We start from the raw sequence: 461,373 nt of genomic DNA, 5'->3' as shown, positions 1-461,373 counted from the left end.
AAAATCAGCTCGCTGTCCGTGATATCTTGCCGCCGTTCCTGCTCAACTCCCAGCCGTTCAAACAGCTCGGAACGATTGTCAATAATCGCATCCGCCGTGATTGCCAAATCTCTTAGCTCATCATAAAAGGGAAGACGCTCATGAACAGATTCCGGGGTCACATACTGGGCATGACAACCCAAAAAAATAGAGCCTTCACACCAAGCGCATACGCGGTCAGCGGGATATTTCCGCAGGGCCTGCATCATTTTCCCGCCTTCTTCGGTGCATACAGACTCATGCCCAAAGCTATAGATTCCGGCAATCGCACTCACGTTCTTCCCCCTTTTTCTTTTCCTATACTTGATAATGCTACAGACGCCAAGTACCTGAGTTTACGGGCCAAGAGGCTGCGAGATCGGAGACCTTGATGTGGGCGTTGATAGCTTTGAAGCTGAGCGATAAGACGGTTCCGCTCCTCATAGCTATGTGCCAACCTGTTTTCCAGTGATTGGATCCGTCGATCGTTCACGCTCTGGTCCACATGCATCCATGTCGGATCTTGGGGTGGAGTATGATGGATTGCATTTGTCATGAGTTCTCTGTTATCTGTATCCTGTTCTTCCAGCATCCGATAAGCTGCCTTCCATTCAAAGCCGCTTTGCTGGAGGAATTGTTGTGTACGTCGACTCAGCAGCTCCATATCTGGCTCATCTTCAAAGCGAACTCCAGTCATCTGTTCAGCCTGCTCCAGCGCTTCCGCGTAACCAAGTTGCTTAAACATGCGGGACCCAATGCTTCTGCAATACAGCTTAATTTCCCTTTTACTCAACACATGTTGCCAGCTATGTACCGAATCCTGATGCGCCTGTTCATGCTCTCCTACGAATGGATCGCCCGCTCCCATACTATAAAAAAGACTGGATTTGGGCGTATCCGCGAAATCTCCGTACTTTTCCATCCCCGCTTCATAATGGATTCCCAAAAAACTGCACAGTTTCTCGATCTCCATCGTTGGATTGGATACGAGCTGTTCATATCTAAGCGGGTATGCAAGTGGATGAGGTGTAGCAAAATAATGAGTATAACGGAACAAACCAACCGTAATATCCGTCATTTTCATATTAAAATGCGGACTCCCCAGTTCCTCCAGTAGTTGAAAACGTCCGTTCCGTAGCTGATTGACCTTTTTGAATGAGGCCACAATGGCCAAAGGGTTTCGGATAAGCCACAACCTGCGGGCAGCAGGGAATAAACGGTCTATAAATTCCAGCACCGTATAGTAACGCGGGGATTTGTCGATAAGCATATCTGCTGTTGTACCTTGAAGCAAACCATTATATATTTCAAGTGCATACGAACGGGAGGCCTGCTCCAATACGTCGGAGGGGACCATACCTTTAAAAAATTGCCGGAGTATCCCTGTTCCTCCATATGGGCGTGTATGTGACTGCGGAAGATCATATAAACTGAGCAGAAACCACATTTCCTGCGTGGCAAACAGGCGGGAATGGTTTTGCAAAATGGCGGTAAGCAACGAGCTTCCACTCCGAGGGACACTTAACAGGAATACCAGCCCTCCGCCTTGCTTTTCAATCAAGCAAACTCCTCCTCTACCTCTGCTCAAGACACTTTAATAGATACATATCGTATTTTTATTATAAATTTATGATACATAATGTATCTTGTCAATCCTTTTGATGGATAAATTCAGCACTTCACGTTCATGTTAAACCCTATGTAGATCTAAAAGCTTAACAATCAGCCTGTAAATAAAGATTTTGCTGCATATTAGCCAAAGGAGGATAGCACAATGGGACAAGCTGTTAAAGGTACTATTACCATTGAAGGTCAGGAAATTCCTATCACCAACCCGGATAAACCGCTGTGGCCTGAAGCAGGCGTGACTAAGGCGCTGTATCTTCGCAAGCTCGCGGTACTGGCTCCCTTCCTGCTCAAATATTGTCATCATCGTCTGCTGACCGTCATCCGCTGGCCACATGGGATTCACGGTGATTTTTTTTATCAGAAAAATGCCCCACGTCCTCGGCCGGACTATATTGAAACCGCCCTGCATGATGGCATTGAATATATCGTGCTCGGCAAATTGCCACAACTCCTCTGGCTTGGTAATCAAGCTGCGTTGGAATTCCACCCCTCTCTGCACGAAGCGGGAAACAAGCTGCCCTGTGAATGGATGATTGACCTTGATCCATCCAGAGAGGTGGAGCCACGTATTATGGAGGCAGCCTCTATTGTCGGTGAAGTACTGGCTTCGCTTGGTTTGGACTCCGTCCCCAAAACATCCGGGGCCACAGGTGTACAAATTATCGTTCCGATCCGTACAGGCATAACCTTCGACGAACTTCGCAGCATCGGGCTATTAGTCGGACAGTTTGTGACAGAAAAGCACCCGCATCTGTTCACACTCGAAAGGTTAAAGAAGGATCGTGGAACAGCCATCTATTTTGATTATTTGCAGCATTATCAGGGGAAAACTCTGGCCGCTCCTTATACCCCGCGGGCACGCCCCGGCGCTACGGTCTCCACCCCGCTAACATGGGAAGAGGTACGGCAAGATGTATCACCACTTGACTACCATTTGCTGAATATTGAGGAACGACTAAATCAGGTAGGCGACTTGATCGACAAGGTTCCTCCCCAACCTGTAGAAGATGTCCTCAAGCATATGCGCACCAAGGCACACCGAACCTGATCCATGCTTGGAAGAATAAAAAAGGGGACGAACCCCACAGCCATTAGGCTGAGAAATTGTCCCCTTGCGCTAGTGTATTCCTTTTTTCTTAAAGCGTCCGCCCTTCACATCGTGAATGTTACCGATCGCAACGAAAGCGTGCGGGTCCCAATCTTCAACGATGCTCTTCAGCTTCGCTTCCTCCAGTCGGGTGATGACGACGAAAATCACTTTCTTGCTTTCGCCTGTAAAGCCACCTTCACCTTCCAGATAAGTTACGCCCCGTCCAAGACGATCCGTCAGGGCATCCCCGATATCACGGTATTTGTCACTAATAATCCAGACCGATTTGGACTGATCCAGACCTTCAATCGTAATATCAATCATTTTCATGGCGATATAATAAGCAATCATGGAATACAGGGCATTTGGCCAACCGAACACAAAACCTGCACTTCCCAGAATGAATATGTTAACGAACAGTACGATCTCACCGACCGAAAAAGGAGTCTTTTCACTGACGAGAATAGCTACGATCTCTGTTCCATCCAGCGAACCGCCGGACCGAATCACAAGACCCACCCCAACACCGAGAATGACGCCCCCAAAAATAGCGCCGAGCAGCGGTTCACCAGGAGTCAACGCACTTACATTGTGAAGTAACGCGGTTCCAATGGACATAACGACGATACCGAATAATGTGGATAAAGCGAAGGTTTTACCAATTTGTTTGTAGCCGATAAGTAAAAATGGAAGGTTCAACAGGGTCAGGAAAATACCGAGCGGATAGCCAGTAATCTTGGAGGCCATAATGGAAATACCTGTAACGCCTCCGTCAATAACGCCGTTAGGAACCAGAAATATTTCCAATCCCACTGCCATCAGAGCTGCACCAACTACAATCATGGCTGCACGCTGAAACAGGCGTTTTACTTTGTTCTTCGGATTAGCTGGAATTTTGCTGATCTTGGTCAACTCTCCGGTCACATCTGTAATCTCAGATAAACTTTGGACTTCCTTGCTCACTACACTCATATATAAATCCCCCCGTTACAGTATGATATATTGGACAAAAAAGGGGCTGCTATCCGCAGTCCCCTATTCTTTACCGCGCTATTTATATAAATAGTATATCACAAAACTGTGATTTCGCGCAAAAAAGTTAGCAAAGAGCACATAAATCACAATAAAGCGGGATTATAGCGATAAAAACGGCGAAAATCGCCTTTATAGGAGTGGAGAGAGCATGCGAGTTAGAATTTCAGCTGTTTTCTGAGATCTAGGCCGTCTGCGGAACACGTTTAAATCTATGCGTGAGGAGTTGGAAATGTCCTCTACAAAATCTGCCGAAAGCCGTTCCAGCGCTGAATTAGCAAAAACGACAGCGGTCAACTCAAAATTATAGAAAAAGCTGCGCATGTCCATATTGGCAGTCCCGACCGAGCCGAGTAAATCATCGACAATCACCACTTTGGCATGAATAAATCCTTTTCGATATTGGTAGAACTCCACCCCTGCCTCCAGCAGTTCCTGTACATAGGACAGAGACGCCAAATGAACTAACTTCGAATCGGACTGATAGGGAATAATAATTTTCACATCTACGCCACTGACTGCCGCCAGCTTGAGCGCCTCATAAATGCCCGGATCGGGAATAAAATACGGCGTCGTAATCCAAATCCGCTTTTTGGCAACTGTGAGCGCCCCAAAGCACATTTCCTGAATCGTATCCCATACCTGATCGGGACCGCTGCTCAAAATCTGTACTTCCTCATCCCCGGTACAGGTATGTGGAGGAAATAAATTCACATCCATCAGTCTCTCCCCTGAGGCCAGCTTCCAGTCACTAAGAAACGCATTTTGTAGAAAATAGACGCTATCTCCTTCAATCTGCAAATGCGTATCCCTCCAAAATCCTACTTTGGGGTATTTTCCGAGATAATCGTCGCCTACATTAATCCCTCCTACAAATCCAACCATGCCATCTACCACCACGATTTTCCTGTGATTGCGATAGTTAATCCGGCGGTCCAGTGTGGCGAAAAACGGAGGTAGAAAATAATGAAATTCCACTCCCGCCTCACTACAGGTGCGAATAAAGGAATAGGGTAAATTGTAGCTCCCCACACCGTCTACAACGAATCGTACTTTTACTCCCTCACGTGCCTTGCGGATCATGACCTCTTGAAACTTTCTTCCGATTTCGTCGGCCCGAAATATGTAAAACTCCACATGGATATGATGTTGCGCATGTTCCATCGCTGCCAGCATGGCCTCGAAGGCTTCTTCACCGTTCGTCAGCACACGTGTGCGGTTACATCCAGTCAACGGGTTTTCCGACATACGAATTAACTGGTTAAACAGGCGCTCCTGATGTTTGAAATGAGGATTATGCATTTGCTCCACATGTTCAATGACCTTGGATTGCGCCCATAGACGCTCGCGGAATTCACGAAACAGCTGCGATCCCCCTTTTCGAACCACTTTACGCTTCTGATAATCCTGTGCAACAAAGTAGTACACGACAAAGCCAATGAGCGGGAAGCAAAACAAAATAAAAAGCCAGGCTACCGCTTTGGACGGCTTGCGAAATTCAAAGAGCAGAATCGTCCCGGTCTGAAAAATAAAAACAATTAAAACCAACAGCAACCACAGCATGTCTAAGCCTCCTTATATATCTCAGGATTTTGCAAAATCCTCATCTACGTTTTATACTAAGCTCCAATTTTTTTGACATGTTTGCCTCTTAAGCTGAATAGATAGTAACCAAGCACTATAGGAGCGATGTCCGGAAAGGAGCGATTATGAAAAAAGGAAGCCTAAATCGCCGGATGACCCTGCTTGTTATTCGGGATGCACAGCAACCGCCCAAGCAGCTACAATGCTCTACAGCCGCTGTCATTCTCGTCCCGACTCTTGTGATCGCGTCTATCTCTACGCTCGTGATCGGGCTGCAAATCCGTTCTTCCCATATTATTTCCCAAATGGAAACGAATCTTGCTGTCCAGAGTTTGCAGATGGAGGTCACGGTAGCGGACAAGGATGCAGCCATTGGGCGACTACGGCAGGAAGTCATGGAGCTGACAAATCAAGCCACCCATATTCGTGAACGCCTTCAGCGCGTAACAGAGCTGGAACAGCAAATTCAACAATTCATTCGTAAACACGGAAACTCATCTGCCACAAGTAACCATAAAAAGACCATGACTCCGCTCTCCTGGGATGCTTCCGGCCATATTGGGGGTGAGCTGATCGCAGTACATGAAAATACTGCCTTCCTAACTCGCCAGGCAATGGATGATTTTCAGGAGATCGAATCTCTGTTGGACACGGTGGAACGTACGGTTCCTCGCTCTATTCAGCAAGCAAATGCCGTCCAGCAAAATCTGGAGCGCAAACAAGCCGCACAGTTACTCCAGACTCGTAGGCTGGCTCTTGCCGAGCAAGGGAAGCCCTCCGTTTGGCCTGTAGGTTCACGGCGAATGACCTCCAGCTTTGGCTATCGCAGCGACCCTTTTACCGGCAGATCTGCCTTTCATTCAGGCGTGGACATTGCCGGACAAACCGGTGATCCTGTCTATGCAGCAGGAGCAGGCACCGTCTTGGAAGCTGCTTCTAGCGGCGCCCGCGGCAAGTGCATCATCATCCAGCATCCTGACGGACTCCAGAGCTGGTATATGCACCTGAGCGGCATGCAGGTGACCCCGGGGGATCGTGTCCACAAAGGACAGACCATCGGTCTGCTGGGGAGTACTGGGAGAAGCACAGGACCTCATCTTCATTTTCAGATCGTCAAGCATAACCAACCTGTCGATCCATTACTGTATGTACAATGAGGATTTTTCAAAATCTTTACAATAAAGGATTGGGGGAAAACCATCATGTTCAAGGAATCCAAAAAAAAGCTCTCCACCCCAGCTATGGATACACTGCTCGCTAATGGCACCAGCTTTGAAGGTACAGTTGAGGCAGAGGCCAATATTCGGATTGACGGTCATTTTCAGGGCGATATCCGCAGCACTCGTACTGTCGTCATTGGAGAATCTGCTGTTGTACGTTCGGACATCTTCGCACAAGACGTCATCCTTGCCGGTAAGGTGTTCGGCAGCATTACTACAGAAGGACGACTAACCATTACGCCGACAGGTGAGCTGTACGGAAATACCGCGACCGCTGCATTGGTCATCTCTGAAGGCGGTGTACTGGACGGCACAAGTCAAATGAACCGAACAAAGGATGTAGAGTTGTCAGCTTCTACGGATGAGCCAAACGACGAAACCCAATCTAGTTTCAGCAAAGACAGGGAGGACAGCCAAGCCACTCTGCAATCCGAAGCAGGGTAAAATCAGGATATACTCCTTTAAATCCAGTGCATTCTCCATTCATTCCATAATATCCTCCACTCTGCGTTCCAAAAATAATTGGTATACCTTGCGTATGACGATTTTTCCGCACATATACAATGGAATCACCAAAATGATGCCCAGAATCCCGAGCAGGTCACCACCAACTAACAGTAAAATAACGACAGTCAACGGATGAATATCCAGTTGCTTGCCAAAAACTATAGGTGAAAGCCAATTATCCTGAATTTGCTGTGCAGCAATCACCACGACCAGCGACCAGAGCGCCATCGAAGGTGATTCGAGAAATCCAATAATAACCACGGGTATAGAAGCAGCCACTGCCCCCACATAGGGAATAAAATTAAGAAAAATCGAAATAACGGCGAGCAGCAAGGCATAAGGCAAACCAATAATTAAAAATCCAAGGAACATCATCACACCCAACGCGACATTGATCAGCACCCGACTTACGATAAAGCTGCTGAGTGCACTATCGATATCTTCCATAACCTCCAATGCGTCCTTGTGATATTTTTTAGGAAAGAAGTTTAGCATTTTAGGGCCAAACTTGCTCCCTTCCTTCAGCATGTAATAGAGCAATATGGGAAAGGTAGCCAATACGATAAAAAAGTAGGACACGAACGATACCAGCTTTACCGAATAATCAGATAGCGTCGAAAAAGCTTCGTTCAACGTATCTGACAGTTGTGACAGCGGGTCTTCACCCGGAGGCAGCACTTGTCTCAAGGATTGATTATGCCGCCATTGGCTCAATTGATCAACCAGACTTTTAATGAGCTTCGGCGCATTTTCAAATAAATTGGTTACTTGATCACGCAGTGTAGGCCACACACCCCATGAGAAAACAAACAATAACACTCCAATGACCAAATAAATCAGCAAGATGGAGATCGATCGTTTGATTTTTCTCCGTTCCATTACATCTACAATCGGCCTCAATAAATAATAGAGGAAAAAAGATAGCATTAACGGTACCACCAGCAAGCTGACCAAAGATACGAGAGGACTAAATATAAAGCTTACTTTGGTGCCCAAGTAAATGATGAGTAATAGCATGACGATACCTGTAGTTACACGAAAAAAACGATTATTTTGCAGCATACCATGCGGCCCCCTCTGTTCTGTTTCTCTCTACCTCTTTAAACGCAAAATGGCCCTATTGATTGATTCTTGCTGAAAATAGATTACAATATACCTCTGCACGCAGAATATGTAACAAAAATGACATAGATACTGGATAAACAGTGTTAAAGAGGATTTTGAAAAATCCTGAAATAACAAAAGGACGTCCAAATGCTGAGCATTTGAACGTCCTTTGTGTAACTCTAAGACACTGCGATTTAGGTTGAAACATCCCGTTTTACGAAAACCACCCAGGCAATGGCGATAAAAATTACATAATAAGCGGCCAGCACGGTGAGCGAAAAGGTTAGACTGGAACTTACCGTACCCGGCGGCATATCTAGATATTTTTTCAGATCCATATGCGTAAATAGTACATATTTGGTCCATTCAAAACGATCTGTGCTGAACAAGCCAATAGAGTTATAGATTGTTTTGGTGAACATCATGAACAGCGACAGCCCAATCGCCAAGGCACTGGAACGGAAAACAGCGGACAGCATAAAAGCAAAGGCCATCGTCACGAACAAGGCAATATAGCTATACAAGAAGTTCAACGTTACGTAAGATATCGGATCACTGAACAGCGGAACAGAACCCGCTGGTGCATCCTTGGATAACATCAGCCATGAGGACAGCGTAACCATCAAGATCAAAATGATCGTTCCGAGCAAACTGAACAAAATCACGGATATATACTTGGACAACAATATTTTGCTGCGAGTCCAAGGTCGGATGAGCAGCAGCTTAATCGTTCCCCAAGTAAATTCACCAGCCACCGAATCAGCAGCTACAATGACCGTAAACGTCGTATTGAGGAAAAACGTAAACAACGTCGTCAACGCAATCCCATCCCACACACTGACCTGATCGGAAACCAGGGAGATCAGCATCGGAATCGCAGCAGTGATGACCGCCAGCAATCCCAGCATAATCCATGTGCGCACACGCAGGTAAATTTTCAGATTTTCGTTATGTACCAGTTTGAAGAAATCACCCAATAAACCCGCCTCCCGTCACTTCCAAAAATTGATCTTCCAGCGTACGGGCAACCGGGCGAATCGCATATACTTTAATTCCGTTTGCAGCCAGCAGGCTGTTCATCTCTGCGATCTGTTCCCGCTCCAGGTGAAGCAGCAGTTGATTACCTTCAACGCGTCCTGCTCCAGCAAGCGCATAGGCTTGTTCGGCATCATTTACCTCAAAAGCAATTTCCGCCGTCTGCACTTCCTCCCCTGTATTCTTCAGTTGCTTGATATCAACCAGCCGTCCGCTCTGAATAATGGCTACACGGTCGCACATCAGCTCCATCTCGGACAACAAATGACTTGATACGAATACGGTAATTCCCTCCGTACGGGTCAATTGACGCAAATAATCCCGCAGTTCACGAATACCCTGCGGGTCCAAACCATTGGTCGGCTCGTCCAGCACAAGCAGCTTCGGTCGATGCAAAATCGCCTGAGCTACCCCAAGTCGCTGCCGCATCCCGAGCGAATAGGTTTTTACTTTATCGTGAATCCGGTTTCCGAGTCCCACCAAACGAATCGCTTCATCCACGCGTTCTTGGGTCACCCCAGGAGACATCCGCGCAAAATGCTGCAAATTTTGATAGCCTGTCAAAAACTTGTACATCTCCGGGTTCTCAACAATCGCGCCGACATGGGAAACGGCCTTTTCAAAATCGGTGTTAATGCTGTCTCCACAAATATGAATATCGCCCTTGCTGATCGAAATCAGGCCAACCATCATACGGATGGTTGTCGTTTTTCCCGCACCATTGGGTCCAAGGAAACCAAATACCTGCCCCGCCGGAACCTCCAGCGTCAGATCATCCACGATCGCTTTTGAGGAAATGATTTTACTCACACCCTCCATACGTATGACGGGAACCTGTCCTGTCGCTTGCTGCATGCTATGAAACTCCTTCCATCCGGAGTGAAGCTGTTATCCATTTACTGTACATTTCCGGTTTTGGAAGTATTGTACCATATTTAACCTTTTAGAAACACCTCGCAACCTCTATTCCTTGTCCTTGTATATCCAAAGCACCCGCCATTTCTCATCTTCCTGCGCCACATAACAAGGCTGTACGATATCAAAATTACCGAATCGGGTCTTGTAATGCTGAGTGACCGTAATACGGTAAACTTTCCCTAACTCTTCTCCATTCTGATCCGTACGAATGTCATATTCAGTCTGCGGCTCCCCCAGTTCAAACGTGAACGTATCCGTCCCCATATCCTGCATAAAAACGTGCGCACGCTGCTGTACATACGTAGATTTCTCGAATTTCTTTTTTATTTGCGAATGAAAGAGCTCCCATGAACCTCCGAAATTTCCCGATTGCTCCATCGTGTAGAACTCGTTTAGTGCTTCTACCGCTTGATCGCCCTCGCCTGTAGACATCACCCCACGCAGACCCAGCCACAGCAGCCATAACAATCCACCTATGATGGCAAAATATAATAGCTTACGAACGAACGCCGAAGCCGCTCTTCTTCTAAACAGCACACACTGCCCCTCCCTCTGTTGGACTATACCGAATTCTCTACAGATGTATGTGGGACAAGCCTTTTTTAGAAGACTTTAGAAGAAAATAACGGGTGACCTCCCAACAGGGCACCCGCCTACATAAGGCTTACCTAAGGCGATATGGTAGTGGTAAGCATATGCTTCTCCAGCACTCCATGGATACGCTGGCGTTCCTGTTCATCCACCATGTAATAATACACCCCGTTGATTTTACGCCCATGTCCCTTCAGTTCAACGGTATCCGTCTGCTTGAGGGACGGACCGATCCGGGTCAGGAAGGTGGTCATATCGTCAAAGGTAATGTCTGTGCGAATCTGCTCCCCCGCTGCCTCCAGTATCGGTTTTACCCTCAACAGCCCTTCCTTGCTGATGGACTGGGCAAGAATTTGCTTGAGTAGCTCCCGCTGGCGAGCATTTCTTCCGAGATCCCCACGTGGATCATCGAAACGCATACGGGCGTAGGCCAACGCCTCAGCCCCGCTCAAGTTCAAATTACCCTGTGCAAAATGATGACCCTCATATTGAAAATCAAGTGGATTATGAACCTCGACTCCCCCCACAAGGTCCACCATTTTCGCAAACCCTTCCATGTTCATCTGTACATAGTAATCTATCGGATAGTTCAAAAAATGTTCTACCGTACGGATCGACATATCCACGCCCCCAAAAGCAAAAGCGTGATTGATTTTGTCCTCACGCCCCCTACCCATCAACTCTGTTCGCGTATCGCGCGGAATGTTGAACATCAACATAGAGCCTTCGGCAGGGTTAACAGACAAGACGATCATCGTATCCGATCGTCCTGGATCGTGAGACCGCCGATCTACGCCCAGCACCAGCACGGTGAACGGCTTGAACTGGGAGATGGCTGCCGGATTGGGTGTAATTGATCCAGAGTCTGTATCTACGGATCGCCCTGCTCCGCCCGTTGCAAGGGTAGAAACCGCCCCAGGCTGCACGATGCTGCGCGGATGATACATCGCATTCGCCGCTGTTTTAAAAGAATGATACACATAAGCGGTGTAGGCAGTAGCCCCTATGACCAATAACGCCGCAGCCCCCAATGTTATCTTCAGCCACCGTTTCATATGCAGCCTCCCCTTTACGGATTTACTACAGACTGATGACGATCTACATCCAGATTGTTCATCTGTGGCCTACCGACAGAATAGTATGCAAAGACGGATTGTCTGATTTGCTCCTCGCTATACACATTGCGTCCATCGATCATAATAGGATACTTCATAAGCTCATTCAGCTCACCCAGCCCGATTTCACCAAACTCCTCCCATTCCGTCAATAGACACAGTGCGTCGCATCCCTCTGCTGCTTCCCGTGCGCTATCTGCCCACGTTACTTCCGAGCTGTCCAGCAGTCTGCGGAAGTTAGCGGTAGCGATCGGGTCATATGCACGGATTTGCGCCCCTGCCTCCAGCAGCGACTGCATAATATCCAGCGCCGGGGCATCTCTTACGTCATCTGTATTCGGTTTAAAGGCCAGTCCCCATATACCAATCGTTGCTCCTTCCAGATCACCCAGCGCCTCTTTCAGCTTACGAATCACGTTAAAGCGTTGACCCTGATTCACTTCCACCACAGATTTCAGCAGCTTGAATTCATAGTCCACGTTGCCTGCAATTTGGATTAGAGCTTGTGTATCCTTTGGGAAACAGGAACCCCCATAGCCGATACCTGCAGACAAAAAGGAGGAGCCGATCCGCTGATCCAGCCCCATACCGTGTGCCACACGTGTAACGTCTGCGCCCACCTTTTCGCAAATATTTGCAATCTCATTAATAAACGAAATTTTGGTCGCCAAAAAAGCATTCGACGCATACTTGATCATCTCCGCCGAACGGATATCTGTGGTTACGATATTTGTCGTCAACGGCTCGTGCAGTGTAGTCAACACAGCGGACACATGTGGATCGGAAGCTCCGATGATGATTCGATCTGGCTGTAGGGTGTCTATGACTGCTGAACCTTCGCGCAAAAATTCAGGAACCGAAGCCACACCAAAAGAATAGTTTGTGCGGCTCGCAATCCAATTTTGAATGCGTTCGTTCGTGCCGACCGGTACCGTGCTTTTGGTGACAATGACTTTGTAGCCATTCATGGCGTCTGCCACCTCGCAGGCGGCTTCTTCAATATAGGACAGGTTCGCTTCTCCGCCCGGCAGCGAAGGCGTGCCGACCGCCAAAATAACAATTTCAGCCGCCTCCACCGAAGCTGCCGTATCTGTTGTAAAGCTTAGTCGGCCTTGTTCTACATTATCTTTAATTAGTGCCTTTAATCCCGGTTCATAAATCGGCACCCCACCTGCACGCAACTGAAGAATTTTGTCCTCATTCTGATCTACACAGACGACGGTATTTCCGAGTGCGGCAAAACAGACCCCCGACACCAGCCCCACATACCCTGCACCTATTACACATAGCTTCAAAGCAACTCCCCCTTTTACATGCTGTCTCATTGCATCCTGCTATTACCGACTTCACTTCTCTATATCTCTTCCTGCAAGCCGATTTTGATAAAGCGTAAGCCGTTTGTTTTGCCGATAAGATTTTAGAAAACGGTATACATATATCGGATTGTTGTAGGCATACCTCTTCCATAATCGCTTCGGTTCGCAGATCAGACGATACAGCCACTCCAGCCCCAGCTTTTGTACCGCTAGCGGCGGTCTGCGAACCTTTCCAGTGATATAGTCAAAGGCCGCCCCTACTCCAATCATCACGCCACGGATGCGGTCTTTGTTTCGATGCATCCATATTTCCTGCTTCGGGCAGCCTAAGCTGACGAATATGATATGCGCGCCGGACGCATTGATTTCATCAATGATCCGCTCCTCCTCATCTGGGTGAAGCTCACGAAATGGCGGTGAAAAGCTGCCCGCGATGCAGATTCCAGGGTAATCTTGTTCTACTCTCTCTTTTAAGCTATCCAGCGTATCCGGCGTACTGCCGTAAAAATATATACTCACCTTCGTCTGTGGCGCACGTTCGCACAACTTGAGCATCAGGCTGGGACCATCTACCCGATCCTGACGCTCAAATCCGTATAGCTTAAGCGCCCATACCAACGGCATACCATCCGGAGTACACAAATCGGCTTGAGTGAGCGCTTTGTGGAACTCAGCATGATTCCCGGCTGTGACAATGGAATGCGTGTTGCAAATACATACATAGCCGTCCTTTCGTTCGGCTGCCCATTGTTCCAGCGTGTGTACCGTCTCCTGAAACGTAAGTGCTGCAATATCTGCATCCGCAATCCTTCCAACTCTATATTGGGGCAGCTGCTTCATAATCACGCTCCTCCATCGCCTCGCTATATATCGCCATCAGCTGCTTCGCATTCACTTCTTCGGTATAGCGTGCAGCATAGTTTTTCGACACCTTCCGTCTCATAGCTGCATAGTTTTCATAGGCTACTGCGCGGTGAATCACGGTCTTTATATTTTCCAAATCATCATGTTGAAAATGGAAACCCGTCACCCCGTCCTCCACGACTTCCTCCAGTGCGCCGAGCCGGCTGCATAATACCGGAGTTCCAACAGAAAAAGACTCTACAATGGTCATAGGAAATCCTTCATACCAAATGGAAGGAACCATGACATACATGGCCCGGCTCATGCAATCCAGTACCGTGTCTCCATCCTGCTTACCGAGAAACCGAACATCTTCCTGCGGATAAGCAGCGGCCAATTCAGCCTTTTCCGGACCATCTCCAATGATGACCAGTCTCAATCCCCCCCGATCTTCCAACTGTGACCAAGCTTGCAGCAGATTGCGAACCCCTTTCTCAGCTGAAATCCGCCCCACAAACAACAAATAACGATCATTCGAGTCATACTGGGTTTTCATGGTTTTATGATGGATAAAATTCGGCTTTACCGCGATACGATCAAGTGGAATACCGCTTTCGGCAAATTTGTCCCGTGCAAACTCCGTCAGCGCAATATAGCGACTTACCTTGTGCCGCCATGTACCGATCAGATCGTTGAACTTAATCATCGCTGCTACTGGAATCGTCTGAAGCTGCGAACCTCGATAGCATCCATGACGGATGGAGTGCAGCAACGTGCCGTGCAGGCATTTTTCACAAACCTTATTCCCTCGCATAAAGGTTGCCGCCGGACAAATCAGCCTGTAATTATGCAGTGTCTGGACAACCGGAATCCCCAGTCGTTCACAAGCATGATAGACCGAAGGGGATATAACCGGAAAAAAATTATGCACATGCACGACATCCGGCTTCACCTGTAAAAGCAGCTTCTTGATTCTTTTGAATTCCGGCAGGGACCAGGCCGCCTCTACTGCCAGCTTTGCCATGTTCGCCAGCCCTCTGCTTTGAATGCTGTCGTTATGCACATAGTAATGTTCTATCTCTATTCCTCTGGAACGCAGCATAGCCGATTCTTGCTCAACAACCTTGTCTTCTCCCCCGCTTTGCTGATAAAAGTTATGGATGATCAGCACCTTGCTTACAGGAGGGTTCATCTGTCTGCTGACCTGTTGGCTCACGTGGCTGCCCCTCTTTCCTGCGTTGATTGCATAACGTGGTTAGAATTCTTGGGCTTGACCCCTTGATGGCTTACTATTTCATCTGCGATGCGATCCCACGACATACGCTCGACCGTAAGAAAGGCCTTCTCCGCCATACTTCGTCTCAGCTCACCATTATCCAGCAAAGCGCCTATTCGACCAGACCATTCCTCTTCTGAAAAGCTTCTCAGCATCACTCCGCTCACTCCGTCCTCAATCAAGGTAACCGAGCCCCCGTTTACCGAAGAGATAATCGGCACGCGAAACAGCATACTTTCCAGCAGTACCATACCAAAAATATCGTATTGGGTCGGAAACAGCATCACATCCGCCGCTCCGTAAACCTGCCACAGATGACGTTGCTCCACTCTTGTAAAATGTATAATACTGTCCGTTATTCCCAATTCATGAGCATATGTCCAGTAGCGGTCTGTGTCCGTCTTCCGTCCATTCCCGACCATTAACAAAAGGCAGCTAGGATGCTTTTGGAGCACCCTTTTGAACGTACTCAGCATAAAACGTATATTTCTCCGTTCCTCCAGTACACCAACATACAGTAGTACCGGACGATCACCGATTCGACGCAGCTCATTCGCGACCTCACGGTTTTCCTCACGTTCTCCGCTTATGTCTTCACTGTTGTTGCTGATGTCACTGTTGAATGCTCTCTCTACTTTACTGCGATCTAGTCCGACTCCAATCGTAACCACGTTGTCAAAACCTTTATTCTCCAGATAGCGCTTGGCGAGATCGGATTTGACATAGGTACGGCGTAGAGATTTTGTTACCTTCGGCAGCAGCATAATATCGTACAGTTTGCGGATCAGCGCGTGCGTGTTATCCCGGTATGGGCCGTGATACAACGACAGCTTATCGGGACATTTACGGGAAAGCAGATAGGTCATGATCTGGTTGTATTCTGTAGTAATGACCAGACCATAAGCATCCAGAAAAGAATCTTTGAGAACATCTCTGTAGATGCTGTTGCTTAAGAACTTAAACCCGTGGAGCCAGATAATACGCAAGGTGCATCCTTCGTGACGGTAGACTTGTTCCAGATGGGTTTCCTTACGATCGTTGTAGTAAACAATGTCGCAATCGTAGCCTTTTCGAACGAGTGCTTTGCCCAAGCCGACTTCCTGTAAATTGTATGAGTCCCCGTTCACTTTGCTGGCAAAATTGCGGAGATACAATATTTTTTGAATCATCATCAGGGCTCCTGCCATTTCATATTGAGTGAGTTATGGAGCACGGAGGGTTCAGAGAACGCTGCGCGTTCCATTTGATCTTCCGATCGCTGTTGCAGTGGGATTCCTGGATATATAAAACATTCCGAGGTAGGAATCCCACTGCAAAGGCGAACGCTAGCGCTTCTTCAGATTCAAATGGACCGCTCCGCTGCTGACCACCGTGTCCATAAAGTCACCCCATTTAAAAAAAGGGAATGCTGGGTATGAAGTGCCCTCGCTGCGTGGATACGCGAGCAAATACATGCAGGGCGCTGACCTCGTCGAACAGCTTGTGAGCTTGGTACGGTTATGGCAAGCTCACAAAACAACATGGAACTACTACCGCTAGCTGACCAAGATGCCTTAACTATGGCTAGACTGTCGCCTGTCCAGATTGTTATCCACCGGACCCTGTCACCCTGACAGAGAACTGTACAGAGCATTAATTACGCCGGGATGCATGCCCGGCATAGAAGTTCTAGGCGATAGGGCGAAGCTATCACCAGGCGGCTTTTACCTTCCCCACCCAATAGGCTGGGGGAAATTCTTTTTGGCGGCGGTGGGTAGCGGAGGGTAAGGATTTGAATCTGGAGAAGCGGCAGCGTTCGCCTTTGACGAGGGATTCCGCCCTTTTACAGGGCCTATTCAATCTAGGGAATCCCTCGTCAACAGCGATCGGAAGATCAAATCCGTCCCGCAGCGGACTTCCATCCACAAAAGTCGCTCCAGGATCAAATCCGTCCCGAAGCGGCCTCCCCCCTCCAACTTGAATGTTCCCGTTGCCTCTCCTCCGTCATCTGCATATTAAAATGATCTGCCCCTTTGAGCTGGGCAGCTGCCATATCTGCCACTAGAGTTACACTCGATTCCATCGGCACAAAGCGGTATTTGTAAGCTGTAAGCCGATGATCGGTTTCGTGAAATAAAATATCCTGAGCGTAATTCCCCCATCGGTCCTTGGGCATCAAATCAATGGTCATACCGGCATGCGCAGAGGGCAGCAGCATATTAGAGCCGTGGATGCCGATCACTAATCGGCTGGCTGCATATACCTTGCAGACCCGCAGCTCACTTTCCCGGTCGAAGCGTGTGACACGCTCATCAGAAATCCATGCCGGGAAACTCCCGGTACGCCCAAGTCCAGCGACTGTAAAGCGATGATCCGGGAAGCTTTCTCTCAGCCTGCGGAACAGCCGTATGATTTTACTGCGCTGATGATAAATTAGCGGTTTTAGCCCACGTTTGAGCTGCGGAAATTTCTGTACCGCTCTTGCGATATGATGGCTGCCGCTCCACAAGCGGTCTTCCCTCCATACGAAGGTAATGCGCGGCTCCGGCTCACGATCCTCGTTATAACGGGAGACACCTGTAAACTGCTCAATATCAAACTGATTGGGATGTGAATACGCCGGGCTGACATACACCTCATCAAAACGCATCAGTTCCTCAATCATCCGATGATGTAGTACAGGATAAAAGTTTCGTGCCCTGCTGAACGGCACATCAACCGTCCAAATTTCAGACACATATGCTGGCACCATCCACTCCAGCGACTTTTGCACAATGACGATGATGCCCAGGTCCGGCGATTGCTCGTATTCGCGTTGCACATTGAGCAGCTTGAGCAAAGCATGACCATACAAATAATCCATTGTGTTGACGATGATTACACGTGTAGAAGCTTTCATTTTATGCACGGTCATGCCGACTGCTAAGTCATAGGAAGGATTCATCAACGATTGTCGCAAAGGTTCTCCGAGCCATTTTCTCGACTTCGCATCACCGGTCAGAATATAGTCAGGCATTTCTACACGATAAGGTGAATACGTAGCATGGCCGACCCTCATGTCCTCAAGATATTCGCGTCCGCACCCCTCACACATAGTGCTGACACATACATGGATTCCCTGCCACAGCACCTCTCCACCACGTACCTTACCTCCACAATGCGGGCACTGTTCCTCATGCCGAACAAACGGTTTAATGGGTATCATGATTGTTCTCTCCAACTTTCGGTACTGTAATATGAACACGCCAGAAGGTCAGGATGGACTTCATCATCCAACCCAAATTAGATTTAACTTCCTTAAACAACAAATCTAATAGAAATACAGATATCGTAAAGGACAAAATCGTCGCCACTAACGACCCTCGGACACCAAGCAACGGGATTAGCGCGTAATTGAAAGCGATATTCGTGACCGCCCCCACCACCGAGGTCAGCAGCGTGTATCTGAACAAATTTTCATTGGTAATAAACAAGCTTTTAGCAACACTGAAGTTGGTGAAAAACAGACGAATCGCGAATAGAGACAACAGCGAACCTGCTTCGGTAAATTCTCTCCCATACAGCACAACCACTACCCATTGGGATAGAAAAAATAAAGGTACCGAGGTCACAAGAAAGCATATAAACATCAGCCGATACACCTTGGACAATGTCTGTCTGTATTCGTCGCTTCCTTTCTGCTTGGAACGTGTCACCACCGGAGCATAAGCCGTTGTCAGAACGACCGGAATGAAGCCCAACACTTCGATGAGTCGGAGTGCAACGGAGTATTGCCCAACCGCAGCGTTTCCCAGCAGTTCACCGATAATGACTTGATCAATCCGTGCCTGTACATATACAGCGGAGGATGACAATATGAGCGGCCAGCTGTGATTCATGATTCGCCGAGCTGTGGCTAAACGGAACGTCCATTGGTTCACGCGTCGTCCTTCCTTACGGAAGAAATACAGCAGCAGTAGGCTTCCCAACAGAAACTCTCCATGAGCACACAACGCCACCATCCATATCGGAACACCCGATAACAACAAAATGATTTTGACAGTGGAGCCGAGAACAAAAGCGGTATTCTTGGCAACGACCGTGTATTTGGACAGCATCTGCGCACGAAACCAGTAGTCGATGATATCAAACAATTGAAATACCGAGGCCGTAGCCAAGATCAGATTGATCAACCGCACCGAACTGTCTTCCGGTCTGAGTAGTGAAATGAAGGAATAGGACAGTACAATGGCTATCAGAGTACCTAACAATTTCAACAGAACCGCCGTACCCAATAGCTCATGCTCATCCTTGGGGTCTTTGACAAGATCGCGTACTAATATAGAATCAAAGCCAAGGGTCGTAAAAATCAGAAACATCCCGAAAAAGGATTCCGCATAATTCCACTTTCCCAGTTCCTCTGGTCCCAACACTCTCGCCATGATGATGCTGACTGCCAGGCCGAACACCATGCGAATCATTTTGTCACCGAACAGCCAGGATGTATTCACCAGCAAACTTCTGCGCGGTTTGGCGCGTTTTTCGACTAATGTCATAGGTTTTACTCCATCTTGAAAAAATGACCTTGCGTACAGCGAAGAGACCCCCCGCCCAGGCGGATGGCCTCTCCATCTCTTACACGACGACAGAAGCTTCAACTGCAGCCTGCCTTTTTACCCGCTCCAAGTCTGTATCCACCATCATACGAATGAGCTGCTCGAAGCCTACTTCCAATCGCCAGCCCAGCTTTTCTTTCGCCTTGGCACAATCGCCGAGTAATAGATCTACCTCTGCCGGACGGACAAATTGAGGATCGATCACGACGTAATCCTCATAATTTAAACCTACATGGGAAAAGGCAATTTGCAGCAGTTCACGCACAGAATGCATTTCTCCCGTGGAAATGACGTAATCATCCGGTTGATCCTGCTGAAGCATCAGCCACATCGCCTTTACATAATCCCCTGCAAAACCCCAGTCTCGCAGTGAATCCAAATTTCCCATGCGCAGCTCTTGCTGCAACCCCAGCTTGATACGAGCTACCGCATCCGACACTTTACGGGTTACAAATTCCAATCCTCGACGTGGGGATTCGTGATTGAACAGAATGCCAGAGCAAGCAAACATATCAAAGCTTTCACGATAGTTCACTGTAATCCAATGGCCGTACACTTTGGCAACACCGTAGGGACTACGTGGGTAGAACGGGGTCGTTTCTGTCTGCGGTGTCTCCAGCACCTTACCAAACATCTCGCTGCTTGACGCCTGGTAAAAGCGCGCTTCCGGTTTGGCAATTCGAACCGCCTCCAGCATATTGGTGACAGATAATGCTGTAATCTGCCCTGTAGCCAACGGCTGCGGCCATGAGGCCGCTACGAAGGATTGAGCAGCCAAGTTGTAGACCTCATCCGGGTCGGACTGCCGGACGGCTTCAATCAATGAAGCCAGATCGGTCATATCACCGGAAAGCCAGTGGATGTCATTCTGGATATGCGCTACATTTTCAAAGTTCGGTGTGCTGGTTCGTCTGCGCATCCCGTACACCTCATAATCTTTGGATAGCAGCAATTCAGCCAGATAGGACCCGTCTTGCCCGGTAATTCCTGTGATCAGCGCTTTTTTCATTCCAATTCCCCCACCGTTTTTTTATTGTTCAACCAGATCCAGACCTTGAAATGCCTGATACACAGACTTTAATCCCTCTTCTAGTGAAATACGCGCCGACCAGCCCAGCCCGGAAATTCGGGATACATCTACCAACTTACGCGGCGTTCCATCAGGAGCGGAGGTGTTAAAGGTAATTTCTCCCTCATAGCCGACTACATTCTTCACTTGCTCAGCCAGCTCACGAATGGAGATATCCTCACCTACGCCGATATTTACAATTTCATTTCCCTCATAATTGTTCATTAGGAATAGACAGGCCTCAGCCAAATCATCAGAATGAAGAAATTCTCGCCGCGGCGTACCAGAACCCCATACTTCTACAGTCGGAGATTGATTCAGCTTGGCTTCATGAAACTTGCGGATGAGCGCAGGCAACACATGAGAAGTCTGGAGATCAAAATTGTCGCCCGGACCGTATAAATTCGTCGGCATCACAGAAATAAACCGGGTTCCATACTGACGGTTGTAAGACTGACACATTTTAATCCCGGCAATTTTAGCAATCGCATAGGCCTCATTAGTAGGCTCCAGTTCACCCGTGAGCAGATATTCTTCCCGTAACGGCTGCGGAGCAAATTTAGGATAGATACAGGTAGAACCTAGGAATAATAGCTTACTTACATTTGCCCGGTATGCCGCATCAATCACATTTGTTTGTATAAGCAGATTGTCACGGATAAAATCAGCCGGATATTCGTTATTCGCCAAAATCCCACCAACCTTGGCCGCTGCCAAAAATACATAATCCACAGACTCTGTTTCAAAAAAATGATCTACTGCCTCTTTATTACGTAGATCCAGCTCACGGCTTGTGCGAGTAATAATATGACGGTAACCCGCTTCCTGAAGCGATCGGACAATAGCGGAACCCACCAGTCCGTGATGCCCTGCTACATATATGTTGGAATGAAGATCCATACTTATCCCCTACCTTCTTCGTGAAAATGAAAGACTTTAATACGCATCCTTGGAGCCTAGCAGCACACGAAATGTTTTCAGCATAATAATCATATCTGTGCGGAAACTGCGTCTGGATATGTACTCCAAATCCAGTTCTACCATCTGGTTAAAGCTTAGATGATTACGACCGCTGATCTGCCATAGACCGGTGCAGCCTGGTGTAACCGTCAGACGCAGCTTATCCCTCACTGTGTAATCATGGACCTCTCTTGGCAACGGGGGTCTGGGTCCTACCAGACTCATCTGCCCACGCAGTACATTGAACAGTTGTGGCAACTCGTCGATGCTCGTTCTGCGAAGAAAGCGACCCACACGGGTAATTCGGGGATCGTCCCGCATTTTGAACATCGCACCCTCAATTTCATTTTCCACCAGCAGTGCAGATAATCTGGCTTCGGCATCAGACACCATGGAACGAAATTTGATCATGCGAAACGGCCGCTCATTTTTTCCAATACGTACTTGATAAAATATTGCACTTCCTTTGGGGTCCTCCAGCTTAATCAGCAAAATGACAAGCAGAAATACCGGGCATAGCACGATGATTCCAATGAAAGACAATATAATGTCCATGCTTCGCTTCACGAACGGGTATACGTTCCATCCTTGCCGCCGTTCAAGCCCATGAGCGACCGAATAAACATCCACTGACGCACCCCGCACTTCGACCTCATTCGAGCGGGAAGAAGACACGTCTCATCACCTCGCTCCTTATTAATAAGTATTATTTATACATTGTTAAAAGAATTTTATATACTCTCATTTTCCTCCTTTTTATTCATGTCAGATTGCGTTCCTCCATCCCCCGCTCGACACGGGTATTCGAACGCTTCACATTATTAAGTACTACGCCCAGAATGCGCGCCTTTACTCTTTCCAAATTCGCTTTTGCTTTCTTGACGACATCCTTTTTGACCTTCCCTGCCTGCACCACCAGAATGACTCCGTCACACATGGCGCTTATAATGAAGCCATCCGGAAAGGACAGCAACGGCGGTGTATCCATTAGGATCACGTCATAATGTTCTTTCAGCTCAACCAGCAGAGCATTCATTCTGCGGGAACTGAGCATCTCGGACGGATTGGGCGGGTTCGGTCCGGCTGTAATTGCATGCAGATGGTCAATCCCGGTTTCTTGAACCACATCCTGCCATGCCTGTTGATTGGCAAGCACCCGTGTCAGCCCTGTATGATTACGCAAACCAAACATATGGTGCAAGGAGGAACGGCGCAGATCCATATCCATAATCAGCACCTTTTTCCCCTCTTGCGCATAGGTTACAGCCAAATTGCTAATTGTGACCGTTCTGCCTTCACCCGCCTGAGCGGACGCCACCATCATAACCTCAATCGGCTCGTCTATAGAAGAAAACTGGATGTTAGTGCGAAGCATGCGGTACTCCTCCGAAACGGAAGACTGAGCATGTAGGGATGTAACGAGCTGATTATTGATTAATCGCGGCATATTGCCCTTCACCTACCTGTTTAGGAGTTGTAGTGGAGCTGTCAGAGCGTTTATCTTCTTTTTTCATTTTCGTAATCAGGGCTAGGGTAGGCAGACCGAGTTCTATTTCAATATCCTCTTCATTCTTAAATGTATCATCCAGTACCTCCAGCAGAAACGCCAAGCCTATTCCCAACAATAAAGAGGTGGCAAAAGCAATAAATATCTGTATAGTGGCATTACTGTTCACGGGAACTGCTGGATCATTCAGACTGGCTTCGCTTAGGATGGTGACATTGTCCATTTTCATGATAGAGGGGATTTGCCGTTTGAATACTTTGGCTACCGCATTGACGGTTTTCACAGCCTTCGTATACGATAAATCGCGGATTGTTACATCCATGACCTGTGAATCACCTGCGGTGTTCACTCTTAATTTTTGCGCCAATGCTGACGGAGTGACCTTAAGATCGGGGAAGCTGGCGACCACCTGATCCATAATCGCCGAGGAGATCATAATTTGCTTATAGGAGTTCGTTAAGGCTATATTCGTTTGAACTACACTGTAATCGACGACACCTGCACGATCCGGTCGTGGCGTCTGGTTGATAATGAGCTTTGCGGTAGCTTCATAAATCTGCGGGGTAAAATACATATTTTTTATGCCCACTACAGTACATACTAGCAGTACGATGCTACCAATCAACCACATTCTTTTACGGATCAAACGGATGTACTCTTTCAACTGCACAAGACCAGTCCTCCCTGATTGACTTGTTTTCGATGCAATAACGCTTGTACTGATCCTCTGCATAACGGGGAAAAGAACGGTGCATGACCCTCTAATCTATAGTAAAATGTTGTATAATAGCGCATAGAAGGTCTAGCCAGCGAATAAGCACAAAATGCTCATCATCGGTGGCCTCTTAGGGTATATAAACGAAGACATCAGTGAAAACTATTAAATAAAGATACGTTATGTAACTTACATAACTAATTTATGATACAAAACGTATCTTGTCAAGCGTAAACTTGCTTTTTTACCTTTCTTAACCTTGCCTTCAGGAGGAAAAACGGATGAATTATGGCACCCGCATCGCTGAATTACGAGAACATAAGGGATTAAAACAAGAGGAACTAGCACAATCCCTCGGAATTACGCGGGCAGCTCTTTCTCACTATGAAAAAAATAGGCGCAAGCCAGATTTCGAGATCCTGACCAAGCTCGCTGATATTTTCGGGGTAACGATTGACTACTTGGTGGGACGTACGAGCCATCCGGCGGCAATATTGGATTCAGATGTGAGGGAATTTGTGGACCAGCTTGAACTGTCCGATGAGGATATTCTGCAACGTTTCAACCTGACCATTGATGGACGCACCTTGTCTGAGGAAGAAGCCAAACGTTTTATTGCATTTGTCCGAATGGAACGAATGATGGAATAAAGAAAGCGGCCGACTGCTTCACGTCTCGCTCAAGTAAGACCAGCCGTTGGAATTTACACGCGCTTGTCCTTCCGGTATGTGGTTCCATCCGCGTCGCTTTCTAGCCATTCTGGCATCGTGAACCCACATTGGAGCAAAATGTCCCGGATGTCCAAGTGGATGGCAGCTTTGTCTGCTTTCTGTACGTTGTTTTGAAAAAGAGGGTTGTTCCCCCCTAATTCTGTCTCCTTGTTCATTCAGCACTAACCTCACTTTATTATTCTTGGTCACCGGAAAGAAATTTCCCACAAACCTTGTATGTATAGTCGTGAACAAAACTATTATATATGAATACACACCTGCAATGTTGTCGTCTTATGACGAGAATAAAAAAGGATTTTCTTATTTTTTTCTTCATTATACGTAAAGTATTGGCAAATCAGAACGATTTTCCAACAAAAAAGAACCTGTCAGGTCCTATTTTCTCCTGATAGGTTCTTTTTTGTTTTATTTCGAAATGATGTTAGGTATTCGAACTCTAAGGTCCTATATGCATTCCGATCTGATTAAGCGACCTCGGCTGCTTGGGAAACCTGAGTACCTCCGGTCGCTCGGACTTTGTAGACATAGTGGCTTCCGGCTTTTACCGTGCGGTCTGTATACGTGCTTCCCGCTACTTGCGAGGCAATCACCTGATAGGCCCCGTCGGTTCCGTCAGCACGCAGCACATCATAGGAAGATACGCCTTCTGCCTGAAGCCAATTAATCTCTACCGCCCCATCCTGAACAGAGGCAGCCTTCACCCCTGTTGGAGCTGAAGCTGCGGTCTGATCTGTACTTTTTAATTCCAAAATATATTGTACCGCTTCGCCAGGGCCCAGCTTTTCTTCAAAATCAAGGGCAGGAGAAGCCTTGAGCCCTGATATGGAACGCTGTGCCTGACTGTAAGTGGAACCCGCTCCAAAACGTTCACCCGTGTACAAACCGGCATTCGGCATTGTCACCCGTACACGAACGGTCTGCGTGGTGGATTCGAAATTCACTAGATTTACCAGCAATTTGTTTGAAGTAGCGCCGCTACCTGCCAGCGGTTTAAGCTTGGACGTATCCACCGCACGCACATACACCATTTTATCCTTGGTATCCTCTGGATTCAGCACTGTATAAGTCAGAGGTTTCCCATGCGTGGCATAGGCTAGACTCAAGCGTCTCATGATCTTAACACGAGTGTCCTGTCCCTGCCCGAACGGATAAATTTCTGTGTTGGCCGGGTTATGACTTTGCAGATCGAAGCCTGTTTTAAACAGCGTATAATCTTTATAAAAAGCAGCGTGCTGGATAAACATATCGGCAAACCCAATTTGTGAACGCATAATCCGGTCGAATGCGGCTGCTTGTGGCTGACTAGCCCCATAATCTGGATTATCTCGATGCGTATCATTGGTACCGAACTCCGTGTTCAGCATCTTCTTCGCCAGTCCGTCGCTCGAACCGCCGAAGGTTTTCAAATTTTGAATGAAGCTGCCCCCGCCCTCTTCATTATACGATTCACCGTAGGCGTGTCCGTTGGTCAGGTCAGTGACTTCCTCCAGCTGTTTACGCTGCGCCGGGTCTCGCTCCCATCCATCCGGATCACCGCATTTTTTCGTACCTCCGGTTTGATTTTTGCACGCCTTGGTAGAGTACGTCGGCCAGTAGGCCCAACCCGGCGCTACCGTTTTGAGATGCGGTGCCAATTGCTTCCCTTCCGTATTCAACCACTTAGCTACAGCCAGATTTACCGCCTTGGAGCGATTAAATAATCCAGGTTCGTTATCTACTTCATAATATTGAAGATAAGAACCGTATTTTTTTACATAATCGCGCAACTTTTGCTTGGCCGTTTCTGGCAGAGAACCATCTTTTTGCAGCTTGATATCACCTGTATATAAATACAAAGCAGACGATTGCATATTATACTGCTTTAACGTTTGATAGTAATCATCCACGTCTGTACATGCCTTGCCCACATTGCTGGCACAGGTGACCCTCATGACATTGCCACTATAAGCAATTCCCAGCCATTTGAGAACGTATGGTAAATGCTTAACTGCACCCTGATCATAATAAAATTCTTTATTGTTCACATTTGTTCCGGTCAGTATATATTTACCGTGTACCGGTTCGGTCGCAGGTGAAGCTAACGTCTCCAAGCTCAAGTCATCCCAAGTCCACCACACATTTTTATCTTCTGCAGAGGAGCAGTATAGGCAGCGCGCTGTCTTTAGCTTGAGTACGTTAACACCGCTTTGCAATTGCTCTTTGGGTATATACAGCTCGTAGTTGTTTTTGAAATTATAAGCACTCCCAGTACCGGATACTCCGGCAATCTGAATAATACCGGACAGCTGTTGATTTGAAAATACAGCCATTTGTGGGACTGCTTTGCCCGCATCTAAAATCCGAACACGGAATATCATACCATTGGGAGGAATCTGATTCAGCTTATACTGGAGTGTCAGTTCAGGGTTCGTGGACGCATTCAAACCGGGAGGAATATCTCCACTGCTGAGCAATACCGGAACTGTTGTACTCTCTTCTGCTACCGACAACGCTGACATTGCTCCTTTAGCAGATGATTCGGTAGAGGCAGCTGCTGTAGAAATGTCGATATTATCCCTGCCGACCACACCTTTGAATTCCGCTGAAGAGTCATCCCTCTGCCCCAGCTTCCATACTGGACTGGCAGCTGCTACTTTATCCGTCTGCAATTCTGCGCTTCTTGAAGGCGTGTATATAAACCAAGCGATCATCGCTATAGCTACGATCGCTAGTAGTCCAGATAAAACTCCTGTATACCTATGGGATAACCATTTTTTTATCATATGATCGACCCTCTCTCCTCAAATTTTTGGACCGGGAAAGAGTATTAATCAAGGAAGAAACAAAGCGTTTCCGGGAATCACCGCTTTCGCTTCATGCTGACTTTCCCACATTAGACGTGCCATCGCGTCGCCTTTTTCATCATAGTATTCTACTTTTAAATCTACCATTTTGCCTGCTTCCAAAGTCATACTGCCTTTACGCTCTGTCCAGCTTTGTTTGAACCAGCTGTCAATCACCAACTTGCCGTCTACCCATACACGGATACCATCATCGGATATCGTGGTGAACGTATAGGTCTCGCTATATTGCGGTTTGATTTTACCCGTCCAGCGAACCGAGAACTGATCGGCATTCACCTTAGGGTCAGCTGCATTGGCACGCCAGTTGTAGTCCAGCTTGCTATCTGTACGGATCAAAACAGGACTTCCATTCAAATTCATATTGTTAAAATATTCGCCACGCAACCCGTTCACATATACCACATCAGGAACAGAAGGGGGAGTCGGAGCTGGGGGAACGATCACTACTGGCGGAGCCGGGATAGGCTCACTTTGTCCCTCGTCCGGTAAGGTCGGTATATCTGTCCCAGGTGGTTGAATCGTTTCCAATCCATTCTTCACATCATCCCGCGTCAAACTCCTCGAATCATTCATATAATCCTGAATTTGATTTGTTGTGTTATTCTCAGTCAGCATCTTGCCCCAAGTCATGGAATATACCCATTTAGGTTGAGCCTGCAACACCTCAGAACTAGGCATCTCACCGTGCTCCCCAATGGCAATCGGCTTATTCCGTGCCAGCCCAAGCAGACCTTCGTAATGACTTTGCTTAAAATCATTGTTGTAAATATCTACTGCCAAGATGTCCACTCTGTCATCCCCCGGGTATTTCGGGGTGTACGGGACAGTATACGAATTGGGCGCATTCGGACTCCATACCCACAGCAGATTGTTCAATTGATGTGTGTTGGTAAAACGGTCGTACATGATATTCCATAGCTGATTGAAATTATTTTTGTTTCCCCACCAGAACCAGTCGCCATTCATCTCGTGGTAAGGTCTCCACAAAACCGGAACCCCTGCATCACGAAGCTGCTTTAACGATACAGCGGCCTTATCCAGATCGGCAATGAGGAGGTTATACTGCGTAGTACCTGGGGTCACGTATTTGTTGAACTCTGTCTGACTTACTTTCGCCTGTACATTGGCCCAAGTCAGTGGCCTACCTGGTAGCGCTTCATGAAAAGTCATCGTCACAATACCACCGGATCTGTCCCAACGGATAGCACTATCGACGACATTTTTACGTTGCGCTGCTTCTGTAGCGTCAGATTGACCAGAGATAGCTCCCATCTCATAGCCGTGTACACCTACATATGCCTGACTGATTTTTTGGACCTTGTTACTTAATTCATCCGGACTTTCCAAATAATCATGCTGACCGGTGACTATTTTTTTCCCTGAGATGTTGAGTAAATAATTGTATAGTTCACGGGCCTGAGTAGAAGCGTCCGAATTAACAGGTTGTAATGAAGCGGCATTCGCCACAGACAGAGAATCACCAAAACCGACGGGCAACAATGAAAAAAGCATAACAACGGGGAGTACATGACGTATCAGTCGATACAGAGGAATAAAATTGAATCTCACTTTCGCTCTTCCTTTCGGTAGCCAGGCTGCCATCCTTGTGGAAGGCCCTTTAGCTTTGCGTACCTGCCTTTCGACAGGGCTGCGTTTATCGTTGGAAGGAGTTTGGATTCCTTCTTACCCTAAGTATCGACTTTATTTTACCAAAATTTAATAGGTCATGTTCATGAATTTACAGGTTTTCGCCCAAATTCGACAGTTTGAGCCATGAATTTTCATGAATTTGTCTTTTTTTCGTTTTTACGAAAATAATTATGAGATAAATTGGTGACGGGAAATTTCATTCCAATCCATACAAAAGCGGACAATATCCTCTTCAACCAATTCAGAGCCAGTCTGCACCTCAATAAAATCCACATCTGTCACAGCCAAAATGCTATGCTTCGTCCCTTCAGGAATGCGGACTACATCACCAGCCTTTACTTTGTGTAGCTTCTCATTCAAAATAATTTCCGCTTCACCGCTAATAATGGTCCAGATTTCACTCCGTTTGAAATGAAGCTGGTAGCTGATATTTTTGCCTTTTCGTACGCGGATTCGTTTGGTCAATACCTCGTTACCCTCGTCATATTTGACATAATCCACAACCCGATACTGCCCCCAACGACGTTCTTCATACATTGGACGCTGATCATGAGCCTTGAGCACTTCTTTAATACGAGGACTTTCTGCCTTATTGGTCACAAGAATGCCATCCGGGCTAGCCGCTACAATCAGATCATTCGTTCCAATGATCGCCACAGGAATGTCTAACTCGTTAATAAGACTCGTATTGACGCAATCCTCCGTTACTACACCTCTGCCCACTTGTTGATTAGACATTTCTTCTGTGAGCGTATTCCAAGTACCTAAATCCTTCCAAAAACCATCATACGGAAGAACTACAATGTCCTTTTCCTTCTCGACTACTTCATAGTCAAAACTGATTTTTTCCAGAGATGCGTATTGCTTTTGCATTTCTTCATAATTCAGCGGCAATCCCTTGGATGCCAAGATATCCAGCAAATAACTTAATTTGAACGCAAAAACCCCGCAGTTCCATAGAGCATTGCGTTCAATCAGACGCTCCGCCTGCTCCCGGTCGGGTTTCTCTTGAAAATGGCTCACTTCGCGGTAGCCAGTGCTACCTTGGGTGGCATCGTTTTTCGGAATAATGTAACCATATTTCTCTGAAGGATAGGAAGGGACAACCCCGATTAATGCAAGCTTGCCTTCACTCTCCTGAAGCGTATGTTCCAGTTGGGCTACGGAGGCGAAGAAAGCATCCTCAACATAAGGATCTACAGGCAATATAGCTACAATTTCATCAGGTGAAACACCTGCAATGGAATATAAATAAGTCGCTGTCAGCGCAATCGCAGGAAAGGTGTCTCTGCGTTCTGGCTCAACAATGATACGCGTATTCGGCCCAACCTGACTCTGGATCATTTCGACCTGTGCTCTCCCTGTCGCAATAAACGAGGATTCTGATAATCCGTTGTCTCCCAATTGTCTCCATACCCGCTGTACCATGGATTCCGAAGTCCCCTCCGGGCTCTCCAGTACCTTCAAAAATTGTTTGGAACGGGAATCGTTGGACAAAGGCCATAATCTTTTACCGGAACCACCAGACAAAAGTACGAGCTTCATAACTCTCCACTTCCTCTCTATAATGTATGGGTGATCGGATGGGGCAGGGTTGAGTAGTCCGCTACGGGCTGGATTTGATCTTACGATCGCTGTTGGACCGGGATTCATTCGATTATATAAAATCGTATATAGGTTTGAATCCCGGTCCAAAGGCGAACGCTATCGCTTCTCCAGATTCAAATCCACCCCTGCGCTACTCAAAAATGCATCATGCCGATCATACCGTTTATTGCAAAAGGCGCGACCGGACATTATTAAGTCCGGTCAGCCTGTTAGCGCTCACGCGCTCGGCTCAGCCGCGAGGCGCTTTGATCGGAAGGAGCGGCATCAACCGCGCCGCTCCTTCCGATACGCCCTTCCTACTCCCATCCCATAAGGTGGGAGTTTAAAACTGTGACTCCACGGCGGAAAGCAACGGAGCGGGCAGAATTGTTCTGAAGAAGCGTCAGCGTTTGCCTTTACCCCCGGATTTTAACCTTTGAATGTTTTACACAATCAAGAAAATCCGGGGGTAACAGCAATCGGAAGAACAATCTGCACGCGCAGCGCCTCCCCCACCACCACAGTCACTTTTTAAACTTCCACTTTATCTCTGTTCCACCCACTCATCCGCGGACGCCCCACGGAATAGTATTCCAGCCCGGAGCCTTGAATCTGTTCCTCGGCGAATACGTTACGACCGTCAATTAGAACCGGTTTGCGCAGAAGGGAGGCCAGTTGTACGAGATCGACCTTTTTGAACTCTTCCCAATCGGTCAACAGGCACACAGCGTCGCTACCTTCGGCGGCTTGCTGTGGGGATGAGCACCACACAATATTCGGGTGATCCACGTGCTCCTTGAATTTATCCATCGCAATGGGATCATACAGTTTGACAATTGCGCCTGCCTGAATGAGTGTTTCTACGATTTCCAGTGCTGGAGCTTCGCGGATGTCGTCTGTATTTGGCTTGAAGGCGAGGCCCCAAATGCCAATCGACACACCGTTCAGTTGACCCAGCGATTCACGCAGCTTGGATACAATCATAAAGCGCTGGTCGGTATTCACCTCGACCACCGATTTCAACAACTTAAATTCATAGTCTACATTACCCGCAATTTGGATAAGCGCATTTGTGTCTTTTGGAAAGCAAGAGCCACCATACCCGATCCCTGCTTGTAGGAAAGAGGAGCCGATCCGTTTGTCCATACCCATGCCATCAGCCACACAGGTTACATCGGCGCCAACCTTTTCGCAAATATTAGCGATTTCGTTAATGAACGAAATTTTAGTTGCCAGGAACGCATTTGACGCGTATTTGATCATTTCAGCACTACGGATATCCGTCACATAGATTTTATCCGTGAACACCTGATGCAGAGTGACCATTGTTTCACGCAATCCAGTATTGTCCAAACCAATAATGATGCGATCCGGATGAAGCGTATCATTGATAGCTGAGCCTTCTCTCAGAAACTCAGGCGCAGATACGATATCGAAAGACAAACTCGTGTGACGAGCCAATACGTCCTTAATCTTTTCGTTCGTTCCGACAGGTACAGTACTCTTGGTCATAATAATCTTATACCCGTTCATGGCTTTCCCAACATCAGCAGCCGCCTGTTCAATGTAGGACAAGTTCGCCTCGCCGTTAGCCAGAGAAGGCGTACCTACCGCCAAAATGACGATATCCGAGCGGCGTACCGCATCAGCCAAATCCGAAGTAAACTCCAATCGACCTGCTTCCAGATTCAGCGCGATCAATTCCTCAATACCCGGTTCATAAATCGGAGATTCTGCCCGGTTCAACATGTCGATTTTGTACTGCTCCAGATCGACACAAATCACCTCATTACCTTTTTGCGCAAAACATACACCCGAGACGAGCCCAACGTATCCAGTACCAATTACAGCCAGCTTCATTCCGTTCATCCTCCTTTTAGAAAGTTCACATAGGCTTGTTCTACATACTTTTTCAGTTGATCCTTGAAGTTATCTTCATCAAATTTGCGGGCATGGGTAATGATATCGTCCACATTCCATGCATGCTGCTCGACCTTTGCGACGGCCTCTAGCACATCCTCTACTTGATGCTTGCGGAAAAATACGCCGTTCACATGAGGAACAATCGTATCCAGCGCTCCCCCACCCTGAAAAGCGATAACAGGCCGTCCGGCCGCATTCGCCTCCAAAGGCGTAATACCGAAGTCCTCTTCGCCCGGAAAAACGAGCGCTCGGCATTCTGCCATCAGCTTGTTAACCTCTTCGTCCTCAAGCCTGCCGAGGAACTCAATGTTCGGGGCAGCCATACCTTCGAGTCGTTTACGATCTGGTCCTTCACCCACAATGCGCAGCTTGAGACCGTTACGTTTGAATGCTTCGATCGCGAGATCGATGCGCTTGTAGGACACCAATCGGGATACGATCAGGTAATAGTCACCGATGTTTGTAGCGCGTTTAAAACGGGATGTATTAATAGGTGGGAAAATGACATCCGAATCCCTTTGGTAATAGTGCAAAATTCTTCTTTTAACAACCGAAGAGTTGGCGACAAACTGGTCTACGTTGCGCGAAGTTTTGGCATCCCATGTTTTCAACCGGTTCATGTACAGCTTTAGCATGTTTTTGAGCAGGTTGGATTTGGACTGCCGGGCCATATATGTATCGTAATCCCAGGCAAACCGCATCGGTGTGTGACAATAACAAATGTGAAACGTATGTTTGGGTACCTGGATGCTTTTCATAAATGCACTGCTGGAGCTTAAAACAATATCGAAATCCCTAAAATCAAAATCACGGATAGCGATGGGATATAGCGGCAGCACTCCTTTGAAGTTGGCCTTCACTCCTGGGACTTTTTGTAGCCAAGTGGCTCTAATATCCGCATCTTTCAAGTTACGCGACAGGCGGTCGTCGCTGAACACCGTTGTGAAGATAGGAGCCTCCGGATACATATCGTGGAATACCTCTACTACCCTTTCCGCTCCGCCCATTTGGATTAAGTAATCGTGTGCTATCGCTATTTTCATCTAAATCATCCTTTAACGCGAATGTCGGTCAGACTCCTGCCAACAAACCCTTATAGTAATGAACTATATCCTTAACTGTGTTCTCGATGACAAAATGCTTCTTGACCCGTTCCATCCCTCTCTCACCCATCTGCTGACGTTCCTGTGGATGCTCCAACATCCAGCGGATGGCTTCTTCCAGCTTAGCCGGGTTACCCGGTTCAATAAGTAGCCCGGTTTCATGGGGTACCACCGTTTCCTTGGGTCCACCCTCATTGGAAGCAATCACTGGGAGACCAGCAGCCATGCCTTCAATAATGACCTGACCGAATGGTTCTGGTGTAATAGAGGTATGAATCAGTAAATCACAACGCTGCATCAGGCCTTGAATGTCATCGACGTGCCCCAGCAGATTGACATTAGCCAACCCGTATTCGCGCATCGTGGACTCTAATCGTTGCTTGTATTCCTCTTCTCCGAACAATGCATCTCCAGCCAGCCAGAATTTCACGCGCTGATCTGGTAAAAAGGAACGTGCCGCTTCCAGTAAAATATGTTGTCCCTTCCATTCCGCCAATCTGCCGACCAATACGACGTTAAACGAGTCATCACCACGTGAATGTGCAGCCGTGTCACGTGCTGTAATTGCTTTGGCAAAAGCGGAATAAACGACGAGCGTCTTTTTGTCCGGGGGTAACTCCAATGCACTCAGCGTGGACTTGGAATTGGCAATCACTCCGTTGGGCAAAAAGCGGGACATCAGCCGAATCCCTTTGGCTACAATCGGCTTCAGATACGGCGGACCGATGTGGTCACGGATATGCCAGATCAAGGGCAGCTTCGCCGATTTGGCAGCTACTGTACCATACAGTGCAGACTTGAGCGAGTTCGTGTGAACGCACACGACCTTTTCCTCACGCAGCAAGGGCGCAAGTTTTCTACCGTATGCCAGCAAACGAAAAGCTGCTGCAGGCGCACCTAGATTCACGGCGTTCCGTCCCCGATTGCGAATCGAATCGTCCAATGGAATGATGCGCACATCAATATCACGCTGCCGAAGCCGATCTGCCAAATCACCCTCCTCTGCCAAAATAACGAGCGGGTCGATATGTTCCCCGATATTCGTCAGTATGTTATACAAAGCGACTTCGCCGCCGCTCCATCTTGCCGTATGGTCAATATAAGCTACTCTCATCATTTCGCCGCCGCCTTTCTGTCAAGGACCTGTCGGAACACCTCTTCCACCTGCTCCGCTACATGTCCCCATGTATATCTGCTCAGGACATGGTCCCGGCATTCCCTTGCATTCGGTAGAAGTTCACGATGATCCAGCACACGCAGCAACCCTTCAGCAATGGCTTCACTGTCCGTTCCCTGGAACAATAGCTCGGGACGGAATCCTCTTAAAATTTCCTTGCTACCGCCCACAGGAGTGGCCAGCACTGGCAGTCCCGAAGCCATTGCCTCCACCGTGATCAGACCGAAACCTTCCAGCGCCTGTGTAGGTACGACGAACAAATTCGATGCTTGATGGTACAGTGGAAGCTCCTCATCCGACACATAACCGAGCAACCTTACATGGTTATGAAGATTGTATTCCGCTACCTTGGAAGCCAATTCCTCCATCAAGGGGCCCTTCCCTCCAATCAGCAGCAGATGATCAGGATGACGCTCGGTTACTCGTCGCCATGCTTCGAGTAGCTGTAGCAGTCCCATTCGATTAACAAGACGACGAACGGTTAGCACAATCGTCGCGTTTTGCGGCAAATTCAGGCGCTCTCGTACTGCTCCCCGATCCTCTGCCGGGTGGAACCTTTCTACATTCGCCGCTCCGGGAATAATGTGAATTTTGCTGAGTGGAACCTTATAGTGCTCATGCAAAATATCCCGAAAAGTCTCGCTTAGCACTATAAATTTATCCGACAGACCGTAGGCCTTCATTTCAATGGATTTAGCCAACGTCGTTTTTAGAAAATGCTTGATACCCTGTCCTTCAATCTTCATTTCCTCCGTCCACGGTCCGTGAAAGGTGGTAACTACCGGGATTCCTCTTTTTTTCGCCTCCAGCGCTGGCCCGACACTATAGGGAGCAAAATGGGAATACAATATATCCACCGGTTGCTTGTCGAACAACTCTGCTGCATATTTTTGCATTAGCTCCCGGCGCTTCCAGATGGATTGCTGCTTGCTGCCAATCGTATGAATCCGAATACGGTCGGGCGCTTGCGGCTGCTCGTCACTACAGATTAGAGCATCCAACGTATTGCGCTCTAACGTAAGCTGCTCACAGATCGATTGGAAATATGTGTTAAGGCCTCCTGGCTGCAAAGACGGCCAGCTCAACCCCGTTGCCGCAATACGAAATCCGTTATTGTACGACATAGCTGGTTTCTCCTTTCTGCTCGGTATGTCCGTCATCCACGATTTCTATCTTTTTTCGCCGCTTGGTTAGCTCATAATGCTTGAAGCAGACGAGAAACTCATACATCACCCAGAAAACGGCTACGGCAAAACCCGCCAATCCCTTGCGGTATAAGCCTTGGACAAAATACTTCTGCACAAAGCGGGCAGGGGGCCGCCACAACAGTCTGGTAATCCGAAAGGATCTTCCTTTGTTAAATGCCGTCTCTGCTTCCAGATCTGTATATTTATTAAAACGGGTCATATGATCACTGATGCTGCGGAAGCCGTAGTGCCATAACACACCCTCCAGATTGACAATCTGGGAAGAGGCTACATCCGGCATTTCATGAACAAGACTATTCGTAATGCCATAAATACGACGATTGTACAAACGAACCAGATATTCGCCTTTATTCATCCATTTGCCGAGAAAATCGCCAATCCGAAATACGGAATATGCTTTGGCCGGATCGTGGAGCGTTTCCTTTACTTTCAACAAATCTCCAAGCAACTCTGCATCCACTACTTCGTCCGTATCAATCAGGAATATCCAATCAAATTCCGCTTTTTCAACACCAAACATGCGCTGCTTGGCATAACCGGGCCACGGGTTAGAAAACACCCGACAGCCCAAGGATTCAGCTACCTGAATCGTATTGTCCTTGCTCCCTCCGTCAATGACGACGATATCGTCCGCAAAGGGCTTGCAGGATTTAATGGCGGCTGTGATTCGAGTGCCATCATCCTGAGCGATAATAACTACGGATATCCGGTTGTCCGCGGGAACGCTAGACATGTGGTTCATTAGCGGGTGCCTCCTTCTTTATCTAACCGTTAACTGGCTTTTTCCGGATGTAGTGTGACATCGTTGATCGGAGCCATTGAAAATCTTGTTTGGAAATAAGCAGTCTTGGAATCTTCATTTTTAGAACGAATTTAACATTACATAAAATGAAAATGAACCGTAGAATCCCCGAAGACAGCATTGCTATCCCTGCACCCGTCAATCCATATCTCGGCACGAGTATGGACAGCAATGGAATGACGAGCGCCAATCCGACACCCTGTAGAATGGTAACCAGTTTGGGCTTACCCAACGCCATAAATTGTTGTGCCAGCACCATGGTCCCTCCACTGATAGCAACCTCAAGCACCAGGAACCGGAATACCGTAAGCGCTTGTTTAAACTCTTGACCATATAACAATGTAAATACGAACGGAGCAATCAGCATCAGCATCATCGCAGCCAGAAAGGTTGCTGTTGATGTCACTCGAAATGCCCGAAATGTTATGTCCACCGCCTCTTCCTTATTCAGACCAGAGGCTTTGGGAAACAGCACGACAATGATCGAGGTAGAAAATACATTCACCATCCTGGCCAAGCTGACCGCTACTGCATATAAACCGAGATCAGCGGGTCTGAGCAGACCCGCAATCAAAATCTGATCAATATAAGTGGAAACCTGCCCCATGAGATCATTTCCGTATGAACCCATACCGTAGGTAAAGAGATTTTTAAATTGCGTCCAGCTGTTCTTTACCTTGGGTTTGTACAGCCGAATCATTCGTATCGTGACACCGATATAAATCGGCAAGCCTGGTAGCAAATAAGCCAATGCCGAGGTGTACGGATTCATATTTCCGGTTAAGATCAGAATCGCCAGACCCAGCAGTGTACTCAGCGGTACCAGATACCGGAATAAATTGTACTGCTTATATTCCGAGCGAACTTGAAGCAATGCATTATTGATCTGTGAAATCGCTATGAGCGGACACATCATCATGGAGCACTGCGCGAAAAGGATGACCGATGAAGAAAAAGAGCGCAGCCAATAAGGAATTAGAAAAACTCCGACGAGTGTCGCCAAGCCCCCGAACATGGTAGCCAGCAGCAAGGCCAGACCATACAGCTTGCCCGTTTCCTCCGGTTTCCTTTTCGCATTGTAAATCAATGCAGACGGGACACCGAAGCTCATGCAGAAGGCGAGAAATTGGGACCAGTTCACCATCGCTGTCTGTTCCCCGCGTCCAGTAGGACCCAGGAATCGTGCCGTTAGCACACCAGTCAGCATGTTCACGACGAGAATCAGCATACTGAATATCATCGTTTTTACTGCTGCAGAGCTGTTATCCTTGCTTTTGGCAAACCGAATCACTGTGGACCATAGTGTCCGGACAGGTGCGGATAATGCTTGTAAGTTTTGCACAGCCTTTACCTTCTTTCCGCGATGACATCTTTTGCCCATAGTCCTATTCCGATCATCATCCAGATCAGATAGCCGCGCATACCCGGGAAACCATTATCCGATATGAGACTGGCTACAGCTCCGGCCCACGTAGCCAACGCCAGTCTGATATAAGGCTGACTGGAATCTCGTTCGGCAATACGGACGAGAAGGCGCTTGATGATAACGAACAGACCACCGAAGAAAAAGAATGCTCCGAAAATACCGAAGGTGAGGAAAATGGCAATATACCCATTATCCATAATCCCAAGTTCACCGAGATCGCCGCCGTTATCAAGCTTGGTTCCGATTCCTACACTCCCGATCCCCTGCCCGACTGGATTGCTAGTAATCGCCGGAAGCATCGTATGCAGTAAATCCAAACGCTCGTTGTACGAATGATCCTGTTGAATATCCGTCAGCGTCTGCATACGAGCCACCAAACCCTCTGCCCCTGGAAGTTTTGGAACAATAATGTAGAGAAGAAGACCGACGACAGCTAGTTGAACCAAGGTCTTCCACTTCCCCTTGGAAGATGAACTGAGAATATAAGCCAACAACATGACGAATGCAATTAGCCAGGCTGAACGTACCAGCGTGATTAAGAGACAAACGACCGTCAGCAGAATTCCGATCCATCCCAAAGTGCCACGCCACCGTTTTTCCATTAGCATGGGTACAAGTGCCATCGCCAGGAAAATAGCGCACGGACCGGGCGAGTTCATGGAAGAAAACACTCTGATTTGAAGCGGTTCTGGAACACCAATGGAATTCATTTCTACATGATTCATCCAAAATGCATCCCAAGGAGGAACTGTCAAATACTGAATAATGCCGTAAATCGCCACAAGAACAGCAATGTTGGCATATGAATACAGCAGTCGGTCCAGTTCCTTCGCTTTCATGGGCTTAATCGCAAAATATGGCAATAGGATCAAAGGAACCACATAATTGGCTAAATCATAAGCAAAAACAATACCATTTTTGAATAACCCGACGACACTTCCGTAGGCCAATTCTATGCCGAAAAATACAGCAATTCGGGTTAATGGCTTTTCCGCCAGATGAATACCCCGCAGCACAGGAATAATCAACATACTGCTTACCAGCAGCGGTGCCACGCTCAACAAGGAAACCGAGTGGTACGTTCCCTCCAACCAATCCGCAATACGGCGGATTTCCGGGCCTACTGCCCACACTGCCAGCGTGTAAGGAATCAGTAGCCGGGATTGCAAGATCGCCAGCAGGAAGGCCGGAAAAACGAGCGCCAGCAATATGGCTCCCTGCTGGCTCATGGTGGGATCCATCTTGGCGCTGGCAAATCCGATGGCGAGTGGCAGCATACAAGCCAGCAACCCCATGCCGATCATGCCGATTCCACGCCGATTTCCTAGCCAAACGGAAATCTGCTGATCTGCCAACCGACTCATGTTTCTCACCCCTGACCTCCCTTCATCCGCTTCCGCTTGAACATCTCCTTAAACAGCAGAACGAGAAATTGGGAATCCTCAATCAAATATCTTTTCCACAATCGTTTAGGCTCCTGAGACAATCTCCAGAACCATTCAAATCCCGTCTTCTGCATCAGCTCCGGTGCTCTTTTCACATTTCCCGACAGGAAATCAAAGGTCGCTCCCACCCCAATCGAAATCGGAGCGCGGTAAGTCTCATAATATCTGTAAATCCATTTTTCCTGTTTAGGTGCGCCTACACCAACAAAAACGATGTCCGGGCGAGCCTCTTGCAGCAATTGGACAATGTGTCTGTTCTCCTCTTCGTTTTTCTCAAATCCATAAGAAGGAGAGTAACAGCCCACCACGTTCATGTTCGGATAAGATTCCTGGAGATTGAGCATAGCCTTCTCAGGAATACCGTCAGCTGCACCCAGAAAAAATAAACGATAGCCTCGATCCTCAAAAGCCTCCCCCAACCGAGTGAACAAATCTGACCCGGACACTTTTTGTTTGAGGGGCTTTTTCAGCAACTTGGACGCCCATATGATAGGCATCCCATCGGCCACTACAGCTCCGGCATCTGAATACACCTTGCGGAATTCATCATCCTTGCGAAGCTTGATCACATGATCGACATTACAGGTCAAAATGTAGGAATGACGCTGATGTTCAATAGAAGTATCTATAAATTCGAGTAGATCATTAAAATCGTAATTATCAAAGTTGACATCGAACATGTTCACTCTGCTCATCGTATCACTTCTCTTTGCGAAAATCGGTTTGAGTAGATGTCTGGTATAACGCGTTTAAATACCAGCAAAATGGAATAATCATCTGAACCGTCGACAACGTATTATCTGAAAACGAGTAGATCAGAAAGCCTGCAATTAAGCTTGCAAAATAAGGTTTGATAGACTTGGCAAGCGACCGGTAAATGAGAGCGAACACGATCAGCAATGAAAGCATTAATAGCCCGCAACCGATATATCCCGTGTCAAAATAAAAGCGAATATACTCATTATGCGGTACAACGAAACCATTGAATAACGTCCCGTCGTTCGCAACCGTTACCGCGCCAAGACCTCTACCTGACCAAGGGTAATCATGTACTCTGTTCAAAAAATATTCCCATGCCTCCGAGCGTCCCGACAGGTCAATGCCTGTATCGGTCTCCCGTTCGAAGGAGCGTTTTTTTAAATTGTTCCATTGCAGGGCCACCGCCCCCAGAGCAACCAAAAACGATCCGGCCAGCGGTAGCAAATAATTGACTTTCCCCTTGAGGTACTGACGGGCAATATCAAACAGATACACAGCAAACATTAATAACAATGCCAGAATCGGTCCACGTGTACCGGTGGCGATCAGAATCAAAAAGTTCAGTGCCAACACTGTGTAATAAAAAGCGGCTTGCTTGGGTTTGCGCTTGACCTCAATTAGAGAGACGGCAATTCCGAGAAAGGAGAGCATTGCCAGATGCGGCGGTATATTCGCTCCTTGTACTCTGACTGCGCCCGTAAATTCCACATCCGTAAACGAATGCAGCCCTAGAACCTGCAAACCCAGCCCAATGACCACACTAATAATTGGCAACAGACTGATCAGTCGGATATGCTTTTCTGCCACATCCTTTTTCCACTGGATCAGTAAAAAAAAGAAAGGGAGTGATAAACCGACGAACGCCTTGACGGCAATCGAGGTCGTTAACAAAGGCATCCATGCTGAAAATCCAAATGTGATCCCCAGCATGATCACCAATGCCCAGACCGGATAGCTGAACTTGAGACGTATGCCATACACGAGCATGCACGGCACCAGCAGAGCCAAAATGCCCAATTTGTACAATGACAAAATCTCAATACCGAACACGCCGCCCTGATACAGAGAATCGACTGAGACTGCTGTACTTAGCAAAACAGCATAGCTGATGCGCTCCGGATGATGGATAGAAACAGCCAGCAAGAGCAGTAAACATACCGCCGCAATACTGACCACCGGCTGATAGGTAGCCGCAATTCCTACAGCAAGAGCGCCCAGTAGAAAAATAAAAACATGCTGTATGGTGTTTATTCTAGTAGTCCAAGGATAGTTACTCATGTTCCATCTTTCACCCCGCAGCTGACTCGCTTTTCCGGTTGCGCAGTGTATCCAGCGTCCCACGGATACTTTCAAGCCTGCACCGGTTCAACAGCTTCCTGCCCTCACTACGTGCCAGCAGGGAATCCGCCGTGATGTATAACACTTTGGCTGCCGTCTTCGCCATCAGCATCGCGTTGCCGCGCAGACCTACGGCCTGAGCAGCGTTAGACATGCCCTGACAATAGTAGCGGTTCATGATCCATTCTTTCGTTAACCGTGAAGCCGGCACAAAATGTTCCACAGACATGTGTGGATGATACATAATCGTTCCACCATTTTTACGGATTTGCTCGAATACCCACGATTCTTCACCAGATAGAAGGATATCTCCCTTTCTGCCTAGATGAAGCGGGAACATAACGGCGGCAAAAGCCGTTTTGCGCATCGCCATATTCGCTCCGAATGGATTCAGTCCCGACGGGTACTCACGAACGGCTTTGCCCAAATCAATAATCGTGTAAGGCAGTTCAAGCGGGCCTGTCAGCCAACCCGGTCGTTCCGTCTCAAACATAGGGTCAATTTTCCCACCCATAGCCGTCAGCTCAGGATTGTTCCCGAATGCCGACATAATCGTTTGCAACCATGTAACACACGGAATTGCATCATCATCGAGAAAAGCAATGACTTCCGCTCTTGATAACGTAATACCTGCATTACGAGCTGCAGACAGTCCTTGCTCTCGCTCATAATGATATCGGAGATGGATATTCTGACCATGTGCGACAGTGAACCTTTTGATCGTCGCCGCTGTATGATCGGTGGACCGATTATCGACCACAATGATCTCAGCCAGTGCGAGGTCTTCCAGCTCCAGCAGGGACATTAACGTTTTTTCCAGCAGATCCGCCCGGTTATAGGTGCAAATAACGACGGATACTGCGGGACATCGCTTGAATGCATCCATCAATAAGCATCCTTGGAGAACAGCATTTTAACGCCTGTTTTCATGATGATTTTCAAATCGAGCCACGTATTGCGTACATGAATATACTTCAAATCCATTTGCACCATTTCTTCGAAGCCTACACTGTTACGTGCGCTCACCTGCCAGTAACCCGTACATCCCGGTGTTACAATCAGGCGTTGCTTATCATAATCGGAATATTGCTCGACCTCGCTGGGCAACGGCGGACGCGGACCGACTAAAGTCATGTCGCCGACCAACACGTTCCACAGCTGCGGAATCTCATCAATACTCGTCTTGCGCAGAAAACTACCAATTTTCGTGATCCGAGGATCGTTTTTAATTTTGAACATGGCGCCGCTCACTTCATTCAGCTCCATCAAGTCCTTTTTCAATTCCTCAGCATTGGACACCATTGAACGGAATTTATACATATCGAATAACTTCTCATTCTTGCCCACCCGAGTTTGCTTGAAAAACACGCTTCCCTTTGGGTCTTCGAGCTTAATCAATACGCCTACCACTACAAAAAGCGGAAGCAAGACGATCAAGCCCACGAACGACAGCAGCATATCAAGGAGGCGTTTTGTGACCAGGTAGGACGTTTTATCCTGAATTTGTGTATTTCCGTATGGCATGTAAAACGCTTTACCTGACATGACAGCCTCGCCGTCCTCCGGTAAATTTTCCATGCTCATGCTGACGTACCCCCTCTCAACCTGCCGTGGTTGCTTTCTCGGTCTTTTTCAACCATTCATTCATAGCCTCCATAACCGGATACTTCAAATCATCGCTGGCAAGTGCAAATTCAAGTGTGGTTAAAATATATCCAAGACGCTCACCTACGTCATAGCGTGTGCCTTCAAAATCATAGGCGTACACACGCTCACTCTGATTCAGCTTTTGGATCGCATCCGTCAACTGAATTTCGCCGCCAGCTCCTTTTTCCTGAAGATCAAGATATTTGAAAATTTTCGGTGAGAACACGTAGCGACCCATAATAGCCAAATCGGATGGCGCTGTGCCTGGAGCTGGTTTTTCTATAAAATTATTCACTCGGTACAAGCGTCCGTCCTGCTGATCCGGTTCAATGATGCCGTACCGGTTCGTAAATTCCTGCGGTACCCGCTGCACACCGATAACCGAATTTTGTGTTTCCTCATACTGATCCATCAGCTGGCGCAGGCAAGGCTTCTGACCTGTTACGATATCATCGCCCAGCAGCACACCAAACGGCTCGTCCCCGATAAAGCGTCTTGCGCACCATACCGCATGTCCAAGACCTTTGGGTTCTTTTTGGCGAATGTAGTGAATTTCCACTCCCGAAGAACGCTGTACTTCCTCCAGAAGCTTCAGTTTTCCGTCCTCGAGCAGTTTTGACTCCAGCTCAAATGCGTTGTCAAAGTGATCCTCAATGGCACGTTTGCCTTTACCCGTAACGATAATAATGTCCTCAATACCAGAAGCAATTGCTTCTTCCACGATATATTGAATCGTAGGCTTGTTGATAATTGGAAGCATTTCCTTAGGCATCGCTTTGGTGGCAGGGAGGAAGCGCGTACCTAACCCTGCTGCTGGAATAATGGCCTTTTTCACTCTTTTCGTCATCGCACTCATTCTCCTTGCTTCATCGAATTTTGGTGTTGCTTACTTCACCTGATTCATCACAATTCCAACCAGCGTCGCACTGGCCTGCTCCATGAGTTGCTTTGTTTTGCGCAGATCTTCCCGTTTGGTACGACCATGTTTAGCAACGAGAATCACACCATCTGTCAAACCTGCAATCAGGCGAGCATCCGTATAATTCAGCGCCGGAGCTGAATCGAGTAAGATGATGTCATATTCACGTTTGAGCTCTTCCAGCAGCTCAGCCATACGTTCGCTACCGAGCAGATCCGCTGCGTTGTACAGGGTGTCTCCACCGGGAACAACCGATAGCTCCAGGCCACCATGCCTAACGATAGACTTGGAAGAAGCCCCACCGCGCAAATAAGCCGATAGACCTCCGGTACTCTCCATTCCGAATATCTCGTGCAGCGCTGGTTTATGCAGATTGCAATCCACCAGAGCCACCTTCTTGCCTTCTTGCGCAAAGGAAACTCCGATGTTGGCGAGCAGTGTTGTTTTACCCGCTCCGCTTTCCGGCGAGGTCAACAATAGAACCGTCCCACGGTCCTTTTGTCCAATCACCTGCTGCCGAATGTATGTACGGAGGGATCGAAATGATTCCGAGATATACGATGATGGATTACTTTCTGTAATCAACATGTCATTCAATCGCAGCATATTTACGCTCCCCTACCCGTTCTTTGGAATTTCCAGCTGCTCCATCGATGTCCTTCTTGCGAATGACTGGAATCGATGCAATTACCGGAATACCGATGTCTGCGTCTGCCTCTTTTTCCGAGCGCAGCGTGCCGTTAATGCTTTCCAGGAACACAATCGTGCCCAATGCAATCATCAGCGATACGAGAAAACTAATCGCAATATTCATGAGCGGGTTCCCATTAATCGGGTCAGGATTGGCCTGAGGATCCGCTTCATTTAAAATTTTCACATTATTCAATTCCATCAATCCCGGAACCGTCTGTACGAATTTCTGGGTAACCGCGTTTACAACCGCTGCGGCCTGTGGATAGCTCCCTGCCTCAAACGTCAAACCGATAACCTGACTTTTATCCGAGGATTTAATCTGCAGCTTTTCTGCCAACTTCTGCTGTGTCAAACCGAACTCGGGATGAGTCGCTACAACAGCGTCCATAATTTTAGGTGAAGTGAGAATTTGCTTGTAGCTTTCCACCAAATTAAGACTTGTGTTGACGTCGTTCAGATTGTTGCTCCCCTGCTTGGCGGAAATATGATTAACCAGCAGTTGGCTTGAAGCGGAGTAGACTGGCTTCACGACATTGTCGCTCACAAAGTATGTTGTTACACATGAGAGAATGACAAAAATCGCAATCAGCCACAATCTTCTTTTAATCAGGACTAGATAATCCAAAATGGTTTTCTCCACAAAAATCCTCCCTCCTATACAATTTCTCTTCATATTTAAGTATGACTTTATTGTAACAATTGGCTCTGTGAACGACATGGAACCGAATGGCACTTTCTCCCTCACTACAGGGGGAGGGAAATGTATACTTTCGGATACGGCATGGTATACTTTTGTACCATACATTGTTGATTATGGAAAAAGAAATCGAAAAAAGCCTCAAAATCACAAAAATTGGTGATTTTGAGGCTTTTCATTCCACTCGCATATGAAAGTGCAATGCAACTTATAGAGTCAGCGCATCATACAATGTTTGTTGGCTCGTACTTCGCCAGACCAATGGCATTGGCATACAACGCTGCCTGCGTGCGATCCGCCAGCCGCAGCTTGGCCAGGATCTGACTGACATGCTTTTTGACTGTAAACTCACTGATAAATAATCGGGATGCAATTTCACGATTGCAAGCTCCTTGTCCCAACTCGACCAGCACTTCCTTTTCCTTTGGCGTCAGGTCGTCCGTCAGATTGCCCGCATCTTCACGCAGCTTGTTTTCGAGAATAGCCGGATCATAATATTTGCGTCCTTTGTTGACAAGATGAATCGCGTAAATTAGTTCCTCAGGCAACGCTTCCTTAAGCACATAACCGTCCACGGAAGCTTCCTCTGCTTTCAGAAAATCTTCACGTGTTGCGGAAGAGGTCAGCAAAATAAATTTACTTCTGAAACCACGTCCGCGCGCTATCTTGATAATATCCAGCCCTGATTCATCAGCTAGTTTCAAATCCAGCAGCACCAGATCCGGATCCGTTTCCTCAATCACCACAAGTGCTTCCTGTTGATTCTGGGCCTCTCCCGCAAACTGAACATTGGGCTGCATGGATATAACCGCAGCGAGTCCTTTCCGTACTAAAGGATGATCATCGACAATGACAATTTTCATGATTCGGCCTCCTGTCTACAGTTCAGGATTTGCATAATCCCTATGTATCCGATTGTTACCGCAGATTTTGTATTGCAGAATGTTCACACATTTTATTCGAGAATTTTGCAAAATCCTCATTCATAAGCATTTACCGGAATGGACAATCGGATCTGTGTTCCTTCTCCGATTCGACTTGAAATATCAAATTCGCCTCCCATCGATTGAGCTAAATATTCCATATTCATCATGCCCAGGCCCCCGCCTGCACTGACCGCCTCACCTCCTGCTACCATTCTCGCCGTCTCAAACCCTACTCCGTCGTCATGAATAGACAGTCTAATCACTTGGGGCGTCAATTTTAACTTCACATCAATTCGCTTGGCCAATCCATGACGGATTGCGTTCCCCGCCGCTTCTGAAATAATGCGGAACAAAGCCTTTTGGTACAAATAGGGAAGTGAATAATGATCACCATGAATGTCAAAATCAATTTGTACATGGTTCAGCTTGGATAGTGTATGCAGATGACTTTTAACCGTCCCTAACCAAGTTGAGCCTCCGCTTTTTTTCGAGCTTAGACTATGAATCGCCCCTTTCAGCTCTCTAACCGCTTGGTTGGCAGATTGCTGAATTAGATCAATTTGCTCCTCCACCTGCTCCTTTGGCTGATGACACCAAGTTTGCCGGAGAGAATGCGTTGCGTACACAATACCAAAAAGACTTTGAGAAACATTGTCATGCATTTCATTTGCAATCCGGTTCTGCTCATTCGTCACAATCAATTGATTCTCAATACGCTCCAGCTCATAGCGCTCCAAAAACACAGCACTCAGCTCAGCCAAGAATATCAGTTGTTGCACGAGCCAGCGTCTTCCTGTCAGACTTTGATCCGGTCCCAGCTTGAGGCCAATCGTCGCTACAAAGCGGGTCGTCATCGGTACGGTGATCATGAGAAAGTCGCCCCATTCTGGCAGATGTCTGAAAAATGGTTCGCGTTCTTCCCTGAACTCCTCCCGGTAATTCTCCAGTTCCTCGAATAGCTGCTCTTCCTCCTCCACCGTCCAGCCTGTCTGGCTGCTTGCCGGTGCATCCTCCTCCTGACTATCCAGCCAGAAAAATGCACGGCTCTGCTTGGTAAGCTTGACAGTGTAATCCGAGATGACCTGACCCAGATTTAATGCCTCATTATGGCTGGTCGTCTCCATGATGTGGTAAATCGACTTGATATGATCCATCGTCTCATTGGCTTGTTCTTTAGCCACCTTCAGTTCGTCCTTCATGACGCCGATAACCTGCATTGCCATCGTGGTTACGATCAATACCAGAAACAAATTAATGTTCTGCAATATAAGATCCCACAAAAAATATTGACCTGGTGTAAAAAAGATATAACAAAATGTAAGCACCAAACCGATATAAGAAAGTAGGAGCGTCCAGCTGTACCTCATAGATAGATGAGCACAAGCTACCAGCATGGGAGTAATCACATACCATTTGAACGGGCTATTTATCCCTCCGGTCGGGAATAACAACAAAATGATCCCTGCTGTTTCTAGTGCAATACTACATTTCAATACCATATCATGAAGTCTGTATTTACGGTAAATCCAAGTAAATGCTGTAACGGATAAAAATAGAAAACCAATCAGTAACAGCTTCTGCCACACGATTAATCTAGATGATTCGAACAGAAAAACAAGTGACGTTAAAGATAGTGATACATAACGGTATAGAAAAATCATTTTGTCTTCTGCTGACTTCCTCAACTTCATCCTGTCACCCTATTCTGTGTTTTGAAGGGACGATGGGCATATTAGGTTTGTGTACTCTAAAAAATCATAACCAATCCAAAAATAAATAACAAGACACAAACTCTTACGTAAACGGTTACATTCCAAAAAATTTGGTACTTTTTATAACATATTTACCGTTTCAGGAAAACATTTTGGGGGTAATGTCAGAATTTATGACGTTTGTCAAGGAAATAAATCACATTTTAGCGACCTAAAAAAGACTTGCTGGTACCACTGTGATTATCACAGCGGTATTCAGCGAGTCCTTTTTTAGTGAACCTGGTAGTCTACATTTTAGCCCCCGGCACGTGCTAATTCACGCATATTGGCTTCAAATGCTGCCAATAGAGCTTCATCTCCGCTCAAACCAGTTGCCTCTTCTTTTTGGATCTGTTCAACCATACGCTTGTAATCCTTTGGAATCACTCGTACAAACTGCTGAATCGCAGTCTGCCAATCATCCAAAATACGTTGTCCCGCTTCACTACCCGTGTAAGTGACATGGCGTTGAATCAAGCCACGCAACTCCGCTGCTTCTGTAGGTTCTTCCACACCTTCCAGCAACACCATTTCCAGATTACAACGGCTCAGGAACGTCCCCTCAGGGTCATAGACATATGCAATACCTCCGGACATTCCAGCTCCAAAATTCCGTCCGGTTCCACCCAATACAGCTACACGTCCGCCTGTCATATATTCGCAACCATGATCTCCAACGCCCTCAACAACAATACGTGCGCCGGAGTTCCGAACGGCAAAGCGCTCGCCTGCGATTCCGCTAATGTAAGCTTCACCGCTGGTCGCTCCATACAAGGCTGTATTTCCGATAATAATGTTCTCTTCTGCCTTAAAGGTCGCTTTGTGAGACTTTTTCACAATAACCTTACCGCCAGATAGCCCTTTACCGACATAGTCATTGCTATCGCCTTCCACGCTCAACGTGATGCCTTTCGGAATAAATGCTCCGAAGCTCTGACCTGCCGATCCAATAAAGTTAAAGCGAATCGTATCCTCAGGCAGACCCGCCGCTCCATACTTACGGGTGACCTCGCTGCCCAGAATCGTCCCTACCGCCCGATTCACGTTTGTAATAGGTAAGGTACCCTCAACAGGCGTTCCGTTCTCCAACGCTTTCGCAGCCATCGGTACGAGCTGCTGCATGTCGAGTGTTTCTTCCAGACCGTGGTTTTGGCGTTGTACACGGTAACGTACACTACCTTCTTCCAACTCAGGAACATGCAACAGCAAGCTCAGGTCTACGCCCTTCTTCTTCCAGTGCGAATCGGCGTTCACGGTATCCAGGCAATCCGTACGTCCAATCATTTCCTGAATCGTACGGAAGCCCAATTCCGCCATAATTTCACGGACATCTTCTGCAATAAAACGCATAAAATTCACCACATGGGCAGGATCGCCCATATAATTTTTGCGCAGCTCCGGATTCTGCGTAGCCACACCAACCGGACATGTATCCATTTGGCATACCCGCATCATAATACAGCCCAACGCCACGAGCGGCGCTGTAGAGAAGCCGTATTCTTCCGCGCCCAACAGGGCAGCTACTACCAAATCGCGGCCAGACAGCATCTTGCCGTCTGTCTCCAATACTACGCGGTCGCGCAGGTTGTTTAGCATCAGCGTCTGATGCGTCTCCGCCAGACCCAGCTCCCAAGGCATACCCGCATGACGAATGGAGCCTTGCGGAGAAGCGCCTGTACCACCGTCGTAACCGCTGACTAGAATAATGTCAGCACGGCCTTTAGCTACCCCTGTAGCAATCGTACCTACGCCTACCTCTGACACCAGTTTCACGTTAATGTCAGCACGCGGATTGGCGTTTTTGAGATCATAGATGAGCTCTGCCAAATCCTCGATAGAATAAATATCGTGATGCGGCGGTGGTGAAATCAAACCTACTCCTGGCGTAGAGCCACGGACCTCAGCGACCCAAGGGTACACCTTACGTCCTGGCAGTTGTCCACCTTCGCCCGGCTTCGCGCCTTGCGCCATTTTGATCTGAATTTCGTCGGCATTCACCAAGTAATTCGATGTTACACCGAATCGGCCCGATGCTACCTGCTTAATCGAACTGCGACGAGAATCACCATTGGCATCCGGTATGAAACGTGCAGGGTTCTCCCCACCTTCACCCGTATTGCTCTTGCCACCGATCCGATTCATCGCAATCGCCATATCTTCATGCGCTTCCTGACTGATCGAGCCAAAGGACATGGCTCCTGTCTTGAAGCGACGCATAATGGATGCAGCGGATTCCACTTCATCCAGCGGCACAGGCTCACCAGCAGGCTTCAATTGAAGCATGGAGCGAATCGTCAAATACTGTTCAGATTCACCCTGTACCAGCTTGGCGTATTTCTTGTAAAGCTTGTAGTCTCCCGAGCGAACCGACTGCTGGAGCAAATGCACCGTTTGCGGGTTAAACAAATGCTCTTCCCCATCGTTACGCCATTGATATTCGCCGCCCGAATCCAGCACTTTGTCGTTGCCGTCCTTGTCGGTGAAAGCACGATTATGATGAACCAGCGCTTCGATAGTCACTTCCTCCAGACCAATACCGCCAATGCGGGAAGGTGTCCAGGTGAAATAACGGTCAACAAAATCCTGTTTTAAACCTACGGCCTCAAAAATTTGCGCCCCACGGTACGACTGAATCGTGGAAATACCCATTTTGGACAATATTTTAACGACACCCTTCGTTGCCGCTTTAATATAATTTTTAACTGCCTTTTCGTGCGAGATGCCGCGCAGCAAACCCTGCTGAATCATGACATCCAGCGTTTCAAAAGCCAGATACGGATTAACCGCACTCACACCGTAGCCAAGCAGCACCGCATAATGGTGAACATCCCTTGGCTCGCCGGACTCCAGCAAAATACTTACACGTGTGCGGGTACCCTGTTTAATCAAATGGTGATGCAGGCTGGAAACAGCTAGCAACGCCGGAATGGCTGCATTCTCCGCATCCACTCCACGGTCGGACAAAATCAGGATGTTATGACCTTTGTCAATGACACGGTCAGCCGCCTCAAACAATCCTTCCAGCGCCTTGCGTAAGCCCTCAGCACCTTCCTTCGCTTCAAAGAAGATCGGAATCGTCATCGATTTGAAGCCTGGACGGTGCACGTGGCGAATTTTGGCAAACTCCTCATTCGATAGCACCGGCGAATCCAAACGAATCTGGCGACAGCTTTCCGGTTCTGGATGCAGTAAATTGCGCTCTGGTCCAATCGTAGTTGCGGTTGACGTTACAATCTCTTCACGAATGGCGTCAATCGGCGGGTTTGTGACTTGGGCGAACATTTGTTTAAAGTAATTGTACAAACGTTGCGGACGATCAGACAGCACCGCCAATGGTGCGTCGTATCCCATTGAGCCAATCGGTTCTGCACCTGTAAGTGCCATCGGCTCCAGAATTTTGCGCAGTTCTTCAAACGTATATCCAAAAGCGAGCTGAAGCTGATTTACATTTTCATGTTTAGGCTCCGGCTGTTCTAGTGCTTCCGGCAGCTCATCCAAATCAACCAAGTGCTCATCCAGCCATTGCTGATAAGGTTCCTCGGAAGCAATACGTTCCTTTAACTCTTCGTCAGAAACGATACGGCCTTCTTGGGTATCAACCAACAGCATACGACCCGGACGGAGACGATCCTTATAGAGCACATTTTCAGGAGCAATATCCAATACACCCGCCTCTGAAGACAGTGCGATCAGATCGTCCTTGGTCACATAGTAACGTGCAGGACGCAGACCGTTGCGGTCGAGAATCGCCCCGATTTGGATACCGTCTGTAAACGCCATTGCAGCAGGTCCGTCCCACGGCTCCATCATAGTGCTGTGATATTCATAAAATGCCCGCTTCTTCGGGTCCATGGTTTCATGCTTGTTCCAAGGCTCCGGCACCATCATCATGGCTACATGAGGAAGGGATCGTCCGCTCAGATACAGAAACTCCAGCGTATTATCAAACATGGCTGTATCCGAGCCATCTGGGTTAATGACGGGTTTTACCTTCTTAATGTCTCCGCCAAACGCTTCGCTTTCAAACTGCGCCTGACGCGCATGCATCCAGTTCACATTGCCGCGCATCGTATTAATTTCACCGTTGTGAATCATAAAACGATAAGGATGCGCACGATCCCAGCTCGGGAACGTATTCGTACTAAAACGGGAATGGACCAGCGCGATCGCTGATGTCACCCGCTCATCCTGCAAATCCAGATAAAATTTACCTACCTGCTCGGTTGTCAGCATTCCTTTGTATACAACCTTGCGACAGGACAAACTTGGAATATAGAACGACTCACCGTTCTCATCCTCTTGGTTATAGCGAATAGCAAGCTCTGCACGTTTGCGAATGACATACAGTTTCCGTTCGAAGTCCAACTCTTCCTTCAAATCGCTACTGCGACCGATGAATACCTGACGCACACCCGGTTTAGCTGCTTTTGCCGATTTACCCAGCATTTCGTCATAAGTTGGAACATCGCGAAAACCCAAACAATTTTGACCTTCGTCCACGATGATATCTCTTAGCTTCTGCTCATGCACCTCACGAACTTTTGGATCATTGGATACAAAAAGCATACCCACGCCATAATGTCCGGCCTTTGGCAATTTGAAGCCCAATCGCTCCGCTTCCTCTTGAAAAAACAGATGAGGGACCTGAATCATAATCCCTGCTCCGTCACCGGAGTTAGGTTCACTTCCCTGACCGCCCCGATGCTCCATATTCACGAGCATGGTCAAAGCCTGACTTACAATATCGTGCGATGGTTTTCCCTTGATGTGGGCAACAAAGCCCATGCCGCAGGCGTCTTTTTCGAATTGGGGATCATATAATCCCTGTTTGGGTGGTAAACCTGTCTGTCTCATGGAACGCAACCTTTCTGTTATAAAGTCATGCTGGCCTGAAATACAGGCGGCCGAATAGAAGACAGTGGCAACAAGAGGTAACTCAAAGAACAACTACGAGGAATGGGGGACAAAACATGTGACGTATTCAAGGCGGTACGGTCCACCGAATGCGTATGTTTTTCAATAATTATGCAATGGCTTGACTTGAAAAATACGTCGATTCCACTGATGAATCTAATTAGTTCTATCATTTTATCATTGACCTATCATGTTAGCAATTCAAAGTTTTTATGATTGTGATAATAAATCTTTTACATTACAGCTTCAACGTATCAATGCAAGTTTATCTCATTTTTATGTATAAATATTCACTTTTAAAAAACAACCTTTCCTATTCCTCTAAGGAACAGAAAAGGCTGACAAAGGAGATATGATAAGTTTATAAGCAATCTAGTGTATTCACGCAAATCAGATATCCGTATTAAAATTCGAGACTTTCGCCGGGCTTCAACGCTTTCCCTTCAATGCCTTCTTTGTGCAGACGATCACAGAAGCCATCTCCGTCCTGCTCAATACCCGGGAACGTATTGTAATGCACTGGTATTACGCGACTTGCACGCAGCCATTTTGCTGCCAGCAGTGCATCCTCCGGTCCCATCGTATAACCATCTCCGATCGGCAATACCGCAGCATCGATGGAGTTAGTCTCCCCAATGAGACGCATGTCGCCAAACAGACCAGTATCCCCTGCATGGAAAAAGGTTCGGCCTCCCATGGTCAATAAAATTCCCGCTGGCTCTCCCATGTAAATGGGTTTTCCGTCCACCGTCAAAGATGAGCTGTGGAACGCAAGTGTGAATTTCACATGGAAACCGTCAAAGTGGTGACTCCCACCCAGATTCATACCGTGAGCTTTAGCCCCCAAGGATGAACAATATTCGGCCAGTTCCGCGACCGCGATTACTGGACAATCATTGCGCTTGGCAATTTCAACAGCATCTCCAAAATGATCGGCATGACCGTGTGTCAACAACACGGCATCCACCTGAATATCCTCGGCCTGTACGGTTGCTTTAGGATTTCCCGTCAAAAAAGGATCAATAATAATCCGTTTCCCCTCTGCCTCTACCAGTACAACTGAATGTCCATAATATGTGATTTTCATATCATCTACGCCTCCTTTGTCACTTTCATTATTTGGGTTACTTTCCTTTACCTATTATACCTCTTTTGCATACTGGCTTCACCTGTACCACAAAATCCGTTCACAAAGCTGAACCCTATTGTTTAGAAAGGGCTGTTATTTGTAGAAGGGTGCCTTTATTTATAAAAGGTATGATGACCGATCGTTTTCACCTTGGTACGGGAATGATGAACCGTAAGGTCCTGGGCCAACGTAAGCGACAGGAAAAAACAGGTGTTATCAGGCACGGCTTTATGGCCGTTCAAAGCAGCAGTAACCGCACGAATGCTGTCCTGGTTGGGCTGAACACGACGAAGACGCCCGTTCGCGACCGGACTAAATTGCGCTTTTTGATAAATCACTGCCTGAATCGTATCGGGAAATGGGGCTGACCGCAGCCGGTTTAAGACAACGTTGGCAACTGCCACTTTGCCTTCGTACGGTTCGCCTTCTGCTTCTGCCATCACTATTTTTTGCAGCAGGAGCAGTTCTTTAGCGGAGACAGTATAGCTCCAGGTAGACAACGCCTTGTCATCCTGCGTGAGCATTTTTGTCTTCGTAAAGTAGATGGTTGTAGGAGGGGTTAGGATTGCGGACTTGCTATGCTGGACCTCAGGCTTTTTCTTGCCTGTAGCAACGTTATTCCGAGCTTGTTCCGCCTGCTTCATCTGGGAAGCGGGTAACGGAGTCGGCATGATTTCTTTCCAGCTTGGCTGCCCATGAGCAGCAACAAAGATGGGGCTTGTCCTGTTAGACCCTTTATGGGTCCCCATCCTGTCGCCATATGTAGGAGCTGCAGAGTTCCCTGACCAGCTCAGAGAATGCATGGATGCATTTTTATGATTATTCTGTGTTTGCTGAACCTCAGCGTAGAGGCCTATCCCCAATATACAAACAAGCAGCACACTCAAAAGAGGTGCAAACCAACGATGTTCTTTAATAATTTCCATAATGTTCCTCCCGTTAACTTAAGCACATTCCTCAGATATGTAACCCAAAATGCGCTTTTTGAATAACGCTGAAACACTATATCACTAAATTCGCTGATAGATCAAGGGTTTCGCCTCATTAATGGGAATGTTTGAATTATTTGGTACATTGGTTTTTGACCCAATCGTGTTGCATATAAAACAAATTCTCCCACTTCCCAAGGCCCGCCGCTTCGGTCATTTGGCTGCCACACAGAAGCTGGAACGGGCTGTCCCCCTGTGTACGAACGTGCTACGGTGATATGAGGCCAATAAGGTCTGTCCTCAGGTTTAAAACCAAGGGGTTTGGTAGCACGAAGTATAGACTGATATAGCTGCTCTAGCGACTCTCGCTGTCCAGTCACTCCTTTCCAGAGTACACGTGGAAATTCTTCACGGCCAAAAAAACCTGCTTCTCCAATGCCAAGTGTGAACGGGTGATGCTCAGCTGCCGCTTGAACTAAAACCTGCTCAAGTTTCGGGATAACCGAGGTCTCCACATCACCCAAAAACTGAAGTGTCACGTGGTAATCTCTGAAATCAACCCATTTGCGAAAAGAAAGATCATTCAAATCCTGCTCCACCCAATGATGTAAGTTCTTCTTGTGCTCATTTGGGAGAGCAATAGCTGTAAAAAGTCTTTGCGATTCATCTTTCATCAACCTTTACCTCCTTTGCTATAGATATTTGTGGATATCTCAAAAGCAGCTGTTTGGATTGTCCCTAATCAGGGTAAAGCCATTTGTTGTTATATATAGTGACACCGCGAGCTCGTTTTTATCCTTCTTATGCAATTTTTTCAGCAATCTGTTATTCTTGAAAAGATGGTTCGCCAGAATATATTGGAAACTCCAAGGAATTAAAAATCGAGGAGGCTATGAACTATGGGAAACATTTTAAGCTTACATCAACTGACGGAAGAGCAAAAAAAACAAGTTCGTGCAGCGGCTTCGGGCTACGAGTTGATTATTGGCAAAGCTCAGGAATTAGAATCTAAACAAATCCGGGAAGCCGAGATTATTCTGGGCTGGTCCAAGCATATTGCCGAAGATGCATTACATCCAGACAGCAAGCTGAAGTGGATACAAACCTGGTCGGCTGGGATTGATAAGCTACCGCTTACCGAATTGGAGAAGCGTAACATTTTACTCACGAATACGAGTGGTGTGCATGCCATTCCAATTACAGAGCAGATCTTTGGAATGCTGCTATCGCATACACGTTATTTACAGCAAGCAGCTCTCTTGCAGCGTCAGAAAACATGGCAACCACCGAAAGGCCAACTGACGGAATTACGTGGCAAAACACTGTTGATTACAGGCGTTGGCGAAATTGGCCGTGAAACAGCGCGGATTGCAGAATCCTTTGGCATGCGGGTAATCGGAGTCCGGCGTTCTGGTAAGGAAGCTCCGCATGTAGAGCATATGTATACTAACGAACAACTACACGATGCATTGGGAGCAGCGGATATCGTGGTAAATATATTGCCATTCACCAAGGAGACCCACCACTTCTTTGACGAAAAAGCATTTGCAGCTATGCGTAAGGGAGCCTTCTTCATTAATGTAGGTCGCGGTGGAACCGTTCATACGGATGCGCTTGTACGCTCTTTGGAGCAAAAGCATATTGCCTTTGCCGGACTGGATGTATTCGAGGAAGAACCACTACCTGCGTCACATCCACTATGGAGTCTGGACCATGTTTTGATCACACCGCATATTGCAGGCGATACGGACCGATACGCCGAACGAGCGGTAGATATTTTTCTTACTAATTTGAATGCCTATGCCGCTGATCAGGAACTGCCGTTGAATTTGGTTAACTATAAAACTCAGTATTAACACACTACTTACAGATCCAGATTTCCCGACTCATACCTGTCTTATGTATGCGACATTGCTCCGTAAGGGTCCAACCTGACTCGGATAACAATGTTTCCATCGGCTCCGTGCTCACGACCACCGCCCGCGCGGCCAAGCGTCTCAGACTGCGCAGCATCTTCTTTTGTTCATCAGCCGGGAGCACGGAGCACAGGTTATAGGGCATATCCAATATGGCCGCATCGTATGTGCCTTCGAGCTTATTCATATCCCCGAGTTTCACTAGATCTTCTTCATATCCAAAATGACGCAAATTCACTCGTGCCCCACGCACCGCCAACGGATTGATATCACAACCGCGAATATCCTTTCCCATACTCAATGCCTCAATCATTACATTGCCCATACCACAACACGGGTCTAGCAGTTTCAATGAGCCTGGTTCTCCCTTTGTTGCTATTAGATCAGTTGCTGCCAAATTCACAAGTGCCCTAGCTACCAGAACGGGTAGTCCAGTAGAATAATTTTGCGGCTTCTGACGACGCTCCTGCCACGATCTATCGCTATACTGACACCTGCCCAGTAGCCACCATTGTCCTATCCGAATAACACCAAGGATGATATCCGGTGTCTTCATTTGCGCCTGGCCATGAATGCGTGCACCAATTCGGCGTTCGATCCCGCGCCGCTCGTCATAGCCGGCCTCATGGTCACCTTCTTTAAGGCACAACACCTTGAAAGTCTTTCCTTCCTCAAGCTGTAACATAGAGGCTGCTTCGCATAGCTCTTCCAGTGTTCCCGCATCTGTCACTACATCCAGCCGAAGATGAATAAACGGGCTGGTCCCCGGTTCCAGCCGTCGATGGGACAACAGGATGGAATCCTGCACGGGCGGCTGACCGAACAAACATTTTAATTCCAAAAGACATAACTCACGCTCTGTTTCATGACACGCATAGGTATACACGTAGCTTGGTTTCATTTCATCGATATTCGTTTTCTGTTTATTCATGTCAGATCTCTTTTCATCTTTTCATTAGGAATCAAGGCTAGAATTTACGGCCTCCGCTATTAGACGGTAGGAGTGAAGCCGCTGCTCATAATCGGGAATCGGTGTGACCAACAGAAACTCATCGTTATCATATTTAATCTGCAAGCCACGTAACCGTTCGGCAATAACCGACGGCGTTCCCACCAGCCAGCTGGCCCGAATTGCCGGGTCGCCCAATGTAATCTGAGCAGCCCATTGCTGCGCCAGCTCATCCGTCAAGGCACATACTGCGCCTACAGCAACCATGGTACGTGGCTTGTCTATCCGATTGGATGGCTGAAAGCTGGAGCGGTAAATGCTGAGCATCTCTTCTGTTTGATGTTCACTCATAAACTGACCGAATACATAGCCTGTTGAATACTGGGCGGCATATTCGGCACTTTTTCGGTTTGTGCCCAGCATCCACACTGCTGGCGGCTGTTCAGGCATTGGCCGGGCAAACACAGGCACCTGTTCATATTCGTAAGTACCTTCCAGCAAAGCCAATAGAGCTTCCATCGTCTGTGGCAGCTCCGTCACATGTTGAAGAAAATTGCCGCTCAGTGCCATCGAAGCATGAGGTCCCCCACCAGGTGCTCTCCCCAGACCCAATTCGACTCTGCCAGGATATAGAGCGGCCAGCAGATGAAACCATTCCGCGACCTTGACTGGACTATAATGCGGAAGCAAGATAGCACCCGCACCCAGTTTGATTGTCTTCGTCACCGCCCCGATATGAGACAGCAGCACTTCCGGGCTGGAGGAAGCCAGCCCCTCCATATCATGGTGCTCCGAGGTCCAGTAACGTGTATATCCCCACGCTTCTGCCTGTCTCGCTAGTTCGCCAGCTCGTTGAACCGCCTGCTCCGGACGGTTACCGGGCAGCAACGGCACCATATCGAGCACACCGAGATTCAACCTTTTTATAGATAAAGACCGAGATGGCATAGACACAATCCTCCCTCCTACTATCAGCTACAAACCAGTTTCTTCTACTATATAGGGGGAATTTAAAGGTTAATCCAGATCATAAATGGAACCCACCTTCAGGCCGTATAACTCATTATATATTTTTTCAGCAAAAGCATCGGTCATGCCTGCAATATAGTCTATAACCATATGCTCCCATGTCCAGATCGGCTTCGTCTTGGCTTGGTCGCGCTCATAGCGCTGGAGCCAGTCGCTTGGAATAATAGATTTGGATGTTTCCGGGTCCAGAAAAGCCAACCAAAGTCGTTTGAGCATCCACTCACTCCGTTTTTGCAGTCGCTGTACGCGCAGATCGCGGATCATCGTAACCCAAGCAAAGCTTTTCAATACACTCACAGTACGCAGCATATCCAAATCTTCGTTTCCATCCCGTACAAAGGTCACCTTTTTCCAATTTCCATCATCAATGACACCCAAGCTGCTGACAAACAGACTGACCCAGTATGCCTTCACTTCACGGCGGGTCCGGGAATAATCGTGTTCACACATCGGCATCTTGCCATTCCACACCTTCAAAAATTCACTCAGTACAGCCGCTACCTTCTGCTCAATCTGAGCCAGTTGCCAGCCTTGCCAGAAGCTATCCTCCAACGTGGTGATTTTCTCCGTAATCAGACGAATTAAATACGGATCATACAAGAAGTGCTCGTGTACCTCGATTTTTCCAGCCTTAATCCCATCCTCCAAATCATGCGCAGAATAAGCGATATCGTCGCACAGGTCCATAAGCTGGGCTTCCAGCGTTTTTTTACCATCAGGGATACCCCAATCCTCGCGGATGGAACGTATATATTCCCACTCATGCAGATACAACCCTTTTTTGTTCAGAATCCCTGGGTACGGGTATTTGTTGATCCCCAGTAACACAGCGTCCGACAAATTCAAACCATCCACGTTCTCACGCTTCTCCAAAAACATAATCAGCCGGAAATTGTGCGCGTTCCCTTCAAAATGCTCATAAATTCGTCGCTCACGCGCATAGGCCTCCTGTCCACGCTTGGACTCCGGTGTGAAGCCTCCGGCAGAGGATATCTTTTCTACCTTTGTTTCAATCAGTTGATCCAAAATCCCGTCCAGTACTTCTTCTCCCTTGTGTCCGAACGGGGGATGCCCAAAGTCATGTGCGATGGAAGCACATTCTACCACCTCAGGGTCAATGATCAGTCCTGCGTTATCTGCCTGTTCCAGCTCTACTTCGGGATGGCGGCGCAGCAAGCTTCGGGATGCTTCACGCGCAATTTGCGCTACCTCCAAGGAATGCGTCAGTCGTGTGCGATAATAATCGCCCGTGCCTGCACCAAATACCTGTGATTTACCCTGCAACCGACGGAAAGTCGGTGAATGAATCAAACGGGAGTAATCCCGTTCATATGCGGCCCGTGAAGCGTCGCTTCGTGTCTGTTCCGCAAATTGCCGATGCTCTCTCTTGTCCTGCCATGTCATAAATCCCACTCCCTACGTACTCAATTGGAGTGATTATACATTTTTTTCGCGCTTCATGAAAGCTCACATGACTTTCAGTTATATATGTAAGCATCAAACTATCTCACCTATTCGTAAGAGTAGAAAGGATTGTATACCAATCTGCAAGATTTATGGACTGAGCGCATTATCGCCTATCAAGTCAAGCCAGTGGTCAGACGATGAGAAATAAAAAAACAAGTCCCAACTATGTCCCGAGACTTGTTTTTGCTTATGATAACTTCTATTTTTCCATTAATTTATTGAATATTTCTCTATCTTCGGAAGTAAAATCGGAAATCCGTTTCTTTTGCTTGTATGTGTTGGTACTTGAATCCAGCTTAATGAAGCTATTTTCACCAACCACATATACGATATTGTTTTTTATCTTATATGACACAATATTATCAACAGTATTTTCCGTTGGATCAGCAAGATGATTATAAAGTATTAAAGGGTCGTCCGGCCCCCCTCTAAAAATTTGAAAAGTCCCGTCACCAAAATATTCTACGGTATCTTTGCCTGATGGGTATTTATACTTCGTATCATCCCCAGAATTCACCAGGAAAATTAGAGTAGTAATTATAACTAGTAGAGAGATCAAGATCAAAATAAAGATATATCTACGCTTCATCTACAATTCACACTCACTTCCAAGCTTTTCTTGTATCAGTTACTGTTACATAAGACGTATACTCATTTAATGTTCCCCATGATTCCATTAAATTTGTTAGGTTTGCTGCAGCCCAACCAAGTTTGTTGTTCCCAGTAAACATTTGTTTAAAATTATACTCAAAATTATATTTATCATAATATATTGTAGTAATTTTCCATTGCCCGTCAACGTAGTTTCCATTTATTTTATAATACATCTTGTGAAAAGCATTATATAAATCTTTATCACTTTCTAATCCCTTAGATTCATTATTCGAAAAACTTTTAGCTTTATTAGCATTAGCTTTTTTGACTTCGTCATTAACTATTGCGATGTGTTCTTTAGATTTTTTAATTTGCTGCGCCTCATATGACCATTCGTTAAAGTGTAAATTTCCTGGGTTGTAATCAAGTGAATGTTGAAGTAAATTGGCTGTGATGTCCCCGTACTTCTTTCGAGCTATAGGAACAGCTACTAATGTAAAAGCTTTACGATCAGGATAATGTAGTACAGTATCTGAAGAATTCTTTACCTTCTCTACGCCTCGCACCCAAGTCTTTTCTAGTTCTACCATAGGATTTTCAAACGGAAAAGTATTACTTCCTGCATACACTAACATATTCTTACTATATGCATCTTCTAGTACTTTTTCCGAGACATCAGACTGTTCCTTTTCTCTTGTTTCCTTAAGTTCTAACTGAGGACTATATTGAATTTTTCCCAATTGATCTTCTTTTTGTTTTAAAACAAGTTCAAACTCAAGAATCTCTTTGCTGGTATCAATCTGTTCTTGATACTCATGTACGTAAGCGTGTGTAAACGTAATATCTCGAATTGTGTTTTCATTTCTAACGATTTGGATATTACATTTTCGATAGTAATCCTCAGTATCAGGTTCATATTCTGTGTTTGCCCATGTGTACAGCATGTTGGAATTATCCGCATTGTCTATAACTGAAGGAAGCGAATGAAGCGGAATTTTGCTTAGAATATGTAGCGAATGAACCAAGTTTGTAGACTTAGCTGAAAGGTTTAGGGAACTATTATTTTTATAAGTAAAGCCAGTGATCTCACCTTTTACAAACTCGATTGGTTCACCACCGGATTTACGTTCTATTCTTAATGAAATGCTCATTGAAATAATCTCCTCTGTTAATTCAATCTAGTTTTGTAGGAAATATTTGTGAAAAAATAATTTCCAAATATTAATATATACGAAAGATATTAAATAGTAAACATATTTTTAACTTGTACTTTTTCAGTTCGAATCGAATTTGAAAATCTAATATAAAAAAGGTGTTCCCCAGCCATTGGATTCAGGCCAGAGAACACCTCTTTACTCAACTTTATATCCCTCACCACTTTTGCTCTAACGCTTTGCCCTCGGGTCCAATACATCCCGCAGCCCATCACCCATCAGATTAAAGCCTAATACGGTCAGCATGATAGATATCCCCGGAAAAATAACTGTCCACGGCGCGTTCTGGATATATTGCCGCGAATCGGACAACATTTTACCCCACTCTGGCTCAGGAGGTTGTGCACCCAAGCCTAGAAATCCAAGCGCTGCCGCTTCAATGATAGCCGTTCCGATCCCCAACGTTCCCTGTACGATGATTGGTGTCAGGCTGTTAGGCAAAATATAACGGAGGATAATTCGTGTATTATTGGCTCCAAGCGCTCTAGCAGAAGTGATATACTCCTCCGTTTTGACACTCAGCACCTTAGAACGAACTAACCTTCCATACGTTGGCACATTGACAATGGCAATGGCATACAACGCATTTTCCAATGAAGGCCCTAGAATGGCCACAATAGCAATGGCCAGCAAAATCCCCGGAAATGCCAGTAAAATGTCGAATAGCCGCGAGATGGCCATATCTGCCCATTTCCCGTAAAATCCTGCGATTAAACCTAAGGCTGTTCCTACAATCATTGAACCAATAACAGACAAGAAACCGACCCACAACGAGATTCTGGCTCCATACAGGGTGCGAGTCAGTAAATCTCGACCGAGATCATCCGTACCGAACCAATGCTCCGCAGAAGGAGGCTGCAAACGGCTAGCCAAATTTTGCTCTTTATAGTCAAAAGGAGCAATCCACGGCGCGATCAAAGCAATGATGACAAAGAAGATAATAATGCTCAGGCCGACGAACGCCATTTTATTGTGACGGAATGCCCTCCATGCGTCCCTCCAAGGGCCAGTCACGACAGGCAAATGCGACAATGAACTGCGTGTCGTCGGTATGTTGTTGGGTTCCATTGAAAATTGTGACATCGGACAAGCTCCCCCTTGAACAATTGGCGACTTGATTACTGATAACGGATACGCCGGTCGAGCACCGCGTACAGCAAATCGACAATCAGATTAATGATGACGAACAGGAACGCTATGATCAGAATTCCGCTTTGAATAACCGGATAGTCACGCGAGCTGATCGCTTCAAAAATGTACCGTCCGATGCCGGGCCAGGCAAAAATGGTTTCTGTCAGTACCGCGCCTCCCAGTAGTGAGCCAGTCTGAAGACCGATGACAGTAAGTACGGGGATCGCAGCATTTTTAAGCGCATGTTTGTACACGACTTGAAAAGATGCCAGCCCCTTCGCCCGAGCCGTACGGATATAGTCGGCATCCATAACCTCCAGCATGCTGGAACGGGTAATGCGCGCAATGACCGCCATTGGAATCGTTCCAAGTGCGATACTGGGCAGGATCAAATGCTTGATGACGGTCCACACCTGATCCATACGCCCACCTATGAACGCATCAATCACGGCTAAATGTGTCACAGCTTCCACCGGATCACGGGAATTCATGCGTCCGATGGAAGGAAGCCAATGCAGCTTATTTGCAAAGATCCATTGCTCCATCAAGCCCAGCCAAAAAATCGGCATCGATACTCCGACCAGTGCAATGATCATGCTGACATAGTCAAACCAGGAATTTCGCTTCCAGGCGCTCACGATACCGGCGTTCATTCCGACAACGACGGCAAAAAACATGCTTGCTACTGTCAACTCCAGCGTAGCCGCCAGATAAGGAACCATTTCCCGGGCAATCGGCTGCTTGGTGCGAATGGAATCGCCCAAGTCCCCCTGTGCCAACTCACCTAAATAGGCCCCATATTGCTGTAACCACGGCTTATTCAGCCCCAATTGCTCACGTAGCGCCTGCTTGGACTGTTCCGTAGCCTTATCTCCCAGTATCGTTTCCGCCGGATCTCCCGGAATGGCATGAATAATGGAAAAAACGATGAGCGTCATGCCCAGCAATACTGGAATCAATATGGCCAGTCTTTTTACAATATATGAGTTCATATCCTATTCACCGCCTGCTTGCGTTTGAGCTATTCAAAATAAATATTTCCGTACGCTTCAATACCTGCCGGAGAAGGTACAAAACCCTTGAGATTCGCTTTACCTGCCATCAGCGGTGTGCTGTGAACCAATGGAATCCACGGCGCATCCTGTTTAATAATCACTTGTGCTTGTTTATACATTTCCGCACGCTTGTCCTGGTCGACCTCAACCTGAGCCTTCACCAATATTTTGTGAAGTTCCTCATTCACATAAAAACTGCGGTTATTGCCTGGAATCGTATCCTTGTCCAGCAATGTATAAAGGAAATTATCCGGGTCACCATTGTCCCCGTTCCATCCCAGCATGTACAGATCATCCTTCTCTCCAGCTTTAAGATCATCCAGATATGTAGCCCATTCTGGAGATTGGATGTTGACTTTGACGCCTATTTTTTCAAAATCGGCTTGAATGGCCTCTGCCACCTTTTTGCCGTCAGGCATGTAAGGACGAGATACAGGCATTGCATAGAAGGTTAAAGGCTCGGGAAGCCCGTTAGGAAAGCCTGCTTCCGCCAGCAAAGATTTAGCCTTATCCAGATCATAGGCGTAGTCCTGAATACTATCGTTGTATCCCCATAACGTAGGTGGCATCGGATTGACCGCAGGCTTGGCCTGTCCGGCAAACAATGCATCAATAATGGCTTGCTTGTTCACTGCGTGGTTCAGTGCCTGCCGCACCTTGGGATTGTTGAATGTCTTTTTCTTCAAATTAAATCCAATATACGCCACATTAAAGGAGGGACGTTCAATTTTCACCAACTCGTTGTTACCTTCTAACTGCTTCGCATCATCCGGGTTCAAATCCTCCATCAGGTCAATTTCCCCGTTTTGCAGAGCATTAAATCGCGCAGTATTGTCGGGTATGGAACGAACAATGATCTTTGCCAGCTTCGGCTGCCCCTCTTTCCAATAGTTTGGATTCTTCTCCAAGGTAATGGTATCGTTCCGTTTCCATTCCTTAAATACAAAAGGTCCCGTGCCGACCGGATTACTCTTGAAGTCAGCCTTTTTCTCCTGAATAGCCTTGGGACTAGCAATACTAAAGGATGGCATGGCGATATTTTGTAAAAACGGCGCCTGCGGCTTGTTTAGTGTAAACTGGACGGTATTTGCATCTACCGCTTTAACCTCCTTAATCACCCTACTTCCATCAGGCCCGAACATAGAATCATAATAGTCAAATGAGTCACCTTCAAATTTGTATGGACTTTTCGGATCAACCCAGCGGTCAAAGTTAAACACAACCGCTTCTGCGTTAAAGTCACTTCCGTCATGGAATTTTACACCCTGACGCAGCTTGAACGTATAGACCAGTCCATCCGGTGATACTTCCCAACTCTCTGCAAGCCCCGGTTGGATCTCCGTTGTGTTTTCCTTGTATTCCAGCAGTGTGTCGAAGACTTGCATTCCGATTTTTAGCGACTCGCTTTCAGTCACAATGGCAGGATCTAGCGCTACGGAATCTCCGCCGCGTCCATAAATGAGCGTGTCCTGCACGCCCTCTCCTGCTCCGCTTGGTGTTTTCCCTGCCTCTGGCTTTGCTCCTTCACCTGATCCCCCACAACCGGATAGCGCCAGAACAGCTCCTAGCGCAAGTACCAGCAGTACGGTCCAGATTTTGTGTTTTGCGTACTTTTTGCTCATGCAGCAAACCCCTTTCACACCTTATATATTGTTAATTCGTTGATACCGGGTGAATGCCAATTCCTTTGGTGGACATGACAAGCTTGTCCTCAAGCTGTGGTCCCAAGTTCCGAGTTCATCAAATAGGTGTAGTAGGACAGAAGTGTTCATAATCTAGTGGTGTAAGAGATGCTGTAGGGTAATGAATAGATGTGATGTAATAAATAGAAAGAGGAGTATGTTAGGTCGTGGTGAAAGTGTGATATATACTCACAAACAGTGAATATTATGCTCAAACAAAGTTGATTATTGGATACTTTACTATAAAATATGGAAGCAGACAAGGGGGTTTTTCATACATTCCGATATGTTTTTATTCATCATGTTAATTAATATTACAAACCTACAGACACGATCACATCAAATAAATACTCCTGCTTGTGGTCTTCAACCTTCAAGTAGGAGCATGATCTTACCTCAAAAATGTATTCAGCACCAAACCTACATCCTTTATATCCTAATTCCCAGGTATCTTCTGAAATAAACAAACATACAGGGGCCTTTACAGCTTGATCAGGCTGGTAGACATGCTGCATTTTCACCCAATGATTCACGCTTTTAAAGCGCGCTAGTTCAGCTTATGTAGAAATCATGAAGAACATTACTTTACAATAAGTGCAGGCGGTTGCCTCTGAACCGCCTGTCTATTTACGTTTCAGGAGTATGGCTTGGTTTACATGAAAATAATCCCTTCCGGGCATAAGATTTGCAAAAGATCATTTGGTTGTTTTAAACACACCCAAACGGTTCAGTACGACCAGTAAGCGATAAAAATCGTAACTGCTTGGCAGTTTCGCATCCACAATCGGGCTTGCTGGATTAAATGCAACGGCGGCAGCCATTGCTTCCTTCGCCCAGGTCGGTACAGGCATAGCCTGACGCGCCTCCAGCTCAGCTACCCGCTGATCCACTTTTTTAATATAAGCGCTTTGTTCATTCAATGTTTGTTTGAGCACATCTTTGCTGTTCTCAAGCGCGGCGACCTGCTGCTGCAGGGCCTTAAATGCCGCTTTTTCCTCTGCTGTCATTGGCTCATCCCCCTTTTCTCCTGCAAATGCTTGACGTAGCTCGGCCTCTGTTCCGGCGTATACATTCAGGTCAACCGGCCCTTGAATCCCATCAACCCGTCCACTATCGCTGTATTGCCAAAAGTCCCAGCGCTTCCATGCCGTGGTGTCGCCGGGCACCCGTGTGCTATAACGCGCAATCCACAGCTTATAACTACCCAATGGCGCTTTGAAATGGGCAGCAAAAGCATTCCCTGTATATACCATCGGCTTACGGCCGCTTACCCGTTCAAATTCCGTTACAAATGCCAACGCAATCTCATGAATCGCGGCCGATCTAAGCCCTCCCGGATTATTTTCGTAATCCATCACCGCTGGCAAGTCCAGCGCTTTCGCACCACCCACCTGATCCAGCACCTCGGCGAAATGCCTGGCTTCCGCTTTTGCTGCGTTTACACTGGTCGCATCTACAAAATGATACGCTCCCAGGAGAATCCCGGCTGCCTTGATCCCTTTTGCATTCGTGATAAATGTCGGATCGACGTAACGCTGTCCTTGACTCGCTTTAATAAAGGCAAACGATTTACCATCGGCTCGTACACGCTTCCAATCAATCGTTCCCTGATATCGGGACACGTCAATGCCTTCGGTAGCATTAGGGCTACGACTTTGCATAAGGCGCTCCCTCCCTGTCATTATAATGTTGTAGCACTCTGTCTCTGTTATATATGCTTGGACCATCCATACGGTCTGGGCTTTTCCACTTTTACACCGAAAAAAGGGCAAAAAGGTAGTCAGCCTATTTGGGTGGTGGTCACTGATGGCACTTTATGAAACTTTATTCTCTTTGTCGGAAGGGTCGGTTGACTTTATTTTTTCTCCACTCGACTTGGACTCAAAAATAGCTACCGCATTCCGTAAAATATCCGGCATCGGCACTCCCATTCTGCCCACATTTTCAATAATGGACAACAGCTCGTTCGCTAAATAAAAGAAAACGACGGCATCCCGGAAGTAATGTGCATCCCCGAGAATACCGTCGATTAGGTGAGCTACCGTAATGAGCAAAAACACGGTAACCTTGCGAAAAATACCGTAATACCCCTGGCGGCTTTTTAGCTCCCCATTAATCCAGGCCGCTGCCCATCCGGTGAAAAAGTCGATCACGACCATCCACCACAGCAACGTCAACATTGTGGTCCACCCCCCGAAAAAATAACCGATCAAGGTCCCCGTGGAAAGCCCCAGCCAAATCTGATCGATCTTTTCATGCATATTTGTTCCCCCTTTTGAACCTAGGTGTAAAGTGAATGCCCTTGGACTAATCCAAGGGCATAAAAACAATGATTTTTATTTTGTTCTCTATACTGTTTTTTTACGGAAAATAGAGGTATACCATTTAACCGTTTCTTCCTGTTCATTTAAAGCATCGGTTGATGACGATCCTTCTACGTTGCCCGCTATTAGATCAGAACGCTTGGATAAAATAATCTTCATTACTTGTTCACGCTGTTCTTCATTTAAAGCGTAGCTTCCCATGATCGTTGCTATATCGCCCTCACCCCGCTCATAGCGAGTGATGCAAGCATGAGCACAAATACGCATTTGAGCCTCTGATAAAGCGGCCATAACTATAACTTCACCTCTTTTTATAAATTTTTCTATTACGAATAATTGTCAGTACACCTTATTTTCCTGCGTTACCAAGCATGAGCTGGGTCAGTGTCACTTCGAGATCTGCAATACGTTGCTTCAATTGATCTGTCTCACTCGGCTGTTGCTCTGCTTTTTGTGTCAGTTCCTTAATTGCTTCCTCACTCAATCCTTCACTCCAGAATGTCGTTGGGTCTCTTCGTTCTAGAGCCATGAATGTCTGAGCAAAATACACAGGTTCATCCCCGCGTTCGTTTTCCAGCTTGTTTTGCCATTCATCATGCAGCTTCTGAAATACTGTCTGAGCTTCCTTGTTCAACTGCTCATACGCGTCCTGTGCTTCTATCACCTTTTGACTATATTCCGCTTCATAGGCCAGCCAGCCTTGGATATCAAAACGAGGATGGTATAGACCGGGTGGCACTGGAATTCCTACTGTATAACCAGCAGGGATGCTTTCTGAACTTGTTCCATCTATGGTACTAGAGCTACTGTCAGTATGCTGATGGGTGTCTAGCTGCTGGTTTATGTCAGATAGCGTGGGCGAAGATGGAGTATAAAAAGGGACGACACCGGAAAAGGCATCGTCCACTACTTCATCCTCCAGATAGAGTCCGTCTGTATTTACTTTAGGTACTAATTTCATGGTATGACCTCCTTATTGCTCTGCTATGAATGGCGGGAAAAGAACGCTCACCGTAGTGCTATCTTTTGCCCCTCCACCACCAAAACAAACTCTTCCATCTGGAAAAATATCAAACGGTACAAAAACAGGCCCGCTAGGTCCATAGCCATAAGAAACAGGGCCTTGTATACTGATAGGTCTGTAACCTTGCGGCAGAGTAAACAGTGCTAACCCTCCGTTTGTCAAACCATTCGCGATTAGCCCCCTGATATGGACGAACCCGTTACTGTCCTTCATTATTCCTACGGGTCTACTCGTAGCCCACCCATTAAGCAACGTCGGTGATATCCATGCAGGACTGTCTTTGTCAGCCTTCTTGTTTTCCAGTACCGACACACGCGCTGTGTTTTGCTGCACACTGTCCACCAAGTCTGCAAGCAGCGTCTTTTCATTTGCGGCAAACGATCCCATGAATGGTACGAACGGCGATGGTGCAAGCATTACGTAAGTGATACTGTAAGAAGCAGCGGCATTAAATTTGTTCGGATTTAGCTCGGATGTTATCCCGTTGCTACCGGAGTTTGTGTAGTTGGCCCAACTGCTTGTATCATTTCTGTTATTCGCCAAAATATTGATAATGCGGCTAGGTGTATTAACTGTATTACTACCTGGAACGGCATTCGCATTAATGTAATAGAACCCGTTTGTGTGTAATTTAGGCCCAACTGCTTCACGCAGCACAATCCCCGTACCTACTTCAACCTGATTATCGCCCTCGACAAATGATAGTTGCCCCTCGGATACAATAGGCTCCACCGTAGGCGCTGCAAGTTGGTATACAAGTTGATACGGCGTGTACCCTGTATATGACGTTGTGGGTACCGATTGCGTGAAATTAGCTTCGCCCACGCGTTGCACCCAATACTTAGTACCTGTACCTGTCCATGTAGCCGTAGTCATGGCTTGAGCGTTTGCAGGAGTGATGGTGTTAGCGTCATAGGCTTTGTAACCAAAAAAGTACGCTTTGACATCATCTTGCGACGGCTCATATCCGTCTGCCCACCCGCTGTCTGCAACCGAGATAGTCAGACCCACAACTCCTGACTCTGGACTAAGGTGGGATTGATCCGGCCCAGTTAAAGGGAAAACATGCTGGACCAACTTACCGTCAAACTTTGTTATCCTCTCACTGTCAACAAAACCGTTATTAACAGGAACACGAACACCCTTATATCCCACACCTGACCCAAAGTAAACCCAAGGTAACGACCCGTCCAGCGTCATGCCTTGCCATTTCTTAGACTTGAAGTATTGACCGTCACGTTCGAAAACTATATCCGCTTTGACTCCCGTTACTGGATCGGCGTATAGGTCTGTTTGCAGCGCCAGCATGGAATCCTCGCGTGGCTTGAATGGTTTGGCTGTACTGCCGATGTTAAGCATAGGATTTTCATGGGTGAATGAACCCGCAGCAGCGTATCTAAGCCGCACAGATAAGAATCGCGTTTGTGACGATGTGGTGAATGTTTTAGAACCTACGGCAATTACACCTGGCATAACTTCCCCACTTGGGTCAGAATCGTTTTCATCCCGACGTTCAATGTACTGTATTCCGTCACCCGCACTTGAGATTGTGTATGTTGTATTCGGCAATACAGGAACAACCACTTTTAAGGGCGATAAAGGAAATGGACCAGGATAGCTACTTGTTGAAGCACTCGCTTTGTAAGGAGCTTGCAGATTGACTATCCCTGAATTGATGACCGTCCACTCATAAAAGTTAGGTAACAGGTTTTCCCCGTACCGAATCGCATAAGGATTACGTACAGGCATTACACTATCAACATATGGATACTTAGCTGCGGCCTGTGCTGGCGTGTAGCTAGCTGCCACTGCATAGTCTGCCTCACTAATCTCATAAACGCGCACACTATCCATATTAAACGTATTACTAGCCACACCCGTGCCTGTAACCGTAACAATATGAAAATACTCCTTCGCCGTAAACCGTACAACAGACGGAGCAAAAACAGAGCCAGAAGATACCTCGTTACCCACATCACTGGCAATACCATTTATTGATATAGCCACCTTGCTGGTATTACCACTTTTCACGTCCGCTATTGCGATATATTTTCGACCAGGCGTGGTCAAAAAACTTGCAGACGCCGTTGCTGGTACACTGCCTAGTGTAATTTTAAATGAACTGCTGCCGTTGGTTTTGTTGTTAGAGTCTATTGCAATAGCTACATTCGAGGACCACTCGCTTACTGTCTCGCAGTTCCCCATCCGCCCCAACAAATTTACCAACGTACGCCCGCTCAGCCCCGTCAGCGAAAATGGGGCAGCCTTTTCCGCATGAACAATTTGCACCCCGGGTTCGAGAGTTACCGTCTTACGCTCTGTCGTATCCAAACGCTTCTTGATCGCATTCACACCATCATTCACGTCACCAGCAAATTCATCAACAGCCCGCCAGTTTTGGTCCAAATACTTCTCCAAATCAAAATACGTGGTTTTGGGCGATGTGCGGTCAATTTGATTTAAACCAAGATTCGGTGTTTTTTCGCTTGCCATGTTATGCGCCACCTCCTAAATATCTATCCTGTGTTGTATGTTCATTTTCATAGAGAGTCATAGACTCCACTTCGGCAATGGTCAGGTAGCGTAGTTTGTACTCCACTGCCATGTGGGCGGGCTTGATCTCCTCGATGGCTGCTTTAAGATCATCTACGTTGGGTGGAATCCCGATGGTATCTATAAATTTGACCGTAAATCCCCATTCGGCAGGGTGAAAAATAACATCTACCGTACCTCCGTCATACGCCTCTGCTACATTTTTGACAAGCCGACCGGAAAAAGTTCCTGCCCCTCGCAGCTTCGACTCCACCACCGCACGCCGTTGGTCCAATGGCTTCGCCAGATCGGTTTCAATCCCCAGCTCCATTTCCCAGCGTTCCAACCCCCATGTGGCGGTACGTACAAAAAACTGACCCACCGTTGCATCCATTGCAAGATACAGGGCGTCCAATTCGCTTCCTTTAGCATCCATATCAGAACGCATCACACGTGAAGTTTCATAATAGGCAGGCGAATAGGAAAGCAGCTCACGTCCTCGCTCGCTGCTCATTTGGCCCACTGTATCTTCCGCTATCGTTACTCGATTAACAAAAGTGCCACTACGGTTTGCATGTTTTCCCTGGTCTGGGTTATTCAATAAATCGCCAAAACTGTTCGTTCCATTGTTACTCACTGACGCTCACCGTCCCCAGCACGGCTACCTGGCCTGAGCCAATCTCAATATTCTGATTGCTCTGTCCATTGATTTTCAGTTCAGAGAAATCAATAATAATCGGAATATCCAGCAGCACAGCAGAAATCCGGGTATACCGTACCAACGGGTCTTCCTTGTAAAAAGCAAGCTGCTTCAAATACGTCCGCACACCGCTCTCAATCAGCTTTTTGATTTCATCCAGTGTGGACGGCTTCTCTTTGGTACGCTGTACCTTGACTGAGATGTTAATCTCCACTTCTGCTGCTGGCATGATCGTCACCACAGGGCCCGCTGGCGCCAGTCCTTCTCCTTGTCCATCCTGCGTCGGATCAATGTACTTCTGCACCGCAGCGACGATATCTGGGCTGGCTGCGCGTTTATCCGTATCCAGCACATATAACCCCACTGTTCCCGGTCCTTTCCAGAGCGGAACTACTTCCACGCCACCCACTCCAGCAATCTCATTCGCCCACTGAGTATACTGCGCCTTGTTGCCGCTTGTGCCCTGGTTCCGCACCTTGGCATAAAAACGCTCCAGCAACAGCTGGTCGCTCTCAACGTCTGTACCGCTTTTGGTTTGCTCCGTATTGATCACAGAGGCAACCCCGCTAATCGGAGTGGCCATCACCTGGATGACGCCCGCAGGTACATTACCGCTGCGCCCGGGGTTGACCGCCCGAATAGCCGCTTCCCCGGCACCTTGTTCATCCAGCGTGACCGAAGCCGTGGTCGCATACTCAATAGAAGCTTCCCCGGATACATCATCTGCCGGGGTCGCCACCAAGGTTCCCGCCGGGACAGTCGTTCCCGCTGTGCCCGTGAACGTAACCATACCTGAGGCCGCAACCGCTTCTCGCCGTGTCACCCCATGCTCTGCTGTCCGCAAATCCAGCTCCGGCGAACGAAAATCCGGGTTGTCGCTGGCTGCTGTGCTGGCAAAGCCCCGACGCAGCAGCTCCTGCGCCCAGATCGCCGCTTCCGAGAGCATGAATGCCACCGGCGCCTGCGCATCCCAAATAAAAGAGCCCTCGGACTTATCAATATCCGAAGGCACTTTTTCCAGCATTCGATTTAAAATTTCCTCTTCCGTCTGGTCTACCAAATATTCCGGCAAGTCTGCCATTAGATCACCACACTTTCCACAATTTCCGTTTCATCCCGCACGTTCGTAATCTGGCAGCTAAAATGGCACGCCTCGCCTTCCCAGCGAAACGTGAACTGATCCACACTAGCCGTACGTGCATCTGCTAGTAGCACCTCTGTGACCATGCGTTTAATTTCACTTTCCTGCACACCGTGCCCATAGCTGCTGCCAATGAGCTCCTCCAGCTCACTCCCATAGTCAGGTGAATAGATCACATGCCGGTAGCGAGGAGTGCGAATCGCTTTTTCACACCACTGTACCCACGCTTCTTTCTCCCCTGTAGTCACGATTTTACGACTAGGGCTCATAACAAACTCGCCGGCTTCAAAATCAAACCTCCAGCTTCGCCCAAATACTGCACGGTTATCCTCCAGTATATCCGGGTCGGTCATATCCCTGTCTGTCCAGATCATATCATCTGTTTCGGGAAATAAATTAGCCACGTCCACTCACCACCTTGCACACGACCACCACATCATTGCCGCTATTCACCCGAACCGCCAGTACACGATCTCCAGGCTTGAGTCCTTCGTTCAAACTGAGATTCACATCCTCCAGCTCGTCTTCCCCGATATAAAAGGAAGTTTTCAGCTCTTTACCTTCCCAATTTTCTGATTCCACTGCGGTTGAGGTACCTTTGTACATATGGCGTGGTACAGATAGCAGTCCCGGCAGCTCCGCGACCAGATAATCCTGAAGCTCATGTTTAAAATCGTCCAGCTTGAGTCCCGTGGAGGTGATCGTGCCTAGTACCGCGCCTACTCCACTCAACGCTTGCCGAGTGTGTCCCGCCATAGACGACTGCATTACACTTACAAATGCACCATAGGGATCTTTACTCAAGAAAATACCTCCTTTTAACCATATCGAAGGAAGCGAGCTCTAAAGTCATATTCCCCGGGCTCCCCAAATCCCGACTGACTGAAGTAACAATCAGCTTTAATCCTTGTAACATCACAGCTTCACCGGCACGTATGGTATTAATATCTGGTAAATTAACTGTAAAAGTTTCCTGGATTCCAGTTAGATGACTTTTAGCAAGCTTACTGGCTCCGCCAGCTGCTTTCACTTGATCATCTTCCACCAGTTTTTGCAAAGTACCTAGCGCTTTAGTATCCCCTTCTGCTACAGCCAGCACCTTAGACGGTACCTCTTGTCCGCTTCCTACGTTCTCATTAGCTGTCATTACTTTGACCTTAGTTACGGCTCCCTCAAGTGTCCGCAACTGCGTAAGATCAATAAATCGGTCTAACACATAGGGGGAAGGATTGCTACCGATTTTAAATAGCTCCAATCCAGCACTTGTCATGCGTAACTGGTACAAATCTCCGCCCAATTTTGCTGTCTCTTTCAAATCAGCAAGCATCATGGAATATAGGGTCTGGGCACGATAAATACCTTTTCCTAATCGCACTTTCGTATCAGGTATTGAGGTGATCTGAAACTCCCAATCCTTCGCGTATTTACGCAACCGCTGCGTAGCTGTCTGTCCTTTGGGAAATAAATATTCATCCTCGGATTTATCCAGATAAATCGTCCGATCATATACCACCAGAGAGAAACGTTTTGTACCGCTGTTAGAGCTCTCTACTTCCCATACAACAGCAGGGTGGAGAAGTGGTACCTTTACATTTTTTCCAAATGGAATTCCACTGACACGAATAGACATTCCCGGAGTAATCGTGGGCATAACATTTGAAGCAGCTACACGTATGCTGGCCTGATATGCAATTTGATTAAGAGCATCTTTTAAAGTTATTTTCTCAACTAGGGAGGTAAGATCATATCGATCTTGAAGTATTACTTGGTAACTCATGGCATCACCAGCTTTTGACCCGCTTTAATCCTATTCGGATTGTTGCCTATGATCTTTGAATTCACTTGATATATACTTTTCCATTTGGAACTGTCCCCCAACTCCAACTTTGCAATTTTAGAAAGCGAATCCCCAGTTTTGACAGTGTACGTCTTAGATTTAGTTTTAAGATTCGTGCGTGGAAGGTTACTAGAGTTTACTTTTTGAGGAGAATTCCCTTTTCGCAACACTATTTTAGGTTCCCTCCATGTACGCAAAGTAATTTCAAAATATATATCTCCTGCCTCGCCTCCACGAAAGGTCGTATTATGAGCAATGATAAAAACAGGAACATTAATTAGTGTATTCGTAATAATAAATTGGTACGGCTTCTCTGCTTTTAACATTGCATTTAACCTGTTCATCGCTTCGTTAGGATCTGGGATATTTTTATAACGACAATAGGATGCATCGTACACCTTGGGAAAAAAAGAAGAAAAGGTGATTTCTTTCACCTTTTCTCCTTGTGGAAAATCAAATTCCCCATGTGTAAGCATCGTAACTGTTTCATACCCTTTTTGCCGTGAAATATTCACCTCTTCGGGATTAACTGGGAATTGAAACACGCTTTGACCATTAATCAGAAAAAAGTCTATACCCATAGCCTCCCTCCTTTCTGCTGTGATAGATTTACGTTAGACTAGTACAGCTTTATCCTTTTTAAGGGAACTATTGTCCCCTCCACCTCTATTAATAATTGCCTGTCGTACCTCATTTACAATCCGGTGTCCTACTTGAAGTGCCATCGTGTCGAAATCAATAGAATCTTCTTGAACCGTTACCTGTACTGCTCCAGGAGGCAACGTTACACTGATTTGGTTGTTCGTTTCTGTCTTGAAATCCTTGAGAAAGCCTGAAAGGCTACTCATTTGTTCATCCGTTATTTGCACGAGCTGTGGAGCTGGTTTTCCTCCTTTCGCCGTAGGAATTTGTGAACCACCTGGCCCCATACCCTGAATCACCTTGGAACGGTTTTGGGCATCCTGAATAAAAGATGGTAATGGAAGCCCCGGATCAACCGAAGGGAATCTTGACAGAGCTAATGACGCTCCCGGTGCAGTTGAAGCGGGATTATAAGATTGCGAGGCCTTATTTACAGAAACAACAGGTTGTGATTTTTCAGGTTCATTTGAATAACCAAACAAATTAGAGAAGTCACTTTTCAAACTTTCTGTTTGACTAGAAAACCAATTACTGACATCAGATGCTTTATTACTCATCCAATCTGTAGCTTGGGAAGCTTTTTCACCAACCCAATCCTTTGCAACACTTGCTTTCTCGCCAATCCAATCCTTTGCACCAATAGCTTTTTCTCCAACCCAGTCCATTGCAGAAGTAGCTTTTTCTCCGGCCCAATCACTCATTTCAGAGAACTTTTGAGCTAACCATTCACCTGCTAAACTATCTACTACAGCGCCTACAATTGCACCAATAAGACCACCAATTACAGTACCTATACCTGGAGCAATCGCTGTACCAATAGCTGCCCCAGCAGTAATAAAGCCACTTCCTAAAAGCGCTGATGTAATAGCAGCCGGACGTTCTTCCGGCGACGCTGTAGCAATGTCTACAATATCTAATACTATGCTAATTGGGCCAAGCAGCTTCTTGCCCCCCTTCATTGCTCCCTTACCTATCTTTTTAAGCATATTTCCTGGATTTTCACCAAGTATTTTTTTACCGAAATCAAATATCTTTCCAAACTTCCCCTTACCTCCATGCGGAGTTGGCCGTCCTCCTGGGACTCCCGGCTTAGAGCTAGGTTTTGGGTTAAATAAACGTTTTGCTTTTTCCCACAGCTTAGGAAGTCCTCGTTTTTTGCCAGGGCTTTTTTTGTTGTTCTTATTTTTCTTTTTGTTTTTACCATCAGGTCCATCTTGTTCAGCAATGCTTCTTTTACTTTTTCCTTTTTTCCCACAGCAACAACAATTACAGATCACCTTAATTTTTGGAGAAACTCGAATAGGACCTGTTTTTACGTTGATCTTAGGCGCATATTTTGGAGCTGCGACTCTAATATTCAATCTAGGTGGTTTTACCTTGATATCATAATTAAAGTTAAAGTCAAATTTAGGATCCTTTATTTCTAAATTTGCAGTAACACTGATAGACTTGTTCACAATATTTGAAACATTTAAATTATTTCCCCGGTTGCCACCCTTAGCTTTCTTCTTATTTGTATCGTCTTGATCAATGCCCGTTTTTGCACGTGCAACAATATAGGCATCCTTAAGACTTTTTAGCTTTCTGATAAGCGCTTCGAGGACTGGAGTCGCCTTATCAATCAGAAAGACTTTTGGCCTAATGCGTAGCCGGCTAAGACGAACAGCTAGGCTGTAAATATTCCCAAGATGCCTATGCATATACTTAAGTTCCGTATTCAGCTTAATCAAGCTCTGATAACGGGCACGTCCTAGGCGATCAGAAAGCCGTTGTATCTGCTCAATATAGCGACTTGTTGCTTTAAGTTCCCGGTTTGTAATTATCAAATCCTCTACATCTGTAACAATATTAACTCTATAGTTACTTGATCCTGCCATTTACTCACCTCCTTACGTATCTATCATTGCTGTATTTGCTTGGATAATGCGTCTAGTTCCTCTTCAGCAAATGCAATTAACATGGATTTTTCACCTCTGTTTAAGGCCCAAAACTCTCCGGGACGGAGATGATGCCGTATCCACAGATGATACAGCACCGATGTCATTCCGCCGGAGCGAATCAGTTTTTTAGATCATCAATTTCCACACCGAAGCCGGACAGTTCCAGCACCTTATCCCCTACTGCATCCAGTTCACCTGCCAGAAGCATTCGACGCACAGCCTGTTCACCACCAGACAATTTAAGTCGGCTAGTAATTCGTGGATCACCCCATCCGTTAATTTGCAGACCTTTTACTTCTAGACCAGCCGTAGCTTCCGAGATAAGCAGTGCATTGAATGTTTCTGTATCTACTTTTTCATCCACACGGCCTTTAACCGTTTTACGAATTGTGCACCGTTCACGGATGCTATCTACTTTGTTGGATGTCAAACCACGAAGTGTGAGAAGCATATCCAGGCGCTGAATCCGAACAGTTTCCTCTGGTAATTTATCTGCAGCTTCAAAAAGACTATCCAAAATTTGTTCCTCTGACATATTTTCAGGCAAACTCATATTAAATCCCCCTAATAAATTTTTGAAAATTGGGCCCGGATTACTCCAGGCCCACCATAACCAATAAATTATTCAGCAACGATAGGATCAAGCAGTTCATAGCCTTCAAAGGTGAAAGTAGTTTCTTCTGGCACTTCTTCTCCCGCAGTCCAGTTAGCCAACTGAATCTTATCTGGCATGCAGCGAATCAAACGAACGCGTTCATGTCCAAAAGATTCAGGATCGTCTAGCTTGGAAATAATATCGAATTTTTCAAAACCGCGACGAATCATATCGGAAGTTACTTTGTAACCACTCATCGTTCCAGTGCCTTTTTTAGCTCCATTTTTATGCACCTTCCAAGTATTACCAACCAAATTCAGTTCTCTTTTATCAATTTCCACGCTAGCTTCCAGCTTGTTAATATGTGTCTGCCATACCCCATCAATATATGCCTGACCAAACGTACCTAAAATAACTCTTGAAGCATCCAACATTTCTTTTTCCTCCTCAAAATAATCCATAATATAGTTCGGGATTTCATAAAATTCTCGTTGTTAACAAGCTACTTCATTTCAGCCGATTGCCTGCGAAATGCTTATACACGTAAAATGCTTATTTATTGCACGTAAAATGTGCCGAACAACTGCTCCATCACGTCGGTGAGCTTCACGTTCCATTGCAGGAACACTTGGTCTGGTTCCGGTTTGATGACTGGCGCATCGCCGTAGTAAGCCGGGTCGAGAATGACATCGTAGCCATCTGCTTCGATGACATTGCTCAGCGACAGCTGTGCCAGGTATTCTTTGATTGCACCGATAAGTGCCAGACGGCCTTCCACCGTATTGTTGATTTTGCCAATGTAAGTCTCTTCAGCTGCACGCTGCAAGTCAGCGTTAATAGCGTCCATAACGCGGATGGAACGGATTTTCTTCCATGCGTTGTTTTGTCCGGCAGACGGGTTCACCAAGCTGTTGATCCCACGCAGCGCTTTGACCTGACGGCCGTCGAAGAACAGCAGGAAGACACCATTACGAACAGCCTGCTCCTGCTCAGAGCGTGTCCAGCGGCGGGTCACGTCCTCAAAAGGCGTAACCGCATATGTTGCCGATTGATTCAGACGTTGGCCTGCAATCAGTCCAGCTACATAAGCAGCCGTTTGAGCGGAACTGTAGTCCGTACCTGCCAGACGTACGCCTGTACCGACGTTCACGATGCCTTCATGGTTCAGCGCCAGGGAACGTGCAGAGGCCAAGCTAACAGCCGTTTTGGACACATCATCTGCCGCAGAACCGCCGAATACAGCGATTACGCCTTTACCTTCGCCCCGGACACGCTTGATCCAGGCAGCGAAGCTTTGCAGCAATGCCAGATCAGCTGCATAATCCAGAGCCAAGACATTAAATTCCTGCCCTTCAAGTGCCTCCTGCATCGCGATGTAATCGGCATTAACCAGCTTGCTATTGCCGCTGTTGCCGCCAGTGAGGTGTACGCCGCTGACATCCACCGGAATGCCGCCGTCGCCGACAACTTCGGCCTTCACCCATACATTTTCGCTGTTCTCGTTCATCGCCTTGGCGATAGAGGCAGCCGTACCGTCACTGCCTTTGTACGTGCCGAGCAGCTTGGTTCCTTCATAGAGGCGCACCTCACGAGCTTGCTCATCACCCAAAGTTGGCTGTACAGTTACAGCAAAACCATTACCGCGGCTACCTGTGTACAAAGCCTTCAGACGCAGCACATCCGCCGGGGTCGCACCGCCGCTTTTCAGCGTCACAGATGCTTCAGCAGCTGTATCATCTGCCAAACGGTAGGCTAAGAGCTTTTTCGGACCGCCCAGCAAAGCCAGATACAGCGTCGAATACGCGGTCGCACCGTCCAGACTGTCACCCGAAAAGATTTGGCTGATTGCCGTTTCACTGCCGATCTCTACAAACTCACGTACAGGGCCCCAATTCGCCTTAACGGGCACAACGACCGTACCACGCGACCCACCTTGAATCGCTGAAGCTGCTGCTGCCTGAAAATTCATATACAAACCCGGCAATACCGGTTTATTCGTGTTTTCCCATGTTCCGCCTGCCATAATTAGTCCACCTTCGCTTTCATAAATTGTTCGATTTTAGTGTGTGCTTCTGCTACCGTAAACAGCTTGTCCTGTGTGCCAAAAAAGGCGCCTGCCAGCACTTCTTCTTTCACGGAAAACAATGGTTCTGCGTGCTCTTTTAGCTCCTCCAGCGTATAGCGAGGGCCACTTGCTTCTTGCCCGGCATATACCGGGGCCTTCTCATGGTTTTCCAAGGTCACTCGGACCACCTCATTTCAAAATAGGATGAATTTCCACTCTGCGAATCAACGCCGCTTCCTCAGCCGGACGCATACGCCGCTGTACTAACATCAGCCGAAGCTGACCATCTAAAATGGCATCTGCCTGCAAATCGGCTGAAGCTTCAGCTGTAGACATATAACGGCCCTTGTCCTGATCCAGAGGAAGCTGGATTTGAGCGGCAAAGCCCTCGATCAGTGCGAAAGCTGCGCGGTTTTCCTCGGTGGTGTCCGGGGCGGTAATATGCCCGATGAACCGTTTGCGCAGCTCATACATGGAGGCTCCCGCCATCCTAGTTTCGCAGCCGCTCATCCGCCATAGTACCGCTTGCCGCCCCGGCTGTGCGGGCCATGCGTCGGCGTATACCGACCACGTTTCACCCAGTTGCTTCTGCGTCCAGCGGACCAGCGCGGCCAGCCACTCTTCCGGCTGTGTAGCACCGCTTGCTGGAACGGCCAAACCACCTTCCGTCTCAGGCACATACACGCCAAAACGAAGCGTTCTATAGGCCTTGCCCGTAACGGTGTCCAGCTTTTCTGCATCCCGCACGCCCAAATAGTGCGCGGTAAAAGTCGATGTATCCTCACCTGCACCTGTCACGGGTTCCCGGTGCAGCCCGGCAATCAGGGCATTCGCCCATACGTCAGCCTGCGCCAGTCCGGCTTGTCCTGCGTACAGCATGATGCGGACAACCTGCCGATAGCCGGCCCAGGAAGACTTCCAGATTTCCTCGCCCAGCGCCATAACAGCATACGGCTCCTCTGCCGTCTGCGACGGTGGCTGAACATCGTATACACGCCCTTGCAGCGCTGGAATAATTTCAATGAGCTTTTGCTTAAAGGCTTGTCTCATTCTGCGGCATGCCACCTTTGCGTACCCTGCGTTCGCATGTTGTGGCTATTCAGCCAGGCTTTTTTCCACTTCCGTGTTCTCATCCGGCGCAGCTCCATACTCATGCATTGCAGCATTCCTTGCTTAGGCAACACGACTCCTCCTTTCTATTCAACGAATTCCCGGGAACCGACAGAGACGATCACCGCATGAAAAAACCGGCCCTAATGGCCGGCTAACGTTTGACTGTGTGTGTCTTCGGTATGTCCTCTTGTCTTGATTCCCGATGATATAATCTTACACCCTAATAACGAATGCGTTGCCGGGGAAATGGACGATAAAAGCAGAGGATAGGGATGATGTTGGGAGGTTTTTTGAGAACACATGTTCGTATCGTAAAAAAAGACCTTGACCCCTGTTATTACAGGAAATCAAAGCCTTTTAGGAAACCATTTTAAAATAGAAATGAGAACAAGTGGATAATTATTACATCAACCCAATTTTCGATCCGCGCCCTTCTGCAAGCCTGCCAAATTTAAAACGCCTTGGTCCGCCAGTGCAAGCGCCATTTTGTAAAAAGCACGCGTGCGAAGCTTCGTATACGTATCCTTGCTGACTGGCGGGTCTAACACATAATTGTAAACCTTGTAATCGAACACATCGTCATCCTTTAAATAACGTTCACGGATAAGCAGCTGTTCGCGTTCATTCAAGCGGCTCACTACGGCATCCACCATTTCGCAGTAGGCCAAGCGGGCGGCAGGAGCATCTACATTATATACGGCTGTCCGGGCCGTTGGATCGCTTGTCACATTTGTTGGGCCGCTCGGGCGATCCGTATAGCCAGCCGTAATAAAGCTCTCCCGATCCATAAAGGTAATCGTTTTATAAATTCGGTATTTCTCAAACACACCCTCCAATGCATTCTGCGTTTTGCGACGGTCCAATTCGGGTAAGTTATTTCTCATGTAAAGCAACACTCCTTATATGCCTTTTGACAATGATGTATTTTTAAATGAAGATTTTGCAAATCCTCAAATAGAAAACGCTCATGTTTACATTGTGTTCCCCTTTTGTTCGTATCTTGAGTATAACATAACATTATTTAGGATAGGTATCCATCCTCAAAAAAAGCAGTATAGCTCCAAAAACAGGATATTCGCTTTATTTTCCTATGCCTTTTGGCATATTACGTGCTTTTACTATTTACCTAATGGTATAATAAAAGCAATATCTATGATTCTCTTGCAGAAAGGAGCCCCCATTGTGGAACAGCCAGCATTCGGAACTTACTTAAAACAGCAGCGCGAGCACAAACACTTGAGCATCAACCAATTGGCAGACGCCGCAGGTATTAGCAATTCACAAATTTCCCGCATTGAAAATGGACTGCGCGGAATTCCCAAACCCTCCACTCTCCGCAAAATAGCGGACGCGCTCAGCGTATCCTATACCGAAATGATGAAGGCCGCCGGATATTGGGGAGACGATGATTCAATAGAGCAAAGTCCACATGAACTTGATCCTTCTACTGTACCGGAATGGGCAACCTCCAAAGACCGCCGGGATTTTAAAAAAATGCTGGAGGAAGACGACGAATTAATGTTCGATGGCATTCCGCTGGATGAAAAAGATCGTCAACGGATCAAGGACGTGCTGACAGGTCTGTTCTGGGAAGCCAAACAGATGAACAAACATAAAAAGCCCAAAGAGCCCCAAGCGGGCAAAGATCAGGGATAGCAGGTGAGCGTATGAACGAACTCATTCACAAACTTGTCCGAAAATACCGTACCAACTGCCCCTTCGATATTGCGAAAGCTCTGGGTATCCATATCCGATACTGCGATCTAGGCCCCACAACCAAAGGGCTGTATTACCACAAGCTACGTAGAAGATTTATCGTTATCCACAATGGTCTCACACCCGAATGGGAACGGTTCGTCTGTGCGCATGAATTGGGACATGACCGACTGCATAAAGGCATCAGCCGCTTTTTTATGGAGGAGCATTCCTACTTTTCCCCAGGAAAATTTGAACAGCAGGCCAATCGGTTTGCCGTGCTTTTGCTGAGTGAAGGAAAACCGCCACTAGCTGACGAAACGTTGGATCACTATTTACCCCGGATCGGGCTGCCCAAAGAGACTGCCCTTTTTTTTCACCATAAATCAGAACATTAGTTCCTATTCTATGAGCTGCTGTTGATTACTTCCTCTATAATATAGGTAACTAGACGATGGATTTAACAACCGATATATCAAAAAATTTTAATGCTTTGATATAAAATAGAAGTTATTTTTACAATCATCTGATAAAATGTGGTCGTAAGCGGTTTCTCTAATTCATTCATTTTATGGGAGGTTGAAGGAACAACATGAACTCATGGAAAAAACTCTCGTCGATCCTGACGACTGTCGCGCTTTTACTTGGGTGTCTCGGTACAGCAGCAGCAGACCCAGCAACCCATGTGGGAACAACGGGAACGGCAACGACTCCAGTCAGCGGTAAACACATCACCATCCTACATACGAACGATACCCATGCCCACGTGGTGGCGAATGACAAGGAAATGGGATTCGCCAAGCTGGCGGGCATCATTGATCAGTACCGGGCTTCTAATCCCAATACACTGCTGCTAGATGACGGGGATACCGTTCACGGAACGACTTTCGCTACTTTGGTTAACGGTGAGAGTATCGTGAAAGTGATTAACAAGCTGCGCTATGATGCTATGGTTCCGGGTAACCACGAGTTTAATTATGGTTGGAAGCATCTTGTCGAGCTAAGTAAGGAAATTCAGTTCCCTGTGCTCAGCGCCAATATTAAACAAACAGACGGAACACGTTTGTTCAAACCCTATGTTATTAAAGAAGTGGATGGCGTTAAAATCGGTATTATCGGTCTGACTACGCCAGAAACAGCATATAAGACGAATCCCAAAAATGTTGAGGGTATTCAATTCACCGATCCTGCGGCTGAGGCCAAAGCGGCTGTTGATGAAATCCGCAGCAAAGTAGATGTCGTTGTTGTTCTTGGTCACCTGGGGCAGGATGCGTCTAGTAAGGACACCAGCCTCAAAGTTGTTAAGGAAGTGCCTGGCATTGATATTTTCATCGATGGACACAGCCATACTGTACTGGAAAAAGGCTTGGTTAGTGACAATGATACATTGATCGCTAGCGCAGGTGAATACACCAAGTATTTGGGTGTTGTGGACTTATGGGTCGACGGCGGTAAGGTTACGCAAAAGCAAGCCAAGCTGATTGATTCGACTCAAGCAGTGGACGTTCAGCCCAACGCTGAAATTGCTGCATTGATCGCCTCCATTCAGAAGGACCAGGAACCTATTCTTAAAGAGGTTGTAACGCAAACGAGTGTGGATCTGGAAGGAGCACGCGAAAAGGTACGTGCAAGTGAAACCAATCTCGGTGACCTGCTCACCGATGCTATGCGTGACATTTCGGGGGCAGACGTAGCTTTAACGAATGGTGGCGGCATCCGGGCTTCCATCAAGACAGGGACAGTAACCAAGGGAGACATCATCACTGTGCTGCCCTTCGGCAACCAGATCGTTACCCTGAAAGTGAAGGGCTCTGACATTCAGGCCGCACTGGAAAATGGTACAGCCTCCTATCCAGAGCCAAGCGGAGGTTTCCCACAGGTATCAGGTATCACGTTCAAAATAGACACATCAGCAGCCAAAGGCAGCCGTGTTCATTCCATTCTGATCGGCGGAAAGCCACTTGATCCTGAGGCAACATACACACTGGCCACCAATGATTTTACTGCCGTAGGTGGTGACCAATATACGATGTTCGCTAAATATCCACAAGCAGGTATGTTCGGCTCGCTTGATGAGGCGTTAATCCGCTATATGCAAAAGGTGGGCTCAGCTAGCCTGCAAGTGCAAGCGGACGGTCGCATTCAAGAAGCCAAAGCTGATGGTAAAATGTCTGTCCCTGCCACACAAGCTGCGCCATCTGCTTCAACCGCAACACCTGCACCTGTGCAGGAAAAGCCGCAACCCGTCTCTACACCGGCTGCGAAACCAGCACCCGCAAAACCGGCACCGGTAAAGTCTCAAACAGCCAAGCCACAGCAGACATCGAATTCTGCACAAGTTACAAATAGCCATGTATATGTTGTGAAATCCGGGGATACGCTGTATGACATTTCCCGCAAACATGGTACCACCTGGCAACATCTTCAGCAGTTGAATAAGTTGAAGAATCCTCACCGCATTTATCCAGGGCAAAAGTTAGACCTCCCGGCCTAATTCAATAGCTAGCAAAAGCAGCGTCCGGAATCCTAGTGGTTTCGGATGCTGCCGTAGGTCAGGCGTTTATAGATATGCGATAGTCCAAGCTCATTTGGACATCGCATATTTTTTTTAAAAGCAAACCTTTTAACCGCTGACAAGTTGTGAACCGAGAGGTATGATGGAGAAGAGTCACTCGGGCAAGAACATTCGTCCCGATATCCATCGGGATCAGTTATATGTGTGGAAGGAGTCCAGAAATGCAATACATTATTTACGATCTTGAATTTACCGTTAGTCGTAACGCCAGATATTCCTCCGAAATCATTGATATCGGTGCCGTCAAAGTTGTTCAGGGAGACGATGGCCTATACGTTGCGGATACGTTTCACAGTTTTGTAAGACCCTCGAATCGACCTGTACTCTCTACTGATACCGTTCAGTTCACGGGTATTACTCAACGAGACATTGATGCCGCTCCCCTATTTCCTGAAGCTGTGAAGGAGTTCATAGCCTGGCTCGGTACGGATTCCCCTTATTATTTATGCGCATGGGGCCCGGATGACCGTCAGAAGCTGGTATCCCATTGTCGTACCCATCATGTAGATCTCGGATGGATTCATAATACAAATGATATACAGAAGCAGATTTCCCGTCTGCTTGGTTCCAATGGAAAGTACCGTCAGTTGAGCCTGTCTCAGGCGCTGGAATTGTGCAACATTGACTTTGACGGTCAACAACACCGGGCACTGGATGATGCCGTGAACACCGCTCAGGTTTTCATGTACCATTTTGATCGTATTACATTAGTTCATAATGCTGCTGACGATGAGGAAAGCCGTGGATCGAAGCTCGTCTACTCCTCACCTGAAGAAGAGCAGGAACAGTACAGTCCTTTTGGCAATCTCGCCAACCTGTTTAAGGACCGTTAAGCGGATAGCTCCCCGGCCCGTTCCGGGGGATCTCCCCCTGTTATTCTTAATTTCCTGCCTTTTTATCGAAATAGAATGCCCCCCAGGTCCGCAGCATTTCTTGCATTCGTTTGCGGTACCGTAAAGGCTCCAGGATCTCGGCCTCAGCTCCATAGGAAGTGAGCCAATCCAAAAATTCACGGTCATGATTGACCGTCACCTCAAACAACAAACTTCCATCCGGCAAATCCTTAAGAAAAGGCTTGATGAACAGTTCCTCTTCTTTGACCCGATATACAGACTCGGCAGAAAAACGTACCACAAACCGGATATTCTGATTTCCTTTGGTCACCGACCAGGTCCCTTTAAAAAACATTTCCATTTCAGTTGTATTTTTTTGAAACGTATACGGCAAAATTCTCATGTTCCGAAATCGGCTGATCCGAAAGGTTCTCATCGCGGATTGCTTGTGACAAAAACCAAGCATATAGAATCGCCGATCCTGCGGAACCAAACAATAAGGATCCACCTGAACGAGTGAAACATCTTCATTTTGAGGCGAACTGTATTCCGCTTCAATGGTCTGCTGCGTAAGACTCGCTAAAACAATCAGCCTGAGCAGATAGGGCTGGTTTTCCCGATCAAGTGTCGAGCCGAGCCGGACAATATTTTTCATTTCCTGCGCGAAGCTCGTCTGTTCCATCTTTTTTTTCTGACTAGAGGCCATCACTTTCTCATAAGCACTTTCAAAAGCTGGCGGTAAAAGAGGCTTTACCGTTTCCATAATCTCTCCCAGCTTAGTAAAAGCCTCTGCCTCTTCTTCCGTCCAATTCAGAGGATACAAAGCGAAATTGCTAATAAAAATGTACCCCTTGCCATGCCCCATATTCGCAATCGGTATATGCATAGCGCTTAGCGCCTCCATATCTCGGTATATGGTACGTTCTGATGTTTCACAACGTTCGGCAAGCTCTCTTGCCAATATCCCTGGATTTGCCTGAACAATAGTAATAATCCGCATTAAACGTATCAACCGATCAGTCAAGGAAGTCTCTCCTTTACAAAAAGATAGTAAATTAGACTCACTATATTACACAAATAAACTAGCATAATTGCCTATCTCAAAGTATCATTTTCAGTAAAATGAACATCTTCTAGCGATATTGCCTTATTGAAAAAGACTTTAGAACTATACGCTGTAAATGATACAAAAGTACCACTCCATTTATTACGTATAGCCAGAAGCAACTCGGCTTCCTGCAGGTAGTCCATATCATCGCTTCTTGCTGCACGTATAAGTAATTCATCTGCTTGTCTGGTAAGGATGAACGCCCCTTGCTCATATTCCCCTTTCTCGTACATACGCAATGCCTTTTTTACAATAGGGGACGTCTCATTCAGCTTTATGTATTTTTCCACCTTCGGGTTGGATGGAATGCTCAGCAGACCAAGATGATGCGTAAAATGGATGTAGAGCTGGTCTGTCCGGATCATCGTTCGCTTTTCCTGCGATGGCTTGCGCCAGCTCCACTCCATCATTCCAATCGTATGTCTTCCGGACGAGTGAGCCGGTATAGAAAACGTCAAAATAGCCTGTCTATATTTTCCCCGCCGTACATCACCACAGTGAACAAACATGCTATCTCCGTTTTCCGAGCGTTTAAAACCGAGCCTTACCCCTTCAGCTTTTAATAGACTTACCCCGTTTTCTGGAATGAACTGGAGTTGAAGGTCACATCCCGCTGCTTTCGGTATTAGATTTCCTTTTCTTTTACGTTTAGCTCCATAGCCCCATTCTATCAGTAGATTTACTTGTTTGGACCCATTCGCAGATATAGACTCTTTGTCCCATGTGTACGTTACATTGAGCATTGACTTCACCACTGGTAAATTCCCCCTAAAAGAACATGTAACTCTAAATTAACAGTGTTATCTGACACTATATTGTCAGGGAACGTATGTTTGATTGTGAAAATTATACATGGGAATCTTTATGAAGGGGGACCTAGTTTGGTAAATAACATTTTAAACCATTTGAATTACATGAACGCGCAAAAATAGCCCGGCGTATGCCGGGCTATTTTATAGTCTACTTCTATACTTAAACTTATGAGATTGTAGTTTCTGTTAAAGAAACATTCATTTTTGTGCAAATATCAGATATAGGGGCAAAAGTAGTACTATCTACGACGAGATCCTTTGATAACGGCTTTCCATTTACAGTGATTTTTAAAGTTTTATAGTTTTGTTCTTTCTCATTCATCTTGCAAAATCTCCTTCTATATTAATTTTTAATATATTTCAGTTTATATATTCATATTTAAGACCTGATCAGGTGCGGATCGTTCTTTACTCGTATGCTAGAAAAAATGCCGGAATGTTGCCGCTTCCTTGATATACCCGTTTTTTGGTACACTTAAACTCATATATCGACTTTTTTGAGAACATTTTCTCCGTATTTGTCGTCCGTTTCTTCTAAAATCTGCATCCGTATCGTTATATTATACGTAACCATGTCATATGGGTAATGATCTATATCATCTAACATCTTGGTTTATCAAAAGGGGGAACATCTCTTGGCACGACCAACTTGTCGCTTTGCTTTGTATCGCCGCATTGTCTGCGCTGCTATAGCACTTTTGTTTATTTTTGGGATAACTCGTGTACCCGAAGTACATGCTGCTTATTGGGATGATGTATATCAGGGCTTCGAGCAATTTTCGCGGTTACCTGGTGATGTATATCAGCTCAAGGAAAGCTATCGACAAACACAGGAGGATCTGGAAAAGGCCCGTAACAGCTTAGAAGCCTATCAAGAGCAAAACGCCCAATTGCTGGAGCAAAACCGCAAGCTGACTGACACAGTCACAGAATTAAAAAATCTTCAAACCCAGCGCGATCAGGCTTCACATCGAAATAAAATGCTCATCATCACAGCTATAATTCTGCTGGCCGGTTATTTTATCGGTATCCGACTGTTGCGTTACGGGATGCGTCGACGTTCGGGAAGATACTAACTGTCTGAAAGGATGAAAGGTCTGAATGGACATACAAGCAGGACAACACCATGATGAAAGCGTCGGTTCGGTCGTAACGCTCGATCTGGCGGAAGGAGAAAAGCTGCACGTTCTGCATCCGCAGCAAATCATCGCATACCGCGGACCCAGCTCAGGCCGCAGTGATAAACTGATGAATATTAAGGGCATGTATCGCAAACACAAACTGATTCAGGCCGATTTCACAGGAGCTTGTCGCCTAATTGCCGCACTTCCACCTGGCTTTAGTCTAAAAATGATTAAGCTTGAAGGAAGTGATGATCTGTTATACGATTTTCGCAACCTGTTCTGGTACAGCTCCGGTATTCAAATGCGTACTAAGCTGCTAAGCATGAAAAACATGTTGTTTAGCCGTGATGTTATAAAAATGAAATTTGATGGTGTGGGTCAAATCGGTCTTTTGACGCAGGGATTGGTGTGTCAGGAACAGCTTCATCCGACAGAACCGATATATGTGGATGCGAGCAGCGTCATTGCCTATCCCGAAAACGCCCATCTGGAGTTGACCGTGTACGGCAACCATCTGGCCAGCCAGCATATGAACTATCATTTTAAAATGACCGGACAGGGTACCGTACTATTCCATGCCGGGGAGCATCATCGGCGGCTCCAACAGGATATGAACGACGATGGCGTGATCAAGCGATTTTTAAGGGAAGTCATTCCATTTGGTGGAGTGTTTATCAAATAGCCCTGCCATGCTATAATGACAATGCTAAAGCCGTCTGTCCTCGTGGCAGATACTAATGAAGAAAATCCATGCGTCATGCATGGGAGAGGTTCGCGAACTCCCTCTATAAAAAACTAACGATGCTTTGTCCTCCGCAAGAAAAATGATTTCTCGGGGCAAGGCCTGTTTTTTGTTGAAGTCGGTTCAAGAACTCTCCTTCTTCCAAGTGACAAGACTTGTGTCTTGCACCATTCCAAGAAGATCGAGAGGTTTTTTTATGTTTGCAAACGAAAAAGCAGTCGTCGTATTCAGCGGCGGCCAAGACAGCACAACCTGTTTATTTTGGGCAAAAAAACATTTTGCTGAAGTAGAAACTGTGACGTTCGATTACGGTCAACGCCACAAGCAGGAAATCGAAGTAGCCGCTGGAATCGCCCGCGAACTGGGTGTTCCGCAAACGGTACTGGATATGAGCCTGCTTAATCAACTAGCCCCTAATGCCCTCACACGCACAGACATTGACATTACTCAACAGGAAGGCGAACTGCCTAGCACCTTTGTAGACGGTCGCAACCTACTGTTTCTGAGCTTCGCGGGAGTTCTCGCCAAGCAAAAAGGAGCGCGCCACATCATTACAGGCGTATGTGAGACGGATTTCAGCGGCTATCCCGATTGCCGGGATTCCTTTATCAAATCGCTGAACGTCACACTAAACCTTTCGATGGACTATCCCTTTGTGATTCATACCCCGCTTATGTGGTTGAACAAGGCCGAAACTTGGCACATGGCCGATGAGCTGAAAGCTTTTGAATTTGTAAGAACACGTACACTAACGTGCTATAACGGCATCATTGGCGACGGCTGTGGCGAATGCCCTGCTTGCAAACTTCGCCGTGCCGGACTGGAGCAATATCTCGCGGTGCGCGGAGCTTCATCCCAAGGAGTTGAAGGTCATGCGTGAGCCAGGTACCTTTCGCATTGTCGACAAGCTCCAGCAGTTTGGGACAGACATTGAGCACTCTCAGCTGCGTTATCACCGCAAACGTGTACTCGTCAGCAAACAATTTACGTTCGATGCAGCACATCATTTGCACTGCTACGAAGGCAAATGCAAAAATCTGCACGGACATACCTATATCGTCGTATTTGGCATAAGTGGCATACCGGGCGAAACGGGTCTAACGCTAGATTTTGGTGACATCAAAACGATCTGGAAAGAGCGGATTGAGCCTTTTCTGGACCACCGTTACTTGAATGAGACGCTTCCTCCAATGAATACAACGGCGGAAAATATGGTCGTCTGGATCTTTGAACAAATGGAGTCAGCCTTGACCTCGGATGCATACTGCAACCGTGTCGAAAGTGGACGTACCGAGTTTGTACGGTTGTTCGAGACACCTACCAGCTACGCCGAGTTCCGACGGGAGTGGATGCTCGATGAGTAATACCGTGACTACTCACCAACCCATGACAGCCTCCCACGGCACCCAAATAGCCCCTATTCCCGTACTGGAGGTGTTTGGTCCCACTGTTCAGGGCGAAGGTATGGTCATTGGTCGTAAAACGATGTTTGTTCGTACCGCAGGCTGCGATTACCATTGCTCGTGGTGCGACTCCGCCTTTACCTGGGACGGCAGCGCCAAGGATCAGATCCGTCGTCTGAGTGCCACGGACATTTGGCAGGAGCTGAAGGCCATCGGCGGCGAACGCTTTTCGCATGTGACCCTTTCTGGAGGCAATCCTGCCCTGCTACCGCAGCTTGGGGAGCTAATCACCCTGCTACGCAGTCAAGGCATTGCCACCGCTGTCGAAACACAAGGCTCCCGTTGGCAGGAATGGCTGTACGATATCGATGAGGTAACCCTGTCCCCGAAACCGCCCAGCTCGGGTATGACGACCAACTGGGACGTGCTGGATGATATTATCGACCGTCTGTCGAACCGGAAAATGGCTTATGAGTCCCGAGCGACGTCCCACGTCGCAATCGCAACAGACTTGAAGGAACCCGCTAATGAATCTGCGCGGCTCTATACCGGAGCTTGCAGCTTGAAGGTCGTCATCTTCGATGACACCGATCTTGCCTATGCCCGCACTGTTCACGAGCGCTATCCACACGTACCGCTGTTCCTTCAGACGGGTAATCCAGATGTAAACACGGAGAATACCGGACAGATAGCGGAGTCTCTACTCCATCGTTATGAATGGCTTATCGACCGTGTCATGGACGATTCCCTACTAAACCATGTAAGAGTACTCCCGCAGCTCCACACCCTCGTATGGGGCAACAAACGCGGCGTATAACACTTATATGTAATATATTCCGTATGCACTGTATGTGATACACAAAGGAGAGCATTACTCACTTCTATCCCAACCTACACGTAAACGAGTAGGACTTTATGGTGATGACGGCGGTCGGCAGCGAAGCGGAGACTCAAATCATTCGCGGAGCGACCTCCCACCACCATAACTCCCTCTCTCTTTTACCAAACCAACTTACTTTAAGGAGCCTTATCCATATGACCGGAAGAACACCCGAAGAAATGACCGATGTTACCCTGCTTGGCAATCAAGGCACACAATACACTTTTGCCTATGATCCCGCCATTCTCGAAAGCTTTGATAATAAACATCCCTATCGGGATTATTTTGTAAAGTTCAATTGCCCGGAGTTCACCAGCCTGTGTCCGATTACAGGACAACCTGATTTTGCAACCATCTACATCAGCTACATTCCCGATATTAAAATGGTAGAAAGCAAATCCCTTAAGCTGTACCTGTTCAGCTTCCGTAACCACGGCGACTTCCATGAAGACTGCGTCAATATCATCATGAATGACTTGATTAAGCTGATGGACCCTCGCTACATTGAAGTATGGGGCAAATTCACGCCACGCGGCGGCATCTCTATCGACCCGTATACCAACTACGGCAAGCCAGGAACGAAGTATGAACAGATAGCGGAGCACCGTATGATGAACCATGATATGTACCCGGAAAAGATTGATAACCGTTAAGCTAATAACTCTTCTGACATAGCGTAAATATCAAGGGGTTGTCCTAAAGTCATCAAATGACTCAGAGACAACCCCTTCGTTTTACTGAAAGGAGACTGTGCACGCTTGTGGCATTACACATCCAGATCAAATCTTGATTTTTTATATTCATACGGTGTTTTACCCATAACTTCTCTAAAAGCTTTTCTGAAAGATTTCTCGTTTGGAAACCCGACCTCGTAAGAAATTTCTGTAAGTGACTTATTAGTTGAATCCAGTAAATCGATCGCCTTCTCCAAACAAAGAATTTGCTTGTATTCGGTAAACGTCTGGCCTGTATATTTATGAAACATTCGCGACAAATAAGCCTCCGAATAACCGCAGATACGGGCCGTTTTGGCCAAGCTAATATTTTCAGTATAATGCTCTTTAATAAAGTCCATGATTGTCTTTATCTTTTGTTGCTTTTCACTGAATACTTCCGGTGGAATGTCTGTCGTCTGACTAAAATGATTGACAAGCAAATATTTCAGTTCAATAATTCGGCTTTGCTCTAAAATGTAGTCGTATTTGCTTTTGGAAATATGTAGATCATATATATCCATAAACAATCCTCTTAATTTAGAGATTATAGGTTCTTCAACTTGTTTCTCTTGCGTGTTTAAATGGATGATTACTTGTTCATTGGCAAAGAAAGTGTCTGGAAATTGCAGCACTATAACCTGGTTCTCCGTAATGCTCTGCGTGGAATGCGGAACATTGCTGTTAATGAATAGCGCATCCTTTTCCATCAAAATAGTTATTTTTCCTTCATGCCACACCTTTAGACTTCCACTTGTACAGTAGATCAACTCCATATTGCTGTGAAAATGCATAGGAATGACTCTTTCTGTATCTCTGGATTGGAACATAAAAAGGTTAATCATTTTTTTTCTGTCTATTTCGATATGTTCATATATTTTTTTCATCACCACACCTCATCAGCCAGCCATGAGTAATTCATCTGTATTCTATATTAAGGCATAAACTTTTATACTAATACTCATACTATACCGATAGTAAAATGCCCGGACAAGCAGAATCTATTCAACGGACCAAAAATAAAAAAGAAGGCAGTTCTTCCCGCAAACGGGATAATGAACAGCCTTCCTTAACCTGCTTGCAACCCGGCAAGCAAAAAAATGTTACCCTACACATTCCTGCAACTGATACATTCTAACTTCTCCTACATTGTCTCCTGCCTCAAGTAATACATTGCTTTGGTCTGCATCTTCTATGAAATAACGCAGGGAAAACACTTCTTCACCCTCATTCACAAAGATCTCCAGGCTTGAGCTTTCAATGAATATTTGCATTTCTGCAAGCTTATTATTTAATGTTGCTCTTCTGTACTCTCTCTCGCCAGTCAACCAGTTTGTTCTCCAAACGGTCAGACTGTTTTGTTCCTGATCATAGTCAATTTGCACAGCATCCCTTATGATCATTTTAAAATTTTCTGTCAGTAAGGAAAAATCAACAATTAGCTCCGCTTGTGTAGAAGGCAGCACCCACTCACTACTACTTTGAATTTCCCCTTTGTAATGCATGCCATCCAGCCTTAACAATTGTAATTCCGGCAATGGTTTCTGGTACAACACACCGTTCATCAGCACAACTTCTCTAGGAAGTGTTAATGCATGAATCCAGCCCTCCTGAATGGTCGGGACAGCCCTCTCCGCTTCCTCATTCATGGCGCTCATCCATCCGAACATAATGGTTCTGTCATTAACTTTGAATGATTGTGGAGCGTAAAAATCAAATCCTCGATCAAGCTCTTTAAAATCGGAAAGGTCCCCGTTGAATTTGCCTGTATTCGATAATTTGCCAACCATATATCCCGATTGATTAGGATTTTTATAATATTCGCCTCTCTCCGGTAAACCCTGAGGAGAGAAAACAAAAACATCATTTTCGGCAAAATGAAGTACGTCCGGACATTCCCACATATATCCAAATCGGTGGTCATGATCAACAAATGATCCTTGGCATTCCCAATCGGACAAATTTTTAGATTTGTAGATAAGTGTATCTCCAGTCAAATCTTCTCTCTGAGCACCAACAATCAACCACCAGTTCCCGTGTTGGTCTCTCCATACTTTCGGATCTCGAACATGCCTGGTATAACCTTGTGGATGCTCAAACAAAGGACCGATTTTTTGAAAATACTCTCCATCCTCCGAAATCGCGGCGCATTGATAGCTTTCTTTGACTCCATCATCTCGGATTACATTTCCTGTGTAAAACAGATACAGCTTTTCATTATGAACAATGCCCCCGCCCGAATAAATGCCATCCTTGTCATACCATTCCGAAGGCTCCAGCGCGACACTTTTCCTTTGCCAGTGCACCAGATCGCTGGAAACAACATGGCCCCAACATTTATTTTTATGCTCAGTTCCTTTTGGATTCCACTGATAAAACACATGATATTGATGATTGAAATAAGCAAGTCCATTAGGATCATTGAGCAAACCGTAAGGAGGGGTAATATGATATTTCAGGTTATACGCGTCGCTTTTATTCATGCTCATCCTCCGGTAAAAAAACAAAACTAAAACTCAGCAAAATTTCCTGCGAGCTTGACCCGATATAAACATCAAATTCACCGGGTTCACTTTTGTATTGCATTTCACGATCATAAAATTTAAGCATCTCTTCATGAATTGAAAATTCAACATTTTGGGTCTCGCCACTTTGCAAAAAAACTTTTTTAAAGTCTTTTAATTCTTTCACTGGCCTTGCAATACTTGCAAATTTATCGCGAATGTATAATTGGATCGTTTCCTTTCCATCATAAATTCCAGTGTTGGTGACAGAAATACAGATATCAACTGACTCATTTTTCTTCATTTCTTTTTGGCTAATTGTTAATAGGCTGTATTCAAATGAGGTATAGGATTTGCCATAGCCAAATGGATACAAGGGTTCATTCACTTCATCTATATATCGGGATGCAAACCGATAAGAGCCATTTTCCTTTAAATTCGGTCTGCCTGTATTCAACTCATTGTAGGACATCGGAATTTGTCCCACGCTCCGTGGAAAGGTCATGGCTAATTTCCCCGATGGATTGACTTCCCCATACAGTATATTGGCCAGTGCTTCTCCGCCCATCGTTCCTGGATACCAGGCTTGAACAATAGCGTCCACTTTTCCGGCTACTTCGGTAAGAATCAAAGGTCTTCCGCTATAAACGATCAGAACCGTCTTTTTGCCCAGTAAACTTAATTCATGGAGTAGTTTCATTTGCGGCTTAGGAAGCGTCGGGTTCGTTCGTGATCCCCCTTCTCCGCTCTGATAAATACTTTCTCCCAAGGCGAGGACAATGACATCCGCTTCGTTAGCATTTCGGATTGCTTCGCGCAGCAGGGCCTCCTCATCGACTGTTTCAGCAGCCAGCTTGTCCGCATATTTGCCAAGGGCTTCTCTTGCATTAGCAGGAAGCATGTGCGCCCCTTTGCAAACCGAGAGATTGTCGGGATCAACATGCTTTAATAATCCCATTTTCAAATTGACGGTATCCGCCTCATCCCCCTTAATGGCCCACATACCCAGGGTGGAGTTTTCATCTGCGTAAGGACCGATTAAAGCTACTTTGGTATGTTTAGACAATGGCAGCAGTTGATTCTCATTTTTCAGCAAGACGACGGATTCTTCAGCCAAGGACAGCGCGGCTTTTTTATGTTCATCTGACAGAATGCTGTTTCTCGACCGCTGAACGGTTTCCTGTAATCCGCGGAACGGGTCCTCAAACAGCCCCAAATCATTTTTCAGCTTTAAAATACGGTATACCGCTTCATTCAACAGCCCCAGCATATGCTCGTTATCAGATACTACTTTCTCCAATTGATTGGCGTATACTGCTGTCTTCATATCCACATCAACACCAGCCAACAATGCCAGCCTTGCGGCGGAAGCCTCATCTTCGGCATAACCGTGCATGATCAGTTCTTCTATAGCGGCGTAATCCGAGATCAACACACCATTAAAATTCATCTCTCGTCTTAGCACGTCGCGGTTAAGCCACTCGTTTCCTGTTGCAGGAACGCCATTCAGGGTATTAAAGGCCGTCATAACAAGCTTTGCCCCCGCCTCGATTGCAGCTTGATATCCTGGCAAATAATATTCTCGCAGCGTGTGCTCCGACATATCCACGGCGTTATACTCACGTCCAGCGACAGGTGCCCCATAAGCGGCAAAATGTTTGACGCAAGCGGCAATTTTATTCGTTGGTATGATTCCTTCCAAGTTTCTCCCCTGGATCCCCTGAACCATGCTTTCAGCATATTTTTTCGCTAGCAAAGTATCCTCTCCAGGCGATTCCATCACCCGCCCCCAACGAGGATCTCTAACGATATCTACCATGGGGGAAAAGGTCACGTGCACACCTTCGTCATAACATTCCTGGGCAGCAATCGAACCTGCATGTTCTATACTCTCATAATTCCAACTACATGCTTGTGCAATCGGAATCGGGAAGATGGTTCGATACCCATAGATAATATCTGCCATGAACAGCAGCGGAATTTTATGAATCGATTTTTCCAAATAATCCGTTTGCAGTTGGATAATTTTTTCTGGATTAGTGATGTTCAATATGGAGCCCGTGTTATATATATTGTAGCCGGCGTTTAACCCTAATTTTTTTAAAGGACCCGTCACAACAGTGTCTATATCCCCTTCAAAAAAATCACCGGTCAGTTGGATGAGCTGGCCTATTTTCTCTTCTATTGAAAGGCTGTCCAATTTTTTAAGCAGTGTGTTGTTGTCCATGATTCTCCCCACATCATTTTATTTGTGATCTATTTTTTCTTTAAACCCAAAGATCCACGTTAGTGCAAATGCCACAGCAAAGCCGATTACACAAACTAAGATATATATGAATATCTGATTGTTCAGGTACAATAACATTCCCGGTAGGGCTGTGATTGACATGCCCGTTGCTTGAACATTAAATATACGTGCGAAGAAACCGCCAACCGCTCCGCCAATCAAGCCCATCAAGAACGGTTTGCCATATCGAATGTTCACCCCAAAGATAGCGGGTTCTGTAATACCCAATAACGCAGACAAGGTAGAAGGATACGCAATGGATTTGGTTTTTACATTTTTAGATTTTAGACCAACAGCCAATGCAGCACCCGCTTGTGCGCAAATCGACGCTGAACTGATCGGGTTCACCATATTCCAACCATTGCCTACTAACATCTGTATTTCAATCAGGTTTAAGGCATGGTGCAGTCCGGTAACTACAATAATCTGATTGATGCCACCGTAAATAAATCCGCCGATGCCGTATGGTAATTTTAAAATGGCGGTAACACCCATTAATATTAAAGTTTCCACCTCGTGAAAAATGGGACCAATCACGAACAATCCTAATACCAGTGTTATTAATAATGTCAGAAACGGTGTCAGAATTAAGTCCAATGCATCCGGGACTGATTTTCTGATTTTCTTCTCCAGCATCGCCCCCACGACACCTATTATGAAAGCAGGCAAAACCGAGCCCTGATAGCCTGCAATTTTAATGAATCCGAAAAACACTAGTGGTTCCTGAACTTTTTGAGCGACATCCCAAGATGTAGGCAACGAAGGACTTACTAACATTAATCCAATCAATATCCCCAATAGTGGTGATCCACCAAACACCCGGAAGGCCGACCAACATACCAACACGGGTAAAAATGCAAAAGCCGTATCGGTCAATATTTGCGTAAACAATATGAAATTCGCAGAAATATGATCAGGTGTAAGTCCAAATAACTGGAGCAGTGCAGGCTGAGTTACTAAGCCTCTAACTCCCATGAATAATCCTGTAGCTACCAATGCAGGCATAATCGGAACAAATACATCCCCGAAAACACGGATCATTCTTTTGAAGCGATTATCACCTTGAGTGGAGGCCATCTCTTTCAAATCAGCCTTTGATGTAGCAGATATGCTTTGGCCAACCATGGCATCGTATACTTTATTTACAGTACCGGTTCCAAAAATAATTTGATATTGCCCAGAGGTAAAGAAAACGCCCTTGGCCTTATCAATATTCTCAATAAATTCATCATCAATAATTTCTCTATCTTTTACAATCAGCCTCAGCCGTGTGGCACAATGTGCCATGGAAATAATATTGTCTTCTCCGCCAAGCCCTTTAATGACATCTTGGGCTATTTTAACGTATTCTTTTTCAAGACTCATCAGTCTCTTCCTTTCCTCTGTTCCTCTTAGTTAGTCTGAATCATTAAAACGTTGATCAAATAGGCTTCTTAAGAATATCATGACTGCGCTTTCAAACAGCGGGATTATTTTACTACATTAAGGTCAAATTTTGACCTTTTTATATCCTTGATTATAAATGCATACTAGCAACTGGTGCCTGATGAAACAATAAAGTGCACCCCTAGAATACACAATGGAATAACCTTCTGGTTTATCCCCGTGTATTTTAAAGGTGCACTTCAATTGTTGTATAGAGAGTTACTTACGTTTTACTTAGTGAATTTCAACTGAGCACTGTCAGCTGTATAGATAACCTTCACTTTATAATTGCTTGGTAAACCTACCGTTTCAATGGAAGAAAATGCTCCATTTCGTTTAGCATAAGTTAAGATCGTAGCACCATTAGCCGGCACATATTTGTTAGAAAAGTTCAGGCGTAATTTTCCGTTGAGTATGGCTGCTCCCTTTATTTTGAGCACATCATTTTTAGTGCGTAGGTTAAGCTCAAGTGTTCCCTTGGCAGATTGTCTGTAATTTCCGCCAATAATCAGCTTCCCAGAAGCATTTTTAAGAAGAGTTCCCCCGTAATTCGTAATTCCGCCACTTCCGAAAGCCGTGTCCGAAGTTCCCTCCAAAGTACCTTGGTCGATCTGTGTACCACCGGAATACGTATTGTTGCCCATTAGCTTCAACGTACCTGTTCCCTTTTTAGTCAGCTTTCCAACGCCAGAAATATTGTTGCGCCAGCGATCCAATGCATTGAAACCACCTTTGGAAGCGTCCATATTTACCGTCACATTATTGGCGAAAGCACCGTAGCCATCCGCAGCGGAAAACAAGTTCAATCGTCCCCATCCCTCAGCATCATCAAGTACAGGATAGCCGGAAGGAATCCCCGTGGTAGCCAAAACCCAACGACGTTGTGTGCTATCCAGGTAAGGCAAGCGTGTCTCCAATAGTACCTCAGCTCCCTTAGGCACTATCATAGGCGTCGCGGTTGGATTAACCTGACTGAATCCGTATGTTAATCGTTGATTATAATTTTTTTTGTTTGTGGCATAATTGCTGAACCGATCTGGAGCTGTACCTTTTTGAGACAGCAGTTGTTTACGAGCATCCTGATAAGCCGCTTTCTTCAAACTGCTATTGGCTGGATCAGACAGGATAGCAGCAGCCATCGCTGTTGCCATGACACGCCCTCCCATAACATCAAGCGGGGAATGCATACCGGCAACAACACGGTTATTGCCCAGCTCCGAAGCTCGCGTCAGCAGTTCTTGATAACGCTCCGGCACGGCGTAGGCCATAGCAATAGAACTGAGATACGCAGCATTGGTATGACCGCTAGGAAAGCCGCCATCGCTAGTAGCATCAGCTTTGAGAGCGGGAATAAGGCTCGGAACAACTACAGAGTTATCGCTCCAGCGAAACGGGCGAGGATAGCTAAAATAAGACTTAGCCGGGTTCGTCGTAGAGTATTCTCCACGCAAGGTATTTACCAGATTTACGATGTTGCCGAGATTGGAGCTTGTACTCCCAGCATTCGTTCCCTCATCTTCGTATTTCTTAGTCAGGGCATCTGCCGGAATGTCGTTGATTGTTGTCGTGGCACCTGCATTCTTACGATATACATCAGTGAGCGAACCCAGCCCGTCGATCACACTGTAGCTCTGGTTTCTGCGATCATCCAAATAAGCCGCATCGGCCTCACTGGAAGTGCGACGGGCAGCGATATCAATCACTTTTTGAATATTGGCGTCCAGCACGCTGCTGTTTAGCTTGGTACCTGTATCCCAGGTAGCGCCGGGAGTCCAAAGCTTATTAAATTCGGAGAGCAACCCGAGAGTCGGATTAGAGCTTTCCGTCTTATTTGCAGAACTATTATTTTTATAATGATCTACGAAATATCCCCACGACGGTTCTGTTGGAGTTACCGCTGTTGGTAGGGTTGCTGCACTCGCATAACTTCCACCCAGGGAACCTAGAAGTAAGGGTAAAGATAGTAATGCAACTGATAATGGTTTCCTTAGCGATTTCATTCTTAAATCAGATCCTCTCTTCTCTTGTGCTCTTCATACTTTCTCTACGGAGCTATTATCTATATAACAAGATGTATGACATAAAGAATCATATCTTAAGTTTGTTAAATTAAGAGCTTAGTTTTGTTAAATGAAAAAAAGGCATCCCAAGATTCGTATATACGAATCTGGAGATACCTCTTTCAAACCGTTATAGAAAATCAGCTACCCTACAGCCATACTTCTATGACTTTGCCATTTACGAAAGCTACTGCCTTGAAATAAAGACTACGATTGCCGTATACCCAGGCTTCGATTTGAGTTCCGTTTGAAGCAGCCCCCTTTTCTCTGACTGTTGGGCTTCCCCATGCGAACTGCACCTGCGTCGTATTCATGCCCAAGCTTACCTCGTTATTTTTAATCTTGTTCCAGATGGCTTGCGACCATTGGTATTTGTTGTACGGATCGTAAGTTAGAAATTGATCGGAATCAGACAGCATTTGTGGAATGCGTGAAGCTCCGATAATGGAAAACGTGTCATAAGTTTCGCCATTAGCCCCCTGGAAAATAACTTCGTAAGATTTAACACCGTTCGGGTCTGTGCTGACTTCGATGTCTCTAACTGTTACCTTGCCAAATCGCTCTCCAGCGTTATAGAAGTTATTGACCCAATAGGTTTTGCCAATTAATTTGGACAGACTACCCAGATCAATGGCTTTGATAATTTTAGCCGTTTCCGGCGTCTCAATGACCAGCTTGGTAGCGCCCACAGATAATTCGCCTTGCTGACGGTCACGATTCCATTTGAATCCGCCCAACTTCAGATCGGTCAGTAATGTTCCCGGGAATACAACCTGTCCGTTAACCGTTTGAACCTTGCCCTTCAGTGCAACAGGTTTACCATTCACTATCGCGGTGGAACTCCCTTTTTGGAGTACGATATTGTTTTTACCCAGCTTGATCGTAAATGCCTGGTTTGCCACGGTAACAGATCCACCCAGCGTCTTGAACACAGACTGCACAGGCAAATACACACTGCCGTTTAGTATAGCCGCCCCGGTCAAGGTTTGGTCAGACGATACCTTTAGTGTAAAAGAAGAGGGTATACCTTCGTTCCGCAGAGATACGGCTGTGCTGCCAATGCCCCTTACTTTGAGTGTACCGGAACCATTCTGCTGTAGCTCGGCAACCTGTGGTTTCTCCACTTCAATCTCACTAGCTTCGGGATGACGTGTTAGTCGATAACCGTTCGAATACGTCTCTTGTACATTTAATTGAATCGTATCGCCGATGGCAGCCTCTTTGGAGGTCGTCAACAAGGACATACCCGTTAATGTAGGCAAACTTAGCGCAGTCGTGGTTCCGTCCTTATAGCCGACCCAAGAGCCATCCTTTAATTGTGCAAAAAGTTCGTCAGGCGAATCAACCAACCTTGCAACATTAGATAATCCGCTAAGTTGCACCGCAGGATATTTTTTCAGCCGATCATAGCTCCATACCGTCCCGTCGCGATGTACAGTAATCAAGACATGTGTACCTTTTTTCCACAATATCGAAGTAATATCACTTCCCACTTCACGTGGCGGTTCATTGGTCAGCATATCCAGCATCGTGACATGACCATCTTCCTTAAGTATTGCAGCATACGCCGTACTCATTTTGATATCAAGCGCACCATCTACATGACCTATCTTGCGGGGCTTAGATTCTGCGTACCCTGTGGAATACCATACATCACCGGATCGAGTAAGAACCGTAAAGTAGGTACTTACCTTATCACCGTCTATAGCATCCGATATTCCCTCGACCTGTTCTCTTCCCCAGGAGATCGTCCCATCGGTTTTAATAGCCAGACCCTCTCCGGTAATCTCCTTTACTCCTGAAGATTGGGTCGTCACTTTTGGGTCGGAGTTATCATCCCAGATGGCTACCTTCCCGTCCTCAGTCCAGCCATAATAACCTTGACTCTTGTCTTTGCTGCCTGTAATGCCCTTCAAATTCAATTTCTCAATAGCCGGGCCATCTATACTCTTTCTCCATAAAGAACCATCATCCAGTATGTAGTTATTCCGGTCGATCACGTCTATAATTTTAGCATTTTTCCAAGTGTTGTTCGTCGTTACATTTGCCGCTACTGCTGTTTCTCCAGTGTTTAACGTAGTTCCCACCACCGCTCCACATACCACGGATACTGCCAGCAAAATCATCCCTGCTTTTCTCATCGTGATTCCCCTTTTCTATCTCTATTTCCATATCAGTAACTTGCATAATTCCATTCCCAACGCTCAAAAATACAATATATAAACGAACTAGATCGCTTCGATCTCTATATTACTGATTTGAAAGCCTTTTTGGGATTGATACAAAATACTCACATATATATCGGTTTTGAGGATGGTAAATGTTTGAATTTCGATATGCCATTTTAGAAATTCTAACTAAATGGAGCAATGAAGAGTATCCAGCAGGATGGGCAAGCAGTAATGAGTAAAGGTGGCCTTCATCCCACTTTCAGCCATTTGCTGCAAACGGATCGCTTCCTATATCTTAAAATATACATACATATTCGGAGGTTGCCATGACTAGTAAATCCGCTACAAAAAATGAAACGGGCCAATCGCTCCCCCTCCCAGGGCCGCAAGTGAAAGGCACCGTTTTTGCGATTCTGATTGCGATCAGTTTCGTCCATCTGTTCAATGACTCGATTCAATCGGTCATTCCAGCGATCTTTCCGATCTTAAAGGAATCTATGAGCCTGAACTACACGCAGATCGGCTGGATTTCATTCGCGATCAATTTTACAGCTTCAATCATGCAGCCTGTGATTGGCTTGTTTTCGGACAAACGGCCTACGCCCGCTATCCTTCCCATCGGCATGGGCTTTACGCTGACTGGCATGCTGTTGCTCGCCTATGCTGCCGATTATAAAGCGGTGCTGATCGCAGTCATCTTCGTGGGTCTGGGCTCGGCTGCCTTTCACCCTGAAGGCTCGCGCGTATCCCATATGGCGGCCGGGCCGCGGCGGGGATTGGCACAATCCATTTTTCAAGTTGGCGGCAATGCGGGCCAATCGCTGGCGCCGATGCTCACGAGTTGGATTTTTATCCCGTTAGGACAATTCGGTGCGATCTGGTTCACAGGTATTGCGGCAGCGGGAATTGTGGTGCAATCGTTCATCGCACGCTGGTACGGTAACGTCCTACGTACAGAAGGCATTGCACGCAAAAAAGCGGTGGCACGCCGCATGAAGCCCGAAGTGCGTAACCGCGTTATGTTTGCCATGATTGTCCTCATTCTACTGGTATTCGTCCGTTCGTGGTACTCGACCTCGGTCGGAAGCTACTATTCGTTTTACCTGATGGAAGTATTTAAAATGCCATTGGCTGATGCACAGCTTTACATTTTCCTGTTCCTCGGAGCTGGAGCGCTGGGCACCTTCTTTGGCGGTCCGCTGGCGGACCGTTTTGGTAAACGCAATATGATTTTCCTGTCCATGGTATTAGCTGCACCACTCGCGCTGGCACTACCTTATGCTAACCAATTCTGGACGGCGATCCTGCTGGCAATTATCGGATTTATTATGCTGTCTAGCTTTTCGGTCACAGTCGTATATGCACAAATGCTTGTGCCTGGTAAAATCGGGACCGTGTCTGGTCTCATTACGGGCCTGGCTTTTGGCCTTGGTGGTGTGGGCGCACTCGTACTCGGCAACTGGATCGACAAAGTAGGCATCACCCACATCATGTTCCTATGCGGCTTTTTGCCACTGCTCGGCATCTTAACCTTCCTGCTTCCTACAGATAAAACCCTGAACCGCTGGGCGGAAGAAAATGGAGCCGAAGTGTAACAGGCTAACGTGTGGCGGCCATCCTGGCCGCTGCACACCTTTATAGCCAACTAACGTGATTCCTCACTCTCTACTTCTGCCAAACGCATCACAATCCGACGCTTCCGATACAGCATTTTCCCTGCTTCAGCTACATCACTAATAGCACTTCGATTCGCGATAGACCCGAACAAAATGCCCGCAATCGGGACCATTTGAAGCAGCTTTTTCCATCCAAACTGATCACGATAGGTGTTAATGACCTCTCTCCATCCCTGCATCTGGGAAAAAACCTGTGCCTGACGTGAAGGATCATCGAACAAAGCCAGCTCCTCTAATACGGCCTTCTTCCCCACAATATCGGATGAAGCAAATTGCATACATTTAATAATAAAAATGCGTTCCTGCTTATCATGGGGATTAAAGCCATAGCACAAGGCTATTTCCTGAAGCACTTTGAGCGACAAGCCGAGCAAAAGAGGAATATCCGCCGCAATCGTAAACACACCACCAATCCCCGTTGTTGCTCCCTGAGCGGTGGCAAAGGTAATGCGAGCCGATGTCATATCGTCGGCAGTCCGATCCATGATGGTTAGCGGGAGCTCAGCCGCCTGCTTCAACTCCCACATAGGTTCGACACTATGTTCTGAATCAACGTTTTCCCCGGCACGAGGCAGGTCCTGCGTATCCGAAGCGGAATCTGCACCATTTTGCTGAATGACATGTTCATGGGCCGTCTTTTTCAGCCTGTTCAGAACCGTTTCTTCCTTCACCAAATATTTGCCGCCGTTCTGAATGAAGCTACCCAACTCGTTAAGGAGTTGCTCCAGCTTGTCTTTAATGATTTTGGGCGTCAGCCGATCCAGCAACATAAAAGGCCATCTGCCGATTTTTTCCCAGAAAAAAATGTCCTTCTGTTCCTTCTCCCATTTTTCAATATTCTTCAACTCATGACGCAATACGTCCTGGCTTTCCCGATATTCTGTAAGCTGCTTCATAAGCGTAGACGTCTCCTTTTGACTATGCTAGTTTATGTATGGGTAATACGTAAGCAAGGCGAGTTCAGGTTTCTTTTTTTAGCAAACTAGATGATAAAGAAAGTTAAAAATCCATACAGATCGGAGTGTAATGATGAATAATGTAGAGCTTGTCCCTTACCATTGTGGGCATGATTCCATTTTACATACCTTCTACTTACCTGAGGAGCAGAAGCAGTTTACTGGAATGCCGGATGAAATGCTCATACTGGCCAAGGAAGATCCGCACCGCCATCCTGTCGTGATTACGGCTACTAGAAGACCCGTTGGATTTTTCATTTTATACAATGGGGATGAATTAGCGGACTATACGAATACTTCTGAGGCACTGCTGCTACGCGCGTTCTCTATTCATTACGCAGATCAGGGACAAGGATTCGCCAAAAAAGGGCTGCTTCTACTACCACAGTTCATCGCCAGACACTTCCCACATATTCGCGAGATTGTACTGGGCGTCAATGCCCGTAATCTGTCTGCCCAAAGTCTGTATCGCAAATGCGGCTTTATAGATGAAGGTGACACTAAAATGGGTCAACACGGCTTGCAGCATATTTTTAAAATGAGCCTATAAGAGGTTGTTCAAAAAGTCGTCTTTCCATAACGAAGCTATTCAAGAAGCGGATTCGACGTCGAATCTTGAATTCAGCCGGGCCTTCCGTTGCTCACGTAGATCTGTCTACGCTCCGCTACTCTGTCCCTAGCTTCATCCAACCTTCTCGGTCCTGAAAAGCCGTTTTTTTGAACACACACTATAAGTTGACCTCGATAGCCCTCGCCCAAATAGAAAAGCTTTCGGCACCAACGCCGAAAGCTTTTATCGTTAAATCTCACCAATTGAAAAACTCAATTTGTAATTACCAAACTTCGTAAGCTCATCCAGCATGGTATTTAACTCTGTCTGTGAGGACATGCGCACCCGCATCCAATAACAGCCCTCCCCACTCACCCGGTGGATTTCAACAATATAGGGATGCTCCCGTGCAAAAGCCTGGAAAGCACTGTGAGTCGTTCCTGAATTCAAAAAAACCGTAATAAAGGCATGAATCGTCTGTCCAATTTTTTCAGGGTTCCAGCGCAGCGTATAGCCTTCGATAATGCCCGCATCCTGCATTCTTCGAACACGCGCCCCTACGGCTTGGCCTGTCAAATGAACAAGCTGGCCGATCTCCTTGTGCGATAAAGAGCTGTCTTCAATTAAATGATGAAGAATGCGCAGATCGGTGTCATCAGGTGCGAATAGTTCCATAGTTATTTTTCCTTTCATGATGAAACGATAATGCTGATTTTCCTTTCAGCAAACCGTAGCCTGTAGCTCCTTGCGTCAGATATGATTGTAACAGAAACAATGAACTACCGAAAATACACTTGGTCAAAAATAACATTCATCACAAAGGAGCTTTCATATATGAAAATCACACTAATCCGTAACGCAACCTTATGGCTGGAATACGCTGGAATAAAATTTCTGATCGATCCGATGTTGAGCGATGCTGGCGCAAATCCGCCGGTCCCCAATACGGAAAATGCCCGCCGTAATCCGCTGGTTCCCTTGCCGCCACAATGGCAGGCACTCGGACAGCCTGACGTTGTCATCGTCACACATTTACATCCCGATCATTGGGACCCGGCAGCAGTACGCTGGTTGGACAAACAAATTCCTGTCTTCTGCCAGCCCGGAAATGAAGAACAAATCACTGCTGATGGTTTTACACAGGTTACCCCGATTCCGTTGGCTGGTTCTGTGGGAGAAATTGAGATTATCCGTACAACCGGGCATCACGGCACCGGAGAAATCGGGGAGCAGATGGGACCCGTATCCGGCTTTGTTTTTCAGGCACCAGGTGAACCTGTCGTCTATTTGGCCGGGGATACGATCTGGTGCAGTGAAGTCGCGGAAACTCTGGATAAATACCGTCCTGACTGGACAATTGTGAACGCTGGAGGAGCACGGTTTACGGTAGGTGATCCCATTATTATGACTGCCCAAGATGTAACGGCGGTAGCACAACATGCCCCTTATACACAAATCGTGGCTGTCCACATGGAAGCAATCAATCATTGTCTACTAACTCGCTCAGAGCTTACGGAACATATCAACCGTGAAGGTTTAAAGGGGCGCGTCCATATTCCGGCAGATGGAGCGACGGTTTCGGAGTAAGGCAATCGTCCTGAGTCACCGTTTGCGCCTATTTTGAATATATTGGATTTCAAAACGTATAAAGAAGGGATTATCGATGAATTGGCAATATCCTAATTACGGTACAGAAACCCAATGTAAAGAAGTTCCGATTACTTTTCCTCCCCAGCATCAATATAGACAGCCGGGGTTGGAATACCTAATGGTTCCACGCCCTATTTATGATAATCCAAAGTATATCGGCACTGGAAAGCTTCAGGATCGGGTGGCTATTATTAGCGGTGGGGACAGTGGTATTGGTCGCGCGGTTGCAGTGGCATTTGCCAAGGAAGGGGCCGATGTGGTCATTGCCTATCTCGATGAGCATCGAGATGCTATGGAAACCCGTGATGTCATTCACAGGCTTGGCCGACGTTGTTTGTTAATTCCGGGGGATCTAAGGCTAAAAAGCAACTGCTGTCTGGTTGTTCAACAAACGATGGAAACCTTTGGTCGTATTGACATCCTGATTAACAACCTAGGTATTCAGTTTGTGCGCGAATCGTATCTGGATATCAGTGAGCAGCAGCTTCGTGATACGTTTGATACGAATATTATTTCCTTCTTCCATATGACTACAGAAGCATTGCCGTATATGCGGGCTGGGGCCAGCATCGTCAATACGGCATCGGTGACAGCCTATGTGGGTCAAAAGAATATGATCGATTATTCAGCTACCAAAGGAGCTATCGTCAGCTTCACCCGCGCTTTGGCTAATAATCTGGTCGATCAGGGTATTCGCGTGAATGCGATTGCTCCCGGTCCGATCTGGACTCCGCTGAATCCGGCCACACAGTCGCCTGAAGTCATTCGCACCTTCGGCAGCAATACACCAATGAAGCGTGCCGGGCAGCCTTATGAATTGGCTCCTGCCTATGTGCTGCTGGCTTCGGATGACGGTTCCTACATTACAGGCCAAACGCTGCATATAAACGGCGGCCAAATGGTCACCACTTAGTTTCGTTGGCTGATAGCCACAAGACCAAACAAGCAAGAAAACCTCCAGCATCCACATTTCTAGTGGAACTGGAGGTTTTCTTGTTTTACGATACCGAATCTGAGCTTAAGCAGATCTTTTGTTTTTGTTGTAAATATCGAAGGCAACCGCCAGCAGCAGCACCAAGCCCTTGATGCCTTGCTGCCAGTCAATACCCAGACCGATCAGAGACATACCGTTATTCAGTACGCCCATAACCAAACCACCGATAATGGCTCCAAAAACGGTTCCGATCCCGCCGGATGCCGAAGCACCGCCGATAAAGCAAGCCGCGATGGCATCCAGCTCGAAGTTCGTACCCGCTCTCGGCGTAGCCGCGTTCAGACGTGCAGCAAAGATCAGACCGGAAATGGCGGCCAGCACGCCCATGTTGACGAATACCCAGAACGTTACCTTTTTCGTTTTGACACCGGACAGACCCGCTGCCTTTTCATTTCCACCCAACGCATACACATGACGACCCATAATCGTGCGGTTCATGACGAAGGAGTACACAACGATCAGTATGAACAGCAGCACGAGGATGTTAGGTATCCCTGCGTAGCTCGCGAGCATAAAGGTGAACAGATTGATGACCGCAGCTACCACAATCAGCTTGAGTACAAATAATGTCTGTGACGGAACCTCAAATCCATATTTAAGCTGAGAACGACGTTCGCGAATTTCGTTCACGATAAACCATACCGTGAGCGCAATGCCGACAATGATCGATACCAGGTTATAACCGGTAGATGATACATCCGGCAGGAAGCCTGAGCTGATTTTCTGGAAGCCCCCCGGAAATGGAGAGATCGATTGGCCTTCCAGTACGATCATTGTCAATCCGCGGAAGAGCAACATCCCCGCCAATGTAACGATAAATGCCGGAATCCGTACATAAGCAACCCAGAACCCTTGCCATGCGCCGATTAACGCCCCGACCAGCAAGGATGCAATGACAGCGATCCAAGCTGGAAGCTGCCAATCGACCATCATTATGGCGGCAACCGCACCGACAAAAGCAGCTATGGAGCCGACGGACAAATCAATATGTCCAGTGATGATGACCAGCACCATCCCGATGGCCAGCACGAGAATATAGCTGTTTTGCAGAATCAGATTGGTAATATTAATCGGCTTCAACAGCAGGCCGCCCGTCAGCACCTCGAACAAAATCATAATGACGACCAGCGCAATCATCATGCCATATTGGCGGATGTTATTTTTAAATAGTTTAGTTATGGTTTCCATGCTTCACGCCTCCTGACTTGGTCATATATCTCATCAACGTTTCCTGCGACGCGTCCTCACGGCTAACCTCTCCAGTGATCCGCCCAGCATTCATGACATAAATCCGGTCACACAAACCTAGTACCTCTGGTAGCTCGGACGAAATGACCAGCACTCCCTTGCCTTCAGCGGCAAGTCGATGAATAATCGTATAAATTTCATATTTGGCACCCACATCAATGCCGCGTGTCGGCTCATCCAGAATCAGAATATCCGGCCCGGCGAAAATCCATTTGCTCAGCACCACCTTCTGCTGATTGCCGCCACTCAGGTTACCCGTTTTCTGTAAAATGCTCGGTGCTTTGATGTTCATGCTTTTTTTCATTTCCTCTGCAACAACGACTTCCTCCTGCTCATTGACGACAGCACCCTTCGTCAGCTTGTTCAGGCCAGTCAGCGAAATATTACGCTTGATATCATCCATCAAAATGAGGCCATACTCCTTGCGATCCTCTGTCACATAGGCAAAGCCGTTGTTGATCGCGTCTGTAACCGTGTTGTTCTGGATCGGCTTGCCGTCTTTAATCAGCTGACCGGAAATGTTGCGTCCGTATGACTTGCCAAACACGCTCATCGCCAGCTCGGTCCGTCCCGCTCCCATCAGCCCGGCAATACCGACAATTTCACCGCGACGGATGTTCAAATTCACCTGATCCAGCACCTTGCGGTCTGCATGATGCTCGTGATACACCGTCCAATCCTTCACTTCCAGAACGACTTTGCCAATCTCGGCATGACGCTCTGGATAACGGCTGGTCAGATCACGTCCAACCATCCCGCTAATGATCCGATCCTCCGTGACCTCATCCTTTTTCATATCCAGTGTCTCAATCGTCTTCCCGTCCCGCAAAATCGTAATCGAATCCGACACCTTTGCGACTTCATTCAGCTTGTGGGAGATGAGAATGCAGGAAATGCCCTGTCTTTTAAATTCCAGCATCAAATTAAGCAGATTTTCACTATCATCCTCATTCAACGCCGCTGTCGGTTCATCGAGAATAAGCAACTTTACCTTTTTAGAGAGCGCTTTCGCAATTTCGACCAGTTGTTGCTTCCCGACCCCGATGTTCGTAACTAATGTATTGGGATTCTCACTCAAACCGACCTTGGACAGCAGATCGCGTGTACCCACAAAAGTCTCTTTCCAATCAATCACGCCGCCGCTGGCGCGTTCGTTGCCCAGATAAATATTTTCCGCAATTGAGAGATACGGGATCAGCGCCAGCTCCTGATGGATAATGACAATGCCTAGTTCCTCGCTCTGCTTGATATCCTTGAACTCACACGTTTTGCCCTGGAAAACAATATCCCCTTCATAGGTTCCATGCGGATATACACCGCTTAGTACCTTCATCAGCGTCGACTTGCCCGCACCATTCTCACCGCACAAGGAATGGATTTCGCCTTCCTTGACCTTGAGATTTACATTTTCCAATGCCTTCACACCGGGAAAGGTTTTGGTAATTCCCTTCATTTCCAAAATGATTCCAGTCATGGGATACGCTCCTTTCGGTTGGATTCCTACTCTTATTTCAGTCCAATTTGCTCTTTGGTGTAATAGTGACTGCCGACAATATCCTTCTCCACATTCGTCCGATCTACCGAGATCGGATCAAGCAAGTAGGCAGGAATGACCTTTTTACCGTTGTTATAGGATTTGACGTCATTCACTTCCGCTTGTTTGCCCTGTAAAATGCTGTTGGCCATTACGACCGTTTGCTCAGCCAGCTTGCGGGTATCCTTAAATACAGTTTGCGTCTGCTCCCCAGCCACAATGGACTTGATGGAAGCCAGCTCCGCATCCTGCCCTGTAATGATCGGCAGCGGCTTGTTCGCTGATCCATATCCGACCCCTTTCAGGGATGAAATGATACCGATGCTAATGCCGTCATACGGGGATAGTACCGCGTCCAGATTGGCCCCTGAATAGTAGGCACTCAGCAGATTATCCATCCGCGACTGCGCTAAAGCTCCGTCCCATCGCAGTGTAGCGATCTGCGCCATCGTCATCTGCTTGCTGCGTACGACCAGCTTACCGGAATCAATGTACGGTTTAAGTACAGACATCGCACCATTAAAGAAGAAATAAGCGTTATTATCGTCCGGTGAACCACCGAACAGTTCGATATTGAAAGGGCCTTTGCCTTCCTTGAGTCCCAACTTTTTCTCAATATATGCCGCCTGTAGTACGCCCACCTTAAAGTTATCGAAAGTCGCATAATACGTCAGATACGGTGTGTTGCGAATCAGACGGTCGTAAGAAATGACCTGAATGCCTCGGTCATGTGCCTTCTGAATCACATCCGTCAGCGTGTTTCCGTCGACCGAAGCGATCACCATAACATTGACGCCCTTGGTGATCATATTTTCGATTTGGGAGATTTGGTTTTCTACTACGTCCTCGGCGTACTGTAAATCCGTTTTATAGCCTTGCTCCTGAAACAACCGAACCATATTTTCTCCGTCCCCTACCCAACGCTCGGACGATTTGGTCGGCATGGAAATGCCCACATAGCCTTTTTCCTTGCTGCCCGTTCCACTCTCCGCCAAATTACAGGCCGAAAGCATCAGGGCCAAAACCAGAAGCCAAACGACAACAGCTCCTTTTTTCATATGAAGTTCCCCTTTCCTCATGTGATGCGGGTCAATTTGAAGGTAAGGATTTTGCAAATCCTCAGGTTAGTGCTAATTAGAGTTGAGATGAGATAGCGCTTACATAAGTGAGGCAATGAGTGCCTCTCCTTTTTTTATGTGCAAACACATGGTATCATTCCAGGCCGGGAAAGGTCTTTGCTGGTTTTGAACTTTTTTTATAAAATTTTAACCTTTGTGATGGGGGGAGTTAGAAGTTGGAGAAGATAAAATGAAACTCGTTGACTAAATAATCATATGGCTTGTAAATAAATTAAAATAACTTCCACTTTGTAAATTTTTCGCTATACTAGGTGCTTAAAAAGAGACAAAAAAGGTAGCTCCAATTATCAAGCTCCCCTTTTGAATGTGCTATCCTTGAAATATTTAGTTAACTTTTATCTTCATCTACATCAATTAAAAACACCCGCTCCTGAAAGCCACCCCGTGCCTCGGCTTTGTCTGCCCGCAGCTTGTCCAGCTCTGCCGCATTCGTCCCATGTACTTCTGCCAGCGCCCGGATGACTTCCAGCATATCCGCCAGTTCTTCCAGCGCTTCCTGATCTTTGTCCGCTTCAAAATATTCCCCGGCTTCTTCACGAAGCTTCGTTCGCAGTTCCTGCTTATATTCCTCAGGGTCCAAAATGCGTGTCCGACATTCCTTGCCCTGAGACATAATGAGGTGCGGAATCCGATCCCGCACCAGTTTGTTGTATGTAGGCATATGAAATAACACCCTTTCTGATATGGAGGTGTTAGCCATCATCCAACATCTTCCTTTTCGTCATTATATCATTAGCTCAGAAAGAACCGGGTATTATTGATAAAAGATCTACCGATTCATTGAACGGACTTTCTTTATAAATCGATGGATACCGCTTAGACGGATCAGCTACGATCCGCTGTGACAGAGACTCTAGAATAGAGTCCGTTTTATAAAGCAACTTGTCTACTTCCTCCTGTCTCATCGTTTCCTCGGATGCTTCATCCTCTCCCGAAACCAGATAATGTACCGTACCGATAAACAGCACCATATCTAAATTGGGCTCAGCATCTGTGTGAATTAAAGGGAATAGGTCAGTCATGGATCGAATGTACGATGGAATGATCTGGTTTCGATGAACATACATGGCCTTAGCCATAGAAAACATTGCTCGATCACAAAGAATGAGACAGTTTTGAAACTGATTATGGTCGCGCATCATCTGTGCAAGCTTGATCTGGTATTCGGCAAGCTTTTGAAAATCCATCATGCAATTGAATATGTAGGTGTCGCTGTACTTAGGCAATTTGAAATCAGAATCATTATGTAGTTGGGGACTTAAGGAGTAATGTTTCATGGGGAATCAACTCCTGAATTAAAATTTCATAAATAAGGGTCTTGCAAAATCCTGAAACAAATGTGAGCAACGTAGCACAAATATGTAACCATCAAGATGTATAATTTTCTAGCTACCGGACAAGCTTCCTAATAAATATTACTATATAGTAGTTTTTAATTCAATTTACTTACTAACACTTATTAATTAGATGTAACTCTTTCTCTACACTTCTAACTAGAGGATTTTGCAAAATCCAACAAGCGACTTCCAATAATAATATATAGGTCGTGATGATCTAGTTCGTCTATATATTGCACTTTGGAGCGATTGGAATCGATTTTGTAGAACCCTTACTATAGAGAGGTGTATTCATGTCAGAACTTTTGGAATTAGTCGGTACACGTATTCGAGATATTCGAAAGTCTAAAGGGCTTTCCCAAGAAGCTTTAGCCGAAAAAGCAGGATTCAATTCGAGTTATATTGGATTTATTGAGCGAGCGGAGAGAAATATATCTTTGAAAAATCTGGAGAAAATAGCGAAGGCATTGAACGTGGGCGTCTATCAGTTGCTTACATATGTGAAGGACAATGATGAGCTTACCGAAGAACATTCAAGTATAAAAACCATTTTAACTCTCCTAAGAACTCGTGAATCCAAAGATACTGAACTAGCATTAAAGATTCTTACGGACATCTTTATAAGAATCGATGAACGATGAAACAAAAAAGGAACTGCACTTTGCAGTTCCCCACCAATCTCTTACGACAATGCCAACATCGCTTTCATATCTTCCTCTGCGGTCGTAATTAGCTTCAAGCCAAACATCTCCACCAGCACATCCAGTACACCAGAAGAAATAAACTCAGGCGGCTTCGGCCCAATGCGAATATCCTGGATGCCAAGGCTGAACAAGCCCAGCAGAATGGCAACCGCTTTTTGCTCAAACCAGGACAGAACAATGCTGACAGGCAGCTCGTTCACCGTACAGCCGAATGCATCCGCCAATGCCAGAGCAATTTTCACAGTAGAACCCGAATTGTTGCATTGCCCCAAATCAATATAACGCGGAATGCCGGTATCTCCAACGGTGCCATAATCCACGTCATTGAAGCGGAATTTACCACAAGATGTGGTCAGAATGACCGTATCGTTCGGCAAGGATGTAGCCAGCTCGCGATAATAGTTGCCGCCTTTGCCTGGTGCGTCGCAGCCTGCGATGACGAAGAAACGGCGGATATGTCCGTCTTTAACGGCCTGAATAATCTCAGGAGCCAGCCCGATAACTGTCTCATGATGATATCCCGTTGTAAGCACCTGCTCTGAATCTACATCTGCGGCTGGCAGAGCCAACGCGCGCTCGATCAATGGTGAAAAGTCGTCGTCCATGATCTTGGCTACTCCCTCCAGCCCGGCTACTTCATAAGAGAAGAAGCGGTCTGCATACGTGCCTTTAATCGGCATAACACAGTTCGTCGTAGCCAGAATTGCGCCCGGGAACTCTTCGAACAGTCTACGCTGATCGTACCAGGCTTTACCGATATTCCCTTTGAGATGTGCATATTTCTTCAATGCCGGATAACCGTGAGCAGGCAGCATTTCCGAGTGAGTATAGATATTAATGCCCTTGCCCTCTGTCTGCCGCAGCAATTCCTCCAGCGCATACAGATTATGTCCGGTCACGACGATGCATTGGCCTTCGATTTTATTTTGGCTGACCGTAATCGGCTGCGGAATGCCAAAACGATCCGTATGCGCACGATCCAGCACATCCATGATCCGTACAGCCGCATTTCCGACCTTCATCGCCATTTCCAAATGCTCTTGTACATTAAAGTTAGAATTGGTTAAGGTCATATATAACGCTTCATGCGTGATGCGATCTACCTCAGGATCGGTATAGCCCAACTGGCGAGCATGTGTCGCATAGGCAGCAATCCCTTTTAATGCAAAAATCATCGTATCCTGCAAGCTCGCTATCGTCTCATCTTTCCCGCACACCCCAACTACTTTACACCCGCCACTCGGCGTCTGTTCACACTGATAACAAAACATATCGTTTTCCTCCAAATATTTATAGATATTTGTTCGTTATCCCCAGCGTAACAAACCCCTGAATGCGTAGGTGTGATTACACACACATTTTTTTAGCATTTATCATCATAGAACAGTGTAGGACAATTCCACATGCCAATCATTCCTACTCCAGCGAATTTTCCTGAATTCCCCCGCCTTTACGGTACTGCACAGGGGACACACCCATGGTCTTTTTAAAAGCGGTGCTAAAATAGTGCTGACTGTCGTAACCCGTACGTTCTGCTATATCATAGATAGACAACGTCGTGGAATCCAGTAGCTGCACTGCTTTACGGATACGGGCACGCGTGACGAGGGTCACGAAACTGTCGTTGAGCTCCTTTTTGAGCACACGGCTGAGATATACGGCGGATACCTGTAGCCGCGAGGCAAGGGCTTCCAGCGTCAACTCCCGATCGGCGTAGCCTTCCTGAATAAGCTGCCGAGCACGGCGTACGATGGGAGACAGCTGCGATTCGCCATACACCCGATCCCGACACATCCGGTACGCATCCATTGCGCCTTCCAGCCCACCCGCGTTGGATTCCACATGCGTATGAACCGCTATATTCAGGTAGCGTCCAATCGCCTGCTCTATGGAAGCGCCAATCGTCTCGGGTGCCTCCTGCCACAGGCATATGCCGATCAGCCCGTTCGCATCGCGGAACAACACATGTGGCAGGTCCTCCAGCAGTTCGCCAATAATATTTTCAGCGGCAAAAAGAAACAACTGTCGGTCATTCTCGCGCATAATCGTCTGCCGGGCCTCTGCCGCTGGCCACCGTACGACACCGATCTGAGCAGGCGGCCGCGATGGAAGCCGTAAAAACGCCAACTGCTCCATGACATCTATGCCCGTATGTTGCCCTTCCAGCCATTCCAGGCAAAACCGCTGGCGCAACAACGGAATATTCCGCTCAATCTGCCCGGCAGCTTGTTCTACATAGGCGGCACGCTTACGCTCTTCCTCGAGCCGCTGACCGAGCCGTGACAGCGCAGCGTGAAGCTGCTCAGCATCTACCGGCTTCAAGATATAATCCTCTACGCCAAGTCGGACTGCCTCCTGCGCATAAGCAAATTCATCATGCCCGGAAATGATTAGACAGCGGCACTCCGGACGTACTTCCCGCAGCCGACGAATCAGTTCAATCCCGTCCATGAACGGCATATTCATATCGACCAGCATGATATCTATGCGAAGCTGACCCACCAGCTCCAGCGCTTCTTCACCATCCTCCGCCTCAGCTGCAACCTCCATGCCGAGTGCCGCCCAGTCTATGCAATCCCGTATCCCCTCTCGGATGATCGGCTCATCATCTGCGATCAATACTTGGTAACGCTGTGCTGTCCCTGTTATCACTTCCGTTATGGCCTGGTCAATCAGACTCACCGTCGTTGAGTTGTCTCTGCCCTTTGATTTCGTCATCCTGACCCTCTCCTTTTTCATGCGGCTTCTTCAGTTGCGCCATATCCAGCAGCAGCGGATGAATGATCGTCACGCAGGTGCCTGCTCCTTCTTTACTATCCAGTACAATTCCATATTCCTCACCAAAAGATAGCCGGATACGCGCTTGTACATTCAGCATGCCGTAGCTTCTACCATTTGTACTAGCCCCACTTTGCTTCTGCTGTCCTTCCATCGCCTCCAGCGGTATTTCCAGCAATTCACGCAGCTCACGCAGCCTTTCTGCCGCCATCCCTGCGCCATCATCACGCACCGTCAGCAGCAGCTTGTCGCCTTCAGCTTTAGCTTCTATCCAAATCGTGCCTGGGCCACGTCTGGCCTTGATGCCGTGATAAATCGCATTTTCCACTACAGGCTGAAGCATCAACTTCAACACGAACAGATCCTTTAGCTCGTCGGGTACATTCAACTCCCAGCGAAGTCGGTCACGATAGCGGGTTTGCTGGATTTGCATATAGCTAGATATATGCTCAATCTCGGAGCGCAGCGGAATAAAGTCATCCCCCTTGCTCAGCCCGAGACGAAACAATCTCGATAGCGCTCCTACCATGTCAGATACGTCGTCTACTCCATTTCTTCGGGCCATCCAATGAATCGTATCTAGCGTATTGTATAGAAAATGGGGCTTAATATGCTCCTGAAGGCTGCGTAGCTCGGCATCCCGTTTTTGCCGTTCTCTCAGTTCGCTAAGTGACATGAGACGGCGAATTTGCTCCAGCATCCGGTTAAAGCTCCGCCCCAGCATTCCGACTTCATCCCCACGGTCACTCCATTGGCGAACTGTAAGATCCCCTGTCTCTGCCGTCCGCATATAGGACATCAGCCGGAAAATTGGCTGCGCAATGGAACTCGACAATCGCAAGGATGCCGTTAAGCCAAATAGACATACAATGAAAACAAAACAGACGACATAGAACTGAATTTGTCGCACTTCCAGTGTAGATTCGCGTGCCGGGAATACCCCCACTGTTCTCCAGCCCGTGAATTCGGAAGCCCTGAACATGAACAGCAATTCCCTGCCCCCAGCTTCACGGGTAAACATCCCGCTGTCACCTGCCCCGAACCATTGCAGTGGAATGCGCTCAATCAAAGGCATATCCGGCCTGTACACGCTGCGTCCCTCAGCATCTGTCACCATTAAATACCCACTTTTGCCCAAGGTTACATCTCTGGCGGCCTGCGACACAGCCCGTAGCTTGAGGTCAATCATTATCGCGCCTAGCACGCGTCCGGTTTCCGAATCCGTAACCGAACGAACGACGGAGACAATTTCACTGTCCTTGTACCGGACATGAGTGGTCACATTACGGTGGCTCGGCTGTCCTAGCACAGTGAATATGCCTGCATGCTGCGCCGCCTGTTGGTACCAATCTTCTTCCGTCAGGCTACGCGTGCTTCGAGCATACATTTCGTTGCTGATATAGTCGCCTTTTTCGTTCACGATCAGAATCCCTGCAATTTCAGGATATAACGTAGTATAGCCCTGCAAAAATTGCTTCATTTTATACAGCGTATCCTGCTCCTGTACAGAACTTAATGCCTGCTTGGAGCTGAGAGCCTGATTTTGCGCCGAGTTCTGAGTCTGCTCCCCCTGGTTTTCCGGTGTTATTACACTCGCATGACCTGCGTGGCCGTCAGCCAGCGTCTTCCCTTTCCAGAACTCCCCGATATCGGGGTTAAAAGCAATCAGATACGTCATGTTCTGCAAATTTTCCATTTTGGTGTCCAGTGCTTCATTTACCTTGCCAATCAACTGCATCGTATGGTCTTCCACCTGCCGCTCAATAATCCGTTCCACCGTCCAATTGACCAGCAGACCTAATCCCAGCGAAGGTACAATGCCAAACAACAGGAACAGAAGCATCAGCTGATAACGTAAGGGCATATTGCGCAAGCGTAACCGCGGCATCATGTGGTGCACTCCTAGCTGGATACGCTTCCAAAATTTATTTCGCATAATAATCATCTACATTCGCCTGGGTGACAACAGAGATTCCAGTGTCTACCCGCACGGGCAGCGGAGTGTTGTCTCCAGTGGAAGAAGGCGCAGGAGTCGTCAAATGATGATGCAGATGGAACAGATATTGAAGCGACCAATAGCCCATATTCCATGTTCCCTGGGCAATTGTTGCCGAGATTGTGCCACCACGAATCATATCCAATGTCGCTTTATTCGTATCAAAAGAAATGATTTTCAGCGGGTGGCTGTTTTTTTGACTCAGTACCGCTTCACCTACACCTATTCCTCCCGTTGCTTCGGTCACAAAAATGCCCGCCAGTTTCGGATAAGCTTTCATCAGCCTTTGCGACTCATCCCGGGAGACCATCGCGTCTGCGCGGCCATCCGCTACTTCCACCACCTTCATGGCAGGATACTGCCGCTGTATGGTATCGCGAAAGCCACGCAAGCGTTCCTCATGATTTTGCTGACCGGGTAGCGTCAAAACAGCGACTTGACCTTCTCGTCCCAACAGCTCTGCCATTTTATCCGCAGCGGTCACGCCCGCCTTATAATTATCCGTGCCCAAAAAAGAATACGCCCGACTCCCCGGCGCTTCGGCATCAAACAGTACCACAGGAATGCCCGCATCCAGCGCCTTATTAATTACCGGAATCAGAGAGTGAGGATCAATCGCTGATATGGCAATCCCTGCGGGCTTACGAGCAATCGCCTGCTCAATAACGGTCGTCTGCTCCTGCGCATCATAACGGGTAGCTCCCCGATACTCCACAGTCACTCCCAAAGCATCTCCTGCATCCTCGAAACCCTTGAGCCCGCTTTTCCAATACTCCAAGCCAGACTGGAAGGTAATCATCATATAGGTTTCTCCGATGCTGCCTCGTAGCCCCTTATCTTCCCAAGTACCATTCAACGGGCCAGTTTGTTCATACCTGAACACATAGAGAGCAAAGGCCGCAATCAACAGCATATATACCAGCAGCGTTTTTTTCATCCTTCCTCTCCTTTTCCTGTGTGTATCCTTAAGTTATAAATTCACTTTAATTTATTCTGTTTCACTTAGATTGTAAACGCAATCATATTAAATTGGAACTACTTCACTCTTCTTACTTTCAGGTGGCGTTAATCCTGCACTAATGTTTCTACGTTACAATACCTACAATTGTGCTAGGAAAAACATATGCGTATCTTGAGGAAAAGGAGTGATATGGATGAGCAAGCCGCGTATCGCGGAGTGGACAGAACTACGGGGTCTTGCCTACCTCGCTGTCGTGCTTCAGCATTGCATTGGCGAATATATTTATCGCAGCGACATCCAACAGCCAGATTCCGTTATGCTCGCGATGCTGTATCATTTGACACGTTTTGGCACACCGACGTTCGTTTTCCTGTCTGCGGCGCTGCTTTTTTATAATGGTAACAAACCGATTGGCTACCCTCGCTATATTGGCAGGCGGTTTCGAGATATTTATGTTCCTTTCCTCTGCTGGACGGTTATTTATTGGGTATGTACTCAAAACTGGTCAACGGCGCAGTGGGGAAATATTTATTTTTACAAAGGTATGTTCGAGGAAATGATCATCCCCGTCAGCGGATATCATCTATGGTTTGTAGTGATGATCTTTCAGTTTTATATTTTGTTTCCTTTATTTTCAAAAGCAGCCGGGCAGGTTCAAGCGTTTCTACGCCGTTACAGCACGAAAAGACGCAAACAGCTTGTTTTGGCTGTTATGCTGATTGCCGCTGCGGCTTACGCTTTGTTGTTACAATGGTCCTACTATGACATGTCTGCATGGAGCACTGGGTTGCCGTCCTTTTGGCAGACTCTGTTAGATTACCGCACTTATAACTTTGTTATGTATTTTTTCTATTTTATGCTGGGCGCAGTGTGCGCCTATATGACGGACACCTGGCGGGGATTGGCCCAACAGACGTTACCGTGGAATGTATTTGTCTTTATTGGTCTATTCATGCTTATGGGTCACACAATGCTGATCCAGTCGGGTGATACGATCAATCTCAATATTTCTACTTATTTGAAACCAAGCACCTTCGTGCTGATTGTCTCGCAGTTGCTTTTGTTGTATGGACTGCTGCTTCATTTGCAAAAAGATACGCGATCCGAGCCGTTTCGCCGTATGCTGAACTGGATCGGACGCTATTCCTTCGGAGGATATCTGGCCCATGCGCTCGTGCTGTCCTTCATATCCTACTACACCCGCCCGCTTGCACTGGGTGATCATCATTTTACAGCTACGCTCATTACGTTTGTCGTCGTGGCAAGTGTTTCTCTGGGCATCAGCTGGCTCTTTGCCCATCTGCCCGGCGGCAACTGGATTGTTGGCTCCAAAGGCAGACAGCGGTTGAACTGGCATTCGTTTCGTTTCCAGTTCCTTTCCTCTAAGCGCGCTTCCAAAAGCACGCAGGAGCTTGGCTAAACTTGTGCGTCTGTGTTTCAGCATGGGGTTATAAATCCAATGGACTTTGGCAGGGCTCTCTTATGGAGCTCTGCTTTTTTGTTGCCTTAGTATGCTGCCCCCAAAAAAGTGATTAACATTTTATGACATGAATATGTATTTTATTTTAAAATAAGTCATTATATAGAATAATAATAAACATTACGTGGGAGAAGTCACAGTTTTGCATAAAGAGAAAGGGGAGGATGGACTGAACATAACATCGTCGTTGTTAATGATCTGATCCAAAACATGGTGAGGCTGCTTTCTGGTCTGATACATACGGTTGTACTGATTAATCAGTTCATCCAAAAGCATAGACTGTTCAAGTACACAAGCATGTCCGAAGCCATACTCTGCGTAAAGATCATGCAAGTGTTGTCTGGCGTGTTCCATTTGTTGAATTAACGTTTCCGTTTTATCCCTGTTCATCCTGCATACCTCCTATTGAATCTTATTTTAAGGAGGGATGTCCAACTACTTAAGAACCTTTTTTGAATCAAAAAATTACAAAATAATACAAAAAAAGACCAGCAATAAGCTGGTCCAGGGTAATAAATTAGTGCTTGGTCAAGATCCACCAACGTGTCCTTGTGTTTGGATTGTGTCATGGCTTAGATTTCCAGCCTGGGCTGGTACTGTGAATACCAGTAAAAAGCTAGTTACCGTCAAGCAGAAAGCCATCCTTTTGATCATTTCTCTCCCACACCTCCTCATAAATAGATTGGAACTGAGCATGTGTTTCAGGAGCCGCATGTGTTTTGAAATGAGAAAATAGTCCAAAACAATTGGCAATAAGTAGTACGTGGTTAATTGTAACAGCTTTTTCAAAAGCGTTTATTAAACAATTGAAACCATATGGATATCTGCCTTTATTTAGGCTGTACTTAGCCATCTTGTACCAAAATCGCACGTATTCTTCAGGTAAAACTTGTTGTGTATACATGTCAGAAGATAACGGCTCCTGATACGCTGCAATTTGGGATTCAAAACGCTTAAGGATATGGTCTACATCTACATTGTACCGATTAGCCACTTCAATGACGTTTATTAATTCGGAAAAAATCTCTTTTTCGGCAGCCATATGTTCTACGTAATCCGGCAGAACACTGATGTCCCCGGACATAAGTCTATTGACGTACGTATTAATTTTCGCCCATTGCAGATACTGCTTCTTCCAATAGAGAGACTCGGAATCTTGTTCCTTCACCCAACTTAGATCGGCATAACCTCGAATATGTTCTAATGCCTGTTCATGATCGCCTTTTGCATCACAAGCATTAGCACACAGCAACTCGGAGTAAACTATGTATACAAACAGCGGCCTGCTTAGCCTTTTTCGCGGCTCTGTTCCTTTACGCTTGGAGTTATGAACCAAATTATATTGGATCTGTCCTAATTGACCCATCTGATGGGCAAATTCATACACCTTGTCCCACATACTTAATGATCTGTACACGTTCGCCAAATCTTTTAAAGCATCTAATTGCTCTATCTCGTCTAAACGATCCACAAAAGGGGCAAATTCAATGGCAGCTTGAAGATTTACAGCTCTATCTTGTCCAATATTGATTTGGAACAAACGATACTGGCAGACCGCCAATCGCTCTGAATGCTGCTGCTTCTCACTTTCAGCCACCTTTTTGTAAAGGTATGCCGCTGCTTCGTTGTAACCGTCTTTGTATACATTTTCGGCAACTTCAAAGAGCGATGGCGGATAATTAGGGTTATCCAATAGCAAAATTACAACTCGCTGCAAGCAGTCGAGTCGTCCTAGTTCAATGCATCGGTATAAGAAAGGGCTTATTTTTTTCCAGTTTAGCGGAGATTCTTCAATGCATTCTTCAATATAACGTTCGTAAAAATAATCCGGTGGTAAATTCATTCCCGCAGTAATACTATCCAGTTGATGAACAGAAATAGATCGGTTACCAGTCACAATGCTACTAACTGTACCTACATTCAAATCAATCGTGTGACCAAACTTGGTCATCGTTAAGCCTTTTCGTTTCAGATAAGTTTGAATTTCTGCCTGTATCGTAGGTGTGATTTCCATGGATAAACCACCCTTTCAGCATTTTCATAGAATTTCAATTTCAATTTCAATAAACAATGTAGTTTGGAAACTAATGGTATAATTATTGATTTTCTTTCACGATAATACCATCTTTTGGAACAAACATAAATGCTTTTACTTTATTGATTTTTATATTTTTTTTAGGAGATCATTGGATGTTGGACAATGGAAGGAGAAGATCACTTGAAAAATACAGGTATGACACGTCCCTTGGATACGTTAGGCCGGATTGTTATTCCTAAGGAGATGCGAACCTCTATGGGGATTCAAGCTGGTGAGTCTTTAGAATTTTATTTGGATGTTGAAACAGGATTATTGAGCATGCGGAAGTATATAGGAGTCTGCTGTCATTTATGCTATTCGGTTCGGGATTTAAGCTATTTCAGGGGTTCATTTTTATGTAAAAAATGCATAAACGATCTGAAGGGAAACATAGGTGTGAGTCAAATACCTGTACCTGTTATTAAGGAACCTGCGTGCAAAGAAAAAAGTGTACATCGGTTGTCTTCACAACATTTGGTTGAGAAGCTAAGAAGACTCATGCACGAGCATCCAAACGCCAAGCAAGGCGAATACGCTGAACGGCTCGGCGTATCCCAAGGCCGTATTTCCCAGCTTAAAAAGCTATTATAGGTATCGCTCAACTCATATTCTAGCAAAGCTAAATAACCAGTCGCTGGTTGATTTCGTGCGACTGGTTATTTAAACTTCTAAGCCTATATTTGCTGTAAATTATGGAATTAAACCTATCAAAGTGGTATATTGACTCAAAGCTAAAAACTAATGTTGAAGTAGGTGTATAAATGAAATCACACGTTTTAATTTATGATGGTTATGTGAGTTTTGAGATTATGCTAGCAACCTATTTTATGAAAACCAAAGGGGACATTGTTACGATTGGAGTAACCAAAGACCCTGTAATTTCCTATGAGGATTTTAAAGTTACGCCTTCGGTAGCCCTTGATGAAGTGTCTGCTGAGGATATTCAACTCCTAATTATACCTGGTGGAGATAACACTCTATTAAAGACGAACAAGCAACTTCTAGCTCTAATCAGTACACTAAATAATGATCATAAAGTGATAGCGACCATTTGTTCTGCCACTGAACTACTGGAGATAGCAGGTGTCTCCTATAAAAATCCTGTGAATCATCCAACGGGTCTGGAGATACACAAGAATATCATTACGGCTAAACCAAATCAGTATGTGGACTTTGCAATTGAAATAGGCAAGGTGATGAACATTTATACGGATGATGAAGATTTAAAAGAAACCATTGATTTTTTTAAGCTCTTTAAAGATAATTGACTCTTCTGCTCTCCCACAACAATCACTTTATGTATGGTGATATTTAGGATACTATAGTGAGGGAATTAGCATACATAAGAGGGGTAATTAAAATGAATGACAAATTAAAGGGGCTATTAGTGGGCTTAACCATTGGTATGATGATTACTGGTGCAACCGCAATGGCTGCATCTGGAACAAGCGTAAATGCTGTTGTGAAAAAGTTTGATGTATTTTTAGAGGGGACAAAAAAGAACACTGCCGATGGCTTGATTTACAACGGAAACACGTATATCTCTGTTAAAGATATTGGGATTGCAGAAAGCAGACAAATCAGCCTCATTGATAATAAACTGTATTTAGGTAAACAGCAAAAGATGATTACAGAAAATCAAGCACTCCATATTCTTTCTGATAAAATAAAAAAGGATGCTGTTAAATATAATTTAAACTTAATGGTTGAAGGTTTGGAAGGAACTAAATATTGTATAAGAGTTTACGAAGATTTCCCTGATCACATTGCAACTTATGGATTCTATTATGTAGATAAATACACCAGTAAAGTAACTAAATATGACATAGCACAAGATAAGGAAGTAGAAATTTAAGGATAGGTTTCCCCATCCTTTTTTTATTGTCAAACGATCTACTCCTCGACTTATTCAAGAGCAGATATACCACGGTATCCCCGGCTAACGCTTCAATTGAGCTTCATTCGAAGCGCCGGACTTACGATCGAATGTAATCGGGCCTTTACGGTTCACAAGCCGTTTCAAGTCCACGGTCATTTCATTCTTCAACTTATCAATGAGCTGGTCCTCTTTGATGCCTTTGCTTTTAGCAACCTCGGCCAACGACTTCCCTTGTCCCAGCTCTTTCTCTAACTGGACAGGAGTGATGCCCAGCAGCTTGGCTACTTTCTCGTTGAGATGGTGATTCAAGCCGCCAGGCCTTTTGCCGTGCCTATGTCTGTGAACATGCCCGTGTTCGTCCTGTGGTTCAGCATTCCATTGGCGGGCTGCCCCTTGGATAGAGGCGTTGGGGGTGATTGCTTGCAACGAATTACCCGGTTCCGTCCCGGAAGCTCCAGCTGCACCCGCAGTGCCATACATCATCACTCCTCCATACAGGATAGCAGCGGTCAGTTTCCATTGTTTTTTCATGTTGCAGACCCTTCTTTCATCCTTTTTAAAATAATATTTTCTTTTCCCGCTATTTTTATTCATATTTTCGCCTGTTAAGTAACCATAAGACGTGAAAAAGAAATTATGAACATTGCTATCACAATTACACCCAACCTTCGATCTACACGCGCTCCTTGGGAACCCTATCCTGTAGAGTGAGCAAGAATGAATAACTATACTTTCTACAATATAACTTGAAAAATTTCAAGTTATATATTAAAGAAAATATGATAAAATCGAATTGTAAACGTTTACAATTCGATTTTTGGAAAGACATGTTGCATCAAGCTACTACAGAATGCACTGCATCATAGTGAGGCTACAGGAGAAAAGTCCAATGAAACAAAAAAATAAGGTTATTTTTGTGGACATCCAAACGCACGAGCAAAACCATATCGGTCAGCGAGCACTTCAAAAAGTGGGAATACATGGACAAGATGTATGAAGATTCACTTACTGTAGAGGGATACCAAAGCAGTCGGAGTGCCAATGTAACTAGTAATACAATTACGATTGGCGGCAATAATGGCACCAGAAACCAAGAGATCGAGCTCGTTGTAATAGCCGATGACGGAACATGGAATGCTTATGTTGATTATTTGGAGATCAACTAAAATTTCAAATCTAGTAAAGAGTTGAATCGGTTCGGAGTATCGGAACATCCATACTATATTAAAATAGCTAGGAGGTAGACCCATGTTTATAGCTAAAGCAGGAAAATGGACGGCGATTATGTCAATCACCTTGTCTTTATTCACAGGCTCGCTGGTGATCTCGAGCAACCAGGCGCTTGCGGCTGATTGCTCGAGCGGTTATGTAGCGTTAACCTTCGACGATGGTCCCAATCCCTCTAACACCAAAGCGCTTCTTAGTGCTCTGAAGCAAAACGGTTTACGCGCGACGCTCTTTAATCTTGGACAAAACGCGCAGAATAATCCTTCGCTTGTACGTGACCAGCAAGCAGCAGGCATGTGGATCGGTAATCATTCATGGTCACATCCGCATATGACACAACTGAGCACATCGCAGATGTCATCGGAAATTACACGCACGCAGCAAACGATACAGTCCATTACTGGCACGGCACCAAAGTTGTTCCGTCCTCCGTATGGCGAGACCAACGCAACCCTCAAATCCATTGAGACCCAAAACGGTCTTACCGAAGTATTGTGGAACGTTGACTCCCAAGACTGGAACGGCGCCTCCACCGCACAGATCGTAGCTGCTGCGGGCAAACTTAAAAACGGCGATGTGATCCTGATGCATGATCAGTACCAGACTACACTCCAAGCTATTCCACAAATTGCACAGAACCTCAAAAATCGTAACCTTTGCTCTGGTATGATCTCACCAAGCAATGGCCGGGCGGTAGCGCCTGATGGCGGAAACGGCGAAACGCCGCCAAACAAAGGCACAAAAGTGGAAGCAGAGAATATGACCAAAGGCGGTCAGTATACTTCAAATATCAGCTCGCCGTTCAACGGAGTGGCTTTATACTCCAACAATGATTCAGTGAAATTCACACAGAATTTTACCAGCGGCACCCATAGTTTTTCACTCCGTGGTGCTTCAAATAATTCCAACATGGCCAAAGTTGACTTGAAAATTGGTGGACAAACGAAGGGTACCTTCTACTACGGCGGGAGCAGTCCTGCGGTCTATACTTTAAACAATGTCAGCCATGGAACCGGAAATCAAGAGATTGAGCTTGTTGTAACAGCCGATAATGGGACATGGGATGCTTATATTGACTATTTAGAGATCATCTAATTTAAAAAAAACAAAATCCCGGCGGGATCTTCCCAACCGGGATTTTTGTCGATATCCTTTTTACAACATTCTCAATGTAAAAATAACAAAATCTTGAAAATTGCAATCTGTTGTATAATGGCGGGTAACAACTAGAAGTCGCTATAAAAATATTCATAAGAGATGCAGGTGATGGCGATGGAATGGTATTTTGCATACAAAGACGAATTGGAAAAAGTATTTCGTCAAGCGGAGGAACGGACGTCCACGTTTCCAGCTCCCTTTCAGCAAGAGGGTTTGGACTATCTGGCGCGTTTTAATCCGTTGCGGGAAGACAGCACGCGTAATTACATATGCTATTTGCTTCCATTTTGGCTGCAAGAACTCACAGGACTGCCCCCCGAAACATGCCGCAGGCTGTCACTTGGCAACGTGTTCGTCATGGCTCACTATTTAATTCAAGACGATGTGATGGACACAGCAGCAGACAACCGTAAAACGCAACTCGCTTTAAGTCAACTATTCTATACCGAGTGTCTAAGCGTATATCGGGACCTTTTTCCGGCAACCTCTCCTTTTTGGTCATATGCCCGAACGTATGTTGATGAATGGGCCGTTAGTGTGATATCCGAAGGAACAGAGGACTATTTTCAAGGAGAAAAAAATAAGGTCGCGCTGAAAGCAAGTCCATTAAAAATGGCCGGAACGGGTGCTTTGCTGCTCGCAGGCCGTGCTGATCTGATTCAAAACATTACAAATATGACGGACTTGGCGCTACTCGTGCTTCAAATGTCGGATGATTGGGCGGATTGGTCAGAAGATTTGGTCGAACATAGCTATAACTGTCTTTTGTCCCATATCAGTGCCGAGCAAAAGACGGCTTACTGTGAAGGATTGGGACCCAAACAGATTCAGGAAGCGATTTATGTACGCGGTGCGCTTGCCAGCTATGTGAACATTGCCGATCAAGCAGTCCAACAGTTAGAGACCCTGGAGCCTTCTATCCACGGCCTACATAGCTTTGCACATTCTATCGCAGCTGAGCTGGGCGAAGTGGCGGCAGAAATTGAAGGCGGACGCTCGCATTTGAGAAGAGGCGGACTTGACTACTGGCTCTCCAAAAATATGAAATAATGCTAGATTTTTCTGAGCCCTTCGTGGTATACTGACTAGGTAAATATAACCAATTGAATGAGAGGGTGATTTTTGATGGCTACTGAAGTTCTTCAAACACAAGTCATTCAAAAAGCTTGGGAGGATGCCAGTTTCAGAGAGAAACTGATGACTGATCCCAAATCTGCAATTCGTGATGTGTTAGGAGTCGTGATCCCCGATCATATCCAAATCAAAACATTAGAAGAAACGCCTGATCAGTTTTTTCTGGTAATTCCTCCAGACCCCTCCGGCGTGCTCGCTGCATCCCAGAAACCTCGCTCAATGTGGTAGAATGATTGTTAATGCTTATTTAATCTAGATTCCTTAACCTCATAGGGGTGGGCTCAGCAAGCTTCCCTCCGTTTTCTCCGAACGCAAAAAAGCCGGATATTATCCGGCTACGGGGAAGCGGATGGTCGCTTCTGTTCCCACCCCTTTTGCACTTGTAAAAGTTATTTTTCCATTCATCGTTTCAATAATCCGAAAAGTCACCATCATTCCTAAACCCGTGCCTTTTGTCTTATTCGAAAAATAAGGCTCACCTAGTCTGGATAAAGTCTGAGCATCCATCCCTTCACCATTATCCCGAATATGAATGACAGCTTCTCCGTTATCCACATAAGCCCATATATGAATAAGCCCCTGGTCTCGCAGCGCTTCAATACTGTTTTTGATGATATTGATGAACGCCTGCTTGAACTTGGAGGAATTCCCGCGTACTTTGATTTCCTGGGGAATATCCAGCGAAATTTTTCCACCTTGCAAATTAGCCATTGGACTGATGATTCCTTCAATATGCTTGAATTCGTCCAATATGGTCAACGTTTTGGTTTGGTCAAATTCTGGCTTGGCAAAGGTCAGAAAATCAGTAATAATCGCGGAAGCTCGATCCAGCTCCTCCAGAGCGATATGTAGATAGTCTTTGTTCTTACCATCCTCCTGCTTGCTCATCAACTGAAGAAATCCACGTGTAACTTGAAGGGGATTACGTACCTCATGAGCTACAGATGCAGCCAGATCGCTAATAATCTCCATTTTCTCCGAACGTTGAAGCTCATTATTGAACATTTCCAGTTCTCTGGAATACCGAACCACCTGCTTGTGCTTTTCTGCCAGTCTTCTGCCCAAAATCGCGATCAACGCCAGTACAAAACCGAACACGCCCCATTTCCACAAAAACATATTGTAGTGTCCGTCCAGAATGAAAAACCAGCTCAGTTCCCCGATAGAGATGACTGCAAAAAATGCAAAGCCTGTCGATAAGATGATCGCTTCGTGATCACCCTTAAGTGCCATGCGAACCGAAGCAAATACCAGCAGTATCATTAAGGCGACGAGTAATATACCCAGAATGACTACACTAAAAAAATAATATATGTTGTTCAACCGCTCCTGTGCTCCTAAATTCACAATCATCATGGTAAAGCAGAACAAAGAGTAGGCGGTTAACAACTTTCTGAATTTGCGAATCAGTATAATCGAATTGATGTTTTGCTCAAAAAAGAAGGCTAATGAGGGCAGCAGAATAAATAGTGCCACATCAAAAAGTTGTAAGTACAGCTTGCCATAGCCGCGATAGAATGTATACAAGAATGGTGAATACGTTACGATCATCAGACCAATAGACAATACAATCGCACTTAGAGACAGCCACATGGCCATACTCGGACGGAACAGAAAAAACGAGCAGATCAGCAGCACCAGGGCGATAAAGATAAACGTACTGCCCAGTACAATATCTAAAACATCCATTCTGACCAAGGTCCCCAACAAATCACGATAATCACCGGTCATCACATTACCGATGATGCCCAGTCTTTTCTTACTGCTTTCCGTCCATATGTATAATGTTTTACCGCTGTCTTCCGGCTTCAGCGGAATCAGAATACGATTATTCTCATAATTGTACCCACGGTAGGATTCGTAAAAATTGGTCCCATCCTTATACAGCGTAATATGCCTGCCATAAATATTTTCAAAAAGGATCGCTGGCGTTTCATCATTTAGCGAAGGTAACTTAATACGAATCCAGGCGGAGCCTATATTGCCGGGCTGCCTAAGCAGTTGTGTATCATCTTCAATATGCATCCAGATCTTGCTGGGATTCTTTACCTCATCTAAAGAGCCATCCTCGTCTACCTCTCCCCATCTCATATCCCAGGAGGGTATTTTATAATCCCCTTCCGGGGTCATTTTGGCCGCATAGGCGGAGTGACCCAGCGACAACAGCATCACAATGACCGCTAGCAGGGCGGCGACAGCTTTGGGCACATGCCTCATATTAAGCACCTCAAAGTTACATAGTAGGATTTACAAGTTTGTATACGTTTTAACATTTTTTACGTCCTGAAATTATATTATTCTATACGATGATGTGCATACCTTCTTCACAAGAAGGATATCATGTTCTTTTTACTCATTTTTTGTAAAATCTTCATATTGATTAATGATCATTTCCTGTTCGCGCCGCTCTTTCTGCTCTCTAAGCTCCAACCATGGTTCACAATCTTCATCTTCATAGATCGTCCAAATATCGGAAAATAAATAATCGCGTATTTCTACTATTTTTCCGGCCTGTCCGCCATCTGTCCAGTATAAGCCTTCCGGGCGCCTAATGAGGGTGCGGGAAAATCCCGGGGTAGATGCCTTTTGTCCTACGCGGATACGACTAATCATCGGACCAAACATGTACCATTCCAATTCATATCCCTCCCTATCTTCTTTATCATATCACAGCAGTTACCAAAAAAACGCTAATTGAGAATGGGCATCTCCCTATTCGCATGATTTTAACTTCCTACAGACACACTAACTGAAGGTTTAGCCGTTCCGCTGTTTGGGTAAGGTCGGAATAAGCAACAAAAAGTAAAGGAGCTGAGCAACATGGCAAATCGTGACGATCGAACTACTGAGCTACATGACAATGATTTTGAGCCTTCTCTGCAAAATGCAGAAACCAACTGGGAGAATCTGACCGAAGGGCCGGATACTCCTCTGGAGGACGTACCAGATGCCGATGAACTGACACCGAACAGTCCCGTTGATCCTTCTGCTCCTGCCGAATTCCTGCATGGTACCGATTTGCTGAATGGTACCGATGGGGATGAAGAAGATCAACTGGAAAGCGACGATATGCTGGATTAACCACTTCATTTTATCGAGTGAAAGAAAACGGTTACCCATTCTGCTATGCGGGTAATGTAGTGTATAACAGAAAGGAGTTGACTGATCTCCTATGTATAAAGATCCGATGTCTCAGGCCGATATGGAATACAAACGGTATAAAGCCTTGAATCCTGTGGAAGCAGACGACCGTAGGACTGCGGACAAGACGAATACGGACGATACCTCGACCGAAGATAACCCACGAGGAGTCGCATCTGCGAATCCCGAACCCAGGGATCAAGGAAAATAAAAGGGCAGCAATTCAAGGGCAAAAACTTGAACCTGATAATCAGGGCTTGCCTTCTGTACCTACTTTGTTTAAAATAAGGTCAAATCTTTTGAATACCATGAACAAAGACATCGACGGAGACAAGTAAACGTCTAACGGATTCCCACAGAAAGGTACGAATTGCTGAGAGCGTACCGCAATCCCGCGTTGAAATTCACTCCCGAGTCGAGCCTTGAACCGACAGAAGGATTCATTCCTTTGTCCGAGTAGAGGTTTCCGGAAGCCCCCGTTACGGGCATCAAGCTCAGAAGTTACTGCTGTCGACTGAACGACGTTGACGATTCGTATGTATACTTCTGTAATTAGGGTGGTACCACGGCATTCGTCCCTTGCGGCGAGTGCCTTTTTGTGTTATTTTCTGCAAAAAAGTCCATGGACTGACAGAAAAAACAAATTAAATTCGGGAAGGGTGTAGTACTGTATGTCTACAAATGAAAATTCTTTGGAGCTGCTGCGTGAACAACTCGATGCTACAAATTTGCAATTGCTGGAGCTGCTGTCCCAACGCGCTGAACTGGCCGGACAACTTGGAAAATTGAAGGAAGCTCAAGGGGTACCTGACTTTGATCCGGTACGTGAGCAACAAATGCTGGACAAGCTGATCGCGGCTAACCGTGGGCCTTTTGACGATGCTACGATTCGCCAACTGTTCAAAAATATTTTCAAGGCTTCTTTGAACTATCAAAAAGAAGAACACAAAAAACATCTGATCGTCAGCCGCAAAAATCAACCAGATAGCACAATTATTAAGGTTAAAGATACGCTGGTAGGCGGCAAAGCCTCCATCATGGTCGCAGGTCCATGCTCGGTGGAAAGCTACCAGCAAACTCGTGAAGTAGGTGCGGCTCTCAAGGAAGCCGGTGTGCCGATTCTTCGTGGTGGCGCGTTTAAACCACGTACGTCTCCGTACGATTTCCAAGGACTGGGCGTGGAAGGACTGCAAATTCTCAAACGTGTAGGTGATGAGTTCGGACTGGCTACAATCAGTGAAATCGTCGATCCAAGACATTTGGAGGAAGCGATCCAATACATCGACATTATTCAAATTGGTGCGCGTAACATGCACAACTTTGAATTGCTCAAAGCTGCGGGTGAAACAAGAACTCCGGTTCTGCTCAAACGCGGACTGGCTGCAACAATGGAAGAGTTCCTTCATGCTGCTGAATACATCGTTTCCCGTGGTAACACGCAAGTCATGCTGATTGAACGCGGTATCCGTACGTACGAAAAATGGACGCGTAACACGCTGGATATTTCCGCTGTTCCGATTTTGAAAAAGGAAAGTCATCTGCCTGTATTGGTGGACGTGACTCACTCGACAGGCCGTAAGGACATCCTGGCCCCTTGCGCCAAAGCTGCCCTGGCTGCTGGAGCCGACGGTATCATGGTGGAGGTCCATCCGAACCCGGCAGTCGCTTTGTCCGATGCTCAGCAACAGCTGAACATTCCTGAGTTCCACAACTTCCTATCTGAAGTCAAAGAATCCGGTTTATTCAAAGCGTAAAACTAATTTTATGCTGGGACTTGTAAACCGCTTTCATTTTCTCGGACATTGATGTAAAATCGGATCAGGATTGTGACTGATCATGCAGGCAAAACCTAAATGTATATATGCTCAACTATTGTTGAGACATATATATGTTTAGGTTTTTTTTATGCCTAAATCTTGAATAAAAAGAATACTTACATGGTCATAATCCTAAAAAACATCATAGGAGCGTTCAGAGTGGGGAACAAAAATGAGAGAAAGTAAACACGATTGACTTGCAAGGTAGTGATACGAATGCAGTTAGTTTCACAGTTCCCGCAGATGCTAAGTCAGGGAATACGCTTCATATCATTGCAGAAGTACAGGACAATGGAAAACATCCTTTAAAGCATTATCAACGTGTGATTGTAACCGTAAAATAATAGAACACAACATCCAATAAAATTAGGCTCATGGAATAACACTCCATGGGCCTGTTTATTTTTGCACATCGGACCTCAGACAATCTCTATACACGTTTCATGCTTTTTTCAGTCAAAGGAATATAATATCCTTTGCCATTCGGACCCATAGCAAATTTATTGCGGAGATGGATTAGATTAGGGCCGAATTTCTCTTCTAATTGTTCACGGAACTCATATAGGATTTCCATGATATAAATATCATGAATAATCACTTCCGTAATCGGCATCACCAGACCCGGATGCAACGTCCATGCAGCGCGGCTGTCATCTCCTAGTGAAAGTATGCCAGCTACGACCTCCCGGTCGTCTATGCTAAGTACAATCCACCGCCCCCCAATTTCGGACGTAATCTCTTCACTCATATCATGGCGGTAAACAGTAGCGAAATCAAAGTTAAGCTCCCCATACGCTACAATGATCACTTCAATTCCTTGTTGGGCTACTTGCTCTAAGGCATCTCGGAACACCTCGGCATCCTCTTTCCAAATTTCCAATAAAATTCGGTGTTTAGCTCCTTTTACCCCTTCATTTATACGATTGATAATGGCTTCATACCCCGAAATATTCCAAATATTCTCTCTATTTTGAAATGATGCCGTGTACTGCTCCAAACTCTCTTGCGCCACATTGAAAATCTGCTCTGCTTTGCGTTTTCTCTGGGCAATCAATTCATGTGGCGGAAGCGGCACATACAGAGGCGTATTTTCTTGACTGACCATGATGTCCCCACGGTTGACCATTCCAGACAAAACCTCGTAAATTTTGGATCTCGGTACCCCGGAATTCAATGAAACGGCGTATCCCGAAAGCGGAGAGCTTTCCAATAAGGTCACATAAGCCTTGGCTTCATATTCACTAAAATTCAAATCCCGTAGAATTTCTAATATATTTGGTTTTGGTTTCATGACGTCTTCTCCTCAATTCGTGTTCATCCTTACTATATCACTTCCCCTTGACAAAAACTGATATACACACTATCTTTTTAGTAACGTTTTTATAGTAGTCACTATAGTAGCAACTATTGTATTTCACAGGGGATTACCTCAGGGAGGATTTAACTTGAACAAAGTCATAGCTCATCACAGCGAAAGCAACAGGATTTACTACGGTTCTACGATCCTGGCCCTATTGATCTGGAGTACATCGTTTATTGCCACCAAAGCAGCCTACACGACGTTCCCCCCGCTTACCTTGGGTCTATCCAGATTTATTATAGCTTCCGTAGTGCTAGGTATCGTTTTGCTGATTAAAAAAGAACATGTCAAAGTAAAGCCAAAGGATTTGGCTACGATTTCGTTTAGTGGTGTTTTGGGAATCACTTTATATTTTTCAATGGAGAATATAGGGGTTAGCCTGACTACCGCTTCCAACGCAGCATTGATTGTTGCATCATATCCCGCAATTACGTCGCTGCTTGAGCTTATTTTGTATAAAGTGAAAATATCCAAATATAAAATTTGCGGCATAGCACTGGCCATGATCGGGGTATATTTCTTGACTTCAGTTGGCGAAAGTTCGGATAGTAAGAATCAACTCATCGGAAATTTAATATTAATCGGGACGGGTTTTGCGTGGGCGTTTTACACTTTCATGACGCGTAAGGTTGTGGACAAATATCCACCCGTGACGTTATCTTTTTACCAAACCGTTGCAGGGAGTATCTTTTTTATACCGTTGGCTCTATTAGAAAAGGATCGTTGGCAGGTTCCAACAACAGGATCGTTTATGTTGTTAGTATATCTGGGTGTATTCTGCTCCGTTATCGCGTTTTTGCTTTATAATTACGGATTAATCAAGCTGTCACCGAGCAGTTCCGTTTCTCTGATGAATTTGGTTCCGATATTTGGAGTCTTATTTTCTGTGTTGCTTTTGCAAGAAACGATTACATGGCGCCAAATCATCGGCGGTTTGGTCGTTATTATCGGTGTTTTACTAAGTGCCCATCAAACAAACCGTACCTAAAATGATAGATTGCACACTAGTTAGAAAAGTTAAGACAAGCATCGTTGTTATAATTATCAGCGCTACAATACAAGGGCGAGTGACCTCACCAAAAGTTTCTCGCCCATCGGTTACATTTATGCCGTCGGTTTTTTTTCTTTTATATAAAAAAGGTGGTTATATTGATTGATGAGGTTATCCATAATTACAGACTGTCTGAGCACACTGGCATGATTAAAACCATGTTTTGCTTGCAAAATATACAGCTTTTGACGAGCATTCTCAAGCTGTTGACGCAAAATGTCGTCTCTTATCATAATATATCCCTCCTTGTCATATTATCAGTGTAGAGGGTTATGAATAAGTATACTAAAAGTAAAGGTTTGGGATAATTATCTAATCGCGCAAAAAAAGACCTGCTCTAGGAGCCTTAAGCTTATGCCATTAGACAATCTGCTGTCATTCTCCTATCCGGCAGAATGAATATCCTGATCCGTGACGTTCTTCTTGGCTGAAACCGGAAAAACGTTTTTTCCCTTGGCCCATAGCAACAACGCTGCAAGCAGCAATATGCCACCGTTTAACACAAAGATCCAGCGGATTGGCATCCAGCTGCCAAGCATGCCGCCAATCAACGGCCCCGCCATGGTCGCGAGTTGGGTGGCTGATTGATTCAAGCTAAAGGCTCGTCCGCGAAACTCCGGCTTGGTGACCTCCACAGTCATTGCGTTGATAGCAGGCATGACGGACGCATAAAACAATCCATATCCAAACCGAAGCGCACCAAAACCAACGAAGTTGGATACATAAAATTGTAGAATATTCCCGATTCCCGAACCGATCAGCCCAATCAGCAGCACGTGTGCAAATCCGGTCCGTCCTCCAATCCGTCCCCACCGGGGGGCCATCAGCACGGCCGCAATACCTACGGCTGAGAATACAATTCCGGAACTTAGAGACGCTTGGCTGCGGTCAACTCCCATCTCAAGCACATATACCGTAATTAATGGTTCCAGTATCATAACAGAAAAGGTGCTTAATCCCGCCAAAATAAGCAAAAAATACAATGGCCGGTTAGCAATAGCCTCCTTGATATCATCACGAACATGCGAGCGGGTACGGGTTCCCTTGAAGCTGTCCTCTCTAGCGCCAAAGGTCGCAATTAATGCAGATACCAGTACAAGAGCTGCAGAGAAAAAAAAGGCATTCCGATTGCCATAATAATGGCTCACCACACCACCAATCAACGGACCTATAATGCTGCCTGTCGCCCCAGCGGTCGCCATTATACCGAGCGCATAGCCCGTTTTTTCTTCTGGCGAACCCGTTCCGACCAGCGCAATCGCAGCAGGAATAAACCCGGAGAGAAGACCCTGAAACAACCGTACTCCTACGAACACATACGGATCTGTTACAAAAGCACATATCAGGTACAACACCGCCAGGCTAAAGCCTGAACGAATCAGCATCGGCTTACGTCCATATTTATCTGCAAGCGAACCCCAAAATGGGGCAATCAGCGCACTGGCTAAAAAAGTGACTCCAAAGGCAGTCCCCGACCACAGTTCCAAATGATCATTTACGCCCATTTCCGTATTCAGAAAAATAGGTAAAAACGGAATAGACACGGAATAGGCCATGCTGCAAAACAACACTCCAATCCACAAAATGACCAGGTTTCGCTTCCAATATAGATGCATGATGCCACACGTCCCTTCTGCTCATTCCATTATTACCCTCTAAATTAGAAAAGTCTACCGCCCTCTCGTCCTTCAATCGTGGAACAACCGTGAAGAAGCTGATATAATCGAATGGAATGGAGTTGATGACATGGCTAAGAAGAGAAATTCGTCTTCCCCTGCTCCTGCGGCTCAGGACAAACCTGCTACGTTAAAGGATCTGTTGAGTCAGGACGTGCTGAATAAACTTAAGGCTCAAGCCAATGAAGCCCAAGCAGAACAGGACAAACGTAAAGAAGACGAACGGCAGCGTGCCGTCGAAGCAAAAAGAGCTGAACAGAAGAAGCTGGATAACAACTTTGAGCATCTGCTGAATAACAGCAACTTGGACTGGCACAAATACAAATAAGCCAAAACCACAACGGTTTTGGCCTATCTTTACGCTTTATGTTATAGCCAGTCACGAATATGTTGTACTGAGTACAGCACCCCTACCCAAACCGGCAGACTGAACGCCATACCCCATATGAGACCTTTTGCCAGCTTTTTGTCTACCTCCATCATGATCCTGCCCCTTTCCTTGGGAATAGCAGCAGTATGGGTCAAGAATACGGCTTTCAAACCCGTATTTCCTTATCCCCAGCAAAAAAGGTATGATAGAAAATGGAAAAGTGTTCTGCGCTGCCCCCAAACTTTAAATTAGGATGTTACACCATCCAACCTTTCAGGAGGAATATCAATGAACCGAAAAACGATACGCCCATGGTACACGCTGTGCCTACTGGCCATCATGCTCGTGCTGGTTGCTGGATGCGGTACAAAAGCGGCCGATGTGGAAGCCGCCAGCCGGACAAACACTACAACTCCTGCTGCGACTAAAGACAAAAACAAGGCTGTTTCCCATCCGATTGTCACGATTGTCATGAATGATGGCAAGAAAATTAAGCTTGAGCTGTATCCGGAAGTAGCACCGAACACGGTTAACAATTTCATTTCTTTGGTGCAAAAGGGAGCCTATAACGGTACCATTTTCCACCGTGTCATCCCAGGCTTTATGATTCAGGGTGGTGATCCGCAAGGTAACGGTACAGGTGGCCCCGGCTACAGTATCAAAGGCGAATTCAAGAGCAATGGTGTTAACAATACACTCAAACATACACGTGGCGTATTATCCATGGCCCGCTCAGCGGATCTGGATTCGGCCGGATCGCAATTTTTCATCATGGTTGCCGATGCAGACTACCTCGACGGTCAATATGCCGCTTTCGGTAAAGTAACGACCGGGTTGGATGTGGTCGATGCTATCGTCAATTCCAAACGGGATAGCAATGACAAACCGATCCAACCGGCTACGATGAAAAAAGTCACTGTGGATACGCTGGGTAAAAAATATCCAGCTCCAGTCAAAGTAAAGTAAGACATTCAAATCAGTCTTTCAAAACGGGATACCAGCAACGACCTTGTGCATACGCATGAGGTCGTTTTTGCTTATCCCTTGATGCTTCCTAAGCTGCTGCCTCTGTGATGTAGTAAGAGTATATACACAAAAGGAAGCGTTTTCAATCATTATTTTTAAAGTTTTTTTCCATTATAAAAGCCGCCAGCGTTCGACAAAAAGGCTACTGTATGAGCAGTAATTTCGTCTAATTGGACTTAGTCTCGACTGAACGAATACCTTCCATCTCTTGAAGCAGTGACAGCAGTTCCTCCACTCCCTCTGACCGGGACAGCTTTAAAAGCATATGAATAACCAACTGCTCACTGTTATTGATGCGCTCCACGTGAAAGCTGTGAATCGTCAGCTTCTTGTGCTTCAGCAGTTCTTTGATCCGATTCAGTACGCCCGGCTCATTGTCGACCTGAACAACCACTTGTTGCGTGGACGGGGTAGCCATCTGATAAAAACGACTATGGAGCAAGGACTGAGCCGCTAAAATAAACAACGTTACACCTGCACCAAGCCCATACATCCCGGCACCTACGGCAATACCGATTCCGGCGGTAGTCCAGATGCCTGCGGCAGTGGTCAATCCTTTGATTCTATTTTTTTGTGTGAAAATCATCCCTGCGCCGATAAAGCCGACTCCACTTATAACCTGCGCTGCTATTCTGGAAGGGTCCAGCGACAGGTTAGACCAGACGGCTTGATCCTGAAACCCATATTTGGATACCACCATCATGAGCGCTGCGCCAATACCGACAATGAAATGCGTGCGAATGCCTGCCTCCTTCATCCGACTCTTCCGTTCATAGCCGATTAACGCACCGCACAAGCCAGCGAACATGACCCGAATCAGATAATCCCAATCCCACATACTTTTTTCACTCCACTATTTATTTATGTTTTGAAAAGATGTTGCCTTAATATATACAACTCAATAATGCTACGGCAAATGAGCCGTTTATACAGCTGTTATTTTGTTATTACCCAAATTTTAAGGTATCTTCACTTCATGCTCTGGCAGATTGCGATGTACCTTTCTCCCCTTAAGCAGCCACAACTCCGGTGTATCCTGTACACCATCAAGGCGCAAGCTGAACGCCCCCGCTGGTAAATTGCGTATACGCAGCAATAGACGGTTTCCGTCTGCTACGGCATCCACAAGCTCTAACAACGTTAGTGAATCCTTCCTTAGGTGGCGGCTCAGGTCACGTGTTGTACCTGCTCTGTCCTCCCGGCTCCATATACGCAGCTCATCTACAGACGGTGTAGCAATCCGCTTGCTGAAAGAAATAACCACCTCATCTTCAGCTGATCGTTCCGCCTTAAGCGGTTTGGGCGGCTCATCGTACATGTAACCACCCAAATGGTATTCATAGGCGGTCCAGGCGTCGTACCCGCCCTCCAAGGCGGCAGCGCCAAACCGCCGCGTCCACTCATGGTCCCGAACCATACGCGCGAGAGAACCGATATCCGCCTGCACCCCGAGGGGCAGGCCCGGATAAGCGGCTCGTATCGACTGCGCGATGCGGGCGTAGCCGCGAGTATACTGCGGCGGCAGACGGCGACGCATCCAGTCCGGCCAATGGGTCTGGAGCACGTGCATATCCGGGGCTACGCACCCGATCATGGCTACCGCGTCAAGACCCTGCCATTCCCGTAGCTGGCCGGGGACATCGCCGCGTCCGCTCACAGCAAGCGACCATGTCGCCACACAGATGTCCGGTCGGACATCTCGCACACCACCCGCACCGTTTACCAGCTCGCTGATCAGGCCATTCACGGCGTCCACACGCAGATCAACCCACTGCGCGTACAGCTTCGGAACCTTCCGGTAATAATTCCGCGCATGCTTGTCGCGAAAATCCGGAATGTCCTCACCGCTACGCTCGCGAAAGGCGCGCTGTGCATGTGGCCCAATATCCCCGTACACTCCACTGCGCAGCCCGTTCCATTCGGGGAAATAAGGCTCCGCCACCTCGAACCCGTCGAACGGAATGTCGGTGACGAGCCGGGCAGCAGCTTTCTTTTTCCATTCCACATACTCCTGGGCAAAATGCGAAAGCCGCTGAAACCCGTCGTTCGGTTCGCGCAGCAGCTCCATGCGCCATCCTTTCCACTCCGGCGGCAGCTGGGACACGCCAAAAGAACCGTTGCCTAGCACCATCGCCCACACCGCTATGCCTCTGCGTTGAAAAGCAGCAACAAGCGCTCCATCCACTTCATTTTCACGCACGACAAAATAATGAACGGTCTGGTAGCCCGCAAGGGCGATCTCATCTGCTATACTGTCCCGCGAACGGTTCGCGTAATAGGGAAACAACGGATCGATTTGAATACTGGGGCCGCTCAGTGCCCACGGTTTCACTTTTCCGGTCAGTGCTATAGCGTCTGTCGATTCGGGTTGGTCATTTGCGTTATAGCTCAATTCGATCCACCTCCGTCACCCGGTCTTCCCCGATACGTGTTCCTGCTATAAGTTCCTGCTGGTTCCCTATGTTACCATATTTCGCAAATGGGGTGAAATCCAGCGGTGACTGTTTCACCATCAACGTACAGAGGTATGGAATAACGAGTCAGGTTTAGTTTATGAACGGAATGGGAGGAATAGTCAATGGCAGAGCAGAGATTGCAAGGAAAGATAGCAGTGGTCAGTGGTGGAGGTTCAGGAATCGGCAAGGCGACCGCGATCCGTTTTGCAGAACAAGGCGCCAAGGTGGTCATGCTGGATCGGACACCCAAGCATGCAGAGGAGACCCAAGCAATTATTGAGCAGGCTGGCGGTGAAGCACTTGTGCTGGAATGTGATATTTCCAAGCCAGATATGATTCAGCAGGGGTTCGCTAAAGTCGTGGAAACGTACGGAAAGTTGGATATCGTGTTCGCCAACGCAGGCATTAACGGCACCATGGCCCCTATCGAGACACTGGAGCTAGAGGAATGGGACCGCACGATGAACATTAATCTTCGCGGCACCTTTGCTACTGTTAAATATGCCGTTCCTTACCTGAAAGAACGCGGCGGCAGCATTATCATTACCAGCTCCATCAACGGTAATCGAACCTTTTCGGGTATTGGATTCTCAGCCTACGCCTCCACCAAGGCAGCTCAGGTTGCGTTTATGAAAATGGCAGCGCTGGAGCTGGCACGTTACAAAATTCGGGTCAACGCGATATGCCCGGGAGCCATCGACACGCAAATTGACAATAACACATACCCTTCGGAAGACTTGAAGAAGGTACAAATTCCAGTCGAATTTCCGAAGGGCGGAGAGCATCCGCTAGAGGATGCCCCTGGTGAACCAGAGCAGGTTGCCAATCTGGTCCTGTTTCTCGCCTCAGACGAGTCATCTCATGTATCGGGTACGGAAATTTATGTAGACGGAGCAGAATCACTACTGCGTTAAGTATTAGAATGGGAACGTTATCCCCAGACGTACTACTGTTTAGGCATTCTTAGCAGCCTTATCCCCAGTCATATACTTGTGGAAAAGGCTGCTTTTATATGGCTTTACAACGGCTTTACGACAGCTTTATGACGACCTGTCAACGCTATGTACAGCTCCTTTGCGAAAGCGGACATATAGCCTGCCTCCCGGGAGCACCTCGAACAACAGCATCAGAAGCGAAAAGAACAGCAGTGCAATGGCTTCTTCTGCCAAAATGTACAAAGGATATGGCCCCAAAACATCCAATATCGACGGTGTCGACGGCTTTCCGGCTAGAAACATGTAGTTAGCACCGAGAGCATCGTCTACGATCCACACTATCAGCGCCAAGCCATTCAGAAAAAGCATAGCTCCCCCCACACTCTTCCATGTCGGTTTGAGTCCTTCTATCCAGGTCATATACAAGGCTGCCAAAATAATAGCACTATGAGCTACGAAAAAATGGATAAAACGATAATGCGGAAAGGCATATGCCAAATTAGGCGTGAGTACTGCTTGGAGCGCCCCTCCAATTCCGACAAAAAGGATGATCGGATATAACCAGCGGCTTCGAAAAATGAGCATCAGGATAGACAACAGCAGTGTCACACTGCACAGTTCTAATGGCAATGAAGTCTGGACATCCCAAATATGCTGCATCACATACCAAATATTCAGGGTCACCTCTGACAGGATGAGGACTGTAATTAACAACCAGCGAATTCCCTCACTTACAGGCTTGTTCGACCGAATCCATCCCCTAGTCTGCCACAGCAGCAAAGCGCATACAATGAGTCCCAATACAGCCAACCCATGTGACGGAGTAAAAGCCTCGAACCCTTCTGGCGCGTTGGCATCAAACCAAGGCCCTGACCACGACCTATCCATAGCTAGCCCCCTTTAATCTCTTTCTCGATCTCTTTCTCGCTTCTTGCATTCTATTTTATACCCAATAGCCGATTATGTTCTAGCCGCGTTTCTTGCTTGTTCAATACCTTACCTTTATGATAAAAGATATTATATTCAAAGGAGAACCCTCATGGCCATTAATCGCCGATTAATTACAGATCAGGATTTCAATGAGGCACTGGAACGTCATCTTCGTGTCCGAGTATTTCAGGATGACCAATTGATTGGCTCTGGCGGAATCATAATCCGTTTTGACGATCAAACCATCGTCGTGCAATCCAGCGTCAGTGATCTGGCTTACCACCCTAGAAAACAATGTGAGTTTTTTGAAATTAAAAAATAGCCGCTACACACCGGGAAACCATTTTGCTGCGTTTTCCGGTGTATAGCGGCTACATTTTGTTCGTATATATCATGCCTCACATGACGATTTCTGATTATAGTTGCATTCCACGTGTTTTCATCATGAGTTTATTCGTAAGCACTTTCAAATCCTCGGAAGAAGACGAAATTTCCTGCATAATTGCTGTCTCCTCATGAGCAGCTGTATAAATTTTGTGAGCCCCTTCAGAGAAGGCCCCAGACATTTGCTGAATACGATGGATCTGCTCAAAGGTTTGATCTACCCGATTCGTCTGCTCCGTCACGGCCTCTTCCATTAAACGGATGCTCTCGACAAATTCACGTACAATAGCGTTCAAATGGTTCAGCGTCTGATCCACAGAGCTTGTCCGTTCCGCCTCGGCACTGACCAATGACGTTTGCTGATGCATCAACTGCACTGTCTCTACGATTTGTGACTGCACACGGCTAACGATGGCATTTATTTGCTGCACAGACTCCGTACTTTGGGCGGCAAGTGCGCGAATTTGGTGAGCCACTACCGCAAACCCGTTCCCTTCTTCTCCCGCACGCGCCGCTTCTATGGAAGCATTCAACGCCAGCAAATGGGTTTGTTCAGCAATATCCTTCACGGTGCTTGTAATCGCTTCAATTTGGGAAGCTTCTTTTTCCAGTCGTGCAATTACCTGCTGCGAACGACCATGTGATGCTGTCAGCTCTCCCATTCCATCCATCAGGGATGAAAATACGGTCTGCGTCGAATCTACTGAATGCTCCATATGGCCTGACAGTTCCAGCATATGTCCCGATTTGCTACGCATCATTTTAAAATCGCCCAGCATTCGGTCTGCTGTTTTAATCGATTGGGCAGATGCTTGCTTTTGCTGCTCCACGCCATTCAAAATATCTTCTACCACCGAAGACATGGACTCAATTTGTGTGGTAGCCTGTACAATAGCCAAGCTCAGATTTTCCGCACTTTGCGAAGTGGTTCTGGTGCTGTACGAGATCTCATTGAACATATCTTTAATGTTCAGCATCATGTGCCGAAATGCATCATACAGAACTTTGATTTCATCCTCCGAGCGACGTTCAGGAATCACAACAGACAGGTTCCCCGCCGAAGCTTCCTCTGCCGCCTTCGCCAACCTAACAATGGGCCGCGTGAGTAATTTTGAGATCAACCAGCCCAAAATGCCACTCCACAGGACACCCAATAACAGAATGATCGAAGTGTACACCCATTCTTGTGTACCTTGAGCAAGCCAGTCCTTGAGTACAAAAATAAAAAAAGCGCTTGTTCCATAGGTTATTGCAGAAATTGAGACAAATGCAGTAACCATTTTCGTACCTAGTGACATCTTCATGTACTGTAGCCCACCCCAAAAAACTCAAATTTGATTCCATTTTACCATAAAATTGCTACATTTCTAGTAGAATTTTTCACAGACAGATATATTTATGAGCATAAAGATACAGAGTCTTAAGTCCCCTATCCTAATTACAAAAAACAATATGTTACCAGGTAGCAGCTTGCATCTTAAGATGGACAAATTGCGTTGCCACAAGCTTTACAGGCTATTCGTCACATCTTAAGCAAGCTGTTACTCGACAAAGCCATTTTCCATTATTAAAAATCATTGTCATTTTTCTGTTCAACGACTGCTTTCTTCATCGCTTCAATTGTGTCTATTTGGTGACTGTTTTTTTCCAGTACAGTAAACTCCCATAAACCGATGGTCAGCTTGTCTCCTTGCTGGATATCAAAACGCTCTGAAAGCATCCATCCACCAATCGTATATACGTCCCCGGCCTCAATATCCGTCTCCAAGCGCCGATTGACCTCATGAATGAGCGCCTGTGATTTGAGTATGTAACGATGATCATCTGTTTTTGTAATGAGTGGAGTTAACGCTGCGGGGGTTTCGGTGTCGGTATAGGAAGGAATGTCTCCAACAATCTCCTCCATAATATCCTCCAGTGTGACAAGTCCAGATGTTCCACCATATTCGTCCACCAGCACCGCTACTGGAATGCGCCGTTTTTGCATCTGAATCAGCAGATCCCGAGCCTGAACCGTCTCGATAACCTGAAGCACCGGATGAATATAAGAAGCCATCGTCGTATTCCCTGTGCTGTGCCCACGTGCCAAATCATGCAGGGCTTCCTTAACGCGAATCATCCCGATAACACGATCCCGGTCGCCATGTTCAGCTACAGGTAGAAAATTATAAACTTTGTCCTCGATCAGCTCCATAAACTCGGCCACTGTTGCCTGGTGGGAGATGGAGCGGATGTGGATGCGCGGTACCATAATTTCCTGCGCTGCACGGTCGTCAAAATCAAATACATTGTTCAGATATCGATATTCTGTCGGTGTAATTTCACCACTACGAAAACCTTCAGATAATGCCAAACGAAGCTCAGCTTCACTAAGTGCTGCATCTTCTTCAGATACTTTTTTGAGCCCAAAGAGACCTGTAATGACACGCGATGAACGACTAAGAACCCAATTCAGAGGATAGGTCATTTTATAAAATATCGTGATCGGACGGGCAAAAAACAATGCCATCGGTTCCGCAATCTGTATGGCGAATGTTTTAGGTACCAGCTCCCCAATGACCACCTCAAAATAGGTCAAGATCAGAAAAGCCAGCAAAAAGGAGAGCACTCCCGTCAGGCCTGCCGGAATATGAGCCAGCACAAACAGGGGGTGTAGCAGATGTTCAACAGTAGATTCCCCTAGCCAGCCTAGCGCCATTGAGGTTAATGTCGTTCCGAGCTGACAAGCAGATAAATACTCGTCCAGCCGAGACAAAATGTTTTTAACAGCTTTCGCATTTTTGTTACCTTCTGAGGCCAATTGATTGATGCGAGATACCCGCACACGAATAATGGAATACTCCGAGGCCACAAAAAAAGCAGTTAATGCGATAAGTAATATAACCAGAATGATATTTATCGTTTCCATAGCCCTCTCTTGCTCCGTTCATGATGAAGCAAGAAGCACCCCCTTTGACATTCATTTTTGGATGGAACCATAACATAAGTAATGATGTCCATAATCGTGTATTACCCAAAAATGACAAGGAGTAGACTATGTATGACCCTGTTAGCGAATCGCCAGCGGACTCTTTTGCACGATATCTATCCATTGATCAGCTATCAACTGATGCCCAACCGCTGTCGGATGAACCCCGTCATGCAGCCAATAGGAGGCGTCCGCCTGGGTAGCGGCTTCGTTCAACATGCTCTGGAGCGGCACAAATACAGCACCAAATTCGTCCGCTAGCTGACGTACAATACGCTGATACCCCGTTATTTTTTCTTGCCAAATGTTCCATCGCGCTTCGGTAGCTCCTGTTTTCAAAATAAACGGCTCGCACAGCACGAGTCCCAGATCAGGCATCACTTCACGCGTTTCCTCCAGAAGGTGGCGATACGCTCGTTCAAATCGGTCCGTCACCCCGGACGGTTCCTGCTCGACGATACGCCAGGCGTCGTTCACTCCGATTAGAATACTGAGCAGATCCGGCTTCAGGCTAAACATGTCCTCATTCCAGCGTGCATACAAATCTGAAACTCGATCCCCCGAAATTCCCCGGTTCACAAATTCTGGCTGTGTGGTCGTCAAACGGCTCCCCAATGCACCTGCGATCAGATACACATAACTCTGACCCAGCCAATGGTTCGCATCCTCATTTCGTCCCCTTCCTCCGTCTGTTATAGAATCTCCCTGAAATAGAATACGTGCGTGTTCTGTACTCGTCATCTTCCTAACTTCCTCCTTCACATTTTCCAATAATACCCTTATCATACCTCGCGTCATCTAAATTATAAAGCGGTTTCAAAATATAGAAGAATTATAGATTTGCCATATGGCCGGATTCACTAGCTTTAATTAGGGTAGGAATCCGGTGGCAAAGGCGATCAAGTCATTTCACACCGCTCGGTACTTACACACCTCACGAAAATTACAGCCTCCGCACGCTCTGCGTGAAGGCATCGGAGTGAAGAAAGACTCGGACTTGGGGCGGTTATAGTAATCGTCATCGAGACAGGACTTCATTTCATCGATGTATCGTCCTACATTACCAACCACTTTGTCGATATCTTCTTGCGCGGGACGATATACCTCATGCTCTCCTGTCATCAAATACTCCACACGTACCTCAATCTTCTCCAAAGGAAGCTGATAGTGCTCCTGCACATAGGAAGCATACAAAAAAAGCTGGTCGGAAAAATCGCCTTCCTTGCCTGTTTTCCAATCCACGATGACCATGTCTCCATTGTCTCTACGGTAGAGCAAATCCATTTTGACATACACCTTCGTCTCATGAAGGAGCATCGTATCCCACTTCTCCACTTCTACAATTCGGGCCTTTCCCTGTTGCAGTTCACGCCAAACCGCAGTACGGTACAAATTGTGTATCACCGCGTGCTGCCGCTCCTTAATAAGGGCGATCCGTTCTGGAAGCACCTCGTCGTCGTAATAAACCTCCGCCAGCATGACGCGATTTTTCGGATCTTGTAGCCATAGCTCACGGTGTAGCGATTCCTTGTAGCTGTTATTCAACATGTTCTTCATAGCTGTCTCAAGGTATGCTGTGCGCGGGATAGCCCCTTTTTCCATCCATCCACGTATGACGGATTCACACATTTGATGCGTAATATTCCCGAATAAAATATATAAGTTGCTCAGTTGCTTGAGCCGATACAATGTAACTTGCTCTTCAGTGCCCTGTGCCGAATTCCAGCCATTATGCGAGCCGTAATAATGATAATAGTATTTGCGTAAGCATTCATCGAACGTTTGAGCCCTCGATTGCGAATAGGACCAGGACGGGTATATAGCCATGACAGGCCCTCCTTCATTAAAACTATCATCTCTTTATTATAACGCAAACCCAAGCTGTATCGGCGATAAAAAGGACGAAGACCTTAACCCATGGGTTAAAGTCTTCTACTGACTGACTAGTTTGTAGACTCGCAATGAGTCCGTTCAACATTGATCAAATTACTAACATTAACGGCACCGTCCTCACGGACGTTGACAACAAGTACCGGAGTTCCCAGCATGCCGCTGATCCACTCCTTATAATCATCCACATGATCATTCGGAAGAATCGTCAAGATGACACCAGCAAAGCCACCACCATGTACTCTGCATGCGCTGTTATCTATTGACTTTAAATACATTTCGGTTAAAGCCAGTGCAACCGATACGTCTTGTTCCCGCGCAATCCCACTTCTATATACGTTTTGGAGCCATTTCCATGAGGAATTACCAGATTCAGTAACGAGCCTCAGGAAATCAGTAAAGCGCCCTTCCTCCAGTGATTTCACCTGTTCATCCACACGTCTATTTTCTTCAAAAAAATGCAACGCCCGCAGCACTGCACGGTCTCCTGCTTTTTCCCTGACCATCTTGAGGTTGGCATATAGATCCTCCGGCAATAAGTCACGGCAAACCGTTGCGCCTAAAGATTGTGCCACTGCACGCATTTCGTTGGGCACTGCCGCGTAATCGTCCGTTAAATCGGCATGATTTCCACCTGTATTTACAATAACGAGGGAATATCCGTTTTGTTCAAAATTCCAATGAACAGGATTTATGATCGGTTCCTTGGGATTTTCAAAGTCAATGGAAATCAAGCCGCCATACGCACAAGCCATCTGATCGAGCAGCCCCGACGGCTTGTTCCAATAGCCATTTTCTGCATACTGACCAATTTTGGATTTAGCAACAGCATCTAACGCTCCCTCGTTATAAAAATGATTTAATATCGTACATATCAACATTTCAAAAGAAGCGGAAGAGCTTAAACCTGAAGCAGAGAATACATTACTTGATATATAAGCTTGGAATCCCCCGATACGGTATCCGAATTCAAGTAGACCAGCGGCAATACCACGGACCAGCAGCATCGTACTGTCATCCTCCGGTTTTGGCGACAAGTCAGTTAAATCGATGACGTACTTCGTCTTGTAGCCTTCAGAAAAGAATGTAATTACAGACTCCTCCACTTTAGAAGCTACAGCGATGGTATCAAGTGTAATACTGCCTGCCAGCACCTTCCCGTGATTGTGGTCTGTATGATTTCCACCAATTTCGCAGCGCCCCGGAGCACTAAACAGTTCAATATCCCCTACACCAAAATGCTCCCGATACGCCTGTATAAGTGATTCATATCGAGTCGTTTGCTCAGAGATTTGCTGTTGACCGTACATTCGGGCAAGCACTATTTGTCCCTCTCTGGAATTCAATAGTTCCATATCTTTCATCGTATATCCCCCTAATTGTATGTGTTTTCCTATGCTGGAATGATACTATCATTATCTCAATTTTCCCTGTATGAAAGTATGGCACTTTTAAAATTTGTAAGCGCTTATTTTAATCGCTTTACTGAGCATTTTACCAATATAACTAAAAAAGAACCAGCCCCTAACTGGGCTGGTTCCTTGAATTTCTTTTTAGTCGCGTTTCAGTACATATTCTCCATCACTGTTACGAGTTACTGTGGCGCCAAGCGCTTCGGCAACTGATTTGAAAGGAACATACAATGTGCCATATTCATCCGTATATGGAGCTTGTGGCAACGTCAATGTGCTTCCTTCCAATACAGCTTGTTTAGAGCCACTTTTCAGCTTAATCGTCTTACCTGTAATATCATCAATTACAGTAGTCTGTTTGGCAGCTGCATCCCATTTTAACTCGGAGTTCAGTTCGCTCGTCAGTTCACGCAATGGAATAAAGGCAGTACCACCACGATTTTCCAAGACGTAGTAATCGTCTTTAGGATCGAAAGTTGTTTCTACTTTTGTAATTTCCAAATCATTTTTTAAAATGTTGTAGATCGGAGAATTCGCTTCAAAATTGCGCAGCGTCGCTCCCGGAGTTAATTCAGCTTGTTTATTCAAATCAATAACACCGTTAGAAATATCCACTTTATCAGCCGTCACACTACCATTGACGTTCCATGATTGAGTTTCGGTCAGAATTGTGAAGGACTTCACCGGAAGACCATCCACATCTGGCAAAGCAACCGTCAGGTCTGTTGCCGCTTTGCGAACATTTCCTTTTTCATCAAAATACATGTCGCTTTTCAGAACCGTGTTAGCACTCAGGACCGTTTTGATTTCAGGGGACTGTGCATACATGCTGCTAACGCCTACATCATATTGATCAACAGCTATATCCAAATATTTTTTAACTTCGGTATAAGCCTCATTGACCATTTTTTCTTTGTTAGCACTCAGTTCCGCTGTTACTTTATCACTATCTTCAATATTCATGCCGGAAGCAATCGTCTTCGTCATATCAATGGCTTGCCCGATCAGCTCTTTCAAGCCTGCTTCGTCCTTGGCCAGATTCGCCAGGAACGGTTTTACCAATGTTACCAGCTCATCACCACGAAGTTCAGCATGCAGATGGGTCAGTTTCACTTTGTCTTTTTCACCGTATACTTCCTCGGTTACAGACGTTGCAGAAATGGTCGAAGGGTTAGGCGCATGCTTGAGCATAAGTGCAGCGGCTGTTTTCGTCAGTTCTCTCACGTCTTTGGAATATACATATGGATCAAATCCAGCAGGCAGACCGCTCAAACTCTCTTGCGAGTTCATAGATATGTAATAAGGTTTTTTGGCACCTTCCAGTTGAATAGCCAAACCTTGGCGGTCTAAAGCAAGTTCAAACGGTAAATTATACTTATCGATGTGCAATGTACCTTTGGCAGAAGCAAGTTCCTCCGATTGTACTTTGGCTTCATCCACAGTAACGGAAATCGAATTAATCAAATCTACGATTTCTTTATCTCCTTGCGTGATTCCTTCTTTGGGAGTCAACTTAAGAGAGATTTTCTCCGTTGTCTGCTGGGATTTCACATCAAGTGTTCCCAATAAATTTTTACTTACATCAAATCCGCCTACTGCCTGGCAACCTGTCAAAGCTACCATTAACAGAATAAGAGGGACGGCAATCCATTTTTTTATATTCATATTAATCCCCTTTCAAGATATTTCCGTAATCTCTTCTATTATCTCAGTGTTAACACGCATTGTAAATGAGTAGAATGGAAAATAGAACTAGTTATTTAGGATCAATTTTCAGCCTGGAGCATCCGGTAAGCCAGTAGTGCCATCTCCAGGCAACGACGTTTGTCAGGGTCTGCCAGATTTCCCTCTATGATTTCATTAATTTTATCCAGCCGATTATAAAGGGTCTGTCTGTGAATGTACAAAATTCCGGCGGTATCACGCTTGGAACCATGGGATTGAAAGTAGGCATCCAGTGTATCCAAAAGCTGCATATGGTGCTCACGATCATGCGCAATCAGTCCACCCAAATGATCCTCTACGAACTCTTGTAGAAAAGGAATGCGGGGCACCGCTTTCAATAACTGATAGATTCCGATGCTGTCGTAAAATAACCGATCCTTCATGACTGGGACGCTTCGTGCCACTTCAATGACCTCATATGCCTCTTCAAAACTGCGATCCGTCCCTGTCATGCGATGCCTTACCTTACCAAAGCCTGCATGAATGCGCACCTTATCAAGCTGTCCTGCGGCATAGTTCTGAATATATTGAACTGTATGGGCAAGCACTTTTTTCATTTGCGCTGCGGAACGCAGTGTTAATTCCTCCTTGGCACAAAGGATGTAGCATTGACTCCCCTTCATCATCAGCAGATTGTGCAACGTTTCTTTTTTCAACAATGAACGAAGTAGCACTAGCACATCCTGATTGATGGACTCCTTGCGTACCTGACTGGCATCTTTGTCCTGATGTTCCACCTCAATGACCCCTGCCCAAAATAAATACTGTCCCTTCGATAACAATCGCAGGCCCATTCGGGTCTGGGCCTGTTCTTCACTGGGAAGCTGCCCGCTCAGCACATCCTGAATCAATTCATTTTGATTACGCAGCAATCGGTCTTCAAGAAACTGTGTTCTCAGCACCAATGTAGCGGCTGCCTTGGCCGTGTAATCGAGCAGCAGCGACATTTCTTCTGTCGGCATTTCACCATGCAGCACCAAACCTACTGCGGAAAACACCTGACCGAAGCATACAACGGGCTGGAACAACACGGCAGTGGATTCATTCAGGTGAAACAGCAGATGCCCCTCCCGATCGGCGGTCATACTAGATTCCACTTCATGGGCATAAAAATCTGCAATACGGTCCGCTAGATCCGGCTGGACGGAAGGTACGAATCGATTGGTATCAATGGAAGACATGTAGATGACCTGCCGGGCTGCATAGTCATGGAGCACACGCAAGAGGGCGCTCATATCAGTACTGCGCAGGGTTTCCTGCTGAAGTTGACGTGAAAATCGTTCCAGATCTTTTAGGAGTTCATGATGTCGGTTAATAAGTAGGGAATGAATATCTTGTGTAATTTCAACAAAACGTACTGGCTGCTCAAATACGATGACCGGGAAGTGATGTCGTTCCGCCAACTCCAGAATTTCAGAAGGGATTTCATGAATGCTCGTGCCCAGCTCCACACACAATCCCGCAGCTTCCGAGCGGATCAGTTGCTCCATATACTCGGCGCGCTCTTCCCCCTTCCGGGTAAGCCACAGGCCGGTCGTCAAAATCAAGTCATGACGGCTCACAAACGGAGAGACATTTGTGATTTCTAGCACATGGACCCAACCCACACGGCGATGTACGCCCTGTTCCCCCGCCGCCAGCTTCGCCCGCCGGAAAACGGGACGTTCCAGCACATCCGCAATGGTAAATGTTTTTTTACCGTTCATCGGCATTCTCCTTATGTATATGTCTTTATGTCATTTTACATGACATATATTCATCAAAAAGTCGAGCCTTTAAGTCAGATAATCCGACAAAATGTATGATGTCAAGGAGCTTCACCCCTTGTAAACTGTACCTAATCTAACATGAATTGCATTTATCGGCTTGAGTCCATGTAACTAATCAGCAGGCTGCATAAAAATGATAGTGAAATTTTCTTAACCATTATTTTTAGGAGAGGTGAATGAAATGAAAATTGGGGTTCCGAAAGAGATTAAAAACAATGAGAATCGTGTCGCTCTAACGCCCGCAGGTGCAGCTCAAATGATCCAACACGGACATCATGTGTTTGTGGAAAGCCACGCAGGTGTTGAAAGCGGCTTTACGGATGGAGATTATGCCACTGCGGGTGCGACTCTTGTGCAGCAAGCTGCGGACGTGTGGTCCCAGGCGGATCTGATCATCAAGGTAAAAGAGCCGCTCTCCTCTGAATACGGATATTTCCGACCAGGATTGACTTTATTCACCTATCTGCATTTGGCCGCCGAGCCAGCACTGGCCCGCGCTTTAACAGACAACGGTGTAGCCGCTATTTCCTATGAGACACTAGATGTTGAGGGCAGCCTCCCGCTGCTTACTCCGATGAGTGAGGTTGCCGGTCGAATGGCTGTACAAATTGGAGCACAACTGCTGGAAAAACCAAAGGGTGGCAAAGGCATCCTGCTGGCAGGTGTGCCGGGGGTCAAACGCGGTAAAGTGACCATTATTGGCGGAGGGGTGGTCGGTACCAATGCTGCCAAGGTCGCCATCGGTCTCGGGGCAGATGTGACACTAATCGACCTAAGCCTGCCAAGACTGCGCCAACTGGATGATATTTTTGGCAATCAGCTCCATACGCTAGTGTCCACCCCGTCCAACATTGCTGAAGCCGTGGCGCAAAGTGATTTGCTGATCGGCGCTGTCCTAATCACTGGTGCCAAAGCTCCGCGGCTCGTAACGGAAGCCATGGTACAGACGATGCAGCCCGGTTCTGTGATTGTGGATGTCGCCATCGACCAAGGCGGCATTGTCGAGACGATTGACCACATTACGACACACGACCAGCCTACCTATGTGAAGCATGGCGTCATTCACTATGCGGTAGCAAACATGCCGGGCGCGGTACCGCAAACCTCGACGCTGGCCCTGACGAACGCGACACTCCCCTTTGCTCTCCAGCTCGCAGATTTGGGTGTGCAGGAGGCGCTTCGCAGAAGCAAACCACTGCTTAGTGGCACCAATGTCCTGAATGGACATATTACCTACGAAGCGGTCGCACGTGATCTGGGATATCCCTATGTTCCCGTGGAACAGGCATGGCAGGCGAAAGCCTTACAATAGAAACAGCTCAAAGAACCACACGCTCTTCCCAGCAGGGACCGAAGCGTGTGGTTCTTTTTGTACTAGCTATATTCACCGTACTTACTGCATTTCAGATATTTCTGACGAAAGGAACGTTTGAAGACGGCGATAAATATCTGTGATTTCTTCCAGCGACATGCGCACCAGTCCGCTAGACGAAGGTGCCACAAATTCATGCATCTCAGGAATTAGCGGTTCAGGCTGAAATCCCCAATCTACTTTGGATCTTTTACTGTATTCGGTGTACACGCCTTTGCCGACAAAGCAAGCAACCTTCGGGCGGTATTCCTTTAGCTTCTCGTATAGCTTCAGACGTCCTTCGGCGTATTCCTCGCGTGCAATGTCCTCCATTCCCCTCGTGGGACGGGAAACAATGTTCGTAAAACCAAAGCCCAGCTTCAGCAGCTCCCGATCTTCCGATGGATTGTACAAGCGAGGTGTCAAGCCTGCTCCCTCAAGTATGCGCCAAAAGCGGTTGCGCGGATTCGCATAATGATGTCCTACCTCGCCTGATTTCAGGCTGGGATTAAAGCCGATGAATACAACGGATAATCCATAATCCAGATGATCATCTACCTCATGCAGTTCTGTCTCTCGCTCTGTCATGGGCTCCTCCTTCCTCAAACCATATCCAGCGGCTGCTTCCGCATCGGCGGAGGAAAAGCTTCGTCTATTTGTTGAAGTTGTTCAGGGGTGAGCCGAATACTTGCTGCCGCTGCATTTTCTCGTACATGCGATTCCTGTACCGCCTTCGGAATGGCCCAGACATCACCGTCTCGTATGACCCACGCAAGCGCAATTTGCGATGGAGTTACCCCGTGGCTGGCAGCAATGTCTACCATAACAGGATGCTCCAGCAGGCCCCGTCGCAGGCGACCACCTTGGGCAATCGGGCAATAGGCCATCACAGGCACTCCATTCGCACGGCTCCAAGGTAGCAGATCATATTCGATGCCCCGCGAAGCCGCGTGATACAGCACTTGATTGACAGCGCAGGCTTCGCCTCCACTCAGGTTCCATAGCTCCTCCATGTCGGACTTGTCCAGGTTGGACACTCCCCAGCTGCGGATTTTGCCCTGCTCACGCAGTTGTTCCATACCTTCTATTGTCTCTTCCAGTGGAATATTCCCTCGCCAATGCAACAAATACATATCCATGTAATCCGTTCCCATGCGGGTTAAGCTAGCTTCGCACGCCTGAGCCAGTCCTTGGCGGTCCGCATGATGAGGGTAAGCCTTGCTGACAAGATAGACATCGTCCCGGCGCCCCTGAATGGCCTCTCCGACGATCTCTTCTGCGCCGCCCTCCGCATACATTTCAGCCGTGTCCACCAGCAACATGCCCAGCTCGAAGCCAAGTTGAAGCGCACGCACCTCCTCCTGCCGAAGTGAGGCTTTTTCGCCCATATTCCACGTGCCCTGCCCGATGAGCGGTACTTCACGACCGTCCGTCCATGTGATCACACTTTTCTTATGTTGGCTCATATGCATTCCCTCCTTAGGAGCCTGGTGTCACAGGCTTATCAAATACATGGCTCTGCGTCCAATGCTGTCCACCATCCGAGGTAGTGTACATAACTGGGGCCTGCTCTGAGTCCGAAAAAATAGCCCAGCCTTCTTTGGCATTTGCCATCCCGATTTGCTGACCGCCATAACCGTCAAAGCCTTGCTTTCCATTGTTCCACGTCTTGCCGCCGTCAGTCGTCCAGCCAATCGTATTGGGCTTGTCGCACGGTGCGCAATAACCGCCCATCCATGCGGTACTGCTATTAACCGCATAGAGCATACCTGGTGCCGCCCCTTCATTTTTAGGAACCTGATTGTCTTGCTGGCTAATACCTGGTGCCGGGCCACCGCCAGCGGTGGCATTCGCCAGTACAGGACGCCAGCTTTGTCCACTATCGGCAGTATGCCAAAGCGAATACGACGTCTGATTCATCCCCGTATCTCCAACCAGCTCGATCCAGGCGTTGCCACGTTCTACCGAACGAATAATGGCTCCATTTAGAGGCGCCTCCGTTGTCCGTGACATGACAGTAGTCCACTTTTGGCCCCCGTTAACGGTATGTAAAATCTGGAATGAACGGTCTGTGTCCTGCGTAACCGCCCAGCCGTTTTGCCGATCATGGTAATATGGCTGTCCTACCATGTGGCCAGGCACGGGGAGCGAAGACCAGCTTTGCCCGCCATCCTTCGTATATTGGTTGCCACTGAACCCTTCCTTGGATGATACAAAGTGTAAAAAGCCCGTTTGCCCTTGCTCAGGTACAGTCCCAACAACCTCCCAGCGTTTGCCGCCATCGCGAGTGGCCAGCAGCGATCCGCTGTCTGCCATAACAGTCCAGCCTTGCTGCCCGTTCAAGGCAAAAATCTGCTGAACCGTACCTTGGCCCTGATATTGCACATTCCACGTCGATCCGACTGAACCGGATGCAGACGCGTCCGTTCGGGCAATCCAGCCATTTCCGCCGATCCAGCCGGATTGGCCGTCGATCAAACGCAACGCGGTAATATTGTCCATGCGGACTTTCGCTATAGTAGTGTCTGTGGTTGCTTGTCCTCCTGTTTTCGGTGTATCTACAGTCGCTCCCGAACCATTCGCTTGTGCCGAGACGGCACCCTTTTGCTCATTTTGAGCCGTTTGTCCTGTTTGCGAACTTGTTTGTGAGCCTGTTTCACACCCCGCTGTCACTATGGCTACGGCGAGTAAAAGCACCCAGACCGATGTTTTTTTCTTCATTTTCGTTCATCCCCTTATGTTGGTGATATACATGGCTGTGCGGGTATTGTATTCACAGCCATGTATATTCTATGTATTACCCTGCTGTCTTCGTTTCACTCTTAAGGTGAATATATGGAATGGACTGAATGCAAACCAGCGTTACAGGATTACGAGTTTACAGGAACAAAGCCGCCTTTTTCGATGGCCCGAGTTCCTTCTTCACTTTGCAGCCATTCGAGTAATCGTTGCATCGAAGGGCTTGGTTCCTCGCCTTCCCGTGTGACTACAAACAGTTGAGCTGTGAATGGATATTGCTTCGAGCGGATGTGCTCTTTGTTCGGCTCCACTCCATCAATAGACAAAAATTTGACCTCTTGACGATTATGCATCACATTTGCAAAATAATAAAATGAATAACCGAGCGCGTTGTGATCCTTGTTAAAATCTGCGACTGCATTAATCATACCACCCATAATGCCAATTTGTAGTTCACGTGGCGGGTCAGCCATTTCATGGCCTGCCATCACTTTCTTTTGCATATATGTCTGACTGCCTGAATTTTCTTCTCGCTGATAAGCAATGATCGGCTGATCCTTGCCCCCTACCTCATTCCAATTGCGGATAGCCCCTTCATATATACGGCGAACCTGCTCCGAAGAAAGTTCTCTAACCGGATTGTCTTGATGTACGAGGAAAATAAACGCATCCCACCCAATGGGTGTGAGCTTCATTTGTATTCCCCGACTTTTCGCCAGCCGCAGTTCCTCATCGGAAGGACCAGCCACCAGAATCAGATCCGCCTTCTTTTTGATCAAATTGACATATGCCTGATGGGTCGTGTTGAATCTCAGTTCGTGCGCTGCTCGCGCCTTGCTCATTCCGGTCAGTTCATGCAGCATATCCTGCGCAAACGGAATGGCCGCTGTAGCCCCGTCAACTACCGGAAAATCTCTCTCTGCAATGTATGGGCGTTGAGGAAGCATCAGTGTAATCGTCAGCACAATGACGAGCGCAGCAGATATCGCGGCAACAATCCATTGCCATCTATGATCCACCTTACCATTCTTGTCGGTTAGCGCTGGATAACGATTTACCCCAACTCCTACTACCATGCCAACTATCGGCAGCAGTGCAGCCAGTAGAAACCAGATTTCACCATGCTGTGTATATGGACCCAATACCTCTAACACAGGCTCCGCCCAAGCATGATAGAGTGAAAAGAGCCCCCACGCCCCTCCCGACACTTCAGCAGGTTGACCACCAGACCCTTGTATTCCTACAATCCACAACCACAGCCCACATAATAATGATAATAGCCCGGTCAGCATCAGCGAAAGCTTGCCCATGCTGGACATACGCGCACTCAAGGCACCATAAGCTGCAAAGATGAGACCGATAATCCATGCATATAGAAGCAGTATTACAATCACAGTTGTATCCGTTACACCTTCATGCCTCAGCAGAAGCTGCACTTGGGGTGCCACAACCATACTCCAAACTACATTAAACATGACTGAAAACAATCCAAACATAAACGTACCGCCCAACCATGGCCAAAACCATGCTGTCCGAACAGACTCATCCTTTTCCGGCTTGGTTATAACTCCCTTTGGATCAGACATGTACATCCCCCTATAACTAATTGAATGAAATGAGACTGTAAGCCATTGCTTCTTCATTGTACAATTATGGTAAAGATTAGTATACGAGAGGAGGATAAAAATGTCCTTATCCGATCTTCCGAATAACACATCAGATGTAACTTTGCTCCGAAAAGCACATGATGATCTATGGCATTCCTTACAGCACATTCCCAGCGACGAAGCACTCAAGCTACTTCACAGCTTTGCAACACAGGTAGCGTTCTATCATGAGAAAAAGGACAAGGAGGCGGACTGTAAAAGCTATTTCAGAACTCCCTTGCCCTATATAGCGATAGCCGTTGGGATTTCACTGCCCACCGCCATGTGGCTTCTGATATTGTTCTTGCCCTAATGCGTATGACAAAAAGGCCTCCCCCACGGGAAAGGCCTTTTTGTCATCGAATCTTCTTTATATTGCTCTGGCATGGATCAAAAAACGGTGCTGCTTCACGTCCCAATAGCCATCACGTTTAATATCTAAATACAGACCATATAGCTGTTCTATATATTTCTCCGGCTGAAAGTCTGTAATCTGCCATTCGATTGCTTTTAAGTAATAGACAATCGCTCCAATATCGTAAAAGCGCTGTATCGGAAACTGTTCCTGCTGCTCTAAAATTTCGAAGCCATTGCTTTTCAAACCTGCAAGTGCTTGAGAAAGGGTCCAGTCCGCATACTCGTATTCAGGTGCTCCCAAACGGTCGTTGATGCCCGCACAATCCAGGCCCCCTACCTGTTGAGTCAAGAACGTCCCACCTGGTCGCAAAATACGCCGTACCTCCGTTGGCGAAAATGACTCATGCTTATTCAGCACGAGGTCGAACCCGGCATCGCCAAACGGAAGGGAATCGTCATCCTGTATAGTCATAACGCGCACACCCAGTGGCTCCAATCTTTCCTTGGCGATAGGAACATTCGGTGCATACGCTTCTGTCGCACATACGATCTCTGGAAAAGGGCGTAGCCGAGATAATAGCTCTCCCCCGCCTGTTCCCATATCCAGCATCGCCTTGGATGAATGAATAAACTTCATAGCCTTGCTGACATAAGACCATTCCAAGGGCTCGCTCGCCACACGTCCCGTATCCGAGATGAATGAAAAATCCCATCCGGAAAATGACTGCTTATAATTCTCCAAGAACTGTAGAAATTCACGATCTTCTGTATATTTCATATTATTTTTGCTCCTCCACCATTGAGCTGTACGTTATTGAACTCTTCTCTCTGTATGTTCTACGTTCTATCTCTCTGTGCATCTATTTTATGTCATCTCTAATGTGGAGGAGCTCTTGCCCGTCGGTGAGGTTGTTATATGTCGTGTCCCAACCATCCCATGTTCATCTACCTCCGTCCATATGCCATCCAAACCAGATGCTGTCCCACTTAAGGAGCTGTCGGTAATGCCTTCGCAAGCTCCGGTGTGATGTCTTTTGAGGTTAATAAGTAATAAATCGTATGAAAGCCGGAACCGCTGATGGACTTGATTTTAACTTGGAACAGATAAGTGCCTTTCTCTACTTGTGGATCATAGCTGTAGTCATTTCGGTTATCCAGCACAGTATTCCAAAGTTTTGGATCTTCAATTGTGGTGACTTTATACTTCTGCTGCAATATTCTGAACAAATTCGCTGGTTCAATATACTTACCGGGCTGATACGACTTCTTCTCTTGAGAAACCATTGGAATAGCTCGAATCGATATAATGTCTTTCGACGTGACAATCACCTTGTCGGCGTATCCTTTGCGTTCCAGCCAAGCATTCAGCTTGTGGAAGGATATACGCCAATTAAAGGAGACAGTGCGAGTCCACTCTGGTTCTTCTGACAAAACAGATGAAGGTTTGTTCACAATATTAATATTCCCCAACGCGTAAGAACCTGCCTGCATTTCACTATAGCTCATGCCCAAAACTTCTTCTTTCAATACAGCTTCAAATTCACGAATATCTTCCGGATCAGTCAGAACAACTCGCCGTTCATTATCATCTGCCGATTGAATGCTGATCGTCTCCGCTTTACCATACAGCTTATCAAGTGAGTAGCTTACTGTTTTGTAAGGCTCAGACAGCATCACATTCGCCAGCGCTGCCCGGAAAGGCTGCTCTGGAAATGTATAGCTACGAGTCATAATGGTACCATCGTCCAAACGATAGGCAATGGATATCATTTGTTGCGGTTCTTTATTGGACCCAGCCGACTCTCCAACTGAGTGTGCACTTACAAGCTCACGCTGTAAATTCAGCACAGCAGCAATAAAAACTTTATCTTGCGAAAAATAGAGATTTTTCTGTGTCGCTCCCCCGTCCAGATACAAATTTTGCCCAGCATAGACTTGCTCGACTGAATGAGCGGTTGGAATCCGTTCCTCGTAGCCTATCCAACTAGACGTGGGGATGTACATTGCCAGACCCAAAACTGCCCCATATGCAACCAGCTCCAGCAAAGCGCGAATACGTACAATTTGCCATGTCTTGCGGATGACCATCTCCACAGCAATATAACCTAAAATAGCTCCAAGCACATACCCGAAAATTGACCAATCTCTCCCCTGGCCTCCTGTGCTATAAAAATATTCTCCTATCAGCAACATGGCACATAACATGACCCCTGCTTTAAAAAAGGGTTGAAAGAAAGTAAAGGCCATAGCCTGTGTTGCCTTTTCTACCAGCCGCTTGCGATATAACACATAGCCTAAAATCACAAACAGCAAGGAAACACCCATATAAATAAGCAGCTCCACATATGAAAATACGCTACTCGACAAATCCATAATGCGGACGAACGGCGATAAACTATACCAAATATTATTGCTGCTACGCAACCCCACGCCATTACCGTTCTGAACAATGGTTCCCAAAATCTGAGAGTAACCATATAGATTGTGCCCCAGAAAACGACTTATCATGGAGTACAAGAAAAAGGGCAACAACAGCAAAACATACACTACAACAGCTTGCAACAGCGATTGTCCTACACAGATACCTACAAACACGGTAAAGGTAAACAGGAAAATCGTAAGGACGGATACGACCAAAGCCCACGATCCAATATCATTGATATAAAAAATATAAGATAGTTCAACCGACGTATTTAGCAGGGCAGTTACTCCCGCGGTCAGCCAAATAGGTACGAGTAAAAGGATAAGGCCGCTAATTAAATGTGCCGATAACAGATGCTCTCTGCGTAAAGGAAGACTATGGTATAAATCTGATGAACCCTTCCGCTGAATAAAACGAAGCAACATCACGCCCGCCAGCACAGGCACAGTCAAGAAAATAATATTTTGCAATTCATTTCCTGGGATTGTACTATCGAACAAGCTTCTCAAAACCGTGGGCACTCGCTCGTTTCCAGTACTCATAAATAGTGGCAGTGGCACCGTAAACAATAACCCCGCCAAGTACAATAGACCGATCCAGCCATGCTGTCTCAGACATTGGCGAATTACGCCGCCGCTACAGAAGAATCGGTTGGATGTCATAACCTGCGTCCTCCATTTCATAAATGAAAATTTCTTCAAGCGTCAACGGCAGCAAATCAAACACATGCGGCTCATACGCCTCAATCGTCTCTGCAATCCGCTCTCGTTCCCCCCGGATAATGAGCAGCAGAACACTGCCCCTCCGCTCCTTATGTACAACCGAAAGTTGTCCACATACGGTTTCCTCATGCGTGCTTTCACGAAAGGCAACCTGCACCTTATGCGTATCAGACTTGAGGTCGTCGACCTCTTTTTCCAACAGCATCCGCCCCTGGTGCATAATGCCGACGTGATCACACATGTCTTCTATTTCACGCAAATTATGAGATGAGATCACGACGGTCATCTTGCGTGCAGCGGTTTCCTGGAACAGTAAATTTTTGATCATTCTACGCATCACCGGGTCCAGCCCATCAATCGGTTCATCCAAAATGAGCAGCTCAGGCATACAGCTCAAGGCAAGCAAAAATGCAGCCTGACGCTTCATCCCCTTGGAAAAACGGTGAAGCTTTCGTTTAGGATCTAGCTTAAAAATCTCCGTAAGCTGTATGTAGCGTTCCTCACTCCAGCTTGGATAAATGGAGCGGTAAAACCGGGCCATCTGACGAATTGTCGCTTGCGGAAAAAAATAGGGGGTGTCTGGCATAAACAGAATGTGCTGCTTGACTTCTGGCTGCTCATATACGGACTGTCCGCCAATCAGTACCTTTCCTGCATCCGGTCGGTAAATCCCGGCGATGATTTTGAGCAGTGTTGTTTTCCCCGCCCCGTTTGAGCCCAGCAGTCCAAAAATGGAGCCCTTCTTCACTCTAAGGGCGAGCTGGTCGACAGCCTTTTCTTCTGTAAATGTCTTTGTGACTTCCCTTAATTCAATCAAGGGACATCCCCCTTTCCTTTGTTTGTATAGCTTCCACGTACATGTCGTCCACTTCCTGCTGTGTAAAACCGAAATGGACGGCTACAATCATCTGTTTTAACAACGCCGCCCGAACCTCATCTCGCTTGATTTGTTGTGGCTGATGTTGGGCAGGTGTGACAAAGCTGCCTTTGCCCTGAACGGAATAAATGTATCCTTCTCGTTCCAACTCGCGATACGCCTTCTGAATCGTATTTGGATTCACCGTTAGCTGAGCGGACAATGTCCGCACAGAAGGCAATTGCTCATCCGGCTGAAGTGATCCATACACGATCATTTCCTTTACCCTGTCCATAAGCTGTTCGTAGATCGGCTTACGGCTGCGGATATCCAGCTCGAACATGGACTTCCTCCTTTCAAGACTTAATCTGATTCATTTGTATAAGCTCAGCTGTTCTAACTGTACTATAATTAATAGTACAGTTAGAACAGTTTGTCAATCTTTTCTTTGGGGATTTCTTACAAAAAAATAGCCGTGATGCATCATGCATCACGGCTATCTTTTTTTAGCCTTCCTTTGACTCATAAGGTCCATCACGGCTTATATTCGCGAGCGTTGAACCATCCGGCAGCTTAAGATCCAACTGGAACCGGAACGTCGCTCCTCTGGCCTCATCGCTATCCACACCAATGGAACCCCCCATCAGCTTGACCAAGTTTTTACAGATGGACAATCCCAGTCCTGTCCCTCCATATTTTCGGTTCAGTGCCGGATGAAGCTGGGAAAAAGGCTGAAACAATAGATGTTGGCGGTCTGCTGGAATACCGATTCCAGTATCAGTAACACTGAACTCAATTAGGCATCTATTTTTACGACGGCTGTAAGCCTTTCTCTCCACAAAGATATTTACACGCCCTCGCTCCGTAAATTTGATCGCATTGCTCACCAAATTCACCAGCACCTGCCGGATACGCACATGATCACCGACCAGCATCCCCGGCATTTCCTGATCCACATGCCATTCCAGCTCAATGCCTTTTTCCATAGCCTGCGTCATGAATAGGTCAGCCACACTGCCGACCACGTCATCTAGCACAAAGGATTCGTGCAGCAAAGACATTTTACCAGCTTCGATTTTGCTCAAATCCAGTATCTCGTTCAATATCTGCATTAAAGCACCACTGCTACTGGTAATAATATCTATATAGCTACGCTGCTCCTCATCCAATTCAGTATCTGCGAGTAACCCCGCCATACCTATAATGCCGTTCATCGGTGTACGGAGCTCATGACTCATCACAGAGAGAAACTCTGACTTGGCCCGATCGGCGCGTTCGGCAGACTCCTTGGCCCGAATGATCTCCTTTTCATTCGTCCTGTCTACAAAAACCATCACAGCCCCTTTTCGCTCGCCATTATCCATCAAAGGGCTGATTCGATAGGAGGCCAGAAAGCTGGACCCGCCTTTTTTCCAAAATACTGCTTCCTCTGCCTGATAAGAGGCTCCGCTTCGAATCGCTTGAAGAATAGAGGACTGTTCGTCCGGAAAATGACTGCCAATTTCGTCAGCATGGCGGATCATGTCTATGCATGCGCCATTCAGCGGTTTGGCCGATCCTACGCCGAACATCTCGACAGCTGCCGGGTTCATAAAGCGGACATGTCCTTCGGTACTTAAACCCACAATTCCTTCGGATACAGCATTCAAAATAAGCGAATGCTCATTACTGAGCTTCTCAATTTGAGCAATGTAGCTTTTGAGAGGGGTAACATTTTCTATAATCCCGTAGCAGCCTACAATTTCCTCTTGCACGAAAATCGGGATATTCGTCATCTTGATAAATAGACGCTCCCCCTCCTTATGTATAAATTCCGATTCATAGGTTTGCGTCTCACCCTGCTTGGCCAGCTCCATGTGACGCTTGATTTTATCCTGTTCCTCAGAGGAAGCCATGATAAGTATGTCAGCCCCAAGCAACTCATCCTTCGTATAACCCGTAAGCTCCTCCAAGCTCGGATTCACACTTAAGATATGACCTTCCATATTCACGGCGCATATCCCGAGTGGATTATGCTGAAATAGTGACTTATAGCGGTTTTCACTTTCACGCAGGCGCTGCTCCATTTCCCGGTGCTCTGTAACATCCTGGATCATACCCACCACTTGAACGGGCTTGCCTGCATGCTCGTCCATTTCAGCTTCCCAGATTGAACGCAGTACCTTTTGTTCCCCATTCGGCAATACAATTCGGTAAAAGGTCTCTTCGTGTATTCCCTTCAATATAACGTTGGTGATAATCTGTTTCATGCGCTCTGTATCTTCTGGATGAACAGCCGCCATGAACGCGTCAATACTTGTTTCAACCGGCTTGACACAATAGCCAAATATGCTGCGAAATTCCTTGGAGAAATGCATAACATTGTTGACCAGATCCCAGTCCCATGAGCCGAACATCGCCAACTGTTGAGCTTTTGCCAGGTTCTCCTCGCTCTTCTGGCGCTCTGTGATATTTCGTCCGATGGATAGAACTCGCTTGATTCTGCCCCGTTCATCCCGAATAATGCGGTACGATACTTCCAGCCACAAATAGTGCCCGTCCTTATGACGAACACGCCGCTTCATGATGCCTGTTTCCTTGAACATTCCATGTACACGCATGTAATCGGCATCTTCGACATGGTAAAATTGCAATCGTTTTTTCCCAAGCATCTCCTGTTTCGTATAGCCTAGGAGTTTTTCCACCGAAGGAGAGATATATTGGAGTATGCCGTCCGCCGTGCTATATGAGATAACATCCGGCGTATTTTCCGTAATCAGCATATACAAATCCTCATTATCCGAGAGCACCTGCTCCATGTCCTTTTTCTCCGTGATATCCATTGCATACGCAATCAAATAAGATTGTTCGGTAGCCTCATCATCAAATATGGTTAATTCCAGCGATAGCCAGACGGATGTTCCCCGTTTATGTTTCAAACGCAACTCAGTCTTGTAGACTTGATCCGTAGCCTGTAGCCAACCTGCGTAAGCCTCCCTCAACCCTCGCTGATCCTGAGCCTCTTTATACAAGAGATGGTAATATCGGATATCCAGTAATTCCTCCTGCTCATATCCGACCATTTTGCAAAAGGCGGGATTGACGTACAGGCACTTCCCTTCCCTCGACAAAATCACGATTCCTGTCGGGGCATGATTATACATATGTTCCAGCAAAGGTAGTCGTCGAGCAGCAGAAAACACAATCAATCTCCTCCTTTGTAGTCTGGCAGTTTTATCCAATTGCACATATTATACCATGACGTGGGATTTTTATAGCGGTGAGTCCACCTCTAGATGAAAGCCCTTAAACATGTATGCACAAAAGATTGCCGATGCAGATTCATCGGCAATCTTTGAATTATTTTTTTATACCACCCGGCTAATTTATACCACCCGGCTAAGAAAATGACGCAAAAATCGCTCCGCATCGACTTTAAGTGCCACATCAACCGTAGTCAGTGCTTGAGCTTCGTTCTCATTTTGCATCTCACGGGTGCGACCAACCTCGGTGGAATCGCCCACCTCGACGGCAATGTGCATTGGACGCGTCTCCACAAAACTGGAGTCAATAGCCAACCCTACGGCTAAAGGGTCATGCAAAGCACAGCCTGCAATGCCAGGTCTGAAATTGCGATAGGCTTCCATATAAAAGTCTGTCATATCTGCCATAAACGCGCCCAGCTCGGTCCCTTGCTCACGCCATTTGTCCACATCCTGCTGGGGAAGCAGTGTCTGCATCGTGACGTCCAGCCCGACGAGCGTAAGCGGAAAGCCCGCTCCCAGCACATAGGCTGCGGCTTCTGGATCGGCATAAATATTCGCTTCAGCCGTTGGAGTTACATTCCCTTTCACTGTGACCGCGCCGCCCATGATGATCAGACGCTCAAGCAATTGGGGCAATTCGGGACAGCGATCCAATGCAAATGCAAGATTGGTCAGCGGTCCCACAGCTACCAGGGTAAGTTTGCCCTCATAGCGACGAGCCTGTCCGATTATAAAATCAGCGGCATCCCCAGACGCAGCCTGACGGGAGGGCGCTCCTTTCAACTGATTGCCAATACCGTCTTCACCGTGAATATGCCGAGAATAAGGTTTGAACAGCTCCCGAGCATACGGCTTGTGAGCCCCAGACACGACCGGAGCCTCTACCCCTAGTTTTTCCAGCAGAATCAGTGAGTTACGTGTTGCCTCCTCCACCGAGATATTGCCAAAGGTGGTTGTAATACCGAGTAGCTCCAATTCCGGCGAATGGACCGCGTACGCAATAGCAAGCGCGTCGTCAATGCCCGTATCTACATCTAAGATTAACTTTTTGCTCATGATGACCCTCCACAGTAGAAACAGCATTCTTTTTTTCATTATACACAATTTCAATGCTTATTCCCTTGGTCATCAAATTCTTTATTCGAAGACGTAAAAGAAGGCTACGACAGTTATGCCGTAGCCTTCTTTTACTACTTTTCAATCACTCAAGGGGCACATGTTCTAGCCGAATCCTAAGGCTCGATTCCCCACACCAGCTTATCATTGTGGAACAACGTTACTTTGTTCCATTCTGCATAAGAGGTTTTAGTTGGATCAAAGGAATAATCATTGGATTCGTTCAGGTTAGACCAGTCGCTATTGTTCATGCGGATCTGAATATCACCTGTTTGCGCTCCAGCAGCAAGCGTGCCGGCAGCAGCACTGAAACCAATTTCAATATAGTTGTCTGTAATGGTACGCAGCACGTTATCATTGCCTACTTGCGCATAGTCTACTACGGATTGCAGCTCTTGGCTGCCATCCTTCGTAAAATAGTAACGGATTTTCAGCTCACTCAACTTCACAGGTGTTGTGCCTTTATTTTTCAGGTTAAGGAAAGGCTTAACTGCGTTATTCGCTGGGTCGGTGTCCCCGGCCCGGTACATTACAACCAGATCACCCGCTGGTTCTGTTGGATCAGTCGGTGTACCTTTAGGTTCAGCACTTACCGTTGCAGAATCTTTACTTGTTCCTTTCGCATTCGTAGCACTTACAACATAGAAGTAAGTTGTTCCGTTCGTCAGTCCCTTATCTGTGTACTCTCTTTCCGTTACAAGAGGGGCAACGGCTGTAAAAGGACCTGCTTCGCTAGTGGCACGTTTTACCGTGTAGCTATCGGCACCAGTAGACGCACTCCAAGTCAGCGTCACTTGAGCATTACCAGCTACGGCCTTTAAGCCAGACGGTACAGCTGGAGCTGTAGGCGCTGGGTCCACACCACCAGTGGAAGGCACGATTGCAGGGTACGCATTTTGTACCAGCATCACAAACTGATCATGGAACCATGCTCCTGAAATAGGTGCATTCGGCAAAGCATCCGTTAATGTGCCATCCTTGGTTGTATAGGTAGGATCACACATACGGTCAAAGCCTTTCCCCTCATCGTTCGGAATGAGTGAACTGGAACCATCGGAATCCCCTGGAGGTTTCGCCCAGACATAGGCATCGATATGGCCAGCTGGAGCCGTTTGTGGCGGTGTTCCCATCCCTGCTCCGCTGCTATTACACCAGTTACCACGGTGCGAACGTTTGTCCACACGACCTGAGTTTACATAGGAGTTAATATCATTGCCGACTGCGGAAGTCGGACGGTTAGGTCCTCCCCATCCATTACGGCCGGTATCAATTAACATGCCGAGCGAGCTTGGCCAGCCTGCATTGACAAAATCTCTATGCAAGGACTCAGCGAAATCCGATTCATCGAAATTAGGATTCCATTCGTAGAATTTGGATGATTTGATCGGCTGCCCGCCAATATTCAGGTTGGGATCAGGCAGATTCGGTTCTGTCAACGGTGAAGTATTGGCTGTATTCGTGATAAAGCCATCCACACTGGACAAACCTTTGCTAGTATCTTTGAAGATAGTTGTAAACAGAGATACCGTTGCTGTACGGTTGTTATCCCAACCTAACCAACCAGAGTGACCGATATCCACGTATTTGTACACATTCGGAATCTCGTTCAGCTTATTCATTGTGTATTTAACGCCAGCCTCATAAATTCCTGTAGATTTGGCTTGTCCACATTGGGGAGTATCCAGATTGGTTACCAGATTTGGCAAACTGTCCGGTTCAATGATCGCTACGATGCGAATATCCTTATATTTGGGATTCGCAAAAATAGAAGCGATTTTGTCAATATAATCCTTTTTGTACGTTTCCAGACCTGCCTGAGTCAACGGCAATTCACCATTGGAAGCCAAGGCATGACAATCTCGTCCGGGCAGATCATACACAATGAATTCCGCCGTAATCGGCATGTTGCCTTTCTTTTGCGCCAATACTTGGTCCAAATGCGCTTCCAGGCCAAGCTTGCCTCCACCGCCGTTAATAGCAGCGATACGATCAAGCCATACGGCTGTCGGGAACGTTTTGACCGTTTGCATTTTTGCCTTCAGGTTCGCATCTGTAATCTTGGCAATCGATGTGTCGACACTAGCCGCATAATCAGGGTTAACATATTTTGTCGCTCCTTGGTAAGGATTATCGACATGGGATTCTGCATGTATTTTATCCGTAAATCCTGCACCTGGTAGAAAGCTGCTTGCGACGAGTGATAGCGCAAAAGCATACTTCATTCCTTTACGAAGCACTTGCTTTGTTTTCAATTGCTTCACCTATCTTTCCGTGGATTTTGTTGAATCTTCCTATGTCGGCACCTGATTGTTACATGATTAATTGTGAGTTACGCCTACTCTACTCTCTCCAAAAAAAGTGGCGTTCATAGTTGCGAAAGGTAAGCGCTTTCTATTTGTGCATGCGCTCACATTTTCCCCTTTTTGTCACCTCCTATGTTAGATTATAGTGAGCTGGAAATCTGCTGTAAATTGAATAAATTAAGGACTACATTATTAATTAGGCATATGAATTGCCACCCTAGTGGTTCATCACGGCCCCTCTTTTTCTGAAGTCGGTTTCTTCATTTGTTGAACATCCCTGCTATAACAAGCTTTCGGGAGATTTAGGATCGACGGCAAAAGAGCAAATTCATAAAAAGCAAGACCGTATTCTTTAATTTCCGTCAGCCTAAATCGACAATGATAAACTCCAGAACGCCAACTATGCCAAATCGTTATATCTATCGACAGCAAAAGGGTGTTTTCAGGCCCTCATGACCGTGAAAACACCCTTTTATTGTTGTGAAGTCAATCTCTGCCCTTGTTGTTCTACACTTTTTCGCGATCCTTGCCCTTGTCGGATTGTCCTGCATTTTTATTGGCGGCATCCCGATCCAGTTGCATTTCTTCAACCGTCTTCACCTTAAGTCGTGCTGCTCCCTCATAAGGCCGGGTTGGAATCAGATCGCCTGCAGCCAAACGTTGGCGCGCCTCGGCAATCGCTGCTCCGTATTGCGGCAGCCATGCTTCCTGTGCCACTAGCATCTCATCGACCATCTGCCAAATTTCTTTGGGATTACACACCGCGCCCACTAACGGGTCCATCATAAACGCTTGCCGAAGTAGCATGTCGTCACCATGTACAGCTGCTTCGACAGCCAAACGCTGGACGGAAATACTTACATTGCAGACGGCAGCAGGACCGAGCGGAAGGTCTCCTACATGTGGCATGGAGATACCATTCCGATCCACATATCCAGGCGCTTCAATAATCGCATCGTCCGGCAAATTGGAAATCACACCGTTATTAACGACATTAAAATGCCCCCGGTATACACGTCCGGTTTCCAGACCTTCGATAATGTATGAACCATGCTCTTCACCGCGATTTTCCGCCTTGTACTCCAATGGCTCTTCTTTCATCCAGTTAGGGAAATCTGTTTCAAACCAATTACGTCCTTCTGTACATACACGCAGATAGCCGCCTGTTTCTCCGTTGATCCAGCTGCCTAGATCAATCCAGTCCATAATTTCATTCGGACGCTTCCGGTACCAAGGTACATATTCACTTAGATGACCATTCGACTCTGTGCTGTAATAGCCAAAACGGCGAAGCATGTCGATGCGCACCTTTTCGGTACGGCTATATTCGGGATGTTTTTCAAAAGCCTCCAGCAGTCCGGCTGTCAGATCCTTGCCTTCATGTGACGCCTGAATGTACCACGTCTGGTGATTGATTCCGGCGCACACAATGTCCACATCCTGCTTCTCCAGACCATACACCTCGGCAATTTGGTGATGCCCATGCTGTACGCCGTGACATAAACCGATTGTACGCACACCGCTGTATTTATTACAGGCCCACGTCATCATTGCCATGGGGTTCGAGTAGTTCAGCAGCAATACATCCGGTGCACTTAGCTCGCGGATATCCTTGCAGATGGCCAGCATTTCAGCGATACCACGCTGACCGTACATAATCCCTCCTGCACACAGTGTATCGCCCACGCATTGATCCACGCCATATTTCAGTGGAATATCCACATCGGTTGCAAAGCCCTCCAGCCCGCCAACCCGGATCGTACAAATGACGTATTTGGCATCCTTTAAAGCTATCTTACGGTCCGTAGAGGACTGTATTTGTATGGACAAACCATTCTCGCGAATATCCCGCTGGCACAGCTCAGTAACCATATCCAGATTGTGCTGACTGATATCCGTAAAAGCCACTTCAATATCATTAAATTCCGGCACCGATAACAGATCTCGCAAAATTCCACGGGTAAAACCGATGCTTCCTGCTCCAATAAAAGCTACTTTAAATGACACGGCATTCAACCTCCGGTAATTAGAATGGGTATATACCGTCATTGTAGCAATAGGCCTGTGGAAAGCGTTATCAAAATCATGACCAGTTTCGTATTTAGGTGTCAAAAATCCTAACTTTCGCGTGATCAGAGGGTTTCCCATTTCCATTTTGATCCATCCCGTTTCTCTCTTTCTATCTAGTGTTTTTTCAGTTCAATATGTACTTTAAGTGCGGTAAATGTAGTAACATAAAAGAAAACATTGGAGAGCAAGGAGCAGCCTAAGATGAACAAAAAGATTATCTTTTTAGATATAGATGGAACGCTAGTGAATGATGATGGTATGATTCCCGAATCTGCAAAAACAGCATGTATCGAAGCGAGAAAGAACGGACATCTGATTTATTTATGCACTGGCCGATCCAAAGCGGAGATTTATGATTTTATCATGGAGGTCGGTTTTGACGGGATCATCGGAGCTGGCGGGGGCTTTGTAGAAATCGAAGGTGAGATGTTATATCACCACAAAGTATCGGATGAAGATGTTAGACATATGGTCGATTACTTTGATGAACATGATTTGGACTTTTATTTGGAATCGAACGGGGGACTGTTTGCGAGTAAAAACTTTTTGCCCCATGTGGAACGGCTTATCTACGGAGATGTAGACAATGATCCCGTGGCCAGAGAAAAAAAAGAACAACGCCCGCATCCTTTTATCACCGGCCTAACTATAGGAGAGGACAACCTGTACCGTAGTGACGTGAACAAAGCATGTTTTTTGGAAAATAAAAATGTTCCTTTTGAACAAATCAAAAAGGAATTCGCAGGGAAATTTGAGGTTATTCAATGTACTGTATCTGCTTTCGGGCAAGACAGTGGTGAGCTAATGGTTCCCGGTATTCACAAAGCCGTAGCTATTGAAAAGCTTATTGAGCATTTGGGAAGATCCCAAGAAGACACCATTGCTATCGGAGACGGGATGAACGATGCTGAAATGATTGAATATTGTGCCCTAGGAATTGCCATGGGAAATGCCAAACCGGGCCTCAAAGCCATTGCAGATGACATTACGGATGCTGTGGATGAAGATGGACTGTTTCACAGCTTTAAAAAGCATGGTCTGATTTAGTGAGGTTATTTTTATATACTTAAGCCCCTGCAGCAGTTTCTGGACTTAAAAATGTCCTAATCCTACTGGTAGGGGCCTATCTCCAATGCTATCTTTCCACGGAATTCATTTAGTGCCTGCTCGACTTCCATCTCCTCAATAATCGCGCTTATGATGGCGATAGCTGCCTACGCTTCTTTGGCTACTGTATAATGAGTTAAGTCTCTAAATATTTACAAAGGAGCAAGACATGTCAAACCGTAAATGGACATTTATCCTTATCCCGGTCTTCCTGCTATTTGCCTGGCTGCTCTTTCAGTTCACTCTGTCTTCCTTTCAAATCCACCAATTTGCAGAACAATTGAAGACGGTTTCACCAAACGACGGGGGTTCCGATACAAAAGTGGTATTGATATCGCAAGAGCTAGATAATTATTACTGGCGGTCCATTGAACAAGGAGCCCGAAAAGAAGCGGAACAGTACGGTATGCGGCTCGATTATATCGGTCCAGACCGCATTAATCCGTCCGAGCAGATCAAACTGCTGGATAAAGCGATCGCTGCCAAGGCGGATGCAATTCTGGTTCAAGGGATAAATGATCCGGAGTATCGACGATTAATCGACAAAGCAGCCGGACTTGGCATACCTGTCATCGCGATCGATACGGACGAACCGGACTCCCGAAGGCTGGCTTACGTCGGAACGGATAACGAAGGAGCAGGAAAACAGATGGGCGCGCTATTAGCGAAAGCCTCTGGAGAGCGTGGCGACATTGGAGTTATGATCAGTAGCGAGCACGTCGAGAATCAGCGACTCAGGCTTGCCGGATTTCGCTCCGTGATCAGCCGCTATCCCAATCTCCACATTGTGGAGATTCGCTCCTCAAATATTTCACGGCTTCAGGCAGCCCAGCAAGCTCAAAACATGCTCGCCCGATATCCGCAGATCCGCTACATGGTCGGATTCAGTGCGCTGGACGGCCTTGGCATTCTGGAAGCCTCGGAACGGCGCGGAGCGCAGAACTTGCAGATTTTCGCTTTTGACGATATGGCTGAGACGTTGGAAGCGATCAAAGATCGCAAAATCGAACTGACCCTTGTTCAACAGCCAGAAGAAATGGGGGCTAAGGCCATAAAATTGCTGAATGATTATCTAAAGGGGAATGATCCCCAGCAATTAACATACACCAGGGTATATGAAGTGCATGCGGACACTCCCGACAACATGTCCGGAGATGACAGACGATGACGATCAGAACGAAGCTGCTTCTGTTCATCCCTCTTCTAGTTGTGTTCGCCAATATCATCGCTTATTTTGTATTCCAAAGCGGAAAGGTCGTACAACAGAGCTACGATGAAATGCTTGGCCGCATTCTCCTCATCGAGCAAACCTCCGAATCGGCGGAGAGCAACTTAAAGCTCCTATATGCCTATCTGCTTAATCCAAGGGACGATAAGGCTATGCAGGGTCCGACAGAATACCAATTAATGCAGTTGAAAGGCAAAATCCAAGAAGTCTCCGACTCGACCGACCCTTCCTTCGCCGAGGAGGACTACGTGAATTTGTTGACCACATTTCTTGAACAGAAACAAGCCGCAGTTCTGGATGCAAATACACAAGATCCTCAATCGGCTTTTGAACATTATATTGAAGCGGAGAAAACCGTCAGCTATATTCATGAGGAGGGACAGCGACTGATCGATGCTGAACTGGCCTATTACCGGCCGATCATCGAGAACATTCGGAACAAAAATGAGCGAATGAACGTTTTAGGAGTGGCATTGTTCGGCATGAACGCGCTGATGGGGGTTTTGCTTGCAATCTGGATCTCGCGCAGCATTACTGGCCCTGTCAGCAGACTTGTCGGACTGGCGAAGCGAATCGCTACAGGTGATCTGAATATCAAGCCCCCACCGCGACGGGATGACGAGCTAGGCGTACTGTCGGACGCCATTTCGCAAATGTCCGCCGATTTGAGTATCCTCATTGAGAAGGATAAACAGAGTCTGGAAATGCGACGGCTTGTGAAGGAACTGGAGCTTCTGGCTCTGCAAAATCAAATTAATCCGCACTTTTTATTCAATACCTTAAATGTGCTCTCCAAGCTGGCGATCCTGGAAGGGGCGGAGAAAACCAGCGACCTGATCGTTTCGCTGTCCAATCTACTACGGTACAGTCTGCAGAAGCTGGACAAACCCGTAACTCTTCAGGAGGAACTGGATCATATTCGCGAATACGTGACCATTCAGCAGGCGCGCTTCCGGGACAGAATTCTCTTTAATCTGCACTTTGACGCTTCCGTTCTTCAGCAGCAAATTCCGGCCTTGACGATCCAGCCATTTATTGAAAACGCTTTTCTTCATGGTGTGGCAGATATGGAGGACGGAGCCATTATCACGTTGACGTTGTCGCGAGCGAACGAGGATGTACAAATTGAAATCTCAGACAACGGAAAGGGTATGACGGAGGAAACCCGACTGTCCGTGCTCCGTCTTGAAGGCAAAGTCGAAAGTGACAGTTCAACAGGACTTGGAATGCAAAATGTGTTTAGGCGGCTGCAGTTGTTCTACGGAAAAGAAGGAATGGTTGAAATCAGTAGCAGTACCGGACGAGGTACTACCATAACCATACGAATTCCAGTCAAGAAGGAGAGTGAGTAGACTGATGTATCGGTTGTTAATCGCGGATGACGAGGCTTTAGAGAGAGAAGGACTGGAATTGACAGTGGAACGGGCGATGCCGGGGATATTCCGGTTTATTCATGCCGGCAACGGTCGCATGGCGATTGAATGTGCGGAAGAGCACCGCCCCCATATTGCGATTCTGGATATCAATATGCCCGGAATCGACGGGCTTGCAGCGCTTCGTGAATTAAAGGAGCGGCTTCCCGATACCCGATTCGTGCTCGTCACTGCCTACGATTATTTTGCCTATGCCCAGAAGGCGCTCTCTTTGGGCGTAAAAGAATATATTTTGAAGCCGGCGAAGCGAGAACTGATCATCGGCACACTGAAACGACTGATTGAAGAAATTGAGTGCGAGAAGCGAGCACGTACGGAAGAATTGGAGCTTAGGCACAAAATCTCACAGCTGATGCCGCTCGCAGAAAATGAGCTGGCTTTAATGCTTATGGTCGACCAGACAGTGGATTCGAGCGCTTCCCAGCTATCAGAATGGCTGGACTTTCCTCTTGATCAGGGAAGCGCCATCATTGCCGCCTTTGACGGATATCCGGACGAGCAGGATAAAAAGAAAATTTACGATCATTTCCGAAGCTATGTAAAAACACATGGCCCGAATGCCATTGTAAGCTCCCTGATCGACCATCATGTAGCCACTTTTTTATGCAAGCCGCCTGCCACCAGCGAAAACGACTGGCGCCAGTTGGTTAAACACCTCGTTCAGCAGCTCTCCGAGCTTGCCCAGCAGCAACTTGGCATTAAGACGGCCATTGGAATCGGATCGCTGCATAGCGGCGAGGAAGGACTTCGCAAGTCCTATTTCGAAGCCGTTTTTGCCTCCACCCTACGCAAGCGGGATGGAGGTTACTGCCACTTTGACGAACTGAAGTCGTCAGAGGCTGGAAACGCTTCTGTGCTTGCCGTCAAAGCGGAGAATGGAATGCTTCAGCAGACGTACGTCATGTCAGCACTGCAACGGATACGCGAACAGCGGGAGGTTCAAACACTGACTATGCTGGGCAGAGCGAAAATGTATATCGAGGAACGATTCAACGATGAGCTTTCGCTGGAAGAAGTGGCTGATTTTGTCCATTTGAATCCCCACTACTTCAGTAAAATTTTCAAACAGGAATACGGAGAGACGTTCATCGACTTCGTAACCCGGCTACGGATTGATAAAGCTATTTCTCTGATCAAGGAGGGTAACCTTGCTCTGAAGGAAATCAGCTTTGAAGTGGGTTATAAGGACCCAAACTATTTTAGCCGTGTCTTTAAGAAGATAACGGGCGTTCCTCCCACTGAGTTCAAAGGCCAAAAATAGTAGAAATTCATCCATGCCGACCATCGGCATGGATTTTTTTAAGCTCGAATGACAAGGTAATGCTAGATTTAGCCCCTCCGTCTCCAATTCGGGAACCGAAGCCAAAATCGTGCGTGAAAAGGTCCGTTTATTGAAGACGATAACCGGCCTTTCTTTTATAAGCGCATGTTATACTTCTCCTCGAAGAACGGAATGAGGTTTTAGGAATCTGGAGGGGAGATGATTATATGGGAGTAATCATTCATAATGAAAGCGCTCAACAGAAAGCGCTTCAATCGGAAAAACCCAATATGCTTTTTGTGACGCTAGTATCCATCGTAGCTGCGCTTGGAGGGATACTGTTCGGTTTTGATATCGCGGTTGTTTCGGGAGCAGTTGAATTCCTACAGCAGCGTTTTTCGCTGAGCGAATTTCAGGTTGGTTGGGCGGTGTCGAGTCTGATTGTAGGGAGTATCACGGGAGCGGCTCTCTCTGGCTACATGAGTGAAAGGATCGGTAGAAAAAAGGTATTACTGGCCGCCGGATTTTTATTCGTCGTCGGCTCGATCTGCTCTGCGCTTCAAGACTCGTTCACCGGGTATGTTATCTTTCGCATGATCGGCGGCATTGGCATAGGCATCACTTCCACCGTTTGTCCGGTGTACAACGCGGAGATCGCTCCTGCCAAATACCGCGGCCGTTTGGTTGCTTTAAATCAGCTGGCGATCGTAACGGGCATTTTTCTGGTTTATTTTCAGAATTCGTGGATCGTCAGCCTGGGGGATGAAGCCTGGGGTGTCTCAACAGCCTGGCGCTGGATGTTCGGAGTGGGAGCCGTTCCAGGACTGATCTTTATGCTCTTGATGCTCTTCATACCCGAAAGCCCGAGATGGCTTATTAAACAGAATCGGCCTTATGAAGCATTGCCGATATTGCTGAAAATTCACGGTGAAGAAGCCGCTAAGCAGGAAGTGCTTGATATCAAGGAATCATTCAAAAATGAGAACAACTCATTGAAACAATTGTTCGCTCCCGGTATTCGGGTCGCTCTCTTTATCGGTGTCATGCTCGCCATTATGCAGCATATTACCGGCATCAATGCCATTTTGTACTACGCGCCGGTTATCTTTAAAGGAATGGGACTCGGTACGGACGCTTCTTTGACCCAGACCATCTGGATCGGGTTGATCAATGTGTTGTTTACCATCGTATCTGTATGGCTGATCGACAAAGCGGGACGAAAAATCCTGCTGATAATCGGCACCTCGTTGATGACCTGCTGTTTGGTCATTATTGGAGCCGCATTCAAAATGGGTTTGACCACCGGACCGCTCGTACTCATCATGATATTGATCTACGTGGCCTCCTACGCTATATCGCTTGGGCCAATCGTATGGGTCATGATCTCTGAGATCTTTCCGAACCGCATTCGCGGCAAAGCTGTAGCCATCGCTTCGATGGCACTATGGGCCGGCGATTATCTGGTATCGCAGGCATTCCCTCCTCTGCTGAGCTCAGCTGGCCCGTCTAATACCTTCTGGTTATTCGGAGCCATCTCGTTGTTCGTCGTAGTCTTTTTATGGCGCAAGGTTCCCGAAACCAAGGGGAGATCACTTGAACAGATGGAAAATATGTGGCTTGGAAAATGACCCAACTTTAGCTCTCAAGAAGCCCGATACGTTTTATAATGCTTGAAATCATACAACCTCTGAATTCATACCGATCTAAATCGGCAATGGTTCAGAGGCTTTTTATTGCTCATTTATAATTTACCCTCCCGCTTCTCCTTAAATCGCTTGAAATTATGAATGGGCTGTTTTTGATTAATGGATAGCGGCGGCGTATCGTTGACTAACACCGTTCTTTTTATAAGCAGCTCCCCGGCGGTTAAAGGCTGTGGCTTCCCGCGCCAGATTCCTTCTGCCCAGCACAGCCTCTTGATGGCACTCCTGCCAGCATGGATAAGCCTGCAGCCGCGCACTTCAAGGCACAGGTTGGCCCTTTCTTGGCGACGTCACAGCGAATGGAGGTAAGCTTGCTGTTCACCATTCGGACAGGCGTTTCCAACACGGGGACTGTGCCGATGATACTCAGCGCCTGCTGCGCTAGATTCAGCATCCCGCCCAGCAGGTTTGCCTTTGACGATGCAAGTGTGACAGGGGAAGCACCTGCCCTCTTCGCTGACCACCACCTGAGCATCCCCCGTTAGGTGAGCCCGCTCCAGATCTGCTAGCGCGCTTTTGGGCGCATGGGTGGCCTGTAAGCCTGAATTGACATCAGCGACGGCTTCGGTACAGAATCTAACTCTGTTGTTGTTCGTTCATCTTTTCTGCTACTACCTGTTCACGTTTTGCCATTTCATTCAACTCCTTCATTGATTTCTCTATACTAAAAGGGCTCACTCCTAACTCATAATTCAAATTGGAATAAGCCTTTGAAAGTTTATCAAGTGTGCTTGTCAAGTTTTAAAGCGTTTGGTTTGTTGGTTGTATATTGTACGATCTTGTTAATGGGATTGTAAACTCCGTTTACACAAACTATTTTTCAGACTCTTAACTACTCATCCATCTCCCAACGAAAGTATTTAGAAAGATTATGGTTTGCCTTATTAATATCATCATCTGAACACTTATTAATAATATGACTTAATGTTTCTTCAAGTTTTTTTTCATTAAAGTCACTTGTTATAATATGACCACGTCCTATGATGATACTACCTTGACCTACCATCCTGTCTAACCTTTTGGGACTAACTAGTTCAAATGAAAATAAGTCTGATGCTCCACTTATCTCTTTAGGGCCGATATCTACATGATAAGTAATATAAAAATCGTCTATATCTTCACCCCAATCCTCAAATATTTTTGTTAGAGCTTTTATAGCAAGCATTTAATGTGCCCTCCTAATCCAAAATATCAATATGAACATTTTTAATCTGTTTCGGTGCCCAAGTCTTATTATAGTCGTTATAGTTACGTTCTGTCCTAATCATGATATTTTCCTGAAAATTTGCTCTTACCATATTTTCTCCCTTCTTAAATTGAATTCTAAAAGCCCTCATTCCATCTACACTTGAAAAACCAACAATTTCACCTGTCGTTTTATTAAGAATATCTTTCCCCCCCTTACCTACCCATGCTTTACCGGCACTCATCGCCTCTGCACGAGTAGAACTACCAAGAGTTGATAATCCTTTTGATGATTGTTTAACTCCAAGAAGAATTTGAGAATTAGTCAAGTTATCTACATATCCAGAATGCCACCATTTAGGCTTGCCCGTCTCCTTAGTCCCAAGTTTAACTTCTTGCTGGAGTATATTTTTCGATTGCTGTTTCAATGGGACACTATCGGGAATTATTTCCTCGTTTATTTGTTTCTTGCTCGATTGTGAGAAAAACTGTTTAAATTCTTCTGCACTTGGGCCACGTCTTCCGCCTCGTCCATCAAATAAAAAAGGACCTTCCGTCATGTTAGATAATGACATCCACTTTTGCTCTTCTTGAGATATACTGCCTTACATTAAAAGTATCATGCGAAGCATTCTTATGATTGTAAAATTATAACTATTATAAGTGAAATAAGATACAAGACCTATTTTCATGCACAAAAATGGAAATTTTACTATCATTCAAATTCCTTTTATACAAGGTTAAATTTCCACATTTGCGAAAATGCGTCTTCATTTACATCGATATAAAGTTAATTTACATATCAGCCTCTTAAATTTAATTTCATCATATGAATTTCAACTCCCAAAAAATGATTCTTTTGAACCTGAATCCAATTGCCTATTTTCAAAATCAAAAAAAGCCTACCTTTTTATCAGGTAAGCTCCACGCGAATATGAATAAATCATAAAACTTCCTATATATTCAGTCCCCTTCCTCCTCCGCATAGTTCCTCACATTGCGCTCTACAGCAGAGCGGTATTCTACAGGGGTTTGGCCTGTGTGCTTTTTGAACAACATATGAAAATACTGCCTGCTGGCTACGCCTACATAATCGGCAATTTCTTGAATGGGAATGTCCGTTTGCTGAAGAAGCATACGGGCCTTGTCCATTCGCAGCTTCGTTAAATACGCGGTGAGCGTTAGCCCCGTATGTTTTTTGAAAATACGGTGCAAATAACCTGGGTGCAGATTCACGGCCGCCGCCATGTCCTTGACCACAATCTCTCGATCATAGTTCAGATGGAGGAATTCAATGCATCGTTTGATGTACATATCCGTTTGCTGCGTGTTGCTGCGCTCTGCCTCTTCCCGTAGACGTGCAATTCGTACTAGCAATTGCATAAAAAGCATCTCTGCCATTGCACCCGGCTGTTCTTTTCGTTGGTCCAGCTCCAGCACGAGACTTTTCAGCGCATAATATACCTCTTCCGGGTCTGATAGTACCAGATACGGGAACGGACGTGACATGAGAGTCGTGACCTCCTGCTCCTCCGTTGCGATTTGTCGGATAGACGGCCCTACTCTCACCCCTTCCGTAAAACCAAACTCTACATTTAGCATCCGGCACGGTTGTTCTCCTTCCACCACCAGTCGATGCGGTACACCTGCGTCCAGCATAATAAACTCGCCTTTACGCAGCGTGATGCTTTCTTCCGTGTTCTCTCCCGTTTGTACATCTACCCTGCAAAAGCCGGAAATCATGTACATAATTTCAGTGGAATGATGATCGTGGTAAGACATGGTATAGTCATGCCATTGCTTGTAATAGTAAGCAAAAAAACGGGGAATATAATCCCCGTCACGTAGCCGTGGCTCAAACAGACTTCCGTTCATCCCCGCACCTCCACTAAATAGATAAGGCTAACACGACAACGTATCTGAAATCGCTCTATTTTCACAGTTTAACAGACTGAGCCGTGTACTTCTATTTCATACCATTGGACGATCTATAATCCTTTGGAATGTAGCAGGCGACTTCTACCTAAAAGGTAGGGGATTCATCACTTTCTGGACTTAAATACTGAATCAACATCCCCACAAATCGGTTAGCAATTTCTATATCCTCAAGTTCGTTATTCCGTTCGTCCTTGGACGTCAGACTCATTTTCTGGAGTATACCCATCATAGACGTGAAGATAAAATGAGCGGTCTTCAAGGGCTCCGTGTCGGACTTTAATGATCCATCTTGGAATCCAGCTTCCAGAGCATCCATCAGGAAATGTTGTTCCTTTTCCCGGCTAACAAAATTGTTGTACTGTTCTTTGAGTTCTTGATTTGAATCATAAGCTTCGTAATGCAGATCGAATAAAAGAATAAACTTGATGTATTCCGGATGTTGCCAAGCGTAATTAATCCATGCATCAAGCATCGAAGTAAGCATCTCCTTACCGCTCATTTCGGCTGAAGGTGCTCTTCTAACAAATTCGGTCATGCTCTCAAGGATTTCCATCTGGACCTCAAAGATCAGTTCGTTCATGGACTGAAAGTGCTTATAGAATGTGACCCGGCTTACACCAGCCACGTTGCATACATCCTTAATATTAACTTTGAGAAAGCTTTGCTTCATAAAAAGTTCCTTCGCAGCCGCAATGAGTTCTTCCCGATTTTTGTTTTTCAAGTTCTGATGCCAGTTCTCAGTCATTCACAACCATCCGTTTCTCATTTTTCGATTTTTGTAAGGTTAAGAAAAGGGCAGATACAAGGATAAGTGCACCAAAAATATAAGGAATATGAATGTGTTTATCAAACAACAAGCCCGCTAAAATGGGCCCCAATATATTGCCTAGGCTGGTATACGTCGTATTCAATCCAGCGGCATATCCTTGGCGATCACCAGCTGAGTTCGCGATCATTGTACTTACCGTTGGCCTTAGGAAGGCATTAAAAGCAAAAAACAGAGCAGATACCGCCAGCAAATAACCTAGATTAATCTTAATGATCATTAACAGTAAAGCGATGGCTGTCATGATCAAAGAAAGACGTATAAGCTTCATCTCACCAAGTCTCTTGATGAGATAATCAAGTAGCCATATCTGCACAACGATGCCTATAATTGCACCAACCGTAATGATCATTGAGATTTTAGTGGCATCAAAACCATATTTTCGTTCCACAAAAAGAGCATACACTGTTTCGTAATTCATCAAACCTAATGTCATGATCAGAATGAGGAGAAGATAACGAAAATAGGATGTCCGAAATGAATTTAGGATTTGGTTGCGAATGGGTTCCCGGCGGATCCAATGGCTAGCGAGTTTTCGTTTTTCCTTGGGTAGTGTCTCTGGCATATACAAGCTAAGCAGCGTAGCAACAAGTCCAAGTCCACCAGCAAAAAAATAGGGCACCCTTATGCCAAACTCAGCGATCATACCGCCTAACCCCGGACCAAGCACCATCCCCAAATTCATGGAAGCACCCAAGTACCCCATCCCTTTAGCGCGAGTTTCAGGAGTGGTAATATCAGCAACATAGGCCATATTGGAAGGAACCATTAATCCAATACCCATCCCCCCAATAAATCGGGCAATATATAAAAGGGGCAATGTCGTAGATACAGCAAACATGAGATCAGAAATGACCGTTAAAAACAGACCGGTGATGATCATGGATTTTCGACCCCATCTATCCGAAAGCTGCCCACCTAGGGGCGAAAAAATAAACTGTGCTGCTCCAAATGCGGCAATAAGATACCCCGCAGCAGCTCCTGCCGCATTAAATTGTTTCAGATATTCAGGCAGAATGGGAATCACCATGCCTTGACCCAATAAAGCAATAAACAAATTCAGCATCAGAATGAAAAGCGGAAATGTAGCAGACTTAGGTAAGCTGCTCATGTTTGTAACCCCCTCCAACCCTTTACACTATGTAACCCTTTACTATGTGTAAACTATATTAGTTGAAATAGGGGGCATTGTAAATAAAAATACAAACCTATTGAGCCTAGCTAATACCGAAAAGAGATCTTGTTATTCTTGATTTACACATGAGGCTCCCTTTTTGCAAACTCTTGTAACATACCTCTTATTTGTTCTACCAATATAGCAGGTGCTTTCTTGGGTGAACCCGTGTCAAACGGAGGCTGAGGATCGTATTCCAAAATCAGCTGGACTCCTTTACTCATGTCTTCTCCCAATTCCCATGCTATTAGCTGGAGTGCCATATCAATACCAGAGGAGACACCGGCTGCTGTAATGATTTTGCCCTGACGAACCACTCTCTCATCTGTTGGAATGGCTCCAAGAGATTGAAGCAGGTCTAAGGAGCCCCAATGACTGGTGGCTACGGTTCCATTTAACAAGCCTGCGGCGCTCAAAATCAGAGAGCCATTACAAACCGACGTGGTCCATTTCGTAGTTTCATGTATTTGGCGAATCCAGTTTAACGTTTCTTCGTCATTCATTGGAGTTTTATAATTTGGCGGACTGCAGCCTGGAACAACAAGAATATCAGCTGAAGGTACTTCAGAAAAACTGTAATCGGCATGCAAATAACCCATATTTGAGTCCAGTTTGACTAACCCCTTTTTCTTAGCGACAAACTTCACTTCACATTTCAGTGTAGCAGCAAATACATCATATGGACCTATGGCATCTAATGCTGTGATTCCATCGAAAAGCATGATTGCGATTTTCATGATGACTCTCCTTTGAAGTGGGATTTTATTCTTGCACACCCATACTAACATACATATACGGGGTATGGGTATATTTAATTTTGTGAAAACACTGCTCGGCTTTCTTCATAGACGATATTGCCCACAACCAGAACAGTGACCTTTTGAAGTAATAATACGCTTACCAGCGTAAAAGCCTCTGCCCTCAAGGGGGTATGTTAATTTCAAACATCTCTTGTCACCAAAAGGCATACTTAAAAAGGGCTACCCCCAGGGTAGTCCTTTTTAGCATCATAAAGCTTCTACATCTTGCCTACAAATCTGTGAATCGAGAGCCGGCTTAAGAGCTTTGCTTACTCAATTGACCATAATATAAATCACTGTAAAAGCCTTTGTGAGCCAGCAGCTCATCATGAGAACCCTGCTCCTCCAGACGGCCATCCTTCAAGACCAGAATCCGGTCAGCCAGACGAATGGTATTCAGCCGATGTGCGATGACGAAACTTGTTCGACCCTGCATAAGCCGCTCCAGTCCTTCTTGTATCTTCATCTCAGTAATGGTGTCGATGCTGCTGGTTGCCTCGTCGAGTACAAGAATGGAAGGGTTGGCCAAAATAGCACGGGCAATAGCCAGCAGTTGTTTTTGCCCTTGACTGATGCCGCTGCCGTTCGCTTCCAGCACCTTGTCGTATCCGTCCTTCATCCGCATGATAAAGGAATGGGCGTTGGCCAGTTTCGATGCTTGTTCAACCTCCTCATCGGTGGCGTCCAGTCTGCCGAAGCGGATATTTTCACGAATCGTCCCCTGAAACAGGAAGGAGTCCTGTAGCACAAATGCCATGCGGGAGCGCAAGCTTTCACGCTGTATGGTGGTAATATCGCGTCCGTCCAGCGTAATCGTGCCCTTGTCGGGGCTATAGAATCTAGAAAGGAGCTGGATCAGTGTCGTTTTTCCTGCCCCGGTCGGACCGACCAGCGCGATCATTTCACCGGGTTTGGCTTCAAAAGAGATACCTTCCAGCGTAGCGCTTCCCTCATCATAACCGAAGGAAACATCCGTAAACCGCACCGCCCCCTCTACATGCCCTACTTCCACTGCACCGCGTTCATCCTTGGACTCTTCATCTTCATCCAATATTTCAAATACACGCTCAGCTCCGGCAATGGCGGACAGCAGGGTGTTCCACTGGTTAGCCAAATCGTTCAGCGGTCTGGTGAACTGGCGGGCATATTCTACGAATACAATAATTGTACCTATAGTAATGGAGCCGCGAAGGGCCAAAATCCCACCGATCCCCGCTACAATAGCAAAGCTGAGATTATTCAGTCCATTCATCAGCTTCGGTATAAAGCCTGAAATCGTTTGTGCCCAGAAGCCCGACAGCCGAATACGGTCATTGCGCTCGCCAAAACCATGGATGACTCTCTTTTCCTGCGAAAATGCTTTAATAATCTGCTGCCCGGACAGCGTTTCTTCGATGTATCCGTTCAGTTCGCCCACATTCTTCTGTCGTTCCTTATATAAGGGCCCGGTACGACGTGTAATCCAGCGCATCCCGGCAGCCATTAACGGCACCACGATAAAGGTCAGCAGGGTCATCAGTGGGCTTAACCACAGCATCACCGTGAGTGTACCGATTAGCGTCAATATGCTCGAAAAAATCTGAATGGCGGAGCTGTTGAGCGTAGAACTGACATTTTCGATATCATTGGTCAGACGGCTCATGATCTCTCCCTGCTGACGTTTGCCATAGAAAGGAATCGGTAGTCGATGCAAATGTGAAAACAGATCGAAACGCATACGGTACACCGTCTCTTGGGCAATCTCAATCATCCAGATATTTTGCAGCCAGGAGGTCAGCGAGTTCAGTAGATATACAGCCCCTAATCCGATGAGAAAATAAATCCACGTGCGTCCACCCGGACCTTCGAGAAAATCATCCACCGCTACACCAACGAGATATGGACCCAGCAGAGCCAGCCCGGAGCTGAGCAGCACCATGAACAGTACCAGCATCAGTTTGGCCTTACGACGAGCCAGATAAGCCCATATCCGTCCTAAGGTGCCAGACCAGTTTTTCGCTTTGGCCTTGCGGCGTCCTTCAGCTCCCGCCGGATTTCGCAGCACACCGGACGGCGGTGTAGGCTGACAGAACGGTTCAATGAGTTCCTTGAACATGCGACTCCTCCTTTCCATATTGTGATCCATAGATACGTCGATACAGATCCGAGCTATCCATGAGATGCTTATGACTTCCGCTTGCCATCAGACGACCCTCATCCAGCAGTAAAATCTGATCTGCCGATGCGGTCGAGCTGATTTTCTGCGTAATGAGAAATGTCGTACAGGACAGGCCATCGAGTGCATTCAGTAGTGCTGCCTCCGTCCCTACATCCAGCGCACTTGTGCTGTCGTCCAAAATCAGCACTGCCGGCTGGCGTACCAGCGCGCGGGCAATCGAAAGTCGCTGTTTCTGTCCGCCAGACAGATTGACGCCACGCTGCCCGAGCATCGTATCATAGCCTTGCGGCAAGCGTTCAATCATATTATGGATTTGCGCCATGCGTGCGGCTTCCTTAATTTCCTCCAGGCTGGCATTCTCCAGCCCCCAAGCAATATTATCCCGAATCGAGCCAGTGAATAGCAGTACCTCCTGAGGGACATAGCCAATGGCCTCTCGCAATATGGACGCATCCACTTCACGAGCGTCCTTTCCGTCAAAGCGCACATGACCTTCATCCTCTTCATAGAGACGCGTAATCAACTGCACAAGTGAGGATTTTCCCGAGCCAGTGGCCCCCATAATAGCTACCCGCTCGCCCGATTGCGCTTTAAAAGATATATCTTTTAGGACAGCCAGATCACTGCCCGGATAATGAAAGCTCACCCGGTCCATTTCCACCTGTCCCTCAATCCGTGTATGATGTGTTGAAACAGGCTCCAGCCCTTGCCTATCTTCATTAGATGTTTCCAATATCTCTCGGATCCGTCCCGTAGATGCAGTTGCCCGGGAAAACACAACAACGATACCTGATAAGGCAGACAAGGCTCCAATCGTCCGCAGTGAATAATTGACGACTGCGACCACCTGTCCTACACTGGCATCCCCAGTGGAAATTTGGCCGCGTCCGAACCAAAGTACTGCAATAATCCCAGCATTCATCGTAAACAAAATGAACGGCATCGTCGTTTCCGTCCAGCGTAGAGCGGACACCGTCCCTTTCATCAATTCGCCTCCGTAATGGGCGAAACGTTCGATTTCATGCCGCATCCGTACAAAAACCCGGATGAGCCGGATACCTGTCAGATTCTCCTGGATTACTCCGTTAACGTCATCCAGGCGACGCTGGACACCCTTAAATAAAGTGACCGTTCGCCGCATCATCACCAACACAAACACAAACAGCACCGGGGCCATAACCGCCAATAATAGTCCAAGCCTGAAGTGTACAACCAGTGCCATCACAATACTGCCGATGACTACAAGCGGAACCCGTGTCATAAACCGCAGGCTCATAAACACCGTATCCTGTACTTGCGTGACATCCCCGGTCAGGCGCGTAATCAGCGACGAAGTGGCAAAACGTTTAAACACAGGATACGAAAAGGATTGCACTTTACGGTACAGCTTTTCCCGCAAATCATAGCCGAAGCCCTGACTTGCATGTGAAGCAAAAAAAGAGCTGGATATCCCCGCCATAAAAGCGATAACAGCACTGCCCACCAGTACACTGCCCCATAACCAGACGACAGACAAATCCTGTTGCCGAATGCCCTCATCTATGATTTTGGAGATCAAATACGGCTGCGATAACTCTACCGTCAATTCCAGCAACATCATCACGAGCGCTGCGATGGCTGGAACCCGATATTTTTTTAGAAAAGAGAACATCATCCCCACAAGCATTCCTCCAATTGCCCATAGCCGTCCTTCCAGATCAGCGTGTAATGGTTACAAGATTCGAACCCGCCAGCTGTAAAACCATATATACGCACTTTATACAGCACTATATTTTATTATACCCTTCTGAACGGCTTCGTTTAACCAGCAAATTGGAGACCCCGGTTGCAGGAATTAACAAATATACAAAAAAAGCATTCCAGTCACGGTCACACTTACCGGACGGGAACGCCTTTTCGGTTATTTCGGCAGCTCAGCCGGATAATACTGCAGCCAGCGCCTTAAATCCGCGCTATGAATGACACGCTTGGGATCTTCACCGACTAGGCGAAGCCGCTCCAGCAGGAACTTGATTTCACCGGAGCCTGCCGCGATTCCTTCCTGCTCCAGCATATATTGAACTGCACTTCTGCCCGAATGCTTGCCGAGTACGAACGAATGGTCAGTGCCCAGCTCGGTCGGATCAAGGGCCTGGTAGGCGGCGCGCTCCTTTAGCAGACCGTTGATATGTATGCCGGATTCATGGGCGAATACCATGTCTCCCACAATTGGCTTGCCTTCGGGAATGATTCGGTTGGAGGCTTGGGACACCAGTGCAGCCAGCGGGTTCAGCAGTTCGGGACGGACGCTGCAGGTTCCTTGATATAGGTCCCTCCACGACATCACCACCTCTTCCAGCGCCGTATTACCTGCCCTTTCCCCAAGTCCCGACACCGTGGTACTGGCCCAGACAGCTCCCGCCTGCAAAGCTGCCAAAGTATTGGCAAGCGCCAGGCCATAATCATTATGACAGTGAATCTCAAGCTCCACATCCTGCGGCACGCGCGATACAAACCTGTCTATACGGGCAGCTATGGCAGCAGGATGGTGAACCGACAGCGTGTCGGCATATCTGAAGCGCCGGATACCATCTCTGTAGAGCTGATTCGCCAACTGCTCGAGGAACAGGTCATCTGCCCTTGAAGCATCCTCAAAGCCTACGGAAATAGTCAATCCTTTACACTGACCGTAATCGACAGACTTGCGGATCAGTTCTGTCACCTGCTCAGGATTCATACCCAGCTTGGCCTTCATCTGCACCGTCGACACGGGAACCGAAATATGGGCCCAGCCGACACCTGTCGATTCAGCTGCATCAATATCTGTGAACACCGCGCGATTCCAGGTCATTAGCTTCATCTGAAGTCCAAGAGCAGCAATTCTGGCAATAGATCTGCACTCCGCCTTTCCCATTGCCGGAATTCCGATCTCAGCCTGCTCCACCCCCGCCGAGTCCAGCATGATGGCAATTTCAGTCTTCTCCTCGGCCGAAAAGGCAACGCCCGGAGCCTGTTCTCCGTCACGCAGTGTTGTATCACAAATATGCAACTGACTCATCTGTATCCCCTCCCGTTCCGCAACACAGACAGCGTGAGTTGCGCTTGACCGCTATGGTACAGCTGCTCATATCCAGCACATTCATACGGTACATGCGGTCAGTGAACAGATTACCCGCATCTGTAATCCATTTGACCGCTTCCAGTGCAGCCATGCAGCCAATCAAGCCGGAGGTGGCTCCCAGGACCGGGAATCCCAGAGGTTCCCAAGGCTGTCCGCCTTCCGGGTAAAGACATTCCAGGCATGCCGTCTTACCGGGCTCAATGGTCATCAATGATACTTCATAGGCGTACATGGCCGCTTCTATCATCGGTCTGCCATGTCGAACACATAGTCTGTTCAGCGCATATCTTTCCGGAAAGTCATAACGTGCATCAATCACAATATCGGCCGCTTCTACCCATGATCCAGAGGATTCTTCCGTGATTCTGTGGGCGTGGCCCTCAAGCTCCGTCTCCGGATTGATACGATGCAAATGCTGTAATGCCGTCTCCATCCGTTCCTCCCCGATTCGTCCGCTGTCCATCAGCACCTGCCGGTTCATATCGGGCAGATGGATTACGCCCTCATGGGCCAATATCAGCTTTCCTACTCCGGCAGCGGCCAGATACATGGCCGCTGTCCCTCCCAATCCTCCGATGCCTGCAACCATAACAGTAGCCTGCTTTAGCCTGTTCTGACCTTCTACTCCCAACAGCTTCAACTGGCGTCCGTATCTACTGTCTTCCAGCAGCTGTACCATTCGTCCACCCCCTCCATGTGCGGCTCCCGCCTTTAAGATATTCGGTCCGCAGGATCTTGATAACTTATAGGGTTGCTCTTCCTTACAGGAGAGCTCATGATTCGGCTTTGCCGCTGCCCTCCTCAGCATGCAGGATTTTGGCAAGCCACATGGGCGGATTGCGAGCCAGCATATTCTGGAGACGCTGGACCTGCTCCTCAATGGTGCTGCCGAAGGCCACTTTCACAGGCATAATGGTCCGCTTGGTAACCTGTGCGGCGGCCGAAGCGCCAATCTGTACCAGAAAGATCAAGGCACAATCCTCAATCAGGCCAATTCGGCTGGCGATCTTGCCCGCCTCGTTCTCATCGCTCCCCAGGGCTATCCGCCGATGCTCCAGGAACTGGACGCCTGAGTGCCGGATTTCAAATACAGTGAACATAGGACTCTGCCCAAAATGAGCATTCACAAGCACGCCGTCTTCCGTCGCAAATGCAACCTTCATCCTCCCCTCCCCCTCTCGGCAAGCAATACATTGCCCACCTTATTCACCCACTCCATGGTTCCACGGTATCCGACGCTTACGGATGTGTGGGCGCCTAGCTCGTCATACACCGGCAAGCCTGCCGGTACGAATGAGGCCCCAGCCCGTGCCGCTCCCTTTCTTCCATGTGAATTGCTGATCCACAAATCAACACCCTGCGCGCTCTCCTCTGCATCATCCAGGTCACCGATCCAGACTTCCCGTTCTGTCTTTTGCAGTGCGGGCGTGCTGCAAGGTGTAATTAGCCGCTTCAGTTCCACTCCCATCTCCTCCAGCCAGGCTGCGGTCGACAGCATATGATCCGGTTCTAGCGCCACTACAGCCGAAGCGCCGGAATAATAGAAATGGGCATCCAGCATGCTGTCCAACAGATTTTCACGCTGCCAGCGAAAGCGAACGGGGGCTGGCTCGCGGCTGATCTTCTGCAGAAAATGTATGAACGCATCGCTCGCGGCCAAGCCAGACAGACCAGCGAACAAGTGGTAGGGAATGCCTGCGGCATGAGTCAGCCTGCGCGCCGGCCGCTCCATGCTCGCGCCAATGGCAATGGTACAGGAAGACTCCAGCATCTGGCAGGCTGAATCCAGCGGAGTCCCCCCTCTTGTCAAAGGGGAGAAGCCTGTCAGCAGGTGACCGGACAAGGAAGTGGAGATATCGGGGAGCGTAATAACCTCCAGGCCAAAGGAAGCGATAATATCCTTGATTTCCATGACATCTCCGGCAGTCAGATAAGAAGCCGGCAGCAGATTGACCTGCATCCGGCGCTGTTTTCTGGGGGACTTGCCTCCGGCCAACCCGAGTACAGCATCCATTAGGGACTCTACTGTACTACTGTAGCCCGTCTCCAGAGAGCCGTGAAAATCAGGCAGCGATACAGAAAACAGCAGACTGTCTTTCAAGGCCCGTTCTCGCTTGAACGCCTTTACCCTGGACTGAAAATCAACGCCTGCCACCTCGGTGAGGGCCGTGCTGATAACGCCGATGACATCTGGATGGTGTTTGGACCAGATATGATCCAGTGCCTCCTCCAGATTCCGGTCTGCATCAAATATAACGTCCATCTCTTGCAGCGCAGAGGTCTGAACGGCTATCGGCTCTCGAAAATGGCGAGTCAGCAGCGCCTTGGAGAAGGCCGAGCAGCCCTGAGCGCCGTGCAGCAGAGGCATTGAGCGATACATCCCCTGCAGAGCCAGCACGCCCCCCAAAGGCTGTCCTACCTTGAGCGGGTTGATACTGACAGGCTTCGTGGCGGATTTAATCAGCAAATTCCGTCTCCTCCTCCCATGGAGCTGGTTTGGCGGTCAGCTCCCACACCGGATGCTGCAGCGTATGCACAAGCTGTTTCGCCAGAGACAACAGCCCGTCATAGCCCGCATAGGCTTTGTGCCGCTCCTGATTGATGTCCACAAAAGGAATCTGTTCCTTAAGCGCCATATACATATTCCGACCCCCGGCAATGACCATGTCTGCCTTGCGGCTCCGTACGGTTTTGAGAATCTGCCGGGCACCGCCTTCCGGGATGTATTCCGCATCATCCCCGATACGGTCAGCAATCCGGGATACATCCTCGGCAGTGCTCTTGTTCGTGCCTACACCAACCACCTTAATGCCCAGCTCCTGCAAAGCCGTAATGACAGACCAGCTCTTTACACCCCCGGTATAGAGCACTGCCCGCTTTCCTTTCAACTGCTTGCGGTAGGGCTCCAGCTCCAGCGAGAGCCTCATTTCCTCCCGTGCGGCCAGCTTATCCACCCGTCGCTCTACATCACGATCTCCGGTCAGGTAAGCCATCTGGCGCAAGGAATAACTCGTCTCCTTTGCTCCATAAAATGAACCTTCAAAATAAGGAATGCCGTATTTACGCTCCATTTGGACTGCTAGGCCCAGCAAAGCTCGGCTGCATACGACCATGTTGGCCTTGGCACGATGCGCCCATCCCACCTCGCGGAACCGACCGTCCCCGGTAATTCGGGACAGAATAGTCATTCCCGTCTGCCGCATCAGCCGCTCGATATGCCACATCTCGCCCGCAATATTGTATTCTCCGATGAGATTGATATCATGGGAGGTTGTCTGTTCCGGCTCGGTGCTGCCGATAATATGCTGGAACAGCACATCTCCGGCCAGCCGGGTCCCGAGATTCTTGCTACCCACAAATCCCGGACTGTTCACCGGAATGATCGGCGTCCCCATCCGCTCCGATTCAGCCTTGCAGACCCCCTCGATATCTTCACCGGTGAGGGCTGTGACACATGTTGTATAGACAAACACAGCGGGAGGAGCAAAACGGCTGACAATGTAGCGAATCGATTCATGCAGCTTCTGTTCACTACCAAAAATGATGTCCTGTTCTCCAAGATCCGTAGTGAAACCATACGCCGACAGCCCCGGGCCGCTGGACAGGCTGCCTCTGCTCTCCCAGCTATTGCCGAGACACGCAATCGGCCCATGCACCAGATGAGCCGCATCTGCAATGGGGATCAGTGTAATCTGGGCCCCGTCAAAGGAGCAGCCACCCGAAGCCTCCCCCGGCACAGGCCGGGGACAGGGCGTGCTTTTGGGAATTTTGTTGCCGCAGAATACCTCCAGCCTTCCGTTAGACACAGCCGGCTCCATCCGCACACCCCCTTATTTCAGATAGAATCCATTGAATCACAAGCCAAGCTGCCAACTTCCATCTACGCGATACAGCAATTAGCGCACCAAATCAAAGCTATGATCCGGAGCCTGCTCTTCCATGACATCCAGTACGGTATTCACGAATTGGGTAAGCAGATTCAGCGTACCCTGGTAGCCGATAATCGGATAACGATGTAGATGATGCCTGTCGAAGATCGGAAAGCCCACACGGAGCAAAGGAATTTTCGCCTCTTTCGCCGCAAACTTCAGATGGGAGCTTCCAATAGCCAGGTCCACCGGGTCCTGGAACAGTAGCGAACGCATATGCCACAAATCCTGACCGGAATGAACCGTGGCTTCTGCACCGTAAGGGCTGGGCTTCAGCAGAAGCTCTGCTTCCTTCTCAAATTTTCGGTCCCCATTGGAGCAAACAATATGCACCGGCTCCATGCCCAGCTCCAGACAAAAGCCAATCAGGCCAATGAGCATATCCGGGTCTCCCGCCATAGCCACCCGTTTGCCGTGCAGATAAGCATGTGAATCCATCATGGCATCCACAATTCGAGCGCGCTCCTGCTTTAATGCCTCAGGAATCTCTCTTCCTGATAGACGACTGATCTCTTCAAGTAAGCGATCTGTAGCACGGATACCCAGCGGCGTGGAGATGGGGGACACCTGCTGCCCCCAGGTTTGCTTCATATAGCCTAATGTTTTACGAAGAGAGTACTGCTGGATCGCCAACGTGCCAGCAGCATCTGCAGCCTTGGGCACATCCTCAAGCGGCGTTCCCCCGTAATAGTAGCTGTACTCTCCAGTAGCCCCTGAATCAAAATTACTGCTGTGGTCACCCAGAATAGTATACGGTACACCGAACATTTCCAGTATGCGCCGCATTTCCGCAAAATTGCCTGTATACCCGTCAAACCCGAGCAGTACATTCAGCTTCAATTCATGGCCAGGCTGCGGCGTCCGGCCTGACTTGTTATACAGCGTCTCCAACACAGAGCGTAGCATGGCGTCATAACCTGTAATATGTGAACCGGAGAAGCTGGGGGTATTGGCAAAAGGAACCGGCAAATCCTCGGGAAGGGCTCCCTCCTGACGTGCATTAGCCAGAAAGGCGGACAGATCATCCCCGATCACCTCTGCCATACAGGTCGTGCAAACCGCAATCATCTCCGGCTGATACAAGGCTATGCAGTTCTCTATACCGTCAATGAGGTTGCGCATGCCGCCGAATACGGCGGCATCCTCGGTCATCGAGGTGGAGACGGCAGGAACAGGCTCTTTGAAGTGGCGGGCAAGATGACTGCGAAAATAAGCCGTACAGCCCTGTGAACCATGAATGAACGGGAGCGTTTTTTCGAAGCCCAGTGCAGCCATAACCGCTCCCAGCGGCTGACAAGCCTTGGCCGGATTCACGACTACGGCTGTACGGGCAAAATTCTTGTCTTTGTATTCCTTGGTCTTGGTGTACTCCAGGGTGTCGGTAACCTCCTCCGGCGAACACGGGGCCTCGAAGGCTCGTTTTTCTTCACGCTGGCGTACATATTTATCCTGCCGAAACAGCTGATTGTGATCGACAATATTCTGACGCTCGCTCATACCGATACCTCCGCAGTCTGCCGGGACGGCAGCAGGCTCCATACTGGACTGTTTATGGTCATATCCATATCACGTGCAAAAATCTGGAAGCCGTCAAAACCATGATAAGGCCCGCTGTAATCCCAGGAGTGCATTTGACGAAAGGGAATGCCCATTTTGTGATACACATATTTCTCCTTGACTCCGGCGCCCATTAAGTCAATATTCAGCCGCTGGGCCAATTCCTCCAGCTCATAAGCCGCTGGATCATCGTACAGAATAGTGCCTTCCTTTACATCGGGAAATGTCTTCTCGTAATCATCCTTATGGGCAAATTCGTAGCCTGTAGCCACAATTTCCATCCCCAGATCCTCATAGGCACCGATGGTATGCCTTGCCCGCAGTCCGCCAATCAGAAGCATCACCTTTTTACCTTCCAAACGTGGGCGGTATTTACGGATGACCGCCTCCATCTGCGGCATATATTGGGCGATGACCTGCTCACATTTTTCCTGAATCGTCTCGTCAAAGCGGGCAGCAATCGCTCTTAGGCTCTCCATCGTCTTGGTCGGGCCGAAGAAGTTATATTCCATCCAGGGAATTCCGTATTCCTGCTCCATCGTTGTGCACATATAATTCATGGAACGATGACAATGGATCAGGTTGAGCTTGGATTTGTGCGCAATCCCCAGCTCATTGATCGTACCGTCCCCCGACCACTGCGCTATGACCCGCAGTCCCATTTCCTCCAGCAAAATGCGCGAAGCCCAGGCATCACCGCCGATATTGTAGTCCCCGATAATGGAGACATCATAAGGTCCACACTCCTTTAGCTCCCGGCGCCCCATTAGAAAATCGCGGATAGCATCATTGGCAATGTGATGGCCCAGAGACTGACTCACCCCGCGAAAGCCCTCACAGCGTACGGGAATGACCGGAATGCCCAGCTCCTCTGTCATCTTCTTGGCCACAGCCCCGATATCATCACCAATCAGTCCGACCGGACATTCAGATTGCACGGAGATGCCCTTAGCCAGCGGGAACATCTCCTTAATTTCCCTACAGATCACCTCTAGCTTCTTATCTCCGCCGAACACGATATCCTTTTCCTGAAAATTGCTTGTAATCTGCATGGCGGTAAAATTATCGATTCCCAATATCCCATTCGCATAATTACGTCGAGTACCCCAACTGTATTGCCCGCAGCCAATGGGACCATGGCTAATGTGCACCATGTCTTTAATTGGGCCCCATACCACACCCTTGGACCCTGCATAAGCACAGCCCCTTGCTGTCATGACGCCGGGTCGTGATTTCATGTTGGACTTGATGGAACAGGTCCCGCAGTTCACAAGCTCCTCATCCGCGATCTCAAAATGCTTGGTCCGGTCCTTCTTGGCCTTCTTGGGATATACCTCCAGTATCTCCTCTACGATCTGCTTACCCTTATCCACAATACTGCTCATTTGACCTATTCCTCCCTCCTGCGAGCTGCGCGTTCAGCTCCTCCCATCATCACACGATGATTCCGTCATTAAGCCTTCTGGCTACAGCCTACTGCCCGGACGCCTCAGCTTTGTTAATTGCGGTTTCTTCATCCTCAATAATGCCGAATTCCATCAATAGATCCTCCAGCTCTTCCATGGAAATAGGGGTGGGAACCGTTAGCATGTCATTATTCAAAATTTTACCTGCCAGCTCTTCATACTCCGCAGCCTGCTTATGGTCCGGGTTGTATTGAGTTACAGTCATACGGCGCAGCTCAGCGTGCTGGACAACATTATCACGCGGCAAAAAGTGGATCATCTGCGTGTTCAGTCTTCTTGCAAGCTCTGTAATCAATTCCGCTTCCAGGTCCGTATTCCGGCTGTTGCAGATTAAGCCGCCCAAACGCACCCCGCCGCTGTTGGCATACTTCAAGATCCCGCGTGCAATATTGTTGGCAGCGTACATAGCCATCATCTCGCCTGAGCATACGATGTAGATTTCCTGCGCCTTCTTCTCCCGGATCGGCATGGCGAAGCCCCCGCACACGACGTCCCCCAGTACATCGTAGGATACGAAATCCAGCCCTTCGTAGGCCCCCTCTTCCTCCAGAAAATTAATGGCCGTGATAATGCCGCGCCCTGCACAGCCGACACCAGGCTCCGGCCCACCGCATTCCACGTTCAGAATGTCACCGAAGCCCTTCTGGACAACGTCCTCCAATTCCAGGTCCTCCACCGTACCCCTTTCAGCCGCCAGATGCAGCACAGTCTGTTGGGCCTTCGTATTCAAAATAAGACGGGTGGAGTCTGCCTTGGGATCACAGCCTACGATCATAATTTTTTGTTTGAATTTGGTCGCGAGTTGAGCCAGTGTATTCTGCGAGGTTGTCGATTTGCCGATACCGCCTTTACCGTAAAACGCAATTTGTCTCATATTTTTTCAGCCTCCAAAATGTTCAATGGGTAGATCCGAATGACTGCCCTTAACTCCCTTATTACGCTTACTTCCCTTATTGCTCTGCACAGGATACATATAACGTAGAAATTTTACATATTCCAGAACGGATTCCTCAATATCCCCGCCGCATACAATAGGCAGCACGCCAGCTTCCTGCAATGCCTCTTTGGGGGCCTCGCCTATGCCGGCCGACAGCAGCAATGCACAGTCATGCACCATGGAAAGGATCTCCTTCATCGTCTCAGCCTTATCTCCATTGCAATCGGCTTTCCCATGGCAGTAGGATTGCACCTTACGAATGCCTATGAAATTTACGATAATCCCGTCGCTTTCATAGATCATAAATTCCTTGGCACGGCCGAAATGCTGATTCACCTTCCCTCCGCCACGACTGGCCACAGCGATTAGGACTGGCTTTGAGGTAAAGCTCACTTCAGGCTTATCCCCAGATAACGGGCAGCTACATCCAGCCCCGGTTGACGGTTGTTTGGGGTGCGATTGTCCCTCCTTGCGTTCCATTCTCACTCTCACCTTCTCATCCAGTTCTTTCTGAAATTGTGCCCTTGCCTCTTCCTCCATGGGAGGAGCAGCCGCAATGTTCTCCCATGTAAAATCCTGATTGCGATCCTCGCCCAGCAGTCCAATCGCATCCGCCCTGCACTGACGGCAATGGCGCATAATGACAGCTCCCGCTTCAGCACATTTCTCCTGCAGCTGCCGGACCAGGCGGGGACGGGGGGCACGCATCCCTTCCTGCTCATATCGGCTACCAGGTGCGATGATGAGCGGCATAATGTTGTGCAGCACTGCGCCGTGCTCCTTGACCACCCTGGCTACCTCCGGCAGATGGGCATCATTGACTTCGGGAATCAGCACCGAGTTCACCTTGCACAATACGCCTCTCGAAGCCAGCATCTTCAAGCCTGCCAGCTGGCGGTCAATCAACAGCCGTGCGGCCTCCTCTCCTGCATAGCGTTTTCCTTCATCGTAGACCCATCCATAAATACGGCTCCCCACCACTGGATCTACAGCATTGATCGTGATCGTGACATGCGAAATGCCCAGATCTACAATCCTGTCGACATGCCTGATCAAAGTAAGGCCATTCGTGCTGAGACAGAATATGACATCCTTAACTGTCTCACGGACCCGGCGGAAGGTATCGAAGGTCGCCTCCGCATTGGCCAGCGGATCTCCAGGTCCCGCAATGCCGACAACGGACAGCTGCATCAGCTGTGCCGCTACGCCATAGGTCTTGTTAGCCGCCTGCTCCGGCGTAAGCAGTTCACTAACAACGCCGGGACGGCTTTCATTGACGCAATCGAATTTGCGGTTGCAATAATGGCACTGAATATTGCATGCCGGGGCTACTGGAAGATGAATGCGCGCAAAATAGCGATGTGCCTCTTCGTTATAACAGGGATGTCGTCTGAGGGTTTCTAATGCTAAGGGGGTTTCCGAGAGATCAGCTAAAGAGTCCATTCATTCCCTCCTCTCTACGTTATATTCCCTTACATAATTCTCTATTTTGTCTGGAATATAATTACATCTTAGAGACAGGGACAAATACAGTCAATTCACTTCTCCATGAAATCTCTGTTATTTATCCTCATTTCACATATGTGTCAAATTTCACGTTAGGTAATATATCACAACATTTACATGTGCGCGGTTACATTTTATATTCTCAATAACATCAAGACGTAAAAAAAGAGAGTCCGTAAATACGGCTCTCCTTTTGAGATAAGAAACTTTAATTTTTTATTATATATTTTGGGAAATAGTCTCCGCTTATCATTCCTTCACATCTATTTTCGTCCCATCGACTATCGTTCCATCGACTTCTTTTTCATCTACCTCTGCTGCCTCTACTTCATCCGCTTCGTCACTGCTCTCTTCCTCTATTAAGGCTTTTGGCGTGTAGAGCTTGGGAATCGGCACATTCGCCCAATCCATATCGGATGCAAAATAAAAGCTCGTGTAGGACGGCTGGTTATACCCGGTATTTTGACGCGCCACATCCGTGCGATACTGCGGATCATGCATCAACGTGTACAATTTATGCGTTGTAGGCTCGGTGCTCAAATAGATACGAATCACTGAGCTATCCGCTGTACGGACAAGCATTTCCTCGCGCCAATCTCCGAAAATGTCGGCTACCAGCGATGGCGTTCCTTTCGTATAGTTGTTCGTTTTGGTTCCAGTGGCGGTCAACAGTGTACCTCGTTTCCAATCTTCAATGGTTGGGGTTACATCAATTGCGCCGTTTACGATTTGTGTGGTCATATCGGCTGCCCATTTGATACTCATATTGGTACCCGGTATCTTCGTATCCAGCTGTTTACCCGCTGCGGTCCATAGGCCTATGGCCCAAGTCTCCAGACCTCGCTGATCCGGGTCTATGTCACCGACCATTCCCCGACCAGTATCCTTGCCGGAGTATGCGCCGTAAATGATTTCACCCGTTTTGGCATCCCGCAAAGAATAGCCATATGGAGCGTAGGTGCCACCTTCATGTACCATAAAGATTTCTTTGCCGGGACGATCCGGGTCAATATCGGTTACATGCAGCGCATCACCATGTCCCAATCTGGCGGTTTGACCCGGAGTTGCGCTTTCAGGAGGCATGACATCAAATGAGCTGTACAACAGGCTGCCATCATGGTCAATCGTGGCGGAACCGTATACGATTTCGTCCTTGCCGTCACCCTCCACATCCACCACGCTCAAAGAATGCGCTCCCTGTGTGGTCAAGGTGCCAAATTTCGGGTCCGTTCCATCACGCCCGTGCGGACTATCGTTAAATGGATTGGTCATCGGTGCCCAGCCACTGTCCACCATCCAATGTTTTTGGAGATGGCGGCCATCCCATGTGTAGGTGGCCAAGGTGGAACGCGTATAATAGCCGCGTGCAAATACGGCGTACGGCTTGCGTCCGTCCAGGTAAGCCACACCTGCCAGGAAGCGGTCTACACGGTTGGCGGGTTCAATTCGGGCCATAGCGTAGTCGCCCCACATGAGGCCATCGTCATGACGCTCCGGCTCATAGCGGATGGTATCCAGCTCAGCACCCGTTTTCCCCTTGAAAATCGTCAAATACTCCGGTCCATCGACAATAAAGCCCTCGAACTCTCTCAGCTTGTTTTTGTCGCTCCGTGATGGGGCATATACATCCATAAAGTAGTCTGTCAGGCTTTCCGCATCCTTTCGGGATAACGGATAACTGTACTTCGGAGCGATGCCAAAGCATTCCTCCAGCGTAGCAGGCCATTGTCCCTTGACCACTTCTTCATGCTTCGTCCAGTTCATGAACATGTTCACCACATGCTCATAATAATCCGAACGACTCAAACGGTAATCGTCCTCATGTGTAATCCCTGCTTTGCGATCCTCACGTGGCAGAGTAATATACTTTTCTTTTTTCGCCTTGCCCTTCTTATCAAAAGAAATCGTTTTGGTCCCTGGAGCCGTTTTGAACATCAGCTCGGCTTTACCATCGCCATCAAAATCGTACACCATCATCTGTGTATAATGCGCACCTGATCGAATATTCACGCCTAAGTCGATCCGATACAACAGCTTGCCTTCGGCCGTATACGCATCGACATACGTATTTCCGGTGTACCCCTTCTGAGATACATCTTTGGAGTTCGACGGATCCCATTTTACAAAAAATTCATATTGCCCGTCTCCATCCACATCCCCCACACTCATATCGTTGGCCGAATAAGTATAAGATTCACCTGCGGGTGTTACGCCATCGCCAGGCTTTTGGAGAGGAAGTTCATAGTAACCCTGTTGCCATGGCTTCACTTTGGCGCTACGATCCTTTTCCCGTCCATTAACGACTGAAGCTACTCTATATACCGATTTCCCATTTCCTTCCTTATCTACATAGTTGGTGCTGTCGGTCACTGTCGCGATCTTCTTACCGTCACGGTATACGTTAAAGTCCGCTCCTGTCAGCCCTGTTGAACCGTAGCCATTCACTTCTTGAGCCAATAACCGCCAGCTTAAAAATACCCCCTCCTGTGTCACCGCAGCTACCAGTCCGCGATCCAGCTTTTCCAGCTGAATGCTGCCGCTACGGTTCTGTTCAACTGCAATGGCTGATTCCGCCTGTAGTGTCGGTTCGGACAAATCTTCCGCAGCCACTCCTCCAGTCGTGCCCGTCATCGCCAGCATGGTTGCCAGCGCAGCGGTCAAGGTTCCCTTTCGCCATGCGCCTTTCCTTTGAGCCATTCAAGTCGTCCTCCTCAATTGTATTGTGATGACAAGCAAGTACGCCAAAATGATTGCGCTTACATAAATTAATTCCCTATTATTATAGTTTTGCCGTTCCCCCAAACGCGTTTAAATATCCGAGGATTTCTCTACACAAAACCGTGTTGTTTACTCATTCCAAATAAAATAGCCCCCACCAAACCTATATGAAAACGGCATGCTAAGGGCTGAACACCGCCAAACTCCCCATGAAGACAGAGGAAGTAGGCAAAATCATATTCGCATAAACTCAAAAGGAAATATAAAAAAACGGACAGTGGATTGTTCCCATTGTCCGTTTTTTTATATTTCCTGCTAGTTATGGATTAGGATTTGTCTTGATTACTACAAGCTAGTGAGGGACAAATGAACTGAAATCGTCCCTACTCGACTGATCCGCATGATAAAATACTACATCCCCGTCCTGTAAATGAAAGGTATGCCCGTACGGGTCCTTTATCTCTCGGCGGTAACCCTCCAGTTGCCACTGGTTCAATAGCGGGCCATTTATATACTGTAAATGCGGATGCTCGGTGTCACCCTGACGCAGTGACTCCAAATTAAAGCGAACGACGATAAAGCCTGTTTTCTTGAATATATCCGTATGCTCGTTAAGCTCCTGACGGCGACTGACCTCGCGCAAATCTGTGCCTTTGGTGACTGCGTACACATCAGCAGGCAGGCTATATTCACCATACCAGCGCTGAATCGACGCATTAGCGCGATCCACATTGACCCCATCCGGCAGGTCTGTCTTCGGACCCATCAAGGTACGCACAGCCGCAGGCAGCACCAGCCAGTCGTAACGTCCAATCCAGGTCTTGCTGCGTGCAATACGGTGGGCATACAGAGAAACATAGCGTTCCAGCGTCGACTGGCTTTGCTCTGCTTCACTCAGCTCATGCTTGTATTGGTAGGCTGACGTGTCCTGCATTTCCTCCATCGGCACATTGCGCAGCCGTTCATTCAAAATAACATATCGCTTCTCCCGGTCCTCCGCCGATCCCAAACGGATAAATTTTCGGCTGCTGGAATGTGTATACAGATCCACCTCTTCCCGCTGTCGCCCATCCTTGCTCACCCAATAGAACGATGGCGTGATGCGAATACCGTCCTTGGCGCTAAACATATTGCCTTTGGTTTTGAGGTCAAACTTGAAATGGTAGCCTGTCTTGACTGCCACATTTGCATAACCTTCATGTGGGTGACTGCCGGGACGAATGGGCAAGGTGAATGGCTCCTGGTTCCCTCTCGGTAACCCGTCAATATTGCCAAGCCCCGTCCAATAGGACAGGCCGCTATGCGTCGGGCTCCCTTTTCGTTGCCGAAACACCCGCTCCCAATGGTAATCGGCAATATCCGTGATATGAAAATCATACATCCGTCCGATGACCTCTATATTTACCACATCATTGGCGACATGATGGGCGATATCCGTGTTGGCATGGCGCTGTTCGGTGAACCCGTCCGGAGCATTTTCGGCAATGGTACGGAACTCAACTGTGTAGTTGCCTTCATCCACCCACACGGGAAGATAAAAGTCTGTGTTGAGCTGCAGCACTGGAATGTCGATCCAGGTATCCCGCGGATAAAAATGCGTCTTTCCTTTGTCGTACACATCGAACGGAAAGCGAACCTGCTTGGTTCGTACATATTTGGCATACTCCCGATCACCATAGCCAGGAATATTCAAATGTGGACCTGCTGTTGAAATCGTCACCCGGAAAGGTCGCTCCAAAATAAGTGCGGATCGACCTTTCGTAGGTTGGGTTTTCTGATTATGAGCAGCATCGTCCGACACTTTAGACAGATTCACTACGGGAGTGTGGACAGTCACCGTATTAATTCCCTGTATCGGGAACGTTTTATCCGCACCTCCATTGATATTTCCTTTGAGAATAGCGTAAGTGATGTCACCGCTGCTGGGCGTATTGGGTTTATTGATCTTATGCTTTTCAATCATATGGCCCGGGCTGTACAGGATATCCGACCCGATTTTTACGGGTTCAGGGATTTTGCCAGGAGTCGGTCCCTTTTCCTTGACACGCTGGTGGTCCATGATCGTTTGACCGTTGAATTTCACAGTATCGTTTTCAACTTCCACGTCTGGTGTAGCCTTCTGGGCCACAGGCTCCAGTGATCTTTGTTCATTGGGCACCTTCGGCATACTCTTGCCGCCATAAATATAAAGTGAACCCCCATCGACGATGCCCGGAGAAGGAGCCGGATAGTATTTTCCGTTGGTCGCTGATTCTACAGACGGCGGCGTGTAATTCCTTGGTGGAATCGTAATACTACCTCCCGGCAGTGCATAGTTGCGTAGCTGCGCGTTCTTGATACCGTACACCTCAAGGTTGTCTATCACCCAGTAGGAGTACGGTTTCACAATTTCGTATTTGTAATACTCCACGACCTTCATGTGCCGGGTATCGTTGATATCTTCCCATTCCAGATCATACGTGCGCTTCAGCTTGACGTTGTAGGTGCACTCGCCTTTGAGCTGTTGGTAGGTGTTTTGAAACAGGTAATTCCGGGCCAGCACGTTTCCGTACAGGCTTTCAGAAGTTGGAATACCCTTGGCTACATCAAAACGTGACGCGCCTCGCTGATCGGCTTTAATAACGGCAGATACTGTCGGGTCCAATTCGGCAGTTTCCAAGCGCAGACCTGGAACAGGGCGGGAGCAGACAACACCTTTTGTTGGCTGTTCATGATCTTGGCAATCTGAGGGTGCTCCCTCTTGGCTTTCTCCAGGCTTCGGACAGCCCTGAGTTTCTTTGTAATACAAATAAGCGGTAAACTGTTCAAAAGAACCGTCATAGGTAAATCCGGGTACAATTCCCGGCAAAATATCTCCGCTTGGCGGTTTACCTGTCGTGCTTTTCTTATAACCCAAATACTCATATTTCGGGTTGGTTGGCGGGGGAAAATCATACGGTTGATCAGCTTTTAGTTCATCCTCTATTGGTTCAAATACGTTGTTAAGTGATTTTCCATCAGTGGTAAAATGCTTGACGATCAGACCACTCTCCAGTTCGATCTTGAACAGGATGGGCTGGTAGATGCGCCAGGCTTCTACTTCCTTTGCGCAGGTGGGGCAACTCTCCTCTTTTATATTCTCTGCTTGAACTTCTGGATTTAACCTTATGTTTACTGTAATCGGAATAATCGTGGTATCCGTACCAATTCCCTGTTTCTGGAATGGACGAACATCCTTATCATAATCTGTGCCTTTACTCATCGAGTAGGCATATTGTTCGTAGTTATCAGAACGGGATTCTCTAAAGTATTCTGGGTGATTCTCATTGTCATTTTTCGTATACAGGCTTGCTGTAACTGCCTTGATTTTACGACCCGGAAAACTAAATTTATAGGTAAATGTGGCTTCACCCTGCATGTTCTTATAAGGTTCCTTGCCGCCGTCTGTAACCCATTTACCCGCGGTATTCTTCCACATGTCGAAGTACATCATGCCGACAAAGTAACGGTCATTCTTGTCTGCAAAGTAGGACAACGGTGTAATTTCCGTATCGGCTACTGCCTTATTTGTGAGAAAAGAAAAAGGTGGGAACTGCAACAGTAGCAGTACCCCCACCAGCAATACGGCCAGAATGCGTTGTGCCTTCTTCATGCGTTTAATTACCTTTCCATGGGTTCACCATCATCGGAATATACTCCCTTGACGCTAATCCGAATGCAATATAGTCAATGTCTTGGAGTTTAAAAGATTTATAATTTTTTATGCCTTGAAAGAGTTCGTCTCCAGACGAATAAATTGGGTAATAGATCATCTTTGTACCATCCCCATTGTCTTTTGTCATTGCTCTAAAAGGAGTGCGAAGACGGGTATCATTGTATTTGGTAATGAAAAAAATGCTGCCTGCTGTAGACTTCGTTTTTACCCTTATTTGGAGATATGGTACGCCGCTATGCGCCGTGAAAGGTTCAACAGAATAAATATCGTTCAGTAGCTTAATAGGCAAATCAGATTGCTTGAAGGTCACTATTTTGTCGTATGGCTTGCCTGCAACATCATTAATGAGGTTGGGAATTGTGCCAATCGCCTTCTTATACGGCTCGATACTTACCGCCTTATGCCCCGTATCCTCCAGAGCAGCAATTTCCTTCTTTCCAATCCAGACCCAGCGACTAACTTTATCCCACTCCACCGTTTGTCCCAGACCCTCACTTACCAACCGCAGCGGCACAAAAGTACGGTTTTGCTTCAAAATAATCTTTGTCTCATACGTTTTGGTCTGCCCATCCACGGTAGCGGTGTTTTGACCCACTGTCATGTTAACAGCATGGGCATCATTTTTAATCGACACAGCCAATTGACCGCCTGTTTTCTCCCAGCCTACCTTAGCCCCTAGCGCTTCGGATACAAAACGAATCGGAACCATCACATAATCGTTACTATCCTGAAAAGGTTTAGCATCTGGAAACTGTATTTTTTTCGCGTTTAACAAGACTTCAATGGGCTTGGTGCTGCTTGCCGCCTCCGTCGTTGGAATCGTAATTGTCGCGCCCCATAGCAATGTGACTGCGGTCAAACTCAACATCCATTTTTTCATACTCATCTCTCTATCCCCTTTGTCGGCTTAAACTTTAAACTATGTATATCATCTCTAATTTCATAAACTTATCGCATCCCCACTTTCGGAAAATACTGGATACAACTTATATATTATAGGGTTTCCCTCTTACAAAATCTATAAGAAAAACTTCTAATACAAAGTATTCCAAACAAATAGACTCTATAAAGCAATCCCTCCCCCTCAATCATAGAACTGACTCATTAAAAAGTTTTATATTTCCGCAAAATATCAACAAAAAAGGGCTGCCTCTCCCCTATGAAGGAAGAAACAGCCCGTGTGCTTCACGCGCAAAAAACTATGAATATATCAACTCATACCACCATATGGATTATTCCAGCATCATCCAATATTTCTTATATCATAAATCATACCGGACGAAAAATCAAACGTTACTTTTTTCTCACGAAACATTTCAAAGATCATTCATGTATACCTGAACTTCCAGCTTAATAGAGTTGCTCATACAATGTTGACCATCCTCCCCAAACAATCTGCGGATACGCTGAATGACCCCGACTGCAGGACGCCACTGCTGGAGCAAATCCAGTAGTAGATACTCCCTGTACCCTGTACAATGGCTCCAATGAACGATGGCGATGAACGGCTTCCTCCTCGCTAGTCACCGGCTTGAGCCAATAATCGACCGCTTGAAGCGAGACTGCCTGACGAATATACGTCATAGATTCGTACCCTGTCAGGAATAATAACGGGGTCTGCTGATCCTTTTCTCGAATGGTTTTTGCTACGTTCAGTCCACTCATATCCGGTAAATTAATATCCAGTAAAATCATGTCCGGTCGCTCCTCCGTATACAAACGTAATGCCGTTGCGCCGTCCTCCCCTTTCTTATTCGGTTCAAATGGGTGCCAGTAAGGTAACTGAGGTGTACTGACCCGGCTCGCGCTTGTCACGGACAGTCCATATTGCGGAACATAATGCCGATGGCGTTCATGCACATTGCGCACCACAAAGCCAATAGCACTCCCCCGTTCCGCATCCAGCGACTTCCGGATATCGTTCAGACGCTCGGCTCCAATATCGCCCCCATCATCACTGACCGTCAAACGCAACATATCTCCTTCCCTTGTACCGGATAACATGATATAGCCACGGTCGGTGCGCCCTTCTAAGCCGTGGTAAATAGCATTTTCCGGCGAGCAGCTGGATGATTAGTTGGGTACATAAATCCGCAAATATCCTCCTCTACCTCGCAAATCCACTCGAGCGAATTCCTAAACCTGAACTGCTGCACCTTCACATAGGCGCTTACATGCTCGACTTCCTGTCCCATACTGATTTGCTCTCAGCCATAACTTAGCGAGATGCGAAAACATTTACCGAAGGCACCGATTACCTCTGCCATATCCTGTTGCCCATTTGCCAAAGCCATTCCCATCGACCGCCATTAATCGGCTCAATTGAAGCAGGGAGCGACGAATCGTGTCACTTAGCCGATAAGACACCATCCAGCCCAGCATCAATGCAATCAAAAAAGTCCAGATGGTCCAGGCACCAATTTTCCGCGCATCCTCAAACAGCACGGACTGATCGACTTTTTGTAGAAGCGTCCATTGTCCCTCGTTTAACGGGCCATAGGAAATCATCGTCTGGCGGCCGTTCCATGTTCTCGATTCCTTCGTAAGCACATACAGCCGATTTGGCAATCTGCCGCAATTCCGGCTTGGTCTCCAGCGTAGACTGCACGTCAGGATTGCTGAGAATAGCATTGGTCAGGTCATTCAAGTCGGAGAGCGTCGCATTGACGTAATTTTCACTCATTTGCCGGGACTGCATAGCCAGTGCTTCCTGCTTGCACCCAGAAATGTAATCTTGCTCTTGCTCATACTTTTTCCCCCATTCACATTTTGTTCGCAGCTTTGCATTCCAAATGCAAGGATACCCACCGCCACTCTCCCCTTTATAGGAGGAAAGTGACGATGGGAAAGGTTACTCATGACTATGTGTTGTTGACTCCCATTCAGGATACCCCCGCTAATTTAGCGGAGCTGATAGGCCGAGGCGGTAAGGCAGATGTTACCGAGGGTGTCGTAATTGGCGGAGTTACTGAAGTTTCCGGACTAACCGGCGTTACCGCTGGAGCTGGAGCCGCAGCCCCTGCCTCAATCACGGTTACCTTCGCAATTGCCTTTAACTCTGTCCCTTCTACATTGCCCTTCAACTCAAACGAACCTGGAGCAGCGTACTGTGCAGGGTCTATATCTTCCCATTCCACAGCCACCCATTTGGTGGAGCCTTCACCATACGTAGCTTCCACTACGCTTGGCAGTTCGGGTTTTTCACCCGCACGAGTCGTCACGTTTACTTCTTTTAAAGCCGTAATTTTCTCGACTCCCGTTAGGCTTTGTGCTGTACCGGAGACCAAACCTGCTACCTCAGAAGCATTCAAAGCACGGCTGTAGATCCGGAATTCATCCACCAGACCATTGAAATAAGGATCAGGGTACTGAGATTTGCCGATAAAATTATTTTTGGTCTGTCCCAGACTGGTAGGATTCAGGGTCAAGTTGGTATTGCGTCCCACTTCTTTTCCATCCACGTATAAAATACCTGTGGAACCTGAAAGCGTGACCGCAACATGCTTCCATACGCCTGTCGGCAGTACAGGGCCTTCAATCGTCTGCTCCTGTCCCTGCCCGTTGCCTTGATTGGTAATGGCAAACAGCATGGTATTTCCTGCTTTAGGCGTCAGGAACATATATTCATTCGTCCCGGAGCCGAAGTCAAAGATCCGTACATAATCGCTCAGGCTGTTCGCTTTGACCCAGCCGGATACGGTCAATTGCTGTGCACGACTGACAATACCCACCGGAAGCTGCACGTAGCTGTCCTTGCCGTTCAGGCTGACAGCATTGCCTGTTTTACCCGCAGCCCATGCAGCCGTTCCCTTCACGGCAGCATCATTGCCACTGTCCGATGAATCCGCAACTACAGAACCGCTTGTTTCATCAAACTTGTAAACTGCAAGCTGTTCAAGTAACGGAGCGGCCGGTTCAGCTACCACCGTTACTTTAGCCTCCGCTGACAACTGAGAATCGCTGGCTGTCAGCTTGAACACATACGTTCCTGGCTCGGAAACGTCCACCTTCGTGCGCAGCGATGCTTTGCTGCTGAATGTGACCTTCGCGTCCTGCGGTCCTTCAACCAGACTCCATTCGCTTGTCACCTTGCCTTGTGGAAGTCCATCATCCGTAGCTGTGCCTTTCAAAATGATTTGATCCGGCAGCTTCACCTTCGAATCTTTGCTAGCGTCTACAACAGGTGCCTTGTTCGGATCCGGTGTGGTTGGTGTCAGCTCTACCGTGTAGGAGGAAGCTGTTCCAATCTCCAATTTAAGCTTGTTCGAAGGTGCATACGCATTAAATTTCCCTTGTGATTGACCGCCTACTTTAACCAAATACGTTCCTTTCTTCAAACCGTCAAATGTAACGTACGTAGAATGAGCTTGGCCTGGCGTTTGATTTTTCAACTGAAGCCATACATAATCCTTGGAAGTTGCCAGCTTGGCTTCTGTATACTGATCCTTTTCCAGCTCGATATACATCTTTTCCGTAATCAGATTGATTCGCTTGAACAAACCGTCCAGCGGCTTGATCGTATACACGTTGCCACTTTTACTCACCTCTGCACCGTAGCCCGTCAATCCAAAAATCGGATCCATCGCGATATCAGCGCTTAAGGTTTTGAGCGCACCGAACAATCCGAGATCAGCCTCACCACTCATGCCGCGCCAGCCGTTAAAGAGCGGAACATTTTTACCGCCGCCAGTGCCGTTCGTGCCGTTATTGCCTTTTTCCGCTTGATACGTCCATGCGACCGCCCCGATGTTTTCAGGGTCCGAGCTGATTTGCCCGGAGTTAATCGCTCCGACATTGGCAATTTTAGCTGCATAGGACAACCGTTGTTGTTCCTCACGGTGATTGTCCTCATGATGGCGAATCCAGTCATCCATCGCATATCCAGCAAGCGAAGTCGTGTACTGGAAGTTAAACCAGTTCTCCCCGGTAATCGTCACCGGATCGGTGTAGTAGTACCATACGGGCATGTGACCGCGTGCCGCACGGGTTTTGGCATTGATTTTACCCATCATTTCCAGGGCTTTACTTTGCTCGCCCTCTGTATCTATATTCTGCTTGGCTAACGTATATACAGCTTCTTCCCCTGTATTGTCATAGCTATATTCAGAACCATAAGGATACTTTGTATTTTTAAAATTGTTATATTTACGATCCATTTTTTCCTTAAGATCATTCGCTTCATCATCATAGCCTTCATCATGAAGTGCCTGAATAATATCCGGTGTGGTCAGTTCGCCCATCAAACCTGTTTCCCAGTTGTACGCGACTGGCCCTTCATACAATGCTTTGAAAATGTTATACGCCCGCAGCAAATACGTTTCCTTTGGATGCTTGTAAGTAACAAGATCCGGGTATTCCTTGGCAATCTTGTACATGCTGAAATACGTGTTGTATACATGCGGATAAGCATACCCTCGATAGGTCGGTGTATCGTTAGGCTCTGGCATCAAGAAATCATGAATTAAATAATCCTCATGATGTCCGTTCATCAGATTCGTCCAGATCGCCGTTTCCAAATAATCGTCTACGGCCCGCACCTCTTTAACGACCGGAGACAGTGTGTTTTTCTCAGCCAGGAACTGTCCGTGCGTCAGACCCCAATCGTCTCCCCAGCCCCAGTAGCCGTTGAAAATGTTCCGTTTGGATTTGGTATGCATCATCCAATCGTCAAATACCTTGTCGCGCAGATCACCCGGTACATTCCATTGGGTTTTGTCGACCATAAATGTAGCGTGCCGTTGCAGCGCTTGATCAATCGGCTCGATGGCATAAAATTGTAGAACCGTTTTGCTGCCATTGCCGTATTCTACCGTTATGAAATTCGGACCCAATTTAGTAAATTTCAATTCATAAATGTGGTGTCCTCCAGCCTTGCTATCCGTCTCTGGAATAACGGTTCCGTCGGGATAGGTTACTTTGCTGATCGCCTGCTTGGAGCGCAGGTCCACCTTCGCCTTTTGATTCGTAGGCACGATCATGCCAGGTACGACTGTTGTATCCACCAAGTTTTCTTGGTACAACGTATCTTTTACATCATGCTCGTCCTTCACAGCCAGAAACTTGAAGCCATAGTTTTTGCTTTGACCGGGATTCAGGATCAGGCTTGTATTGGGCAAATAGCCCCGGTTGGTGGACTTGATGACATTGGAATGAATATAAAATACATTCAGCCCTTCCAGCCATTTACCTTCATTGGCCGGATTCCAGGCCCATTTGCTGCCCGGATGCTCCTCATCCCGCCAGTGATCCTGATATTCAAAACCCGCACCTGTTGTCGAATCAGGAATCAGCAAAAGGGAAGAGCCAATGCCGCTGGGACGCCCAGCTGTAATATAGGAGCTGTTATTGCCGACAAAGGAATGCGTCACCACTCTAGTTTCGTAGATCGCATCACCATTAGTCCATTGCTCATTGAAAGGCAGAGGCAAACCGAAATCGCCAATCTCCAATTTTTTCCCACTTGTATTCTGTACCTGTATATTCCACAACACCGAACCATTCGACTCTGCCGAATACGTTTCGATGACTTTAAAATTGCGTATGCCTTCTGCATTAGTAGAGTTCTCGTACGTGACAGTGACACGGTTACCACTGGTTGTGATCTTGCGTGCGTCTGCCGACTTGTTCGTCCATGCTTTCGTCCAGCTACCTCCATCCAATCGATACGTGAACATCAGCTCCCCTAGCCACTGATGATCTGCGGTGTTCTGTTCAGGTGTTACCGTTGCGTTCATGACATACTCTGTCGGAAAAGCATCTCCCTTGATACGTATGGATGAAATTTCGCCATGCTCGCCTGTCTGAATCGTCAGCTTGTCATTGGATAGTTCATGGGCCTCTGCCGTATGCACTCCAAACAACACAGACGCTGTGGTTAAAAATAAAAACGCCGCCAATATTCCCTTAAATTTCATCAACACGGCCTCCTTTTGGATTTCGGGGTCCTGATTTGCTTGCCAATCACCTGAAGTCTCTTCATTTCGCCGCAACCTCCTTGGAAATGTAAGCGTTACAACTCTATTGTACAAATCCTTGTCCATTGGTAAAATCAACATTTTCAACCGATTTATATAGGATTTCAACCTTTCGAGACCACCACTTTATCATTGAACTATCGTTTCTCGTTAGTTCAATGTTTTAATTCTACTTTAGTCCCAAAAATTTAATTTCAGTAATTATATGTTTCGCGCTGAGGGTGCTTCTCTATAGACTGGATTACAAAACGCATTTCTACTTTGATGCGAAATCCATTTCTTGGCTAGATCGATACCTTGACGGAGACGATGCTGGAGCAGAGAAGTAAATAAGTTTACTAAGGAAACCGCAGAATGCATGACAGGAATGTCATACCTTGCAGTTTCTTTTATAAGATTCGCTTCTGCTGCCAGAAGTAGAGTATAGTAGGAGTAGTTGAAAAAATATTCCAGGAGGCTACAGCCATGTCACAGGATATCTGGATTAACCTGCCGGTCAAAGATGTTGAGAGGTCAACTGCCTTTTTCAATGAGATTGGATTCCATGCGGTGAGCGTTGGTAACGAGAGATCCAAGCTTGCCATAGGCCAAACAACGATTCTGCTGTTCCCGGATGCGGCGTTTGAGCAATTCACAGGTTCTAAAACCGCAGATACTTCCAATACCGCAGAAGTAATATTTTCCATTGGCGCTGAAAGCAGAGAAGAAGTAGATGCCTTTATTCAAAAAGTAGAGTTTGCCGGAGGAAACATCTTTGGCAAGCCGAGTGAAATTGACGGCTGGATGTACGGCGCAGGATTTGCCGACCTGGATGGTCACCGCTGGAACCTGCTGTACATGGATGAGAGCAAAATGCCGAAACGCTAATATGAAAACGCCGGTCACCTGCTTAAGGTGACCGGCGTTTTTTACACCCTTATAATCTCATATCAGTAATTCAAATCAAAATGGTTGCTTAGAAGGAAAAATTCGTGGGTTAAACTTATACAAATCACCTGGGTTAGCCCGTATTAATTTATTGGTCTTACATAAATAATCAATATTAACGCATATTTGAACTAACCTGCCCGTTAGCTGAATAGACTGCCGAATCATGCCAGCATCTATATTATTTGAACTATCGTCTTCCGTTAACTTAAACTACCTTTGAAAGCTAGCGCCGAGTATCCCATCTACCATAATGATTAAGAAAGCAAAGAGAGAGTTGACTGCCTTCTTTTCGTCTGAATATACCTCGATTACTTTAAAGTGCTTATGTCACTTTAATGTGCGTACTTCCTATGTATGGTTAGTTGATGCAAAATAATGTTGTACAAAGAAAGAATAGTACAGAAGGAGCTGAAACACTATGAATAATGAATCTACAACAACACGCAAAGTCGCCTTGGTCGTAGGTGCGAATGGTGTTATCGGTCGCAACCTCATTGATCACCTCATCTCTCTTCCTGATTGGGACGTGATCGGCGTATCGCGTCGCGGTGGAGAATCTAGCAACCATGTTCGATATGTGGCTGCGGATCTACTCAATATAGACGATCTTCACGAGAAGTTAAGCGATTTAACTGGGGTAACACACATTTTTTATGCTGCTTACCAAGACCGTCAAACTTGGGCTGAACTTGTTCCACCGAACCTCGCCATGTTAGTGAACATCGTAGAAGTGATCGAACCAATCGCGCCAGGCTTGAAACATGTCAGTCTGATGCAGGGATATAAGGTATACGGCGCACATCTCGGCCCGTTCAAAACTCCTGCTCGTGAGACAGACGCTAATCACATGCCTCCTGAGTTCAATATTGATCAGCAAGATTTTTTAGAACAACGGCAAAAAGGTAAGGCTTGGACTTGGTCTGCACTCCGTCCTTCTGTAGTCTGCGGCTTCTCGCTTGGAAATCCGATGAACCTCGCAATGGTCATAGCGATTTACGCTTCAATTTCGAAGGAACTTGGAATACCTTTGCGGTTTCCAGGTAAGTCAGGAGCTTACAACAGCCTCTTGGAGATGACAGACGCTGGGCTTCTCGCAAAGGCAACAGTATGGGCGGCGACCGACGAGCGCTGTGCGAATCAGGCATTCAACATTACGAACGGCGATCTGTTCCGTTGGAATGAGTTATGGCCGAAGATCGCTCAATACTTTGGTATGGAAACAGCCCCTCCGTTGCAAATGTCTCTGGACGTTGTCATGGAGGACAAGGAGCAGCTTTGGAACAAAATGGTTGAGAAGCATGGGCTTGCTCGGAATTCCTATAAAGACGTTTCCTCTTGGCTATTCGGCGATTTCGTGTTTGCATGGGATTACGATTTTTTTGCCGACGGAACTAAGGCTCGTCGTTTAGGCTTTCACGAATTCGTCGATACCGAAGCAATGTTTATGAACATCTTCAACGACTTCCGCAAGCGTAAAGTCATCCCGTAAACTACCGTATAAAATAAGAAAGCCGACCTTGTATTGGGTCGGTTTCTTAACTGTTATTCACGTCTGTAAGCATTGGATTAGCAAGAACAGTAGCCTTTCCCTCGTACTTTCTCTCTATATGCGAATCCCCCCAACGGCACATCAGATGTAGGAGTTCCTTTAGACTCCAGCCGTAGTCTGTCAACTCATACTCAACTCTAGGTGGTACCTGATTATAAGAAATACGTAAGATGACGCCCTCTTCTTCAAGCTCCCGAAGGTGCTGCGTTAACATCTTTTGAGTAATTGCGGGAATCAAGCTCTTAAATTCATTATTACGTTTCTTACCGAATGTCAAATGAAAGAGAATAACAGGTTTCCATTTCCCACCAATTACCTCTAAAGTTGCCTCAACTGCGGTGTTGTAAATTTTTTCAGTCTTTTTCACACAACTTGCCCCTTTTCGAATATTTCGAAACAGGTCATTGGTAACTCCTGATGAATTGGAGATATTAAATGTCCCTATTAAACATTATAACGACAACCAAATTATTAGGCTATCCTGCCCGTTAGTTGAACCCCGAATTAAATTAAGTTTTGCTTACATTCCGTAAAAGTATTTCCCTAATACTAAGGATTTTATATGCAAAAAGTAACTTTGAACAATGGGATTGAGATGCCTATACTCGGTTTTGGTGTTTATCAGATCCAAGATGCAAATGAATGTGAACAAAGCGTTTATGACGCTATTATGGCAGGCTATCGGCTGATTGATACCGCTGCCTCTTATCTAAATGAAGAAGCAGTTGGCAGAGCGATCAAACGTAGTGGCGTGGCAAGAGAGGAGTTATTTATCACTACGAAACTTTGGGTTCAGGATACTGGTTATGAGCGTACAAAAAAGGCATTTGAAAAATCACTGGAAAGATTGCAGTTGGATTATTTGGATTTGTATTTAATTCACCAGCCATATGGAGATGTGTTTGGTTCTTGGCGCGCTATGGAGGAATTGTATCGTGATGGAAAGGTCCGTGCAATCGGCGTTAGTAACTTCCATGAGGATCGCCTGATCGATTTGATTATTCATAATGAAGTAGTTCCTGCCGTAAATCAGGTTGAAACTCACCTATTCAACCAGCAAATTGAACATGCAAAATTTACGAAAGAGAATAATGTTCAGATCGAATCCTGGGCGCCTTTTGCTGAAGGGAAAAACAACTTGTTCCAGCATGAAATATTGGTATCCATAGCTGAAAAATATAATAAATCCGTTGCTCAGGTGGTTTTACGCTGGTTGGCACAAAGAGAAGTTGTTGTGATTCCAAAGTCTGTTCGTAAAGAGAGAATTATCAAAAACTTCGATATCTTTGACTTCGAGTTAAGCCAGGAGGATATGGAGTCGATTACTACGTTAGATACGAAACAGAGCCTGTTCTTTTCACATCGCGATCCTGACATGGTGAAATGGATCAGTACCCGTAAACTCGATATCTAACCCTCTTTCAAAAGATCCCCGTAGGTTTTGATTACGCCAAAAGAACCAACAATTTAGGGTAAACGTAAACCTAATTGAAACCGCCCATCCAATAACCGGATGGGCGGTTTTTACATACTACTTCTCCTTCTCCTGCTCCTTTATCACCTGCTCAATCCCCAACAGAATCAGCTTCAAGCCGAACTCAAACGCCCCGTCGGTTCCCATCAGATTGAACAGCCCGTTCGTGAACATCCTCCGAAACAGTCCCACATCCGTCTCGCTCATGGAGTCCAGAAGGCGAATCATCTCCTCACCCGGATGCGCTTTCTGGTCCTTAAAGATAGCGGAGACATTGCGCTCATGCTGATAATCGTCTAGAACGAAATAGAAGACATAGTTCACAAGCGTAGTAACCACTTGCATTTTCTGCTCTTGCTCAAGCGGCGTCGATTCCACGCAGAGCAGCATACGGTTGGTGAACCGGATGCTGTCCGGTTCGTGGGGCAGCGTCATCATCATGAGCTGCGTGGAGCAGGGATATCGGCTGAGCACGTTCCGTACCGTTACCGCAAGCCCCGTCAGCTGCTCCTTCCATTCCCCCTCGGAGTGGAACTCTTCCAGAATCATTTTCGATACCTGGTTGGCCAGACGCTGGTAGAGATGCTGTTTGCTCTTGAAGTACCAGTACAGAGAGGGAGCCTGAATCCCTAACCTGTCGGCCAATCGTCTCATGCTTAATTTCTCGATGCCCTCCTCTCCAAGAAGCTCCCACGAGGTTTCCAAAATCTTATCCTCCGAAATCTGAGGTTGCTGCTTTTTCATGTCATCCGCCCTTTTATCTAACAGTGTAAGTTTATGCTTTACAGGTTCATTGGTTCATGATACCATCTAACACTGTAAGGCACAACCTAACAGTGTTAGACTGGAAGGCAAAATAAATAGAGAAAGTAGTGATCCGCATGGATGCAGAAAACCTCCATTACTTTGAAAAAGCACCGGTCGCAAAAGCCGTAGCTCACTTCGCTATACCAATGATGCTAGGCACGTCAATGAGTGTCATTTATTCCATCTTGAATGCCTATTTCCTTGGTACACTTCACAATACTGCCATGTTAACCGTACTCGCACTGACCCTGCCGTTATTCGCAATCATTATGGCGCTAGGCAATTTGATTGGCATGGGTAGCGGTACATTCATCTCCCGTTTGCTAGGAGAGAAAAAATATGATGAGGTAAAGCATGTGTCTTCATTTGCCTTTTACAGCAGTTTAGTTCTCGGTCTTATCGTGATGGCCGTGGGTCTCCCGTTGATCAATCCAATCGTTCATGGCCTGGGAGCAACGTCTGACTCCTTCGGATTCACGAAGGACTATGTCACGATTATGCTTATTGGCTCACCATTCGTCGTATTATTCTTCACACTGGAGAATATCGTGCGTTCGGAGGGCGCAGCAATCACGTCGATGATCGGTATGATTCTCAGTGTTGTTATAAATATTATTCTCGACGCGTTAGTCATCTTCGTGCTCCATTGGGATGTGATCGGCGTTGCGTCTGCTACGGTCATTTCTAACTTGGTTGCGAGTGCATTCTACGCCTTCCATATGGGATATAAGAGCCAATTCTTAACCGTCTCCGTAAAATGGTTCAAGGCTACCAAGGACATTCTGAGCAATGTATTCAAAATCGGAGTTCCTGTCTTTATTATGAGTATCTTTTTGGGTGCAATGTCGCTCATCTTTAACCATTTTCTTGTCGAATACGGGGATCAGGCAGTAGCGGCTTACGGAATTTCATCACGTTTATTGCAATTTCCTGAGTTTATTCTGATGGGCTTATGCGAGGGAGTCGTGCCGTTGATTGCCTTCTCATTCACAGCGAATAAATTACGCATGAAGAATACCATTGGATTTACGATCAAAGTGATTGTGGCGTTAGCAGTCGTATTTGGCATCATCGTCTATTTGATTTCCGACCACTTAATTGGTTTATTTACAAATGACTCGCAATTAATTGGAATGGGCAGCTACATTCTACATGTGACATTCCTATCCTTGTTCATTACAGGAATGACCACATTGTTTACCGGGATCTTCCAAGCATCAGCACAAGGAACTGCCGCGTTTATTATGTCAATTATTCAAGGAATTACTCTGATTCCTGTGTTGTTTATCGCCAATCAAATGAACGGCTTCCACGGGGTGGTCTGGTCGCTTGTCATTGCGGATGCGGTCGCATTCCTTGTTGGTGCCATCATGTTGTATGTTTTGCGGACCAAATTGCAGCCAGAATTGGATAAGTTAGTACAGTAGAAAACATATAACACCCAAGAAGGCAGGATAGGACACTCCCCGACCCTGCCTTTTTTAGGTATATGGACGGGGAATAGGGCAATTGTCATTTTAAAAAGGAAAATGCCCCCTACCTACACGATCTTGCTTATTCAGCGCCCCCATCGCCACACTCATCGGAAAGTTCTTACCTCTGAAGATCATCGTTCCCAGCGCAAACTTCGAGACGAGCAAATCCGTGCCTCCTAATCCCTTATATTTCATTTTTCAACGCTACTGTATTAACCTGTACTGCCCGTTACTTCCATGAAAGAGGGAGCATTTGCCACGGCAGTGTGCTCCCTGTTCTAAATTCAAATATCGTTTCCCGTTAGTTGAATCATTTCTGTGATTGATCCACCTTGTAGATTCTTCTGGTAAGCGCCTGGCCATCATCGGTCCATGATATTTGGAGCTGTTTGCGGGTTTTTGAGTGCAGGCAGCAGAATGCCATCGATTAGCGCTGTGAAGAAAGGCTTGTCGAACGGTTTGCGCTGGATGAGTCCGCGAAAAGAAGCCATTGAAGTAATGACCTGGCAAGCCATCTCAATGTCTGCGTGAGCGGGAATTTCACCGCGGACGACGGCTCGGTTCATAAGCTCACGGTTCACAACAACCCATGGCTCGAAAATCCCGGCTGTTCCTGCTTCGGCAAATTCCGGATGCTGCAAAAAGGAGCCTAGGCCCGCTAGGACTCGAAATTTGCGTTCTTCTTCCGCGATCGATTGCGGCTTCAAAAGCACGAGGAGATCTTCGCGCAAGGTTCCTGTATCAGGCAAGCTTTCGAGCTTAAGATGATTCCGATTCATCCAGGCCAAGGCGTCTCGGACTAACTCCGCCTTGGAAGACCAGCGGCGGTAAACCGTCGCCTTCCCAGCCTTTGCTCGAGCCGCGACCATGTCCATTGTCATACCATCGAAACTCGTATCGGCGAGGATGTCGATTGTCGCCTCAAGGATTTTATCATCCCGCGTGTGATCTCGCTTGCGGCCCAATGCTTGCGCAGGCTTTTCTGCCACGACCTCAGATAATTCGCCCCTCTCAGACATTTTCTTTTTTATTTTACTCATAAACTTAGCTCCTTTTAAAATATATATTTAGAAACTTATTAGTTCCGGAACTTTACAGTTTCGATTTTGTGTGATTTAATATCATTATCCCACATCCCACAGGAAATATATAGATGGTATCCCATACCAAAAAGGAGATTACAACCATGCAGGACAAACCCATTGCCTTGATCACTGGCGCCAATAAAGGAATAGGTTTACAAATTGCGAAGGATCTAGCGGAACACGGCTTCACCGTGCTCGTCGGATCACGCAGCCTCGAAAATGGAGAAACTGCTTCCAAAAGCATCGGTTCGGATGCGCACGCTCTCCAGCTCGACGTTACCGATCAGGACTCCATTGTTGCTGCAGCAGAGCGTATTCGGAACGAATTTGGTCATCTCGATGTACTTGTGAACAATGCGGCCATATCACACGCAGGTAAACCGGGCGATCCGTTTCCGAGCAGTGGCGCGACGAGCGGTCTTTTGACCGTTGCTTCGCTCGAAGACATTCGTTCGGTTTATGAAACTAATGTTTTTGGTGTCATTGCTGTCACCCAGGCCATGTTACCACTTTTACGTGAGGCTCCGGCAGCACGCATCGTCAACATGGGCAGCACCGGCGGCTCTCTTAGCTGGAACTCCATTCCAGAAAACTCACATCGTGCGATGTTTGGGGCCTATTCGGCGTCAAAATCGGCTGTTCATGCGGTGACTCTTGCCTTTGCCTTTGCGCTTGAATCGACAAACATCAAGGTCAATGCGGCATGTCCAGGTTTTACATCGACTGCGCTCAATAATTTTGCTGGCACTCGTAGTGTTGAACAAGGGTCGCGTGAAGCAGTCCGGCTTGCGATGATTGGTGCGGACGGTCCAACAGGAACGTTCTCAGATGAGGATGGACCCATCGCGTGGTAATTATAATTTATACAATAATGGTTAGTAACTTAAGGGGGATTTCATGATGCGTGTTTTCGTAACAGGAGCAACAGGTTACATCGGTTCCGCTGTCGTCCGTGAACTCATGGATGCGGGTCATCAGGTCGTCGGTCTTGTGCGCTCAGACAATAGCGCTGCGAAACTAAAAAAGGCCGGGGCCGAAGTACACCGCGGTGACATCGACGATCTCGACAGCCTTCGTAGTGGTGCGGCTGCTGCGGATGGCATTATTCATCTGGCATTCAATCACGACTTCTCGAACTTCGCCAGGGCACTCACAGCAGATCTGCACGCCGTTGAAGCGATGGGGGCGGCGCTGGAAGGGTCTGGTAAGCCATTCGTGATCACCACGCACGCCAATGGAGTGGCAGCAGAAAACGTAGCGTTATTGCTGGCTGAGCGCGGAGTGCGGACATCAATCGTAGAGCTTTGTCCTTCGGTACACGGTGAGGGTGACACAGGATTTGTGCCGAGACTGATCAACATTGCCAAAACGAAGGGCTTCTCAGCCTATGTGGAAGGGGGGACCAACCGCTGGCCAGCTGTGCACCGCCTTGACGCCGCACATCTATACCGCCTTGCGTTAGAAAAGGCACCCGCCGATTCACGACTGAATGGGGTCGCAGATGAAGGTGTGCCATTTCGCGACATCGCAAGTGTTATCGGTAAACACCTGAACGTGCCTGTAGTCAGCATTTCACGTGAAGAAGCAGACACCCACTTCGGCTTCCTCAGCAGACTTGCAGCGCTCGATATCCCGAGATCAAGCGTTGCAACTCAGGAACTTCTGGGATGGCGGCCTGTGCAACCTGCACTGATCCACGACCTCGAACAGTCTCACTACTTCCACAACTGATTGGAGACAAGACCGAGAATCGATCATGGGCCGCTTAATAAAGCACTTGAGAAAAGCGAAGCAAGATATGGACTAACAACAACATGTATGAAATAGAAGTTTGGATATTAAAACAAAATCAACACGAGTGCATACCACACTAAGTGTTGTTACCTTCATTCGCAGCAAACTATTCTGGCTAATCGTATTGTTAGGTCACTTCGCACAAGGAAATTTTTCATCTTCACTTATGGTATGGTTCACCGCGATGGCTGAAAGGGCAAGTTCTCAAAAAAATAGTCTCCTTATCAGAGACTACCCGCGATCTTCCTGTTTGATAATCATACGATAAGCGGTAGCTTTTCATCATTCTTTCAAAAAAGGGCAATCCTTTTACGGGATAGCCCTTTCTTTAATTTCACTTTTTTGCAAAGAGAATAAGGTGCTGGATTCCTCCATTTGCGCTTTTGCTTACTTTAATATTGTCCTTTAATTACAAAAAACGAACCCCGAATTGTTCCAGCTAGTTTAGACTTCTGCCTAGCAAACTTAAACTTCCCTTCTAGCTCCTTTGGTACCTCCATCCCCTCAGAAAGCTTAAAACCAACAGCCCGCTTTTTAGGGTCATCCACCGTATACATGACATTGATTGCAAGACCATCCTCATAAAAAACGTAGGTAAATCGGATATTTTCCACTTGAAAACGCGACGTTTCTAAAGGTTTAGCCGCAAACGCAATATCACGTTCTTCTCTCAAAATTCGGTTCACATAATCAAGGCTCTCCTGGCTTTCGCTAGCTGGTACAACCGTAAATTCATACTTGTACTTGTTCATAAAATAACGGGCTTCATTAGCACGTAAACCAGCAAGCGCTTCTGCTACAGGTGAGGACTCTAAACCAACCGTAGATACATCTTTAAAATCAACGAGATACGACATTTCCATTCCTCCTATTCTCTCTTTACGCCCTAATAGCTTCCGCATTTCACCAAAATCAAATTCATTTCTCAAGTTGTTGTAGAAACATCCTTATAGCCAGACTTCAAATTAATTCTCTTATCTACCACATAGTATACCAAAATTGATTCAAGAGAAGATTTTGAATGGCGAATTTGTTAGTTTGTTAAATAGTGTTCACATAGACTGGTATTCACAAACACCGCTTTAAATATTCGACCAGCGAGATAATACGATACTGCCTATAGTTCCTCGAGGTCGGGAAATTAAGGACTCAGAGTATGTCCTACCAAAAAACTCTCGGCCTGTGTCCTGTACTTCCATTAAGGAGGTTCAGATTCACAAGCCAAAGATATTTTCATTCATGATGGTGGCCGTTAGTCCATGTTTGTTTGGGAAAGACCCTCTGCATGGAAGGGGGCGTACCCGCATACATAAACCAAATGAGTACGATACCTATCTATCATGAATATATAGATGCATGGCTGAAGAATCATATCGTGCCTGTAATTGTGCTAAACTTTGTAACGGTTATACACGAGCGCCAAATGAAAAAAATCGCCGGGGACGACAAGTTGTTGCGGCAGATGATCGCGGCTATGGACGAAGGCTTTCGCATGTTAGAGGCCTTACGGTATCCGCAAACGACCGGCGTTGATGCGCCTTTTTACGAAAATTTATCATAAGATGCCGATCAGCCGACTGGTTGACGGATCCGTAGGGGAAATCGTAGCTTTGAGCCGTGTGTTTCACCTTTGGAAGAAACAGATCCGGGTCCCTCCCCCCCAACTGGGATGAGTTGGAAAAGCGTTTTGAAGCCAAGGTCAACCGTTCATAACTTTTACCCTAGGAGTAATCAACCGAGGATGATCCTAGTTCTACAAAGAAGACTTTGAGCATTATAAAACAAGGGGCGTTTAGTTGCTTGAATCTTTGAAACTTAACACGACAGCATAACACGTTTACCGGTCTATATATTCAAATTAAGCTGCAGTTCCAAACCGCATTGGATCAGATATCCCCTGAATACAAAGGTGTTTATCGGGGATCTTCATTGAAGGTACGAACACCCGTACAGCAACTATTTATCCAGCAGCAATAAATACAGAGTTGTTGACTACCATCACAGATAAGAATACTTTAAAAGGTGCAACTGCATTGTATGAACAACATGGTATTTCACCTGATCGAGTTGCCAATGTTGTTGCGTTCGCGATTGATCAGCCAGAAGATACGAACGTTAATGAGTTTACAATTGGACCAACAAGTCAACCTTGGTAAGTTCATCTTCTAAAGCGCAAAAGTCTGTCGAGTTTCCCAACAGACTTTTGTGCTTTCTGTGTTGAGTTGGTGAAGTAAACTTAAAACTAACTTGTCCGTTAGTTTAATAAAAAGAGCAGACTTGAAGCGCCTGCTCAACATTGTGTGTTATTTAACTATCGTTCCTCGTTAGTTGTACGCCCTATCTTAATAACGCAAAAGAACGGAGGAGATTGCCTTGGGGTTTCTACTGCTTGTGATGTCGATAGAAATAGTTTAAAAGTAAAAAAGGAGAGATGGCATAAAAATAAGCCATCTCTCCTTTTTCATCTATATAAAGCGGGTAATGGGAATCGGACCCACGCTACCAGCTTGGAAGGCTGAGTTTTACCATTGAGCTACATCCCGAAATAGATGCCGGTGAGAGGACTCGAACCTCCACGGTTTCCCTCACGATTTTGAGTCGCGCGCGTCTGCCAATTCCGCCACACCGGCTTATGAAGTTAATGGCGTCCCCTGAGAGATTCGAACTCCCGACCTTTTGATTCGTAGTCAAACGCTCTATCCAGCTGAGCTAAGGGGACTAATAAATGGAGCGGACGACGGGAATCGAACCCGCGACCCTCGCCTTGGCAAGGCGATGCTCTACCGCTGAGCCACGTCCGCAAAAACAAGATGCGCGTGGAGGGACTTGAACCCCCACGTCAAAGACGCTAGATCCTAAGTCTAGTGCGTCTGCCAATTCCGCCACACGCGCATACAATGATAATGGTGAGCCATGAAGGACTCGAACCTTCGACACCCTGATTAAAAGTCAGGTGCTCTACCAACTGAGCTAATGGCTCGTAAAACTGGTGGAGGATGATGGATTCGAACCACCGAACCCGTAAGGGAGCAGATTTACAGTCTGATGCGTTTGGCCGTTTGGCCACTCCGCTAATCCTCCAATATGGTGCCGGCGAGAGGACTTGAACCCCCAACCTACTGATTACAAGTCAGTTGCTCTACCAGTTGAGCTACACCGGCGTATTAAGTTAAATGGCGGAACCGACGGGATTCGAACCCGCGATCTCCTGCGTGACAGGCAGGCATGTTAGGCCTCTACACCACGGTTCCAGAGGGAATTTCCTTAGTTGAAGTAATTGCGGGGGCAGGATTTGAACCTGCGACCTTCGGGTTATGAGCCCGACGAGCTACCGAACTGCTCCACCCCGCGACAGTAATAAATATTTATTTTTCAAATGGTGGAGGCTGAGGGGCTCGAACCCCCGACCCTCTGCTTGTAAGGCAGATGCTCTCCCAGCTGAGCTAAGCCTCCATACTGCTTATGACCCGTAGGGGATTCGAACCCCTGTTACCTCCGTGAAAGGGAGGTGTCTTAACCCCTTGACCAACGGGCCATATATCTATTATTAAGAGCTGGCGGAGAGAGAGGGATTCGAACCCTCGAGACGCTTTTGGCGCCTACACGATTTCCAATCGTGCTCCTTCGGCCAACTCGGACACCTCTCCACATGGCTCCCCGAACAGGACTCGAACCTGTGACAACTCGATTAACAGTCGAGTGCTCTACCAACTGAGCTATCAGGGAATATTGGTGGAGCCAAGGGGGATCGAACCCCTGACCTCCTGCGTGCAAGGCAGGCGCTCTCCCAGCTGAGCTATAGCCCCATCTAAAAAATCAATTTTGTATGTATAATCAATAGCCTGATAGGCGAAAAAAAAATCCCCATTATGGGGTTGCTTGGCGACGTCCTACTCTCCCAGGACCCTGCGGTCCAAGTACCATCGGCGCTGGAGGGCTTAACGGTCGTGTTCGGGATGGGTACGTGTGGAACCCCTCCGCTATCGCCACCAAACATGAAATTGCTATGCAAATTCTACATTCAAGGTTACACCCTGAAAACTGGATCCGAAACTCATTGCGCTTTATCTTAGGATAAGCCCTCGACCGATTAGTATTGGTCAGCTCCATGCATTACTGCACTTCCACCCCCAACCTATCTACCTCGTCGTCTTCAAGGGGTCTTACTAATTGGGAAATCTCATCTTGAGGGGGGCTTCACGCTTAGATGCTTTCAGCGCTTATCCCTTCCGTACATAGCTACCCAGCGGTGCTCCTGGCGGAACAACTGGTACACCAGCGGTACGTCCATCCCGGTCCTCTCGTACTAAGGACAGCTCCTCTCAAATTTCCTACGCCCACGACAGATAGGGACCGAACTGTCTCACGACGTTCTGAACCCAGCTCGCGTACCGCTTTAATGGGCGAACAGCCCAACCCTTGGGACCTACTTCAGCCCCAGGATGCGATGAGCCGACATCGAGGTGCCAAACCTCCCCGTCGATGTGGACTCTTGGGGGAGATAAGCCTGTTATCCCCAGGGTAGCTTTTATCCGTTGAGCGATGGCCCTTCCATGCGGTACCACCGGATCACTAAGCCCGACTTTCGTCCCTGCTCGACTTGTAGGTCTCGCAGTCAAGCTCCCTTCTGCCTTTGCACTCTTCGAATGATTTCCAACCATTCTGAGGGAACCTTGGGGCGCCTCCGTTACTCTTTAGGAGGCGACCGCCCCAGTCAAACTGCCCACCTGACACTGTCCTCGCACCGGTTCACGGTACCAAGTTAGAACCTAGATACGATCAGGGTGGTATCCCAAGGATGCCTCCCTTCAAGCTGGCGCTCAAAGTTCTACGGCTCCCACCTATCCTGTACAGATCGTACCCAAATTCAATATCAAGCTGCAGTAAAGCTCCATGGGGTCTTTCCGTCTTGTCGCGGGTAACCTGCATCTTCACAGGTATTAAAATTTCACCGGATCTCTCGTTGAGACAGCGCCCAAGTCGTTACGCCATTCGTGCGGGTCAGAATTTACCTGACAAGGAATTTCGCTACCTTAGGACCGTTATAGTTACGGCCGCCGTTTACTGGGGCTTCGGTTCATAGCTTCGCCCCGAAGGGCTTACCACTCCCCTTAACCTTCCAGCACCGGGCAGGCGTCAGCCCGTATACTTCGCCTTGCGGCTTCGCACAGACCTGTGTTTTTGCTAAACAGTCGCTTGGGCCTTTTCACTGCGGCCCCCTCGGGCTATTCACCCTACCGAGGCACCCCTTCTCCCGAAGTTACGGGGTCATTTTGCCGAGTTCCTTAACGAGAGTTCTTCCGCGCGCCTTAGAATTCTCTTCTCGCCTACCTGTGTCGGTTTGCGGTACGGGCACCTTCTCCTGGCTAGAGGCTTTTCTTGGCAGTCTGAGATCATGACCTTCGCTACTACAATTTTCGCTCCCCATCACAGCCCAGCCTTAACGATGTGCGGATTTGCCTACACACCAGCCTCACTGCTTAGACGGACATCCATCCGTCCGCGTCACTACCCTACTGCGTCACCCCATCGCTCATAACGGATTACGGTGGTACAGGAATTTCGACCTGTTGTCCTTCGACTACGCCTATCGGCCTCGCCTTAGGTCCCGACTTACCCTGAGCGGACGAACCTTCCTCAGGAACCCTTAGGCTTTCGGCGGATCTGATTCTCACAGATCTTTTCGTTACTCATACCGGCATTCTCACTTGAATGCAGTCCAGCGCTCCTTACGGTACACCTTCAACCCGCATTCAACGCTCCCCTACCCCTGATGCAAGCATCAAGCCATAGCTTCGGTGGTGTGTTTAGCCCCGTTACATTTTCGGCGCAGAGTCACTCGACCAGTGAGCTATTACGCACTCTTTCAATGGTGGCTGCTTCTAAGCCAACATCCTGGTTGTCTGTGCAACTCCACATCCTTTCCCACTTAACACACACTTGGGGACCTTAGCTGATGGTCTGGGCTGTTTCCCTTTCGACAATGGATCTTAGCACTCACTGTCTGACTCCCGGAACTAAATCTATGGCATTCGGAGTTTGACTGAGCTTGGTAACCCTTGCGGGCCCCGCACCCAATCAGTGCTCTACCTCCACGATTCTTCTTTCCGAGGCTAGCCCTAAAGCTATTTCGGGGAGAACCAGCTATCTCCGGGTTCGATTGGAATTTCTCCGCTACCCCCACCTCATCCCCGCATTTTTCAACATGCGTGGGTTCGGGCCTCCAGTGCGTGTTACCGCACCTTCACCCTGGACAGGGGTAGATCACCCGGTTTCGGGTCTACGTCCACGTACTCATTCGCCCTATTCAGACTCGCTTTCGCTGCGGCTTCAGCTCTTCACCTTAACCTTGCACGGGAACGTAACTCGCCGGTTCATTCTACAAAAGGCACGCCATCACCCATAGATCGGGCTCTGACTTCTTGTAAGCACACGGTTTCAGGATCTATTTCACTCCCCTTCCGGGGTGCTTTTCACCTTTCCCTCACGGTACTGCTTCACTATCGGTCGCCAGGGAGTATTTAGCCTTGGCAGATGGTCCTGCCGGATTCATACGGGGTTTCACGTGCCCCGCACTACTCGGGATCCGTCTCGGAGGGAACAAGTTTTGAATTACAGGGCTTTTACCTTCTCTGGCGGGCCTTTCCAAACCTCTTCATCTAACTGGTTCCTTTGTAACTCCATGTGAGACGTCCCACAACCCCAAGGAGCAAGCTCCTTGGTTTGGGCTAATCCGCGTTCGCTCGCCGCTACTGACGGAATCACTATTGTTTTCTCTTCCTCAGGGTACTTAGATGTTTCAGTTCCCCTGGTCTGCCTCTATTCTGCCTATGTATTCAGCAGAAAGTGACTGTCGATGAAGACAGCCGGGTTTCCCCATTCGGACATCCCCGGATCAAAGCTTGCTTACAGCTCCCCGAGGCCTTATCGTTGTTCGCCACGTCCTTCGTCGGCTCCTGGCGCCTAGGCATCCTCCGTGTGCTCTTTGTAGCTTAACCTAGTATTTACATCGTAAATACGATTTGCTTTGAATTTCGGTTCAACACTTACGTGTGAATGAAATTCAAGGCAGCTACCTTTATTTCACTTGTTTACACAAGATCAGCTTAAAGGAATATTCTAAAACGCAATTTCGTTTCGGTATCCAGTTTTCAAGGTGCAATTCGCTTCATCGAAGCGAAACCCGATGAATATTTCGGTTCCACACGAATGTGTGAATGAAGTATTCGTCGAAGCTTGAGAGTTTGAGCTCTCAAAACTGAGCAACGAGTGAGTAACAGGCCTAAACCTGAGTTTTGAAGCTAATGCTTCATAATTGAATGTTTCCGTTGCAGGAAACGATTCTCCATAGAAAGGAGGTGATCCAGCCGCACCTTCCGATACGGCTACCTTGTTACGACTTCACCCCAATCATCTACCCCACCTTCGGCGGCTGGCTCCCTTGCGGGTTACCCCACCGACTTCGGGTGTTGTAAACTCTCGTGGTGTGACGGGCGGTGTGTACAAGACCCGGGAACGTATTCACCGCGGCATGCTGATCCGCGATTACTAGCAATTCCGACTTCATGTAGGCGAGTTGCAGCCTACAATCCGAACTGAGACCGGCTTTTCTAGGATTGGCTCCACCTCGCGATTTCGCTTCCCGTTGTACCGGCCATTGTAGTACGTGTGTAGCCCAGGTCATAAGGGGCATGATGATTTGACGTCATCCCCACCTTCCTCCGGTTTGTCACCGGCAGTCTGCTTAGAGTGCCCAGCTTGACCTGCTGGCAACTAAGCATAAGGGTTGCGCTCGTTGCGGGACTTAACCCAACATCTCACGACACGAGCTGACGACAACCATGCACCACCTGTCTCCTCTGTCCCGAAGGAAAGGCCTATCTCTAGACCGGTCAGAGGGATGTCAAGACCTGGTAAGGTTCTTCGCGTTGCTTCGAATTAAACCACATACTCCACTGCTTGTGCGGGTCCCCGTCAATTCCTTTGAGTTTCAGTCTTGCGACCGTACTCCCCAGGCGGAATGCTTAATGTGTTAACTTCGGCACCAAGGGTATCGAAACCCCTAACACCTAGCATTCATCGTTTACGGCGTGGACTACCAGGGTATCTAATCCTGTTTGCTCCCCACGCTTTCGCGCCTCAGCGTCAGTTACAGCCCAGAGAGTCGCCTTCGCCACTGGTGTTCCTCCACATCTCTACGCATTTCACCGCTACACGTGGAATTCCACTCTCCTCTTCTGCACTCAAGCTCCCCAGTTTCCAGTGCGACCCGAAGTTGAGCCTCGGGATTAAACACCAGACTTAAAGAGCCGCCTGCGCGCGCTTTACGCCCAATAATTCCGGACAACGCTTGCCCCCTACGTATTACCGCGGCTGCTGGCACGTAGTTAGCCGGGGCTTTCTTCTCAGGTACCGTCACTCTTGTAGCAGTTACTCTACAAGACGTTCTTCCCTGGCAACAGAGCTTTACGATCCGAAAACCTTCATCACTCACGCGGCGTTGCTCCGTCAGGCTTTCGCCCATTGCGGAAGATTCCCTACTGCTGCCTCCCGTAGGAGTCTGGGCCGTGTCTCAGTCCCAGTGTGGCCGATCACCCTCTCAGGTCGGCTACGCATCGTCGCCTTGGTAGGCCTTTACCCCACCAACTAGCTAATGCGCCGCAGGCCCATCCACAAGTGACAGATTGCTCCGTCTTTCCTCCTTCGCCCATGCAGGAAAAGGATGTATCGGGTATTAGCTACCGTTTCCGGTAGTTATCCCTGTCTTGTGGGCAGGTTGCCTACGTGTTACTCACCCGTCCGCCGCTAGGTTGTTTAGAAGCAAGCTTCTACACAACCCCGCTCGACTTGCATGTATTAGGCACGCCGCCAGCGTTCGTCCTGAGCCAGGATCAAACTCTCCATTAAAGACCAACCGAAGTTGGTTTATAGAAAGAGCGATAAGCTCATGATGAAACTGACGAGATAAAAAATATCTCTTGTTTGATTTTGCGAACAAAATCGTTTTACTCACTCGTTGTTCAGTTTTCAAAGATCAATCATTTCCGGACATATCAACACCCGGAATAATAATATATCATACTTCAACGATTCACGCTACTGGTAAATAATACCTCATAGGTAATCCTTTGAATTTTTGAAGTCCATCTAACTATTACATCACAGCCTATCTTACGGCCGGATACATAATATATCATTTAAGTTTGCTGATTACTACATGTAAATCATACCAATTAATAACCGAGTTATCAAAATCAGCTCTATTACTGTACTGCTTATACTTTCGAATTTGTTTTTCTTCATTAAAAGTACCGTGAATTTTTGACCATATCTACTGCATCCAAAAAATGCTTTTGATGCATCCCCCTTTCAGTTCAAAAAAAGGGATCATTAATATAAAATGCTCCAATAATTATCAATGCACATTTGGGAATGTGAAATAGACTAATTTAGAACTATTCCTATAAACATACAAAAAAGGATCGTCAGCATTTCTGCAACGATCCCTATTGTCAGCCCGTTAATTGAAAACAGCAGTTAATCACGTTGATCGATGCCTTCTTGGTTTTATTGAGCTATCGTTTCCCGTTAGCTTAAACCATATTCTCCATATATGTTGAATAAGGCTAATGGGTATTCCTTTTGAGAAATCAAATTTTCTGTAATTTGTTTGATTAATTCTTTATCGCGTAGCTCCAGTAAATCTGGAATCAACAGATCCGTAGGTGCTATCCACTTCGAATCAATGATTTCACTTGCATTTAACTGAAGAGAACCACCGATGATTTCACCAGTAAAATGAAATAAAAGAACCTGATGATTTGTACTACTCATGAAATTATAAATACCTGTAGTGGCTGTAATTTTAACGTCGTAGCCAGTTTCTTCTTTTGCTTCTCTACGTGTTGCCTCAAGAATATCTTCACCATATTCGATTCTCTCTGACGGGAAGTTCCATGTATTCTTAACAGATGCTTTGTTTTCTCTGATCATAAGCAGCTTATCTTCATGTAGTATCGAGACACTCACAACCAACACAATCCCGTTTTTGCGTCACGCTAAAAACCCTACACAGTTAGAAAATTAACACAACATCATTAGAACATATTTTCCATTTGTTGTAAATGACTAAAACAGCGCTCGTTAAACTAAACTACCCGTTAGCTTAATGAGCCATCAGTAAGTCTGATACTTTATTTTCAAATATTTTCCATTCTCTACCGTCTGTAAAGGTATACCTTTAAAAACATCTTCTAGTGGATCAAACCGCCAGGAGTGTCCACAAGGCGCGAACGCTATCCTGTCTAAGGTGCGGTTCATGACATCGTTCCTAAAAGTATACTTTATAGGAACGATAATGAAGTATAAATTTTCACATTATTTGGGTATCGCCAGCAAAATGCGGATTTACAACGTTAAGGAGCCTTATATTAAATTTCGTGAATCCGCCTCTAATAATGGATACTAACCCACATCATTTAAGACAGATTTATTGAACAATATACCCAGTAGCGTTTTAGTGCGCATTTTAAAATTATTTAAAGCATTCGAATAAAGGGTTATTCATAGCTTTTTCATCAACCAAACGCTGAATCAATTGGATGCTCGTACATACTCAAAAGGCCTTTTCGCTCTTGAATAATTATTCTAAGGTATCTGCTCCATCATAAACACTTTTTCGTAATACATCCGCGTTGACGACCCGATTGTGTTAGTAAGCCAATAAACCATGATATGTAATGAGTTCATCTTCGCTAAATCTTTGACGGAGGTCACCTCCACAATCACTCCAAGCTGAGTTTTCCAATTGATCCGGCCAGCGGTCTTCTCTTTAAATCATCAAGGACTTCATCTGCTATGTGAATATGAAAACGTTCAGCGGACATTATATTTCTCCTCCTTATTTGTGCACATCTTAATCAATTCAAATTTTGCCCCCACCAGACTTACCTTGGCTTATCACTAAGGGAGGCCTGTTTTGGGTTAATGAATGGACAATTCGGAAATAATCCACTCATACCGTCTAAAGGAGGGAACAAATTCATGAATTCTAATGATAATCTATCAGAGCAGAACGCATATCTAAAAGAGCTGAATGCCTTATTTATCCCATTGGACGGAATGGAGAATCTGGACAGCATGGTTAAGGCCATCGGAGATGCAGATATTGTGCTGCTTGGCGAGGCGAGCCATGGGACGTCTGATTTTTACCAAGTTCGGGCCGAACTTTCGAAGAAGCTAATTACAAGCAAGGGATTTAACATTATCGGCGTGGAAGGAGACTGGCCCTCTGCTTATCGGTTAAACCGGTATGTTAAAGGGATGGAGGGGTCCGATTCTTCGGCAGCCGATGCACTGGGTGATTTTACCCGCTGGCCGACCTGGATGTGGGCGAATACGGATATTCGTGATTTCGCGGAGTGGCTGAAGGAGTACAATGAGATGAATCAAGGGGGCGGAAGTGATTGTCCCAAGGTTGGATTTTATGGCATCGATATGTACTCGTTATGGGAATCGATGGAGGCAATCATCGCTTATTTGGAGGAGACCAAGTCTCCCCACTTGGAACAGGCCCGCAGGACATATGCTTGTTTTGATCCATATAGCAGGGACCATCAAAATTATGGCATTGCGGCAGGATTGCTCTCGGAGAGCTGTGAGAAAGAAGTGGTTGAGCTACTAAAGCAGATTCAGAGCAGGCGCATGGCGTATCCGGGAAGTGAGGAAGAACTGAATGCGGAGGTGAACATGCTCGTCACTTCCAGTTCGGAGGCCTATTATCGTACGATGGTCCGGGGCGGTCCGCAGTCCTGGAATATACGGGACAAACATATGGTTGAATCGCTGAAGCGAATCATGTCCTATTACGGCGCCTCGGCAAAAGCCATTGTCTGGGAGCATAATACGCATATCGGTGATGCGCGGGCAACGGATATGATGGCTGACGGCATGGTCAATGTGGGTCAGCTACTGCGGGAAGATCCGGAACATCGTGTGTTTGCCGTTGGCTTCGGAACCTATCAGGGCGAGGTACTGGCGGGAAGAGCTTGGGGAGCTCCGGTTGAGAAAATGACCGTGCCGCCCGGACAGCCAGGAAGCTGGGAGTATTGCATGCACCGGGCGGGAGACGGCCGGAATGGCATGGTAATGCTCTCCGATGCATCTTCCATACTGCATACGGTCATTGGCCACCGAGCCATCGGTGTGGTATATGAGCCTGCTCATGAACGATTCGGCAATTACGTGCCTTCCAGCATGGCGGATCGTTATGATGCGTTTGTTCATCTCGACCGGACCAACGCCCTTCAGCCACTGCCTATCCTTCAACCGGTTGCAACGGATGCTTTATTTTCAGAATAACAGCTCGTAAGAACCGTCTGTGGAATGCAGGGTAGCTGGTATAGTTTACCGTCAGGGCTCCGGATTATAATTATAAAACTGGCTCCAATATAAAGCAGCGGCAGGCTCGGACTTTGTTTTATCAGTCTGAGCCTGCCGCTGTTTTATTGAGCTAACGTATCCCGTCAGTTCAATTAAACACTTTCTGATTTTTGGTGGAAAGCGTTAGTCTTCTTTTGATGATAGGTACGTCAATTCAACTGCTCCCTAATGTAAGGTCTTGGTATAGACATGCTTGAGAGACATCGTGTTGATGTTATCTGTAAACATCCGCTTTCCACTCATCCGCCGCTTCCAAGCACCAAGATGTTTCTTCCGGGTTGCCCTTTAAGTTTCAAAACTTCTTATCATCCATTATAATACTTTGATTCAAGAGATGCCCAATCTATTCACGTATGGTCCTCACCTGTGACAAAACTGTCGGATGCTATTAGCTAGTTCCTCCGCATGAGTAAGGACAAGCATATGATCGGCTCCTTTGATTTCGGCAAACCTAATTGCAGGTACACGCTTGAAGTGCTCGGCGATATTGTACATATCCGGCCATTCTATGGTTCCTTGTATAAATAACGTACTCGCTGCAACCTTTTCTAAACGTTCAATCGAAGGCGCCTCTGGCCAAAGGACCTCAAAGCTTCTCCACTCGGTAAATACCCTTGTCATGTAGTGATTATGCATTTCAGTCAAAAAACTCCGATGGTGGCTAGCCATCGTAGCCCGATAGATCGGTGCGGCTAAGGACAACTCTACAAGTTTTGAAATATCGGGAGCGACCGCATTCACCGATGTCATATAATTGGTAAATTCTTGCGAATATGCAAATCCCGTTAATGAAGGGGCAATTACCACTAGCCGCTCAACCATAGAAGGATATGATAACGCAAAATCAGTCGCGACTTGCCCACCGATGGAATGGCCAACAAGTGTGACAAGATCCAGTCCGAGATGTTCGAGAAGTTTGCGCAAATCCTCCACAAGTGAAGTCGGCTCTTGCATAGCAGGCGAGCGGCCGGTTCCTCGACCATCGAAGGTAATGATCTTGAATGATTTTGCCAGTCCAGGTACCATATATCTCCATACCCTTGAGTCGACACCTCCCGAGTGAATCATGACTATAGGGACTCCATTCCCTTCGATTTCGTAAAAAAGTTCCACCTTGTTCCCCTCCCCAATGTGGTAATATTTTCCTGGCTACCATTTTAGCCATGACTGAACATACAGTCTATATTAAAAAGATATCCACTATGAAGTCACTTTGAATAACTGCCCGTCGCTTAATTAATGCCTCGTCATCTTGTGTATAGAGGACGAGAGCTGCTGGGATTATGCGAAAAGTGATGAACAAACATGGCGGAGACATATCCTGGACCATCTTCTACTCAACATGCCCAAAATATTTTTTAAGCCTCTAAATCCCTCTCTTTGTCAGCAGAAAATAAAGTATTAGACTGGCTCTATAAATTGAACAGCGACAGCCGAGGACAAAAAATAAAGTCCTAGACGGTCGCTGTCCACCACCCTTCACAACCCGGTAGAAACCGCTTTCGCTATCCAAGTCTCCATACCAGTCCCAACACCATTCTCTTACGTTGCCAGACATATCGTAGTAAATTCCTAACTCGTTGGGTTTCCGGGTATCGATTGATTTTGTTTTATTATTGTTGCTCTCTATAATAGGCCAGTTCCAGTCTCCAGATAAGTATTTGTCTCCGGCGTTTTTCCAATACCATTCGACCTCGTCAGCATTATTGCTTCCGCTGTATGTGTAGCCCTTGCTCGCCTGACCTCCGTCTGCAGCATATTCCCACTCCAATTCTGTAGGCAATCGGCAACCGTTAGCTCCCTCATTAATCGTTACTGTCCATTTTATATTATCGTTATCATCCTTATTTATTCGGGTCTTTTATTATCCTTGTCTATGTTGTAATACGGTTTTAAGCCCTCTCGTATACCTCTTTGATTACAGTACTCCACAACGTCATACCAACTCACCATTTCTACTGGCAAACTGTCGCCTATGAATACCGAGGGATTACTTCCCATGACTTCAACCCACTCTTTTTGAACTACTTCATATTTGTTGATATAAAAGTTCGATAGGGCCACGCTTTTTCCAGAGTTGTTGTACTTGTTGTTCTGAAAAGTCCCACCTTCCACGAATACAAGGTTATCCCTTTTCTCAGGCTTATCTTGCGAACGAGCGCTGATCACAACCATTGGTGCTATTAAAAGGAAAATTAATAGCTTTCTCATTGATATATCCCCTTTAAGCTGATAGGGAAAATGATAGGCCATGACGGCCCGCAATTCGCCTCCAGCAGCGTCGAAGGCCGTTCGTCTAGCAGGTAACGGCCTGCAACGCATCCGCACTGACGGATAGACTGGAGGAGAACGGCCATCGGCCTGTCTACAATGCTTAGAGATCGGTGTTTCCTCCATGGACCAATTCGTGTAAATCCTATCAGACAGCTTTCAAAACCCGTTTATCCCGTGAGACAGCCCCAACCGCGCCTGTTCGTTGAACAGCTTGCAGTTAAGTGGTTACCACACCGTTACGTTAGAGCTCCCGCTACTCTGATACCCCTCTGTCGCCAACACCTGGTAAGACCAGTTACTTCCCAGATTCATTCCTTTGCTCGCCCATGCTTTCACGTGGTTGCTGAAAGTGATCGTGGAGTTGCCCCCGGTCGGTCTCTTCGACTGTCGAACACTCCAGTACTGAATAAACGTCGTTTTTTGGCCTTCAATGGAAGGTGCGTCGTATCGCATTGTTGTGTAGATGTCATATGTGCCCCCATCACTGGTCACCGTACCTTTATACGTTCCGGTAGGTCGATAAGTCCCCCAGCTATCAACGACGTAATATTCGATGAGTGAGTTTCTCGTCCACCCGTAGAGAGCCAAATATCCATTACCGGACGGCGCCCAGACACCGGCATTGTAGTTAATCGTTCTGTTTGGCGATCCAGTAGTCCAGCCTTTGCCGACAACAAAATTCCCGGTATCCTTCCATGTTACGCTGTAATTACCGCCTGATCCATTTACAGCATTGACCGTCCCGCCGCCATCGGTCCAATTTTGCCAATAGTCTGTCGCTGCACTTGAGGTTGTTGCAAACAACCCAAAACTCATGGAAGCTGCAAGAACTACCGTCATCATTTTCTTACTAAACTTAAACATACTCTACCTCCTAAAATTTTGTGTTTGTCCCATACACTTGCTTGTTGGTTGATTCTCTTTGCAGTATATCACCTATCCGTGCCATATTCCGTATTTTTTACTTTAACCTCCTTTCTGAGTGAAATTATAGAATAATAGCGTTTGCATATAAACCTAGCAAATTAAAGCTTTAACTCTATTATGTTTAGAATACTTTGAAATTTTAGAACCCGTCGAGGGTAACAATAGATACCGAGTCCCGTAACGTTGAAAGAAGGGCTTGGCTGCTTTTAATTAATTCGAGCAATATGCGAATCCATTTTTTATGTTTTCCTTTTTAGCTATTCACCTAATCAGTAACGATACCAAGTTCTTGTCCCTTTCGGCAATGGAATCAAGTCTTGTACTCCGACACCTTTGTAGTCTTTTGTTGTTGAGGATTTTCCATTGGTTCAAAATCGGGTCAGTCCCATCACCGCGGGAGCTTTATTTCTGGAATTATTCATTTTACCTTTAACGTTTAGGATTACCTGTCTGACCAAGAATAAATTCAATGCTCACCTTATATGTAGCTTCCACATGTAGTGAACTTTGGCTTGGGTGATGGATTTACGTGAGGATAAAGACTTAGCAAAACAGAATTTATAGAGAGGAAATGGCGTCCCAGTGAACGAATAAAGTCAACCGACCCTGATTCTCAAAAAGTGAATTAAAAATTTAGTGATCTTATGGAGATGCTAAAAAAATAAACTACCAGCAGTCGATTTTGAACAAATTGAAGTCATGCTTGATTTACTAAGCGAATCAACTTCCCTACACTCGGCAGCAGCGTTCAACCACGGCTATCGAACGGGGCATTAACGATGATTGAAGTGTTTAGCGGGAACACGAGTTTATACCAAAACGAGTGTGAAGGAACCAGTAATGGATAGGAAGATTTAACGAATGAGTTCAGAAAAGAGCAGCGAGGTTAGACCACCTGCTCTTTCAAAATAAAAGCGGGCAAACCACTCCGATCTAGTATTTATAGTACCTGAGTTATAATTCGTGAATACTCCGCTAAATTGACGGGAAGCTTGGCGTTTTCGTAATAAAGAGAGTTTCCTTTTAATATAATATCTTTTTTCATCACATCATTATAGAGGACTGTTTGACAAGTCTTGCAGCTCTTATTGCATAATGATGACGTTTTCCACTCAGACATAGATGACTTGCTATACAGGATGCTGGAAAAACATCTTCGGGCAGTTGTAATGTGTACGTAAGGGTATACTAATTCCCTGCTAAAAGGGAGCACATCAGTATCAGCATCATCAATATCATTATTATTTACCAGATCAAGATTGTCTTTGATATCCAGCTTATTACCTTGTATTCTATTATCATATTGAATAGCAGAAATTTTATATTTACGCATGAACCTAATATTGGGGACAAACCCTCCCGCAGTATTCTGTAAGGCACTTTTCGAATCATCATCAAGCTTGGGAAAATAGTTTGCAATAGAAGGACTTTTTTTAGCTTTATTCAGTAGTCTACCTAAAATAAGTTTAAAGCGGCCGGGATAATGATTTTCAATAAAATACAACATTCCGAAATCATTAACCACCAACTCATCAAAAATAGATGCTTCACTTACTTCCTTTAAGATGTTCACAATCGTGTTCATACTTTCATCCGTCATATAAGGAGTAATCAAGGTTAGCTTCATGTCGTGCTGCTCACAAAAGCTGATAACTGATTTTAGCTCCCTTACTGTTAAGAAAGTACGCGGGCAAAACTCCTGTCCATAATACAGACGCTGATACTGGTTCTCCACATTCGTTAATTTACGCAGGTCGTCAACCATCATCGCTTTTTCCATATTATACACTCCCCTGAACATTATGAATGCCATTTACATGGTCCAGAATTTCCGGGTAGTAGCAATGTGTAATCAATTGATCGTTTTTCCAGCTATTCTGACATATTTGCGAAGAAATCATGTGATGGTACTCTTCGAAGTTTGCCACCTCGCCGCATAAATCTATCGCTGATTTTATCATCCTGATATCACTTAAAACCTGACTTCTGTCTGAAGCTCTCCCGACCAATTTCAAGCTATCAACCGATAATTGGTTCAGATAATATAAGCTGCAAACACCACAGTCACCCTTATTGTCTAAAATCCAGTTTAGCTTTTTCTCCAGCAGTGGTACATCATACGGTATGGGCGTAATACTCTCAATAACCTGATATCTCAAAACACATGGAGGATTAAAAATGACCCCATCATTGTTATTCATAAATCGAGTCCCATGCACAAAATTACAAAAGCCATCTATATAAGTACAGCCTTCATTTTTGATAAAAACCTCAAACTCTGTATTTGGTGAGCTTTCAATTATGATTTTCATTTCTGCCATGGACAAGGAACGGGGCAAAATAAGCCGATCCGCATGAAATTCTTTGGTGTACATTTCTGCTGTGTAACAGTTAAAAATCGTGCCGCCTGTACTGATATGCACATCCACATTCGTTTTCTTATCCGCAAAATAACCGGCCAAGCCCAAATCAGCAAAAATAATAGCATCCACTTCACAACGAACAGCTTGCTCCAAATAGTAATCCAGGATACCAAGCTGCTGGTTGTTATAGCAGTGTTCGTTCATCGTAAAAAATACCTGGCACCCATGAGCATGCGCTATATTCACGACCTCCGCAAGTTCAGCAAAACTGGAAAAGTTCGCATCAGGCCAAGGTCTGCGATTCAAGGCAACGATATAGTTATACCGATCCAACCATTGTTCATCAATGACGCCACAATAAAATTCTTCGGCTCCGGCCTGAATAAAAGGCACTAAATCATCAATGGTCACTAATCCTGTACAAATTCGCATATGTCTACTCCTTTACCAGAATTCCAGCCGATTTTTCAGCCAGATGATGACTAATGATCGCTTTCAACAAAACAATTGTAAACTCCCGAAACAGGACACATGCATTGCTCTGAAGCTGATTAATCAATAAATTGCAACGTCCTCCGCACATATATCTTGAAAAACAACTTTTACAAGGTGCCAAATCGTCCACAGAATCGATACATCCTATCTCGTCGCTTGATTTCTCCAAGCCCGCCTTAGCATATCTATTGCAGCGAAAAAGCGCTCCATCACCATTTACTTGAAAAGAATGTACCCCAGCTTCGCAGGGAAACAATTGGGTTTGATTCGAGTCCAACATACTCAGCATTTTTGCAATATACTCATACTCATTTAATTCACCATAAGAAGGATGGGTATGACGCAAGTTTTTAATGTGGTTTTCTCCCTCTTGCAATTCCTCCTCCGAATACAAGGGACTACAGCCCCTGTGCCATTTTTGTAGAAAAAAATCCAGGTAAGCTGTTGGGCTACTAGGTCTGTAGTCTGCAACGAATTCAGGACGTTCCAGCGGTCCTTCAATTACACTGAAATCAGTCAGATGTAACCTGCGCGCAAGCTGGGCAATTTCGGCCTGAGCCTTGTCCGTGTTTTCCAGTTGATAAACACGCTCTATTTTCACAAAATTAGAAAGGTCATTTGCTCTTTTATGATGTTTAAATTCCGAGCTATAACTGTAATCCGTGACTTCTGAGTAGGGGTTCTCCCTATGAAAATGACCATTTTCGATATCATAGCTAAAAACAGCTTTTGGGGAAACGCGAATTAAGATGACCTCGGTATTCATCCACTACAACTCCTTCGAATCCATCATTAAAGTGCTTTTGGAGGGTACCTCTGTGTTGTTGTAGCTTCTACGGAAAATGAAGACATACAAGCAAAATAAAAGGCTAAACAAGGAATAGATAATCAGGAGTACAGCAATACTGTAGCTTTCAATAAGATGCCCACTGATGATAAGCATCATAGATAGGAGAAGATTATGTACACTGTACACAGTAGATACGGTTGTCGCCCTGCTAGTTTCGCTCGTGATGCTGGTATCAATGTGACTTTGTATTTTTGGAATAATGATCCCCCAGTTAAACCGAAACAAACAAATCAATACGATCCCAAGCCAAATGGACTTGGTTAACGCCATCCCTAAAAAAACAACAGCAAGGATCAAAGGATTAAGTATATATATATACTTCCCTTTGATTAAATGTGATAACTGAGCAGAGATGAGTGGAATAATGCCGAAAAGAGCATAAATAACTCCAAAAAAAGTCGGTGAAATTTTTAAATGCTGTAGATAGGGTTGATATTGAAAGAATACTGAGGTTAGAATGATAGCTGTGAATATATAGTAAATAGAAAATAATAGTAGTTGCCTGTTGACTCTGATTTCCTGAAAGGATTCCTTCATTATTTGTAGAGGACGAACTCGTTGAAACGCTTTTTTACCTGTTTTGTCTTCATAAACTCTCTCCTCATGAACCAGACACACAAAAAACACCGCTAAAAAATTAGAGAATGCCGAAATGTAAAAAGTAACCGAATAGCTATATTGAATAACTACTGAGCTTAGAAGAGCAGCAGCAATCGTAGACAAAATACTTGCTGAAAAAATTTTTCCGTAGCTACGGTTCAAGACATCAAGCTTGTCATGCTTTTCATGAAGCTTATAAATCAAGCCTTGTTCCGAACCTGATATGAAGGATGAGCCCAATGCAAAAATGATATGAGCTATAATAAGTAGCATATAAGTTTGTAATGATCCCATAAGAAAGATACCAATACATTGAAAAACCGCTCCGATAAGGATAGCCTTTTTCTTCCCAATCAGGTCTCCGATCATTCCCGTGGGTATGTCAAATAGTATGGATGCCGTATAGTAACTGGCCATTACAATCCCAATTTGGGTATAGTTAAGCTTAATCATATTACTAAAATAGAAAACCAAAATGGAATTATATACATAGAATGTGTTCAGAAACCTCAATAAACCAAATAATCTGACCTGACTTTCAAACTTTTTAACCACCTACGCTTCCCCTTCCTCATCAAACAGGCTTACTTCCATTTCAAGTTCCCATAAATGCTCAATCTCATTACGAATACGCTCATTTTCCTCAAAAGAATCAACTGACCAAGTCACAACTCCAGCCACATCACCGGAACTGCCGCTAAAAGACAAGCAGTCACCCACTTGTGGTAAAATATCAGCCCGCTTCACACCTTGTATCTGAAGAAAGTCAGAGCTTGGGGTGACGTGTTTAACCCTTCCTTTCTTCTTATAGAGCAGCAGATACCCGCCATTCGTCTGTGGATAATATTGATTGAAAAGCGGCTGTTCGCCGACAAAAGCGCGAGCCCCCTCCAGTAGCGGGTTTACTCCACATGTATCCTCTATACCAAAAATAATTCCTCCGCCTGCAATTCGTGCCGCTGTTTCGCAAAATAAGATCTCCTGCTGCTTAGTGACTAATAGTTCAGTATGAGCTACTCCACTTGTGATCGGCATTGCACTCAATACTTTGTTATTTGCCGCGATAAGCTGTTGGACCAAGGGCATCTCATGGTCAGGGTAAAAATACCCGCACAGTGGCTTCCCCTCCCTGCATTCCAAAGTGCTATGCGTATAGCAGGCAACTGAAGTGAATGCAACTTGGTTATTATATACAATGCTATCCATATGGAACATTTTTCCATCAATATATTGTTCAATCTCAAATTTTCCGGCATGGTCGTTAAGCAATTGTTCATATTCGTGGATGTTATCCAAATGAACCCGAAACGTATGAAGGGACCCCGCTCCGTCAATTGGTTTAATAATGGCCTCGGGAGCATGTTTAGATAAAAAGTCGATTGCATCAGCAAAGTGGTGAACGGTTCGATATTCAGGAATAAGAATAACTTTCTCTTGAGCAAGATGATTTTTCATTTTTACCTTATCTCTAAAAAAATCACCATCTCTCCCGATGACTCCACACGTAAGACCCAATCGCTCTCTAAGCAAAGCGGTAAACTGCACCAAATCCTCACTCTCGGAAAAAATACCGTTCACGGGCTTTTCATCATGCAGTGTTAGTATAAACTCAACAACTTGAGGTGATGTTAAATCTTCGACACACAAGAAATGGTGATAATGATCACTACAACGCTCAATCAAACGTTGATTATTAGTAATCAACGTTTTTTCATACCTTAAAGAGCTCAAGCCTTCATTCACAATACGAGAAAAGTTTTCGAATTTCGCGAAAATTACATAATGTTTATCCATCCCTAATCCTTTCGTTTTATTGATAGAGAGACCTGGCATTTACAAGATTCATACAAAAAGAAAGTCCCCATTTTTTCAAATATAAAAGCAAATGTTCTTCTGACAGAAAAAAAGCATAAGTTTGTTTAATTTCCTGTTCAAACTCAGCAGCCTGTATATCTGCTTGCACCTGTGTCATCCCACTTTCCCTGCTAAACTCACTATAAAATCGTAAATGCTGGCGATTGTTAAAAGGTATTTTTTGAATGGAATACATAGCAGGATCGGCAGCAATAGGAGAATTTTCAAATAGAATAAAACGGTTATATCGGATATCTATACAATAGGGAAACAGTTCCCGTAGCCGTGCTTGATTAGCAAGAGCTTCTTCACTGGTTTCACCTGGAAACCCGATCATCGCTGTTAATTTCACCGCAATCCCAGCCTCATAGCAACTCTTAATCAGCACAGGCGCATATTCAAGATCTATTCCTTTGTTCATCAGTCTGGATACCCTTGTTTCAAAGGTCTCTACTCCAAAAGAGATCATGATGCATCCTGCACGGTTTAACAGTTCAAACAATCGGGAATTAAAACCCTTTTCCAGTCTGGCACGACAGGCCCAGGATAATATAAGCTTCCTTTCTACAATTTGAGTTGCTATTTTCTCTAAATCTGTGGGTGAAATACAGCAGTCTCTGAATCGTAATACCGAAAATGTCTGTTGTTTTGAAAAATTCTCCATTAATTGCAGGATACTCTCAATACTCTCTTTCTGATAAGTACCATGCTCTTTAATAGAGCAATAAGTACATCCCTTCCAGTAACAACTCACAGACGCAGCTACATTTAAAACCTCTTCCGGCATTAGAGCACTTGCAGGAAGAGAAGATAAAACGGGTAATGTTATTTTATTGGTGTAATAGTGTTTATTAGTTTCTTCAATATAAGGTTGAAGTTCTTTTTGAGTAAGTAACCAAGATAGTTCTTCCAACTTAGATGAATCCTCAACAGCTCTAACCAGTTCGCTCAATCGATAATGCTCATTTCCCAAGCCAAACGAATCCACATGAGAAAACAACAAATGATACTCCTTATCTGGAAGATTTCGCACTAATATTTTTGTATTAATCTGATCCTCCAGATTGCCGAACAGATGAATGTGTAGATTAGAGTTATATTCTTTTAACAATGAAGTCAACGAAAATAAGGGAATAACCTGATCTGGATGAAAAATTGAAATAGCAACCACCTTGACGCCTTCAGGGACAAGATCCGGTAAAATTTCTTTGAAAAAATCAAAATATGGATTGTGTTCCTTCTGTTCGGCAATCCTTAGTACCTCATCAATATTACGTAGATCCACTCCCGGATCATATAAATTCCATCGCAGCACCGCGGGTGAAATCTGTTCACTAATACGATCATAAATCTCAGCGATTTTTTGGCAGGTTTCTTCTAAATGTTCAAAATTATAAAACAGTTCAGTGTCCGTAAGATGAGTGATGATGTCCGAACGTCCCCGAAAAAAGTAATGAAATGATTCCAAATTTAAATCACGGATTTTGGTACCCACTCCTTGGTGATGTAATAAAGCAGCCGCAGCCGTAATATCGGGTGGCACAGACTGGTAGTACCATAAGGGTGGATTAATCAGCAAAATTTCGAATTGATTTTCATCCTTTTTGCTTTTCATAAGTAGTCTCTCTTTCCATCACAAATTGGATCGTATCTTCAACTTGGTGGCTCACTTTCTCTAATTCATCATAAGTATCAGCTTTAAGAACAAAAAAACCATATCTGTCCATACTGCTAGTCATCTCATCCGGTACTGTATCTCCCTCCTTCTTTTCTATAACAATCTCTATGACACCCGGCAAACGTCTGGCTTCTTCCACCCCTGATATTTGTTTGATTTTTCCACTCTTTTGATGGAAATAACGGATTCTTGAAATATCGTTTCGGGTTTCATGCAGGTACTCATCCGGTCTTTCTCCCAAAGCGCTCAAAATCGAAGCCTTATGCAGATTTACTCCGTAACTCAAGCTATACAAATCAGTTATACGGTCCCCTGCAAGACGAGTAGAATATTCGATAATATAAATATGTCCCCTGGACAGCACAAATTCCAAATGACAGGGTCCTTCTGTAATTCCAAGCTCAGCCATAAGATTTATGAAGCTGTTTAATAATTGGGTGTATTTTGAAGATTCCATAGATGCTGGAAGGGTATGCTGTAGCTCAACAAAATAAGGAAGGGGAGTTTTCATTTTTTCAGTAATATGGGCAAATTTACAAGCACCTTTAAACATAAAAGCCTCGAAGCTATATTCCTGGCCTCTGATATATTCTTCTACTAGAAATGAAAGATTCGATGGATAACCGAAGTTATCCTCATTCTGAATAATCTTTTCGGCCTGCCTAATTAATTGTTCAGATGTTTGCACACATTTGACTAACATACTACTTGTCATATCAACGGGTTTAACAATAGCGGGGAATTGGATCTGGTCCAACTGCTCCTTTAGTTCGGATACGCTGTGATACAAATGGTAATCTGGATTGGATACATACTGAGAACCTTTTAGCCCGTTTCTCATACACTCTTTGCTGCGGGCATTATGGGCTACATCTGGGCGAATGGAATTCCAGCCAAACTTTTGGGAGATAATCGCGGCGACCGGTACTGCATAGTCGTGACCAGGTACAATACCCGAGTTGCGGGATATATCCGGATGCTGACTGAAAAAATACTCCATTTTCAAGTAAGTAGACTCGGCATCTGTAATGTCACTGATGATTTCAAAATGTACCAGATGCGCCTTCTCCACCTTGGGGCCGCCTTCTCTTCGAATAACAATTACAATCAACTCAAGTTCAGCGGCAAATTCAATATATTTTTCTCCAAAAAAACAAGGCTCCAGTAAAAATATAGCCCTTGAACTATTAGCAGACATACCAAAGTCCTCCTTACGATCCCTCATTGACAGGAATACAATTTTGCGACACTATTCGCTTTATTTCTTGCGTTCCAAGAAGTGTATTTTTCGAGTTCCCCCTGATATTGTTTATTAGTGATAAGGCTGGAGGGCCTACTCTAAGTCGCTTGCTTAGTACCTCCTCCACAAGTGTTGCAGTTGAAGAAGATTTTCTTTTCCAATAATCACAAATACGCTCGCCAGCTCTATTTATTAATTCCGTGGCTGCATACTCAGTGATTCTTTTACCGTCGGATGTAAAATAGTAAAGCTCACAGTCAATTCCGTAGCATGAAGCCCTCCTGAAGTTTTCCTTCACAAAAGTAACGGGAAGAAGTCTTTCTCCGCCTTTGCTTAGGCTTAAATCCAAAAGCGCATAGACTCCGAGATGCAACGCAATATCTTCCCGAAGTGTTGGCTGGATCGGTATAAATCGCGTTTCAAGCAAGCATGCTGTGGGCTTACCGCTGCCACCTACCAGTTTTAATCTCGCAATTTTCCAATTCATTTTTTGATTGAGGCTAAATGCATACCGTGGATCGGATTTCATATGTTTTTGTTGATACAAAGTTGCCCAATAATTATGGAAATTTGCATAATATTGATGAGGAAATGAAACGCGAGTAGACAGAGCTGCCAAAAATTCAGAATAGGTCCGCAAATCATAACCAATCTCCCAAATCAGGTTACGAGTTTCGAGCAATCCGGTTAATCGCCTGTCCAAAATCGGAGAATTGGCCCCAATGGCAATAAAGAGAGGTGAGATCTCAATCGTCTTGTTCAAAAGATCAATAGCAGCCTGATTATAGTTAACCTGTACATTCATTTGTGTCGACTGACACCCGCTAATTAGCTCATGAACACGACTTGATAGATCAACTTCTCCCAAATGAAGCTCAAGGTGATGTTTTCTTGAACTTTTAAACTGGTCGAGTATCATTTGATAATTTTCCCGGTCATCTGTAATTTCCAAGTCAGTAAATGAACCAGGATAGGTACCAAGACGCGCCAGTCTATTATTTTGGGCATGTGCTATGGCTGCCGCCTCTTGCTCCATTTCCTGCATTTCATTTATAAGATTTTCAAGTCCCTCTGCAAGTGTGAAAGGACGGGATACCAATTCAATTTGGCTGGCACCTATTTCCCGTTTTATAAATGTTGCATTTTCAATTACACGATTCCGGACCTTTTCATCTACCAAATTAAACTCAAAATCAAAAAGAAGGTATTCGGTTTCAAAACCCATAATTCCGGATAAATTATTTTTAGTAACCAAAATATTTTTTTCAAGCTGTCTAAGTTGTCGTAAAAAAGCCCTGTTCATTAACGCCGTTGGATTCAATGAAACGGTTTTGGACATACCCTTATTCTCCCATTTGCTCTATTGATTGAGTTGCAATAGGTAATAGTAAGAATCGTTTCCCCGTTTAAGTTTCTGTTGTTTAACTTGCACTATTTTTAGTCCAGCAGCCTTTGCCATCTCCTCTATTTCATGTTTCAATAACATCCGACATCGACAGGTACAACGGCTGGTTTCATTTTCATTTTTATAAACTGTGAAATACATCATTAAGATCTGATTAAAAACATCGATTTTGACTTCTCCATATACTTCAAATGCTTCCCCGTCGATAGTCAGTGATTTAATCACTTTAGGTGCCCCGCCATATTCCATGATTTGATGTTCCGTCACTGGCGTAACATTAACCATTCCAACCCCTTCGGCTGATAAACTTGAAGCAATTACTCTAAAAATATCAAATTGGTTTTTATACGCAGGGAACATTTGGATAGAATTATCCCCAATGTGTACGATGTCAAATTTTTGAGGGCAAGACCAATCATTTAAGTCAGAGCATACCGTATTAATCATATTTCCATGATCGTTATGCTTGTTGAGCAACAATTGCAACGATTCCGGCGAACGATCAACTACAGTTACAGATTCAATAGACTTGTTTATAAAACCAAATAAGTGTTCACCACTCCCTGAAGCCAGGTCCAAAACCCTTGCATGTATCTTCTCAGGCCAGACATCACCAATAAACTTTTGCATTTCAATCGTATCCGGACCTAGAAAATCAAAAATCAGTTCGTCTGTCTCCATGAGTCACATGCCTATCCGGTCCGTCTGCTTCCAATCTACAGGAGAGTATTGATGATCTTCCTCGCCCATAAATCTTACTGCATGGGGTGTGACTTGAAACAATACAAACTGATTTCTTTTCTCATTGCTAAAGGTTTCTTTTATCATAGGGTTGTTTTCCAAAAATAGATCTTCTTCCTTCTTTTCACTCACCCGTTTGGCCTTACCTGCCATTCTGAGCTGAGCCCCGTCTCCAAAATAAGTAAGCTCCACATTCTCACACGTCCGGATTTGTTCAACCTTATCTGTATTGCTGAAGGTAGAGAAATATATATATCCGTTGTGAACAGTCCCCGCATCTACAGGTCTTACATGAGGTTGATTATTGAATGAATCATACGTTGCCAGATAGGCAATAGAAACGTTTTTAATCCATTTTGAATATTCTTCTTGATTCATTGTATTCACCTTCACTTTACTCTTAGTTTTTAATTTCATCCGGGGCAGTCATGAGCTTGTATCCCCAGCCATCCCTTATATAATGCATTAGTACAATCGCGCGATTTAGACTTTCTGGTTTTAATATGTAAGCCGAGTCTTGTTGTTCCACCAGATTTTCTTGAATTAAAACGGACAAAAGAATATTAACATCTTTCTCCATTTCCATTACTTTTTCAAAATTAACTCCTAGATACTGCTCTAACGTTCGTTCCTCGATTTTTCCATAGGCATTCAAATGCCCCCATACAATCGTAAACGCATAATTATCGACTGTAATTTCTTCTTCGACTGAATGTGGAAGTTCTATATAATTTTTAATATAAGGAGGTGTGAAGCGTACACGATTATTATCCCAATATCCCGCAGATCCGGGTCCAAAAGCCAACACCGGCTCTGTTTCACTTATAGCATCTTTTTCATAAGGAAATATATAATCTGGTAAAGAAAAAACAGTATTATCTACTCTTATATATCCGTTTTGTTGTAAAAATCCGCACACTTCTTCATAAACTGAGATTTTATCGGACAATGCTAAAATATGTTTTCCTCTTTTCTCGCATCGCTCGACAAATTCCTTTCCCCCTGGATAAGAGGAGTAGAAAAGACTAACCGAAATATGTTCCGGTCGTATATTCACTGTATCCCTTATGCTTTCCATGACCGTGCTCTGCGTCTGCCCCGGGATTCCGATTAGCAGATCAATATTTAACATGTCGTAATCAATTTCTCGGATCAGGCTTGCAGCCTTTATAATTTTTTCTCGTGAATAGGGCCGTCCCAGCAATTTGAGCTCTTCATTATTAAAAGACTGGGCACCGATACTTACACGATTAAATCCTTTTCTCCTGAAAATAGACAAGGTTTCTTTGGATGCGGTATCTGGGGAAACTTCATACGCCATAAATTTCATGTGGGTAAATTGTTCTGGGGTAATCCTATTTCGAATGGAATTTATAATAGTGTCTAGCTGACTTTCATTTAGGAGGGATGGGGTTCCTCCACCAAAAACTATCGAGGTGATTGCTGATTTTGGAAATTCAGTGCATTCAATGTCCACTTTCAAGGCTTTAACATACTCATCCATTACATCGAGGTTAATCATCTCCTCTTCCGAAAATTTGGCTGTAAAGTAGCAGTATGGACAGCGCTTCTTGCAAAACGGAATGTGACAATAAATGTGAAAACGATCAATCATTCAAATCCCAACCTTCCACTTTTAAATTGTGGAGCTAGTAACAGAATTTGTTTAAATCGTGGTAGCATGTTTTACATGTTAAACCCCATTTCTTACACAATCATATGAAATAGATCACATTTACTGGAATAAGAACCATTTCAAAAAAAAAAAAAAAAGCATTCTTCGTTCGCTTAACAGAGCTCAAATAGCCTGCTTCAGCTTACATCAGAATACTTCTTTAAAGTCGCTTTTGGGAGATATAAAACACATATACACAAGTATGCAAAGATGATATGCATCTTGGGCTAAGCTTCCACCCGATTCAAAAACACCTTCGTCCGCTCCAACTGCGGATTGCCAAAAATCTGCTCCGGTGTACCGGATTCTGCAATTTCGCCATTATCCATAAAAATGACGCGATCCGCCACATCTCGCGCAAAATTCATCTCGTGGGTCACGATGACCATCGTCATATTCTCCTCAGCCAGCTTTTTGATGACCCGCAGCACCTCGCCTGTCAGCTCGGGATCAAGGGCCGAGGTCGGCTCGTCGAACAGCAAAATATCTGGATTCATCATCATTGCCCGGGCGATCGCCACGCGCTGCTTCTGCCCTCCCGACAGTCGGGATGGATACGCATCTGCTTTATCTGCCAAACCGACTTTAGCCAGCAACTCAGCGCTTTGGCGGCGCAGTTCAGCCTTACTCACCTTTTTCACCAGCTTCGGAGCCAGCTCCAGATTATCCTGCACCGTCAAGTGAGGGAACAGATTAAAATGCTGAAAGACCATGCCCATACCGGTAGTAATGCCCTTAATGTCACCTGCCGGAGCGTACTGACCATTTTCCACCAGTGCTTTATCATGAATGCGGATCGTCCCGCCTGTCACATCTTCCAGGTGTACCAAACTACGGAGCATGGTACTTTTCCCTGAACCTGAAGGACCGATGACAGCTACAACCTCGCCCGCTTTAACGTTAAAGCTCACTCTTTTCAGAACGTCGAGCTTGCCGAACGATTTTTTCAAATCGATAACTTCTATTGCATTAGTATTCATATCCCGACATTCCTTTTACTCGAATTTAAAACGTTTTTCCAGCGCCCTGAAGAATAGCGTCAGCACCAAAGCTAACAACAAATAAATAACCGCTGCTACAACATAAGGTACAATCGAAAAATCGCGGTTTACAGCCGTATTGGCAAAATGCAGCAGTTCCGGTACCGCTACTGCATACAGTAGTGCCGTATCTTTTACTAATGTTGTCGCCTCATTGGTTACCGCAGGCAAAGCGATCCGTACCATTTGCGGCACAATGACTCTTATCAGCGTCTGCGACTTGCTCAAGCCCAGCACTTGCGAAGCCTCGTATTGCCCTTTATCAATCGACAACATTCCGCCTCTAAAAATTTCTGCAAAATAAGCCGCATAATTCAATACAAATGCCAGCACGGCAGCCGTTGTTCGATCCATTACCAGATACTCCCCAATGACAGGCAACATCGGCAGACCAAAACAAAAGAACAATAATTGCAGCAAAAGCGGCGTGCCGCGTATAACATAAATGTACGTGTGCATCAGCCAAGCGATTGGCTTAATCCGGCTTTTGGCCAGCAACGTAACGACAAAACCCAATGGAATAGACAAGATGAGCGTGATGAAAAATAAAATAACCGTCATCTGTGCCCCTTCAAGCATAGGCTTCATAATTCGTAAAATATATTCCATACTCATGACCTTCGACTCCTAAACCTTAGTTCAATACACTACGTATTAATTTAATACTTTATCTTCACCAAACCACTTTTTCGAAATTTCAGCAGCTTTTCCGTTCTTGTGCAGCTCATCCAAAGCGGATTGCAGCTGCGTCAACAGCTCTTCATTCCCTTTTTTCACACCGATGCCGTATTCCTCAGGGGCCAATGATTCATCAAGCAGCTTATACGTCCCTTGTTCCTTCGACATATAATACTTGGCAACGACTTCATCAATGACAACCGCATCCAGGCGACCGGTTTTCAGATCTGTCAAAGCAAGAACGTTATCCGGGTACTCAGACACTGACTTCAATTTACTTTTGATCGGATTCGCATCCAATGCATCGGCTGCTGAAGACAGCGTCTGGAGTCCCACCGTTTTGCCCGCCAGATCAGCCAGCTTGGAAAGACTGGAAGTAGCTGGTATGACAATGACCTGACTGTTTTTCAGATATGGCTTCGTGAACAGCACTTTTTCCTTACGTTCATCCGTAATGGTGTATCCATTCCAAATGAGATCAATACGTCCGCTGTTCAGCTCGGATTCTTTGGCAGACCAGTCAATCGGCTGAAATTTCACCTGTTTACCCATTTGTTCCCCGGCCGCTTTCGCATAATCAATATCAAAGCCGGTCAGCTCATTATTTTCATCTCTAAAGCCCATCGGGGCGAATTTATCATCAATGCCAATAATCAATTTACTGTCGTCCTTACCGCCGGAACATCCGGCCAACACGATCATCATCAATCCAATTAACATCGTAAACATGGCTGCTTTTCTCATCTTATTCCCCTCCAACAATGGTGACCCCCGTATCCAAGAACAGGTGGCAAACGCTTTAGTTCGTTAACACGTTATCAGAGTATCATCATAACACACCGCAGGATACTCGTCGAGAGGAATGAGCGGAATCTTAGCCTTATATAAATGGAAAACCTGTGACGAAAATTTGACCTGTGTTCTATAATGTAAAACCTTACCTTGACATGTCACCTAAACCGTCTTATTATTTCCTAGTATTCTTATATACTTTTACTTATATTAAATTTTTAGCAGCAATAGTATGTAAATCAGCTTGATAGACAGGAGAAATTAAGCCCCATGTACATTTTAAAGCGTCTTTTTACGATGTTCATTACACTGTGGATTATCGTCACTTTAACGTTTATCATCATGCACATCATTCCGGGTGACCCATTCTCGAACGATTCCAAAACCATTCCGGAAGCGGTATTGCAAAACATGCGTGCCAGGTACAATCTGGACAAGCCGCTCGCTGTGCAGTATGTGCTGTATCTCAAAAATCTGCTAGTGCTGGATATGGGCCCGTCTATTCAATCGAAAACGACGGACGTCAATATGCTCATCGCCCGAGGTTTTCCACCTTCTGCATTGCTCGGTATTCAATCCATCGTGGTCGCGATTATTGCCGGAATTTCGCTTGGAACACTGGCTGCTCTACACCATAATCGACCACTGGATTATATCTCGATGTTTATCGCCATTGTTGGTATTTCCGTACCCAGCTTCATATTGGCACCGCTGCTAATCAAGTATGTTGCCGTTCAATGGCACCTTCTTCCGGTCGCCTCATGGGGAACCTGGCAGCATACGGTGCTCCCATCGCTGGCTCTCGCTGTTTCACCTCTTGCCGTTATCGCCCGCTTTATGCGGACGAGTATGCTGGAAGTCATGCATGAGGAGTACATACGCACTGCCAAAGCGAAAGGGTTGTCTTCTTGGGCAGTAGTTCTGCGTCACGGATTACGCAACGCGTTGGTTCCGGTGCTTTCTTTTATCGGACCGCTATTCGCTTCCGTCATTACAGGTACCTTTGTCGTTGAAAAAATATTCGCCATTCCCGGCATCGGTAAATACTTCGTAGATAGTATCTTTAACCGGGATTATCCAGTGATTATGGGGACGACCATTTTCTACAGTGCCATTCTAGTCGTTACTTTATTTTTAATTGATATTTCCTATCGCCTTGTCGATCCACGAATCAAATTAGTCAGTAAAGGAGATTAACATGAAAGCAGCACCTACTGTCGAAAAGGACAGTCTGTTCAGTCTTGTAGATCGCAGCCAGATCCCCACCGCCACGTTGACCAGACCCAAAGAATCACTCTGGCGGGATCGGCTACGCAGACTTTTCAACAACAAGCTTGCTCTTTTGGGGCTTTCCCTACTAATCATGATTATTGCGCTGGCGATTGTTGGACCTTCCATGGTTTCTTATGCACCTAGTGATCAATCTCTTTTGAAGACGAATCTCTCTCCTTCCAAAGAGCATTGGTTTGGCACGGATGATCTGGGGAGGGACGTATGGGCACGGACATGGGCCGGGGCTAGAATTTCACTCATGATCGGCTTTGCCGCTGCCGCCATTGATTTGGTGCTTGGCATTCTCGTCGGCTGTGTTGCTGGCTATTGTGCTGGGCAGGGTAAAACGGGCGACCGGATCGACAGCATTCTCATGCGTATTATTGAAATTTTGTATAGTATTCCTTATCTGCTAGTCATCATTCTGCTGCTCGTCATTATGAAGCCCGGTCTGCTCACGATGATTATTGCATTATCTATTACTGGCTGGGTCGGTATGGCCCGTGTCGTGCGTGGGCAAATCTTACAGCTGAAGCAGCAAGAATATGTGTTAGCAGCCCGTAGCTTGGGGACATCTCATTCGCGTATTATCTTCAGACATTTGCTACCAAATGCAGCGGCAATCATTATCGTGAATTTGACGTTCACTATTCCGTCGGCTATTTTTGCCGAATCGTTCCTGAGCTTTCTCGGTTTGGGGATTCAGTCTCCTTCGGCCAGCTGGGGGACGATGGCTAACGATTCACTTGGCGTTATTTTAAGCGGTCAATGGTGGCGCCTATTTTTCCCCGGGCTGATGATATCGCTCACCATGCTAGCGTTCAATACGCTTGGAGATGGGCTTCAGGATGCACTTGACCCGCGTTCACAACATTAACAACAGAGAGATCCCAATTGGACAAGGAGGGGTGTCACCATGATCCGCAGCTTCTCGCCTAACCGCAGGAAGAACGGCAGTTCCTTTATCGAAGTGCGCACACGCGGCATACCTGCAGGAAAGGAGGATGAGTAACTCCCGGTAAGGTGTACCTTATTTTTGGCATAACTAATTACAGTAATGGAGGAAAACCACGATGAAAAAAATGCATTGGATGACGATCATCTTACTTTTGGCCGTAACGGCTTTGGCAGGATGCTCTGGTAATACGGACAAAACAGCAAGCAACGACCCGTCCGCTGCTCCTCAAGCAGATGTCCCGCAAGAAATTACTGCCAATCTGGCAGGTGGAGAACCTTATACGCTAGACCCTGCTTTCGCATCAGATACAACGTCCTATTTTGTAATTGATAACTTGTATGAAGGGCTGTATACATACGATAAGGCTGGTAAAATCGTAGAAGGTGCTGCCAGCAAAGTAGACGTATCTCCTGACGGCAAAACCTACACTTTTACTATCCGTGACGGTGCAAAATGGTCGAATGGTGACCCACTGACAGCTAAGGATTTTGAATACTCCTGGAAACGGGTACTAAATCCAAAAACAGCTGCCTACGATCCTTCTGCCCTCTACTACATCAAAGGTGCCGAAGCGTACAACACAGGCAAAGGTAAAATTGAAAACGTGGGTGTTACAGCCAAAGATGATAAAACTCTTGTTGTTGAGCTGAAATCACCGCTAAGCTTCTTCCCCACGATCGCCGTGGGTCATGCTTATCTGCCAGTAAACCAATCGGTTGTTGAGAAAAATGACAAATGGGCAGCAGAAGCAGGCACAATTGTCGGCAACGGTGCGTATGTAGCCAAGGAATGGAAACATAACGAACAAATTACGCTGACGAAAAACGATCAATTCTGGAACAAAGATGCCATTACGATGGCAACGATTAATTTTAAAATGGTGCAAGACTCCACAACGTATTATCAAATGTACAAAACGGGCGATCTGGATCTGATTTTGAGCCTTCCCGTGGATACACTGGATCAGGAAAAGAGCAACAAGGAATTCCTGTCGCATCCGTCTTTTAGTGTGTACACCTATTCTTTTAACGTAAAACAAAAGCCGTTTGACAATAAAAAAATCAGACAGGCCATTGCCTACGCGATTAACCGCGAAGCACTGGCTACCAGCGTAACCAAAGGTGGCGAAACTCCGGCTTACGGTTATGTTCCATACGGAACAACAACACCATCCGGCAAGGACTTCCGTGATGAAGCACCGAAAAAATACTATGAGTTTGACGCTGCAAAAGCGAAACAATTGCTGGCCGAAGGTCTGAAAGAAGAAGGTTTGACCAAGCTGCCACCAGTCACCTTCAAATACAACACTTCGGACAAGCATAAAAAAGTAGCTGAAGCGATTCAGGAAATGCTGAAAACAAACCTGGGTGTTGAAGTGACGCTGGAGAATCAGGAATGGAAAACGTACATTGATACCTTTAAACAGAAGAACTTCCAGATCGCCCGTATGGGCTGGGAAGGAAACTTCCTGGATCCGCTCGGCGTATTGGGGCATTATACTTCCAAAAACTCGAACAACTTTACCAACTGGAGCAACCCGGAGTATGACAAACTGATTGAATCCTCAACCTTTGAGCTTGATCCGGCAAAACGCTTTGAACAGCTCCATCAGGCAGAAGACGTATTGATGGAAGATCTGCCGATTATTCCGATCCAGTTCTCTGCGGACACTGCATTAATCAGCCCTAAGATTCAAGGTATCGTATTTGATGCTCGTTCGAACCCAGACCTGCGCTTTGCGAAACGGGTCGAAAAATAATGATTTTACGTTTTGGGATCATCGCCCTGATTGTCAGTACCTTAGGGTTTCTGTACGCCACCCCCCATCTCTTGAATGGTCGTGAACACATGGCTACTGCAAATCTGTTATTCCTGTTGGGGTTGCTGGGCTTGGTGATCGGTGCAATCTTCCACGTTCTGCAAAGCGGTTTTCTAACCCTCTTCCTGCGGGGATTTGCCGACATCGGACAGTTATTCATTCGTCAATCCAAGGCATTACGAGAGGAAAATGAGCGTTTGCGTTCCGATGAATCTTTGTCAGCCTGGAAAACATCCATGTTCCGCCACCTCAAGGTATATACTTCGGGGTGCGGAGCAGGGCTTATCCTTTGCTCGATGATACTAATGGGGATAAGTTAGGGTGGTATGAGAAGCTTTCTTGCGGTTGGTGAGCGCTGCGCGTGCAGATTGTTCTTCCGATCGCTGTTATCCCCGGATTTCTATTGAATAGAACCTGTAAGGGTAAAATCCGGGGATAAAGGCGAACGCTTCGCTTCTTCAGAACAATTCTGCCCGCTCCGCTGGCAACCTCCGTGGAGATTCTATACGTTTTAGAGGTGTGTAAAGAAAAAGAGAGTTTCGCAAAGCGTTTGCTAGCGGAACTCTCTCTTTTTGCATTTTTTTTATATATTAAGCTTTGAAAAGGGCTCATAGTACTAGTACAACACTTAGTATCCTTAATAAATATGCTTTTCCTTCGCTTCTTGCAGCCATGACGGGAACTCGTTAAGCAATAGTTCGTACAATTCATTATCTTCCATAGATTCGATATCTTGTATTTGAAAAAAATTAGCGTTATCTACCACACGGCCTTGTATGTTGTCGAGCTTCTTTAATACACCAAAATCGGACTCACCCACACCTATAAATTGCCAGAAAATCGGCTCTCCTGACGAATCAATGACCGCGTTGTCGATGTTGTCTCCTTTTCCACGCTTCACACCGCCATCATTAATAAAAATAACAAAGGCCGGATCAGAAGAGGGTTCTTCCTTGGTGTATTTGGCGATGACATCGCGCATCACAGGCGGCTCATCATTACGACCGAACTTGGGCAAATAATCATTGGACAGAATATGTCTTTCAACATAGTTGTCAACATCATTTTCGGTAACGGAAGGCAACCGTGAAAAACGGTGATCATACACCCATACGTCCAGTACACCATCATCATCCAAAGCACTCGCTACTGCAACAATTCGTTCCAACACCTTTTGAACGGTACCATTTTTGTACAAACTTCTCATAGATCCTGAAATATCGAGCACCAATCCAACTCTCGCAGTCACATTCGTTAGATTCTTTTTAGTCAGTACCAGTTGCGCATTCTTTTTAAGTAAAGAAATACTGCTCATGTTCCCCACGCTCCTCTATGATGTTTGCGTTTGTACGTCTAGTACGTCTACTCTACCATCTGCGTCGTTCGTCGCCTCTCAGGGGAAAGTCGCTTAATTCTCCGAGTTGGTCATGTGCAGCCTTATAGATTCGAAGAATAGCTTGTACCTTGTTAAAATCATTGTCTTCCGGACCGAATCCCTCCATATACATCTTTTGAATGATGTTTTGGAAGAAATCCATACGTTCGCGGACGGAATCCTGCTCGATTTGCAGTACCTCTTCAAAGCTGTGTGTCTCGGCAAAATCAGACAGTTCATCAAATTCCTGTTCCTGATATCGATCCCCCCGAGTTTCGGGATTGAGATCAATAGAGGTACGCAGGGTTGATAATAAAATATTTTCGCGTGCCAGCATGACATGAAAATCTTTGTTCTTAAACAGATCCGTAACGATCAGACGGCACATTTCCTTGTTCTGCAGTAGAATCCCGTCAAAAGGATGCAGCGTCCACACACCGTAGTTAAAAAATAAATTAAAATTGAAGCTGCTGCTTCCATACTGATATACAATGTTAATTTTCGATTCGTCGATGATTTCAAATGAAAATTCCAGCATGCATTCTCCTTTTGGATTCCAATATTTAACTCTATCCTATCAGAAAATGCATGATTTTCAATAAAAAATTTTATTTCACAGAATCATTTAACTCCACAATTGAATCTACTTTTTCGCTACTGGCAGCCACAAGTAAATAGACAATGACACAGCCCAAAATAAAGGACATCATACGCTCGCTCTCTCCTTTTGTCATTCGCTTTTTAAGAGTTTATGCACGAGAATGCTATGTATGTTCATCATGTCCTTTATTAGCTGCTGGCAAACCAAAAAAAGACGCCCTTCGGAGTCATCCCGGCGTCTTTTTCATAGATTGGTCTATTATTCTACATTGTCATCAGTTCAAAAACGAGCTTAAACCCTCAGAAGAATTACTATCCTTCAGCGGTTTGGAAGGTTCTTTCCCTTCGATCCCCAAACGTTGGCTAAGGTTGGCATTGATTGCTGTCATTTTACTTGTATAATCATGGCAGCTTTCAATAATCCGACGGTTTGATTTTTCAGACAGATCCAAAGCAGATACCAAATCACCAATCGCCTGATTCACAGCCTCCAGTGACATAGAAGGCTTGCTAAGCAGATCTGTCGTTCTCTCGGTCGTCGTTTTGAGAAGCTTCGCATTTTCCTTGAATTGATTTTCAATGGTACGGTTGGTCGCATCGACGGCTGAAATGATTTTGTCCTGATCCGCCAGCGCCATCGCGATCATAGCCGATACAGTAATCAGATTCGATGTTTTATCAATCGCATTATTTACAGAATCAATCAGTTTATCATTGTTATCATTAATAATATCCGTTGCCGCAATCGCCTGATTGTATAACAAAATCATTTCGGTCATAGACTGCGTACGAGTAACCACCTTGCGCAATCCCCGCTCCAGATGAGGCTTGCGGTTTTCATTTTCCGGCTTGGCAATCTCGGTCTCAAACAGTTCTTTCAGGCGATTACCAAAGGCGATCTTCGTCTGTAAATTGTAGATTTCTTCAATGGAGGCTTTCTTCAACTGTCTCATGCTGACGATGTTTTCTTCCAGATTATCCTTACCATCTCTCAAGGCAGTAATGATTTTCTCGATGTTCGTCTTCACCGACTGATACTTGTAAATGTAGTTTTTTAACGGGCTTTTACGCAGAAGCTTGCCAAAAAAACTCACATTTTTGCTCTGCTGGAGCGTTTCACATTCATCACGCAGCTTTAAGATCATATTGGATACCTCAGCCCGATCACCGGACATGAGGTCGTTTACCGGACGATCCAGCATTTTAAGGGTCTGCCCCGCACGTTCCTGCGTTTTAACCCCCAACTTACCGATATCATCCATTAAGGTATCCAAGCTCATGACATCGCTTTGTGATACCTTCTGAATCAGCTGTGAAGCCTCCTCAGTCACCTTCTGTTCATCTTCTTTTTTCAACTCAGCCCATGGGGTCGCCATACGCTACCTCCTATTCTAAAAAACAACTGTTCCCAAGTATAATCGTTGTTTTTCAGAGCAGCTAATTTGCTACTTTTTTATTTTCTTACAAATCGCCTACAATTCGGAACTGCTATAACGCTGGTGAATAAGCTCCGCTTTGCTCTGTAATTCCATCAGATCCTTATGCTCCACCGTGGATACAATTACTGATATTTTACTATCCACATCCCGTAATCCGTTTAACAACGTCCTCCGGTTGGTACGCTTCGCATCGCCGCTGAGCCGAAGAAACGGATTAATTAGCCCATTCAAATCCTTCAAAATCAATCTCCGAACCGTATGATTCACTTCGCTGTTGTTCAGTTCATGCAAAAGCGGAATGACCCGCTGCAAACGTGCAAATAGAGCCAGCGCCTTCTCGACAATCTCGTTATCAAGCGCATCCTTCTGTCCCTCGGAGATCACCATATCCTCCAGTACCTCCAAATACTCCATCACCTGAGCAAATTCACTGCTCACCTGATCTGGTTGACGTACTTGTCCTGTCATAGACTGCGGTCGAACGGCAGCTTCCTTTTCATGCTGCTGTGTCTCACCGACCTGCTCCTGCACCACCGGAATCACGGAACCGGTCAGATTGGGGCGAGGATGGCGAACAGCCATGATGGCGCTGTATCCTCCCAAACCAAGGATCGGAATCGCCAAACACACAAACAGTGGCAACCAAAAACTTAGTAAAAGCGCAATCAGGTAGCTAACCACAGCAATCGTGGCACCCCACATTTTTGACGTCATAGCTTGTACCTCCTGACGTAAACCCTTACCATATTGTAGAAAACAATATTTGTGTGTGTCAATGTACGGATTTACGTATGGTGATTGGCTGCTCGATATGACTGGCTAAAATGTCGTATTGCGGATGAAGTGAACCGATCTCATGACCCAAAGCCGATTTCACCGCTAGATAAGGAAAGTTGATACCTGACAAACATGATACATGAAGTCCTCCGGACATCCGCGGATTGATCTCTAGCAGCTTGGCATGCTCGCCGTTATATTTTACCTGAATGTTATAATTGTACGGAATATGATACGCCTCAGCGACCTTCTGTGCCACCTCCAACAGCTCGGGATGCTGCTCCAGCAGCCGTAATCGTCCTCCTGCCTTCCTACGCGGAACTGCTGCTAGCAGCTTTCCGTTCCGGTCAGCCAGGCAGTCAATACTGTATTCGTATCCCTCCAGCAACTCCATCACCATCAGATTGGGAAATGATTCTGTGGATGACAATACGCGGTGTGCTTCCTCGAATGAAATATGATTCAGCGCATGGCCGAACAGTTCCTCCAGCGGATTACGTTCATTGTCGATGATACGAAAGCCCATTCCGCCTTCCGCATTACATGGCTTGAAGCATACCTTATGCCCAAGTGCTATTAACGACTCATAAGCCTGTTTAAACTGCTCAGCATTGCTGGCAATGGCATAATCGGGAATCGTGACAATGTCCTTTTGACGGATGGATTCATAAAACAGATCCTTTTCCATCAGTTGCTCCAGCAGTTCGGTATCTTGGCATACCATCACTTTTGTCCCAATATCATCGAACAAATAAAGATGCTTGCTAATATCGAGCATATTCCACCGTGGGATAAAGACATCAATTCCGTGCCGCCTGCAAAAATCAGCGCAAAACCGTGCGTACTCCACACCACTGGTGCGAGGCTCTACTTCAGCTACATCACTGGCCTGTAACGCCATATGCTGCGGATCAGAGTGCGTCGCATAGATCTCGAACGGAATACCGTCCTCATTGTTACGAATAGCATTCATATAATGATACGCCACTGAAAACCAGCGGTTAAAATACACTTTAACCTTCTTCACAGAGCCACGTCCCCTATCTATTCTGAAAATGAAGTTTGAGCTGCGAACACACTCCGGTGTATTTCATGAACATACGCCATGATTTCGTTCGCTGCATAAACCCCCGACACTTCTGTAAAACGATAATTGACCTCCAGCTTATCCCGCAGTTGTTCCCGATACAATTCACCATGACGCGGAGCAATCGCATAATCGGCATAGTCCAGCAGACAACGGTCTAGCAAAGAGTCACCGGACGCAACCACGGTCCCTCCATTCGTGAGGTTACGGATATGCTCCACGGCTGCCTGTTTATTCACGGCTGCAGGTACCAAATACACCTTACGACCTTGAATGGATACCTCCCAGCCCATTTCACGCATGATTCGCGCCTTCTCCAGCACCTGTTCCAGCGGCATACGATCCCGTTCAATCATGAAAGCATAGAATAACTCGTCGCAAAAGCGTTCGTTTACCACCCAATCTTCATGCAGCACCTGCCCGAACACCTGACGTGCTTCTTCCGCGTGAGCACCATCACGGCGCACTTGTTCATGAATACGTCGATTCCACTCTCGATCCACCTCGCCTCCAACGATGATGTTTCCGCCATTACTCGTCACGGCATATGCGGGAACCAACTCCGTCTGAAACACGGTGATTCGTCGATACTGTTCCATCGTCCGAGTCGTCACGGGCATAAACATCACATCTTCAGGCAGTGTCTTTAGCCATTGCAGGGCTTGTTCAGAAATAAAAGCCGATGTCGCCCCGTTTATCTGTTCCGCAGGCAACAGACCAGGGGACTCCAGCGGTACGCCAAGCGAACGTTTGGAGTAAATCAGTGTCTGATCCAGATCACTTGCGTAGATCATTCTTGTCCCCCCTTGAGCGGCTTGATAATTCCGCAGCAGGAATAAGTCAATCCTTCAAATACCTCTACGGGCACTCCACGATCCTTTGCCAGCAGCATAATATGCTGGAGATTCGGATTATCTTCGCGATCAATCAGAATTTTCCACGGCACTCTGCGCAGCAGTACACGAGTCGTCTCCCCCACTCCGGGCTTGACCAGATTGATATCCCGAATGCCAAATGCCTGCTGAATCGCCTCAATATCCCGTAAGCCCTGCCATGTCACCGCAGGCGGATTCAATGTCATTAGTTCAGCATATGCAACGGCCGCTTCAGCCACGTCTTGAAAATACCCGGATACCGTATCCACAAACGTATTGGACTGATCCACTGACCGCCAGGATTCATAAAATTTGGCCCCATGGAAATCGTCAGGGCCTATGAGATCGTCGCGTAATACCGTCCGACTCATTAAACCTGATACAGTCGAATTCAGACAAGCACTTGGAATCAAATAATCTTCTCGTGTACCAAAGGTTTCTGAACATCTGCCCGGATCGGCCAGCACCGCCAGATCATCATTTAGGCGCAACCCGTAATCCGCATTCATCTCACGGCAGGCCTCAATCAATACCTGGCGAATTGCCCCTTTCCCCGTCCAGCCATCGACAAACTGAAGTTCAATCCCCAGCCCATGCTGCTGTAAAATGTATAATATCGCATTCCGGTCAATGCCTTTGCCACGAATAATAGAAATGCTGTAATGCGGCAAGGATACGCTATACTTCCAGTCAATATAACGCTTGATCAGGATACCAATGGGCGTCCCTGCTCTAGCCAGAGAAACAATCGCCGTATTTAAGCCTCTTTTTCTCACAATCATCTCAGCCACAGAAGCTGCCGCTAATGCAACCTTTTGGGCAGATTGGGCAAGCGTTTCGTGAAACAATGCAATATACTCTTCGGTGGGCTCGTATTCCACTGGCAGCATTTCTGAATAATGGACGCCCGACTGAATCGCCTCTTCACGATCCTCCGTCCCTTTTTCCAACGTAACCCTACTCAAATCCTTCAATAAAAATGTGACATCCGAGGCAGGATAACTGCCTAGAGGTTTGGGCGGATGAATGTTCTTCTGTTGTATTTGCTCCATGAGTGCTTGCTTCATATCCGCGCTCCTTTACTCTCCTGTCTAGTTAAACCGTTAAAATAAACGACATGCACTTTATCGCAGCCCAGACGGTTCAAAGCCTCCAGCATGGGGTTCATCCGCTCTAGGTCCGACTCCCTTTCCATCAAAACGAATATTTCGTCATACTGACCAGGGTCTACATTATAAATAAAATTGCGTATCGTACTGTCCTCAGGCGATGGATATGTCACACCACAAGCGACTCCATACCCTTCTTCTCGGTGGGGATATACCGGGCTGCGTGTCGTCGATTGAAAATACACATCCGGGCCTAACTCTGCTGCAATCCGCATTGGAATGTACATGAATTCTCCCGTGCCCATAACCAGCGTGCGTTGCCCAGAACGAAGTTGCTTCAGTCGTTCGGCTGTACGCGTGATTTCTGCATCCAACGCTGAATTGTCAATGGATTGTAGACCAAAACGGCCTGTATATTTTAGATAAGGAGCTGTATTGGTGTAGCCGTCCGTTGACATGGAGCTGTGTACTACCCGCTCAAAACCGGAAGCCTCCTGTTCAAAACGGTGGTCAATTATTCCAGAAGCATCTTTATTAACCTCTGCCATGCTAGTGGCTGCATGTTCTGGGTTCCCAGCCTGTCCAGCATATTCTGCGTGATCCAGTATTGGTACTCCCTGTACCTCAATCTTTCCTTTGAGCAAGCTTAAAGGCGTAATCGTAATGCCTAGCTCTACCTCCAGATCAGCGAAAGCCTGCTCGTCGCTGTCTGTCCGCCAATCCAATAACGAAGCAATCACATACTGTTTACGCGGAAAATGCTCCTGAATATCCCGTATGATATTAAGCGTTGTTTTCCCCGTCGTAATTTCATCATCTACCAGCACAATCGGGCCATCACCCGCAAAAGCACCTTCATCCAGTGCATAGCAACGATGATCAACAGCGTGCGAATGCTCTTCTTCAAACCGAATAATAGGCCGAAGGCCCGGGATATCCTCGCGCGTCGTATGAATATACGAGGCCCCGTCGTCAAACAACCGATACATACTGTGTCCCAGTGCTGTAGCCGTCTCGGCAAAACCAACAAACTTGATCGGCTCCGTAAAAGCAAAAGCTAAACGCTCATCCATCAGCTTTCGATAGGCCTCTTTCGCATAGTCTGGGTTAAGTAGTCCTCTCACGGCCTCTCCAATCAGTTCATCCATCTGTTGTCCCGCTTGTGGGACAAGCTCCTTATATAGCAGGATCGCCAGCGCCGCACCACTGAGCAGAGAGGTGTATGGGTTTACCGGAATATGCTTGCCCAGCACCTTGCTGACAAATAAAAATGAACGCTTTTTATTGACCCGTGCCGCCATCGCAAACAGCTTGTCCACAGGAAGACGGAATGGATTATGAGTCTCCGTAATTTTAACGCTGAACTGCTCCAGGATTGGCAGCAGATGTGTTTTCGTGGTTGGGTAAGAGACTGACAAAATGTTGTTGTTCATGTAACACCCCGTATACTTTTGATCTATTGATAATTCGATGAGCCCAATTCAAATGCGGCTTAATTTCATTCATTTTGTTGGCATAGGTACTTTTGAATACACCCAGACTACCGTCGTTACGCTCAACAATTTCAAGTGCATCCATATACTCTTCATGTGTCACCGCATACATGGCCTGTACCGGCTTAATATGGGAGGGATGAATAATCGTTTTGCCGATAATCCCATTCTCTTTGTCCATCATGACTTCTCGGATCAGTCCGTCTACGGCATCTGAGATGAAGTCCATCCGCAAGTGTCGGCCCGGCTTCCCAAGTGCATCTTCGAAAGGAGATACTCTTAATTGAGGTTTAAAGACACGTTCTCGGTGAGAGAAATATTCCCATACAGGACCGGAAATGACGTAATTTGAGCCCACGCGTCCAAACAAGTTAATAATATCTGCGATGCAATCCCGAATGACGGCAATTTCATAAATCGTAATATCCGGGCTGCGTCTCAAGCCATATAGACTGGAAAAATCGGTTGCTCCAATGCGTACATTCAACACATATTCCTGGTACTCGTCTAAGATTTCTTTAATCGACAACAGCTCTTTCCAGCGGGATTCCCGATAAATGATTTTGGAGCTTTCAAGAATCGGTAGCCCGTACAGCACAGGCATGTTGTTTTCGTTTCCTGCCCCTGTATGCATACTCCGGTTATATTCTGCAATGAGTGCAAAATACGCTCGTCCATTATCAGAAGAGAACTTGGGTAAGACAAAGCCCGTGAGCAGCGACAAAGATTCACCCAAACCGTTCAGTAGTCGTTCCAACTGCTCCACAGAGCGCACACGCACAAATAACAAAGGTAATTGCTGTTCACTCATCATCCCCGTCCGTACATAAGACAATAGTTGAAACAGCTGCTGCGCCAGCGATTGTTCCGCCTGCCCGACCTGCTGATCCCCTATCGCATCCTCCAAATCCAAAATGACCGTTGTTAACCCTTCATGTTTTCCATTTTTGATCTCTTCCGCTACTTCCGAGCGGGTCGCTGGCATGTACAAAGCCGCTCCTATCGCATAAGCCAATATACTTTTGGGAGAACGGTTATGAAACTCCAACGGTGGAGTATAAAAGATCGCTTCTACTTCCTCAGAGGTTAAATCATTAAAATATTTCAGGGCTCTTCCCCTCCTCTTGCTCTTTCTTGCCTGACTGAAGCCCTGTGCTCCGGGTATAAAAGAAATCCCCCCTTAGTTTCAGGAGGGATTTCGCTATACTTTGTACATTAAGCCTCTTTGTCGGCCTTTTTCTTTCTTTTCGCCGAGCTGATAACCATTGTGCCTACAAAGACAGCAATCAAAATGCCGAAGAATAAAATCTGCGACATATGAAAGCCAAAAGCAGCAGCCAGCATTTTACCCCCGATAATGGCGATCATAATAAAGGCTGTCTGTTCCAGTTCCGGAAATTTATCAATGAGCTTGAGGAACACTTGAGCAACGCCACGCATCATCAGAACGCCGAGAATACCACCCAGGAACAGAACCCATACTTTCTCGCTCACACCGAAAGCTGCAATGACGCTGTCAATACTGAAGGCAATATCCATCAGTTCGACCATTAATACCGTTTTCCAAAAAGAAGTAGGTTTGTTTTTCACTTCTCCATCACCTTCGGACTTGAATAAGCCCTTATAAGCGATATAGAGCAGATAAGCTGCACCCAGTACCTTAATCAGGGTGAACTTAATCAGGAATGTACCCAAGCCGATAGCCAGGAACCTGAATATATACGCACCCAAAATCCCGTAAAATAAGGCTCTCTTCTGTTGTTCCTTAGGTAAGTGTTTAACCATAACTGCGAGAACCAAGGCGTTATCCGCCGATAAAAGTCCTTCCAGCAAAATGAGAGTTCCTATAATCCCCCAACTCACTGGATCAGTAAGCGTACCTACAACATCACTCCATGAAAAGAAATGGCCGTAGTTTTCGCTGATATTTTTAAACAAATCATTCAACATGAAAAGAGTGCCTCCGATAATTCAATTTATTTGCTACCCTGCGACCAGCGCATGCCCCAGTTATAGGCCCGATCCAACTCACGATGACCGCCATAGAACTGCACGAGTCTTTCAATGCTAAACGTTTCATCGTTTACATTTTGGATCATGGCAATTGCACACATCCCTTTGCGATTGTCATGTTCATTCATGTGAACGATAATGTCCGGCCCATCCTTCTGGTACAGCGTGACTACCCCGTCCGCTTGTGACCAGTTCGTGACTCCTTCATAGATGAAGGTAAACACCAAAATTCGCTTAATTTCAGAAATTTTAGCACCGTTGATGCGAAGATTTTCCCCTGTTTTCACAGAGCCTGTTCGGTCGTCGCCATCCAGAGCAATGTACGGAAAGCGATTTAGAGAACCGAAAACTTCCCCGAGCGCCTGTACAACGCCTTTATCTCCATTCTTCATCTCATATAAGCAGCCCAGATCCAGATCGACACCCTTGGAGCCGCGATTAAAAAATCCCTTGCTTTGCTGCACCTGATTCCAGTTCAGATTGATCAGGATTTCACCCAATCCGCCTGAGCCCTTTTTCAGATTAATGGTGTCGCCCTTCTTCTTCAGCTCAATTTTCCGCAGATTCAGATTCACCGGTGTTGCAGATGGCTCTGGCTTCGGAGCAGGTGGTACTGGTGGCGGCGTTGGTGCTGGTCGAGGCGCTGGTGCTGGTCGAGGCGCTGGAGACGGAGGTGTAGGCACTGGCGTGGGAGGAGCCGGATTATTTTCCACTTCAATCCCAAAATTAACGCACAACGCATCCAATCCACCGGAAAAACCTGCGCCAATCGCGTTGAATTTCCATTCCCCGTTATGACGATACAGTTCACCAATGACAATCGCCGTTTCCACTGTAAATCCACTGTCCAAATTAAACCGCAAAACCTCTCCGCTAACCGGATGAGCAAAACGAATGAACCCACCTTGAACCTGTCCAAAATTTTGCCGTTTCTGATCCGCATCATAAATCGTCAGCGTAAACGCAATCTTCTCGATGTTTGCAGGAATTCGCGTCAGATCAAGGGCAAATTGCTTTTTGTCACCGGACTGTTGTCCGTCTGAATAGGTGATAAAGGGAGTGGTCGGATTGTTATAAAAAATTAAATCCTCATCACCCGATACTTTTCCTCCAGGACCTAGCAAAAATGCCGAAGTATCCAGCTCCAGAGACGCTGGGGACTCCCAGCCAATCCCTACGTTGACATGGGTCAGGCCCGGATTTGTTTTCGTCAAATCCGCCTTCTGTCCCTTTACTACGATAACAGCCATGATTGTGTCACCTTTCTGTCGGTTTGTCATGTGTCAGCGTACGCTAATGTAGCATTTTGGATCATTCGATTCCCAACGCACATAAGAACAATATATAGACAAACTAAAGCGTTTCGATCTATATATTGCTGATTTGAAAATGCTCTTGGGATTTATGCAAAATGCTCAATGTAATAGCTTAAAAAGAAAGGGTAGCGCCCTATGGACACCACCCCAAGTGGATATTATTGAGCGTCCAAGCCATAGTTTTTAGCAAGCGCACCCAATCCACCAGCAAAGCCACTACCGATAGCCTGGAATTTCCAGTCTGCATTCTGACGGTAAAATTCACAGAATACGACGGCCGTTTCGGTGGAAAAATCTTCTCCCAAATCGTAGCGCAGCACTTCACGATCCGTTGCTGCATCTACCACACGCACAAAAGCATTGGACACTTGACCAAAGTTTTGCGCGCGTGCCTCGTAATCATAAATGGTAACCGTGATCCCGATACGGTGGATGTTCGCAGGAATCTTCGAGAAATCAACGATGATTTGCTCGTCATCCCCATCGCCCTCACCTGTACGGTTATCGCCTGTATGGGTAATCGATCCTGCTCCACCTGTCGGGTTGTTGTAAAATACAAAATCATCCGCAGCTTTGGCTTTGCCGTCTTCATAAAGTAGGAAAGCTGAAGCATCCAGGTCAAAGTCCGCGCCACCACTGTATTTATTCGTATCCCATCCAAGACCTACAACGACACGAGTCAAGCCAGGATTCGTTTTGGTCAGATCAATACGTTGTCCTTTGGAAAGGCTAATGGTCATTCCGCATACCTGCTTTCTTTGTATAGATTTTTTATGCCAAACCGTAATCGCGCGTCAATCCTGCAAGACCATCTTGATAGCCGCTACCAATGGCATTGAACTTCCATTCACCGCTATGACGATACAGTTCGCCTACAACAACGCCTGTTTCGATTGAGAAATCTTCTCCCAGATCAAAGCGGACCAATTCTTCATTGTTTGCTTCGTTTACGATACGAGCGTAAGCACGGGACACTTGTCCAAAGTTTTGGCTGCGTTCTTGTGCTTCATAGATTGTAATCGTAAAAGCGATCTTTTCAACGTTAGCTGGCACGCTACCCAGATCAATTTTAATTTGCTCGTCATCTCCGTCGCCATCACCTGTGCGGTTATCCCCTGTATGAACGACAGAGCCGTTCTCATTTTGTGGGTTATTAAAAAAGACAAAGTTCTTATCGGATTCTACTTTACCTTCCGCATTAGCCAAAAATACGGATACGTCCAGATCAAAATCTTTACCGCCATCGTATTTATTTGTGTCCCAACCGAGACCCACTGTGATTTTGGACAAACCTGGATTTGTTTTCGTCAAATCGATTTTTTGACCTTTGGATAAGTTAATTGCCATGAGTAAGAACCCCTTTTCACATTAAGTTTTGTATGAGCAACCTAAAATTACATATAACGCTGAGCCAGCACATCAATATGTACGGCATGGGTTCCTTCACCGATTGCAGCAAACTTCCATTCGTTGTTATGACGATAGAGTTCTCCACAGACCAGTGCGGTCAGCCCTTCATAATTATCAGATAAATTAAACGTCACCAGTTCCTTGGAATTAGCACCGTCCAGAATGCGGATATACGCTTTCTCGATCATGCCGAAGTCCTGTTTCCGGTTAACGCAATCATATATATTCACAACAACAAGCACTTTGTCGACATTGGCAGGAATACGTGCCAGGTCAATTTCAATTTGTTCATCATCGCCGTCACCTTGTCCGGTCAGGTTATCACCGGAATGCACGACAGAGCCACATGGACTTTTTTTATTGTGGAAACACACTACGTTATCTGACTGAGTCAGTTTTCCGTTGGCATCCAGCAAAATGGCAGAAGCGTCACAATCAATATTGGGTTGCTTCTTGAAGCCAAAAAATCCTTTGGACTGTACAGGGTCCCATCCCAATCCTGCTATAACCTTGGTCAGTCCTGTGTTTCCCTTGGTCAAATCAATTTTCTGGCCCTTGACCAGATTAATTACAGCCACTGATTAACACACCTCCCTTCCGTAAAATTTACAGACTAAATTCAGACGGATTCAAACCAAGCGCGCCGCAAATCTCAGCCACAATTCGCTGCTCATTGGCATCAAAGTCACCATCAGCTGCGCCAATAGCGCTACATACGCCAACGACGAGTCGGCCTACTTCTGGCTTACCTTTCAATTTACCAATCGCCTTCAGTGCTTCCTGTTTACCGATTTCAGGTGAAAACTCAAAGTTCGCTACATAGTGATTGAAACGGTTGATGACCTCACCCATATCAAACACTTTCAATTCTTCACTGATATTTATGTATCCGGCCATTTTTGTTTTCTCTTCCGGACTAATCGTACCGTCAGCAAATGCTACTAATGCACAGCCTGCAACAACAGCTTCCATAAAATCTTTATTCTTAAACTTCTTAACTTGGTCTCCAAGTCCTTTTTTAGTTGTATTCAACCAATTTTTAAATGTACTCATGTTTCCCTCCACAATTACGTATTTGGGTAAAGGTATCCTAGTTAATTTCTTCCTTTACTATAACCTGAATTACGATCTTTTTCTACAATAATATACAAAAATACGGTAAATCCGATCTATTTATTATTAGTATCCTCTCTATCTTTAGCCCTATTTTCTACATAAAAGGCCCTCTTCTATCATCCATCATTTGCTACCCCAATTGCAAGTCTGTGAAATGTCAAAATTGATAGAAAGGCACAGCCTTCCAATTCAACAGAAGCACTGTGCCTTTTACCATAATCCACGGTTCACCACCACTTTTTTTAAATTTGTATAGAACGCTTCAAGATCCGTGTTCTCAGGCAGTCCCGAAACTTGCCCATCTCCCAATTCTATAATAATCCATTGTCCTGCTTGTGTACGAGCAATATCCATTGTGAAAAATGGACTTTGGATTTGACGTGCAATCTGAATAAATTCATCCAGATCTGTAGGAACGGTCTCATATGCAGCCTCATCCCAGTAATTAACTGTAAAAACAGGCTCTCCGAACATGAAGAATAGACGATATTCTTTAGACAAGGGCATGCCACTTTTGGGGTGAAGGGTAAGAAATTCTAAAGGTACGAACTCCCTTAACACAACTCCTCCATTCAATTCTGTCCCCTGAAGTTCAACAAAACGACGAATCACCCGTTCCACATGCACCTGATCTGACGCATCCGGGATATAACAGGCGTCCAGCCAATCATGTTTCCGTGATTTAACGAAGTCCTTGACCATTATTGCTGTCGTTCCAAAAGGTATGACCGCCTCTAGAATATGCTCCGCATCCAATTGGTCCCGCTCCAGCCATACACTCCGAGGCGTAAAATTTTGAATTAACGAGTATGAATCGGGAAAATAGTGACAGTTCCTATAACTCTTAGCACTTGTCAGCATCCTGATTCGATCGGCCTCCAAGGCTGCAGTCCAAGCACCATATACTTTGGGCCTTAACATCCATCCACGGTATAGCGCGTTCACGTACTCGCTTCCCTGTTTAGCAACATACTCTCGCATATTCTTAGAAACAATATATGGGTTAGACTCTGATCCTTCCCGTTCATCCTCGATCAGATTATCAAAATTGACCAACCCTATATCAAAACCAAGACTCTGTGCAACCTCGCACTCTTCACGGTAATCCATATCTACACTTTTAGAATTTAGAGGATCACTACAAAATAGAAGATACATATGAGTTCCTCCTTTTAACAAATGTATTAGCCTTTAATTTTATTTACCATAAATATAATTATTTTCTATTTAATTTGCTCATTTTGTCTATAAATTTATAATCCCATCTCTCTGATCCGATCTGGGTTATCAACAGTTCTTTGAATTGTCGGCGCTCCAGCCTACTAGAAAAAATCCGCTTGGGGACCAATATAAATTTATGATTAGGCAGCAATATATAAAAGGCAGTCAGCGTATTAATGACCCCCTTTACTTCATCCCAGTTGTAACCCGCAGAGTACGTAAAATGAAGACCCTCCTTTGAAAACTCATAATCTTTTTCAATAGGCCATTGTGGGTGATTTAGGTAGTTAGCTTTCACTTCTTTAATAGTAAAGAAAGGAATAATTACAAAAACTAAGAATGGAAAGAAGAACATCGCTATCGTATTAGGATCTACTTCATTATCTACTATAAGCTTGTATGTAGCCATAATGACCAACAGAAACTGGATTGATGCCATCAACTTAAGCCCAGTAGACTTCTGATACTTCAAACAAAAATTAAATAACATGATATCTTTCAATGTTAGCCTGTACGTGTACAGTAATGTCTCTGATTGTTGCATATCGTAACTCCTCTCCCTACCCTCTCAAAACAACACAACTACTAATACTAATGGATGGTTTTTTCATTTACTATTTCACCCTCTAAAACTAGTACTTTAATCTTTTTCGAATATTCAATTAAATTACCTTGGATATGTATTCTATCTATTTAATATATCGGAATTCAGAAAAAAATGGTAAACCAAAAAATCCACAGACCTCTCCAGCTAGTGAGTTTACAGTTTCCACCTGCCGCTCACCTGTTCTAGAAAAAAAGACTGTAGATTTTATGGGTACTCCTAAACACGTTATTATCGTTCACTGCTCAAGATCTAGTTATAATCCTCCCAATAGCGATACTCCATTTCATTCTCACCTTTGGTGACGATGATCATGTTCTCAATATGTCCGGTTTCTTTATTCGTTCGGTAGATCATGGTACGGGTTTCGCCCTCATCGGGTACAGAGAAAAGTACTTTGTCACTGAGCATGCCGCCACCAATGCCGACGACGTGTTCCCCCCAGCCGGAGGCTGCGCCAGTACCGATGCCCGAACTTCCCCCACTAACACCAGCCCCGCGCGACAAAATAAGACCTATTCCATATCCGGTGACGGTCTGGGCCGTTTTACCTAGAGCATGCTCTCCGGCTGATTGGGTATGCTTTTGGACCCAGTAATCGTATTTATCCGTATTTTGCTCATAACTCACAACATTCCCTTTTTTATCTATAGATATATCCGTTTTGCTTCCGTCTTTACCTGTCAGTTCGGTGACGGCGACAAGGGAATCGGATGTGATCTTGGAGGTCTCTCCTGTATTGTAATCTGTACGGGTAACGGAGTCCTCATATTGCAGCTGCAGGACATTCATCTGGTCGTGAATTTTCTGCATAACCTGCTTGTCGCCGATGGCCTCGGCGTTTTTCAGTAGTTCCTCATATTGATGATATTTAACCGCGTCTGCCTGCTCCCATTCGTCTATGTTTTTGGGCTGCTTGGCAATTTCACCACCATGATCTCCAGCCTCTCCACTGCCTGCCAGCGCTGCGCTAGCGCTCATTGCCGCAGCTAGGGCTGTCCAGAAGCCACGTGTGCTTTCACCATCCGCATTTCTAAATTTCGAAGCGATGCTTTTCAGCTCAATTTCAATGGATTGAACCTTATTTAATACAGAAGATAGTGTATATTTAGCCGTTCGATAGTCATTATAAAAACGATTCCTCTCCATACCATCCCACTGGTTGTGAAGGTAGTTCATTGTGCTATCCAGGCCATTTAACTGGTTATACAGTGTGCCGTGGGCATTGGCAAATTGGGAGGCCACGCTGTCCAGCTGCTCCGGTGTGACTTGGATTTTTGTCATGGTGATCACATCCCATCTATGAAATAGGAGATAGAAATTATATTTTACAGTAAGCCTTATTTCATATTGTAAGCTATAGAGGTCGGACATTCATGAGGATTTATACGTATTTGTGTATTCAGAAGCAGTTCCTTTGATATAATGAATCCATATGAGTTCATTTCGACAAATACATTATTGAAAGTCAGGTGTAGGGACATGTCAGACAAAAAAATTATCTTTTTCGATATCGACGGTACATTGCTGGACGATGACAAGAAAATGCCGTTAACGGCAGAAAAGGCCGTCTTTGCTTTGAAAGAGCTGGGACATGAGGTGGCCATTGCAACAGGACGTGCGCCTTTTATGTTCAAAGATATCCGCGAGCAGTTGGAAATTGACTCCTACGTCAGCTTTAATGGGCAATATGTCGTGCTCCGCGGGGAAGTGGTCGCTACCAATCCGTTGAACAGAGAAGCCTTGCAAACGATGACCGATCTGGCCCTCACACATAATCATGCTCTCGTATATATGGATCATATGGACATGAAGGCCAATATTCCTAACGATGAGCTTGTAGAGAAATCGGTCCAAACGCTTAAGGCCAAGATTTCAGTTGGATACGATCCGCTCTATTTCCAAGGAAGAGATATTTATCAGACGCTGTTGATGTGTACAGCAGAAGAAGAGCCTTTCTATGAAACGGTATTCAAGGCGTTTGACTTTGTGCGCTGGCATCCGAGTTCTGTGGACGTTGTTCCTCATGCTGGCTCCAAAGCGAAGGGTATTCGCGAAATTACGTCCAGACTGGGCATTGCCGCTGAAAATCAATACGCCTTTGGCGATGGCTTAAATGATGTGGAGATGCTGACAGCTATACATAACAGCGTCGCGATGGGCAACGGCTGTGATGAAGCCAAAGCCGCAGCTAAAATGGTCACAAAACGCGCAGATGAAGACGGTATTTTGTACGGACTGCAAAAGCTTGGTTTGTTAAGCTAACAGAATTGCTGATAGACTGGACATGTTTCGGGAAAAATAAAGTCTGTTTAAAGACTTACATATGAGAAAATAGGAGGTTGTCCTTAAATATGGAGACGGAAGGCTTACGCAATGTCGAACAGCTAGCCATGAAGAAGTACAAAATTTACAAGCAGAGCCTACTCCGGTATTTGGCACGTTCCATGCTGGCGAGTATGTTCATCGGGTTCGGCGTTATTGTAGCCTTCAAGACGGGCAACTTTTTTTACATGGAGCATTCTCCATTCACTTATCCCATGGCGGCGCTCACATTCGGAGCGGCTATCATTCTGATCGCTTACGGCGGCGGGGATTTGTTTACAGGTAACACCTTCTATTACACTTATGCTGCACTCCGTAAAAAGCTACGCTGGGGGCAGGTGCTTCGATTATGGGCTACCAGCTATGGCGGTAATTTGCTGGGTGCGGGGGTATTTGCACTCCTTATTTACTTGACCGGTCTGTTTGACTCCTCCAGCGTGAACAGCTTTCTACTGAGCGTGGTTGAGCATAAAATGGAAGCGCCTGCAATGCAGCTATTCTTCCGAGCCATTTTGTGTAATTGGCTGGTCTGTCTTGCCTTTTTTGTTCCCATGTTTATGAAGGAAAATGGTGCAAAGATGTTTGCCATGATGCTGTTTGTGTTCTGCTTTTTCATTTCGGGATATGAACATAGTGTGGCTAATATGTGTACTTTCGCCATTGCGCTCGTGCTGGACCATCCGGGTACAGTTTCTGTCGCTGGCGTGATCCATAATCTCGTTCCGGTTACGCTCGGAAATCTGGTTGGCGGCGTGCTACTTATGGGGGTTATGTACTATTCGGTGAATCTCCCGTTTTTGGATGAGAAAGAACACTAAAAAAAGAAGCCGTGGGACTTAGGTTCCACGGCTTCTTTGCGTTATTTTAGTAATAGATCATCCAGTGTTTACAAGTGCCTGCTTGCCTTTTATCCTTCTTGAGCAGGAAAATGGATAAACTCCTCCAACTCCTTGAACAGCTTCTTGGGATTAACATTGTCAGGTACAACCAGAGTTAGCGGCTCATCCAGCTTCAGCACGTACATGCCTAAAATGGATTTGGCATCTGCCATGCCGCTTTTGCCATGAATCCAGATGTCATACGTAAAATTGGATACGATTTGATTGATTTTTTCAATATCCTTAACGTCTTTTACCTTGATGGGTGTCATCATTGCACAGCACTCCCCTGCATTGAATTGGGGCTTACGAAACAAGCCTTAACATCACTTTACCCCATATGAAGCCTGTTGCAAAATCTTAATTTAGAAAATGACATGCGGCGCAGAGCTGATTTTCCAGTAGCTGCCGACCTTTTCAAAATTCACGGTGATTTTCTCATTCGCCTGCTTGGTTTCTGCCGGATAAGGCACGGTCAGCAGGTAGCTGCGCTTCACCGGAGTCATGGTTACCATTTTCGCCGTAGCCCGGTTGAACTCTAACAAATTGCCACCATCTGCGTTCAACTGAGCTAATCTGCCATTAACTTCGACGAAAAATTTACCGACAAATTGCTCACTCGCCTGCTTTGTGTAGGCCTGCGTCAGATAGCTGATCAATTTGGTCTTTGTACCGATGTCCTCGGACAGATAGCGGTAGCTTTTACCGTTCAACTGGAACGACTTACCCACCGGGCTGCCACCACTGATTGCATATTGATAACGAGACTGCGCCTCCAACACAAGCGGAACCGCACTCTCGTGGTTCAGCTTGTCCAGTTGCGTCGGTTTCACGTTGGTAGCCGCTGCTGCTGGCGCTGAAGTGGACGGCTGTTGCGGCTTAGACGGCTTCACAGTCGAAGGTACGATCGGAGCAGCCGCGGGTGCTACCGATGTAGATGGACGCTGTGCTGGTGCAGACGGAGCTACTGGTGTAGCGGCTTTGGCAGAACCTGCGGCTGCAGCCGGGGGCGAGCTTGCTGGAGCCGACGGCGCTTGCGCCGGGGCTGGAGTCGTAGCCGGTGCAGACGCTGCTGGTGCTGGCACCTGACCCGGGGCGGATGCGGCCGGACTGGCAACGCTCGGTTGCGTCGCTTCCGCTGGAGCGGTCACAGCGGGCGCGGCAGCGGCGGCCTGTGCCACGCTCATAAGTGTGGCCGCAATGCATAGTGCGGATAGCTTCGTATTTAATTTCATACTTATATACACCTCCATAATCATATGTCTGCATAAACTGCAGACATTTCTATTATAAGAATTTCGCTTCTCGATTGGGTTGCTAAATTGTTTCTATTTGCCTTTTTTTGTTCATTCTGCACGAAGTTTGTCCGTATTTGCCGGGGACGGTTGCTCTGACTGTTTCACTTGCTTTGCCTCCATCTCTTCCAAAGATAGCGACAGTTGCTTAACAGATCGGTCCAGCTCCTCTAATCTGCGGCTCAAAGTGACGAGGATGTATTTTAACAGAATCAGACTTAATGCAGCAGGGAATCCGACATTAGTTACGAGCTCGATCATACCTTCAGTCGTTAAAGAACTCACAGATTCCGCCTCCTTTTTCATACATATATTCCACCGATAAGAACTAATGTTCCCATTTTTATGGAAAGCATACGTTATCTCTTGGGCTCTCATGACAAAAAGAGCTCCAATTCGCTTGGAGCCCTCTCTGTTTTTGTTCATTCTATTTGTTTTCAAACCACTGTCTAACGACATATCAAGGAGTATATATATTCGGCTGCTGGGGCTTGGACATCCCTTCTCCCAGATAAAACCCGGTGTGCGGCGGCTGATTATAAGCTACGTTTTGCCAGGCAACACTCAAGCGATACACTGGATCATGCATAAGCGTGTAAAATCGATGTTCTGACTCGTATGGTGTTGTGTAGATACGCAGCGCTGAATTATCACTTTTACGCCAAATGACTTCCTCACGCCAGTCACCGAACAGATCGGCCTGCAAGGACGGCGTTCCTTTGGTTCCGTTATTGGAACTCGTTCCTGTTGCCGTAAGCAAGTTGGAAGTAGTCGAGTTCGTGTAGTTCCACTTGTCTATCTTTCCAGCGCTTGATGAGGTATGATCCAGCAGTTCACGGAGGAGATCCCCATCCCACCAGATGCCAAAATTAATGGAAGACGGTAGCGTGTTGGTGATGAGCTGTCCCTTGGCTGAACGCAACCCAATACCCGGTGCCCACTGCTCGTTCCCTTTGGTCCGCGGGTCAATGTCTGCTGACATGCCTCTTCCGGTATCCTTGCCTGTATTTACGCCCCATAAAATATTTCCATTACGCGGATCGTACATGGCAGCTCCGTAGGTGGCATTTTTGTCCTCGTTCACCTTGAACACTTCATAGCCCGAACGGTCGGGGTCTAGATCGCCAACATGAAGTGCATCACCATGTCCCATCCCGGTGTTAACCAGCTTCGCTCCGTTATCGTCTACAACCAGCGAGCCATACACAATCTCATCCTTATCATCTCCATCCACATCCGCTACACTCAAGCTGTGGTTCCCCTGTCCAGCCGTTCCGGCATTGGTGGAGCTGTTGCTGTCAAAGGTCCAGCGTCGGCTCAGGTTACCATTCCGCCAATCATATGCGACCAGAACGGTGCGAGTGTAATACCCACGTGCCATCACTATGCTGGGTCTCACGCCATCCAGATAAGCAACCCCGGCGAGAAAACGATCTACACGGTTACCATAATTATCTCCCCAGCTCGATACCGTTCCGCGTGGTGGCACATAGTCAATCGTACTAAGAGCCTTGCCTGTATCACCTGAGAACACAGTGAGAAACTCGGGACCTTTCAAAATATATCCACTCGTGTTTCGATGATCAGCCGAAGCGTCCCCGATCTTTACACCTGTACCATCTACCGTGCCGTCTGCTGTTTTACATACGATCTCTGCTTTGCCGTCTCCGTCAAAATCATAGACGAGAAATTGCGTATAGTGGGCTCCAGCCCGTATGTTCCGTCCCAGGTCGATCCGCCATTTGCGCGTTCCATCCAGTTCGTAGCCATCCAAAAATACATTTCCCGTATAACCGGATTGCGAATTATCCTTGGCATTGGAAGGGTCCCATTTTAACACAATCTCATACTCGCCATCCCCATCGAGATCCCCTACGCTGGCATCATTGGCATGGTACGTGTAGCTCACATTATCCGGAGTTGTGCCTCCCGCGGGCTGCTGGATCGGAACATCCAGATAGTTGTTGTTCCATACCTTCACCGCAGGAGAAGCGGCCTGCTCTGCTCCATTGACCACGGCACGAACGGTATACGAAGATGAGGTCGAACCTGCCTTGTCCAAAAAGTTGGTTCTCGATGGTATCGGCGCATCATTCACCTTGCTTGTCCCTCTGTACAAATTAAAGCCGACCGAATCCGCTTCTGTGCCCAGCAAGCGCCAGCTCACCAGTACACCCTCAGGCACCTTAACAGCGACGGCTCCCCGGTTCAGCTTTTCCATTTGTCTCGTAGAGGCAGCAGAGACCTGGCTATCCATCGGGGTGACCACTCCACACAACATGACACCGAGACAGAGTAACGCAGTATACCGAAACCTTTTGTTCATCTGAATCATTAGCTCCTTTCATAGTTTGTATTTTCAATAAATTTATTTTATGTGACTGATAAGTTATTGTTGTTTAAATTCTATGATAACGCTTACATCAATGTAAAGGGACGAATACGTCCTTTTTGTTCAAAAATCCGGGCTAATGCTTTAAAAATCAGAGGTCCATGAATAATCGTTCTTCATCCGCGATGCTCTGGATATCCTCCGAGCTGATGCTGATATACTGATAGCCCTCTGCCTGTTGTTTTTTCAATGCCAGTTCCTTCATAAAACGCGGGCTGCCCTCTCCGGCATCCTCATCGTAAACAAGCAATAAACCGTCTGTTTTGCGGAAAAGGAGTTCATCCCGTGCCTTGAGTTGCCATATTCCCTGATAGGGCTGACGGCTGACTACTCCCACATAGTCAACTTCGGCACAAATCTGCTGAAAATATTCCTTTTTGTCCTCCTTCCATTTTTCTTCCATATTTTGATAAGCCATCATAATAGAGCATTTTAGGTGGGGATATTGCTGTTTTAGTGCAGTAACGACCTCACAGGCCCACAAGTCCACCCCGTATTGGCCAGGGGTAATCACCCATTCCAGCCCTTCTTCGATCAGGGGAATAAGCCTGCCTGCAATCGCCTTTTTAATATATGGAATGCCTTCGTGCTTCTGACTGAAAATATTCAGCTCATGGGCACGATAGCCCGAAACGAGCAAGTTTTTCATCTTCTCAACGTCCTTCTCCGATTATCATAAAGGTTATTGTACCACTTCAGAGCAGGCCACTAAACACTTCATTTTTGGGTGGAACGATTGGAATATAACACAAAAAAACGAACCTCTGCCATATTGGCTAAACAAGGTTCGTCTTTTGGAAACTTGGTGTAAATCAGAATTGCTTTTTTGGTGCTTAATGAATTCCTATTACCTCCGCACATCACTCCTCGGACGAGTTCGCGCGCCGATCTTGAATTCTAACATTGCTACTAAATATACCGGCATCACTACTTAGCTTGAACGACGGGTAACTAGGGTCTGCCTCAAGCCGCATTCTGCTATCGAACTGCTGTTCCTGCTGCTGATCTACCCAAAAAGAATAAGGCTCAGACTGTACTGCTTTATCAGTTGCATTGGGCGCGGTGACAACCAAAATGACGAGTACGCCATTGCATCCACAATCCTCGGTGTCATAAAACAGCTTGAACATTCCCGGTCGTCCTGAAAGGGCCATTTCTAGCCTTTCAACGGATAAGGAATCCAATTCCAAATGTATGCTCATGAGATGAATCCTCTCCTTTGTGAGTAAAGTGTGTGGAACCGTCAGCCCCAAAAAGACTAAATTTAAACTATATGTACATTATAGTCATGTTTTTGTATATGTCTATGTGACTGCACTCACTGCTATAAATGATCTCTTTTATCATTACCTCTTTGTTGATACATAAAAAGGTGTAACCCTCCATAGTTGATGGGTTACACCTTTTTAAGAATTCATGACCTGTCTTCAAAAAACAGGCGATCGCAGACAAACATACCGTTTATGGTGTATGAATGCCGACAAATTGAAAGGTCCCTTTCGGGAACGCATTCCACTCATCTGGCTGATTATAGGCAGACGATCCATAGGATATTCCTGACTTGCGGACGAACGTTCCTCCTTGTGGAGTAAACTGTTCATGTGAATTTGGATTTCCTAATACATCCACCACTTGTCCTTGGTATTTTAAAACGTATGCAACAGTGTTAAATTCGTTCGGGTTGTAGAAATCGCCCTCATCATTGAAATACCAAGCATTCGTAATATCCATGAAATCATAAAAGATAGTGTCGATGATTATATATGGCATGGCAGGATAAACCGGATTAATCGGTAGAGTGGTAACTTTCATTTGGTTTGTTTTCTTCATCCATTGATGAAACTCCAGTGAGTAACCGTCTGCCCGATGGGAAGGATCTCCATTCCCGTTATAATGCAATTGCAAAACAATTCTTCCATCCCCGCCATCCACATATTGCGAGAAATATACAGCAGGCGCTTGCTGTGGTTCCTGTTGGACCTGAAATACGACAGCTCTTCCATCCGCTCCTACCACCCATACCAGTAAAGGTTCGGGGGAAAGGGGAATGGAGGTGCCCATGAGTTCTACAGGACCGATGAATGTCGATGATGGCGTTCCTCTATATACCAGGAATTTAGATTGTCCTGGGAAATAACTGGACAGATCCACGGTTCTGTGCGGCAAGCCGTATTTAACCCCTATCGGAGTGATCCCCCCGGAAACCAGTTCGGCATTGCGTGTATTCAACGTGTATTGCACAGAACCTCCCCGACCATCCGTGGCTGTAATGGTAACAGCGGCAAGACCGCTACCTGTTCCAGAAGCCACCGTTAAGATACTGCCATTAATTGATGCACTCACCAATGTCGGATCACTGGAGCTGACCGTAAACTGAAGCACATCTCCATCCTCATCGCTGAACAGCTGTTGCAAATCATAATCTCTTTGCTGTGTAACTCCGGGAGTCAATACCTGCTCGTTTATAGCCGCTACGACTTGAGGAGCTTGATTTAGCTGAGGCATGCTGACGGTAACCGGGAACGTCGCTCCCTCTGCACGTCCGTACTGATCATACACACTGAGTGTTACACTCGTGGTCCCTACACTTACTGGGTTTAACTGTAGTTTCTGACCATTCATATGGGCCGTAGCAATTCCTGGATCATACGTGTCTGCTGTCACTGACAGGGATGCTAGATCCCAGTTCAATAAGAACGGTGAGAGATCCAGTTCTGATGCAGCATCTCCCAATTGAAGCAACTGCTCAGGGATCGCTGTAATAACCGCATTTTCCAATAGATGAACCTGTAGGTCTGCGCTAATCTCTCCGCCTCTATCGTCTTTAGCCGTGATGGTAATCACGGTATTGCCGCTAGTCAACCCATGAATGACAAGCTGATCATTTTGAACTGTAGCATCTGCCACGGCTGGATCAGACGAACTGATTTCATAACGAATCGGGTCATGGTCCGGGTCAGCAAAGATGGTGGACAGATCCACAGTTCCGTCAGCCTTGCCTAAAATCAGATGTACAGCGTCTGGTGCACGGGTTACTACCGGGCTACTGTTAGGTATGGGCAAAACCGTTACAATCAAGGTAACTGTATCTGTTCCACCCTTGCTGTCGTCTGCCGTCAAGGTAATACTTACACTCCCCGCTTGCAGCGACTGCAAAGAGAGCTGAGCTCTCATTAAGGTAGTCTGTACGATGGAAGCATCCGAACTGATCGCTGTGAACACCAGTGGATCGCCATCTGCATCCGTAAATATTGTTGAAAGATCCAGTGTCATATCCGGCTGGCCCAATGTGACGGTTAACGGCTGAGGGGCTTGTCCATGTGGAGCATGGTTAGGAGCGCCCTGAACCGTTAGCTTGAAATCAATCTGCTTTTGGCCTGTGCTACCATCCTCTCCTTGCTGTCCGTCATTGGCAGTGACATGAACGCTCGTACTGCCCGCTCGAAGCGGACTCAGACGCAATTCATCCTCCGCAAGCACCACCGACGCTACAGCAGGATCATCAACCGTAACCTGATACGTTAAGCTTGCATTTTCCGGGTCCTGAACATAATCATTCAAATGCAGTACCGAGTCCGATTGTCCCACAGTAAGGGCCTGATCTGGTATACCCGCAGACACTGGCTGGCCATTCACGGTGATTTTGAAGGTAGACGACACCCTTTTTCCCCGTCCATCATTAGCTGATACACTGATGGATGCTTTTCCGACACTGACTGGCGTAAGCTTTAATGTATTGCCCGATACGGACGCCCGTACGATGCCGGATTGAAGAGAAGCTGCCGAAAAGGTCAAGGTATCCCCATCAGGATCGGTAAAGAATTGGCGTAAATCGTACAACTGTTCACCAGCGCCTTCTGTAATTACACGCTCTACTGAAGCATTTACGACTTCCGGTGAACGGTTAGCGCTGCTGGTTGAACTGGATGAGCTTCCAGAAGATGAGGACGTACCTGTTACACTTGCCGCAGCTAGACCCGTAACAGCGTTGGAAGCTACTCCGGTACCCAGTGTGACCGCAGAAACCTGTACATTTCCACTCACATTTACCTTAGCTGCCGGGTTGCTGACTTGAATATTTTCAATACTGCCTGTCGTTTTCAATTCCAAAGCCCCCGTCCCTGTGACGGTCAGCTGTTGGATTGTACTATTACCTGTCATCTCGACGGACTGGCTGCCATTTACCTGAACGGTCTGAACCGTTCCCTGAAGATTGACTTTGTTCGCCCCTTCATTAACATTCAGCTGCGGCAAGGAAGCATTCGCGCTAACCTCAATGCTTGCGCTGGATTGGACGTTCATGATCGTCGCGCTTGCGGTACCACTAAGTACAACGTGAACTTCTGGCTTTGTGACATCCATTTGCGTCAACGTTGAGCTATCAAATACAACTGTATTGTTATCTCCGCCATTAATATGGGTCTGTCCCTGCACCTGTACATCCAGTGCATAAAAATCCTGCTGTACCCGGGCATCCACCGTTAACTGCTGTTCCACATTCAAGTGCAGTACGGATGTAAAATCACCAGCGATCACCAAATCTCCGTTTAGCGTGGAGCCGTGTCCGTTCAGCACAATGTTGCCACTGAACTCCGCTTCGCCGTCACGAGCCGAAGTCCCGCTGCTGCGAAGCTCCAACCAAGTCACCTTGTCCACCGTCCGGCCTGTGGCATGGAAACGAATGCCCGCGTTGCGCAGCGCGGTCTGATTATCCGCGTGAAAAATGCCGCGCAGCGGCTCTGCCACGTCATACGCCATGCCATTGATCCGTATCTGCTTGCCGTCCATTTCCTCGAGCTGCGAAGCACGCTCCTGTGGAAACAAAGCAGATACGAGTAGGCTGGCCGCATCTACGCGGCTTACCGAGTCTTTGGCGTGTAGATTTCCGCCAAATTCACTCATCAGCCCGTTATTCAGCGCCGCCCGAATCATCGGGGCCGCCCACGGGCTGGCGTCCTTCCACGCCGTCGGCAGCGTCTGTGCCGACGGCGAGTCGGTTGTGCTAGCGGGCGTGCCCGCAGACGTCCCCGTCCCAGCGGACCTGACCAACAGCGCGACCAGTTCCTGGGCGCTGATCAGGTCATTCGGACGGAAGCGTCCGTTGGCGTCGCCCTGCATCAGCCCGGCCTTACGGGCTGCCTCTATAGCCGGGCGCCCCCAACTATCGGCGGGCACGTCCGTGAAGGAGGCAGCGCCGTCCAGGTTGCCCGTCGGAAGCTGCAACGCTTTGACCAGCAGTGCGGCTAGCTCCTGACGTGTGAGCTTCTGCCCAGGTCGGAGCGTTCCGGCGGGGTCGCCTTGGATAATCCCGAGTTCACGGGCTTTTTGCAGTTGTTCCAATTGCTGTGTTGTAAGCTGCTGTACGTCCGTCCAGGTGGCAGTATTGTTCCCTGTCGGCCCATTGGCTACGGAAGCCGCATCTATCACGGTAGCTTGCTCTGCTCCGGCAGGAAGCGAGGGGCTCAGCAGCAGCAATGCAGCTGCCAGCTGAGCGGTTAACTTCTTATTTTTCATGGTGTCATTCTCTCCCTACCGATAAAGTCACCTAAATTAACAGGGGAGTTCGTCCCCTCAACATTCCATTCGCCAGCTTGATATGGATCTGTATTACCAATGACCGTACCACTGTTCCGTCCCAAGGCCTGCCCTTGACCAATAACTGCCATATCAATGAGCACGTTGTTGTAGTACAGCTTAAGCGTAACGGGTTCCGAATTGTTATGTTGTAACTGCAGGAAGGTATAATACCAATCTTCCGATCCGAACGAACTCAAATCATTCGCAATTACAAAGGTTTGCCCAGGCATAATGACATCTCCGTCATTGGCATTTATGATAATCGGGTCTGGTTGGTCGGATCGCTCAATCCAGATTTTATTTTTCTCCAACGGTCTGTTGGTCGGATTGTACAATTCAATCGCCTGGTCCAGATAATCCGGTTCGCCTTGCCACACGACTTCGGAAATGAACAAATCTCTTTTCTCAACAATCACTGGAATCGTAAAAGATGTCGTTTCACCACGATTATCATTTGCTGTCATCGTAAGGAACGTCACACCATTACGCAACGGTTGTATGAAAAGTGTATTCCCTTCTACCTGCCCCCCTGCCACCAATGGATCAGAAGACACCACAGTATAGGTCAACGTGTCGCCATCCTCATCAGAGAACATATCATTCAGCTGCAATATTTGCTGACCATCTCCCGGGTCCAAATATTGAGGTTCAGGCACACGGGTCACTACCGGACGATGATTTACGGGTTGAGGAGCTTCAACTTGGAGCATAAATGAAGTGAAAGAAACGCCCCCACGGCCATCATTCGCCGAAATCTCAATCATCGTAATACCAGCGTTATGCAGTGCTACAAATGAATCTTCTCCATTCTCCACCACACTGCCTACTTGGGGATTGGAGGAAGTGAGGGTATACGTCAAGGTGTCGCCATCCTGGTCCATAAATAACGAACCTGGATACAGCATCAGCTTGTCCTGCAACACATTAGTAACTACGATAGGCAAATGAGGCAAAGCCACAGGTATGTGATTCTCAGACTGCGGATCAGGCAAAGGCGCATTCACCATAGCAGCAAATTGAAGCGAGGCTGTGCCTCCCTTGCCGTCATGGGCTGTTATCGTCATTAGACTAGTGCCAGTTTGAAGCGGCGTAAGTATAAGCTGATCGCCTGTAACTTCTCCTGTGGCCACTTCTGGCGAAGCCGATTCCACCGTGTAGGTCAGTGCATCGCCATCCTCGTCATTAAACAAGTCAGACAGACTAATCTGCTTGCCACCTTCATTTAAGAGCAAAGGAATGTCATTTAGGCTGTTGCTCGCGACAGGACTGTGATTAATGTCCTCCTCATAAGTAGAGCTGGTCACTGTATAGTTGAAAAACACGCTCGCTTTGCCGCCTTTTCCATCCTCTGCCGTAACAAATACCTGTGTGCTTCCTACTGATTTAGGTTTTAAAGTAAGCTGTTTATTTGCCACTTCTGCTTCTGCTACATATACATCCGAAGTGACCGCATGATACGACAACTCATCCTGATCGGCATCGTAAAACACATTTTTCAAATCCACTAGCGTATCTCCGGAACCCGTAATGGCATATTGATCGGAAGGAACTATAGCTGAGACAGGTACATGATTAGGTGTTGGTATTGGTGTTGGCGTTGGATTCGTTGTAGAACTGCCACCGCCACCACCGGATGAACTTTTTTTAGTGCTTGTTGAGGATGTATCCGAAGATGCATCCAACGTGGTATCACGTATAATTTGAGTCTCTGTTCCCCGCTCCGCAAGACGGGTCTGTACAGTCTGTATCCCATTGGCGAGACGTACCTGTGTATCGGCAAAATTCAGTTTAAGCTGCTGCCATACACCACTTCCCTGGATCTGAATAGGCTCATGCGTATCTACGATCATTTCGTTTACGTCTGCATGAATCTCTACATTTTTGGCGCCCTGCATCAAGGTTACCTGAGGTAACGTAGCTCCTTGAATTCGCACAAAATCCGCTGCAATAGCTAACTTGCCTTTAAATTCTGACCCTTTGCTATATAAAGTCACCGGATGTTGGGCCGTACCACTTTGCACAATTTGAAGCGCCGACAGATCAGCTACGTTTCGGTTCGATGCCTGATAGGTCAGGGTAGCCCCTTGAAGCGCCGGCACATTGTCCGCTCCGAACAGTTGCTTCAATTGCTGGCCGATCAAATAGGGCTTTCCATCCATATAAGCGATATCCCCGTCGATACGAGAAAGGATTCCCGTCCGTTCACCCGATTGGAACACATTCACCAGAAAGGCTGCGATATCTTGACGTTTTACCTGTACTTTAGAGTCAAACCGATTATCCGGCGTATCCATTAACCCCAGTTTGAGAGCTGCTTCTACGTTGTTTTTGGCCCATGAACTCACCTGATCCCCATCAGAAATGTCTTGAACATCTCCGCCTTGAACATGGGTTCCTCCAATCGCTCTCACCAGAATTGCTGCCAATTCCTCACGGCTCACCGCAGCATTCGGGCGGAAAGCACCTGATTCATCTCCGGTCATTAGACCTGCCGCACGCACAGCTTCTATATAAGAAGCGGCCCAACTCCCCTGCGTATCCTTAAAAGTTACTGCTTGCTCCGTAGCGTCAAGCTTAAGTGCATTAGCCAGCAAAGCTGCCATTTCCTTGCGCGTTAACGGTTGATCTGGGCGGAAGGAACCATCTGGATAACCCGTGATTAGTCCTTGCTTCACAGCCTCCTGCACCGCCTGTAATGCCTGGGATGACATAGTGGATTGATCTGTAAAAGAGACTGTACTGGTTTTAGTCACAATCGCAGACGTCTCCCCTTTCGTTTCCGCATGAACAAGCTGGGGCCCCCATGCCATACCTGCCAGCAACGTCACCATCAGCACTTTTTGCCATTCTTTATTTGTTTCTTGATTCATCAGACTCTCCCCCGTAAACGGTTCATTCTTGTTATTAGTGAAAAGATCTTATCATCCGCCTCTGAACCAATTCTGAACAATATTAAAATTTTATTTTTTTCGCAGTCTGGATTTTGTAGCAAATGAAAAAAGAGCGCTCAGCCAGATGGGCTAAGCACTCTAAAACTTCTATAAAACGTTGATGTACAGGCCGTGTCAGAAAGCCGTAGGATTCCATTGAAAGGTAGCCGCGGACTTGGATGGAAGGGTAGATTTGAAAACCTTATTTCCCTGCCGAACCTTAAATGTCTTTGTGTTCTCTCCTGTATTGGCGGCAATCAGGACAAGCGTACCGTCCGGATTGCAGTAGGCGACCGTTTCGATACTTCCACTATAATGTGTAGAATCAATACGTACCGCACCTGGACGGACAAATTTGCTGGCGTGCCCAATCGCATAGTACTCCACATTTTTCGTAACTGCACCGCTTAACGGGTCGATGGTCACTACACCTCTACAGTTGGTGCACCCCCCATTGGTCGGCCCCCCGGACGGGTCAAGTGCGATATTCCAAAAGAGGACATTTTGCGACCAGTTTCGGGGTGCACCAATGATCAGCTTGGACATATCCCAGCTCAAATCATCTCCAAAGCCCGGACTCCACGCTCCCCCACTACATTCTGTCATATATACAGGCTTATCTGGAAAAGCATGATGCACATCTTTCATCGCCGTAGGTTCTCCTTTGTAGCAATGAAAGGCTGTTCCATGCGTATAGTTTCGAGCTTGTTCATCTCCTAACACGGTCTTGGCATATTCACTCCCTGTATCCCAGTTATGGTCAAAGGCAATAATCTGAGTAGATAAATGGTTTCGATTTAGGGTTGGGCCCAGATATTGTTTAATAAAATTCGCCTGTTCTGCTGCCCCCATACTCATGCTGGGATACTTGGACGTCGTGAATTCTGGCTCATTTTGAATGGAAATCGCCTGAATCGGAATCCCTTCGTTCGCATAAGCCTGTAGGTAACGAACAAAATAGTCAGCATAAGCCTGGTAGACGCGCGGATCGGTATAGTCCAAATACCAGCCGTTATAAATCTGCTCCCCATATTTCATCCAGGGTGGAGCTGTCCACGGGGTCCCCATAATCTTTAAATCCTGGTTTCTTCTCAAGATTTGCTTCAGCACGTCGATTACATCCCGATCCTTAGCGATGGAGAAATGATTCAGCTCATAGTCCTTGCCTGTTGCCACATCGTCATAGGTATAGCTGCCAGGCTGCCCCTGTTCATCTACGGAATAATCCGATGCTCCAATGGTATGGCGAATATAACTGAGTTGAATGCCACTGGCTGTAAACAAATCATTTAGCAGCTGATCACGCTGATTGGCAGACATGCCATGATTCATCAGGTAAGCGGACGAACCGGACACCGCTGCGCCAAACCCTTCCATCGTCTGGTAACGAATATCTGGCTTAATCTCAATCGTCAGTGTATCCGCATTCGCAGCCTTTTCTTTACTGCTATCCTTATCATTCTTATCCCAACGGATCGGGGCTTGTTGTGTTAGACGATTCGCCGGATCGGGTGTTGTTAGCCACATGTTGACATTATTTTCTGCTTTCGGCCCCGGAACATTCCGTATAGCCATACTGGCCAGGACCGCACAGATCAAAATGGCTACTACAGCTATAAGCAGCCAGATGTCAGTACGTCGTTGCTTTTGGAGTTTCTTCATCTAATATCCTCCTCTCCCCATCACTAGCCTGTCCCCACTCTCTCTACTATTTCAGCTTTCACTTGGGTTTCCCTTTGCATACCTGTTAGACGTTTACATACCGATAGCAAAAAGAGAGCCGGTGCTTGTGCCCGTGCTCTCTTGAATATAACCATTTTAAAACAAATGTAACGGGATTTACTTTTTTGCCTTTGCTGTAGAGGTAGCCGGAATCGTAACACTTCCTGTCAGTCGTAAATCCTGTGAGGAGCTACCCACATACATGGGCACTTCACCCGCCGGCATAACCCATGCTTTGGACTTTTCATCCCAATAAGAGAAAGCTTTCGGGTCGAGCTCAATGCGAACCTTCTTCTCTTGACCCGGCTTTAATTCTACCTTGGACCAGCCTGCCAGTTGACGGGATGGAGTCTCTACGTTTGTCGGAAGCTTACCGCTGTACACCTGTACAACCTCAGCTCCGGCTGTTTTGCCGGTGTTCTTCAATTTGAGCGAAACTTCGACGGAACTCATGCGATCGGATTTTTTTCCACTCGCATGCTGTTTGGTTTTCAGATCGCTATATCCGAATGTTGTATAGGATAAACCGTGTCCAAAGGAGAACGCCGGTTGAATACCCGATTTCTCATACCCACGATAGCCTACAAAAATACCATCTGAATAGTCACCTATACCGTTCACACCCGGAAACTTCTCTGGTGAGGATACAGGTGTAGACTGCTCGTTAACCGGGAAGGTTACCGGCAACTTGCCCGAAGGATTTACATCTCCAAATAAGACGCGCGCTATAGCATTCCCTTGCTCTTGTCCAGCAAACCATGCTTGTACGATGGAAGGGACTTTGTCCTGCCATGTATCCATTTGCACGGCTCTGCCGCTCATTTGTACGACAATGGTTTTCGGATTTACAGCCGCAACCGCACGGATCAGCCGATCCTGATTGTTCGGGAGCTCCATATCGGAACGCTCAACATATCCCTCACTCTCATACGTGCGCGTAACAACAATCGCAACATCCGATTTTTTCGCCAATTTCACAGCGTTGTCAATCAGCTTATCTGACGTATCTGCCGGAGGTTCCCAGCCCAGACGAACCATACCACCGGAATCCCGACCATTGGTCGGATAATCAGCGCGGTATTCAATACGTATCTTGTGCTTTTCACCCGCTTTAAGGGAGATGTTTTTCTTCGTAGTGCCCAGCTTTTCACCTTGATTGTCCACGAAAAGCTTATCGTCGAGATACAGCTTGCTTGATCCCAAACTGGTTAATGACAATGCATAGTCACCATCCTTGGGAGCTGCAATTGCCCCTGTCCAGCGTGCAGATATCAAGCCGTTCAGTGTCGTTGGTGTATTTGGAACTTTAGGAGACTTTGCATTGAAGCCCTGATAATTATAAAATCCAAGGTTCATATTGACTTGGTCATCATTGCGTACAAGAATCGGATTGCCTTCCATCTTGTTATTCTTCCAGTATTCGCCTCGAAGTCCCTGTTCGCCATCTCCATAAGTCGCATATCCAACACTGATATCCTCTTTCTCATCAGATGTAGTCAACAGTGAAGACGGAACAGCAGATGGCCCTGGCATAATGTCTCCTGCGGAGATCGGGTCTGTGCCCGGTGCATATTGGACGGTAACTCCTTTGCCGACACGATTGCGGATGCCCTCTAACGGACTCACGGTATACGTCGGATTCACCAGCGAACTGCCTCCGCCTGCCACAGTGCCGTTATCTGCATCGGGGCCAATCACAGCAATAGACTTGAGTTTATCTTTAGACAATGGCAATGCATTGTTTTTATTTTGAAGCAGTACCATACTTTCCTCAGCCAATTGACGGGCTGTCTTGCCATGGTCATGGGCATCAATTTGGTTATTTTGAGCCGGGTGATCAAATAAACCTTTGCTGAACATTTGCACCAGAATGCGCCCAGCCTTATCATCAATCGTTTTTTCACTTACCTTACCATTCTTGACAGCAGCCAGCAGCTGATCTCCCCATTTTCCATAAGGAGTCCCCGGTGTTTCCAGATCCAAGCCACTATTTGCCGATTCGACTGTACTCAGGTTCGCGCCGTAATCACTCATCACGAAGCCCTTGAATTGCATTTCCTTTTTCAAGAGATCTGTCATGATGGTCTTGTTCTCACATGCCGATTCGCCATTGACCTTGTTAAAGGAGCACATAGCTCCGCCCAAGTCTGCCTTGGCAATAGCCTCCTGAAACGGACGTATGTAAATTTCATGCAGCGCACGGTCACTGACTTTGACATTTGTTGTGAAACGCTCTGTCTCCTGATTATTCATCAGATAATGTTTCGCAGTCGCCAGAACAGGATGACTTTGTATACCTTTGACATAAGCGGTCGCCATTTGAGATTGCAGCAGCGGGTCCTCGCCCATAGATTCAAAGTTTCGCGATCCCCATGGAATACGGGCAATATCCATCCCGGGTCCAAGCACCACATTATGAGTTGTATTAAAAGCCTCGTCTCCGAGCAAATCCCCATACTGTTTGGCAGCTTGGGTATCCCACGTTGCAGCCAGCGCAATTGGAGCAGGCAACGCAGTCGATTGCTTGTCCTGCACATCCGGATTAGCGATACGTACACCTGCAGGTCCATCTGCCATCGTCAGCGCCGGAATGCCCAACCGCTCCATCGAATTATTATAGAATCCATAGTAATTGTTGACCTTACCAGTCACCAAATCTATTTTTTCTTCCAGCGTCATTTCCTGTAGCAGCAGCGCTGTCCGTTTCTCAGCCGACAGGCTCGTGTTCATCCAAGACCGATCTGTCCGGCTTCCTGCCGCTCCTGCAATATTCATAGGTCCGATCACGACAGCCGCGATCACTGTCATCATCACCATACGGAACAACCATGTTGATTTCACTTTCACGTTTGTAATTCCTCCTTGATGTTAGGTCATGAGGTGAATGCCTATTCAACGCTCACAGGCTTGCAAAGGCTCTCGATCCTGCGAGCTCCGACAAGAATCCAGAGCCACGGGATAAGCAAGCAAGTCAGCAAAAGCCGCAATGGCTCAAGTGACACGTTAACCACCCTACCGCACATTTTTGGAAATTTCATTGAAAGTTTTTGGAAATTCAATACTAGGACCTTCATTCTTTTTCATAAAAAGAGAGCGTTCACAATTCAGTTAACTGATGAATAAATTACACTTTTGTAACTTTTTAATGACGGTTTTTTAACTAATTTAAATCACAAAAAATGATTCATATGTCCCACTCTTGACTTACTCATATGGCGTTACCTAGCGTGCGACCAAAGTCGCTATTTGGGAATTGGAAAGACTTATGTATACAAAAATAACGCTCACAAACAAAAAAAATTCCAGAGAACCTGAAAGGTCCCTGGAATGAATATGATTATTCAAACGGATACCGAAGTCCCCACTGTGAACGAATCTGATCCATCAGTTTCATAATTCCTAATGATTCATCTAAAGAAATAGTAGAACTTTCGAGCAAACCTTCGTTCAAGCAACGCCCGACTTCTTCTGCTTCAAAGGCATAGCCTGTAGAGGATCGGTCATCCTGAAAGTGTTGTGCCTCTTCACCGTCCACAACTAAAGTAGCCGATGTGCTGTTTAGGAATGACGGAATGTGAATATAGCCCTTGGTTCCATGGATGTATGCCTCATTCGTCAATCCGAGACGGACTGCCCCGTTAAGCATAGCCGTGCGTCCTTGTCCATAATCCAGCAAGATCGAAAATGTCTCGTCAACGCCTGTCTCCCCGATATGAGCAGTGCTCCATACATGCTCAGGTTCAGGACCGAAGACCATTGAAGCAAAAGAAACCGGATAAATTCCTGCATCTAACAGAGCACCTCCGCCCAGCTCAAGGTTCAAAAGCCGGCCCTCCGGGTTCCAATCTACCCGAAAACCAAATTCTGCCTTAACCAGCTTTACCTCGCCAATGTGTCCCGCATGTATCCACTCCTGCACTTGGCGAATCGGAGGCAAAAAACGTGTCCACATTGCTTCCATCAGGAATAGCTTACGCTCACGTGCAAAGCCGATTAGTTCCTCCAATTCTTTACTATTGACGGTGAAGGGTTTCTCACACAAGACCGCTTTGCCCGCCCGAAGAGCCGTCAGAACATTTTCTTTATGAAAAGGATGAGGAGTCCCTACGTAAATAGCATCTACCTCGGGATCTTGTGCTAATTCCTCATAGCTCCCGTAAGCTCGTGATATTTGATGCTTAGCTGCAAATTCGGTAGCGCTTTCAATAGTACGTGATCCAACGGCATACCCTTCTCCATTCGTAACATGCGCCAAATCCGCCACAAATTGATCTGAGATCCAGCCTGTGCCGACAATTCCCCATTTAATCTTTTTGCTCATACTTGTGTCCCTCCCAGCAATTTGGTTAACGTTGACTTACAACATACCCTTTTATTCTAGCAAACGCCTGTCCTAAACAAAAGAAATTCCTGCTCAGCGATAGTTTATATTGCGGCTTGGCAGCAAGACGACACGGCGGCCACTAAGTCACACATTTTGAACTGGAATTTCCCTCAGCATCGTCTTGGTTCAGGATCATTTTATTGAATGATGTATCTGTAAAACTTTTTATCCACTTTCATGACTGGAAAACCAATCGGCAATTCTCCTGGATCTACACTAACAAATCCATTCTTCTCATAAAATCGATGAGCTGCTACGAATTGTGGTGTTGTTCCAAGATAGATTTCTTCAATAGACCTTTCCTTAGCCCATCCTATGGCATGATGCAATAATTGATTCGAAACATTGAATGTTTTACCTCTATAGTTTTGTTTTACAAACATCTTTCTGAGTGCTGCCTTACGGTCCCCAGCATCTAACAAAGCTACAGTCCCCACTACGGTTCCTTCACGAAGAGCCACCCAGAAGTTGCCGTTGCCACGCTGATAAAAGTTTTCAATATCAAGCAAATCTGGCTGATCTTCTTTGGTTATGGCGATATTATATTCATCTTTTTGAATATGTAAAATTAAATCGACAACTTGTGATTGATACTCGGTTGAGTACTCTTTTAGAAAGATACTTTTAAACATCGTTATGTTCTCCTATGATTGTTAATTGATATACTGTTAGATTTCCATCAAACCACAGAACCTAAAATATTACCCATATCTCCTTATTCGTGCTTGATAAACGCTCAATATTAAATAACTCAACCTCCGCAACTAAACTAAGTTTCCACCTACACAGTCGAGGATTTGAAACCATTGTCTAGATGCGAACGTTGAGTTCATTATAAATCTATATACATCAGAATTCTATTCTACGCTTGAAGCTGTGTAAGAATTTGCGGGTCCTTGATCTTCTGATCCTCGGCCAACAACACTATTTTAGATAAAATCTCGGCTGTTCTTGGGTCTTCGTCCAGAAACGGCAGGAAGATGCGTCCACGATGCTGCGAATGCACCGGAATAATATGCAGCGCTCCCTTCGCTTGCTTATAGACACCCCCGCTTCCCAAATGCACAGCATATTCGCCAAGAGTCCCATCTACACGTGCATAATCCCCATCCACGCGTACATTGCTAATTTTCAGCAGGCGAAGTGATTCCTGCACAATGACCCTACGCATTTCAATCGTCGTCAGACTGGCCTCTGGATCAACGCCGCCTACATGGGCAACACTGACGACCAGATCCACGTCCCGCATAACTTCGGAGAACAGAACAGGAGGAACTTCGTCCAACGGTACGCTCTTATACGTTGTCCGATCAAAGAACTGCACGGTCTCCAGCGTAGGAGCCTCGGTATCTGCTGGTGAGAACCAGTCCGCCATGGCATACAGGTTGGCAATCAGATTCTCAGCATAGTACACCTTCTGGAGTCCATCCTCATAGCTGACCGTCCATTGGCGACCTTTCAATAGGGATACCGTCTTATTCGGCTGTACCTGGTGTCCCGCATATCGACGGGAAACGGTCGCGTTGGCACGTTCATCAGCATTCAGCAGGTACAGCTCACGGAACACCTGCTTAAATGGCTGGCGTATCTGACGGTCGAATAAGTCCTTCTGGAAGTCGCTCCAACGGCCACTTTCGAACAAGTGAAGGGGGTGAGCGATAATCAGCTTATCCTCTTCTCCTATAGAATGCTGTTCAGCAGAAGGATCAGTCAACACCAACGTATCCCCATTAAAATATCCGAGGTGCTCGCCAGCCTTGAAAACCAGTGTCCGCACCAACGGAGCAAGCACAGGATTACCCAGCAATCCTCTCAATTCCTTCACCATAAAGGTCGTGCCAGACTCCATAGAGCGCTCCAATTCCTTCCGAGCTCTGCGATACTGATCCACCAGATCTCCTTTAAGCTCCTTCAATGCCGTGATATACTCATCCTTCTTGAAACGAGCCGGAATGGATTTCAGCGTCTTGCCTTTGCTTACAATTTCAATATCTGCCGCTCCTTCATCATCAATGACGAGCTGCACCGTTGTAGCCTCGTCCAAAGCATGTGGCTCAAAATAAGACCGGAGATCATCCAGCTTGCGAGCCTCCATGTCCCAGACGAGACGGGTTACGTCATCATAACCTGCGTTACGCGCCAAATTCCCGAGCGCAATCCGCGAAACCAGTGCCTCACTGGCCTTACGCTGTGCCCCAAATTTTTTGCTTTGTTCCAGAAACCTTTGGATAAAATCATAACGTTCGCGTACATCTGGTTCAGGTGGCTGAGCAAGTGGAATCAAACTGTAGGTCAGCAAATGGTCTTTGTTTCGCTTGTCTTCCACTGATTTTTCCATTTCACTCCGTTTGAGCTTACCCAGCGTCGCATCCGCAAACAACTGGGATCGACGATGATTGGCTCCAGCCGAAATATACTTGGCACAATCGTACAGCAGATCAAAACGTTCCTCGCCCAACGTCTCATAAGCCTCATGAAACCAGTGAATATCGAAGGCACCATCATTAAAATCTTGCGGAGCAATCGGCGAGTAATGAGCTACAATCGTTTCCTTCTCGGCCGAAAAACCTTCATTGATATGCGCATGGAAATACCATGCCGCACTGCGAAGTCCTTCCCATCCGAGATAACCCGCTACAATCTCAATCCACTGCGGGGCATACATTGCCGCCTCCAGCAGACGTTTATCTGTAATTTTAGTGTCCTTTAACTTTTCCTTGAGCAACGTGGCATCCTCGCCATCATTCGGATAACATGCCTTGAGCAAGTGACTGAACGATTCCTTTTTGGTAATACGATCACCGTAACCGTACACATAACCACGCACGAATGTTTCCTTGTCGAGACCCTCCAGAATACGGATAAAATAATCCATGCCTTCAATCCGGTTCAAGCCCATAACCTTTGGCGTAGCCTCGGTAGGCAAATCGCCTCGAACCAATTCAACCTCTAACAGTCGATCAATAACCGTACGGCGTATCTCCAAAAATTCTGGGTTGCTAGAAATCCATGTATTGCGGACATTGGTTAAGGTACTCATATGTCTTCTGCTTTCACTACCGGCCAGCAGTTCCCGATATACTTCCCCTACACCGATCAACCCTTTTTCATAGGCTTTGAAATAATCCTCCAGATCCAGCGGAGAATAAAAACGATTTTCCGCTCCTGGCAGTTCTGCGTAGTTCACAAAAGTATGGAAAAAGCGCTTAAAGGACTCATCGTCATGGACCTGCCCCTTCTCCAGTGCCACCCACGGGCCGGACAAGAGATGAAACATTCCCATATCCTCTGCTGGTCTATCCTTAGGCATGCTTTGCATTAGTGAATTTAAAGCAAGGTCAATTACGTCAAATGTTTGCTCACCGGATGTGTCCATAAAATAAGCATTGATTAATGTGCTTACCTGATCGGAGTAGGTCAGCTCTGCCATCCATCTTTGAACCTCGTTAATCCGATCCACAGGATACATTTGCTCGGCGAAATCTTTACGCCATCCTTCCAGCAGCTTGTGCTTGCTTAGCTCTGAATAGTCCATTTTAAAAGAAAAGTATCGATAGTAGCGATCCAGCGTTCGGTCCATAGGCTCCAATCGGTCATAAAAAACAAGCTCCAGCAGTTCACGTGCTTCTATGCCGCTTTCCTGCAAATAACGGTCCCACTCCTCGTAAAGAGGATATAAAGACAGCCTGGAATCTACTTCTTCATCGACCTGAACCAGCCGTAGAGGACGAAGGTTCGTCCCAATAAGCAATGTATCTTTGTAGCCTGAATAATATTCCGCTGTATATTCCACATCACGATGATGATGAACAAGCTCATCCAGTCCAGTCAAAAACTGCTTGAGCTTCTCCAATGGACTAACAAAAACATCGGCCAATCTAAAATCACCCAGATCCACTTTCTCTTCCAACCAAGCTTCCTTGACATTCGGATCGTACAGGCCAAAACCGTTAGCCCCTGTATAAGCATCCTCCTGTCCCAGCTTGGACAACAGTTGCTCCTCTTTAGCGGTAGGTTGCTGAATGATATCCGCCAAAGCCCGCAGGCTTTCATACTGTTCGGCACGATCCGGGTCTGCATATATCTTCGTCAATACCTCAAGTCCACCCAATCGTTGCAGCTCCGCCTTAGCACGCAGCAAGCGTTCCAATGAGCCAGCGAGCGGCTCTTCCGATTGTGAGAGCAACACACCAATGACACTTTGTCGCAATGAGCCCGTCTTGAGCTTTAGTAAGGCTTCCATTTGTTGCATTTCTGGTTCCGACAGCGTCAGCTTACGCGCCTTGGCCACAGCGAACTCACGGATACTCATACTTTTGTCCGACAAACTGGAAAAAATAAAATCACGCTGTACCGTATCCTCAGGATTTTGCACAAAATGGTTCAACAGTTCGCCACGCAGATTAGGGCTAATCTGTTCCTTTAAGGCTATGATTTCCCCAATCCAAGAAGCGTCCATATCATAGCCAGCGAGATATAGCATTTTTTGAATAGGTGCATCTGAGCGGTGATACAGATTTACAAAATCTAGCACCTTGGAGGGCTCGGTGGACTCACCCTTTTTTATATGTACAAACAGGTTATGAAGTCGTTCAAAATCCTTACGCCGCTCCTCTTTGCTCTCCAGCAAAGGAGTGCGCACCACTTTAACGATCCGATCCGCGACGGTCCCGCCTTCTATCCATTCATAAAAATAATTGCTTGTATAGTTCGTCAGAATCCAATATTGAAGCTCCGGATCTGTTTCATCCAGATATTCTCTCGCAATTCCGAGGCGCACATCCTTGTTGTCACTGTTAGACAGTACATACAGTGCTACGATCTTCTGGTAAGTTGCTCCCTGCTCCATGAGTTTCCGAACCTGTCCATACAGATCACGTTCCTCATGTACTGCGGTAGCCCACAAACTCATATACACTTCATTAGCATTTGAGCTGGTCAGCCATTCCTGGCGCAGTTCACTACGAGTCAATGCTTCATATGCCTGCTCGATCAGTTGGCGAACGACCCGTTGATTGGCGGATTCCAAGCCCATTCCCGTCCATACTGCAAGCGCCCGCACTACCGAGCTGTAACGAATGAAGCTTTGGTCGATGATCAACTTTAACAGATATATTAGAGCCTCCGGGGTTCCTTCATCCATTTGTTCCACAATACTTTGGCGCAATCCCTCTTGGAGTTTGGCAGCTGCCAGGAGCTCTCCGATCATGCGATAATTCTCCTCCTGATGACTCAGGAGCATGCCTTTAATCATATTGCGTGTAAGTAACGCCGCCTGATTATCCCCATAAATAATAGCTTTTAGCGCCTCAAGCACCTGTGAATTGCCGTTGTCTAGCTCGTAAGCAATCCAATCACCAATCGTTTCCTGAATCCGGTAATCCCTACCTGATTCATAATCTTTTTTCGTTAAATAATCCATTATAGAGAATCCGATACAGTCCATTCGGATCAACTGCACCATTCTTTTATAAATCCGGGAAGTATGGGCCGTAATATCCGAAGTACGAAACGGCTTTCGCGCATACCCGGTGCTGTATGGATATTCAGTAACATGCTCTGTTAGATGTGTGAATACATCGCCCGCTGTTTGTCCAATTAGAGCACGCAATACCTCTGTCAGTGGCTTAAACAGCGGTTCTCCGCTTTCTGTCGCCCGTTCTTTTAATATTCGCTGACATTCGTTAAATGGCTCCTCGTTCTCCTGTATGTAATGAAGCTTACTCAGTTCCACAACATACTGAGCCAACTCCTGTTGTTGTCCCTCCAGTTGCGCCGCGCGCTCCTTCAGTGTGGTGAAATATTCTTGCTCATTGTTCTCTCGATGCATATTTCATTTCCCCCTCTACCATAGGCCTCCAGCCAGCATTGTGAAGCGTATAAATACAATTTCATTCCCATCCTTAAGTGCCAAAGGAGCATCCAGTTCAATAGTTTCCTCGTCACACACAAAAACTCTGTATAAACCATCTTCAAAAGCCTGCATCGCTGTGTTCACAGCATCCTTAATATCCGGGACACCATCATTATATACAGAACCGAATCCTACTTTGCCTATCTCGCCTTGTGCCTCAACTTCCTCTCCCGTGAGGAATGGAATCAGCGCGACACTCTCCTGCTTATCCCGCAGCTTTTGAACATTCAAAGCAACGGTTGCAGTAATCAAATCTCGCAATGTTTTTGGAGCAGGACTCAGTTCTATTTCCTGTCGTGCGAGTGCGGGCTTGCGTTTTCCCAGACTTTTTACAGTTACAAGCAGCTTCATGTCGTTCCCCTTCCTTTTTATTCACGCTTTTGACCCGTTGTCAGCTGAATTTTTTGACCCATTTAAAACACCGTTAACGAAATCGAAAACGAATGTTTGTTCGTATATTTATTTTAATAGGTTCCTTATCATTACTCCATCACCCTTTATGACCAAAATTCATAATGCTGTAATACACTAAAATCTTAAAAAATAAGACTTTGTACCCTGATTTCGATGAAATTTATCCATATTAAGGATGAAAAAGAAAAAAACCTGCACAAGGGAGACCATCTGCTCTTCACAGACTTCACTCCATTATACAGGTCAAATATCATCATAAATAATGTTTCAATACTTATTTAATTAAAATGCTGGAACAACGCTATCCTTGTAATTGTCCTCAAAAAATTTACGCACTTCCGGTCCGGTCATTCGCTTTGCCAGCTTTTGAATGGCATCGGAATCTGCATTATCCTTACGCGCTACCAGATTAATGGCAAAGTGCGTATCGTCTTTTTCGGTAATCAGCGCGTCCTTCTTCGGTGTCAGACCGAGCGGCTTGGCATATGCGGGATACATGGCAGCCATGTCCACATCATCCAGTGAGCGCGCCAGCATCAACAAATCCACTTCTTTAAACACAAACTTTTTCTTATTCTCAATAATATCAGCCTGTGTAGCATTATAGCCTACGCCTTCTTTAAGCTTGATCAAACCGTTTTGCTCCATCATTACCAAAGAACGTCCTGTATTGGCCGGGTCATTGGCAATGGCAATAGTCGCACCTTCGGGCAGGTCTTTAACGTTCTTGTATTTTTTGGAGTACGCACCATAAATGGCGTTGTAAATTGGTTTTATCGCTACCAAATCAGACTTGTTGCTTTCATTATATTGTTGCATAAAAGGAGCATGCTGAAAGAAGTTAGCATCCACTTCATGGCTTGCCAATGCGTTGTTCGGTTGGATATTGTCTGAAAGCACGACGATTTCCAGATTGACTCCGTCCTGTTTAAGCAGCGGCTTCACGATATCCAGCACATCTGTCATCGGTGGGATGAGCGTCGCTATTTTCAGGGTCACTTCTTTTTGGGAAGTCGCTTCTTTGGACTGTGTTTCTTGTGCAGCCTGCTTTTGACCACCGCATCCGGCAACCAGTAGCATAACGACAGCAAATAGTGTAAGTAATTTCAAGTTCGTTTTCATGTTGTTTTTCCGACTCATTCGATGTGGAACCTCCAAAATTAGTTGTGATCGGGAAGATAAAAATGAGTTACAGCATAGCCGCTTCGCGTGCAGATTGTTCTTCCGATCGCTGACGCTTCTCCAGAACAATTCTGCCCGCTCCGCTTTGGAGGCACTGTAAAGTCATTTTTATTTCCCATAGTGGGCGGTGCAAGTGTTAATGAAGAGATTCATAAACCATTTACCGCTTGTCGATCCGGCGGGATATGGTGCTTCCAGTGAACTGGATCGTTTGTACGAAAATAATCATGACGACGATGGTGAACGCCATCAAGCCTGTTTCAAAACGCTGGTAACCGTAGCGGATGGCAAAATCGCCTACCCCGCCACCGCCCACAATGCCCATCACCGTGGAGTAGGAGATGAAGCTAATGGTGGACGTGGTCAAACCCAGTACAAGCCCAGAACGAGCTTCCACGTACAGAAATTTGAAGATAAGCTGAAGAGTGGATGCCCCCATAGAAGTAGCGGCTTCAATTACACCCTTCGGCACCTCAAGCAATGATTGCTCCACCAGCCTCGAATAATAGGCGATGGCCACCACTGACAAGGGAACCGTAGCAGCCATCGTACCCAGCGCCGTCCCTACGACCAGACGTGTAAATGGAATCATAAACACGACGAGCAGCAAAAACGGGAACGAGCGAATGACATTGACCACACTGTTCAATAGGGTGAACAGCAGTCGATTTTCATATTTTTGCCCTTTGCCGCACAAATACAAAATCGTTCCTGCCGGAAGCCCTAACAGTACAGCTGCTGCGATAGAAATCCCCACCATAATAAACGTCTCTCCGATGGCTTTCCATATCTCAGACTGATATTGCGCAATGATGTTCAGCATTTCATTCATCAGCTTCACCTGCTTTCGCTGTTGAACCTACCGCAGCGTCAGCTACACGTTGCGTGGAAAGCAGCTGTCCATCCCGCATTTCTGATACATGGGTACAAATGTTGCGTACCACGTCCATATCGTGCGTTACAATTACAATGGTAACTCCCAGTTCACGGTTGATCTCCCGTAACACGCCCAGAATATCCGCGGTCGTCTGCGGATCAAGCGCCGAGGTCGGCTCATCACACAGCAGCACCGCAGGTCGATTCGCCAGCGCTCTGGCTATCGCTACACGTTGCTTTTGGCCTCCGCTCAATTGTGCCGGATACTGTTCTGCTTTATCAGCTAAACCGACGAATTGCAGGCATTCGCGCACACGTTCTGCTCTCTCTTTTTTCGCGACACCTGACAGCTCCAACGGCATTGCTACATTTCCACTGACCGTCCGATTGTGAACAAGATGATAATGCTGAAAAATCATCCCTATGGATCGCCGCGCTTCACGGAGACGTTTTTCCGGCATGCGAGTCAGATCTTCCCCGTTCACAACCACGTTTCCCTCATCCGGCCTTTCCAATACATTCATCAACCGGAGCAAGGTAGACTTACCGGCACCGCTGGCACCTATAATACCGTGGATTTCCCCCTCCTCCACTTGAAGGGACACGGATTGAACCGCATGAAATTGGCCGCTTGAGGTGGTATAATGCTTGCTTACCTGATGCAGCGTAATCATGAAACCTGGCCTCCTGATGATCCATTTCTCAGGGAAAATGTAATAAGCCCGCCAGCCCAGGCGGGTCTGTACGAGCCGTCAATTCCCATTGCATTAATATACCACAGAGCAGAAAACGGGCAAAGCCTTTTGACAACAATTAACGTACATCCCACACCCCTACATAAGGAAAGCAAATCCCAAGTCCCCAAGCCAGCGTAAGCATGACGACAAAATAGAATATGAATACAATATCTATAGCCGAATAGCCGATCGTATAATAATACGTTCGCTTGGTTTCATTGGTAAAACCCTTGGCTTCCATAGCAATAGCAATGCGCTGGGCACGCCGAATACTTTGAGCGAGTAGCGGAATCGCATACCTGCGAAGCGTGGCATACATATTCCATTTGGACACATGCTGATGTAAACCTCGAATACGGTGGGCTTGTCTCAATGCCTGGAATTCCTCCACCATCATAGGCATCAACCGCATGGCTGCCAAAAAGCTGTATGCATACTTCGGAGGGAGCTTCCATTGCTGCATCAGTGAATAAAAAAGGTCCACTGGACGAGTCGTTAAACCAAACAACAAACCTACCGCAGCCATACTCAGCGCACGAAAGCCCAGATGCATGCCTCGGTAAAAGCTTTCCTGCGTCACATGGATCAAGCCCCATGTCCACCAGGTCGTCACCCCTTTGCCGAACATCATCATGCCCGTTGAAGTTGAAATAAACACCAATATAAAGGGAGACCCGTATAGCAGCAGCCTCTTCCATGGATGGCCTGACCAGACAAGCAGCAACAGCATAGCACACGCAACATTAAACATGACATTCGGATCATGAATGACTATAACGACCACAAACAGGATGGAAAACATCACGAGCTTTAGGCCCGGATTCACGCGATGCAGCCATGTTTTATGATGGGGAAAGGACAGGTTCATACTGTAGTTCCCCTTTCTGAATCCGCCATGTATCGGTACAATATCGACGGACAATTTCCGGGTCATGGGTGACCATCACAATGGCCGTGCCCGCCGCTCTCAGCTGCTCCAACATATCCAGCATGACAAAGGTATTACGCGCATCCTGCCCAAAGGTCGGTTCATCGAGCAGCAGCACTTCCGGCTCACGAATCATAGCCGTAGCAATACTCAACCGCCTTTTTTGGCCTAACGAAAGCTGATACGGATGCCGCTCGTCCAACCGCTCCAGTCCGAACTGTACGAGCATCCGATCGACCCGTTCCCGGCACTGTTCAACGGTATACAAGCTCTTGGGTAACGAATACTCTAGTTCCTTTCGTACGGTATGCGCTACAAATTGCAGCTCGGGATTTTGAAACGCGAACCCGATACGCTCTGCCAGTTGTTCTGTACTGCCTGCCTCAATTCCGCGCACGCTATAACGTCCCTGTGTGCGAAGTAAGCGCATCATGGAGAGCAGTAGCGAGCTTTTGCCAGCCCCGTTTTCACCAACCACGCCAATCCAGTCGCCAGGCTTCACCTGCGCATGCTCCACATAAATCACTGAACTTAAACCGCGGAGGCCGCTAAAATGTTCCAGCTCCAGCACATCAGTCCCCGCACCATTCTGTTGCGTCACTGCTTCACTCCAACGTGGCGAAGACGCTTCATTCCATACTCCCGGATACCACACGCCGTACTCGGACAATGCCTGCCGGTGCACATGAAATACTTCTTGGGCCCTTCCATCTGCAATGATCTCCCCTTGAGCAGAAAGCACCACAATCCGATCCACATCATGGACAATTTCATTAATTTTATGCTCCACAATCACCAGTGTCTGGTCTACCGAAATGTTGCGAATGGTATCCCACACCTGTGTAGTGCCTTCCTCGTCCAACAAAGCCGTGGGCTCATCCAGAAAAAGCACTTCTGGCTCCATAGCCAGCACAGACGCAATCGCCAGCCGCTGCTTCATTCCCTGTGACATGCTGCCAATGGGTATATGTATATCATCCGTCGATAGACCCACCTGTATCAGCAGCTCGCGAATACGGGATCGCATCTGCTCCCGGGGAACCTGATTATTTTCCAACACAAAAGCCAGTTCCTCATCTGCATATGACATACAGAACTGCGTATCAGGATCTTGAAATACAATACCTGAGACACTTGGGATTACAGCAGCATCGCATTTCATAGGCACTTCTATCGTGCGTGGAATCAGACCGCTTAACACTTGGAGCAGTGTTGATTTACCGCATCCACTCGGTCCCAGTAGCAGCAGCTTTTCCCCCTTGCGGACAGACAAAGACATATTGTGAAAAAGCAGCTCTTGCTCACCGGGGAATTTCAACCGTAGCCGGGTGATCGAAGCCACCACATCTTCGGTTGCCCGGCTCATCAATCCAGCCCCTTATAATCTTGTTCCGTTGCAGGCCTCAAACTTCGCGTGACTCCGGTTACCTCCAATGCCTTAGCCAGATAGAACGCGAATACCCCGGCAATCACAATACTGCCAATCATCCGAAATCCAATATACAAAACATAGTTCCAAGTCGATAGCTGATCAATATACCCGTAGCTGAAGTCTAAAATCAGAGAAGTGACAGCCGCCCCAGCCGCAGCTAGCGAAGCAACCCACAGGTTTGCGTTCCGATACAGAAAAGCCGCAAAAAACAGCTCCGCTCCCAAGCCTTGCAGCAGGCCATAGTACAAGGTGGACATACCCCATTCGCTTCCCAAAAAAGCACTGACCGTTGCCGCTGCCACCTCTGCCAAAATCGCAACACCCGGCTTGCGAATGATGAGATAAGCAAACGTACCTGCCATAAACCACATGCCATACATCAGTTGCTCGGCGTGTAGACCCAATGGTTTCATCAAATCATAGGCAGGTCCCCATATTTTGTAGATCAACCCGAACACAACAGCGATCACAATCGTGACCAAAATATCCGTCAGTTTCAACCCTTTGGACGCTCTTACAGCAGTATTCATTATTGCGTGCTCCCCTTTTTCCTTATAGTTGGCCTCTTGGCCATGAAAAAAAGCTTGTCTGGAGCTGAATCTCCAGGCAAGCTTTATGCGCAGTAAAAGGTGAAGCACCATACAAAACATCATTCGTCGATATGCCTTATATAACCAGTAGTCTAAACTACTACACTGATACCCAGCCAAGTCAGGATCAAGGTAAAATGCTAGGACATACATTGAATCTATCGACAACCGCAAAAAAAAGCGGCATTCCTGTATAGTGTTCTTGGTTTCTCTACGCTGGCATTACCCAGATCAGATTTCACGGTCAGTGGCAAGGGCCACCCTCTCAGCCTGACTTTCTCAAGCTCCCGACAATGCTTTTTAATTCACTATAATATATACCACATCTATGGCTTTGACAATCCTATAATCCGAAGAAACGTTTAGCCGTTTCCGTCGTCGCGATTTCGATCTCCATCATGCTTCGACCTGTACATTCGGCTATCGTAGCAGCAATGTGAGCGAGATACATGGGCTCATTACGCCCTTCTTTAGGCTTCACAGGCAAATTACGCGGGGTCAAAAATGGAGCATCCGTTTCAATCATCAGACGGTCCAAGGGAATATCTCTGACCAGTTCACGCAGATGCTTCCCCCGCCGTTCGTCGCAAATCCAGCCGGTGATTCCGATATACAGTCCCATTTCTACATACGTACGCAATTCCTGTTCCGTGCCGGTAAAACAATGCACTACCGCTTTATCGACAAGCCCTTGATACTCCCGAAGCATAGCGACAAAGTCCTCATGTGCATCTCGTTCATGCAGAAATAACGGCATTTTCAGCTCACCCGCCAGTTGGATTTGCTCGCCAAACCATCGGCGCTGCACATCACGTGGCGAAAAATCACGGTTATAGTCCAATCCGCATTCCCCTATGGATACGACCTGCGGCTGACCCGCCAACTGGCGGAGCTGCTGAATCGTGTCTGCACTGCAGTCTTTGGCATCATGGGGATGCACGCCAGCTGTCGCATACAGCTTGCCCGGATAACGCGCTGCATACTGAGAAGCTTCCCGACTGCTGCGGACACTGGTCCCGGTAATAATCAGCGGTGAAATCCCTACAGCCGCGGCTCTCTCTACCACCTGTTCCCGATCTGCATGAAACGAACGATGCATCAAGTTCACACCAATATCAATTAACGGTGTACCCCTTTCCATCTCAATCCCTCCCTCGCAAACTACAATCTTGGATCAATCGGCTCTGATTCCAGAGATAGTGCGGCAAGGACGCATTCATGAATACGATCTACCGTATCCTTGCGGACAAAACGTTCCACGCCTTCCATACCAAGCGCTCCTTCCATCAGGGCATGACGCTCCTTTTTGTTCGTTCGACGCTGCTTCAGACGCTTTAAATTCTCAGGGGCAAGATAATCCATACCGTAAATGATGTGCAAATACTTCCGGCCTCTCACCTTGATTGCAGGCTGAATCATCTTGTCCCGATTTTTCATCAAAAAGCGTTCCGGCTTGATCACAATCCCCTCATGACCATCCTCTGTCATCTCGTTCCACCAACGAATGACCTCTTCCTCGCTTGCTTCGTCCGTGATCACGCGATACTCTGTCTCCATAAACAGGGAAGACAGCCCAGCCAGCTCCCGGTTTTGCTCCATATGCCAAATATGAGAATGGTCGAAAAAAGTCTTTCCGCTGTGTGCCAGCGTATGAAACGGTGCGATACGAATCTCATCCAGACCGTCCACATCCCAGCAATATTTTTGAAAAGCCTCTTGAAACGTCACGGCATTCGCGTACTTCTGTTCCATTTCCTCCAACCAGTCTCCAACCTCTCGGCCCGCAACCTTCGCCTGCTTCAGCTTGTCTACCAGCTTACTGCGATCCAGCAGAGCTGCTTCACCCACATGCGCATACTGTGCAGCAATCAATTCCCGAGCCTTGAGATTCCACGGTACAATTTCCGCATCCAGCAACACAAAATCCGTCTGGTTCCGTTCAAAATATCCGGCAGTCCGTAGATCCACATTCAGCTTTTCCAGCACTTGCTTCCCAAGGCTTTGTTCAAAGAAAGCTCTCCCGCTCCGACTGTAGATCGTGCCCAATGTCGGGTAGCCTACATACTCGACAGCGGCCTGTTCGTTTTTGAATAATAGCAAAATAGCCCGGCTACCCATATGTTTTTTCTCGGCCACCATCGTTTGTACCCCTTGCCCGCGATAATAAGCCAGCGCTTCACGCGGATGCTCCAGATAACCTTCCTCTGCAGACACCGCTGGAGCAGGACTCATGGTCGGTGGAATATACACCAGTTCCTCTATCGGTACTGTCACATGTGACACGGCATCTATAGCGGTTTTGACCGATTCTCCTTGAACGCGCACTTCGCCATACGATTCCGTCAGTACACTGTAACCAGCGATGAGCTTGCGTAAATTCGGCGGGGAAAACCGTTTTCTCTGCCACCGGACAAGTGGGCTATCGGGATCATTCGCATAATTCTCATGTGCCGGAACGCTGACAAATTCCTTTTCCGGAAAACGATAAGCGGTCAGCATACCGCCAAATACCACACCCTGATCAATATTCACCGTCTGATTCACAAGGGTAGGCTGCGGTCTAGGATCATGTCCCCATACTACTATTTCTCCCGATTCATGGTCTACGAACCAATCTTTGCGGATTGGTTTTCCGTCTGCATCCTGTCCTTCCGTATCTCCATAACGGCAATAATCAGAAATACGTGCCGACTGTTTGCCGATAAAATGATCCTTAATCCCCGCATGAGCCACGACCACGTGTCGCAATCCATTCCTGCCAAAAATAAGATGTGAGGGTGCATGTAGCAGAAAATCCCTTAACTCGCTTCTAAGCTGTTCCGCCGCTGCCTTGCCCGCTTTTTGTTCATACTGGGCCAGTTCCTCTGCAAATCGTTCATCCCCATGACTGAGAGTCACCTTTCTTCCATCAAGGTAACGGCCGATTTTCCAGCCATGATTGCTGTCAATCATATACGCTAGTCCAGCATCCACGTGCTTTTTCCAGAACTGCACCGCTTGTAACGATTTGGGGCCACGGCTCATCACATCCCCGACAGATACCAGTCTTCTGCCATCTGGATGATGGTATAGTCCTTCCGTATCTTCCGTATATCCTAGCCGCTCTATCACTTCCAGCATCTCACGGTAGCACCCATGGATATCACCAATGATGTCAATACCTGAGCCAATCTCATGAAACAGTGGCTGCGCACGGCGAACAAAATTCATTTCTTCTATATCCTTAAGGATATAGCAAGCGTTAAAGCCTTCCTCACGGATCCCACGCAGGTTCCGCTTTAACAGCTGTGCCTGCTGCTTGACCCGTTGGCGGCCACGCGGATGCTCCCTGCCTAAATCACGTTCCAGCAGCACAGCTTCGGATACATCCAGTACCAAAGCCATTACAGGAACATGCGCCTTGGCTGCCAACTGTACATATTTTTGACGGTCCTCAGCATACAAATGGGTGGCATCCACAACCGTCAGCTTATTCAAGCGACAGCGCATAGCCAGAATCGTATCCATCGCCTCAAACGCCTTGGCTGACATTTGCTGATACTCATAGAACAGTACGTCCGATTCCAGTCTTGGAAGTCCACTCCAGTCTATAAATTCCGTATCTCCGACCAGCTTGCGAAAATGATCCGAGGATACCACTTCTGTCTCCAGCAGAATCCCTTCGCTCACCAGCTTGTCTAATAATGTGGTTTTCCCACTGTTGGAGGCCCCCACCAACACAACCAGTCCAGCATGCGGTAAATGAATCGTACGTTTGGATGAATTGCTCATGCTTCCTTCTGCTCCTTTCTGTGCGTAAATATAGCCATTTGGGTCGGTTGTCCAAAGCCTTCGACCTCTTCTCCGATCCCCTTCAGCGCTACCGAATAAGGAGCTTCCACAATCCACTGCTCACATCGTTCCTGAAACTCGCTTCTACTCCATTCAAAACGGTGATCGCCATGCCGCATCTCTTGCTGATTCATACGATACACTTCATTATATTCACGATTGGGAGTCGTCACGATCAGCACGCCCGGCTGATACTCCGTTACAATCGTCTTCATCACCCGGTTCAGACGATGCTCATCCACATGCTCAATGACCTCACATAGGATCATCACATCTTTTCCCCGCAATTGTTCATCATAATAAAAGAGAGAGCCCATCATGGGTGTAGGACTGATCGCATCGGCATGCCTTTCCAGCTTGTTAAAACGCTCCACGGCTCTCAACTGTGCATACGCAGACGGCTCCACCGCCCAAATCTCTTCAACGCCCGTCATTCGGGCCATCCGAGCCGATAGCTTCCCTTCCCCTGAACCCAAATCTACGATTTTCTGTCTGCGAGGCAGCTTGCGAATTACGTCCATAATAGCTTGATACCGCAGCTCATTTAGCCGTACTGTAGGCTGTTGCTTCCCTTCCTCATGTGGCTGTTCTGGCTGTTGAATCTGTTCGTGCTTATCCTTTTGAGCTTGGACAGTATCCTTTTCAATATGTTTTTTAATACCTATTTCATCACAATCAGATTGCTCAAATTGCTCAATCAGATTGGTAAAACGAAGCGTGCGTCGAATGATAAGCTCGCGTAGCGGATGCGCTGACAGCCAGCCTTCACCGTAACGTCTCAGCTTGTCAAACTCTTCTTCACTGATATAGTAGTGCTTATAGTTATCCAACACCGGAATCAACAGCAATAACTGACGTAGCGCATACTGCATCGTCTGATGGCCACTTAACGTGACATATCTGACAGTGCTTCGATTTTTCAGCTGAAAAGAATAGTCTGCTTCCCCTCGTTCTATGTCCACTTGATAGCCCAGCGGAGCAAATAGTCCCTCCACCACAGAATCCGGTAAATCCGAAGCAACAGGCCCAAACGATAACTCCAGCGCGAAAGGATGCGTCACCCATTCTGCATACTCTTCTTTGGGTTTGCCGTTCAGTGCCGTACCAAGCGAGCCACGAATATAGGTGCAAAATAAGCTGCTGGTTACAAACTCCCGGTCATTAATATATTGTGTAATATCATAGCTATCTGGACTGTTTTTGACCAAATCTATCGAATCTGGCGAAGCCTGAATGATGATTTCTGCCTCTTCCTCGGTAAACACGGTGTACACCATGCGTACACGCGCACCCTTTTCCGTGCGATCATACGTATTGTAGGGATTTTTGGCAAGCAAGTGCGAAATCATCCCAGCATTGTTTCCGGTTGCTTTTAGCGTGATGTGCATACTCTACTTCTCCTTCCCAGCTTATACTTTCCATACTTCATTCACCGCAGCGCGGAACATATCATCCAACTGCTGATCACGTCCACTCTCCATATGCTGAAGCAAGGGCGCCTTTTGTTCAAAATAAGCAATTTGCTGCTGGATAAAATCATTCACCACCGAAAGCTGTGGCTCCACATCCAGCTCCTCGCCCGCTTTTTTACGATCAAGCAAATGTTCGATCACCTGATAAAGTTCGGTATGTGCCGGAATGAGTTCCTCTAGCAATTCTACGAATTCCATTGGAGGCATGCTGTTGTGACGTTCAATCCAGCTACAGGCCAGCAACGGGCGCAGCACGTAAAAATACTTTTTAATCTTCACCTGTTCTCCCTGCAAATAATCCCGATAATTTCCCCGCGCCATATTCAGATAATGGTACATGCAGGACTTCGGAGAGAAGGTTAACGGCGAGATCGCACGAATCTGATCAGCCACTGCATATTGCTCCAGATAGGAAATCGGAGATTGCAGCCATTCCAGCAAAGGCGGATTGGATTTGCGAAACAATTGGAGCGCCTTTTTTAAATCCCAGCCGTTTATATCCAGCAAATCGCTGATTGGCCGTTCAATCACATCCCGCTTATCAAAAATAGATAAATACCATTCTATGGGTCTTACATAGATAAATCGTACATCATAGTCACTGTCCTGTGAAGGAAACCCCCACGCCCGACTACCTGATTCACAGGCGTATACAATGCGCACCTGCTCCGCTTGCTCCAACGCGCGCAGCTCACGCAAAATCGTCTCACGCATTTCCGGTTGAATGAAACCCTGCCCATGCTTCACATCCGTCATGTTGTTCCCTCCCTTATCATTAAAGTATTTCCCGAATCTGTTCTCTAATCGACTCCTCCGTTTCATCTATCGATAAGCGGCGAAGACGCTCTGTCGTTTCCTCTCCCCACATCTCAGAAGGCCATTCCTTGAGTACATGAAGCGCTGCATGACGATTGGAGGTCACCGGACTCCAAAGTCCGGCAGCAACTAGCTCTTGTCCCATTCCTTCGTAAGAAGACAATAGCTGAAGCAAAATACCCAGACATTGATGCGCTTCATACTCCGGTCCAAAGCCCGGCACATCAGCAGGACCAGAAGAAATTTCTTCCAGAGGCAAGTGCTTTTCTGCAAAAGCCACCAGCTTACGAGCCCGCTGTTCATCCTCTGTCTTGATGAGTTCAAAGTATAGATTAGGCTTGACTGGATATTTACTTAATTGTTCAAATAGCACGGGCCATACATCTAGTGCTAGCATTCGAGCTACGCGAATGGCGCAGTGGAGATGCGGTGAATCTGCATACTGCAGTTCCTGCTCTACTGGCTTCACCCACTGCGGATCGTCCATCATCTGCTGGCATATTGACGCGTAACGTTTACGTAATTCCGGCGTCCATTCATGCTCATAACGTGCCTCCCATGAATCGTCTTCTTCATCGAGAAAATCCGCAGTATCCATGATGATCGTAAAATGCTTCACAGTCGTACACATGGTCTTAGCATGGCGAAGGTAGTTGCCTATGACCATAGTGGCATGCTCATAATCGTCTATACTTTCCGCAGGTCCGCCTGCTGCCAGCAAAGCCGATAGAATATCACCCGCCCCGTCAAACAACTCCTGATCAATGTGCGGTACAGCGATGGCTGTATGCAGTTCGCCTTTATGAGCACACTCATAAGCAAGATACTCATACATGACATTGTTGCGGAATCCTTCCCTTAATAACCAGTCACGTATTTCCTGCCGCGCAGGCTCCAGCCGTTCTACTACGTGAATACGTCCCCAGCCATGTACCTGTGAGGCTAAATTATACAATTGTTCGTTGGCCTGCTCCGAAATATTACGGATAGCTACAGCTGCATATAGCGTGAATTCATCATGCTTGGCTAGTGTTAAAATAAGTTCGTGGTGCTGATCCGTCTCCAGTAATCCAAGCAGCGCAATACCGACCTTCACCACATTGCGATGTGCTCCGTGTTCAGCCAGCCAACGTGCTTCCTCATACAATCGATCCGGCTGAATTGCTGGATGCTCGCGCACCGCATCTAGCAGCGGATCAATCAGGCTGAGCGCATTTTCCTCCATCAAGCGTACATACGTCTCACGTCTCGTCTTCATCCCTGGCTTGCGGCATTGTCTGGACAACAACTGCGCCAGATCCTTAATTTTGTCAGTCTCTCCATCTCCGCCAGCGCCATGATGCCCAAATGCTCCATCCAATCCTCCTGCCACCCAACGCATCGTGTGACCTGCCCAGTATTCTTCATCATCTGGCAAATGATCATCCGTAAGCCTGCCCTGAGGGTCCAGTCCCTGCTTAATCGTTTCATAAATCGAAAGCTTACCTACCCATGGATATAACACTTCATTTTTGAATCGTCCAAACATGTTGTATCACCCTTCTGTTATGTATTGCTTCTTACTTATCGTGCTACCTTATATCCCTATAATCCTTTATTTTGGAAGTCATGAACATGGTGAAAGTATTACAAGGATGAATAATTTCCCTTTTTCCTACATCCCTTCCCTGTTAGAATAAAGGGATACTTACTTTCGGAGAACGGCAACAGAAACGGGGAATGCATCATGGCGAGAGAGAGTTTTGATAAAGAAATTCAATTCCTGCGTATGCTCACATTAACAAGCGGCGCCTATAATCGGCAGCAATTCGCAGATAGACTGGGCATTTCGGTACATACCTTTGATAAAACAATCCGGCGTCTCAAGGAAATTGTCCAATCGGTACAACAGCAGTTGCCTGCGGAACACGGACATGATTTTAATGAGATGCTGCGCTTTAATTATTACGAATCGGCTGATCCATTATTGTTATTTCTGTTTCGGGCCAAATCGCTCAAGGAATCGGAAAGCGTCCGCTTATCCCTTCTGCTGACAGCGCTACAGTCACAGCCTATGACCACCATGGAACTATTGGATGCTTGCTGCAACGGGCTGCCTTCCGACAGTTCACTACCGGATGAGAAAACGATTCGTTCCGATCTGAAATATCTGGTTGAAGTCGGCGTCGTTCGCAAGGAACCCGGCGGCAGACCTTACCGCTATGCTGTCCGCAACGATCTGGTGACAGAACTGACGGACGAGGAGCTGCTGGACTTATATGATTTTGTAGACATTATGGCCAACACCCAGCTCCCCTCTGTACAGGGATATCTGCTGCGAGATCATCTTAAAAAAGCCATGCGCCGTCAGCTCGGAGATCGGGAGATGGCCGAACCTTTTTTATATAAATACCACTATTATTCACGCATTCTGGACGAAGCCCATATTCATCCGCTTCTACACGCCATTCGGCAACGCCGCTGTGTAACTTTTTTATATTTTTCGACATCCAAACGAAGCATGTACGGGTCACAAAACACAAACCCGCTGTTTGAAAAAGAGACCGACGGCCGTGAACACACCATTCTGCCCCTACAAGTCATCTATGATCATCAATATGGACGTTGGTATATTCTGGGTCATGTAGGCGGTAAAGGAATCATGAAGTTTCGTATGGAGGGCATGACTCAATTGGTGGAGGGCAAGCCTGTACCAGAGCAGTTTCATGCCGATCTGCTAGCGGTGTTGGAAGAAAAAATGCGGTACAGCTGGCTTGTTGATACGGGTCGTCCTGTGAAGGTGCGGGTACGTTTTTTCAATCCTGAGGGCGCGAAGCGCAACTTTATTCGGGAACGTGTGCTGTCACAGGGACAATGGGGTACGATCGCGGAGGAGGAAAGTGAATCCTTTATCTATGAAATCACAGTGAATGGAATCACTGAGATTAAACCGTGGATTCGCAGCTTCGGATCAAGCTGTGAGGTATTGGAGCCTCAGCGGCTACGGAAGGAATTCAGACAGGAATGGAAGGAGCTGCAAGCCTATTATGAGCCTGTTCGAGAAAATATTTAACTACCAGATCGTCTCACGGCTGGATGAATCGGGCGCTTTTGCTACCACATCACAGGAAAGAATTTGGCTCAAATCTATGCTTGCAGACTCGGCAGCGACAGAGGGTTTTACCCCGGCTACACTTGATAAGCTTCGGCAATTACTTGCAGACGACGAGCCGCTGGAGGCCGATGGAAGTTTGCGGGAAAAGGCAGGTATCCCTGCTGTCTCGGTATACCATCCACTCTTGCGTGAATTGCGTTCCATTCTGCGATCCCGTTCTGGCATCTGTGTGACCTACAAACTGCGCAACGGACGCTTGCATGAGCGAATGTCCGGTTTTCCATATAAGCTGGAGTTTTCCATGGTCAAAAAAGAATGGAGCCTGCTGTGGTATAATCGCAGACACCGCGCGCTCATGTCTACCAAGCTATCTAATATCGTGAACATCACGGAAGATGAGCTTCTACCCGAAGAGGCCGATAAATTCACCCAACGTATACTCGGTATACTGGAGTCGCGCAAGGAACAGGGCATCATCGAAATTGTTCCTGTATATAACGGTGAAATGTCTCGTATTTTATATGCTTTTTCCTGCTTTGAAAAAGAGGTCGAATATGTTCAGGAAGCAGATACCTATCGTATTACACTCACTTTCCAGGCAGACGAATGTGAATATGTGTTATCCAAAATCCGTTTCCTGGGCAAACGTGTCAAGGTCGTCCAAGGCTCCCGGCTGATCTCACGAATGAAGGAAACAACAGCCAAGGCCCTCGCACGATACGAAGAGGAATAGCTACTGAGACAATATGAGACGCATCCATGTAAATAGCCCCTCCCTCCGTCTGTTAATGAGACGAGGGAAAGGCTTTTAAACGAGTTATGGCAAGGCTTGTCCGCGCGCACTGACGTACAATTCATACCATTCCTCACGGGTCATCAGCTCGCTCTGGCGTTCCGCATCCTGACATGCTTTGATTCGTTCAGGATTGGCGCTGCCAATGACAGGCTGAATCCGTGCTGGATGCTTCATAAGCCAGCCAAGAACGATCGCTTCACGTGTCGTTTCCTTTTCAGAAGCCAGCTTCTGCACCAGCTCTGCCGTCTTAACGACATGCTCAGGCGCCCCTTCCAAAGAACCTCCGCTAAAACGTCCCTGCGCCAGCGGTCCCCAGGCTTGGAGCTGAATATCCTCGGTTTGGCAATATTCCAGCAACCCTTCGCCGAAATGTACATTCGTCCCCGCCTGCTGGTTCACATGTACGGTCTGGTCTACAAAATGCAGATGCGCCAGGCTCATCTCCAGTTGATTAGCGATCAGCGGCTCCGTCAGGCTACGCTCCAGAAAACGAATTTGGCTTACATTCATATTGGAAACGCCAAAATGCCGTACTTTGCCGGATGCCGTAAGCTCGCTGAACGCCTTCGCTACTTCGTCCGGCTCTACCAGCGGATCGGGGCGATGCAGCAGCAAGATGTCCAAATATTCCGTACCCAGACGCTTCAGGATCCCATCCACGGACTCCATAATATGAGCATATGAGAAATCAAAACGGCCTGGGAGCGTACCATCTGGCAGAAAAATACCACATTTGGACTGAATTACGATTTGTTCACGCAAGCCCGGCTGTCCCTTTAAGATCTGACCGAAAATTTCTTCTGCTTTCCCCATACGATAGATATCCGCATGATCGAACATCGTAATCCCGATGGATCGTGCAGCTTCTACAGCTCTCTCCGCTTCAACGATATGCTCCTGCGTAAACGGCGCATGGCTCCATTCACCACCAAAAGGCATACAACCAAGCGCCAGCCGACTATCGGAGATTCCACGTTTCTGTAAAGGCATAATCTTCATGCTGCTCCTCCTTCAACCCTCAAAATATTCCCTGCTTCATCCACATATGAAGAGTCCGTGGGACCGCTATCACACACCTATTTTACCACTTACTTACGGTCGTGTTCGACAATGCTTGTATTGAGTTCAGTCCTTCCACAGCATACTGAAGAAAGAACTGATTCACCTTAATCGTTATGAAATCCGGGACGAGGCCAAGCAAGGTATTTTTGCGTATATTGGTGGACTTTCACCGCCAAGTTATCATTCATACCGATCGCACTATATAAAAAAATAGACGGAAAACATGTCGTTTCCCGTCCATTTTTTTTATTTTAGTTACTTATTAGACAGCCCTTCTTATATGTAACAATCAATAGCCAACTTCAGCAGATAAAGCGCGAGCAAATGCAGCGGATAAAACAAATAGAAAAAGGTTCGTGGGCCTTTTCCCCTCTCTCCATTATATCGGGATAGCAGAGGGAGTGCAAAAATACAGGCCCCGCCGATCGCAAACGGATAAAGATATTCGTTCATTGTGCTGGCGTTGATGCCCATGATGCTGAGCGAATCGGGAACAGCCCATATAATGATGACTCCGAAAATGAACATAAGCGCAATTATTGCAATAATCCATCCGTTGTAAATCTTCTGTTGTTTGCGAGCGACATAGAAAGCTAGAACCAGTAACACTCCAATTACACTCCAGTCTCCCAAAAAAGAGACTACGCAAAGAGCCGAAATCGCCAAGTATTTAAGTACAGGATTGGTCGTGTTGTCATAGAACCATATTGCCAGTAGGCCCATCAACAACGTTAGCATGATGTTTCCCGAAGTATACCAATCTTTAAATACCAATCCGTAAGGCACCACACTGGCTAGCCCGGTTAGAGCAAGGCGTATTGTATATTTTTTGAAGCTTCTGGTATGGATATATCCTTCGGCTACAAAAAAAGCCATGATAGGCAATGTAATTCTGCCTACCACCTGAAAGCCCAAAAAATCGGCAAAAAATAGCCCTCCAATATGATCAATTAGCATTGCTAATACTGCAATTAATTTTAAACTGGTGGCATCAATGCCCTTCACCTCTGCTTGAACGGATAATCTTTGTTCCATATTCCTCCCCTTTTCTTCCCGAAGGACTATGCCCTCCATATCTATTCTATTCGTAAACAGGTCTGTTCAGGAGGCTCCGGTCTCCCATCTTATCTAAGAGGTGCTTCAACAATTGGCGGGAAACGGGAATAATGCGCCTTGCTTCTCCGGAATTCTGATTGGTTTGAAAAATGATCTCCTTCTTGCTCTTATCTATAGATTCCACCTTCATCAGGTTTACGATAAATGCCCGATGACACCGGAACAACCTGGGGTCCTTAGCCTCAATATCTTTCAGATCGCCGTAAAACTCAAGAGTTCTGTTTTCGGAAACCAGACGGATTTTGTGGGGAACACCGGTTGTTTCAAAGTAATAAATGCTGGAGAAGGAAATTTGAAATTTCGTAAATTTATTGTCGAGTATAAACCAATCATCGACATCCAACACAGGCTTTCTTTGATGGGCAACAGCAAGAACGTCTCTTACCTTTTTTTCCATTTCATCCTGAGTAGCATCCTTGATAATGAAATCAAGAGCTGCTACCTTGTATTGGAAGGTAAGCGGAGACAGATGACCGTGGGTAGTTACAAAGACAATATGCCCATACATATCATATTTTCTGATTTCTTGGGCAACTTCCAGTCCCTTCATCTGGCAACCCGAGATTTCAATATCAAGGAAATACAAGTTATTCGCACAAGCTTTAGATTCAAAAAGCAGGAGATCCGGCTTACTGGTGACAATGAGATTGCTGCAGCAGATGCCAAGTTCCTCGCAGCTTTTACGGACCATCTTTTCCATTATGCGCTGCTGGATAAACTGATCTTCCAGGATAAAAATATTCATGATGTCGCTCTCTTTATAATTAATGTTTGCGTGAAAAAATCCGGTTCCTTTTTGGTATCCAAAGTTACATACTTGTTGCTGCGCAGCACCTTTGCTATATTGTACAAGCCAAGACCCCGATTGTCCGCTTTCGTTGAAAAGTTCCGTTTGTAGAGATCATTCACCTTAATCCCGTCAAGTGCAGAATGATTATAAGAGTTTCGTATCGTCACCGTCTGAATATCGTCTTCATGGATCAGTACAATATTTATGGACGGATTGCAGGTCTCTAATGCCGCATCGATTGCATTGTCCAGGAAACAAGAGATTACTCTGCAAAGGTCTATAATATCCATATACATTTCACTGATACCGCTATCAATTTCCAGTTTTACGTCAACTCCACGCTTCTTTGCCACCAGCACCTTGGATGTAATAATACTCTTGAGCTCACTCACGTCCAGATTAATCAGGTTATCCAGACTATAGGAATATCCGTTCAACTGTGAAGCAGTAGGTTGGATAGAACTCTCATATATCCGCTTGATCATCGACAAATCCCCAGTTCTGATCCCCTCGTCCAGCATTAACAGGATATTGGTATAGTCATGTCTGAAGCCGCGGATGTCTTCGTACATTTTTTCAATCTCCATAATATAAGCCTCCAGCTGCAGGTATTGTTCCGTCTTGTTCTTCTCTAGCTCACGTTCACGCAGGAAGCGATACAGCCAATTGATCGTCATCAGGAAGATGGAGGTCAAGCCGATCAGCATCAACACAATCTTTAATCTGCTTGGATACGGATTGTTGCTTTCACACTCCGAATAGATAATGAGTCCGAGTCCGATGATCCCCAAGACTAAGATTAAAGAAGCTCCGACGATAAGCTTAATCCGATATAGCTTCAAAAGCCTGACCGCCGGAGTAGGAAACAAATAAGACACAAGCTTTCGGAGCGCCAAGTAGATCAGCGGAGGTGAACAAGCGGTTAGGAAGGGCGCCGTCCATTTGTTTTTATATTCATAAGGAACCGCATAGCTGATTACCGTTATGAAATAACCCAGCAGTGTCGTAATAAAGATGGTAAGGATGGCGTAGAAGCCTATGACCCACAAGGATTCATATTTGTCGGTCAACCACCCGTATAATGCCAGTAGCACAAATAGAAATAGGTAAACAATCAGTCCGAAGTTATTCAGAGCTGTTATTCCGATAAAATAATACATGACTAAAAACAGCAGCAGCTTATAATTCATACGGAAAACGCTTAGACCATTGCCGCTGACCATATGATATATTACAAGATAGCTGGTGTATTGCAAAAAATAAATGCCGGATGTAATCATTTTTTGTTCAATTTCCAAACTTTTGGGTTGACTGGTTCATAGAACAACCCGAAACAAATCCCTCCTCCTTCACCTCTTTTACTCATATGCTCCAGTAGCTTAGCCTTGAGTCTCTGGGTATGGTTGTTTCTGTGTTCTTTAATATTCTTGATATTGTTCATAATTAGCATAACTCCTTCTCATTATGGAATAGAATACTGGTGTGATGACGACTGCTTCAAGAAACAGCCCGAATATTAACCAAGGATAAAAATCTAGTGCGATGGCCACGAAAACAAACACTATACTTAAAAAGATAGCTTGTAATCTGCATGCTCTTCTTAACTTCGGATCTACCAATGGATTGCACTCCGTATCGGCCGGAGCGTATCTGGCAATCAGAATGATAGAAAGCAGACAGAGCGTCGCCAAAAAAAAGCGGTTCCATTCTACTTCCTTTAAGAGCCAGGGAACAAACACAAAGGTCAGTAGACTGACCCAGGTGCAATGATGCGACTTGCGAGCATGCCAGCCAAAGGACTTTCGCCGGACCACTGTATAGGAAAGCAGCATCGCAGCCGTTTCGGCTAATACACCGAGCAAACAGGCACTGACCAATACAAGAAGTATTTTTTCTGTGCCAGCCAGTATGTTCTCTAGATAATAAAGCACATAAACACGCTTCTCCGCTTCCAATTCTTCGTCTTGAAAGTATTTATCAATGATCCACGTTGACAATTGATGATACAACGCCACCGCCCCTCCCTAACTTAATTGTGTGGGAAGCTGGAATTGAACATAATCACGATATTTATCATGCCAACTCATTAATTCGTGATGCGTGCCTACCCCCGTTACTTCTCCTTTATCCAAAAAGATTATCTGGTCCGCTTTGTAGATGGTTGACAAACGATGAGCGATAACAATGGTCATTTTATTCTTGGAGAGAAGCTTGATTACATCATGTACAAGCTGCTCTGACTCGCTATCCAGATTGGCGGTAGCTTCATCAAACAGCAGAATCTCATGGTCTGAAAGCAAGCATCTGGCAATCTGGATTCGCTGCTTCTGTCCCCCCGATAATTTGACTCCCCTTTCTCCAACAAAGGTATCCAAACCATCCGGTAATTGATAAATTACCTCCTTCAAGCCTACTGTATCAAGAGCCGCATAAATCTCATGGTCATCCGCGTCTCTGTTTAGGCCATATACCAGATTGTCTCTCACTGATCCTACCAGTAAGTCACTATCCTGCATAACATAGGATATTTTGCGACGCCATTCTTCCGTCCTAATCTTATCCAAATATACATTATTGTAATAGATTTCTCCATTATATTCTGAGTAAAATTTCTCTATTAAAGAAAATATTGTTGTTTTTCCCGAGCCGGAAGGCCCTACGATCGCTGTAGTGGTACCGCCTCTGAAGGTTAACTCCACGTTGGATAATACCGGTTGGCCCTGGTTGTACGAGAAAGAAACATTGGCAAAATGCAGGATATCCGAATTCTGATCATGACTTTTCATGTCCGGCACACTGCCTAACTTTTCTTGCTTCTCATCCTGCTGGTTATATATGGTATAAATTTCCTTACTTGCTCCCTTGGCCTTCTGATACTGCGAGAAAAAACTGCTGAGCTGGGTCAGAGGCGAAACCATTGTAAACAAATAAAAGATCATGGATACCAAAGTACCTGTAGTGATATGTCCAGCGGCAATGCCGGCGCTTCCATACCAAAACATTCCTACCAAAGCTAGCATGATGATAATTGTTACAATCGGCTCAATGACAGCTGACAATATTCCCTCTTTGATGTTCAAGCGAAAGATACGTCCAAGTATCTCCCGAGTATATTTCATTTCAAGCTTTTCCGACGTCGTCGCTTTAATGAATCTGATGTTATAGAGAATTTTGGATAACTCACCGGAAAAATCTGCGGCTGCATCCTGTGCCTCAATCGCTACTCTATTCATCCTTCTTCCAATGGGATAGATTAGTAGCGCCGTTATAGGAATCAGAGCAACGAGTACACTCATTAATCTCCAATCCAACACAAATAACATGATGATGCAACCAGTGACCATCAGGACATCAGCCAGAATAGAAGGCAGAGTGATAGCCAGAAAATTACTTACAATAGCAAGGTCGTTCGTCATTCTGCTGATGATTTTGCCGTTCTCGTTGTTATCAAAATAATTAACCGGCAAATGGATAATTTTTTCCCAAATTTTCAGTCGCAGTTCCTGAAAAAACTTGCTCCCCACATATCTGAGGAGCAGAGAAGACACGGCGTTTAAAATCCCTCCGGCCAGAAACAGCGAAATAAGCACAGCTGCGGTCTGGATCGTCAGCTCCATAGCTGAGATCTTATCGACAAGCTTGCCTGTAATGATCGGCAATACTAATGAAAAAGCGGCGGAAATCAGTGTAAATACGATGCTCCAAGCAAGCGCAAGCTTGGGCCATCTCGCAATTTTGATTAACTCCAGCAAGGAATGGGCCGTTTGTTTTTCTTCACCAATCTTTTTATATGCCGTGCTCTCCATATTCAATTCCATTATGGCTTAATCACCTATTTCTCTTTGTGATTTTCGTATTCTAGCAAAAACTTCATTGCCATTGTATAGACACCTGCGGCTATCGCTACCATGACAATATAGGAGAGCGACAGCTTGGTTCCTATCCAGTCCGTTTGGTTGCTTAATTGGAACAGTAAGAAGCACACGGCGCTTCCGGCAAGAAACTCCAAAGAGTAGGAGAATTTCCGCCCTCTCTTCAACCTATCTAGTATAATATCCACTATAATTACAGCGGATGTAAGCATAAAAGAAATTTTATACAGCATAATCTTATCTCCAGCAACAATCTGCTGATCCTCAAAACTTGCAAAGTATCTGGCCAAAATTGTACCGATTACTAGGTATAATACGACAACTAGCACATTTATTCCGACACATTCGGCTGTGCTGTAGGTAATAGTCCCTTCGCTTCGTTGAACCAGGGTCGCTGCCAAGCTTGAAATAAACAGGACCAGAAACCAAATATAAAAATATGCATCCAGTTGAAAAGAGAGAAAATCGGTAATCAGTCCCACCATGACTGTAATAATTTCTTTTAATAAAATGAACATTACCGTCTCCTCCTTTTAGCTAAATACCAGCATCTGCTTCCATGTACTCAAGTTCTCATTATCACAGGTCAGCAGTGTCAGCAATACACCTGCACATCCATCGAGCAGCCCTACTTTATCGAGAGATAACGGATCATCGACGCTTCCCTCAAGGTCTGTAAAGGGTACTGCCTCTTGAGTATTCCGGTATGATAACATACGATGCAAAAAATCATTCTTGAACGGTATGGCTGCCGTACGGCTGAAATGGTGCTGAATCAGGAGCAAGCCTGCATAGCCGTGACAGATCGTCGGTGAAATTACCTTTCTTAGCGAATCTGGTCTGGAGTAGACGGTATTGAACAATTGCAGAGCCTGCTGCTGCAGCGCTTTGTCCTCCAGGGCCAATCCCAGCCGGAACATAGCCACAGAAGCTCCCGGTGTGCCGTAACACCATGCATCTCTGTGATAACCTGGATTCCGACTAGTCTCTGCGGATTCATCCGGTGTGAACATATTAGGTATGACAAGGGTGCCGTTCCACTCTCTGATATTTCCGAGTAGAAAAGTCTTGGCAACTTCCAGTACTTCTCTCAATCCTGTTAACGGGTAGCGGCGGAGATGTGCAACAGCCAGCAAATTAATGGCTCCTGTAATTCCGTGCGCCATGCCAAGATTATAGTAAATGGTCTGTTCGGGAAGTTCCCCGAAATGTCTCAGCTTGCCTACAGCATCCGTAATCAGTTGAAGGATCTTAAGGAGCACCGCATCCAGCTTCCCAGCGTATCTGTCTTGGCGTTCCTTAACCTCCATTAATGCAGCTGCAATCCCCGTCCATCCTGAAATCAAATCCAAGTCGCTATCCTCAATCAAGGAGTCTTCCAATTTCCCCCTTGTCTCCTCATAGAATTCCCCATAGCTGCTAAGAAACATATCCAGCGTCTGTGAGAGCACATTCGTATATCTTGTTGAACCTCTTGAACACTCGTTAAACAGATAAATAACACCTGCCAATCCGGTATACAGTGACAATGAATGGAACGGTATATTGCCGATTAAGCGCACAATCTCCTGATTGTACTTGAAAGCAAGCGCATCCCACCCTTCCCCCGGGTAGACTTCATCTAGTTTATCCAGAAGAAGGCTGATCCCGGGATATCCTGAAGCCAATGATATCAGCTCCATTTCAGGGTAATCATGCATGGCGTGCTTCTTGATTAGCAGGGTTACAGTATCTATATCTTTGTAAATTTCTGCGCTTTGCCTGACTATTTCAGATAAATTTCCCGGGACTTGTTTGACCGCCATAAGCTCCTCCTCAATAAGCAACATGGTATTTGCTTACCTGTAAATAATCTTCCAAACTGTAGTAGCACAGGTGTAGGGCAAGCTCTTCCTTTTCCCGGTCCAGGCCGAACACTCTGTTGCAGAACATGTGCATGATGCTGAACATAATATCATCGTAATAATTGGTTCTGTCGTCAGCTTCCCGGATAGCCGTGAAATATGCAGCGTATTGCCGCAACCTGTCGCCTGTATCGCTTGCTGGCAAGGATATGGAACGGGTCTGTTGAATTCTTTGGAATAGCGCTTCTTTGTGTTCCCGATACTCCTGTCTGAATTTCTTTGGATCAATAATCGCAGCCATAGCCTTCAATTGATCTTCTGCCAGCGGATACGCGCAGTTCACAACCTCAAAAAGTCCGGTACAGCAAAATAACATCTGATCGGTTGCATTAATTGACCTCTTGCCTGCATAATAGCCTGAAACTAGATAAGAATCGATAGCAAATAACCTCTCCGCTTGTTCAATGAAGGCTGCGCCGCCATACCGCAAAATTTCAGGCCGGTAAGGAACAACCGAATAGGAACTAACCAATCCGGACGAGGTTACAGTATTCAGGAAATCAAAAACATAGTTCAAGGCCGTGAAACGCTGATGCTCTACGCTTCCCGACATTTTGCACCTTAGCCTGATATGCGGCTCCTTATCTGCATACTGGACAAAAAAAACCTGGTCAATGAAGTACTCGGCGCTATTGTCCATGAATGTCTTAAATGCACTGCCCAGCAAATCGGTTAGCATTTCCTGATTGTAATATACCTGCAGGGATATCCAATCCGAACCTGGATAATAAACGGCATTCACCGAAGAACTCAGCACTTTATTTAAGCTTTTATCGGTAGCCTGTGCAGACAATCTGTCTATCGGCAAGTACTGAAACATCGGGCTTTTGCAAAAAAATACGCACTCCTCCATATATCGGTTAGCGGAAGCGAACAATTCTTTCTCCGTTTCCATAATAACGGCCGCCTTGCCTTCCGGATTCCGGGTATATTCTTTGTGCAAAAGCTTTCGATGATGATGGCGATCCAAATCCAGCAACAGCTTATTGTCCAGCTCCACCAAATATACATATCGCGGAATGTTATACTTTATGATCCAATCCTCCAGAAAGGCCAGAAACTGTTCTTCGCTCTGGAGCTGTTTATCCGCATATAATGTCCATTTTTTGGGGCAGATGATGATATTTTTATAGGTTACTCTCGGTGTAAAAGAAGAATCATAGAGATACTCCTCCAGATGGGACCATCCGGTCTGATACTGCAGATTAATATCATTTAGAAACCGGATCAGATAAGGCGCCAGCTCTGTATTGTACATGCTGCTGAGTTTGGGAAATACCAGTTCGCCTGTTTCCCTGTGCTTCAGATAAAAGTATCCCGAATCCTCCACCCCTACCAGCAGCTGGGAAACATCTAATTTCCGATTCTCGGGAAACGTGGCCATATCCATAGATTGGTCTGGTGTCGGGCCTGCCGTCATAATATTAGTTATTTTGGGACTGAATGGGTAAAATGAGATTTCAGCGGCGCTCTCCCCTGCTTTCTGATCCTTCGGGTTCCTGACAAAATTGAAGATTTCATCACGGCTATCCTTGTCAAACATGTAGGCAAATCTTCCGAAGCTCTGACACGCTTCCAATGATCCGGCTCTGTTGTTTAAATAAAACGTAACTTCACCTTGCTCATTCTCCATGCAGGAATAATACAAATCGAACGAGACATGGACATTCTCCAGACTCAATTCAGACAGCTGTTGGATTTTGACCTCGTCAAGCACGATATCCGAATGATTGACAAGCGCTTCGGTCTGCCACTCCGCAATTAGCGCCTTAAGCTGTCGGAACCTGCCTTCATCCTTGTGCCTGTACTTATCTCCGTTCTGGTAGTGGCTCTTGTACTCTTCAGGTTTGCCGAGCCCCAAGGCTTTACTGAACAACTGCAATAAGGGCACTTCTTCATATACTCCGTACTTCTCAGTAAATTGCTGACGATAGTCGGAAAGTGTATCCTCTTTCCTGTACGTAGAAAGCATGCTCAATATTGAAGCTATTTGGGCCAACGATTGCCTATCGCTGTCCGACAATAGAATTTCATTTACCTGATTCAGTCTTACGTCTATTTTGACCAAGTCGCCCTGATAATCGGGAAGGATAAGCTGGACTAGTTTTCGGACAGCCTCAATGCCTTCGCGTTTGACCGCAGCAACTGTAATGTCCTGAATGGCTTGTCCAACTCTCTCCAAAATATCTGAGTAATATGCTGCCTTGGGAGCAGCAAGCAGCTTTAGTGTACGTATCAGATGCGCCAGAGGAGCGCTATCCCGAGGATTGGGAATCATCTCACTTACCAAAAAGCCTTGTTCTATCAATTGCTGCAAAAAATCTGTGCTGATCGTGTCATCCACGCCGAAGGCGTCTTTTATAGCTTGCATAAGCTGCAGAAAAGTCTGCTGCTCTTTATCAAGGATCTTCATGATGAAATCTATGACCGGGGTTTTGAGAATAGATATATTTTCAGTGCTTCGTTCCTCCTGATCTGCTGCAAACAGAGTCTGATAAGAGATGACGAGCCTGTGATGGTCAATGTAAGAGGTGTTATTTACACTCAGTCTCAATTCATTGCGGACATCCGCATCCCCATGGAAAAGCCCTATTAAGCGGTAAATTAGGCTATAATCCGGAGTTGCCCAGACGACATGTTCCCCGGCGCCTCCCGTTTTTCCAAATCGGGAAATGCCTACTCCCGCGAACAGTCCAAACGGTGTTGGTCTACAAATTGCCCGCGAAATGAACTTGCTTAGACTTAGGATAAGATTCCGCTTTTTTTTGGACTTCAATGTTCTGCCTTGTTCCAGGCTTTGCAGTGCAGCGTAGGTCGAGGGGCTGGAGACATAAATGGAATCTATCAACCCCTGCTGCTGAACGAACCGTACAAGTCTGTCAAGGTATTCATCATCATCTAGTTGTTCATGATCAAATATCTGCGTATAATACTCCATGCCAAGCAACGTTTTCCGGTACATGTAATTTTCCGAGATTTCAAAGTTCTCCAACATGCAATCAACCTCTCATCTGTCTTAAAGCACGAATTGAACCGGCAAGGCTTACTTCATAATAATTCCGCTGAACATCAATCAGTCTCGCGCCTTGACGGAGCAGACACTCCATTTCTGTGCGTCCGGCATTCATCCCCTGCGCGATAAGCTCTCCGCTAAGAGAGGCAACAACTCCGCTGAATAAGGCGCTGGCAATACTCGTACCGATACCCACTGTGTATGCTTTGTCAAATCCCAGCACTTCATATAAGTAATCCTCTGTGTCGAAGCTCGATTTGGCAACCATTACCCAATCATTGTTGTAATTGATTTCATACTCATCACCACTCGGCGCAAAAAATTGATCGTTGAGCGTATTGCTGAACCCGGAGATATCCCCGTTCTTATTAGTTGATCCAATTGGGTATACTCCCTTTAAATTCGCAGGTACTCTGTACTCCTGCGTAATATCGCGTCCATCGTTTCCTGCGGAACAGACTACCCATATGCCTTGCGCATTGGCGCAGTCAACCAAAGCCTGAAACCTATTGAACTCGAATAAGTCGACCTCATATTCTGTACGATAGCTGACGTTGATAATTGGATATCCTTTAGCAATACCCTCTTCCAGCGCTCTATACAACCATTCAAGCTTGCTTATTCCTTTTTTGTCCGTAATTTTGTAGACAACAACCCGAGCGAAAGGGCATATCCCCTTCAATATATATTTGCCGGTAACAGAGCTAACCATTTGTGTACCATGCCCGACGTAATCGCTTAGACAAGGCTCATAAGGTACAAATGACTTGCATTCTGCCTCAACTAGATTACCTTGGATCTCTGAGTGGGATTTATCGACGCCTGTATCAATAAACAGGATAGTAAGCGGCTGACCAACAGTTGCACCACAACTAAAATGATCGGTCAGCCGGGCTACATGCCAATTGTATATATTAGGTTTTATCATGCAATCTCCATAATGTAAGTAGGGGTAGCCTATTTCACTACCCCTGACTTACGAATCGCTTATGAATTATTTACAATTGGAACAAGAACCGGTACAGATACAGGTAAGAGTTTTACATACTGCTTTGGATACCTTAATGGTTGTTTTGATGATTGAAGCTTGTGGGCTAAGCTCACTGGCCTCATAGCTCTTTCTTAAATCAAGGTCAAACATTTGATCTACTTTCATTTTCCTCTTCCTCTCTGAATTAGATTATAATAAACATGATTTCAGTGGTACCCCTAAATCACGTTTATTGTGAGTGACCGTATGTCATATCTTGCTGTCGATGAATAAAGAATATATCTAATTCTCCCGTTTTTTATACTTTATTCCTGAAAGGTATTCCAAACCTCCTAAATTGCAGTCATTTTGCTGCCCATGCGGCATGGCATAAAAAAATACCGACACAGAGCGAAACGATTGACGCTTAGAGCATGGCGTATGCTTGCAAGAATCCGATATGTTCTTATACAGGTGTCTCGTATAAATCGGCTGAAGAAGAGATTCTTAGCATGAAGCGCTCGTCCTATGGCTACGATGTGCTGGCTCTTGTGGACGAACTGCGATTCAAACAGGACATGACTGTAAAGGAACTGACTGACGCACTACAGGCATCCCAACAAGTACCCAAAATCTGTTGAGCGATATCAAGCTCTTTTTGCTGCATCTCGATGACCATATTCGTACGATACTGGCCGAAACGACGGAACAAAACGGTGACGTTCTCTTGTCTATGGGTGGAGTCCAGCCGGAAAAAGGCAATGAAAAATTGTTCGTCTTGCGCGAAGTCTTTAGTGGAAACGTACTAGCCGCCAAAAATATGAAAAGTGAGGCAGCGAGCGATCGTTTGCTGTTCAGTCCATTTAACCTCTATAGGTGCGTTCGGAAGAGTTGTGGCCTGATGGGGTGCGAGTGGTCACAATCGATACGTGGACAACCGATCAACCCACTTGCGTAGCCGCTGCATATTTTTGATAAATAGCTTGAATTGGGTATAATCGCTGCACGAATATTAGATAAGCCAAAAAATGTCAGCGTACATTATACTATTTTCCACAACCATTTAAGCAGTCAACTAATAAGTTGACCCGTTTGAGGCAGCTCTTGCTGAAATGGATAATAGGCTCGGTGTTTCCTTCTCTGATTATTTGGGTTTTTCAAGAGGATCCTGAAGAGACAAATAAGATCGAAGAACGGAGCATGAACCGTGAGACTTTTAAAATTCTCACGAATATAAGCTATAATCGACAATTAATAAGCCACAACCTTATGGATTGTGGCTTATTAATTGTCAGGAGTGAAATTAACCTATGAATTATGAAAAGGATGTATTCAATGTCTATGTTCCTCCATTGAAAAAGAATCTACTATATCGCTCCCATCATCCTTTATTCTTTCAAAGATAATATTTCAAGGTCGAGCTATAATAGGCTAGTGAAGAAGTAGGCGCTCCAGGAGTCATCTTGTTATACTTGTGTATTCTTGATTGCCATATCGCCAATTCACTTTTGTTACTTCACTTAATGAGGCTGGATCATACTACATATAAATGAGTCGAATCACTTTGGTCCCAATCCACATCTTTTTATCCGAATATCCCCATGCTCAGATATCGCTCTCCGGTATCCGGGGCAATGCAAAGTACCCGTTTGCCTGCTCCCAAACGCCGAGCTTCCTGAATCGCCGTCCATATCGTAGCTCCGCTAGAGGGGCCCACCAGAATCCCTTCCTGGGCAGCAATCGCCCGTGTCGTAGCAATCGCATCCTCATCCGAAACCTGCACGATTTCGTCATACACTTCCGTATTCAGCACGGTGGGAACAAAGCCTGGACTGGTGCCAACCAGCTTATGTGGACCGGGTTTTCCCCCAGATAGTACTGGCGAGCCCTTCGGCTCAACTACAACAATCCGCAGATCTGGCAAATGCTGACGCAGCACTTCACCCGTTCCCGTAATGGTACCGCCCGTTCCCGAAGAAGCGACGAACACATCCAGTTTCCCTTCCGTCTGTTCCAAAATTTCAAGTGCTGTGGTCGTACGGTGGATATCGGGGTTTGCCTCATTTTCAAATTGATGCGGGATAAAGCTCCCTTCAATTTCAGCCCCCAGTTCAAGTGCCTTGCGAATTGCTCCTGGCATCCGTTCTTCTGCTGGTGTCAGTACGACCTCAGCCCCGTAGGCTTTTAAAATGTTGACCCGTTCCTTCGTCATATTCGAGGGCATCACCAAAATCGCACGGTAACCTCGGGCTGCCGCATTCATCGCAAGGCCAATTCCCGTGTTGCCACTCGTCGGTTCAATAATGGTGCCTCCCGGCTTTAGATGTCCTGCCTTTTCCGCTTCGGCAATCAGGTTGCCCGCCGCCCGGTCTTTAACACTGCCGCTTGGATTAAAATACTCCAGCTTCACATACACTTCCGCATCCTGCGGCCCTGTGAGCCGTTGGAGCCTTACACAAGGTGTATCTCCTATTAAATCTGTAATACTATATACCACTTTAGGTGCCATCGTTGTATCCTCCTTGGATCGTTCCTTACAACGTTATTTACGATCTTCATATCATACTACCAAAATAACACACTTGGCTCCTTCCTACCTGTCGCTTTTGTAAATTACATAAAACTTATCAACTTAGTATGTAAAATTCTTGCAAAATGGGTCGCCAGATATCGCCTGTAGTGATATACTCGCATTACTATTTTTTCAGGAGGATACAAGACACTTATGAGTACTCAAGAAAATATGACAGCAAACCGCTTCCCTCCCTCCTTGCTATGGTTGACCCTTGGTGCCTTCGCCATTGGCATGACCGAATTCGTCATTATGGGACTACTGCCCAATGTAGCCCATGATCTTCATGTTACAATTCCGCAAGCCGGGCAGTTAATTACCAGTTACGCACTTGGTGTGGCTATTGGTGCACCTGTGCTTACCGTATTAACCCATAAGGTACCACAGAAAAAGCTGCTATGTCTGCTAATGATCATATTCATTTTAGGCAATCTTTTTTCCGTCATTGCTCCCAATTACGAGTTTCTGATTGCGGCCCGTATGGCTACTGCATTATCGCACGGAACCTTTTTGGGAGCTGGTTCCCTGATCGCTGCCCGACTGGTTCGTCCTGACAAACGCGCGGGTGCTATTTCCATGGTGCTGACCGGTTTGACCGTGGCGAACATTATAGGCGTACCCTTTGGTACCTTTATCGGACAACAACTCGGCTGGCGTGCTTCCTTTGGAGCCATTGTGGTCATCGGCTTGATTTCTCTGTTTGGTATCATTCGTTATATTCCGGTGATTCATCAGGACAAGCCTTCCAGTCTCAAACAAGAAGTCCGAAGCCTGTTTAATCCAAAAGTGCTGCTGATGTTGCTCACAGGTGCAGTCGGTTGTGGCAGTCTGTTCACTGTCTTTACGTACATTACGCCTTTGCTTACGGATATTAGTGGCTTTGCCGAGCATAGCATTACCTGGATTCTCGTCCTGTTTGGCCTAGGGGTAACGATCGGCAACATCGTTGGCGGCAAGCTTGCGGATTGGAAACTGCTTCCATCCCTGATCGCAAACTATGCTGTACTGGCTATTATTTTGGCCATTCTGACGTTTACGCTTCAAAACAAGGTACTGGCGGTTATTACAGTCTTTATCTGGGGCATTGCTGCGTTCGGCATCATGCCGGGTATTCAGGTTCGCATCATGAATCTGGCCTATGAGGCTCCTTTGCTTGCCTCTACCTCCAGCCATTCCGCATTGAATCTGGGCAACGCAGGCGGCGCTTTTATCGGGGGAGTTGTTATTAATCAAATGGGGCTAGCCGCTATTCCATGGGTTGCATCGCTAATTACTGTCGGCGGTCTGCTACTCATGGTAGTTAGCTACATTGTGGATCGCAAGACAGCTCATACTGAAGCGATAGCAGAGATACAATCATAGAATCGTTTAGTAAATTGGACGTAAACGATTGGTTCATTTTTCATAGATTGAGAGATATTGTCCACTCTCTTCCTCCAAATTCCTCATAGTATAACATTGTAATACCAATTTATGAGGAAAGAAGTGTGTATGATGAGCCTTTTTTTTACAAACAACACGAGTAACACGATCTATGCTGCCTATGCTTATCCTAGTTCCGACTGTCATCCCACTAATTATTCTAAAATAGGCTGGTATCAGATAGAACCTGGTGATACGAGAGAAGTATGGAGCGGGTCTGTAGGAGGGACTATATTCTATTATTATGCTGAAGATCACTCGGGAAATACGTGGAGTGGTACGTACCGCACACGGCTTCCGAGAAATACTAGCCATAGTTTTCACTGGTGTTGGAACTACAGCAGCGGATCATCCAGACGATTGGGTCTGCGCAGACTCCCCATTGATGATTCTATAGTCAATTTCACTCTCGAGTTCATCACCAGTACAAGTAAAAGCAAACCGGCATCAAAGACAACTCGTACGGCGTTACCTTCCAAATCTGCAGAATCCAGCATTCGCAGAATTCCGAGAAGACCGGTTCGCTTTAAAAAAGGAACCCCGGTTCCAGTAAAGTCCAAACGATAAGTCAATGATGAACCGTAACCCGCAAGATGGACATTTTGAAAAAGGTGACCCCCCTGCGGGTTATTTTTGTTTTCATATGGACGCGCAGACGCGTGTTACAACCACAGTATTTTGCCTCGCTGCTCAGCTTAACCAATGATCAAAAAAGTCTCGGTATCCCCGCTTCATCACCTGACTTGAAAACTGTTCCATGGCGTATGCCTGATTTTCTGTAGAAACCCGACGGGGTGAGGCGGCAGCCATATTGACCAGCTCAAACCAGTTTTTCTCATTCCCTGAAAAAGAATGCGTAGAGCTGATATGTCCATAGCAAGGGTGCTCTGGCTTAACGACGATTTTACCCATAGCGAGCGCTTCGGTCAGCGGCATGGCGAACGTATCAAATTTGGAGCAGCTCCAATACACCTTCGCCGTGTTCATCAGCGCAAACACCTCATCTTGCGTCAACGCAAATTGAAGTTTAACATTGTCCGGGATCTCGTACTTCTTCATACTTTCCTTGTAGCGTTCACCGCCAAATACCATATAAACATCCTTGTCAGGATTATGCCTCGCATACTCCAGTACCAAATCCGGACGTCGGTTCTCCTCATCTCTACCAATCCACATCACCCGGTTCTCTACCACTTGCGAGGGATCAAAATGCTTTTCCACCAGCCGCTCATTAAATCCGATCGGGATGACTGTCACATCGGTTACGCCAAACTTCGAAGCCATCTCCTGCTTGAGAAAGGCAGTCTGTACGATAGCCTTGTCCACGATCTGATAAAAAGGCTTCATCATTTCATAGCCTGTCAGTGCCGGATCAGGAAAACTATGCGGAAAAAGCACGCTGTTTTTAAAAAACATGTTCAAATAGGTAAAGCCAGATACCGTATAAATAACGTGCTCAATCTGCTGCTCATGGAGTTGGTCCAGTACGACGTCATAATTGACCAGGTCGCCTTTTTCGTGTTCATAACCCGGAAGCCAGTCATGACTGCTCACATGGCGCTCCGGTGATACAAATACGATGTCCACCCCCAATTCCAACCCGATCTGCTTCAGACGCTCTGCAAAAATACGTGGACCCTGTGCTTCAGCAAATTGTATTTTTCTCATGACCAAACCAACTTTTTTCATGGATATATTCCCTACCTTCTTTGGCTAACTAAATACGGTCTATGTCTTAAGCTACTATCTACATCGCTGGGCTTGTCCCCAATCCATCATCGCAGCACACTGGTTCAAACAGGCTAACGTTTCGTCCAACTGGGACTCTAATTGCTCTTTTGACCATTTGTCGCCGTTTCTATGCAGGTGCGTTCCAATCCTTTGCAAATCACTTGTAATTAACAACAGCATCCAGAGCGAAAATACCACAGCAAACATGCCATATTCCAGCATAAAAGCCGTTCGATCCACTCTTATCCCCAACAGCTCCAGCTGCTCCACGTAGGTGTCCAGTATACGAATACGCAATTCGGACGTCATGCGTCGGGGAAACAACGGATGGGACATGTCGATCAGGTGATATACATCCCACAGCGGTGTGTTCAGATGAGCATGCTCCCAATCCAGTACCATAAGCCGTTCCCCGCTCAGCGCATAGTTCCCCGGATGAAGATCACCATGAGACAGTACAAGCTGCTGTGAAAAAGATACATGCTCCAGCTGTACATACATACGCTGCATCTGTTGCTTAGATAATCCTAGTGAGCTGCAAAGCTGTAACACATCCGGCTTGCGCGTGTACAGCTCGGACACCATCTCCTGAATGAGTGGCTTTGGTCCCCGCAGCGGCATCCCAGCAAAACGATCCGTCGGCAAAGCATGCCACCATGCTACAAGTCCAATAGCTCGCAATAAAGTTTCGTCTGCGTGTAGATGATGTAACGGACCAAGGTCCTCAAAAACCATCCATTCTCCTCCGCCATCCGCATCTGCATCAGACCAGGCTAGCAATCGGGGATAGATCGGGGATAACGCAGGAAGCACATGCTCATACACCCATCTCTCCCGCCCCTCCTGATCATCGTTGGTTAGCGGTTTAAATATATAACTTTCAGAGGATGACACGTAAAAACGTTCCACATGCCGGCCATTCGTACCTGTATATAAAACCTCACGATTCCGCACCAGCGTATCATTTAAGGTACCGTCAACATTCACATATTGATAAAGAGGATTCATAGCTACCCAACTTTTTTGTATAAAATGTAATAGCACGATCATATCACAGTCCTCGTTCCGAACGAAGCCCAGATCATCTAGGGGTAACTCATTGCACCCAAAAAGGGGCTTGTCCAAGCAGATCATACGACCTGTTGGGCAGCCCCTTATCACATCCGCACTCCTATCCTTACTCTATTCTATACCAATTAATATTGAGTATTGCCGGACTCGCTCGTATTACTGGATTTAAAACCTTTGAACAATTGTTTTACATTATGATAACGAGTATTCGTAATTTTAGCTTTGCTGTTAGGACCGTCCGATCTCAGGATCGAATCCTTCACGTTGGAAATATCCGAGTTATCCAAAGTCATATTCACTCTAAATGTAGAGCCCCCAAGTTGGCGAACCAGCTTACCGATATCATCGGCTCTAAAGTTTTTAATGTTAATCGTGCCTTCGGCATTAATTTGGAACACTTTATCATATGCGTGGAACGCTCCACCGCCCGTAATGTTTACCGTACCTGGTTCTTTAAGCGTCAACGCATCTTCACCGACATCCTCCCACGTTACGTTGGAGATTGTGCCGTTGCCATATACATGCACACCATCCGCAGCAGGGGCAGCGATGATCACATTTTTCAGTGTTGCATTATTTTCAAGCTTAAAGATAGGCTTCTGAGCCTCTTTCTGGCTTCCGTCTCCCAAGGTATCGGGATCAGCCACTACAGTCTTGCCTTTACCATCGTAAACTTCTCCTGCTTTAACAAGTATAGTCTTATGGACGACTTCTGGAGCTGCATGTGCAGAATAATTGCCGACAAATAAGGCGACCAACATTCCTGATAAAGCGATACTGATTCCCTTTTTCAATACGTTAGCTGTGTTTGTTTTCATGTCAATTCATCCCTCTCGTAGATATTTTTCATTGTTCCAACTCTTCGTTGACTAGAACGTGTAGACCGTATCACCACCTTCGCACAATGAACCCAATGACCGATACACGTCTATAAAGCATCATTCAACTATTTGCATATGTATACTTGGTTTTTGGTTCAAAGTAATTTCGTTTTATAAAAAATATAAAGAACAAATTGTAAATAGAGCGATTACATTTACAATTGGTATAATTCTATTATAATCCTATTTCCAGTAATTTCAATATATTTTCCGCCAAAATATGTCCTTTTTTTCAATTAAGTACACAAAATTGCCTCTTTTATACTTGTGCAAGTTTGTTTTTCTTCAATTTACGCATTAAACAATACTTAAATACCTTGTTTCGTTTGCCTGCTGTTTATCACTTAATTGGTATTCAGAGTCTCTTTTATCGTATACCTCATTGCTGATGTGCTCTATACTATTGAATGACACGGTTGATGAACGTATAATGTATTTAGTGCTTTGAAGCGTTACATCTCAACATTACTGGTGAGAAAAGAGTGGTTATCGTGCAAAACAATAGTGAGATTCCATTAAAAGAACAAAATATTGTGCTCATCGGCTTTATGGGTGTAGGCAAAACAACGATCGGTTCCCATCTAGCGCGCAAGCTGTATCGCGATTTCGTGGATATTGACCAGGAGATTGAACAAGAATACAACATGCCAACAACAGAGATTTTCAAGACTTATGGAGAGAAGCGTTTCCGTGAGATTGAAAAAGAGCATATTTTGAAGCTGTGCAGCAACACACGCCTTAAAATCATTTCCGTTGGCGGTGGTGCATTTTTACAGGAAGAGGTGAAGCAAGCTTGTTTGGCTTCATCGATTGTTTTCTTCTTGGATTTAAATTGGGATTCCTGGAAAGATCGGCTCAAGATGCTGATTGACACCCGTCCTAATCTACAAAACAAGACTTTAGGGGAAATTGAGGATTTATTCCGTTCCAGACAGGACATCTACGCGGTGAATCACTCCAAGATCGATACAGATCAGTTGGATGCGGAAGAAGTCGCAGATTATATTATTCAAACGCTGAATCTAGGTTGGGAGTTATATGAACCTACTCGGGGATTGAATTAAGAGTACACCAAAAAGGAAGGCTCCAGCATGCTTAACGCATGGGGGCCTTCCTTTTTGGCTCACTGCGGATATATTACTGACTGGGGAGTAATACCATCCATCTTTTAAGAATGGCTATGCAGCACCGTCAATATCTCTCTCAGTTCAGTCACAGGGATCTGCCCCGGTGCGGAAGCTTTCTTAGCGGCACCAAAGGTCAGAGCCGAACCAAACAATTCTCCGGTCAGACGGCTCACGACACCTTTCCCCGCCATCGACATCGTAATAATCGGCCGATCTGCATGCTCTTCTGCCATAGTACGCGTGGCATCCAGCAAAGTGAGCACATCGGCTGTATTGGTCGGCATCACTGCTATCTTAGGCAGATCGCCTCCCAATTCCTGCGCCTTGCATAATCGGGAAACAATCTCCTCCTTCGACGGCGTCTTATGAAAGTCATGATTAGATATAATCACATACACGTTATGCTTATGTGCTGCTTCTACCAGCGTCTTCACATCAGCCTCCTCATTAAAAAGCTCTACATCAATAAGTTCGACTTGCCCCGTTGCGGCTATTGTACGATTCAATTCCACATAACTCGCCGCACTGATTTCCTTTTCTCCGCCTTCCCGAGCGCTACGGAACGTAAATACGAGTGGAATATTGGCTAAAATAGACCGAATTTCATGTAAGGCAGCCTTTACCTTTTCCAGATCCTCCACATGTTCGAAAAAATCGACTCTCCACTCCACGATATCCAGGTCGAGCGTACGTAAATAAGTAGCTTCTTCCTTCAACTGCTCCAACGTTTCTCCCACCATGGGCACACAAATTTTTGGCGCTCCTTCACCAATCAGGACATCTTTCACCTTTACGATTTTAGCCATCTCTTTCTCACTCCCAAATTACAGTTTCAAGTCGAACATGTACAATAATTCATAGTATAACGCATTCTGAATAAGCATGCAGATGATATGATCCAGTCGTCGTTATTTGGGTTCAAGTGCAATTTTAGGCGACAATTTGCGACTTGCTGGAAAAACTAAACTGTACCGAAAATTAACAAACACCGCCAGTACGATCCCTAGCACATTCACAATAATAGCTAGCATAAAAACACTCGATATCTGAGAATGTTTCAACAGAAAGCCTGTAAACACAGGAATGATCGTGTATGAAAGCGAGGTTGCTGTATAAACAAACCCGGTAATCTGTCCTTTTCGTTGACTAAAGAATTCACTCATTACGGTTAATGTTAACTGAAGTACACCTGATATTGAAAACCCGATAACACTCGCACAAATAATGGAGGCAGCCCCTGACTTGAAAAGGAGAAGCGCTCCAAAAGCCAACAGGGAAATACATGGATAAATAAGAATAATGTGAACTGGTTTAACCCATTTTCTTAACACAATGACCAATACAAACACGGAAACCAGCGAACCCATATTGTAATAAACTAATAATCTGAGAGACTCTGATTCGGTCATACCGATAAACTGTTGTCCAAAAGTAGGCAACCATAACTGCACAATATAAAGCAAGGTAGGTCCCGTAAATCCGAGCAAGATAAGGCATAGCCCTTCCTGCCAAAACCGCGGCTTACTCCGGTCATTTGCCTCCAATTTTCCCGCTAGGCTTGATACAGAATTACCGCCACTTTGCCCCTTGGCGGGCTGCACGCGCATGTCTGGGAACTTCATTTTGAACAAGTACATTGCATTCAAAGCAAATATGAGGGCAGGTAAAAAGAAAGAGAACCCGTAGAAAATATCGTGATTCATAAAAAAGATAATCATTAGCGGTAAAAATGCCGCCCCAACGGATATAAAACCTCTCACCAATACTGTAGCCGAACCAGAGGATTGGGGGAAAGCTTCGATCAGCGCTGGATAAGTACCTGAATCAAGAAAAGAATTCGCTACGCCTGCCAGCACAGCCAGTACGATCGCCATCTCAAAGCTGGAACTCAGCGGTATACCGACCAAGAATACAGCCATCAGTAGCCCGGCTGCCACAATAAACGGTTTGCGACCATAACGGTCGGAGAGCACCCCGGATATGTACAGGGTAAACAACCTGCCAAATCCCATCGCAGAAACCAAGAGACTGATGCCCGCCTGATCTGTATGCAAATGCTCTGTTAAAAAGGACATGTGCGATGCCAGCATAATATTAAACATGCCGAACAAAAGATAGTTTACATAAAGTCCTGTCGCCACTGGAAAAGAAGTACGTTTCATCATGAATTCACCTGCTTTTGTAAGTAAGTCTTGTAGTATCAAAACGTGAATCATTTCACATTGCTTGCGTCGATGATGAAGTATAGAACACAATTTAAAATTTATCAAGTTTAAATATTGCGAGACTCCGGCTTAGACACGCTGATGCGTTTTCAGATAAAACTCCTTGCCATAACTTAGGGCAAAGTTCCGAAACTCTACTACTGCCGGGGATAAATATCTATTTTTAATGCTGGCTAGGTAGATAAAACGCTCGTATTCTGGATTAATAATAGGCAATGTTTTGACGTTAAAATAATCTAACGATGAAATGCGGGGCATAACTCCGATCCCGTAATTGATAGACACCAGTCCTGCCATTGCCGTATCTTCTTCAATCTCGCAAATAATCTGTGGCGTAACGCCCGCCTTGGCAAACAAATTCTCAATAATGGGCCGAACCCCACTCTTTTTGTTGAAGAAGATCACCGGGTAATCTGCTGTATCCTTGAGATCAATTTGGTCCAGAGAAGCCAGCGGATGATCAGGTGAAACAATGACCACCAGTTCCTGCTGAGCCAGCGGAATAAACTCCACATCCGGTTCATTTTCTACGTGAGAGCAGAACGCCACATCATAGTGTTCCTGCTTCAGGCCTTGAATAATATCGTTCGTATTCCCTTGGTGAAACGAAAAGGAAATGTCTTTACGGGCATCCAGAGCTGAAAAGGCTTGGATTATTGCTGGAATGAAGTGTGAACCTAGTGTGTAAATGAACGCCAAATCTATATTACCATGACTTGGACTCACTAATTCCCGTAAGTTATGCTCCCCCTTTTCCAATTCATCCATCGCGTGCTCCACATACTTCAGAAAAAATCGTCCGTATTTGTTTAACCGAATATTTCTCCCCTGCTTCTCAAACAGATGAACGCCCAAATCCTTTTCTAATTCTGAAATCGCATGACTTAAACTGGGTTGAGTGATACATAGCCGCATAGCTGCCTGAGTAAAATGCTCCATCTCCGCAAGTACACGAAAATATTGTAAGTGCTTCAGGTTCATAATTATGTAATTCCCTTCTTTAATTCATATTTTAAATTATAGAACCAAACTATGAAAAACGATAAAAATATGCATTGGATTTATAATAACACCCCTTATATAATTAAGACATAGACATTATGTGAATATTTTCACTTGTTTGTGGGCGTACTTTAATACACCTGGACGATGCCTACCTAGGCCATTGATCTAAAATTTATGTTGGGAGTTACACTTATGAAAAATCCTTATATCAGAATGGCAACAGGGCTTTATATCAACTATTTTCTTCTGGGTATGATTAATGTTATTCTCTCGTCGAATATGAGCTTTCTGACCGTGCAATTGAACACGGATAAAGCAGCCATCGGCTATCTGGTGTCAGCGATTGGAATCGGTAAACTGCTCGCTCTCGGAGTAGCCGGAAAAATGTCAGATAAATACGGAAGGAAACCACTCATTGTTATTGCATCATTTGCTTATTTAATCTTCCTAATCGGTATTCCGCTTGCACCTAACTACACCTTGGCATTCGTGTTTGCCATTATCGCAGGGCTCTGCAACTCGATGATGGATGCGGGGACTTATCCCGCACTCATTGAAGGGTTCGGAAAAAAAGCCGGGTCTGCAACCGTCCTAGTCAAAGCATCCATCTCGATCGGTGCCATTGTTATTCCTTTCATGATTGCATTTTTTATTAATCACGATATGTTCTATGGATATTCCTTCTTTATTCCAGCAGGAATTTATCTGCTGAACGGGATTTTCTTGTCAATGACCGCTTTCCCCAACCACAAAGCCGAGGAACAAAAGGCTCCAGCCGAGACTGGTCAATCAACGGATTCGTTCCACAGCGAGCCTAAGTTTTGGCAAGAAGGTTTGTCTCTGATTATTATCGGTTTTACTTCAACTGTATTGTTCATGATCGTGCAGCTATGGCTTCCTACCTTTGGACAAGAGGCTCTTGGCATGGACAAAGCCAGCGCTATTAAGCTGCTGAGCTACTATAGTATAGGTTCATTAGTTTCCGTTATTTTGTTGGCTATGGTACTTGGTAGATTCATTAAGCCCATTACCGTCATGATTGTGTATCCGCTTATTGCCCTACTTTCTTTGCTGGCTTTAATTGTATGGCACAATCCTGTCGCTACCTTGATCAGTTCATTCTTAATCGGCTTGTCTACCGCAGGCATATTCCAAATTGCCCTTACGGTAATGACGGAATTTTTCCGCAAGAACAAAGGAACCACGACTTCTCTCGTAAACATAGCAGCCAGCCTATCGTTCATCCTGATGCCTTTGGCTACCGGGAGCATGTCCAAAAGTCTGGGAATTACCTCCGTATTCATTCTGGATATTGCGATTGCTGTAGTCAGTATTTTGCTGGCCGTGTTTGTTGCTTATCGATATAAAAAAGTGTTTCATTAAACTACACACGTTACTTGGAGGCTTATATCATGAAAAATGCTGGACGTATTGACGGAAGAACACAATTAATCGGACTGCTAGCTACACCGATCGGACACTCTTTGTCCCCGGCTATGCATAATCTTGCGTTTGAAAAGCTGGGCCTAAATAACGCGTATATGGCCTTTGAAGTAGGCAATGAACAGCTTGAAGAGGTCGTACGAGGGATGCGCGCTCTGAACATACGCGGTTATAACGTGTCCATGCCTAACAAAACAGCTATACTCCAGTATCTTGACGAGCTAGACGACAGCGCTAAATTTACAGGTGCCGTCAACACTGTCGTGAATACGGATGGTAAGCTGAAAGGCTACAGTACAGATGGATCAGGTTATGTTCGTAACTTGCAGGAGAACGGCATTGATCTGAAAGGTAAGAAAATGACACTCATCGGCTCAGGCGGTGCTGCAACGCCGATTGCTATTGAAGCCGCTCGAGCTGGTCTCGCTGAAATTTCAATTTTCGCTCGTAATGACCAGTTCTTTGCCCGGGCGGAAGAAAATGTCCGTATGATTAATGAAGAGATGAAACATGCCCAAGTCAAGGCGAATATCTATGCATTAGAGAAACAGGAGAAGCTGCGTGAAGAGATTCTTACAAGTCATATTTTCGCTAATGGTACAGGTGTGGGTATGAAACCGCTGGAAGGCAAAAGTGTAATTGAGGATGTGTCCATGCTTCGTTCCGATCTGATTGTGACCGATGTAGTATACAGCCCAGCTAAATCCAAGCTGATGGAACAAGCTGAATCCGTAGGTGCAACCGCCATTAACGGTCTGGGCATGATGCTGTGGCAGGGCGCATTAGCCTTCGAACTGTGGACAGGCCAAGAGATGCCAGTCGCTTATATTAAAGAACAGCTTTTTGCTGACAAGCTATAAGATTTAGAGGCACTACATAACTTGAACTGGAAATGTACATGATGCGCCACTACGCAGGCGGATGATGCTTCCCATGTGACTTTTTTAGTTCAACTTATATAGCGCACGTATGATCCAATGAAATACTTCTATTCATACTCAGAAGGACTATGCCCGACGAATGATCATTCCTGTCGGGTATAGTCTCTTTTTATTATTAAATCATCTCATTAGTCCTTGTAAGGATCAAACTCATTGGCCCCAGCCATGCACACCCCAATAGGTTTCAGCTCATGCAAAACTTCCACAGTCTCCGAATGAGCGTCCAATACCTCGTGCAGTTGACGATAGACGAACGGGCTTTCATCTGTACCGGCTCCACGCAGCTCAACGCCATAGTTCCGAACAGCCTCCTTCATCTGTACGTCCGTAATTTGTCCACCACTCCGTGTGCGGGTTTTCCAATTCATTTTACCGGCTGCCTGGGTACGACTCATAATACGACCTGCGCCATGGACTGTACTATAGTAGGAATCCCGATTTTCTACCGAATCTTTCCCACGCACAATCACCGAGATATCGCCCATGCTTCCTCCAATAAAGCCCATTTGGCCAGGGGCCGAGGGGGTTGCGCCTTTGCGGACTACAATGGTGTCGCGTCCATCATGCTGTTCCTTCCACGCGTAATTATGGTGGTTATGCACCGTAAAATCCGCTTCGGTCCCCATAATACCAAGCACTTGTTCTATCACATAGTCACGTCCCGCATACGCATAGCGTCCGGCAAGGCGCATCGCACGGTAGTACATGTCTCCCAGCTCACTGTTCATATCCAGCAGTACAGGCGGCTGATCCATATGTTCTCCCGGCGCCTTTCCGAGAAACTCCCGTCCTGCAGCCAAATTTAGAAACCCGCTTGCTGTTTTGTGCCCAAAGCCTCGGCTGCCGAAATGATTGGCAATCCAGACCTGTCCTGTCGCTTCCTCCACAAATACATCAACAAAGTGATTACCACTCCCTACTGTACCCAGCTGTTCCCTCGCCAAGGACTTCAGTTTGTCATGTTCTTGTTTCCCAATCGCCGCATATACTGCCCAATCCGGGTCATCGAACAGCTCATGGTCTACCTGAATTGCATTCACACGGCCTACGCCAAACGAAATATGACGTGCAATCTCATCCATCACGGCTGAAATACGTGGCATAATATCTGCGGCAAACAGCTTGGATCTTACCGCCTTATTCCCGCAGCCGATATCATACCCTACACCTGAAGGTGAAATTTGTCCGTCATACACCATCACACCGCCAATCGGCTGACTGTAGCCTTTATGATGATCTGCCATCAGTAGCGCCTGAATCACATTACCATTTTCGGCACATGTGCGGGCTTGAGATAGTGCTCCCGGGTCAGGTGATCCCCATACGCGTACTCCATTGATTTCTTGATAAGCCATCGCTTTATCCCTCCATATTTTGCAAGAAAATTTCTATATGTAAAATTGACTACTTTTGAACTTTGGATCTCTTAATAGCATTATGTACGGTTTACCCGCTTCCGAACAGGGCGTAAGTATTACAAGCACAACATCAGACGTCTCTATAAGAAAGTCCCTATAAGAAAATGAAAAAGGATATCCATGCAGCCGACCAGACTGTAGGATATCCTTTTATGATTATTTAGAAACCATTAATCAATTTTACTGATATTTTTTGATGATTCCGAATTGATCCACAATAAAAGGTTTGGCATCATTTTTGTTTTGATCAATTTCGTACGTTACGGCTGTAAGTTTATTTTCGTCTACGGTGATGCCAACAAAATTCTGTACCTGTCCTCGTACAGGTCTACGATTGTCACTCGGATCCGGGCCATATACTGCCGCATGATTCTCTTCAGCTAGTTCAAAGAGATTATAGTACTTATCTCCAAGTTTTTCACTCGGGTTCTTGTAGTAGACTTTGGGGCCAGCAGTTGCTGGGATGACATAGATACTTCCATCCGGATTCACACTATATTCAATCGTCTTTTCATTTAATCTATCTTTTAATTTGGTTGGCGTTGTTGCTTTACCCTCTTGGTTGATTGGCTTCGTACGAGCGTAAATATGATCGTGCCCCTGCACGACAAAGTCGATATCAAGTTTGTCCATGAGTGGAGCGATTTGGTTACGAACTCCATTGTTATCCATGATGTCAGAATCTGTTGCATGATTAGAGGTAGTGTAGGGACCTTTGTGAATGTTAACAATGATCCACTTTGCACCTGCCCTTTTGGCTGCCGCAGCATCTTTCTTTAACCATTCAACTTGATCTTCAGAAAAATTGGCATATTTCTCTGAGTCCTCATTGGAGTTCAGTACGATAAAGTGAGCATAGCTGTAATCAAAGGAGTAGTACGCTCCTGTTTTAGTAGCAGAACCAGCTGGTTGATTAATATTAAAGTGATCATAAAAAGCGTAGTTCTCATCCTCATGATTACCTGCTGAAGGAACAATGGTTGTATTCAAAAGACTTTTTTGTGAATGTCCCAACAACCAGTCCCACTGCTCTTCTTTGGTACCGGTGTCTACGATATCTCCGTTGTGGACTACAAACTGAGCATTACCTACAGTTTGAAGTGCTTTTTCGAGCGTCTGTGAAGACAATATGGCTTCATCTTCGCTTTTCGCTTGTGTATCAGCTAAATCAATGAAGGTAAATTCGCCGCTCTTAGGAGCCGTTTGAAACGTACCTGTTTCGCTCCATATCCCGCGCGCTGCATCACCCACACGATAATAATAAGCTGTGTCCGCTTGAAGACCTGTAGCTACAGCTTTATGGACAAGCTCTTCTGGAGAATTGGTCGATGGAGAAGAAGTCCCTTCAAATGTAAGAGCACTCGTAAAATCAGCTTCAGAAGCCGTTTTCTTGATTACTTGAACAGTGCTCTTCGTGGAAAGTTTTGAAGTATACCAGGTAAATCCTTTGGAACCTTTTGTGTCTCCATAAAATGTAGCTGTAACTTTACTAATACCATGATCTGTATTCCCTGATGACTCAGCATGGACAGGCAAGGCTGACATGCCCGTAATCAAACCTAGTGCAAGAGCAACAGACATAGATGTTGCTGACCATTTTTGAAACTTCTTAATTTACCCTTTTAGGGCTACAAAGCCAAATAAGGCTAACCGTATATTTGCAAAGTTTGCAAAATCGGCAGCCCTTTGTGCATTGCAATTTCGATCATTCCACTGACTAATGTGCAGAAGTATTTTTCAAATCTGCTTCATAACGAAGGCCGAATTGTTGTCTTGCCTCCTCCATCACTTCAGCGACTGTAAGTGAACACTCCAAAGAGTTAATGGAACTGTTGCGTTCACCAATCTTGATCAGATCTATAAATTCCTGAATTTCATAATACATGGGCTCACGCGTCTGAGCTTTGGTCAGATCCTCAATCGTGCCGTCCCGATAATGAATTTTCACCTCATAGGGCTGACTGATTTTGTCGATCACCATCGTTCCATTCTCACCCTGAATTTCAGCAGGCAGATAGGAATCTGTAATTTTGGAATACATGACGATAGCATCCATATCAGGATACTTCATCACGATACTGCCCTCGCCATCGACACCAGAGGATAAAAGCACACCAACCGCCCGAACCTCCTCAGGTTTGCCGAACAAAGTCACCATAGGATACAAACAATACACGCCAAGGTCCATCAGGGAACCATTGGAAAAGGCCGGGTTAAACGCATTCAATACCTTACCTTGCTTAAAAGCATCAAAGCGGGAGGAGTATTGACAGTAGCTTGCAAAATAACGCCGAACCCGGCCTATTTTATACATATGATCCTTTATTATTTTAAAGTTAGGCATAAGTGTGGATTTAACGGCCTCCATCAGCAGAACATCGTTGTTGCGCGCGGCTTCGATCATACTCTTCACCTCTGCTGCATTAGACGCAAAAGGTTTCTCACACAACACGTGCTTTCCGTGATTCATACATAAGATCGCCTGCTCCGCATGTAAGGAATTGGGGCTGGCAATATATACGGCATCGACCTGGTCACTTGCGGCCATTTGCGCCAGGTCTGTAAAAACCTCCGGCTGGCTGTTATATTTGTCAGCAAAAGCTTTGCCCTTATCCTCTGTGCGTGAGTATACCGCCGTCAGGGAAAATTCGTCCGTCTCCATCGCAGCTTGAATAAACCTCTCTGTTATCCAGTTGGTTCCAACAATACCAAAACGCATCACAGTATCCCATCCTTCCCGTGAGTCATTACAATTCATATGTACCTATTCTCGCATTCCAGCCTAAACTTGTCCACTATACCGTTAGTCATATCTCGTGCTTCAACATGTTTATTCGACAAAAAAAGACTGCGGTCTATCAGCTTAATTTATACTGATTGTACCACAGTCCCTGTCAGTTATTTGGGGTTATATCTCTATTTTTTTGATATTACTTTTCCTACTTCTTCCAAAATAGCATCCATGGAAGCAGGGTCATGTACATCATACTCATCAATGTTCAGACGCAGTACAGGACAGGCATCAAATTCGTTGATCCAATTGGAATATCTGCGATGCATTTGCTCCCAATAAGAACGCTCGGTCTGGATCTCCATCTCGCGACCGCGCTCCTCAATCCGACTCAGAATGGAGGGCAAACTGCCTTCCAGATAGATCAGCACATCAGGGTGAGGGAAAAACGGTGTCATCACCATCGCCTCAAACAGGCTAGTATACGTTTCATAATCGGTAGGATTCATCGTTCCCTGATCGGCATGCATTTTCGCAAAAATGCCTGTATCCTCATAAATAGAACGATCCTGCACAAAGCCTCCACCAGACAGGAAAATATTCTTTTGTTCCTTGAAGCGTTCCGCGAGAAAATAAATTTGCAAATGAAAGCTCCATCTTTCGAAATCGTGATAAAATTTCTCCAGATAGGGATTATGATCGACCTGCTCCAAAGAGGTTTTAAAACCAAGGCGTCCGGCCAAAGCACCGGTCAACGTGGATTTACCTACACCCACTGTGCCCGCTACCGTAATCAAGGCATTTGCAGGAATGTTGTAATTATTCACTATATAAGCTCCTTTACATCGGAAACAATTTGTTTAAATTGTGCCTGATTTTCTACAAAATCAATTTCATTCCCGTTCACGGTCAATATACGAGGGGAAGGGGACTGTTCAGCGAGAAACTGCATGCCTTTATCATAATCTATGATCAATTGCTCCAGATAGGCAGGGTCCATCTCCTGTTCAAAAGAGCGTGCACGCTTGCGAATTCTCCCCAGCAAGGTATCCAAATCTGCTTTGATATAAATGATAATGTCCGGCTTAGGCATATCATCTGTGAGCAAATGATAGATTTGACGATATTTTTCGAGCTTCACACCCTTAAGCGTACGTTCAGCAAAAATCAAATTCTTGTAGATATGATAATCAGAAATAACAGGCTGAGCTTTCTCGATATATTGCAGACCAGTATCCTCCAACTGCTTATACCGATTGCAGAGGAAGAACATTTCCAACTGGAAACTCCACTCATCTATATTCTGATAAAATTTATCGAGAAATGGGTTCTCCTCGACAATCTCTTTGATTATCGGCCAATGTAGCTCGGTTGAAAGCATCGAAGCTAACGTCGTTTTGCCTGCTCCGATGGGCCCTTCAACGGCTATAAATGGGGCTTGTTTCATGCGGTTCTGCTCCTCCTTGTACTCCAGTCCATCCTGTGGACAACTATCCTATTGTATCACAAGGTAGTACGCTAAAGGCATGCCAAATCTATGGATAAAACAAAAAAACAGAGCGCTATATTTTGCTTCATAGCGTCTCTGTTTCTCATTTAAACCAACCTTTTTCATTAAAACGTGTAATCGCTTCGATCCGGTTACTGACACCCAACTTATCGAGAATGACTGAAATATAATTGCGCACCGTCCCTGTCGTTAAATACAGTTCACCAGCAATCTCTTTTGTGTTCTTTCCGTCAGCGATGAGCGCCAAGACGGTCTTTTCACGCTCTGTTAGCGGGTTGACTTCGGCATAAGCATCATCGACCAGTTCCGGAGCATAGATACGCCGACCTGCCATAATACTGCGAATGGAGGAAGCCAGCTCTTCACTGGGACTGTCCTTGAGTAGATAACCGTGTGTCCCCGCCTTGATCGCTCGTTCAAAATACCCCGGGCGGGCAAACGTAGTTAAAATCAGCATCTTGCAGTTCAAGCCTTTGAGTTCTTCAGCCGCATCCAATCCGCTCTTTATTGGCATTTCGATGTCCATAATGCATATATCCGGTTGATGCAGCTTCACCAGTTCTATAGCTTCTTCCCCGTTGCTTGCTTTTCCGACTACTTTCATGTCCTCTTCCAAGTCTAGCAGAGAAGCTAGAGCACCCAGCAGCATACGCTGGTCTTCTGCAATGACAATTCGAATCATGGCCCCACCTCCTCGTTCGGCTTTTCAGGGATATTGGGCACTTTAATGACCAAGGTCGTTCCCTGATCTGAACGCAGCTCCATACATCCGTTCACGAATTCGAGCCTTTCCTTCATACCTTGCAGGCCGTTTCCACGAAGGGTTCCATTTTCTCTCGTAATACCGACTCCATTATCCTGAATCCGAAGAGTTAATTCCTTACGAGACGGCTCAATCGTGATGGAGCAAGCGGTAGCTCCACTGTGTTTCACTACATTGGTTACGGCTTCCTTCATACACATGCTAAGAACATTTTCATTCATTAATGATGTATGCTCCAGCTTCGGGTCTCCCTCTAGAGTTAATTCAATGTGAGCAGCCTTTAAAATCTGCCGAATACGTAGCAGCTCATCCTCTAGTCGCATACCGCGCATTTGAGTAACCATTTCCCGTACCTCTTTTAACGCGCTTCTTGCCGTGAGACGAACATCGTTAATTTCGACATGCGCCCGCTCCGGGTACTGATCCATCAGTTTGCCCGCCAAATCGCTCTTCAGCCCAATGAGTGACAACTTCTGACCTAAGGTATCGTGCAGGTCACGCGCAATTCTTTGCCGTTCCTCCAGCTTAATCAATTCCGATATTTTCTTATTGGCATCCTCCAATTGAACTTGGAGCCGATCGCTTTTGTTGCGATTAAAATTCGTAATCGGAAGGAGAATCACACCGATCAGATTAAGCAGGATAAAAGGAATCTGTTTAATAAAAACGGGATTCTGAGAAACAAAACCATAATTGATCAATCCAATCGTAATAACCATTAAAATAATATACAGCGTCGTAAATGCAGCCTTACTTTTAATATTACCGATCAAATAGGCGATAAATATGGAAAAGTACATATAGCTGAACAGCAGTGTCATGGTAATCGATATGACAATCTGTACACTGGTCCAAAAGTATATGAGCCAGCCTTTTGAGACAAAAGCCAGTACATAACATGCAAAGAATACCAAAATAATAGCAGTACCCAGAATAATATGACTTGTAGATGAAGAGCTAAAGTAGTAAAAGGGCAGGATATAAAAGACGACCCACACATAAGGGCTAAGCCCTGTATTCCTTTGGAAGATCTGATACCATTTTTGCATCCTGCCCACCCTCTTCTACTTCACATGACTTATATTCCTTATCTTATCATACCAGGTTTTGTTCAACGTTATTTTCTTTCTGTGCCTACAACAGGTGTAGGCATGGGTTTCGTAACTGCAACACGTTTGCTGAGGAGCGGCTTCACTTGTTTAAAGGTCAAAAAGGTTTTCGTATTTTCATCCCAAAGTCGGAACTTCAACGATTGCAGACTGCTACTCACTGTGATCGTGGTCGCCTTTTGAAGTAACGGTGTCGCTTCATGTGCTTTTTCCAAATTATAATTTGGAACTTTGGGACTCAGGTGATGAACGTGATGAAATCCGATATTGCCCGTAATCCATTGCAATACTTTAGGAAGCTTGTAGTAAGAACTGCCTTCTACGGCTGCATTAATATAACTCCACTCTTCATCGTGCTCGAAATAAGAATCCTCAAATTGGTGTTGTACATAGAATAGCCAGATTCCCAACATACCGGATACAAAAAAGATAGGTGCCTGTACGAGAAGGAAGGCCTGCCATCCAATAGCCCAGCACAACAGTGCATACAATGCAACGATGGATATATTCGTCACATGAGTGTTCATTTTTTCCTTGCGTTTGGCTGTCTTGATATTAAAGCGATAGGAAATCAAAAAAGTATAGATCGGACCTAGTCCGAACATAACCCAAGGATTTCGGTATATGCGATAGGCCAACCGTGTCCATGTGGAAGCCTCTGTGTACTCTTCTACCGTAAGCACCCACATGTCACCTGTGCCTCTTTTATCCAGATTACTGCTGGTTGCATGGTGGATCGCGTGACTATTTTTCCATTGGTGATAAGGACAGAGCGTAATAATACCTGTAATCGTTCCCACAATGTCGTTCAGCTTGCGGCTTTTGAAGAAGGATTGATGACCACAATCATGAAAAATAATAAACGTCCGTACCACAAACCCCGATGCAACAATGGCAATGGGAAGCGTCAGCCAGTACGAAACCGACAGGCTAAGATAAGCAGCATACCACAATAGGATCAGTGGACCCAAGGTATTGATAAGTTGCAGAACGCTGGATTTCGTGTTTATTTTCTCGTAGGGAGCCATATTTTTTTTCAATTGGGCTAATGGGAGTTGTGTCATACTCATTATGATCCTCCTTAAAGATGACGCCTATACCTTGATCCTGTTAGGCGTACATGTTGATCTAATCTCAGTATAAGGAGAACGCTCTAGGCGCTGTAGTCATAAACGTCAGTTCGTGTATATGACATTTGTCATATAGACAAGTAACATAACCCGTTTTCCAAATGTTCGCGGGTTTCTTTTCTGATGATTGTTTGTTAAAATATAAGGTATAATAACGCTGTATGTGACTGGCGAAGTCAGTGGAATGAACCACGAGGGAGCATACAAAAAAAGCGTACCGTTCGCCTGGGAGAAGTATTTGCAGAGGATTCGTCTGTCTTGACGACCTTGTGCAAATACTTTTTTTCGTTTTACAAGACCATGACACCCTGTTGATTCCATTATGCAATAAATTCAGAGGAGGCTCGGACTATGGCTATTATCATGAAATCCAAAGAAGCAGCTGAGCAAGTATATGCAACGATCCGTTCACAGGTAGAAGAAATGAAGCAGCAAGGACACCGTCCCCATCTGGCAACCCTATTGGTAGAAGGTGATCCGGCATCTGCATACTATGCACGGACCAAGCAAAAAATAGCGGAGAAGCTGGGCATCTCATTTCATCTCCATACGTTTGATCGTCATGTTAGCGAAACCGAGCTACTGCACCTGATCGGCAGTCTGAACGATGCATCCCATGTACATGGCATTATGCTGGAACTGCCGCTTCCCCAACATCTTTCCGCCTCCGTTATTAAACAATCCATTGCCCCCTACAAGGATATTGATGGGATTACACCCGATAACAAGCTGGCTACTGTAACAGGTGACGCCGGACTATATCCCGCAACACCTCAAGCCTGTATCGAGCTGCTCAAGCATTACGGTCACACATTGGCAGGCAAAAATGTCACGCTCGTGGGCATCGGACAGACAGTGGGACTTCCCCTTTTCCACATGTTGCAAAGAGAAAACGCCACCGTTACCGCCTGTCATGCAGGTACGCGTGATATTGCAGAGCATCTGAGCCATGCAGACATTGCCTTCGTGGCAGTCGGATGCCCTGATGTGATTACGCAAGATATGGTTCATCCCGGTCTGATTTTGGTAGATGCGGGAATTAATGAGACGCTAGAGGGAAAAATAGTGGGAGATGCCGCTTTAGACGTGGGGGAAAAAGTACATGCTATTTCTCCGGTTCCCGGCGGTGTTGGCACCTTAACGACTGCGATTTTGTACAAAAATTTGCTTAAAGCGATACATCTGCAACACTACTCCAGAGAGGTGGTTTACTCATGAGTGAACTGTCGTGGAATCATTCCATCGGACATTTTCTGAAAGAGGCTGCAAGTGCAGCTCCTACCCCTGGCGGAGGAAGTGTATCCGCACTGGCTGCGGCACTAGGCGCGGCTATGACCTCCATGACCGCCAACCTTTCACAAGGAGAAAAATACGCGCACATCCATGAACAAATCACGGACGTCATTAGCAGCATGGAAAGATTGTCTACACATTGTGAGGAATTAATGGTCGCAGACATCCAATCCTTTGAACAGTATATGACTGCCCTGCGTTTGCCCAAGGAAACAGACGAAGAAAAGCGCTATCGTACCCATTCCTTACAGACAGCGGTGATCGCTGCCATTGAGGTACCCATGCGCCTGCTGGAAGTATGCCGAGACGGATTGTCGCAAGCCTATAACATTGTGGAAGTGTCCAATAAAAATGTGATTTCGGATCTTGGCATCGGCGCGATCCTGTTCGAAGCCGCCGCTCAATCTGCCCTGCTTACCGTCGACATTAACCTTGCTTCGCTGAAAGATTTGGATGTCAAACAATCCTACGAAGCTAAAACAGCCGCACTCCTCCGTGAAATCGGACAAATCAAAGAACAAACCTTATTGATGGTGCGCAGCCGAATAACGGGCTGACCATTGGAAGAACCCGTCCCAAGTCATATTCTGCTTCCATGCTCAAAAATAGCCTCTCAAACCCGCCTCTGCTCGTGGGTTTGGAGGCTATTTTATTGGAATCCAACGATTTGTGGAAAACTTTTCTATATATTCTTCGTCTATTGATAAGGAGATATTCCCCAAGGCGTTATTTAACCTTATATACATTGATGAAGAAATGAGGAAAAACGCATGAAAAGACGTACTCTGTTAATCAGTATGATCGCGCTGTTATTGTTCAGCTCCAGTGCATGGGCGGCCGGTGATGAATCGGCGTCCCGTATTCGTTCATATGATTCCGGGAGTCTGATTCAATCCGATGGAAGCTTGTGGTTATGGGGCTATAATCAATCCGTACCGACTCGTGTAGAGGATAAGCCAAACGTTGTAAGAACATTTTCGAATATAATCCAGGAAGGCGATCTGATATTTACCTTACAAGATCATTCCGCCTGGTATGTGCCAAGAAACAACATTTCTGAATCCGTGAAATTCATTTCTCTGGAAGGACTACCAAACATCATAAACGTGCGTATTATGAATGATCATGTGCTCGCCCTAAACGCCGAAGGAACCGTATTATCTGCTGATCGAATCGAAAATGGTGGCAACTTTGCTCCTTTTCAAACCCTATCCGGCATCGAAAATGTTACAGAATTGGATAGTTACTATGAAAAAAGACCGCAATATGAGGAACGCTGGATCTTCTTGAAGAAGGACGGAAGTGTATGGAAAAATACAAGGTCCTTGCAGGGCTTCGAGCTTGTTCCATCATTAAAGGATATTACTGCTATCTCCAAAAACATAGCCTTAAAGAAAGACGGTACTGTATGGACATGGCCCAAAGAATTTGATAAAAATGTAACTCCGTCCGAAACTTTATCCGTATCGCAGATTCAAGCCTTATCGGACATCAAAATAATTAAGACCAATGGAAGTTCCAATCTCGCGATTGATCGACAAGGACGGTTATGGTTCTGGGGTGAAACGGTCACAGGTTACTCAGATAATACAACCTATCACAATGAAAATACCCCTGTGCTATTATCAGGAGTAAAAGATGTTAAAGACGCCTTTTTCGCCGAACGCTCCATACTCGCCCTCACCACAGCTGGGAATGTATATGTTGCGTCTCTAGATGGTGAAAAGTTACCATCCAACGCCCCCTTTACATTGCTTGCTAAAAATATTCAAAGTATCAAAGCAGGTCCACGGCACGTAATCATGCAAAAAGCAGATGGGGCCTTATGGGGCTGGGGTGTCAACAAACACGCGCAGCTAGGTATAGGAGACTATGAGTTTCTTTATAGTTCACCAGTTCCTGTACAAAAACCGATTCTTGTCCGTCTCAATGGTTCGCCTGTCTCTCTGAGTAATGGTGTCATTACCCGCAACGGGCAAGCGTTTATTCCCCTTCGTTCTGTTTTTGATAAACTGGGGGCCGAGATCGCTTATGATTTCAACAGCAAAATAGCAAAAATAGATCAGTCCAAGGCAGAAGATCACCCTGTCTTTCTAGAAATAAATTTCAAAACCAGCCAAGCAAAAGTGAACGGTAAAGCTGTAAAGCTTACCAATCCGCCCTTCATGGTGAATGGTATTGGTTATCTTCCATTAAGGCTAATCAGCGAAACGCTGGGGGCCAAGGTAGATTGGATACAAAAAGAAGATACTATTGAAATTACGACGAAATAGTAAATAAAAAACCAGTCTAAACATAAATCATGTTGGACTGGTTTTAGCTATATACTGCGACGTATATTATGCAACTTCCTATCTGTTTTGGACAATTCGTCACAACGCAGAATCTCACACCTATTGTTTAGCTTTATTCTCTTTTTCTCTTTCGACCAGCATATCTACGATCATATCAATCTGTCCTGTAATAGCGATTGGATCGTAGCGATAGTACGTATCAAAATCGTTAAAGAACACTCTATTGTTCTTCACCGCCGGAAGATTCCCCCACACAGCGGACGACTTCAGTTGTTTGAGTGCGTCACCCTTTTTCTCCGGGTCATACGTAGTCAGGAACATATAATCTGCATCATACTGCGGCAACACCTCCATCGAAAGCTGCACCGTTTGTTCCTTGGAATTAGCTGTTTTCTTTGGCATGTTCAGTTTGAGCGCATTGTACACGGCTTGTCCGCCGCGACCCGCATTGTCGCCAAAGATCCAAAGTGCGTGCTTGTCCGTCAGCTCATACAGACCGAAAGTTGCCTTTTCGTCAATCACACCTTTAAGACGTGCGCGACCTTCAGCGGCCTTTTTATCAAATGCAGCAATAAATTGCTCAGCCTTCTCCTTTTCCCCGGCGATATCACCGAACAGCTTGACCGTGTCATAGATATTAGTCGTCGTACCGTACGGAATGTACAAGGTAGGTGCGATTTTTGACAAAGCCTCATAATTCGTATCCTTCATAACCACGATCAGATCAGGTTTGAGTTCCAACGTCTTTTCCAAATTGGTCGGATCACCCACCTCTTTGGTTCCTTGTTCCTTCAGCAAATCGGTCAGAAAAGGATTTTGAAACGCAGTTGGCTCTACACCCACCACGTTAGCACCCACGGACAGCAATTCTCCACCGTAAAAATCCGTTACAATACGCTGTGGCTTGGTCGGAATTTGAATATCCCCTTTAACCGTTTTAAAGCTTCTCGTCTCTCCAGTAGAAGCCGACTCTTGCTTATCTCCTGAAGATGAAGCCGGATTACTTCCATTATTATTTCCGCCGCAAGCGCTGATGAATACAGACAATACAAGTAACATAGCTGTCATCATAAAATACGATTTTCTTTTCAACTGATTAGCCCCCTATATATTGTGCAGATGATCTTCCGATACATATGATAATGATTATCAATATCGTAAGAAATATATCAAGCGTCGTCCTTGCTGTCAACTGAAAAACGAACTTTGCACATTCCTTTTTAATAAACCAAAAGACCTGCCAAAATGATGGCCAGGTCTTTTTCGTGGAGCCGTCTTCAAAAACCTACACATTGGGGCTAGGTTGCTGAAGACTGCTTTCTGGTGATCGCTGTTTTGTTTTATATTCTTCTCCCCAATCTTTCATCAAGTTAATAATCGGTATGAGCGTTTTCCCGAATTCGGTGAGAGAGTATTCAACCTTAGGCGGAACCTGCTGGTATACTTCACGGTGAACGACACCATCCTCTTCCAGCTCGCGCAATTGGAGTGTCAGCATACGCTGGGTGATCCCCGGACAGATCCGCCGAAAATCACTAAATCGCTTAGTCCCATACATGAGATGATATAAAATAATTCCTTTCCATTTGCCCCCAATCACGTCCAGCGTGAACTCAACTGGACACGCCTGATCATTCCCAGCGGTACATTCCCCAAAGCCGCCTTTCCGATTGCGCATAGGCTTTTCTCCTCCTTAGTATCATTTTATATACTACAGCACATTAATGTGCGTACTTCAAAAACGATCATGTATATTCTAATATTAAGCATGTCACTTGGTAAGCGTCAATTTTAATCACATCCATAAGGAGTGGAATAACGATGGAAACCTTAGCTACTACTAAAGATCAAATCTTATCTGCATACGAGTTCAGACATGCAACGAAGGAATTCGATAGTCATAAGAAAATTAGCGATTCTGACTTCGACTTTATTCTTGAAACCGGTCGTTTATCTCCAAGCTCGTTTGGCTTTGAACCTTGGAAATTTGTTGTCGTTCAGAGTAAAGCTATGCGTGAGAAGCTACTGCCTTACTCTTGGGGGGCCCAAAAACAACTGCCAACAGCCAGCCATTTTGTACTCATCCTCTCTAGACTTCCTGAAGATATGGTAGCCTCCTCCGATTATATCAAGAGTATGATGGAGAACGTGCAACAATTACCAGCTGACGTGATGCAAGGCAGAGAGAAAGTGTATGATGCCTTTCTAAAATCAGATTTTGCGCTGGAGGAAAATAAAAGAGCCTTGTTCGAGTGGGGCTGCCGACAAACCTACATCGCACTGGGCAACATGATGACTGCCGCAGCTCAAATCGGCATTGATTCCTGCCCTATCGAAGGTTTTAATAAACAGGAAATCGAACGCATCCTCTCCGAAGAAGGCATTATGGATGCCAAGCATTTCGGTATTTCTTGTATGGTGGCATTTGGCTACCGTCTCAACGAGCCGCGTGGCAAAACTCGGCGATCTGTAGATCAGGTTATTGAGTGGGTGTAAAACCTTTTCTCTAAAACAAAGGGGTGTCCCCACAGCCATTTCGATGGCTGTGGGGACACCCCCTTTTCATAAAACCTCAGCTCTTAACTCTTTCCAATTACTTACTGATAATTTACTTCTTCTGCAAAGTAAATATCCTTCAAACGATCCTTTACGCGTTGAATTTCATCCGCTGTTAAAGGAGCCGTTGGACATAGCTTGAAGTTCCTTCCGGTGACATAGCTTACGTCCGTGTGACCATCCAAGTTGTAGTCCATCTTCGGAACCGGTTTTCGGGTATAATCGGTAAAGTCAATAATGGACCATGTCGCATCTCCATCCTCTTTGGATAAAATAATCCGCTGTGAGGCATTTTCGGTCCACAAATAGCGCAGATTTGCTGGTGAATTATTGGAATCCATAGCCGTCTTAATACCTGAGCCTCTAAACATGAGCGTAAACTCCGTATGATCATTATTGGATCCTGCTACCGATTCATAAATCTGTTTCAGCCCGTCCACGCCTACAATCTCAACCTTGCGATCAACAGGGAAGTGGTTCACAAAATTCTCCCATATTGGAGCCATGTTATGGGTGTTGGCAAGTGCGTTGATGTCCAAAATAATGGACAAGTAGTTTACCGTATTTATACGTTGATAAGGGTTATCCAAATATTGCTGTACTATATACAGTTGTGGTGCTGCATCCGTCTCAGTCACATATGGGTCAAGCGGATGAAGAGTCCAGCGTGAGGAATCTTTCGTATAGCGTGATCCAATCGGATCAATCGTAACCGAGTTCATGAATACGGTACCGCTATTATCTGCTAGTCCCTGTGCGGGAACAATTGGATTGTCCTTATGGGACCAGTAAGGCATCAATGGAGAGCCCTCACCATACATACCGTTGACATTATATTGTGTAGCCGACCATCCCATCGCGGATGTAATCCGATAGTGATCTTCTAGCCATTGAGTCTGTTCGGGATTCACCGTAAAGCTGGTCAATGATTTCGGCAGATACTTCCGATATTGGTCTGTGTCCATGCTTTCAAACACGGAGGGTGATCCCATTGTACCGGATTGGTGCAGCTCATTGAATGCATTGTAACGATACATGTATAGCCACTCATCCATCTTTACTTCCCAAACAGGAAGCCCGGGCTCGGTCTGGTTCGGGTACCCCGCCAGAATTCCGACTTCATCTCCATACTGATCGACGAATTCCAGAACCTGTTTAAGCTGCGGTCGATTCGTTTCTAAAAAAACAAAACCGTTTTGCATGGCCCACGTCACTTTGATATTGGGACCAAAGTGGTCCATCAGCAATTGACGCGCTTGCTTGATTTGATCTACCGTAGTCGCGCTTCCCTGCAGCATGATGGAGACAGCAAAGTATTGCTTTTTGCGTTCTCCCGGTACTACTGTTAATTCCGCATCGGATGTGAAGAGAACCCCTTGAGATGGCGACTCAACCGTGATCTTTAATGGAATGACCGAATTTACTACCGGAATCAAATGCAGGTTAGCAATTTTTCCATCCTCATCAAATATCCCTCTGGAATCCTCTACCCGAAGTATCAAGTCTGAGGGCAGCCATCCAGGAGCTATAACCTCTCCATTAGCATTATGAAATACGTAGGACATATTCCAAGCAGCAGGATCTAAAGTAGCAGCCTCTGAAATGGTATACGTAGCCAAGTATACGGACCTGATTACGTTCGGTGGCTCTGCCGGCGGAGTCTTCCCTTTCACGATCAGCTTGGCCTGAGCTGTAAGGACCTGATAAGGTTTGGCAACGGTGACCTTCATTTCTACAGGAATGAAGCTGTCCGCAACCGGAATATTTTCGGGATGTGCAATTTTCCCTTGTTCATCAAAAATACCTAACCCATCACTAAATGTGTACGTAACACTTGTGACGCTGGCAGCAGGAATGCTTACGGGTCGCCCTTTATTGTAGAGCTGAAAAGATAGCTGATACGAAGGGTATGTCTCCGGTTGATTTACCAGCTCCTGCGCCTTGATCACGACCTCATCTACCAGAAAATCCGAAGAATGATCCGGTGGATCTACCGGAATTACTGGTGGTTTGGGTTTAGGTCCCAGCGGTGTCACCGACGGTTCCGGCTTCGGTTCTGGTGGTGTCACCGGAGATGCTGGTGAATCAGGGCTTGGGCGATGCCTTTTAGGCTCCTCGACTTCCGAATTCACAGGTTGTTGACTAATTTCCGGTGTCACATCGACCTCGATCTTCTTCGATTCTTGTTGGCTGGTCGTCTGAGGCATCGTTGCAGTTCCATCTCCTAATGACCCTAGCAAACGCTTGGCACGTTCTCTCAGACCGTCACCGCCTAACCATATTCGATAAGCAACCAGCGTGGCATCCTGCCGTCTCACAGACTCTTTAGGATGGAAATAGTGATTCGTATCTCCCTCGATCAGTTCCAGCCGTTCCATCAGCCATACGCTCGTTTGTGCATAATCTGATATATCAGATTGATCCACAAAACTGGATATACCAGCCGATCGGGTATCTTCAGTAACACCAAAATAGCGGGCATACCAAACGGCCATATCCTGACGAGTCATATTGTGCTTGGCACCGAATAATTGATCACTAATTCCTTTCGTAATGCTCTCTTCCTGTAAGGCCTGTACATAAGGTAGAGCCCATGGTGACACATCACGAAAAGAAGTTACGCCTCTGTTATTCGATGTTCGCTTTAAGGTTTTAGCGAAAATGCTTGCCCATTCCTGTCGCGAGATAAAATGTAAAGGTCGAAAGCTCCCATCCTGATAACCCGTAACATAACCTTGAGCAGCCATGGCCTCAATCGCATCAGCTGCATAGGAATGTTCGATATCGTTAAAGGCTCTGTCCGCAAAAACAGGCGCACTATGTATACAGAACAACCAGACAGCCAGTAAACCAGCCATGTAATGCCTAATTTGTTTTAACTTTTTTTCATAATTCATTATTCGGAATCATTACACCTCCTTTACTAGATAGCACTGAGCCACTTTCGCCTGTACTTTCATATCAACTTTGAAAATTAATCTCTCTTGTTTTCAATCGGTTTTTCATTACTGTTAACACCAAACTGTATATACTTGAATTATCGGAATAATCTCCCTAGGATTGAATAAAGCCAGTAAAAAAAGTAGTTTTGGCAATCTACTATCCTGTTTATTCACCATCTTTTTTTAAGCCGTAATTCCCTATCACTAAACAATGGTTTTCATTGGTAATTAAATATTTATCATCTTTTTGAGTTACTATGTTGATCCCGTATACAAATAAAAAAAGAGATAACATCTGTATCCGCATTCGCTTGAAGAATACAAAATGTTATCTCGTTCTCGTGTACATATATACTTATAAAATCCTGTCTGCTGTTTTAATTCTCTTTAAACTCAGAACCCTTATAAACATAAAAGTAGCCGTTTAAAGCCCCATTTTGTGGATAGGCAGCAGGATCTTTGCCTTTTATTTGTCCAACCAACTCTCGATTTATAAACGCAGGGGGGCCTTCCTCAACTAGCGCTTCAGCAGACATTCCAGTGATTGATTTTACTGTGTTGGACCAGAATGTAACTAAGTAGACATCGTCAGCATTAAAATGATAGCGTTCTTCACTTGGAGTTCCCTCATAAAACAGCTCAGCCAACGAAGCTGCCTCAGATCCTCTCATAAAAATTCGAATCTCATCGGTTCCGTTCCATGTATGAGGAATTCCGCCTTTTGGATTAATGTATTCTACAGTTTCTGGCTCCTTGTCGGTATTAAAATCAACAACTGCATATTTATAAACCTCATCCGTTACACTCTTGGTTGCAAATTCAGTTGTTTTCTCTGTTCGGTAGCCACTGAACTTTCCATACACATTCGGGGTTTTGCTAATCGCAGCAAAGGCCTTTTCCTGATCCATAAATCCAGCTCTACCAGCTACCGGTGTCAGCCTGTAGGTCTTGATTTCAGTCCCCTTGTACTGATCCCAAGTGTATTCGTAATAATATTTCGCATAAGATACTCCACTGTTCCAGCCTACGGATAACAGCATGAGAATACCTATCATGAATACTAACGGCCATTTTTTCAACTTCATACCCTCAACCTCTTTTCTCCAAGTACACTCAAATCATCATTAGCATTATAGCTTTTCAATAAATCTATCGACAGTTAAATATTAGAAGAAAGTGTGGATAAATTATGTCCTTGATAATTTACTATTTGCCTGTGTTTTACTGATCGGTTGCAGCTTTGAGACGTTTTTCCATTTCTGTAGACACCATAATGTTTAATAGCCCCATAAGATTATTGGTCTCATCTCTTGCTTTTTGATAGGCCGCAGCGAAGGCTTTTTCATTCGCGGCAGGGTTTTTAATGTCACTTAGTTTCTTCCACTCGGGCTTAACGCGTTGATCGTACATATCGTACAAGCTGATGTCTGTAGGTGTCTGGGCAACAGGCATCATAGAATCAAATTTCGAGGCAACCTTAAAAAATCCCAGCGTATTTTGGACCGATGGACTAGAATAATCATGCGTCTTCATCGCTTCTTCTAAAATATGAAGTCCCTCTCGTGACAAATAGAGCATTTTGACGAGTCCTCTTTCTGTATTAGAGGTTTCCTCCCACTTCTTGTAGGACTCACCTGGAGCAACTCCCTCTGTAAAAAAATTATAAGCTTCATGAATAAATTCATCTGTATTCAGGTGGATGGGTTCTTCTGTATATAAATTCACGACAGAATCACTGTAATTTGCAATGTTTACATGTTTCCCAGTTGGATTGGAAACCCGCCGAATCGGATGATCCTGCACTCGTACCAGTCCATAACGATCGGCAAAGGTAAGAAGCTGCTCCTGCGTCGTATTTAACCCTATTTGTCCTGCTGGCTGATCGGGTTTCGTTGCTTCTTTAGCCACGTCGGAATACGTCTTTCCATTACTTTTTGTAGCTTGGTCTGTAGTATTGCTCACAACACCATCCACACCAGCCTGTTCCGCATTGTCCGCCTTGGCATTCTGGGTAGTCGTAGTGGTTGCCGTTGCTGCTCCAGTCGTAGATTCACCTTCAATTTGCTTCTTGGAGTCACCGCATGCGGTCAGCATAGCAGTTAAACTTATTACAGCAGTCAACAAAATAATATACGCTTTTGCCTTCATCAGTATCTTCCTCATTTCCTTATGTATCATTCTTTCGTGGTTTGATAGTAGACTTCAATAATATGGAATTAATCTTATCAAAAATAAAAATGAGAGAATACTGGACCATACTCCTGATTATCTTCGATGATTCTATAGTAATTCGTTGTTTTCTGAACTAAAGTCGCGGCTCTCAACCTACATAATGGGCAAATTGCCCGTTGACTTTCGGAATACTTGATCCTCGGTACTACTCCTGCCTGTTCAAGTTACATCATATTTGGTTCCTAGTTTTCTAAAACTGATCGTGCTGTTTTAAATCAGTAGGTTGTAGTAAATCGAATATTACAAACGAAAGCACCTGTAATTCATATAGAAATGGATGAATTACAGATGCTTATCTATTAGTTGGTAATGAGACTCCCTATTTTATTGTTTTTATGAATATTTTCCGTTCCGGCATCCAATGCAGTTTTGTAATATGAGCATTTATGTTCAATAACTTCCATTGTTTTTTTAAGTTCTTCCATTTGTGCTTCTACAGTAGCTTTTCGTTCCATAAACATGTCATATCTTTGTTGTAGTGTGGAATCCCCACCAGAACACCAATCAATGAAATTTTTAATTTCTTTGATCGGCATCCCAGTGGATTTTAGACATTCAATTATTTTTAAAGCGTCGATATCGGATTCTTTAAATAATCTTGTTCCGCTAGATGTCCGTTCTACAAAAGGCATAAGTCCCTCTTTGTCGTAGTAACGCAAAGCGTATGCTGTAAGATTCAATTCTTTTGCAACTTCGCTGATAGAATACGTCTTCATCATGTATCTCCTATTCTTAATGACATAGACTTCGAGTTAACTCTATGATATAAGAGGGATTCTATCAAGTTATTTGTAGAATGTCAAAGTCCCCTTATAGGAAAAGTAGAATCAGATGCTATCTAACGAAATATAATTAGCAAGAAAACAACATTACTGAATAGAGGCTTATAAACCTGCGCTTGACTTAGAGTTAACTATAAGGATTAACATTGATTTGCAAGAGAAAAAGTATAAATGGAAATGAATGAAGGGGAACTTCAACCGACTTCAGCTAGTTTTCAATTTATACCGATATAACTGCATTCTCTTGAAAAATATAAATAATAGGAGGCTATTTATGATAACTGCTAAAGCACGAGCTGTCGATGGCCCAGACAAACCGTTTCGATCGGCTGAAATTAAACGACGGGATCTTGACTCACACGATGTTCTGATTGAAATTAAATATGCCGGCATATGCCATTCTGACATCCACACTGCTCACGGCGAATGGGGCCCAGTGAACTACCCTCTCGTACCTGGACATGAAATTGCAGGGATTGTCACGGAGGTAGGATCTGAGGTTACAAAGTACAGCGTTGGTGACCGGGTAGGGGTTGGCTGTATGGTTGATTCCTGTGGCGAATGTGAGAACTGTCGTAAAGGAGAGGAACAATACTGCCTTAAAGGAAATGTCCCTACCTATGCTGGTGTTGACAAATACGGCGAGCCTACACAAGGCGGATATTCTACCCACATTGTCGTAACTGAGGATTTTGTAGTAAAAATTCCAGATAACATTGAGCTTGACGTGGCTGCTCCATTACTTTGTGCAGGTATTACGACTTATTCACCGTTGAACCGCTGGGGTGCTGGTCCAGATAAGAAAGTGGCCGTTGTGGGAATGGGAGGCCTTGGCCATATGGCTATCAAGATCGCACATGCTATGGGTGCTGAGGTAACCGTTCTATCCCAAACATTAAAGAAAAAAGATGATGGCTTGCAATTTGGTGCGGATCACTATTATGCTACAAGCGAACCAGAAACATTTGAAAAACTTGCTGGGCACTTTGATTTGATTATTAACACGGTAAGTGCTGCCATCGATATGGATGCTTATTTTGCACTACTCAATCTAGATGGAACTTTGGTGAATGTCGGTGCCCCTGGGGAGCCGTTGTCACTAAATGTGATGTCCCTTATCGGACATCGCCGTTCATTTGCTGGTTCAATGATAGGAGGCATCCGTGAGACACAGGAAATGTTGGATTTTTGTGCAAAACACAATATTGTTCCTAAAATTGAAGTGATATCGGCCGACCAGATTGACGAAGCCTACAAACGAGTGTTAGCTTCTGATGTGAAGTATAGATTCGTGATTGACATTAGCACAATGTAAGCTATGTAAATCATAAGTTATACAAGTGATTTTAATTTTGAAGGTGTCCCCAAAGTATTACTTGGGACACCTTCACTTTATTCTGTGTACCATCCTATTGTCCATTTCCTCTTTTTGCATTTATTTGTAATCCAAAGATTCCACCCTTAGAATATAATACATTAGGAATAAATAGGAAGGTGGAACTTATCTATGTTTAAGAAAATGGATATTTACAAAATCCTCACTTTAATATTTGCATTAGTTGTTATGATCTCTTCCTCTTTATCACTCGCATACCCGGACACCTATAGGGACTCATACAAAATCACGCAATTTTTTCTAGGGTTTATATTTTTATTTTCGGGAATTACAGAGTTTAAGGCCAATCGTAAGAGTATAGCAATAATCAACTTCTCAATTTTCGTTCTCACCTTTTTTGTATCTATATTTACACTTGTAGTGCGAACAGGCTAACCACACGGTTCTATACCTCAGTAACAACCCTTCTAAAGCCTCTCCTCGTCATGTAAAAGAAAAGCCGAGCGAACTCAGAATCATCTGAATTGCGCTCGGCAAATGTTACGTATTTAGCAATCTTCTTTTAGTTTTCCTCTAATTCTTCAATTCTCTGCCGCTTTCCTATGCCAAAGATAAAATATCCAACAATGACGATCGCCATGAATATTGCCCCGACAATCAACGGCAAGCGTGTGTCTGGATTAAACCACATTCCAACGATCACAAGCAACAAAAAGATAATGGTGATGTAATTACTGATCGGAAAAAAACGAGACTTAAAGTTGTGATCCTTCATTTCGTCCTTCCACTTTTTCCTGAATTTAAATTGGCTGATGGCTAATGCAAACCACGGTACCATGCCTGGGAGAACACTGGCGCTGTAAATGTACAGAAACAGTTTGGAATTAGGCATTAAGTAGTTAAATAACACTCCTACCAGCAGCAAAGAAATGGTCGTAATAATACTATTTCTAGGAACACCGCTTGGGGAAACTTTCCCGAAAAACTTGGGAGCTTGTCCGTTCTTAGCTAATGTATATAACATTCTGCCCGCACTGTAAATACCACTGTTGCAGCCAGACATCGCTGCTGTAAGAACAACAAAGTTAATGATACCCGCGGCGGCCACAATTCCTACCTTAGCAAAAGTCAAAACAAATGGGCTACCGATCTCGCCTATTTGGTTCCAAGGATAAATTGTAACAATGACAAAGATTGCACCCACGTAGAAAATCAAAATACGCCAGATGATGTTTTTAATGGCTTTTCGCAGTGTCATTTTCGGATTTTCAGCTTCACCTGCCGTAATACCCACCATCTCTATCCCTTGGTAAGCCGCTGTTACAATGCAGAGTGCAAATAGAAACCCTTTCAAGCCACCTGCAAAGAAGCCGCCATGGCTGAACAGATTGGATAGACCTATCGGTTGTCCACCGTTACCGAGTCCAAAAAAGATCATCCCCGTACCCACTACTAGCATGAAGATAATGGCGACAATCTTAATCATCGCAAACCAAAACTCAAATTCTCCATAAAATTTCACAGCCGCCAAATTGGCCAATGCAATAATAATTACACCTGCCAAAGCCGGTAACCATTGCGGGATATCTGGGAACCAGTAGCCCACATATACCCCAATCGCAGTGACTTCCGCCATCCCTACGGTAACCCATAAAAACCAATAGCTCCAGGCGGTCAAGAAACCGGCTAAGGGGCTGATATATTTATGAGCAAATGTAGCGAATGAGCCTGTCACCGGTTCAAGAATCAGCATTTCCCCCATGATCCGCATGACAAAAAACATAATAATCCCAGCTAAGAGATAAGCCAACAGTACTGAGGGACCTGCCCATTTTATCGTACTTGCCGACCCCATAAACAAACCGACGCCAATCGTGCCTCCAAGCGCAATCAACTCAACGTGCCGTGGCTTTAGCCCTCTCGTTAATTGTTTCGATTCCAAAAGAACGCTCCCCTTCGTATATGTTCATCATCAAACGCTAATGATCCGGAAAACTGCCCCCAAACATTATTAATTTTTCAGACTGACGTGGTCGTGAGTGAACGACTACAAAGTAGTTCCACGATTCTTAAATATACAAGGAAACCACGTCCTATTTACCGTCCAAACCTTACTGTTTCTAAGACCGAGTCCGTAGCATTAGATGCATTGTATGACAAAAAACGCCTAAATACAACTGCTAATTAGCAGACATATTTAGGCATGAAATGGAAAGGAAGGTGATTCATGTTTTCTGAACAATGGTCAATTTAATGCGATGCATTAGAGTGCTAAACATAACTAGTTTTTCAATGATAAATATCACGATATTAAGCCTATGTATTTATTTGAGATTTTTTATAAAGTTTTTCTGATCCTTGGTAAACATATAGCCACGTCGTTCATAGAACCTGTGAGCCTGTATCCGACTTGGGTGAGATAACAGTTTGATCCCGGAAAATCCATGGGACTTTCCCCACTGTTCAAGACGCTCAATCAACATGCTACCTATACCTTGATTTCTATACTTTTCTTTAACAACAAATCCTAGTATATTCACCAAAGATTCAGAAAAAAGTAATTCATGTGGGCTTCCATGAATATATCCTAATACCTCGTTGTTTTCTTCATAAACAAAGATTACATCTTTTGATTCCTTTATAATCATTTCAATTTTCTCTTTTACTTTTACTTCAGGAAATAGATATAGATTGGGATTAAAGTCTTGGTTTAACAAATAAATATCATGATAATCAGTTCCCCTAATTTCCCTAACATTTTTTTCTTTCACTTTTTGAAAGCCCCCTATTTTCATCATCCGATGCTTTATGTCGAATCATTACTCCTCGCAATCTTGACCGTTAAAACAATTCAGCATACCAATAAACGCTTCAAGTTTGGAATTCTCCCATGTTGAAATGCGTTGATAAAACTCATTTTCTTTTTCTTTTAAAGCTTCTAGGGCTTTTTCACGACCATTAGCTGTCAGGGATATTAACACTCCCCGACGATCCTCAGGGTGAGTTTCACTTTTTACATAATTCAAGTGTTTAAGCTGAGTAACAAGTCGGCTGACAGAGCTTCGATCCATAGCGGTGGATTCCGCCAAAAATGTAGCGCTTGCCGGACCGTACGAAAGAAGGCAGCGTACGATCAGAAAAGCCGCAGGTTGTAATGATGGATCGAAAAGTGCCGCTGTTCTTACATTGAGTGCATGTGACGCGCTTATAAGTGCATTAAGTTGTTCACCAAGATTCAGTTCTAATTGCTCTCTTGTAGAATTTGAATGTTGAGTTTTATGATCCATATGTCTCCACCTTATTTGAATGAGTTTGAATATATTTGACATATATCAATCAAAATACATATACTTGATATATATCAATCATATTTTCGGCTTTGATAAGTGTCAAGCAGAAGATCTACAGTATAAAGCATCTACAACCTTAAAGCGTAAGCATGAATAAGAATGTAATTGGATCGAGAATTAGGAGGATGATGTATATGTCGACATACCCGACTATTGTAATCACTGGTGCTACTAACGGTCTTGGACAATTAGTAGCAATTGAATTAGCCCAACGCGGAGCGCATCTAGTCTTAACAGCCAGAAATGAAAAGCGTGCTGAAACGACTAAAAATGTTCTAAAAGATCTGGCGCCAAGTACAAAGGTAGACTTTTTTTTCGGGGACTTGTCTCTTATGAAAGATGTCAGGCGTATTGGTGATGAAATTAAAGCTAATTATCCAAAGATTGATGTATTAGTGAACAATGCTGGATTACATGGATTTGAACAGCGAATAACCTCAGAGGGTTTGGCAGAAATGATAGCCGTAAACTATCTTGCCCCGTGGCTGTTAACGCATACCCTACTCAATTCACTCATGGAATCCACAAATGCTAGGATCGTCAATGTGGCTTCTGAAGCGTCACGCAACCATGGCGAATTAAAATTACCGGAGGATTTAACAGATATATCTGCATTTACCGCAAGAGGTTCATCTAAGATATACGGAAAGACTAAACTTCTTAATATCATGTTTACAGAAGAACTTGGACGTCAGTTGTATGGAACCGGAATCGTAGTCAACGCACTTAATCCAGGATTTAACGTTACCGGCCTTGGCCGTGAGTTAGGATTTTCTTCAGTACTTGCAAAAATATTGAACGCTTTGCACATCGGAGACCCACGAAGAGGAGCAGAAATTATTATTCGTTTAGCAACAGAATCTCAATATCGAGAAGTGACAGGTGGATATTTTAATGTTGGCACTGGTAAGCCGATTGTGCCGACATATCCTGGTGGGGATAGCAAGATGCAACGCCTACTTTGGAGTACTACTACCGAATTGTTACGGCAAAAAGGGGTTATGGCATGAAATAGGAGCTATTATCAAATAATGCCCTCCAACGAATGGTTCATTTTGTAAACTAAATCTCTCTTTTAACCGATAAATACATATGCTGGTTCTGTACTTAAATATCTCCTCCCATCTTTACATATTCAAGTACAAACGTGTATTTTTCCTAAAAGGGGGCTTCCTATGAACTATCTAGACGAGCATATACTTAGCCTCAAAGCTAAAATGGTGGATCGGAAGACAGCTAATAACGATAATGTGAAATCCATTCCAGCTCAAACTCAGAAATCGGAACAGGACGGTTCCATGTTTGAAGAAACAAAGCTACTTCATATTGAAAACGATTATCTCGCATTGGAGCCCATTACAATACTACACGGAGAAATTGGTTTCTACATTCCCAAGTCCTTTACTCCTATGCCAATGGAGCAAGCTATAATCAAATATCCTTCAGAGCATCGACCAAAGGTCATTTATACCTCATCTGAGGAGACTATCAATATCACCTTTAATCCTACAAATACCGCTCTGGAAGCGGAAGAGCTGCCCGATTTTGTAGAGCAAATGGCGGATATTTTACGGTCTGTACAACCGATTCGCAACTGGTTAGGTACCGAAATGGTTATCAACGGTTCCGGACTTTCAGTTGGGCAGATTCGTTTTGTGGCGGCGGGGATCGACGGTAATTTATACAACGAAATGCTATTCTTCATCCACAATGGACGAGTTGTCATAGGTTCCTTTAGCTGTCTGGAGGTAGATCTCGAAATCTGGTTACCTGTAGCAGAATACTGGGTTCAATCCCTTTCTGTCCTTCCACCCTCCACCTATTCTACAAATGAGAAAGGAATGACTACACCATGAGTCTGGGATACGATCAAATTCACATTCACCCTTATGAACAAATGGATCTAGAAGAGCTTACCTTAACGAAAAAAGTTAACGAGCATACTCGGCTTTATTTTACAGGTGTTATCCCCGAAGACTTGCAAGACAGTTACGTGGAAACGACAGAAAAAAATACCATCATTGAAGTCAGCCAACAAGATGAGTCTGGCGCAAGCAAGCCGTTATTTAGTGGGATTGCCCTCTCGGTCGAGGTAAAAGTCGTGCGAGGTGTGTACTATCTGGAGGTGGAAGCTATTTCCCATACGTACCGGATGGACATCAAGCAGCGTACTCGTTCTTTTCAGTATACGAAAATGACGATTCCTCAAATGCTGGAGCACATAGGTAAGGACTATGAAGGACTGGATGTGATCGACGGGGCTACTGGCGGAGAAGCCATCGGGCGGCTTGCCATTCAGTATCAGGAGACAGACTGGGCTTTTTTAAGACGCATAGCCTCCCGTTATCATACGAGTCTGATGCCTGTAGCCCGTTTTGACAGTCCCAAATTTTATTTTGGTATTGAGGACAGCCCTGCACAGGCGATACTGGATCATACCCGTTATACCGTACGTAAGCAATTGCTTCCTTTTCGTTATTTTCAGGAGAATGAACAGACCAAACTGAGTGAACACGATTTTATTTTTTATGAGGTAGAAACAGATGAGGTACTCGACTTGGGTGCTCAGTTGAATTTTCAGGGGCATAACTTGTATGTCATGGAAGCCTACACCGCCATGAGTCAAGGACTGCTGCGGCATCAGTATGTGTTGGGTTCTTACCAGGGATTTCGGCAAAAAAGCTACTACCAGGATAAGCTGGCAGGAGCCTCATTAAGCGGTGTTGTACTGGACGTACGTCAGGATCAGGTACGCATTCATCTGGATTGTGATGAACAACAAGACGCAAGCAAAGCACACTGGTTCAACTATTCTACTGTGTACAGTGGCGGTGGCCATACTGGCTGGTACGTCATGCCAGAAAAAGGCGATTCCGTTTCTCTCTATTTCCCTGGTAGTCGGGAAGAAGATGGCGTGGCAGGTAGTGCGGTGAGACGGGCAGATCGCAAGAGTACGCATAACCATTTTTCCAATCCACAAATGAAAATATGGCGTACCCCGCATGGTAAGGAAATTCGGCTGGGACCGGATGAACTGGTCGTTACAGGCAAGGACGGCGCTATTTACATCAAACTGGATGATAAAGAAGGCATTCATATCACCAGCAGCAAGCAAGTGAATATTTCGGCAGGAGGCAATCTCAGCCTGTCTGCGGGAAAGACGATGAGTCTGTCCGCAGGTAGTCAGCTCCGTATGGATTGTAACGGCAGTCATATTGAATTAAGCGGGTCAGCGGATATGAAAGGCAGCGAAGTGAAGTCAAATTAAGGATGATTAGCAATGGAAAAGCAAACAGATGTGTTAGATCAGCAACAAGCAGCTCTTCAACAGGCTTGGTCTCTCATTCGCAAAGAATGGGCGTTGAATGTAAATCAAAACAAACACAACGATTACAGCATATAGTAGAACATTTTCGGGCCTTTTGTGAGCTCGTTCGGCAAAAGCAACTCACAGGTCGTAAAGGTCATATCGGTTACATCACCTACTCCATGCTGCGCACCACATGGCTTGAACAGAAGCCCGTTTATCTTGTTGAAGCTACGGATGCCTTATGGATGCTTGATGCTGAACCCGTTCAGTTGGAATACGATGCAAGTTGGATTTTTCTCTATTGGACTCAATTACATGAACAACTTGGGGCTGAAACCTTGAACCAGCAAGTCTCCCTTTCCGAACTTGAATTAGAGCAGATCATGCTGGAAGCAGCGGGATATCTTCATACGATGATCGTTAGTCTGGTTCGTCAGGCTATGAAGCAAGCAGTCCACCTACCAGAGTTTGAGGCGTTGGATCGTGAAGAAGCTTTTGAGATTCGCGTCGGAGAGTATATGGATCATAGTGTCTCCGTGTACCGGGAAGATCGAAGACCCGTGGATGCTAACATCATAAAGTCTTGGCTGGAGGAAAAAGAAGAATCGGCCTACAGCTACCAAGCACTGTCTCAAGTGCAACTGTCGGATGGAGATTACAGTTCCTTGGATTTTCGTTATACAGTCTTTCGCCAGATCGGGATGCAACAAAGCCGATTGCATCACTGTATCCTCGTAGGCACGGTATGGCAAGAAGCTCAGCTAGATGGAACCGACTTTTCGCACAGCCTGCTTCACGGAGCCGATTTCAGTGGCTGTTCCCTGCAAGAGGCTGTGCTGGACGAAGTTATAAGCAATAGCGAATATGGATCGGATGCTTGGCTGGATTGGGAACCGCTAGGATTGGATGGAGTGGATTTTACAAGAGCTAATTTACAGGGAGCTCGTTTTCAACATGCACAGCTTCAAGGAGCTACTTTCCAAGATGCCGCGCTGCAAAGAGCTTTATTTAACGGCGCGGATCTAACAGGTGCCTGCTTTGTAGGAGCTGATGTCACTGACGCTTCGTTTATAGGTGCATGTTTAGTAAAAGCTAATTTTACAGGGGCAAAGCTACACCGGGCAATCTTTACAGATATCCAACTAAGCGAAGCCATTGGTCTTGCTGCTGTAGAAGCACCCCTGGTTACACAGGTAACAGATACAGTGAGTAAGGAGAGTGGGGGTAAATGAGATATTTTCGACTCATGGTGGACGAGCGCGTAAAGCATCGGGTAGAGACTGCGCCCCTGTCTCCCTTGCAGGTGGAAGAACTCCTTTCGGGTCATACCATTCAGGCGGAGGACACTCCCCTGTTTTTAGCAGTACATACAGATCCACGAACCGTATATCCGGATTTTCTGGAGTTCCCTTTGCCACTGGTTTCAGACTCCATGAAAGTCCTGTTGGAAAAATATATGCCGGAGCTGGAATGGAAGGTCGCTATACTTACCGATTTTCAGAAGGCCAGGCAGGATGTGTACTGGATATTGCGTCCACCTGTGGTGGATTGTCTTTCCTCACAAACCAAGTGGTATCCTGACCATACCTTGAAGCAGTTGGTACTTAAACACGGAAAAATCCAATCGTCTATATTTCGGATCGCCGGCTTGTTGGAAGCTCATATCTATATCAATCTCGCGGTAGCGGAAAGTCTGCTGCGTCGTCCATTTACAGGTGTTCGTGTGCAAAAAGTGGAGATGTCCACAAAGGAGGAATAATCCGTATGGAAGAAGCAAGTGTGCAGCCTGGATCAGGTGCGAAAAAAAGCTATGTCGTAGCAGGTGCGATTTTAAGCTGTAGTTATGGTACACAGCCTACGCGTTTGAAGCGCCCTTTTAGCCACGGGGTGTATGTCAAAAATAAAGCCCAGATGAATATTGGAGATTATGTGCCTGGAGTGAACATAAAATCTTTTGGAAATTGCTCCAGTCCGCTGAATCCGGCTGTGCAAGCCAGTGAGATGGTCGATATTTATGGGGTGAAAAAGGCTCCATGTATTCCTGTTCTTACGATGCCTTGGCTGAACGGAAAAAACGACATGCGCATCGAAGGCCAGCCTGCTCTTACACAGAACTGTACGCATCAATGTCTTTATTGCGGGCACATACAAATCGAAAATGACGGTCAAGAGCTGGATTAATTAGTTGCAGCCTACCAAAATAAAAACAAAATGCGTTGGTGAGAGATTGGCTATCTTCATCACCAACGCATGAAATAGGTTATCATCGAGTTGTTCAACATGATTACATTACATTAGGTACCGCAAAAGGTTCGGTATGAGCAGTTGGATTTCTCAGGCAATGTAGAGTAAATAGCCTGTTCGTCAGAATAAGCATAAGGGTTCGAAAGAACTTCAAGGAGTTGCTCCATCACATGGTAGTCTTCTCGTTCCACCGCAGCTTCCAATGCTTCTTCTACTCGGTGGTTGCGCGGGATGATTGCAGGATTGCTGCTGCGCATCAGCTGATGCGATGAATCTTGGGATTCCTGCTGTCTGCCCAGTCTCGCCTGCCACTGCTCGTGCCACTGGGTGAATTCCTCAGTGCTGAACAGAACCGTATCCTCCAGCTTGTCCAAAGTTAGGGCACGGAAGGTATTGGTGTAGTCAGCACGATGCTTCTGCATGATATTCAGAAGATCCTCAATAAGAGATTCATCCTCCTGCTCTTCGTTAAAGATCCCTAGCTTCGCTCGCATTCCTGCAAGCCAGTGACTGTGAAACATTTTTACAAAATCTGAAATTGCATCCTCAGCCAGTGTGACAGCCTGCTCCCTGTTGTCATGCAGCAGTGGCAAGAGCGTCTCAGCAAATCTCGCGAGATTCCACGCAGCAATATGCGGCTGATTGGCATAAGCATAGCGTCCCTGCCTGTCGATGGAACTGAATACCGTCTCAGGATCATAGGTATCCATGAAGGCGCAAGGACCATAATCAATGGTTTCTCCGCTAAGGGTCATATTGTCGGTGTTCATCACCCCGTGAATAAAACCAACCAGCTGCCATTTGGCAATCAGCTCGGCCTGACGCTTAATCACTTCCTGAAGCAGTGAAAGGTAACGGTTTTCGTCATTGGCAACTTCCGGGTAGTGTCTTTCCAATGTATAATCAGCCAGAGCACGGAGATCTTCGGACGTGCCCCATGCTGAGACGTATTGAAAAGTTCCGACGCGAAGATGACTGGCAGCCACACGGGTCAGAATGGCACCGGGCTGCTCGGTTTCCCGGATGATCGTCTCACCTGTGGATACCACCGCCAAGCTGCGGGTGGTAGCAATACCTAGCGCATGCATCGCCTCACTAATGATGTATTCACGAAGCATCGGACCAAGTGCCGCACGCCCGTCACCACCACGGGAGTATGGCGTTCTGCCAGAGCCCTTGAGCTGAATATCAACCCGTTCACCCAAGGGATTGATCTGTTCGCCAAGCAGCAGAGCACGACCGTCTCCTAACATGTTAAAATGCCCGAATTGATGTCCTGCGTAAGCTTGAGCAAGAGGCGTAGCCCCTTCAGGAATTTGGTTGCCGGCCAGCTCCGCTACGCCATCATTCCTTTGCAGCGCCGTGCCGTTCAACCCCAGTGATGCTGCCAACGGATGATTAAGTATAATCAGCTTTGGTGAGCGGACAGGAGTTAGGTTGAGCTTTGTAAGCATGGATTCCGGCAGACGAGAGTAACTGTTGTCGAAGTTCCACCCTATTTTATCTGCTATTTCTTTTCTCTCCGTCATAGTGTCTCCTTTTCTGCTGTGGTATCTTGGATTTTCCCCTTTTAGTTTTTACCTCTGTCCATTTATTATCCACTTTTCACCATGCTATTGTGCTTTTTAGCTTTTAACAACCTTTTTATTGTAATCGATTATCAAACATTAATTGTATTTGAATACCGAACGGGTCTTCAATAATACCGTAGGCTTGGCTAAACATATTATTAGATAAAGGCACGATAATTTTCACGCGATTATCTGTAATTAAGCTATGATAAAAATGTTTAATTTCTTCTAAGTCAGCACTTTGAATACATAATGAAGTGTTATTACCAACTGTATATTTTTCACTGGGATTCATTGTATCTTCTGCTATCATTACTTTTGTTTTTCCGATGGATAAGACAGAATGAGAAATATAATTTTCATTTTCATCCGTAATCTGTATGGAACTGTCACGTTGGGCCATGTCTTGATAGGTAACCAGAAACAATTCCTCTGCGTTGAAGTGTTTTTTGTAAAAATGTATAGCTTCCTTTGCCTTTCCGTTCATGGATAAGAAAATAGCTACTTCCAGTGTTGCACTCATGATATCAATCTCCTTTATATATAATCTTAGTCAGGATTTTGTAAAATCCTCAGGTAGATATCTTATGAATTTGATATATTCCCTTAAGCTTATTATCATATAAAAAGGTATCAAAACATGACACCTTTATAAGGAGGTTTAGATGAAGAAATCAGAAAGATTAAATGATATGATCAGATACTTAAACAGTCGAGAGTTCTTTAATTTAAATGACCTGATGGATAAATACCATATTTCAAAAAGTACAGCTCTACGTGATATTCATTCATTAGAACAATTAGGTATGCCTATTTTTTCGGAACATGGCAGACATGGGCGATATGGTATCTTAAAAAATAGGTTGTTATCTCCCATTATTTTCACGATGGATGAAGTATATGCTCTGTACTTTGCAATGTTGACGTTAGAAGCTTATCAATCCACCCCCTTTCATTTAAGTATTAATAAACTCAATGAAAAGTTTGAACACTGTCTTTCTAAAACACAAATAGACCAGATTCATAAAATGAAAAAGGTCTTACAATTTGAAGTATATCAGCATACTCATGTTAGTCGTTATTTAGATAAAATTCTAACAAGCATTCTTAATGAGAGTACCTGTAAAGTTAAATATGTAAAAAATAATCAGAAAAAAAGTTACTATATTCAATTTTTCAAAATTTCCGCTAAGTTTGGTCAATGGTATGCTACTGGCATAGAGTTAAATACGAATAAATATAGAGTTTTCAGATGTGATCGAATAACCTTAATAGAAGAAGAGGAGAGCAATTCTGACTTTTCTATAGATGAGCTCCTTAATCGTTCATTAGAAATGTATCAATCCGAGAAGAGCATTGACTTTGAAGTAGAGATTGTAGAACAAGCGAAGGACATTTTCTATAAAGAACATTATCCCTCTATGAAAATAGAAAATGGTGATAAGACAGTCATTAAGGGATTCTATAATCCTGGAGAAGAAGAGTTTATCGCTCATTATTTTATGAGATATGGTCATTATGTACGATCTGTGAAGCCTGAATCTTTAAAACAGATTATTAAAGAAAAAGTTGAGCATCTCTTGAACCACTATCAAAAATTATAAGATCATCGAAGGTTTGTTCAACATTTCCTCTACCTTTTAGCAAGGAAAAGAAGGATCAAGCTCCTTTTCCTTGCTAACGATGACATTTGAATTATGGCTTCCGTTTGGCGATAACAGCATAGGAGACCGTTCTTGTGAATCCAGTTGGATTCCATGCAGTAAAGAACCATCTGTCTTCCGCCGCAGAATAGTTATCGAGAAGAAACCCTTGCTGATTTCCAGAGAAAATCCATGAACCGCTAATCAGATTGTAGGCGTTACCGTTAATCGTAGTGCTTCTAAAGCTATTTGGGGGGATAGTAACCGCAGCGAAAGTGAAACGCGCAAATCCATCTCCAAGTTGAGTTACACGAATGGCTTTTTTAAGATTCATAACCACGTGACTTCTTTTTTTTAACTTTCTTCCCAACTTGGCTTCCGCATTTTTAATTTTCATTAAGGTTGCCTTTCTCAAAGAAATCATCTCCTTCATTGTTTTACTTATAGTTAATGATGGAGTAGATACTTTTGAATGGACAAAATCCCCGGTAAATTGGCTGGATTTTCTGGAGGTGCTAAAACAAAGAGCCCTTCCTTAAATAAAGGAGGGCTTGACACCGCTACTCTTATTATTTTCCGTTTCTATACCGATTTTGTTAAGCCAATACGAGTGATCATGGTGTCATACGGATCTAATTCCATCGTTTGTTTGCCATATTCCGTATCAACCGTCGTTCTTTGAAGTTGATCGCTATTGTTAATAACCACCAACATTTTACTTTCTGGATAATAAGCACACTCTGTATATAGGTTATCCGTAATGTACTTCGTTTCATGTAACTCATTACCTGCAAAGCGAATCATATTCAGCAACAACCTTGTGTTTTCCCAGCTGAATTCGAATGAAGGAAGGTAAATTCCCTTTCCTTTACCGAAGGCATGTGTAGACAGTGTTATCATACCACTTGCTTCCTCCACTACCGCAGCTGACCCATCCGTAAGATAAATGCTATTCTTTGGCGTTATACTTGCCCCCTCAGGCACCAAACCATACTCATCCCTAACCTCATATGTCCATCTTCCATGACCTACCCTGGAGCCTGTATCCTCATCCAGTCCGAGAACATGCGCCATTCTAAAAAAGCTGTCGTGACCTTCTACCGCCGAAGGCTGATTGATGCCAATAAAGATACCACCTTCGTAAACCCATTGGGTCAGTAAGTCCACACACTTGTTGTCATTCCAGTACTCCCCACCACTCCATGCTGAACCAGCAGAGCCGGCATTGATCACTACATCACAATCCTGTAGAATTCCCTGACGGATATCTTCAAAGTCAATGAACTGCACTTCAATCGGCAATCCAGATAAAGCTTCATTGACATGAATCAAATCATGCATATACGTTTCATGGAAATGTCCGGACAAGGTCCACGATCTCAATTTCCCCCAGCTATGCAGAATAGCTACCTTCGTCTTCATTTGATAGGGTTTGCCTTCATGATGTAGTTCTTTAATTTCTCTGAATTCATTGGCAATCTTTTCGATGTAATCGCAAAAATCCGGGTAAGGCTCTACAAGGTGCAAATATCCGCCCAATCCAATCCGGTCAATAGGCTCCCGCAGCAAGGCGCGCCGGATATTAATCCAATACTTTTTGGCATCCAGCGTGGGGTCGCCCCCCTCCATAAAGGTAGGAAGCCCGCCTAAGCCAACCGGAAATAAGTATGGATGCAGCCGAATCTCATGCGTATTCACTTTCACACCTGAACACAGCCTCGCCTCATAACCTGAGAACACACATTTGATCAATCCGTCAAAACCAAGCTCTTGGAAACGGTCATTATAGGGCTCCATACCAACCCAACTGTCATCATAAAACACATAGGCCAGCTTGTCGTGCTTATGCACAATATCAATTAATTTCTTGCCAAATTCGATTACAAAATCATTGATAAATGCCATCCAATCCAGCTTGCGCTGCTCAGCCGGGATATGACTGACGTGGTATTTCCCGCCATTCACAAAATCCTCGGCAGTCATCGAATACCCGTATTTCTTGGCAAACAGATCAAGCGCCCTTGAGCTTACCGTAAAATCGTATGAACCCCAGTCAGAGAACAGATGGCGATTGCGCTCACTACTGCCCCAGATCCAGGCGAAATTATAAAATAAGGAAGTGAACCGAACAACCGTGGTCTCCTTATGCTGAAGGCACCAATCTTCCATCCAATCCAGCAGATACTGTTGCGTTTCTGCATAGATAGGATCAATCTGCATCAAATGCTCTTTGTCCCAATGATTCGTGGTGTGATTGTACATGGAAATCTCTTCCCAGATCCGGTAGGCCATAAAGCTTACCGTGTATTTATGCCAAGGAACAATTCCGGTAATGACCACGTTTCCGGATTCCCTTTCATAATTCCACTGTTCTCTTGGAACTTCCTCTCCGGTCGTTCTGTCAAAAACCTGCCAATAGTTAAACGCTTCTTTGGAATCATTCACTTTGAACTGTTCAGCAAAAAAATCCTCCATCAGATAGATGGATACATAATCTTGTACAGCTACCTTTGGATTTGTCATTAAAAAACACTGCTGTAGCTTATCTAGATTGTGGGACGCCCACTCGTTATGATCTCTGATGATACAGATTGTAGAATAAATGCCGTATCCAGCATTTATAATCTCATCGGACAATTGCGTGCCGTCACTGTCACGGATGACATCGGCACCCCACCGTTCAGCTAATTTCAGGGTCAGCGCCTCATAACCGGATTCTCCCGGTAGTGTAAAGGCCCCCGTTGTTTGTTTGGACAACTTGGTTCCCTCCTAATTCAACATATCAGACAGAAAGGCCAATGCCAGGCCTTGACCCCAGCCCTGAATCCAGTCTTTTGGAATATTGCGATACCCATCCCGATCTTTCATGACCGCTGTGCCGCCCGACACACCTAGTACCCGTCCGTCCTCGCTGATATGGTTCAAGATGCCCTCCAATGCCTTTTGCACGTATTTGGTATGCAGCGGATTGCCGTTATTGATCATGGCCGCCGCGATACCGCAAGATGCCGACACTTCTTCATAGGACTCCTCGTCATCCAGTACCGTCCGCCACAAACCATTCTCCGTTTGAACACCCTTTAGTGCCGCCAGTTGATCCCGAAGCGAACACTCTACGTCCATGCATTGCGGATACAAGTACCAGTCTTTTAAATGAATTTTGACTTGCGACATGGTATATGCTCCCCAAGCATTCGCTCTCCCCCAGAAAAATCCGGACATGTGATCCTGCTTGACATTATTGTAGCCATGGTACCAGAGACCGCTACTCGGGTCTTGCAGGTATTTGATATGCCAGTAATATTGATTTAAGGCGTCCTGGATCATGGCCTCATCCTTTAATTTGGTTCCTACACGCAGCAGAAAAAATGCCGCCATAAACAATGTGTCCGCCCATGCCTGTTCCGGAAAATCATTAGCCACGGATACCGTATGCTGCAAAACATGGTCTCCGAACCGGAGAGCATTGTTTTGGATGTAATCCACCTTGCTCATCACAATATCCCAATATTTTGAATCTCCTGTTTCTTCATACAATGTGATCAGCATATGGCCCATAGCACATGTGTTTACCGTCCAGTGCGGCAGACCCAGCTCGATATATTCATCTGCCCACTGCACAAGCATATTCAAATACTCTTTATTTCCTGTTTTTGTATAGGCTCTGGATACACCATAATAAGCCACACCGCAAGGCCAGTCCCACGTCAAATCCATCGCCATGGTTTTTCTGACGACTTTGTCGATAACTTTTAATATCTCTTCCTTGTCACAAACCAATTGAAGCATCTTTATTCCCCTCTCTTAGCGCCCACGCTCCCAAAAGCGCTTGAGAGCTGTTCGTCACTATTTTGAAAACGCTTTACTTATTCCATTCTACGCAGTAAAATAGTCTCCATCTAAGCATATTCGCAACAAAACTGCGCATTTCCAATCATTTATGTGAGGATTTTACAAAATCCTGATGTATATCTGCTGGTTAAAACCAAAGTCAAGGGGGTATTGAATATGCCCAGAAAAAAGAAGCCCGTTATAGAATATCGACACTATAGCTTGCCCATAAATTTCCCTGTCTTGCTATTAAGCGGTGAACGTTGGAAGATTTCTGATATTAAAAGTGAGCATCTCCATTTCCATAACCATTTGGAGATTGGTATATGCTATTCAGATAGCGGCGTCATGGAGATCAAAGGAGAATCTGTACCCTTCAAAGCCGGCGATGTGACCTTCATCCCCAGGTATCTTCCTCATACCACGTATAGTTCGCCAAATACAGCCAGTCTGTGGTCTTATATCTTTTTTTCACCAGAGGATCTCTTTCAACATTCATTTAAAAGTGCTTACAGCAACTTCGAACCAAATTTGTGGGTGGTGAAGGGAAAAAACTGTATATTGAATAAGGAGCAGTATCCCAAGGTTTATACACTTGCAACTTCGATCGTAGAAGAATTAAAACAGCAGAATCCTTACTATCAGGAAAGTGCCTATGGCTTATTGCTATCCCTTTACATAGAACTCCTTAGAATTCATTCCAGGAATGAACTGTTGGCAGATCAAGAAACAGAGCATAGCCTGAAAAACGATTTTGTCATTTCTCCGGTTTTGGAATACATCACGAAAAACTATATGAACCCCATTACGATGGATTTTTTGGCCGACCTGTGCCATTTAAGTACAACTCATTTTCGAAGAAAATTCCATGAAATTATGGGGACGTCGCCTCTCGATTTCCTAAACAGCACCCGAATCGAAGAGGCTTGCAAGCAGTTAAAAAGCACGGAGGATTCTATTCTTTCGATCTCCGAACAAGTCGGTTTTCACTCCATTTCCAGCTTCAACCGTTGCTTCTCCAGGCTTATGGGAAAGCCGCCAAAAGAATGGCGTAAAGGGGCACAATCTGAAGCGCAATCTGCGAAAGCGTCTATACTGGAGTTTACGGGATGGGTTTAGCATAACAGCAGAAATAAACTTGATAAAACGAACTCAACATCATGAATATGGATTAAACCTGAGCCATATAAATATAGTCTGCATGTGGAGCCTAAAAATAAACGTAATGATGAAATCGGTGAATCTCACAATATGACAACAGATGTTATATTATACTTTGGTTGAAGTTAAACAAAGGAGATGCTTATGATGAATCAAGAACTAAATCAACAATTAGGTGAGATTATTGAGCAGTTCATACATTCATTTATAGCAGAAAACAATAACATTCGATCTCAAAAAGTAATCAACACTGCAGATGGGGATACAATAGCTCATTTAAGGGGAATTGGTTTTCCGAAAAAAGGAAGACCGATACAAGAGGTCGTCGATGAAATGAGGAAAAACGTCTATCCTCACCAAACCTTCATGCAACACCCTCGCTTTTTCGCATTGGTTCCTGGTCCAATGTCTCTTTACTCGTGGTTAGGAGATATCATGACTAGCGCCTATAATACCCATGCCGGAAGCTGGATGCTGAGTTCGAGCGCAAGCCTTTTAGAGGGGGAAGTGATACGGTGGATGTGTGACCAAGCAGGATATCCCAATACTGCTGGAGGCTTATTTCTGTCGGGCGGATCGCTGTCGAATTTGACCGCTTTAGCGGCTGCACGCAATGCAAGGTTATCCGAGCAGGAATATGCCATTGGAACTGCTTATGTTTCAGATCAAACTCATTCATCGGTCGCCAAAGGGCTACGCATCCTCGGATTCCGTAGTGATCAAATCAGAAAGGTTCCAAGTGATAAAAATTTTTGTATAGATGTTTCAGCCTTAGAGAAAAAAATAATGGATGATCAGACGGCTGGCATGAAACCTTTTGCGATCATTGCCACGGCAGGCACAACCAATACAGGAAGCATTGACCCGCTAAACGAAATTGCTGACCTATGTGAAAAACATAATATTTGGTTGCACGTGGATGGAGCTTACGGTGCGTCAATTTTGGCTTCTTCGAAATATAAGTCTCTTTTGAGCGGGATATCGCGTTCAGATAGTATCACCTGGGATGCACACAAATGGCTAATGCAGACCTATTCCTGTAGCGTGGTTTTAGCCAAAGATAAGCAGCAACTCAAAAACTGCTTCAGCACACGCCCAGAATATTTGAAGGATGCCGAGACTAATGAAGAATATATTAATTATTGGGATTTGGGTCCAGAGTTAACCCGGCCTGCTCGAAGTCTGAAACTATGGGTGACACTGCAAGCTTTAGGCACGAATGCTGTCGGTGAAGTTATAGAGCATGGAGTTCAACTCGCAGAATGGGCTGAAGATGAAATCAAAAAACATAATCATTGGGAAATTGTATGCCCCGCACAATTAGCGATTGTTAATTTTCGATATGCACCACCTGGGCTATCCGACCAGGAATTAGATCCACTCAATAAAAGGATCTCCCAAGAAATGGTGACGAACGGGTACGCCACAGTGCTTACGACACAACTCAATGGAAAAACGGTTCTCAGAATCTGCGCAATTCACCCGGACACTACGGAAGATGAGATAAGAAATACAGTTCAGCTTTTATCGAATATAGCAAGATCATTGAATGAGAGAAAAGTTTTTTTGCGATGAAAAATTTTGAAACTAATTGCTACGATTTCTGTAAATAAGCGAAAATATTCAGCATCACACAAATAAGAGGGGCACGCCGCCCCTCTTTGCTGTTTTCCCAGACATCCAAATTATTTGCCATTGTGCAATGCAGCAACAATGAACAGCACTCAACCCTAAAACGACTTGCCCCCATCAATGAAAGTTATTTATTTTCATAACGTATTACGCCGTAGTTCATAAAAATACTGCACAATGGGATGCTTTAACTTCATCTTCTCGGTCATGTTTAATATTCGCTTTTTTCCAACTCGTCTGTCCACTAAAGCTAGAATATTCAATAAGATATCATTACTCTCTAAGCTTTCCTCTATAGAAGTAGTTAAAAATTTATTAGCTACAACATTAAAATTAGACTTGCTTAATGAGGCCTGTGCTGATAAAAGATCCTTTGCATGTTCTGATATTTTTCTACCTCTTGCAATTACTTGTAGACGATCCTCCGGAACGTTCCCATTAGTATCTTTTCTGACCGTTTCAATTTCTTCATTGCTGATAGGAACTTGGATATCTGGATCATTCTTGATTTCCAACTCCGTCTGATACCATTTGATCGGACTAGTGATATCATTCATATTGAGTATGTTCTTCTTATCTACAGTTATATAACAAATTCCAGACTTATCAGGCAGATAACGGTAACTGGTCGCTCGGTATTCGACCCTTCCGTCTAACGCAGGACAGCGGAAGCTCTCCAGTTGTTGCTTCAATTTACTCCAGGACATATATCCTCCTATGTTTTCAATGCCTACTAACAGCCGCCCCTCAACTTGGCAATTTAATTTCCACGTTCCTCTACCTCATCATGATCCTTGCTTCCAAACTCATCAAGCAATGTACGCACTTCACTTGTTGATTTGGCGTTCATTAAGCTGTTTCTGAGTTCACTTGCCCCTCGGAATCCACGGACATATATTTTGAAGAAGCGGGCGAGAGGGCTGAACGAACGTGGCTCCTGCGCTGAATAATGATCATGGAGATCTAGATGAAGCCGCAGCAGTTCAAGCAATTCCTCACTGCTGTGTTCCTTCGGCTCCTTCTCAAACGCAAATGGATTCTGGAAAATACCACGCCCAATCATAATGCCATCCACACCATATTGCTCAGCGAGCTTCAAGCCGGTCTGACGGTCCGGAATATCTCCGTTAATGGTCAGCAGTGTATCTGGTGCCACCTCATCACGAAGTTTCTTAATCTCCGGAATTAGTTCCCAGTGAGCGTCTACTTTGCTCATTTCCTCTCTTGTCCGCAGATGAATGGACAAATTCACAATGTCTTGTTTCAAAATATGGGTTAACCAGTCGCGCCATTCGTCTACGGCAGTGAAACCGAGCCTTGTTTTTACACTCACGGGCAATCCCCCGGCTTTGGCGGCCTGAATGATATCCGCTGCGATTTCGGGATGGCAGATCAGGCCGCTTCCCTTCCCATTCTCGGCTACATTCGCTACAGGACAACCCATATTAATATCGATGCCTTTGAAGCCTTCTTTCGCCATACCGATGCTCATTTCACGGAAATATTCCGGCTTATCTCCCCAGATATGGGCCACCATGGGCTGTTCATCCTCTGTAAAAGTCAAACGCCCGCGTACACTTTTGTTCCCCTCCGGGTGACAATAACTCTCTGTATTCGCAAACTCCGTAAAAAACACATCCGGTCTGGCTGCTTCACTTACGACATGGCGAAACACAACATCCGTCACATCTTCCATCGGTGCCAGTATAAAAAAGGGTCGTGGCAACTCACGCCAAAAATTATTCGTCATATCAAAAACTCCTCTATAAATACCAGGACAAATCTTTGGTCCCAAAATGGTAAAGCTAATCTGTTCATGTCCTTGCTTCTTCTTCACATATATCATGTTTAAGCAACGTAGTTCAAACGGCAGTATATGTTAAGCATAGACATCTAAATGAGTATATCATACCCAAGAGAGGAGCAGACTCCCCAAAAGACTCGCAAAAAAAGGAAGAGCGCAGCCCCTCCTTGCCATCTTCTATAACGTACTGCACCGCAGTTCATAGAAATACTGCACGGCATAACTTCCCCCAGCCTACGTCGTTCCCATGCGAATAGCTTAAAAAAAGAGCCGAGGAATAATATCCTTGACCCTTTTCGTCAATTTCTACACATGAATACCTAAAATTTTCAGCTGATGCCACACGAGCATATTTATCAACATCTACACGATTTAGGTACGTTTCGATAATCTTATTGATGTTTTTATCAGTAAGTTTGTTTTGATTTTCACCTTTTTCAAACGCCAATACACCTCAACTATTAGCCTTTTCTGACCAACAGCGCAACACTCTCCACATGAACCGTATGCGGAAACATATCTACAGGCTGTACTTCCACTGTTTTATACCCGCCATCCTCCAGTATCTTTAAATCCCGCGCCAGTGTGCTTGGGTTACAGGATACGTACACCACACGTTCTGGCTTCATCTCCAGAATGGTGTCGAGCAGGCGTGGATCACAGCCCTTACGGGGCGGATCGACAACGATAACATCAGCTGTGATCCCTTGCTCTTTCCATGCAGGAATGACGTCCTCGGACGCGCCTACCTCAAACTTCACATTGCGCATTTCGTTCAACAGCGCATTACTCCGTGCATCGTCGATGGCTTCTTTGACGATCTCCACCCCATACACCTTGTCAGCATGCTGAGCGAGGAACAAGGAGATCGTGCCGATGCCGCAATACGCATCAATCACCGTTTCTTTGCCTGTGAGCCCGGCATATTCGACGGTTTTGCCATACAGCACTTCCGTTTGTACGGGATTCACCTGATAAAAGGATCTCGCAGAAATCGCAAACTGTACGTTTCCAATGTAGTCGTAGATCACGTCACGACCCCACAGTACACGAGTCTCGTCGCCAAAAATAACGTTCGTTCGCTTTGTATTCACGTTCTGGCATATGCTTGCCACGTGTGGAATATGCTCACGGATACTGCCGATCCACGCATCTGCATGCGGAATATCTCGTCCATTCGTGACGAGCACCAGCATCATTTCACCCGTGCGAAAAGCGGTCTTTACAACGACATGGCGCAGTAGCCCACGTCCGGTTTCTTCATTATATGCACTGATGCCCAGCATTCGGCCAATCTCTTTCACACGTGCGACAACTTCGTCATTACGCTCGTCCTGAATGAGACAGGTGTTCATATCCACAATGCGATGGCTGCCACGTGCGTAGAAGCCACCGACAAGCCCGCCCTCTGTGACACCAATCGGCACCTGGGCTTTGTTGCGATATCGCCAAGGCTCACTCATACCGAGTGTAGGATGCACGACTACGCCATGTACACGCGATATGCTGTCGGCATTTCCATCCGCATTCATGGCCGAATCAGCAGTCGTGACTGTATCGGCCTCACCATCTGTATCCGCAGAAGCAGCCAAGACCTGTGCAGTATGCTCACTGGGCTCTGTAGCCACACTCAGCTTCCCGATACGCTCCAGCACATCCACGACATGCTGGCGTTTCCAGCTGAGCTGCGCTGCGTAGCTCATGTGCTGGATCTGACAGCCACCGCATTGATCGTAGATAGCGCACGGAGCTGCAATCCGGTCAGGGCTAGCCTGCGTGATATCCAACAGCTTGGCATAGCCATACTGCTTTTTCGTTTTCAGCACCTTTACCCGTACCTTTTCCCCCGGTAACGCACCCGGAACGAACAGCGTAAAACCCTCAACACGTCCTACACCCTCGCCATCGTGGTTCATGCCGATGATGTCTATCACAGCCTCATCGTTCTTTTGCACAGGCAGATCGCTACGCTCTACAATTGACCGGTTACGATTGGAAGCATCATGACTTCGTCCACCGTTGGAAGAAAGACGAGTATCTCGTCCGTTCTTTCTCTTCTTCCGATCCGAATCATTCATATTTTCATTCACATTTCCATTTTTATATTTGATTTCGGCTTGAAGTAACCCATTTCCAGCTCTAACTTGAGACTGTTCCGGTTCGCTCTCTCTTGTCGCCTTCATAGTCTTTTTGTGCTGATTTCCTTGAACAGGAGTTGCTGTTGCTGCATTCCGGCGGCTTTTTCCACGTCCGCTACGGTTATTCGTCATGATTGTCACTTCTTTCTGATCTTCTTTTTATGCGGTATTTTCCTTCGGACGTCTAATTAGAATGGTCATCTAAACATACAAACATCAACTCGAAAATGCCGTTACTCCCCACGGAGAACGGCAAGAACCAATATGTTCACACAAAAAAACAACTACCTACTCTGCATTCCATATACTATATTGCGTTGCCGTCCGGAAGCAGAAGTATTTCCTCATCATTCCTCACCGGAAAACATTCAAATGATGCGGTAAATTCCGGAAGGTCGCTGGCAAGGTGCCCCCTAATTCGCCATCCAGGTTAAGCTGGACATAGCCAGGTGAGGTCACTTCCATGTAATCTGTTTTGAAATAAACAATCTTCTTGTCCTGCAAATGCTCACCACGTAGCGCGAGTGTTACCAATCGGATCATTTCCGCCAGATTGCATTTCCGCACAGCGATGACATCGAGCAGCCCATCATCTATTGTCGCCCCGGGAGCAAGCTTTTCAAACCCACCCACCGAATTCGTATTTGCAATCAGGAAGAGCATAAACTCGTCGTGGATCACTTCCTGACCCGATGCCTTGATGATCAGCTCCTGTGGTGCAAGGCTGACCATCTTCTCCATACCTTTAAAATAATACGCCAACTGGCCAATCATCGTTTTGAGCTTGCTCGGAACTTCATACGTAAGCTCGGTTAAAGTTCCCCCGCCTGCAATGTTGATAAAGTAGCGGTCATTCGCTTTTCCGATATCCAGTGGCTTCGGATTTTGACGAATAACGAGGTCGCAATAATCCTCCCAGTGCTTGGGGATGCCCAATGCTCTGGCGAAATCATTCGTCGTCCCCAGAGGAAACACACCTAGGGGCGGGCGGTTTTCTCTTTCAGCCATGCCGTTAATGACCTCATACAATGTACCGTCGCCACCAGCGGCGATAATCATGTCATACCCACGCTCAATGGCCTCTATTGCCGCACGTGTTGCGTCCCCTTCACCCGTAGTTGCATGGCAAGAGGCTTCAATACCACCTTCATCCAGGCGCTGCAAAACATCCGCAAGACGACGCTTCATTTCCTCACGCCCAGAGGTCGGATTATAGATTAATCTAGCTCTTTTCATTCCGTTACGCCACCCGTATATTTAATGATATTTATATTCACATCGCAGTTCATCATATTCAGTCTGTACAAAATATCATCATACTGGAAAAAGACCTCTTTTACAATAAAAGAAGCCAGACTTCGCCCAAATAAGGAAATTTAAGGCTTAAATGACGTTATAGCCGAACCAGACTATCTATTACTTGACCTCGCTTGCTTCTGCATGCTTTGCAATAATTCATGAATTTGCCTGTCTATCCAGCTTGTGAGCAAAGGATGCGGCAATAAAGGATCTCCCGAATAACGGTATTCGAGCCCCTGCAAGCGTTTAGGAATTATGTGACTTGTAAAATATCCCGAACTCAAAAATAGCGGCGCCACAATAACATCATGACCCCGATCCTGATTCCAGTACGCTGCCTTGTCGTACACACTCTCGGGATTTAGCAAAGCGTAGTCCGTGATGATACCACTCACGTTTTGCACCGTACGGGCCAACGAAGAAATCCCCTGCTCCCAGCGCTGAAAAAAGCCGTTGTGCACACTGCCGTGACCTACGAGTAAAATAACCTCTCCCGCAGGATCGGCCGACAGCAGGCGAACCTTGTCCCACACCATGTGAGCAACATCTTCTCCGTCATCCAGCGGGCTACCAAAATGCACTCGGGCTTTCAATCGAAACGGCTCCAAATCTGTTTCTTTGTCCGGCGCATCTTTGACACCCAGCGCATAGCTAATCTCATCTACATGCGTACTGCCTGATGACACAAACAAAGGAATAACCAATATATCTGTTACACCCAAGGCTTCCAGACGGTCAATACCATTTTGAATCAATCTTTCTTTAACCGTTTCCAAAAATGAAACCTCTACCGGTATTTCTTCCGGCAAATGAAGCTTTGCAACTGCCTGATCCACCTGTTCTACCCAATATGGCTCCCTAGAGCCATGGCTGATGACCAGTATCCCAGGGCTCCGCATTAGCGTCCCAGACGTTCCAGAGTCATTTTGTACCCGTCATTACCGTAGTTCAGGCAACGTTTAACACGTGAAATGGTAGCTGTACTGGCTCCTGTCTCTGCTTCAATCTGATTATATGTGCTGCCTTTGCCTAGCATACGGGCAACCTCCAGACGTTGGGAGAGGGATTGAATTTCGTTAATCGTGCACAGATCATCAAAAAACACATAGCATTCTTCCAAATTTTTAAGAGTTAAAATAGCTTCGAACAATTGATCAATACTTTTATCATTAAGCTTTTTAAGCTGCATGGATTATCATCTCCCAAGGTTACGATCTCTCCTCATTGTACCTGAGGAATAGTCAGTTTTTCAAGCATTAACGGTTTCACGCATTACAGAACAACATTATGATCATAGAAACATACCGTACGAATGCCCAAATCCGCTTTTATACCTGATTTCGGGACACGCGCCTAAACCCACTGTGCGTTTGTAACATACAGTAGAGTATCAACCTGCAAAGGAATGTGATCTCATGCCTGGACATTACTATCATCGGAGGGCGCAAACGCGTGCCATTTCCGATCCGTATAGTTCATCTCCTTATCCTGGACTCGATCCATACAGCGAGGTTCCGCAAGTCGATTCCTCCGCACTGGTTCCTTACGAGGCGCCAGCGAGTATAACAGACTCTGCCGTGGTTACGCCAGACCCCGCCCCTGCCAAAGGAGGACTGCTTGGCGGCCTTGGCAATCTTGGTAATCTCAACGATATTAAAGGTATTATTGACCGTATGGGCGGTATTGACGGGATTGTTGCTACGGTCGGCAAGGTACAAAAGATCATGTCTAGCGTACAGCAATTTGCTCCGATGGCAAAACTGATTATGGGCTCGCTCCCAGCATTCAACAAAAACGCAAGCAAAAAATCTACAACACAAATTACTGAGGAACTGGATGAATATACACCACCACGCCGACGCCGGAAAAAGACACAGCGCAAAAGTACCACTACCCCGCGCAGACGTCCGCGCAAACGCACAAGAAAGTAGACTATACTATTTGAACCAGCCTCGGCGCATAAACCAGACCACCATGGCAACACTCAACAAAAACATGAAGAACAGTACGCCAAAATATCCATATTTCCAGCCCAACTCGGGCATATTCGAAAAATTCATACCATAGATTCCTGCAATCAGCGTCAAGGGCATAAAAACGGTCGTAATTACGGTTAGCGTCTTCATAATTGAATTCATGCGGTTGGAATTGAGCGATATATAACTGTCTCTCAGGTCGGCTGTCATCTCGCGGTCGGCCTCCAGCATGTCTGTCAACTTCAATAAATGATCATATATATCGGTAAAATAAGCCATATGATCTCCTTGGCCCTGCACATGCTGCGAATTCAAAACTCGGTACATCAGATCACGCATGGGTACAATGGTACGGCGCAGCTTGAGCAGCCTGCCACGCAGGTCAAACACCTGCTTCATTAATTCCTCTACGGATTCGCGACCGCCCAAGCCCTCCAGCTCAGCCAATTCGTCCTCAATCATAAAAAGGCTCGGAAAATAGTTATCTACCAGCTTGTCCATCACTGTGTAGGCTGCAGCCAGCGGTCCTCGCGACCATATTTTGCGTTCATTCGCATGCTGGACAATCCGCTCCCAGGCTTGATCCAGCTCCTCTAACTCATGATGGTGATATGTTACCAAAAAACGAGCGCTGATAAACATATCCACTTCTTCCGCAGCTAACGTATCTACATCGAGCGCATGCACGACCAGAAACTGCACATCCTCGTAATAATCCAATTTGGGACGTTGCAGAACATGCATACAATCCTCCACAGCCAATGGGTGAAAATGAAAATAACTTGTCAGCAGCTCCGTCTCGCGATCTGTAGGCTCGCTAAAATCTACCCACATCCATATGTAATCCTCCATGACGATCTGATCCAATGGTTTTCCCACTGTTACCTGATGATCATGGCCTATAGCCAATGTACGTATCACCGTACGTCCCCCTCGCTTACACTTCCGTCTGATATGTTATTTATATTTTATATAAGCCAATCAGCATTATACAAATCTCACGCTCTACATTTCCATACACTAAATAAGAAAAGGATATCTCAGGGTCAACAAGCCATCCCAAGATATCCTTTATCCTCGTGCAGAGCAGTTCTTATCTTCAAAGCAAGCCTTCCACTTCAGAATTTTGCAAAATTCTCACTTATGAAAATAAACATCATAAGCCACTAAGCGGTCGGAGGCTTACCTCGCCCCTCGGCGCAGCAAGCAAAGCGCTGCGCCAATTCCGCTGCCTATACTCACTCATTTAAAAGTGGGGCAGGCTTTTGCGAAGAAAGATGCAGATTTAGCGAGTAGTATCGTAGCGGGCCATTTGAATCTGGAGAAGCGAAGCGTTCGCCTTTGTCCTAGAATTTTCACCTTATAAGGTCTTTTATAAATCGAAAAAATTCAAGAACAACAGCGATCGAAAGATCAAATGGAACGCGGAGCGGTCTCACACTACGTCCTCACCTGCACTCACGGCAAACCTTGCCCACTTACAATACTTTTTCTAAGAAACTAATAGTCCGTTCATTTTTCGGATTACCAAATACCTCTTGTGGCGTTCCTTCTTCTACGATGTAACCACCGTCCATAAAAACAACACGGTCGCTTACTTCGCGTGCAAAACCCATCTCATGCGTTACGATCATCATCGTCATGCCTTCACGCGCCAGATCATTCATTACGCCAAGCACTTCGCCCACCATTTCAGGATCGAGCGCCGAGGTAGGCTCGTCGAACAGCATAATGTCTGGGTTCATGGCCAGCGCACGTGCAATCGCCACACGCTGCTTCTGACCGCCGGAAAGTTGTCCTGGCAGTGCATCTGCCTTATCGGCCAACCCCACACGATCCAGCAGCTTCATGGCCGTTTCCCGGGCCTCTGCCTTGGACTGCTTCCCCAGTTCAGTCGGCGCGAACATAATGTTCTTAAGCACGGTCATATGCGGAAACAGATTGAAGTGCTGAAATACCATACCTATATTTTCACGAACTTTGTTAATGTCCACGTTTTTGTCACTCAAGTTGTAGTCATCGACAATGACCTCACCTGCGGTAATTTCTTCAAGCATGTTCATACAACGCAAAAACGTACTTTTCCCCGAACCAGACGGGCCAATGACACACACAACTTCGCCTTCACGTACTTGCATGTCGATGCCTTTTAGCACTTGATTACTACCATAGCTTTTTTTCAGGTTTTTAACGATAATTTTACCCACGGCGAACTCTCCCTTCAAGACGGTTGGAAATTTTGGTCAGGACTGTAATGACGATAAGATACATCACCGCTACTACCAGCCAAATATCAAAGGATTGGAATGTCCGCGCAATAATGATCTTACCCGATTGGGTCAATTCGACCAGACCGATAACAGACAAAATGGACGTATCCTTCAACGTAATAACCAACTGATTGATAAACGACGGGATCATGATTTTCACAGCTTGTGGCAAAATGATTTTAAGCATAGCCGTCCGATAGGGTAGACCAAGCGAACGGGCTGCTTCCATTTGTCCCGGATCAATGGACTGAATACCACCACGGATAATCTCAGTTACATACGCACCCGCATTCAGGGATAGCGTCAATACAGCCGCAACAAAAAGTGGCATTTTGAAGTCCAGTGCCTGTGGAATACCAAAGTAAATAAAGAAAGCAAGCACGATCAGCGGAATACCGCGGAATATATCGACGAAAACAGTTGCAATACCACGGAACACCTTGTTATGGCTTACTTTCATAAAGCCAAACACCAAACCTAGGATAAAGGCTACGAGTAAAGATACAAGTGTGTACAACAACGTATTTCCCATGCCTTTAATCAGCGAAGGCAGCGAAGCGGAAATCAGCCCCCAGCGGCTGGTCTCTACAGGCGCCACACCTTTGCCCGATTCGCCAAGGTATTTAGCCAAAATCTTATCGTATTCCCCGCTATTACGCAGATTAACAAGCCCTGCATTAAATTTCTCCAGCAACTCCTTGTTTTTGCCTTGGTTAACAGCAAACCCGTAAGAAGCACCTTTTTCCTTATCTGTTACCAGCTTAAGGCCGTTATTCTGGTTTACACCGTATGCCAGTACCGGATAGTCATCAAAGCAGGCAACCGAATTACCTGTTTTAACTTCATCATACATTTGAGAAGAATCGTCGAACGGTACTGTAGTAAAGCCGTATTTGGCCTTAATGGACTCTGCGAATGTATAACCTTCCGTTCCTGTTTTGACAGCGACACGCTGCCCTTTCAAGTCCTCATAGCGTTTAACCGTATCATTATCCTTACGGACCGCCATGACGACGCCTGAATCAAAATAAGGCTCAGAAAAATCAAATTTCCGCTTGCGTTCATCGGTAATACTCATCCCGGCAATGACACCATCCACTTGATTCGTTTCAAGGGCCTGCACTGCCGCGTTAAAGCCAAGAGGCTTAATGGTATATTCAAAATTCTGATCCTTGGCAATAGCCGCCAGCAAATCCATATCAATTCCGACGAATTTACCATCTACATCTTCAAACTCAAAAGGCGCGAACGTTGTATCCGTGCCGATATCATACTTTGTTTTATTTTCTGCATGCGCCACTACACCGAAATTACCGGCTAAGGCAACCACAAAAAACAAACAAATCATGAGTGCTATTAGTTTTCTAGATTTTTGCATAATTTCCTCCAGTCAGTTGAACGGTTCAAAGTTTTCTGTTTATTCTACAGGAGTTATTAAAAATTGACTACTTTGATGTCAGGTATTTTTGAAAAACGTTTCATGGAACTATCTGGATGTGTAAACTTCGAAGAAGACGTTTTGCCCCAGAATGCCAATAAGCCCCTGCCGCAAAAAGCGGACGGAAGCTTATTGTGTATTCTATAGTGTGTACCTATTTTTCAAGAAATAATAATGAACTAGAAAAGAATTTTGAAAATCAATCCAGATAACAGCGCAGCAATCGGTATCGTTATCACCCAAGTAATAATAATTCGACCGGCCAGCGACCAACGCACAGCGGAAAAACGCTTCGCAGAACCCACACCCAAAATAGCCGAAGTAATGGCATGAGTGGTACTTACGGGCAAATGAAGCAATGTAGCTGTGAAAATAACAGAGGCTCCCGAAATGTCGGCTGCGAATCCGTTAATTGGCTCGATTTTAAAAATCTTGGTTCCCATCGTCTTGATGATTTTCCAGCCTCCGATAGACGTACCCAGCGCCATGGCTGTTGCGGCTGAAATTTTTACCCACATGGGTACTTCCAAATGGTCCTGATACCCCGACGAAACGAGTGCGAATGTAATAATCCCCATCGCCTTTTGAGCATCATTCGTACCATGCGTGAACGACTGAAGCGCTGCTGTAATGACCTGCATTGTACGGAACCCTTTGTTCACCGTATGCGGACTACGATGAGCGAAGATGTATTTTAAAATCATCATCACGATGTAACCGACAACAAAAGCAATCAACGGGGAGAAAATAAGTCCTTCGACAATCCCGATGAAGCCGCTCCAGTTTAATTTTTCCGATCCTGCACCTACATACACCGCTCCAGCCAATGCACCAATCAATGCATGAGAAGAGGATGAAGGAATACCGAACCACCAGGTTAAGAGGTTCCAGATAATCGCAGCGATCAGCGTCGCAATGACGATATCAATTCCATTCGTAAGCTTGGTTGGATCAGCGACACTTCCACCAATGGTCTTCGCAACCCCTGTAAACAATATTGCCCCGAGAAAGTTCATGACCGCAGCCATAATAATCGCACGTCGCGGGGTCAATGCACGGGTCGATACCGAAGTTGCAATCGCGTTCGCCGTATCATGAAAACCATTAATAAAATCAAATGCCAGAGCAAGAAAAATAACAATACCTAATACCAGTAAACTTGTATCCATGTAAAAGGACTCCCTTACGAGTTACGCATAATGATGGATTCCAGCATATTTGCAACATCCTCGCATGAATCCGTTGTCGTTTCAAGGCGTTCGTACAATTCTTTGCGTTTAATCAGTTCAATAGGGTCAGTTACAGTTGCAAACAGGTTTTTGATGCAAATACGCAACAATTCATCCCCCTGATTTTCCAAATCATTCAGACGAATAGTGTATTCACGAATGGCCAGCAATTTTTTCTGCGAAAGCAAATGTACAGCTTTCTGAATTTCGTAAGCTGATTGACGCAAAATATCAGCGAACTGCACAATATACTCGTCCGGCTCCGTAATGTTGTACATATAAAAACGGGAAGCCGTCGCTTCAAGACCGTCCAACACATCATCCATGGTTGTTGTCAGTTCCATGATGTCGTCGCGTTCCAACGGCGTAATGAAGGTCTTGTTCAGTTCAGTAATAATCGTGTGTGTGTAATCATCACACTTATTTTCATACTTCTTCATTTCATTTGTAAACAAAGTCACATCTTGAAGATTTGAAGTATGTTGGGCAAAATAATCGGCTGCTTGCACGATCGTATCTGCCATATTTTCCAACGTCTCGAAGAATATATCCTTTTTCTTCAATCTCATAACGATTACCCCTTTACGAAAATATCCGCAACCTGTTTCGACTGCAATAGACAACCTTTGCTATCTTATCACACTCATCAATGTTTTTGTAATGTTTGTAAAAGCAAATTTCATGATATACGTATACAGTGCCCGACATATAAGCTCATTATCCGACAATTTTTTCCTAAAAAGGTGTAATTCGTTTTCTAATTCGCTTCTATGGTTACATGTTCCTTTAGTGGCGTATCTGCAGGCACCACATGTATATAGGATGTACCTGGCGTTAACGGAATTTCAACCCCATTCTTCATAAAACGAATCGCATCACCTGGCGTATGTTGCCACTCAGCCTGTATTAACTGTCCTTGTTGAAACACCATGGCCTCTCCGCTGCCGTCCAGTTCAACACTTAATCTGCCTACATCATCCAACGTTCGATGCCTGGTGCTCATCACAATGACATTGGCTGCTGAGAGCTGTTGGTTATTATTTTGATCCACATGTGACTTTTCGTTCACAAAACGCTTATATTGTTGATCCGCTGGATCATAGGTGTAAGATACCCGGTAGCTTTTAAGCAAAAACCGGATTTGTAAAGATGTTGCAGTCTCGTCCACCATAACCGGGGTTTCGCCGGATTTAAGGTAAGAATTTACTGGAACGTCCGTATGCGTAGCATACCCTTTACTATCGCTTCCTTTGCGCAGTCTATTCACGTCCGTGTATAGATTATGCGGAGGACGACGATCTTTGCTTCGCCAGAAGTATGCCCCTCCATTTGAAATCTCATCTAAATGTTCCTTCCGCTGCTGCTGTAAAATCGCATAGGCATCTGTGCTTCCCCCTGCGTGTATCGGCAACGCACCATAAGTTTCGCCCAGCTCAATCAAATACGGACGAATGCTACGGACTGGACCAATCTTTACATCTCCGCCATGACTTTGGAAAAAAGCGACCAGACGGGTAATTCCGCCTTCTGCAAGAACTTCATATACCATATCTGCCTGACTAAGTCCTGCCTGCGGACGTGCTGCTGGAGCATTGTTAATCATGACAGCGAGCGGTCGCTCCAAAACTGGCTGCTCCACTGGAAGACCGGTAAGCGGAGCTGTAAATGTCGGAGTAGACTGCTCCTTCGGCGGTTCAAGCGCCTCCTTCTCTGTTTTTTGCTTGGTCGGTTGGGCAACGGGTTCAGTATCTCCCGTATTGGACATAGCAGAACAAGACATCAGCGTCATGCATAACAGAGCTGAGGCCAACACACGCAACCAATGATTTCGTTGGGAAATGGGCCCGGACAAGTTCATCCCTCCACTTCGTTATTTTTCTCATTATAAGCTTTATTTCCTGTTTTTGTCTTGATTGAAGCATGACCTCTCTATAGAATACTTATCTGAAGACATTAAAATTTTAAAAATATTCAGACTTTGTGATTTTTATCACAAATAACTGTAACTGAACCTACTACAATAAAGGTGTAGCAAAGATGATCATCCCAACAAAATGAAATACAACCAACATTATAGATTAAGAAAGAGGAGTGGTTTGAATGTTTAATAGCTGGTTACGTGAGAACAAAGTCGCAATGTGGTTGCTGACTGTCGTACGGGTTTATCTAGGTTATGAATGGATGACTCACGGACTTGAAAAGCTGACAGGTGGATTCGATGCAGGCGGATTTATCTCGGGGGCCATTGCTAAAACAGGTGGAGACCATCCCGCTGTACAAGGCTGGTGGGGATCGTTCCTCGAAGCCTTTGCCCTGCCGAATGTAGGTTTGTTCAACGTCCTGATCCCGTTGGGTGAGTTCTTGGTCGGGGTTGGCCTGCTTCTCGGTACATTGACTACACTGGCTGCTTTGATGGCCATGGTTATGAACTTCTCGTTCCTGTTCTCGGGTACAGTAAGCACCAATGCAATCTACCTGCTGTTTGAAATCTTCCTCGTAGTTGCTGGCGCAAATGCCGGAAGAATTGGCTTTGACCGTTGGGTACTGCCCTTCCTGCGTGGACTGTTTGCTAAAAATAAAGATACCTTTCCAGCGGACCCTAGTCGAAAAATAGCTTAAACATCCCCCAAATAACCGTTATCCTCCAGGATAATGGTTATTTTTTTGCGCTGTTATGCTCACAAGGAGGATTTTAGCTCCTCCTAACTCGGACTCTTTTATCGGATTCATTATCCTCCCCAAACGTTTACAAGTTGGATACAACATGGAATGCTCACGATACATTTACCCTATACACTACAGTTACATCAAAGAACGTAATGGAGGGTTATATCATGAAAAAAATCACCAAAGCCTATCTCATGCTCGCAGCAGTAACTTTCACAGTGCAGACTATGGGATCGGGATATACGGCATCAGCCAAAGCGGCGACGTCTACTACGACATCTCAGGCAGAAATTGTACAACATATCTCCAAGACCTTCGAGCAGCTACTAGGCCAACCCGGCAAGCTATCTCAGGCATTCACTTATTTGCAAAAGCATATTCAATCCATTCCAGCTTCTCAAGCTACCCTCATGGTGCTTCATCTGGAAAATGCACAGAACCAGCAATTGGATTCCTATGCACAGAACCTATACCCGACCTCTGTTCAAACCAAAATAAATCAAATCTATAAACCCGGTGATTCGTTCACAAATGTAATCAGCCGTGCCAGCGATGCGAACCTGAAAAAGTTGCTAACTCAAACAAGAGATGCCGGCTACAAACTTGAAACCGCAGAGGGCATGTATTACCCAATCATCAACTATGAAAAATATAAAGTATTCGGGAAGCACACCACGGCAGATATCCGCAGTTATATTGACATCATGTCGATGGAATCCGGACAGGCTGCTACCAAGGATGCCGCGCTCCGTATCGGCTATCAACAGTTAGCCGGACGAGTGCTGGCACAGGAATTGTTTTTACACCAATATCCACATTCCAATCGTACACAAGCTATAAAAAAATTGCACGATCTGTACTTTTTCTATACTTTCTACGGCACGAACAATACGCCATTATTCGATTATGATACCGGGAAGATTCATCCGAATGCCAAAAAAGGGTATCAATGGTTCGTTCAACGTAATATGGATTCGAAGAGCACCTACATTCAAAAGCTGAAAGCATTTATGACACTGTTGGATCAAAATGGAGATCAACGTACTACGCAGGTATCCACTTGGCTAAAAAAGAACGTGCCTTCTAATTAATCGAAGACGCAAAAAACACAAAAGAACTTCCATTCCCACACAGCATGTGGATTCGGAAGTTCTTTTTTACATTTACGTATCACTTTCTTGACCAAAAGCCCAACAATTGAGACTCAGCGAGCCAAGGACATACGACTGAAAAAGCTTATGCGCGGAGCGCTCATGATCCGCAGCCCCCATCGCATAAAACAAAGGTGAAAAATGCTCTATTCCATAAGAAGGTACCGCCTGTTTGGCGTATGGAGCCTTCTTGTCATATTGGAATAAGTGACGTAAATTCCAGTCTTGAAGCTGCTGTGCAATCCAGTCATCATATTGAACGGCCCAATCGGCTGGCTCACTCGTCTGCTTGAGTGTCCGCAAGTTGTGGACCAATCCGCCGCTACCGATAATCAAAATCCCTTGTTCTCGCAACGGCGCCAGCATCCGTCCAATCTCGTATTGCTCTTGAGGAGCGCGCCGAGAATCAATAGATAACGGTACGACCGGTATGTCCGCATCAGGATATATATGCCGCAAAACCACCCATGCTCCATGATCCAGTCCCCGGTTCCGAACCGGCTGGTGGAACAAGTTATGCTGACTGAACAGATGCTCTATCTCCTCATACAGCTTTGGATCGCCTGGTGCAGGGTAATCGATTGAGTACATTTCTTCAGGAAAGCCATAGAAATCGTGCAACGCTGCATGCTGATCATCCGCGCCAATACATTGATCGGGGCTATCCCAATGCGCGGAAAAAATGACAATTCCTTTGGGTCGGGGCAGGCTCGCGCCCAGCTTTGCAAGAAAGCTGGTATATGCGTTATTTTCTACAGCCAGTGTCGGTGAACCATGCGCAACAAAAATTGAGGGTAATGTCATCGCTGCCAACCTCCACACGCCAGTATAGTGTTACTCTTCCATTTTACTCCGGCGGAGGCGCAATTTCCAATACAATCCGTTACACACTGAAATCAGATCATCCAGTGCTGCCAATCACGTTGAATATTTTCCTGTTCATCCAGCCATTCAAGCGTCCGATCAATGAGCCGTTGCCGCTCTTTACCTGACGAGAAAGTGTGATCTCCCTGGAAAATAATCTCTTTATCACAGCGTCCCTCTGGGCGCATCCAGAATATCTTTTGAAACAGAAATGCATAATCGACAGGAATAATATCATCCGAGGTTCCATGAATGACGAGCACATCCCCGTTAAATTTAACGGCCTCCTGGAACGGCTGAAATTGAGCTAACGACTCAAAGTAAGCAGGCGTAAACTTATAGCCCAAATAATCGGCATGACCAGTTTTAACAGACTCATCGTACACGCTTCGCTCCGTAATTTTGACGATGTCATTGAACGGATAGCCCACTGCTGACCAAAGGACCAGATTTTGTACTCTCTTGTCCCGTACGGCTGTGAGAAGGGCAACCGCGCCCCCCAGACTGTGACCGATCAGCGTCACCTTGGTCGGGTCAATGTCCGCACAATTGACGGCGTAATCCAATACGGTACGTGTCTGATTAATCATGGACTCGAGCCCCTGCTTGCCGTATTCACCTGTGCTTTCCCCACAACCGGCAAAATCAAAGCGCAGGACAAAATATCCCCCTTCGGCCAGTTCACGCGCAGTCTTGACGAATAATCGATCTACGCCGATACGATTGCCTACAAAACCGTGACATATAACAACGAGGGGAACTCGTCTCTGACGCTCTCCCTCATTTGTACGGTTTGGATAATGAATTGTTGCGGCCAGCTCTTCATGTTCAAAACGAATTCCAATTTGCCGTTCCATCCTGATTCCCCCTGTTTCAAGCTTCACTACACATTTATGATTTCGAACTCATATAGTAACGTGGAATATCCATCCAGGATATTCATTTACTTTAATTCCGATAAGTTTAATAAGTTTTATAGTAAAGTCAGTCTATCATCGCCCTGCTTCCTTGTCAACCTGTCAGTTCACATCGTTAAAAAAGTAAACAAATAGCGCTCCCCGATGCGATTCCGGAGAACGCTATACTACACTTATGTGAGTGAATCCACTACATTTAAAGTGACATTCGTTATTCGTAGCTGTTCCTGAACATTTGGTGGGTCTCCGTTCGTCCTTCCCACTGCAGTTTACAAGAGTCGCCGTTATGTTCATCCTCATGCCACAGGCTGCGGTAGTTCTGTGCACCTAGCTCACCTGCAAATTCTGTATCCTCAGCCACTTCGATATCGTCCACTATACGGTACGTTGGAGATGTTCCTTGAACGCTCCGGTGACTCACATTTGTAGACGAGGCCGCCCCGCTATTCCCATTCGAAGCGTTTCCCAGTCGTTTTTGGACTAAATAATCTGCCTGGTTCTCCAGTTTCATGATGCCACATCCTCTCAACGTTTATATTCAGGTTGCTCCACGTGCTCACCCTCTATCCAGTTTGAGGAGAATGCAACGGTAATATACATGCTAGAGATAAAGTCTTTTGCCATCCGACGCTTCCTCACGTATACTGTCTTTGTTACGAAATGGCGGTTCCATCAGCTTGGAATACGCTCATAAAGCAGGAGGAAGCAATGAATAAAGCAAAAAATTATACGCTTATTGCATGGGTTGCCTTGTCCATGTTTTTCTTGACACAGGCGATTATCGGATGGTTTGTCACCTTTACAGGCGGAGATCTCAAACCCTTTGAAGAAATCAGCCTATCCACTCTTATCATCATCGCCGCAGGAGCCATTCTACTCGTTGAAGCCCTGATGAATTTTATGGATCGTCCCGAAGAAGGCGAGGAGATACAACATCCAAACCCCGTCCCCGTAAAGCCCCAGATGAATCTTAAATCCATCTTGATGTATGTTGTTTTAGTTGTCGTGATTCTTGTCGCCGGACTAGCGCTGCGCAGTGTACTGCCAGTATTCAGGATCTCACCTTGGGTAAATTTAATTCTCGCCGCCATCGGCTTTATTGGACTCAAACCGATTTTTCTGCGTAAAAAACGTTCATAGCCCGCAATTTTCATTATATGGAGCTGCCCCATTTTGGGTCATAGCAGCTCCTTTTCATTTCGATCAGGCAATCGACTTACAGCTGGGGTGTGCGCCAAAAAGCCGTATTCCTGGCCTGCAAGAAGCTGCATGGAGGAATACGGCTTGATATATTTTAGAACTTATTTGGAAAATAGTTGTTCTGCATTATCCAGAGCCATTTTGTGTCCCATTGCGGAATAGTCCAGCCAAGGCTGTCCGTCCAACATGTAGACATGCCCTTGCTTCACCGCTTTGAGACCTTGCCATACTGTGTTTCCTTCCAGCTGCTTGTATACCTTTTGGGCATCCGCGCCTTTACTGATGATAACAAGAATCGCATCGGCATCATAATCCGGTAAAACCTCTTGGGAAACCACCTGATAAGCCTTGTCGATCTTTTCTACATCTTTGGCTGGCTTCAAGCCCAAATCCTGATATAACAGCGGTCCTACCGGACGCTTCATCCCCATAACACGAACCTCTTTCGCCGTCACACGTATAGCCATAACCGTTCCGTCCCCAATTTTTGAATGAATCAGCTTTTTGACTCGTTCCCTCTGTGTATCATAGTCTTTTAGAAATGCGTCTGCCTGTGCTTCATGTTTGACCATAACGGCTATTTTTTTCAATTGATCTTTCCATGTGCCTTCATCCAGATCAAAAACGTCGGTCGGCGCAATTTTTTCAAACTTGGCCACATCGGTTCCCGAATATTTTTTGTCTAAGAAAATATGATCAGGTTGAAGCTCCAGTACCGCTTCCATATCCGGATCAGTGACAACACCTAGCTTACGGGTACTTTGAAGACGATCTTTTACATGCGGTAGAAAATCCTTCACATCTCCGCCAATGACCGAACCAGCCGGAGTAATGCCCAATGCCAGCAGGTTGTTCGTCAAATGAATTGACATCGAAGCAATACGCGAATCCGCACTAATGGTTGTCTGCGCACTGTCCGCCGCTTTCGTATCGGCAGTCTGTTTGTCGGCTGCTTGTCCGCAAGCAGATAGCATGATCATGCATACAACAAGAGTTGTGACTACCCATGAACGTTTAAAACCTGAACCCTCAAATCTGTGTTTTCTCATGTTTATTCTCTCCTATGCTATAGAACTCTACATTATAATGATCATTATAGAAGGCTTCTTCTGTCATTTTGTTCGGGACAACAAGAATAGAAAATACGGAGCTCCTACCACAGCAACCACCACACCTGCGGGAATCGCATTTGGCTGAAACACCGAACGCCCAATCGTGTCGGCGGTGACCAGAATGACGACCCCGACCAAACAGGCTACTGGCAGCAAATGCTGGTACATCGGCCCAACCAGACGGCGAGCCAGATGAGGCGCAATCAGCCCGATAAAGCCGATGCCTCCGGCCATAGATACACTGGCACTAGATAGAGCCACAGCTGCGCCTAGCAGTAATAGGCGCTGGCGCTTCACACTTGTACCGATTCCAGCCGCGGTCTCGTCACCCAACGACAGGTTATTCAGACTGCGCGTCTGCGACAGAACGTAGGGTAATACAATGACTAACCAAGGCAGCAAGGCTGCTGCATGTATCCAGTCCCGGCCCCAAACGCTGCCAGCCAACCAACGTGCGGTAAATGCGTATGTATCCTCATCCAGCCGTAAGGACCAATACAGCGTTATAGCGCTAAGGCCCGAGGCTACACCGATACCGGACAAAATCAGACGCACGGGCACGATTCCTCTGTTACGGCTATAGGACAACAAAACAATCAGCACCGCCGCAATGACACCTCCTGCAAAGGTAAACAAGGGGATCAGGACGGCGGCCGAACCGTCCAAGTCGCGAAAAAAGCTAACGAACATTACCAGTCCCAACGCAGCCCCTGCATGAAGACCGAGCACTCCCGGATCAGCAAGTCCGTTCCGCGACAAGCCTTGCATGACCGCCCCGGCTGCGCCTAGTCCCGCTCCAGCCAGCACCGTTACAGCAATACGAGGCAGACGATACTCGAACAGAACGATATGATCACGTCCGCTGCCACCGCCAAACAACGTATCCAGCACGCGTAGCGGTGGAATACGAATCGTTCCGGTATTCAAACCCAAAACAAGGACGGCAAAGCTGATTCCCGCCAATACCAAACAAACGAGCCAAGCCTTTTTCGTTCTTGTGTCCCCAATCCCTAAAGAGCGACTCACTATAAATCCCTCCTTTCCTTACGGGCGAGAAAGAGGAAAAAGGGTACTCCGATAAAAGACACCATAATTCCAATAGCTAGCTCCTCTGGCGGATTTGCCATTCTCGCTCCCAAATCTGCCAGCACCAGTAACACGGCTCCCAATAACGCAGACAGCGGCACGATCTGGCGATAATCCACACCGATTAGCTTGCGAGCGATATGTGGGATAACCAAACCTACAAAGCCGATGGCTCCAGCAGCCGATACAGAGAGTCCGGCCAGTACCACTACGGTCAGCAGACCCAAAAGCCGAATGCGCCTGAGATTCAACCCAAGGTTTAACGCCACCTCATCGCCCATCGAAATCAGCGAAATAGAACGTGCCAGCCCCATAGACCAGGCGATCACAATAAGCAAAATCGGTGCAAGAATCTCAAGCTGCGACCATTTGATCCCGGCTACACCCCCCGCATACCAGAAGGCTAAATCCTGACTTAAATCAAAATAAATCGCAATCCCCGAAGTCATGGAACCTAACAGGGCAGCCGTCACAGCTCCAGACACCGTCAGTCTCATAGGTGTCAATCCACCAGGCGCAGATGCTCCCAGACCAAATACCAGTAAGGTACTCATTAGCGCCCCCAGGAACGACAATACTATTAACGTCCCATAAGGAAGATCGGGAAAAAAGGCAAAACTCACTGCAACTACAAACATCGCTCCTGCGTTAATGCCCAGCACACCTGTATCTCCCAGCGGGTTGCGCGTAATGCCCTGAATCAGAGAACCTGCAACCGCAAGCGCAGCTCCAATAACAGCTGCACCGAGTACACGCGGCAATCTCAACTCATGAATGATCTGATGTGTCATCAGCGAACGATCATAGTGAAATACTGCCGACCACACGGTGCTTACGGTCAAGTCCTTGGCTCCGAGAGAAATGGCGGCGAATATGGCCAAACCCAACAATACAGCCGAAGCTGTGAACAACAACGCCTGCCGAATCCTACCCGCTCGAAGTACTGGACGTGCTGTTATGACTACTTCAGGAACTGCCCTCTCTGTCCGAGCTGTATGTTTGTCCATGCTGTCTTTAGACTGCATTTGATGAGGTCACTCCCTCCGTACCTGAAAAAATCATTACGTTTTCCAAAATGATAACGATAATGATAATTATTATCAACTTGATACATAATAGCATGTTTCTATGACATTGCAAGCCAAAAACTGTTCCCCATAAGAGGAACAGTTTTTGAATATATCTATATGATTTTACTACATAGGTGACTCCAAACGGTCCTCTCTTTAGTACGTAGGCCAGCCTGCCGAATCCCATTTTAAATCACTAATCAGAAGTTTTGGATTTCCTTTATCAGTGGCATCATAGGCATGACGCGCAATCACACTGTTGTTATAGACGGATTGGCCGCCCGGTCCCTTCCAACGGTCATTCCCCGCATCCAGTATCGTTCCGCCACCGTCCATCAGGCTTTTGCCGCTCTTGTCCACATACGGTCCAGTAATACTAGTAGAGCGACCGTAAATAATCTTATAATTACTATCTACGCCTTTGCAGCAGTTATCAATGGAAGCAAACAGATAATAATACCCATCGCGGTATGTAACATGGGGCGCTTCCAAACCACCCGCCGTACGCTTGGCGATAGAATAGATCTGCCCCGTAGGCTTCATCGTATTCTTGTCCAATCGAGTCACTTTCAAGCCTGAATTCCATGAACCAAAGGAAAGCCACGGGTTACCGGAAGCGTCAATGACGAGATTCGGGTCAATCGCATTATAATCGTTGGCATCCGTCGTACGCAGCACGAGTCCATCATCTCTCCAGCTCCCCGCGCCAATGCTTGTTGCTGAAGTCAATCCAATGGCCGAAGTGCGTGACCCAAAAGTAGAAATGGAATAGTAAACCCAGACACGTCCATTGTACTTCTGAGCGTCCGGTGCCCACACATCGTTAGGCTTTTGCTTAGGTACATACGATTTCCACCATGATGGCGGCGACAGGAATATTTGCGGCAATCTGTAAAAATTGCGTCCGTCGTCCGATCTTTGAACCTGTATCCCCTGCCCTGTGGAGAAAATATACCAAGCGTTGCCTTCTTTCGTAATGGACGGATCATGTACTGCCACATCACCAGTTAACGCCCAGTGCTCTGCGGATGCAGATGGCATCACTGAAAGTAACAAAGCAGCCGAGGTTACAGCAGCAAACGCCGTTCGGGTCAATTTACTCCGTACTGATTTTTTCCATGCTTTCAACATTTCTTTCGCACCTCCGAATGAGTATCTTATAATGAAATTCAGGTGACACACCTATTACATTAGTGTTTATACTTATGAAGTTACCCATATATTAACCTATCACATTCTGTTTTGTAAACGCTTTATTTCAAATAAAAAGAAATTTATAAACTACGCATAACGCTTTACATACGAGGATTTTGCAAAATCCTGATACAAAAAAAGGAGCCCGCAGGCTCCTTTTCAAATTAGCATATTAAATAGATTTTCGTTTTTATTCAGTTCCGTATATTTAAGCCCCTTGCGGTTCATTCGTTCAATTAAAGGAAAATAGTCTTCCTTGTGGAACAGCTCAATGCCGACCAGAGCTGGTCCATTTTCCTTATCATTCTTTTTCGTATATTCAAACCTAGTAATATCGTCGTCCGGTCCAAGCACATCCTGTAGAAACTCACGCAGTGCCCCAGCTCTTTGCGGGAAATTCACCATAAAATAATGCTTCAGTCCTTCGTAAATTAGGGACCGTTCCTTAATCTCCTGCATTCGATCTATATCGTTGTTACCACCGCTGACGATACAGACAACCGTTTTGCCTTGAATCTGCTCGCGGTACAGATCAAGTGCTGCAACAGGCAGTGAACCCGCAGGCTCCACAACAATCGCATTTTCATTATACAGCTCCAGAATCGCGGTACATGCTTTACCTTCCGGTACCTTCACAATATCGTCCAAGGTATGTTTACAAATATCGTATGTCAGCTGACCCACACGCTTCACCGCAGCTCCGTCAACAAACTTGTCTATTTGATCCAGTGTAACCACCTTGTGTAAACGCATCGCTTCCGTCATCGACGCCGCGCCAAGGGGTTCCACACCAATTACCTTGGTGGATGGACTCACGGTTTTAACATACGTACCTACGCCTGCCGCCAAACCGCCGCCGCCAATCGTTACGAACACATAATCCATAGGTGTATCTAGACTCTCCATCACTTCCATCGCAATCGTACCATTGCCCGCAATAATTTTCGGCTGATCAAACGGATGTATGAAGGTCATTGCCTGTTCGCTACACACCTTCATGGCCTCATCATAGGCATCGTCAAACGTATCTCCAGTCAAAATGACCTCTACACTGTTTCCCCCAAAGCGACGAACCTGCTTCACTTTCTGATTAGGCGTTGTACTCGGCATAAATATTTTACCGTGGATACCAAGTGCATTACATGAAAAAGCCACACCTTGCGCATGATTCCCTGCACTCGCACACACGATGCCTTTTTCCATTTGTCCGGGAGTCAAGCTACGAATCATGTTGTAAGCACCACGGATTTTAAAGGACCGCACGACTTGGAGATCCTCTCTTTTCAGATACACATTACAGTTATATTTGGCCGATAGGACGGCATCCCTCTGTAAAGGTGTACGTACAATCACCTCACGCAGCATATGATGCGCCCGTACAATATCCTCCATGCCAACGGTTGACGCCATGGCCGGGTCAGTTTTCTGGGTTTCTGTTGGTTCCATAGGTTCTCCACGCTCCGCCTGAATATTTCTGTATTTGAAATCTTTCAAATATCATACCACGTTACCCATAGCTTGTGCAGATGATAGCATGAAAATGAGAATGAAAATCAATCGAATCTAAAAAAAGGCAGACCGGGATCAATGCCCGATCAGCCTTTTCTGACGTTGCACATTTCTTGTATTCAATCGCTCCATTGAATACCTTTCCGATTACCCTTTTACTCCACCTGCCGTCATTCCTTCAATAAAGTAACGCTGGAAGAATAGAAACACGACCAGAATCGGTAAAATAGCCAAAACGGAGCCCGCAATCAGCACATCATAATTGTTGCCATATGGCGTCAGCAGACTGGACAGTCCAATGGGCAGTGTCAGCATGTCGTTGGTCCGCAATACAATCATCGGCCACAGGAAGTTATTCCAACTGTTCATCGCCTGCAAAATAGCCATTGCCGCAAATGCAGGCGCCATTAGAGGCATCATAATGCGTACGAAAATTCCATATTCTGAGCAGCCGTCAACCCGCGCAGCATCCATAAAATCCTTGGGTACTCCACTCAAATATTGACGGAAGAAAAAGATTGGGATCGGCGCGACGACGAAGGGTAGAATTACACCCCATACTGTATTAATCAGCTTCATGCCGATCATTAGCTTGTAGAGCGGCAGCATGATAATTTCTACCGGAATCATCATTACAACCAGCACCAGTGTGAAAATCACATTTTTCAATCTAAAACGGTACATCTCCAGACCATAGCCCACCATCGCGGACAATATCAGACATAACACCGTAAACAAGACGGTAATAACAATACTGTTCCAGTACCATTGAAAATAATCCGTCGTCCCCTGAAAGATGAACGCATAGTTTTTCAAGGACATGATGTCCCACTCCAGCTTAAGATTCAAGCCGTAGCGCAACAGCTCCGTAGATGGCTTGAACGAGGCAAGCGTCACGGCAAATAGCGGAAACAGGGCAAACCCGGAAAACAGAATGAACAGGACAACGAGCAATGCGGATAATGAGCCTTTTTGTTTCTGAGCCATCGCTTAATCCTCCTTCCGGAACATGCCGAAAAATTTGAGCTGGATCAGGTTCAGCACGAGTGTAAATACGAGCAATACAATGCCCACCGCAGCTCCGAAGCCCATACTGTTCTGCTCCAGACCTTGGCGATAGAGATAGCCAACAATCGTTAAACCAATATCGTTCGGGGAGTTATTTCCGTTCCACAACATGTAGCTTTCCGTGAACATGGACAACCCCGCATAAATGCTAATCGTAAATACGTAGATCGTCACTGGTTTCAGCATAGGAATCGTAATCCGCCAAAATGAATCGAATCGACTGGCTCCATCAATCTGCGCAGCTTCATACAACTCGGGGGGAATGTTCTGGAGTCCCGACATGTAGTACAGCATATTTACGCCCAACCATCTCCACAAGGCCAGCACGATCAACGCTAAAAAGCCGGTGTTGGCGTTCATTAGCCATTTATACGGCTCCAGACCGAAGACCCCCAACAGGGAGTTCATCAGCGAACCATCCAATTCCCCGAACATGAGGCGGAAGATCGTTCCTGCTACCACCACCGAGGTTAGTGCAGGTATAAACATCACGGAGCGAAACAACCCTCTGCCCGGCATTTTAGGCGAATTCAGCAATACTGCCAATACCAGCGGCAGAGGAATCAGCACGACCAGTGTAAGCAGCGTGTACAGGACGCTATTCCATATCGCCTTTCCAAACGTAGGATTGATTAAGTCCTTATAATTTTCCAGTCCAACATAAGTTGTTATCCCTGGCAGGACTTCCTGGAAGCTCATAATGACCGTCGAGATGACCGGATAGGCAAAAAATAGCGCAAAGGACAGTAAAAATGGAAGGACAAACACATACGGTGCCGTACGACTGGAATGAATAAATCGGCTCCATTGGCTTCTGGCCGGACGCTGAGTTTTTGGCGGCTGACCTGTCGGTACATTAGCGTTCGTATGAACGGGCGTTGCCATGAATCTCACTCCCTTTCCTGTTGGGGTCTATCTCAGTTCATCTGCTAGCTCATGCAGCACCGTGGCTGGATCTTCGCCACTCTGTAGTGTCCGATAAAGTATTTTATTGCGTACAGCACTGGCGATGTCAGGCGTTTTCGGTCCAATATGCACCGCATTGATCTCATCTTTGACTTCGATCAGCGTGTCAAAAATATTTGTTCCGAAATACTCCGTAAATTTGTTTTTGGCTTTGGCTTCCGGCATTGTCCACACTTCACTGCGGATGGGATCAAACCCTAGCTGCTTCCAAATCTCCACATTCCCTTGCTTGGACAGCTTGGCAAAGGCTAGAAAACGCATCGCCAGATCCTGGTGCTCTGATTGGTTCGTGACTACCGTTCCGGTTCCGCCCATACCCGCTGAGCGATAGCCGCCTTTTTCCCACGCCGGCATGGGTCTGATGATAATTTTACCTTTCAGGTCAGGCATGTAATCCGTAAAACGCCCCATGTACCACATCGGCATCCATACCGAAGCAGCCCCGCCTTTGTTCATAAACCCGTAGTATTCCTCCATATGATGCCCGCCGCCCGGTGAGGGAATAGCGACTTTGTCTTTTACCATCTGTTGAAGAAACTCAAGTGTTTTAATATTGGTTTCGTTATCCAACGTCAACTCGCCCTTGTCATCCAGAAAATCTGAATTTTGCTGGGAGATCATCGGCCAATAGCTCCACAGGTCATTCGTTTCTAAGGTCGCCATTGGCTTGCCTGTTTTCGCAAGTACTTGCTTGCCTGCAGCAGCATAGTCTGCCCAGGTGACGATGGAATCCGGGTTTACCCCCGCCTGATCCATAATCTCTTTATTGTAATACATCACTTCGGCCCCAACGTGGAAGTCAATGCCGTAATATTTACCGTCTTTGCCGTAAATCTGTACTCTGGAAGGTACAATGTTATTGATCTCGGGGTCAATCACCGGATTGAGCGGGACCAGTTGCGGTATCCCTTTGAGGAAATTACCGATCTTGTTCACCTCGATATCCGCGATATCCGGCGCTCCCACCCCCGATTGCAGCGCAATCGACAGCTTGCTGTGATGGTTGTCATAAGGAAATGTATTCGCTTTCAAATTAATCAATTCATCAGGGTGCTGTTGGTTCCATTGGTCAGCCATTTGCAGAAAAAACTTCTCATGCAGTTCATTGAACGTCCATAATACAAGTTCTGTTCCCGGCCCTTCCTTTTCATCGGTCTTGAAAGAACAGCCTTGCAGCAGTCCAGCCATCAAAACCACCGCCATAAGCATCAAAGCCATGCTTTTTCTTCGCAGCAGCATATCCTTCCCCCTTCGCATGATGAAATCCTAATTCATAAATGATTGCGCTTTCTTTTATTATTTAACATCAATACAAATTAGTTTACAACAACATTATTTATAAAATTTTTATTTTCAACGAAGATTAGCGTCTCCACTGCATTATAGGGGGCAATTGAAATGAATACAGTTATGATGATTTTTGCATAAAAAAGAGGCCCCACCCGAATTAAAACTCGAAGTTGGGCCTCTCTATTTTTACTACTCTTGGGAATGAGCTGCTTCGTCCTTCACTTCTTCGCGAAATGATCTAATACTTTCTTTACGACGATTATTTTTTTCTTCGATCTGCTTACGTTCCTCGTTGCTGATTTCAGAGGAAAATTCGTTCAGATATCCTTCAGCTTCATGCAGGTTCTGCTGTGTGTTCTGAATACTTTGTTGCAAGTGTTCAACATTATCGGCTCGATTATCTGGTTTTGCCATTCCTTTGTCGCCTCCTAATCATGGGGTCGCTCAGTAGAGCGCTAATCCGTAGCTTGATCGCTATCGGATCATTTTATGCATGCCTGAGCCAAATTAATAAAATGGAGTAATTTAGATTACATTATTCAGTTATATTAAAGTTAGAAGATATGAGAAAAGGAGCCCCGTTTATGGAAACGAATAAGCAAGAGCCGCTAAGGGGACAATTAGCCACTCTTCTTCAAGTGCTGATGGTGTCCGCAAAATTAGGACTCACTTCCTTTGGAGGACCGATTGCACATATAGGATACTTCCATGATGAATACATACGTCGCCGAAAGTGGATGGATGAAGCAAGTTACGCCGATCTTGTAGCCCTCTGCCAGTTTCTCCCTGGTCCTTCCAGTAGTCAGGTTGGCATTGGAATTGGGGTTGTAAGAGCAGGATTACTTGGAGGACTTGCTGCCTGGATTGGTTTCACACTGCCGTCGTTTCTTGTGTTAGTTGCGTTTGCTTTCTTGCTTCAAGGATACGATATAGCGAGTGCGGGGTGGATTCACGGATTAAAGATCGTAGCTGTTGCGATTGTGGCCCATGCTATTCTAGGTATGGGACAGAAGCTGACGCCTGATCGGGATAGGGCGACAATTGCCGTGATTTCCGCCGTGATTACGTTGTCCTGGCATACAGCTTACAGTCAAATTCTAATCATTGTTACTGCTGGTGTTATCGGGTTATGGCTTTTTCGAAAGCAAGAGGCGGAGATTACGTCCAATCTTCAAATTGCGATTAGCCGAACTTTTGCGGTCTGCTCCTTGATTGTATTTGTTGCAATGCTTGTGGCACTTCCGCTTCTTAGATCCTCAGAGGAAGTGGGATGGTTAACGCTGTTCGATAGCTTTTTTCGTTCAGGCTCTTTGGTATTTGGTGGGGGACACGTGGTATTGCCGCTTTTGGAGAGGGAAGTTGTTCCAACTGGATGGGTTAGCCGAGAGAATTTCTTGGCAGGTTACGGAGCTACGCAAGCCGTTCCAGGGCCGTTATTCACCTTTGCAGGTTACCTTGGAGCTATGGCCTGGGGGTTACCAGGAGCGATGATTGCTACTCTCGCCATTTTTTTGCCAGCATTTCTTCTTGTTGTCGGCGTACTTCCGTTCTGGAATAAATTAAGAAACAGTCCGAAAATCCAAAGGGCTTTGGTAGGAGTGAATGCAGCTGTGGTTGGTATTTTGCTGGCTGCGCTGTATGATCCGCTTTGGACTACCGCCATCCTGAAGCCAATAGACTTTGCTCTGGCGGTCATTTTGTTTGTGATGCTGGTTTTTTGGAAGCTGCCGCCCTGGGTGGTAGTTCTTGTGGGGGCAACTGGAGGAATGCTGCTAGGATAAGAGCCGACAGCCTACAAGCAGTCGACTCTTTTGGGCAATGATTTTAACCAGGTTACTCGCCCTATCCTCAACATTTTAACTTATCCGGTATTTAAATCTGCTCTCCACTCAGATTAAAATGCTTTCCAAACCATTGGCCTGCGGCGGCAGCTTCTGTACGGGTCAATTGATGACCATTGCGTTCCCAATATGCTTCCACCTGCGCTCCGGCTCCCTCCAATAATGCTTGCAGCTCCCGGGATTCCGAAGTCGGAACAATCGGGTCATTTTCACCGGAAGACAGAAATACAGGGACACCGTTCAATTCAGGCAAGTCCAGCCCACGCAACGGCACCATTGCATGGTGCAAAATAGCTCCGCGTAACGCTTTTGCATCGTGAAAGAGCATGCTGGCGGCTATGTTTGCACCATTGGAATAGCCCAGAGCCACCACGTTATTACGGTCAAAATCGTATTGCTCTGCAGCTGTGTCCACAAATTCGCTCAGTTCTTTGGTACGAAATACGAGATCCTCAATGTCGAACACTCCTTCTGCCAAACGGCGAAAGAAACGTGGCATCCCATTTTCCAGCACATTTCCTCTTACGCCTAACACAGAAGCTCCCGGTGCTACCATCTCAGCCAAAGGTATTAGGTCTTGTTCATTCCCGCCTGTACCATGCAACAGCAAAATAACCGGGGCTTGCGGATCATTTCCTTTACGAAAGACGTGTTCCATATCTATTCCCTCCTCTAATTAACTTTAAATTAAGAATCTTATTTTTGTATAAATTGATTATAGCCCATTTCACTACTTTATACAAACATAATTGACCTCGTTAATTTTTTCTAAAATGATGTCTTGTTCCATTGACATGTAGTATAGCTGTATTTTACTATGGTGTTAGATATTTAGAATATTATCTAAATATCTAAAGGAGGAAATGTATTTTGAACGATGCCTTCAAAGCTTTGGCTGATCCGACCCGGCGTACAATCTTGCAGCTTTTAAAGGAAAAAAGCATGAGCGCAGGCGAAGTAGCTGAACATTTTCAAATTAGCAAACCCAGCATCTCCCACCATCTCAATATCCTAAAGCAGGCTGGGCTGGTGCTGGATGAACGACAGGGGCAAAACATTATATACACCCTGCATACAACGGTTGTGGCGGATGTCATCGGTTGGATGTTCAGTATAGCCCACTCCGATACCCCTGCCAGGAAAAATGTGAATCATATTAAGGATGGGGAGGAATCTGAATGAAATTTCGAACACCTTGGAGCTTGACGGATGTTTTGACAACTTTGATTGCCTTATCACCCGCCATAGGCGCTATACTGCTGTACGACCGGCTTCCCAATGTTCTAGTCTCGCATATTAACTTTAACAATACAGCAGATGGGTATACGAGCAAAAGTGGTTCTATTATCATGCTCGTGTTGTTGGGCCTAGTCCCGCTGGTCATTCGATTGGCACGCCACATGGACCCCAACAGAGCAAATTTCGAGAAATTTGCTAAAGCCTATGAGGTTACGCGTGTAGGCACTTCGCTCATTCTCGCTATAGCCGGTTGGGGAATGCTGCTGTATAACCTGAATATACGACTGCAAATGAATGCTATAATTTTAGGGTTAATAGGCCTGATGCTGATGGTGATGGGGAATTATATGACTCAGGTACAGCCGAACTATACGTTCGGTATCCGCACGCCGTGGACTCTGTCTAATCCCGAGGTATGGCGTAAAACGCACCGTTTCGGGGGGCCTATGATGATGCTTGGCGGTGCTTCAGCGTTGGTGGCGGCATGGATCGGTGGAATGGCCGGAGTAGTCATTTTCCTAACCGTACTGATCATATCCGTTATCTCTCCTGTACTCTATTCTTACTTGTTGTATCGTAAGCTAAACAAGTAAATAGACAAAGCCACACCTGAACCTAAAAAAGGAACCTCCCAAACCGCGATAAACGCAGAATGGGAGGTTCTTTTTACAAGTGAATATTTATTTAAAACAACAGCTTATCGGGATGGGTGCCTACACGCTCATCCAGATGAAGACCATTAATTCGGTCAATATCCTCAGTCGTTAGTTCAAAATCGAACAAATCGGCATTTTCGCGGATACGATGCGCGGTAACCGATTTGGGAATCGTCACAATCCCCCGATCCAGATGCCAACGCAAAATGACCTGCGAAGAGGTTTTACCGTATTTGGCAGCAATCTCAACGATGTCCGCTTGCTCGGTTAATTTCCCCTTCATCAGCGGGCTCCACGATTCTAGCTGAATCTGGTGCTCCCGGCAGTATTGATGCAGCTCTTGTTGTGTCAGACGTGGGTGAAGCTCCACTTGATTGATGACAGGAACCATGTTGCTATCTTGGAGGAGGTCTTCGAGATGGTGAACTTGGAAGTTACTAACGCCGATAGCGCGTACGCTTCCTTCTTCATACAAGCGTTCAAATGCTTTCCAGGTTTCCTTGTACTTATCCTTACCAGGCCAATGAATGAGATACAGATCAATGATATCCAGACCCAGCCGCTTACGACTTTCCTCAAAGGCACGCAGTGTTGAATCGTAGCCCTGATCCTGATTCCATAGCTTGGTGGTTACAAACAGATTTTCTCTAGCCGCTCCACTATCACGAATGGCTTGTCCAACCAGTTCCTCGTTGCCGTAGATCGCCGCTGTATCAATGTGACGGTAACCGACCTCAATAGCTGTTTTGACCGCTTCGTAGACCTCATTACCTTCCGCCTTGTAGGTACCAAAACCAAGCCAAGGCATCTGAACTCCGTTATTCAGTACAGTTGTATCTGCAATGTTCCCCATGTCTATTCCTCCTGTTCCTGATTATGAATTATCCAACGGGATGGTTACAGTTTAGTTGCATCCTGAAAAGCATTCACTTGAAGCGGAGCAGCCAACAATTCTTTAGCGGCGGCAACAAATGCCTGGAAATGGGCAGAATTATTATGGAAATCTACAGCAGCAGCATCTTTCCACTCTTCAACCATCGTAAATGCGTTGGGATCATTCAGATCCTGCATTAACGTGTAACGTACATTGCCTTCTTCAGCTTGGGATGCGCTGATCAGCCCTTGGGTTTGTTGCAAAAAAGTTTCTCTTTTCTCAGGTAAAACTTTCATATCGGCATGAATAATAATCATATTATGTTCCTCCTCGTATTATGTAACTATTTCTATTATAGACCATTCTTTCGATAGAATAAAAGTGCGGGCGTTTCTGTAATGCAGTAAAATGGATCGTATGGAGGAGATTATCGGCTGATTCGTTCCTCCTATATTTTGTTTAACGGCGGTGAAGGCATGTGCGTTTTCAGACAAAACTTATAGTATTTATATCCCTTTTAGTACTGGTAGTTACCGGGCTGTTGGGATTATCCCTTCGATATATGATCACCTCCGCTCTATATGATGAAATCGGAGAAAGGGCGCTCACCGTCGCCAATACCCTCGCCGTAGATGCGCAGGTCATAGACGCTCTGGAGCAGACCGAGACGACGCAATTGCGTTCACGTATCAACGAGGTCATAAAGCCCGTCCAGGCCAGTAGCGGCGCTGATTTTATTACTATTGCTGATCGTCATCTCATCCGGCAGTGGCATGTAAACCCGGAGCGCATCGGCACGCCTATGATAGACCCCATGAATGATAAGGTACTGCAAGGGCAGTCCTTTATCACGGAATCGACGGGCTCTCTTGGACCGTCACTGCGCGCCAAAACTGCCGTTTATGATCAGCAAGGTAAGGCCATCGGGCTCGTCTCTGTAGGTTTTTTAATGACAGATGTGCAGCAAAATATTCGTACATACACATATGCATGGCTCTGGTTAATGGTGGGCGCGCTGATGATCGGCATATTGGGAAGCCTGGTTATAGCGCAAAGGGTACGACGCGCACTGCATGGACTGGAGCCAGTAGAGATCGGACGGCTGTACCAGGAAAAGCAAGCCATTATTGAGTCCATCGGCGAAGGAATTATTGCGGTGAATAGCCATGGACAAATCACACTTGCCAATCCACAGGCAGCTCGCTTGATCGGACTCCCGTCGGAAACCTCTATCTACGGATGCGACCTTCGACATTTGACGGGTGTTCCGGATGTACTGGTTGATATGCTTGTTGCCGATTACACAGTAGAGCATTCAACGACGGGGCCAGATCAGGGACAGTACATATGGAATGAGGAAATTGAGGTCCAGCAGCGAATTGTAGTCGTCAGCCGTGTGCCGATCCAGGATCGTTCCGGTCGCATCATGGGCACGGTTGCCAGTCTGCGTGACAAGACCGAACTGCTCCACATGACACAACAGTTGACAGAGGTCAAAGATTACGCGGAAGTACTGCGATCACAAACACACGAATACGCCAATCGGCTGTATCTCATATCCGGCCTGATTCAGTTGGAGTGTTATGACGAAGCAGTGGACTTTATCACACAGGAGTCAGAGGAATATCGTGTACACAGGCCGATTGCCACAGCTCTCCTGCCTGATTCAATCATCGCCAGCCTACTGATCGGTAAGAAGAAACAGGCACTGGAAAAAGGGGTTTTACTCCATTCTGATATTAAAGGAGCATTCTCAACCCAGTCTCCTACGTTGGAGTGGTCCTTTCTCGCTTCCATAGCCGGAAACCTGCTGGACAATGCCATGGAAGCTGTTGCGATGTCCTCCTTTTCTGACGGACAGGTCTGGTTCCGGCTTGAAGAAACGACTGAAGCCATCATCGTCGAAGTTGCAGATAACGGATCGGGAATTTCGGACGATATCCAAGAAAAGCTGTTTGTCAGAGGAGCTTCGACGAAAGCAGAAGCAGGACATGGATATGGCCTTGCTCTCGTGCTGGAGTACACTGAACGAATGGGCGGCTCTATAGAAGTGCACGAACGGCCTGGTGGAGGAAGTATTTTTGAGGTATACATTCCTTTACATAGAACAGATACGAGTAATGATGCAAAAGGAGATTACACGCATGAATGAGCGGGTTTTATCGGACATTGAGGTTCTTATTATTGAAGACGATTCGCGAATTGCGGAGATTAACCGCCGATTTATTGAAAAGGTAGACGGGTTCACCGTATGTGCAATCGCGACGAACGAATTTGAGGCAAAACTTCAACTGGACGTGCTCCGTCCTCCTCTAGTCGTGCTGGATGTTTATTTTCCTGATACGGATGGTCTAACCCTGCTATCGTTCATCAAGCAACACTATCCAGGTACAGATGTTATTATGCTGACCGCCGCCAAAGAAGCTGAAACAGTGGTACAAGCCGTTCGAGCAGGCGTGTTTGATTTTATCGTAAAGCCGCTTATATTCGAGAGATTGCGTGCGACCTTGGAGGAATATGCCCGGTTTCGGCGACAAATCACAACATGGCAAGAGGAACAATCCACAGTCGAGCAATCTGAAATTGACAGTTTGCTTCAAAGCGCGGGCACCGGTCGGATGGCGGGGAACGGAGTCGGAGAACTATGGGCCAAAGGCATCGATAAAGTAACTTGCGACAAAGTGCTAGATCTCCTGAATCGACGGGGTGAGGTGACTACAGGTACAGTGGGAATTGAGTTGGGTATGAGTCGTTCTACAGCCAGAAGGTATCTGGAGTATTTAGTGGAAAGTGGCGACGCGCACCACGATCAGGTGTACGGAACCGTCGGCAGACCGGAGCGTATCTATCGCCGACAGCGGAGGGATGTATAACCCACCCAACTCTGATGTCCTGGTACTTTCCCCTCCTCCTATTCATAATTTTATTGAATTTAATTCACTTAATCGATCAAAACGGTTTAAATGACCACATTATTTACGTCCTCCTTCCCGATTGCTAGAATGATCAACAGTTAGTTGATTGATAATGATTATCAGTTTCTCTGATAATCATACTGGAACGGGGGATAACATATGGCAACACCGAAACAACCACTGCGCACAGGCATGCTGCTTGCAATGACCCTGGCACTACTGACGGTCATTATGGCGGGATGTGGAAGCCAGTCACAAAATAACAGCGCAGCAGCACCTCAAGCAACAGGCGACACTCGAATGATTAAACATGAGATGGGAGAAACCAAAGTTACGGGTAAACCCAAAAGAATCGTAACCCTGGAATTCTCTTTTGTCGATGCCACAACCCAGCTGGGCGTAACTCCTGTCGGTATAGCTCAGGAAAATGACGATGATATTGATGGGCTGCTGGGCAAGAAAATCAACTTCACACCAGTAGGCACACGCAAACAGCCAAACCTGGAAACGATCAGCTCCCTGAAGCCGGATTTGATTATTGCCGATCTGAATCGTCATAAAAGCATATACAAAGAACTAAGCGAGATTGCTCCGACCATTGTTCTAAAGAGCCGCAATTCCTCCTATGAACAAAACTTGGCATCCTTCGGTGTCATCGCCGATGCGTTAGGTGAGAAGGAAAAAGGCGAGCAAATTCTCGCTACGCATAAAGCTACAATGGAAAAGTTGAAGGAAGGCATCAAAACTGGTGAGCCACGTAGCGTATTGCTAGGGGTATTCCGTTCTGATTCACTATCGGCTCACGGCGCTTCATCCTTTGATGGACAACTACTGGAGCAAGCGGGTATCCACAATGCCCTTCAAAATACAAGCGAGCCTACCGTCAAGCTGACACTGGAACAGATTTCACAAGCGGATCCTGATGTGATCTTTTTGGTGGAAGCCGATGAGAAGCTGATTGCGGAATGGAAGCAAAACCCGCTTTGGCAAAACATTACGGCCGTCAAAAAAGGGGAAGTTTACGAAGTAAACCGGGCACTGTGGACCCGGTACCGTGGACTCGGCTCAGCCGAAAAAATACTGGAGCAAGCCATTTCGCTTCTGTATCCCGCGCAAAGTAAAGGAGACGGCTCCCGTTGATCGGACAAGCCTCACGCGACCGGCTGAATAAGCCGGTCTTCTTTGCACTTATCGCTGCGTTGCTGGCTGGATTTCTGCTCAGCGTGGCGATTGGCCCGGTCAGGATGGACATCCCCACCATGCTGACTGCGCTGTTCACCGAGCATCCGTCTAAGGATCAGCTCATTGTCTTGACGGTACGCCTACCGCGTGCCGTTATTGGCCTAATCGTCGGGGCCGGGCTTGCCGTGGCTGGAGCCCTGATGCAGGCCATCACGCGCAACCCGCTGGCTTCGCCGCAGGTATTCGGAGTCAGCTCAGGCGCTTCGCTGGCTGTCGTGCTGTCCGTCGTGCTGCTGCCGAATATCGGATCGTCCGGCAGCATTTATTTTGCTTTTGCCGGGGCCATCGCAGGCGGCTCCTTCGTATACGCGCTGGCCGGAACGGCGGGCATGACGCCGGTCAAGCTGGCCCTTGCCGGGATGGCCGTGCATCTGTTGCTGGCCTCCGTCACCCAAGGACTGCTCGTGTTCAACGAGCAAATATCTGATGTGCTGTATTGGCTCGCCGGAGCCATCGACGGGTCCACATGGGCCGACACGCGTCTGGTGCTACCATGGTTTGCCGTGGGTATGATTCTTGCACTGGCGCTAGCCCCTTCGCTATCTGTGCTGAGCCTCGGGACGGAGGTCGCACAGGGGTTGGGACAAAACGTACGTCTTGTCCGCTTACTGGCCTCAGCCTCAGTGATTATGCTGGCAGGCTCTGCTGTAGCAGTAGCCGGGTCTATCGGCTTTGTGGGCCTGATGGTGCCGAATATCATCAAGGTGTTTACAGGCGATAATTACAAACGGGTCATCCCCCTGTCTGCAATCTGCGGAGCTCTGCTGCTGACATATGCAGACGTGCTTGGACGATTTATTGCCTTTCCTTATGAATCGCCCGTTGGTATCGTAACCGCGCTGGTGGGCGCGCCATTCTTTTTATATCTGGCGCACAAGAACGGGAGGGCTTCACGATGAAAAAGCTGTGGATTTTACTCGTGTTAATGCTGGGTGTTTCCTTTGTAGCTATCGGCGTGGGCAGCACCTACATTACACCCGCTGAGCTGATCGCCGCTCTGACTGACCGAAATGCCTCTTCCTGGTTCATCGTTCGCCATTACCGACTGCCTCGTGGCCTGCTGGCCATCATGGCCGGTGCTGGCCTTGCAGTAGCCGGTGTTCTGCTGCAAGGTATGATCCGCAACCCGCTAGCCTCGCCAGATGTGGTAGGTGTATCCAAGGGGGCTGGCTTTGCGGCGGTTCTCGTCATCGTACTGCTGCCCTCATCCCCAGTGGCGCTGTTGCCTGTAGCCGCCTTTGTCGGTGCCGGGCTAGCAGCACTGTTGCTCGTACAGCTTTCGATGAAGGGAGGCATGCGTCCCAACATGCTAGCCTTGACCGGACTGGCGGTGGGCGCTATTTTTCAGGCTGCGACCGACTATATACTGGTCAAGTATCCACTCGAAGCCAGCGACACGCTCACTTGGCTAGCTGGAAGTCTGTGGGGCAAAGGCTGGGACGAAGTGTATGGGCTACTGCCGTGGTTAATCGTGTTACTACCTCTCGCCTATGCACTACAGCGCAAGCTGGATATTATGGGCCTAGATGAGGAAAGCTCTGCTGGGCTGGGTCTTAGCGTGAAGCGTGTGCGTACAAGACTGCTCGCTGTGTCAGTCGCCTTGGCTGCCTCCTGTGTCGCTGCCATCGGCTCCATCGGCTTTATCGGACTGCTGGCACCGCATCTGGCACGGCGGTTATTTGGCAATCGCCACCGCTATCTATTGCCCGGTTCGGCGATGATCGGCGCGCTGATTCTCGTCCTCTCCGACGCGCTCGGACGGGGTCTGAAGCCGCCGCTCGAAATTCCCGCTGGCATCGTGACAGCCGTCATTGGCGCGCCATATTTTTTGTATCTATTACTACGGGAACGCAAACAGAAAGGCAGCGGATAGGATGAGGATAAGGAGTTGCGCAACGCAGCTAAACGCTGTATTATACCGTAGCGTTTAGCTGCGTTACCTTCTCACCTGTACACCGATACGCTGATTAATTTCTTTTGTAAACGATTTATCATGTAGTAATCTCTTTTTAAAATCATTTATCATTTCAGGCAAGCTGGCATTTGTGTTAGGATCCAAATCGTTAAAAAAGACAGCTAGTTCTGTCGTATGCCCTTCCTTATCTGTCGCATACATGGCCAGTGTCAAAACATAAGCCGTGGAGCCACCTTTTTGCCCAGTATGTTTCAGAAATTGCTGGTTTTCAGGAAGAACCATAAGAGGTTTCTCCATGACCTCGGACAATAACTTTTGCTCAACTTTTGTGAACCCTTGACGGCGGTTCAGCTTACTCATTAAAAAGGCATAATCGGCTGTCGTTGAAGCTATAAAACGATCCGTATTGATACGGTCATAATCCTGATCATACCAAGTCTTAATATCTGCGTTTCTCTTGTAAGAACCACTCACATCACGGCGCAGCTTGTTATGAATCACGCGGGCATATCGGCGAAATTCCGTATCAGACATCACCTGGATGGCTTCTTTGGCAGAAATATTATTCTTCGTATTATTCCAATTCTCACTTTGTCTCTCCTTCATCCATTCGTAGGGAATCAAAATGGAGGATACAAACGGATAAATGGGATCATGATTTTGCAGCCCCATTTTGGCTCTCGTCCGATTGATCGCATCCACCCCCAGTTTGTCCATTAAATACTCTGCATTGGCGTTGGAACTGAATTGAATCATCCCCTTGGCGACGTCTCGTACAGATACAGTTTCATTCCGTATCCGCCCTTTCGCCTCCATATTCTGTAGCCACGCCGTATGAGCACCACCATCCAAACCCGGCAAATAAAACCTTTCCAGTGAAATCAGCTTCACTCTCCCGTCCGGGTTAATCTTACCCACCACCGCTTGCTTGGCATATTCGATCGCAATGATTGTTTTGACGGTGCTCGCCAAAGGCATCATCCGGTTTTCCTCTTGACCTGCCAGCTTTTTTCCATCTCTTAGAATCGTAATCGAAACTTTTTCTGCATTCGCCTCCACAAAATGAAGTAAACGCGTGGTAGCATCCTGTTCCTTCGTTTCTTCCTTAACGTCAGCTGCAATCGCAGTTGTGGGCCGGACGGTATTCGGGGGATTAGCCACTTGATTCTGCACGAAAGATAGTAAGCCTGCCGCTACACCCATAACGATGAGCAGTGTAGCCAAACTCGTTGCTAACACGATAAGGCGCTTTCGATTCACTATTACCTCCCCCCGTATGTACTTCACATACAGGTTTATTTTCCCATATTTATATTTCAATTTCTATTTTAAACGAAAACACAGTACAAAAAGTTTCATTACGTGTCATATTTTCAAATAACATAAAAAAGAGAGCCTCCTGTATATAACACAGGCTGACTCTCTTTCACTATCCCTCGACACTTATGCTGGATAGGGTACTTCGGTTCCATTCAATATGAGGTGCATCCGAATTTCCGCTTTTAAGGAGTCGGATACCGCACAATATTTTTCCTTACCCATCTGAATCGCTTTCCATACGCGGTAATCCGGAATATCACCATCTACGTGGAATGTCAGATCAATTGCTGTAAAGCCTGTCGGCATTTCTTCCTTGCGCGTACCTTCTGCGTCAATATCAATGCGAGTGATGTCCGACAAGAAACGATCCAAAATCATCGTAATATCAATGCCCATACATCCCGCCAGACCCGCCAACAGCAGTTCCATGGGTGTCATCCCTTTACCATCACCGCCATAAGCCGCCGTAGCATCCATCCCTACAGAATAACCGGATGGTCCCTCCGAAGTAAACGCGCGTTTGCCGTGCCAAGTTGTAGATACTTTCATGTTCAAAGGCCTTCTTTCCATCTTAATAATCTATGATTCATCCTCGATCTTACTTTAAAATTCACTGATTTGGCGTAAAAATTTTTGTGTCCTCTCATGCTGGGGAGTGTCAAAAAACGCCTGTGGCGCTGCCTCCTCCAAAATGATACCATCTGCCATAAATACGACCTTGTCCGCCACCTCGCGAGCAAATTTCATCTCATGAGTAACGACGACCATCGTCATTCCGTCTTGAGCCAACTCTCTCATAACACCCAGTACTTCCCCTACCAACTCGGGATCAAGCGCCGATGTCGGCTCGTCGAACAGCATAATCGCCGGGTCCATCGCCAGCGCACGCGCAATGGCTACACGTTGCTGCTGTCCACCGGACAGACGTGAAGGATGTACATCCTGCTTGTCCGATAACCCCACCCGCTCCAACAACCCTTGTCCGATGGACATAGCCTTGTCGCGCGGCATTTTTTTTACGGTCAGCAGTCCTTCAATGACATTGCCGATTGCGGTTTTGTGCGGATACAGATTGAATTGCTGGAACACCATCCCCGTCTGTTTGCGAATATCACGAATGGCTGCTTGGCGGACACGAACGGGAGCCGCAGCATCGACCTCAATCCCATTCACCTCAAACTTGCCGGAAGACAGCTCTTCCAGACCGTTCAGGCAGCGCAGCAAGGTACTTTTACCTGAACCGCTCGGGCCGAGTAATACGACGATTTCACGAGCGGCAACCCGAAAATCAATGCTTTTTAGGACCTCTACCTGTCCGAATCGTTTACCTAATCCGTTTGTTGTTATCATCATCTATCATCTCCACCTTAATAAGCTCGAGCCAGTCGCTTTTCCACCCGCTCCAGTATAGCGGAGAATCCAATGCTCATAATCCAGTACATCAGGCCAATTTCGAGCAGAAACGGCATATAGAGCAAATACTGCGCCTGTAAAAGCTGTGCCTGTCGCATCAATTCACTAACCCCGATCACCGACACCAGCGACGTTTCTTTAAGCATACCCACGAATGTATTCCCCATCGGTGCAATTGCGATCCGTACCGCCTGAGGAAGAATAATACGCCACATCGTTTGACCGGGCGACATTCCCGTTGCATAAGCTGCCTCGGTCTGTCCCTGGGGTACGGCTAAAATAGCTCCACGGAACGTCTCCGATAAGTACGCCCCTGTATTAATACTGAGTGCTAGACAAGCAGCTGTCAGCGATCCGAATGATATCCCATAATCATCCAATCCATAATAAATGACCGCAATCTGCACCAAAACCGGCGTCCCCCGAATGATCGATACATACATGCGCGCCAGCCATCGAACGGGTCGATTCCCCTTCAACCGGGCCACAGCAACAACCAAACCAATAATTAGGCCAAAAAACATAGAGACAATCGTAATATATAGCGTATAATAAGCACCCTTTAATAAAAAAGGGACGTTCTCCCACATTAATTCAAGCATCGGTTATATTCCCTTCTTTCAGACGAGTGGCCCCATGTCAGCATAAAAGCCAAGACTGGAGCCAGACGCCTCTAACAGGCTTACGTTATTCTTTTGGCTCCTCGCCAAACCATTTTTTGAAAATTGTTTTGTAAGTGCCGTCTTCCTTCATTTCTTTCAAAGCCTTGTTCAAGGCTTCTTTGAGCTCAGGAGTTTTCTGGTTAATAGCTACACCCGCTTGATCCGATTTAATCGGCTCGCCTACGGCTTTAATTTGGAACCCGTTTTTATCGATAATGGGCTTGAGAGCATACAGATTGTTGATGGTTGCGTCAATACGACCAGAGTTTAGATCCTTTAAGGAAGTAATGACATCATCATACGTTTTAATCTCAAAATCGCCTACCTTCGGCAGTACTTCATTCCGCAGATAAGATTCATCATTCGTTCCCAAGCCGACACCAATGGTTTTGCCTTTAAAGTCCTCCAGCTTGGTAATATCATTTGTTTTGCTGTTTACGATAATGTTTACATTGTTTGTGATATAAGGCTCTGTGAAGTCAATAGCCTTCTTACGATCCTCTGTAATCGTCACCTGACTAATCACAGCATCGAATTTTTTCTTTTGCAAACTTGGAACCAGCCCCGAGAATTCTTGTGCCGTGAACTCCGGTTTCACTCCAATCCGCTTCGCTAATTCTTTGGCGATATCCACATCAAATCCGTCCAATTCCTTGTTATCGTTCAAGAAATTGTACGGCGGATAGGTGCCCATCATGCCTACCTTAATTACACCAGCCTTCTTGATGGCTTCGAGCTGGTTACTCGCTGCCACATTACTGCTACCCGCTCCATTGCTAGTATTAGAAGCTTCTGGCTTAGTACCGCAAGCGCTCAGCACAAGGCTGAACAATGCCAGAGCCATGAGTGTAGTTACCAAGAACCCTTTTTTACGTGTTTTCATGTATCGTTCTCTCCTGTCTGGATGTAAATGATTGAGTTCTTCTATGTGATTTGGCTATATTATTTGTTGCCAACTACCCATTCATGCGATGTTGACCCTCTAGCTTTGACCTAATAGTCCATAAAACTCAAAATTAGCCGCCTCTGCTGCCAATCTTTTAGCAGTTATCTGCGTGATGTGGTCATGTGTTCCCTCTGAACCGAATAGCCAGCGTGTAATGACACCTTCGATCATACTCATGAGTAGTGCCGCTCTTAATTCGACATCCAATTCAGCAGGCAACATGTTCAGCTCGATCGCTCTTTCCATATTGCGCCGGAATGCCAGCTCCATCGCGGCCCTTGTCTCTCGGATACTCTGGCGCACCGGTTCATCGACACCGCTGCCGATCAGCAGCAAACCCATCAGATAGCGGTTTTCCAATGCAAAATCAAATAATCGAACAAACAGCGCCTCCGATGCCTTAACCATATCAGCCAGCGTTCCCGCATCACGGCGATATCCCTGTCCAATCGCTGACAGTAGTTGTTCACGACCGGTGGCGATAATCTCCAGCGCCAGTGCCTCTTTGCTTTTAAAATGCCAATAAAACGTGCCTTGGGCTACTCCCGCCTCTACCACGATATCTGAAATCTTCGTTTGGTGGTAACCCTGCTCGGCGAACCGCTTTAATGCAATGTGAAGAAGCTGTGTTCTGCGGTCTGTTTCTTCTCCCGCATGCTCAGCAGGTTGGTCATTTGAGTCAATCTCGGACTGCTTCGCCTTCCGTGGCTGCATGGATTTCCTCCTCCCGATTGATCAGTCAGTCAGTTTTGTATTTTTAATCCTATAGGATAAGTATACTTTTGTCAAAGAAAAAAGTGTCAGAAGAAAATAAAGTTTTGCTGCTCCAAGCGGCTTTTAAATTTTAAAAACCGACAGATCCCATAAAATAAGTATTAGACTGGCGCCAACAAAAAAGACAGCGGCAGTCTCAGACTACCGCTGTTTTATTAAACTAACGTTTCTCGTTAGCGTAATGGGTTCTGTCATTAGCCTCAACCGCTTACTTGTTTGCTCAGACTCCTGGCAACAGCTGGGGCATGATGCTTTTGCCATAATCCAAGACGTACTTATTAATCTCTGAGACAAGTTTTGTGTCCTTAGTTTTGTAGTGCACCTTGTTAATTACGAAGTAACCTGTACTAGAATATTGCTCATCACTCGAAAACATCAACGTAAAACGATAAAACAAAAAAGCCGCTAAAATAGCGACTTCAAATGGGACTATGCTCTTGTCCCCCGACAGTTAATCCAGATACAAAATCTCAATCTCGCCCGGAGCGAAGGATTGCTCTGCGTAATCCCCCCCCCAATCACAAAGCGATCTCAAAATGGGTTCAAGTGATTGACCCAGTTCCGTCGTTGAATATTCCACCTTAGGCGGTACCTGATTGTACATCTTTCTGCGAATTAATCCGTCTGTTTCCAGTTCCCGAAGAGTTTGAATCAGCATCTTTTGCGATATATTATGAACGAGTCGCTTAAGCTCTCCCGTCCGTTTAGGTCCTTTTATTAAATAGTACAGAACAAGCCCCTTCCACTTTCCTCCGATAACCTCTAGTGTAACTTCCAGTTCACAGAAAAATGTTTTCATATCAATACACCATCTCCCGATCTAAGAATATCCCCTTCATGTATCGCTTGATCCTTCAAGGATCACTGAAGGAAAAATTGAACGTTACATGGAGGGGATAATACAATCGCCTTTAAGTTGATTTAAAAATCTTTGTCGTTTGAAAATTACTATGTCCTGGTTAAACTTGAGCTACTCCGCCATCTACGAATAATTCAACGCCGTTCATATAGCTGCTTTCATTAGAGGCTAGGAACATGACAGCATTGGAGATCTCTTCAACCTGCCCCACTCTGCCGAGCGGAATATCATTTTTTGCCTGTTCCAGTAAATGATCTAGTTCAGAGCCAAATAACTCATCGTACGCCGGCGTTACGATTGTTCCCGGACTAAGGATGTTTATACGAATTTCGGTCCCTCTCATATCAAGAATCCAGCTGCGGACGAGCTGTCTGATCGCTGCCTTGGATGCACCATAGATACTAAACGCTGGCATCCCCGTCGAGCCAGCAGTGGATCCCGTTAGAATAATCGAACCTCTTTTATTTGGAAACAAAGCTAATGCCTTTTGTACTGTAAAGATGGTTCCTTTCACGTTGACATCGAAAGTCTTGTAGTATTGTGCTTCTGTAATTTCTCCTAATGGAAGCAATGACCCTAGTCCGGCATTTGCAAAGAGAATGTCCAAGTGTCCCTTTTCTCGCTTAACTGTTTCAAATAATATATCTAGATCTTCCGATTTAGATATGTCACCTCGGACACCTGTAACATTCTTTCCGATCTGCTTTACTGCTTCATCCAGTTCACGTTGTCTGCGTCCCGTGATAAAAACGTAAGCCCCTTCTTTTACGAACTGTTGTGCCGACGCGAGACCGATGCCGCTTGTACCTCCGGTTACAACTGCTACCTTCCCGTCAAATTTCCCCATTCTATTACACTCCTTTTATAATGATTTATATGGTATAGGATGCTCTGTCTGCTTCATGAACCTCCTATGAACGATAGTATGGGGGAAAAGTTACAAGAAAAACAGTACCCACTTTTTTGTGATATAGTCACCAAAAAGTGATAATTGAGGCGGCACAAGCGTTTGTTTTTACAGCCTAACAGATGGAAGTGAGCTCCATTAAGTTTGAGATTGTATATGTGCTTTTAATTTCTGCCGGACTTCTTTGTCCGGTTCTGTTGACCCAACAGGTGTCAATGCCCGACTGAAGACCACCATCTGAAATATGACTTATGACGTAATTGAAAAATTCTCCCTTCGGTTTTTGATAACCAATGCTTTGCGAATCAAAGATATCCTCGAAAAACTTATATAGCCCAGACTGCTTCAAGCGTTTGATTTGCGTGTGAGTGATACCATACGTGATTACGAACATTCGATGGGTCTTTGATAAGCGATGACAGACATCCATTGCGCCTTCCATAAGCAATTGGTTTCCATCTCCCAACAATTCTCTATACAAACCTTCCCATTCCAAGCCGACCACGATTTCCCTCATTCTCAACATTGTAAAAGAGGGCTCCATTAATTACTCACCACATGATACCACGTATTTGAACTATCCTGCCCGTTAGCTTAAACAAGTACCGGCAGTCTAATGTGGTGTAGTGCTTATGAAAAGTAAATAAGCCCATAACCGTATTTGGAAGCAAATGAATTTTCCAATTTATAAGGGTATGGGCTCTCTTTGATCCTAAATAAGGCAGTGTAGGTTCTTATCACTTATAAAACATCATCGTCTGCTAATATACATTAGCATGTTGCTCTTATATGGTAAAAGCAATTTGTTGAGATATCGTACCCGTCGTTCAATGCCAATCCCATTCCGAATAATGGTGATTATTAGGCCCTGTTAGAGCCTCGCGAACGTGATGTAATCGACTTGGACAGGCTCTACCGATTCGATCCGAAGCGCCCGGTTGATCTGTCCCCGGTGATATTGCCCATGTAAGAGGACCTGTGACAGGATGTCCCGGACGGACGTTTGGAACGGAACCCCGCTCTGATTCGCATAGTCGATCATCTCGTCCAACTCGGATTCCTCAAGTCCTTCGATATAGACGCGATATTGCTCGGCGTTTTCTTCGAACATCGTCCGGATCGCCGTCAGGTCTTCTGCTTCCTCCCACAACGAATATTGGGCGCTGCCCTTGCCCGGCAATCGGGACAGCCAGACTCGTTCCGCGACCGCGACGTGCCGAACCAGCTTCAGAAGGTCCTTGTTCTTCGTCTCACTCTTCTCGAGCGCGTCCAGGATGCGTCCGTCCGCCCAGTACAGGTGGTCCATCATGCACTTGATCGTCTTCATTTCGGTTTCCCCTCTTCGTCTCATCGATTACTTGAACCTACTATTAACCGTTAGTTTAAGCATTTAAATGAACTAAAACAACCTTTACACCAGCCTCATTTTTACGTTCAGCCTTGAAAAATCTTTGATACTTTAATTTCATAACTCTTCTCAGGCAGTGCCTTTTTAAAAAAAAATCATTTGGCTAGGTCTATTTTGTTATTGTCTTTTTCGGGTTTTTAGCTGCTTTAACTTTCATGGGAGTTCAATAAAAAAGGAAGCTCCAGCGCCAAATATTAATTAAAGAACATACGCGGGTAGCATGTAGTGCTTCTAAAGGAGCCTTATATTAATCCAAGCACTAAGAAAACGCTTTATTTGCTCAGTCTACAACTTTATTTTCTTTAAACAAAAAGAGAACCTCCACAGAGGTTCTCAGATTGTCGAGAAACCCCGTCATTTTGAGACGTGGGTTTCTTTTTTACATCATAATGCTCTGGTCTCTGGAGAAGCAGGGGGGGTTACCCCTGTTTCTCCAGGCGATCTAGGTGGATCGCCATCTTCTTCATGTTCTGCACGGCTGCCGTCATAAGGGCTTGTTCCCTGACGTTTGGAAGACCGCGCAAACGGCAATAGCGAAACCCATGGAGCTCTTTGGCATCCGCGAAGCTTCGCTCAATCGTCTCTTTTCGTTTGCGGTACAGCTTTTTACCAGATGGGCTCAGCCGGTTGCTCCGTACCCACTCTTTGCTGTCTTCCCAGACATGCCGAGTCACCACTTTGCGGTGGTTTCGAGACTGGGTACACTGACTTAGCAGTGGGCAATGCTGGCACTGAGCTGGGTCAGAGGCATACTGCCGGTATCCCTTACGGTCCGTCGTTCGGTAGGGCAGTTCCTGTTGGGCTGGGCATCTATACGCATTGCGTTTGGCATCGTATTCAAACTTCCATTTCGGAAACAGTCCTTGTCTGGGATGGAATCTTCGGTGAGCAATCACGGCAAAAATCTTTCGGTTCTGCAAACCTCGGCAAATCGGCGTTGTTAAATAACCTGAATCTAGTGCAACAGCTTCTACTTGAAAACCAAAACGTTCTCTTTGGCGATCCAAACGGGACAAATAGGGGACAGAATCATGTACATTCCCTGGTGTCACATGCACGTCCGTAATCAGATTGTACTTCATATCCACCGTGCGGTGGTCCAGATAGAAGAAGCCTTCGGGCTTGCCATCACGGATCATATAGCCGCTGTCCGGGTCTGTTTTGCTCACTTTAATTTCTTTTTCTTCGTTCACTTCCTCTCGGGATTTTAAGGCTTTTTTCCGTGGTTTCTCCGGTCATCCTTCACCGCTTCGTTCAGCTCGTCCATATAGTCTTTAGTATTCTGCAACACTTGTTCTTTGATGTACTGGTGCCTGTTAGCATTGGCTTTGACGTGTGTGGAATCGGTGACGAGAACACGCCCACCCACCATTCGGTGAGAGATCGCCTGCAGCACAATTTCATCGAAGATATCTTGAAAGATCGTGGTGTCTTTAAAGCGAGTGCGACGATTCCAGCTAATCGTCGTATGGTCCGGAACTTTATCCGTTAAGCCCAACCCCAGAAACCAACGATAAGCTAGGTTCGTCTGAATTTCTCGCTCGAGTTGCCGTTCTGAGCGAATGCCATAGAAATAACCGAGAAAGATCATTTTAAACAATACGGTAGGATCAATGGCAGGACGCCCGTTGTCTGCACAATACAGTGGTCGAACTTTATCATCGATAAACGAAAAATCGATATACTTATCTACTTTGCGGAGCAAGTGATCTTGAGGAACCAGATCTTCGATGGAAACAAATTCGTAGGATTGTTGTTTTTCGCGGTTGGAGCGTAGCATATCAACACCATCCGTTCTACAATAGTTACCTATATTATACAACATTAACGCGGTGTCGTCTTAAACAAAATTAACATAAAATAGGCTGTCGAGACTTTCTCGACAGCCTGAGAACCTCCACAGAGGTTCTCTTTATCCTTTATATCGCTGCTACAGCAATGCTTTTGCCGCAATGTCCGTACGGTTTTGTTTACCTTCAAAGGTAATACGAGCCGCCTGTTCGTAAGCTTTATCCCGTGCCCCGGCAATATCACGTCCCAAGCCGACCACACCTAATACACGTCCGCCGTTCGTTACCCACTCGCCCTGTTCGTTGATGCCCGTTCCAGCATGGAATACAATAGCTTCGTCTACCTGTTCCAATCCGTGGATAGGTACGCCTTTGGCGTAAGCTGCAGGATAACCTCCGGATGCCAGCACCACGCACACTGCCGCTTCGTCCTTCCACTCGATCTCCACCTGATCCAGCGTGCCATTTACAGCAGCGAGAAAAATATCGAGCAGATCGGATTTCAAACGAGGCAGAACCACTTGAGTTTCCGGATCCCCGAAACGTGCATTAAACTCAATGGTCTTCGGCTTGCCGTCCGGCGAAATCATCAATCCGGCAAATAATACACCTCGGAATGGACGCCCTTCAGCAACCATGGCCTTGGCCGTCGGTTTAATAATCGTCTCAATAGCTTCCTTAATAATGGAATTGGCTATGTGAGGCAATGGAGAATACGTACCCATGCCACCTGTATTTGGCCCTTTGTCACCATCAAAAATAGGCTTGTGGTCTTGCGCCGCGGCCATCGGACGAACCGTTTCACCATCGACAAAGGAGAGAATCGACATTTCCTGACCAGCCAGAAACTCCTCAATCACGACTTGTGCCCCGGCTTCGCCAAACACCTTGGCCACCATAATGTCAGAGAGAGCCTTTTCCGCTTCCTCCATCGAGTAAGCGACCGTTACCCCTTTGCCTGCCGCCAGTCCGTCTGCCTTAATGACGATCGGGATCGGTTGCTCCTTCAAGTATGCATGTGCTTCCTCGTAAGTATAAAACTTACGATAGGTTGCTGTCGGAATATGATATTTATGGAGCAAATCCTTCATGAAGATTTTGCTACCTTCAATTTCCGCTGCATTTTTACGCGGTCCGAATACGGGAATGCCTTTCGCTTCAAAAGCATCCACAATGCCATCTGCCAGCGGATCATCGGGGCCAACCACGACAAGTCCGACCTTTTTGGATTCCGCCAGTTCTGTCAGCGCGTCAAAGTCACTCACCGGAATCGGCACACACTCCGCTAACTGTCCGATACCAGCATTGCCTGGTGCGCAATAGATTTGTCCGGCCTTGGGGCTTTTCTTCAGCGACCACACAATTGCATGTTCGCGGCCGCCCCCTCCGATAACCAAAATATCCATTCAGGTGATTCCTCCCGCTCCCATTAAGATTGTTCAGGTGAAAATGCTGCTGCATCCTCAACTCATACAAGTTAGTGCTTGAAATGACGTACGCCTGTAAAGACCATGGCAATGCCGTATTCGTTAGCAACCTTGATGGACTCTTCGTCTTTGATGGAGCCGCCCGGCTGAATAACTGCTGTGATGCCTGCTTTAGCTGCCAACTCCAACGTATCGCCCATCGGGAAAAATGCATCGGATGCCAGTACGGCACCTTTTGCTTTGTCACCAGCCTGCTCGATAGCAATCTTGGCCGCACCGACACGGTTCATTTGTCCAGCGCCTACGCCAATGGTCATATTATCTGCCGCCAGTACGATGGCGTTGGATTTCACATGCTTAACCACTTTCCAGCTAAACAAAAGCTGTTTCAGTTCTTCCTCGGATGGTGCCCGCTCCGTTACAACTGTAAGTGCATCCGAGTCTACAGCGTGAATGTCATTTTGCTGAACGACCATGCCACCTTCAATGGAAGTCACGACGAAGCGGCTTTCCACCTGTTCAGACCGGGAAAGCTCACCCAAATCAAGCAAACGAATATTTTTCTTTTTCGTTAAAATCTCCAAAGCTTCTTTCGTAAAGCCCGGTGCCAGTACAATTTCCAAAAAGATTTCACTGAGCTTATTTGCTGTATCACCATCAATAATCCGGTTAGCCGCTACGATGCCGCCAAAAATCGAGGTTGGATCAGCTGCATACGCCTTGCTGTACGCTTCATAAATACTGCCGCCAATTCCCACACCGCAAGGATTCATATGCTTAACTGCTACTACTGTAGGTTCGCTGAATTCTTTGACAATTTGCAAAGCTGCATTAGCATCATTGATGTTATTGTAAGACAGCTCTTTGCCGTGAAGTTGTTTCGCTGTTGTCAGTGTACCCTTTGCCGCCAATGGCTCACGGTAAAATGCCGCCTGCTGATGCGGATTTTCGCCATAACGCAAATCCTGGATTTTTTCATAGGTTACAGTGTAACGCTCAGGCAACGGCTCACCTGTCACATTCGACAAATAATCGGATATCAAAGCGTCGTATGACGCCGTATGGCGGAACACTTTTGCAGCCAAACGCTTACGGGTATTCAGCTCCGTATCGCCATCCTTACGGATTTCCTCCAACACTGTGCTATAGTCATCAGCATCGACTACCACACTGACAAAAGCATGATTTTTTGCCGCAGAACGAAGCATCGTTGGACCGCCGATGTCGATATTTTCAATCGCGTCCTCATAAGTTACACCGGGTTTGGCAATCGTTTCCGCAAAAGGATACAGATTCACAACGACCAGATCAATATAACCCAATCCAAGCTCTTTCATCTGACGCTGATGCTCTTCATTATCCCGAACAGCCAGCAAGCCGCTGTGTACCGCAGGGTGGAGTGTTTTAACACGTCCATCCATAATTTCAGGAAAACCCGTTATCTCGGAAATGCCGATGACAGGAATGCCCTCCTTCGACAACAAGCTGCTCGTTCCCCCTGTCGAAACGATCTCCACACCCAATTTGGACAACTCGCGGCAAAATTCCACGATCCCTCGCTTATCCGATACGCTGACGAGCGCTCTTTTAATACTCACCCTGTCTCCTCCTTTAGCTCTTTCAGAATTTTGCAAAATTCTCTTTTATCATTTTATTTCCCGAGAAATATCGGAAAATGCCTGTACAGCATCCTTGATATGACAAATTACAATCATTCTTAGAGAAGTGAAATCACTTTGCGACCATTTAATTGGATTTTACCTTGGGCCAATTTGCCAACTACCTCTGGATATAGCTGACGTTCCACGGATTGAATGGCTGCGGATAAGGATTCCGCTGTATCATGGTCGTCAACTTCCACGACGCGCTGGGCAATAATGGCCCCCGTGTCCATGCCCCCGTCCACAAAATGAACGGTGACGCCACTTACCTTGACACCATAGGTCAATGCCTGTCCAACAGCATCTTTCCCTGGAAATGCCGGAAGTAGTGACGGATGAATATTAATGATTTTTCCTGCGTAGGCATCGACCATGACGCTGGATAGCAAACGCATGTAGCCAGCTAACACGATGAGATCAATTGATTTCTGCTCCAGTAAAGCCACCAGTTCACGCTCATAGTCTTCTCGAGAAGGATATTCCTTGGGTCGAAAGGTATGGCACGCAACTCCAGCTTTCTGTGCTCTAGCTACGGCAGGAGCCGCAGGCTTGTCACAGATGAGCAATTCTACCGAGGCATCGCCCAGTTCTCCTCGCGCAGCGGCATCCACCAGTGACTGAAAATTCGTCCCTTCGCCTGATGCAAAAACAGCAATCCGGTACTCGTTCATTACACCTCGGCTCCCGTAAAGGTCACGATAGAACTGCCTTCCGTTACTTTTCCGATCACATAGGCAGCTTCGCCCTGTTCCTTCAGAACTTCCAGTGCAGTCTGTGCATGCTCTTCGCCTACAACGATTACCATGCCAATCCCCATATTAAAGGTTGTGAACATGTCTCTGTTGGAGATTGCACCTTTTTCCTGCATGAGCTGGAAGATTGGCAAAATCGGCCAAGTGCCGTATTCAATATCCACATTGACGTGATCCGGTAACACTCTTGGGATATTTTCAATAAAACCACCACCTGTGATATGCGCCATACCTTTTACTTTTACCTTGTCCAGCAATGCCAAAACGGATTTCACGTAAATTTTCGTCGGCTCCAGCAGTACATCGCCCAGTTTGCCGTTTAAGCCTTCGATTTCATCATGCAAATCATAGCCCTGCTGTTCCAATAACAGCTTGCGAACCAGTGAGAAGCCATTACTGTGAACTCCACTGGAGGCCAGCCCAATAACGGTATCTCCAGGGGCAACGGAGCTGCCGTTGATGATTTTACTTTTATCTACAATCCCTACCGTGAATCCGGCAATATCATATTCACCCTCGCTATACATCCCTGGCATTTCTGCGGTTTCACCGCCGACCAGCGCACAGCCCGATTGATGGCATCCCTCTGCGATTCCAGCGACTATAGCTTCAATTTTCTCGGGCACAACCTTGTCACAAGCGAGGTAATCCAGAAAAAAGAGTGGCTCCGCGCCCCCGACGACAATGTCGTTTACACACATCGCAACCGCGTCGATACCAATGGTGTCATGACGATCCATTGCGAAAGCAAGCTTCAGCTTCGTGCCGACACCATCGGTACCGGAAACGAGTACAGGCTCCTCGTACTTATCCTTATTCAGGCCGAACAACGCACCGAATCCGCCCAAGTCCGTCAGCACTTCGGGACGGAAGGTACGTTTAACGTGCTTTTTCATCCGTTCTACTGCTTCATTACCGGCAGCGATATCTACCCCTGCATTTTTGTATGCTTCGGACATTCATGAACACTCCTTCAAATGATTGACCCTCCTAAGTCCTCCCTAACAGAGAGGATTCCATGGGGCTGCTCCCCCTGGACCTCTCAAGAGTCGGTCAGATGCGTAGGGTTGGGTGCTGCTTGGTGTATGGTTCGTGCTGTGAGTCGCGTGCTTTCCTTTGTGAATTGCGGGGCATTCCCGTAATTCACAAGGACACGCTTTGGTGCGTTGCCGCCTTCACGGCGGCGGGGGCACGTCCCGGGCTGTTTGCTTCGCAAAGGCGGGGACGTGCCGGGAAAGAAGTGAGCAGCGCCAACGGGCGGCTTACTTCTTTGCCCTTTGAGGCAGGCAGCTTTGCCTTGCCTGCTATTGAGCTTCGCTTCGCGGCTCAACCTTACAAGAGCAGGGTGACTTTTTACGAGTCACCGCTCCGCTAAAAACTCATGGCATGAAATAGTTATGCCATGAGTTTTTAACTGCCTTACCTATCCTCTTCTTGGTGGGAACCAAAGAGGTACAGGCACTGCTGCAATAATGCTGCATACCTGAGAAACGCAGCGGGTGGAAGGATTCTGGAGAAGCGAAAGCGATCGCCTTTGCAGCTGGATTCCAACCCTGTAAGGGATTATTTCAATCCAGGAATCCAGCGGCAACAGCGATCGTAAGAACCTTCCACACGCGGAGTAGCCCCCTCAGAACCGCATTATATGGCGCTAGTACCTCTTTTGTTCCCTATACTAACAACTACATCCGAACTTCTCTTCGCCTTTGAAATCTACCTGAGTCGGGTAATCATTATCGAAACAAGCTAGGCACAAGCCGCCTTTGTAATCCTGTTCGTTATATCCACCTACAGCGGCAATCAAACCCTCGGCGCTCATAAAGTAAAGCGAATCGGCGTTAATTTCCTCACGAATTTCCTCGACGGTTTTAGATGAAGCAATCAGTTCCCGGCGATCCGGCGTGTCAATACCGTAGAAGCACGGGTTTTTGAAAGGCGGCGAGGTAATACGTACATGTACCTCCAACGCTCCCGCATCACGCAGCATATTCACGATTCGACGGGATGTAGTGCCCCGGACGATAGAATCGTCGATCATAATGACTCGTTTACCTTCAACAACGCGGCGTACAGCGCTCAGCTTCATTTTCACACCCTGCTCGCGCAGCTCCTGACTCGGCTGAATGAAGGTACGTCCAGTGTATTTATTTTTAATCATGCCCAGCTCATAAGGAATACCTGTCTGCTCTGCATAACCAATCGCAGCCGAAATACTGGAGTCCGGTACACCGGTAACCAAATCTGCATCAACAAAAGCTTCCAGCGCCATCTGGCTGCCCATTCTTTTGCGTGCAGCATGAAGATTAGAACCATTCAAGTCACTGTCAGGCCGGGCAAAATAAATATATTCCATCGCACATAGCGCTTTACGGTGCTTTTCTTCCGTGTAACGATCTTCATGCAGTCCATTTTTGTCCAACACCAACAGCTCACCCGGTTCGATATCGCGCAGCAACTCTGCCCCAATCGTTTCCAGGGCACAAGACTCGGATGCGAACAGATAAGCATCTCCCAGTCTGCCCATCGTGATTGGACGCAGACCATTGGGGTCGGAAGCCACGAGCAGTTTGTCGTTGGTCATAATAAGGAAAGCAAACCCGCCGACAATACGCTTCAATGCATCCTTAGCGGCCTCCACCAAATCCTTGGACGATCGTGCGATCAAATGCGCAACTACTTCGGTATCGCTGGTCGTTTGAAAAATAGACCCGCCTTGCTCCAGCTCATGCCGAATTTGCAAAGCATTCACGATATTCCCGTTCGTAGCTACCGCTAGATCGCCATCACGATACTTGAACACCAAAGGCTGTGCATTCGTTAGCTTACTGTCTCCACTTGTCGAGTAGCGCACATGTCCTATGGCAATATCGCCTGTCAGCGAAGCCATCAAATCTTTATTGAATACTTCTTTTACAAGACCCATACCACGATGATAATGGAACTCGTCACCACTGCTCACACAGATGCCTGCACTTTCCTCCCCACGATGCTGGAGTGCATGCAATCCGTAATATGCTAGGGAAGCGGCATCGGAGTGTCTATACACACCGAATACGCCGCATTCCTCTTTTAATTTATCAAACAGCCCCTCTTTACCAGAGCCTTCATTATAATAATCTCCAGTCCACAACGTCCGTGCTGTTATTTCATCAGACATGGAATGACATCCTCCCAGATTTGCTTCAAACTGGCGACTGCCTCGTTCAAAGCGGGTTGTCCGTTCACCTCAACTGTCAATTGTGATCCTTCAACTTTTCCTAATACGGTAACTGGCACTTCCAAACCACGTAGATGTGCTTCCAGCGCAGACGCTTTATCCGGCGATGCAGATAACAAAATACGGGATTGGCTTTCGCTAAACAAAGCATGGTCAGGACGCAAAGTCGTTTCTACGTTGACCTGTGCTCCCAATCCGCCGCTAATCCCGGATTCCGCAAGCGCTACAGCCAATCCGCCCTCTGCCAAATCATGCGCAGATTGTACCAATCCGCCCTGAATCGCTCCCAGTACCGCAGTCAGCAGTTTTTTCTCTACGTTCAAATCCAGCTCAGGAGGGCGTCCCTCGGATACACCGTGTACGACAGCTTGGAACTCGCTGCCTCCCAGCTCGGCCTTCGTTTCCCCCACCAGGAAAATCACATCACCCTCGGCTTTGAAGCCTTGTGTCGTAATATGATCTGTATCATGTACCAGACCTACCATACCAACAACAGGGGTCGGATAGATGGAGCCTTTGGTATTTTCGTTGTACAAGCTGACATTACCCCCGATAACAGGTGTATCCAGTACACGGCAAGCTTCAGCCATACCATCTACGGCTTTTTCCATTTGCCAGAAAATATCCGGCTTTTCAGGGTTACCGAAGTTCAGGTTATCTGTAATCGCCAAAGGCTCGCCGCCAGAACATACAATGTTACGTGCTGCTTCGCTAACTGCAATCCGTCCGCCTACCTCTGGATCCAGGTATACATAACGTCCGTTACAATCTGTCGTCATGGCGAGCCCCTTACGAGTTCCACGCACGGTTACTACAGCTGCATCCGATCCCGGACGAACGGCTGTACTCGTGCGAACCATGTAGTCATACTGCTCGTATACCCATTTCTTACTAGCTACACTTGGTGAAGACAGCACCTTTTTCAGCGCACCGTTCAAATCTGTCACTTCTGCATAACGAAGTGTGTCAATAGCAGCATTTTGCTCATAATAAGCGGGGATTTCGGAAGGCTTGTCATAAATCGGGCATTCATCAACCAGTGCCGTCACTGGCATATCTCCGACCACTTCATTGTGATGGAACAAACGCAAACGACCGTCATCCGTCACTTTACCGACCTTGGCACAAATAACGCCCCAGCGCTCGAAAATTTCCAGTGCCTGTGCTTCATCCTTAGGCTCTACTACGAACAGCATCCGTTCTTGTGATTCGGACAGCATCATTTCATAAGGTGTCATACCCTCTTCACGCTGCGGTACCTGATCCAGATACAGCTCCAGGCCGTTGCCAGCCTTACTCGCCATCTCCGCGCTGGAGCAGGTGAGTCCTGCGGCACCCATATCCTGAATACCCAGCACAATACCACTGTCGATCAGTTCCAGACATGATTCCATAACCAGCTTCTCCATAAAAGGATCGCCTACTTGAACCGCAGTCCGGTTCGCTTCAGATTCTTCTGTCAGCTCAACCGATGCGAATGTCGCTCCGTGAATCCCATCACGACCTGTCGGTGGGCCCACATAGAACACCGGGTTACCGACCCCTTTAGCAACACCACGCTGGATTTTATCATGGTCAATCAGTCCGACACACATTGCATTAACGAGCGGGTTGCCTTCGTAGCTTTCATCAAATACAACCTCGCCACCTACAGTCGGAATACCGATACAGTTCCCGTAGCCCGCAATACCAGATACCACATGCTCGAACAAATATTTCACACGGTCGCTCTCCAGCTTGCCAAAACGCAGAGAGTTCAACACCGCAACGGGTCTTGCACCCATGGAGAAAATATCACGGATGATACCGCCTACCCCAGTCGCTGCCCCTTGAAAAGGCTCCACAGCCGACGGATGGTTATGGCTTTCGATTTTAAATACAACCGCTTGGTTATCACCGATATCTACAATGCCTGCGCCCTCGCCGGGTCCCATCAGCACTCGTGGACCGCTCGTTGGAAAACGACGCAATAACGGCTTGGAGTTTTTGTAAGCACAATGCTCTGACCACATGACACTGAATACACCAATCTCCGTATAATTCGGCTGACGTCCCATGAATTCACAGATCAACGCATATTCGCTATCCGACACACCCATCTGCTGGTACAGTTTATGCTCGGCAACCTGCTCTGCCGTTGGTTCCTTAGCGGACACTTGCTGCGCCATGTCGATCCCTCCATGCGTTCAAAATAGATGTAAACATACGTTTGCCGTCATCCGTTCCGAGCAATGCGTCCACCGCGCGTTCAGGGTGAGGCATCATGCCCAGCACGTTTCCTTGTTCATTACAAATCCCTGCGATATCCGTCATGGAACCGTTTGGATTATCTTTATACGTAAATACGATCTGGTTATTCGCCTGCAAGCGAGCCAGCGTCTCATCATCACAGTAATAGTTGCCTTCGCCGTGTGCGATCGGAATGACGATCTTTTCACCAGCAGCGTAATCTTTAGTAAAAGGTGTTTGGTTATTCGCAACCTGCAACACCGTATCCCGGCATAGGAATTTCATCGACAGATTACGGCGTAAAGCCCCTGGCAACAGACCGGCTTCGGTCAGAATTTGAAAACCGTTGCAAATACCCAAAATATATTTGCCCTCGGCAGCCGCTTTCGCAACTTCCTTCATCACCGGAGCAAACCGGGAAATCGCGCCGCAACGCAGGTAATCCCCGTAGGAGAAGCCTCCTGGAACAAGAATACAATCATAAGGCGACAGATCCGTCGCAGTATGCCAAACATAATCGACAGGTTCACCGACCGTGTCCTCTACCGCCTTATAGCAGTCAATATCACAGTTGGAGCCCGGAAAAACCAGAACTGCAAATTTCATGGAATTAGCCCTCCAGTTCGTAGCGGTAGTCTTCAATGACCGTGTTGGCCAACAGCTTTTCACACATCTCGATGACGCGCTTTTCAGCACTCTCGCGGTCTGTTGTATCCAGATTCAGTTCCATATACTTGCCAATTCTGACGCTGTCCACTTCTCCGAAACCCATAGAATGCAGTGCGCCTTGCACCGCAACCCCCTGCGGGTCCAAAACGCTTTGCTTAATCGTGACATAGACTGTTGCTTTCATCATGTTCCTTCAGTTCCTCCTCCGAATGAGTGAATCCTATTGGTTTAATTATGATTACTATTTACTGTGCCGTCAGACGCCGCCAAATATCCGTATATCTTGCAGTTGTTTCTTTTACGACCTCAGCCGGCAACGGATCGGGCTTGCTGTTCTTGTCCCAACCGGATGATGCCAAATAACTTCGTACCGGCTCCTTGTCCATGCTGTCAATTTCCACATCCAGCTCATACTTTTCCTGTGCCCAGAATCGGGATGAGTCCGGAGTGAAAATTTCGTCAATCAAAATAACCTTCCCGTTAACAAGACCAAACTCAAACTTGCAATCGGCTAAAATAATCCCCCGCTTTTCGCAGAAAGCACGTGCAAATTCGTACAACGCCAAACTCTTTTCCTCAAGCTCACCTGTTAGTTCAACCCCGACCAGTTCTTTCATTTGGTGAAGGGAAATGTCCTCGTCGTGTCCAACATCATTTTTTGCAGCTGGTGTAAATAAAGGCTTGGGAAAGCGCTCATTTTTACGTAGCCCCTCTGGCAATGGAATGCCGTTCACCTCACCGTTCTGCTCATACTGACGCCAGCCGCCTCCGGTAATATATCCGCGCACCACACACTCAATGTCGATGCGTTCAGCCTTCAGCGTGACCATGATCCGGTCCTTCAGCAACTCTTTATTCTGTTCGTCGATCACATGCCCGAGCTTGTTCACATCAGTGTGCACGACATGGTTTTCCAACAAGTCTTTCGTCTGCTCAAACCAGAAAGCGCTGAGCTTATTCAGCACATTTCCCTTTTCGGGCACGGGTGGCTCTAACACATAATCAAAAGCCGAAATTCGGTCTGTCACGACAATCAGAAAATGTTCTCCGAGATCATACAGTTCACGCACCTTGCCTTTGTACAAGAGCGGCGCATGGATCAGACCTTCGGCAGTAGACAATGACATTTCATTACACCTCTTTCATAGAAGTTGCCCCTCCTAAATCAACCTTTGCCCCTCCTAAATCCTCCCCTCAGGGAGAACCCCCAGGGCTGCTGCCCTCGGGACTCCCGCAAGGTTGGCTGGTGAGCCGGGTGAGGGCGTTTATTATGTGACTCGAGTGGTATGAGCGCGTTTCGCCGGATGAAGGCTTGTTGGCACAAGCTTTCATCCAGCAACGCTTTTACGTCGGTACAAAATAACGTTTTTACGCGTATGCCGCCGCAATACCATTCGGCCCGTGGCCGTAGCACGGCATGCCGTGCAGCGAGCATTGGGCTTCACCCAGTTGTGCGCATGTGTTACGCTGCGCACGGATACGGTGGCTCAAGGCTTCACTTCTTGAGCCTGCGCGTTCTCGGGAGGGCAGCGGGCTGTTTGCTGCGCAAATTCGGCAGCCCTCCCGAGAACGTTGCTCAGCGATAGCAAAAGCAGTGGAACACGCTTTTCCATCGCTCTTGGGGTGGTGCGGCATCTTATGTGCCGCACCTTCCCAAGTTCTGCTCCCACACGAAGGTTGGTGCTGGAAGCAGCGGGGCGGACGGAATCGTTCTGGAGAAGCGTTAGCGCTTGCCTTTGCCTCTGGATTCCAACCTTTGCAGGTTTTCCAATTCAGGAATCCAGGGGCAACAGCAATCGGAAGAATGATCCGTTTGCGGAGCGGCCTCACCACGCAGCAACCTTCCCTCCTACTCCCCTAATCCCAGCTTTTTGAAGATCGTATCCACGTTCTTCAGATGCCAGGCTGGGTTAAAAGCATCCTCGATTTCGTCTGCGCTGAGCACGGCAGTAATTTCCGGGGTGGCCTCGACGATATCGCGGAACTGGCGTTGCTCTTCCCACGCCTGCATAGCACGCGGCTGCACGGTATCGTAGGCTTTTTCACGACTAAAACCTTTATCGATCAGCTTCGTCATAATACGACCGGAGAACGGTACGCCGTACGTACGCGCCATATTGCGCTTCATATTTTCAGGGAAGACCGTCAGATTTTTCACGATATTGCCAAAGCGGTTCAGCATGTAGTTCAACAGCATCGTGGCATCCGGCAGAATAATGCGTTCTACGGAAGAATGCGAAATGTCGCGTTCATGCCATAGGGTTACGTTCTCATACGCCGATACCATATGCCCGCGAATCACACGTGCCAGACCGGAGATGTTTTCACTTCCGATCGGATTGCGTTTATGCGGCATCGCGGAAGATCCTTTTTGACCCTTGGCAAAGGCTTCCTCCACCTCACGGAATTCACTCTTTTGCAGAGCACGGACTTCTGTAGCAAATTTGTCCAACGATGTGGCGATCAACGCTAACGTTGCCATGTATTCGGCATGACGGTCGCGCTGTAGCGTCTGTGTAGAAATCGGTGCAGGCTTGGTACCCAGCTTGCGGCATACAAATTCTTCTACAGACGGGTCAATGTTGGCGTATGTCCCAACTGCACCGGACATTTTACCGTATTGTACTTGGTCAGCGGCAAAACGAAAGCGTTCCAGATTGCGCTTCATTTCCTCGTACCACAATCCCATCTTCAGTCCGAATGTGGTCGGCTCGGCATGCACTCCATGTGTACGTCCCATCATTGGTGTATGCTTGTAAGCCAATGCCTTTTCCTTCAAAATTTCAATAAAATTCAAGATATCGCGTTCCAGGATTTCATTCGCCTGCTTTAACAGGTAGCCCAGTGCCGTATCAACTACGTCTGTAGAGGTTAGACCGTAATGTACCCATTTGCGCTCATCTCCAAGACTTTCAGACACCGTGCGAGTAAAAGCAATAACATCATGTCTTGTCTCCTGCTCAATTTCATATATCCGTTCAATATCAAAACTTGCATTCTTACGTAGAGCCACAGTATCCTCTTTTGGAATAACCCCTAATTCCGCCCAAGCTTCACAGGCACACAGCTCTACTTCCAGCCACGCTTTAAATTTATTTTCTTCCGTCCAAATCGCTCTCATTTCCGGTCTGCTATAGCGTTCGATCATGACTATTTATCCCCCCAAATATTGGTTTGTTCAATCCATTCCAGCGCTTGTTCCGCATCCTGGCACAGTAGATTAATATGTCCCATCTTTCGGCCTGGCTTGGCTTCACTTTTTCCATACAAATGCAGCTTGGGTACAACATCCAACCTTTCAGCTTCAACATCCGATTGCACAAACCGCCGAACCACATCCTCCAAATGCTCACCTAGCACATTGACCATCACGACGGAAGTCAGCAGCTTCGTGCTGCCCAAGGGTAAACCGCAAATCGCACGTATGTGCTGCTCGAATTGCGACGTGGCGCATGCCTCCATCGTGTAATGACCGGAGTTATGCGGTCGTGGTGCCAACTCATTAACGTACAATTGTCCGTCTTCGGTGACAAACATCTCCACAGCGAGCAGTCCCACCGCACCCAGCGACTCTGCCACAGCCAGCGCTAACTTTCGCGCTTCCTCCTGAACAGGTTCTGGCACGCGCGCAGGTACAATCGACGTGTGCAAAATGTTGTTCACGTGAATGTTTTCCGCAGGTGGAAAGGCTTTAGCTTCACCGTTCGTGCTGCGAGCTACAATCACCGAGATTTCGCAGCGAAAACGAATGAACTGTTCCAATACCAGTTCCGCACCGTCTCCTGCCAATTGTTCGTAGGCAGCTAAGGCTTCCTCCGGTTGGCGAATGACCACTTGTCCCTTGCCATCATAACCACCGACTGCTGTCTTGAGCACACACGGTACACCCAGTTCAGCTACCGCTTGGGCCATATCCGCAGGACTACTAATTTCACGATACGGAGCGACAGGGACACCAGCAGCTTCAATAGAACGCTTTTCACGAAGACGATGCTGTGTTGTGTACAAAAGACTGCTGCCTTGCGGCACGCTGGATTCCTGTTCCAAAAGTGCAGCCACATCTGCGTCCACATTTTCAAACTCATACGTGATCACATCGCACCGACCAGCCAACTCTCTGGCCGCAAGCTCATCATCATAGGCAGCACGGATTTGTTCTGACACCTGTCCACACGGGCTATCAGGTGCAGGGTCCAGCGTCACAAAACGATATCCTAGGTTTGTCCCTGCTAGCACAAGCATTCTGCCCAGCTGTCCGCCTCCTAGAAGTCCAATCGTTGTACCTGGAGGACGGATGCGACCTGCAGATTCACATGCCTCATTCATAGTGAGTCACTGCCTTCCAGCACCTCATCACGGATACGGTCGCGTCTTGCCACAACCCGCTGACTTATCTTTTCGTCAAAAGCGCCTAATATTTGTGCGGCCAGCAGCCCTGCATTCGTAGCGCCTGCCTTACCGATTGCCACAGTGGCAACCGGAATACCACCCGGCATCTGCACAATGGAGAGCAAGGAGTCTAGACCATTCAGAGCCTTCGACTGGACAGGCACACCAATGACTGGCAAGGATGTCTTCGCAGCCACCATCCCTGGCAAATGCGCTGCCCCACCCGCTCCAGCAATAATGACCTTTAATCCACGCCCGGCGGCCTCTTCTGCAAAACGAAACATTAAATCCGGTGTACGATGGGCTGAAACTACCTTTTTCTCATATCCGATTTCAAGCTCGTCCAGCACAGCACATGCATGCTGCATGGTGTCCCAGTCTGATGTGCTGCCCATAATGACAGCGACCTGCACTGACATGTCCTTCACTCCCTGTTTATCAATAAGCGCCAAAAATCCGGCACTCGAAAATAACGTTATTTTCAAGACACCGGACTACGAAAAAACAAACGACAGAGCCTCTTAAAGGCAAGCCAAAAGCAAGCCTCTTCCACCGCATCCAATGCGGCTTCAGCCGTATGTCTCCCGTAGTCCGGAAATTTAAGGTTTCCAGGTAGAAACTTCCGGGCCATATCCCCGGCATTATACGAGTTAGCATTGTGCCTATTCCATACCCGACGATATTCTTTACAAGTATGATCGCGGTCTGTTTCGGCTCAAACATGTGTACCTTATTAAATTGTACCTAAAGTTCATTTTTTATCGACAATACACTTCCTAGTTTAACAATTCCCTACACCTTATGTCAACTTGAAAACGAACATTACAATAATCATGCAATAGAATGTTCGTGTTTAACAAAATCAACACCCTTATATACCCACAGGTCAGGACTATTGTATTACGTTTAGCTATCTATTACCTATCCTGATAACAGCGAGCGTACCGCATTCCACTGACAAAAATAAAAGTCGGCACTCCCTATACAGGCAGTAAACCGACTTTTACTTTCTTATTCAGTTATTTTACGACCAGCACAGGAATACGCGCATGCTGCACCACATTGTGGCTTACGCTACCCAATACAAATTCACGGATACCACCTAAACCGCGGCTACCGATCACAATCACATCGAAGCCATTCTCATTGGCATAATCCAAAATGACTTCGGCTGGTGAACCTTGAATGAGCTCCACCTTGGCATCTACACCTTGCTCAGCAAGCCGCTTTTTAACTTCTTCGGTAGTTTGTTCGGCCAAATCGTAATATTCTTTATTTATCGAAGCCGGAATTGGCGCCAAACCTTCGCCCATAAAAATCCGTGGAAAATCAAATGCGGTTACCACCTCAAGCTGCGAGGACGATGATGTCTTGACTAATTCGGCTGCCTTCAGCAAAGCCTTGTTGGATGCATCCGAACCGTCATAAGCAAGCAATACTTTTGAAAATAGCATAATACGCACCTCTTCCTCATTCGGTTTGTTGATTCAAAGCCTGAAATATGTACTCCTGTTGTTGTTCATTCCATGACATCACTGGATGGCTGGAATAGTCTTCTCACTCATCATTAAACTTCCCTATGAGAAGCTAAACTCCTCGCCTTACCTTAAAAAATAACCATACAACAATGCGTTCATGAATAGCAACGCCGGAATACCTAATCTGAAACTCATATGCCGTGTTTTATGGCGTTTACGGTACATGGCTATTAGCACGCCTAAGGCTCCCCCGATCAGGGCCAGGAAAAACAACGTCCGTTCAGGTACACGATCACGATGTTTACGTGCTCTCTTTTTATCTTCCGACATTACCAGATAGCCTACTGCATTGATAAACAGCAGCCATACCAACAAGCCTGTCTGCAATGTCTCTCCCCCTTTTGCACACCGTACCAAGTTCAGGTATTAGGCCTTATATATCGTTCTCCCCTCATTATAACCCCACCCCTTTTACAGAAACAACGCCTCCCTTGACTTGGATAGCGTTTTTGCGGAAATAGTAAGGTGGCATAAGGGCGATCCCCGAGTGCATCTATTTCGTCTTAAAGGAGGAACTGCAATGGAAAGCACCCATGAATACGTTGAAAAGCTGCGAGAAAATGCTAAAAAGGCAGAACGCAACCGTAAACAAGGAAAAGGAACTCCCAGCGCCAGCCTGCCGACAAAACAGCATAGCAAAAACCCCTGATCATGGGATCTGTATTCAGCTGTAGAACCATGTTATTAACGTAAAATATCAACTTTACCTTGTCGTTCTCATTGAATGAAGTTAAAGGTAAACTCAGTTGTTCACCTTTCAACAAAAACAACAAGCAGACTCCTTATGAGATTTCTGCTTGTTGTTTTGTTTTTGCAAACATTTTTTATTCAGCCGTGGTCTTTACCTTAAACAACCGACTGTTCATCTTACTACATACACCCACCATACAATAATAAGGCGGTTACATTGATAATGGATTGGTTTTAAAGTTATATTTTCTAACATAGATATTGACTAAAAACATTTTTACACTCTATAATTCGTGATATTAACTTAATCCGACAAAATATTTGTCAGTTAATCTATCATCATATTTGAGGTTTAAGATTGGAGAGGAGCTTTATATGACTAACATGAAAAAAATGACGATGATTCCCCTGTTGGCCAGCTTTATTCTCGGAGGTACCTTATGGAGTGGTGGATTTACCGCCAACGCTGCGGCAGCAGCTACAACCAGCACAACTGCACCTACTTCTACCACTATAACTTCGGACAAATCCGAAAAACCACAAACCAATCATTTACCCAATATTAAAATACTTGCCACGGGAGGGACCATTGCAGGATCATCTGCCGTCAACACGGATACAACCGGCTACAAAGCAGGCGCGTTGGGAGTGGAAACTCTAATCAATGCCGTTCCTGAGATGAAAAGTATTGCAAATGTCAGTGGTGAGCAAGTTGTTAATGTAGGTAGCCCCGATGTTAATAATGAGATCCTCTTAAAACTTGCCAAGCGCACCAATGAACTGCTTGCCAAAGACGATGTAGATGGCATTGTCATTACACATGGTACAGATACATTAGAAGAAACAGCTTATTTCCTCAATCTTGTTATCAAAAGCGATAAGCCAGTAGTTGTCGTTGGCTCCATGCGTCCAGCTACTGCCATCAGTGCCGATGGTCCCTTCAACCTCTATAATGCAGTGAAAGTCGCCGGGGCTTCGGCCTCTAAAGGTCAGGGCGTACTCGTCCTGCTGAACGACCGTATCGGTGCAGCAAGATACATCACCAAAACGAACACAACAGCAGTCGATACGTTCAAATCTGTGGAGCAGGGATACCTTGGAGCTGTTGTGGGCGATCAAGTGTACTACTACAACAAATCCACACACAAGCATACGACTTCTTCTGTATTCGACATCTCTAACCTGACTCAACTGCCACAAGTAGATATTTTATACGAATATCAAAACAATGGTCGCTATCTGTATGATGCAGCCGTAGCAGCTGGTGCCAAGGGTATTGTCGTAGCTGGTTCCGGTAATGGTTCCTTGTCCAAGACCTCCTCAGAAGGCGCAGAGGCCGCAGGTAAAAAAGGAATAATCATTGCCCGCTCCAGCCGCGTGGGAAGTGGAGTGGTATCACCGTCAACAAAAGACGCGGCATCGAACTTTGTATCGACCGATTCACTCAATCCGCAAAAAGCACGGATTTTGCTCATGCTTGCTTTGACCCAAACACACGATGTTAACCAAATTCAATCCTTCTTTAATGAATACTAAGAACATTTATCCCAAATCAAATAAATACAACATCCTTATTATGAAAAAGAAGCAGCGATTACGGTTGATCACCGTAACTGCTGCTTTTTTTGCAAGACAAGTCTAGCATTAATAACTACTTCATCTAATATCCAATCGTCTTGGTTCTATACAGTAATCCATCGTCCCTCCCACGCAGCATCAAGACTGCTGTTTGGGAATCCCATTCAAGCTTGGAGGATATTTCGCTTGCTTCTCTGGATGAGCAGCAATTTCCTCCTCCAGTATGCTTGATTTATTTTGCTGATTATTGATTTTAAGCGGTTTATGTTTGGGCATAAATACTCACCTCCTCGGATTACCATGCCAAGGAGTGATCGTTTTTATACCGACATGCACCTACTGATTATGTTGACTGCAGCACTTTTGGTCATCCGTTATTTGCCCTGCTTTTGTTCCATCGCTGCTTTTAGCAAATCACCCAAACTGGAGCCAAAAGATTCCTGCTTTTCAAATTGTCTTACTAGCTTTTGCTGTTCCCGTTTGTTTACCCGTTGCTTGTCCTTATCCAACGTCTCGGTAATTCCGCAGGGCAGGCATCTTACATACAATCCTGCTTTGCCCTCTTTCATTTCCATTTTCTTATGACACTGCGGGCAACGTCGATTGGACAAACGTTTTTCCCCTGAACGACGGTAACCGCAATCCGCACTTGGACATACAAGGAACTTACCTTTCTTGCCCTTCTTCTCCAATAGCTTTGTACCACAATCTGGACAATGACTATTCGTCACATTATGAGGCTTGTACTCCGCACTGCTATTTTTCACAGTGGAAACCAGTTCTTTCGCCATAGCACGAATAGAATTCAAAAACGGTTCCGGTTGTCCTTGACCACGAGCAATCCGTTCCAGCTCCGCTTCCCAACGTGCCGTCAGCTCAGGCGTTCGAAGCTGTGGAGCTGCCAGTTCAATCAGTTGCTTACCTTTCCCGGTTGGATGCATCACGTTCCCCTGACGCTCAATCGTATCCGAGCTGACAAGCTTTTCAATCAGATCGGCACGAGTAGCAGGAGTACCCAGTCCATGCTTTTCCATCTGAGCGAGCAGGGCTGCTTCCGTATACCGCTTCGGCGGCATCGTTCGCCCAGCTCGTACAAGACAACGCTGTAACCGGACGGAATCTCCTTTTTGCAGCTCAGGTAAAATAACGCCCCGTCCATTGTTTTCCCGATCCTCTGCTTCTTCATCATCCATATCATAATGGTTCGCGTCATATACAGCACGCCATCCGCTATCTTTTACCGTTGTGCCTTTTACGTGAAACGTCTCCTGCTCCACCGTAACTGATACGGCTACAGCATCATAACGTGCAGGTGGATAGAATAGACTGATAAACCGTCGTGCAATCAGATCATACAGCTTACGTTCTTCCGGGCTTAACTGATTAAGTAATAATGTCTGCTCAGTAGGAATAATCGCATGATGATCCGTAACTTTACTGTCATCCACAATTCGCTTTGTGATCGGCAGGTTGTTACGCAATAGCGGGCGTGCCAAGGAAGCATACGGACCTACTGCTACACTACTGAGCCTTTCCTTAAGGGTATCCACCATATCGGATGTCAGATAACGGCTGTCCGTACGTGGATAGGTCACCAGCTTATGCTGCTCATACAGACGCTGAAGCAGATTGGACGTCTGTTTGGCCGAAAAGCCGTAACGTTGGTTAGCATCTCTTTGCAGCTCCGTTAAATCATACGCCAGCGGGTGAGGCTCGTTCTTTTCGCTCTTTTTAACACTGGCAACTGTGCCTTTGGCCCCCTCAAGCCTACGGCGCAAAGTCTCTGCTTGAGTACGGTCAAACATGCGTGAATCCCCGTTTTCTGCCCGCCAAGTTGCCTGAAAATCGCCGAAGTCCGCCGTCAAAGTATCATATTCCTGAGAACGGAATTCGGTAATTTCTTTCTCACGCTCCATAATCATCCCCAGCGTTGGTGTCTGCACTCTTCCAGCCGAAAGTTGGGCGTTATAACGACAAGTCAACGCGCGAGTTACATTGAGACCAATCATCCAGTCTGCTTCAGCTCTACAGCGAGCCGATTCATATAAACGATCAAACTGCTGACCAGGCAATAGCTTTGCGAAACCTGCCTTAATCGCCTTGTCTGTCTGTGAGGAGATCCATAAGCGTCGGAAGGGCTTTTTCCAGTTTGCCATTTGAATGATCCAGCGTGCCAACAATTCTCCTTCGCGAGCAGCATCTGTTGCCACGATAAGCTCTCCAATGTCCTGCCGCTTCATGAGTTGCTGCACAGCTTTGAACTGATGATTACTTTCACGCAGTACCTTTAACTTTGAACTCTTCGGAAGAATAGGCAGATCCTCCAAATTCCAAGTCGCATACTTAGAATCGTAATCCTCCGGCTCTGCTAAGCCGACCAAATGTCCCAGTGCCCACGTCACTACGTACTGGGGTCCTTCTATATAACTTTTATGCTTCTCGCGGCTACCCATCACACGTGCTATCTCTCTGGCCACGGATGGTTTTTCTGCTAATACCAATACCTTCATGTTACGCTCCTTTCTCTCATAGTGTTAATTATACCATCCTGCCATGATCCGATAAATTCTAATGCAACGGCTCTTATTAACATGTTCGTACATACTATTGCAATTGCTTTACACCGCTTAGGACCAGCTTACAAATCAGGCACACTCCATTTTAATAGCAGACCTGCATAGGTAAGTCCTCCCCCAAATCCATATAACAACACATGTTGTCCATACCGTAAACGTCCATCATCCAAACCACACTGCAAAGCCAACGGGATGGATGCCGCCGATGTATTGCCATACAATTCTACGCTTGTCAGCGTTTTTTCCAAAGGTACTGTACTTCTTTCACATATGGACTCGATCATTCTCAAATTAGCACTATGAGGTACAAACCAGTCAAGATCCTCTTTCTGCATATTTGCCTTATCCAATAATCGTTCGATTCCCGTTGGAACAGAGCGAACAGCCCATTTATAAACCTCACGTCCATTTTGAGCAATAAATCCATGGTCTTGCAGCTTCTCTCCATCCAAATGATCAGATAATCCCACTCGGTAAAGATGTGCTCCCCCATGCCCATAAGTACCTATATCTGAAGTTAAAAATGATCCTTCATCCTCGTCATATTCAACAAGCGCAACCCCTGCACCATCTCCAAAAAGTATACACGTCGTCCGATCCGTATAATCTGTAATTTTGGACAACGTTTCGGCTCCCACTACTAGCACCTTACGATGCAGACCACCCGTAATAAGGCCATTTGCCAAATGAAGTCCATAGGAAAAACCTGCACATGCTGCACTAATATCCATTGACCCTGTATTCGGAATATCAAAATGAGCCTGAATACGTGAAGCCGTGCTCGGAAAGTAGTAATCAGGTGTACTCGTCGCTACAATGATCATCTCAACATCGTTTATATTTACGTCATACAGGTTAATCATACGTGTAATAGCTTGTATGCATAAATCAGATACATATTGATCTTCAGCCGCAATGCGTCTTTCATGCATACCCGTTCTCTGTACAATCCACTCGTTACTGGTATCCACAAGCTTCTCCAAGTCAGCGTTCGTCAAAATCCGTTCAGGTACATAAGTGCCAAAGGCCGTAAGCTTAGCTTTTGAATTCAACAATCTGATCACTCTCCTTTGTAATCCTTATTCACATTATAACACCAGATACTAATACCTGGTACTAAATTATTTTAAAACCGTCTTCTTATTACTAGTTAATATCCACTTATCCAGTTAAACTTATAACAAGCTCAATTTAAATAAAATCCCACTGCCTTTTAACGCAAAAAAAGACCATGATCTTATGAAGATCATAGTCTCTTTTGCTTGTTGCTTGGCGACGTCCTACTCTCCCAGGACCCTGCGGTCCAAGTACCATCGGCGCTGGAGGGCTTAACGGTCGTGTTCGGGATGGGTACGTGTGGAACCCCTCCGCTATCGCCACCAAACATGAATTTGCTATGCAAATTCTATCGTACGGTTATTCACTTCACGACATATCGTGTGAACGAATAGCCATGCATTTGTTGTATGTCACTTGTACATACCTTCAAGGTTACACCCTGAAAACTGGATCCGAAACTTATTGCGTTTTATCTTAGGATAAGCCCTCGACCGATTAGTATTGGTCAGCTCCATGCATTACTGCACTTCCACCCCCAACCTATCTACCTCGTCGTCTTCAAGGGGTCTTACATACTGGGAAATCTCATCTTGAGGGGGGCTTCACGCTTAGATGCTTTCAGCGCTTATCCCTTCCGTACATAGCTACCCAGCGGTGCTCCTGGCGGAACAACTGGTACACCAGCGGTACGTCCATCCCGGTCCTCTCGTACTAAGGACAGCTCCTCTCAAATTTCCTACGCCCACGACAGATAGGGACCGAACTGTCTCACGACGTTCTGAACCCAGCTCGCGTACCGCTTTAATGGGCGAACAGCCCAACCCTTGGGACCTACTTCAGCCCCAGGATGCGATGAGCCGACATCGAGGTGCCAAACCTCCCCGTCGATGTGGACTCTTGGGGGAGATAAGCCTGTTATCCCCAGGGTAGCTTTTATCCGTTGAGCGATGGCCCTTCCATGCGGTACCACCGGATCACTAAGCCCGACTTTCGTCCCTGCTCGACTTGTAGGTCTCGCAGTCAAGCTCCCTTCTGCCTTTGCACTCTTCGAATGATTTCCAACCATTCTGAGGGAACCTTGGGGCGCCTCCGTTACTCTTTAGGAGGCGACCGCCCCAGTCAAACTGCCCACCTGACACTGTCCTCGCACCGGTTCACGGTACCAAGTTAGAACCTAGATACGATCAGGGTGGTATCCCAAGGATGCCTCCCTTCAAGCTGGCGCTCAAAGTTCTACGGCTCCCACCTATCCTGTACAGATCGTACCCAAATTCAATATCAAGCTGCAGTAAAGCTCCATGGGGTCTTTCCGTCTTGTCGCGGGTAACCTGCATCTTCACAGGTATTAAAATTTCACCGGATCTCTCGTTGAGACAGCGCCCAAGTCGTTACGCCATTCGTGCGGGTCAGAATTTACCTGACAAGGAATTTCGCTACCTTAGGACCGTTATAGTTACGGCCGCCGTTTACTGGGGCTTCGGTTCATAGCTTCGCCCCGAAGGGCTTACCACTCCCCTTAACCTTCCAGCACCGGGCAGGCGTCAGCCCGTATACTTCGCCTTGCGGCTTCGCACAGACCTGTGTTTTTGCTAAACAGTCGCTTGGGCCTTTTCACTGCGGCCCCCTCGGGCTATTCACCCTACCGAGGCACCCCTTCTCCCGAAGTTACGGGGTCATTTTGCCGAGTTCCTTAACGAGAGTTCTTCCGCGCGCCTTAGAATTCTCTTCTCGCCTACCTGTGTCGGTTTGCGGTACGGGCACCTTCTCCTGGCTAGAGGCTTTTCTTGGCAGTCTGAGATCATGACCTTCGCTACTACAATTTTCGCTCCCCATCACAGCCCAGCCTTACGATGTGCGGATTTGCCTACACATCAGCCTCACTGCTTAGACGGACATCCATCAGTCCGCGTCACTACCCTACTGCGTCACCCCATCGCTCATAGCGGATTACGGTGGTACAGGAATTTCGACCTGTTGTCCTTCGACTACGCCTATCGGCCTCGCCTTAGGTCCCGACTTACCCTGAGCGGACGAACCTTCCTCAGGAACCCTTAGGCTTTCGGCGGATCTGATTCTCACAGATCTTTTCGTTACTCATACCGGCATTCTCACTTGAATGCAGTCCAGCGCTCCTTACGGTACACCTTCAACCCGCATTCAACGCTCCCCTACCCCTGATGCAAGCATCAAGCCATAGCTTCGGTGGTGTGTTTAGCCCCGTTACATTTTCGGCGCAGAGTCACTCGACCAGTGAGCTATTACGCACTCTTTCAATGGTGGCTGCTTCTAAGCCAACATCCTGGTTGTCTGTGCAACTCCACATCCTTTCCCACTTAACACACACTTGGGGACCTTAGCTGATGGTCTGGGCTGTTTCCCTTTCGACAATGGATCTTAGCACTCACTGTCTGACTCCCGGAACTAAATCTATGGCATTCGGAGTTTGACTGAGCTTGGTAACCCTTG

401 protein-coding genes, 14 tRNA genes, 5 rRNA genes, 6 pseudogenes, 5 riboswitches and 1 other annotated feature (2 of these 432 only partly in view) are annotated in these 461,373 nt (G+C 46.2%); of the genes and pseudogenes, 97 read left to right on the top strand and 329 right to left on the bottom strand.

Translation table 11 applies throughout. The features are described from left to right. Positions 1-314 carry the beginning of an asparagine synthase-related protein gene (locus MKY16_RS06350; protein ID WP_340884678.1) on the bottom strand. Its footprint begins 1,612 nt before the window's first position, so 314 of the gene's 1,926 nt are visible here — the first part of the coding sequence; its start codon is at positions 312-314; the stop codon falls past the left edge of the window. Then, on the bottom strand, positions 311-1,579 hold the full coding sequence (locus tag MKY16_RS06345) for a sulfotransferase family protein (protein ID WP_340954638.1): 1,269 nt from the start codon (positions 1,577-1,579) through the stop codon (positions 311-313). Before MKY16_RS06345 ends, MKY16_RS06350 begins: the two co-directional genes overlap by 4 nt. 213 nt (positions 1,580-1,792) lie before the next feature. Here MKY16_RS06345 and ligD point away from each other — a divergent pair, with 213 nt between their 5' ends. Further along, complete coding sequence (gene ligD / locus MKY16_RS06340) at positions 1,793-2,695, top strand: non-homologous end-joining DNA ligase (protein ID WP_029516225.1); 903 nt, start codon at positions 1,793-1,795, stop codon at positions 2,693-2,695. Between the two features lie 69 nt (positions 2,696-2,764). Here the strand turns inward: ligD and MKY16_RS06335 are convergent, their stop codons facing one another. Beyond that, positions 2,765-3,709 carry a YitT family protein gene (locus MKY16_RS06335; RefSeq protein WP_029516224.1) on the bottom strand — a complete coding sequence of 315 codons (945 nt, stop codon included), beginning with the start codon at positions 3,707-3,709 and terminating at the stop codon, positions 2,765-2,767. A 192-nt stretch (positions 3,710-3,901) separates the two neighbouring features. Further along, entirely contained in the window at positions 3,902-5,332 is a 1,431-nt protein-coding gene (gene cls / locus MKY16_RS06330) for a cardiolipin synthase (RefSeq protein WP_069011100.1), read from the bottom strand. A gap of 146 nt (positions 5,333-5,478) precedes the next feature. Between cls and MKY16_RS06325 the strand changes: the two genes are divergently transcribed. Beyond that, on the top strand, positions 5,479-6,510 hold the full coding sequence (locus MKY16_RS06325; RefSeq protein ID WP_340954635.1) for a M23 family metallopeptidase: 1,032 nt from the start codon (positions 5,479-5,481) through the stop codon (positions 6,508-6,510). A gap of 45 nt (positions 6,511-6,555) precedes the next feature. Then, positions 6,556-7,017 carry a bactofilin family protein gene (locus MKY16_RS06320; protein WP_029516221.1) on the top strand — a complete coding sequence of 154 codons (462 nt, stop codon included), beginning with the start codon at positions 6,556-6,558 and terminating at the stop codon, positions 7,015-7,017. 39 nt (positions 7,018-7,056) lie between these two features. Here MKY16_RS06320 and MKY16_RS06315 read toward each other — a convergent pair whose 3' ends face one another. From MKY16_RS06315 to MKY16_RS06240, 16 genes are all read right to left on the bottom strand, one after another. After that, complete coding sequence (locus MKY16_RS06315; RefSeq protein ID WP_029516220.1) at positions 7,057-8,142, bottom strand: AI-2E family transporter; 1,086 nt, start codon at positions 8,140-8,142, stop codon at positions 7,057-7,059. Positions 8,143-8,381: 239 nt separating this feature from the next. Next, positions 8,382-9,164, bottom strand: a complete 783-nt coding sequence (locus MKY16_RS06310; protein WP_029516219.1) for an ABC transporter permease — start codon at positions 9,162-9,164, stop codon at positions 8,382-8,384. Continuing rightward, positions 9,157-10,077 (bottom strand): ABC transporter ATP-binding protein, encoded by a 921-nt coding sequence (locus MKY16_RS06305; protein WP_029516218.1) that lies wholly within the window; start codon positions 10,075-10,077, stop codon positions 9,157-9,159. Before MKY16_RS06305 ends, MKY16_RS06310 begins: the two co-directional genes overlap by 8 nt. 108 nt (positions 10,078-10,185) lie before the next feature. Beyond that, a complete protein-coding gene (locus tag MKY16_RS06300; RefSeq protein ID WP_165144675.1) occupies positions 10,186-10,677 on the bottom strand; it encodes a hypothetical protein in 492 nt (163 codons plus the stop codon). 131 nt (positions 10,678-10,808) lie between these two features. Beyond that, positions 10,809-11,786 (bottom strand): LCP family glycopolymer transferase, encoded by a 978-nt coding sequence (locus MKY16_RS06295; protein ID WP_340954633.1) that lies wholly within the window; start codon positions 11,784-11,786, stop codon positions 10,809-10,811. A 14-nt stretch (positions 11,787-11,800) separates the two neighbouring features. Further along, complete coding sequence (locus tag MKY16_RS06290) at positions 11,801-13,141, bottom strand: UDP-glucose dehydrogenase family protein (RefSeq protein WP_165144669.1); 1,341 nt, start codon at positions 13,139-13,141, stop codon at positions 11,801-11,803. 51 nt (positions 13,142-13,192) lie between these two features. Further along, complete coding sequence (locus tag MKY16_RS06285) at positions 13,193-14,002, bottom strand: WecB/TagA/CpsF family glycosyltransferase (protein WP_069011098.1); 810 nt, start codon at positions 14,000-14,002, stop codon at positions 13,193-13,195. Beyond that, entirely contained in the window at positions 13,980-15,221 is a 1,242-nt protein-coding gene (locus MKY16_RS06280; RefSeq protein WP_340954631.1) for a glycosyltransferase family 4 protein, read from the bottom strand. The genes MKY16_RS06285 and MKY16_RS06280 overlap by 23 nt, the downstream gene beginning before the upstream one ends. Then, positions 15,218-16,450, bottom strand: a complete 1,233-nt coding sequence (locus MKY16_RS06275; RefSeq protein ID WP_340954630.1) for a glycosyltransferase family 4 protein — start codon at positions 16,448-16,450, stop codon at positions 15,218-15,220. The genes MKY16_RS06280 and MKY16_RS06275 overlap by 4 nt, the downstream gene beginning before the upstream one ends. A gap of 752 nt (positions 16,451-17,202) precedes the next feature. Beyond that, entirely contained in the window at positions 17,203-18,465 is a 1,263-nt protein-coding gene (locus tag MKY16_RS06270) for a hypothetical protein (protein WP_209949660.1), read from the bottom strand. Further along, positions 18,452-19,795, bottom strand: coding sequence for a flippase (locus MKY16_RS06265; RefSeq protein ID WP_039269547.1), 1,344 nt, complete (start codon positions 19,793-19,795; stop codon positions 18,452-18,454). Before MKY16_RS06265 ends, MKY16_RS06270 begins: the two co-directional genes overlap by 14 nt. A gap of 79 nt (positions 19,796-19,874) precedes the next feature. Continuing rightward, positions 19,875-20,864 carry a GDP-mannose 4,6-dehydratase gene (gene gmd, locus MKY16_RS06260; protein WP_029516209.1) on the bottom strand — a complete coding sequence of 330 codons (990 nt, stop codon included), beginning with the start codon at positions 20,862-20,864 and terminating at the stop codon, positions 19,875-19,877. Between the two features lie 21 nt (positions 20,865-20,885). Then, entirely contained in the window at positions 20,886-21,824 is a 939-nt protein-coding gene (gene fcl, locus MKY16_RS06255) for a GDP-L-fucose synthase (protein ID WP_340954627.1), read from the bottom strand. Positions 21,825-21,860: 36 nt separating this feature from the next. Continuing rightward, positions 21,861-22,559, bottom strand: a complete 699-nt coding sequence (locus tag MKY16_RS06250) for a sugar transferase (protein ID WP_029516207.1) — start codon at positions 22,557-22,559, stop codon at positions 21,861-21,863. 85 nt (positions 22,560-22,644) lie between these two features. After that, the gene (locus MKY16_RS06245; RefSeq protein WP_029516206.1) at positions 22,645-23,331 is read right to left on the bottom strand and encodes a CpsD/CapB family tyrosine-protein kinase; all 687 of its coding nucleotides are present in this window, start codon (positions 23,329-23,331) and stop codon (positions 22,645-22,647) included. After that, entirely contained in the window at positions 23,312-24,061 is a 750-nt protein-coding gene (locus MKY16_RS06240; protein WP_029516205.1) for a YveK family protein, read from the bottom strand. The genes MKY16_RS06245 and MKY16_RS06240 overlap by 20 nt, the downstream gene beginning before the upstream one ends. Positions 24,062-24,387: 326 nt before the next feature. Here MKY16_RS06240 and MKY16_RS06235 point away from each other — a divergent pair, with 326 nt between their 5' ends. Beyond that, complete coding sequence (locus MKY16_RS06235; protein WP_025720479.1) at positions 24,388-24,756, top strand: helix-turn-helix domain-containing protein; 369 nt, start codon at positions 24,388-24,390, stop codon at positions 24,754-24,756. Between the two features lie 53 nt (positions 24,757-24,809). Here MKY16_RS06235 and MKY16_RS06230 read toward each other — a convergent pair whose 3' ends face one another. The 4 genes from MKY16_RS06230 to MKY16_RS06215 all read right to left on the bottom strand — a co-directional run bounded on the left by MKY16_RS06230 (position 24,810) and on the right by MKY16_RS06215 (position 30,875). Beyond that, positions 24,810-24,992, bottom strand: coding sequence for a hypothetical protein (locus MKY16_RS06230; RefSeq protein WP_029516204.1), 183 nt, complete (start codon positions 24,990-24,992; stop codon positions 24,810-24,812). A 309-nt stretch (positions 24,993-25,301) separates the two neighbouring features. Further along, positions 25,302-27,599, bottom strand: a complete 2,298-nt coding sequence (locus tag MKY16_RS06225; protein ID WP_340954626.1) for a hypothetical protein — start codon at positions 27,597-27,599, stop codon at positions 25,302-25,304. A 48-nt stretch (positions 27,600-27,647) separates the two neighbouring features. Next, positions 27,648-29,249, bottom strand: coding sequence for a glycosyl hydrolase (locus MKY16_RS06220; protein ID WP_340884651.1), 1,602 nt, complete (start codon positions 29,247-29,249; stop codon positions 27,648-27,650). Between the two features lie 13 nt (positions 29,250-29,262). Further along, positions 29,263-29,343: riboswitch (cyclic di-GMP riboswitch) on the bottom strand. Positions 29,344-29,498: 155 nt separating this feature from the next. Beyond that, on the bottom strand, positions 29,499-30,875 hold the full coding sequence (locus tag MKY16_RS06215; protein ID WP_029516201.1) for a sugar phosphate nucleotidyltransferase: 1,377 nt from the start codon (positions 30,873-30,875) through the stop codon (positions 29,499-29,501). A 49-nt stretch (positions 30,876-30,924) separates the two neighbouring features. Here MKY16_RS06215 and MKY16_RS06210 point away from each other — a divergent pair, with 49 nt between their 5' ends. After that, a complete protein-coding gene (locus MKY16_RS06210; protein ID WP_340954624.1) occupies positions 30,925-31,251 on the top strand; it encodes a hypothetical protein in 327 nt (108 codons plus the stop codon). Positions 31,252-31,448: 197 nt separating this feature from the next. On the opposite strand, the gene MKY16_RS06205 is transcribed toward MKY16_RS06210, so the two are convergent. The 20 genes from MKY16_RS06205 to thpR form a co-directional block, all read right to left on the bottom strand. Next, the gene (locus MKY16_RS06205) at positions 31,449-32,777 is read right to left on the bottom strand and encodes a UDP-glucose dehydrogenase family protein (protein WP_029516200.1); all 1,329 of its coding nucleotides are present in this window, start codon (positions 32,775-32,777) and stop codon (positions 31,449-31,451) included. 5 nt (positions 32,778-32,782) lie between these two features. After that, on the bottom strand, positions 32,783-33,883 hold the full coding sequence (locus tag MKY16_RS06200) for a glycosyltransferase (RefSeq protein ID WP_029516199.1): 1,101 nt from the start codon (positions 33,881-33,883) through the stop codon (positions 32,783-32,785). A 28-nt stretch (positions 33,884-33,911) separates the two neighbouring features. Then, positions 33,912-35,060, bottom strand: a complete 1,149-nt coding sequence (locus MKY16_RS06195; RefSeq protein ID WP_340954622.1) for a glycosyltransferase family 4 protein — start codon at positions 35,058-35,060, stop codon at positions 33,912-33,914. Next, positions 35,057-36,244 carry a glycosyltransferase family 4 protein gene (locus MKY16_RS06190; protein WP_340954620.1) on the bottom strand — a complete coding sequence of 396 codons (1,188 nt, stop codon included), beginning with the start codon at positions 36,242-36,244 and terminating at the stop codon, positions 35,057-35,059. The genes MKY16_RS06195 and MKY16_RS06190 overlap by 4 nt, the downstream gene beginning before the upstream one ends. Further along, a complete protein-coding gene (locus MKY16_RS06185) occupies positions 36,231-37,070 on the bottom strand; it encodes a glycosyltransferase family 2 protein (protein WP_023987421.1) in 840 nt (279 codons plus the stop codon). The genes MKY16_RS06190 and MKY16_RS06185 overlap by 14 nt, the downstream gene beginning before the upstream one ends. Positions 37,071-37,092: 22 nt before the next feature. After that, a complete protein-coding gene (locus MKY16_RS06180; protein ID WP_029516196.1) occupies positions 37,093-38,472 on the bottom strand; it encodes a lipopolysaccharide biosynthesis protein in 1,380 nt (459 codons plus the stop codon). Positions 38,473-38,477: 5 nt separating this feature from the next. Further along, entirely contained in the window at positions 38,478-39,920 is a 1,443-nt protein-coding gene (locus MKY16_RS06175) for an O-antigen ligase family protein (protein WP_340954617.1), read from the bottom strand. A 5-nt stretch (positions 39,921-39,925) separates the two neighbouring features. Continuing rightward, positions 39,926-40,696, bottom strand: coding sequence for a WecB/TagA/CpsF family glycosyltransferase (locus tag MKY16_RS06170; RefSeq protein ID WP_013309155.1), 771 nt, complete (start codon positions 40,694-40,696; stop codon positions 39,926-39,928). 4 nt (positions 40,697-40,700) lie between these two features. Further along, a complete protein-coding gene (locus MKY16_RS06165) occupies positions 40,701-42,038 on the bottom strand; it encodes an O-antigen ligase family protein (RefSeq protein ID WP_039269528.1) in 1,338 nt (445 codons plus the stop codon). A gap of 10 nt (positions 42,039-42,048) precedes the next feature. Further along, the gene (locus tag MKY16_RS06160; protein ID WP_039269526.1) at positions 42,049-42,984 is read right to left on the bottom strand and encodes a glycosyltransferase; all 936 of its coding nucleotides are present in this window, start codon (positions 42,982-42,984) and stop codon (positions 42,049-42,051) included. Then, entirely contained in the window at positions 42,984-43,682 is a 699-nt protein-coding gene (locus MKY16_RS06155; RefSeq protein ID WP_013309152.1) for a sugar transferase, read from the bottom strand. The genes MKY16_RS06160 and MKY16_RS06155 overlap by 1 nt, the downstream gene beginning before the upstream one ends. 16 nt (positions 43,683-43,698) lie before the next feature. Then, positions 43,699-44,592 carry a UTP--glucose-1-phosphate uridylyltransferase GalU gene (gene galU / locus MKY16_RS06150; RefSeq protein ID WP_013309151.1) on the bottom strand — a complete coding sequence of 298 codons (894 nt, stop codon included), beginning with the start codon at positions 44,590-44,592 and terminating at the stop codon, positions 43,699-43,701. Positions 44,593-44,631: 39 nt separating this feature from the next. Further along, positions 44,632-45,270 (bottom strand): CpsD/CapB family tyrosine-protein kinase, encoded by a 639-nt coding sequence (locus MKY16_RS06145; protein WP_340954615.1) that lies wholly within the window; start codon positions 45,268-45,270, stop codon positions 44,632-44,634. After that, positions 45,254-45,997, bottom strand: a complete 744-nt coding sequence (locus tag MKY16_RS06140) for a YveK family protein (protein ID WP_029516190.1) — start codon at positions 45,995-45,997, stop codon at positions 45,254-45,256. The genes MKY16_RS06145 and MKY16_RS06140 overlap by 17 nt, the downstream gene beginning before the upstream one ends. 281 nt (positions 45,998-46,278) lie before the next feature. Next, a complete protein-coding gene (locus MKY16_RS06135; RefSeq protein ID WP_165144639.1) occupies positions 46,279-46,917 on the bottom strand; it encodes a response regulator in 639 nt (212 codons plus the stop codon). Positions 46,918-47,033: 116 nt separating this feature from the next. After that, on the bottom strand, positions 47,034-48,671 hold the full coding sequence (locus tag MKY16_RS06130) for a sensor histidine kinase (protein WP_029516188.1): 1,638 nt from the start codon (positions 48,669-48,671) through the stop codon (positions 47,034-47,036). Positions 48,672-48,986: 315 nt separating this feature from the next. Next, positions 48,987-53,585, bottom strand: a complete 4,599-nt coding sequence (gene gltB / locus MKY16_RS06125; protein ID WP_322251283.1) for a glutamate synthase large subunit — start codon at positions 53,583-53,585, stop codon at positions 48,987-48,989. 463 nt (positions 53,586-54,048) lie between these two features. Next, positions 54,049-54,732 (bottom strand): metal-dependent hydrolase, encoded by a 684-nt coding sequence (locus MKY16_RS06120; protein WP_340954612.1) that lies wholly within the window; start codon positions 54,730-54,732, stop codon positions 54,049-54,051. A gap of 155 nt (positions 54,733-54,887) precedes the next feature. After that, complete coding sequence (locus MKY16_RS06115; protein WP_029516185.1) at positions 54,888-55,700, bottom strand: cell wall hydrolase; 813 nt, start codon at positions 55,698-55,700, stop codon at positions 54,888-54,890. A gap of 101 nt (positions 55,701-55,801) precedes the next feature. Further along, positions 55,802-56,377: an RNA 2',3'-cyclic phosphodiesterase gene (gene thpR, locus MKY16_RS06110; protein ID WP_340954609.1), complete on the bottom strand. Its 576-nt coding sequence runs from the start codon at positions 56,375-56,377 to the stop codon at positions 55,802-55,804. A gap of 225 nt (positions 56,378-56,602) precedes the next feature. Here thpR and MKY16_RS06105 point away from each other — a divergent pair, with 225 nt between their 5' ends. Next, positions 56,603-57,559, top strand: coding sequence for a D-2-hydroxyacid dehydrogenase (locus tag MKY16_RS06105; protein WP_029516183.1), 957 nt, complete (start codon positions 56,603-56,605; stop codon positions 57,557-57,559). A 4-nt stretch (positions 57,560-57,563) separates the two neighbouring features. Here MKY16_RS06105 and MKY16_RS06100 read toward each other — a convergent pair whose 3' ends face one another. The 27 genes from MKY16_RS06100 to MKY16_RS05970 form a co-directional block, all read right to left on the bottom strand. Beyond that, positions 57,564-58,550, bottom strand: coding sequence for a methyltransferase domain-containing protein (locus MKY16_RS06100; RefSeq protein WP_340954607.1), 987 nt, complete (start codon positions 58,548-58,550; stop codon positions 57,564-57,566). Positions 58,551-58,574: 24 nt separating this feature from the next. Continuing rightward, positions 58,575-59,516 carry an MsnO8 family LLM class oxidoreductase gene (locus MKY16_RS06095; protein ID WP_165145386.1) on the bottom strand — a complete coding sequence of 314 codons (942 nt, stop codon included), beginning with the start codon at positions 59,514-59,516 and terminating at the stop codon, positions 58,575-58,577. 69 nt (positions 59,517-59,585) lie between these two features. Then, positions 59,586-61,001, bottom strand: coding sequence for a deoxyguanosinetriphosphate triphosphohydrolase family protein (locus tag MKY16_RS06090; RefSeq protein WP_039269516.1), 1,416 nt, complete (start codon positions 60,999-61,001; stop codon positions 59,586-59,588). A 262-nt stretch (positions 61,002-61,263) separates the two neighbouring features. Further along, complete coding sequence (locus MKY16_RS06085) at positions 61,264-61,653, bottom strand: hypothetical protein (protein WP_185156333.1); 390 nt, start codon at positions 61,651-61,653, stop codon at positions 61,264-61,266. A gap of 13 nt (positions 61,654-61,666) precedes the next feature. After that, positions 61,667-62,809 carry a hypothetical protein gene (locus MKY16_RS06080; protein ID WP_165144627.1) on the bottom strand — a complete coding sequence of 381 codons (1,143 nt, stop codon included), beginning with the start codon at positions 62,807-62,809 and terminating at the stop codon, positions 61,667-61,669. Positions 62,810-63,043: 234 nt separating this feature from the next. Beyond that, on the bottom strand, positions 63,044-63,955 hold the full coding sequence (gene nikC, locus MKY16_RS06075) for a nickel transporter permease (protein ID WP_340954604.1): 912 nt from the start codon (positions 63,953-63,955) through the stop codon (positions 63,044-63,046). Between the two features lie 35 nt (positions 63,956-63,990). Continuing rightward, positions 63,991-64,995, bottom strand: coding sequence for an ABC transporter permease (locus MKY16_RS06070; protein ID WP_340954603.1), 1,005 nt, complete (start codon positions 64,993-64,995; stop codon positions 63,991-63,993). A 29-nt stretch (positions 64,996-65,024) separates the two neighbouring features. Further along, the gene (locus MKY16_RS06065; RefSeq protein WP_340954601.1) at positions 65,025-66,680 is read right to left on the bottom strand and encodes an ABC transporter substrate-binding protein; all 1,656 of its coding nucleotides are present in this window, start codon (positions 66,678-66,680) and stop codon (positions 65,025-65,027) included. 755 nt (positions 66,681-67,435) lie between these two features. Next, entirely contained in the window at positions 67,436-68,401 is a 966-nt protein-coding gene (locus MKY16_RS06060; protein ID WP_340954599.1) for a glycoside hydrolase family 25 protein, read from the bottom strand. A 153-nt stretch (positions 68,402-68,554) separates the two neighbouring features. Continuing rightward, positions 68,555-69,001: a phage holin family protein gene (locus tag MKY16_RS06055; RefSeq protein ID WP_039269501.1), complete on the bottom strand. Its 447-nt coding sequence runs from the start codon at positions 68,999-69,001 to the stop codon at positions 68,555-68,557. Between the two features lie 87 nt (positions 69,002-69,088). Continuing rightward, positions 69,089-69,355, bottom strand: coding sequence for a hypothetical protein (locus tag MKY16_RS06050; RefSeq protein WP_340954597.1), 267 nt, complete (start codon positions 69,353-69,355; stop codon positions 69,089-69,091). Positions 69,356-69,413: 58 nt separating this feature from the next. After that, positions 69,414-70,025, bottom strand: coding sequence for a hypothetical protein (locus tag MKY16_RS06045; RefSeq protein WP_340954595.1), 612 nt, complete (start codon positions 70,023-70,025; stop codon positions 69,414-69,416). A 12-nt stretch (positions 70,026-70,037) separates the two neighbouring features. After that, positions 70,038-72,581, bottom strand: a complete 2,544-nt coding sequence (locus MKY16_RS06040; protein WP_340954592.1) for a hypothetical protein — start codon at positions 72,579-72,581, stop codon at positions 70,038-70,040. Between the two features lies 1 nt (position 72,582). Then, positions 72,583-73,257, bottom strand: a complete 675-nt coding sequence (locus MKY16_RS06035) for a YmfQ family protein (protein ID WP_340954591.1) — start codon at positions 73,255-73,257, stop codon at positions 72,583-72,585. Then, positions 73,250-74,401 carry a baseplate J/gp47 family protein gene (locus MKY16_RS06030; protein WP_029516166.1) on the bottom strand — a complete coding sequence of 384 codons (1,152 nt, stop codon included), beginning with the start codon at positions 74,399-74,401 and terminating at the stop codon, positions 73,250-73,252. Before MKY16_RS06030 ends, MKY16_RS06035 begins: the two co-directional genes overlap by 8 nt. Next, complete coding sequence (locus MKY16_RS06025) at positions 74,401-74,865, bottom strand: DUF2634 domain-containing protein (protein WP_340931565.1); 465 nt, start codon at positions 74,863-74,865, stop codon at positions 74,401-74,403. The genes MKY16_RS06030 and MKY16_RS06025 overlap by 1 nt, the downstream gene beginning before the upstream one ends. After that, the gene (locus MKY16_RS06020; RefSeq protein WP_165176500.1) at positions 74,858-75,265 is read right to left on the bottom strand and encodes a hypothetical protein; all 408 of its coding nucleotides are present in this window, start codon (positions 75,263-75,265) and stop codon (positions 74,858-74,860) included. Before MKY16_RS06020 ends, MKY16_RS06025 begins: the two co-directional genes overlap by 8 nt. Further along, positions 75,258-76,238, bottom strand: a complete 981-nt coding sequence (locus tag MKY16_RS06015) for an XkdQ/YqbQ family protein (RefSeq protein ID WP_340931561.1) — start codon at positions 76,236-76,238, stop codon at positions 75,258-75,260. The genes MKY16_RS06020 and MKY16_RS06015 overlap by 8 nt, the downstream gene beginning before the upstream one ends. Next, a complete protein-coding gene (locus MKY16_RS06010) occupies positions 76,235-76,873 on the bottom strand; it encodes a LysM peptidoglycan-binding domain-containing protein (RefSeq protein ID WP_254329439.1) in 639 nt (212 codons plus the stop codon). Before MKY16_RS06010 ends, MKY16_RS06015 begins: the two co-directional genes overlap by 4 nt. Before the next feature lie 39 nt (positions 76,874-76,912). Then, entirely contained in the window at positions 76,913-78,817 is a 1,905-nt protein-coding gene (locus tag MKY16_RS06005) for a hypothetical protein (protein WP_340931560.1), read from the bottom strand. A gap of 181 nt (positions 78,818-78,998) precedes the next feature. Further along, complete coding sequence (locus MKY16_RS06000) at positions 78,999-79,433, bottom strand: phage tail assembly chaperone (protein WP_090736430.1); 435 nt, start codon at positions 79,431-79,433, stop codon at positions 78,999-79,001. Positions 79,434-79,501: 68 nt separating this feature from the next. After that, positions 79,502-79,909 carry a phage tail tube protein gene (locus MKY16_RS05995; protein WP_025678602.1) on the bottom strand — a complete coding sequence of 136 codons (408 nt, stop codon included), beginning with the start codon at positions 79,907-79,909 and terminating at the stop codon, positions 79,502-79,504. Between the two features lie 122 nt (positions 79,910-80,031). Beyond that, the gene (locus tag MKY16_RS05990) at positions 80,032-81,498 is read right to left on the bottom strand and encodes a phage tail sheath family protein (RefSeq protein ID WP_029516160.1); all 1,467 of its coding nucleotides are present in this window, start codon (positions 81,496-81,498) and stop codon (positions 80,032-80,034) included. 2 nt (positions 81,499-81,500) lie between these two features. Next, positions 81,501-81,719: a hypothetical protein gene (locus tag MKY16_RS05985; RefSeq protein WP_069011550.1), complete on the bottom strand. Its 219-nt coding sequence runs from the start codon at positions 81,717-81,719 to the stop codon at positions 81,501-81,503. Positions 81,720-81,729: 10 nt separating this feature from the next. Then, positions 81,730-82,590 (bottom strand): hypothetical protein, encoded by an 861-nt coding sequence (locus MKY16_RS05980; RefSeq protein ID WP_069011549.1) that lies wholly within the window; start codon positions 82,588-82,590, stop codon positions 81,730-81,732. Beyond that, positions 82,587-82,721, bottom strand: a complete 135-nt coding sequence (locus MKY16_RS05975; protein ID WP_256026078.1) for a hypothetical protein — start codon at positions 82,719-82,721, stop codon at positions 82,587-82,589. The genes MKY16_RS05980 and MKY16_RS05975 overlap by 4 nt, the downstream gene beginning before the upstream one ends. A 339-nt stretch (positions 82,722-83,060) precedes the next feature. Continuing rightward, positions 83,061-83,537: an ArpU family phage packaging/lysis transcriptional regulator gene (locus tag MKY16_RS05970; RefSeq protein WP_029516157.1), complete on the bottom strand. Its 477-nt coding sequence runs from the start codon at positions 83,535-83,537 to the stop codon at positions 83,061-83,063. Between the two features lie 298 nt (positions 83,538-83,835). Between MKY16_RS05970 and MKY16_RS05965 the strand changes: the two genes are divergently transcribed. The 4 genes from MKY16_RS05965 to MKY16_RS05950 all read left to right on the top strand — a co-directional run bounded on the left by MKY16_RS05965 (position 83,836) and on the right by MKY16_RS05950 (position 87,756). Then, on the top strand, positions 83,836-84,309 hold the full coding sequence (locus tag MKY16_RS05965) for a helix-turn-helix domain-containing protein (protein WP_322251267.1): 474 nt from the start codon (positions 83,836-83,838) through the stop codon (positions 84,307-84,309). An 11-nt stretch (positions 84,310-84,320) separates the two neighbouring features. Beyond that, positions 84,321-84,746 (top strand): ImmA/IrrE family metallo-endopeptidase, encoded by a 426-nt coding sequence (locus MKY16_RS05960; protein WP_340954579.1) that lies wholly within the window; start codon positions 84,321-84,323, stop codon positions 84,744-84,746. 194 nt (positions 84,747-84,940) lie between these two features. Next, a complete protein-coding gene (locus MKY16_RS05955) occupies positions 84,941-86,842 on the top strand; it encodes a 5'-nucleotidase C-terminal domain-containing protein (protein WP_340954576.1) in 1,902 nt (633 codons plus the stop codon). 242 nt (positions 86,843-87,084) lie between these two features. Further along, positions 87,085-87,756 carry a 3'-5' exonuclease gene (locus tag MKY16_RS05950; protein ID WP_029516153.1) on the top strand — a complete coding sequence of 224 codons (672 nt, stop codon included), beginning with the start codon at positions 87,085-87,087 and terminating at the stop codon, positions 87,754-87,756. 46 nt (positions 87,757-87,802) lie between these two features. Here MKY16_RS05950 and MKY16_RS05945 read toward each other — a convergent pair whose 3' ends face one another. The 3 genes from MKY16_RS05945 to MKY16_RS05935 form a co-directional block, all read right to left on the bottom strand. Next, positions 87,803-88,780, bottom strand: a complete 978-nt coding sequence (locus tag MKY16_RS05945) for a helix-turn-helix transcriptional regulator (RefSeq protein ID WP_029516152.1) — start codon at positions 88,778-88,780, stop codon at positions 87,803-87,805. 71 nt (positions 88,781-88,851) lie between these two features. After that, positions 88,852-89,619, bottom strand: a complete 768-nt coding sequence (locus MKY16_RS05940; protein WP_029516151.1) for a hypothetical protein — start codon at positions 89,617-89,619, stop codon at positions 88,852-88,854. A 223-nt stretch (positions 89,620-89,842) separates the two neighbouring features. Continuing rightward, entirely contained in the window at positions 89,843-89,998 is a 156-nt protein-coding gene (locus MKY16_RS05935) for a hypothetical protein (RefSeq protein ID WP_340954574.1), read from the bottom strand. A gap of 313 nt (positions 89,999-90,311) precedes the next feature. On the opposite strand from MKY16_RS05935, the gene MKY16_RS05930 reads away from it, so the two are divergent. The 6 genes from MKY16_RS05930 (at position 90,312) to queF (ending at position 94,478) form a co-directional block, all read left to right on the top strand. Beyond that, entirely contained in the window at positions 90,312-90,752 is a 441-nt protein-coding gene (locus MKY16_RS05930) for a hypothetical protein (protein ID WP_023987365.1), read from the top strand. Positions 90,753-90,777: 25 nt separating this feature from the next. Continuing rightward, positions 90,778-91,482, top strand: a complete 705-nt coding sequence (locus MKY16_RS05925) for an AIM24 family protein (protein WP_069011542.1) — start codon at positions 90,778-90,780, stop codon at positions 91,480-91,482. Positions 91,483-91,561: 79 nt separating this feature from the next. Beyond that, positions 91,562-91,605, top strand: a riboswitch (PreQ1 riboswitch). Positions 91,606-91,738: 133 nt separating this feature from the next. Then, complete coding sequence (gene queC, locus MKY16_RS05920; protein ID WP_069011541.1) at positions 91,739-92,422, top strand: 7-cyano-7-deazaguanine synthase QueC; 684 nt, start codon at positions 91,739-91,741, stop codon at positions 92,420-92,422. Next, positions 92,415-92,906, top strand: coding sequence for a 6-carboxytetrahydropterin synthase QueD (gene queD, locus MKY16_RS05915; RefSeq protein ID WP_069011540.1), 492 nt, complete (start codon positions 92,415-92,417; stop codon positions 92,904-92,906). The genes queC and queD overlap by 8 nt, the downstream gene beginning before the upstream one ends. Beyond that, on the top strand, positions 92,899-93,762 hold the full coding sequence (gene queE, locus MKY16_RS05910) for a 7-carboxy-7-deazaguanine synthase QueE (protein WP_340954571.1): 864 nt from the start codon (positions 92,899-92,901) through the stop codon (positions 93,760-93,762). Before queD ends, queE begins: the two co-directional genes overlap by 8 nt. A gap of 218 nt (positions 93,763-93,980) precedes the next feature. Next, on the top strand, positions 93,981-94,478 hold the full coding sequence (gene queF / locus MKY16_RS05905) for a preQ(1) synthase (protein ID WP_013309106.1): 498 nt from the start codon (positions 93,981-93,983) through the stop codon (positions 94,476-94,478). A gap of 113 nt (positions 94,479-94,591) precedes the next feature. Here queF and MKY16_RS05900 read toward each other — a convergent pair whose 3' ends face one another. The 6 genes from MKY16_RS05900 to MKY16_RS05875 form a co-directional block, all read right to left on the bottom strand. After that, positions 94,592-95,425, bottom strand: coding sequence for an AraC family transcriptional regulator (locus MKY16_RS05900; RefSeq protein WP_029516146.1), 834 nt, complete (start codon positions 95,423-95,425; stop codon positions 94,592-94,594). Positions 95,426-95,641: 216 nt separating this feature from the next. Beyond that, entirely contained in the window at positions 95,642-97,021 is a 1,380-nt protein-coding gene (locus tag MKY16_RS05895; RefSeq protein ID WP_340931546.1) for a glycoside hydrolase family 32 protein, read from the bottom strand. Then, positions 97,014-99,269, bottom strand: coding sequence for a beta-glucosidase BglX (gene bglX / locus MKY16_RS05890; RefSeq protein ID WP_340954569.1), 2,256 nt, complete (start codon positions 99,267-99,269; stop codon positions 97,014-97,016). The genes MKY16_RS05895 and bglX overlap by 8 nt, the downstream gene beginning before the upstream one ends. An 18-nt stretch (positions 99,270-99,287) precedes the next feature. Further along, on the bottom strand, positions 99,288-100,694 hold the full coding sequence (locus tag MKY16_RS05885) for a sucrose-specific PTS transporter subunit IIBC (protein WP_069011536.1): 1,407 nt from the start codon (positions 100,692-100,694) through the stop codon (positions 99,288-99,290). Positions 100,695-100,984: 290 nt separating this feature from the next. Beyond that, positions 100,985-102,754, bottom strand: coding sequence for an acid phosphatase (locus MKY16_RS05880; RefSeq protein ID WP_340954565.1), 1,770 nt, complete (start codon positions 102,752-102,754; stop codon positions 100,985-100,987). 209 nt (positions 102,755-102,963) lie between these two features. Beyond that, a complete protein-coding gene (locus MKY16_RS05875; RefSeq protein ID WP_340954564.1) occupies positions 102,964-104,955 on the bottom strand; it encodes a copper amine oxidase N-terminal domain-containing protein in 1,992 nt (663 codons plus the stop codon). 356 nt (positions 104,956-105,311) lie between these two features. Between MKY16_RS05875 and MKY16_RS05870 the strand changes: the two genes are divergently transcribed. After that, positions 105,312-106,580, top strand: coding sequence for an MFS transporter (locus MKY16_RS05870; protein WP_029516140.1), 1,269 nt, complete (start codon positions 105,312-105,314; stop codon positions 106,578-106,580). Positions 106,581-106,630: 50 nt separating this feature from the next. Here MKY16_RS05870 and MKY16_RS05865 read toward each other — a convergent pair whose 3' ends face one another. Further along, on the bottom strand, positions 106,631-107,557 hold the full coding sequence (locus MKY16_RS05865) for an EcsC family protein (RefSeq protein ID WP_029516139.1): 927 nt from the start codon (positions 107,555-107,557) through the stop codon (positions 106,631-106,633). 133 nt (positions 107,558-107,690) lie between these two features. Here MKY16_RS05865 and MKY16_RS05860 point away from each other — a divergent pair, with 133 nt between their 5' ends. Beyond that, the gene (locus tag MKY16_RS05860) at positions 107,691-108,167 is read left to right on the top strand and encodes a GNAT family N-acetyltransferase (RefSeq protein ID WP_340954560.1); all 477 of its coding nucleotides are present in this window, start codon (positions 107,691-107,693) and stop codon (positions 108,165-108,167) included. Positions 108,168-108,416: 249 nt separating this feature from the next. Here the strand turns inward: MKY16_RS05860 and MKY16_RS05855 are convergent, their stop codons facing one another. Beyond that, a complete protein-coding gene (locus MKY16_RS05855) occupies positions 108,417-108,842 on the bottom strand; it encodes an Lrp/AsnC family transcriptional regulator (RefSeq protein ID WP_165144551.1) in 426 nt (141 codons plus the stop codon). 159 nt (positions 108,843-109,001) lie between these two features. Between MKY16_RS05855 and MKY16_RS05850 the strand changes: the two genes are divergently transcribed. Together MKY16_RS05850 and MKY16_RS05845 are read left to right on the top strand one after the other, a co-directional pair. Then, positions 109,002-109,754 carry an MBL fold metallo-hydrolase gene (locus MKY16_RS05850; protein WP_165144548.1) on the top strand — a complete coding sequence of 251 codons (753 nt, stop codon included), beginning with the start codon at positions 109,002-109,004 and terminating at the stop codon, positions 109,752-109,754. Between the two features lie 76 nt (positions 109,755-109,830). After that, on the top strand, positions 109,831-110,730 hold the full coding sequence (locus MKY16_RS05845; RefSeq protein ID WP_069011529.1) for an SDR family oxidoreductase: 900 nt from the start codon (positions 109,831-109,833) through the stop codon (positions 110,728-110,730). A gap of 105 nt (positions 110,731-110,835) precedes the next feature. Here the strand turns inward: MKY16_RS05845 and mmsB are convergent, their stop codons facing one another. From mmsB to MKY16_RS05820, 5 genes are all read right to left on the bottom strand, one after another. Further along, complete coding sequence (mmsB, locus tag MKY16_RS05840) at positions 110,836-111,999, bottom strand: multiple monosaccharide ABC transporter permease (RefSeq protein WP_340954558.1); 1,164 nt, start codon at positions 111,997-111,999, stop codon at positions 110,836-110,838. Further along, positions 111,983-113,533 carry a multiple monosaccharide ABC transporter ATP-binding protein gene (mmsA, locus tag MKY16_RS05835; RefSeq protein ID WP_029516133.1) on the bottom strand — a complete coding sequence of 517 codons (1,551 nt, stop codon included), beginning with the start codon at positions 113,531-113,533 and terminating at the stop codon, positions 111,983-111,985. The genes mmsB and mmsA overlap by 17 nt, the downstream gene beginning before the upstream one ends. Before the next feature lie 32 nt (positions 113,534-113,565). Continuing rightward, positions 113,566-114,651 carry a multiple monosaccharide ABC transporter substrate-binding protein gene (chvE, locus tag MKY16_RS05830; RefSeq protein WP_069011527.1) on the bottom strand — a complete coding sequence of 362 codons (1,086 nt, stop codon included), beginning with the start codon at positions 114,649-114,651 and terminating at the stop codon, positions 113,566-113,568. 409 nt (positions 114,652-115,060) lie between these two features. Continuing rightward, on the bottom strand, positions 115,061-115,393 hold the full coding sequence (locus MKY16_RS05825; RefSeq protein WP_340933875.1) for a nucleoside triphosphate pyrophosphohydrolase: 333 nt from the start codon (positions 115,391-115,393) through the stop codon (positions 115,061-115,063). Between the two features lie 76 nt (positions 115,394-115,469). Next, entirely contained in the window at positions 115,470-116,009 is a 540-nt protein-coding gene (locus MKY16_RS05820; RefSeq protein WP_340954555.1) for a hypothetical protein, read from the bottom strand. 353 nt (positions 116,010-116,362) lie between these two features. Between MKY16_RS05820 and MKY16_RS05815 the strand changes: the two genes are divergently transcribed. Beyond that, a complete protein-coding gene (locus MKY16_RS05815; RefSeq protein WP_029516129.1) occupies positions 116,363-116,710 on the top strand; it encodes a helix-turn-helix domain-containing protein in 348 nt (115 codons plus the stop codon). A gap of 41 nt (positions 116,711-116,751) precedes the next feature. Here MKY16_RS05815 and hcp read toward each other — a convergent pair whose 3' ends face one another. From hcp to MKY16_RS05795, 4 genes are all read right to left on the bottom strand, one after another. After that, positions 116,752-118,044: a hydroxylamine reductase gene (gene hcp, locus MKY16_RS05810; RefSeq protein WP_028543172.1), complete on the bottom strand. Its 1,293-nt coding sequence runs from the start codon at positions 118,042-118,044 to the stop codon at positions 116,752-116,754. Positions 118,045-118,189: 145 nt separating this feature from the next. After that, the gene (locus MKY16_RS05805; protein ID WP_069010373.1) at positions 118,190-119,491 is read right to left on the bottom strand and encodes a response regulator; all 1,302 of its coding nucleotides are present in this window, start codon (positions 119,489-119,491) and stop codon (positions 118,190-118,192) included. Beyond that, positions 119,442-121,442: a cache domain-containing sensor histidine kinase gene (locus tag MKY16_RS05800; protein WP_340954553.1), complete on the bottom strand. Its 2,001-nt coding sequence runs from the start codon at positions 121,440-121,442 to the stop codon at positions 119,442-119,444. Before MKY16_RS05800 ends, MKY16_RS05805 begins: the two co-directional genes overlap by 50 nt. Before the next feature lie 34 nt (positions 121,443-121,476). Then, positions 121,477-122,484 carry a substrate-binding domain-containing protein gene (locus tag MKY16_RS05795; RefSeq protein WP_029516126.1) on the bottom strand — a complete coding sequence of 336 codons (1,008 nt, stop codon included), beginning with the start codon at positions 122,482-122,484 and terminating at the stop codon, positions 121,477-121,479. 217 nt (positions 122,485-122,701) lie between these two features. Here MKY16_RS05795 and MKY16_RS05790 point away from each other — a divergent pair, with 217 nt between their 5' ends. Beyond that, complete coding sequence (locus MKY16_RS05790; RefSeq protein WP_165144524.1) at positions 122,702-123,928, top strand: acyltransferase; 1,227 nt, start codon at positions 122,702-122,704, stop codon at positions 123,926-123,928. A gap of 180 nt (positions 123,929-124,108) precedes the next feature. On the opposite strand, the gene MKY16_RS05785 is transcribed toward MKY16_RS05790, so the two are convergent. Both MKY16_RS05785 and MKY16_RS05780 read right to left on the bottom strand, forming a co-directional pair. Beyond that, the gene (locus MKY16_RS05785; protein WP_141695431.1) at positions 124,109-124,378 is read right to left on the bottom strand and encodes an aspartyl-phosphate phosphatase Spo0E family protein; all 270 of its coding nucleotides are present in this window, start codon (positions 124,376-124,378) and stop codon (positions 124,109-124,111) included. Positions 124,379-124,604: 226 nt separating this feature from the next. Continuing rightward, the gene (locus tag MKY16_RS05780; RefSeq protein ID WP_340954551.1) at positions 124,605-126,002 is read right to left on the bottom strand and encodes a helix-turn-helix domain-containing protein; all 1,398 of its coding nucleotides are present in this window, start codon (positions 126,000-126,002) and stop codon (positions 124,605-124,607) included. Positions 126,003-126,206: 204 nt separating this feature from the next. Between MKY16_RS05780 and MKY16_RS05775 the strand changes: the two genes are divergently transcribed. The 3 genes from MKY16_RS05775 (at position 126,207) to MKY16_RS05765 (ending at position 127,920) form a co-directional block, all read left to right on the top strand. Further along, positions 126,207-126,656 carry an AbrB/MazE/SpoVT family DNA-binding domain-containing protein gene (locus MKY16_RS05775; protein ID WP_341038934.1) on the top strand — a complete coding sequence of 150 codons (450 nt, stop codon included), beginning with the start codon at positions 126,207-126,209 and terminating at the stop codon, positions 126,654-126,656. Positions 126,657-126,826: 170 nt separating this feature from the next. Continuing rightward, on the top strand, positions 126,827-127,333 hold the full coding sequence (locus MKY16_RS05770) for a DJ-1/PfpI family protein (protein WP_069010368.1): 507 nt from the start codon (positions 126,827-126,829) through the stop codon (positions 127,331-127,333). 92 nt (positions 127,334-127,425) lie between these two features. Beyond that, entirely contained in the window at positions 127,426-127,920 is a 495-nt protein-coding gene (locus MKY16_RS05765) for a hypothetical protein (RefSeq protein ID WP_029516121.1), read from the top strand. Between the two features lie 84 nt (positions 127,921-128,004). Here the strand turns inward: MKY16_RS05765 and MKY16_RS05760 are convergent, their stop codons facing one another. Then, entirely contained in the window at positions 128,005-128,475 is a 471-nt protein-coding gene (locus tag MKY16_RS05760) for a hypothetical protein (protein WP_069010367.1), read from the bottom strand. 449 nt (positions 128,476-128,924) lie between these two features. Here MKY16_RS05760 and MKY16_RS05755 point away from each other — a divergent pair, with 449 nt between their 5' ends. The 4 genes from MKY16_RS05755 to MKY16_RS05740 all read left to right on the top strand — a co-directional run bounded on the left by MKY16_RS05755 (position 128,925) and on the right by MKY16_RS05740 (position 131,691). Beyond that, complete coding sequence (locus MKY16_RS05755; RefSeq protein ID WP_445744874.1) at positions 128,925-129,110, top strand: hypothetical protein; 186 nt, start codon at positions 128,925-128,927, stop codon at positions 129,108-129,110. A gap of 82 nt (positions 129,111-129,192) precedes the next feature. Next, a complete protein-coding gene (locus MKY16_RS05750) occupies positions 129,193-130,266 on the top strand; it encodes a polysaccharide deacetylase family protein (RefSeq protein WP_039269442.1) in 1,074 nt (357 codons plus the stop codon). Positions 130,267-130,443: 177 nt separating this feature from the next. Then, the gene (locus MKY16_RS05745) at positions 130,444-131,379 is read left to right on the top strand and encodes a hypothetical protein (RefSeq protein WP_029516118.1); all 936 of its coding nucleotides are present in this window, start codon (positions 130,444-130,446) and stop codon (positions 131,377-131,379) included. 75 nt (positions 131,380-131,454) lie between these two features. Then, on the top strand, positions 131,455-131,691 hold the full coding sequence (locus MKY16_RS05740) for an NHLP leader peptide family RiPP precursor (protein ID WP_013309068.1): 237 nt from the start codon (positions 131,455-131,457) through the stop codon (positions 131,689-131,691). Positions 131,692-131,790: 99 nt separating this feature from the next. Here MKY16_RS05740 and MKY16_RS05735 read toward each other — a convergent pair whose 3' ends face one another. Together MKY16_RS05735 and MKY16_RS05730 are read right to left on the bottom strand one after the other, a co-directional pair. Continuing rightward, positions 131,791-133,680, bottom strand: a complete 1,890-nt coding sequence (locus tag MKY16_RS05735) for a sensor histidine kinase (RefSeq protein WP_029516117.1) — start codon at positions 133,678-133,680, stop codon at positions 131,791-131,793. 132 nt (positions 133,681-133,812) lie between these two features. Beyond that, positions 133,813-134,100, bottom strand: coding sequence for a hypothetical protein (locus MKY16_RS05730; RefSeq protein WP_029516116.1), 288 nt, complete (start codon positions 134,098-134,100; stop codon positions 133,813-133,815). A 183-nt stretch (positions 134,101-134,283) separates the two neighbouring features. Between MKY16_RS05730 and MKY16_RS05725 the strand changes: the two genes are divergently transcribed. The 4 genes and pseudogenes from MKY16_RS05725 to MKY16_RS05710 all read left to right on the top strand — a co-directional run. Further along, a complete protein-coding gene (locus tag MKY16_RS05725) occupies positions 134,284-134,544 on the top strand; it encodes a hypothetical protein (protein WP_029516115.1) in 261 nt (86 codons plus the stop codon). A 91-nt stretch (positions 134,545-134,635) separates the two neighbouring features. After that, the gene (locus MKY16_RS05720) at positions 134,636-134,815 is read left to right on the top strand and encodes a hypothetical protein (protein ID WP_029516114.1); all 180 of its coding nucleotides are present in this window, start codon (positions 134,636-134,638) and stop codon (positions 134,813-134,815) included. 101 nt (positions 134,816-134,916) lie between these two features. Further along, positions 134,917-135,187, top strand: a binding site (T-box leader). An 88-nt stretch (positions 135,188-135,275) separates the two neighbouring features. Continuing rightward, the gene (locus tag MKY16_RS05715; RefSeq protein WP_029516113.1) at positions 135,276-136,358 is read left to right on the top strand and encodes a bifunctional 3-deoxy-7-phosphoheptulonate synthase/chorismate mutase; all 1,083 of its coding nucleotides are present in this window, start codon (positions 135,276-135,278) and stop codon (positions 136,356-136,358) included. 239 nt (positions 136,359-136,597) lie between these two features. Beyond that, positions 136,598-136,765: pseudogene (locus MKY16_RS05710) on the top strand (hypothetical protein); the annotation flags it as partial. A gap of 86 nt (positions 136,766-136,851) precedes the next feature. Here MKY16_RS05710 and MKY16_RS05705 read toward each other — a convergent pair. Further along, positions 136,852-137,712: a TrmB family transcriptional regulator gene (locus MKY16_RS05705; RefSeq protein WP_029516112.1), complete on the bottom strand. Its 861-nt coding sequence runs from the start codon at positions 137,710-137,712 to the stop codon at positions 136,852-136,854. A 154-nt stretch (positions 137,713-137,866) separates the two neighbouring features. Here MKY16_RS05705 and MKY16_RS05700 point away from each other — a divergent pair, with 154 nt between their 5' ends. After that, positions 137,867-138,769, top strand: coding sequence for a DMT family transporter (locus tag MKY16_RS05700; protein ID WP_029516111.1), 903 nt, complete (start codon positions 137,867-137,869; stop codon positions 138,767-138,769). Between the two features lie 116 nt (positions 138,770-138,885). Here MKY16_RS05700 and MKY16_RS05695 read toward each other — a convergent pair whose 3' ends face one another. Continuing rightward, positions 138,886-139,065 (bottom strand): aspartyl-phosphate phosphatase Spo0E family protein, encoded by a 180-nt coding sequence (locus MKY16_RS05695; protein WP_023987319.1) that lies wholly within the window; start codon positions 139,063-139,065, stop codon positions 138,886-138,888. Between the two features lie 150 nt (positions 139,066-139,215). Next, positions 139,216-140,448, bottom strand: coding sequence for an MFS transporter (locus MKY16_RS05690; RefSeq protein ID WP_029516110.1), 1,233 nt, complete (start codon positions 140,446-140,448; stop codon positions 139,216-139,218). 130 nt (positions 140,449-140,578) lie between these two features. Between MKY16_RS05690 and MKY16_RS05685 the strand changes: the two genes are divergently transcribed. Beyond that, the gene (locus tag MKY16_RS05685; RefSeq protein ID WP_340954547.1) at positions 140,579-140,836 is read left to right on the top strand and encodes a YqkE family protein; all 258 of its coding nucleotides are present in this window, start codon (positions 140,579-140,581) and stop codon (positions 140,834-140,836) included. A 330-nt stretch (positions 140,837-141,166) separates the two neighbouring features. Next, positions 141,167-141,844, top strand: a complete 678-nt coding sequence (locus MKY16_RS05680; protein WP_340954544.1) for a peptidylprolyl isomerase — start codon at positions 141,167-141,169, stop codon at positions 141,842-141,844. A 226-nt stretch (positions 141,845-142,070) separates the two neighbouring features. On the opposite strand, the gene MKY16_RS05675 is transcribed toward MKY16_RS05680, so the two are convergent. Continuing rightward, positions 142,071-142,742 carry an MgtC/SapB family protein gene (locus tag MKY16_RS05675; RefSeq protein ID WP_250267608.1) on the bottom strand — a complete coding sequence of 224 codons (672 nt, stop codon included), beginning with the start codon at positions 142,740-142,742 and terminating at the stop codon, positions 142,071-142,073. A 120-nt stretch (positions 142,743-142,862) separates the two neighbouring features. Further along, on the bottom strand, positions 142,863-144,296 hold the full coding sequence (locus MKY16_RS05670) for an N-acyl-D-glucosamine 2-epimerase (RefSeq protein ID WP_069010362.1): 1,434 nt from the start codon (positions 144,294-144,296) through the stop codon (positions 142,863-142,865). Positions 144,297-144,482: 186 nt separating this feature from the next. Between MKY16_RS05670 and MKY16_RS05665 the strand changes: the two genes are divergently transcribed. Continuing rightward, complete coding sequence (locus MKY16_RS05665; RefSeq protein ID WP_165144479.1) at positions 144,483-145,274, top strand: SDR family oxidoreductase; 792 nt, start codon at positions 144,483-144,485, stop codon at positions 145,272-145,274. 126 nt (positions 145,275-145,400) lie between these two features. Here MKY16_RS05665 and MKY16_RS05660 read toward each other — a convergent pair whose 3' ends face one another. Beyond that, the gene (locus tag MKY16_RS05660) at positions 145,401-146,183 is read right to left on the bottom strand and encodes a YwaF family protein (RefSeq protein WP_340954538.1); all 783 of its coding nucleotides are present in this window, start codon (positions 146,181-146,183) and stop codon (positions 145,401-145,403) included. 151 nt (positions 146,184-146,334) lie between these two features. On the opposite strand from MKY16_RS05660, the gene MKY16_RS05655 reads away from it, so the two are divergent. After that, the gene (locus MKY16_RS05655) at positions 146,335-146,547 is read left to right on the top strand and encodes a hypothetical protein (RefSeq protein ID WP_013309048.1); all 213 of its coding nucleotides are present in this window, start codon (positions 146,335-146,337) and stop codon (positions 146,545-146,547) included. Between the two features lie 94 nt (positions 146,548-146,641). Here MKY16_RS05655 and MKY16_RS05650 read toward each other — a convergent pair whose 3' ends face one another. The 7 genes from MKY16_RS05650 to MKY16_RS05620 form a co-directional block, all read right to left on the bottom strand. Further along, positions 146,642-147,913 carry a methyl-accepting chemotaxis protein gene (locus MKY16_RS05650; RefSeq protein ID WP_029516103.1) on the bottom strand — a complete coding sequence of 424 codons (1,272 nt, stop codon included), beginning with the start codon at positions 147,911-147,913 and terminating at the stop codon, positions 146,642-146,644. 263 nt (positions 147,914-148,176) lie between these two features. Then, positions 148,177-149,517 (bottom strand): hemolysin family protein, encoded by a 1,341-nt coding sequence (locus MKY16_RS05645; protein WP_340931517.1) that lies wholly within the window; start codon positions 149,515-149,517, stop codon positions 148,177-148,179. A 141-nt stretch (positions 149,518-149,658) separates the two neighbouring features. Then, positions 149,659-150,318 (bottom strand): SGNH/GDSL hydrolase family protein, encoded by a 660-nt coding sequence (locus MKY16_RS05640; RefSeq protein ID WP_318627026.1) that lies wholly within the window; start codon positions 150,316-150,318, stop codon positions 149,659-149,661. Positions 150,319-150,486: 168 nt separating this feature from the next. After that, entirely contained in the window at positions 150,487-151,404 is a 918-nt protein-coding gene (locus MKY16_RS05635; RefSeq protein WP_029516100.1) for a PD-(D/E)XK nuclease family protein, read from the bottom strand. A 116-nt stretch (positions 151,405-151,520) separates the two neighbouring features. Continuing rightward, entirely contained in the window at positions 151,521-152,831 is a 1,311-nt protein-coding gene (locus MKY16_RS05630; RefSeq protein WP_029516099.1) for a galactokinase, read from the bottom strand. A gap of 189 nt (positions 152,832-153,020) precedes the next feature. Continuing rightward, positions 153,021-154,544 (bottom strand): copper amine oxidase N-terminal domain-containing protein, encoded by a 1,524-nt coding sequence (locus MKY16_RS05625; protein WP_340954535.1) that lies wholly within the window; start codon positions 154,542-154,544, stop codon positions 153,021-153,023. A gap of 101 nt (positions 154,545-154,645) precedes the next feature. After that, positions 154,646-156,310, bottom strand: a complete 1,665-nt coding sequence (locus MKY16_RS05620) for a PucR family transcriptional regulator (protein ID WP_340884569.1) — start codon at positions 156,308-156,310, stop codon at positions 154,646-154,648. A 244-nt stretch (positions 156,311-156,554) separates the two neighbouring features. Between MKY16_RS05620 and ald the strand changes: the two genes are divergently transcribed. Beyond that, entirely contained in the window at positions 156,555-157,685 is a 1,131-nt protein-coding gene (gene ald, locus MKY16_RS05615) for an alanine dehydrogenase (protein WP_340954532.1), read from the top strand. An 81-nt stretch (positions 157,686-157,766) separates the two neighbouring features. Here the strand turns inward: ald and MKY16_RS05610 are convergent, their stop codons facing one another. From MKY16_RS05610 to MKY16_RS05595, 4 genes are all read right to left on the bottom strand, one after another. Next, positions 157,767-158,312 (bottom strand): mismatch-specific DNA-glycosylase, encoded by a 546-nt coding sequence (locus MKY16_RS05610; RefSeq protein WP_029516095.1) that lies wholly within the window; start codon positions 158,310-158,312, stop codon positions 157,767-157,769. A 14-nt stretch (positions 158,313-158,326) separates the two neighbouring features. Further along, positions 158,327-159,190 carry an aldo/keto reductase gene (locus tag MKY16_RS05605; protein WP_069010356.1) on the bottom strand — a complete coding sequence of 288 codons (864 nt, stop codon included), beginning with the start codon at positions 159,188-159,190 and terminating at the stop codon, positions 158,327-158,329. A gap of 13 nt (positions 159,191-159,203) precedes the next feature. Continuing rightward, on the bottom strand, positions 159,204-160,445 hold the full coding sequence (locus MKY16_RS05600) for a WD40/YVTN/BNR-like repeat-containing protein (protein ID WP_340954529.1): 1,242 nt from the start codon (positions 160,443-160,445) through the stop codon (positions 159,204-159,206). A 149-nt stretch (positions 160,446-160,594) separates the two neighbouring features. Continuing rightward, positions 160,595-162,049, bottom strand: a complete 1,455-nt coding sequence (locus tag MKY16_RS05595) for a PstS family phosphate ABC transporter substrate-binding protein (RefSeq protein WP_340954526.1) — start codon at positions 162,047-162,049, stop codon at positions 160,595-160,597. A gap of 100 nt (positions 162,050-162,149) precedes the next feature. Between MKY16_RS05595 and MKY16_RS05590 the strand changes: the two genes are divergently transcribed. Next, entirely contained in the window at positions 162,150-162,422 is a 273-nt protein-coding gene (locus MKY16_RS05590) for a hypothetical protein (RefSeq protein ID WP_340954523.1), read from the top strand. 57 nt (positions 162,423-162,479) lie between these two features. On the opposite strand, the gene MKY16_RS05585 is transcribed toward MKY16_RS05590, so the two are convergent. The 8 genes from MKY16_RS05585 to MKY16_RS05550 all read right to left on the bottom strand — a co-directional run bounded on the left by MKY16_RS05585 (position 162,480) and on the right by MKY16_RS05550 (position 175,137). Continuing rightward, positions 162,480-163,244, bottom strand: coding sequence for a class I SAM-dependent methyltransferase (locus MKY16_RS05585; RefSeq protein WP_340954521.1), 765 nt, complete (start codon positions 163,242-163,244; stop codon positions 162,480-162,482). A 209-nt stretch (positions 163,245-163,453) separates the two neighbouring features. Then, positions 163,454-165,550: a multidrug ABC transporter permease gene (locus tag MKY16_RS05580; RefSeq protein WP_340954519.1), complete on the bottom strand. Its 2,097-nt coding sequence runs from the start codon at positions 165,548-165,550 to the stop codon at positions 163,454-163,456. Then, positions 165,525-166,427 (bottom strand): ABC transporter ATP-binding protein, encoded by a 903-nt coding sequence (locus MKY16_RS05575; RefSeq protein WP_340954517.1) that lies wholly within the window; start codon positions 166,425-166,427, stop codon positions 165,525-165,527. The genes MKY16_RS05580 and MKY16_RS05575 overlap by 26 nt, the downstream gene beginning before the upstream one ends. Continuing rightward, positions 166,420-166,809 carry a GntR family transcriptional regulator gene (locus MKY16_RS05570; protein WP_307348096.1) on the bottom strand — a complete coding sequence of 130 codons (390 nt, stop codon included), beginning with the start codon at positions 166,807-166,809 and terminating at the stop codon, positions 166,420-166,422. Before MKY16_RS05570 ends, MKY16_RS05575 begins: the two co-directional genes overlap by 8 nt. A 163-nt stretch (positions 166,810-166,972) precedes the next feature. Continuing rightward, on the bottom strand, positions 166,973-169,648 hold the full coding sequence (locus MKY16_RS05565) for a PAS domain S-box protein (RefSeq protein ID WP_340954512.1): 2,676 nt from the start codon (positions 169,646-169,648) through the stop codon (positions 166,973-166,975). Between the two features lie 183 nt (positions 169,649-169,831). Next, positions 169,832-170,767 (bottom strand): nucleoside hydrolase, encoded by a 936-nt coding sequence (locus MKY16_RS05560; RefSeq protein ID WP_340954510.1) that lies wholly within the window; start codon positions 170,765-170,767, stop codon positions 169,832-169,834. Between the two features lie 176 nt (positions 170,768-170,943). Further along, positions 170,944-173,088: a glycoside hydrolase family 6 protein gene (locus MKY16_RS05555; protein ID WP_165144453.1), complete on the bottom strand. Its 2,145-nt coding sequence runs from the start codon at positions 173,086-173,088 to the stop codon at positions 170,944-170,946. Between the two features lie 549 nt (positions 173,089-173,637). Then, entirely contained in the window at positions 173,638-175,137 is a 1,500-nt protein-coding gene (locus MKY16_RS05550; RefSeq protein WP_340957554.1) for an alpha-glucosidase/alpha-galactosidase, read from the bottom strand. A gap of 264 nt (positions 175,138-175,401) precedes the next feature. Here MKY16_RS05550 and MKY16_RS05545 point away from each other — a divergent pair, with 264 nt between their 5' ends. The 5 genes from MKY16_RS05545 (at position 175,402) to MKY16_RS05525 (ending at position 181,857) form a co-directional block, all read left to right on the top strand. Continuing rightward, positions 175,402-176,247, top strand: a complete 846-nt coding sequence (locus tag MKY16_RS05545) for a Cof-type HAD-IIB family hydrolase (RefSeq protein WP_069010348.1) — start codon at positions 175,402-175,404, stop codon at positions 176,245-176,247. 229 nt (positions 176,248-176,476) lie between these two features. Beyond that, positions 176,477-177,475: a substrate-binding domain-containing protein gene (locus tag MKY16_RS05540; protein WP_340884553.1), complete on the top strand. Its 999-nt coding sequence runs from the start codon at positions 176,477-176,479 to the stop codon at positions 177,473-177,475. After that, positions 177,472-178,887: a sensor histidine kinase gene (locus tag MKY16_RS05535; protein WP_340954507.1), complete on the top strand. Its 1,416-nt coding sequence runs from the start codon at positions 177,472-177,474 to the stop codon at positions 178,885-178,887. Before MKY16_RS05540 ends, MKY16_RS05535 begins: the two co-directional genes overlap by 4 nt. A gap of 4 nt (positions 178,888-178,891) precedes the next feature. Continuing rightward, positions 178,892-180,229 carry an AraC family transcriptional regulator gene (locus MKY16_RS05530; RefSeq protein ID WP_340954504.1) on the top strand — a complete coding sequence of 446 codons (1,338 nt, stop codon included), beginning with the start codon at positions 178,892-178,894 and terminating at the stop codon, positions 180,227-180,229. 227 nt (positions 180,230-180,456) lie between these two features. After that, the gene (locus tag MKY16_RS05525) at positions 180,457-181,857 is read left to right on the top strand and encodes a sugar porter family MFS transporter (RefSeq protein ID WP_322251222.1); all 1,401 of its coding nucleotides are present in this window, start codon (positions 180,457-180,459) and stop codon (positions 181,855-181,857) included. A 238-nt stretch (positions 181,858-182,095) separates the two neighbouring features. Here the strand turns inward: MKY16_RS05525 and MKY16_RS05520 are convergent, their stop codons facing one another. The 25 genes from MKY16_RS05520 to MKY16_RS05400 all read right to left on the bottom strand — a co-directional run bounded on the left by MKY16_RS05520 (position 182,096) and on the right by MKY16_RS05400 (position 215,834). Next, positions 182,096-182,407, bottom strand: a complete 312-nt coding sequence (locus tag MKY16_RS05520) for a hypothetical protein (protein WP_340954499.1) — start codon at positions 182,405-182,407, stop codon at positions 182,096-182,098. Positions 182,408-182,764: 357 nt separating this feature from the next. After that, the gene (locus MKY16_RS05515) at positions 182,765-183,097 is read right to left on the bottom strand and encodes an Imm8 family immunity protein (RefSeq protein WP_340954497.1); all 333 of its coding nucleotides are present in this window, start codon (positions 183,095-183,097) and stop codon (positions 182,765-182,767) included. 13 nt (positions 183,098-183,110) lie between these two features. Next, the gene (locus MKY16_RS05510) at positions 183,111-183,692 is read right to left on the bottom strand and encodes a hypothetical protein (protein ID WP_340954494.1); all 582 of its coding nucleotides are present in this window, start codon (positions 183,690-183,692) and stop codon (positions 183,111-183,113) included. A gap of 388 nt (positions 183,693-184,080) precedes the next feature. Continuing rightward, positions 184,081-184,992, bottom strand: a complete 912-nt coding sequence (locus MKY16_RS05505; RefSeq protein ID WP_340954491.1) for an AraC family transcriptional regulator — start codon at positions 184,990-184,992, stop codon at positions 184,081-184,083. Positions 184,993-185,140: 148 nt separating this feature from the next. Continuing rightward, entirely contained in the window at positions 185,141-185,800 is a 660-nt protein-coding gene (locus MKY16_RS05500; RefSeq protein ID WP_340954489.1) for a TetR/AcrR family transcriptional regulator, read from the bottom strand. Next, the gene (locus MKY16_RS05495) at positions 185,793-186,992 is read right to left on the bottom strand and encodes an MFS transporter (protein ID WP_340954487.1); all 1,200 of its coding nucleotides are present in this window, start codon (positions 186,990-186,992) and stop codon (positions 185,793-185,795) included. Before MKY16_RS05495 ends, MKY16_RS05500 begins: the two co-directional genes overlap by 8 nt. Before the next feature lie 143 nt (positions 186,993-187,135). Further along, the gene (locus tag MKY16_RS05490) at positions 187,136-187,792 is read right to left on the bottom strand and encodes a DJ-1/PfpI family protein (protein WP_039269397.1); all 657 of its coding nucleotides are present in this window, start codon (positions 187,790-187,792) and stop codon (positions 187,136-187,138) included. Positions 187,793-188,111: 319 nt separating this feature from the next. Beyond that, a complete protein-coding gene (locus tag MKY16_RS05485) occupies positions 188,112-189,950 on the bottom strand; it encodes an ABC transporter ATP-binding protein (protein WP_340954485.1) in 1,839 nt (612 codons plus the stop codon). Then, complete coding sequence (locus MKY16_RS05480; protein WP_340957553.1) at positions 189,931-191,667, bottom strand: ABC transporter ATP-binding protein; 1,737 nt, start codon at positions 191,665-191,667, stop codon at positions 189,931-189,933. The genes MKY16_RS05485 and MKY16_RS05480 overlap by 20 nt, the downstream gene beginning before the upstream one ends. Before the next feature lie 246 nt (positions 191,668-191,913). Next, positions 191,914-193,050 carry a homocitrate synthase/isopropylmalate synthase family protein gene (locus MKY16_RS05475; RefSeq protein WP_340954483.1) on the bottom strand — a complete coding sequence of 379 codons (1,137 nt, stop codon included), beginning with the start codon at positions 193,048-193,050 and terminating at the stop codon, positions 191,914-191,916. Then, positions 193,028-193,792 (bottom strand): HesA/MoeB/ThiF family protein, encoded by a 765-nt coding sequence (locus tag MKY16_RS05470; RefSeq protein ID WP_340954481.1) that lies wholly within the window; start codon positions 193,790-193,792, stop codon positions 193,028-193,030. The genes MKY16_RS05475 and MKY16_RS05470 overlap by 23 nt, the downstream gene beginning before the upstream one ends. A gap of 94 nt (positions 193,793-193,886) precedes the next feature. Next, a complete protein-coding gene (locus tag MKY16_RS05465; RefSeq protein WP_069291237.1) occupies positions 193,887-194,276 on the bottom strand; it encodes a NifB/NifX family molybdenum-iron cluster-binding protein in 390 nt (129 codons plus the stop codon). Beyond that, on the bottom strand, positions 194,273-195,580 hold the full coding sequence (nifN, locus tag MKY16_RS05460; RefSeq protein ID WP_340954476.1) for a nitrogenase iron-molybdenum cofactor biosynthesis protein NifN: 1,308 nt from the start codon (positions 195,578-195,580) through the stop codon (positions 194,273-194,275). Before nifN ends, MKY16_RS05465 begins: the two co-directional genes overlap by 4 nt. Further along, positions 195,570-196,931, bottom strand: coding sequence for a nitrogenase iron-molybdenum cofactor biosynthesis protein NifE (gene nifE, locus MKY16_RS05455; protein WP_340954474.1), 1,362 nt, complete (start codon positions 196,929-196,931; stop codon positions 195,570-195,572). The genes nifN and nifE overlap by 11 nt, the downstream gene beginning before the upstream one ends. 78 nt (positions 196,932-197,009) lie before the next feature. Next, positions 197,010-198,539 carry a nitrogenase molybdenum-iron protein subunit beta gene (gene nifK, locus MKY16_RS05450; RefSeq protein ID WP_340954471.1) on the bottom strand — a complete coding sequence of 510 codons (1,530 nt, stop codon included), beginning with the start codon at positions 198,537-198,539 and terminating at the stop codon, positions 197,010-197,012. Further along, complete coding sequence (nifD, locus tag MKY16_RS05445) at positions 198,536-199,984, bottom strand: nitrogenase molybdenum-iron protein alpha chain (RefSeq protein WP_209950054.1); 1,449 nt, start codon at positions 199,982-199,984, stop codon at positions 198,536-198,538. The genes nifK and nifD overlap by 4 nt, the downstream gene beginning before the upstream one ends. Before the next feature lie 88 nt (positions 199,985-200,072). Then, the gene (gene nifH / locus MKY16_RS05440) at positions 200,073-200,939 is read right to left on the bottom strand and encodes a nitrogenase iron protein (protein ID WP_069010331.1); all 867 of its coding nucleotides are present in this window, start codon (positions 200,937-200,939) and stop codon (positions 200,073-200,075) included. 6 nt (positions 200,940-200,945) lie between these two features. Continuing rightward, entirely contained in the window at positions 200,946-202,445 is a 1,500-nt protein-coding gene (nifB, locus tag MKY16_RS05435; protein ID WP_340954467.1) for a nitrogenase cofactor biosynthesis protein NifB, read from the bottom strand. A 312-nt stretch (positions 202,446-202,757) separates the two neighbouring features. Further along, positions 202,758-205,205, bottom strand: coding sequence for a rhamnogalacturonan lyase (locus MKY16_RS05430; protein WP_340954464.1), 2,448 nt, complete (start codon positions 205,203-205,205; stop codon positions 202,758-202,760). Between the two features lie 373 nt (positions 205,206-205,578). Continuing rightward, the gene (locus tag MKY16_RS05425) at positions 205,579-208,857 is read right to left on the bottom strand and encodes a DUF5704 domain-containing protein (RefSeq protein WP_340954463.1); all 3,279 of its coding nucleotides are present in this window, start codon (positions 208,855-208,857) and stop codon (positions 205,579-205,581) included. Between the two features lie 4 nt (positions 208,858-208,861). Beyond that, positions 208,862-209,806 carry a stalk domain-containing protein gene (locus MKY16_RS05420; RefSeq protein WP_340954460.1) on the bottom strand — a complete coding sequence of 315 codons (945 nt, stop codon included), beginning with the start codon at positions 209,804-209,806 and terminating at the stop codon, positions 208,862-208,864. Between the two features lie 464 nt (positions 209,807-210,270). Next, positions 210,271-210,897: a response regulator gene (locus tag MKY16_RS05415; protein ID WP_340954457.1), complete on the bottom strand. Its 627-nt coding sequence runs from the start codon at positions 210,895-210,897 to the stop codon at positions 210,271-210,273. Positions 210,898-211,158: 261 nt separating this feature from the next. Further along, the gene (locus MKY16_RS05410) at positions 211,159-211,365 is read right to left on the bottom strand and encodes a hypothetical protein (protein ID WP_340954454.1); all 207 of its coding nucleotides are present in this window, start codon (positions 211,363-211,365) and stop codon (positions 211,159-211,161) included. Then, positions 211,355-211,618 (bottom strand): hypothetical protein, encoded by a 264-nt coding sequence (locus MKY16_RS05405; RefSeq protein WP_340954452.1) that lies wholly within the window; start codon positions 211,616-211,618, stop codon positions 211,355-211,357. Before MKY16_RS05405 ends, MKY16_RS05410 begins: the two co-directional genes overlap by 11 nt. A gap of 184 nt (positions 211,619-211,802) precedes the next feature. Beyond that, on the bottom strand, positions 211,803-215,834 hold the full coding sequence (locus MKY16_RS05400) for a DUF5695 domain-containing protein (RefSeq protein ID WP_340954449.1): 4,032 nt from the start codon (positions 215,832-215,834) through the stop codon (positions 211,803-211,805). A 525-nt stretch (positions 215,835-216,359) separates the two neighbouring features. Between MKY16_RS05400 and MKY16_RS05395 the strand changes: the two genes are divergently transcribed. Continuing rightward, entirely contained in the window at positions 216,360-216,761 is a 402-nt protein-coding gene (locus tag MKY16_RS05395) for a VOC family protein (protein ID WP_029514787.1), read from the top strand. A 481-nt stretch (positions 216,762-217,242) separates the two neighbouring features. Continuing rightward, complete coding sequence (locus MKY16_RS05390) at positions 217,243-218,313, top strand: SDR family oxidoreductase (protein WP_039269371.1); 1,071 nt, start codon at positions 217,243-217,245, stop codon at positions 218,311-218,313. A 46-nt stretch (positions 218,314-218,359) separates the two neighbouring features. On the opposite strand, the gene MKY16_RS05385 is transcribed toward MKY16_RS05390, so the two are convergent. Continuing rightward, on the bottom strand, positions 218,360-218,740 hold the full coding sequence (locus MKY16_RS05385; RefSeq protein WP_025685981.1) for a winged helix-turn-helix transcriptional regulator: 381 nt from the start codon (positions 218,738-218,740) through the stop codon (positions 218,360-218,362). Positions 218,741-218,935: 195 nt separating this feature from the next. Here MKY16_RS05385 and MKY16_RS05380 point away from each other — a divergent pair, with 195 nt between their 5' ends. Next, a complete protein-coding gene (locus MKY16_RS05380) occupies positions 218,936-219,787 on the top strand; it encodes an aldo/keto reductase (protein WP_340954445.1) in 852 nt (283 codons plus the stop codon). Positions 219,788-219,904: 117 nt separating this feature from the next. On the opposite strand, the gene MKY16_RS05375 is transcribed toward MKY16_RS05380, so the two are convergent. Continuing rightward, positions 219,905-220,591, bottom strand: coding sequence for a TetR/AcrR family transcriptional regulator (locus tag MKY16_RS05375; protein ID WP_340954444.1), 687 nt, complete (start codon positions 220,589-220,591; stop codon positions 219,905-219,907). A 137-nt stretch (positions 220,592-220,728) separates the two neighbouring features. Here MKY16_RS05375 and MKY16_RS05370 point away from each other — a divergent pair, with 137 nt between their 5' ends. Then, the gene (locus MKY16_RS05370) at positions 220,729-222,081 is read left to right on the top strand and encodes an MATE family efflux transporter (RefSeq protein ID WP_340954442.1); all 1,353 of its coding nucleotides are present in this window, start codon (positions 220,729-220,731) and stop codon (positions 222,079-222,081) included. 90 nt (positions 222,082-222,171) lie between these two features. Here MKY16_RS05370 and MKY16_RS05365 read toward each other — a convergent pair whose 3' ends face one another. Beyond that, the gene (locus tag MKY16_RS05365; RefSeq protein WP_274386749.1) at positions 222,172-222,294 is read right to left on the bottom strand and encodes a hypothetical protein; all 123 of its coding nucleotides are present in this window, start codon (positions 222,292-222,294) and stop codon (positions 222,172-222,174) included. A gap of 197 nt (positions 222,295-222,491) precedes the next feature. After that, a complete protein-coding gene (locus tag MKY16_RS05360) occupies positions 222,492-223,148 on the bottom strand; it encodes a TetR/AcrR family transcriptional regulator (protein WP_069010382.1) in 657 nt (218 codons plus the stop codon). Between the two features lie 167 nt (positions 223,149-223,315). On the opposite strand from MKY16_RS05360, the gene MKY16_RS05355 reads away from it, so the two are divergent. Next, positions 223,316-224,068, top strand: coding sequence for an SDR family oxidoreductase (locus MKY16_RS05355; protein WP_069010381.1), 753 nt, complete (start codon positions 223,316-223,318; stop codon positions 224,066-224,068). A 46-nt stretch (positions 224,069-224,114) separates the two neighbouring features. Then, a complete protein-coding gene (locus MKY16_RS05350; RefSeq protein WP_340954435.1) occupies positions 224,115-224,945 on the top strand; it encodes an SDR family oxidoreductase in 831 nt (276 codons plus the stop codon). A 455-nt stretch (positions 224,946-225,400) separates the two neighbouring features. Here the strand turns inward: MKY16_RS05350 and MKY16_RS05345 are convergent, their stop codons facing one another. Beyond that, complete coding sequence (locus MKY16_RS05345; RefSeq protein WP_029514777.1) at positions 225,401-225,865, bottom strand: hypothetical protein; 465 nt, start codon at positions 225,863-225,865, stop codon at positions 225,401-225,403. 461 nt (positions 225,866-226,326) lie between these two features. Between MKY16_RS05345 and MKY16_RS05340 the strand changes: the two genes are divergently transcribed. The 3 genes and pseudogenes from MKY16_RS05340 to MKY16_RS05330 form a co-directional block, all read left to right on the top strand. Beyond that, on the top strand, positions 226,327-226,569 hold the full coding sequence (locus MKY16_RS05340) for a hypothetical protein (RefSeq protein WP_340954432.1): 243 nt from the start codon (positions 226,327-226,329) through the stop codon (positions 226,567-226,569). A gap of 190 nt (positions 226,570-226,759) precedes the next feature. Then, positions 226,760-226,925: pseudogene (locus MKY16_RS05335) on the top strand (IS110 family transposase); the annotation flags it as partial. A 14-nt stretch (positions 226,926-226,939) separates the two neighbouring features. Beyond that, positions 226,940-227,164 (top strand): annotated as a pseudogene (locus tag MKY16_RS05330) (oxidoreductase); the annotation flags it as partial. 394 nt (positions 227,165-227,558) lie between these two features. Here MKY16_RS05330 and MKY16_RS05325 read toward each other — a convergent pair. The 18 genes from MKY16_RS05325 to MKY16_RS05240 all read right to left on the bottom strand — a co-directional run bounded on the left by MKY16_RS05325 (position 227,559) and on the right by MKY16_RS05240 (position 235,001). Next, a tRNA-Leu gene (locus tag MKY16_RS05325) sits at positions 227,559-227,638 on the bottom strand. Positions 227,639-227,650: 12 nt separating this feature from the next. Beyond that, positions 227,651-227,727: transfer RNA gene (locus MKY16_RS05320), tRNA-Arg, on the bottom strand. A 7-nt stretch (positions 227,728-227,734) separates the two neighbouring features. Further along, positions 227,735-227,809 (bottom strand) — tRNA-Gly (locus tag MKY16_RS05315). Positions 227,810-227,819: 10 nt separating this feature from the next. Then, positions 227,820-227,900, bottom strand: a tRNA-Leu gene (locus tag MKY16_RS05310). 12 nt (positions 227,901-227,912) lie between these two features. Further along, positions 227,913-227,988 (bottom strand) — tRNA-Lys (locus tag MKY16_RS05305). A gap of 7 nt (positions 227,989-227,995) precedes the next feature. Continuing rightward, positions 227,996-228,089, bottom strand: a tRNA-Tyr gene (locus tag MKY16_RS05300). Between the two features lie 4 nt (positions 228,090-228,093). Further along, positions 228,094-228,169 (bottom strand) — tRNA-Thr (locus MKY16_RS05295). A 13-nt stretch (positions 228,170-228,182) separates the two neighbouring features. Continuing rightward, a tRNA-Asp gene (locus tag MKY16_RS05290) sits at positions 228,183-228,259 on the bottom strand. A 26-nt stretch (positions 228,260-228,285) separates the two neighbouring features. Then, positions 228,286-228,359, bottom strand: a tRNA-Met gene (locus MKY16_RS05285). Between the two features lie 26 nt (positions 228,360-228,385). Next, a tRNA-Val gene (locus tag MKY16_RS05280) sits at positions 228,386-228,461 on the bottom strand. Between the two features lie 10 nt (positions 228,462-228,471). Next, a tRNA-Glu gene (locus tag MKY16_RS05275) sits at positions 228,472-228,543 on the bottom strand. A gap of 20 nt (positions 228,544-228,563) precedes the next feature. Further along, positions 228,564-228,655 (bottom strand) — tRNA-Ser (locus tag MKY16_RS05270). Positions 228,656-228,658: 3 nt separating this feature from the next. Beyond that, positions 228,659-228,734 (bottom strand) — tRNA-Asn (locus MKY16_RS05265). 4 nt (positions 228,735-228,738) lie between these two features. Then, positions 228,739-228,814, bottom strand: a tRNA-Ala gene (locus MKY16_RS05260). Between the two features lie 71 nt (positions 228,815-228,885). Beyond that, positions 228,886-229,002: ribosomal RNA gene (rrf, locus tag MKY16_RS05255) — 5S ribosomal RNA — on the bottom strand. A gap of 76 nt (positions 229,003-229,078) precedes the next feature. Beyond that, positions 229,079-232,006 (bottom strand): 23S ribosomal RNA (locus MKY16_RS05250). A 353-nt stretch (positions 232,007-232,359) separates the two neighbouring features. After that, a 16S ribosomal RNA gene (locus MKY16_RS05245) occupies positions 232,360-233,915 on the bottom strand. Together the 16S, 23S and 5S rRNA genes with 14 tRNA genes alongside form the textbook arrangement of a ribosomal RNA operon. A gap of 681 nt (positions 233,916-234,596) precedes the next feature. After that, positions 234,597-235,001: an NUDIX hydrolase gene (locus MKY16_RS05240; protein ID WP_445744861.1), complete on the bottom strand. Its 405-nt coding sequence runs from the start codon at positions 234,999-235,001 to the stop codon at positions 234,597-234,599. Between the two features lie 1,050 nt (positions 235,002-236,051). On the opposite strand from MKY16_RS05240, the gene MKY16_RS05235 reads away from it, so the two are divergent. Then, a complete protein-coding gene (locus MKY16_RS05235) occupies positions 236,052-237,368 on the top strand; it encodes an erythromycin esterase family protein (protein ID WP_340954430.1) in 1,317 nt (438 codons plus the stop codon). 441 nt (positions 237,369-237,809) lie between these two features. Here MKY16_RS05235 and MKY16_RS05230 read toward each other — a convergent pair whose 3' ends face one another. The 17 genes and pseudogenes from MKY16_RS05230 to MKY16_RS05150 all read right to left on the bottom strand — a co-directional run bounded on the left by MKY16_RS05230 (position 237,810) and on the right by MKY16_RS05150 (position 256,013). Beyond that, entirely contained in the window at positions 237,810-238,562 is a 753-nt protein-coding gene (locus tag MKY16_RS05230) for an alpha/beta fold hydrolase (RefSeq protein ID WP_340954428.1), read from the bottom strand. 355 nt (positions 238,563-238,917) lie between these two features. After that, a pseudogene (locus MKY16_RS05225) lies at positions 238,918-239,660 on the bottom strand (formylglycine-generating enzyme family protein); the annotation flags it as partial. A 288-nt stretch (positions 239,661-239,948) separates the two neighbouring features. After that, positions 239,949-240,587, bottom strand: coding sequence for a glycoside hydrolase family 11 protein (locus MKY16_RS05220; RefSeq protein WP_025720875.1), 639 nt, complete (start codon positions 240,585-240,587; stop codon positions 239,949-239,951). Between the two features lie 1,003 nt (positions 240,588-241,590). Continuing rightward, positions 241,591-242,430, bottom strand: coding sequence for a hypothetical protein (locus tag MKY16_RS05215; RefSeq protein WP_340954426.1), 840 nt, complete (start codon positions 242,428-242,430; stop codon positions 241,591-241,593). A gap of 1 nt (position 242,431) precedes the next feature. Next, positions 242,432-243,445 (bottom strand): peptidase U32 family protein, encoded by a 1,014-nt coding sequence (locus MKY16_RS05210; protein ID WP_029517539.1) that lies wholly within the window; start codon positions 243,443-243,445, stop codon positions 242,432-242,434. A 4-nt stretch (positions 243,446-243,449) separates the two neighbouring features. Beyond that, positions 243,450-244,274: a hypothetical protein gene (locus MKY16_RS05205; protein ID WP_029517540.1), complete on the bottom strand. Its 825-nt coding sequence runs from the start codon at positions 244,272-244,274 to the stop codon at positions 243,450-243,452. Positions 244,275-244,277: 3 nt separating this feature from the next. Then, positions 244,278-245,513, bottom strand: a complete 1,236-nt coding sequence (locus MKY16_RS05200) for an MFS transporter (protein WP_165150041.1) — start codon at positions 245,511-245,513, stop codon at positions 244,278-244,280. After that, entirely contained in the window at positions 245,514-246,752 is a 1,239-nt protein-coding gene (locus MKY16_RS05195; protein WP_165150039.1) for an ATP-grasp domain-containing protein, read from the bottom strand. 16 nt (positions 246,753-246,768) lie between these two features. Then, positions 246,769-248,427 (bottom strand): B12-binding domain-containing radical SAM protein, encoded by a 1,659-nt coding sequence (locus MKY16_RS05190; RefSeq protein WP_029517543.1) that lies wholly within the window; start codon positions 248,425-248,427, stop codon positions 246,769-246,771. Then, positions 248,408-249,688 (bottom strand): ATP-grasp domain-containing protein, encoded by a 1,281-nt coding sequence (locus tag MKY16_RS05185; RefSeq protein ID WP_340954423.1) that lies wholly within the window; start codon positions 249,686-249,688, stop codon positions 248,408-248,410. The genes MKY16_RS05190 and MKY16_RS05185 overlap by 20 nt, the downstream gene beginning before the upstream one ends. Before the next feature lie 13 nt (positions 249,689-249,701). Beyond that, positions 249,702-251,069 carry a glutamate-cysteine ligase family protein gene (locus tag MKY16_RS05180; protein ID WP_069012388.1) on the bottom strand — a complete coding sequence of 456 codons (1,368 nt, stop codon included), beginning with the start codon at positions 251,067-251,069 and terminating at the stop codon, positions 249,702-249,704. Between the two features lie 21 nt (positions 251,070-251,090). Then, positions 251,091-251,816 (bottom strand): class I SAM-dependent methyltransferase, encoded by a 726-nt coding sequence (locus MKY16_RS05175; RefSeq protein ID WP_029517546.1) that lies wholly within the window; start codon positions 251,814-251,816, stop codon positions 251,091-251,093. A 3-nt stretch (positions 251,817-251,819) separates the two neighbouring features. Then, positions 251,820-252,254, bottom strand: a complete 435-nt coding sequence (locus tag MKY16_RS05170; RefSeq protein WP_029517547.1) for a pyridoxamine 5'-phosphate oxidase family protein — start codon at positions 252,252-252,254, stop codon at positions 251,820-251,822. Between the two features lie 22 nt (positions 252,255-252,276). Beyond that, the gene (locus MKY16_RS05165; protein ID WP_029517548.1) at positions 252,277-253,491 is read right to left on the bottom strand and encodes a radical SAM protein; all 1,215 of its coding nucleotides are present in this window, start codon (positions 253,489-253,491) and stop codon (positions 252,277-252,279) included. Positions 253,492-253,778: 287 nt separating this feature from the next. Continuing rightward, positions 253,779-254,531, bottom strand: coding sequence for an amino acid ABC transporter ATP-binding protein (locus tag MKY16_RS05160; RefSeq protein ID WP_029517549.1), 753 nt, complete (start codon positions 254,529-254,531; stop codon positions 253,779-253,781). 15 nt (positions 254,532-254,546) lie between these two features. Further along, positions 254,547-255,206, bottom strand: coding sequence for an amino acid ABC transporter permease (locus tag MKY16_RS05155; RefSeq protein WP_029517550.1), 660 nt, complete (start codon positions 255,204-255,206; stop codon positions 254,547-254,549). Positions 255,207-255,245: 39 nt separating this feature from the next. Continuing rightward, positions 255,246-256,013: an amino acid ABC transporter substrate-binding protein gene (locus tag MKY16_RS05150; protein WP_029517551.1), complete on the bottom strand. Its 768-nt coding sequence runs from the start codon at positions 256,011-256,013 to the stop codon at positions 255,246-255,248. 318 nt (positions 256,014-256,331) lie between these two features. On the opposite strand from MKY16_RS05150, the gene MKY16_RS05145 reads away from it, so the two are divergent. The 4 genes from MKY16_RS05145 (at position 256,332) to MKY16_RS05130 (ending at position 260,430) form a co-directional block, all read left to right on the top strand. Further along, positions 256,332-257,258 carry an ABC transporter permease gene (locus tag MKY16_RS05145; protein ID WP_039272522.1) on the top strand — a complete coding sequence of 309 codons (927 nt, stop codon included), beginning with the start codon at positions 256,332-256,334 and terminating at the stop codon, positions 257,256-257,258. A 1-nt stretch (position 257,259) separates the two neighbouring features. Further along, positions 257,260-258,210 (top strand): ABC transporter permease, encoded by a 951-nt coding sequence (locus MKY16_RS05140; RefSeq protein ID WP_340954421.1) that lies wholly within the window; start codon positions 257,260-257,262, stop codon positions 258,208-258,210. Positions 258,211-258,406: 196 nt separating this feature from the next. Then, positions 258,407-260,050, top strand: a complete 1,644-nt coding sequence (locus MKY16_RS05135) for a peptide ABC transporter substrate-binding protein (RefSeq protein WP_340954419.1) — start codon at positions 258,407-258,409, stop codon at positions 260,048-260,050. Next, complete coding sequence (locus tag MKY16_RS05130; protein ID WP_069012386.1) at positions 260,050-260,430, top strand: DUF3899 domain-containing protein; 381 nt, start codon at positions 260,050-260,052, stop codon at positions 260,428-260,430. Before MKY16_RS05135 ends, MKY16_RS05130 begins: the two co-directional genes overlap by 1 nt. A 317-nt stretch (positions 260,431-260,747) precedes the next feature. On the opposite strand, the gene MKY16_RS05125 is transcribed toward MKY16_RS05130, so the two are convergent. From MKY16_RS05125 to MKY16_RS05040, 18 genes are all read right to left on the bottom strand, one after another. Then, the gene (locus tag MKY16_RS05125; protein WP_029517556.1) at positions 260,748-261,425 is read right to left on the bottom strand and encodes a vWA domain-containing protein; all 678 of its coding nucleotides are present in this window, start codon (positions 261,423-261,425) and stop codon (positions 260,748-260,750) included. A gap of 52 nt (positions 261,426-261,477) precedes the next feature. Next, positions 261,478-262,023, bottom strand: coding sequence for a hypothetical protein (locus tag MKY16_RS05120; protein ID WP_029517557.1), 546 nt, complete (start codon positions 262,021-262,023; stop codon positions 261,478-261,480). 337 nt (positions 262,024-262,360) lie between these two features. Then, positions 262,361-263,461, bottom strand: coding sequence for a toxic anion resistance protein (locus MKY16_RS05115; RefSeq protein ID WP_029517558.1), 1,101 nt, complete (start codon positions 263,459-263,461; stop codon positions 262,361-262,363). Between the two features lie 96 nt (positions 263,462-263,557). Continuing rightward, positions 263,558-264,238: a hypothetical protein gene (locus tag MKY16_RS05110; protein WP_039272509.1), complete on the bottom strand. Its 681-nt coding sequence runs from the start codon at positions 264,236-264,238 to the stop codon at positions 263,558-263,560. A 58-nt stretch (positions 264,239-264,296) separates the two neighbouring features. Further along, positions 264,297-265,328 carry an ATP-grasp domain-containing protein gene (locus MKY16_RS05105; RefSeq protein ID WP_069012937.1) on the bottom strand — a complete coding sequence of 344 codons (1,032 nt, stop codon included), beginning with the start codon at positions 265,326-265,328 and terminating at the stop codon, positions 264,297-264,299. A gap of 17 nt (positions 265,329-265,345) precedes the next feature. Next, positions 265,346-266,182 (bottom strand): HAD family hydrolase, encoded by an 837-nt coding sequence (locus tag MKY16_RS05100; RefSeq protein WP_029517561.1) that lies wholly within the window; start codon positions 266,180-266,182, stop codon positions 265,346-265,348. Next, on the bottom strand, positions 266,179-267,330 hold the full coding sequence (locus MKY16_RS05095) for a cysteine protease StiP family protein (protein WP_340954416.1): 1,152 nt from the start codon (positions 267,328-267,330) through the stop codon (positions 266,179-266,181). Before MKY16_RS05095 ends, MKY16_RS05100 begins: the two co-directional genes overlap by 4 nt. Then, positions 267,327-268,805, bottom strand: a complete 1,479-nt coding sequence (locus MKY16_RS05090; RefSeq protein ID WP_081317631.1) for a phosphoribosyltransferase family protein — start codon at positions 268,803-268,805, stop codon at positions 267,327-267,329. The genes MKY16_RS05095 and MKY16_RS05090 overlap by 4 nt, the downstream gene beginning before the upstream one ends. Further along, entirely contained in the window at positions 268,726-269,913 is a 1,188-nt protein-coding gene (locus MKY16_RS05085; protein ID WP_340884493.1) for an HpcH/HpaI aldolase/citrate lyase family protein, read from the bottom strand. Before MKY16_RS05085 ends, MKY16_RS05090 begins: the two co-directional genes overlap by 80 nt. Positions 269,914-270,080: 167 nt before the next feature. Continuing rightward, entirely contained in the window at positions 270,081-270,815 is a 735-nt protein-coding gene (locus MKY16_RS05080) for a TerC family protein (RefSeq protein ID WP_029517565.1), read from the bottom strand. A 26-nt stretch (positions 270,816-270,841) separates the two neighbouring features. After that, positions 270,842-272,128 carry a TerD family protein gene (locus MKY16_RS05075; protein ID WP_208332449.1) on the bottom strand — a complete coding sequence of 429 codons (1,287 nt, stop codon included), beginning with the start codon at positions 272,126-272,128 and terminating at the stop codon, positions 270,842-270,844. A gap of 224 nt (positions 272,129-272,352) precedes the next feature. Further along, positions 272,353-272,934, bottom strand: coding sequence for a TerD family protein (locus MKY16_RS05070; protein WP_069012934.1), 582 nt, complete (start codon positions 272,932-272,934; stop codon positions 272,353-272,355). Between the two features lie 31 nt (positions 272,935-272,965). Then, positions 272,966-273,541, bottom strand: a complete 576-nt coding sequence (locus tag MKY16_RS05065; protein WP_013308970.1) for a TerD family protein — start codon at positions 273,539-273,541, stop codon at positions 272,966-272,968. A 47-nt stretch (positions 273,542-273,588) separates the two neighbouring features. Next, entirely contained in the window at positions 273,589-274,182 is a 594-nt protein-coding gene (locus tag MKY16_RS05060) for a TerD family protein (RefSeq protein WP_069012933.1), read from the bottom strand. 28 nt (positions 274,183-274,210) lie between these two features. Then, a complete protein-coding gene (locus tag MKY16_RS05055) occupies positions 274,211-274,657 on the bottom strand; it encodes a tellurite resistance TerB family protein (RefSeq protein WP_013369616.1) in 447 nt (148 codons plus the stop codon). A gap of 273 nt (positions 274,658-274,930) precedes the next feature. Next, positions 274,931-275,878: an ATP-grasp domain-containing protein gene (locus MKY16_RS05050; RefSeq protein ID WP_340954414.1), complete on the bottom strand. Its 948-nt coding sequence runs from the start codon at positions 275,876-275,878 to the stop codon at positions 274,931-274,933. A gap of 58 nt (positions 275,879-275,936) precedes the next feature. Continuing rightward, positions 275,937-276,485 carry a YcxB family protein gene (locus tag MKY16_RS05045; RefSeq protein WP_069012931.1) on the bottom strand — a complete coding sequence of 183 codons (549 nt, stop codon included), beginning with the start codon at positions 276,483-276,485 and terminating at the stop codon, positions 275,937-275,939. Between the two features lie 312 nt (positions 276,486-276,797). After that, positions 276,798-277,829 carry a WXG100 family type VII secretion target gene (locus MKY16_RS05040; RefSeq protein WP_340954411.1) on the bottom strand — a complete coding sequence of 344 codons (1,032 nt, stop codon included), beginning with the start codon at positions 277,827-277,829 and terminating at the stop codon, positions 276,798-276,800. 198 nt (positions 277,830-278,027) lie between these two features. Between MKY16_RS05040 and MKY16_RS05035 the strand changes: the two genes are divergently transcribed. Next, a complete protein-coding gene (locus tag MKY16_RS05035; RefSeq protein ID WP_029517570.1) occupies positions 278,028-278,810 on the top strand; it encodes a Cof-type HAD-IIB family hydrolase in 783 nt (260 codons plus the stop codon). Positions 278,811-278,899: 89 nt separating this feature from the next. Further along, positions 278,900-279,688, top strand: a complete 789-nt coding sequence (locus MKY16_RS05030; RefSeq protein ID WP_318628264.1) for a formate/nitrite transporter family protein — start codon at positions 278,900-278,902, stop codon at positions 279,686-279,688. Between the two features lie 89 nt (positions 279,689-279,777). On the opposite strand, the gene MKY16_RS05025 is transcribed toward MKY16_RS05030, so the two are convergent. The 25 genes from MKY16_RS05025 to MKY16_RS04905 form a co-directional block, all read right to left on the bottom strand. Beyond that, positions 279,778-280,023 carry an HPr family phosphocarrier protein gene (locus MKY16_RS05025; RefSeq protein WP_209950003.1) on the bottom strand — a complete coding sequence of 82 codons (246 nt, stop codon included), beginning with the start codon at positions 280,021-280,023 and terminating at the stop codon, positions 279,778-279,780. A gap of 90 nt (positions 280,024-280,113) precedes the next feature. Further along, positions 280,114-280,983 (bottom strand): DL-endopeptidase inhibitor IseA family protein, encoded by an 870-nt coding sequence (locus tag MKY16_RS05020; RefSeq protein WP_209950002.1) that lies wholly within the window; start codon positions 280,981-280,983, stop codon positions 280,114-280,116. A 111-nt stretch (positions 280,984-281,094) separates the two neighbouring features. Beyond that, positions 281,095-281,328: a hypothetical protein gene (locus tag MKY16_RS05015; protein ID WP_039272563.1), complete on the bottom strand. Its 234-nt coding sequence runs from the start codon at positions 281,326-281,328 to the stop codon at positions 281,095-281,097. Positions 281,329-281,503: 175 nt separating this feature from the next. Beyond that, a complete protein-coding gene (locus MKY16_RS05010; protein WP_397376031.1) occupies positions 281,504-283,369 on the bottom strand; it encodes a rhamnogalacturonan lyase in 1,866 nt (621 codons plus the stop codon). A 157-nt stretch (positions 283,370-283,526) separates the two neighbouring features. Further along, positions 283,527-284,084, bottom strand: a complete 558-nt coding sequence (locus MKY16_RS05005) for an SLOG family protein (RefSeq protein WP_039272489.1) — start codon at positions 284,082-284,084, stop codon at positions 283,527-283,529. Positions 284,085-284,295: 211 nt separating this feature from the next. Next, positions 284,296-284,637, bottom strand: coding sequence for an iron-sulfur cluster biosynthesis family protein (locus tag MKY16_RS05000; RefSeq protein ID WP_029517576.1), 342 nt, complete (start codon positions 284,635-284,637; stop codon positions 284,296-284,298). A gap of 259 nt (positions 284,638-284,896) precedes the next feature. After that, complete coding sequence (locus tag MKY16_RS04995) at positions 284,897-288,949, bottom strand: S-layer homology domain-containing protein (RefSeq protein ID WP_340954402.1); 4,053 nt, start codon at positions 288,947-288,949, stop codon at positions 284,897-284,899. Then, positions 288,946-291,882: an S-layer homology domain-containing protein gene (locus MKY16_RS04990; RefSeq protein ID WP_340954400.1), complete on the bottom strand. Its 2,937-nt coding sequence runs from the start codon at positions 291,880-291,882 to the stop codon at positions 288,946-288,948. The genes MKY16_RS04995 and MKY16_RS04990 overlap by 4 nt, the downstream gene beginning before the upstream one ends. A gap of 195 nt (positions 291,883-292,077) precedes the next feature. Next, positions 292,078-293,604 (bottom strand): glycoside hydrolase family 30 protein, encoded by a 1,527-nt coding sequence (locus MKY16_RS04985; RefSeq protein WP_340954398.1) that lies wholly within the window; start codon positions 293,602-293,604, stop codon positions 292,078-292,080. A 177-nt stretch (positions 293,605-293,781) separates the two neighbouring features. Then, positions 293,782-296,511 carry a glycoside hydrolase family 3 C-terminal domain-containing protein gene (locus MKY16_RS04980; protein WP_340954396.1) on the bottom strand — a complete coding sequence of 910 codons (2,730 nt, stop codon included), beginning with the start codon at positions 296,509-296,511 and terminating at the stop codon, positions 293,782-293,784. Between the two features lie 490 nt (positions 296,512-297,001). Next, positions 297,002-297,985, bottom strand: coding sequence for a Gfo/Idh/MocA family protein (locus tag MKY16_RS04975; protein WP_029517581.1), 984 nt, complete (start codon positions 297,983-297,985; stop codon positions 297,002-297,004). 200 nt (positions 297,986-298,185) lie between these two features. After that, the gene (locus tag MKY16_RS04970) at positions 298,186-298,680 is read right to left on the bottom strand and encodes a GNAT family N-acetyltransferase (protein WP_318628257.1); all 495 of its coding nucleotides are present in this window, start codon (positions 298,678-298,680) and stop codon (positions 298,186-298,188) included. Between the two features lie 230 nt (positions 298,681-298,910). Beyond that, entirely contained in the window at positions 298,911-303,878 is a 4,968-nt protein-coding gene (locus MKY16_RS04965) for a DUF4132 domain-containing protein (protein WP_340954393.1), read from the bottom strand. 15 nt (positions 303,879-303,893) lie between these two features. Beyond that, positions 303,894-304,313 (bottom strand): hypothetical protein, encoded by a 420-nt coding sequence (locus MKY16_RS04960; RefSeq protein WP_165150009.1) that lies wholly within the window; start codon positions 304,311-304,313, stop codon positions 303,894-303,896. Between the two features lie 345 nt (positions 304,314-304,658). Beyond that, the gene (locus MKY16_RS04955; protein ID WP_029517585.1) at positions 304,659-305,516 is read right to left on the bottom strand and encodes a MetQ/NlpA family ABC transporter substrate-binding protein; all 858 of its coding nucleotides are present in this window, start codon (positions 305,514-305,516) and stop codon (positions 304,659-304,661) included. A gap of 202 nt (positions 305,517-305,718) precedes the next feature. After that, complete coding sequence (locus MKY16_RS04950; RefSeq protein ID WP_039272472.1) at positions 305,719-306,390, bottom strand: methionine ABC transporter permease; 672 nt, start codon at positions 306,388-306,390, stop codon at positions 305,719-305,721. Then, entirely contained in the window at positions 306,383-307,108 is a 726-nt protein-coding gene (locus MKY16_RS04945; protein WP_340954391.1) for a methionine ABC transporter ATP-binding protein, read from the bottom strand. Before MKY16_RS04945 ends, MKY16_RS04950 begins: the two co-directional genes overlap by 8 nt. Positions 307,109-307,247: 139 nt before the next feature. Further along, positions 307,248-308,039 carry an energy-coupling factor transporter transmembrane component T family protein gene (locus MKY16_RS04940; protein WP_340954389.1) on the bottom strand — a complete coding sequence of 264 codons (792 nt, stop codon included), beginning with the start codon at positions 308,037-308,039 and terminating at the stop codon, positions 307,248-307,250. Beyond that, the gene (locus tag MKY16_RS04935; protein WP_029517588.1) at positions 308,014-309,465 is read right to left on the bottom strand and encodes an ABC transporter ATP-binding protein; all 1,452 of its coding nucleotides are present in this window, start codon (positions 309,463-309,465) and stop codon (positions 308,014-308,016) included. Before MKY16_RS04935 ends, MKY16_RS04940 begins: the two co-directional genes overlap by 26 nt. Next, positions 309,465-310,061 carry an ECF transporter S component gene (locus MKY16_RS04930; RefSeq protein WP_029517589.1) on the bottom strand — a complete coding sequence of 199 codons (597 nt, stop codon included), beginning with the start codon at positions 310,059-310,061 and terminating at the stop codon, positions 309,465-309,467. Before MKY16_RS04930 ends, MKY16_RS04935 begins: the two co-directional genes overlap by 1 nt. A 250-nt stretch (positions 310,062-310,311) precedes the next feature. Beyond that, positions 310,312-310,421: riboswitch (TPP riboswitch) on the bottom strand. Positions 310,422-310,464: 43 nt separating this feature from the next. Continuing rightward, positions 310,465-311,262, bottom strand: a complete 798-nt coding sequence (locus tag MKY16_RS04925) for a TatD family hydrolase (RefSeq protein WP_029517590.1) — start codon at positions 311,260-311,262, stop codon at positions 310,465-310,467. A gap of 20 nt (positions 311,263-311,282) precedes the next feature. Further along, positions 311,283-313,892, bottom strand: coding sequence for a polynucleotide kinase-phosphatase (locus tag MKY16_RS04920; RefSeq protein ID WP_029517591.1), 2,610 nt, complete (start codon positions 313,890-313,892; stop codon positions 311,283-311,285). Then, positions 313,889-315,340, bottom strand: coding sequence for a 3' terminal RNA ribose 2'-O-methyltransferase Hen1 (locus MKY16_RS04915; RefSeq protein WP_340954387.1), 1,452 nt, complete (start codon positions 315,338-315,340; stop codon positions 313,889-313,891). Before MKY16_RS04915 ends, MKY16_RS04920 begins: the two co-directional genes overlap by 4 nt. A gap of 21 nt (positions 315,341-315,361) precedes the next feature. After that, a complete protein-coding gene (locus MKY16_RS04910; protein ID WP_318628253.1) occupies positions 315,362-316,180 on the bottom strand; it encodes a nucleotidyltransferase domain-containing protein in 819 nt (272 codons plus the stop codon). A 19-nt stretch (positions 316,181-316,199) separates the two neighbouring features. Beyond that, positions 316,200-317,768: a limonene hydroxylase gene (locus tag MKY16_RS04905; protein WP_318628252.1), complete on the bottom strand. Its 1,569-nt coding sequence runs from the start codon at positions 317,766-317,768 to the stop codon at positions 316,200-316,202. A 198-nt stretch (positions 317,769-317,966) separates the two neighbouring features. Between MKY16_RS04905 and MKY16_RS04900 the strand changes: the two genes are divergently transcribed. Together MKY16_RS04900 and MKY16_RS04895 are read left to right on the top strand one after the other, a co-directional pair. Then, positions 317,967-319,292: a helix-turn-helix transcriptional regulator gene (locus tag MKY16_RS04900; protein WP_029517595.1), complete on the top strand. Its 1,326-nt coding sequence runs from the start codon at positions 317,967-317,969 to the stop codon at positions 319,290-319,292. Beyond that, entirely contained in the window at positions 319,267-320,067 is an 801-nt protein-coding gene (locus tag MKY16_RS04895; RefSeq protein WP_029517596.1) for a WYL domain-containing protein, read from the top strand. The genes MKY16_RS04900 and MKY16_RS04895 overlap by 26 nt, the downstream gene beginning before the upstream one ends. A gap of 84 nt (positions 320,068-320,151) precedes the next feature. Here MKY16_RS04895 and MKY16_RS04890 read toward each other — a convergent pair whose 3' ends face one another. The 11 genes from MKY16_RS04890 to MKY16_RS04840 form a co-directional block, all read right to left on the bottom strand. Next, positions 320,152-321,129, bottom strand: coding sequence for an aldo/keto reductase (locus tag MKY16_RS04890; RefSeq protein ID WP_340954382.1), 978 nt, complete (start codon positions 321,127-321,129; stop codon positions 320,152-320,154). Between the two features lie 339 nt (positions 321,130-321,468). Further along, complete coding sequence (locus tag MKY16_RS04885; RefSeq protein WP_340954380.1) at positions 321,469-322,227, bottom strand: TraX family protein; 759 nt, start codon at positions 322,225-322,227, stop codon at positions 321,469-321,471. Positions 322,228-322,273: 46 nt separating this feature from the next. Beyond that, entirely contained in the window at positions 322,274-323,053 is a 780-nt protein-coding gene (locus MKY16_RS04880) for a LytR/AlgR family response regulator transcription factor (protein WP_029517599.1), read from the bottom strand. Continuing rightward, positions 323,050-324,288: a sensor histidine kinase gene (locus MKY16_RS04875; protein ID WP_230585094.1), complete on the bottom strand. Its 1,239-nt coding sequence runs from the start codon at positions 324,286-324,288 to the stop codon at positions 323,050-323,052. Before MKY16_RS04875 ends, MKY16_RS04880 begins: the two co-directional genes overlap by 4 nt. A 228-nt stretch (positions 324,289-324,516) precedes the next feature. Next, positions 324,517-325,113 carry an accessory gene regulator AgrB gene (locus MKY16_RS04870; protein WP_340954377.1) on the bottom strand — a complete coding sequence of 199 codons (597 nt, stop codon included), beginning with the start codon at positions 325,111-325,113 and terminating at the stop codon, positions 324,517-324,519. A gap of 9 nt (positions 325,114-325,122) precedes the next feature. Continuing rightward, complete coding sequence (locus MKY16_RS04865; protein WP_081317629.1) at positions 325,123-326,916, bottom strand: ABC transporter ATP-binding protein; 1,794 nt, start codon at positions 326,914-326,916, stop codon at positions 325,123-325,125. 14 nt (positions 326,917-326,930) lie between these two features. Beyond that, entirely contained in the window at positions 326,931-327,488 is a 558-nt protein-coding gene (locus tag MKY16_RS04860) for a DUF5823 family protein (RefSeq protein ID WP_016819877.1), read from the bottom strand. Between the two features lie 15 nt (positions 327,489-327,503). Then, positions 327,504-328,775, bottom strand: a complete 1,272-nt coding sequence (locus tag MKY16_RS04855; RefSeq protein ID WP_107735013.1) for a lanthionine synthetase C family protein — start codon at positions 328,773-328,775, stop codon at positions 327,504-327,506. A 10-nt stretch (positions 328,776-328,785) separates the two neighbouring features. After that, entirely contained in the window at positions 328,786-331,869 is a 3,084-nt protein-coding gene (locus tag MKY16_RS04850) for a lantibiotic dehydratase (RefSeq protein ID WP_340954375.1), read from the bottom strand. A 4-nt stretch (positions 331,870-331,873) separates the two neighbouring features. Further along, complete coding sequence (locus MKY16_RS04845; RefSeq protein WP_209018268.1) at positions 331,874-332,815, bottom strand: S8 family serine peptidase; 942 nt, start codon at positions 332,813-332,815, stop codon at positions 331,874-331,876. Positions 332,816-332,881: 66 nt separating this feature from the next. Next, positions 332,882-333,043, bottom strand: coding sequence for an epilancin family lantibiotic (locus tag MKY16_RS04840; protein ID WP_080561132.1), 162 nt, complete (start codon positions 333,041-333,043; stop codon positions 332,882-332,884). Positions 333,044-333,369: 326 nt separating this feature from the next. Between MKY16_RS04840 and MKY16_RS04835 the strand changes: the two genes are divergently transcribed. Beyond that, a complete protein-coding gene (locus MKY16_RS04835) occupies positions 333,370-333,498 on the top strand; it encodes a hypothetical protein (protein ID WP_256026159.1) in 129 nt (42 codons plus the stop codon). Positions 333,499-334,442: 944 nt separating this feature from the next. Here the strand turns inward: MKY16_RS04835 and cysK are convergent. Beyond that, the gene (gene cysK, locus MKY16_RS04830; protein WP_029517608.1) at positions 334,443-335,366 is read right to left on the bottom strand and encodes a cysteine synthase A; all 924 of its coding nucleotides are present in this window, start codon (positions 335,364-335,366) and stop codon (positions 334,443-334,445) included. Positions 335,367-335,582: 216 nt separating this feature from the next. Here cysK and MKY16_RS04825 point away from each other — a divergent pair, with 216 nt between their 5' ends. Continuing rightward, positions 335,583-336,791 (top strand): MFS transporter, encoded by a 1,209-nt coding sequence (locus tag MKY16_RS04825; protein ID WP_029517609.1) that lies wholly within the window; start codon positions 335,583-335,585, stop codon positions 336,789-336,791. A gap of 111 nt (positions 336,792-336,902) precedes the next feature. Then, positions 336,903-337,124, top strand: a pseudogene (locus MKY16_RS26095) (DUF1036 domain-containing protein); the annotation flags it as partial. A 62-nt stretch (positions 337,125-337,186) separates the two neighbouring features. On the opposite strand, the gene MKY16_RS04820 reads toward MKY16_RS26095, so the two are convergent. The 4 genes from MKY16_RS04820 to MKY16_RS04805 all read right to left on the bottom strand — a co-directional run bounded on the left by MKY16_RS04820 (position 337,187) and on the right by MKY16_RS04805 (position 340,471). After that, positions 337,187-337,423, bottom strand: a complete 237-nt coding sequence (locus MKY16_RS04820) for a hypothetical protein (protein ID WP_340954372.1) — start codon at positions 337,421-337,423, stop codon at positions 337,187-337,189. Positions 337,424-337,541: 118 nt separating this feature from the next. Continuing rightward, positions 337,542-338,540, bottom strand: a complete 999-nt coding sequence (locus MKY16_RS04815) for a glycosyltransferase (protein WP_340954370.1) — start codon at positions 338,538-338,540, stop codon at positions 337,542-337,544. A 54-nt stretch (positions 338,541-338,594) separates the two neighbouring features. Further along, entirely contained in the window at positions 338,595-339,632 is a 1,038-nt protein-coding gene (locus MKY16_RS04810) for an aminoglycoside phosphotransferase family protein (protein ID WP_340954367.1), read from the bottom strand. A 146-nt stretch (positions 339,633-339,778) separates the two neighbouring features. Beyond that, positions 339,779-340,471 carry a pectate lyase gene (locus MKY16_RS04805; RefSeq protein WP_029517613.1) on the bottom strand — a complete coding sequence of 231 codons (693 nt, stop codon included), beginning with the start codon at positions 340,469-340,471 and terminating at the stop codon, positions 339,779-339,781. Positions 340,472-341,025: 554 nt separating this feature from the next. Here MKY16_RS04805 and MKY16_RS04800 point away from each other — a divergent pair. Then, on the top strand, positions 341,026-341,598 hold the full coding sequence (locus tag MKY16_RS04800; RefSeq protein ID WP_029517614.1) for a shikimate kinase: 573 nt from the start codon (positions 341,026-341,028) through the stop codon (positions 341,596-341,598). Between the two features lie 104 nt (positions 341,599-341,702). On the opposite strand, the gene aroD is transcribed toward MKY16_RS04800, so the two are convergent. From aroD to MKY16_RS04785, 3 genes are all read right to left on the bottom strand, one after another. After that, positions 341,703-342,467 (bottom strand): type I 3-dehydroquinate dehydratase, encoded by a 765-nt coding sequence (gene aroD / locus MKY16_RS04795; RefSeq protein WP_069012909.1) that lies wholly within the window; start codon positions 342,465-342,467, stop codon positions 341,703-341,705. Between the two features lie 102 nt (positions 342,468-342,569). After that, a complete protein-coding gene (locus MKY16_RS04790; protein WP_165149983.1) occupies positions 342,570-343,826 on the bottom strand; it encodes an MFS transporter in 1,257 nt (418 codons plus the stop codon). A 129-nt stretch (positions 343,827-343,955) separates the two neighbouring features. Then, complete coding sequence (locus MKY16_RS04785) at positions 343,956-344,867, bottom strand: LysR family transcriptional regulator (RefSeq protein WP_069012907.1); 912 nt, start codon at positions 344,865-344,867, stop codon at positions 343,956-343,958. Positions 344,868-345,083: 216 nt separating this feature from the next. On the opposite strand from MKY16_RS04785, the gene MKY16_RS04780 reads away from it, so the two are divergent. After that, a complete protein-coding gene (locus tag MKY16_RS04780) occupies positions 345,084-346,274 on the top strand; it encodes an MFS transporter (protein WP_029517617.1) in 1,191 nt (396 codons plus the stop codon). 29 nt (positions 346,275-346,303) lie between these two features. Then, positions 346,304-347,194 (top strand): shikimate dehydrogenase, encoded by an 891-nt coding sequence (locus tag MKY16_RS04775; RefSeq protein ID WP_340954365.1) that lies wholly within the window; start codon positions 346,304-346,306, stop codon positions 347,192-347,194. A 209-nt stretch (positions 347,195-347,403) separates the two neighbouring features. On the opposite strand, the gene MKY16_RS04770 is transcribed toward MKY16_RS04775, so the two are convergent. From MKY16_RS04770 to MKY16_RS04735, 8 genes are all read right to left on the bottom strand, one after another. Beyond that, entirely contained in the window at positions 347,404-348,630 is a 1,227-nt protein-coding gene (locus tag MKY16_RS04770) for an RtcB family protein (protein WP_340954362.1), read from the bottom strand. 243 nt (positions 348,631-348,873) lie between these two features. Then, positions 348,874-350,274, bottom strand: a complete 1,401-nt coding sequence (locus MKY16_RS04765; RefSeq protein ID WP_340954359.1) for a metallophosphoesterase family protein — start codon at positions 350,272-350,274, stop codon at positions 348,874-348,876. Between the two features lie 136 nt (positions 350,275-350,410). Further along, on the bottom strand, positions 350,411-351,412 hold the full coding sequence (locus tag MKY16_RS04760) for a Gfo/Idh/MocA family protein (protein ID WP_029517621.1): 1,002 nt from the start codon (positions 351,410-351,412) through the stop codon (positions 350,411-350,413). A gap of 197 nt (positions 351,413-351,609) precedes the next feature. Beyond that, positions 351,610-352,251, bottom strand: a complete 642-nt coding sequence (locus MKY16_RS04755) for a deoxynucleoside kinase (RefSeq protein WP_013308920.1) — start codon at positions 352,249-352,251, stop codon at positions 351,610-351,612. Then, a complete protein-coding gene (locus MKY16_RS04750; protein WP_029517622.1) occupies positions 352,251-352,871 on the bottom strand; it encodes a deoxynucleoside kinase in 621 nt (206 codons plus the stop codon). Before MKY16_RS04750 ends, MKY16_RS04755 begins: the two co-directional genes overlap by 1 nt. Positions 352,872-353,016: 145 nt before the next feature. Beyond that, positions 353,017-353,616: a response regulator transcription factor gene (locus tag MKY16_RS04745; protein WP_029517623.1), complete on the bottom strand. Its 600-nt coding sequence runs from the start codon at positions 353,614-353,616 to the stop codon at positions 353,017-353,019. Then, positions 353,613-354,746, bottom strand: a complete 1,134-nt coding sequence (locus MKY16_RS04740; RefSeq protein ID WP_340954357.1) for a sensor histidine kinase — start codon at positions 354,744-354,746, stop codon at positions 353,613-353,615. Before MKY16_RS04740 ends, MKY16_RS04745 begins: the two co-directional genes overlap by 4 nt. Before the next feature lie 68 nt (positions 354,747-354,814). Continuing rightward, positions 354,815-355,876 (bottom strand): fatty acid desaturase, encoded by a 1,062-nt coding sequence (locus MKY16_RS04735; protein WP_029517625.1) that lies wholly within the window; start codon positions 355,874-355,876, stop codon positions 354,815-354,817. A gap of 213 nt (positions 355,877-356,089) precedes the next feature. Continuing rightward, a riboswitch (ZMP/ZTP riboswitch) is annotated at positions 356,090-356,174 on the top strand. A 113-nt stretch (positions 356,175-356,287) separates the two neighbouring features. On the opposite strand from MKY16_RS04735, the gene MKY16_RS04730 reads away from it, so the two are divergent. From MKY16_RS04730 to MKY16_RS04720, 3 genes are all read left to right on the top strand, one after another. Beyond that, positions 356,288-357,154 (top strand): bifunctional 5,10-methylenetetrahydrofolate dehydrogenase/5,10-methenyltetrahydrofolate cyclohydrolase, encoded by an 867-nt coding sequence (locus MKY16_RS04730; protein WP_029517626.1) that lies wholly within the window; start codon positions 356,288-356,290, stop codon positions 357,152-357,154. Further along, a complete protein-coding gene (locus MKY16_RS04725; RefSeq protein WP_069012904.1) occupies positions 357,151-357,786 on the top strand; it encodes a cyclodeaminase/cyclohydrolase family protein in 636 nt (211 codons plus the stop codon). Before MKY16_RS04730 ends, MKY16_RS04725 begins: the two co-directional genes overlap by 4 nt. Positions 357,787-357,999: 213 nt before the next feature. Next, the gene (locus tag MKY16_RS04720) at positions 358,000-359,502 is read left to right on the top strand and encodes a stalk domain-containing protein (protein ID WP_069012903.1); all 1,503 of its coding nucleotides are present in this window, start codon (positions 358,000-358,002) and stop codon (positions 359,500-359,502) included. 120 nt (positions 359,503-359,622) lie between these two features. On the opposite strand, the gene MKY16_RS04715 is transcribed toward MKY16_RS04720, so the two are convergent. Then, on the bottom strand, positions 359,623-360,615 hold the full coding sequence (locus tag MKY16_RS04715; protein WP_340954355.1) for an ABC transporter substrate-binding protein: 993 nt from the start codon (positions 360,613-360,615) through the stop codon (positions 359,623-359,625). A gap of 193 nt (positions 360,616-360,808) precedes the next feature. Continuing rightward, on the bottom strand, positions 360,809-361,201 hold the full coding sequence (locus MKY16_RS04710; protein WP_068938572.1) for a winged helix-turn-helix transcriptional regulator: 393 nt from the start codon (positions 361,199-361,201) through the stop codon (positions 360,809-360,811). A gap of 143 nt (positions 361,202-361,344) precedes the next feature. On the opposite strand from MKY16_RS04710, the gene MKY16_RS04705 reads away from it, so the two are divergent. Continuing rightward, the gene (locus MKY16_RS04705; RefSeq protein WP_340954352.1) at positions 361,345-362,019 is read left to right on the top strand and encodes an NAD(P)H-dependent oxidoreductase; all 675 of its coding nucleotides are present in this window, start codon (positions 361,345-361,347) and stop codon (positions 362,017-362,019) included. A 101-nt stretch (positions 362,020-362,120) separates the two neighbouring features. Here the strand turns inward: MKY16_RS04705 and MKY16_RS04700 are convergent, their stop codons facing one another. The 4 genes from MKY16_RS04700 to MKY16_RS04685 all read right to left on the bottom strand — a co-directional run bounded on the left by MKY16_RS04700 (position 362,121) and on the right by MKY16_RS04685 (position 367,969). Beyond that, positions 362,121-364,976, bottom strand: coding sequence for an S-layer homology domain-containing protein (locus MKY16_RS04700; protein ID WP_340954350.1), 2,856 nt, complete (start codon positions 364,974-364,976; stop codon positions 362,121-362,123). A gap of 422 nt (positions 364,977-365,398) precedes the next feature. Further along, positions 365,399-366,106: a hypothetical protein gene (locus MKY16_RS04695; protein WP_340954347.1), complete on the bottom strand. Its 708-nt coding sequence runs from the start codon at positions 366,104-366,106 to the stop codon at positions 365,399-365,401. 136 nt (positions 366,107-366,242) lie between these two features. Further along, positions 366,243-367,169, bottom strand: coding sequence for a hypothetical protein (locus MKY16_RS04690; RefSeq protein WP_340954344.1), 927 nt, complete (start codon positions 367,167-367,169; stop codon positions 366,243-366,245). Between the two features lie 383 nt (positions 367,170-367,552). After that, complete coding sequence (locus tag MKY16_RS04685) at positions 367,553-367,969, bottom strand: MerR family transcriptional regulator (protein WP_029517092.1); 417 nt, start codon at positions 367,967-367,969, stop codon at positions 367,553-367,555. Between the two features lie 340 nt (positions 367,970-368,309). On the opposite strand from MKY16_RS04685, the gene MKY16_RS04680 reads away from it, so the two are divergent. Continuing rightward, a complete protein-coding gene (locus MKY16_RS04680) occupies positions 368,310-369,350 on the top strand; it encodes an NAD(P)-dependent alcohol dehydrogenase (RefSeq protein WP_250267495.1) in 1,041 nt (346 codons plus the stop codon). Positions 369,351-369,933: 583 nt separating this feature from the next. Here the strand turns inward: MKY16_RS04680 and MKY16_RS04675 are convergent. The 3 genes from MKY16_RS04675 to MKY16_RS04665 form a co-directional block, all read right to left on the bottom strand. Further along, on the bottom strand, positions 369,934-371,313 hold the full coding sequence (locus tag MKY16_RS04675; protein ID WP_340954343.1) for an amino acid permease: 1,380 nt from the start codon (positions 371,311-371,313) through the stop codon (positions 369,934-369,936). A gap of 382 nt (positions 371,314-371,695) precedes the next feature. Continuing rightward, entirely contained in the window at positions 371,696-372,142 is a 447-nt protein-coding gene (locus tag MKY16_RS04670; RefSeq protein WP_029517096.1) for a GNAT family N-acetyltransferase, read from the bottom strand. A 48-nt stretch (positions 372,143-372,190) separates the two neighbouring features. Continuing rightward, entirely contained in the window at positions 372,191-372,658 is a 468-nt protein-coding gene (locus MKY16_RS04665) for a MarR family winged helix-turn-helix transcriptional regulator (protein WP_029517097.1), read from the bottom strand. 197 nt (positions 372,659-372,855) lie between these two features. On the opposite strand from MKY16_RS04665, the gene MKY16_RS04660 reads away from it, so the two are divergent. From MKY16_RS04660 to MKY16_RS04635, 6 genes and pseudogenes are all read left to right on the top strand, one after another. Next, positions 372,856-373,731, top strand: a complete 876-nt coding sequence (locus MKY16_RS04660) for an SDR family NAD(P)-dependent oxidoreductase (protein ID WP_340954341.1) — start codon at positions 372,856-372,858, stop codon at positions 373,729-373,731. Between the two features lie 165 nt (positions 373,732-373,896). Further along, complete coding sequence (locus MKY16_RS04655) at positions 373,897-374,577, top strand: hypothetical protein (RefSeq protein ID WP_318628227.1); 681 nt, start codon at positions 373,897-373,899, stop codon at positions 374,575-374,577. Then, positions 374,574-375,989, top strand: coding sequence for a phage baseplate assembly protein V (locus tag MKY16_RS04650; RefSeq protein WP_340954338.1), 1,416 nt, complete (start codon positions 374,574-374,576; stop codon positions 375,987-375,989). The genes MKY16_RS04655 and MKY16_RS04650 overlap by 4 nt, the downstream gene beginning before the upstream one ends. A 12-nt stretch (positions 375,990-376,001) precedes the next feature. Continuing rightward, positions 376,002-377,263 (top strand): annotated as a pseudogene (locus MKY16_RS04645) (pentapeptide repeat-containing protein). Next, positions 377,260-377,790, top strand: coding sequence for a hypothetical protein (locus MKY16_RS04640; RefSeq protein ID WP_340954336.1), 531 nt, complete (start codon positions 377,260-377,262; stop codon positions 377,788-377,790). The pseudogene MKY16_RS04645 and the gene MKY16_RS04640 overlap by 4 nt, the downstream one beginning before the upstream one ends. Positions 377,791-377,795: 5 nt before the next feature. After that, complete coding sequence (locus MKY16_RS04635; RefSeq protein WP_340954333.1) at positions 377,796-378,212, top strand: DUF4280 domain-containing protein; 417 nt, start codon at positions 377,796-377,798, stop codon at positions 378,210-378,212. 113 nt (positions 378,213-378,325) lie between these two features. Here MKY16_RS04635 and MKY16_RS04630 read toward each other — a convergent pair whose 3' ends face one another. Continuing rightward, a complete protein-coding gene (locus tag MKY16_RS04630; protein ID WP_069012890.1) occupies positions 378,326-379,804 on the bottom strand; it encodes a protein adenylyltransferase SelO in 1,479 nt (492 codons plus the stop codon). 115 nt (positions 379,805-379,919) lie between these two features. Further along, the gene (locus MKY16_RS04625) at positions 379,920-380,369 is read right to left on the bottom strand and encodes a VOC family protein (protein WP_340954330.1); all 450 of its coding nucleotides are present in this window, start codon (positions 380,367-380,369) and stop codon (positions 379,920-379,922) included. Between the two features lie 142 nt (positions 380,370-380,511). Between MKY16_RS04625 and MKY16_RS04620 the strand changes: the two genes are divergently transcribed. Further along, the gene (locus MKY16_RS04620; RefSeq protein ID WP_029517106.1) at positions 380,512-381,450 is read left to right on the top strand and encodes a helix-turn-helix transcriptional regulator; all 939 of its coding nucleotides are present in this window, start codon (positions 380,512-380,514) and stop codon (positions 381,448-381,450) included. Positions 381,451-381,541: 91 nt separating this feature from the next. On the opposite strand, the gene MKY16_RS04615 is transcribed toward MKY16_RS04620, so the two are convergent. From MKY16_RS04615 to MKY16_RS04605, 3 genes are all read right to left on the bottom strand, one after another. Continuing rightward, positions 381,542-381,913, bottom strand: coding sequence for a hypothetical protein (locus tag MKY16_RS04615; protein WP_238437976.1), 372 nt, complete (start codon positions 381,911-381,913; stop codon positions 381,542-381,544). Between the two features lie 158 nt (positions 381,914-382,071). Continuing rightward, positions 382,072-384,246 (bottom strand): 1,3-beta-galactosyl-N-acetylhexosamine phosphorylase, encoded by a 2,175-nt coding sequence (gene gnpA / locus MKY16_RS04610; protein ID WP_340954328.1) that lies wholly within the window; start codon positions 384,244-384,246, stop codon positions 382,072-382,074. A gap of 12 nt (positions 384,247-384,258) precedes the next feature. Continuing rightward, positions 384,259-385,278, bottom strand: a complete 1,020-nt coding sequence (locus tag MKY16_RS04605) for a glycoside hydrolase family 88/105 protein (protein WP_340954327.1) — start codon at positions 385,276-385,278, stop codon at positions 384,259-384,261. 219 nt (positions 385,279-385,497) lie between these two features. Between MKY16_RS04605 and MKY16_RS04600 the strand changes: the two genes are divergently transcribed. After that, positions 385,498-386,439, top strand: coding sequence for an AraC family transcriptional regulator (locus MKY16_RS04600; protein ID WP_069012887.1), 942 nt, complete (start codon positions 385,498-385,500; stop codon positions 386,437-386,439). Between the two features lie 186 nt (positions 386,440-386,625). After that, entirely contained in the window at positions 386,626-388,056 is a 1,431-nt protein-coding gene (locus MKY16_RS04595) for a pyridoxal phosphate-dependent decarboxylase family protein (RefSeq protein ID WP_340954325.1), read from the top strand. A gap of 194 nt (positions 388,057-388,250) precedes the next feature. Here the strand turns inward: MKY16_RS04595 and MKY16_RS04590 are convergent, their stop codons facing one another. From MKY16_RS04590 to MKY16_RS04560, 7 genes are all read right to left on the bottom strand, one after another. Then, on the bottom strand, positions 388,251-388,820 hold the full coding sequence (locus tag MKY16_RS04590) for an SF0329 family protein (protein ID WP_340954322.1): 570 nt from the start codon (positions 388,818-388,820) through the stop codon (positions 388,251-388,253). A gap of 53 nt (positions 388,821-388,873) precedes the next feature. Continuing rightward, a complete protein-coding gene (locus MKY16_RS04585) occupies positions 388,874-389,863 on the bottom strand; it encodes a tRNA dihydrouridine synthase (protein WP_209949973.1) in 990 nt (329 codons plus the stop codon). Positions 389,864-390,116: 253 nt separating this feature from the next. Next, the gene (locus tag MKY16_RS26090; protein ID WP_069012884.1) at positions 390,117-390,365 is read right to left on the bottom strand and encodes an N-6 DNA methylase; all 249 of its coding nucleotides are present in this window, start codon (positions 390,363-390,365) and stop codon (positions 390,117-390,119) included. Positions 390,366-390,378: 13 nt separating this feature from the next. Continuing rightward, the gene (rlmD, locus tag MKY16_RS04575; protein ID WP_340954318.1) at positions 390,379-392,187 is read right to left on the bottom strand and encodes a 23S rRNA (uracil(1939)-C(5))-methyltransferase RlmD; all 1,809 of its coding nucleotides are present in this window, start codon (positions 392,185-392,187) and stop codon (positions 390,379-390,381) included. 222 nt (positions 392,188-392,409) lie between these two features. After that, positions 392,410-393,291 carry a diacylglycerol kinase gene (locus tag MKY16_RS04570; RefSeq protein ID WP_013308843.1) on the bottom strand — a complete coding sequence of 294 codons (882 nt, stop codon included), beginning with the start codon at positions 393,289-393,291 and terminating at the stop codon, positions 392,410-392,412. A gap of 173 nt (positions 393,292-393,464) precedes the next feature. After that, a complete protein-coding gene (locus tag MKY16_RS04565; protein WP_209949971.1) occupies positions 393,465-394,253 on the bottom strand; it encodes a sirohydrochlorin chelatase in 789 nt (262 codons plus the stop codon). Then, positions 394,253-394,543: a YerC/YecD family TrpR-related protein gene (locus MKY16_RS04560; protein ID WP_007428885.1), complete on the bottom strand. Its 291-nt coding sequence runs from the start codon at positions 394,541-394,543 to the stop codon at positions 394,253-394,255. Before MKY16_RS04560 ends, MKY16_RS04565 begins: the two co-directional genes overlap by 1 nt. Positions 394,544-394,769: 226 nt before the next feature. On the opposite strand from MKY16_RS04560, the gene MKY16_RS04555 reads away from it, so the two are divergent. Then, positions 394,770-395,285 carry a tyrosine protein kinase gene (locus MKY16_RS04555; RefSeq protein WP_165149959.1) on the top strand — a complete coding sequence of 172 codons (516 nt, stop codon included), beginning with the start codon at positions 394,770-394,772 and terminating at the stop codon, positions 395,283-395,285. A 6-nt stretch (positions 395,286-395,291) separates the two neighbouring features. Here the strand turns inward: MKY16_RS04555 and corA are convergent, their stop codons facing one another. The 6 genes from corA to MKY16_RS04525 all read right to left on the bottom strand — a co-directional run bounded on the left by corA (position 395,292) and on the right by MKY16_RS04525 (position 402,119). Next, on the bottom strand, positions 395,292-396,251 hold the full coding sequence (gene corA, locus MKY16_RS04550; RefSeq protein WP_029517120.1) for a magnesium/cobalt transporter CorA: 960 nt from the start codon (positions 396,249-396,251) through the stop codon (positions 395,292-395,294). Between the two features lie 557 nt (positions 396,252-396,808). Then, on the bottom strand, positions 396,809-397,537 hold the full coding sequence (locus MKY16_RS04545) for an amino acid ABC transporter ATP-binding protein (RefSeq protein WP_029517121.1): 729 nt from the start codon (positions 397,535-397,537) through the stop codon (positions 396,809-396,811). Next, complete coding sequence (locus MKY16_RS04540; RefSeq protein ID WP_340954313.1) at positions 397,530-398,978, bottom strand: amino acid ABC transporter substrate-binding protein/permease; 1,449 nt, start codon at positions 398,976-398,978, stop codon at positions 397,530-397,532. The genes MKY16_RS04545 and MKY16_RS04540 overlap by 8 nt, the downstream gene beginning before the upstream one ends. A gap of 239 nt (positions 398,979-399,217) precedes the next feature. Then, positions 399,218-400,207 (bottom strand): inorganic phosphate transporter, encoded by a 990-nt coding sequence (locus MKY16_RS04535; RefSeq protein ID WP_029517123.1) that lies wholly within the window; start codon positions 400,205-400,207, stop codon positions 399,218-399,220. 14 nt (positions 400,208-400,221) lie between these two features. After that, the gene (locus tag MKY16_RS04530; protein WP_007428879.1) at positions 400,222-400,836 is read right to left on the bottom strand and encodes a DUF47 domain-containing protein; all 615 of its coding nucleotides are present in this window, start codon (positions 400,834-400,836) and stop codon (positions 400,222-400,224) included. A 188-nt stretch (positions 400,837-401,024) separates the two neighbouring features. Further along, positions 401,025-402,119, bottom strand: coding sequence for a DUF3048 domain-containing protein (locus MKY16_RS04525; protein ID WP_340954310.1), 1,095 nt, complete (start codon positions 402,117-402,119; stop codon positions 401,025-401,027). A 248-nt stretch (positions 402,120-402,367) separates the two neighbouring features. Here MKY16_RS04525 and MKY16_RS04520 point away from each other — a divergent pair, with 248 nt between their 5' ends. Both MKY16_RS04520 and MKY16_RS04515 read left to right on the top strand, forming a co-directional pair. After that, a complete protein-coding gene (locus tag MKY16_RS04520; protein WP_340954308.1) occupies positions 402,368-402,886 on the top strand; it encodes a DoxX family membrane protein in 519 nt (172 codons plus the stop codon). A 215-nt stretch (positions 402,887-403,101) separates the two neighbouring features. Continuing rightward, a complete protein-coding gene (locus MKY16_RS04515; protein ID WP_340954306.1) occupies positions 403,102-404,025 on the top strand; it encodes a hypothetical protein in 924 nt (307 codons plus the stop codon). A 72-nt stretch (positions 404,026-404,097) separates the two neighbouring features. On the opposite strand, the gene MKY16_RS04510 is transcribed toward MKY16_RS04515, so the two are convergent. From MKY16_RS04510 to MKY16_RS04500, 3 genes are all read right to left on the bottom strand, one after another. Then, positions 404,098-404,889 (bottom strand): dioxygenase family protein, encoded by a 792-nt coding sequence (locus MKY16_RS04510; RefSeq protein ID WP_023987081.1) that lies wholly within the window; start codon positions 404,887-404,889, stop codon positions 404,098-404,100. Between the two features lie 92 nt (positions 404,890-404,981). Further along, positions 404,982-405,806 carry an alpha/beta hydrolase gene (locus tag MKY16_RS04505; RefSeq protein ID WP_029517128.1) on the bottom strand — a complete coding sequence of 275 codons (825 nt, stop codon included), beginning with the start codon at positions 405,804-405,806 and terminating at the stop codon, positions 404,982-404,984. A gap of 271 nt (positions 405,807-406,077) precedes the next feature. After that, positions 406,078-406,377, bottom strand: coding sequence for a hypothetical protein (locus tag MKY16_RS04500; protein WP_029517129.1), 300 nt, complete (start codon positions 406,375-406,377; stop codon positions 406,078-406,080). Between the two features lie 197 nt (positions 406,378-406,574). Between MKY16_RS04500 and MKY16_RS04495 the strand changes: the two genes are divergently transcribed. After that, a complete protein-coding gene (locus tag MKY16_RS04495) occupies positions 406,575-407,006 on the top strand; it encodes a hypothetical protein (protein WP_340954302.1) in 432 nt (143 codons plus the stop codon). Positions 407,007-407,167: 161 nt separating this feature from the next. Here MKY16_RS04495 and MKY16_RS04490 read toward each other — a convergent pair whose 3' ends face one another. From MKY16_RS04490 to tlp, 9 genes are all read right to left on the bottom strand, one after another. Next, positions 407,168-408,115: an ABC transporter substrate-binding protein gene (locus MKY16_RS04490; protein WP_340954301.1), complete on the bottom strand. Its 948-nt coding sequence runs from the start codon at positions 408,113-408,115 to the stop codon at positions 407,168-407,170. 63 nt (positions 408,116-408,178) lie between these two features. Beyond that, the gene (locus tag MKY16_RS04485) at positions 408,179-409,204 is read right to left on the bottom strand and encodes a FecCD family ABC transporter permease (protein ID WP_029517132.1); all 1,026 of its coding nucleotides are present in this window, start codon (positions 409,202-409,204) and stop codon (positions 408,179-408,181) included. Beyond that, complete coding sequence (locus tag MKY16_RS04480; RefSeq protein WP_318628218.1) at positions 409,204-410,289, bottom strand: FecCD family ABC transporter permease; 1,086 nt, start codon at positions 410,287-410,289, stop codon at positions 409,204-409,206. Before MKY16_RS04480 ends, MKY16_RS04485 begins: the two co-directional genes overlap by 1 nt. Positions 410,290-410,490: 201 nt before the next feature. Further along, positions 410,491-411,465, bottom strand: a complete 975-nt coding sequence (locus tag MKY16_RS04475; protein ID WP_029517134.1) for a glycoside hydrolase family 43 protein — start codon at positions 411,463-411,465, stop codon at positions 410,491-410,493. 222 nt (positions 411,466-411,687) lie between these two features. Beyond that, entirely contained in the window at positions 411,688-412,974 is a 1,287-nt protein-coding gene (ilvA, locus tag MKY16_RS04470; protein ID WP_039272546.1) for a threonine ammonia-lyase IlvA, read from the bottom strand. Positions 412,975-413,184: 210 nt separating this feature from the next. Further along, positions 413,185-414,024 carry a carbohydrate ABC transporter permease gene (locus tag MKY16_RS04465; RefSeq protein ID WP_340954297.1) on the bottom strand — a complete coding sequence of 280 codons (840 nt, stop codon included), beginning with the start codon at positions 414,022-414,024 and terminating at the stop codon, positions 413,185-413,187. A 3-nt stretch (positions 414,025-414,027) separates the two neighbouring features. Next, the gene (locus MKY16_RS04460) at positions 414,028-414,990 is read right to left on the bottom strand and encodes a carbohydrate ABC transporter permease (protein WP_340954294.1); all 963 of its coding nucleotides are present in this window, start codon (positions 414,988-414,990) and stop codon (positions 414,028-414,030) included. Positions 414,991-415,017: 27 nt separating this feature from the next. Then, positions 415,018-416,310: an ABC transporter substrate-binding protein gene (locus MKY16_RS04455; RefSeq protein WP_069012873.1), complete on the bottom strand. Its 1,293-nt coding sequence runs from the start codon at positions 416,308-416,310 to the stop codon at positions 415,018-415,020. Positions 416,311-416,550: 240 nt separating this feature from the next. Further along, entirely contained in the window at positions 416,551-416,775 is a 225-nt protein-coding gene (tlp, locus tag MKY16_RS04450) for a small acid-soluble spore protein Tlp (RefSeq protein ID WP_013308822.1), read from the bottom strand. A 170-nt stretch (positions 416,776-416,945) separates the two neighbouring features. Between tlp and MKY16_RS04445 the strand changes: the two genes are divergently transcribed. Then, on the top strand, positions 416,946-418,142 hold the full coding sequence (locus MKY16_RS04445) for a chromate transporter (RefSeq protein ID WP_165149941.1): 1,197 nt from the start codon (positions 416,946-416,948) through the stop codon (positions 418,140-418,142). Between the two features lie 91 nt (positions 418,143-418,233). On the opposite strand, the gene MKY16_RS04440 is transcribed toward MKY16_RS04445, so the two are convergent. After that, positions 418,234-418,860, bottom strand: coding sequence for an alpha/beta hydrolase (locus MKY16_RS04440; protein ID WP_340954290.1), 627 nt, complete (start codon positions 418,858-418,860; stop codon positions 418,234-418,236). A 212-nt stretch (positions 418,861-419,072) separates the two neighbouring features. Here MKY16_RS04440 and MKY16_RS04435 point away from each other — a divergent pair, with 212 nt between their 5' ends. Continuing rightward, positions 419,073-419,384: an autorepressor SdpR family transcription factor gene (locus MKY16_RS04435; protein WP_029517140.1), complete on the top strand. Its 312-nt coding sequence runs from the start codon at positions 419,073-419,075 to the stop codon at positions 419,382-419,384. Then, positions 419,381-420,034 (top strand): SdpI family protein, encoded by a 654-nt coding sequence (locus MKY16_RS04430; protein ID WP_209949967.1) that lies wholly within the window; start codon positions 419,381-419,383, stop codon positions 420,032-420,034. Before MKY16_RS04435 ends, MKY16_RS04430 begins: the two co-directional genes overlap by 4 nt. A gap of 91 nt (positions 420,035-420,125) precedes the next feature. On the opposite strand, the gene MKY16_RS04425 is transcribed toward MKY16_RS04430, so the two are convergent. Beyond that, a complete protein-coding gene (locus MKY16_RS04425; protein ID WP_318628212.1) occupies positions 420,126-420,950 on the bottom strand; it encodes an aldo/keto reductase in 825 nt (274 codons plus the stop codon). A 44-nt stretch (positions 420,951-420,994) separates the two neighbouring features. After that, positions 420,995-421,288, bottom strand: coding sequence for a putative quinol monooxygenase (locus MKY16_RS04420; protein ID WP_013308817.1), 294 nt, complete (start codon positions 421,286-421,288; stop codon positions 420,995-420,997). A gap of 161 nt (positions 421,289-421,449) precedes the next feature. Here MKY16_RS04420 and MKY16_RS04415 point away from each other — a divergent pair, with 161 nt between their 5' ends. The 5 genes from MKY16_RS04415 (at position 421,450) to MKY16_RS04395 (ending at position 427,001) form a co-directional block, all read left to right on the top strand. Next, a complete protein-coding gene (locus tag MKY16_RS04415; RefSeq protein WP_340954287.1) occupies positions 421,450-423,123 on the top strand; it encodes a sensor histidine kinase in 1,674 nt (557 codons plus the stop codon). After that, complete coding sequence (locus tag MKY16_RS04410; RefSeq protein WP_340884395.1) at positions 423,116-423,844, top strand: response regulator; 729 nt, start codon at positions 423,116-423,118, stop codon at positions 423,842-423,844. The genes MKY16_RS04415 and MKY16_RS04410 overlap by 8 nt, the downstream gene beginning before the upstream one ends. A 201-nt stretch (positions 423,845-424,045) precedes the next feature. Then, the gene (locus tag MKY16_RS04405; RefSeq protein WP_340884393.1) at positions 424,046-425,026 is read left to right on the top strand and encodes an ABC transporter substrate-binding protein; all 981 of its coding nucleotides are present in this window, start codon (positions 424,046-424,048) and stop codon (positions 425,024-425,026) included. Then, positions 425,023-426,027, top strand: coding sequence for a FecCD family ABC transporter permease (locus tag MKY16_RS04400; protein ID WP_340954285.1), 1,005 nt, complete (start codon positions 425,023-425,025; stop codon positions 426,025-426,027). Before MKY16_RS04405 ends, MKY16_RS04400 begins: the two co-directional genes overlap by 4 nt. After that, entirely contained in the window at positions 426,024-427,001 is a 978-nt protein-coding gene (locus MKY16_RS04395; protein ID WP_340954283.1) for a FecCD family ABC transporter permease, read from the top strand. The genes MKY16_RS04400 and MKY16_RS04395 overlap by 4 nt, the downstream gene beginning before the upstream one ends. 63 nt (positions 427,002-427,064) lie before the next feature. Here MKY16_RS04395 and MKY16_RS04390 read toward each other — a convergent pair whose 3' ends face one another. The 26 genes from MKY16_RS04390 to MKY16_RS04265 form a co-directional block, all read right to left on the bottom strand. Then, positions 427,065-428,303 (bottom strand): serine hydrolase, encoded by a 1,239-nt coding sequence (locus tag MKY16_RS04390; RefSeq protein WP_340954281.1) that lies wholly within the window; start codon positions 428,301-428,303, stop codon positions 427,065-427,067. Positions 428,304-428,486: 183 nt separating this feature from the next. Next, positions 428,487-428,912: an OsmC family protein gene (locus MKY16_RS04385; protein ID WP_023987060.1), complete on the bottom strand. Its 426-nt coding sequence runs from the start codon at positions 428,910-428,912 to the stop codon at positions 428,487-428,489. Positions 428,913-428,966: 54 nt separating this feature from the next. Next, the gene (locus MKY16_RS04380) at positions 428,967-429,716 is read right to left on the bottom strand and encodes an amino acid ABC transporter ATP-binding protein (protein WP_340884374.1); all 750 of its coding nucleotides are present in this window, start codon (positions 429,714-429,716) and stop codon (positions 428,967-428,969) included. Between the two features lie 14 nt (positions 429,717-429,730). Next, positions 429,731-430,378 (bottom strand): amino acid ABC transporter permease, encoded by a 648-nt coding sequence (locus MKY16_RS04375; protein ID WP_013308808.1) that lies wholly within the window; start codon positions 430,376-430,378, stop codon positions 429,731-429,733. A gap of 85 nt (positions 430,379-430,463) precedes the next feature. Next, positions 430,464-431,321 carry a substrate-binding periplasmic protein gene (locus MKY16_RS04370; protein ID WP_025723274.1) on the bottom strand — a complete coding sequence of 286 codons (858 nt, stop codon included), beginning with the start codon at positions 431,319-431,321 and terminating at the stop codon, positions 430,464-430,466. A 99-nt stretch (positions 431,322-431,420) separates the two neighbouring features. Continuing rightward, entirely contained in the window at positions 431,421-432,098 is a 678-nt protein-coding gene (locus MKY16_RS04365) for a TetR/AcrR family transcriptional regulator (protein ID WP_340954275.1), read from the bottom strand. 511 nt (positions 432,099-432,609) lie between these two features. Next, complete coding sequence (locus MKY16_RS04360; RefSeq protein ID WP_017428087.1) at positions 432,610-432,957, bottom strand: winged helix-turn-helix transcriptional regulator; 348 nt, start codon at positions 432,955-432,957, stop codon at positions 432,610-432,612. 160 nt (positions 432,958-433,117) lie between these two features. Next, the gene (locus MKY16_RS04355; RefSeq protein WP_165149917.1) at positions 433,118-433,864 is read right to left on the bottom strand and encodes an SDR family NAD(P)-dependent oxidoreductase; all 747 of its coding nucleotides are present in this window, start codon (positions 433,862-433,864) and stop codon (positions 433,118-433,120) included. A 175-nt stretch (positions 433,865-434,039) separates the two neighbouring features. Continuing rightward, on the bottom strand, positions 434,040-434,450 hold the full coding sequence (locus MKY16_RS04350; RefSeq protein WP_318628208.1) for a haloacid dehalogenase: 411 nt from the start codon (positions 434,448-434,450) through the stop codon (positions 434,040-434,042). Between the two features lie 345 nt (positions 434,451-434,795). Continuing rightward, a complete protein-coding gene (locus MKY16_RS04345) occupies positions 434,796-435,251 on the bottom strand; it encodes a DinB family protein (RefSeq protein ID WP_165150840.1) in 456 nt (151 codons plus the stop codon). 500 nt (positions 435,252-435,751) lie between these two features. Next, positions 435,752-437,112 (bottom strand): IS1182 family transposase gene (locus MKY16_RS04340; protein WP_340954273.1). Its coding sequence is split into 2 segments (ribosomal slippage): positions 435,752-436,545 and positions 436,545-437,112, totalling 1,362 coding nucleotides; the frame shifts between segments, so codons are not numbered across the junction. Positions 437,113-437,262: 150 nt separating this feature from the next. Beyond that, positions 437,263-438,528, bottom strand: a complete 1,266-nt coding sequence (gene purD / locus MKY16_RS04335) for a phosphoribosylamine--glycine ligase (protein WP_340954271.1) — start codon at positions 438,526-438,528, stop codon at positions 437,263-437,265. A 71-nt stretch (positions 438,529-438,599) separates the two neighbouring features. Further along, positions 438,600-440,147 carry a bifunctional phosphoribosylaminoimidazolecarboxamide formyltransferase/IMP cyclohydrolase gene (gene purH / locus MKY16_RS04330; RefSeq protein WP_340954268.1) on the bottom strand — a complete coding sequence of 516 codons (1,548 nt, stop codon included), beginning with the start codon at positions 440,145-440,147 and terminating at the stop codon, positions 438,600-438,602. 119 nt (positions 440,148-440,266) lie between these two features. Then, positions 440,267-440,881 carry a phosphoribosylglycinamide formyltransferase gene (gene purN, locus MKY16_RS04325; RefSeq protein ID WP_340954266.1) on the bottom strand — a complete coding sequence of 205 codons (615 nt, stop codon included), beginning with the start codon at positions 440,879-440,881 and terminating at the stop codon, positions 440,267-440,269. Further along, positions 440,881-441,921, bottom strand: coding sequence for a phosphoribosylformylglycinamidine cyclo-ligase (gene purM, locus MKY16_RS04320; protein WP_209950368.1), 1,041 nt, complete (start codon positions 441,919-441,921; stop codon positions 440,881-440,883). Before purM ends, purN begins: the two co-directional genes overlap by 1 nt. Positions 441,922-442,637: 716 nt before the next feature. Then, the gene (gene purF / locus MKY16_RS04315) at positions 442,638-444,119 is read right to left on the bottom strand and encodes an amidophosphoribosyltransferase (RefSeq protein ID WP_029516033.1); all 1,482 of its coding nucleotides are present in this window, start codon (positions 444,117-444,119) and stop codon (positions 442,638-442,640) included. Continuing rightward, positions 444,104-446,347, bottom strand: coding sequence for a phosphoribosylformylglycinamidine synthase subunit PurL (purL, locus tag MKY16_RS04310; protein WP_039272360.1), 2,244 nt, complete (start codon positions 446,345-446,347; stop codon positions 444,104-444,106). Before purL ends, purF begins: the two co-directional genes overlap by 16 nt. Next, complete coding sequence (gene purQ / locus MKY16_RS04305) at positions 446,325-447,014, bottom strand: phosphoribosylformylglycinamidine synthase subunit PurQ (protein ID WP_029516035.1); 690 nt, start codon at positions 447,012-447,014, stop codon at positions 446,325-446,327. The genes purL and purQ overlap by 23 nt, the downstream gene beginning before the upstream one ends. Before the next feature lie 4 nt (positions 447,015-447,018). Further along, a complete protein-coding gene (purS, locus tag MKY16_RS04300) occupies positions 447,019-447,264 on the bottom strand; it encodes a phosphoribosylformylglycinamidine synthase subunit PurS (RefSeq protein ID WP_007428837.1) in 246 nt (81 codons plus the stop codon). Positions 447,265-447,322: 58 nt separating this feature from the next. Beyond that, on the bottom strand, positions 447,323-448,204 hold the full coding sequence (locus tag MKY16_RS04295) for a phosphoribosylaminoimidazolesuccinocarboxamide synthase (RefSeq protein WP_322252437.1): 882 nt from the start codon (positions 448,202-448,204) through the stop codon (positions 447,323-447,325). A 241-nt stretch (positions 448,205-448,445) separates the two neighbouring features. After that, a complete protein-coding gene (locus MKY16_RS04290; RefSeq protein ID WP_340954262.1) occupies positions 448,446-448,910 on the bottom strand; it encodes a hypothetical protein in 465 nt (154 codons plus the stop codon). Positions 448,911-448,926: 16 nt separating this feature from the next. After that, positions 448,927-450,225 (bottom strand): adenylosuccinate lyase, encoded by a 1,299-nt coding sequence (gene purB, locus MKY16_RS04285; RefSeq protein ID WP_340884366.1) that lies wholly within the window; start codon positions 450,223-450,225, stop codon positions 448,927-448,929. A gap of 2 nt (positions 450,226-450,227) precedes the next feature. Next, on the bottom strand, positions 450,228-451,403 hold the full coding sequence (purK, locus tag MKY16_RS04280) for a 5-(carboxyamino)imidazole ribonucleotide synthase (RefSeq protein WP_165150836.1): 1,176 nt from the start codon (positions 451,401-451,403) through the stop codon (positions 450,228-450,230). Continuing rightward, positions 451,400-451,885, bottom strand: a complete 486-nt coding sequence (gene purE, locus MKY16_RS04275; RefSeq protein WP_014279837.1) for a 5-(carboxyamino)imidazole ribonucleotide mutase — start codon at positions 451,883-451,885, stop codon at positions 451,400-451,402. Before purE ends, purK begins: the two co-directional genes overlap by 4 nt. A 148-nt stretch (positions 451,886-452,033) precedes the next feature. Beyond that, a riboswitch (purine riboswitch) is annotated at positions 452,034-452,135 on the bottom strand. A gap of 350 nt (positions 452,136-452,485) precedes the next feature. Continuing rightward, positions 452,486-452,920, bottom strand: a complete 435-nt coding sequence (locus MKY16_RS04270; protein WP_029516040.1) for a universal stress protein — start codon at positions 452,918-452,920, stop codon at positions 452,486-452,488. Positions 452,921-453,067: 147 nt separating this feature from the next. Then, positions 453,068-453,331 carry a DUF1294 domain-containing protein gene (locus MKY16_RS04265; protein ID WP_025719814.1) on the bottom strand — a complete coding sequence of 88 codons (264 nt, stop codon included), beginning with the start codon at positions 453,329-453,331 and terminating at the stop codon, positions 453,068-453,070. A 193-nt stretch (positions 453,332-453,524) separates the two neighbouring features. Here MKY16_RS04265 and MKY16_RS04260 point away from each other — a divergent pair, with 193 nt between their 5' ends. After that, positions 453,525-453,653: a DUF4023 family protein gene (locus tag MKY16_RS04260; protein ID WP_013369463.1), complete on the top strand. Its 129-nt coding sequence runs from the start codon at positions 453,525-453,527 to the stop codon at positions 453,651-453,653. 416 nt (positions 453,654-454,069) lie between these two features. Further along, entirely contained in the window at positions 454,070-455,230 is a 1,161-nt protein-coding gene (locus tag MKY16_RS04255) for a type II asparaginase (RefSeq protein WP_165150835.1), read from the top strand. Between the two features lie 180 nt (positions 455,231-455,410). Here MKY16_RS04255 and MKY16_RS04250 read toward each other — a convergent pair whose 3' ends face one another. The 5 genes from MKY16_RS04250 to MKY16_RS04230 form a co-directional block, all read right to left on the bottom strand. Further along, the gene (locus MKY16_RS04250) at positions 455,411-455,548 is read right to left on the bottom strand and encodes a hypothetical protein (RefSeq protein WP_016819760.1); all 138 of its coding nucleotides are present in this window, start codon (positions 455,546-455,548) and stop codon (positions 455,411-455,413) included. Between the two features lie 98 nt (positions 455,549-455,646). Further along, positions 455,647-457,782, bottom strand: a complete 2,136-nt coding sequence (locus MKY16_RS04245; protein WP_340954258.1) for a DNA topoisomerase III — start codon at positions 457,780-457,782, stop codon at positions 455,647-455,649. Positions 457,783-457,910: 128 nt separating this feature from the next. Next, positions 457,911-458,903: a ketoacyl-ACP synthase III gene (locus tag MKY16_RS04240; protein ID WP_029516043.1), complete on the bottom strand. Its 993-nt coding sequence runs from the start codon at positions 458,901-458,903 to the stop codon at positions 457,911-457,913. Positions 458,904-459,115: 212 nt separating this feature from the next. After that, positions 459,116-459,232 (bottom strand): 5S ribosomal RNA (gene rrf, locus MKY16_RS04235). Between the two features lie 150 nt (positions 459,233-459,382). Next, a 23S ribosomal RNA gene (locus MKY16_RS04230) occupies positions 459,383-461,373 on the bottom strand (it continues 936 nt past the right edge of the window).

The sequence above is a fragment of the Paenibacillus sp. FSL L8-0641 genome, from assembly GCF_038006265.1.
Taxonomy (GTDB): Bacteria; Bacillota; Bacilli; order Paenibacillales; family Paenibacillaceae; genus Paenibacillus; species Paenibacillus polymyxa_D.
This window is presented reverse-complemented; position numbering and strand designations above follow the sequence as displayed.

Excerpts from the sequence above, each read along its gene's own strand:
- MKY16_RS05900 (WP_029516146.1), bottom strand. The coding sequence starts at position 95,425 with ATGAAAAAAATATATGAACATATCGAAATAGACAGAAAAAAAATGATT.
- MKY16_RS05800 (WP_340954553.1), bottom strand. The coding sequence starts at position 121,442 with ATGATGCCGCGGTTACGCTTGCGCAATATGCCCTTACGTTATCAGCTG.
- MKY16_RS05080 (WP_029517565.1), bottom strand. The coding sequence starts at position 270,815 with ATGTTGAATGATTTGTTTAAAAATATCAGCGAAAACTACGGCCATTTC.
- MKY16_RS05100 (WP_029517561.1), bottom strand. The coding sequence starts at position 266,182 with ATGATCTACGCAAGTGATCTGGATCAGACACTGATTTACTCCAAACGT.
- MKY16_RS05740 (WP_013309068.1), top strand. The coding sequence starts at position 131,455 with ATGGCTACTGAAGTTCTTCAAACACAAGTCATTCAAAAAGCTTGGGAG.
- MKY16_RS06295 (WP_340954633.1), bottom strand. The coding sequence starts at position 11,786 with ATGAAACGGTGGCTGAAGATAACATTGGGGGCTGCGGCGTTATTGGTC.
- MKY16_RS04360 (WP_017428087.1), bottom strand. The coding sequence starts at position 432,957 with ATGAAAACATTTTTCTGTGAACTGGAAGTTACACTAGAGGTTATCGGA.
- MKY16_RS04430 (WP_209949967.1), top strand. The coding sequence starts at position 419,381 with ATGAAATTTCGAACACCTTGGAGCTTGACGGATGTTTTGACAACTTTG.
- MKY16_RS06070 (WP_340954603.1), bottom strand. The coding sequence starts at position 64,995 with ATGAACTCATATATTGTAAAAAGACTGGCCATATTGATTCCAGTATTG.
- MKY16_RS05190 (WP_029517543.1), bottom strand. The coding sequence starts at position 248,427 with ATGAAAAGCAAAAAGGATGAAAATCAATTCGAAATTTTGCTGATTAAT.
- MKY16_RS06105 (WP_029516183.1), top strand. The coding sequence starts at position 56,603 with ATGGGAAACATTTTAAGCTTACATCAACTGACGGAAGAGCAAAAAAAA.
- MKY16_RS04700 (WP_340954350.1), bottom strand. The coding sequence starts at position 364,976 with ATGAATTATGAAAAAAAGTTAAAACAAATTAGGCATTACATGGCTGGT.
- ligD (WP_029516225.1), top strand. The coding sequence starts at position 1,793 with ATGGGACAAGCTGTTAAAGGTACTATTACCATTGAAGGTCAGGAAATT.
- MKY16_RS05865 (WP_029516139.1), bottom strand. The coding sequence starts at position 107,557 with ATGAAGCAGCTTACAGAATATCGGGAAAGCCAGGACGTATTGCGTCAT.
- MKY16_RS05360 (WP_069010382.1), bottom strand. The coding sequence starts at position 223,148 with ATGTCTGAGAGGGGCGAATTATCTGAGGTCGTGGCAGAAAAGCCTGCG.
- MKY16_RS04515 (WP_340954306.1), top strand. The coding sequence starts at position 403,102 with ATGAAAAAAATCACCAAAGCCTATCTCATGCTCGCAGCAGTAACTTTC.
- MKY16_RS04725 (WP_069012904.1), top strand. The coding sequence starts at position 357,151 with ATGAGTGAACTGTCGTGGAATCATTCCATCGGACATTTTCTGAAAGAG.
- MKY16_RS04560 (WP_007428885.1), bottom strand. The coding sequence starts at position 394,543 with ATGCAGCTTAAAAAGCTTAATGATAAAAGTATTGATCAATTGTTCGAA.
- MKY16_RS04875 (WP_230585094.1), bottom strand. The coding sequence starts at position 324,288 with ATGAATTATAAGCTGCTGCTGTTTTTAGTCATGTATTATTTTATCGGA.
- MKY16_RS04615 (WP_238437976.1), bottom strand. The coding sequence starts at position 381,913 with ATGATTTCTTTGAGAAAGGCAACCTTAATGAAAATTAAAAATGCGGAA.
- MKY16_RS04410 (WP_340884395.1), top strand. The coding sequence starts at position 423,116 with ATGAATGAGCGGGTTTTATCGGACATTGAGGTTCTTATTATTGAAGAC.
- MKY16_RS05595 (WP_340954526.1), bottom strand. The coding sequence starts at position 162,049 with ATGTCTGATCCAAAGGGAGTTATAACCAAGCCGGAAAAGGATGAGTCT.
- MKY16_RS04860 (WP_016819877.1), bottom strand. The coding sequence starts at position 327,488 with ATGTTCATTTTATTAAAAGAAATTATTACAGTCATGGTGGGACTGATT.
- tlp (WP_013308822.1), bottom strand. The coding sequence starts at position 416,775 with ATGGCAAAACCAGATAATCGAGCCGATAATGTTGAACACTTGCAACAA.
- MKY16_RS05755 (WP_445744874.1), top strand. The coding sequence starts at position 128,925 with ATGGACAAGATGTATGAAGATTCACTTACTGTAGAGGGATACCAAAGC.
- MKY16_RS05215 (WP_340954426.1), bottom strand. The coding sequence starts at position 242,430 with ATGGAAAAAGCGATGATGGTTGACGACCTGCGTAAATTAACGAATGTG.
- MKY16_RS05855 (WP_165144551.1), bottom strand. The coding sequence starts at position 108,842 with ATGGAACTATTCGCACCTGATGACACCGATCTGCGCATTCTTCATCAT.
- MKY16_RS06060 (WP_340954599.1), bottom strand. The coding sequence starts at position 68,401 with ATGCAAAGTCGTAGCCCTAATGCTACCGAAGGCATTGACGTGTCCCGA.
- MKY16_RS04605 (WP_340954327.1), bottom strand. The coding sequence starts at position 385,278 with ATGCTTCAATTGGTTTGTGACAAGGAAGAGATATTAAAAGTTATCGAC.
- purD (WP_340954271.1), bottom strand. The coding sequence starts at position 438,528 with ATGGATATTTTGGTTATCGGAGGGGGCGGCCGCGAACATGCAATTGTG.
- MKY16_RS06285 (WP_069011098.1), bottom strand. The coding sequence starts at position 14,002 with ATGAAGCAGCTGCCCCAATATAGAGTTGGAAGGATTGCGGATGCAGAT.
- MKY16_RS04905 (WP_318628252.1), bottom strand. The coding sequence starts at position 317,768 with ATGTTTGGACGATTCAAAAATGAAGTGTTATATCCATGGGTAGGTAAG.
- MKY16_RS06215 (WP_029516201.1), bottom strand. The coding sequence starts at position 30,875 with ATGAAGCTCGTACTTTTGTCTGGTGGTTCCGGTAAAAGATTATGGCCT.
- MKY16_RS05545 (WP_069010348.1), top strand. The coding sequence starts at position 175,402 with ATGAACAAAAAGATTATCTTTTTAGATATAGATGGAACGCTAGTGAAT.
- MKY16_RS04940 (WP_340954389.1), bottom strand. The coding sequence starts at position 308,039 with ATGAACCTGTCCTTTCCCCATCATAAAACATGGCTGCATCGCGTGAAT.
- MKY16_RS05825 (WP_340933875.1), bottom strand. The coding sequence starts at position 115,393 with ATGCCTACATACAACAAACTGGTGCGGGATCGGATTCCGCACCTCATT.
- MKY16_RS04730 (WP_029517626.1), top strand. The coding sequence starts at position 356,288 with ATGGCTATTATCATGAAATCCAAAGAAGCAGCTGAGCAAGTATATGCA.
- MKY16_RS05515 (WP_340954497.1), bottom strand. The coding sequence starts at position 183,097 with ATGCTTGCTATAAAAGCTCTAACAAAAATATTTGAGGATTGGGGTGAA.
- MKY16_RS04260 (WP_013369463.1), top strand. The coding sequence starts at position 453,525 with ATGGAAAGCACCCATGAATACGTTGAAAAGCTGCGAGAAAATGCTAAA.
- MKY16_RS04850 (WP_340954375.1), bottom strand. The coding sequence starts at position 331,869 with ATGTTGGAGAACTTTGAAATCTCGGAAAATTACATGTACCGGAAAACG.
- MKY16_RS05475 (WP_340954483.1), bottom strand. The coding sequence starts at position 193,050 with ATGAGTCAGTTGCATATTTGTGATACAACACTGCGTGACGGAGAACAG.
- MKY16_RS05895 (WP_340931546.1), bottom strand. The coding sequence starts at position 97,021 with ATGAATAAAAGCGACGCGTATAACCTGAAATATCATATTACCCCTCCT.
- MKY16_RS05540 (WP_340884553.1), top strand. The coding sequence starts at position 176,477 with ATGTCAAACCGTAAATGGACATTTATCCTTATCCCGGTCTTCCTGCTA.
- MKY16_RS04660 (WP_340954341.1), top strand. The coding sequence starts at position 372,856 with ATGTCGACATACCCGACTATTGTAATCACTGGTGCTACTAACGGTCTT.
- MKY16_RS05675 (WP_250267608.1), bottom strand. The coding sequence starts at position 142,742 with ATGTGGGATTGGGATTATCTGATTCGGGTCATGTTCGCTGGCTTGTGC.
- MKY16_RS05395 (WP_029514787.1), top strand. The coding sequence starts at position 216,360 with ATGTCACAGGATATCTGGATTAACCTGCCGGTCAAAGATGTTGAGAGG.
- MKY16_RS05685 (WP_340954547.1), top strand. The coding sequence starts at position 140,579 with ATGGCTAAGAAGAGAAATTCGTCTTCCCCTGCTCCTGCGGCTCAGGAC.
- MKY16_RS06130 (WP_029516188.1), bottom strand. The coding sequence starts at position 48,671 with ATGAAGTTGAGGAAGTCAGCAGAAGACAAAATGATTTTTCTATACCGT.
- MKY16_RS04945 (WP_340954391.1), bottom strand. The coding sequence starts at position 307,108 with ATGATTACGCTGCATCAGGTAAGCAAGCATTATACCACCTCAAGCGGC.
- MKY16_RS04455 (WP_069012873.1), bottom strand. The coding sequence starts at position 416,310 with ATGCTGCTGCGAAGAAAAAGCATGGCTTTGATGCTTATGGCGGTGGTT.
- rlmD (WP_340954318.1), bottom strand. The coding sequence starts at position 392,187 with ATGACGAATAACCGTAGCGGACGTGGAAAAAGCCGCCGGAATGCAGCA.
- MKY16_RS05185 (WP_340954423.1), bottom strand. The coding sequence starts at position 249,688 with ATGTCTGCTAATAGTTCAAGGGCTATATTTTTACTGGAGCCTTGTTTT.
- MKY16_RS05040 (WP_340954411.1), bottom strand. The coding sequence starts at position 277,829 with ATGACAAAAATCCAAGTCACACCGGAGCAGCTGGACAGCGTGGCCTCC.
- MKY16_RS04880 (WP_029517599.1), bottom strand. The coding sequence starts at position 323,053 with ATGAATATTTTTATCCTGGAAGATCAGTTTATCCAGCAGCGCATAATG.
- MKY16_RS04620 (WP_029517106.1), top strand. The coding sequence starts at position 380,512 with ATGAAGAAATCAGAAAGATTAAATGATATGATCAGATACTTAAACAGT.
- MKY16_RS04345 (WP_165150840.1), bottom strand. The coding sequence starts at position 435,251 with ATGAAGACGATCAAGTGCATGATGGACCACCTGTACTGGGCGGACGGA.
- MKY16_RS06170 (WP_013309155.1), bottom strand. The coding sequence starts at position 40,696 with ATGAGCAGAGTGAACATGTTCGATGTCAACTTTGATAATTACGATTTT.
- MKY16_RS05205 (WP_029517540.1), bottom strand. The coding sequence starts at position 244,274 with ATGAATACCGAGGTCATCTTAATTCGCGTTTCCCCAAAAGCTGTTTTT.
- MKY16_RS05970 (WP_029516157.1), bottom strand. The coding sequence starts at position 83,537 with ATGAGAAATAACTTACCCGAATTGGACCGTCGCAAAACGCAGAATGCA.
- MKY16_RS04465 (WP_340954297.1), bottom strand. The coding sequence starts at position 414,024 with ATGGCTCAGAAACAAAAAGGCTCATTATCCGCATTGCTCGTTGTCCTG.
- MKY16_RS04760 (WP_029517621.1), bottom strand. The coding sequence starts at position 351,412 with ATGCGTTTTGGTATTGTTGGAACCAACTGGATAACAGAGAGGTTTATT.
- MKY16_RS04565 (WP_209949971.1), bottom strand. The coding sequence starts at position 394,253 with ATGCGGAGCCCTGGGATACTGGTCATCAGCCATGGCTCTAGGGAGCCA.
- MKY16_RS05025 (WP_209950003.1), bottom strand. The coding sequence starts at position 280,023 with ATGATGACACCCATCAAGGTAAAAGACGTTAAGGATATTGAAAAAATC.
- mmsB (WP_340954558.1), bottom strand. The coding sequence starts at position 111,999 with ATGGAAACCATAACTAAACTATTTAAAAATAACATCCGCCAATATGGC.
- MKY16_RS04445 (WP_165149941.1), top strand. The coding sequence starts at position 416,946 with ATGGAAACGAATAAGCAAGAGCCGCTAAGGGGACAATTAGCCACTCTT.
- MKY16_RS06225 (WP_340954626.1), bottom strand. The coding sequence starts at position 27,599 with ATGATAAAAAAATGGTTATCCCATAGGTATACAGGAGTTTTATCTGGA.
- MKY16_RS06015 (WP_340931561.1), bottom strand. The coding sequence starts at position 76,238 with ATGAGTTACCAAGTAATACTTCAAGATCGATATGATCTTACCTCCCTA.
- MKY16_RS06270 (WP_209949660.1), bottom strand. The coding sequence starts at position 18,465 with ATGATACCCATTAAACCGTTTGTTCGGCATGAGGAACAGTGCCCGCAT.
- MKY16_RS04585 (WP_209949973.1), bottom strand. The coding sequence starts at position 389,863 with ATGACGAATAATTTTTGGCGTGAGTTGCCACGACCCTTTTTTATACTG.
- MKY16_RS06175 (WP_340954617.1), bottom strand. The coding sequence starts at position 39,920 with ATGAGTCGGTTGGCAGATCAGCAGATTTCCGTTTGGCTAGGAAATCGG.
- purN (WP_340954266.1), bottom strand. The coding sequence starts at position 440,881 with ATGAACGAGTACCGGATTGCTGTTTTTGCATCAGGCGAAGGGACGAAT.
- MKY16_RS05090 (WP_081317631.1), bottom strand. The coding sequence starts at position 268,805 with ATGAACAACAACATTTTGTCAGTCTCTTACCCAACCACGAAAACACAT.
- MKY16_RS06155 (WP_013309152.1), bottom strand. The coding sequence starts at position 43,682 with ATGAGCATGGAAAATTTACCGGAGGACGGCGAGGCTGTCATGTCAGGT.
- MKY16_RS06265 (WP_039269547.1), bottom strand. The coding sequence starts at position 19,795 with ATGACATTAGTCGAAAAACGCGCCAAACCGCGCAGAAGTTTGCTGGTG.
- MKY16_RS05785 (WP_141695431.1), bottom strand. The coding sequence starts at position 124,378 with ATGAACAGGGATAAAACGGAAACGTTAATTCAACAAATGGAACACGCC.
- MKY16_RS05195 (WP_165150039.1), bottom strand. The coding sequence starts at position 246,752 with ATGGATAAACATTATGTAATTTTCGCGAAATTCGAAAACTTTTCTCGT.
- MKY16_RS05510 (WP_340954494.1), bottom strand. The coding sequence starts at position 183,692 with ATGTCATTATCTAACATGACGGAAGGTCCTTTTTTATTTGATGGACGA.
- gmd (WP_029516209.1), bottom strand. The coding sequence starts at position 20,864 with ATGAAAAAAGCGCTGATCACAGGAATTACCGGGCAAGACGGGTCCTAT.
- MKY16_RS04405 (WP_340884393.1), top strand. The coding sequence starts at position 424,046 with ATGGCAACACCGAAACAACCACTGCGCACAGGCATGCTGCTTGCAATG.
- MKY16_RS04295 (WP_322252437.1), bottom strand. The coding sequence starts at position 448,204 with ATGTCATTGTCTACTGCCGAAGGTCTGATCCATGCGCCGCTCTTGTAC.
- MKY16_RS06165 (WP_039269528.1), bottom strand. The coding sequence starts at position 42,038 with ATGAGTAACTATCCTTGGACTACTAGAATAAACACCATACAGCATGTT.
- MKY16_RS06305 (WP_029516218.1), bottom strand. The coding sequence starts at position 10,077 with ATGCAGCAAGCGACAGGACAGGTTCCCGTCATACGTATGGAGGGTGTG.
- MKY16_RS04735 (WP_029517625.1), bottom strand. The coding sequence starts at position 355,876 with ATGAGTATGACACAACTCCCATTAGCCCAATTGAAAAAAAATATGGCT.
- MKY16_RS05430 (WP_340954464.1), bottom strand. The coding sequence starts at position 205,205 with ATGGCTCAAAGGAAAGGCGCATGGCGAAAGGGAACCTTGACCGCTGCG.
- MKY16_RS04770 (WP_340954362.1), bottom strand. The coding sequence starts at position 348,630 with ATGGCTTATCAAGAAATCAATGGAGTACGCGTATGGGGATCACCTGAC.
- nifB (WP_340954467.1), bottom strand. The coding sequence starts at position 202,445 with ATGGACTCTTTAGCTGATCTCTCGGAAACCCCCTTAGCATTAGAAACC.
- purB (WP_340884366.1), bottom strand. The coding sequence starts at position 450,225 with ATGATCGAACGCTATAGCAGACCGGAAATGAGAGCGATTTGGACGGAA.
- MKY16_RS04785 (WP_069012907.1), bottom strand. The coding sequence starts at position 344,867 with ATGAACCTGAAGCACTTACAATATTTTCGTGTACTTGCGGAGATGGAG.
- MKY16_RS06230 (WP_029516204.1), bottom strand. The coding sequence starts at position 24,992 with ATGAACAAGGAGACAGAATTAGGGGGGAACAACCCTCTTTTTCAAAAC.
- MKY16_RS05580 (WP_340954519.1), bottom strand. The coding sequence starts at position 165,550 with ATGACATCCAACCGATTCTTCTGTAGCGGCGGCGTAATTCGCCAATGT.
- MKY16_RS05425 (WP_340954463.1), bottom strand. The coding sequence starts at position 208,857 with ATGAAGAAGGCACAACGCATTCTGGCCGTATTGCTGGTGGGGGTACTG.
- MKY16_RS06040 (WP_340954592.1), bottom strand. The coding sequence starts at position 72,581 with ATGGCAAGCGAAAAAACACCGAATCTTGGTTTAAATCAAATTGACCGC.
- MKY16_RS04375 (WP_013308808.1), bottom strand. The coding sequence starts at position 430,378 with ATGCTTGAATTAATGTGGGAGAACGTCCCTTTTTTATTAAAGGGTGCT.
- MKY16_RS05240 (WP_445744861.1), bottom strand. The coding sequence starts at position 235,001 with ATGATCAGAGAAAACAAAGCATCTGTTAAGAATACATGGAACTTCCCG.
- MKY16_RS06135 (WP_165144639.1), bottom strand. The coding sequence starts at position 46,917 with ATGAAAATTGTCATTGTCGATGATCATCCTTTAGTACGGAAAGGACTC.
- MKY16_RS05135 (WP_340954419.1), top strand. The coding sequence starts at position 258,407 with ATGAAAAAAATGCATTGGATGACGATCATCTTACTTTTGGCCGTAACG.
- MKY16_RS04245 (WP_340954258.1), bottom strand. The coding sequence starts at position 457,782 with ATGAAGGTATTGGTATTAGCAGAAAAACCATCCGTGGCCAGAGAGATA.
- MKY16_RS04790 (WP_165149983.1), bottom strand. The coding sequence starts at position 343,826 with ATGATGAAACGTACTTCTTTTCCAGTGGCGACAGGACTTTATGTAAAC.
- MKY16_RS06160 (WP_039269526.1), bottom strand. The coding sequence starts at position 42,984 with ATGGATGCATTCAAGCGATGTCCCGCAGTATCCGTCGTTATTTGCACC.
- MKY16_RS05180 (WP_069012388.1), bottom strand. The coding sequence starts at position 251,069 with ATGTCCAAAACCGTTTCATTGAATCCAACGGCGTTAATGAACAGGGCT.
- nikC (WP_340954604.1), bottom strand. The coding sequence starts at position 63,955 with ATGTCACAATTTTCAATGGAACCCAACAACATACCGACGACACGCAGT.
- MKY16_RS05765 (WP_029516121.1), top strand. The coding sequence starts at position 127,426 with ATGAATGACAAATTAAAGGGGCTATTAGTGGGCTTAACCATTGGTATG.
- MKY16_RS04255 (WP_165150835.1), top strand. The coding sequence starts at position 454,070 with ATGACTAACATGAAAAAAATGACGATGATTCCCCTGTTGGCCAGCTTT.
- MKY16_RS05725 (WP_029516115.1), top strand. The coding sequence starts at position 134,284 with ATGGCAAATCGTGACGATCGAACTACTGAGCTACATGACAATGATTTT.
- MKY16_RS06205 (WP_029516200.1), bottom strand. The coding sequence starts at position 32,777 with ATGAAGCTGGCTGTAATTGGTACTGGATACGTTGGGCTCGTCTCGGGT.
- MKY16_RS04895 (WP_029517596.1), top strand. The coding sequence starts at position 319,267 with ATGAGCCTGTTCGAGAAAATATTTAACTACCAGATCGTCTCACGGCTG.
- MKY16_RS04355 (WP_165149917.1), bottom strand. The coding sequence starts at position 433,864 with ATGGGGAAATTTGACGGGAAGGTAGCAGTTGTAACCGGAGGTACAAGC.
- MKY16_RS04900 (WP_029517595.1), top strand. The coding sequence starts at position 317,967 with ATGGCGAGAGAGAGTTTTGATAAAGAAATTCAATTCCTGCGTATGCTC.
- MKY16_RS05470 (WP_340954481.1), bottom strand. The coding sequence starts at position 193,792 with ATGGTACAGCTGCTGGAAGACAGTAGATACGGACGCCAGTTGAAGCTG.
- MKY16_RS06325 (WP_340954635.1), top strand. The coding sequence starts at position 5,479 with ATGAAAAAAGGAAGCCTAAATCGCCGGATGACCCTGCTTGTTATTCGG.
- MKY16_RS05520 (WP_340954499.1), bottom strand. The coding sequence starts at position 182,407 with ATGCTCAGGTGGTGGTCAGCGAAGAGGGCAGGTGCTTCCCCTGTCACA.
- MKY16_RS04720 (WP_069012903.1), top strand. The coding sequence starts at position 358,000 with ATGAAAAGACGTACTCTGTTAATCAGTATGATCGCGCTGTTATTGTTC.
- MKY16_RS04930 (WP_029517589.1), bottom strand. The coding sequence starts at position 310,061 with ATGAATACTGCTGTAAGAGCGTCCAAAGGGTTGAAACTGACGGATATT.
- MKY16_RS06005 (WP_340931560.1), bottom strand. The coding sequence starts at position 78,817 with ATGGCAGGATCAAGTAACTATAGAGTTAATATTGTTACAGATGTAGAG.
- MKY16_RS04910 (WP_318628253.1), bottom strand. The coding sequence starts at position 316,180 with ATGACGGATGTGAAGCATGGGCAGGGTTTCATTCAACCGGAAATGCGT.
- MKY16_RS05750 (WP_039269442.1), top strand. The coding sequence starts at position 129,193 with ATGTTTATAGCTAAAGCAGGAAAATGGACGGCGATTATGTCAATCACC.
- MKY16_RS04475 (WP_029517134.1), bottom strand. The coding sequence starts at position 411,465 with ATGTTGAAAGCATGGAAAAAATCAGTACGGAGTAAATTGACCCGAACG.
- MKY16_RS05990 (WP_029516160.1), bottom strand. The coding sequence starts at position 81,498 with ATGGCAGGCGGAACATGGGAAAACACGAATAAACCGGTATTGCCGGGT.
- MKY16_RS04510 (WP_023987081.1), bottom strand. The coding sequence starts at position 404,889 with ATGACATTACCCTCAATTTTTGTTGCGCATGGTTCACCGACACTGGCT.
- purK (WP_165150836.1), bottom strand. The coding sequence starts at position 451,403 with ATGAATGAGGCATGTGAATCTGCAGGTCGCATCCGTCCTCCAGGTACA.
- MKY16_RS05375 (WP_340954444.1), bottom strand. The coding sequence starts at position 220,591 with ATGAAAAAGCAGCAACCTCAGATTTCGGAGGATAAGATTTTGGAAACC.
- MKY16_RS04570 (WP_013308843.1), bottom strand. The coding sequence starts at position 393,291 with ATGAAAAGAGCTAGATTAATCTATAATCCGACCTCTGGGCGTGAGGAA.
- MKY16_RS04685 (WP_029517092.1), bottom strand. The coding sequence starts at position 367,969 with ATGAAGACGTATTCTATCAGCGAAGTTGCAAAAGAATTGAATCTTACA.
- MKY16_RS05170 (WP_029517547.1), bottom strand. The coding sequence starts at position 252,254 with ATGAATCAAGAAGAATATTCAAAATGGATTAAAAACGTTTCTATTGCC.
- MKY16_RS06050 (WP_340954597.1), bottom strand. The coding sequence starts at position 69,355 with ATGGCCGCTTTATCAGAGGCTCAAATGCGTATTTGTGCTCATGCTTGC.
- MKY16_RS04990 (WP_340954400.1), bottom strand. The coding sequence starts at position 291,882 with ATGAATCAAGAAACAAATAAAGAATGGCAAAAAGTGCTGATGGTGACG.
- MKY16_RS04970 (WP_318628257.1), bottom strand. The coding sequence starts at position 298,680 with ATGTTTAAAAGTATCTTTCTAAAAGAGTACTCAACCGAGTATCAATCA.
- MKY16_RS05405 (WP_340954452.1), bottom strand. The coding sequence starts at position 211,618 with ATGCAGTCCCGGCAAATGAGTGAAAATTACGTCAATGCGACGCTCTCC.
- MKY16_RS05115 (WP_029517558.1), bottom strand. The coding sequence starts at position 263,461 with ATGGCGACCCCATGGGCTGAGTTGAAAAAAGAAGATGAACAGAAGGTG.
- MKY16_RS05645 (WP_340931517.1), bottom strand. The coding sequence starts at position 149,517 with ATGGAAACGATAAATATCATTCTGGTTATATTACTTATCGCATTAACT.
- MKY16_RS05165 (WP_029517548.1), bottom strand. The coding sequence starts at position 253,491 with ATGATTGATCGTTTTCACATTTATTGTCACATTCCGTTTTGCAAGAAG.
- MKY16_RS04370 (WP_025723274.1), bottom strand. The coding sequence starts at position 431,321 with ATGAAAACACGTAAAAAAGGGTTCTTGGTAACTACACTCATGGCTCTG.
- MKY16_RS04630 (WP_069012890.1), bottom strand. The coding sequence starts at position 379,804 with ATGACGGAGAGAAAAGAAATAGCAGATAAAATAGGGTGGAACTTCGAC.
- purL (WP_039272360.1), bottom strand. The coding sequence starts at position 446,347 with ATGGCGCAGCAAGTGTCCGCTAAGGAACCAACGGCAGAGCAGGTTGCC.
- MKY16_RS05560 (WP_340954510.1), bottom strand. The coding sequence starts at position 170,767 with ATGAGCAAAAAGTTAATCTTAGATGTAGATACGGGCATTGACGACGCG.
- MKY16_RS05490 (WP_039269397.1), bottom strand. The coding sequence starts at position 187,792 with ATGAAAATCGCAATCATGCTTTTCGATGGAATCACAGCATTAGATGCC.
- MKY16_RS04555 (WP_165149959.1), top strand. The coding sequence starts at position 394,770 with ATGCCTGGACATTACTATCATCGGAGGGCGCAAACGCGTGCCATTTCC.
- MKY16_RS05650 (WP_029516103.1), bottom strand. The coding sequence starts at position 147,913 with ATGAAGATGTCACTAGGTACGAAAATGGTTACTGCATTTGTCTCAATT.
- MKY16_RS06185 (WP_023987421.1), bottom strand. The coding sequence starts at position 37,070 with ATGAACCACATGTCTAGCGTTCCCGCGGACAACCGGATATCCGTAGTT.
- MKY16_RS05000 (WP_029517576.1), bottom strand. The coding sequence starts at position 284,637 with ATGAGCATACATTTGGAATTGGATTCCTTATCCGTTGAAAGGCTAGAA.
- MKY16_RS04705 (WP_340954352.1), top strand. The coding sequence starts at position 361,345 with ATGGAAACCTTAGCTACTACTAAAGATCAAATCTTATCTGCATACGAG.
- MKY16_RS04250 (WP_016819760.1), bottom strand. The coding sequence starts at position 455,548 with ATGCCCAAACATAAACCGCTTAAAATCAATAATCAGCAAAATAAATCA.
- MKY16_RS05715 (WP_029516113.1), top strand. The coding sequence starts at position 135,276 with ATGTCTACAAATGAAAATTCTTTGGAGCTGCTGCGTGAACAACTCGAT.
- MKY16_RS06030 (WP_029516166.1), bottom strand. The coding sequence starts at position 74,401 with ATGGCAGACTTGCCGGAATATTTGGTAGACCAGACGGAAGAGGAAATT.
- MKY16_RS05065 (WP_013308970.1), bottom strand. The coding sequence starts at position 273,541 with ATGGCAATTAACTTATCCAAAGGTCAAAAAATCGATTTGACGAAAACA.
- MKY16_RS05870 (WP_029516140.1), top strand. The coding sequence starts at position 105,312 with ATGACTAGTAAATCCGCTACAAAAAATGAAACGGGCCAATCGCTCCCC.
- MKY16_RS04495 (WP_340954302.1), top strand. The coding sequence starts at position 406,575 with ATGAATAAAGCAAAAAATTATACGCTTATTGCATGGGTTGCCTTGTCC.
- queE (WP_340954571.1), top strand. The coding sequence starts at position 92,899 with ATGAGTAATACCGTGACTACTCACCAACCCATGACAGCCTCCCACGGC.
- purQ (WP_029516035.1), bottom strand. The coding sequence starts at position 447,014 with ATGAAATTTGCAGTTCTGGTTTTTCCGGGCTCCAACTGTGATATTGAC.
- MKY16_RS04955 (WP_029517585.1), bottom strand. The coding sequence starts at position 305,516 with ATGAGTCGGAAAAACAACATGAAAACGAACTTGAAATTACTTACACTA.
- MKY16_RS04590 (WP_340954322.1), bottom strand. The coding sequence starts at position 388,820 with ATGTCCTGGAGTAAATTGAAGCAACAACTGGAGAGCTTCCGCTGTCCT.
- MKY16_RS05005 (WP_039272489.1), bottom strand. The coding sequence starts at position 284,084 with ATGAAAAACTTGCTCGTTTCGGGCTATCGTGCCCATGAGCTGAATATT.
- MKY16_RS04810 (WP_340954367.1), bottom strand. The coding sequence starts at position 339,632 with ATGATCGTGCTATTACATTTTATACAAAAAAGTTGGGTAGCTATGAAT.
- fcl (WP_340954627.1), bottom strand. The coding sequence starts at position 21,824 with ATGGATCTTCATTCCAACATATATGTAGCAGGGCATCACGGACTGGTG.
- purE (WP_014279837.1), bottom strand. The coding sequence starts at position 451,885 with ATGTCAGTGCAGGTCGCTGTCATTATGGGCAGCACATCAGACTGGGAC.
- MKY16_RS05845 (WP_069011529.1), top strand. The coding sequence starts at position 109,831 with ATGAATTGGCAATATCCTAATTACGGTACAGAAACCCAATGTAAAGAA.
- MKY16_RS05480 (WP_340957553.1), bottom strand. The coding sequence starts at position 191,667 with ATGATGTTCTCTTTTCTAAAAAAATATCGGGTTCCAGCCATCGCAGCG.
- MKY16_RS04425 (WP_318628212.1), bottom strand. The coding sequence starts at position 420,950 with ATGGGGAACATTGCAGATACAACTGTACTGAATAACGGAGTTCAGATG.
- MKY16_RS05020 (WP_209950002.1), bottom strand. The coding sequence starts at position 280,983 with ATGAAATTAAATACGAAGCTATCCGCACTATGCATTGCGGCCACACTT.
- MKY16_RS04835 (WP_256026159.1), top strand. The coding sequence starts at position 333,370 with ATGAAGCGCTCGTCCTATGGCTACGATGTGCTGGCTCTTGTGGACGAA.
- MKY16_RS05570 (WP_307348096.1), bottom strand. The coding sequence starts at position 166,809 with ATGTTCGAGCTGGATATCCGCAGCCGTAAGCCGATCTACGAACAGCTT.
- MKY16_RS06195 (WP_340954622.1), bottom strand. The coding sequence starts at position 35,060 with ATGATGAGAGTAGCTTATATTGACCATACGGCAAGATGGAGCGGCGGC.
- MKY16_RS04440 (WP_340954290.1), bottom strand. The coding sequence starts at position 418,860 with ATGGAACACGTCTTTCGTAAAGGAAATGATCCGCAAGCCCCGGTTATT.
- MKY16_RS06115 (WP_029516185.1), bottom strand. The coding sequence starts at position 55,700 with ATGGAAATTATTAAAGAACATCGTTGGTTTGCACCTCTTTTGAGTGTG.
- MKY16_RS05640 (WP_318627026.1), bottom strand. The coding sequence starts at position 150,318 with ATGACGAGTACAGAACACGCACGTATTCTATTTCAGGGAGATTCTATA.
- bglX (WP_340954569.1), bottom strand. The coding sequence starts at position 99,269 with ATGGACAACAACACACTGCTTAAAAAATTGGACAGCCTTTCAATAGAA.
- MKY16_RS05035 (WP_029517570.1), top strand. The coding sequence starts at position 278,028 with ATGTCAGACAAAAAAATTATCTTTTTCGATATCGACGGTACATTGCTG.
- MKY16_RS05720 (WP_029516114.1), top strand. The coding sequence starts at position 134,636 with ATGTATAAAGATCCGATGTCTCAGGCCGATATGGAATACAAACGGTAT.
- MKY16_RS05925 (WP_069011542.1), top strand. The coding sequence starts at position 90,778 with ATGGACATACAAGCAGGACAACACCATGATGAAAGCGTCGGTTCGGTC.
- MKY16_RS05760 (WP_069010367.1), bottom strand. The coding sequence starts at position 128,475 with ATGAAAAAACAATGGAAACTGACCGCTGCTATCCTGTATGGAGGAGTG.
- MKY16_RS05850 (WP_165144548.1), top strand. The coding sequence starts at position 109,002 with ATGAAAATCACACTAATCCGTAACGCAACCTTATGGCTGGAATACGCT.
- MKY16_RS04520 (WP_340954308.1), top strand. The coding sequence starts at position 402,368 with ATGTTTAATAGCTGGTTACGTGAGAACAAAGTCGCAATGTGGTTGCTG.
- MKY16_RS04710 (WP_068938572.1), bottom strand. The coding sequence starts at position 361,201 with ATGCGCAATCGGAAAGGCGGCTTTGGGGAATGTACCGCTGGGAATGAT.
- MKY16_RS05525 (WP_322251222.1), top strand. The coding sequence starts at position 180,457 with ATGGGAGTAATCATTCATAATGAAAGCGCTCAACAGAAAGCGCTTCAA.
- MKY16_RS06085 (WP_185156333.1), bottom strand. The coding sequence starts at position 61,653 with ATGAAGCGTAGATATATCTTTATTTTGATCTTGATCTCTCTACTAGTT.
- MKY16_RS04745 (WP_029517623.1), bottom strand. The coding sequence starts at position 353,616 with ATGATTCGAATTGTCATTGCAGAAGACCAGCGTATGCTGCTGGGTGCT.
- MKY16_RS05955 (WP_340954576.1), top strand. The coding sequence starts at position 84,941 with ATGAACTCATGGAAAAAACTCTCGTCGATCCTGACGACTGTCGCGCTT.
- MKY16_RS04915 (WP_340954387.1), bottom strand. The coding sequence starts at position 315,340 with ATGCACATCACGCTAAAAGCAACCGGAAACAATGCTGGGATGATTTCG.
- MKY16_RS05795 (WP_029516126.1), bottom strand. The coding sequence starts at position 122,484 with ATGAAAAAAACGCTGCTGGTATATATGCTGTTGATTGCGGCCTTTGCT.
- MKY16_RS05790 (WP_165144524.1), top strand. The coding sequence starts at position 122,702 with ATGAGCAAGCCGCGTATCGCGGAGTGGACAGAACTACGGGGTCTTGCC.
- MKY16_RS06100 (WP_340954607.1), bottom strand. The coding sequence starts at position 58,550 with ATGAATAAACAGAAAACGAATATCGATGAAATGAAACCAAGCTACGTG.
- MKY16_RS05150 (WP_029517551.1), bottom strand. The coding sequence starts at position 256,013 with ATGAGAAAAGCAGCCATGTTTACGATGTTAATTGGATTGATGATGATC.
- MKY16_RS06335 (WP_029516224.1), bottom strand. The coding sequence starts at position 3,709 with ATGAGTGTAGTGAGCAAGGAAGTCCAAAGTTTATCTGAGATTACAGAT.
- MKY16_RS05400 (WP_340954449.1), bottom strand. The coding sequence starts at position 215,834 with ATGAAATTTAAGGGAATATTGGCGGCGTTTTTATTTTTAACCACAGCG.
- MKY16_RS04890 (WP_340954382.1), bottom strand. The coding sequence starts at position 321,129 with ATGAAGATTATGCCTTTACAGAAACGTGGAATCTCCGATAGTCGGCTG.
- MKY16_RS05390 (WP_039269371.1), top strand. The coding sequence starts at position 217,243 with ATGAATAATGAATCTACAACAACACGCAAAGTCGCCTTGGTCGTAGGT.
- hcp (WP_028543172.1), bottom strand. The coding sequence starts at position 118,044 with ATGTTTTGTTATCAGTGTGAACAGACGCCGAGTGGCGGGTGTAAAGTA.
- MKY16_RS06080 (WP_165144627.1), bottom strand. The coding sequence starts at position 62,809 with ATGAGCATTTCATTAAGAATAGAACGTAAATCCGGTGGTGAACCAATC.
- MKY16_RS05485 (WP_340954485.1), bottom strand. The coding sequence starts at position 189,950 with ATGTTCAAGGAACTCATTGAACCGTTCTGTCAGCCTACACCGCCGTCC.
- mmsA (WP_029516133.1), bottom strand. The coding sequence starts at position 113,533 with ATGACTGGAATCATTTTGGAAATGAAGGGAATTACCAAAACCTTTCCC.
- MKY16_RS06320 (WP_029516221.1), top strand. The coding sequence starts at position 6,556 with ATGTTCAAGGAATCCAAAAAAAAGCTCTCCACCCCAGCTATGGATACA.
- MKY16_RS05495 (WP_340954487.1), bottom strand. The coding sequence starts at position 186,992 with ATGAGCAGCTTACCTAAGTCTGCTACATTTCCGCTTTTCATTCTGATG.
- MKY16_RS04595 (WP_340954325.1), top strand. The coding sequence starts at position 386,626 with ATGATGAATCAAGAACTAAATCAACAATTAGGTGAGATTATTGAGCAG.
- MKY16_RS05745 (WP_029516118.1), top strand. The coding sequence starts at position 130,444 with ATGGAATGGTATTTTGCATACAAAGACGAATTGGAAAAAGTATTTCGT.
- MKY16_RS05585 (WP_340954521.1), bottom strand. The coding sequence starts at position 163,244 with ATGAAATATACAGAAGATCGTGAATTTCTACAGTTCTTGGAGAATTAT.
- MKY16_RS05465 (WP_069291237.1), bottom strand. The coding sequence starts at position 194,276 with ATGAAGGTTGCATTTGCGACGGAAGACGGCGTGCTTGTGAATGCTCAT.
- MKY16_RS04480 (WP_318628218.1), bottom strand. The coding sequence starts at position 410,289 with ATGCAGTCTAAAGACAGCATGGACAAACATACAGCTCGGACAGAGAGG.
- MKY16_RS05860 (WP_340954560.1), top strand. The coding sequence starts at position 107,691 with ATGAATAATGTAGAGCTTGTCCCTTACCATTGTGGGCATGATTCCATT.
- MKY16_RS05370 (WP_340954442.1), top strand. The coding sequence starts at position 220,729 with ATGGATGCAGAAAACCTCCATTACTTTGAAAAAGCACCGGTCGCAAAA.
- MKY16_RS05145 (WP_039272522.1), top strand. The coding sequence starts at position 256,332 with ATGTACATTTTAAAGCGTCTTTTTACGATGTTCATTACACTGTGGATT.
- MKY16_RS05980 (WP_069011549.1), bottom strand. The coding sequence starts at position 82,590 with ATGAGACAAGCCTTTAAGCAAAAGCTCATTGAAATTATTCCAGCGCTG.
- MKY16_RS05665 (WP_165144479.1), top strand. The coding sequence starts at position 144,483 with ATGGCAGAGCAGAGATTGCAAGGAAAGATAGCAGTGGTCAGTGGTGGA.
- MKY16_RS04975 (WP_029517581.1), bottom strand. The coding sequence starts at position 297,985 with ATGAGCAAAAAGATTAAATGGGGAATTGTCGGCACAGGCTGGATCTCA.
- MKY16_RS05210 (WP_029517539.1), bottom strand. The coding sequence starts at position 243,445 with ATGCGAATTTGTACAGGATTAGTGACCATTGATGATTTAGTGCCTTTT.
- MKY16_RS05380 (WP_340954445.1), top strand. The coding sequence starts at position 218,936 with ATGCAAAAAGTAACTTTGAACAATGGGATTGAGATGCCTATACTCGGT.
- MKY16_RS05030 (WP_318628264.1), top strand. The coding sequence starts at position 278,900 with ATGGAGACGGAAGGCTTACGCAATGTCGAACAGCTAGCCATGAAGAAG.
- MKY16_RS04540 (WP_340954313.1), bottom strand. The coding sequence starts at position 398,978 with ATGCAAAAATCTAGAAAACTAATAGCACTCATGATTTGTTTGTTTTTT.
- MKY16_RS04825 (WP_029517609.1), top strand. The coding sequence starts at position 335,583 with ATGAGTACTCAAGAAAATATGACAGCAAACCGCTTCCCTCCCTCCTTG.
- MKY16_RS04640 (WP_340954336.1), top strand. The coding sequence starts at position 377,260 with ATGAGATATTTTCGACTCATGGTGGACGAGCGCGTAAAGCATCGGGTA.
- queD (WP_069011540.1), top strand. The coding sequence starts at position 92,415 with ATGCGTGAGCCAGGTACCTTTCGCATTGTCGACAAGCTCCAGCAGTTT.
- MKY16_RS04740 (WP_340954357.1), bottom strand. The coding sequence starts at position 354,746 with ATGCAAAAATGGTATCAGATCTTCCAAAGGAATACAGGGCTTAGCCCT.
- MKY16_RS04805 (WP_029517613.1), bottom strand. The coding sequence starts at position 340,471 with ATGAAAACAAACACAGCTAACGTATTGAAAAAGGGAATCAGTATCGCT.
- MKY16_RS04935 (WP_029517588.1), bottom strand. The coding sequence starts at position 309,465 with ATGAGCCGGGCAACCGAAGATGTGGTGGCTTCGATCACCCGGCTACGG.
- MKY16_RS05660 (WP_340954538.1), bottom strand. The coding sequence starts at position 146,183 with ATGGATAGGTCGTGGTCAGGGCCTTGGTTTGATGCCAACGCGCCAGAA.
- MKY16_RS04950 (WP_039272472.1), bottom strand. The coding sequence starts at position 306,390 with ATGAATGAAATGCTGAACATCATTGCGCAATATCAGTCTGAGATATGG.
- MKY16_RS04650 (WP_340954338.1), top strand. The coding sequence starts at position 374,574 with ATGAGTCTGGGATACGATCAAATTCACATTCACCCTTATGAACAAATG.
- MKY16_RS04490 (WP_340954301.1), bottom strand. The coding sequence starts at position 408,115 with ATGAGAAAACACAGATTTGAGGGTTCAGGTTTTAAACGTTCATGGGTA.
- MKY16_RS04985 (WP_340954398.1), bottom strand. The coding sequence starts at position 293,604 with ATGAAGAAACTCCAAAAGCAACGACGTACTGACATCTGGCTGCTTATA.
- aroD (WP_069012909.1), bottom strand. The coding sequence starts at position 342,467 with ATGGCTAAAATCGTAAAGGTGAAAGATGTCCTGATTGGTGAAGGAGCG.
- MKY16_RS05350 (WP_340954435.1), top strand. The coding sequence starts at position 224,115 with ATGCGTGTTTTCGTAACAGGAGCAACAGGTTACATCGGTTCCGCTGTC.
- MKY16_RS05160 (WP_029517549.1), bottom strand. The coding sequence starts at position 254,531 with ATGAATACTAATGCAATAGAAGTTATCGATTTGAAAAAATCGTTCGGC.
- MKY16_RS04385 (WP_023987060.1), bottom strand. The coding sequence starts at position 428,912 with ATGAAAGTATCTACAACTTGGCACGGCAAACGCGCGTTTACTTCGGAG.
- MKY16_RS05355 (WP_069010381.1), top strand. The coding sequence starts at position 223,316 with ATGCAGGACAAACCCATTGCCTTGATCACTGGCGCCAATAAAGGAATA.
- MKY16_RS05340 (WP_340954432.1), top strand. The coding sequence starts at position 226,327 with ATGAGTACGATACCTATCTATCATGAATATATAGATGCATGGCTGAAG.
- MKY16_RS04665 (WP_029517097.1), bottom strand. The coding sequence starts at position 372,658 with ATGGATCATAAAACTCAACATTCAAATTCTACAAGAGAGCAATTAGAA.
- MKY16_RS04505 (WP_029517128.1), bottom strand. The coding sequence starts at position 405,806 with ATGGAACGGCAAATTGGAATTCGTTTTGAACATGAAGAGCTGGCCGCA.
- chvE (WP_069011527.1), bottom strand. The coding sequence starts at position 114,651 with ATGAAAAAAGGAGCTGTTGTCGTTTGGCTTCTGGTTTTGGCCCTGATG.
- MKY16_RS05505 (WP_340954491.1), bottom strand. The coding sequence starts at position 184,992 with ATGAACGGAAGTCTGTTTGAGCCACGGCTACGTGACGGGGATTATATT.
- MKY16_RS04845 (WP_209018268.1), bottom strand. The coding sequence starts at position 332,815 with ATGATAAAACCTAATATATACAATTGGCATGTAGCCCGGCTGACCGAT.
- MKY16_RS05045 (WP_069012931.1), bottom strand. The coding sequence starts at position 276,485 with ATGCAACAATCAGAGACATTACTGTACACGTACAGGCTAACATTGAAA.
- MKY16_RS04655 (WP_318628227.1), top strand. The coding sequence starts at position 373,897 with ATGAACTATCTAGACGAGCATATACTTAGCCTCAAAGCTAAAATGGTG.
- ilvA (WP_039272546.1), bottom strand. The coding sequence starts at position 412,974 with ATGGAACCAACAGAAACCCAGAAAACTGACCCGGCCATGGCGTCAACC.
- purM (WP_209950368.1), bottom strand. The coding sequence starts at position 441,921 with ATGTCCGAAGCATACAAAAATGCAGGGGTAGATATCGCTGCCGGTAAT.
- MKY16_RS05695 (WP_023987319.1), bottom strand. The coding sequence starts at position 139,065 with ATGATAAGAGACGACATTTTGCGTCAACAGCTTGAGAATGCTCGTCAA.
- MKY16_RS05635 (WP_029516100.1), bottom strand. The coding sequence starts at position 151,404 with ATGGCTATATACCCGTCCTGGTCCTATTCGCAATCGAGGGCTCAAACG.
- ald (WP_340954532.1), top strand. The coding sequence starts at position 156,555 with ATGAAAATTGGGGTTCCGAAAGAGATTAAAAACAATGAGAATCGTGTC.
- MKY16_RS04625 (WP_340954330.1), bottom strand. The coding sequence starts at position 380,369 with ATGAGTGCAACACTGGAAGTAGCTATTTTCTTATCCATGAACGGAAAG.
- queC (WP_069011541.1), top strand. The coding sequence starts at position 91,739 with ATGTTTGCAAACGAAAAAGCAGTCGTCGTATTCAGCGGCGGCCAAGAC.
- MKY16_RS04420 (WP_013308817.1), bottom strand. The coding sequence starts at position 421,288 with ATGATTATTATTCATGCCGATATGAAAGTTTTACCTGAGAAAAGAGAA.
- MKY16_RS05995 (WP_025678602.1), bottom strand. The coding sequence starts at position 79,909 with ATGTTGGATGCTTCAAGAGTTATTTTAGGTACGTTTGGTCAGGCATAT.
- MKY16_RS05120 (WP_029517557.1), bottom strand. The coding sequence starts at position 262,023 with ATGCTGGAATTTTCATTTGAAATCATCGACGAATCGAAAATTAACATT.
- MKY16_RS06200 (WP_029516199.1), bottom strand. The coding sequence starts at position 33,883 with ATGAAAATAGCGATAGCACACGATTACTTAATCCAAATGGGCGGAGCG.
- nifD (WP_209950054.1), bottom strand. The coding sequence starts at position 199,984 with ATGAGCAGTATTGTGGATAAGGGTAAGCAGATCGTAGAGGAGATACTG.
- MKY16_RS05705 (WP_029516112.1), bottom strand. The coding sequence starts at position 137,712 with ATGAAACCAAAACCAAATATATTAGAAATTCTACGGGATTTGAATTTT.
- cls (WP_069011100.1), bottom strand. The coding sequence starts at position 5,332 with ATGCTGTGGTTGCTGTTGGTTTTAATTGTTTTTATTTTTCAGACCGGG.
- MKY16_RS06315 (WP_029516220.1), bottom strand. The coding sequence starts at position 8,142 with ATGCTGCAAAATAATCGTTTTTTTCGTGTAACTACAGGTATCGTCATG.
- nifE (WP_340954474.1), bottom strand. The coding sequence starts at position 196,931 with ATGGAGCCGGCTGTGTCTAACGGAAGGCTGGAGGTATTCTGCGGCAAC.
- MKY16_RS05875 (WP_340954564.1), bottom strand. The coding sequence starts at position 104,955 with ATGAGAAAAGCAGGGATGATTTTGCTGGCAGTATCCGTGGTATGTGGA.
- MKY16_RS04965 (WP_340954393.1), bottom strand. The coding sequence starts at position 303,878 with ATGCATCGAGAGAACAATGAGCAAGAATATTTCACCACACTGAAGGAG.
- MKY16_RS05605 (WP_069010356.1), bottom strand. The coding sequence starts at position 159,190 with ATGAGCCAACATAAGAAAAGTGTGATCACATGGACGGACGGTCGTGAA.
- MKY16_RS04775 (WP_340954365.1), top strand. The coding sequence starts at position 346,304 with ATGAAAAATGCTGGACGTATTGACGGAAGAACACAATTAATCGGACTG.
- MKY16_RS06235 (WP_025720479.1), top strand. The coding sequence starts at position 24,388 with ATGAATTATGGCACCCGCATCGCTGAATTACGAGAACATAAGGGATTA.
- MKY16_RS04995 (WP_340954402.1), bottom strand. The coding sequence starts at position 288,949 with ATGAAAAATAAGAAGTTAACCGCTCAGCTGGCAGCTGCATTGCTGCTG.
- nifH (WP_069010331.1), bottom strand. The coding sequence starts at position 200,939 with ATGAGACAAATTGCGTTTTACGGTAAAGGCGGTATCGGCAAATCGACA.
- MKY16_RS04695 (WP_340954347.1), bottom strand. The coding sequence starts at position 366,106 with ATGAAGTTGAAAAAATGGCCGTTAGTATTCATGATAGGTATTCTCATG.
- MKY16_RS05155 (WP_029517550.1), bottom strand. The coding sequence starts at position 255,206 with ATGAGTATGGAATATATTTTACGAATTATGAAGCCTATGCTTGAAGGG.
- MKY16_RS05880 (WP_340954565.1), bottom strand. The coding sequence starts at position 102,754 with ATGAAATCGCTAAGGAAACCATTATCAGTTGCATTACTATCTTTACCC.
- MKY16_RS05420 (WP_340954460.1), bottom strand. The coding sequence starts at position 209,806 with ATGAGTATGAAAAAATGGATGTTGAGTTTGACCGCAGTCACATTGCTA.
- MKY16_RS05600 (WP_340954529.1), bottom strand. The coding sequence starts at position 160,445 with ATGAAGAAAAAAACATCGGTCTGGGTGCTTTTACTCGCCGTAGCCATA.
- MKY16_RS04885 (WP_340954380.1), bottom strand. The coding sequence starts at position 322,227 with ATGGAACAAAGATTATCCGTTCAAGCAGAGGTGAAGGGCATTGATGCC.
- MKY16_RS04750 (WP_029517622.1), bottom strand. The coding sequence starts at position 352,871 with ATGAAACAAGCCCCATTTATAGCCGTTGAAGGGCCCATCGGAGCAGGC.
- MKY16_RS05950 (WP_029516153.1), top strand. The coding sequence starts at position 87,085 with ATGCAATACATTATTTACGATCTTGAATTTACCGTTAGTCGTAACGCC.
- MKY16_RS06045 (WP_340954595.1), bottom strand. The coding sequence starts at position 70,025 with ATGAAATTAGTACCTAAAGTAAATACAGACGGACTCTATCTGGAGGAT.
- MKY16_RS05175 (WP_029517546.1), bottom strand. The coding sequence starts at position 251,816 with ATGGAGACAGACGAACTGATTTTTGATTTTCTAGGTCCGGATACGATT.
- MKY16_RS05885 (WP_069011536.1), bottom strand. The coding sequence starts at position 100,694 with ATGAGTCTTGAAAAAGAATACGTTAAAATAGCCCAAGATGTCATTAAA.
- MKY16_RS05960 (WP_340954579.1), top strand. The coding sequence starts at position 84,321 with ATGAACGAACTCATTCACAAACTTGTCCGAAAATACCGTACCAACTGC.
- MKY16_RS06055 (WP_039269501.1), bottom strand. The coding sequence starts at position 69,001 with ATGCATGAAAAGATCGATCAGATTTGGCTGGGGCTTTCCACGGGGACC.
- MKY16_RS04690 (WP_340954344.1), bottom strand. The coding sequence starts at position 367,169 with ATGAAGGCAAAAGCGTATATTATTTTGTTGACTGCTGTAATAAGTTTA.
- MKY16_RS04680 (WP_250267495.1), top strand. The coding sequence starts at position 368,310 with ATGATAACTGCTAAAGCACGAGCTGTCGATGGCCCAGACAAACCGTTT.
- MKY16_RS04815 (WP_340954370.1), bottom strand. The coding sequence starts at position 338,540 with ATGAAAAAAGTTGGTTTGGTCATGAGAAAAATACAATTTGCTGAAGCA.
- MKY16_RS05625 (WP_340954535.1), bottom strand. The coding sequence starts at position 154,544 with ATGAATATAAAAAAATGGATTGCCGTCCCTCTTATTCTGTTAATGGTA.
- MKY16_RS05130 (WP_069012386.1), top strand. The coding sequence starts at position 260,050 with ATGATTTTACGTTTTGGGATCATCGCCCTGATTGTCAGTACCTTAGGG.
- MKY16_RS05680 (WP_340954544.1), top strand. The coding sequence starts at position 141,167 with ATGAACCGAAAAACGATACGCCCATGGTACACGCTGTGCCTACTGGCC.
- MKY16_RS05535 (WP_340954507.1), top strand. The coding sequence starts at position 177,472 with ATGACGATCAGAACGAAGCTGCTTCTGTTCATCCCTCTTCTAGTTGTG.
- MKY16_RS04925 (WP_029517590.1), bottom strand. The coding sequence starts at position 311,262 with ATGGAAAGGGGTACACCGTTAATTGATATTGGTGTGAACTTGATGCAT.
- gltB (WP_322251283.1), bottom strand. The coding sequence starts at position 53,585 with ATGAGACAGACAGGTTTACCACCCAAACAGGGATTATATGATCCCCAA.
- MKY16_RS04855 (WP_107735013.1), bottom strand. The coding sequence starts at position 328,775 with ATGGCGGTCAAACAAGTCCCGGGAAATTTATCTGAAATAGTCAGGCAA.
- MKY16_RS05070 (WP_069012934.1), bottom strand. The coding sequence starts at position 272,934 with ATGACCATTAGCCTTTCCAAAGGACAACGTATTGATCTGACCAAAACG.
- MKY16_RS05610 (WP_029516095.1), bottom strand. The coding sequence starts at position 158,312 with ATGACAGAGCGAGAGACAGAACTGCATGAGGTAGATGATCATCTGGAT.
- MKY16_RS05415 (WP_340954457.1), bottom strand. The coding sequence starts at position 210,897 with ATGTTGCGTTTGACGGTCAGTGATGATGGGGGCGATATTGGAGCCGAG.
- MKY16_RS04350 (WP_318628208.1), bottom strand. The coding sequence starts at position 434,450 with ATGTTGAGAATGAGGGAAATCGTGGTCGGCTTGGAATGGGAAGGTTTG.
- MKY16_RS05655 (WP_013309048.1), top strand. The coding sequence starts at position 146,335 with ATGGCCATTAATCGCCGATTAATTACAGATCAGGATTTCAATGAGGCA.
- MKY16_RS06145 (WP_340954615.1), bottom strand. The coding sequence starts at position 45,270 with ATGCTGCGATTGAATGACATGTTGATTACAGAAAGTAATCCATCATCG.
- MKY16_RS04270 (WP_029516040.1), bottom strand. The coding sequence starts at position 452,920 with ATGCTATTTTCAAAAGTATTGCTTGCTTATGACGGTTCGGATGCATCC.
- purF (WP_029516033.1), bottom strand. The coding sequence starts at position 444,119 with ATGTCTGATGAAATAACAGCACGGACGTTGTGGACTGGAGATTATTAT.
- MKY16_RS04920 (WP_029517591.1), bottom strand. The coding sequence starts at position 313,892 with ATGAGCAATTCATCCAAACGTACGATTCATTTACCGCATGCTGGACTG.
- MKY16_RS04460 (WP_340954294.1), bottom strand. The coding sequence starts at position 414,990 with ATGGCAACGCCCGTTCATACGAACGCTAATGTACCGACAGGTCAGCCG.
- MKY16_RS06190 (WP_340954620.1), bottom strand. The coding sequence starts at position 36,244 with ATGTCGTACAATAACGGATTTCGTATTGCGGCAACGGGGTTGAGCTGG.
- purS (WP_007428837.1), bottom strand. The coding sequence starts at position 447,264 with ATGATGAAAGCAACAGTCTATGTCACGATTAAGCAAAGCGTTTTGGAC.
- MKY16_RS05050 (WP_340954414.1), bottom strand. The coding sequence starts at position 275,878 with ATGTATCTTCTATTTTGTAGTGATCCTCTAAATTCTAAAAGTGTAGAT.
- MKY16_RS05935 (WP_340954574.1), bottom strand. The coding sequence starts at position 89,998 with ATGAATGAGAAAGAACAAAACTATAAAACTTTAAAAATCACTGTAAAT.
- MKY16_RS04780 (WP_029517617.1), top strand. The coding sequence starts at position 345,084 with ATGAAAAATCCTTATATCAGAATGGCAACAGGGCTTTATATCAACTAT.
- MKY16_RS05235 (WP_340954430.1), top strand. The coding sequence starts at position 236,052 with ATGAATTCTAATGATAATCTATCAGAGCAGAACGCATATCTAAAAGAG.
- MKY16_RS05140 (WP_340954421.1), top strand. The coding sequence starts at position 257,260 with ATGAAAGCAGCACCTACTGTCGAAAAGGACAGTCTGTTCAGTCTTGTA.
- thpR (WP_340954609.1), bottom strand. The coding sequence starts at position 56,377 with ATGAAAGATGAATCGCAAAGACTTTTTACAGCTATTGCTCTCCCAAAT.
- MKY16_RS05010 (WP_397376031.1), bottom strand. The coding sequence starts at position 283,369 with ATGAACAAAAGGTTTCGGTATACTGCGTTACTCTGTCTCGGTGTCATG.
- MKY16_RS04600 (WP_069012887.1), top strand. The coding sequence starts at position 385,498 with ATGCCCAGAAAAAAGAAGCCCGTTATAGAATATCGACACTATAGCTTG.
- MKY16_RS06275 (WP_340954630.1), bottom strand. The coding sequence starts at position 16,450 with ATGATTCAAAAAATATTGTATCTCCGCAATTTTGCCAGCAAAGTGAAC.
- MKY16_RS06090 (WP_039269516.1), bottom strand. The coding sequence starts at position 61,001 with ATGACATGGCAGGACAAGAGAGAGCATCGGCAATTTGCGGAACAGACA.
- MKY16_RS06245 (WP_029516206.1), bottom strand. The coding sequence starts at position 23,331 with ATGCCGCGATTAATCAATAATCAGCTCGTTACATCCCTACATGCTCAG.
- MKY16_RS05220 (WP_025720875.1), bottom strand. The coding sequence starts at position 240,587 with ATGTTTAAGTTTAGTAAGAAAATGATGACGGTAGTTCTTGCAGCTTCC.
- cysK (WP_029517608.1), bottom strand. The coding sequence starts at position 335,366 with ATGGCACCTAAAGTGGTATATAGTATTACAGATTTAATAGGAGATACA.
- MKY16_RS06000 (WP_090736430.1), bottom strand. The coding sequence starts at position 79,433 with ATGAGTTTGCCTGAAAATATGTCAGAGGAACAAATTTTGGATAGTCTT.
- queF (WP_013309106.1), top strand. The coding sequence starts at position 93,981 with ATGACCGGAAGAACACCCGAAGAAATGACCGATGTTACCCTGCTTGGC.
- MKY16_RS04380 (WP_340884374.1), bottom strand. The coding sequence starts at position 429,716 with ATGATGATAACAACAAACGGATTAGGTAAACGATTCGGACAGGTAGAG.
- MKY16_RS04960 (WP_165150009.1), bottom strand. The coding sequence starts at position 304,313 with ATGAAGCTGCTTGTAACTGTAAAAAGTCTGGGAAAACGCAAGCCCGCA.
- MKY16_RS04840 (WP_080561132.1), bottom strand. The coding sequence starts at position 333,043 with ATGAAAGTAGATCAAATGTTTGACCTTGATTTAAGAAAGAGCTATGAG.
- MKY16_RS04635 (WP_340954333.1), top strand. The coding sequence starts at position 377,796 with ATGGAAGAAGCAAGTGTGCAGCCTGGATCAGGTGCGAAAAAAAGCTAT.
- galU (WP_013309151.1), bottom strand. The coding sequence starts at position 44,592 with ATGACGAAAAGAGTGAAAAAGGCCATTATTCCAGCAGCAGGGTTAGGT.
- MKY16_RS05055 (WP_013369616.1), bottom strand. The coding sequence starts at position 274,657 with ATGAGTACATTTAAAAATTGGTTGAATACAACTAAAAAAGGACTTGGA.
- MKY16_RS05770 (WP_069010368.1), top strand. The coding sequence starts at position 126,827 with ATGAAATCACACGTTTTAATTTATGATGGTTATGTGAGTTTTGAGATT.
- MKY16_RS05345 (WP_029514777.1), bottom strand. The coding sequence starts at position 225,865 with ATGTCGTATCTCGTTGATTTTAAAGATGTATCTACGGTTGGTTTAGAG.
- MKY16_RS05110 (WP_039272509.1), bottom strand. The coding sequence starts at position 264,238 with ATGACGTCAAAAATGTGGGGTGCCACGATTGCTGTGGTTAGCTACCTG.
- MKY16_RS05500 (WP_340954489.1), bottom strand. The coding sequence starts at position 185,800 with ATGACTGAGAACTGGCATCAGAACTTGAAAAACAAAAATCGGGAAGAA.
- MKY16_RS04765 (WP_340954359.1), bottom strand. The coding sequence starts at position 350,274 with ATGTCTGTTGCTCTTGCACTAGGTTTGATTACGGGCATGTCAGCCTTG.
- MKY16_RS05530 (WP_340954504.1), top strand. The coding sequence starts at position 178,892 with ATGTATCGGTTGTTAATCGCGGATGACGAGGCTTTAGAGAGAGAAGGA.
- MKY16_RS05805 (WP_069010373.1), bottom strand. The coding sequence starts at position 119,491 with ATGACGAAATCAAAGGGCAGAGACAACTCAACGACGGTGAGTCTGATT.
- MKY16_RS04530 (WP_007428879.1), bottom strand. The coding sequence starts at position 400,836 with ATGAGATTGAAGAAAAAGGATATATTCTTCGAGACGTTGGAAAATATG.
- MKY16_RS04865 (WP_081317629.1), bottom strand. The coding sequence starts at position 326,916 with ATGGAATTGAATATGGAGAGCACGGCATATAAAAAGATTGGTGAAGAA.
- MKY16_RS05735 (WP_029516117.1), bottom strand. The coding sequence starts at position 133,680 with ATGAGGCATGTGCCCAAAGCTGTCGCCGCCCTGCTAGCGGTCATTGTG.
- MKY16_RS05690 (WP_029516110.1), bottom strand. The coding sequence starts at position 140,448 with ATGCATCTATATTGGAAGCGAAACCTGGTCATTTTGTGGATTGGAGTG.
- MKY16_RS04395 (WP_340954283.1), top strand. The coding sequence starts at position 426,024 with ATGAAAAAGCTGTGGATTTTACTCGTGTTAATGCTGGGTGTTTCCTTT.
- MKY16_RS05630 (WP_029516099.1), bottom strand. The coding sequence starts at position 152,831 with ATGAAAGATATGGAACTATTGAATTCCAGAGAGGGACAAATAGTGCTT.
- MKY16_RS06095 (WP_165145386.1), bottom strand. The coding sequence starts at position 59,516 with ATGCCATCTCGGTCTTTATCTATAAAAAGGTTGAATCTCGGTGTGCTC.
- MKY16_RS05780 (WP_340954551.1), bottom strand. The coding sequence starts at position 126,002 with ATGGAAATCACACCTACGATACAGGCAGAAATTCAAACTTATCTGAAA.
- MKY16_RS06065 (WP_340954601.1), bottom strand. The coding sequence starts at position 66,680 with ATGAGCAAAAAGTACGCAAAACACAAAATCTGGACCGTACTGCTGGTA.
- MKY16_RS05125 (WP_029517556.1), bottom strand. The coding sequence starts at position 261,425 with ATGAGCAGTATTTCTTTACTTAAAAAGAATGCGCAACTGGTACTGACT.
- MKY16_RS06120 (WP_340954612.1), bottom strand. The coding sequence starts at position 54,732 with ATGAAAATCACATATTATGGACATTCAGTTGTACTGGTAGAGGCAGAG.
- MKY16_RS05620 (WP_340884569.1), bottom strand. The coding sequence starts at position 156,310 with ATGAACGGTAAAAAAACATTTACCATTGCGGATGTGCTGGAACGTCCC.
- MKY16_RS05095 (WP_340954416.1), bottom strand. The coding sequence starts at position 267,330 with ATGAAGCAAGCACTCATGGAGCAAATACAACAGAAGAACATTCATCCG.
- MKY16_RS04535 (WP_029517123.1), bottom strand. The coding sequence starts at position 400,207 with ATGGATACAAGTTTACTGGTATTAGGTATTGTTATTTTTCTTGCTCTG.
- MKY16_RS05815 (WP_029516129.1), top strand. The coding sequence starts at position 116,363 with ATGTCAGAACTTTTGGAATTAGTCGGTACACGTATTCGAGATATTCGA.
- MKY16_RS04500 (WP_029517129.1), bottom strand. The coding sequence starts at position 406,377 with ATGAAACTGGAGAACCAGGCAGATTATTTAGTCCAAAAACGACTGGGA.
- MKY16_RS05820 (WP_340954555.1), bottom strand. The coding sequence starts at position 116,009 with ATGAAACATTACTCCTTAAGTCCCCAACTACATAATGATTCTGATTTC.
- MKY16_RS05590 (WP_340954523.1), top strand. The coding sequence starts at position 162,150 with ATGTCCTTATCCGATCTTCCGAATAACACATCAGATGTAACTTTGCTC.
- MKY16_RS04365 (WP_340954275.1), bottom strand. The coding sequence starts at position 432,098 with ATGCAGCCACGGAAGGCGAAGCAGTCCGAGATTGACTCAAATGACCAA.
- nifK (WP_340954471.1), bottom strand. The coding sequence starts at position 198,539 with ATGAGCGAGCGTCAGAATATTGTCGATCACAATCAGCTGTTTCGGCAG.
- MKY16_RS05075 (WP_208332449.1), bottom strand. The coding sequence starts at position 272,128 with ATGGCTGTTATCGTAGTAAAGGGACAGAAGGCGGATTTGACGAAAACA.